The sequence below is a fragment of the Streptomyces sp. HUAS MS02 genome, assembly GCF_055702265.1.
Map to the genome: position 1 here is coordinate 1,301,496 of NZ_CM146747.1, position 458,513 is coordinate 1,760,008.

The 458,513-nt window shown below is 71.0% G+C and carries 383 protein-coding genes, 1 tRNA gene and 12 pseudogenes (1 of these 396 only partly in view); 173 read left to right on the forward strand and 223 right to left on the reverse strand.

Annotation, left to right across the window (positions count from 1 at the left end; all coding sequences use genetic code 11):
- The 4 genes from ACZ9QC_RS05620 to ACZ9QC_RS05635 all read left to right on the forward strand — a co-directional run.
- Positions 1–385: the end of a zinc-binding dehydrogenase gene (locus tag ACZ9QC_RS05620; RefSeq protein WP_472919108.1), read on the forward strand. The gene continues 887 nt to the left of window position 1, outside the view; only the last 385 of its 1,272 coding nucleotides appear in the window; its start codon lies beyond the left edge, outside the window; the stop codon is at positions 383–385.
- 95 nt (positions 386–480) lie between these two features.
- Positions 481–1,434, forward strand: a complete 954-nt coding sequence (locus ACZ9QC_RS05625; RefSeq protein WP_472919109.1) for an SDR family NAD(P)-dependent oxidoreductase — start codon at positions 481–483, stop codon at positions 1,432–1,434.
- Positions 1,431–3,011, forward strand: coding sequence for a thiamine pyrophosphate-dependent enzyme (locus ACZ9QC_RS05630; protein ID WP_472919110.1), 1,581 nt, complete (start codon positions 1,431–1,433; stop codon positions 3,009–3,011). Before ACZ9QC_RS05625 ends, ACZ9QC_RS05630 begins: the two co-directional genes overlap by 4 nt.
- Positions 3,012–3,065: 54 nt before the next feature.
- Positions 3,066–3,581 carry a MarR family winged helix-turn-helix transcriptional regulator gene (locus ACZ9QC_RS05635; RefSeq protein ID WP_472919111.1) on the forward strand — a complete coding sequence of 172 codons (516 nt, stop codon included), beginning with the start codon at positions 3,066–3,068 and terminating at the stop codon, positions 3,579–3,581.
- A gap of 15 nt (positions 3,582–3,596) precedes the next feature.
- Here ACZ9QC_RS05635 and ACZ9QC_RS05640 read toward each other — a convergent pair whose 3' ends face one another.
- The 3 genes from ACZ9QC_RS05640 to ACZ9QC_RS05650 form a co-directional block, all read right to left on the reverse strand.
- Entirely contained in the window at positions 3,597–3,983 is a 387-nt protein-coding gene (locus tag ACZ9QC_RS05640; protein ID WP_472919112.1) for a TetR/AcrR family transcriptional regulator, read from the reverse strand.
- Positions 3,984–4,011: 28 nt separating this feature from the next.
- Positions 4,012–4,539: an NmrA family NAD(P)-binding protein gene (locus ACZ9QC_RS05645; protein WP_472919113.1), complete on the reverse strand. Its 528-nt coding sequence runs from the start codon at positions 4,537–4,539 to the stop codon at positions 4,012–4,014.
- Between the two features lie 334 nt (positions 4,540–4,873).
- The gene (locus tag ACZ9QC_RS05650) at positions 4,874–5,125 is read right to left on the reverse strand and encodes a hypothetical protein (RefSeq protein WP_472919114.1); all 252 of its coding nucleotides are present in this window, start codon (positions 5,123–5,125) and stop codon (positions 4,874–4,876) included.
- A gap of 419 nt (positions 5,126–5,544) precedes the next feature.
- Between ACZ9QC_RS05650 and ACZ9QC_RS05655 the strand changes: the two genes are divergently transcribed.
- The 4 genes from ACZ9QC_RS05655 (at position 5,545) to ACZ9QC_RS05670 (ending at position 10,369) form a co-directional block, all read left to right on the forward strand.
- Positions 5,545–6,501 carry a helix-turn-helix domain-containing protein gene (locus ACZ9QC_RS05655; protein ID WP_472919115.1) on the forward strand — a complete coding sequence of 319 codons (957 nt, stop codon included), beginning with the start codon at positions 5,545–5,547 and terminating at the stop codon, positions 6,499–6,501.
- A gap of 126 nt (positions 6,502–6,627) precedes the next feature.
- Positions 6,628–8,418 (forward strand): FAD-dependent oxidoreductase, encoded by a 1,791-nt coding sequence (locus ACZ9QC_RS05660; protein ID WP_472919116.1) that lies wholly within the window; start codon positions 6,628–6,630, stop codon positions 8,416–8,418.
- A 2-nt stretch (positions 8,419–8,420) separates the two neighbouring features.
- The gene (locus ACZ9QC_RS05665; RefSeq protein ID WP_472919117.1) at positions 8,421–9,476 is read left to right on the forward strand and encodes a maleylacetate reductase; all 1,056 of its coding nucleotides are present in this window, start codon (positions 8,421–8,423) and stop codon (positions 9,474–9,476) included.
- Positions 9,473–10,369 (forward strand): intradiol ring-cleavage dioxygenase, encoded by an 897-nt coding sequence (locus tag ACZ9QC_RS05670; protein WP_472919118.1) that lies wholly within the window; start codon positions 9,473–9,475, stop codon positions 10,367–10,369. Before ACZ9QC_RS05665 ends, ACZ9QC_RS05670 begins: the two co-directional genes overlap by 4 nt.
- Before the next feature lie 351 nt (positions 10,370–10,720).
- Here ACZ9QC_RS05670 and ACZ9QC_RS05675 read toward each other — a convergent pair.
- The 3 genes and pseudogenes from ACZ9QC_RS05675 to ACZ9QC_RS05685 all read right to left on the reverse strand — a co-directional run.
- Positions 10,721–10,981: pseudogene (locus tag ACZ9QC_RS05675) on the reverse strand (transposase); the annotation flags it as partial.
- Positions 10,982–11,154: 173 nt separating this feature from the next.
- Positions 11,155–12,690: an ISL3 family transposase gene (locus ACZ9QC_RS05680; RefSeq protein ID WP_472919119.1), complete on the reverse strand. Its 1,536-nt coding sequence runs from the start codon at positions 12,688–12,690 to the stop codon at positions 11,155–11,157.
- A gap of 240 nt (positions 12,691–12,930) precedes the next feature.
- Positions 12,931–13,377 (reverse strand): annotated as a pseudogene (locus ACZ9QC_RS05685) (efflux RND transporter permease subunit); the annotation flags it as partial.
- An 868-nt stretch (positions 13,378–14,245) separates the two neighbouring features.
- Here ACZ9QC_RS05685 and ACZ9QC_RS05690 point away from each other — a divergent pair.
- A complete protein-coding gene (locus ACZ9QC_RS05690; protein ID WP_472919120.1) occupies positions 14,246–14,860 on the forward strand; it encodes a TetR family transcriptional regulator in 615 nt (204 codons plus the stop codon).
- A 45-nt stretch (positions 14,861–14,905) separates the two neighbouring features.
- Positions 14,906–16,513 carry an MDR family MFS transporter gene (locus ACZ9QC_RS05695; protein WP_472919121.1) on the forward strand — a complete coding sequence of 536 codons (1,608 nt, stop codon included), beginning with the start codon at positions 14,906–14,908 and terminating at the stop codon, positions 16,511–16,513.
- A gap of 575 nt (positions 16,514–17,088) precedes the next feature.
- Here the strand turns inward: ACZ9QC_RS05695 and ACZ9QC_RS05700 are convergent.
- The 10 genes from ACZ9QC_RS05700 to ACZ9QC_RS05745 all read right to left on the reverse strand — a co-directional run bounded on the left by ACZ9QC_RS05700 (position 17,089) and on the right by ACZ9QC_RS05745 (position 29,640).
- Positions 17,089–18,624 carry a sensor histidine kinase gene (locus ACZ9QC_RS05700; protein WP_472919122.1) on the reverse strand — a complete coding sequence of 512 codons (1,536 nt, stop codon included), beginning with the start codon at positions 18,622–18,624 and terminating at the stop codon, positions 17,089–17,091.
- Entirely contained in the window at positions 18,621–19,364 is a 744-nt protein-coding gene (locus ACZ9QC_RS05705) for a response regulator transcription factor (RefSeq protein WP_472919123.1), read from the reverse strand. Before ACZ9QC_RS05705 ends, ACZ9QC_RS05700 begins: the two co-directional genes overlap by 4 nt.
- A 52-nt stretch (positions 19,365–19,416) precedes the next feature.
- A complete protein-coding gene (locus ACZ9QC_RS05710; RefSeq protein WP_472919124.1) occupies positions 19,417–21,648 on the reverse strand; it encodes an ArnT family glycosyltransferase in 2,232 nt (743 codons plus the stop codon).
- Positions 21,649–21,665: 17 nt separating this feature from the next.
- Positions 21,666–22,955, reverse strand: coding sequence for a bifunctional glycosyltransferase family 2/GtrA family protein (locus tag ACZ9QC_RS05715; protein ID WP_472919125.1), 1,290 nt, complete (start codon positions 22,953–22,955; stop codon positions 21,666–21,668).
- A 152-nt stretch (positions 22,956–23,107) separates the two neighbouring features.
- Entirely contained in the window at positions 23,108–23,944 is an 837-nt protein-coding gene (locus ACZ9QC_RS05720) for a fumarylacetoacetate hydrolase family protein (protein ID WP_472919126.1), read from the reverse strand.
- A 30-nt stretch (positions 23,945–23,974) separates the two neighbouring features.
- Entirely contained in the window at positions 23,975–25,546 is a 1,572-nt protein-coding gene (locus tag ACZ9QC_RS05725) for a sensor histidine kinase (RefSeq protein ID WP_472919127.1), read from the reverse strand.
- Complete coding sequence (locus ACZ9QC_RS05730; protein ID WP_467451717.1) at positions 25,543–26,289, reverse strand: response regulator transcription factor; 747 nt, start codon at positions 26,287–26,289, stop codon at positions 25,543–25,545. Before ACZ9QC_RS05730 ends, ACZ9QC_RS05725 begins: the two co-directional genes overlap by 4 nt.
- Positions 26,290–26,375: 86 nt before the next feature.
- On the reverse strand, positions 26,376–28,124 hold the full coding sequence (locus tag ACZ9QC_RS05735) for a CotH kinase family protein (protein ID WP_472919128.1): 1,749 nt from the start codon (positions 28,122–28,124) through the stop codon (positions 26,376–26,378).
- Positions 28,124–28,801 (reverse strand): DUF4956 domain-containing protein, encoded by a 678-nt coding sequence (locus ACZ9QC_RS05740; protein ID WP_472919129.1) that lies wholly within the window; start codon positions 28,799–28,801, stop codon positions 28,124–28,126. The genes ACZ9QC_RS05735 and ACZ9QC_RS05740 overlap by 1 nt, the downstream gene beginning before the upstream one ends.
- Positions 28,798–29,640: a VTC domain-containing protein gene (locus ACZ9QC_RS05745; protein ID WP_472921609.1), complete on the reverse strand. Its 843-nt coding sequence runs from the start codon at positions 29,638–29,640 to the stop codon at positions 28,798–28,800. The genes ACZ9QC_RS05740 and ACZ9QC_RS05745 overlap by 4 nt, the downstream gene beginning before the upstream one ends.
- 339 nt (positions 29,641–29,979) lie before the next feature.
- Here ACZ9QC_RS05745 and ACZ9QC_RS05750 point away from each other — a divergent pair.
- Positions 29,980–31,211, forward strand: a protein-coding gene (locus ACZ9QC_RS05750) for an IS3 family transposase (RefSeq protein WP_472919130.1) whose coding sequence is annotated in 2 segments (ribosomal slippage) — positions 29,980–30,301 and positions 30,301–31,211 — 1,233 coding nt in all. Because the reading frame shifts where the segments join, the coding sequence is not laid out codon by codon here.
- 132 nt (positions 31,212–31,343) lie between these two features.
- Here ACZ9QC_RS05750 and ACZ9QC_RS05755 read toward each other — a convergent pair.
- Positions 31,344–32,579: an MFS transporter gene (locus ACZ9QC_RS05755; RefSeq protein WP_472919131.1), complete on the reverse strand. Its 1,236-nt coding sequence runs from the start codon at positions 32,577–32,579 to the stop codon at positions 31,344–31,346.
- Between the two features lie 231 nt (positions 32,580–32,810).
- Between ACZ9QC_RS05755 and ACZ9QC_RS05760 the strand changes: the two genes are divergently transcribed.
- A complete protein-coding gene (locus ACZ9QC_RS05760; protein ID WP_472919132.1) occupies positions 32,811–33,440 on the forward strand; it encodes a transposase domain-containing protein in 630 nt (209 codons plus the stop codon).
- 187 nt (positions 33,441–33,627) lie between these two features.
- Here ACZ9QC_RS05760 and ACZ9QC_RS05765 read toward each other — a convergent pair whose 3' ends face one another.
- The 4 genes and pseudogenes from ACZ9QC_RS05765 to ACZ9QC_RS05780 form a co-directional block, all read right to left on the reverse strand.
- Positions 33,628–33,882: a transposase gene (locus ACZ9QC_RS05765; RefSeq protein WP_472919133.1), complete on the reverse strand. Its 255-nt coding sequence runs from the start codon at positions 33,880–33,882 to the stop codon at positions 33,628–33,630.
- A gap of 342 nt (positions 33,883–34,224) precedes the next feature.
- Positions 34,225–34,437: a hypothetical protein gene (locus tag ACZ9QC_RS05770; RefSeq protein ID WP_472919134.1), complete on the reverse strand. Its 213-nt coding sequence runs from the start codon at positions 34,435–34,437 to the stop codon at positions 34,225–34,227.
- A gap of 118 nt (positions 34,438–34,555) precedes the next feature.
- Positions 34,556–34,726 (reverse strand): annotated as a pseudogene (locus tag ACZ9QC_RS05775) (hypothetical protein); the annotation flags it as partial.
- A gap of 7 nt (positions 34,727–34,733) precedes the next feature.
- Positions 34,734–36,026 carry a PucR family transcriptional regulator gene (locus ACZ9QC_RS05780; protein WP_472919135.1) on the reverse strand — a complete coding sequence of 431 codons (1,293 nt, stop codon included), beginning with the start codon at positions 36,024–36,026 and terminating at the stop codon, positions 34,734–34,736.
- Between the two features lie 195 nt (positions 36,027–36,221).
- On the opposite strand from ACZ9QC_RS05780, the gene ACZ9QC_RS05785 reads away from it, so the two are divergent.
- Positions 36,222–36,620: a carotenoid oxygenase family protein gene (locus ACZ9QC_RS05785; protein ID WP_472919136.1), complete on the forward strand. Its 399-nt coding sequence runs from the start codon at positions 36,222–36,224 to the stop codon at positions 36,618–36,620.
- 224 nt (positions 36,621–36,844) lie between these two features.
- The gene (locus tag ACZ9QC_RS05790; RefSeq protein WP_472919137.1) at positions 36,845–37,048 is read left to right on the forward strand and encodes a hypothetical protein; all 204 of its coding nucleotides are present in this window, start codon (positions 36,845–36,847) and stop codon (positions 37,046–37,048) included.
- A 228-nt stretch (positions 37,049–37,276) separates the two neighbouring features.
- Here the strand turns inward: ACZ9QC_RS05790 and ACZ9QC_RS05795 are convergent, their stop codons facing one another.
- A complete protein-coding gene (locus ACZ9QC_RS05795; RefSeq protein WP_472919138.1) occupies positions 37,277–37,999 on the reverse strand; it encodes an IclR family transcriptional regulator domain-containing protein in 723 nt (240 codons plus the stop codon).
- A gap of 34 nt (positions 38,000–38,033) precedes the next feature.
- On the opposite strand from ACZ9QC_RS05795, the gene ACZ9QC_RS05800 reads away from it, so the two are divergent.
- Positions 38,034–38,192, forward strand: a complete 159-nt coding sequence (locus ACZ9QC_RS05800; protein ID WP_160160219.1) for a hypothetical protein — start codon at positions 38,034–38,036, stop codon at positions 38,190–38,192.
- 376 nt (positions 38,193–38,568) lie between these two features.
- Here the strand turns inward: ACZ9QC_RS05800 and ACZ9QC_RS05805 are convergent, their stop codons facing one another.
- The 3 genes from ACZ9QC_RS05805 to ACZ9QC_RS05815 all read right to left on the reverse strand — a co-directional run bounded on the left by ACZ9QC_RS05805 (position 38,569) and on the right by ACZ9QC_RS05815 (position 41,630).
- Entirely contained in the window at positions 38,569–38,718 is a 150-nt protein-coding gene (locus tag ACZ9QC_RS05805; RefSeq protein ID WP_472919139.1) for a transposase domain-containing protein, read from the reverse strand.
- Between the two features lie 664 nt (positions 38,719–39,382).
- Positions 39,383–40,156 carry an SDR family oxidoreductase gene (locus ACZ9QC_RS05810; protein ID WP_472919140.1) on the reverse strand — a complete coding sequence of 258 codons (774 nt, stop codon included), beginning with the start codon at positions 40,154–40,156 and terminating at the stop codon, positions 39,383–39,385.
- A gap of 1 nt (position 40,157) precedes the next feature.
- On the reverse strand, positions 40,158–41,630 hold the full coding sequence (locus ACZ9QC_RS05815; protein WP_012999346.1) for a carotenoid oxygenase family protein: 1,473 nt from the start codon (positions 41,628–41,630) through the stop codon (positions 40,158–40,160).
- 287 nt (positions 41,631–41,917) lie between these two features.
- Between ACZ9QC_RS05815 and ACZ9QC_RS05820 the strand changes: the two genes are divergently transcribed.
- The gene (locus ACZ9QC_RS05820; RefSeq protein ID WP_123994183.1) at positions 41,918–42,139 is read left to right on the forward strand and encodes an IS3 family transposase; all 222 of its coding nucleotides are present in this window, start codon (positions 41,918–41,920) and stop codon (positions 42,137–42,139) included.
- 114 nt (positions 42,140–42,253) lie between these two features.
- On the opposite strand, the gene ACZ9QC_RS05825 is transcribed toward ACZ9QC_RS05820, so the two are convergent.
- The 3 genes from ACZ9QC_RS05825 to ACZ9QC_RS05835 form a co-directional block, all read right to left on the reverse strand.
- Positions 42,254–43,024, reverse strand: a complete 771-nt coding sequence (locus ACZ9QC_RS05825; RefSeq protein ID WP_472919141.1) for a sugar ABC transporter substrate-binding protein — start codon at positions 43,022–43,024, stop codon at positions 42,254–42,256.
- Positions 43,025–43,247: 223 nt separating this feature from the next.
- Positions 43,248–44,177 carry an alpha/beta hydrolase gene (locus ACZ9QC_RS05830; RefSeq protein WP_472919142.1) on the reverse strand — a complete coding sequence of 310 codons (930 nt, stop codon included), beginning with the start codon at positions 44,175–44,177 and terminating at the stop codon, positions 43,248–43,250.
- 105 nt (positions 44,178–44,282) lie between these two features.
- On the reverse strand, positions 44,283–44,780 hold the full coding sequence (locus ACZ9QC_RS05835) for a flavin reductase family protein (protein ID WP_472919143.1): 498 nt from the start codon (positions 44,778–44,780) through the stop codon (positions 44,283–44,285).
- A 248-nt stretch (positions 44,781–45,028) separates the two neighbouring features.
- Between ACZ9QC_RS05835 and ACZ9QC_RS05840 the strand changes: the two genes are divergently transcribed.
- The 10 genes and pseudogenes from ACZ9QC_RS05840 to ACZ9QC_RS05885 all read left to right on the forward strand — a co-directional run.
- Positions 45,029–46,594 (forward strand): SDR family oxidoreductase, encoded by a 1,566-nt coding sequence (locus tag ACZ9QC_RS05840; protein WP_472919144.1) that lies wholly within the window; start codon positions 45,029–45,031, stop codon positions 46,592–46,594.
- A gap of 96 nt (positions 46,595–46,690) precedes the next feature.
- Positions 46,691–47,800: an LLM class flavin-dependent oxidoreductase gene (locus ACZ9QC_RS05845; RefSeq protein WP_472919145.1), complete on the forward strand. Its 1,110-nt coding sequence runs from the start codon at positions 46,691–46,693 to the stop codon at positions 47,798–47,800.
- Positions 47,801–48,149: 349 nt separating this feature from the next.
- A complete protein-coding gene (locus tag ACZ9QC_RS05850; protein WP_472919146.1) occupies positions 48,150–49,394 on the forward strand; it encodes an acyl-CoA dehydrogenase family protein in 1,245 nt (414 codons plus the stop codon).
- Entirely contained in the window at positions 49,394–50,206 is an 813-nt protein-coding gene (locus ACZ9QC_RS05855; protein ID WP_472921610.1) for a DUF8021 domain-containing protein, read from the forward strand. Before ACZ9QC_RS05850 ends, ACZ9QC_RS05855 begins: the two co-directional genes overlap by 1 nt.
- A gap of 76 nt (positions 50,207–50,282) precedes the next feature.
- Positions 50,283–50,999, forward strand: a complete 717-nt coding sequence (locus ACZ9QC_RS05860) for an IclR family transcriptional regulator (RefSeq protein ID WP_472919147.1) — start codon at positions 50,283–50,285, stop codon at positions 50,997–50,999.
- Between the two features lie 136 nt (positions 51,000–51,135).
- Positions 51,136–52,164, forward strand: coding sequence for a DUF8021 domain-containing protein (locus ACZ9QC_RS05865; RefSeq protein ID WP_472919148.1), 1,029 nt, complete (start codon positions 51,136–51,138; stop codon positions 52,162–52,164).
- A gap of 354 nt (positions 52,165–52,518) precedes the next feature.
- Positions 52,519–53,982 carry a benzaldehyde dehydrogenase gene (locus ACZ9QC_RS05870; RefSeq protein WP_472919149.1) on the forward strand — a complete coding sequence of 488 codons (1,464 nt, stop codon included), beginning with the start codon at positions 52,519–52,521 and terminating at the stop codon, positions 53,980–53,982.
- Positions 53,983–54,472: 490 nt separating this feature from the next.
- Positions 54,473–55,408, forward strand: a complete 936-nt coding sequence (locus tag ACZ9QC_RS05875; protein WP_472919150.1) for an SDR family oxidoreductase — start codon at positions 54,473–54,475, stop codon at positions 55,406–55,408.
- A gap of 659 nt (positions 55,409–56,067) precedes the next feature.
- Positions 56,068–56,271: pseudogene (locus tag ACZ9QC_RS05880) on the forward strand (hypothetical protein); the annotation flags it as partial.
- Positions 56,272–56,326: 55 nt separating this feature from the next.
- A pseudogene (locus tag ACZ9QC_RS05885) lies at positions 56,327–56,692 on the forward strand (TetR family transcriptional regulator C-terminal domain-containing protein); the annotation flags it as partial.
- An 86-nt stretch (positions 56,693–56,778) separates the two neighbouring features.
- Here the strand turns inward: ACZ9QC_RS05885 and ACZ9QC_RS05890 are convergent.
- Genes ACZ9QC_RS05890 through ACZ9QC_RS05900 form a run of 3 tightly spaced genes read right to left on the reverse strand, consistent with a single transcriptional unit; the run spans position 56,779 to position 61,488 of the window.
- On the reverse strand, positions 56,779–58,293 hold the full coding sequence (locus ACZ9QC_RS05890) for a carotenoid oxygenase family protein (RefSeq protein ID WP_472919151.1): 1,515 nt from the start codon (positions 58,291–58,293) through the stop codon (positions 56,779–56,781).
- 34 nt (positions 58,294–58,327) lie between these two features.
- Entirely contained in the window at positions 58,328–59,791 is a 1,464-nt protein-coding gene (locus ACZ9QC_RS05895; RefSeq protein ID WP_472919152.1) for a benzaldehyde dehydrogenase, read from the reverse strand.
- 53 nt (positions 59,792–59,844) lie between these two features.
- Positions 59,845–61,488 carry an MFS transporter gene (locus ACZ9QC_RS05900; RefSeq protein WP_472919153.1) on the reverse strand — a complete coding sequence of 548 codons (1,644 nt, stop codon included), beginning with the start codon at positions 61,486–61,488 and terminating at the stop codon, positions 59,845–59,847.
- A 220-nt stretch (positions 61,489–61,708) separates the two neighbouring features.
- On the opposite strand from ACZ9QC_RS05900, the gene ACZ9QC_RS05905 reads away from it, so the two are divergent.
- The 13 genes from ACZ9QC_RS05905 (at position 61,709) to ACZ9QC_RS05965 (ending at position 76,147) form a co-directional block, all read left to right on the forward strand.
- Positions 61,709–62,203, forward strand: a complete 495-nt coding sequence (locus ACZ9QC_RS05905; protein ID WP_055539555.1) for a VOC family protein — start codon at positions 61,709–61,711, stop codon at positions 62,201–62,203.
- Positions 62,204–62,207: 4 nt separating this feature from the next.
- Positions 62,208–63,896 (forward strand): bifunctional 3-(3-hydroxy-phenyl)propionate/3-hydroxycinnamic acid hydroxylase, encoded by a 1,689-nt coding sequence (locus ACZ9QC_RS05910; RefSeq protein WP_472919154.1) that lies wholly within the window; start codon positions 62,208–62,210, stop codon positions 63,894–63,896.
- Positions 63,893–64,735 carry a fumarylacetoacetate hydrolase family protein gene (locus tag ACZ9QC_RS05915; protein WP_472919155.1) on the forward strand — a complete coding sequence of 281 codons (843 nt, stop codon included), beginning with the start codon at positions 63,893–63,895 and terminating at the stop codon, positions 64,733–64,735. The genes ACZ9QC_RS05910 and ACZ9QC_RS05915 overlap by 4 nt, the downstream gene beginning before the upstream one ends.
- A gap of 93 nt (positions 64,736–64,828) precedes the next feature.
- Entirely contained in the window at positions 64,829–65,602 is a 774-nt protein-coding gene (locus ACZ9QC_RS05920) for an IclR family transcriptional regulator (protein ID WP_472919156.1), read from the forward strand.
- A gap of 497 nt (positions 65,603–66,099) precedes the next feature.
- The gene (locus ACZ9QC_RS05925) at positions 66,100–67,623 is read left to right on the forward strand and encodes a carotenoid oxygenase family protein (protein ID WP_216827036.1); all 1,524 of its coding nucleotides are present in this window, start codon (positions 66,100–66,102) and stop codon (positions 67,621–67,623) included.
- 6 nt (positions 67,624–67,629) lie between these two features.
- Positions 67,630–68,010 (forward strand): nuclear transport factor 2 family protein, encoded by a 381-nt coding sequence (locus ACZ9QC_RS05930; RefSeq protein ID WP_123994204.1) that lies wholly within the window; start codon positions 67,630–67,632, stop codon positions 68,008–68,010.
- 93 nt (positions 68,011–68,103) lie between these two features.
- On the forward strand, positions 68,104–69,360 hold the full coding sequence (locus tag ACZ9QC_RS05935; protein ID WP_472919157.1) for an MFS transporter: 1,257 nt from the start codon (positions 68,104–68,106) through the stop codon (positions 69,358–69,360).
- A 157-nt stretch (positions 69,361–69,517) separates the two neighbouring features.
- Positions 69,518–70,963 (forward strand): FadR/GntR family transcriptional regulator, encoded by a 1,446-nt coding sequence (locus ACZ9QC_RS05940; RefSeq protein WP_472919158.1) that lies wholly within the window; start codon positions 69,518–69,520, stop codon positions 70,961–70,963.
- Positions 70,964–71,058: 95 nt separating this feature from the next.
- Positions 71,059–71,910 (forward strand): DUF8021 domain-containing protein, encoded by an 852-nt coding sequence (locus ACZ9QC_RS05945; RefSeq protein ID WP_472919159.1) that lies wholly within the window; start codon positions 71,059–71,061, stop codon positions 71,908–71,910.
- 16 nt (positions 71,911–71,926) lie between these two features.
- Positions 71,927–73,249 (forward strand): acyl-CoA dehydrogenase family protein, encoded by a 1,323-nt coding sequence (locus ACZ9QC_RS05950; protein WP_472919160.1) that lies wholly within the window; start codon positions 71,927–71,929, stop codon positions 73,247–73,249.
- 18 nt (positions 73,250–73,267) lie between these two features.
- The gene (locus ACZ9QC_RS05955; RefSeq protein WP_123994207.1) at positions 73,268–74,068 is read left to right on the forward strand and encodes an SDR family oxidoreductase; all 801 of its coding nucleotides are present in this window, start codon (positions 73,268–73,270) and stop codon (positions 74,066–74,068) included.
- Between the two features lie 30 nt (positions 74,069–74,098).
- Positions 74,099–74,617: a flavin reductase family protein gene (locus ACZ9QC_RS05960; RefSeq protein WP_123994208.1), complete on the forward strand. Its 519-nt coding sequence runs from the start codon at positions 74,099–74,101 to the stop codon at positions 74,615–74,617.
- 66 nt (positions 74,618–74,683) lie between these two features.
- Positions 74,684–76,147: a benzaldehyde dehydrogenase gene (locus ACZ9QC_RS05965; RefSeq protein ID WP_472919161.1), complete on the forward strand. Its 1,464-nt coding sequence runs from the start codon at positions 74,684–74,686 to the stop codon at positions 76,145–76,147.
- A 593-nt stretch (positions 76,148–76,740) separates the two neighbouring features.
- On the opposite strand, the gene ACZ9QC_RS05970 is transcribed toward ACZ9QC_RS05965, so the two are convergent.
- The 15 genes from ACZ9QC_RS05970 to ACZ9QC_RS06040 all read right to left on the reverse strand — a co-directional run bounded on the left by ACZ9QC_RS05970 (position 76,741) and on the right by ACZ9QC_RS06040 (position 92,534).
- Positions 76,741–77,958: an MFS transporter gene (locus tag ACZ9QC_RS05970; RefSeq protein WP_123994210.1), complete on the reverse strand. Its 1,218-nt coding sequence runs from the start codon at positions 77,956–77,958 to the stop codon at positions 76,741–76,743.
- 56 nt (positions 77,959–78,014) lie between these two features.
- Positions 78,015–79,229, reverse strand: a complete 1,215-nt coding sequence (locus tag ACZ9QC_RS05975; RefSeq protein ID WP_249829502.1) for a PucR family transcriptional regulator — start codon at positions 79,227–79,229, stop codon at positions 78,015–78,017.
- A 77-nt stretch (positions 79,230–79,306) separates the two neighbouring features.
- On the reverse strand, positions 79,307–80,323 hold the full coding sequence (locus ACZ9QC_RS05980) for an amidohydrolase family protein (protein ID WP_249829501.1): 1,017 nt from the start codon (positions 80,321–80,323) through the stop codon (positions 79,307–79,309).
- Between the two features lie 4 nt (positions 80,324–80,327).
- Positions 80,328–80,849 carry a 3-hydroxyanthranilate 3,4-dioxygenase gene (locus tag ACZ9QC_RS05985; RefSeq protein WP_123994214.1) on the reverse strand — a complete coding sequence of 174 codons (522 nt, stop codon included), beginning with the start codon at positions 80,847–80,849 and terminating at the stop codon, positions 80,328–80,330.
- Positions 80,850–80,875: 26 nt separating this feature from the next.
- Positions 80,876–81,301 (reverse strand): RidA family protein, encoded by a 426-nt coding sequence (locus ACZ9QC_RS05990; RefSeq protein ID WP_123994215.1) that lies wholly within the window; start codon positions 81,299–81,301, stop codon positions 80,876–80,878.
- The gene (locus ACZ9QC_RS05995; protein ID WP_055539665.1) at positions 81,301–82,062 is read right to left on the reverse strand and encodes a 2-keto-4-pentenoate hydratase; all 762 of its coding nucleotides are present in this window, start codon (positions 82,060–82,062) and stop codon (positions 81,301–81,303) included. The genes ACZ9QC_RS05990 and ACZ9QC_RS05995 overlap by 1 nt, the downstream gene beginning before the upstream one ends.
- On the reverse strand, positions 82,059–83,096 hold the full coding sequence (gene dmpG / locus ACZ9QC_RS06000) for a 4-hydroxy-2-oxovalerate aldolase (RefSeq protein WP_123994217.1): 1,038 nt from the start codon (positions 83,094–83,096) through the stop codon (positions 82,059–82,061). The genes ACZ9QC_RS05995 and dmpG overlap by 4 nt, the downstream gene beginning before the upstream one ends.
- Positions 83,081–84,043, reverse strand: a complete 963-nt coding sequence (locus ACZ9QC_RS06005) for an acetaldehyde dehydrogenase (acetylating) (RefSeq protein ID WP_055539667.1) — start codon at positions 84,041–84,043, stop codon at positions 83,081–83,083. Before ACZ9QC_RS06005 ends, dmpG begins: the two co-directional genes overlap by 16 nt.
- Positions 84,040–84,891: a 2-keto-4-pentenoate hydratase gene (locus tag ACZ9QC_RS06010; RefSeq protein WP_472919162.1), complete on the reverse strand. Its 852-nt coding sequence runs from the start codon at positions 84,889–84,891 to the stop codon at positions 84,040–84,042. Before ACZ9QC_RS06010 ends, ACZ9QC_RS06005 begins: the two co-directional genes overlap by 4 nt.
- On the reverse strand, positions 84,888–86,363 hold the full coding sequence (locus tag ACZ9QC_RS06015; RefSeq protein ID WP_472919163.1) for a 2-hydroxymuconic semialdehyde dehydrogenase: 1,476 nt from the start codon (positions 86,361–86,363) through the stop codon (positions 84,888–84,890). The genes ACZ9QC_RS06010 and ACZ9QC_RS06015 overlap by 4 nt, the downstream gene beginning before the upstream one ends.
- Positions 86,353–87,849 carry an amino acid permease gene (locus ACZ9QC_RS06020; RefSeq protein WP_472919164.1) on the reverse strand — a complete coding sequence of 499 codons (1,497 nt, stop codon included), beginning with the start codon at positions 87,847–87,849 and terminating at the stop codon, positions 86,353–86,355. Before ACZ9QC_RS06020 ends, ACZ9QC_RS06015 begins: the two co-directional genes overlap by 11 nt.
- Positions 87,846–89,135 (reverse strand): kynureninase, encoded by a 1,290-nt coding sequence (kynU, locus tag ACZ9QC_RS06025; protein WP_472919165.1) that lies wholly within the window; start codon positions 89,133–89,135, stop codon positions 87,846–87,848. Before kynU ends, ACZ9QC_RS06020 begins: the two co-directional genes overlap by 4 nt.
- A gap of 126 nt (positions 89,136–89,261) precedes the next feature.
- The gene (locus ACZ9QC_RS06030; RefSeq protein ID WP_472919166.1) at positions 89,262–90,152 is read right to left on the reverse strand and encodes an alpha/beta hydrolase; all 891 of its coding nucleotides are present in this window, start codon (positions 90,150–90,152) and stop codon (positions 89,262–89,264) included.
- Complete coding sequence (locus ACZ9QC_RS06035; RefSeq protein ID WP_472919167.1) at positions 90,149–91,318, reverse strand: indoleamine 2,3-dioxygenase; 1,170 nt, start codon at positions 91,316–91,318, stop codon at positions 90,149–90,151. The genes ACZ9QC_RS06030 and ACZ9QC_RS06035 overlap by 4 nt, the downstream gene beginning before the upstream one ends.
- Positions 91,319–91,418: 100 nt before the next feature.
- Complete coding sequence (locus ACZ9QC_RS06040; protein ID WP_123994225.1) at positions 91,419–92,534, reverse strand: DUF5937 family protein; 1,116 nt, start codon at positions 92,532–92,534, stop codon at positions 91,419–91,421.
- Positions 92,535–92,990: 456 nt separating this feature from the next.
- On the opposite strand from ACZ9QC_RS06040, the gene ACZ9QC_RS06045 reads away from it, so the two are divergent.
- From ACZ9QC_RS06045 to ACZ9QC_RS06080, 8 genes are all read left to right on the forward strand, one after another.
- A complete protein-coding gene (locus tag ACZ9QC_RS06045; RefSeq protein ID WP_472919168.1) occupies positions 92,991–93,617 on the forward strand; it encodes a hypothetical protein in 627 nt (208 codons plus the stop codon).
- A gap of 734 nt (positions 93,618–94,351) precedes the next feature.
- On the forward strand, positions 94,352–95,416 hold the full coding sequence (locus tag ACZ9QC_RS06050) for a Rieske 2Fe-2S domain-containing protein (protein WP_472919169.1): 1,065 nt from the start codon (positions 94,352–94,354) through the stop codon (positions 95,414–95,416).
- Positions 95,413–95,595, forward strand: a complete 183-nt coding sequence (locus ACZ9QC_RS06055) for a hypothetical protein (RefSeq protein ID WP_467488110.1) — start codon at positions 95,413–95,415, stop codon at positions 95,593–95,595. Before ACZ9QC_RS06050 ends, ACZ9QC_RS06055 begins: the two co-directional genes overlap by 4 nt.
- Positions 95,592–96,545 carry a PDR/VanB family oxidoreductase gene (locus ACZ9QC_RS06060; protein ID WP_472919170.1) on the forward strand — a complete coding sequence of 318 codons (954 nt, stop codon included), beginning with the start codon at positions 95,592–95,594 and terminating at the stop codon, positions 96,543–96,545. Before ACZ9QC_RS06055 ends, ACZ9QC_RS06060 begins: the two co-directional genes overlap by 4 nt.
- A 436-nt stretch (positions 96,546–96,981) precedes the next feature.
- A complete protein-coding gene (locus ACZ9QC_RS06065; protein WP_472919171.1) occupies positions 96,982–97,950 on the forward strand; it encodes an ABC transporter substrate-binding protein in 969 nt (322 codons plus the stop codon).
- A complete protein-coding gene (locus tag ACZ9QC_RS06070) occupies positions 97,947–98,720 on the forward strand; it encodes an ABC transporter permease (protein ID WP_472919172.1) in 774 nt (257 codons plus the stop codon). The genes ACZ9QC_RS06065 and ACZ9QC_RS06070 overlap by 4 nt, the downstream gene beginning before the upstream one ends.
- Entirely contained in the window at positions 98,717–99,493 is a 777-nt protein-coding gene (locus ACZ9QC_RS06075; protein ID WP_472919173.1) for an ABC transporter permease, read from the forward strand. Before ACZ9QC_RS06070 ends, ACZ9QC_RS06075 begins: the two co-directional genes overlap by 4 nt.
- 26 nt (positions 99,494–99,519) lie before the next feature.
- On the forward strand, positions 99,520–100,314 hold the full coding sequence (locus ACZ9QC_RS06080) for an ABC transporter ATP-binding protein (protein WP_472919174.1): 795 nt from the start codon (positions 99,520–99,522) through the stop codon (positions 100,312–100,314).
- Between the two features lie 52 nt (positions 100,315–100,366).
- Here the strand turns inward: ACZ9QC_RS06080 and ACZ9QC_RS06085 are convergent, their stop codons facing one another.
- Positions 100,367–101,050, reverse strand: coding sequence for an MmyB family transcriptional regulator (locus ACZ9QC_RS06085; protein ID WP_472919175.1), 684 nt, complete (start codon positions 101,048–101,050; stop codon positions 100,367–100,369).
- 274 nt (positions 101,051–101,324) lie between these two features.
- Between ACZ9QC_RS06085 and ACZ9QC_RS06090 the strand changes: the two genes are divergently transcribed.
- Genes ACZ9QC_RS06090 through ACZ9QC_RS06105 form a run of 4 tightly spaced genes read left to right on the forward strand, consistent with a single transcriptional unit; the run spans position 101,325 to position 105,205 of the window.
- On the forward strand, positions 101,325–101,981 hold the full coding sequence (locus tag ACZ9QC_RS06090; RefSeq protein ID WP_045556747.1) for a helix-turn-helix domain-containing protein: 657 nt from the start codon (positions 101,325–101,327) through the stop codon (positions 101,979–101,981).
- Between the two features lie 31 nt (positions 101,982–102,012).
- Entirely contained in the window at positions 102,013–102,543 is a 531-nt protein-coding gene (locus tag ACZ9QC_RS06095) for a toxin-antitoxin system, toxin component (protein ID WP_472919176.1), read from the forward strand.
- A 45-nt stretch (positions 102,544–102,588) separates the two neighbouring features.
- Entirely contained in the window at positions 102,589–103,797 is a 1,209-nt protein-coding gene (locus ACZ9QC_RS06100) for an MAB_1171c family putative transporter (protein ID WP_472919177.1), read from the forward strand.
- Positions 103,781–105,205, forward strand: coding sequence for an FAD-dependent monooxygenase (locus tag ACZ9QC_RS06105; protein ID WP_472919178.1), 1,425 nt, complete (start codon positions 103,781–103,783; stop codon positions 105,203–105,205). The genes ACZ9QC_RS06100 and ACZ9QC_RS06105 overlap by 17 nt, the downstream gene beginning before the upstream one ends.
- Before the next feature lie 129 nt (positions 105,206–105,334).
- On the opposite strand, the gene ACZ9QC_RS06110 is transcribed toward ACZ9QC_RS06105, so the two are convergent.
- Positions 105,335–106,570: an IS701 family transposase gene (locus ACZ9QC_RS06110; RefSeq protein ID WP_472915873.1), complete on the reverse strand. Its 1,236-nt coding sequence runs from the start codon at positions 106,568–106,570 to the stop codon at positions 105,335–105,337.
- 253 nt (positions 106,571–106,823) lie between these two features.
- On the opposite strand from ACZ9QC_RS06110, the gene ACZ9QC_RS06115 reads away from it, so the two are divergent.
- Positions 106,824–107,051, forward strand: a complete 228-nt coding sequence (locus ACZ9QC_RS06115) for a hypothetical protein (protein ID WP_230213763.1) — start codon at positions 106,824–106,826, stop codon at positions 107,049–107,051.
- Between the two features lie 53 nt (positions 107,052–107,104).
- Here the strand turns inward: ACZ9QC_RS06115 and ACZ9QC_RS06120 are convergent, their stop codons facing one another.
- From ACZ9QC_RS06120 to ACZ9QC_RS06130, 3 genes are read right to left on the reverse strand one after another with little or no spacing between them, the layout of a single operon-like run.
- A complete protein-coding gene (locus tag ACZ9QC_RS06120; RefSeq protein WP_472919179.1) occupies positions 107,105–108,088 on the reverse strand; it encodes a polyprenyl synthetase family protein in 984 nt (327 codons plus the stop codon).
- A complete protein-coding gene (locus ACZ9QC_RS06125) occupies positions 108,085–108,792 on the reverse strand; it encodes a 4'-phosphopantetheinyl transferase family protein (protein ID WP_472919180.1) in 708 nt (235 codons plus the stop codon). Before ACZ9QC_RS06125 ends, ACZ9QC_RS06120 begins: the two co-directional genes overlap by 4 nt.
- Positions 108,737–109,675: a metallophosphoesterase family protein gene (locus ACZ9QC_RS06130; RefSeq protein WP_472919181.1), complete on the reverse strand. Its 939-nt coding sequence runs from the start codon at positions 109,673–109,675 to the stop codon at positions 108,737–108,739. Before ACZ9QC_RS06130 ends, ACZ9QC_RS06125 begins: the two co-directional genes overlap by 56 nt.
- A gap of 314 nt (positions 109,676–109,989) precedes the next feature.
- Here ACZ9QC_RS06130 and ACZ9QC_RS06135 point away from each other — a divergent pair, with 314 nt between their 5' ends.
- On the forward strand, positions 109,990–111,171 hold the full coding sequence (locus ACZ9QC_RS06135) for an ATP-grasp domain-containing protein (RefSeq protein ID WP_472919182.1): 1,182 nt from the start codon (positions 109,990–109,992) through the stop codon (positions 111,169–111,171).
- Between the two features lie 163 nt (positions 111,172–111,334).
- Here the strand turns inward: ACZ9QC_RS06135 and ACZ9QC_RS06140 are convergent, their stop codons facing one another.
- From ACZ9QC_RS06140 to ACZ9QC_RS06150, 3 genes are all read right to left on the reverse strand, one after another.
- On the reverse strand, positions 111,335–114,382 hold the full coding sequence (locus ACZ9QC_RS06140; RefSeq protein WP_472919183.1) for an alpha-mannosidase: 3,048 nt from the start codon (positions 114,380–114,382) through the stop codon (positions 111,335–111,337).
- Positions 114,383–114,502: 120 nt separating this feature from the next.
- Complete coding sequence (locus ACZ9QC_RS06145; protein ID WP_472919184.1) at positions 114,503–115,843, reverse strand: 6-phospho-beta-glucosidase; 1,341 nt, start codon at positions 115,841–115,843, stop codon at positions 114,503–114,505.
- Positions 115,844–116,159: 316 nt separating this feature from the next.
- Positions 116,160–116,909: a DeoR/GlpR family DNA-binding transcription regulator gene (locus tag ACZ9QC_RS06150; RefSeq protein WP_472919185.1), complete on the reverse strand. Its 750-nt coding sequence runs from the start codon at positions 116,907–116,909 to the stop codon at positions 116,160–116,162.
- A 150-nt stretch (positions 116,910–117,059) separates the two neighbouring features.
- Here ACZ9QC_RS06150 and ACZ9QC_RS06155 point away from each other — a divergent pair, with 150 nt between their 5' ends.
- The 8 genes and pseudogenes from ACZ9QC_RS06155 to ACZ9QC_RS06190 all read left to right on the forward strand — a co-directional run bounded on the left by ACZ9QC_RS06155 (position 117,060) and on the right by ACZ9QC_RS06190 (position 129,304).
- Positions 117,060–118,100, forward strand: a complete 1,041-nt coding sequence (locus ACZ9QC_RS06155) for a carbohydrate kinase family protein (protein ID WP_472919186.1) — start codon at positions 117,060–117,062, stop codon at positions 118,098–118,100.
- Between the two features lie 33 nt (positions 118,101–118,133).
- The gene (locus ACZ9QC_RS06160) at positions 118,134–119,414 is read left to right on the forward strand and encodes an ABC transporter substrate-binding protein (RefSeq protein ID WP_472919187.1); all 1,281 of its coding nucleotides are present in this window, start codon (positions 118,134–118,136) and stop codon (positions 119,412–119,414) included.
- Positions 119,415–119,538: 124 nt separating this feature from the next.
- A complete protein-coding gene (locus ACZ9QC_RS06165; RefSeq protein ID WP_215457654.1) occupies positions 119,539–120,423 on the forward strand; it encodes a carbohydrate ABC transporter permease in 885 nt (294 codons plus the stop codon).
- The gene (locus ACZ9QC_RS06170) at positions 120,420–121,313 is read left to right on the forward strand and encodes a carbohydrate ABC transporter permease (protein ID WP_472919188.1); all 894 of its coding nucleotides are present in this window, start codon (positions 120,420–120,422) and stop codon (positions 121,311–121,313) included. Before ACZ9QC_RS06165 ends, ACZ9QC_RS06170 begins: the two co-directional genes overlap by 4 nt.
- Positions 121,314–121,423: 110 nt before the next feature.
- Positions 121,424–122,167, forward strand: a pseudogene (locus tag ACZ9QC_RS06175) (alkaline phosphatase family protein); the annotation flags it as partial.
- 596 nt (positions 122,168–122,763) lie between these two features.
- The gene (locus ACZ9QC_RS06180; RefSeq protein ID WP_472919189.1) at positions 122,764–125,736 is read left to right on the forward strand and encodes a glycoside hydrolase family 2 TIM barrel-domain containing protein; all 2,973 of its coding nucleotides are present in this window, start codon (positions 122,764–122,766) and stop codon (positions 125,734–125,736) included.
- Positions 125,737–125,761: 25 nt separating this feature from the next.
- Positions 125,762–127,591: a LamG-like jellyroll fold domain-containing protein gene (locus ACZ9QC_RS06185; protein ID WP_472919190.1), complete on the forward strand. Its 1,830-nt coding sequence runs from the start codon at positions 125,762–125,764 to the stop codon at positions 127,589–127,591.
- Between the two features lie 21 nt (positions 127,592–127,612).
- Complete coding sequence (locus ACZ9QC_RS06190) at positions 127,613–129,304, forward strand: PHP domain-containing protein (protein WP_472919191.1); 1,692 nt, start codon at positions 127,613–127,615, stop codon at positions 129,302–129,304.
- 4 nt (positions 129,305–129,308) lie between these two features.
- Here the strand turns inward: ACZ9QC_RS06190 and ACZ9QC_RS06195 are convergent, their stop codons facing one another.
- Genes ACZ9QC_RS06195 through ACZ9QC_RS06210 form a run of 4 tightly spaced genes read right to left on the reverse strand, consistent with a single transcriptional unit; the run spans position 129,309 to position 133,152 of the window.
- Complete coding sequence (locus tag ACZ9QC_RS06195) at positions 129,309–129,764, reverse strand: MaoC family dehydratase (RefSeq protein WP_472919192.1); 456 nt, start codon at positions 129,762–129,764, stop codon at positions 129,309–129,311.
- 10 nt (positions 129,765–129,774) lie between these two features.
- Complete coding sequence (gene menE, locus ACZ9QC_RS06200) at positions 129,775–131,286, reverse strand: o-succinylbenzoate--CoA ligase (RefSeq protein ID WP_472919193.1); 1,512 nt, start codon at positions 131,284–131,286, stop codon at positions 129,775–129,777.
- A 49-nt stretch (positions 131,287–131,335) separates the two neighbouring features.
- The gene (locus ACZ9QC_RS06205; protein WP_472921611.1) at positions 131,336–132,214 is read right to left on the reverse strand and encodes an amidohydrolase family protein; all 879 of its coding nucleotides are present in this window, start codon (positions 132,212–132,214) and stop codon (positions 131,336–131,338) included.
- Between the two features lie 20 nt (positions 132,215–132,234).
- A complete protein-coding gene (locus ACZ9QC_RS06210) occupies positions 132,235–133,152 on the reverse strand; it encodes an SDR family NAD(P)-dependent oxidoreductase (RefSeq protein WP_472919194.1) in 918 nt (305 codons plus the stop codon).
- 272 nt (positions 133,153–133,424) lie between these two features.
- On the opposite strand from ACZ9QC_RS06210, the gene ACZ9QC_RS06215 reads away from it, so the two are divergent.
- Together ACZ9QC_RS06215 and ACZ9QC_RS06220 are read left to right on the forward strand one after the other, a co-directional pair.
- A complete protein-coding gene (locus ACZ9QC_RS06215) occupies positions 133,425–133,850 on the forward strand; it encodes a MarR family winged helix-turn-helix transcriptional regulator (protein ID WP_472919195.1) in 426 nt (141 codons plus the stop codon).
- Between the two features lie 4 nt (positions 133,851–133,854).
- Positions 133,855–134,724 carry an IclR family transcriptional regulator gene (locus tag ACZ9QC_RS06220; protein WP_472919196.1) on the forward strand — a complete coding sequence of 290 codons (870 nt, stop codon included), beginning with the start codon at positions 133,855–133,857 and terminating at the stop codon, positions 134,722–134,724.
- 135 nt (positions 134,725–134,859) lie between these two features.
- On the opposite strand, the gene ACZ9QC_RS06225 is transcribed toward ACZ9QC_RS06220, so the two are convergent.
- Complete coding sequence (locus ACZ9QC_RS06225) at positions 134,860–135,072, reverse strand: hypothetical protein (RefSeq protein WP_472919197.1); 213 nt, start codon at positions 135,070–135,072, stop codon at positions 134,860–134,862.
- 189 nt (positions 135,073–135,261) lie between these two features.
- Positions 135,262–136,359 carry a serine hydrolase domain-containing protein gene (locus ACZ9QC_RS06230; protein WP_472919198.1) on the reverse strand — a complete coding sequence of 366 codons (1,098 nt, stop codon included), beginning with the start codon at positions 136,357–136,359 and terminating at the stop codon, positions 135,262–135,264.
- Between the two features lie 196 nt (positions 136,360–136,555).
- Between ACZ9QC_RS06230 and ACZ9QC_RS06235 the strand changes: the two genes are divergently transcribed.
- Both ACZ9QC_RS06235 and ACZ9QC_RS06240 read left to right on the forward strand, forming a co-directional pair.
- Complete coding sequence (locus ACZ9QC_RS06235; RefSeq protein WP_472919199.1) at positions 136,556–139,045, forward strand: protein kinase domain-containing protein; 2,490 nt, start codon at positions 136,556–136,558, stop codon at positions 139,043–139,045.
- 274 nt (positions 139,046–139,319) lie between these two features.
- On the forward strand, positions 139,320–140,723 hold the full coding sequence (locus ACZ9QC_RS06240; RefSeq protein WP_472919200.1) for a glycoside hydrolase family 16 protein: 1,404 nt from the start codon (positions 139,320–139,322) through the stop codon (positions 140,721–140,723).
- Between the two features lie 74 nt (positions 140,724–140,797).
- Here ACZ9QC_RS06240 and ACZ9QC_RS06245 read toward each other — a convergent pair whose 3' ends face one another.
- On the reverse strand, positions 140,798–141,685 hold the full coding sequence (locus ACZ9QC_RS06245) for a helix-turn-helix domain-containing protein (protein WP_472919201.1): 888 nt from the start codon (positions 141,683–141,685) through the stop codon (positions 140,798–140,800).
- 134 nt (positions 141,686–141,819) lie between these two features.
- On the opposite strand from ACZ9QC_RS06245, the gene tkt reads away from it, so the two are divergent.
- The 7 genes from tkt (at position 141,820) to ACZ9QC_RS06280 (ending at position 153,623) form a co-directional block, all read left to right on the forward strand.
- Positions 141,820–143,901 (forward strand): transketolase, encoded by a 2,082-nt coding sequence (gene tkt, locus ACZ9QC_RS06250; RefSeq protein ID WP_472919202.1) that lies wholly within the window; start codon positions 141,820–141,822, stop codon positions 143,899–143,901.
- A 72-nt stretch (positions 143,902–143,973) separates the two neighbouring features.
- Positions 143,974–145,503 (forward strand): glucose-6-phosphate dehydrogenase, encoded by a 1,530-nt coding sequence (gene zwf, locus ACZ9QC_RS06255; protein ID WP_472919203.1) that lies wholly within the window; start codon positions 143,974–143,976, stop codon positions 145,501–145,503.
- Entirely contained in the window at positions 145,500–146,438 is a 939-nt protein-coding gene (gene opcA, locus ACZ9QC_RS06260; RefSeq protein ID WP_472919204.1) for a glucose-6-phosphate dehydrogenase assembly protein OpcA, read from the forward strand. Before zwf ends, opcA begins: the two co-directional genes overlap by 4 nt.
- A gap of 50 nt (positions 146,439–146,488) precedes the next feature.
- Positions 146,489–147,373, forward strand: coding sequence for a phosphogluconate dehydrogenase (NAD(+)-dependent, decarboxylating) (gnd, locus tag ACZ9QC_RS06265; protein ID WP_472921612.1), 885 nt, complete (start codon positions 146,489–146,491; stop codon positions 147,371–147,373).
- Positions 147,374–147,614: 241 nt separating this feature from the next.
- Positions 147,615–150,497: a peroxidase family protein gene (locus ACZ9QC_RS06270; RefSeq protein WP_472919205.1), complete on the forward strand. Its 2,883-nt coding sequence runs from the start codon at positions 147,615–147,617 to the stop codon at positions 150,495–150,497.
- Between the two features lie 72 nt (positions 150,498–150,569).
- Entirely contained in the window at positions 150,570–152,042 is a 1,473-nt protein-coding gene (locus ACZ9QC_RS06275; RefSeq protein ID WP_472919206.1) for a hypothetical protein, read from the forward strand.
- A gap of 105 nt (positions 152,043–152,147) precedes the next feature.
- The gene (locus tag ACZ9QC_RS06280) at positions 152,148–153,623 is read left to right on the forward strand and encodes a pentapeptide repeat-containing protein (RefSeq protein WP_472919207.1); all 1,476 of its coding nucleotides are present in this window, start codon (positions 152,148–152,150) and stop codon (positions 153,621–153,623) included.
- 48 nt (positions 153,624–153,671) lie between these two features.
- Here the strand turns inward: ACZ9QC_RS06280 and ACZ9QC_RS06285 are convergent, their stop codons facing one another.
- Positions 153,672–155,462 carry a bifunctional sugar phosphate isomerase/epimerase/4-hydroxyphenylpyruvate dioxygenase family protein gene (locus ACZ9QC_RS06285; RefSeq protein ID WP_472919208.1) on the reverse strand — a complete coding sequence of 597 codons (1,791 nt, stop codon included), beginning with the start codon at positions 155,460–155,462 and terminating at the stop codon, positions 153,672–153,674.
- Between the two features lie 131 nt (positions 155,463–155,593).
- A complete protein-coding gene (locus ACZ9QC_RS06290) occupies positions 155,594–156,469 on the reverse strand; it encodes a shikimate dehydrogenase (RefSeq protein ID WP_472919209.1) in 876 nt (291 codons plus the stop codon).
- A 131-nt stretch (positions 156,470–156,600) separates the two neighbouring features.
- On the opposite strand from ACZ9QC_RS06290, the gene ACZ9QC_RS06295 reads away from it, so the two are divergent.
- From ACZ9QC_RS06295 to ACZ9QC_RS06305, 3 genes are all read left to right on the forward strand, one after another.
- Positions 156,601–157,266 (forward strand): TetR/AcrR family transcriptional regulator, encoded by a 666-nt coding sequence (locus ACZ9QC_RS06295; RefSeq protein ID WP_472919210.1) that lies wholly within the window; start codon positions 156,601–156,603, stop codon positions 157,264–157,266.
- 244 nt (positions 157,267–157,510) lie between these two features.
- Positions 157,511–158,851 (forward strand): MFS transporter, encoded by a 1,341-nt coding sequence (locus ACZ9QC_RS06300; RefSeq protein WP_472919211.1) that lies wholly within the window; start codon positions 157,511–157,513, stop codon positions 158,849–158,851.
- Positions 158,852–159,015: 164 nt separating this feature from the next.
- Complete coding sequence (locus tag ACZ9QC_RS06305; RefSeq protein ID WP_472919212.1) at positions 159,016–159,594, forward strand: hypothetical protein; 579 nt, start codon at positions 159,016–159,018, stop codon at positions 159,592–159,594.
- Positions 159,595–159,617: 23 nt separating this feature from the next.
- Here the strand turns inward: ACZ9QC_RS06305 and ACZ9QC_RS06310 are convergent, their stop codons facing one another.
- Positions 159,618–160,733: an ABC transporter substrate-binding protein gene (locus tag ACZ9QC_RS06310; RefSeq protein WP_472919213.1), complete on the reverse strand. Its 1,116-nt coding sequence runs from the start codon at positions 160,731–160,733 to the stop codon at positions 159,618–159,620.
- Positions 160,734–160,841: 108 nt separating this feature from the next.
- Here ACZ9QC_RS06310 and ACZ9QC_RS06315 point away from each other — a divergent pair, with 108 nt between their 5' ends.
- The 3 genes from ACZ9QC_RS06315 to ACZ9QC_RS06325 all read left to right on the forward strand — a co-directional run bounded on the left by ACZ9QC_RS06315 (position 160,842) and on the right by ACZ9QC_RS06325 (position 164,153).
- Entirely contained in the window at positions 160,842–161,420 is a 579-nt protein-coding gene (locus ACZ9QC_RS06315; RefSeq protein ID WP_472919214.1) for a TetR/AcrR family transcriptional regulator, read from the forward strand.
- A 65-nt stretch (positions 161,421–161,485) separates the two neighbouring features.
- The gene (locus ACZ9QC_RS06320) at positions 161,486–162,901 is read left to right on the forward strand and encodes an MFS transporter (protein ID WP_472921613.1); all 1,416 of its coding nucleotides are present in this window, start codon (positions 161,486–161,488) and stop codon (positions 162,899–162,901) included.
- 25 nt (positions 162,902–162,926) lie between these two features.
- Positions 162,927–164,153 carry a serine hydrolase domain-containing protein gene (locus tag ACZ9QC_RS06325; protein ID WP_472919215.1) on the forward strand — a complete coding sequence of 409 codons (1,227 nt, stop codon included), beginning with the start codon at positions 162,927–162,929 and terminating at the stop codon, positions 164,151–164,153.
- Positions 164,154–164,224: 71 nt separating this feature from the next.
- Here ACZ9QC_RS06325 and ACZ9QC_RS06330 read toward each other — a convergent pair whose 3' ends face one another.
- The 4 genes from ACZ9QC_RS06330 to ribA form a co-directional block, all read right to left on the reverse strand.
- The gene (locus tag ACZ9QC_RS06330) at positions 164,225–165,376 is read right to left on the reverse strand and encodes a saccharopine dehydrogenase family protein (protein ID WP_472919216.1); all 1,152 of its coding nucleotides are present in this window, start codon (positions 165,374–165,376) and stop codon (positions 164,225–164,227) included.
- Positions 165,377–165,383: 7 nt separating this feature from the next.
- Positions 165,384–166,424: a saccharopine dehydrogenase gene (locus tag ACZ9QC_RS06335; protein WP_472919217.1), complete on the reverse strand. Its 1,041-nt coding sequence runs from the start codon at positions 166,422–166,424 to the stop codon at positions 165,384–165,386.
- Positions 166,421–167,566, reverse strand: a complete 1,146-nt coding sequence (locus ACZ9QC_RS06340; RefSeq protein ID WP_472919218.1) for an NAD(P)/FAD-dependent oxidoreductase — start codon at positions 167,564–167,566, stop codon at positions 166,421–166,423. Before ACZ9QC_RS06340 ends, ACZ9QC_RS06335 begins: the two co-directional genes overlap by 4 nt.
- Positions 167,567–167,752: 186 nt before the next feature.
- A complete protein-coding gene (gene ribA / locus ACZ9QC_RS06345; protein ID WP_472919219.1) occupies positions 167,753–168,412 on the reverse strand; it encodes a GTP cyclohydrolase II in 660 nt (219 codons plus the stop codon).
- Between the two features lie 78 nt (positions 168,413–168,490).
- Between ribA and ACZ9QC_RS06350 the strand changes: the two genes are divergently transcribed.
- On the forward strand, positions 168,491–169,270 hold the full coding sequence (locus ACZ9QC_RS06350; RefSeq protein WP_472919220.1) for a creatininase family protein: 780 nt from the start codon (positions 168,491–168,493) through the stop codon (positions 169,268–169,270).
- Positions 169,271–169,389: 119 nt separating this feature from the next.
- Here the strand turns inward: ACZ9QC_RS06350 and ACZ9QC_RS06355 are convergent.
- The 5 genes and pseudogenes from ACZ9QC_RS06355 to ACZ9QC_RS06375 form a co-directional block, all read right to left on the reverse strand.
- Positions 169,390–170,892 (reverse strand): annotated as a pseudogene (locus tag ACZ9QC_RS06355) (lysylphosphatidylglycerol synthase transmembrane domain-containing protein); the annotation flags it as partial.
- Positions 170,889–171,923, reverse strand: coding sequence for a class I SAM-dependent methyltransferase (locus ACZ9QC_RS06360; protein ID WP_472919221.1), 1,035 nt, complete (start codon positions 171,921–171,923; stop codon positions 170,889–170,891). The gene ACZ9QC_RS06360 and the pseudogene ACZ9QC_RS06355, both read right to left, overlap by 4 nt.
- Positions 171,920–173,197 carry a glycosyltransferase family 4 protein gene (locus tag ACZ9QC_RS06365; RefSeq protein WP_472919222.1) on the reverse strand — a complete coding sequence of 426 codons (1,278 nt, stop codon included), beginning with the start codon at positions 173,195–173,197 and terminating at the stop codon, positions 171,920–171,922. Before ACZ9QC_RS06365 ends, ACZ9QC_RS06360 begins: the two co-directional genes overlap by 4 nt.
- Entirely contained in the window at positions 173,194–173,592 is a 399-nt protein-coding gene (locus tag ACZ9QC_RS06370) for a 6-pyruvoyl trahydropterin synthase family protein (protein WP_472919223.1), read from the reverse strand. The genes ACZ9QC_RS06365 and ACZ9QC_RS06370 overlap by 4 nt, the downstream gene beginning before the upstream one ends.
- Before the next feature lie 127 nt (positions 173,593–173,719).
- Positions 173,720–174,742 (reverse strand): zinc-dependent alcohol dehydrogenase, encoded by a 1,023-nt coding sequence (locus tag ACZ9QC_RS06375; protein ID WP_472919224.1) that lies wholly within the window; start codon positions 174,740–174,742, stop codon positions 173,720–173,722.
- A gap of 106 nt (positions 174,743–174,848) precedes the next feature.
- On the opposite strand from ACZ9QC_RS06375, the gene ACZ9QC_RS06380 reads away from it, so the two are divergent.
- Positions 174,849–175,700: a CDP-alcohol phosphatidyltransferase family protein gene (locus ACZ9QC_RS06380; RefSeq protein WP_472919225.1), complete on the forward strand. Its 852-nt coding sequence runs from the start codon at positions 174,849–174,851 to the stop codon at positions 175,698–175,700.
- Positions 175,701–175,751: 51 nt separating this feature from the next.
- Here ACZ9QC_RS06380 and ACZ9QC_RS06385 read toward each other — a convergent pair whose 3' ends face one another.
- Complete coding sequence (locus ACZ9QC_RS06385) at positions 175,752–176,684, reverse strand: NADP-dependent oxidoreductase (RefSeq protein ID WP_472921614.1); 933 nt, start codon at positions 176,682–176,684, stop codon at positions 175,752–175,754.
- Positions 176,685–176,777: 93 nt separating this feature from the next.
- On the opposite strand from ACZ9QC_RS06385, the gene ACZ9QC_RS06390 reads away from it, so the two are divergent.
- Positions 176,778–177,770: a GlxA family transcriptional regulator gene (locus tag ACZ9QC_RS06390; protein ID WP_472919226.1), complete on the forward strand. Its 993-nt coding sequence runs from the start codon at positions 176,778–176,780 to the stop codon at positions 177,768–177,770.
- Here the strand turns inward: ACZ9QC_RS06390 and ACZ9QC_RS06395 are convergent.
- Positions 177,767–178,375: a TetR/AcrR family transcriptional regulator gene (locus ACZ9QC_RS06395; RefSeq protein WP_472919227.1), complete on the reverse strand. Its 609-nt coding sequence runs from the start codon at positions 178,373–178,375 to the stop codon at positions 177,767–177,769. The two genes, ACZ9QC_RS06390 and ACZ9QC_RS06395, sit on opposite strands and share 4 nt — an antisense overlap.
- 91 nt (positions 178,376–178,466) lie before the next feature.
- On the opposite strand from ACZ9QC_RS06395, the gene ACZ9QC_RS06400 reads away from it, so the two are divergent.
- The gene (locus ACZ9QC_RS06400; protein ID WP_472919228.1) at positions 178,467–179,660 is read left to right on the forward strand and encodes an acyl-CoA dehydrogenase family protein; all 1,194 of its coding nucleotides are present in this window, start codon (positions 178,467–178,469) and stop codon (positions 179,658–179,660) included.
- 82 nt (positions 179,661–179,742) lie between these two features.
- Here the strand turns inward: ACZ9QC_RS06400 and ACZ9QC_RS06405 are convergent, their stop codons facing one another.
- Positions 179,743–180,783 (reverse strand): LacI family DNA-binding transcriptional regulator, encoded by a 1,041-nt coding sequence (locus ACZ9QC_RS06405; RefSeq protein WP_184901737.1) that lies wholly within the window; start codon positions 180,781–180,783, stop codon positions 179,743–179,745.
- Between the two features lie 251 nt (positions 180,784–181,034).
- Here ACZ9QC_RS06405 and ACZ9QC_RS06410 point away from each other — a divergent pair, with 251 nt between their 5' ends.
- The 3 genes from ACZ9QC_RS06410 to ACZ9QC_RS06420 all read left to right on the forward strand — a co-directional run bounded on the left by ACZ9QC_RS06410 (position 181,035) and on the right by ACZ9QC_RS06420 (position 185,586).
- Positions 181,035–181,796, forward strand: a complete 762-nt coding sequence (locus ACZ9QC_RS06410; RefSeq protein ID WP_472919229.1) for an SDR family oxidoreductase — start codon at positions 181,035–181,037, stop codon at positions 181,794–181,796.
- A 102-nt stretch (positions 181,797–181,898) separates the two neighbouring features.
- On the forward strand, positions 181,899–182,906 hold the full coding sequence (locus ACZ9QC_RS06415; RefSeq protein ID WP_472919230.1) for a Gfo/Idh/MocA family protein: 1,008 nt from the start codon (positions 181,899–181,901) through the stop codon (positions 182,904–182,906).
- Positions 182,907–183,135: 229 nt separating this feature from the next.
- A complete protein-coding gene (locus tag ACZ9QC_RS06420; protein WP_472919231.1) occupies positions 183,136–185,586 on the forward strand; it encodes a SpoIIE family protein phosphatase in 2,451 nt (816 codons plus the stop codon).
- A gap of 16 nt (positions 185,587–185,602) precedes the next feature.
- On the opposite strand, the gene ACZ9QC_RS06425 is transcribed toward ACZ9QC_RS06420, so the two are convergent.
- Positions 185,603–186,616, reverse strand: a complete 1,014-nt coding sequence (locus ACZ9QC_RS06425; protein WP_472919232.1) for a LacI family DNA-binding transcriptional regulator — start codon at positions 186,614–186,616, stop codon at positions 185,603–185,605.
- Positions 186,617–186,913: 297 nt separating this feature from the next.
- Between ACZ9QC_RS06425 and ACZ9QC_RS06430 the strand changes: the two genes are divergently transcribed.
- Positions 186,914–187,879, forward strand: a complete 966-nt coding sequence (locus tag ACZ9QC_RS06430; RefSeq protein WP_472919233.1) for a glycoside hydrolase family 6 protein — start codon at positions 186,914–186,916, stop codon at positions 187,877–187,879.
- Between the two features lie 115 nt (positions 187,880–187,994).
- Here ACZ9QC_RS06430 and ACZ9QC_RS06435 read toward each other — a convergent pair whose 3' ends face one another.
- From ACZ9QC_RS06435 to ACZ9QC_RS06470, 8 genes and pseudogenes are all read right to left on the reverse strand, one after another.
- Complete coding sequence (locus ACZ9QC_RS06435) at positions 187,995–188,270, reverse strand: hypothetical protein (protein ID WP_316724611.1); 276 nt, start codon at positions 188,268–188,270, stop codon at positions 187,995–187,997.
- Positions 188,267–189,085, reverse strand: coding sequence for a phytanoyl-CoA dioxygenase family protein (locus tag ACZ9QC_RS06440; protein ID WP_472919234.1), 819 nt, complete (start codon positions 189,083–189,085; stop codon positions 188,267–188,269). The genes ACZ9QC_RS06435 and ACZ9QC_RS06440 overlap by 4 nt, the downstream gene beginning before the upstream one ends.
- A gap of 152 nt (positions 189,086–189,237) precedes the next feature.
- A pseudogene (locus ACZ9QC_RS06445) lies at positions 189,238–189,468 on the reverse strand (helix-turn-helix domain-containing protein); the annotation flags it as partial.
- 68 nt (positions 189,469–189,536) lie between these two features.
- On the reverse strand, positions 189,537–190,442 hold the full coding sequence (locus ACZ9QC_RS06450) for a C40 family peptidase (RefSeq protein WP_472919235.1): 906 nt from the start codon (positions 190,440–190,442) through the stop codon (positions 189,537–189,539).
- Between the two features lie 173 nt (positions 190,443–190,615).
- Positions 190,616–194,560 carry an nSTAND1 domain-containing NTPase gene (locus ACZ9QC_RS06455; RefSeq protein WP_472921615.1) on the reverse strand — a complete coding sequence of 1,315 codons (3,945 nt, stop codon included), beginning with the start codon at positions 194,558–194,560 and terminating at the stop codon, positions 190,616–190,618.
- Between the two features lie 162 nt (positions 194,561–194,722).
- The gene (locus ACZ9QC_RS06460) at positions 194,723–195,169 is read right to left on the reverse strand and encodes a hypothetical protein (RefSeq protein WP_472919236.1); all 447 of its coding nucleotides are present in this window, start codon (positions 195,167–195,169) and stop codon (positions 194,723–194,725) included.
- 118 nt (positions 195,170–195,287) lie between these two features.
- Positions 195,288–195,734, reverse strand: a complete 447-nt coding sequence (locus ACZ9QC_RS06465) for a hypothetical protein (RefSeq protein ID WP_472919237.1) — start codon at positions 195,732–195,734, stop codon at positions 195,288–195,290.
- Between the two features lie 72 nt (positions 195,735–195,806).
- Positions 195,807–196,730, reverse strand: a complete 924-nt coding sequence (locus ACZ9QC_RS06470; RefSeq protein WP_472919238.1) for a hypothetical protein — start codon at positions 196,728–196,730, stop codon at positions 195,807–195,809.
- Positions 196,731–197,099: 369 nt separating this feature from the next.
- Between ACZ9QC_RS06470 and ACZ9QC_RS06475 the strand changes: the two genes are divergently transcribed.
- Positions 197,100–198,470: a glycoside hydrolase family 43 protein gene (locus ACZ9QC_RS06475; RefSeq protein ID WP_472919239.1), complete on the forward strand. Its 1,371-nt coding sequence runs from the start codon at positions 197,100–197,102 to the stop codon at positions 198,468–198,470.
- Between the two features lie 172 nt (positions 198,471–198,642).
- On the opposite strand, the gene fusA is transcribed toward ACZ9QC_RS06475, so the two are convergent.
- The 5 genes from fusA to sucC form a co-directional block, all read right to left on the reverse strand.
- Positions 198,643–200,727 carry an elongation factor G gene (fusA, locus tag ACZ9QC_RS06480; protein WP_472919240.1) on the reverse strand — a complete coding sequence of 695 codons (2,085 nt, stop codon included), beginning with the start codon at positions 200,725–200,727 and terminating at the stop codon, positions 198,643–198,645.
- Positions 200,728–201,080: 353 nt separating this feature from the next.
- Positions 201,081–201,168: transfer RNA gene (locus tag ACZ9QC_RS06485), tRNA-Leu, on the reverse strand.
- A gap of 184 nt (positions 201,169–201,352) precedes the next feature.
- A complete protein-coding gene (locus ACZ9QC_RS06490) occupies positions 201,353–202,903 on the reverse strand; it encodes an aldehyde dehydrogenase family protein (protein ID WP_472919241.1) in 1,551 nt (516 codons plus the stop codon).
- A gap of 1 nt (position 202,904) precedes the next feature.
- On the reverse strand, positions 202,905–203,789 hold the full coding sequence (gene sucD, locus ACZ9QC_RS06495; protein WP_472919242.1) for a succinate--CoA ligase subunit alpha: 885 nt from the start codon (positions 203,787–203,789) through the stop codon (positions 202,905–202,907).
- 10 nt (positions 203,790–203,799) lie between these two features.
- Positions 203,800–204,930 carry an ADP-forming succinate--CoA ligase subunit beta gene (sucC, locus tag ACZ9QC_RS06500; protein WP_472919243.1) on the reverse strand — a complete coding sequence of 377 codons (1,131 nt, stop codon included), beginning with the start codon at positions 204,928–204,930 and terminating at the stop codon, positions 203,800–203,802.
- Positions 204,931–205,118: 188 nt separating this feature from the next.
- Here sucC and ACZ9QC_RS06505 point away from each other — a divergent pair, with 188 nt between their 5' ends.
- The 4 genes from ACZ9QC_RS06505 (at position 205,119) to ACZ9QC_RS06520 (ending at position 211,793) form a co-directional block, all read left to right on the forward strand.
- Positions 205,119–206,804: a thiamine pyrophosphate-binding protein gene (locus ACZ9QC_RS06505; RefSeq protein ID WP_472919244.1), complete on the forward strand. Its 1,686-nt coding sequence runs from the start codon at positions 205,119–205,121 to the stop codon at positions 206,802–206,804.
- 12 nt (positions 206,805–206,816) lie between these two features.
- Complete coding sequence (frc, locus tag ACZ9QC_RS06510; protein WP_472919245.1) at positions 206,817–208,046, forward strand: formyl-CoA transferase; 1,230 nt, start codon at positions 206,817–206,819, stop codon at positions 208,044–208,046.
- 3 nt (positions 208,047–208,049) lie between these two features.
- Entirely contained in the window at positions 208,050–210,182 is a 2,133-nt protein-coding gene (locus ACZ9QC_RS06515; RefSeq protein ID WP_472919246.1) for an acetate--CoA ligase family protein, read from the forward strand.
- Positions 210,183–210,404: 222 nt separating this feature from the next.
- Positions 210,405–211,793: an OFA family MFS transporter gene (locus ACZ9QC_RS06520; protein ID WP_472919247.1), complete on the forward strand. Its 1,389-nt coding sequence runs from the start codon at positions 210,405–210,407 to the stop codon at positions 211,791–211,793.
- Between the two features lie 85 nt (positions 211,794–211,878).
- Here ACZ9QC_RS06520 and ACZ9QC_RS06525 read toward each other — a convergent pair whose 3' ends face one another.
- From ACZ9QC_RS06525 to ACZ9QC_RS06615, 19 genes are all read right to left on the reverse strand, one after another.
- Positions 211,879–212,922, reverse strand: coding sequence for a sugar phosphate isomerase/epimerase family protein (locus ACZ9QC_RS06525; RefSeq protein ID WP_472919248.1), 1,044 nt, complete (start codon positions 212,920–212,922; stop codon positions 211,879–211,881).
- Between the two features lie 86 nt (positions 212,923–213,008).
- Positions 213,009–214,421, reverse strand: coding sequence for a nucleotide pyrophosphatase/phosphodiesterase family protein (locus tag ACZ9QC_RS06530; RefSeq protein ID WP_472919249.1), 1,413 nt, complete (start codon positions 214,419–214,421; stop codon positions 213,009–213,011).
- The gene (eboE, locus tag ACZ9QC_RS06535) at positions 214,418–215,587 is read right to left on the reverse strand and encodes a metabolite traffic protein EboE (protein WP_472919250.1); all 1,170 of its coding nucleotides are present in this window, start codon (positions 215,585–215,587) and stop codon (positions 214,418–214,420) included. The genes ACZ9QC_RS06530 and eboE (ACZ9QC_RS06535) overlap by 4 nt, the downstream gene beginning before the upstream one ends.
- Positions 215,588–215,590: 3 nt before the next feature.
- Positions 215,591–216,439: a TatD family hydrolase gene (locus ACZ9QC_RS06540; protein WP_472919251.1), complete on the reverse strand. Its 849-nt coding sequence runs from the start codon at positions 216,437–216,439 to the stop codon at positions 215,591–215,593.
- Complete coding sequence (locus ACZ9QC_RS06545; RefSeq protein WP_472919252.1) at positions 216,439–217,143, reverse strand: EboA domain-containing protein; 705 nt, start codon at positions 217,141–217,143, stop codon at positions 216,439–216,441. The genes ACZ9QC_RS06540 and ACZ9QC_RS06545 overlap by 1 nt, the downstream gene beginning before the upstream one ends.
- Positions 217,140–218,051 carry a sugar phosphate isomerase/epimerase family protein gene (locus ACZ9QC_RS06550; RefSeq protein ID WP_472919253.1) on the reverse strand — a complete coding sequence of 304 codons (912 nt, stop codon included), beginning with the start codon at positions 218,049–218,051 and terminating at the stop codon, positions 217,140–217,142. The genes ACZ9QC_RS06545 and ACZ9QC_RS06550 overlap by 4 nt, the downstream gene beginning before the upstream one ends.
- On the reverse strand, positions 218,048–219,208 hold the full coding sequence (locus ACZ9QC_RS06555) for an inositol-3-phosphate synthase (RefSeq protein WP_472919254.1): 1,161 nt from the start codon (positions 219,206–219,208) through the stop codon (positions 218,048–218,050). Before ACZ9QC_RS06555 ends, ACZ9QC_RS06550 begins: the two co-directional genes overlap by 4 nt.
- A gap of 134 nt (positions 219,209–219,342) precedes the next feature.
- Positions 219,343–220,761: a ThuA domain-containing protein gene (locus ACZ9QC_RS06560; RefSeq protein ID WP_472919255.1), complete on the reverse strand. Its 1,419-nt coding sequence runs from the start codon at positions 220,759–220,761 to the stop codon at positions 219,343–219,345.
- A 9-nt stretch (positions 220,762–220,770) separates the two neighbouring features.
- Complete coding sequence (locus ACZ9QC_RS06565; protein ID WP_472919256.1) at positions 220,771–223,272, reverse strand: PQQ-dependent sugar dehydrogenase; 2,502 nt, start codon at positions 223,270–223,272, stop codon at positions 220,771–220,773.
- A 92-nt stretch (positions 223,273–223,364) separates the two neighbouring features.
- Positions 223,365–224,369: a sugar phosphate isomerase/epimerase family protein gene (locus ACZ9QC_RS06570; RefSeq protein ID WP_472919257.1), complete on the reverse strand. Its 1,005-nt coding sequence runs from the start codon at positions 224,367–224,369 to the stop codon at positions 223,365–223,367.
- Between the two features lie 12 nt (positions 224,370–224,381).
- The gene (locus ACZ9QC_RS06575) at positions 224,382–225,758 is read right to left on the reverse strand and encodes a Gfo/Idh/MocA family protein (protein WP_472919258.1); all 1,377 of its coding nucleotides are present in this window, start codon (positions 225,756–225,758) and stop codon (positions 224,382–224,384) included.
- 134 nt (positions 225,759–225,892) lie between these two features.
- Positions 225,893–226,930 (reverse strand): substrate-binding domain-containing protein, encoded by a 1,038-nt coding sequence (locus tag ACZ9QC_RS06580; protein WP_472919259.1) that lies wholly within the window; start codon positions 226,928–226,930, stop codon positions 225,893–225,895.
- 36 nt (positions 226,931–226,966) lie between these two features.
- Complete coding sequence (locus ACZ9QC_RS06585) at positions 226,967–227,986, reverse strand: ABC transporter permease (protein ID WP_472919260.1); 1,020 nt, start codon at positions 227,984–227,986, stop codon at positions 226,967–226,969.
- Entirely contained in the window at positions 227,983–229,566 is a 1,584-nt protein-coding gene (locus tag ACZ9QC_RS06590; protein WP_472919261.1) for a sugar ABC transporter ATP-binding protein, read from the reverse strand. The genes ACZ9QC_RS06585 and ACZ9QC_RS06590 overlap by 4 nt, the downstream gene beginning before the upstream one ends.
- A 140-nt stretch (positions 229,567–229,706) precedes the next feature.
- Positions 229,707–230,888, reverse strand: a complete 1,182-nt coding sequence (locus ACZ9QC_RS06595; protein WP_472919262.1) for an ROK family transcriptional regulator — start codon at positions 230,886–230,888, stop codon at positions 229,707–229,709.
- 638 nt (positions 230,889–231,526) lie between these two features.
- Entirely contained in the window at positions 231,527–232,201 is a 675-nt protein-coding gene (locus ACZ9QC_RS06600; protein ID WP_472919263.1) for a GntR family transcriptional regulator, read from the reverse strand.
- Between the two features lie 202 nt (positions 232,202–232,403).
- Positions 232,404–233,342 carry a beta-ketoacyl-ACP synthase III gene (locus tag ACZ9QC_RS06605; RefSeq protein ID WP_472919264.1) on the reverse strand — a complete coding sequence of 313 codons (939 nt, stop codon included), beginning with the start codon at positions 233,340–233,342 and terminating at the stop codon, positions 232,404–232,406.
- Positions 233,343–233,507: 165 nt separating this feature from the next.
- Positions 233,508–233,945 carry a hypothetical protein gene (locus tag ACZ9QC_RS06610; protein WP_472919265.1) on the reverse strand — a complete coding sequence of 146 codons (438 nt, stop codon included), beginning with the start codon at positions 233,943–233,945 and terminating at the stop codon, positions 233,508–233,510.
- Positions 233,946–234,051: 106 nt separating this feature from the next.
- Complete coding sequence (locus ACZ9QC_RS06615; protein ID WP_472919266.1) at positions 234,052–234,675, reverse strand: hypothetical protein; 624 nt, start codon at positions 234,673–234,675, stop codon at positions 234,052–234,054.
- Between the two features lie 278 nt (positions 234,676–234,953).
- Here ACZ9QC_RS06615 and ACZ9QC_RS06620 point away from each other — a divergent pair, with 278 nt between their 5' ends.
- Complete coding sequence (locus tag ACZ9QC_RS06620) at positions 234,954–235,502, forward strand: YciI family protein (RefSeq protein ID WP_472919267.1); 549 nt, start codon at positions 234,954–234,956, stop codon at positions 235,500–235,502.
- Positions 235,503–235,537: 35 nt separating this feature from the next.
- Here the strand turns inward: ACZ9QC_RS06620 and ACZ9QC_RS06625 are convergent, their stop codons facing one another.
- Positions 235,538–236,536, reverse strand: coding sequence for a glycosyltransferase family 2 protein (locus ACZ9QC_RS06625; protein ID WP_472919268.1), 999 nt, complete (start codon positions 236,534–236,536; stop codon positions 235,538–235,540).
- A 130-nt stretch (positions 236,537–236,666) separates the two neighbouring features.
- Between ACZ9QC_RS06625 and ACZ9QC_RS06630 the strand changes: the two genes are divergently transcribed.
- Both ACZ9QC_RS06630 and ACZ9QC_RS06635 read left to right on the forward strand, forming a co-directional pair.
- A complete protein-coding gene (locus ACZ9QC_RS06630; protein ID WP_472919269.1) occupies positions 236,667–237,137 on the forward strand; it encodes a GtrA family protein in 471 nt (156 codons plus the stop codon).
- A gap of 70 nt (positions 237,138–237,207) precedes the next feature.
- Positions 237,208–238,647 carry a hypothetical protein gene (locus tag ACZ9QC_RS06635; RefSeq protein WP_472919270.1) on the forward strand — a complete coding sequence of 480 codons (1,440 nt, stop codon included), beginning with the start codon at positions 237,208–237,210 and terminating at the stop codon, positions 238,645–238,647.
- A 70-nt stretch (positions 238,648–238,717) separates the two neighbouring features.
- Here the strand turns inward: ACZ9QC_RS06635 and ACZ9QC_RS06640 are convergent, their stop codons facing one another.
- Both ACZ9QC_RS06640 and ACZ9QC_RS06645 read right to left on the reverse strand, forming a co-directional pair.
- A complete protein-coding gene (locus ACZ9QC_RS06640; protein WP_005482503.1) occupies positions 238,718–238,855 on the reverse strand; it encodes an MFS transporter small subunit in 138 nt (45 codons plus the stop codon).
- Positions 238,821–240,161 carry an OFA family MFS transporter gene (locus tag ACZ9QC_RS06645; protein ID WP_472919271.1) on the reverse strand — a complete coding sequence of 447 codons (1,341 nt, stop codon included), beginning with the start codon at positions 240,159–240,161 and terminating at the stop codon, positions 238,821–238,823. The genes ACZ9QC_RS06640 and ACZ9QC_RS06645 overlap by 35 nt, the downstream gene beginning before the upstream one ends.
- Positions 240,162–240,446: 285 nt before the next feature.
- Between ACZ9QC_RS06645 and ACZ9QC_RS06650 the strand changes: the two genes are divergently transcribed.
- From ACZ9QC_RS06650 to ACZ9QC_RS06680, 7 genes are all read left to right on the forward strand, one after another.
- Positions 240,447–241,418: a 2-dehydropantoate 2-reductase gene (locus tag ACZ9QC_RS06650; protein ID WP_472919272.1), complete on the forward strand. Its 972-nt coding sequence runs from the start codon at positions 240,447–240,449 to the stop codon at positions 241,416–241,418.
- Complete coding sequence (locus ACZ9QC_RS06655) at positions 241,415–243,352, forward strand: molybdopterin oxidoreductase family protein (protein WP_472919273.1); 1,938 nt, start codon at positions 241,415–241,417, stop codon at positions 243,350–243,352. The genes ACZ9QC_RS06650 and ACZ9QC_RS06655 overlap by 4 nt, the downstream gene beginning before the upstream one ends.
- A 6-nt stretch (positions 243,353–243,358) precedes the next feature.
- A complete protein-coding gene (locus tag ACZ9QC_RS06660) occupies positions 243,359–245,182 on the forward strand; it encodes an NADH-ubiquinone oxidoreductase-F iron-sulfur binding region domain-containing protein (protein WP_472919274.1) in 1,824 nt (607 codons plus the stop codon).
- 46 nt (positions 245,183–245,228) lie between these two features.
- Positions 245,229–246,089 (forward strand): 2Fe-2S iron-sulfur cluster-binding protein, encoded by an 861-nt coding sequence (locus ACZ9QC_RS06665; protein ID WP_472919275.1) that lies wholly within the window; start codon positions 245,229–245,231, stop codon positions 246,087–246,089.
- An 8-nt stretch (positions 246,090–246,097) separates the two neighbouring features.
- Positions 246,098–246,961 (forward strand): formate dehydrogenase accessory sulfurtransferase FdhD, encoded by an 864-nt coding sequence (gene fdhD, locus ACZ9QC_RS06670; protein ID WP_472919276.1) that lies wholly within the window; start codon positions 246,098–246,100, stop codon positions 246,959–246,961.
- A 487-nt stretch (positions 246,962–247,448) separates the two neighbouring features.
- Positions 247,449–249,377: an exo-alpha-sialidase gene (locus ACZ9QC_RS06675; RefSeq protein ID WP_472919277.1), complete on the forward strand. Its 1,929-nt coding sequence runs from the start codon at positions 247,449–247,451 to the stop codon at positions 249,375–249,377.
- A 10-nt stretch (positions 249,378–249,387) separates the two neighbouring features.
- Positions 249,388–250,623, forward strand: coding sequence for a hypothetical protein (locus ACZ9QC_RS06680; protein ID WP_472919278.1), 1,236 nt, complete (start codon positions 249,388–249,390; stop codon positions 250,621–250,623).
- On the opposite strand, the gene ACZ9QC_RS06685 is transcribed toward ACZ9QC_RS06680, so the two are convergent.
- A complete protein-coding gene (locus tag ACZ9QC_RS06685; protein WP_472919279.1) occupies positions 250,562–251,659 on the reverse strand; it encodes a bile acid:sodium symporter family protein in 1,098 nt (365 codons plus the stop codon). The genes ACZ9QC_RS06680 and ACZ9QC_RS06685 overlap by 62 nt on opposite strands.
- Before the next feature lie 141 nt (positions 251,660–251,800).
- Between ACZ9QC_RS06685 and ACZ9QC_RS06690 the strand changes: the two genes are divergently transcribed.
- Both ACZ9QC_RS06690 and ACZ9QC_RS06695 read left to right on the forward strand, forming a co-directional pair.
- Entirely contained in the window at positions 251,801–252,676 is an 876-nt protein-coding gene (locus ACZ9QC_RS06690) for a LysR substrate-binding domain-containing protein (RefSeq protein ID WP_472919280.1), read from the forward strand.
- A gap of 350 nt (positions 252,677–253,026) precedes the next feature.
- A complete protein-coding gene (locus tag ACZ9QC_RS06695; RefSeq protein WP_472919281.1) occupies positions 253,027–254,853 on the forward strand; it encodes an AMP-dependent synthetase/ligase in 1,827 nt (608 codons plus the stop codon).
- Positions 254,854–254,872: 19 nt separating this feature from the next.
- Here ACZ9QC_RS06695 and ACZ9QC_RS06700 read toward each other — a convergent pair whose 3' ends face one another.
- Positions 254,873–255,655 carry a Tat pathway signal sequence domain protein gene (locus tag ACZ9QC_RS06700; RefSeq protein ID WP_472919282.1) on the reverse strand — a complete coding sequence of 261 codons (783 nt, stop codon included), beginning with the start codon at positions 255,653–255,655 and terminating at the stop codon, positions 254,873–254,875.
- A gap of 232 nt (positions 255,656–255,887) precedes the next feature.
- Here ACZ9QC_RS06700 and ACZ9QC_RS06705 point away from each other — a divergent pair, with 232 nt between their 5' ends.
- Positions 255,888–256,724, forward strand: a complete 837-nt coding sequence (locus ACZ9QC_RS06705; protein WP_472919283.1) for an aldo/keto reductase — start codon at positions 255,888–255,890, stop codon at positions 256,722–256,724.
- Between the two features lie 117 nt (positions 256,725–256,841).
- On the opposite strand, the gene ACZ9QC_RS06710 is transcribed toward ACZ9QC_RS06705, so the two are convergent.
- The 4 genes from ACZ9QC_RS06710 to ACZ9QC_RS06725 all read right to left on the reverse strand — a co-directional run bounded on the left by ACZ9QC_RS06710 (position 256,842) and on the right by ACZ9QC_RS06725 (position 261,192).
- Positions 256,842–257,543, reverse strand: a complete 702-nt coding sequence (locus ACZ9QC_RS06710) for an SDR family oxidoreductase (protein WP_472919284.1) — start codon at positions 257,541–257,543, stop codon at positions 256,842–256,844.
- Between the two features lie 133 nt (positions 257,544–257,676).
- Entirely contained in the window at positions 257,677–258,597 is a 921-nt protein-coding gene (locus ACZ9QC_RS06715; RefSeq protein WP_472919285.1) for a class I SAM-dependent methyltransferase, read from the reverse strand.
- A gap of 104 nt (positions 258,598–258,701) precedes the next feature.
- Positions 258,702–259,298, reverse strand: coding sequence for a dihydrofolate reductase family protein (locus tag ACZ9QC_RS06720; RefSeq protein WP_472919286.1), 597 nt, complete (start codon positions 259,296–259,298; stop codon positions 258,702–258,704).
- A 181-nt stretch (positions 259,299–259,479) separates the two neighbouring features.
- Entirely contained in the window at positions 259,480–261,192 is a 1,713-nt protein-coding gene (locus ACZ9QC_RS06725) for a glycoside hydrolase family 6 protein (RefSeq protein WP_472919287.1), read from the reverse strand.
- Between the two features lie 378 nt (positions 261,193–261,570).
- Here ACZ9QC_RS06725 and ACZ9QC_RS06730 point away from each other — a divergent pair, with 378 nt between their 5' ends.
- From ACZ9QC_RS06730 to ACZ9QC_RS06740, 3 genes are all read left to right on the forward strand, one after another.
- Positions 261,571–264,486 carry a glycoside hydrolase family 48 protein gene (locus ACZ9QC_RS06730; protein ID WP_472919288.1) on the forward strand — a complete coding sequence of 972 codons (2,916 nt, stop codon included), beginning with the start codon at positions 261,571–261,573 and terminating at the stop codon, positions 264,484–264,486.
- Positions 264,487–264,626: 140 nt separating this feature from the next.
- The gene (locus ACZ9QC_RS06735; protein WP_472919289.1) at positions 264,627–267,287 is read left to right on the forward strand and encodes a cellulose binding domain-containing protein; all 2,661 of its coding nucleotides are present in this window, start codon (positions 264,627–264,629) and stop codon (positions 267,285–267,287) included.
- Positions 267,288–267,470: 183 nt separating this feature from the next.
- Positions 267,471–268,400 carry an endonuclease/exonuclease/phosphatase family protein gene (locus ACZ9QC_RS06740; protein WP_472919290.1) on the forward strand — a complete coding sequence of 310 codons (930 nt, stop codon included), beginning with the start codon at positions 267,471–267,473 and terminating at the stop codon, positions 268,398–268,400.
- A gap of 121 nt (positions 268,401–268,521) precedes the next feature.
- On the opposite strand, the pseudogene ACZ9QC_RS06745 reads toward ACZ9QC_RS06740, so the two are convergent.
- Together ACZ9QC_RS06745 and ACZ9QC_RS06750 are read right to left on the reverse strand one after the other, a co-directional pair.
- Positions 268,522–268,620, reverse strand: a pseudogene (locus ACZ9QC_RS06745) (rhamnogalacturonan lyase family protein); the annotation flags it as partial.
- A 55-nt stretch (positions 268,621–268,675) separates the two neighbouring features.
- Positions 268,676–269,677, reverse strand: coding sequence for a helix-turn-helix transcriptional regulator (locus ACZ9QC_RS06750; RefSeq protein WP_472919291.1), 1,002 nt, complete (start codon positions 269,675–269,677; stop codon positions 268,676–268,678).
- A 39-nt stretch (positions 269,678–269,716) separates the two neighbouring features.
- Between ACZ9QC_RS06750 and ACZ9QC_RS06755 the strand changes: the two genes are divergently transcribed.
- On the forward strand, positions 269,717–270,217 hold the full coding sequence (locus ACZ9QC_RS06755) for a hypothetical protein (RefSeq protein ID WP_472919292.1): 501 nt from the start codon (positions 269,717–269,719) through the stop codon (positions 270,215–270,217).
- Positions 270,214–270,690, forward strand: a complete 477-nt coding sequence (locus ACZ9QC_RS06760; RefSeq protein WP_472919293.1) for a hypothetical protein — start codon at positions 270,214–270,216, stop codon at positions 270,688–270,690. The genes ACZ9QC_RS06755 and ACZ9QC_RS06760 overlap by 4 nt, the downstream gene beginning before the upstream one ends.
- Here the strand turns inward: ACZ9QC_RS06760 and ACZ9QC_RS06765 are convergent.
- Positions 270,659–271,402, reverse strand: coding sequence for a class I SAM-dependent methyltransferase (locus ACZ9QC_RS06765; RefSeq protein WP_472919294.1), 744 nt, complete (start codon positions 271,400–271,402; stop codon positions 270,659–270,661). The genes ACZ9QC_RS06760 and ACZ9QC_RS06765 overlap by 32 nt on opposite strands.
- Positions 271,403–271,407: 5 nt before the next feature.
- Positions 271,408–271,713 carry a 4a-hydroxytetrahydrobiopterin dehydratase gene (locus ACZ9QC_RS06770; RefSeq protein ID WP_472919295.1) on the reverse strand — a complete coding sequence of 102 codons (306 nt, stop codon included), beginning with the start codon at positions 271,711–271,713 and terminating at the stop codon, positions 271,408–271,410.
- 130 nt (positions 271,714–271,843) lie between these two features.
- Here ACZ9QC_RS06770 and ACZ9QC_RS06775 point away from each other — a divergent pair, with 130 nt between their 5' ends.
- Positions 271,844–272,713, forward strand: a complete 870-nt coding sequence (locus tag ACZ9QC_RS06775) for a helix-turn-helix domain-containing protein (protein ID WP_472919296.1) — start codon at positions 271,844–271,846, stop codon at positions 272,711–272,713.
- A gap of 3 nt (positions 272,714–272,716) precedes the next feature.
- On the opposite strand, the gene ACZ9QC_RS06780 is transcribed toward ACZ9QC_RS06775, so the two are convergent.
- A complete protein-coding gene (locus ACZ9QC_RS06780) occupies positions 272,717–273,169 on the reverse strand; it encodes a hypothetical protein (protein ID WP_472919297.1) in 453 nt (150 codons plus the stop codon).
- A gap of 266 nt (positions 273,170–273,435) precedes the next feature.
- Between ACZ9QC_RS06780 and ACZ9QC_RS06785 the strand changes: the two genes are divergently transcribed.
- Positions 273,436–274,299 (forward strand): helix-turn-helix domain-containing protein, encoded by an 864-nt coding sequence (locus ACZ9QC_RS06785; protein WP_472919298.1) that lies wholly within the window; start codon positions 273,436–273,438, stop codon positions 274,297–274,299.
- A 59-nt stretch (positions 274,300–274,358) separates the two neighbouring features.
- Here the strand turns inward: ACZ9QC_RS06785 and dnaK are convergent, their stop codons facing one another.
- The 6 genes from dnaK to ACZ9QC_RS06815 all read right to left on the reverse strand — a co-directional run bounded on the left by dnaK (position 274,359) and on the right by ACZ9QC_RS06815 (position 282,809).
- The gene (gene dnaK / locus ACZ9QC_RS06790) at positions 274,359–276,260 is read right to left on the reverse strand and encodes a molecular chaperone DnaK (protein WP_472919299.1); all 1,902 of its coding nucleotides are present in this window, start codon (positions 276,258–276,260) and stop codon (positions 274,359–274,361) included.
- A 123-nt stretch (positions 276,261–276,383) separates the two neighbouring features.
- Positions 276,384–276,809, reverse strand: a complete 426-nt coding sequence (locus tag ACZ9QC_RS06795) for an OsmC family protein (protein ID WP_012999567.1) — start codon at positions 276,807–276,809, stop codon at positions 276,384–276,386.
- Positions 276,810–276,898: 89 nt separating this feature from the next.
- Complete coding sequence (locus tag ACZ9QC_RS06800) at positions 276,899–278,710, reverse strand: vWA domain-containing protein (protein ID WP_472919300.1); 1,812 nt, start codon at positions 278,708–278,710, stop codon at positions 276,899–276,901.
- A complete protein-coding gene (locus ACZ9QC_RS06805; RefSeq protein WP_472919301.1) occupies positions 278,707–279,768 on the reverse strand; it encodes an ATP-binding protein in 1,062 nt (353 codons plus the stop codon). The genes ACZ9QC_RS06800 and ACZ9QC_RS06805 overlap by 4 nt, the downstream gene beginning before the upstream one ends.
- 139 nt (positions 279,769–279,907) lie before the next feature.
- The gene (locus ACZ9QC_RS06810; protein WP_472921616.1) at positions 279,908–282,034 is read right to left on the reverse strand and encodes a phage holin family protein; all 2,127 of its coding nucleotides are present in this window, start codon (positions 282,032–282,034) and stop codon (positions 279,908–279,910) included.
- A gap of 274 nt (positions 282,035–282,308) precedes the next feature.
- Positions 282,309–282,809, reverse strand: a complete 501-nt coding sequence (locus tag ACZ9QC_RS06815) for a hypothetical protein (RefSeq protein WP_472919302.1) — start codon at positions 282,807–282,809, stop codon at positions 282,309–282,311.
- A gap of 161 nt (positions 282,810–282,970) precedes the next feature.
- Between ACZ9QC_RS06815 and ACZ9QC_RS06820 the strand changes: the two genes are divergently transcribed.
- Together ACZ9QC_RS06820 and ACZ9QC_RS06825 are read left to right on the forward strand one after the other, a co-directional pair.
- Positions 282,971–283,744, forward strand: a complete 774-nt coding sequence (locus ACZ9QC_RS06820) for an MBL fold metallo-hydrolase (protein WP_472919303.1) — start codon at positions 282,971–282,973, stop codon at positions 283,742–283,744.
- 43 nt (positions 283,745–283,787) lie between these two features.
- On the forward strand, positions 283,788–284,399 hold the full coding sequence (locus tag ACZ9QC_RS06825; protein WP_472919304.1) for a DedA family protein: 612 nt from the start codon (positions 283,788–283,790) through the stop codon (positions 284,397–284,399).
- A gap of 85 nt (positions 284,400–284,484) precedes the next feature.
- Here ACZ9QC_RS06825 and ACZ9QC_RS06830 read toward each other — a convergent pair whose 3' ends face one another.
- From ACZ9QC_RS06830 to ACZ9QC_RS06845, 4 genes are all read right to left on the reverse strand, one after another.
- Positions 284,485–285,606 carry an MBL fold metallo-hydrolase gene (locus tag ACZ9QC_RS06830; RefSeq protein WP_472919305.1) on the reverse strand — a complete coding sequence of 374 codons (1,122 nt, stop codon included), beginning with the start codon at positions 285,604–285,606 and terminating at the stop codon, positions 284,485–284,487.
- 112 nt (positions 285,607–285,718) lie between these two features.
- Positions 285,719–286,936: an aminotransferase class I/II-fold pyridoxal phosphate-dependent enzyme gene (locus tag ACZ9QC_RS06835; RefSeq protein ID WP_472919306.1), complete on the reverse strand. Its 1,218-nt coding sequence runs from the start codon at positions 286,934–286,936 to the stop codon at positions 285,719–285,721.
- Positions 286,937–287,216: 280 nt separating this feature from the next.
- Positions 287,217–287,888 (reverse strand): hypothetical protein, encoded by a 672-nt coding sequence (locus ACZ9QC_RS06840; RefSeq protein ID WP_472921617.1) that lies wholly within the window; start codon positions 287,886–287,888, stop codon positions 287,217–287,219.
- Between the two features lie 280 nt (positions 287,889–288,168).
- A complete protein-coding gene (locus ACZ9QC_RS06845) occupies positions 288,169–288,885 on the reverse strand; it encodes an ANTAR domain-containing response regulator (protein ID WP_472919307.1) in 717 nt (238 codons plus the stop codon).
- Between the two features lie 110 nt (positions 288,886–288,995).
- On the opposite strand from ACZ9QC_RS06845, the gene ACZ9QC_RS06850 reads away from it, so the two are divergent.
- Positions 288,996–290,108, forward strand: coding sequence for a PAS domain-containing protein (locus ACZ9QC_RS06850; protein WP_472919308.1), 1,113 nt, complete (start codon positions 288,996–288,998; stop codon positions 290,106–290,108).
- Between the two features lie 89 nt (positions 290,109–290,197).
- Here ACZ9QC_RS06850 and ACZ9QC_RS06855 read toward each other — a convergent pair whose 3' ends face one another.
- Positions 290,198–290,986, reverse strand: a complete 789-nt coding sequence (locus ACZ9QC_RS06855) for an RNA polymerase sigma factor SigF (protein WP_472919309.1) — start codon at positions 290,984–290,986, stop codon at positions 290,198–290,200.
- A gap of 234 nt (positions 290,987–291,220) precedes the next feature.
- Here ACZ9QC_RS06855 and ACZ9QC_RS06860 point away from each other — a divergent pair, with 234 nt between their 5' ends.
- The 6 genes from ACZ9QC_RS06860 (at position 291,221) to ACZ9QC_RS06885 (ending at position 297,548) form a co-directional block, all read left to right on the forward strand.
- Positions 291,221–293,038, forward strand: a complete 1,818-nt coding sequence (locus ACZ9QC_RS06860; protein WP_472919310.1) for a thiamine pyrophosphate-requiring protein — start codon at positions 291,221–291,223, stop codon at positions 293,036–293,038.
- Between the two features lie 227 nt (positions 293,039–293,265).
- Positions 293,266–293,757, forward strand: coding sequence for a DUF2795 domain-containing protein (locus tag ACZ9QC_RS06865; RefSeq protein ID WP_472919311.1), 492 nt, complete (start codon positions 293,266–293,268; stop codon positions 293,755–293,757).
- A gap of 87 nt (positions 293,758–293,844) precedes the next feature.
- Positions 293,845–294,330: a CBS domain-containing protein gene (locus tag ACZ9QC_RS06870; RefSeq protein ID WP_472919312.1), complete on the forward strand. Its 486-nt coding sequence runs from the start codon at positions 293,845–293,847 to the stop codon at positions 294,328–294,330.
- A 77-nt stretch (positions 294,331–294,407) separates the two neighbouring features.
- On the forward strand, positions 294,408–294,827 hold the full coding sequence (locus tag ACZ9QC_RS06875) for a hypothetical protein (protein ID WP_472919313.1): 420 nt from the start codon (positions 294,408–294,410) through the stop codon (positions 294,825–294,827).
- Positions 294,828–294,900: 73 nt separating this feature from the next.
- Positions 294,901–295,443 (forward strand): type 1 glutamine amidotransferase domain-containing protein, encoded by a 543-nt coding sequence (locus ACZ9QC_RS06880; RefSeq protein WP_472919314.1) that lies wholly within the window; start codon positions 294,901–294,903, stop codon positions 295,441–295,443.
- On the forward strand, positions 295,443–297,548 hold the full coding sequence (locus ACZ9QC_RS06885; protein WP_472919315.1) for a catalase: 2,106 nt from the start codon (positions 295,443–295,445) through the stop codon (positions 297,546–297,548). The genes ACZ9QC_RS06880 and ACZ9QC_RS06885 overlap by 1 nt, the downstream gene beginning before the upstream one ends.
- A gap of 204 nt (positions 297,549–297,752) precedes the next feature.
- Here the strand turns inward: ACZ9QC_RS06885 and ACZ9QC_RS06890 are convergent, their stop codons facing one another.
- From ACZ9QC_RS06890 to ACZ9QC_RS06900, 3 genes are all read right to left on the reverse strand, one after another.
- Entirely contained in the window at positions 297,753–298,334 is a 582-nt protein-coding gene (locus ACZ9QC_RS06890) for a TIGR03086 family metal-binding protein (protein WP_472919316.1), read from the reverse strand.
- A gap of 8 nt (positions 298,335–298,342) precedes the next feature.
- Positions 298,343–298,576, reverse strand: a complete 234-nt coding sequence (locus ACZ9QC_RS06895) for a DUF6158 family protein (RefSeq protein ID WP_215450621.1) — start codon at positions 298,574–298,576, stop codon at positions 298,343–298,345.
- Positions 298,577–298,658: 82 nt separating this feature from the next.
- The gene (locus ACZ9QC_RS06900; RefSeq protein ID WP_472919317.1) at positions 298,659–300,278 is read right to left on the reverse strand and encodes an ABC-F family ATP-binding cassette domain-containing protein; all 1,620 of its coding nucleotides are present in this window, start codon (positions 300,276–300,278) and stop codon (positions 298,659–298,661) included.
- Between the two features lie 292 nt (positions 300,279–300,570).
- Here ACZ9QC_RS06900 and ACZ9QC_RS06905 point away from each other — a divergent pair, with 292 nt between their 5' ends.
- The 3 genes from ACZ9QC_RS06905 to ACZ9QC_RS06915 all read left to right on the forward strand — a co-directional run bounded on the left by ACZ9QC_RS06905 (position 300,571) and on the right by ACZ9QC_RS06915 (position 303,225).
- Entirely contained in the window at positions 300,571–302,064 is a 1,494-nt protein-coding gene (locus tag ACZ9QC_RS06905) for a phosphatase PAP2 family protein (RefSeq protein WP_472919318.1), read from the forward strand.
- Positions 302,065–302,189: 125 nt separating this feature from the next.
- A complete protein-coding gene (locus ACZ9QC_RS06910) occupies positions 302,190–303,011 on the forward strand; it encodes a class I SAM-dependent methyltransferase (protein WP_472919319.1) in 822 nt (273 codons plus the stop codon).
- A 43-nt stretch (positions 303,012–303,054) separates the two neighbouring features.
- Positions 303,055–303,225 carry a hydrophobic protein gene (locus tag ACZ9QC_RS06915; RefSeq protein WP_184901459.1) on the forward strand — a complete coding sequence of 57 codons (171 nt, stop codon included), beginning with the start codon at positions 303,055–303,057 and terminating at the stop codon, positions 303,223–303,225.
- A gap of 2 nt (positions 303,226–303,227) precedes the next feature.
- On the opposite strand, the gene ACZ9QC_RS06920 is transcribed toward ACZ9QC_RS06915, so the two are convergent.
- From ACZ9QC_RS06920 to ACZ9QC_RS06980, 13 genes are all read right to left on the reverse strand, one after another.
- Positions 303,228–303,509 (reverse strand): gas vesicle protein K, encoded by a 282-nt coding sequence (locus tag ACZ9QC_RS06920; protein WP_033529790.1) that lies wholly within the window; start codon positions 303,507–303,509, stop codon positions 303,228–303,230.
- Complete coding sequence (locus ACZ9QC_RS06925; RefSeq protein WP_033529791.1) at positions 303,506–303,694, reverse strand: gas vesicle protein; 189 nt, start codon at positions 303,692–303,694, stop codon at positions 303,506–303,508. The genes ACZ9QC_RS06920 and ACZ9QC_RS06925 overlap by 4 nt, the downstream gene beginning before the upstream one ends.
- Positions 303,691–304,464, reverse strand: coding sequence for a GvpL/GvpF family gas vesicle protein (locus tag ACZ9QC_RS06930; protein WP_472919320.1), 774 nt, complete (start codon positions 304,462–304,464; stop codon positions 303,691–303,693). The genes ACZ9QC_RS06925 and ACZ9QC_RS06930 overlap by 4 nt, the downstream gene beginning before the upstream one ends.
- Positions 304,461–304,826 carry a gas vesicle protein gene (locus tag ACZ9QC_RS06935; RefSeq protein ID WP_472919321.1) on the reverse strand — a complete coding sequence of 122 codons (366 nt, stop codon included), beginning with the start codon at positions 304,824–304,826 and terminating at the stop codon, positions 304,461–304,463. The genes ACZ9QC_RS06930 and ACZ9QC_RS06935 overlap by 4 nt, the downstream gene beginning before the upstream one ends.
- The gene (locus ACZ9QC_RS06940; RefSeq protein WP_472919322.1) at positions 304,823–306,076 is read right to left on the reverse strand and encodes an SRPBCC family protein; all 1,254 of its coding nucleotides are present in this window, start codon (positions 306,074–306,076) and stop codon (positions 304,823–304,825) included. Before ACZ9QC_RS06940 ends, ACZ9QC_RS06935 begins: the two co-directional genes overlap by 4 nt.
- Positions 306,069–306,677, reverse strand: coding sequence for a DNA primase (locus ACZ9QC_RS06945; RefSeq protein WP_472919323.1), 609 nt, complete (start codon positions 306,675–306,677; stop codon positions 306,069–306,071). Before ACZ9QC_RS06945 ends, ACZ9QC_RS06940 begins: the two co-directional genes overlap by 8 nt.
- Positions 306,674–306,937 (reverse strand): gas vesicle protein GvpG, encoded by a 264-nt coding sequence (locus ACZ9QC_RS06950; RefSeq protein ID WP_184901451.1) that lies wholly within the window; start codon positions 306,935–306,937, stop codon positions 306,674–306,676. The genes ACZ9QC_RS06945 and ACZ9QC_RS06950 overlap by 4 nt, the downstream gene beginning before the upstream one ends.
- Positions 306,938–306,966: 29 nt before the next feature.
- On the reverse strand, positions 306,967–307,734 hold the full coding sequence (locus ACZ9QC_RS06955) for a GvpL/GvpF family gas vesicle protein (RefSeq protein WP_472919324.1): 768 nt from the start codon (positions 307,732–307,734) through the stop codon (positions 306,967–306,969).
- The gene (locus ACZ9QC_RS06960) at positions 307,731–308,156 is read right to left on the reverse strand and encodes a gas vesicle structural protein GvpA (RefSeq protein ID WP_033529797.1); all 426 of its coding nucleotides are present in this window, start codon (positions 308,154–308,156) and stop codon (positions 307,731–307,733) included. Before ACZ9QC_RS06960 ends, ACZ9QC_RS06955 begins: the two co-directional genes overlap by 4 nt.
- An 87-nt stretch (positions 308,157–308,243) precedes the next feature.
- A complete protein-coding gene (locus tag ACZ9QC_RS06965; protein ID WP_472921618.1) occupies positions 308,244–308,609 on the reverse strand; it encodes a gas vesicle protein GvpO in 366 nt (121 codons plus the stop codon).
- A 52-nt stretch (positions 308,610–308,661) separates the two neighbouring features.
- Positions 308,662–309,597: a non-homologous end-joining DNA ligase gene (ligD, locus tag ACZ9QC_RS06970; protein WP_472919325.1), complete on the reverse strand. Its 936-nt coding sequence runs from the start codon at positions 309,595–309,597 to the stop codon at positions 308,662–308,664.
- A gap of 12 nt (positions 309,598–309,609) precedes the next feature.
- Entirely contained in the window at positions 309,610–311,457 is a 1,848-nt protein-coding gene (locus ACZ9QC_RS06975; RefSeq protein ID WP_472919326.1) for a transketolase, read from the reverse strand.
- On the reverse strand, positions 311,454–312,875 hold the full coding sequence (locus ACZ9QC_RS06980) for an NAD(P)/FAD-dependent oxidoreductase (RefSeq protein ID WP_472919327.1): 1,422 nt from the start codon (positions 312,873–312,875) through the stop codon (positions 311,454–311,456). The genes ACZ9QC_RS06975 and ACZ9QC_RS06980 overlap by 4 nt, the downstream gene beginning before the upstream one ends.
- 166 nt (positions 312,876–313,041) lie before the next feature.
- Here ACZ9QC_RS06980 and ACZ9QC_RS06985 point away from each other — a divergent pair.
- A pseudogene (locus ACZ9QC_RS06985) lies at positions 313,042–314,067 on the forward strand (TIGR03557 family F420-dependent LLM class oxidoreductase).
- Positions 314,068–314,526: 459 nt separating this feature from the next.
- On the opposite strand, the gene ACZ9QC_RS06990 reads toward ACZ9QC_RS06985, so the two are convergent.
- Entirely contained in the window at positions 314,527–315,393 is an 867-nt protein-coding gene (locus tag ACZ9QC_RS06990; protein WP_472919328.1) for a helix-turn-helix domain-containing protein, read from the reverse strand.
- A gap of 178 nt (positions 315,394–315,571) precedes the next feature.
- Between ACZ9QC_RS06990 and ACZ9QC_RS06995 the strand changes: the two genes are divergently transcribed.
- Both ACZ9QC_RS06995 and ACZ9QC_RS07000 read left to right on the forward strand, forming a co-directional pair.
- A complete protein-coding gene (locus ACZ9QC_RS06995; RefSeq protein WP_472919329.1) occupies positions 315,572–315,907 on the forward strand; it encodes an aldehyde dehydrogenase family protein in 336 nt (111 codons plus the stop codon).
- Between the two features lie 120 nt (positions 315,908–316,027).
- A complete protein-coding gene (locus tag ACZ9QC_RS07000) occupies positions 316,028–316,936 on the forward strand; it encodes an SDR family oxidoreductase (protein WP_472919330.1) in 909 nt (302 codons plus the stop codon).
- A 118-nt stretch (positions 316,937–317,054) separates the two neighbouring features.
- Here ACZ9QC_RS07000 and ACZ9QC_RS07005 read toward each other — a convergent pair whose 3' ends face one another.
- Positions 317,055–317,543, reverse strand: coding sequence for a phage holin family protein (locus ACZ9QC_RS07005; RefSeq protein WP_472919331.1), 489 nt, complete (start codon positions 317,541–317,543; stop codon positions 317,055–317,057).
- Between the two features lie 76 nt (positions 317,544–317,619).
- Between ACZ9QC_RS07005 and ACZ9QC_RS07010 the strand changes: the two genes are divergently transcribed.
- On the forward strand, positions 317,620–317,973 hold the full coding sequence (locus tag ACZ9QC_RS07010; RefSeq protein ID WP_467339406.1) for a VOC family protein: 354 nt from the start codon (positions 317,620–317,622) through the stop codon (positions 317,971–317,973).
- Positions 317,974–317,976: 3 nt separating this feature from the next.
- On the opposite strand, the gene ACZ9QC_RS07015 is transcribed toward ACZ9QC_RS07010, so the two are convergent.
- The 11 genes from ACZ9QC_RS07015 to ACZ9QC_RS07065 form a co-directional block, all read right to left on the reverse strand.
- The gene (locus ACZ9QC_RS07015; protein ID WP_472919332.1) at positions 317,977–318,873 is read right to left on the reverse strand and encodes an arginase family protein; all 897 of its coding nucleotides are present in this window, start codon (positions 318,871–318,873) and stop codon (positions 317,977–317,979) included.
- Between the two features lie 46 nt (positions 318,874–318,919).
- A complete protein-coding gene (locus tag ACZ9QC_RS07020; protein WP_472919333.1) occupies positions 318,920–319,540 on the reverse strand; it encodes a GNAT family N-acetyltransferase in 621 nt (206 codons plus the stop codon).
- A gap of 25 nt (positions 319,541–319,565) precedes the next feature.
- On the reverse strand, positions 319,566–319,814 hold the full coding sequence (locus tag ACZ9QC_RS07025; RefSeq protein WP_472919334.1) for a lipopolysaccharide assembly protein LapA domain-containing protein: 249 nt from the start codon (positions 319,812–319,814) through the stop codon (positions 319,566–319,568).
- 92 nt (positions 319,815–319,906) lie between these two features.
- Positions 319,907–320,836: a S66 peptidase family protein gene (locus tag ACZ9QC_RS07030; protein WP_472921619.1), complete on the reverse strand. Its 930-nt coding sequence runs from the start codon at positions 320,834–320,836 to the stop codon at positions 319,907–319,909.
- 23 nt (positions 320,837–320,859) lie between these two features.
- On the reverse strand, positions 320,860–322,842 hold the full coding sequence (locus ACZ9QC_RS07035) for a S9 family peptidase (RefSeq protein ID WP_472919335.1): 1,983 nt from the start codon (positions 322,840–322,842) through the stop codon (positions 320,860–320,862).
- Between the two features lie 27 nt (positions 322,843–322,869).
- Positions 322,870–324,201 carry a M20/M25/M40 family metallo-hydrolase gene (locus ACZ9QC_RS07040; RefSeq protein ID WP_472919336.1) on the reverse strand — a complete coding sequence of 444 codons (1,332 nt, stop codon included), beginning with the start codon at positions 324,199–324,201 and terminating at the stop codon, positions 322,870–322,872.
- The gene (locus ACZ9QC_RS07045; protein WP_472919337.1) at positions 324,194–325,027 is read right to left on the reverse strand and encodes a M55 family metallopeptidase; all 834 of its coding nucleotides are present in this window, start codon (positions 325,025–325,027) and stop codon (positions 324,194–324,196) included. Before ACZ9QC_RS07045 ends, ACZ9QC_RS07040 begins: the two co-directional genes overlap by 8 nt.
- Before the next feature lie 123 nt (positions 325,028–325,150).
- Entirely contained in the window at positions 325,151–325,876 is a 726-nt protein-coding gene (locus ACZ9QC_RS07050) for a class I SAM-dependent methyltransferase (protein WP_472919338.1), read from the reverse strand.
- 110 nt (positions 325,877–325,986) lie between these two features.
- The gene (locus tag ACZ9QC_RS07055) at positions 325,987–328,449 is read right to left on the reverse strand and encodes a SpoIIE family protein phosphatase (RefSeq protein WP_472921620.1); all 2,463 of its coding nucleotides are present in this window, start codon (positions 328,447–328,449) and stop codon (positions 325,987–325,989) included.
- A 175-nt stretch (positions 328,450–328,624) separates the two neighbouring features.
- Positions 328,625–331,012 (reverse strand): MFS transporter, encoded by a 2,388-nt coding sequence (locus ACZ9QC_RS07060; protein ID WP_472919339.1) that lies wholly within the window; start codon positions 331,010–331,012, stop codon positions 328,625–328,627.
- Positions 331,013–331,189: 177 nt separating this feature from the next.
- Positions 331,190–331,633: an SRPBCC family protein gene (locus ACZ9QC_RS07065; protein WP_184901423.1), complete on the reverse strand. Its 444-nt coding sequence runs from the start codon at positions 331,631–331,633 to the stop codon at positions 331,190–331,192.
- Positions 331,634–331,888: 255 nt separating this feature from the next.
- Between ACZ9QC_RS07065 and ACZ9QC_RS07070 the strand changes: the two genes are divergently transcribed.
- From ACZ9QC_RS07070 to ACZ9QC_RS07080, 3 genes are all read left to right on the forward strand, one after another.
- Entirely contained in the window at positions 331,889–332,932 is a 1,044-nt protein-coding gene (locus ACZ9QC_RS07070; protein ID WP_472919340.1) for an Rv2578c family radical SAM protein, read from the forward strand.
- Positions 332,933–333,081: 149 nt separating this feature from the next.
- The gene (locus ACZ9QC_RS07075; RefSeq protein ID WP_472919341.1) at positions 333,082–334,653 is read left to right on the forward strand and encodes an alpha/beta hydrolase; all 1,572 of its coding nucleotides are present in this window, start codon (positions 333,082–333,084) and stop codon (positions 334,651–334,653) included.
- A 67-nt stretch (positions 334,654–334,720) separates the two neighbouring features.
- Positions 334,721–335,251, forward strand: a complete 531-nt coding sequence (locus ACZ9QC_RS07080) for a GNAT family N-acetyltransferase (RefSeq protein WP_472919342.1) — start codon at positions 334,721–334,723, stop codon at positions 335,249–335,251.
- 123 nt (positions 335,252–335,374) lie between these two features.
- On the opposite strand, the gene ACZ9QC_RS07085 is transcribed toward ACZ9QC_RS07080, so the two are convergent.
- Positions 335,375–335,950, reverse strand: a complete 576-nt coding sequence (locus tag ACZ9QC_RS07085; RefSeq protein WP_316724733.1) for an adenylosuccinate lyase — start codon at positions 335,948–335,950, stop codon at positions 335,375–335,377.
- Positions 335,951–336,351: 401 nt separating this feature from the next.
- Here ACZ9QC_RS07085 and ACZ9QC_RS07090 point away from each other — a divergent pair, with 401 nt between their 5' ends.
- The 10 genes from ACZ9QC_RS07090 to ACZ9QC_RS07135 all read left to right on the forward strand — a co-directional run bounded on the left by ACZ9QC_RS07090 (position 336,352) and on the right by ACZ9QC_RS07135 (position 348,859).
- Positions 336,352–338,175 (forward strand): 3-hydroxyacyl-CoA dehydrogenase family protein, encoded by a 1,824-nt coding sequence (locus ACZ9QC_RS07090; RefSeq protein WP_472919343.1) that lies wholly within the window; start codon positions 336,352–336,354, stop codon positions 338,173–338,175.
- Between the two features lie 214 nt (positions 338,176–338,389).
- Complete coding sequence (locus ACZ9QC_RS07095; RefSeq protein WP_230213611.1) at positions 338,390–339,199, forward strand: TetR family transcriptional regulator; 810 nt, start codon at positions 338,390–338,392, stop codon at positions 339,197–339,199.
- 435 nt (positions 339,200–339,634) lie between these two features.
- Positions 339,635–340,972, forward strand: coding sequence for a crotonyl-CoA carboxylase/reductase (gene ccrA, locus ACZ9QC_RS07100; RefSeq protein ID WP_472919344.1), 1,338 nt, complete (start codon positions 339,635–339,637; stop codon positions 340,970–340,972).
- Between the two features lie 8 nt (positions 340,973–340,980).
- Positions 340,981–343,017 (forward strand): protein meaA, encoded by a 2,037-nt coding sequence (locus tag ACZ9QC_RS07105; RefSeq protein ID WP_472919345.1) that lies wholly within the window; start codon positions 340,981–340,983, stop codon positions 343,015–343,017.
- Positions 343,014–343,988, forward strand: a complete 975-nt coding sequence (locus tag ACZ9QC_RS07110; RefSeq protein ID WP_239758478.1) for an HpcH/HpaI aldolase/citrate lyase family protein — start codon at positions 343,014–343,016, stop codon at positions 343,986–343,988. The genes ACZ9QC_RS07105 and ACZ9QC_RS07110 overlap by 4 nt, the downstream gene beginning before the upstream one ends.
- A 15-nt stretch (positions 343,989–344,003) precedes the next feature.
- Positions 344,004–344,516 (forward strand): MaoC family dehydratase, encoded by a 513-nt coding sequence (locus tag ACZ9QC_RS07115; protein ID WP_469074995.1) that lies wholly within the window; start codon positions 344,004–344,006, stop codon positions 344,514–344,516.
- A 2-nt stretch (positions 344,517–344,518) separates the two neighbouring features.
- A complete protein-coding gene (locus ACZ9QC_RS07120) occupies positions 344,519–345,724 on the forward strand; it encodes an acyl-CoA dehydrogenase family protein (protein WP_472919346.1) in 1,206 nt (401 codons plus the stop codon).
- A gap of 191 nt (positions 345,725–345,915) precedes the next feature.
- Positions 345,916–346,572 (forward strand): phosphatidylserine decarboxylase, encoded by a 657-nt coding sequence (locus ACZ9QC_RS07125; RefSeq protein WP_078531507.1) that lies wholly within the window; start codon positions 345,916–345,918, stop codon positions 346,570–346,572.
- Between the two features lie 40 nt (positions 346,573–346,612).
- Entirely contained in the window at positions 346,613–347,434 is an 822-nt protein-coding gene (gene pssA / locus ACZ9QC_RS07130; protein ID WP_045556561.1) for a CDP-diacylglycerol--serine O-phosphatidyltransferase, read from the forward strand.
- Between the two features lie 204 nt (positions 347,435–347,638).
- Complete coding sequence (locus ACZ9QC_RS07135) at positions 347,639–348,859, forward strand: alpha/beta hydrolase (RefSeq protein WP_472919347.1); 1,221 nt, start codon at positions 347,639–347,641, stop codon at positions 348,857–348,859.
- A gap of 3 nt (positions 348,860–348,862) precedes the next feature.
- Here ACZ9QC_RS07135 and ACZ9QC_RS07140 read toward each other — a convergent pair whose 3' ends face one another.
- Complete coding sequence (locus tag ACZ9QC_RS07140) at positions 348,863–350,047, reverse strand: glycerate kinase (RefSeq protein ID WP_472921621.1); 1,185 nt, start codon at positions 350,045–350,047, stop codon at positions 348,863–348,865.
- Between the two features lie 214 nt (positions 350,048–350,261).
- Here ACZ9QC_RS07140 and ACZ9QC_RS07145 point away from each other — a divergent pair, with 214 nt between their 5' ends.
- From ACZ9QC_RS07145 to ACZ9QC_RS07160, 4 genes are all read left to right on the forward strand, one after another.
- Positions 350,262–351,359: an ADP-ribosylglycohydrolase family protein gene (locus ACZ9QC_RS07145; protein WP_472919348.1), complete on the forward strand. Its 1,098-nt coding sequence runs from the start codon at positions 350,262–350,264 to the stop codon at positions 351,357–351,359.
- A 64-nt stretch (positions 351,360–351,423) separates the two neighbouring features.
- Positions 351,424–351,915, forward strand: coding sequence for an NUDIX domain-containing protein (locus ACZ9QC_RS07150; protein ID WP_472919349.1), 492 nt, complete (start codon positions 351,424–351,426; stop codon positions 351,913–351,915).
- Between the two features lie 392 nt (positions 351,916–352,307).
- On the forward strand, positions 352,308–354,755 hold the full coding sequence (locus tag ACZ9QC_RS07155; RefSeq protein WP_472919350.1) for a protein kinase domain-containing protein: 2,448 nt from the start codon (positions 352,308–352,310) through the stop codon (positions 354,753–354,755).
- Between the two features lie 55 nt (positions 354,756–354,810).
- Positions 354,811–355,545, forward strand: a complete 735-nt coding sequence (locus ACZ9QC_RS07160; protein ID WP_472919351.1) for an SIR2 family NAD-dependent protein deacylase — start codon at positions 354,811–354,813, stop codon at positions 355,543–355,545.
- A gap of 21 nt (positions 355,546–355,566) precedes the next feature.
- Here ACZ9QC_RS07160 and ACZ9QC_RS07165 read toward each other — a convergent pair whose 3' ends face one another.
- The 3 genes from ACZ9QC_RS07165 to ACZ9QC_RS07175 all read right to left on the reverse strand — a co-directional run bounded on the left by ACZ9QC_RS07165 (position 355,567) and on the right by ACZ9QC_RS07175 (position 359,749).
- Positions 355,567–356,058, reverse strand: coding sequence for a methylated-DNA--[protein]-cysteine S-methyltransferase (locus ACZ9QC_RS07165; RefSeq protein WP_472919352.1), 492 nt, complete (start codon positions 356,056–356,058; stop codon positions 355,567–355,569).
- Positions 356,059–356,123: 65 nt separating this feature from the next.
- The gene (locus ACZ9QC_RS07170; protein ID WP_472919353.1) at positions 356,124–357,620 is read right to left on the reverse strand and encodes an AlkA N-terminal domain-containing protein; all 1,497 of its coding nucleotides are present in this window, start codon (positions 357,618–357,620) and stop codon (positions 356,124–356,126) included.
- Positions 357,621–357,784: 164 nt separating this feature from the next.
- Positions 357,785–359,749, reverse strand: coding sequence for a heavy metal translocating P-type ATPase (locus ACZ9QC_RS07175; RefSeq protein ID WP_472921622.1), 1,965 nt, complete (start codon positions 359,747–359,749; stop codon positions 357,785–357,787).
- 57 nt (positions 359,750–359,806) lie between these two features.
- On the opposite strand from ACZ9QC_RS07175, the gene ACZ9QC_RS07180 reads away from it, so the two are divergent.
- On the forward strand, positions 359,807–360,175 hold the full coding sequence (locus ACZ9QC_RS07180; protein ID WP_472919354.1) for an ArsR/SmtB family transcription factor: 369 nt from the start codon (positions 359,807–359,809) through the stop codon (positions 360,173–360,175).
- A gap of 106 nt (positions 360,176–360,281) precedes the next feature.
- On the opposite strand, the gene ACZ9QC_RS07185 is transcribed toward ACZ9QC_RS07180, so the two are convergent.
- From ACZ9QC_RS07185 to ACZ9QC_RS07250, 14 genes are all read right to left on the reverse strand, one after another.
- Positions 360,282–361,133 (reverse strand): hypothetical protein, encoded by an 852-nt coding sequence (locus ACZ9QC_RS07185; RefSeq protein ID WP_472919355.1) that lies wholly within the window; start codon positions 361,131–361,133, stop codon positions 360,282–360,284.
- 233 nt (positions 361,134–361,366) lie between these two features.
- A complete protein-coding gene (locus ACZ9QC_RS07190; RefSeq protein ID WP_472919356.1) occupies positions 361,367–361,876 on the reverse strand; it encodes an O-acetyl-ADP-ribose deacetylase in 510 nt (169 codons plus the stop codon).
- An 87-nt stretch (positions 361,877–361,963) separates the two neighbouring features.
- Positions 361,964–363,148 carry a cytochrome P450 gene (locus ACZ9QC_RS07195; RefSeq protein ID WP_472919357.1) on the reverse strand — a complete coding sequence of 395 codons (1,185 nt, stop codon included), beginning with the start codon at positions 363,146–363,148 and terminating at the stop codon, positions 361,964–361,966.
- Entirely contained in the window at positions 363,145–364,545 is a 1,401-nt protein-coding gene (locus tag ACZ9QC_RS07200) for an alkaline phosphatase family protein (protein WP_472919358.1), read from the reverse strand. Before ACZ9QC_RS07200 ends, ACZ9QC_RS07195 begins: the two co-directional genes overlap by 4 nt.
- Positions 364,546–364,648: 103 nt before the next feature.
- The gene (gene eboE, locus ACZ9QC_RS07205) at positions 364,649–365,875 is read right to left on the reverse strand and encodes a metabolite traffic protein EboE (RefSeq protein WP_472919359.1); all 1,227 of its coding nucleotides are present in this window, start codon (positions 365,873–365,875) and stop codon (positions 364,649–364,651) included.
- Between the two features lie 12 nt (positions 365,876–365,887).
- The gene (locus tag ACZ9QC_RS07210) at positions 365,888–366,742 is read right to left on the reverse strand and encodes a TatD family hydrolase (protein WP_472919360.1); all 855 of its coding nucleotides are present in this window, start codon (positions 366,740–366,742) and stop codon (positions 365,888–365,890) included.
- 83 nt (positions 366,743–366,825) lie between these two features.
- Complete coding sequence (locus ACZ9QC_RS07215) at positions 366,826–367,644, reverse strand: EboA domain-containing protein (RefSeq protein ID WP_472919361.1); 819 nt, start codon at positions 367,642–367,644, stop codon at positions 366,826–366,828.
- A gap of 123 nt (positions 367,645–367,767) precedes the next feature.
- Complete coding sequence (locus tag ACZ9QC_RS07220; RefSeq protein ID WP_472919362.1) at positions 367,768–368,616, reverse strand: sugar phosphate isomerase/epimerase family protein; 849 nt, start codon at positions 368,614–368,616, stop codon at positions 367,768–367,770.
- Between the two features lie 32 nt (positions 368,617–368,648).
- Entirely contained in the window at positions 368,649–369,641 is a 993-nt protein-coding gene (locus ACZ9QC_RS07225) for an SCO3242 family prenyltransferase (RefSeq protein WP_472919363.1), read from the reverse strand.
- A gap of 104 nt (positions 369,642–369,745) precedes the next feature.
- A complete protein-coding gene (locus ACZ9QC_RS07230) occupies positions 369,746–371,158 on the reverse strand; it encodes a phytoene desaturase family protein (protein ID WP_472921623.1) in 1,413 nt (470 codons plus the stop codon).
- Positions 371,159–371,431: 273 nt separating this feature from the next.
- Complete coding sequence (locus ACZ9QC_RS07235; protein WP_472919364.1) at positions 371,432–372,277, reverse strand: inositol monophosphatase family protein; 846 nt, start codon at positions 372,275–372,277, stop codon at positions 371,432–371,434.
- 119 nt (positions 372,278–372,396) lie between these two features.
- Positions 372,397–374,259, reverse strand: a complete 1,863-nt coding sequence (locus ACZ9QC_RS07240) for a gamma-glutamyltransferase family protein (protein ID WP_472919365.1) — start codon at positions 374,257–374,259, stop codon at positions 372,397–372,399.
- Positions 374,260–374,323: 64 nt separating this feature from the next.
- Positions 374,324–375,181, reverse strand: coding sequence for a class I SAM-dependent methyltransferase (locus ACZ9QC_RS07245; protein WP_472919366.1), 858 nt, complete (start codon positions 375,179–375,181; stop codon positions 374,324–374,326).
- 40 nt (positions 375,182–375,221) lie between these two features.
- A complete protein-coding gene (locus ACZ9QC_RS07250; RefSeq protein WP_472919367.1) occupies positions 375,222–375,917 on the reverse strand; it encodes a DUF4232 domain-containing protein in 696 nt (231 codons plus the stop codon).
- A gap of 191 nt (positions 375,918–376,108) precedes the next feature.
- Here ACZ9QC_RS07250 and ACZ9QC_RS07255 point away from each other — a divergent pair, with 191 nt between their 5' ends.
- The gene (locus ACZ9QC_RS07255; RefSeq protein WP_472919368.1) at positions 376,109–376,780 is read left to right on the forward strand and encodes a hypothetical protein; all 672 of its coding nucleotides are present in this window, start codon (positions 376,109–376,111) and stop codon (positions 376,778–376,780) included.
- A gap of 43 nt (positions 376,781–376,823) precedes the next feature.
- Here ACZ9QC_RS07255 and ACZ9QC_RS07260 read toward each other — a convergent pair whose 3' ends face one another.
- The 9 genes from ACZ9QC_RS07260 to ACZ9QC_RS07300 form a co-directional block, all read right to left on the reverse strand.
- Positions 376,824–378,392: an NCS1 family nucleobase:cation symporter-1 gene (locus ACZ9QC_RS07260; protein WP_472919369.1), complete on the reverse strand. Its 1,569-nt coding sequence runs from the start codon at positions 378,390–378,392 to the stop codon at positions 376,824–376,826.
- A gap of 227 nt (positions 378,393–378,619) precedes the next feature.
- Positions 378,620–379,639 carry a TIGR03842 family LLM class F420-dependent oxidoreductase gene (locus ACZ9QC_RS07265; protein WP_472919370.1) on the reverse strand — a complete coding sequence of 340 codons (1,020 nt, stop codon included), beginning with the start codon at positions 379,637–379,639 and terminating at the stop codon, positions 378,620–378,622.
- Positions 379,640–379,650: 11 nt separating this feature from the next.
- Positions 379,651–381,054, reverse strand: a complete 1,404-nt coding sequence (gene hydA, locus ACZ9QC_RS07270; RefSeq protein ID WP_472919371.1) for a dihydropyrimidinase — start codon at positions 381,052–381,054, stop codon at positions 379,651–379,653.
- Between the two features lie 143 nt (positions 381,055–381,197).
- On the reverse strand, positions 381,198–382,040 hold the full coding sequence (locus tag ACZ9QC_RS07275; protein WP_230213592.1) for a nitrilase-related carbon-nitrogen hydrolase: 843 nt from the start codon (positions 382,038–382,040) through the stop codon (positions 381,198–381,200).
- 332 nt (positions 382,041–382,372) lie between these two features.
- Positions 382,373–383,950 carry a PucR family transcriptional regulator gene (locus ACZ9QC_RS07280; RefSeq protein ID WP_472919372.1) on the reverse strand — a complete coding sequence of 526 codons (1,578 nt, stop codon included), beginning with the start codon at positions 383,948–383,950 and terminating at the stop codon, positions 382,373–382,375.
- Positions 383,951–383,981: 31 nt separating this feature from the next.
- A complete protein-coding gene (locus ACZ9QC_RS07285) occupies positions 383,982–385,268 on the reverse strand; it encodes an aspartate aminotransferase family protein (protein ID WP_472919373.1) in 1,287 nt (428 codons plus the stop codon).
- A gap of 63 nt (positions 385,269–385,331) precedes the next feature.
- A complete protein-coding gene (locus ACZ9QC_RS07290) occupies positions 385,332–386,174 on the reverse strand; it encodes a nitrilase-related carbon-nitrogen hydrolase (protein WP_472919374.1) in 843 nt (280 codons plus the stop codon).
- Between the two features lie 238 nt (positions 386,175–386,412).
- Positions 386,413–387,879, reverse strand: a complete 1,467-nt coding sequence (locus tag ACZ9QC_RS07295; protein ID WP_472919375.1) for a hypothetical protein — start codon at positions 387,877–387,879, stop codon at positions 386,413–386,415.
- A 180-nt stretch (positions 387,880–388,059) separates the two neighbouring features.
- On the reverse strand, positions 388,060–388,332 hold the full coding sequence (locus ACZ9QC_RS07300) for a helix-turn-helix domain-containing protein (protein WP_472919376.1): 273 nt from the start codon (positions 388,330–388,332) through the stop codon (positions 388,060–388,062).
- Positions 388,333–388,405: 73 nt separating this feature from the next.
- Here ACZ9QC_RS07300 and map point away from each other — a divergent pair, with 73 nt between their 5' ends.
- Both map and ACZ9QC_RS07310 read left to right on the forward strand, forming a co-directional pair.
- Positions 388,406–389,173, forward strand: coding sequence for a type I methionyl aminopeptidase (gene map / locus ACZ9QC_RS07305; RefSeq protein WP_472919377.1), 768 nt, complete (start codon positions 388,406–388,408; stop codon positions 389,171–389,173).
- Positions 389,174–389,466: 293 nt separating this feature from the next.
- On the forward strand, positions 389,467–392,049 hold the full coding sequence (locus tag ACZ9QC_RS07310) for an ATP-dependent Clp protease ATP-binding subunit (RefSeq protein WP_472919378.1): 2,583 nt from the start codon (positions 389,467–389,469) through the stop codon (positions 392,047–392,049).
- Here the strand turns inward: ACZ9QC_RS07310 and ggt are convergent.
- Entirely contained in the window at positions 392,042–393,847 is a 1,806-nt protein-coding gene (gene ggt / locus ACZ9QC_RS07315; RefSeq protein ID WP_472919379.1) for a gamma-glutamyltransferase, read from the reverse strand. The genes ACZ9QC_RS07310 and ggt overlap by 8 nt on opposite strands.
- Before the next feature lie 206 nt (positions 393,848–394,053).
- On the opposite strand from ggt, the gene ACZ9QC_RS07320 reads away from it, so the two are divergent.
- Together ACZ9QC_RS07320 and ACZ9QC_RS07325 are read left to right on the forward strand one after the other, a co-directional pair.
- Positions 394,054–394,815: a hypothetical protein gene (locus tag ACZ9QC_RS07320; protein WP_472919380.1), complete on the forward strand. Its 762-nt coding sequence runs from the start codon at positions 394,054–394,056 to the stop codon at positions 394,813–394,815.
- 107 nt (positions 394,816–394,922) lie between these two features.
- Positions 394,923–396,521, forward strand: coding sequence for a CocE/NonD family hydrolase (locus ACZ9QC_RS07325; protein ID WP_472919381.1), 1,599 nt, complete (start codon positions 394,923–394,925; stop codon positions 396,519–396,521).
- Between the two features lie 155 nt (positions 396,522–396,676).
- Here ACZ9QC_RS07325 and ACZ9QC_RS07330 read toward each other — a convergent pair whose 3' ends face one another.
- Together ACZ9QC_RS07330 and ACZ9QC_RS07335 are read right to left on the reverse strand one after the other, a co-directional pair.
- Positions 396,677–397,420: an amino acid ABC transporter ATP-binding protein gene (locus tag ACZ9QC_RS07330; protein WP_472919382.1), complete on the reverse strand. Its 744-nt coding sequence runs from the start codon at positions 397,418–397,420 to the stop codon at positions 396,677–396,679.
- Positions 397,421–397,604: 184 nt separating this feature from the next.
- Positions 397,605–398,054, reverse strand: coding sequence for a DUF6278 family protein (locus ACZ9QC_RS07335; RefSeq protein ID WP_472919383.1), 450 nt, complete (start codon positions 398,052–398,054; stop codon positions 397,605–397,607).
- Positions 398,055–398,307: 253 nt separating this feature from the next.
- Between ACZ9QC_RS07335 and ACZ9QC_RS07340 the strand changes: the two genes are divergently transcribed.
- The gene (locus ACZ9QC_RS07340; protein ID WP_472919384.1) at positions 398,308–400,077 is read left to right on the forward strand and encodes an SGNH/GDSL hydrolase family protein; all 1,770 of its coding nucleotides are present in this window, start codon (positions 398,308–398,310) and stop codon (positions 400,075–400,077) included.
- Between the two features lie 32 nt (positions 400,078–400,109).
- Here ACZ9QC_RS07340 and ACZ9QC_RS07345 read toward each other — a convergent pair whose 3' ends face one another.
- The 3 genes from ACZ9QC_RS07345 to pcaDC all read right to left on the reverse strand — a co-directional run bounded on the left by ACZ9QC_RS07345 (position 400,110) and on the right by pcaDC (position 402,944).
- Entirely contained in the window at positions 400,110–400,889 is a 780-nt protein-coding gene (locus ACZ9QC_RS07345) for an exodeoxyribonuclease III (protein WP_215450480.1), read from the reverse strand.
- 80 nt (positions 400,890–400,969) lie between these two features.
- Entirely contained in the window at positions 400,970–401,605 is a 636-nt protein-coding gene (locus ACZ9QC_RS07350; protein WP_472921624.1) for an MBL fold metallo-hydrolase, read from the reverse strand.
- A gap of 40 nt (positions 401,606–401,645) precedes the next feature.
- A complete protein-coding gene (gene pcaDC, locus ACZ9QC_RS07355; protein ID WP_472919385.1) occupies positions 401,646–402,944 on the reverse strand; it encodes a bifunctional 3-oxoadipate enol-lactonase/4-carboxymuconolactone decarboxylase PcaDC in 1,299 nt (432 codons plus the stop codon).
- 636 nt (positions 402,945–403,580) lie between these two features.
- Between pcaDC and ACZ9QC_RS07360 the strand changes: the two are divergent.
- From ACZ9QC_RS07360 to ACZ9QC_RS07370, 3 genes and pseudogenes are all read left to right on the forward strand, one after another.
- Positions 403,581–404,322: pseudogene (locus ACZ9QC_RS07360) on the forward strand (sensor histidine kinase); the annotation flags it as partial.
- A gap of 482 nt (positions 404,323–404,804) precedes the next feature.
- Entirely contained in the window at positions 404,805–407,384 is a 2,580-nt protein-coding gene (locus tag ACZ9QC_RS07365) for a heavy metal translocating P-type ATPase (RefSeq protein WP_472919386.1), read from the forward strand.
- A gap of 234 nt (positions 407,385–407,618) precedes the next feature.
- On the forward strand, positions 407,619–408,644 hold the full coding sequence (locus ACZ9QC_RS07370) for a C40 family peptidase (protein ID WP_472919387.1): 1,026 nt from the start codon (positions 407,619–407,621) through the stop codon (positions 408,642–408,644).
- Between the two features lie 216 nt (positions 408,645–408,860).
- On the opposite strand, the gene ACZ9QC_RS07375 is transcribed toward ACZ9QC_RS07370, so the two are convergent.
- Both ACZ9QC_RS07375 and ACZ9QC_RS07380 read right to left on the reverse strand, forming a co-directional pair.
- Positions 408,861–410,474 carry a multicopper oxidase family protein gene (locus ACZ9QC_RS07375; protein ID WP_472919388.1) on the reverse strand — a complete coding sequence of 538 codons (1,614 nt, stop codon included), beginning with the start codon at positions 410,472–410,474 and terminating at the stop codon, positions 408,861–408,863.
- A 95-nt stretch (positions 410,475–410,569) separates the two neighbouring features.
- Positions 410,570–411,082, reverse strand: a complete 513-nt coding sequence (locus tag ACZ9QC_RS07380; protein WP_472919389.1) for a hypothetical protein — start codon at positions 411,080–411,082, stop codon at positions 410,570–410,572.
- Between the two features lie 243 nt (positions 411,083–411,325).
- On the opposite strand from ACZ9QC_RS07380, the gene ACZ9QC_RS07385 reads away from it, so the two are divergent.
- Together ACZ9QC_RS07385 and ACZ9QC_RS07390 are read left to right on the forward strand one after the other, a co-directional pair.
- A complete protein-coding gene (locus tag ACZ9QC_RS07385; protein ID WP_472919390.1) occupies positions 411,326–411,622 on the forward strand; it encodes a heavy-metal-associated domain-containing protein in 297 nt (98 codons plus the stop codon).
- Between the two features lie 301 nt (positions 411,623–411,923).
- Positions 411,924–412,778: a F510_1955 family glycosylhydrolase gene (locus ACZ9QC_RS07390; protein ID WP_472919391.1), complete on the forward strand. Its 855-nt coding sequence runs from the start codon at positions 411,924–411,926 to the stop codon at positions 412,776–412,778.
- A gap of 49 nt (positions 412,779–412,827) precedes the next feature.
- On the opposite strand, the gene ACZ9QC_RS07395 is transcribed toward ACZ9QC_RS07390, so the two are convergent.
- The 5 genes from ACZ9QC_RS07395 to ACZ9QC_RS07415 all read right to left on the reverse strand — a co-directional run bounded on the left by ACZ9QC_RS07395 (position 412,828) and on the right by ACZ9QC_RS07415 (position 421,254).
- The gene (locus ACZ9QC_RS07395) at positions 412,828–414,882 is read right to left on the reverse strand and encodes an SWIM zinc finger family protein (protein ID WP_472921625.1); all 2,055 of its coding nucleotides are present in this window, start codon (positions 414,880–414,882) and stop codon (positions 412,828–412,830) included.
- 665 nt (positions 414,883–415,547) lie between these two features.
- Positions 415,548–418,439: a DEAD/DEAH box helicase gene (locus ACZ9QC_RS07400; protein WP_472921626.1), complete on the reverse strand. Its 2,892-nt coding sequence runs from the start codon at positions 418,437–418,439 to the stop codon at positions 415,548–415,550.
- A gap of 183 nt (positions 418,440–418,622) precedes the next feature.
- Positions 418,623–419,204 (reverse strand): sugar kinase, encoded by a 582-nt coding sequence (locus ACZ9QC_RS07405; RefSeq protein WP_472919392.1) that lies wholly within the window; start codon positions 419,202–419,204, stop codon positions 418,623–418,625.
- Positions 419,201–420,349, reverse strand: coding sequence for an ROK family glucokinase (locus ACZ9QC_RS07410; protein ID WP_472919393.1), 1,149 nt, complete (start codon positions 420,347–420,349; stop codon positions 419,201–419,203). The genes ACZ9QC_RS07405 and ACZ9QC_RS07410 overlap by 4 nt, the downstream gene beginning before the upstream one ends.
- Before the next feature lie 167 nt (positions 420,350–420,516).
- Positions 420,517–421,254, reverse strand: coding sequence for a GntR family transcriptional regulator (locus ACZ9QC_RS07415; protein WP_184903873.1), 738 nt, complete (start codon positions 421,252–421,254; stop codon positions 420,517–420,519).
- Between the two features lie 129 nt (positions 421,255–421,383).
- On the opposite strand from ACZ9QC_RS07415, the gene ACZ9QC_RS07420 reads away from it, so the two are divergent.
- Positions 421,384–422,394, forward strand: coding sequence for a Gfo/Idh/MocA family oxidoreductase (locus ACZ9QC_RS07420; RefSeq protein ID WP_472919394.1), 1,011 nt, complete (start codon positions 421,384–421,386; stop codon positions 422,392–422,394).
- Between the two features lie 264 nt (positions 422,395–422,658).
- On the opposite strand, the gene ACZ9QC_RS07425 is transcribed toward ACZ9QC_RS07420, so the two are convergent.
- Both ACZ9QC_RS07425 and ACZ9QC_RS07430 read right to left on the reverse strand, forming a co-directional pair.
- Positions 422,659–423,849 (reverse strand): cytochrome P450 family protein, encoded by a 1,191-nt coding sequence (locus ACZ9QC_RS07425; RefSeq protein ID WP_472919395.1) that lies wholly within the window; start codon positions 423,847–423,849, stop codon positions 422,659–422,661.
- A gap of 80 nt (positions 423,850–423,929) precedes the next feature.
- On the reverse strand, positions 423,930–424,604 hold the full coding sequence (locus ACZ9QC_RS07430) for a response regulator (RefSeq protein WP_472919396.1): 675 nt from the start codon (positions 424,602–424,604) through the stop codon (positions 423,930–423,932).
- 124 nt (positions 424,605–424,728) lie between these two features.
- Here ACZ9QC_RS07430 and ACZ9QC_RS07435 point away from each other — a divergent pair, with 124 nt between their 5' ends.
- Positions 424,729–425,757 carry an aldo/keto reductase gene (locus ACZ9QC_RS07435; RefSeq protein ID WP_472919397.1) on the forward strand — a complete coding sequence of 343 codons (1,029 nt, stop codon included), beginning with the start codon at positions 424,729–424,731 and terminating at the stop codon, positions 425,755–425,757.
- Between the two features lie 19 nt (positions 425,758–425,776).
- Here ACZ9QC_RS07435 and ACZ9QC_RS07440 read toward each other — a convergent pair whose 3' ends face one another.
- Both ACZ9QC_RS07440 and ACZ9QC_RS07445 read right to left on the reverse strand, forming a co-directional pair.
- Entirely contained in the window at positions 425,777–426,532 is a 756-nt protein-coding gene (locus tag ACZ9QC_RS07440) for a hypothetical protein (protein WP_472919398.1), read from the reverse strand.
- A 377-nt stretch (positions 426,533–426,909) separates the two neighbouring features.
- Positions 426,910–428,163, reverse strand: coding sequence for a sensor histidine kinase (locus ACZ9QC_RS07445; RefSeq protein ID WP_472919399.1), 1,254 nt, complete (start codon positions 428,161–428,163; stop codon positions 426,910–426,912).
- Positions 428,164–428,342: 179 nt separating this feature from the next.
- Here ACZ9QC_RS07445 and ACZ9QC_RS07450 point away from each other — a divergent pair, with 179 nt between their 5' ends.
- Positions 428,343–428,546, forward strand: coding sequence for a hypothetical protein (locus ACZ9QC_RS07450; protein ID WP_472919400.1), 204 nt, complete (start codon positions 428,343–428,345; stop codon positions 428,544–428,546).
- Positions 428,547–428,756: 210 nt separating this feature from the next.
- Here ACZ9QC_RS07450 and ACZ9QC_RS07455 read toward each other — a convergent pair whose 3' ends face one another.
- The 7 genes and pseudogenes from ACZ9QC_RS07455 to ACZ9QC_RS07485 all read right to left on the reverse strand — a co-directional run bounded on the left by ACZ9QC_RS07455 (position 428,757) and on the right by ACZ9QC_RS07485 (position 435,156).
- Positions 428,757–429,389, reverse strand: coding sequence for an MBL fold metallo-hydrolase (locus ACZ9QC_RS07455; RefSeq protein WP_472919401.1), 633 nt, complete (start codon positions 429,387–429,389; stop codon positions 428,757–428,759).
- Complete coding sequence (locus tag ACZ9QC_RS07460) at positions 429,389–430,474, reverse strand: S-(hydroxymethyl)mycothiol dehydrogenase (protein ID WP_472919402.1); 1,086 nt, start codon at positions 430,472–430,474, stop codon at positions 429,389–429,391. Before ACZ9QC_RS07460 ends, ACZ9QC_RS07455 begins: the two co-directional genes overlap by 1 nt.
- A gap of 59 nt (positions 430,475–430,533) precedes the next feature.
- Entirely contained in the window at positions 430,534–431,751 is a 1,218-nt protein-coding gene (locus ACZ9QC_RS07465) for a cytochrome P450 (RefSeq protein WP_472919403.1), read from the reverse strand.
- Between the two features lie 53 nt (positions 431,752–431,804).
- A complete protein-coding gene (locus ACZ9QC_RS07470; protein WP_472919404.1) occupies positions 431,805–432,740 on the reverse strand; it encodes a PDR/VanB family oxidoreductase in 936 nt (311 codons plus the stop codon).
- Positions 432,741–432,936: 196 nt separating this feature from the next.
- Positions 432,937–433,683 (reverse strand): IclR family transcriptional regulator, encoded by a 747-nt coding sequence (locus tag ACZ9QC_RS07475; protein ID WP_472919405.1) that lies wholly within the window; start codon positions 433,681–433,683, stop codon positions 432,937–432,939.
- A 56-nt stretch (positions 433,684–433,739) separates the two neighbouring features.
- Positions 433,740–434,033, reverse strand: a pseudogene (locus ACZ9QC_RS07480) (MFS transporter); the annotation flags it as partial.
- 172 nt (positions 434,034–434,205) lie between these two features.
- Entirely contained in the window at positions 434,206–435,156 is a 951-nt protein-coding gene (locus ACZ9QC_RS07485) for a LysR family transcriptional regulator (protein ID WP_472919406.1), read from the reverse strand.
- 126 nt (positions 435,157–435,282) lie between these two features.
- Here ACZ9QC_RS07485 and ACZ9QC_RS07490 point away from each other — a divergent pair, with 126 nt between their 5' ends.
- The 9 genes from ACZ9QC_RS07490 (at position 435,283) to ACZ9QC_RS07530 (ending at position 443,667) form a co-directional block, all read left to right on the forward strand.
- Positions 435,283–436,284 carry a fumarylacetoacetate hydrolase family protein gene (locus ACZ9QC_RS07490; RefSeq protein WP_472919407.1) on the forward strand — a complete coding sequence of 334 codons (1,002 nt, stop codon included), beginning with the start codon at positions 435,283–435,285 and terminating at the stop codon, positions 436,282–436,284.
- A complete protein-coding gene (locus ACZ9QC_RS07495; protein ID WP_472919408.1) occupies positions 436,281–437,243 on the forward strand; it encodes a cyclase family protein in 963 nt (320 codons plus the stop codon). Before ACZ9QC_RS07490 ends, ACZ9QC_RS07495 begins: the two co-directional genes overlap by 4 nt.
- A gap of 22 nt (positions 437,244–437,265) precedes the next feature.
- Complete coding sequence (locus tag ACZ9QC_RS07500) at positions 437,266–438,396, forward strand: FAD-dependent oxidoreductase (RefSeq protein ID WP_472919409.1); 1,131 nt, start codon at positions 437,266–437,268, stop codon at positions 438,394–438,396.
- The gene (locus ACZ9QC_RS07505; RefSeq protein ID WP_472919410.1) at positions 438,393–439,391 is read left to right on the forward strand and encodes an amidohydrolase family protein; all 999 of its coding nucleotides are present in this window, start codon (positions 438,393–438,395) and stop codon (positions 439,389–439,391) included. The genes ACZ9QC_RS07500 and ACZ9QC_RS07505 overlap by 4 nt, the downstream gene beginning before the upstream one ends.
- A 4-nt stretch (positions 439,392–439,395) precedes the next feature.
- On the forward strand, positions 439,396–440,334 hold the full coding sequence (locus ACZ9QC_RS07510; RefSeq protein ID WP_472919411.1) for a VOC family protein: 939 nt from the start codon (positions 439,396–439,398) through the stop codon (positions 440,332–440,334).
- Positions 440,335–440,439: 105 nt separating this feature from the next.
- Complete coding sequence (locus tag ACZ9QC_RS07515) at positions 440,440–441,411, forward strand: fumarylacetoacetate hydrolase family protein (RefSeq protein WP_472919412.1); 972 nt, start codon at positions 440,440–440,442, stop codon at positions 441,409–441,411.
- The gene (locus tag ACZ9QC_RS07520; RefSeq protein ID WP_472919413.1) at positions 441,408–442,160 is read left to right on the forward strand and encodes an SDR family NAD(P)-dependent oxidoreductase; all 753 of its coding nucleotides are present in this window, start codon (positions 441,408–441,410) and stop codon (positions 442,158–442,160) included. Before ACZ9QC_RS07515 ends, ACZ9QC_RS07520 begins: the two co-directional genes overlap by 4 nt.
- Before the next feature lie 101 nt (positions 442,161–442,261).
- The gene (locus tag ACZ9QC_RS07525; RefSeq protein ID WP_472919414.1) at positions 442,262–443,017 is read left to right on the forward strand and encodes a CoA transferase subunit A; all 756 of its coding nucleotides are present in this window, start codon (positions 442,262–442,264) and stop codon (positions 443,015–443,017) included.
- Positions 443,017–443,667: a CoA transferase subunit B gene (locus tag ACZ9QC_RS07530; RefSeq protein WP_472919415.1), complete on the forward strand. Its 651-nt coding sequence runs from the start codon at positions 443,017–443,019 to the stop codon at positions 443,665–443,667. The genes ACZ9QC_RS07525 and ACZ9QC_RS07530 overlap by 1 nt, the downstream gene beginning before the upstream one ends.
- A gap of 429 nt (positions 443,668–444,096) precedes the next feature.
- Here the strand turns inward: ACZ9QC_RS07530 and ACZ9QC_RS07535 are convergent, their stop codons facing one another.
- Complete coding sequence (locus ACZ9QC_RS07535) at positions 444,097–445,299, reverse strand: FAD-dependent oxidoreductase (protein ID WP_472919416.1); 1,203 nt, start codon at positions 445,297–445,299, stop codon at positions 444,097–444,099.
- A 122-nt stretch (positions 445,300–445,421) separates the two neighbouring features.
- Between ACZ9QC_RS07535 and ACZ9QC_RS07540 the strand changes: the two genes are divergently transcribed.
- A complete protein-coding gene (locus tag ACZ9QC_RS07540) occupies positions 445,422–446,078 on the forward strand; it encodes a TetR/AcrR family transcriptional regulator (protein WP_472919417.1) in 657 nt (218 codons plus the stop codon).
- A 106-nt stretch (positions 446,079–446,184) separates the two neighbouring features.
- Here the strand turns inward: ACZ9QC_RS07540 and ACZ9QC_RS07545 are convergent, their stop codons facing one another.
- Genes ACZ9QC_RS07545 through mhpA form a run of 4 tightly spaced genes read right to left on the reverse strand, consistent with a single transcriptional unit; the run spans position 446,185 to position 450,759 of the window.
- Entirely contained in the window at positions 446,185–447,237 is a 1,053-nt protein-coding gene (locus tag ACZ9QC_RS07545) for a maleylacetate reductase (RefSeq protein ID WP_472919418.1), read from the reverse strand.
- Entirely contained in the window at positions 447,234–448,103 is an 870-nt protein-coding gene (locus ACZ9QC_RS07550; RefSeq protein WP_472919419.1) for a dioxygenase family protein, read from the reverse strand. The genes ACZ9QC_RS07545 and ACZ9QC_RS07550 overlap by 4 nt, the downstream gene beginning before the upstream one ends.
- Positions 448,104–448,111: 8 nt before the next feature.
- The gene (locus ACZ9QC_RS07555; protein WP_472919420.1) at positions 448,112–449,206 is read right to left on the reverse strand and encodes an alpha/beta hydrolase family protein; all 1,095 of its coding nucleotides are present in this window, start codon (positions 449,204–449,206) and stop codon (positions 448,112–448,114) included.
- Positions 449,203–450,759, reverse strand: coding sequence for a bifunctional 3-(3-hydroxy-phenyl)propionate/3-hydroxycinnamic acid hydroxylase MhpA (gene mhpA / locus ACZ9QC_RS07560; protein WP_472919421.1), 1,557 nt, complete (start codon positions 450,757–450,759; stop codon positions 449,203–449,205). The genes ACZ9QC_RS07555 and mhpA overlap by 4 nt, the downstream gene beginning before the upstream one ends.
- A 186-nt stretch (positions 450,760–450,945) precedes the next feature.
- On the opposite strand from mhpA, the gene ACZ9QC_RS07565 reads away from it, so the two are divergent.
- Complete coding sequence (locus tag ACZ9QC_RS07565) at positions 450,946–451,593, forward strand: TetR/AcrR family transcriptional regulator (RefSeq protein WP_472919422.1); 648 nt, start codon at positions 450,946–450,948, stop codon at positions 451,591–451,593.
- 363 nt (positions 451,594–451,956) lie between these two features.
- Here the strand turns inward: ACZ9QC_RS07565 and ACZ9QC_RS07570 are convergent, their stop codons facing one another.
- Both ACZ9QC_RS07570 and ACZ9QC_RS07575 read right to left on the reverse strand, forming a co-directional pair.
- Positions 451,957–452,616 (reverse strand): MBL fold metallo-hydrolase, encoded by a 660-nt coding sequence (locus ACZ9QC_RS07570; RefSeq protein ID WP_472919423.1) that lies wholly within the window; start codon positions 452,614–452,616, stop codon positions 451,957–451,959.
- Between the two features lie 8 nt (positions 452,617–452,624).
- Positions 452,625–454,160, reverse strand: coding sequence for a carotenoid oxygenase family protein (locus ACZ9QC_RS07575; protein WP_472919424.1), 1,536 nt, complete (start codon positions 454,158–454,160; stop codon positions 452,625–452,627).
- A 206-nt stretch (positions 454,161–454,366) separates the two neighbouring features.
- On the opposite strand from ACZ9QC_RS07575, the gene ACZ9QC_RS07580 reads away from it, so the two are divergent.
- Positions 454,367–455,278 (forward strand): LysR family transcriptional regulator, encoded by a 912-nt coding sequence (locus ACZ9QC_RS07580; RefSeq protein WP_472919425.1) that lies wholly within the window; start codon positions 454,367–454,369, stop codon positions 455,276–455,278.
- A gap of 440 nt (positions 455,279–455,718) precedes the next feature.
- Here ACZ9QC_RS07580 and ACZ9QC_RS07585 read toward each other — a convergent pair whose 3' ends face one another.
- Positions 455,719–456,930 (reverse strand): FAD-dependent monooxygenase, encoded by a 1,212-nt coding sequence (locus ACZ9QC_RS07585; RefSeq protein ID WP_472919426.1) that lies wholly within the window; start codon positions 456,928–456,930, stop codon positions 455,719–455,721.
- Between the two features lie 191 nt (positions 456,931–457,121).
- Here ACZ9QC_RS07585 and ACZ9QC_RS07590 point away from each other — a divergent pair, with 191 nt between their 5' ends.
- Positions 457,122–457,901 (forward strand): IclR family transcriptional regulator, encoded by a 780-nt coding sequence (locus tag ACZ9QC_RS07590; RefSeq protein ID WP_472919427.1) that lies wholly within the window; start codon positions 457,122–457,124, stop codon positions 457,899–457,901.
- A gap of 126 nt (positions 457,902–458,027) precedes the next feature.
- Entirely contained in the window at positions 458,028–458,318 is a 291-nt protein-coding gene (locus ACZ9QC_RS07595; RefSeq protein ID WP_472919428.1) for a hypothetical protein, read from the forward strand.
- Positions 458,319–458,513 lie beyond the last annotated feature (195 nt).

The window sequence follows — 458,513 nt, forward strand, 5'->3', positions numbered from 1 at the left end:
TGATGGCGGCGGAGCCCTGTTCGCCGGGGGCGCGGATTTCGTTTTCGACGCGTCCGGCGACGCACGCGGCATCGAGCAGGCATGGGCGATGACCGGCCTCGGCGGGCATCTGGTCCTCGCCGGCATCTCGTCAGACCCCTTCGCCCGCGTCTCGTTCCCGCTCGCGGAGTTCGCAGTCATCGCGGGACGCACGATCCATCCGTGCCAGCAGGGATCGGCGCTGATGGCGCGCGACCTTCCGTGGCTGGTGCAGCTCGCCGAGCGCGGCGTGTTCGACCTTGCGGAACTCGCCGAACGCACGTACCGGCTCGAAGACGCGGCCGCGGCGATCGCCGACGTGTCCGACCGCTCGGTGCTCGGCGCGGCGATCGTACCGAAGCACTGACAAGCAAACTCTGATTGACAAGCACTGATGATCAAGCACGAATACGGTGCCCGCCAACCCGTGGCGATGACGCCCTCGGCAAAGGAAACAAACAAGTGAACTTCGATGGTCAGGTTGTCATCGTCACCGGTGCCGGCGGTAGCCCGGGCCTGGGCCGCTCCTACGCTCTTCTTCTCGCTCGACTTGGCGCCTGCGTAGTCGTGAACGACCTCGGCGTCGGACCGGACGGCAAGGGAACGTTCGCCGCGCACCCGGAGACCGTCGTGCAGGAGATACGCGACCTCGGCGGCACGGCGGTCGTCGACACGCACTCGGTCGCCACCGAGGACGGTGCGCTCGCAGTCGTAGCCACGGCGCTGGACGCGTACGGCCGGGTCGACGCGCTCATCAACAACGCCGGGGTCATGCGCTTCGCCCCGTTCCTCGAACTGCAGCCCGACGAGATCACGCGCATGATCGACGTCCACCTCTACAGCACCATCTGGATGTGCCGTGCCGTGTGGCCGCATCTCCTGCGCAACGGAGGCGGCCGCATCCTCAACACGACGTCCGGCGCGATGCTCGGCGCGGGCTACGGCTCGGTCTACGGCGCCGTCAAATCCGGAATCTGGGGGCTCACGCGTACCCTCGCCTTCGAGGGCGCGCAGGACGGCATCGCCGTCAACACCCTCTCCCCCGGCGCGCTCACGATGTCGGCGCGCCTGGCGGACATCCCGCCGCTCAGTCCGGAGGTCATCGCGCGACGCTCGCCCGACCGCGTCGCGCCCATCGCCGCCTACCTCGTCCATCCCGACTGCCCCGCATCGGGAAAGAACGTCGTCGCCGAGGAGGGACACCTGCACGAGGTGCTCTACCGCCAGACCGACGGCGTCCGCCTCACCGCCCCGTCCGTCGACGAGGTCGCCGACGCATGGGAATCCGTCGTCGACCGGACCGCGGCGCAAGACCTCGCCGATCCACCCGAGTCGGGATTCTGGCTGGGACCGCCTCCGGGCTTCGTCCCGGGCACCGGAGAACTCGCGCTCGGCATCCCCGGGAGCCCCTCATGACCTTTTCGGTGCGCGACACGACTCTCGATGTCCTGCGCGACCTCGGATCGACCACCGTGTTCGGGAATCCCGGGTCCACCGAGATCCCGTTCCTGACCGATCTTCCCGCCGACTTCCGGTACGTGCTCGGCCTGCACGAGGGCGCGATCGCCGGAATCGCCACGGGCTACGCGATGGGAACCGGCAAACCGGCGCTGCTGAACCTGCACACGTCCGCCGGCCTCGGCAATGCCGTCGGTGCCCTGTCCAATGCCCATGCCGCGCGGGTCCCGCTCGTGGTGCTCGTCGGACAACAGGACCGGCGCCACATCGCCGGCGGTCCGTTTCTCAGCGCCAGCGGCCTGGAGAACCTGCTGGGAGACTACGCAGTCTGGTCCACGACACCGGCCCGGCCGCAGGATCTTCCCGCGGCCGTCGCCCGTGCTCATCACGAGGCCGCAGCAGGTGCTGGTCCGGCCGTCGTGGTCGCACCGCTCAGCGACTGGTCCGAACCGGCTGATCCGCTGGCGACCGGAGCCCCGCGCACCGTCGTGCTAGGACGGACTGTGACGCCCGATCAGCTCGAGCCGCTCGTCGCCCTCCTCGAGGAATCCGTCAATCCGGTCGCCGTCATCGGCTCCGGAGCGGCGATCGACGGCGCGTGGGACGAGGTCGTCACTCTCGTCGAGCGGCTCGGCTGTCCCGTTTGGCAGGAACCGTTTGCCAGCCGTCAGGGCTTCCCGCATGACCACCCCGCGTACCGCGGGGATCTCCCGTGGCAGCGCGGCGCCGTGCGTTCGGCACTCGACGGGCACGACGCCATCCTGGCGATCGGCGCAAGCATGCTGCGCGGCTACCTGTACGACGAGGCGGTACCGACTTACGCAGCCGACACCCGTCTCGCGGTCCTGACGTCCGTCCCCGAGGAGGCCCACCGCAGCGGATGCGACGTGGCAGTACTCGGCGATCTCGCGAGCACCTGCAGCACCCTCGCGTCCGTTCTGCGGGCGCGGACGCCCGGGCCCTGGCAGAGCCGACCGGCCGCCGTGGCCGACGGCTCGGCGGAGCTCACACCAGCCGCGGCGTTCGCGACCTTGGCCGAGCACCTGGACAAGGACGCGATCCTCGTGGAGGAGTCGCCGTCCACCCGCCTGGAACTCGTCGAGGCGATTCCCGCCACCACCCCGCTGTCCTTCGTGAGCAACGGATCCGGCTGGCTCGGTTTCGGTCTCGCCGGCGCGATCGGGCTTCGCATGGCCCTACCCGACAGACCCGTCGTGGCCGTGCTCGGCGACGGCTCCACAGCGTACACCGTGCAAGCGCTGTGGACTGCGGCCCACTACGGCATCGGCGCGTTGGCCGTGGTCGTCAGGAACCGGAGATACGCCGTGATGGACCGGCTCGCGGCGAACGCCGGCGGGAACGGGCCGTGGGGAGGATTCCCCGAACTCGACGCCACCGCGCTCGCCGCCGGCTTCGGCTGCGAAGCGTACTCCGTCAGCACACGCAAAGAGCTCGACGCACTGCTCAAGGAGATTCTCCCGGGCCTGCGGACGCGCACGAGTCCGCTGGTGCTGCAACTCGACGTCGCCGGGTGAGGATCCACGCTGTCGTAGTTGAAGCCCCGCGGCGCGCCTGCAATAATTGCGTGCATGCATGCATCAACCGGTAGCGGGCCATCCGGGTCCGGCGAGGCCGCCAGACCCGATCTGTCGACGAGCCTCTTCGCCCTCATCGCGTACTTCGGGCGGGAGGCGACGGTCAACGTGTTCGACACCGTTGACGCACTCGAGCTGACAACCACGCAGATCCGAGTGCTGCACCACCTCGACGAGATCGACACCGAGCTGAGCGTGAAGGAGGCGGCCGAGTTCGCGATGATCTCCCTCGGAGCGATCAGCCGGTCTCTGGACGGTCTGGTGCGCCGCGGATTCATCGAACGCCGCGAGGATCCGACCGACCGGCGGATGAAGCGGATCAAGATCAGCGACGACGGCCGTACCGCCATCAGAGGGTTCGAAGCCGTGAACCGGAGCGTCATCGACCGCTTCCTCGAAACGCTCCCCGCCGCAGACCAGGAGCAGCTTGCCAAGGCACTGGCGCCGCTGCTGGAACGTCCGGAGATCTCGGCGTGCCTTCCGCCGGCCTTCGTGCCACAGACGGATTAGCCGAGGCGACGATCGTCAGCGAAGGGCTACCCACACGGGTGGCCCTTCGCGCGTCGCTTTCGCGACGTCCTCCTCACGCATGGCGGCATGCGCGAGCGCCGCCATCAGCTCGATCTCTCCCGATGCGATGTCCGGAAGCCGACGCACGAGCGCGTACAGATCGCCGGCGAGCGAACCGGTGTCGACATCCGCCGCCAGTTCGGGTTGACGGTTGGTCAGCGCGGCGATCACCAGTCCCGCCTTGCCCTGCCACTGGCGATAGATGGTGGCAGTGCTGCAGCGTGCCCGGGCGGCGAGCGCCGGCATCGACAGGCCCTGGTAGCCCACCTCGCGCAGGAACTCGAGGACGGCTTCGTAGATCTCGCGCTTACGCGGTTCCGAGAGCCGTCCCGGCGGCGACATGCCGTGCTGCCGGTTCCCGCCGTCCGCCTCACGCGGCGACGACCGGCCGTTCCGCCAGGAACCCACGCGCCTGATGCGGCCGCTTCCTTGCGTAGTCGGCGAAGAGGGGCGGCGGGCGGCCCAGGACGCGCCGGACGTCGTCGGTGACCCTGTCGCCGGCTCCGTGGGCGATCGACTCCATCAGGTTCGTGACCGCCTGGGCGGCCTCGTCCGGGAATCCCTGCTGGACGAGGATGTCCAGGTACGTGGCGCGGCCGACCGGGGTGTAGTGGATCTCGCGTCCCGTCGCTTCGGAGATGAGGGAGGCGATGGTGCGGAAGGAGAGTGCCTCTGGCCCGGTGAGTTCGTACACGCGGCCCGTGTGGGCGTCGCTGGTGAGCGCGGCGACGGCGACGTCCGCGATGTCGGCGACGTCGATGAACGCCTCGCGTCCCTCGGCGGAGGGCTGTGCCAGGTTTCCGGCCCTGACCGGCTCCAGGGAGACGTCCTCGGTGAAGTTCTGCGCGAACCAGGCGGCGCGCAGGATCGTCCACTGCGGGACGGATTCGCGTACCACCGTTTCGGTCGGTTCCTGGGTCGGGTGTGCTCTCCCGCCTTCCCCGCGGGCCGACAGCAGCACGATGCGCTGGACGCCCTCCTCGGCGGCTCGCCGGATGGGGCGGAGACCTCGGCGCCGTCCACCGACTCGGTGATCGGGACGATGTAGACGGCCTGGACGCCGTCCAGTACCGGGCCCCAGGTCGCCGGGGCGCCGTAGTCGAAGGGGGTGCCGGTGGAACGGGAGACGGCGCGGACGGGTACGCCGAGTTCGCGCAGGCGGGCCACTACGCGGCGGCCGGTCTTGCCGCGGGCGCCCAGGACAAGGATCGGCGCTTGGTTCATGGTCACGGTCAGTTTTCCTTCGATGTGGTGTCGGTGTGGGAGGGGCTTGCGGAACCCTGGGCCTGCCTGGCGACGTCCGCCCACTCGTCCCAGGTCTTGAGCCGCTCGGCATAGACGTGGGGGATGATCTGCAGCGGGGCGGTGCCGAAGAAGACGCGCAGCGGCGGGTTGTCCGAGTCGACGACGCTGAGCAGCGCCGGGCCGACGGCCTTCCGGTCGCCCTGTCCTCCCTCGAATGCGGCGCGCAGGGCCGCGCGCACGTCGTCATAGGCCGCAAGCGGTGAGGCGGCGGCCGCCGAGGGGCCGTCCCAGTCCGTGGCAGAGGCACCCGGCTCGACGAGGGTGACCTTTGATCCCGAAGCCGGCGACCTCCTGGGCCAGGGCCTCGCTCATCCCCTCCAGGGCCCACTTGGAGGCGATGTACCCACCGAGGGTGGGGAAGGCGGCCAGGCCACCGACGGATCCGCACTCGCCTGCCTCGACGCGGCCGTCGCAGCCTGGGTGGCGTGCGAGGCCACGGTGCCCTCATCACTGCTGCTCGATCGTGCGATGCCCGCACTCACGGTTTAGGCCTGACCGAGACCCTTGAGGGCTCGATCGAGACCCGTCATGACCCGGTTCAACGCCTTCTTCGCCCGACGGGTCGGGAATCCGGGTTGACGGTCTTACTCTCGGAGCCATGCACCCCGCACCCACACCCGCAGCGGCGCCCCGCCCGGCGCAGGCGTTCTCGACGGCTCATGTGCCGTCGGCCGAGCGGCTGCGGGCCTGGGAGGAGCACAACGCCGACGCCCTGATCGCGCTGAAGTGCCGCACACCGGGCGGTGAGGACTTCCGGGCCCGCGAGGACAACCTCGCCCTCGGGCGGGTCCATCTGGCGCGCGTCCGCGCCACGGCCCACATCGTGGAGCGTTCCGCCGACCTCGTCGAACGGCGGCCGACGGGCTCCGTCGCCATCTACGTCTCCCTGCGCGGTGAGGCGCTGTTCCAGCAGGCAGGCCGACGCCAGGTCGTCCGTCCCGGCGACATCGTGGTCTGTGACGCGGACGGGAGCTTCGTCCGCGGTTTCGGCCAGGGTCTGGACGAGTTGGCGGCACGGGTGCATCGCGAGGCGCTGCCGGAGCGGGCCGCACTCGGAGAACCGCTCATCGTCCGCAGCAGCGAAGCGAACCCCTACGGCCGCGCGCTCGCCCGCCTGGTCGGCCGCTCCGTCGGGGGCGAGGCCGCGATCCGGCCCGACGAGCAGGCGATCGTCGACCTGGCGTCCGCGCTCGTGAGCGGGGGTGCCACCCGGAGGCCCGTCGTGCACCGCGCCCTCGCCTGCGCCCGCATCGAGAAGCAACTGCATGATCCACGCCTGTCGGCCCCCGAGGTCGCCGAAGCGGTCGGCATCAGTGTCCGTCAGCTCACCCGTGTCTTCGCGGAGGCAGGCACCACGTTTCCGCGCTACGTGCTGGGACGGCGCCTCGAACTCGCCTACGGCGTGCTGACGGGACCGGACGCCGCCCAGTCGCGCACGGCGTCGGTGGCGGCCATGTGTGGATTCAGCTCGGTCGCTCACTTCTCACAGACCTTCCACGCCCGATTCGGGGTCACGGCGGGCGAGTTGCGCCGTACCGCAGCGAAGCGCGACTGAACGAAGCGCAAGGGAAACAGCGCCGACATACGGATTTCGGCCGTCCTCCAGCCCATCCCGCCGGATGCGGCCGAAACCGGGGGCAAGCTGCCTTCAGCACACCGCGAGAAGAAGGCGAGAGACCCCATGCCTGAGTTCAACAACGGTCAACGCGCGACCGAGCTTCCGGCATCGTCGCACGTCGAGACCGATGTCCTGATCGTCGGCTCCGGCCCGGCCGGTGCCTCGGCGGCGCTGTTCCTGTCGACCCTCGGGATCGACAACATCGTGATCACCAAGTACCGGTGGACCGCGAACACGCCCCGGGCGCACATCACCAACCAGCGGGCGATGGAGATCTTCCGCGACATGGGGATCGAGGACCAGGTACTGGCCGACGCCACCGAGCACGGCCTCGTCGGTGACACCGTCTTCTGCACCTCCATCGCCGGCGAGGAGATCGGCCGTATCCACACCTGGGGCACGCGCCCGGACCGGGAGGCGGACTACCGGCTGGCCTCGCCCTGCCTCACCGTCGACATCCCGCAGACCTATCTCGAACCGATCCTTGTCAAGAACGCCACCGTCCGCGGCACCCAGACCCGCTTCTCCACCGAGTACCTCTCCCACACCCAGGACGACACGGCCGTCACCGTACGGGTCCATGACCGGCTCACCGGCCAGGAGTACGACATCCGGGCGAAGTACCTGATCGGCGCCGACGGCGCCCGCTCCCGGGTCGCCGAGGACATCGGCCTGCCCTACGAGGGCGCGATGGACATCGCCGGTTCGATGAACATCACCTTCAAGGCCGACATCGCCTCCTACGTCGGCCACCGGCCCTCCGTCCTGTACTGGGTGATCCAGCCGGGCGCCAACGTCGGCGGCATCGGCGCCGGCCTGGTGCGCATGGTCCGCCCCTGGAACGAGTGGCTCATCGTATGGGGCTACGACATCAACTCCGAGCCCCCCGTGGTCGACGACACCGAGGCGATCCGCATCGTGCGCCAGCTGCTCGGCATACCCGACCTCGACGTCGAGATCACCGGCACCAGCCTCTGGGGCAACAATGAGATGTACGCCACCCACCTGCACAAGGGCCGCGTCTTCTGCGCCGGCGACGCCGTCCACCGCCACCCGCCGAGCAACGGCCTGGGCTCCAACACCAGCGTCCAGGACTCCTACAACCTGGCCTGGAAACTCGCCGCCGTGCTGCGCGGGCAGGCCGACCCGTCGCTGCTGGAGACGTACTCGGCGGAGCGGGCGCCCGTCGCGAAGCGGATCGTCACCCGCGCCAACAAGTCCAGCCGCGAGTTCATCGACATCTTCCAGGCCCTCGGCGTCCTCGACGCCAAGGACGAGGACGAGATGCGCGCTCTGATCGAGGAGCGCAAGGCCAACACCCCCGAGGGCGCCGCCAAGCGGGCCGCCCTCGTGACCGCGATGGAGACGAAGAACTACGAGTTCAACGCGCACGGCGTCGAACTCGGACAGTTCTACGAGTCCGCCGCCATCGTCTCCGGCGGCACCCGCCCCACCCCGAGCAAGGACGAGGACCTCTACTACGTCATGTCTACCAGCCCCGGCGCGCACCTCCCGCACGCCTGGGTCGGCGACAACGTCACCAAGCTCGCCCTGATGGACCTGGCGCCATACACCCGCTGGACCCTGCTCACGGGCATCGCCGGCGAGGACTGGGCCGCTGCCGCCGACAAGGTCGCGCAGGACCTCGGCATCCCGCTCGAAACCGTGGTGATCGGCCCCGGCCGCGAGGTCACGGACCTCTACTACGACTGGGCCAAGCTGCGCGAGGTCGAGGAGTCCGGCGCACTCCTGGTACGCCCCGACAAGCACATCGCCTGGCGCTCCATGGGCCTCACCGACGACCCCGAAGCGGCACTGCGCGAAGCCCTCAACCAGCTCCTCGGAAAGGCGTGACCGTGCAGTTCATCCACGAGACCCTGCCGCAGCGAGTCGTCTTCGCCCCCGGCGCGGCGCCGACAGCCGTGGCTGCCGAGGTGGCCGAGCTGAAAGCGACGAACGTGATGCTGATCGCCGCGCCGACGGAGGCGGCCCTCGCCGACCGCGTCGCCGCGGACCTACCGGTCGCGGTGCGCCACGACGAAGTCGTCATGCACGTCCCCGTCGAGACCGCCGAACGCGCCCGCAAGGCCGCAGCGGAGGCCGCGGTGGACGCGCTGGTGTGCGTCGGCGGCGGCTCCACGACCGGCCTGGCCAAGGCGGTGGCACTGGCGACCGGCCTGCCCATCGTGGCCGTCCCCACCACCTACGCCGGCTCGGAGGCGACCAACGTCTGGGGCCTGACCGACGGCGAGGTGAAGACGACCGGCGTCGCCCCACGGGTCCTGCCGCGCTCGATCGTCTACGACGCCTCGCTGCTGCTGACCCTGCCGGTGGAGATGTCCGTGGCCAGCGGCCTCAACGCCCTGGCCCACTGCGTCGACTCCATGTGGGCTCCGCGCGCCGACCCGATCGACCGGGCCCTGGCGGGAGAGGGCATCCGGGGCCTGGCCCGCGGCCTGCCCGCCGTGGCCGCCGACCCGACCGGCCTGGACGGCCGCCAACAGACGCTCTACGGCCCCTACTTGGCCGCCGTCGCCTTCGCCTCGGCCGGCTCGGGCATGCACCACAAGATCTGCCATGTGCTGGGCGGCATGTTCAACCTCCCGCACGCCCAGACCCACGCGGTGGTCCTGCCGCACGTCCTCGCCTTCAACGCCCCGGCCGTGCCCGAGACCGAACGGCGCATCGCGGAGGCCTTCGGCAGCCCGACGGCGCTAGCCGGACTCGCCGCACTGCGCGCAACCCTCAACGCCCCGCGCGCGCTGCGCGACTACGGCATGCCCGAGGACGGCATCGCCCGCGCGGTGGCGCCGGTCCTCGCCGCGATTCCCGCGGACAACCCCACCCCCGTGACCGAGGAGAACCTCACCGCGCTGCTGCGCGCGGCCTGGGAAGGAAGTGACCCCGCATGACCCTCCACGATGTGTCGTCGGAGCAGGCGGCCCGCGAGGAAGACCTGATCGCGCGGGTGCAGCGCTCCTTCGACTCCTGCCAGGACCCCCGCCTCAAGGAGCTGATGCAGGCGGTCGTCAAACACCTCCACGCCTTCCTGCGCGAGGTCCGCCTCACCGAGGAGGAGTGGACCAAGGGCATCGAGTTCCTCACCGCCGTCGGCCACCTCACCGAGGACAAACGCCAGGAGTTCATCCTGCTCTCGGACACCCTCGGCGCGTCCATGCAGACCATCGCGATCAACAACGAGGCCTACGGCGACGCCACCGAGGCCACCGTCTTCGGACCCTTCTTCGTCGAGGGCTCCCCGAGGATCGAGCCAGGCGGAGACATGTCCTTCGGAGCCGACGGCGAGCCCTGCTGGGTCGAGGGAACCGTGCGCGACACCCACGGCAACCCGATTCCCGGGGCGAAGATCGAGGTCTGGGAGGCAGACGAGGACGGCTTCTACGACGTCCAGTACGACGACGACCGGGTCGCGGCCCGCGCGCACCTGTTCACGGACGCCGACGGGAGCTACCGCTTCTGGGGCATCACACCGACTCCATACCCGATCCCGCACGACGGGCCGGTCGGCAAGATGCTGGCCGCGACCGGACGCTCGCCGATGCGCGCCTCGCACCTCCACTTCATGGTGGAGGCCCCGCAGTGCCGGACCCTGGTAACCCACATCTTCGTCAGCGGCGACGAACTGCTCGACTCCGACACCGTCTTCGGCGTCAAGGAGTCCCTCGTCAAGGACTTCGAGCAGCGTCCTGCCGGCACACCGACGCCCGACGGGCGCGTCATCGACGGCACCTGGACGCAGGTCCGCTTCGACATCGTCCTCGCACCCACCGACAGCCGGGGGTGACACCATGTCCGCGGCAGGGTTCCGGTCTGCCGCGTATCATGACGGCCGGGTCCATCGCGAACACTGGAGCGCTGTGGGCCCGTTCGGTCGTCAACGGTTCAGCTGTGGAGGCCGCTGCGACCACTCTCCAACCGCCGTCACGGCGTCTACTCGGCAGGACAGGGCCGTCGACCACAGCCCGACACCGGCACCGCGGCGGTCGAAGAAGCGCACCACGCGGCCGGGCACATCCCATGCCTCGATCGCCGAGGAGTCAGCGAGGTCTGCTGCTCATGCACGACGGCATCGCCAGCAACGCTTCGAAGTAGTGAACAGTCGCCGCCTGTCTCTCCCGCTGGTCACCGAGATGTCCGCGGAGAGGTGGAGGGTGAGTTCGGTGACGCTCTGCGGCTCGAAACTGCCGGCGGTATCACGCGGCACCTTCACCTCGACCGGCCCGACGTCGGTCGGCACGGTCTTGGCACGGGTGCCGTTGCGGCTGTTGCCGTTGTTCTTCCCTGCCGGATCGTGCTTCTCATAACCGAGGTGATCGGTGATCTCGCCTTCCAGGGAGAATTCCAGGACCCGTTTGGTCACCTGCAGCCCCTCCGACCGGCCCCGCTCCACAAGCATCGCGACCAGTTGCTCGTCGGACACGGACGCAGGCTGCCCCCACTGGGCCCTCTCGACAGGCGCCACGGCCTCCAACTCCACGGCGATGTCGGTGACTTGACGTCTCTCCCGTGATCGTCGGATCCGCCGTTAGATTGGCCCTGTCGCACATTCGGTGGTGACGGAGCGTGCTGCTATCCGAGGAGGATGCGGTGGCGAAGGAGGGTGAAGCCTGCTCGTCCGTGCATCTGGCGCGCGATCCGCTTGGTCTTGGTGTTGACGCCCTCGGTGGGGCCGTTGCTGTACGGAAGGGTGAGCCCCGCGATCACGGCGTCGAGGTCTCGGTCCAGGCCTCGGGTGAAGGCGTGCAGATGAGGCAGGTCGGCTGCTCGGACTTGGGCGATCCAGCGCGTGAGTGCGTCGGCGTTGTCGGCGTGCGGCGTAAGAAGCGGGGCGAAGTCTCTGATACCGGCTGCGAGTTGGGTCATCTCGGAGCAGGCGGCGGTGAGTTTGGCCAGGAGCTCGTGTTGGTCGGCCTTGAGGTTGTCGGGCCTGGTCAGCAGCATCCGGGCGAGCCTGCGCGGGGAGATGTGACTGCGGTCGGCGTCCGCGCGGCCCTGGTTGATGTACTTGTGCAGGAGGTTCAGGCAGCCCGTGAAGCCGAGGGTCTTGATCTCTTCGAAGAGGTACTTGACGGGGACGGCGGGATCCTCGGCTCGGCGTTTGCGCAGGTGCTCGCGGTAGGGATCGACGAGACTGGCGCGGTATTTGGGGACCCGGAGCATCCGTTCGGGCTGGTCGGCGCGGGCGTAGCGTTTGACGGTGTTCAGGGCGAGTTGCAGGCGGCGGGCGCATTCGAGCAGGCCGACGCCCTGGCCGAGGAGGTCGTGGACCTGGTGCCAGCGTTCGAGGGTGGTCTGTGCACGGGGGCCGTCGTAGATGGGCGCGTCCAGTACAGCGGCCCAGCAGGTGCTGTGCGCCTTCACCTCGCTGAGGGCGGCTTCGCACAGGTTGTGCCACAGATGCCAGCGATCTGCGACCTGGACCGCGTCGGGCAGGGCACGGCGGATGGCCTCGGCATAGGTCGCCGAGCCGTCACGGCACACGACCTCGATACCCGGATGCTCGCGCAGCCACGCCTCGAGGGTGTTTGCGGTGCGGTCGGGCAGTACGTCGATCCGCTCATGGGTCTCGGCGTCGATCACCACGGTGGCGTAGCGGTGCCGTCGGCGCAGGGCGAAGTCGTCGACGCCGATCACGCGGGGTGTCCGCCCGGTGGGCAGCGGGATGCGCAGCAGGGTGCGCAGGGGCGTGTGACGCGACAGGCCCACCGCGAGTACGGCCAGCAGGCGTGCACCCGCTCTGCCCGCTAACTCCTTGACCACGGCCTTGACTTGCCTGGTGAGGCGGGCGGTGCGGCGCTGGTATCGCTCCAGGACTCCGGGCACCTGTTCGCGGAAGGTGTGGCGGCAGCCGCGCGTGGGACACACCAGGCGCCGCACCCGCACACGGACCACCACCCGCCGGCCGTCGACCGGCACGTCGGCCACCGTCCGCAGCTGATAGCCGTGCACCCGCCCGGACGGCGCCCCGCACACCGGGCAGACCGCGGCCTCCGTCGGCGTCCGGGCCCGCACCACGATCCGCTCGCCCTCGTCGGTGACCTCCTCTATGACCAGCGGGGACAGCCCCGAAAACACCGTCTGCACAAGCTCGTTGACATCCTTCACGGGATGTCAACGACCCTCAGGACGCTCCGTCACCACCGAAAGTGAGACAGGGCCGTTAGATTTACACTCCCCGATGTTCCTCCTCGACCCGGCCGGCAACGCCCTGGAGTTCAAGGCTTTCGCCGACGACTCACAGGTCTTCGCTGCTTCCTGACAAGGATCGACGCCGGTGGCCGGCCAACGCGTGTGTGCGGGTGGCCGATAGAGCCCCCGCACACACGACTTCTTCTTCTTGAGCTCCTACGGCTGCGGCTGCAGCGTGGAGTTCTCCTGTGCCGTTGGCGCGGGCTTTCGCGCGGCCCGGCGGGCACGGCGTTGTGTGCGGCGCTCGCGGCGGGTCTCGACCATTGTGTAGAGGGTCGGGATGAGCACCAGGGTGAGCAGGGTGGAGCTGAAGAGGCCACCGATGACCACCACGGCGAGCGGCGTGGAGATGAAGCCGCCCGAGTCGGTGATGCCGAGGGCCATGGGCAGGAGCGCGAAGATGGTCGCCAACGCGGTCATCAAGATCGGGCGGAGCCGGCGTCGTCCACCCTCGCGCACGGCCTCCTGGATGCTCATGCCCTGGGCTCGGTACTGATTGACGAGGTCCATCAGCACGATGGCATTGGTGACCACGATCCCCATGAGCATCAGCATGCCGATCAGCGCCGCCACGCCGAGCGGGGTGTTGGTGATGCGCAGCAGGGAGCGACTCTGTCGGGAATCTTGAAGAAGGGCAGTTAACGATCGTGACGTTGCGTCAGGCTCGTTGGAACGTCCCGCCCTCGTTCCCCAGGAGCCCGATGTGTCCCTCCAACCTCACTCCGGAGCCGAGATCCCGCCGCTGACCGCCCGGGTTGCCCGCGCGGCCAACCCCAAGGGCACCACCGCGATGTGGATCCGACCGCGGGCCTGCCCTTTCCTCAAGGGCCCGGACGTAGGCGCGGCGGTTACGGACCGAGTCGCCGACGACTGTGGCCAGCCCCATCCACGCGACGGCTACCACGCGCTGTGGCCCCAGCAACGGGCCCGGCTGGAAGAACGCGGCCGCCAGGGCCATGGCGGTCACCGTGAGGACGGCAGCGGTCCATGCCTGACGCCGACCGGAGTGCAGCGGGACCGCGTACAGGGCGACCATGAGCGGCGGCAGCGCGGGAAAGAACGGGCCCCACAGGCCTGGTAGGCCACGGACAACCCGGAGACCGTCACAAGCACGCCGAGTGCACTGCGACCTCGGGCCGGCAACGCGATGCTCGCCAGACAGGCGAAAGCAATGTCCAGCAGGCTGGGCCACCGGGGAAAGCGGGTGGGATCGCCGCACGCGGTCACCAAAGATGCCATGGCCACGTACCCGACGAGGCGCGCCTCTCCCGGTCGGCTACGGACCGCCGCGCGACCAAGCTGACCGATCGTTCGCATGCGGACAGCGTAGGCAGCGCCACGACAGCGGCTCGTCACCCAGCTGCGGCATCCGTCTCTACTGCGGTGGCGGTATGCCCGGCAGCCCGGGCGAGCCATGAGCTTCACATCTTGCATAGTCCGCAAAGTTTGCAGAGTATGCAAGAATTGCGGCATGGCATCCCCAGGTGAAGGTCTGCGCGACCGACGGCGCCGCGAGACACGGCGTGAAATCCACACGGCCGCCTTGCGGCTTGTCCGGAAACACGGCTTCGGCAAGGTCACGGTCGACATGATCAGCGCGGAGGCCGGGGTCTCACCCCGCACCTTCTTCAACTACTTCCCGAACAAGGAGGAGGCCCTACTGCTGGGGCCGAAGGAGGTGCCCCCGGCACTGGCCGCGGAGTTTGTCGCGGCCGGCACCGCATCTCCCCGGACCCTGCTCGCGAATGTGACCCAACTGCTCGTGCGGGAGATGACCGACAACCCGCCGGAGCGGGCGCTGATGCACGACGTGTTCGCGCTGGCGGACAGTCATCCCCCCGTACTGGCCGCGATGTTGGCACGTATCGACGGCTATCAGCGGTCCATCGCCGACGTGGTCGCCCAACGGATGGGGCAGCGGCCTGACGACGAGGTGCCGAGCATGATCGCCGCCGTCGCACTGACCGCGGTGCGCAGCGGTCTGGAGCGCTGGTCGCGTGCAGTACCGGGAAGTGCCACGGACGACTCTCCGATTCCCTACGTGGAACGCGCCTTGGATCTCCTGCACACCCTGTCGGCCGACTGAGCCCGTCCTTGTGCGACGTTCCCCGATCGAATTAAGGAACCCTTCATGAGTGGACCGACCCCGGCGGAGAAGGAGGAGCAGGGCTCCTCCGGGATTCCGCAACACTTCGGCCTGATATTTGCGGGCCTGATGACCGCGATGCTGCTCGCCACGCTTGACCAGACCATCGTCAGCACCGCGCTGCCGACCATCGTCGGTGAACTGCACGGCGTGAACCACATGGCCTGGGTGACCACCGCGTACATCCTCGCCGCCACCATCGCCATGCCCGTATACGGCCGCCTCGGCGATCTGATGGGTCGCAAGACACTCTTCCTCGGCGCCATCGCTGTCTTCATCGTCGGCTCCGCAACCGCGGGAATGGCGCAGAACATGACCGTTCTGATCATCGGCCGTGCCGTGCAGGGTCTCGGTGGCGGAGGCCTCATGATCACGTCGCAGGCCATCATCGCCGACCTGGTGCCGCCGCGCCAACGCGCCAAGTACATGGCTCCGATGGGCGCCGTCTTCGGGCTGGCCTCGGTCGTCGGGCCGTTGCTCGGCGGCTGGTTCACCGATGGCATCGGCTGGCGCTGGGCCTTCTGGATCAACCTGCCGCTCGGCGCCCTCGCCCTCACGGTCGCAGCGTTCGCGCTGCGCCTGCCCCGCCGTAGCACCAGGGTCGCGATCGACTACGTCGGTATCGCGCTGATGGCCGCCGCCGTCACCTGCACCGTGCTCGTCGCCGACTGGGGCGGCACCGACTACGCCTGGACCGACCCGCTCGTCCTCGGCATCGCCGTCGGCGCCGTCGTGGCCTGGGCCCTGTTTTTGTTCTCCCAGAGCCGCGTGGCTGAACCGATCATCCCGCTGCGGCTGTTCAGTAACCGGATCTTCAGCATCGCCACCCTGCTCGGCATGGTCGTCATCGGTGTCGGGATGTTCGCAGCCGTCGGCTACATGCCGACCTACCTGCAGATGGTGTACGGCAAGACCGCGACCGAGTCCGGGCTGCTGCTCATCCCCATGGTCGTCGGCATCATGGCCACTGCCCTCCCGTCGGGCCAGCTGATCAGCAGGACTGGACGCTACAAGATCTACCCGATCCTCGGCACCGCGGTCGTCGGCGTCACCGTACTGCTCATGTCCACGCTCGACACCAGCACCTCGATCGTTGTCGTCTGTGGCTACCTGTTCCTGTTGGGCGCGGGTGTTGGCCTGATCGTGCAGAACATCGTCTTGGCTGTGCAGAACGCCTTCCCACCGAGTGACGTCGGCACAGCCACCTCCGCCAACAACTTCTTCCGCGAGATCGGAGCCACCCTGGGCACCGCCGCAGTCGGCGCCCTGTTCACCCACCGCCTGACTGACCAGCTCGCCGATCGACTCTCCACTGCGGACGCCAAGGTGGTGGGGTCCACCGACTCATTGACGCCGACTCTCGTCCACGCTCTGCCGGACAAGGTGCAGAACACCGTGATCCTTGCCTATCAGCAGGCATTGACCCCGGTGTTCCGATACATGGCGCCGTTGTTCGCCCTGGGCCTCGTACTCGCCTTTCTCCTCCCGGAGAAGAAGCTGGGCGGCAGCAATGGGCCCAAAATGGATCAGGCGACTCCGGGCGGCGGTGACTTCGAGCCCGACGCTGGAGCAGCGGCCATGACAGGGAAATGAAGCCGTAGCGTCCGAGCGGAGTGACCGCCCGGCGCACCGTTGAAGAGGCGTCGCCGAGTTCGACCAGGGCCCGTTGGTCGGAGTTTCCCTTAGCGGTCGCCATCCAGTGGGACGAAGGCGCGACCGCCGTGAGATACCTGTGGTCTGGATGAGCCCAAGAAGAAGGGGCCCTGGTCGCGCCCGTCCATTCGCTGGCACTTACTGAGCGTTTGTCCTGTCTCGGCCGAGTTGGTGCTATTTCCAGAGCCCTGCAACGCAGGGGCTAATGTGCTTGCTGCGGCAGTCGACGCGCCCGCGACCCCTGGGGATCGTTTCAACGCGCTCTCCTACTGATCTTCCTGCTGCCGCGCTACCCGCGCGCCGATCAGGCCGCGACCCAAGGACGAGAGCTCTGCACCAGCGCCAGCGGCAGGAGCCCAGCCGACGGCGGACCCGCCCGGAGCCGCCCGCCGCCTGCGCCTGACAACCTTCGGCGCAGCCATGACGCGGCGTGGCCGACGGTCTGTCGGAACGTCGCACGCCCGTACCGGCGCGAGCACCGCGCACCACCTCTGGCACCTGAAGACACCGACTCTTCAACGGCCCTGGCCGAAGTCGGCTGCGGGGAGGACCAGGCGGAACGTGCAGCCCGCGCCCGGGACGGTGTCGAGTTCGAGACGGCCGCCGTGGCCCTGGGCGATGGCCGCGGCGATGGCGAGGCCGAGGCCGCTCCCGCCGTGGCTGCGGGAACGGGCGGGGTCGGCCCGGTAGAAGCGCTCGAAGACGTGCTCGGCGTCGATGGGGGCGAGGCCCGGTCCTTCGTCCGCCACCTCGATCACGCTGACTGGGAGGCGCTCCGGGAGCGGCGGCGAGGCGGAGGTGCGTCCCGGCCGGTCGGTGCCGCCCGTTCCGGGTCCGGTCTCTGTCGTGCCCACCCGTACGTGGACCCGGGTGCCCGGCGGGGTGTGGATGCGGGCGTTGGACAGCAGGTTCTCCAGGATCTGCCCCAGTCGGCGCGGGTCGCCGACGGTCTCGGCCACGTCGAGTTCCTCGATGCCGCCCGGATCTGCCGGAGTGGGCAGCGGGCCCAGGTCGACGGGATGGGACTGACTGTGGACGGCGGCCGCGCTCACCGCGTCCGCCACGAGCGAGAGCAGGTCGACCCGTTCTTTGCGGTAGGAGGGTTCGCGGTCCAGGGTGGCGAGCAGTTGGAGGTCGTCGACGAGCAGGCTCATGCGCTCCGCGTTCTGCGCGATGAACCGGTTGGCCTCCCGCAGCTCACGCTCCGGGCGCCGCTCCGGACGCAGCGCGAGCTGGGCGTAGCCCTGGATGGCGGTGAGCGGAGTGCGCAGTTCGTGCCCGGCGTCCGCGACGAACCGGCGCAGCCGCGCCTCGGAGGCCTCTCGGGCCAGCAGGGCGGTCTGCAGTTTGTCGAGCATGGAGTTCAGCACCCGGCCGAGCCGTCCGATCTCGGTGCGCGCGTCGGTGTCCGGCAGCCGCAGGTCGAGCCGGCCCGCGGTGATGTCCTGGGCAGTTCGCTCCGTCCTGGTCAGTGGCAGCAGTCCCAGCCTGACCACCCACCGGCCCAGGGCGAGCAGGCCGGCGATCGTGACAGCGAGCAGCACGGCGTTCAGCCACAGCAGCTTCGAGGTGGCGCCGTCGACGGTGTCGAGCGGCAGGGCGACCACCGCGCTCATGCCGTCCGGGCCGGGATTGAGCAACACCCGCCAGCGGCCGTCACCGCTGATGGCGGACACGGTTTCGGGGTGCCCGTCCCGCAAGCCGAGGTCCTGCGCCTGATCGGTCAGCCGAGGCCCCGGCTTTGCCTCCGTGCCGAGGGAGTTGTTCAGGCGATGCCCGGAGGAGTCGTAGAAGTAGATGTGGAAATCCGACGGCAGTACGTCCAAACGCTCGGCCGGCGCGGGGAATGCGCCACGGAGGGCGTCGTTGAAGGCCGGGGTCGGGGGATGGAACTCCACCAGCTGCTGGTCCACGCGATCGAGCAGCCAGGAGCGGAGCACCACGTAGCCGATGGCCTGGGAGGTCAGAACCGCCGCCGTGGCGAGGACGGTGACGCCGAGGATCAGTCGTTGTCGCAGCGAGCCGGGCGGCCGGGGCAGGCGCGGGATCACTGCTCCGGCGTCCCCTCGCGGTCGCGGGGCAGCCGCAGGCAGTAGCCGACACCGCGCACGGTCTGGATGAGCGGCGGATCGAAGCAGTCGATCTTCTTGCGCAGGTAGCGGACGTACGTCTCGATGATCCGGACGTCCCCCGCGAAGTCGTAGCTCCAGACGTGGTCGAGGATCTGGACCTTGCTCACCACCTGGCCGGCGTTGGACAGGAGGTAGGCCAAGAGTTTGAACTCGGTCGGGGACAGGGCGATGTACTGTCCCGCGCGGTGCACCTCGTGAGCGCCCTCGTCGAGTTCCAGGTCGGCGTAGCGCAGGACACTCGGTGGTGGCAGTGCCGCGTCCACCGGTGCCGTGCGCCGCAGGATGGCCTCGATACGCAGCAACACCTCCTCGATGCTGAACGGTTTGGAGACGTAGTCGTCCCCGCCGACGCTCAGGCCCTGGATACGGTCGTCGGTGCCGGTGCGGGCGGTCAGGAACAGGATCGGACATTCGTCACCCGCCGCCCGCAGCCTGCGGGTCACCTCGAAGCCGTCCAGGTCGGGCAGCATCACGTCGAGCAGCACCAGGTGCGGTCGCAGGCGCTCGACCTCGACGAGGGCGGACTGTCCGGTGTCGGTGCTGCTCACCTCATATCCGGTCAGGCGGAGCGTCGCCTCCAGCAGGGTGCGGATGCTGGGCTCGTCCTCGACCACGAGAAGCCGATGTCGCGGACGAGTCGTTGCGGACTGCTCGGTCATGACGTGATGCTGGTCCGTTCTCCCGTGTAGTCCCCCGTTGTTCCGGCGTCGCCTACTTGGCGGCGCAGTCGTAGAGCACGTCGGCTCCTGCTCCGAAGCCCATCGCACTACCGCTGCTCGCCTTGGACGACGTGCCGCCGTACGCCGATGCCGGAACCTTGGTGCAGTTGTCGGCGATCCAGTCGGAACGCTGCTTGCTGTAGTTGCGGGACCCGGTCATGCCCGGCCTGCCGCCGCTGTTCGTGTCGGAGCCCAGGACGTAGCGTAGTTCCCCGCTCTTCGTCCACTCCTTCAACTGGTCCACCGACGGCGCGTTGTCGCTGCTGCTGAAACCGCCCATGCCGATGACGGTCTCGTCGGAGCCCAGGATGAAGGAGCTGGCCGCCATGGCACCGCCTTCGACGGCGAGCTTGATGCGGGCGTGAGGTGCGTGCTCTACGGCGTAGTCGAGGATCTTGCGCTGCTCGCTGGTGAGTTCCCCGCCGCCGAAGCCGCCGCGTCCGCTGGGGGCCTTCCCGGAACCGCCGCCGGGGAACGACGGCATGCCGCTGTCTCCCGAAGTCGAGCCTCCGGGCATGCCGTTCGCTCCCCCTGTGGGCATACCGGACGGCATGCCTGACGGCATTCCCGAAGGAACATCGCCGGAGGAGGGCTGACCGGACTGTCCCGAAGGGGCGTCACCACCAGGGAAGCCCGACGGCATCCCCGACGACGGAAGGTCGCCGTCGCTCCCGCTCTGCCGGGGCATCCGGCCGCCCCCGCCGAACGTCATCGGACCGGCCGTCGGGTTGGACCCGCCCATAGCGGATGTCGAGCCCGGTACGCTGACCGCCCACGCTCCCGGGGCCACCAGGACCGACGCGACGGCGGCACCCACGGCGACCGTCAGCAGCCGGCCGCGCCGCCGCGCGAGGAGCAGCAGGACGACCGCGGCGCAGCCGAGCAGCAGGACCGGCCACAGCAGCCAGCCGTTCCAGTCGGAGTCGCGGCGGATCAGTGCCACGGCCCAGACCGCGCTTACCACGACCGCGGCCACGCCCGCCAGGGGCGCCCAGCGCACGCCGGAACGGTGGACACGGACCAGGGTGGCGGTCAGTCCGCCGCACAGGGCGGCGATCGCCGGGGCGAGCTGGGTGGTGTAGTAGGGGTGGAAGATGCCCTTCTGTGTCGAGTACACGGCCGCGCAGACCACCAGCCAGGTCCCCCACAGCAGCCAGCCGGAGGCCGGCAGCAGGGCGTCGGCGGACAGCAGGCCGCGTCGGCGCATCACCACGCCGACCAGGGCGACGGCCAAGGCCAGTGCGCTGACCGGCAGCAGCCAGCTGATCTGGCCGCCCACCTGCGCGTTGAACAAACGGCCCAGGCCGGACTCACCACCGAACCCGCCGCCGAACCCGCCCATGCTCTGGGACATCCCGTCGCTCGAACCGAAGACCCGGCCCAGCCCGTTGTAGCCGACCACGAGATCCCAGGCCGAACCGTCCTTGCTGCCGCCGATGTAGGGGCGGTCGCCCGGCCACAGGGCGACCATGGCGACCCACCACAAGGAGGACGCCGCCAGGATGGCCCCCGCGCCCAGCAGACGCCGCACTCGCGGTATCCAGGGGCCGCTTCCTCCCACGAGCCAGGCGAGAGTGAACGCGGGAATGACCATCCAGGCGGCGAGCATTTTGGTGAGGAATCCGCACCCGATCAGGAAGCCGCTCGCACACAGCCACCAGGTCGCGGTCCTGCCCTCGGCCTGCAACGCGCGGGTGAGCGCGTACGCCGCGGACACCAGCAGCAGGACGAGCAGCGTGTCGGGGTTGTTGTCCCGGTTGATGGCCACGGTGATGGGCGTGAGAGTGAGCACCAGCGCGGCGACCAGCGCCGCCCCCTCCCCCGCCCAGCGCCGCACGGTGCGATGCAGGACGAGGACCGCGGCCACGCCCTCGATCATCTGCGGCAGCACCAGCGCCCAGCCGTGCAGCCCGAAGATCTTGCTGCTGATCACCTGCGGCCACAGCGCGGCCGGCGGTTTGTCGACCGTGACCACCCCGGCCGGGTCGTACGAGCCGAAGAGGAAGTTGGTCCAGCTTTTCCCCATCGACTTCACGGCCGCGGAGTAGTAGCTGTTGGCCCATCCCAGAGAGCCCAGTGACCAGCCGTACAGGACGGCCGCGAGCACGAGGATCGCTCCGAGTGCGGCCGGTGCCGCCCAGGCGGGCAGCGAGCGGACGAACGCAGGCGATTCGTCGGCTGTTGAGGCGGTCGGTACGGGCTTGAGGTGCGTGGGATTGCTCATGTCGGAAGTCGCTCTCGTCAACGGGTACGGCGGGGGGCGCTGGTAAAGACGGCCAGCCGCAGCACGGCGAAGCGCACGCAGGTGACCGCGACGGATGCCGTGGCTAGGACCGCGGTCTCCGCGGCTGTCGAGGCCCCGGGATCGAGCCACTTGAACCACAGCACCGCGCTGGAGGTGACCAGGTACCCCAGGACGAACAGGCCCCCGGCGCCCAGGTGCGCTCGCGCGGGCGGAGCAGTGGAGTACCGGAAGGTGAGGCGTCGGTTCGCCTCCGTGTTGAGGACGGTGAGGACGAACAGCGAAACCAGGTTGGCGACAGCCGGGCTCCACCAACCGCGCAGCAGCCAGTACAGCAGGGCCTGCCCGACGGTGGAGACGACACCGATCGCCAGGAAGCAGCCGACCTCCCAGGACAACGCGCCACGTCGGGTGGCGGGTGCGAGGACCGCGTCGGGGTGCTCGGCGGCCGGCGCGGGGCGAGACGGTACGTCGACCCGGGCGCCGCCGGATGCCTTGAACCGCGCCATCCGCCACAGCCCTCGCAGGTCGTCCGTGGCGGTGCCCACGATGTCCACGCGGGTATCGACGTCCTCGACCCAGTCGACGGGGACCTCGTGGACCCGCAGTCCGTTGTGCTCGGCGAGCAGCAGCAGCTCGGTGTCGAAGAACCACGCGTCGTCGCGGGTCACCTGCAGCAACGGCCGCAGCACCTCGGTGCGGGCCGCCTTGAATCCGCACTGGGCGTCGGTGAACCGGACGCCGTGCGTGAGCCGGATGATACCGTTGTAGCAGCGGGAGATGAACTCGCGGCGCGGTCCGCGCACCGTGCGCGACCCAGGTGCCAGCCGGGAACCGATGGCGAGGTCCGAGTGACCGCTGGCCAGGGGCGCGACCAGCGGCAGCAGCCCGTCGAGGCCGGTGGACAGGTCCACGTCCATGTACGCGACGATGTCCGCGTCGCTGGCGCCCCAGACGGTGCGCAGGGCGAGGCCGCGGCCCTTGCGGTCGAGGTGGACGACGCCGACGCCCGGCAGTTCGTCGGCGAGGCGACGGGCGGTGGCGAGGGTCTCGTCGGTGCTGGCGTTGTCGGCGACCGTGATCCGCCACGGAAAGGGGAAGTCCGCCGCCAGTCGGGCGTGGAGTGTGCGCAGGCAGCCGGGCAGGGCGCGTTCCTCGTTGTAGACCGGCACGACGATGTCGACCGTCGCGGTACCGGCCTGAGCGTGAAGGGACCGCTCGACTTGCTGGAACGGGGCCAAGCGCTCCGGGCGGGCGGTGGTCTCGGTGAGGTGGGGGGTGGGAGTCATGGCTTCCTCAGGCGTGAGGGGACGGCAGACTGCGGCTCTGAGGCCCTGGTCCGGGCCGCGGCCTCACAGTTGCCGCCCTGCCTGTGGAGGCGGGGAAAGAATGCTGGGAACTGACAGAGAGTCAGATCTATGGCCGAAAACGCTCCCACGGTTCACTGCGAACCCGACCGCACCACGGAGTTCCTGAGTTCCCCGACACCCTTGATCTCGGTGACCATGTCCACACCGGGGTACAGAAGGACCTCGGGTTCGCCAACGGTGCCGCATCCGGCCGGTCTGCCCATCGTGATCAGGTCTCCGGGCAGCAGCGTGATCGTGGTGCTGACATGGGCGATGACGGTGGCGGCGTCGAAGATCAGCTGTGAGGTGTTCGCCCTCTGGCGGACCCGCCCGTCGATGACACAGCTCATCGTCAGACCCCGGCCGCCCATCGGCACGTCGTCGGTGGTGACCAGGGCGGGGCCCACCAGGGTGACGTCGGTGGACAGGCCCGGCGCGGGGGCGCTTCCCGAGTCGCTGCGCGCGGCCACGCCGTTGACGACGGTGTACCCCGCGACATGGCGCAGCGCAGTCCGGGCGGTGACCCCACGGGTCCGGCACCCGATCACCAGGCCCAACTCCACGCCCCAGTCCACGTTCCGTCCCTCGGCCGGCAGGCAGATGGCGTCGCGGGCACCGGCGACGCCTTGGCCGCCTTGCCGCACGGAGAACACCGGAACGGTGGGGAAGGAGGTGCCCGTCTCCCGTACCCGTGCGGCATAGTTGGGTCCGAGACGAACGATCTTGCTCGGCCGGGTGATGAGGGGCGCGTAGGAGATGTCGTCCAGCCGGTGGCGTTCACCGCTTTCCTCAGCGGCTCGTTCCCGCCAGTTCTCGCCGGAGGCGATCAGCGCCCCGACGTCCGGGTAGGGCAGCACCACGCAGTGCTTCTTCTGCAGACGTGCGGCGGCTGTACGGCCTTGTCCCAGTCGTACGGTGCTGAGCTTCACCGGTGGCACTCCTTTTGTAGCGATGCGGTCCTATACGCAGGTGTGGGGAGCCGGGGCAGCCGTGGCTGCAGCGGCGGGCTGATACGGCAGGAGCAGACGGAAGGTGCAGCCTTCACCTGGCCTGGCCTCGAGTTCCAGACGGCCGCCGTTGGCCTCCGCGGCGCCGGCGGCGATCGCAAGCCCCAGGCCGGACCCCGCTGCCGCGGCCCGCTCGGCCGAATCGGCGCGGTAGAACCGCTCGAACACCCGCCGCGCGTGCGACTCGGCAAGGCCGGCCCCGTCATCGGCGACCTCGACGACACAGACCTGAGTGCCGGGTGTGAGCGGCGCGTTGGCGCTGGTACGGCCCGGTCCAGTCGTGCCCGGCCCGTGTGGGCGGACTCGGGAGGTGCCGACGCGCACCTGGATGTGTGTCCCGGTCGGAGTGTGGACGCACGCGTTGGTGAGCAGATTCGACAGGATCTGCGCCAGCTGATGCGGGTCGCCGACGGCGTCGACGACGTCCAGCTCGTTCACGCGGGCGTCGTCCTCGGGGTCAGCGAGAGTGCCAAGTCCTATGCTGCGCCCGGGGTGTCGCACGGCGACGGCAGCGATACCGTCGGCCACGAGAGAGAGGAGGTCGACTGGTTGCCACCGCGTCGCGGGTACCTCACCGAGCTTGGCCAGTTGGGACAGGCTCTCGATGAGACGGCTCATCCGGTCGGCGTTCCGCACGATCAGCTGCTGTGCCTCCTGGCGTCGTTCCAGGCTCATCTCCGGCTCCTGCAGCAGGAGTTCGGCGAAGCCCTGCAGAGACGTGAGGGGAGTTCGCAGTTCATGGCCGGCGTCCGCCAGGAAGTGGCGCAGCCGTTGCTCCGACGCCTCGGTGCGACGCAGCGCGGTGCGCAGCCGGTCGAGCATCGTGTTCAGGGCACGGCTGAGGTGGCCGACCTCGGTGACCGCATGCCGGTCCGAAACGCTCAGTTCCAACTCACCTTCGGCGATGCGCCTGGCAGTGCGCTCGACTCCGACCAGCGGCCGCAGTCCCAGCCGCACAACCAGGGTGCCGAAGAGGACTACCCCCGCTGCGACGGCCACCCCGATAGCGAGGCTGAACCACAGCATCCGGGAGGTCGCCTCGTCCACCTCCTTCAGAGGCAGCGCCACCACGACCCGGGTGCCGTCGGTGCCGGACCGGGCGATCACCCGCCAGGTGCTGCCACCGTCGGTCGCGGCGACCGTGGCGGGTCGGCCGTTCTCGAGGCCGAGTTCCGCCTCCGACTTCGGGAGTCGCGGCCCGGCACTCCCCCCGTCGCCGCTCAGCGACACGGCAATCCGGTGGCCGCCTCTGTCGTAGAAGTACACCCGGTAGTCCGAAGGGAGGCCGCCCGTCCTGCCGGGCGCCCCTGCCGCCGTCCGGCCGTCGGCCACGTCCTGATACAGCTGGGGCACCAGCTGGAAACGGGTCAGTCGCCCGTCGACCTGGTCCGTCAGCCAGGAGTGGAGCAGGGCGAGCGATGCCGCCTGACAGAGCAGAACCGCCGAGGTGGCCAGCAGCGTGACGCCGAGCACCAAGCGGGCTCGCAGCGAGCGCGGTTTCAGCCGGCGCAGCCACCGCCTCACAGCGCCGCCGCCCCCGGTCCGGGGCGCGCGGCCCGCAGGCAGTAGCCGACACCGCGGACCGTCTGGATGAGCTGGGGTTCGAACCGGTCTATCTTGCGCCGCAGGTTGCGTACGTAGGTGTCGACGATGCGGGCGTCACCGGCGAAGTCGTAGTGCCAGACCTCGGACAGGATCTCCTTCTTGCCCACTACCCGTTCCGGCTGCGCAAGCAGGCAGACCAGGAGCCGGAATTCGGTGGGCGACAGCTGGATGGGCAGACCGGCCCGGCGCACCTCGTGGGTCTGCTGGTCCAGCACCAGATCCGCGTACCGCAGCGGCGGCGTCCTGGTCCCTCCGCCCGGTGGCATGTCGCTGCGCCGCAGGATGGCACGGATGCGCAGCAGCACCTCCTGCACGTGGAACGGCTTGGTGACGTAGTCGTCGCCGCCGGAGCTGAGGCCGATGATGCGGTCCTCGACGTCCGTACGCGCCGTCAGGAACAGCACCGGCGTATAGACGCCCTCAGCCCGCAGATGACGCGTCACCGCGAAGCCGTCGATGTCCGGAAGGCCGACGTCCAGCACGATCAGGTCGGGTTGACCGCGGCCGGCCTCGAACATGGCGGTCTGGCCCGTGTCGGCGGTGCTCACGGAGTAGCCGGCGGCGTGCAGGGCGGAAGTGAGCAGGGTGCGGATGCTGGGGTCATCTTCGACGACAAGCACATTGTGCTGGGGTGGCGCGAGCGCCGAGGGCGCGACGGGCATGGACCTTCCTTTGCTCGTGAGGCGTTCGCGGTGTGCCGAAGGCCCGGACGGCGCCCCACGGGGGACTGCCGTCCGGGCGCCGGTGATCAGCCGGTCACCTCCTTGTTCTTGGCCAGCGCCGCGGTACGCTCGGTGACCGTCTTTCGCAGCTTCTCGACGGCGGAGTCCAGCTCCTTGCCGTCGGCACCGGCCTTCCCCGCCTGTTCGGCGATGGCGTTCAGCGCCTTCAGGGCGGTCCCGGAGCCGTAGAACTTCTCGTACAGCTCCTTGTACGCCTTCTTGTAGACGGGATCGAAGGTGTCCGAGTCCAGGAAGCGCTCCTTCAACGGGTGGCCCATCATGCCGGCGAACCCACCGCCTTCGCCCTCACCGCCCTGACCGCCTTGGCCGTTCTGACCGCCCGGTAGACCGGAAGGCATTCCGGACGGCATGCCTTCCGGCAGATTCTCGGGCATCCCCGAAGGCATTCCTTCGGGCATTCCTGACGGCATCCCGGAGGGCGTGTTCTGTGCGGCCTGGCCACCTGTGCCCTGGCGGCCCTGCCCAGTGGCATCTCCAGCGCCACCACCGAAGGCACCACCCATGCCCGTGTCGTCGTCCGGGCCCGAGGTCGCGTCACCGCTGAAGGTGAGGTTGTAGTCCCATCCCAGGACCGAGAACTTCTTGGTGTCCAGGTCGTACCACAGCAGGTAGTTCTTGCCGGGTCCGGCCATGTCGTCGAAGTTCAAGAGCAGGTTCTGCGCGGCGAGATACGTCGCCAGGGACTCGACGTCCACGTACTGGTCGAGTTCCTTCTCGAACTCCTCGTCCGACGCCTCGTTTGCCCATTTGATGAGCTTCATGACCGGCTCCAGGTCCTGACTACCCACCTTGTTGAGCTGCTCGAACGACTCCTCATAGTCGGTCGGGTCGTCGCCCTTGTACTCGAAACTGCCGCCCGCCCGCGCCTTGTAGAGCACGCCGTTGCCGTCAGCGATGGACTCCGCGTACTCCGTGTCCGGGCTCTCGACCATCAACCGGGTGGCGACCGGGCGGGTGTTGACCTTTACCGACGTGAAGGCGTATCGCTCGTTCTTCTGACCGGTGGTGTCCGTCAGGCTCAGCGCGAGGGCCTCGTTCACCGGAACCTGGCCGTTGCTTCCGGGGCGCAGCGAGATCTCCCGCTCGCCCTGATAGGCGCGGCCCTCGACGAACTCGTCGATCTTGATGAGCCAGGGCAGTTCCTCGGGCTTCTTCTCGGACAGGTTGTAGTTCGTCATCAGGCCCCCCATGCCGCCGGCCCCGCCGGGACCGCCGCCATTGGCCTGGCCGCGGTCCCGGCCCCCGGTGGCGCCGTCCTGCTGCGCCTCCGGGGCGCCCTGCTCGGCGCCTTCGGGCATGGTCCGGCCGCCACCGGGCCTGCCCTGGCCGCTTCCGCGCAGGGACGACAGTGTGGAGTTGCCCTTGAGACGGATCCCGACGTCCTTGAGGTACACCCCGTCGATGGTGAGGTCGGCCTCGATGTAGTCCTTGGTCCCGTCCTCGCGGAACTCCTTCATCATCTTGGTGAATTCGGTCTGGTCGTACTCCAGTTGAATGGAGTGGGAGACCGAGGTGTCGTACAGGTCGACCGTGCCCTCGACGTTCTGCGTGATGGCGTCCGCCTCCACGCGGGAGGAGGAGGTGACGTACGGCGAGACTCGGGCGTCGCCGAAGAAATAGACCATCACCACCAGTCCCGCGCAGACGGCGCCGATCGGCTTCCAGTGGTGCCGCAGCCGTACGGGGAGCCGGTCCCGCATCCGCCGCGGCCTGCGCACAGCGGCCGTGGGGGCCGCCTCGCTGCCGCCGGCCATCACAGGTCGGTCGAGTCGTAACCGGTCAGCACCGTCACCCGCTGGCCCGATGTCCGCTCCTGCAGTGCGGCCACCAGGTCGGCGGGCTCGGTGCCCTTCTTCATGCGCACCGTGTAGAACACCTCGGTCAGCGCGCCGCCGCGGATCGTCTCGGTGCTCACAAGCTCGAACTCGCTGGTGTACTTGATCAGTACGTCACCGATGGCGGGGCCGTAGTCTTCACCGGCCGGCACCTGGACCTTGACGACCTGCCGCTGCACGTTGAGGGCGAACCAGTTGAACTTGAACATGACGAGCATGACGGCGCAGATCACCACAGCGCCGACCGCAGCCAGCGTGTAGAAGCGGGCGCCGCAGGCCATGCCGATCGCCATGGCCAGGAAGACGAAGCCGACGTCTCGTGTCTCCTTGACCGCGTTCCGGAACCGGACGACGGACAACGCACCGACCAAGGAGAACGCCCGCGCCAGGTTGGACCCGACGACGAGCATGATCAGCGCGACGACCATGCCCACGATGACGAGGGTCTGGACGTAGGACTGGCTGTAGGAGACGTTGCGGTGCGTGTACCGGTACACGTAACCGATCAACGTACTCAGGACGAACGACAGCGCCATGGCCACGACGACATCGGCAACGCTGAACGTGCCGCTGAGTTCCTGCAGATCGAAGTTCACTGTGCTCCTGCTTTCAAGGGCGCCTGACGCGCCGACGGCTGCTCGGACAGCCTGTTCGTGGTGGGGGTGTGAGGCGATGGATGGTCGGCCTCGTGGACGTGGAAGACGGACCGGGGTGCGAGCCCGAACGCCTCGATGGACTGCACGTACTTGGAGACCCGGATCAGGCTGAGGTTGCGGCGGGCCGCCAGGTCCGTGATCCAGTACGGGGTGCGCTCGTTGACCTTGATCTCCATCACCGACAGGTGCGGCGGGATGGTGAAGCGGTTCTCCGGGTTCTCCGTGCCGAAGTGGAAGTCCCGGTCCCGGCCGCGGATGCGCCGGTCGAAGGTCACCCGCAGCCCGGTGTCCGCGGCCCGGCCGACCAGCGCCTCGCGCTGATAGCCGGTGATCGCTGTCGGCTGCAGATTCAGTCGTACGACGAGTTCGAGCACCTCCTGGATGAAGGCGCTTTCCCTGGCGGAGTGCTCCACCATCTCCCGGCCGTCGCACAACTGGCGGGCGACGCCGTACGGGAGGGTGATACGGCGCTTCTGTGTGACCCGGTTGACCCGCTGCTTGATCTCCACGCACACCGGGGACTCGTCGGTCACCCCGTCCAGGTTCCCGTAGTGGCGGATGCGCAGCTTGCGCCGGAACTTCAGGCCCTCGATCTTCTCCCAGTAGAACCGCAGCTGCGGTGTGTCGTAGTACAGGCTCCACACCCCGTACCCGCCGACCGGGCTGTTCAGATCGCGGTCCATCCGCTCGGCCAGCTCGTCCCGGATCTCGGTCGCCTCCTCGACCGGTACGAGGTACTTGAGCTCGAACCGGTTGAACGAGTGCAGCCTGCTGGCCACGTGCAACGGCTGTTCCTCTGCCGGGGGCTGCTCCTCCCCCCGGCTCTCGGATTTCCGCCACGTGGTCACCGGTAGTGCCACCATGCGCCTCCTTCGTCGTACGGCCCGATCGGGCGACGCAGGACACAAAACCGGTGGGATGTGAGAAGCAGCTGAGAATTGCGAGGTAATTCAAGGAGTACTCAAGATGACCAATGGGTGAACTGCGCGCGTTGACGCGGCGTCCTCACGGTCCGGGACAGCTCTAGTCGTTTTTGTGGTGGATGGTCGGGACCTGTCCCCGAGTGGTGGACACCTCTGAGCCCGGCCCCGCCAGGGGCCGGGTAGGAGGGATCTCTTATGGTGGTGAAGGTCTACTCGCCCGAGTTCAAGGCGGACGCTGTCGCGCTGTACCTGTCGGACCCAAGCCACACCTTCGAGGGCATCGGCAAGGATCTGGGGATCAGCCGGGAGACGCTGCGCAACTGGGTGCGGGCCGAGCGGGCCCGCCGCGGCGAGAGCGGTGCCACGAACACGTACACGAAGGACGTCCCGGTGAGCGAGGCCACGAGGCAGGAGCTGGAGGCCGAGATAGCGGCCCTGCGCGCGGAACTGAAGACTGTGCGCAAGGAGAACCAGAAACTGGCCACCGAACGGGACATCCTGCGCAAGGCGACCAAGTTTTTCGCCGCAGAGATGAACTGGTGAACCGCTGCCAGTTCATTGAGGACCACCACCGCGCCTGGGGCGTGAAGCGGTTGTGTCAGGTGCTGGAAGTCGCCCGCTCCAGCTTCTGCAAGTGGCGGGCCGGCCGCGAGGCCCGCGCCGCACGTGAGCAGGCCGATGCCGCTCTCGCCGAGCGGATCCGGGCGGTGCACGGCGAGTGGGACGGCACCTACGGCCGCCCCCGCATCACCGCCGAGCTGCGCGACGACGGCGAGCGCGTGAACCACAAGCGTGTCGGACGGGTGATGCGGAAGTTCGGTATCGCCGGGCTGCGACTGCGCAAGCGCCAGGTCACCACCGTGCCCGAACCGTCCGCCACCCTGGTGCCGGACCTGCTGGGGCGCGACTTCAGCGCGAGCGCGCCGAACACCAAGTACGTCGGCGACATCACCTACCTGCCGGTGGGTGACGGCGAGTTCCTGTATCTGGCGACCGTGATCGACTGCTTCTCGCGCCGTCTGGTGGGCTGGTCGATCGCCGACCACATGCGCACCGAACTGGTCGCCGACGCACTCAGGGCAGCCGCCGCCACCCGCGGCAGCCTTGTCGGCGCCGTCTTCCACAGCGATCACGGAGCCCAGTACACATCCCGTCAATTCGCCGATATCTGCGCCGAGTTGGGAGTGCGGCAGTCCATGGGCGCAGTCGGCACGAGCGCGGACAACGCACTCGCCGAATCGTTCAACGCGGCCCTCGAACGCGAGACCCTCCGTGGCGCCCGCCACTTCGACGGGGTCCGTGCCTGCCGCCTGGCGGTCTTCCGCTGGACCACGCGCTACAACACCCGCCGACGGCACTCGGCGAACGGACAGCAGGCGCCGATCGCCTACGAACAGAAGTCAGCTACCCTGACACTTGCCGCATAACGACACGAACAGGTGTCCACTCTACGGGGGCAAGGCCCGACCTCGTTGAGCGCCATCCCGAACTCCTCACCGGATTGCTGGCCGGGACCGGCCTCGAACTCGCCACACCCGTATCAAGCCCGTGGTCAAAGATCAGTACACGGCTGGGTTTGACGTGGCAGCCGGCGGATCGCTGACCGCAGGCACCTCGGGGGTGGAGACGCCGTAGGTGTAGGGCTTCAAGGTTGTCATCAGCAACAGGGCGATGACTGTGGCGCCCGCGGCGATCGAGATCGGGAGCGTGTAGCTTCCTGTCGCGTCGAATCCGATACCGATCAGCACGGAGCCGAGGCCCGCTGCCACTACGTTCAATCCCGCACTGACGCCGTAGATCTCGGCGGAGGTCCGCAGACCGAAGTAACGGGTGATCAGATACGGCAGGAGCATGGCGACGGTCGCCATCCCGGTACCCGTCAGGATGACGCCGAGGAGCTGAAGGACGAACGTGGTACCGGAGACCAGGAGCAGAGTCAGCCCGAGGATGGGTAGGAGGTAAAACGCGGTCGCGGTTCGGGGAGAGTGAGCACGGTCGGCGACGTACCCGCTCAGGAGCACACCGACCACGACGGACAGGGCCAGGATCGACGCCAGGGTCGTCGCGGTCCCCTCAGAGGTGCCGCGTCCCGTCATCCAGTTCACCAGCACCGTCTGCGCGCCGACCAGGGCTCCGGTCGCCAGAGCGTCGGCCACTGAGATGGTCCAGAAGGTCCGGGATCGGAAGGCCTGCTTGGCGGGGACTCCCGGCTCGGCCGCGTTGGCCGCCTTCTCCACCTCAACCCGTGCCACGTCCGCCGCGTCGACAGGCTTGGTCCGCACGAGGAAGAACGCGGCACTGCCGCCGCATACAAGAGCGGCCAGCGCGAACACTTCGTAGGCGGTGCGCCAGCCGTAGCCATTGATGAGCAAACGAGATATTTGCGCGACGATGGACTGCGCCAACTGCGGCGCGGCAGCGATCACCATGCCGAGGAAAAGCGCGCGGCTTGTGCTGTACCAGGACGCCACGACCCGCATAGCCACCACTGGGCCGGCGAAGGCCGCGCTTATACCTATGGCCACCGCGGACAGCCAATAGACGGCTCCGGTAGATTTCATCGTCGACAGCCCGAAGAGGCCCAGTGCAAAGAACGCGACCCCGACACACAGAGGAGTCTTCGCGCCGAACCGGTCAATGATGCGCCCGGCTACGGGGCTCATGACCGCCATCACAATCTGCGAAATCGCAAAAATGAGCGTAAAGCCCGCTGTGGCCCATCCCAGGGATTCGGATACGGGCTTGAGGAAGACCGAGAAGGACCCCGCGAATATCCCTCCCATACTGAAGGCCATGCAGATGAATATGCCAACCGTCGCGGCCATACGAGCGTTTCGTGACATGCCGCCTCCTGTCTTTGCGTCCCTACGTTCCGGTAGTCCGGTTCCCTTTGGCGTGCCGTCCCGATAACCAGCGGGCCGCACACACCGGCAGCTCCGGTGCCTGACTCATTCCTCCACGGAGCAGTCGCGCCTTGTCGGTTTCGTTCACGCGATGACGGCGTTCACTTCCGAATCATTCTTGGCATGCCGGTCAGGAAATGCCAAGTGCCCATATTTCGGGGTATCCAGAGGATTACAGGCAAGTTACCCGCTTGGGTGCCTGGAGGGTATGCCTCGGATCGCCGGCTAAACCAGACGGCGGATCTGGGTTCTCAGGAGCCGTTCGGGGTGCTGGCCTCGGAGCAGTCCAGGGAGGCTGTTGACGAGGTCGTCGTCGCGCACGGCAGGCAGCCCAGGCGGTGGAATTCCAGACTGCCTGCGCATGTGATGGTGTACTTCGCGCTCCCTCTGGGGTTGTGGTCCGGTGATGACTGCGAGCAGGTGATGGCCCGGCTCACGGACCGGTGGAGGCCCCGCGGCTGGGATGCCGGCCGACAGGCCCCAGCCTCGGGCGGGACCACGGAAGCCCGCCAGCGGCTGGGGTCCGGGGTGCTGGCGGATCTGTGCGAGCGGCTGGCGGAGCCAATCACGGAGATCCTCACCCCGGGGGCTGGGTCGGGACGTGGCGGCTGGTGGCCGTGGACAGCACCGTGGTCGACTTGCACGGCACCCCCGCCGACGACGCCTACTGCGGTCGGCCTGGTGGCACTGCCATGCCGGGGCCGTTCCCTCAGGCCAGGGTCGTGGCAGTGCCTGCGTCGGTTGATCTCGTGATTCCGAGGGCTGTCAACCTCGATTCGTCAGCGGCCTGACTGGTCCCGCTGATCCAGTGTCTTGCCCCGGTTTGTCCGACCAGCCACTGTAGCGGCCATCGCATGACGCTGCGGAGGCGTCGGGTTCCACGGGCCCGAGACGGGGGTTTCCTCTCCTTCCTGGTCTTCGTCGCGGTGGTGACCGGCCGTCAGGTGAGGGCTGGAAGCTGAGTGGCCCGCTGCCGGGCGGTGGTGAACGCTGCTGCCCAGGGCCAGCTCCGGTCGAGGTGCAGGGTGCGGCGTCGGACGTGGGCGATGAGCCGGGCGGGCAGGTGGTAGAGCTTCATACGGATCGTCTCCGGCTCCGCGGCGGCGAGTTCGGGTTCGTCGTGCAGGAGGAGGAGCCGGGTCCATACGTCGAGGTCGGCGGCGATCATGGCGGCCAGCACCCAGGTGGCATTCATCTGCCAGGACTCCTTGCAGCTGACAGCACCCTCGACAGTCCCATCGCTGCAGGTCAGCAGGGCCACACCGGCCGATCGTGTTCGACGAGGAAAAGGGTCTCGTGGCAGCGTTCCCGCTGTTCATTCAGAACGGCGACACGCCCCTCGCCGCTCATAGTCCCGCTCAGCCTCGGCGTCGGCAACGGCTGGGATGCGGGCTCAGGCCCCTGACGTCAGACCGGCAGGTCGCCGGACACCCTGCTCACGACGACGGCTTGGCGGCACCTGTCGAACACATCCCGTTTCATGGACTGCAGGCGTGCGGCTTCCTGGGCGTCGCCGTCCCGGATGGCCAAAACGACATCAAGGGTGGATCGTGCGGAGAGCTCCTCGCGTGTGGTCGTACGCCTTGACACCGTCCACGAGGATGGACAGCAATGCGTTCTGCGCGAGGCGCTGCTGTACCCGCTCGATCGGTACGACGTTCGAGATCGGCTCTGTCGTGCCGAGGTGCTGCGGAGCGCCGATCAGCTCGGCGTCGCCGACGCCGACCTTCCGTGCGGCGATCTCGGCCATCTCGATCCGCAGTCCACGGTCGGCGCCCTTGCATGGCTGGGAGTTCGACGCCAGGTGCACGGACAGCTGACGGCTGAGCGGGGCAGAACTCGGGCGCCGGGTCGTCAGCGACCAGGCTCCGCAGGGAGCGGTAGGCCGTGGACCGCGACGTGCCCGGTCGCCCGGCCACTTCGGCCTCGGAGACCACTGGCCGGTCGTCGGTGAGCATGCCGAGGATGTCCAGGGCCGGTCCGCGGTCGAGTTCCGCCCCCGGTAGCCCGATGATCGAACTACGCCCGCGATGCAGGATGTTCTATCTATTTTTCAGGATTCAGATAGTCGTAGATCTCTAGCGCGAGCCCGATCCGGAGCGGGTCCTTGGCCAGGTCGGTACCGAGGATGGCCTCGGCCTGCCGGACACGGTAGCCGACGGTGTTCGGGGCGACGTGCAGCACTTGGGCGGCGGCCGTGCGGCTGCGCTCGAATGCCAGGTAGAGCCGCAACGTCTCGCGTAGCTCCGCCGAGCGGTCGTCGTCCGTGGCCAGCGCACCGAGCTGGCGGTGGACAAACCAGCGGGCGTGTTCGGGGTTCGCCGTGAGCAGGGCGATCACCTCGAGTTCGTCATGGTCGGCGAGCCACGACGACCGTCGGGTGGAGGCTGCGGCGACGCGGCGGACCTCAAGAGCGCCGAGGTGGCTGCGGCGGAACCCGTCAATGCCAGCGTCGAGCGGGCCGAGGGCGGCTCGGATACCGTGCGGGGCGTCGACGGCGCCGCGCAGCCGCTCGGCGAGCCGCTGCTCCGGCGGCGCGGCCCAGCTCATCCACAGCCACAGCGAGGTCCCGCCGGGGCGCACCACCAGCGGTTGGCCGGCATCCGCGGCGTCGGCGAGGCGGCCCGCGAGCCGGTGGAGGGTGTGGGCGGAGTCGGTCCCCGCATCGTCCTCGGTCCAGAGCACGGCGGCCCGGTGGTGACGGGACAGGTCGAGGCCGAGCACCAGCTCCGGATCGCGCACCGAGATGGGGACACCCGCAATGATCTCTTCGATGACCTGACGCCTCGTTGCGGCAAGGCTGCCCAGCCACGCCTCCCGCTCCGCGGTGTACTCGGCGCTGAACCGCGCCGTGAATGCCTCCACGTAGGCGAAGGACAGCTCGGTCACCCGGCGCACCGTGCCAGCGAGCTCGTGCGGAGGCAGGGTCTGGTCGAGGAACTCGAGCAGTCGCTCGTAGTGGTGCACGTGCGAGATCCACATCGCGTGGAGCACCCGGTCCAGGGCGACGCCGCGGTGCACGCTGTCGCGGTTGCCGTCGAGCGCCAGCTGCGGAGTCGCGACCGCTTCGCCGGGGGTGTCGGCGTGCAGGGCGATGAGGATGGTGAGGATACAGGCCTCCGCGGGCCGTCGGACGGTGTCGATGGAGGTGGAACCGGCCATCTCCGGCACGAGCTCGACGACTCGCAGCTCCGCCTCCCTGGCCACCTGTGCGGCCCACCCGACCGGGCCCGGTCCGAGCACCTCCCGGGCGGCGGTCACCGTTGGCGCCGGGCAGCAGGGCGTCACCGGCGGTCCCGTGGGCCCGGCCCGAAGATCGAGCACCCATCGTGCGGCCACCGGCTCCTCCTCGAGCGGTTCCCGTTGTGGTTGCCACCACAAACACCGGGCGGTTCATTGTCGTCCGGGACCGAGTGCGTGCAGGGGCCCAGCCCCTTGACTCTATCCAACGAGACCGGGCCGAGCCGCGACCGGACGCCCGCCCTGCTTCGCCGCCCCTCGACGGGGTCCCCGACGCAGTGGAAGGAATGCAGGATGCAACAGATCAGATTTCCGCAGAACGAGTTCCAGAGCTTCGAGGCACCCATGCGCGCGGAAATCGACATCCGAGCACTGGAAGTAGTTCAGGGCAAGGTTCCGGAGCATCTCGACGGCGGCTTCTACCGACTGCTCGGCGATCGACAGTGGCCATCCTTCACCGAAAATGACATCGGCCTGCTCAACGAAGATGACATGGCCTCATGCCTGCGCATCTCGAACGGCCGCGTGGACTTCCGGACACGGTATTGCCGCTGGCTGACCGCCGGCGTGCGCGCCGAACTGGCGTTTTATCCGGACGCGCATCACACATTCATCGAGACACCCCACCCCGCGGCGGGCGCAGCGAATGCGCGGATCGATCGATTTCTCGTCCAGAGCCTGGAGTCTCGATGAGCGCCCCGGCCTCTCCGAGGGAAAGACGAAACGTACGTACTGACGAGTTGGCGGCCATCGGTTGCGGAATCTGCATCGGATTGGGCATCATCCCGCTGTTCATAGGAACCTTTCCGGTCTTCCTGAAGCCGGTGTCCGACGAATTCGGCTGGAGTTTGTCGCTCTATCTTCAGATGAGCCCTGCTCGGATGAGGTCGAGCGGCGCATCACGCTAGCTAGTCCTCTTGCAAGGTATCGAACTCGCGCATCAGGCGGCAGACATCATCATCCGGACCGCCGGCAGTTCCGCGGCACGAAAGGACAGCATGCTCGGTCGCTACTGGCGCAACATATGCGTGATGCGGGGCCATGTTGCGCATCAGGTGGACAGCGCCGCCATCAACTTCGGGCGCACGCACTTCGGGCTGCCCCCGGTAGGCATCGCCTGACGAGCGCAGGACTGCTGCCCCGGGGTGGCCGGGAGCTTCGCCGTGGTCGACTTTCACCCATCCTGGGCCATCCTCGACCTGACGCCGGGTCGATGTACCTGCTCGGCTTGTTCAAGGTCGTCGATGGTGAGCTGCGGATCATCGATGAGATACGCGAGATGATGCCGCTGGGATCGACGTCGGGCTGGTAGCCGGCGGCCATGTGACCGGCTTTCGCGGCTCCGGCGATCAGCTCGGCACGCGCCGGGATTTGGTTCCGCCGTCCAGTCGGCGGCACGTGGACGCGGCGAGGGCGTGCTCAATCCCGAGCGCAGTGGTGATCTCCGCGGCAGCGTCGCAGACCGATTCGGCCAGCCGCGGAAGCCGCTCGTCGGCCACTCGGGCAAAGACGGCGGCGACGCTGATGGCGGCGACGACGTCAGCGGCCTTGTTGTGCAGGCGAGCAGCGACGCCGAGGACGTCGCGGTCGAGCTCGCCGCGGCTGACGGCGTATCCCCGCTCTCGGGTGTCCCTCAGCGGCCTCATGATGTCGCGCTTGGCGGCCAGGGTTCGTTCGGTGAACGGCTCGCAGCGCGCGGCGTCGAGCTTCGCGCCCACCTCGGGCTCGGACAGCCAGGCGAGCAACACGTAGGCGGAGGCACCGGCGTTGATCGGCAGGATCTTGCCCCGTGGTAGGAGATCCGGACCAGTTTGACGCCGGCATCCTCTCGCTCGAAGCAGAAGACGGCGGCGCCCGCCAGGGGGGGTGACCAGGGCGGTTTCGCCGACGTCGGCGGCGAGGCGCGCTTCATCACCGGCCGGGCAAGCTCGGACAACGCCATGGCGCGGCGGGCGAGGCGGGCCAGCCCAAGGGTCCGGCGGCCTCAGCCGGTACTCACCCGCTTCGGTCTCCTCGACCAGCTGGAACCGGGTCAGGCTCTGCAGGTACCGGTACGCGGTCGTCCGCTGCACCGTCCTGTTCTCCTCGACGGCGGTCTTCAGCTACATGATGACCACCTACATGCTGAGTTACGGGACGGCCCAGCTGCACTACGAGCTCAGCACGCGGCTGCTGTCGTTCCTGGCGATCACACCGCTGTCCCTGATGGCGCTTTGCGGGTCGGCGGCGCTGGGGGGAACCTGTGGAGCCGCCGACGCACGGTGATCGCCGCGGGGGTGCGTCGAGATCGTCGCTGCCCTGCTGTTCTTTCCGCTGTTCGGGGCGGGTTCGGTCGCGCTGGTCGTGCTGGCTCTCGCTATGGCCAGCACCGCGAACTTCGTCCAGTGCGATCCGGCCTCTACGGTCCTGGACGCGCAGTTCCCGACGGCCGTCCGGTACCCGGGCGTTGCTCTGACCTACAACCTCGCCTACGTCACCGTTGGCCTGGCCCCCACTCGCCGCCACGTCGCTGTACGCCGCGACAGGGACGACGCTGTGGACAGGGGCCGGCATGGCACTGCTCGCCGTGCTGGCTGTCACAGCCATGATCTTCACGCCACCGGAGGCGGTGCTGGACCAACGCAAGAACCGACCATCGCCATCATCGGAGCGCCCGGCGGGCTTGGGACAACCCGCCGGCCGTGGGTGTGGCGATCGGTAGGCCCTCCAGCGCGGCAGTCAGCATGCACCACGCACCGCAGTACTCGACTTCAGGAAACAGACAGGCGGCCAGCAGCAGGTAGACCTCCACAGGAGAAGGCAAAGCGCGCAGCCGGGACTGGGGGGCTTCGTCGCGGCCAGCGCCTCGTCGACCATCTCGAACGGCAGGTGCTGGGTGAACTCACTGAGGTGGCCAGGGGCATCCCGGCCCCCAGCCACGGTGCAGGTGCGGGTGATGACAGACTGGGTACCCAACGGAGTTCTTGCTCACGATTGATCTCGGTCGGCACCGTTCTAGCCGGAACTCCGTTCCCTACTTCAAGGGGTTGACCCACCGCCTCACGCCTTGACCACACGGCCTTGCCACTGGTTCCCACAGACCGAGAAGGCCCATGCGCCGCTGGGCCATAGCCGAATTGAATGCGGCGACCGCCCCGGATACCGCGTCGGCCGCGAACGGATCGCGGCCGAGCAACGGGTCACCTCCGAGCATTGACACATGCCAGCTCCTGTCCAACCAGGCTGCGACAGGAGAGTCGACTGCCGTGCTCAAGATGTAGCATCGGGCGGCTCGCCACAACGGGTGGGATGGACTCCGGTGTTCCGACTTCTGGTTCATGGCGCACCGGCCATCTATGGACGTTCCCTACGTCGGCCGACCGCCACACCGGATTTGCTGACGACTTCGCTTTCTCGGGACGATTCGGCTCTGGTCGTCGGTTCGGTCATTGCACCACGCTCCACCTAATCGTCGCCTACCCGAGGAAGGTTCCACCAGTCGCGTCGATGACTTGTCCGGTGATCCAACTGGATTCACCACTCGCGACGAAGGCCACGATGTCGGCGATCTCCTCGGGCGTGCCGATACGTCCCAGCGCGGATTGCGCTGCTGCCTGCTTCACGAAACCGGGGTCGCCCGCCGACATTCTCAGAAACTCCTCGGTGCCCGTTGGCCCGGGGGCCACCGTGTTAACGGTGATCTGGCGCTGACCGAGATGCAGCGCCAGGGTCTTACTGAAGACCTCGAGCACACCTTTCGCCATGGCGTAGGCGATCACCCCGGGATTGACGACACGCGCGGTGCCGGACGAGATGTTGATGATGCGCCCGCCGTCGCGCAACCGCGCCAGCGCAGCCTGGGTGATGAAGAATGGCGCCTTCACATCCACAGTGAAGGCATCGTCGAACTGCGCTTCGGTAATGGTTTCGATGGTTCCGATAACCATCTGCCCGGCGTTGTTGACCAAGATGTCCAGGTCCTTGCCGGACTGCCGCCCCATCAACTCACCGTCGATAGCCTCGAACATGGGAACGACGGACTGAGCCGGCTTGCCGAGATCGGCCTGTACGATGCAGCCACTCCCGCCTTCCGCTTCTATCATGGCGAGTGTTTCTCGGGCGCCTTCTTCACTTTTCCCGTAGTGGATGACGACGAAGGCGCCATCGGCGGCGAGGCGACAGGCGATGGCGCGGCCGATACCCCGGCTGGCACCGGTGACGAGCGCAACTTTTCCGGCGAGGCGCGGCATGTCAGTTCGCCCCGAGAAGATGCGTCTCGCCCATCAGTTGACGCTTCCCGTACCAAAATCCGTGGCCCGTGCTGCGCACGCGCATCGGCAGGGCGACGGTCGCGATCGGCGGGCCGTCGATATTCTGCGCGTCGAGGATCAGGAACTCGCTGCGCATTTCCTCGTGTCGTCCGACGACAACGAGGACATAGCCTTCGCCTTCGGCAGCCCCGTCGTGCGCCGGAACGAACTGGGGCTCGCTGATCGAGCAGTTGTCGCCAGCATAGCGAATCCGGGTCGGCTTCTTTCCGGTGACATCCATGGTCGCGATCCACTGCCACCCGCCGCCGACCCGATCCTGACCGGGCACATCGAGAAGGTTCAGCGCACAGAAGCTGTAGGGCTGGGTCTCGAAACGGGTATCGATGCGCGGGAGTTCGCAGGGATACTGCAGCAGCTGACGCTCCGTGAAAGTGTCGCCCTCGCTACCCATGTCGATGACCCAGCGCTTCATGTACGGTTTCGTGTCTTCCGGGTCGAACGGCGAACCGTCGGCGTTGGGGAAGAACGGGAAGAAGCTGCGGACACTCAGCGTGTTGTCGGCGTAGATGTAGCGACCGTCGTCATAGGCGCCCACGGTGTGCCCGTGACACTGGTTGGGGCCGACGAACCAGCGAATCTGATCTGCGGTGCCCTTGCGCGGCAGTACACCAAGGTGCACCTGCTCGCCGGTGTCGTACTTGAACGCCGGCTCGCGCTTCTCCAGCCATTCGTATTCGTGACGCAGCGGCGTAATAGGGAACACCACGTAGTTTTCGGTCACCATGATGTCGTGCACCATGCAGGTGTATGGTGCTTCGAACCAGGTCTCGTGGATGATCTTCCCGGTCCGGTCCGCCTCGTAGTATGCGATATCTTTCGTGGCCGGGCCTTTCGCGCAGTAGCCGTAGAACACCAGTTCGCCGGTGCGCGGGTCGATCTTCGGATGGGCGGTGAAGGCTTCGGACGTGAAGTCTCCGCCGAAGGTGTACTCCCCGATCGTCTCCAGGGTGAAGGGATCCATCTCGACCGGCGGGCTGTCCTCCTTGAGGGCGAAGAACTTGCCGGCGTGCGAGAGCATGGTCACGTTGGCTGTTCCGCGGCGGACGCCTTGCACTGACGGGTCGTCGGTGAGCGGGTTGCGGTACGCGCCGAAAAGTGCCCGGCCGGCCTGCTCCTCGGCAACGAATCGCGGAGTTTTGACATACCGTGTCCGGAAGTCCACGCGGCCGTTCGAAATGCGCAGGCATGAGGCCATGCCATCTTCGTTCAGCAAGAAGATGTCGTTTTCGATGAAGGAAGGCCACTGTCGATCGCCGAGCAGTCGGTAGAAGCCGCCGTCGAGATGCTCCGGAACCTCGCCCTGAACTACTTCCAGTCCTCGGATGTCGACCTCCGCGCGCATGGGCGCCTCGAAGCTCTGGAACTCGTTCTGCGGAAATCTGATCTGCTGCATCCTGCATTCCTTCCACTGCGTCGGGAACCCCGTCGAGGGGCGGCGAAGCAGGGCGGGCGTCCGGTCGTCCGGTCGCGGCCCGGCCCGGTCTCGTTGGATAGAGTCAAGCGGCTGGGCCCCTGCACGCACTCGGTCCCGGACGACAATGAACCGCCCGGTGTTTGTGGTGGCAACCACAACGCGAACCGCTCGAGGAGGACCGGGTGACCGCCGCCCGGGCGGTGCTCGGACCGGGCCCGGTCGGGTGGGCCGCACAGGTGGCCACGGAGGCGGAGCTGCGACTCTGAATGCTCATCAAAACTGAATGCATCCGCGGCCGCACCTTCACCGCGAGGGCCGAAGCCAACATCGCGCTCTTCGAATACACCGACGGCTTCTGTGACTCCCGCCGCATCCAGGAACGGCTCGGATTCCTCAGCCCGATCGAGTTCGAGGAGAAACACTGCGCCGAGCAGGCGACGGCCGAACCAACGAATCTGAACACCCATCAACCCCTGCTGACCAGCTGATCAGCACCTCCCGCATGGCGGGGGGGGAGCCTCACTCAAGGGTCTGTCCAGCCAGAGCGCACTCGAGGACTTCCCCTGTGCGCCCCTGCCGGAGGGCACGAAGCGGTGGGAGACTCACTGGGCTGGGCTGTCACGGGGGGCTGCCCCGGGACGAGGGAGGCGCGGCGCGGCGATCGAGATTCTGACGCAGAGCACGAACTCATCTACAGGTACGACAAGCAGTTCGGGGACTGACCGCGGTGGGCTCAGGCGCTCGTCGACACGTGCGAGGACGATTTCGCTCGCTACCGGGCCATGTTCGGGGTCAGCATCAGCCTGACCGTCCCGTCTCACCGTCATCCGGCCCGCAGGCGGCCCCCCGGGGGCTGCCGCCTGCTCCATCTCCTCCTTGCCACCCGAGCCGACCACCGGGAGGCCCCGCACCACCTCGACCTTGCCCCCGAGCCTCTCGTTGATGCACGTGCCGAGTTCTCGGCCGACAGCCTCCCCGTACGCCTTGTAGTCGATGGCGTCGAAGGTGATGCCGGGCTGGGGGCCGTCGAATCCGTAATCCGCGGGCGAAGCGGTGGTCACCACGGGGATGCCCTTGGCCTGCGCGTCGCGCACGACCTGTCTGAACGAAGACGGCGAGATCGCGATGATGAACAGTGCGCCGGCCGAGCCGGAGGAGACCACCGCGCTCAGCTGCCTTGCCTGCTCCTGAGCGTCCGCGTTCGGGTCCTGGTTCACGGCCTTCCAGCCGTCGGGACGGGCCTCCGTTTTGAGTGCGGAAGCCATCGACTTCATCTGGGCGATCGAAAGCGACGGCGGCGAGAAGACGACTGTCTTGGGCGACTCGCTGCTGGGGCCGGTCGATGAACCACAAGCAGCCAGGAGCAGTCCCATTGCGCCCACGCCTGCGACGAGGCCGACGTGTGCGCGCCGCCACCCCCACCCGTTGTCCGGAGGACTGGTCGGCCGGCAGGTCCGTCTCCCCCGCCGCTCTCGACGCATGTGCGATGCTGCGCGGCCTTGTCCTGGAACGGATCGATGCTCTTGGCGATGTCCCTGAGTCGGTGCGGAAGGTGAGAGGGCAGATGAGCAAGAAGGCGAGGCAGGATGCCGGCGGTCAGTGCGACTCGATGCACGACGTCAGGAACTGATCGATACGCGCGTTGGCCTCACTCGCCGAGGGATGCGCGGTCTCGGTGAAAGCGTGGTCCGCTCCTGGGTAGAGCGCGAGTTCGCCACGGCCGCCGGCAGCGAGCCAGCGGCAGTACATGAACATCGAATCGTCGAGCATGGCATCGAGTGTGCCCACGGTGAACAGCGCCGGCGGCATCTCGCCGAGGTCGCCGTACAGCGGTGACAGGTCCGCGTCGCGACGTCGGGAGATGTCGGGAGCATAGGCATCGACGATTCTCGCGATACTCGCGGCCTTGAGCGTTCCTGTGCGTGCGCGCGTCTGGCTCGGTGTCATCGTCGAGTCGTAGACCCCGAAACTGAGTGCTGCCCCGCGGAAACGTTCCGCCAGGCCGCGGTTGCGCAGGCGCTGAAGGGTCGCCACGGCCAGCAACGCGCCCGCGGACTCGCCTGCGATGAGGAGGGTCTCGGCTCCGAATCCCTCCCCTGCGTGCTTCAGCAGCCATTGAGCGGCTTCTTCACAGTCGTCCCATGCGGCCGGGTACGGATTCTCGGGTGCCAGCCGGTATTCGACACTTACGCATGTCGCTCCGACCGCATCCGCCATCCTCTCCAGGAGGGCATCCTGGTGCGCCGCACCGCCGAGTATGAAGCCGCCGCCGTGGATGTGCAGCAGCACGGCCCGGGGACGAGCGCTCGGGACCACGTGCAGAGACAGGCGGTCGGCGATCTGGATGTCGAACGCACGAGGTGAGACCGGTGGCAGCGGCATGAAGCCGCCGCTGCGTGCTCGGTCGATGCCGACGTCCCAGATGTCTGGAGGATCGCCGAATTGCCGCGCCATGGCCGCGTTGTGGGCGGCCACATCCTCGGGAACGGCGCCAGGGCCGAAGGCGTCTGCTCGAAACTGCGGCATGTGTCCTCTTTCCATGGTGTCTTGCTCCCGGCTTCACAGGGTCGACGCGGGCGGGCGTCGTAGCACCTCGTTGCCAGGGGATCGCCGCGCGTCGGGGAGGATGGCTCAAGCGACTTGGCGCGCGGTGGGGGCGACTTGCGCGTAGGTGCCATTGTGGAATATGAGCGGCGAAGCGGAACTGCCGACCGTCATGGCGTCCACTTCGCCGAGTACCAAGTAGTGGTCGCCGGCCTCGGCGACGCTGTGGATCGAACACTCGATGTAGGCCACCGCGCCGTCCACCAGGGGCAGGCCGTGCTCGGAGAAGCGGTGCACGACATCCGCGAACTTGTCGGGTCCTCGCCCGGCGAATGTGCGGCACACATCCTCCTGGTTGTCGGCCAGGAGGTTGACGCAGAACCGACCGGTCTGGGCGATGCGCGGCCAACTCGTGGACTTCTTGTCCGGAAAGAAGCCGACCAGCGGTGGATCCAGGGACACCGAGGTGAAGGTGCCGACGGTCATCCCGACTGCTTTGCCTTCGCTGGTAGTTGTCGTGATCACGCAGACGGCCGTCGGGTAGTGACTCATGGCGGCTCGGAAGTCTGCCGGGTTCATCGTCATCGCTTCGTCCTCTCTGTCGGAGTCGGCTTGCGCGAGCCGAAGCGCGGGCTCGTCGTTTCCCGCCGATGTTCCTTTTGGGATCGCCTGACCGTGATACACCTCACTCCGGCTTGCCAAAACATACATAGATTTTCACGATGAGGCAATGCATGTCGCTTCGTGGTAGCGTCCAAGACATGGGCGATGAGGTACGACGCGGGGTCGGCGCAGGGGAAGGCGCGAGGGACAAGCGACCGAGGAGTGCGGACATGCGCACCCACTCCGTGGTGCCGGGCAATACGGCGCTCATCACCGGAGGTGCCAGCGGCATCGGCCTCGGCATTGCCGAAGCACTCCTCGACCGGAGGATGAATGTGGTCGTGGCCGATGTGCGGGACGACCACCTCGCTCATGCCCAGGACCACCTGCGCCGCCACGGAAGCCGGCTGATGCCGCGTCAGCTGGATGTCACCGACAGGCAGGCCTGGCTCGATGCCGTCGAGGCGACTGGCGACCGTTTCGGCGCCGTCGACGTCCTCTGCCTGAACGCCGGCATCGGTGTTCTGGGGACGATCCTGCGCAGCAGGCCGGCCGACTGGGAGTGGCTGATGGGAGTCAACCTGGAAGGGGTCACCAATGGATTGGAGACCGTGCTGCCCGTCATGCGCGCACGAGGCGCGGGCGGTCATGTCGTGGCGACCTCCTCCGCCGGCGGGCTCATGGTGGCGAGCGACGGCGGTGTCTACTCCTCGGCGAAGTTCGGCGTGATCGCGGTGATGGACTGCCTGCGCACGGAGTTGTCGGCGGAGGGCATCGGGGTGACGACGCTGTGCCCGTCCGCGGTGAATACGAACATTCACGACCATGAAACGATGCGTCCCGCGGCGTATCGCGACAGCGGCCTGCGGGGCGACGACATCGAGCGCGCGAGGGTGCAGCAGGCGGCTCGCGAGCTGCTGTCGAAAGGCGCCGACCCTCGCGACGTCGGCAAGCGAGTGCTCGATGCGATCGACGAAGACGCGCCGATGGTGTTCACCGACGGCGGCATCGCACCGGTCGTCACGATGCGACGCGATGCACTCATGCGGGCCGTCCGGCTCGCCACTCCTGCACGGAAGACCAGCCGACTCGAGAGGGTCGTTCTGGCTGAACCCGTGGGGGCGACGCGTGCGGGGCGCGCTCTAACGGCTCTCGGCTGCCAGGTGGACGTGCTCGACATGAAGATGGTCGACACAGTGATGGAGGAGCCGGAGCAGCTGGGCGACCCTTCGGATGTCGCGCCGCTGGTGCTTGCCATCGCTCCACAGAGCCCCGGGGGCTCACGTTCGGTCGACTGGACGGCGCAAGTGCATCAGGCCCTGCGGCGTTGTTTCACCATCATCCGAGGGCTCGCTCCCGGTCGTGTCGCATCCTCCGGCGGGGCAGGCGTCGCGGTCATTCTGCCGACGACCGCACTTTTTGCCGACAGTGCCAGATGCGCGGACTCGGTGCTTGGCCGCAGCCTGATCGGCCTCACCGAGGGGCTCCGGGCGGAACTCCTCGCGACGGGTTTGGCCGTGACACTCGTCCTCACTCACGAGGACGAGGAAGAAGCGGTTCTTGCGAAACGAATCCATGAGGCACTGCGTGACGGGCCGCTCTACGCCCTCCCCTCGTCGGCGACCGATGAGCGCATAACGAGCGTGTTCGATCCGTGGCTGGAGGCTCTCGCCCGGACCCGGTCGGACCTCGCGCTGCCCCCGCTCGGCCCGATGGGGGAGGTCTACCGCCTGGAGGCGGAAGGCACGAAGGCGCCGGATCAGTCCTCAAGCTCGGCGCCTCAGAACACAGAGTGACAACATCTTCTATTCTCACATGGTGACAAGTTACGATCAAAATGACACGGTCGGTCTGGGAGTGTGCTCGCGCAGGCCGATCAGAAGGAGCGAAGGATGCATGTAGGTATCGCGACCGGTTTTCAGCACCAGAGCGGGAACGAGGTCGATGACAGGCAGTTCCTCAAGGAAGACCTCGACATGGCGGTCGAGGCAGAGGGCCTTGGCTTCGAGTCCATCTGGGTGACGGAGCATCACTTCTCCAACTACTCCATCTCTCCCTCACCGTTGCAGTCGCTCGCGTATCTCGCGGGCAGTACCAAGCAAGTGAAGCTCGGAACGCAGGTCGTGGTGCTGCCGTGGAACGACCCGGTGCGCGTCGCCGAGCAGGCACTGTGGCTCGACAACGTCACGGAGGGGCGGCTGTTGCTCGGCTTCGGCCGTGGTCTCGGGAAGATGGAGTGCGACGGCCTGCGGGTCGACATCAACCAGACCCGTCAACTCTATCGAGAGCACGCCGAGCTGATCATCACCGCGCTCGAAACGGGTGTCATCGAAGGCGGCGAGCGCACGAAGCAGCCTCGCCGCGAGCTGCGTCCGCGGCCGTTCAGAAGTTTCGAGGGACGCATATTCGGATCGGCCGGCTCGCCGGAATCGGTTCGGACCGTTGCCGAGCTGGGTATCGGCGTCCTGATCATCAACCCGGAGCCACGCGCCAATCTCGGCGTCGACGTCGACACCTACCACCAGGTGTGGGGGGAGACGCACGGAGCGCGACGTTCGGCCCCCGCGCCGATGCTGTCCGGCACCATCTTCGTCGACGAGAGCAGCGACCGCGCCAAGGAGATGTCCATCAAGTACCACCGGATGAACTTCCGCGCCGCAGTGAAGAACTACGGCATGGCCGAGGAGAGCTTCGGGACGACCAAGGGCAACGAGTTCTACGCGAAGATGCGGATCTCGCCCGAGAAGATCGAGGAGATGGCCGAGAACACGGCAAAGGTGATGCCGGCGGGGAACCCGACCGAGGTGATCGAAGCGCTCGAGCGGATCAATGCGGACCTGAACCTGCAGGGATTCTTCCCGCACTTCCACTTCGGCGGCATGCCGCGCGAGGAGGCCAAGCGGAACATGCGTCTGTTCGCCGACAAGTGTCTGCCGGAGGTCAAGAGCTGGCCCTGCGAGGGCACTCTCGACGGCCTGTCTCGCGAGCTTCAAACTTCCTGATCGCTCGCGTGATGGGGGGCCGCCTGGAACGCGGTCACACCGTGGCTCGTCGTGTCGCCAGGTAGCGCTCGCGACAGCCGAGCGTCGCCCCGAACAGTCGTTGCCGGGCACGGTCACCTCCGCCAGCTCGTCGCGCGCATGAAGCCCAGCAGACGACCTCGCCGACGTTGCCCTACACAGCGATCGAGTCGCATCTCCCAATTGGCGGTCGAGTCGTCGCGGGGCTTCGGGCGGCCAAGCCTCTCCAGCCATCGGACGGCGCAGCCATGACAGCCATACCCAGAGCCCCTGGGTCCCGCTGATCTTACGAAGGACCAGTTCGAACCCGATCAAGAAAGTAGGGCACATCATGACCGCTCCGATGCGCGCGCAGCAGCGCACGGCACCATTCATTTCGATCGCGCCTCCGGAGCCCGATCTGTCCCCAGGGGCACTGATCCTGCGTGCCGAGGAGATGCTCGGTCATCTTCGCGACCGCCAGGCGGAGACGGAGGCGGCGGGAAACGTCCTGGCGGAGACCAACCGGGCCATGGTGGAGGCGGGCTTCTACCGTGTGATCCAGCCGCGTCTGTTCGGTGGCTACGGCTTCGACCTGCCGACCTTCGTCCGCCTTGTCACGGCGGTGGCGCGGGGCTGTCCGGAAACCGCCTGGGTGCTCTCCATCGTGTCGGGACACGTGCACCAGCTCGCTACTTTCCCCCTCGATGCCCAGCGGGAGGCGTACGGCGCCCTCGGCGATTTCCGAGCGCCGGAGGTGGCCGCCCCGCAGGGGACCGGTGTGGCGGTGCCGGGAGGCTTTCGAGTGAGCGGTGCGTGGGACTACGCATCTGGGTGCGCTCACGCCACACACATCCTGCTGACATTCCAGGTCGACGACCCTCGGCCGGGTGACTCGCCCTTGCGGATGGGGCTGTTCGAACGCGCCGACTACGAGATCGTGCGGAACTGGGACGTGATCGGTATGCAGGGCACCGGGTCCCACCGCGTCGTGCTGAACGAGGTCTTCGTGCCGGCGCACCGGACCAAGCCGTACCCGCAGACAGCGGCGATGCCCCCTGCCGAGGCCTACCGCGACAGTTCGCTCTTCTACGGCCCCGCTCGGCCCTTCGTCATCACCGAGTCCGTCGCCGTGATCGTCGGTGCCGCAGAGGGCGCACTCGATGTCTACGAGGAGACCTTCAGGGCGCGGAAGGCGACCGGCCCGGCCGGGGCCTCGCGTGTCGATCTGGCCGAGTACCAATTCAACTTCGGACGTTGCCGCGCCCTGGTCGATACGGCGCGAGCCGCGCTTCTACAAACCGCGGCCGACTACATGGAGATCGCGGAACGAACGTTCACGACAGGCGAACCATGTTCGGAAGACGACAGCCGGCGCCTGGCGATGGTCATGCTGCAAAGCGTCCATCTCGCGCACGAGGCAGTCGACATCATGTTCCGGACAGTGGGCTCTTCGGCCGCGAGGAAGGATGCGTTGCTGGGTCGGTACTGGCGCAATGTCGGCGTGCTGCGCGGCCATCTCGCGCATCAGTCCGACAGCGCTGCGATCAACTATGGTCGCGTTCATTTCGGTCACTCCCCTGTAGGTATATCGTGATGGACTCAAGTGATCTGGCCGGCCTTCTCGCCGACTATCTGTCCGCGCTGTCCAGTGGCGCACCTGAGACGCTCGGATTCCATACTGACTTCCGCAGCACCGAGAACGGTGCACTCGTGGAGATCGGCCACGGGCTGTGGCGTCGGGCGCCGCAATTCGGAGGGATCATCAGCTTCGCCGATCCGCTCACCGGCCAGGCGGTCTGCATGGGCGTGGTCACATTCGAAGGCGGCCAGCCCCAGCCTTTCGCGCAACGTATTCAGGTGCGTGGACAGCTGATCCTCGAAGCCGAAGCGATCGTCAGTTCCGATTCCCAAGGGCATTTCGCCGACGCTGCCCGCCTTCTGAAGCCCGACATCATTTATTCAGCAGTAGTTCCGGCCGACCGCCGCGTCGATCGAGAGGGACTGCGCGCAGCGGCCAATTCATACTGGGAGGGATTGGAGCAGAGCGACGGGACGATTCCGCGCTTCAACTACCGGTGCGACAAGTTCGACAACGGCGCCAAGACGACGAATACATTGCGTACGCTTCTGTCGCCCGACGCCAAGGTTCACACTTGTGCGTCCGCGCTCAACGACACCCGTGCGGCGCGCCCGCACGCACGTGAGCGCCGATTTCCGGTGCTCGACACAGAGTTGGGCGTGGCGGCGAGCTTTGTGGTGGTCGACTTTCACCCCATCCCGGACCACCCGCGGCCTGACGCTGGAGCCATGTACATGCTGGGAGTCTTCAAGGTGGTGGATGGTGAGATTCGGATCATCGACGAGATCCGGGAGATCCTTCCGTTGAAGGCCTCCTCGGGTTGGTAGCGGCAGGATGGAGAGAGTGGCAGTGGCTGACGAAACGCATCGAAGCGGGACAAGCTCGGACCGGATGCTGTCAGTGATGGACTTGTTCACCCCTGAGCGGCCGGAGTGGACGGTAGAGCAAGCGTGCGTCGCGATGGGCCAGTCCGAGAGCACCGTCTACAGGTATTTTCGGAGCCTGGTGGCGGTTGGACTGATCTTCAGCATCAGGCCGGGTCGCTACCTGCTCGGGCCGGGCATCATCCACTACGAACGGCAACTGCGCCTCTCCGACCCACTGATCCGCGCCGCGGAGCCTGCCGTTGTGAGTATGGCAGCCGAGTACGCTGAACCGGGCCTGATCTTTTTGAGTCGCATCTATCGCGATTCCGTCATGACGACGCACGAGCACAGGATCGGCGCCGAGCCGTTCCCGGAAGGCGCGTTCGCCAGGGGGCGTCTGGCCCCGCTGTTCCGGGGAGCTCCCGGGCTGGCCCTCCTCTCCTTCCTTGAGGTGCGGACCGTTCGGTCGATCTACCAGCGGGTCGACTCAGGTGATGCCGACTGGCTTGTCTTCAAGCGGCGCATGCGGGCGGTTCGCGGGCTCGGCTACGCCGTCGGTGTGGATGATCCCGACCCGGGCGTCCTCCACGTTTCGATTCCGCTGAAGCAGGACGGGCACGGCATCGCCGGCAGCCTGACTGTTGCCCTCGCCAGCGGACCCGATAACGCGGCAGCCATCGAGAAGTCGGCTGCGCTGCTCGTGGTCGCAGCAGAAGAGATCGCGTTGCAGGCGCGCATGGCGGCACCGGAATGATCCGGCTCCGGCCAGGCAGCCGCCGTTCATGCAGAGCGGCGAGGGGCCGCGCGATCTGTGGCAACTGGCGTACGCCTGTTTGTGAGCTGCTCCCTTCGACGGCCTTTGCTGCGTAGGCGAGTTGAGAGGACAAGTCATGAAAAACGTCTACACGATCGACTCGGAGGCAGTACCCCGCTTCGTCGACGACAGCGGGACCGAAGTGGCGTGTGCGCGGACGCCGGGCCACGAGAGCGATGAAGCGCGGAGCCGGTTGAAGTCGCTCGCCGACCGATACTTTGACGCCCTGCTCCGTCACTCGCCCGCAGAACTGCCCCTCGATCCGCAGGTGCGCATGACCGAGAACACCATCGCCATTCCGATGGGTGAAGGGGTCTTGTGGCGGGCGCTGACCAAAGCGCCGGAAGGCTTCCGCGTCGACGTCGTTGACGCGGTCTCCGAGCAGATCGTCGTCGGCGGGTTGCTGGAGGTTCGCGGACGCCCGTATCTCGCCGGCATACGCCTCAGGGTGCTGAAGGGACGGATCATCGAAGTTGAGCATCTCCTCACCGACATGATCCAGCCGGCGGCGTGGGCGAATCTTGAACGACCCCGTGATGCGCTTGTGCAGGATGTGCCGCTCGAGCAGCGCAATGATCGCGTCGAATTGCAGTTGATCGCCGACTCCTATTTCGACGCACTGACGAGCGAGGACAGCCGCCGCGCGCCCTTCACGGCCGACTGTGTGCGACATGAGACGGGTCTGCGGACCACCGGCAACTCGACGCCGCCTCAACTGCTGCTTCCGCAGAACACGCCCGAAGACGAGCGGGAGCGGATGCAGATCCTCATGGACGGCATGAGCGTGCGCAGTGCTGCCGAACAGATCGATTCGGGCCTATTCGCCGATCTGTGGAAGGTGTGGCCGCGGCGGCCGATCGTGATCGACGAGGTCAAGGGACTCGTAGCGGCGTTTCCGCTGTTCATACAGAACGGCGACGTCCGGTCCGCCCCGCTCACGGGTTATCCGGGCGTTGACCGGCTGACGAACCCGTTGCCGTTCAGCACGCAGTGGCTGGAGATATTCAAGATCCACTCGGGTCGGATTCACGAGATCGAAGCGCCGGTGTTCATCCCGCTCAACTTCGGCGCCGGTAACGGCTGGGACTCAGGCTCCGGTCTATGAACCGTCGCCGACGGCACGAGGTGGTGTGGATGTCCCACCGCTTCTGACGGGCGCATCAACTGGCCGGCGCCTTCGCTGGCGGCAGTGGCTGAATCGACCATGACACATCCAGGCATGCATGGCCGACTGGATCCTCAGGATCGCTCCCGAGACGGAAGCGCTCCGCCGTTCGGCGTCGCCGCGGGGGCGACCGGCCGAGCCGGGTGCGACGGCTACCGAGTGAGGGATCGGCGCGGCTGAAGCCGTCCATGGCCAGCTCCCCGAAGCCTATGAGGAACGCGCCCCCTGCATAGGAGTACCTGCGGGCGTGGCACCAGATGCGATCAATCGAACAAGGGAAGTGAGGAAGACATCATGGCACTGCTCGACACCACGGAATGGACCGAGAGGATCTTCTCCGGAGGCTGGATCAAGGGTTCGGGTGATTCGTACGACTCCTGTGAGCCCGCCACGGGGGATACGTTGGGCCGGGTGGGCGCGGCGACGCCGGACGACCTCGCGCGAGCAGTGGAGCGGGCGACGCAGGCTCAGCGGAGTTGGGCGGCGCTGCCGTACATCGAGAGGGCGCAGGTGCTGCGGCGCGCGGCCCGAGCCTTCGAGGAGAACCAGGCGGAGATCGCGGACTGGATTGTGCGGGAGTCGGGAGCACTGCGGCCCTTCGCGGAGTTCCAGGCTTCGAACGGTGGAGCCGAGGAGTGCTACGAGGCAGCCGCCCTGGCTGCGGCGCCGTACGGCGAAGTCCTCCGTTCCATCGACGAGCGATTGTCCTTCTCGCGCCGCTTCCCGGTCGGCGTTGTCGGCGTCATCGCCCCGTTCAACGCTCCCATGGTGCTCGCCATGCGTGCCGTGGCGCCGGCGTTGACCCTGGGAAACGCGGTTGTGCTGAAGCCGGACCCGCGCACGGCGATCTGTGGTGGCGTGGCGATCGCTCGTGTCTTCGAGGAAGCGGGCCTGCCTGACGGACTCCTGCATGTGCTGCCCGGTGGCGCCGATGTGGGCGCAGCGCTGGTGGATCACCCGCAGGTACCGGTCATCGCTTTCACGGGGTCCACCCGCGCCGGCAAGGCCATCGCCACTGCGGCGGCGAAGCGGCTCAAGCGGACGCACCTGGAGCTCGGAGGCAACTCTGCGTTGATCGTTCTCGACGACGTCGACCTGGAAAGGGCCGCGTCCGCCGGCGCGTTCGGCTCCTTCCACCACGCCGGCCAGATCTGTATGGCCTCCAGCCGACACCTGGTTCACGCCGGGGTCGCCGACGAGTACGTCGAGCTCCTTGCACAGCGTGCGCAGGCCGCGATTGTGGGCGACCCGGCCGGCGGCGACGTCGCTGTGGGACCGATGATCGACCAGCGACAGCTTGAGGCGGCGCATGCCGTCGTCACGGACTCTGTCGCGGTGGGCGCGCGGCTCGTGACCGGAGGGACCTACGAGGGGCTGATGTACCGGCCCACCGTCCTGGCAGACGTGCCGCTCACGGCCCGCGCCTACGCGGAGGAGATATTCGGCCCGGTCGCTCCCGTGGTGCGGTTCCACAACTTGGACGAGGCTGCCAAGCTCGCCACCGATACGGAGTACGGGCTGTCCTTGGGCATCCTCACTCGGGACGTCGCCAAGGGCCTGGCGCTCGCGGAGCGCATCCCCACGGGGCTCGTGCACATCAACGACCAGACCGTCAACGACGAGGCGACGGTTCCGTTCGGCGGCCGTGGCGACTCCGGCAACGGATCCCGGCACGGTGGCGCCGCCGCGAACTTGGAGGCGTTCACGGAACAGCAGTGGGTCACGGTCCGCGGTGACATCCCCAGCTATCCGTTCTGACGCAGCCGCCACTGAGTCGGCGCGCCGGCTCGATGAGGTGCAAGGGACATCCTGCGCTCGCGGTGTCCGTCCAGTAGGGACTGCCGCGGGCTCGGCCGGAAGGCCGCTGCTTCCTACTCGTGCGGCCATGGTCTTGTGCCTTGATAGAAAGTGTGTGCCGCGTAGGGGCCCCATACGTGATGTCCCGGCCAGTTGATTTCAACAGGTCGCTGACCTGCGAGATCCCGCCGCGGTGGCTGACTGCGGCGGCTGGTTCCCTGCGCGCAGAGGTAAGGGTTCCGAAACCATGCCACCGTACGTTGACCCCTGAGCCCGACCCGCGTGCTGTGATGCCCCGGCCAGTTGTGCGATCGTGCGCGGGTCCGCAGATGGGTGCAGACCACTGGGGTGGAGCCCGGCGGGAGCACGCCGAGCAGCCCGTCCCCCATCCGGTGTCAATGAGATCAAGAGTTGGCGCTGCGTCCAACGCCATGGCGACAAGAAGGACGACATGAGAAATCTGACGAACAAAGTGGCGTTTGTGACCGGTGGTGCGAGCGGGATTGGTTTGGGGATCGTTCAGGCCCTCCTCGCTCATGGCGTCCGCGTCGCCGTAGCGGATTTGCGCCCCGATCACCTCGATGAGGCTCGCTCTGTCCTCGGCGACGGACCGTCCACCGAATTCTTGGAGGTTGACGTCATCGATCGCACGGCGATGGCCGACGCCGCGGATCGGGTCGTCCAGCGCTTCGGCGCCGTACACATCCTCGTCAACAATGCCGGCGTCGGCACCGCACCCACCGTTGAGGCGATGCGCTACGAGGACTGGGACTGGGTGCTCGGGGTGAACCTGGGCGGTGTGGTCAACGGCATCATGAGCTTTCTGCCGCACATGCTGCGCCAGAAGGAGGGCGGGCATATCGTTTCGACATCCTCGATGGCGGGCCTGCTTCCCTCGGTGGACAATTTTATCTACGCCGCGTCCAAATACGCGGTCCGCGGGTTGGGGGACTCGTTGCGCCTCTCGCTCGCGCCCCACGGCATCGGGGTGTCGACGCTCTATCCGGGGCTGACCCGCTCCCGCATGCTGCTGGCCGAGCAGAACCGCCAGGCGCGGTTCCGCACCAGAAAGACGGAGAACCAGCCCGTCGACGCCGGGGATGCCGGGATGGACCCGCGGGAGATGGGCGAGATGGTCGTAGACGCCATCCTCAGGAACAAGGGCCATATTTTGAGCCACAGCGAGTTTCGCGAAGAGGTGGCTGATAATTGCGAAGAACTGCTGGCCGCCTTTCCTGTCGGGCAGGAGATCGGCAGCGATCGCCTCGAATTCCAGGCCATGATGCGCGAACGCACGAATTCCGCCAGAGCCGCGATCGACCGGATGAACGGCCCCGACAGCTCGGACATGGCGGAACGAGGCGCCTCCGCTGACGCGGTCGACTGACCTCCCAGCCACGCGACAACCCGATCTCCCGCATCGCGTAACGGCCCTGATAGCCACTGGCCGAGGGGTGCGCGGCCCTTCCACGCGACTATCACAGGCTCCACCAGAGCCTACTGCTCGTCGCTCACGTCGGTCTTGTAGGGCTTGCGCTCGCTCACAGGAACCAGCCCAACATGCCCATCGCCGCCGACCCGCCGGGATGCCGCACCACACGCGGCGCACAGCAAACGTCGACCAGCCGCTGACGCTCACCGGTGTCAGCACCGGACCGCTCCCGCCAGTCGTCGCCGGACGCTATCAGCGCCCGACGTCCGGGGAGGGCAGCAGTACGCAGTGCGTCTTCTGAAGGCGCGCGGCGGCCGTGGTATTTCGTCCAGTCGTTCGGTGCTGAGCTTCACCGGTGGAACTGCTTCGGTCTCGACAGGTGCTCGCCCCCATGAGTACGGCAACGAACCCTTTCGGCGGCAGCAGACGAACGGTGCAGCCCCGGCCGGGCCGGGTGTCGAGCTCCAGCCGACCGCCGTTGGCCTCCGCGGCGCCAGCGGCGATCGCCAATCCCAAGCCGGAACTTCCACTGGCTTGTCCGCGGACGCGACGCGGTAGAAGCGCTCGAACACCCGACGCGCGCGTCCGACTCCGGGAGTCCAGCGCCGCCATCGACCACTTCCACCGCGCTGACACAAGTGCCGCGCGCCAGCGAAGGGCCTGAGATGACCGAAATCGCCCGCCTCACCGGCGAGTTCGGTCATCGGCTGACCACAGCGGTAGGCAACGACTCCAAGCTCACCGCCGCCGTCAACGCCGCACTCGCTCTTCCCCACCACAACGGCCGCACCGAAGGTGTCAACACGCGAACCAAACGGCCGTCGCCGTCGCCCTGCTGGCCCGCAAGCTGCACCGCCCGCTGCGCTGGACCGTGCGCCCACGGACGCGAGCTTCGAGGAAACCGTCGTCACGCTCGCCGAAGCACTCTGGCGTACCGTGCTCGAACAGCCGGCCTCGCACCAGCTACTCACCGAGCTGAGCATGTTCGCCCTGCGTACGCCACACCTGAAGGAAGCTCTTCAGAACCACTACGGCGAGGTCCTCGCGGTGACGACGAAGCTGGTCGAGCAGGCCGCCGAACGCACCGGTCACCGGCTCGGCCAGCCCGCCGAGACGATCGCGAGGTTCTTCCTGGCCGGCTTCGACGGACTGACGATGCAGCACCTCTCCCTGCCGGACGAAGAAGCCGAGAGCGCCTGCCTGCGGTCCTTGGTCGCGGCCGTACTGGCCATGGCCTGAGGTCACCCGGCCTTCCGGACGAGGACACCCACGCCATCGCAGTCCGTTGACGCCCGGAACCGAGGACCGGATCCGAAGCGACGCCGCTACCTGTCGTCGCCTTGAGCTGCGATGGCACGGTCCAGAACGTCGTGTTCGGCCCAGCTTCCGTGGAAGCCGAACGGCACCCGGCTGGGAAGCTTGACCCGGGCCAGCGGGGTGCGGCGCAGGTCGGCCGCGTCATGGACGAGAAGTTCGCTCAGGTCGGTGGAGCGATTCCACCACAGCGAGAGCAGGTAGCCGTCGTCCTCGCCACGGGCGTTCTCGCGGGCCACGAAGACCGGTTCGCTCGGGCTGGTCAGGCCGTCGGGTCCGTCAACGACGGTGGTGCGGTCGAGAAGGTAGTCGTGACGGGCGAGGCCGTCGGACATGGTGTCGTCGGCCAGGCTGCGCGTGGTGACGAAGTAGCCGTAGCGGTGCGGCCGACCCGTGTAGGCGTCGTTGATCTTGGGGAACTCGCCGAAGACGCCGCTGATCATCTCCTCCGTGGCCCGTCCGGTCGCCAGGTCGACGCGCCAGCGGTAGGGCAGGGCCGGCGGGAACCACTCGTGGGAGCCCAGGGGCGTGGAGAGACGGTCGACCGGGCTGCCGAGGCGGCTGATCCGGTGCCCGTCGACGATCAGCTCACCGTCCTGCTCGTAGGCATTGTAGAAGTGGGTGTTGGCCCAGTGGCCGCCGAGCTCGTGCCAGGTGATCTCATGGGTGTGGCGGTTCATCAGGACGATCTGGACGCCGTGATCAAGGGAGTTCTCGTCCCAGACGACGCCGGGCCTGCTCTGGGCCACCAGGTCGAGGCGGAACTGGGCGGGCGTGACAAAGAAGATCGCGTACGTGTCGCTCACCGCGAAGTCGTGCATGAGGACCGGCACGCCGATGTCGAAGGAATGCGAGTCCTTGATCTCGGCCGTCTTCACGTCGGCGCGGTACCAGGTGATGGTGGGTCCGACCGCGGCGAAGAACAGCATGTCGCCGGTGTCCGGGTCGGTCTTGTAGTGGCCGGTGCACAGGACGTCGACGCCGCCGTGGAAGTCGTACGTGCCGAGGGTGCGCAGCGTCTCGGGGTCCAGCGCGTGCGGCAGTCCGCCGTCGAAGTAGACAAGCAGGTGGTCGTCGAAGAGGCCGGCGTTGATGTTGGCGACGTTCTTGGCGCGCGGGGCGCCCTTGGGCAGTCGGCCCTGGGTGCCGCCGTTGACGAAGCCGCTGTAGATCGCCTCGCCGGCCTCCACCTCGACCTTCATCGAGTCGGTCTGGACCCAGCGGGTGCGGTAGGCGGCCTTGCCTTCGCGGAGATAGACACCGCATACCATGCCGTCGCCCTCCCACCAGTGGTAGCGGTCGGTGTTGCGGGGCTGGAAGCGGGGATTGGAGGAGACGCGGAACAGCGCGCCCGCGAGGTCGGACGGTATCTCGCCGTCCACCTCCAGGTCGTACGCCTCGTTCTCCTCCGTCCAGGGCGCGAAGGGGCCGTTGAGGAACCTGTTGCCGGTGTGCCAGTCGGCTCCGGCGCCGACGGGGCTCTCTCCGGTACCGCGGGGAACGACGGTCATGGGGTTCGCGGGCATGGGGCTCTCCGTGCGGGTTGGTGTGTCGGGGCGGTCAGAACGGGTAGCGCGGGAGTTCGCCGCGTACGGTGACCCACTGCTGTTCAGTGAAGGCCTCGAGGTTGGCGACGGAGCCACCGTGACGGGCGCCGGTGCCGGAGTCGCCGACGCCGCCGAAGGGGATGTTCGGTTCGTCGTTGACCGTCTGGTCGTTGATGTGGACCAGTCCGGTGGGCACGCGGTCCGCCAGGGCGAGGCCCTTCGCGACGTCCCGGGTGAGGATACCGAGGGACAGTCCGTACTCGGTGCCGGCGGCGAGCCCGGCCGCCTCGTCCAGGTCCCGGAAGGGGACGACGGGCGCGACGGGACCGAAGATCTCCTCGGCGTACGCGGGCGCGGTGAGCGGTACGCCGGTGAGCACGGTGGGCCGGTAGAACAGGCCCTCGTAGGTGCCACCCGCGGCAAGCCGGGCGCCGGCCTCGACCGTGTCCGTGACGATGCGGTGGACGTTGTCGCGCTGAGCGCTGTCGATGAGCGGTCCGACGGCGACGTCCTCGGTGGCCGGGTCGCCCACCCTGAGCGCGTCGGCGTGCTGGGCGAGCAGAGCGGTGTAGTCGTCGGCGACCGAGGCGTGGACGAGGTGACGGCTGCTGGCCATGCAGATCTGGCCGGCGTGGACGAAGGACCCCCAGGCGCCCACCGAGGCAGCCTGCTCCAGGTCGACGTCGTCCATCACGACGAGCGCGGAGTTCCCGCCCAGTTCCAGGTGGACCCGCTTGAGGTGCCGGGCCGCGGCGATACCGATGGCGCGCCCGGCCCGAGTGGAACCCGTGAACGCGATGACAGGAACCTGCGGATGTTCCACGACGGCTGCCCCGACGTCCGCCCCGCCGGGCAGGACATGCAGCAGACCGGCAGGCAGGCCCGCCTCTTCGAAGACACGGGCGAAGACGGCACCGCCGCTGATCGCGGTGCGGGGGTCCGGCTTGAGGACGACCGCGTTGCCGAGGGCGAGCGCCGGGGCCACGGCCCGCATGGCCAGGATGATCGGCACGTTGAACGGGGCGATGACGCCGACGACCCCGACGGGGGTGCGGCGGGAGAAGGACAGCCGCTGCTGCCCGGAACGCAGCAGCTCACCGTAGGGCGCCCCGGCCAGGGCGGCGGCCTCGAAGCACTCCTCCGCACCACCGCTGCTGACCTGCAGGGCGGCGAACGGCCGAATCGCACCGGACTCCCGTACCAGCCAGGTCTCGATCTCCTGCTGGTGCTCCTCGAAGAGACGCGCGGCGCGGCGCAGGACAGCGGCACGGTCGGAATACGGCCGCGCGGCCCACTCCCGCTGGGCCGGTACCGCCCGCTTCACCGCCCTGTCCACGTCGGCGGGCGTGGCGGTGCCGACGCGGCCCAGTGGCTTGCCGGTGGCGGGCTCGACGGCGTCGTACTCCTCGCCCGATCCGCTGATCCACTCACCGGAGAAGATCCGGCCTTCCCAGATGCTGCTGTCCAGAAGAGTCATGGTGTCCCGTTCCATGTCAGGGGCTGTTACGGCTGTGCCCTCGGGGCTGATGGTCAGGCGCTGGGGAGCGGCTTGACGGAGTTCGGGGCGCCGGCCGGTGCGGTGGCCGCCTCCTGGGCGGACGTGCCGACGGCCATGGCATCAGCGGCTCCGCTGTGCCGCAGGGCGAGAGCGGCGATCACCGCGCCTGCCAGGGCGGCGCCGGCGCAGACGTACATGCTGAGGTCGAGGCCCGATTCGAGGGCCTCGCGGGCGAGCGGGGCCACGGTGCCCGACAGGTTGCCGAGGTCGGCGTTGGCGACTGCGAGTGCGCCTCCTTCGGTGTTGACGGCCTCGGCTACGCCCAGAGCCTGTGGCGGAAGGCCGGAGGAGGCGAGCTTGTCGGCCAGGCCGCTGCTCGCCGTGCCGAGTGCGACGGCGCCGACGACCGCGGGGCCGAGGGCCTGCCCGGTCTCTCGGACGAGGCTGGTGACCGCGCTGGCCATGCCGGCGTACCGGATGTCGACCGTGCCGACCGCGACGGCCGTCAGCGACGAGAACATCGTGATGAAGCCGACTCCCATCAGCAGGATCGGTCCGGTCATGGGCGCGAGGCCCGTCGCGTCGCCCGGCAGCAGTGCCATCCAGAACTCTCCGGCGGCGAGCGACAGCAACCCGCCGACCAGCAGGGTGCGGGGGTGCACGTGCTGCAGCAGTTTCGGCAGGAACGGGGTGAGCAGCAGCGGGACCGCCTGAACGAGCGCGAAGGGCAGAGCGGCCTGGAACGGGGAGACGTGGTGGACTGCCTCCAGCTTGATGCTGAGCGCATAGGCGGTGCCGATGAAGCCGAACAGGGCGAGCAGTCCGATGGCGGCGGCCGCGGCGAAGGCGGGGGTGCGGAACAGGTCCAGGCGCAGCATCGGCGCCCGTGATCTGCGCTCCACGGCGAGGAACGCCGTGAAGGAGGCGGCGGCGAGGACGAAGGCGAGCACGATGTGGGGCTCGGAGTAGCCGTCGCTCGCGCCCTCGATGACGGCGTAGAGCAGCGCCAGCAGGGACACGGCGATGGTGAGCTGGCCGGGCCGGTCGAGGCCCCGGTCGGCGGTGGCCTGGCGGGATTCGACGATCCAGCGACCGCTGACGGCGGAGGTGACCAGGCCGAGCACCGCGAGCGGAACGAAGGCCCAGCCCCAGTGGGCGTGCTCGGCGATGAAGCCGCTGATCAGCGGGGCGATCATCGCGCCGAAGGCGAGGCTGAGTGCCCAGTACGACAGGGCCCTGGCGCGGGCGACGGGCTCCCGGGTGCCCGCGACGATCACCGCCAGCGAGGAGGGGAAGATCGCTGCGGCTCCCAGGCCGGCCGTCGCCTGGCCGGCGATCAGCTGGGTCATCGAGCCCGCGGTGGCGACGACCAGGCAGCCGGCCGTGATCAGCAGCCCGCCGAGGACCAGCAGGCGCTTTCGTCCGAACAGGTCGCCGAGGACGCCGAAGTTCAGCTCCAGGATGGCCGTCGGGAGGATGAACGCGGCCGGGATCCAGGCCAGGGCGGCGGCCGACGCCCCGAGGTCCTGCTGTATCTCACCGATGAGCGGCGAGGCCAGGGGAATGCCGATCTGAGCCACGCAGATGGCGAAGCAGGCCGCCACCAGCGTGGCGCGGCCCAGCGGAGCGGGTGTGTTCGGAGAGGGAGCGGGGCTCTCGGCAGCGGGATCGGTCATGAGGGATGCCTCCGGCGGTGCTCCGTGGACGCCGTTGACTGAGCGACGCACCGGACACCATGTCTCGGAAACCCGGACTTGGGTTTCATTTGGCAGGACCGTGCACTGTGGACTTGCCTCCAGTCAAGGGGCATGAAGGCGGAATTTTGCGATTGACGACCGGAGATCCGACCGCTAGCGTCCTATAAATCAGTTACTCAGTCCTGATATTGGAGACAGTATGAGCATCACTGGGCTCGGGCACACCGGCTTCTGGGTCGACGACCTCGAAAAGATGCGCGACTTCTACAGCCGGGTCCTGGGGCTGACGGTGACCGATGAGGACGAGGAGCGGCGCATCGTGTTCTTCTCGTCCCGCCCGGACGAGGAGCACCACGAGTTCGTGCTCCAGGAGGGCCGGACCGCCCCAGCCGGAAGCAAGCTCACGCACCAGGTGTCTTGGCGGGTGGACTCACTGGAGTCGATCATCGACTTCCACCACCGGTTCCGCGCCGAGGGCATCGAGGTCCAGCAGGAGGTCACCCACGGCAACGCGATCGGGATCTACTTCTTCGATCCCGAGGGCAACCGCAACGAGGTCTACCTCCGCCTGGAGCGTGACGTGCGCCAGCCGTTCCGCAAGAGCATCGATCTGGACCTGTCCCCCGAGGAGATCATGGCCGAGGTCGAGCGGCTGCTGACCGAGGGCGGACCGGCCTACCAGCCGGTCCAGTAGTCCCATGCCCACGACATCCGAGACGCCGCCTGTCCTGGTCGTCGGCGCCGGACCGACCGGGCTGACGGCCGCCCATCTGCTCGGCTCGCGAGGTGTACGGGTGCTGCTGGTGGAGCGCAACACCACCACAAGCAACGACGCCAAGGCGATCAGCCTCGACGACGAGTCCCTCCGTACCCTGCAGTCGGCCGGCGGCCTGGACGAGGCGGTCTACCCGATCCTTGTGCCGGGCACCGGCACGAGATACTTCGGCGTGGGCGGGCGGCCGCTCGTGCACGCCCGGGGCACTGGCGACCAGCGCCTGGGACATCCGTTCAAGAACCCCTTCGCCCAGCCCGACCTGGAGCGGGTGCTGTGTACGCAGCTGCGCCGCCTGCCCGGCGTCGACGTCCGTTTCGGCACCCGGCTGACCGCCCTCGCCCAGCACCCCGACCGGGTGCGCGTGTCCCTGCGAACAGGCGGGGAGGACGGGCCGGTCGAGGAGTTGGACGTCTCGTACGTCCTCGGCTGCGACGGCGGCCGCAGCACCGTGCGCGACCTGCTGTCCGTCCCCATGCGGGGACGCAGCTTCCCTGACGTGTGGCTGGTGGCCGACACCCTCGAGGACACGCACGACCAGCGTTACGGCATGCACCACGGCGACCCCGACCGACCCGTCGTCATCGTCCCGGGCCAGGACGGGCGTTGCCGCTACGAGTTCCGCCTCAAGCCGGGCGAGTGCGAGGCCGGTACCTCTCCCCCGTTCGCCCTCGTGCGCGAACTCCTGCGGCCCCACCGGGAGATAACGCCCGACCAGATCGAGCGCGCGGTCGCCTACAGCTTCCACGCGTTGCTGGCCGACCGGCTGCGCGAGGGCCGCTGCTTCCTGCTCGGCGACGCCGCGCACATGATGCCGCCGTTCGCCGGCCAGGGCCTCAACTCCGGGATCCGGGACGCGGCCAACCTGTGCTGGAAGATCGCCGAGGTGGTGGCAGGCCGGGCCGGTGACACCCTGCTCGACACCTACGACACCGAGCGGCGTCCGCACGCCCGCGCCGTGATCGACCTCTCCGTGCGCCTCGGCCGGATCGTCATGACCACCAGCCGCCCGCGTGCCCTGCTCCGCGACGCGCTGGTGCGCACGGCGACGCACATCCCGCCGGCCCGTCGCTACCTCACCGAGATGCGCTACCGCCCCGACACCCGGATACGGGCGGGGGCCGTCCTCCCGACGGACCACGCGGGCGGTGAACTCGTCGGCACGATGCTGCCGCAGCCACGGGTGCTGCACGGACCGCACCACCGCCCCACACGGCTCGACGACATTCTCGGACAGGGCTGGAGCCTGCTCGGGATCGACGTGGGCGACACCGACTGGGCCGCCGTCGTCCGGGCCGGCCTCCCCGAGGCCTGCGCCGTGCACGTCTTCCTGGACGACCGCACGCCGCGTGACCTGGCCGGCCGGACGGGGATCGCCGACGCCGACGGCCGGCTGGAGGCCCTCCTCACCGGGCTGACCGGTTCCTTCGTCCTCGTACGCCCCGACCGGTTCGTAGCCGCGGTGTTCACCCCCGACCGGGCCGAGTACGTCGGCGCGACGCTGCGGCGCTTCGCTCCTGCCCGCCCCACCCCGGGCGCCACCCCGCCCGCCTGCCCGCCCACTTCCGACCCCGCCCCCGAGGTCCCGTACGACACCCCAGGAGTACCCCGATGAGACTGAGCACCGTCCGTATCGCCGACGACCGCGTGACCTCCGCCGCCCGGCAGGAAGGCGACGAACTCGTCCTGCTGCCCTACGCAGACATGGGCGCGCTTCTCGCCTCCGGCGACGACTGGCAGGAACGCGCGGCCTCCGCCGACGGCGAGCGCCTGCCCCTGGCCGAGTCGTCACTCGCCCCGCTCGTCCCTAACCCGAACAAGATCGTGTGTCTGGGTCTCAACTACGCCACCCACATCAAGGAGATGGGCCGCCCCACCCCCACGCATCCCACACTCTTCGCGAAGTACGACGGCTCCCTGATCGGCGCCCACGACGACATCCACACGCCGCCGGTCAGCGACGATCTCGACTGGGAAGCCGAGTTGGCAGTCGTCGTCGGACGCCCCGGCCGCCACGTGTCGCGCGACAAGGCCCTGGAGTACGTCGCCGGCTACACGGTCGCCAACGACGTCACCGTGCGGGACTGGCAGCACCGTACCCGTGAGTTCCTCTCCGGCAAGACCTTCGAGGCCACCACCCCGATCGGGCCCGCTCTGGTCACCGCCGATGAACTCCCGCCCGGTGCCTCGGGGTTGGACATCTCCTGCAGCGTCGACGGGCACACCATGCAGAAGTCCAACACCGCGGACCTGCTCTTCGACGTGGCCGAGACCGTCGCGTACATCAGCACCATCATCACGCTGCTGCCCGGCGACCTGATCCTCACCGGCACCCCTGGCGGCGTGGGCGCCGGTCGCGATCCGAAGGTGTTCCTTCGCCCCGGCCAGGAACTGATCACCACTGTGGAAGGCATCGGGGAACTCCGCAACACCGTCATCAAGGACCAGCTGTGACCCATGACAACAGGACAACGGCGACCATGCGGCACCGCCGGGCCTCCACCGGCCGACGCCCCACCCACTAGAGTCTCTCGTATGTCAGGAAACATGTCTTCCAGCTACCGCGAGCGCAACTCCACGGCCGACCGGGCACTGGACATCCTGACCATGTTCGACGACGTCCATCTCGTCGTCTCCGGAGCCGCCGTGGCCGAGCGGCTCGGCGTCGCGCGCTCCACCGCGTACCGCTACCTCCAGAGCCTGGTGGCCGGGCGTTTCCTCGAAGAAGCTCCGGGCGGCGGCTTCCGGCTCGGCCTACGGGTGTTGGAGATCGCCCGAGTGGCCCGCCGCAGCTACGGTCTCTCCGAGGTCGCGGTGCCGTCGATGGAATCGCTCGCCGAGGAGGTGCACGAAACCGTGCTGCTGACCCGGCGCACCGGCGACCTGGTGGTCTGCGTCGACCGCGCGGAAAGCACCCGCGCGGTGCGGATCTCGTACGAGCGCGGCAGCGCCCTGCCGATCAACGCCGGCGCCTCCGCCCTCGTCCTGCTGGCCTGGAGCCCGGACGACGAAGCCCGAGGGCTGCTGCAGAACGCCGAACTCCGCCGCTTCACCTCGGCCACCCTCACCGACGTCGACGCCCTGATGGAACGACTCGGCCGGATCCGCCGCATCGGCTACTCCGTCACCCGCGGCGAACTGGATCCCGACGTGGTCGGCATCGCCGCCCCGATCCGGGACGAGAACAAGCAGGTGGTCGCGGCGGTCAGCGTGGCCGCCCTCGCCTCCCGGGTCTACCCGGAGGCCGAGACGGAGATCGCTCAGAAGGTTCTGGCCACCGCGCATGAGATCAGCGAGCGGATGGCCGTCGTCGCGGGCTGACCCCTGGTCCTGCTCCGTCCGGGCGGGGTGGCGCGGCAAGCCGTGCCAGGGCTCGACCGGGCGCCAGGCACACAATTTTTCAGTATCACGGCACCGGCCCTTTGCGGTCGAGATGGACGCCCCCGAGACCCGGCGATTCGCCGGCGAGGCGATGGAAGGCAGATGTCGTCCTGCGCTCCGACGCAGGCATGACCACCGCCGCGCACAAAGAGCTCGGCTCAACAGCCGCGGCGAGGAAACAGTCCCAACACCGGAAACGTCGACCAGCCATTGACGCTCACCGGTGTCAGCAAGCAACACGGATCACAAGGCAGATGCACAGCCGAGCGGAGTTCGCGCGACAACGCTCGCCGGGACCGTAGCGCAGATCAGAAACACCCAGGTCAGCGGCGTGCGTGACGCCTGGTACCTGCCAGCCGTCACCGGAAGTGGGATGCGGTGATTCCACCGTCTGGTTTGGGCAGCGACCGCGTCCTACTGTCAGAAAACCGCAGCTCGTGGCGAAATTCTGCGCGACGGCAGTCAAAGGAGACGGCTTCATGGCAAAGACTTTTCCACCCGAAATCACCATGGGAATGGACGAGCCGTGCCGGTTCGATATCGAGGTGTTCGATCTGGAGGTCGTCGAGGGCACAGTACCCGCGGACATCGACGGTCTGTTCGTCCAGGCGGTTCCCGACCAGGTGTATGTTCCCGAGGTCCCGGTGCTGTGGCCGATGACCACCGCTGCGGGCGGGGACGGCGCGGTACGCGCGTTCCGAATCAAGGACGGCTGCGTCGACTTCCGGACCCGCTATGTACGCACCGAGCGTTTTCTGCTCGAGCGCGAGGCCCGCCGATCCCTTTACGGGAATTACCGGGATCCGTACTCCGACGACCCGAGCGTCGCGGGCACGAGCCGTACGACGGCGAACACCGCCATCTACTTCCACGCCGGCCGGATGCTGGCCTCGAAGGAAGACGGACTGCCGTACGAGATCGATCCCGTAACCCTCGAAACCCGGGGCGTATGGAATGCGCACGGTGATATCACGAGTCTGACCTTCACGGCCCACCCCAAATTCGACTCGGACACCGGCGAGATGTTCGGTTTCGGTTACGCCGCAAAAGGCGAGACCACGCGCGACATCGCCTACTACGTGATCGACGCCTCGGGCAAGGTGATCCACGAGGCCTGGTTCGAGGCACCGTACTCGGCCATGATCCACGATTGCGCGCTGACCGAGAATTTCATGCTCTTCCCGGTCATGCCCATCACCAGCGACCTCGACCGTCTGAAGGCCGGCGGCCCGCACTTCGTGTACGACGGCGACCTTCCGCAGGTCTTCGGAGTCATCCCGCGCTTCGGTGATGCTTCCGAGGTGCGCTGGTTCCAGGCCCCGCCGGCCTTTCCCGGCCACACGATCAACGCCTACGAGGAGGACGGTGTCATCGTCTTCGACCTGTACGAGGCGGACGGCAACGGCTTCGCACCGGTCGTGCCCGACAAGAACGGCACGCCGACACCGCCTGGCAGCGTCACCACCCGGCACGTGCGCTGGCACATCGACTACCACACCGGCGAGGAGCGGCTCACCGAGCGGGAGGTGCTGGCAGTCGTCAACGGCGAGGGGCCGCACATCGACCCGCGCCGCGAGTCGAAGCCGTACCGCCACGTCTTCGTGCCGACGCTCGACCGCGACAAGCTCGAGACCGACGTCAACGGCCGTCCCTATCCGGTGATGTTCAACCAGCTCAGTCACTTCGACCTGGTGGCCGGGACCCGTGACGACTGGTATCCCGGGCCGGCCGCGACGTTCCAGGACCCCGTGTACTTCACCAAGTCCCCTGAGTCCGCGGAGGACGACGGCTATCTCATCGCCACGCTCAACTGGCCGACGGAAAAGCGCAGCGAACTCGTCATCCTCGACACGCTCGACCTCGCAAGCGGGCCGGTCGCCCGGCTGCGGCTTCCTGTACGCATGCGCCTCGGCATCCATTCGACGTGGATCGACGGCGCCCTCGTCCCCTCCTGGAGGTGACCCACCATGTCCGGTGACCAGCCCAAGGACATCGTGCTCAAGATGATGTCACTCCTCGTCGATCCCTCAACCTCGGAACAGGCGCGCGAATACCTCACCGAGTCCTATGTCCAGCACAATCCCAACATCGACTCGGGAGCCGACGCGATCATCGAGTGGACGAAAACCGATCAGGCTCGCGTGGCCCGGGAATCCATGCGCCCTGCGCCCGAGCCTCCGGTATTCGTCGCCGAAGGAGACAAGGTCGTGATGATGCTGGCCCGGGACCTGCCCGACCCGGACGACCCGGGAAAGACCTATCGCTCCTACTGGTTCGACATGTGGCGGATCGAGGACGGCAAGCTCGCCGAGCACTGGGACGGTGCTCCCAAGGAACGAGCAGGATAGACGTCGAATTCGGGCGACGGAGCCCGGTCGCGAGAGGGTTTTCGAATGGCATCACATGTTCGTATCCCCGCTACAATCGCCGCTTTCTTCTGTATGGCCTTCGGCATGTCGGCTATTTACGTGGGATCCCTGTCGGTCTTTCTCGGTCCGGTTTCGGCGTCGATGGGTTGGGGTGTTTCCGTCTTCACCTCGGTGTTCACGGTGTCCGCCTACATCGGCGCTTTCAGTACTCCCTTCAGCGGGCGCCTGATCGACCGGGTCGGGGTGCGGATCCCGGTCACCATCGGTATCGCGGCCTTCGCCCTGGGGCTGTTCGGCCTGTCCCGGATACACTCAACCGGCTTCGTGTTCTGGGCATCCGCCGTCTGCATCGGCATCGGTGCCGCACTGGCCGGGCCGGTAGCCCACGTGCGCGTCGTCTCCTCGTGGTGGGACACCAACCGGGCGCTCGCCCTCGGCCTGGTGGTCGCGGTGGCCCCCGCGCTGTCGCAGTCCCTGGTCGCGCCGGTGGCGCGATGGCTGATCGACGCATTCGGCTGGCGCACCGCCTACGAGGTGCTGGCCGCCGCTGTCCTGGTCGTCGGATGCACATCGGCCCTGTTCTTCCTGAAGGTGCGGAGCGCGGATGCCGCCACGGATTCCCCGGCTGCTGCCACGCCGTCCCCGGCGGTCTTCGAGGGCGTGCCCGCGAAGCGGGCATACCGGTCCCGAACCTTCTGGACCCTGACGGCGGCGGAGTGCCTCGCGACGAGTTCGTTGATCGGCACGCAGGCGCACATGGTGCACTGGTTCACCGGCCGCGGCGTCACCGGCGGCACGGCGACTTTCCTGGTGTCCCTCATGGCGGTGTCCGGGATGGTCGGCGTGCTCTTCTCCGGCTCCCTCACCGACCGCATCAGGTCGCACCGCGTCGCCGCCGTGCTCTACACCCTGCCGGCGATCAGCCTGGCGCTGCTTCTCGCCGCCGGGAACACCTTGTGGATGCTGGGCGTCGGAGTCGTCCTGATGGGATGCGCGCTGACCGCCGTGACACTCCTGTTGCCCTACCTGATCACCCGGTACTTCGGGCTTCGGGCATCCGCCGAGATATTCGGCATCAGCCTCGGGTGCAGCATGATCAGCATCGGAACCGGGCCCACGCTGATCGGCATAGGCTTCGACACCTCCGGCAGCTACACGCTCCCGATCTCACTCGCCGTGGCCGCCACCACGGTCTCCGCGCTGCTCATGTTCACCCTGAAGCCGTACATCTACGCGGTGGTCAAGCCCGCTCCTCGCGATGCGGGCAGGACGCACACGGTCACGGGCGGGACGGACACACGCCTCTCCGGACAGGAGGCAACCCCCTAGCGTCGGCGAGCCGCCGGCAACCGAGTGCGATCACGCCCGTTGCTCCGCCGCACCCCGGATCTGAGGGACAGCAATGAACACAACCAAACGCTCTCGCGGGCCCTCCGATGGCCGCGCCGGAGCACGGCGCCCCCGTACGACCGGAGCGACCGGAAACATGCTGTCGGAGCTCTACTCAAGCGTGGTCGGCGACCAGGAGCGACTGACCAAGCTGCCTCTGCTCGTCTCCCGGGACATGGAGGAACGTCTTATCCGCGATGGCTGGCCGGTCGGCAAGGTCTACGGCAGCGAGGCCGACATGGCCGCGTACTACGGCGTCGGCCGGGACGTCATGCGGGAGGCCGTACGCGTGCTGGAGGCACGTGACGAGGTGCGGGTACGGCGCGGCCCGCAGGGCGGCATCGCAGTGACCAGGCCGGGCGGCACACATCTGCTGGTCATGATCGGCGGTTACGCCTACCTCACGGGCCTGGGACTGCCAGACATCGTCGAGGCGTGGAGTGCCGTGCATGTCAGCGCCGTACGTCTCATAGGTGACCGGTCACGGCAGGCCGGCGGCAGGCCGCTGTGGGAGAGCCATGCGGCGGACGACGGCGAGATACCGGACACCGCCGGGCTGCTCGGGCGGTTCGCCGCCGAGGTGATCGACGGAAGCGACAGCGGTCCGCTGAAGTACTTCAACGACGTCCTGGCCCCACTGCTGCCGCGGATGAGTACCGCCCTGGGGGCCGACGAGCTGGCCGACATACGGCAGCGGATCATCCATGACCTCGATCGCGGCCGTACGGAGGACGCCGTGCGTCAGGCGCGTACGCTCTTCTGCGGCGCGGCGCGGGACACCCTCGCGCAGGTCGCACGGACGGGCGACTGGAAGGGCACGCCGGTGCCTGAGCCGCTCGAGCAGATGCGCATACCCGCGTTCGCGGCCGTGCGGCGGATGATGTCGGAGATCACGCCAGAGGAATGGGTGCGAGGCCGGCCACTGGGCAACGAGTGCGAACTGGCCGAACGATTCGGCGTCGATCGCAGCGTCATCCGCCAGGCGATCCGCATGATGGAGGACGCGGAGACGGCGGTCACGTTGCCCGGACGCGGACACGGCCTGATGACCCGGTGCCCGGGCCCAGCCCCCCTGAGCCGTCAGGTCTGCGTCTACCTCGCGTCGCACTCCGAACCGCCTGAGGGCGCCGCCCTGGCACTCGGCAGTCTCATGATCGAAATGGCCGAGATCGCCGCCCGGAAGACAGGTCCCCGCGATGCCGAGCTTTTCGACGCGCTCTTCGATGAACTGCGGCAACTGACGAGTGCCGCACCAATAGCCAGTCTCCAGTTGATCGAAAGGCTACAGAACCGCCTGGCACGCAATGTGCTGCTGACGCTCTTCGTGAATGGCATCAAGGCCTATGTGTCCTGGAGCATGAGCGAGGAGTTGTATGCGCCGTCCTGGGTCATCGAGTTCTTTGCCCAGTCCACACATGATGTCCTGCGGGCCATCGGCCGTCGTGACGCACCGGAAGCAGCCCGGCTTCAGGCCGTGAAACAGGAAATGCTCGCGCAGTACCGCCAAGCCGTGCTCGAAGGACAGGAGCCGGAATTCCGGTGAATCCGCCGTCTGGTTACCGATAGAGCCGAGGCCTAGGGTCAATCTGCGTGGGCCGACAGAAAACATCCACGCGAAGAGCCAGGAGGCGGGCAGGAATGCGAACCCTGACAGGTGGTGCCGGAATGACGCACGGTCGGGAAACCGAGCGGGACCTTTTCAGGCACGGGGAGAGCTTCCTCCAGAGCCTGGTGGGGCACGATCCGGGCCTCGCGAGGCTCGCGCGCTCCTTCCGGGCGACGGAGAACGCCGATGAGGTCGCACCAGGACATGGGCTCTGGGCGACCGCGGAGGATTTCCTCGGCCTACAGACCTTCGCCGATCCGGTCCAGGGGCAGCTCATGACCATGGGGGTCGTCGTCACGGCGGGACAACGCCGGCCGTTCGGCCTGCGTCTGAGGGTCGTCGGGGACGAGGTGACCGAGGCAGAGGCCATCATCAGCACCGATCCGAGCGGGCACTTCGCCGATGTGGACCAGTTGCTGGCACCCGACGTGCTCTACGACGCACCGGTTCCCCCCGACCGAGCCTGCGACCGGAACGGGCTGGTCCTCGCGGCGGACAGCTACTGGACCGCACTGCAGGAAAGCGACGGCAGCCTGGCTCGCTTCGGATACCGATGTGACCGTTACGACAACGGCAAGAAGGTGACGAACACCCTCACCACTCTGCTGTCTCCGGACGCCACCGTGCACACCGTCGCGAGTTGCCTGAACAACACCCGAGGCGCCAGGCCTACGGCCCGTGGGCGCCGCTGCCCGGTTGTCGACGTGGCCCGCGGAATCGCGGCAAGTGTGGTCGTCGTCGACTTCCACCCCGTCCCCGGCAGCCCGCGACCCGACAACGGCTCTTTTTACATGATGGCCCTCTTCAAAGTGGTCGACAACGAAATACGCAGTATCGACGAAATACGAGAAATCCTGCCGCTCGGCACACCATCGGCTTGGTGAGCGAAAGGATATGCATATGAAAGAAGCGCCAGATATGACTGGAGCAGGGTCTATCCACGAGTCGCCGTTCACGACACCGGAGGGGCGCCATATCCGTGACGCCGTGCGGGCAGCGGTACCGCTGATCCGGGAGAACGCCCCGGAAGGTGAGAAAATCGGCTGTCTGCCGTCGCCCACGCTCGATGCGCTGCACGAGGCCGGAGCGTTCCGGGCCTCAGTGCCGCTGGAACTCGGAGGCTATGCCCTCGGGGCGCGCGATCTGGCCGAAATCGTCAGCGCGGCGGCGAGCGGCGACGGATCGGCGGGCTGGACCGCCATGATCGCGAGCGGGTTCACCCGGGTCATGCTCACCTTCCCGCAGGAGACGGTCACCGAGGTCTACGCACGCGCTCCGCAGTGGCCGGGGCCGGTCGTTGCGAGCGCCTCGCTGTTCTCGGAGAGGATTCAGAAGGCCCGCCCGGTTCCGGGCGGCTACGTGATCGAGGCCGGGAACAGGTGGGGCTTCGGCAGCGGCTCCAAGCACGCCGCCTATCTGGTCGTCGGCATCGAGGTGGAAACCGCCCCTGGCACCACGACGCGCATGATGGCGTTGCTGGAGAAGGGCCAGTACGAGATCGTCGACGACTGGCACGTCATGGGACTGTCCGGTTCGTCCAGCAACAGCGTCACGACACCTGCGGAAGTCTTCGTCCCCGAACGGCGCGTCGCGGATCTCGCCGGCCTGCCGGGGCGTCTGGACGGCCTGCACCAACGCTACGCGGGGCTGGGCTTCGCCCTCGACGCCAGAGGCCTGATGCTCATCGTGGCCATGGAGACCATGGCCGTGGTCCTGGGAATGGCCAAGGGCGCCTTCGACTGCTTCGTCGACCAGAGCCGCCGCAAGAAGCCTTTCAACCTCCCTTACGACACGCTGGCCGCCACGCCGTCGGTGCAGGTCGTCGCGGGTAAGACGCGCGCCATGATCAACGCGGCGGAAAGCCTGCTGTTCGGCCGCGCGGACCACATCGACCGCAAGGCGCGCGACGGACAGCCGTTCACGGCGGCCGAGGAGTCCGAGATCACGATGGACTTCGTGCACGCCGGCAATGTCTGTGGTGCCGCCATCGACGCGATACAGATCGCGCTCGGCTCGTCCACGGTCAGTCTGCGCAACCCGATTCAGCGCTTCGCGCGCGATGCGCGGGTGGCGTTGACCCACGGCTCCACCCGGCTCGACCCGGCGGCGGAGATCAGCGGACGGCATCTCATGGGGCAGGCACCGTTCACCGACGGCATGGCGGCCGTGCCCGGCGTGGCCAAGGCCGCAGAGGCCCCGCGGATCGTCGAACCCGTCGCTTGAGCCGGACCAGGAGACATCATGAACCTCGAACTGAACGGCAAGCGGGTCCTCGTCACCGGCAGCAGCTCGGGCATCGGCACCAGCATCGCGCTGGCACTGGCCGACGAGGGCGCCCATGTCGTCGTGCACGGCCGGAACGGAGAGCGCACGTCCAAGATCGCGGCGATGATCCGGGAGAACGGTGGCCACGCCGACGAGGTGCTCGGCGACCTCACGGACCCCGACCAGGTCGACGCCGTCTCCCGGCAGCTACTCGACTCCGGAGGCGTGGACATCCTGGTCAACAACGCGGGCGGACGTCATGGAGGTTGGGAGCGCGACGGTTGGTTCGGGACCTCGCCCGACAACTGGCTCGAGACGTACAAGCTGAACGTGATCTCGACCGCGGCCCTGGTCAACAGCCTGGTCCCCGACATGAGGGAGCGCGGCTGGGGACGCGTCATCCAGATCGCCAGCGCCATCGCCCTGCACCAACCGCCCAACTTCCCCGACTACCAAGCGGCCAAGGCAGCGGAGATCAACATGACACGCAGCCTGTCCCGCGGCCTGGCCGGAACCGGCATCACGGCCAACTCCATCAGTGCCGGCATCATCCACACGCCCGGCTCCGCCGCGGAACTCGCCGCCATCGCTGCCGAATTGCAGCTGGAGGGCGGGTGGCAAGCGCACGAGCGCCACATCGCCGTCGAAGTGTTCCACCAGACCGCCGGCCGCATCGGCAGGCCGGAGGACATCGCCGCCGCCGTCTGCTACCTGGCCAGCCCCCGCGCCGACTTCGTGACCGGCGTCAACCTGGTCATCGATGGCGGCATCAACTGAACCGCTCAGGCGGCGAGGAGAGAAGTGTCGATGCAAGCATCCCCGGAGACGCCCGAAGAGCTGCGCCACGCGTTCGGTCACCTGCCCTCCGGAGTGGTGGCGGTCTGCGCCCTCGTGGGTGGCCGGCCCGTCGGGATGGCGGCGAGCTCGTTCGTGCCGGTCTCTTTGAAACCGCCGTTGGTGTCGTTCTGCGCGGCACGCACTTCCCGCACGTGGCAGGCGCTGCGCCAGGCGCCGAGCCTCGGTGTCAGCGTGCTCGCCGAGGACCACGCGACCCTGTGCCGGGCGCTCGCCTCCTCGGCAGAAGATCGTTTCGCGGGTGTCCGATGGGAGGCCGGGGAATCCGGCGCGGTCTTCCTGCCGGGCACGGTGCTGTGGCTGGAATGCGCGCTGGACTCCGAAATCGAGGCGGGCGACCACGTGATCGCCGTACTACGGCTGCACGGGACCTCATTGTTTCCGCAGGTGAGGCCGCTGGTGTTCCACCAAGGGCACTTCGAGCGACTCGGCCCGTCCCAACCCCCCGCCCGGACACATGCTTCGGCGTGACCGACGGGCGGCGATGTCAATCGCGCAGCGGCTGACCCCCCATCACCCTACGAGGAGCAGAACATCATGACGCTTATGGAAGCAGGCGACTGGTCGGAGAGGATTTTCTCCGGTGAGTGGATCAAGGGTTCGGGCGAAGTCTACGACGCGCTCGAGCCGGCGACCGGTGAGACCCTGGGGCGGGTCGGTGCGGCCACGCCCGACGACCTGGGGCGGGCTGTGGGGCAGGCGGCGCAGGCGCAGCAGCAGTGGGCGGCGCTGCCGTACGTCGAACGGGCACAGGTCCTGCGGCGTGCTGCACACCTGTTCGAAGAGCACCACTCCGAGATCGCCGAGTGGATCGTGCGGGAGTCGGGGGCGCTGAGGGCGTTCGCAGAGTTCCAGACCTCTAACGGGGCAGCGGAGGAGTGCCACGAAGCCGCGGCGCTGTCCGCCGCGCCGTTCGGGGAGGTGCTCCGCTCCGTGGAGGACCGGCTGTCGTTCTCCCGTCGGCGCCCGGTCGGCGTTGTCGGTGTGATCTCCCCGTTCAACGCACCGATGGTGCTGGCGATGCGAGCGGTGGCGCCGGCGCTGGCTCTGGGAAACGCCGTCGTCCTCAAGCCCGACCCCCGGACCGCGATCTGCGGCGGTGTAGTGATCGCGAGGATTTTCGAGGAGGCGGGACTTCCCAGCGGCCTGCTGCACGTACTGCCGGGGGGCGCTGACGTCGGCGCGGCACTGGTGGATCACCCCCAGGTGCCCGTGATCGCCTTCACCGGATCCACGAGGGCCGGAAAAGCGATCGCGGCAGCGGCAACGCGGCATCTGAAGCGCGTCCACCTCGAACTGGGGGGCAACTCGGCGCTGATCGTCCTGGACGACGTGGATGTGGAGAAGGCGGCGTCCGCGGGGGCGTTCGGCTCCTTCCACCATGCGGGGCAGATCTGCATGGCCTCAAGCCGGCATCTGGTGCACGCGTCGATCGCCGAGGAGTACGTCGAGTCGCTGGCCCGGCGGGCGAATGCCGTGACAGTGGGAGACCCGGCGAGGAGCGAGGTGGCAGTTGGCCCCATGATCGACGAGCAGCAGTTGCAGGCCGCGCACGCCGTCGTCAATGACACCGTGGCGGCAGGTGCCCGGCTCGTGGCAGGCGGCACCTACGAGGGCCTTCTGTACCGGCCGACCGTGCTGACCGACGTCCCCTTGACCGCACGCGCCTACCAGGAAGAGATATTCGGCCCGGTCGCACCCGTGGTGCCCTTCCACGATCTGGACGAGGCGGTGAGGCTGGCCACCGGAACCGAGTACGGACTCTCGCTGGGCGTGCTGACCCGGGACATCGCCAAGGGTCTGGTACTGGCCGAACGCATTCCCACAGGGCTCGTACACATCAACGACCAGACGGTCAACGACGAGGCCACCGTGCCCTTCGGCGGTCGCGGCGACTCCGGCAACGGCTCCCGTCACGGCGGCGCCACCGCGAACCTCGAGGCCTTCACCGAGCAGCAGTGGGTAACCGTCCGGGGCGACATCCCCACCTACCCCTTCTGACTCCAAGCTGCCCCGGCGCCGAGCGCAGGCCACAGGTTGCCGGGATCGCGGGGCGCGTCGCCGAGTTCGAGGGGGACCAGGTGGTTCCTCGTAGTCGGCGATGTTGGTTTCGAAGTATCCGTAGTCGATGATGCCCTGGGCCTTGAGCGGGTTGGTGCAGGACGTCGGAGGACGGACCGTGGCGGTCCACCCGGATACGCAGATGGGGCTGTTGCTGTTCGGCTGGGTGACGTCCGGGTTGTAGGCGCCGGGCGTGCAGGGGGCGTCCGGCAGCGGCAGGCGGGCGGTCGGGCAGGTCGATGCCTGGGCAGTGTCGGCCGAAGCGGCGACCAGGCCGGCGGCCGCGATGGCCAGGGCGCCGGTGGTGGCGGTGAGGCGACGCATGGAAGGCTCCCGCAGCCCTCGACGCCCGAGGCCTGAAGCTCATCGTAGCCATGGCAGGCCGTCCCATCGCCGAACTGCCCCGTGTGCCTTGGGAGTTGCGGTAAAGCAATGTCTGGGGCGCACGCATGGCTTCTCAGGTGGCCCGAAGGAGCGTGCTCGTGCCCGGCCATCGGTCCATCGCCGAAGCCGAAAAACTTGTCGCCAAGGGGTCACGGCTGCGACAGGACCGCGACGCGCCCGGCGGGGCGGCTGCGTCCTGACATCACTGTGAGCGCGACCGCGGCAGCGAGCGCGAGTGCTATGAGCACGGCGCTGGAGACCATGAAGGCGCGATCCACTCCGATGTGTCCGATGACGCTGGAGGCCAGGAACGGCGACACCGCCAGCGCGCCGGCGATACCGGCCTCCCACAGGCCCAGAGCCTTGGCGAGGTGGGCCTCGGGAATGCGCTGTTGGACAAAGGCGATCAACGGGATGTCGGTCAGGGCCGACGCGAGTCCGGTGACGGCGAGGAGCACGGCGATGGCCGCAGGCGCGTGGACCAGGCCCAGCGGAAGGCGGAAGGCTCCGAGCAGGGCCCAGGCCAGGACCGCGGTCACGGCGAGTCTGGGCAGCGGCAGGCGTACGAGCACCAGGGCGCCGGCGATCTCGGCGAGGCCGGCGATGCCCAGCATGAGCCCGTACTGACCGCCTTGGCCGACCAGAACCACCAGGCCGACGGCCAGGAACCCACTGGCCACGGCGAGCGCGAGGACGAAGGTCGCGATGACGACCAGCACATCGGGCGCCGCCCGCAGGGCCGCGAGGCCGGCGGCGAGGTCCGCGCCCAGCCGGACGCGCGGCCCGGCCGGGGCGGGACGGCGGACGCGCAGGGCGTACAGGGCCGCCGCGGAGAGCAGGAAGGTGAGCCCGTCCACCACCATGACCAGCGGAAAGGAGCCGAAGGCGAGCAGCGGGGCGAGCAGCAGCGGTCCGACGAAGAAGGCGGCTCGGAAGGCGACCTGGAGCACGCCGTTGGCCTGCTGCAGATGCTCGGCCGACACGAGCTGGGGCACGATCGCGTTCCGTGCCGGTGCGAAGGGCGCGCCGATGAGGGCCAGCAGGGCCGTTCCCAGGACCAGTACGGTCAGGTTCAGCGCACCTGCCAGCAGCATCCCCACCCCGGCGGCCACCATGGCCGCGCGGGCGAGGTCGGTGCCGATCATCAGGCGTCTGCGGTCGTAGCGGTCGGCGTACGAGGCGGCCACGAAGGTGGCCAGGAACGCCGGGGCGTACGCGGCCACGGTGACGAGCGCGACCGCCGACGGGTTGTGGGTGAGGGCCCATGCCTGCCAGGCGACGGCGGCGGTGTACAGGCCGTCGCCGAGTCTGGAGACGCCCTGGCCGACGAAGAGCAGCAGGAGGTTGCGGTCGCTGAGCAGTGCCATGCCGAAAGGGTCCTCGGCGGCCCCCGCACTGCTCAACTTATTCGTCGGAACACTAATCAGTCGGGGATCTCCAGATCGCGCATGCGCAGGTGCAGTTCCGCCAGGAAGCGCGTCTGCGCGTCACGCGGGTCGAAGCCGCTCACCTCTCTGATGCGTTGGAGGCGGTAGCGGAAGGTGTTCGGGTGCAGATGCAGCTGCGCGGCGGCGGCGTTGGTGTCGCCGAAATGGTCCAGGTAGCAGCGGAGTGTGGCCAGGAGCTGGGTGTGCTGGCGCCGGTCGTGGCGTTCCAGTGCGGAGACGGCGCCGCCCAGGGTCTCGCCGTCCTGGCGGAGGGCGCCCCGCAGCCGGGAGAGGGCGTACAGCAGCTGGACGTCCTCGAAGGCGGCGACGCGGGGGGCCGACGGGTACTGCTGTTGCAGCCCGTTGATCCGGTCGACGTGGGATCTGGCGTACGGGATCCGGCCGGGTTCCGCAACGGCGGAGCTGACGGCCAGCACGATGCGCTCCCGCAGCGCCGCACGGTCCCACAGGTCCCGGGCGACGTTCACCGAGCGGGCCCTGGCCTCGGTGTCGTCCGTGGATGCCGGCCAGGGCAGCACCGCGTAGGTGGCGCGGTCGTGCCGGGTGACGAGGGATCGGGGGTGCACGGTCGTCAGGTACAGACGCAGCATGTCCGACGGGGTCTCGCCGAAGGCCGCATCATGCGCCGACCGGCCCGGCGCGGCGGCCAGGACAGTGGCTTTGGTGGTGGACAGCCCCAGCCGCGCGGCGGCCTGTTCGGCGTCCGCCGTCCCGAACAGGAGGGCCTCCAGGTCGTCATTGTCAGTGGTGCCCTGCCCGTCGCGGCTCATACGGACGGCGATCGTCTGCGCGGCGGCGCGGAAGTGCGCCGTCTGCTGTGGGTCGAACGGGGTCTGGGTGGTGGCCCACAGGTATCCCAGGTGCGGACCGTCGTGCTGGACCCGGCAGGCCATCCGGGGCTTGGCCCGGTCGGAGGCCGGGTCCAGGAAGACGGGCTCCGGGGAGGCGATCAGGCGGGCGATGTCACCCCGGGAGCGCAGCACCTCGACGAGCCAGGGCTGGGCCTGCCGCTCCAGGATCCCGGAGACCCTTTCCTCGTCCGCGCTCTGCTGTCCTTTCGACCAGGCGAGCACCCGGAACTCGGTGTCCTCCAGGACGATCGGCACGTTGAGGAGTTCCCCGGCGGCGTCGATGACCGAGAACAGGTCTTCACGCCGGCCGGCCGTGCCGTCGCGGCCCAGCTGGGACATCTCACCACCTCCGCAGGTCCGGCAGTCATGTTAGGCGGCTTGTGCACTGGTCCTGGCCCGGCACCGGGCACCGCCTCTCAACCGGCGAGCCCGAGGAAGCGTTCGGCGTTGCCCCTGCGGATCGACGCCTTCTCCTCGGGAGAGAGGAAGCCGCTCTCGCGCACGACGCGGCCCGCGGGCCGCTCACCCAGCGGGTACGGGTAGTCGCTGCCGACCATGACCTGTCCGGCGCCGTAGGTGTCCACCAGCAGTCGCAGGGCGCGCGGGTCGAAGACGACGGAGTCGACGTGGAACCGGCCGATGTAGTGCGACGGAGGGTGTTCGGAGGTGCCCACCACGTCGGGGCGGCCCCGCCAGGCGTTGTCCATGCGTCCGAGCCAGAGGGCGAAGGATCCTCCGCCGTGCGCGAAGCAGATCTTCAGCCGGTCGTCGACACGGTCGAAGACCCCGCCGAGGATCATCGCCAGGAGCGACAGATGGGTCTCGGCGGGCATGGCGGTCAGCCACTGCGCCATCCAGCGGCGCAGTCGGGGTGAGTCGTCCATGTCCCAGGGGTGGACGAAGACCGGGACCTGAAGCAGGGCGCAGTGCTGGAGGAAGGTCACGACGCCCGCGCTGTCCAGGTCGTGGTCGCCGACGTGGTTGCCGATCTCGACTCCCCGGTGCCCGTTGGCCAGGCAGCGTTCCAGTTCGCGGCAGGCCGCGTCGGGGTCCTGCAGCGGCACCTGGCAGAAGGGGACGAGGCGGTCGGGGGCCGGGGCGACGATGTCCAGGGCCAGGTCGTTGAAGATCCGTGCGATCCGTGCCGCCTCGGCACCGCTGCGGCCGTAGTGGAAGAAGGCCGGCGTGGGCGAGACGACCTGCATGCCGATGCCGTCGGCGTCCATGTCCTTCAGACGGGCCGACGCGTCCCAGCACTCGGCGCCGATTCGCCGGAACTCCCGGGATCCGAGCATGATCATCGCGTCGGCCTCCGACTCGACGCGCAGCCAGGGCGCCTGGGGACCGGCGTCGGCGCGGAGGTCGGGCCAGCCGTGCGGGACGTAGTGGGTGTGGATGTCGATGGTGTCGGTCTCGTGCGAGTGCTCGGGCACGGGGTCATCCCTTCCCGGGGTGCTCGGCCCCACAGGAGCCGCAGATCCGGGCCTGCCGGTCGTCGTAGAAGGCGGCGAAGACGGGGGGCAGGTCGGCCACGATGTCGGTGACCTGGAGCTCCACCTCGTGGACGAGGGCGTGGCAGGCGGGGCAGTACCACTGGAACTTCTCCAGGGTGCCCGGCTCTCGGACGCGTTCGATGACCAGGCCGATGCTGTCGGCTTCCGGGCGCTGCGGGGAGTGCGGCACGTTCCCGGGCAGCAGCCAGGTCTCGCCCTCCCGGATGTGGACGGCGCGCGGGCCGTCCTCGGTCATGACGTCGACGTACATGGCGCCGCGCACCTGGTGGAACCACTCCTCGTACGGGTCGACGTGGTAGTCGGTGCGCTGGTTGGGGCCGCCGACGACCTGGACGATGAAGTCCGCGCCCAGGGCCATGGTGCGGTTGTTCACGGGCGGCTTGAGCAGGTGGGCGTGGTCGTCGATCCACTTCTGGAAGTGGATGACCTCGGGGAGGGCGGTCATGACGTGTCTCCTTGGAAGAGGGCGGGTCAGTGTGCGGAGCGGCGGCTGAGGGCGGCGATGGCCTGGATCTCGATGAGCAGGTGCGGGTGCGGCAGCTGGTGGACGGCGACCGTCGTGCGGGTGGGGCCGTGGGCGTCGAAGTACTCGGCGTAGACCTCGTTGTAGCCACCGAAGTCGTTCATGTTCACGAGGTAGGCGGTGATCTGGGCGATGTCCTCCAGGTCGGCGCCGACCGACCGCAGGATGGCGCGCAGGTTCTCGATGACGGCGCGGGTCTGGGCCCGGATGTCGAGGGTGGTCGTGCCCAGGGCGTCGGCCTCGGCGCCCGCGAAGGTGTTGTCCGGCCTGCGGGAGCTGGTGCCGGAGACGAAGACGAGGTCGCCGACGACCTTCACGTGCGGGAACCGTCCCCGGGGGGTGGCCTGCCCGTCGACTACGCGTGCGGTGTTCATCAGCGGCCCTTCAGGGTGACGGTGCCGAGCCCCGCGATGTCGCAGACGGTGACGCCGGGGGTGAGCGGCAGGGCGGCGGTGGCGGCGCCGGCCAGGACGATCTGTCCGGGGGCGAGGGGGATACGGCGCCTGCGGCAGATGTCGAGCAGGGCGTGCAGGGCGGCCAGGGGTGCTCCGAGGATCGCCGCGGTGGATCCGACGGCCTCCGCCTGCGGGGTGCGCAGCCGCACCGCCTTGTTCGCGACGTCGGTGAGCGGGTGCCAGGAGCCGACAGCGTACCCGGCGGCCGAGGTGTTGTCGGCGATGACGTCAGTGACGGTGAAGCGGAAGTCCTGGTAGCGGGAGTCGATGATCTCGATGGCCGGTGCGACCGCGTCCACGCACGAGGCGATGTCGGTCGCAGGGTCGTCGAGATCGACCTGTCGGCTCAGCCGGAACGCCACTTCCGGTTCGACCCGGGGATGGATGAAGTCCGACAGGTCCACCTCGGCGCCGTCGCCGATGCGCATGGCGTCGGTCAGGCGTCCCACGATGATCTCGGAGACACCCATCTGCGCCATCTTGGCCTTGCTGGTGAAGCCCAGCTTCACGCCGGTGAGCCGCTCTCCCCCGGTCTGCCGCAGACCGACCAGGGCTTCCTGCACGGCGTAGGCGTCGTCGATGCCGAAAGAGTGGGTGTCTGCGAGGCCGGGAACGGGGGTGCGCCGGCGAGCGGCCGTATGCAGACGCAGGGCCGGTTCCAGGCGATCGGGCGTGCTCATGCCGTTCCTCCTGCCTCGGCGGGCACACGGGCCAGGTCGAGGGCGATGTCGGTGAGAAGGTCCTCCTGGCCGCCGACCAGACCGCGGCGGCCGGCCTCCTGGAGCAGCAGGCGGGAGTCGAGCCCGTGCCGTGCGGCCACGCGCGCCGCGTGCAGCAGGAAGCTGGAGTAGACGCCCGCGCGGCCGAGGGTCAGGGTGTCGCGGTCGACCTGGACGGGCCGCTCCCGCAGCGGCCGTACGAGGTCCTCGGCGGCGTCCTGGAGGGCGAACAGATCGCAGCCGTGGCGCCAGCCGAGCAGGTCCGCCACGGCGACGAACGGCTCTGCGGGGCAGTTCCCGGCGCCCGCTCCCTGTCCGGCGAGCGCGACGTCCACGCGCAGCGCCCCGCGCTCGACGGCCGTGACGCTGTTGGCGACGGACAGCGACAGGTTCTCGTGCGCGTGGATGCCGATCTGCGTGTCGTCGGCGAGCACCTGGCGCAGGGCGTCGACCCGTTCGGCCACATCGGTCATGGTCAGTCGGCCGGCGGAGTCGGTGACGTAGACGCAGTGGGCTCCGTAGGACTCCATCAGCCGGGCTTGTTCGGCGAGTCGGGCCGGGGCGGCCATGTGGCTCATCATCAGGAACCCGGCGACGTCCATGCCGCTCTCGCGGGCCCAGGCGATGTGCTGCGCGCTGATGTCGGCCTCGGTGCAGTGGGTGGCCACGCGCACGCTGCCCACGCCGAGAGCACGGGCCCGGCGGAGATCGGCGATGGTGCCGATGCCCGGAAGCAGCAGGGTGGTGAGGGTGGCGTTCTCGATCACCTCGGCCGCGGCCCGGATCCATTCTTCGTCGGTGTGGGCCCCGAAGCCGTAGGTGGCGCTGGAGCCGCCGAGGCCGTCGCCGTGGGCGACCTCGATGGCGTCCACCCCGGCCCGGTCGAGTGCGGCCACGATGTCGCGGACTTGGGCGGTGGTGTAACGGTGCCCGACGGCGTGCATGCCGTCCCGCAGGGTCACGTCCTGGACGTAGAGGTTCACTGGCTCACCCATCCTCGGAGTTCGGCCATGCGCTCGGCTGTCCGCAGGGCGGCGGAGGTCATGATGTCGAGGTTGCCGGCGTATTCCGGCAGGTAGTGGCCGGCGCCGCGGACCTGGAGGAAGCAGGTGACCTGCGTGCCCGTCACATGCCGGCCGAGGTGCGGGATCCACACCTCCCGCAGGGCGTCGAACTGCACGTCCTGCACGAGTTCGTAGCCGGGCACGTACTCCTGGACGTCCCGGACCGCCTGCCGTACCGAGTCCTCGACGGCCCGCAGCGTGCCGGCCGTGGCGTCTTCGACGACGCAGTAGACGGTGTTGCGCATGGACACCGGCGGGTCGGCCGGGTTGAGCACGATGACGGCCTTCGCGGTGCCCGCGCCCGCGACCTCGCGCAGGGCCCGGGCGGTGGTCTCGGTGAACTCGTCGATGTTGGCACGGGTACCGGGCCCGGCGGAGCGGGTCGAGAGGGAGGCCACGATCTCGGCGTAGACCACCGGAGCCACCCGGGAGACGGCCGCGGCGACGGGTACGGTGGCCTGCCCGCCGCAGGTGACCATGTTGACGTCGTCGGCGGCGAGGTGCTTCTCCAGGTTCACCGAAGGGACGGTGAGCGGCCCCGAAGCGGCCGGCGTGAGGTCGACGAGCAGTTTGCCGTGGGCGCGGCAGACTTCGGCGTGCCGGGCGTGGGCGCCGGCCGATGTCGCGTCGAACACGATCCGGACGTCGGCGAACTCGTCCATCTCCAGGAGACCGTCGATTCCCGCAGGGGTGGTGGCCACGTGCAGGCGCCGGGCGCGCGCCAGGCCCTCGGAGGCCGGGTCGATGCCCGCCAAGGCCGCCATGCGCAGGTTCTTCGACTGCCGGATGACCTTGACCATCAGGTCGGTTCCGATGTTCCCCGAGCCCAGGACGGCGACCTTGACGCCGTCGGCCCGGGCGGTGGTTCCGGTGCTCATGCGCTGTCCTCCGTACGGGGCTCGATCAGGGCCTCGACCGTGCCGAGTCCGTCCAGTTCCAGGCGGTAGCGGCCACCGTCGTTGATCTCCGCCATCGGTCCCAGGGCACCGGACATCACCACGTCGCCGGCGCACAGGGGCCGGCCCCGGCGGGCCAGTTCGCGCGCCAGCCAGGTGACGGCGACGACCGGGGAGCCGAGGCAGGCGTGACCGGCACCGAAGGAGACGGGCTCGTCGTCGCGGTACAGCGTCATCCCGACCCGGGCCAGGTCGAGCCCGGCCAGGGTGTGCGGGACGGTGCCGAGGACGACGGCGCCGCTGGAGGCGTTGTCGGCGACGGTGTCGGTGATGGTCAGGTCCCATCCGGCGATGCGGGAGTCCACGATCTCGACGGCCGGCAGGACGAAGGCGGTGGCGCGCAGGACGTCCGCGACGGTGGCGCCGGGCCGGTCGAGATCACGGTCGAGGACGAAGGCGATCTCCCCCTCGGCGCGCGGCTGTATGAAGCGGTCCAGGGCGACGGGCTCGCCGTGGGCGAGGACCATGTCGTCGAAGAGCATCCCGAAGTCGGGTTCGAAGACGCCGAACTGCTCCTGTACGGCGGGCGCGGTCAGGCCGATCTTGGCACCGACCCTTCGTGCTCCCGCGGCCAGCCGCGCGGAGGCGAGACGGCTCTGCACCTCGTACGCGGTGTCGACGCCGGTGTCGCCGAGCAGGTCACGGATGGGGGCACAGGGCGTTCCGGTGGCGGCTGCGCGGGTCAGGCGGGAGACGGCGGCCTCGACGGCGTCGTCTCCTCCCGTCGGCGGGGCGGGTGTGTTCGGCTCGGTGTCGGTGTCGGTCGTCATAGCTGCACGCACACATTCGTGGGCTCGGTGTAGAAGTGGAGGGAGGAGGCGCCGCCTTCCCTGCCGATGCCGGAGAGCCCGGCGCCGCCGAAGGGAGAGCGCAGGTCGCGCAGGAACCAGGTGTTGACCCAGGCCATGCCTACGTCCATACGTTGGGCGACACGGTGACCGCGGCGCAGGTCGTTGGTCCACACGGCGGCGGCGAGACCGTAGTCGGTGTCGTTGGCCAGGGCGATGGCCTCCTCCTCGGTGTCGAACGGGATGAGCGCGGCGACGGGACCGAAGATCTCCTCGCGTACGGGGCGGTCGGCGTTGGTCAGCCCGGTCCACAGGGTGGGTTCGATCCACGCGCCGCCGTCGAGGGCCGGGCCGAGGGCCGGTGTGCCGCCTCCGGTGACGACCTTGGCGCCGGCCTGCTCGGCGAGGTCGAAGTAGCGCAGCACCTTGCGCCGGTGCTCCTGGGAGATCAGCGGGCCGGTGGTGGTGTGCGCGCTGAACGGGTCGTCGAGCCGCAGCCGGCCGGCCCGCTCGGCCAGGCCGTCGACGATGTCCGTGAACACGGCCCGGTGGACGTAGACCCGCTCGGTGCACAGGCACACCTGGCCCGTGTTGGTGAACACCGACCGGGACAGCCCGTCGAGCGCCTCGTCGACATCGACGTCGTCGAAGACGATCGCGGCGTTCTTGCCGCCGAGTTCGAAGGACACCGGGCGCACCCCGGGCGCCGCCGCCCGCATGACCGCGGTCCCGGTGGCGGACGATCCCGTGAACGTGATCCCGTCCACGCCCGGATGGGTCACCAGGAACTCGCCCGCGGAACCGGCGCCGAAGCCGTGCACGACGTTGTAGGCCCCGGCGGGCAGACCGGCGTCGGCCAGCACCTCGGCCAGCAAGGCCGCGGTGGACGGGGTTTCCTCGCTGGGCTTGACGACCACCGCGTTGCCGCAGGCGAGCGCGGGGGCGACCTTCCAGGTGAGCAGCAGCAGCGGCAGGTTCCAGGGCACGATCACGGCCACCACGCCCAGCGGTTTGCGCACCGCGTAGTTGAGGGCCTGGCGCCCGTCCGGCAGGTCGGTGAGGTAGGAGTCCTGGCCGGCCGCGGCCACGATGTCGGCGAACGTGCGGAAGTTGGCGATCGCGCGGGCGACGTCGAGTTCGCGGGCCTGGGTCACGGGCTTGCCCGTGTCGCCGACCTCCGCGGCCACGAACTCCTCGAAGCGCTGCTCGATCAGGTCGGCCGCCCGGCGCAGCAGCGCGGTGCGTTCCCGTACGGGAGTGTGGGCCCAGCCATCCGCCAGGGCGCCGCGTGCCGAGCGGACCGCGCGGTCGACCAGGGTCCGGTCCGCCTCGTGCACCTGGGCGAGGGGCGTGCCGGTGGCCGGGTCGGTCTTCGTGAAACAGCGTTCCTCGTCGGGTTCGGCGAAGGTGCCGCCGACGAAGTTGCGGATGACGGGCAGCGGTTCAGCGGACATGGGGTGCCTCCTGAGGGTTGGGTTCGCCCGCCTCCTTGTTCGGCGCGACGGGTGCGTCCCTGCGCATCACGTGGCGGACCTTGAGGGCGTAGACCAGGAGCAGGGCGAGGGTGAAGCCGGAGCCGACCCAGGCGGCCTGCGCCATCACGGGCACCACCGCGGCGGTCGAGGCCACCGCCAGCACACCCGCGATGCCGGCCCAGGCCGTCCAGGCGCCGCCCGGAACCCGCAGGTCCTGCGGTGCGGCCGGTTGAGCGGAGCGGCGGAACGCGAGGTAGGACGCGAGGATCAGCAGCCACACCAGGAGGACGGAGAAGATGGCGACGGAGACCAGGAGGTTGAAGACGCTGTTGACCTTGAAAGCGGCCAGCAGGGCTGCCGCGACGATGCCGACGGCTGAGACCAGCAGGGCCCGCACCGGGACCCCGCGGCGGCTGAGACGGGCCACGGCGGCGGGGGCGCATCTGTCGTGGCCCAGGGAGTGAAGGAAGCGGCTGGCCGCGTAGAGCTGCGCGTTGGCCGAGGAGATCGCCGCGATCAGCACGATCGCGTTGGTCAGCGAGGCGGCGGCCGGAATGCCGACCTGGGTGAAGACGTGGACGAACGGGCTGCCGTCGACGCCCCCGTCACCGCCTGCGACGTCCCGCCACGGCACGAGGGTGACGATGAGCCCTATGGACAGGATGTAGAACAGTCCCAGACGCCAGATGAGCGCGCGCATCGCGGTGCGGATGGACCGTGCGGGGTCGGCTGCCTCCGCCGCCGAGATGGAGACGGTCTCGAATCCCACGAAGGCGAACATCACGACGGACAGGGCGGTCCAGACGGCCGTCAGCCCGTTGGGGAAGAAGCCGCCACCCGAGGTGAGGTTTCCCAGGCCCGTGGCCGGCGTGTGCGGCAGTCCGACGAACACCAGCAGCAGTCCTGCCGCGATGAACACCACCACTGCGGTCACCTTCACGCTCGACAGCCAGAACTCCGCGAAGCCGAAGGACCCGACGCTGAAGAGGTTGACGCCCAGTACCACGGCGGAGACGGCGGCGATGAGCAGGAGCATCGGGGCCTGCGGCCACCAGTAGCGGATGTAGATCGCCGCGGCCACCACCTCGCCGCCGATGGCGACCGTCGTTCCGGCCCAGAACAGCCACCGGACGACGAAGCCCGCCCAGGGGCCGAGATAGAGGTGGGCGATGGTCCCGAAGGTTCCGCGCACGGGATGGGCGATGGTCATCGCCGCCAGCACCCGGGCGATGATGGCGACGAGTACCGCGCCCGCGATGTAGGAGAGGATCACGGCAGGGCCTGCTATGCCGATGGCCGAACCGGACCCCAGGAAGAGGCCGGTGCCCAGTGCGCAGCCGAGGCCGATCATGGTGGTCTGGCGGTGGGTGAGCGAGCGTACGAGCTCGCCCGGGTGCTGTTGGTCCCCGCCTGCGACGGCCGCCTGCCCAGGCGGGAGGGGGGCCGGGTTGCCGGTCTGGGTCATCTTTCCTCCGGTACGCAGTGGGCCAGCGCGTCGGCGGCCCGCCAGCAGTCGTGGAAGGTGGAGTAGAGGGGCACCGGTGCCAGCCGGATGATGTCCGGCTCGCGGGCGTCGGCGACGACTCCGTGCTCGTGGCGCAGCTTGCGGGCCAGGTCGGCCGCGCTCGTACGGCCGACGCGCAGCGACAGCTGGGCGCCTCGGCGTTGCGTGTCCCTGGGAGTGATCACCGTCAGTGGACGGGTGTGGGTGATCGCGTCGAGAAGTCCCTCCAGGTACCCGGTCAGCTTCTCGCTGCGCGCCCGCAGCGCCGCCATGCCGACGGTGTCGAACAGTTCCAGCGAGGTGCGTACCGGGCCCATGGCGAGAATCGGCGGATTGGAGATCGCCCATGCGTCGGCGGTGGCCGGCGGCTGGGAGACCGGTTCCATCCGGAACCGGGTGGCGGCGTCGGTGCTCCACCACCCTTCCAGGCGCTGCAGGCCGCGGTCGGTGACGTGCCGCTGGTGGATGAACACCCCCGACAGCGCGCCGGGTCCGGAGTTGAGGTACTTGTAGGAGCACCAGGCGGCGAAGTCGACGTCCCAGTTGTGCAGATGGAGCGGGACGTTGCCTGCCGCATGGGCGAGGTCCCAGCCGACCGTCGCGCCCGCGGCGTGGCCGGCTGCGGTGATGGCGGGGATGTCCATCAGCTCGCCGGTGAGGTAGTTGACGCCGCCCAGCAGCATCAGGGCCACGGTGTGTCCGTGCCGGTCGAGGAAGTCGACGACGTCCTCCGTGCGCAGGCAGTCCTCCCCGGGACGCGGACGCAGCCTGGTGACCGCCTGGTCCGGATCGAGGCCCCGGAAGCGCACGTGGCTGCGCACCGCGTAGCTGTCCGAGGGGAAGGCGCTGTCCTCGATCACGATCTGTGTCCGCTCGCCCTGGGGGCGGTAGAACGAGACCATCAGCAGATGCAGGTTCACCGTCAGGGAGTTCATGACGACGGTCTCTTCGGGCAGCGCCCCGACCAGGCGCGCGGCCGGCTCGGTCAGCAGGCGGTGATAGCCGAACCACGGGCGTACGGCGTCGTGGTGGCCTTCGACGCCGAAGCGGCTCCAGTCGGAGAGGTCCTGTGTCAGTTCCGCGAGGGTGGCCTTGGGCTGCAGGCCGAGGGAGTTGCCCGCGAGGTACGCGGTCTCGGTGTATCTGCCGCCGTCGGCGGGCGGTACGTGGAACAGCTCGCGGTGCCCGGGGAGGGCTTCGTCGAGCTGGTGGGCCTCGGCTTCGGAGGCGGTGGGTCGCGCGAGCAAGGCAATACCCTTCTGGGAAATGGAGCCGGATGACCGATGCGGGTCGACGCAGGCGCCGAAGCGGAGCGCGTGGGCCGAAGGTGGTCATGAACGGGCTGGTCGCTCTGGTGGCAGGGAGTGAAGCGGTCAGCGCCGAGCCGCGGCCAGACGCATCAGACGCAGGGTCTCGTCATGAACTCGGGCGGAGGGCACGGCGAGTTCCACGGGAGAGTCGAAGTGGTTGCGCCCGGACTGCTCGAACGCGGTGACCGGGCAGCCCTGCCGGCGCAGATGCTCCGCGAACGCGCGCGACTGCCGCTTGAACTCGTCCGTCTCACGTTCCCCCCAGGCGATCACCACGGGGCAGCGGACCGAAGGCGTCAGCAACAGCGGACTGCAGTCCTGGACCTCGCTGCCGTCGATGGCCACGACGTCATTGACGTAGGTCTGCCGTACCAGGGTCAGGTCATAGATCCCGCCGAAGAGCACCGCGCCCGCGATGGGGTCCGCGGGCAGACCCCACTGCCGCCACGGCGTGGCGAGCAGCATGGCGGCCAGGTGAGCGCCGGCCGAGGATCCGGAGACCACGATCCGCTCGGGGTCGATTCGGTGGTCGGCCGCCCGGCGCCACAGCCAGACGAAGGCCCTGCGCACCTGGTCGACGATGTCCGAGAGCCGGGCTCGCGGGGCGAGGGTGTAGTCCGGAGTGGCGTAGACAGCACCCGCCTTCACCATGGCGGGAGCCGGGAACACGGTGTCCTCCTTGGACAGCTGCTGCCAGTATCCGCCGTGGACGAAGAAGAGAGCGGGTCGGCTCTGCGGGCCCGGTCCCGAAGGACCGTAGACGTCCAGGCGATCGTCGTGTCCCGGTCCGAAGCGCAGGTCGCGACGGGCTACCGCGGCCAGCTCCTGTCGGGCGAGACGGCTGCGGTCCGCGTAGTCGTCCAGGAACGGCCGGATGTCGTCCACCATGCTGCTGGGTGAGTACTGGGCGTCCAGCTGGCTTTGGTCGAAGTCCCCGTACACAGGTGCTGTCATGGCAGCAGCCGATCGGTGGTCTCCTCCCGCGACTTCTTCAGAAAGGCGACGAAGTCGCTGCCGCCGGTTCCCTTGGCGGTCTCCTGGTCGCTCTGGAACCGCTTGATGTAGCGCCCGGTGATGCCGATGTGCTGGGCCCGGAGCCGGACCAGGGCGTCCACCGCCGCGTTGTAGGCGTCGCCGAGCCGGGGGTGGGTGCCGCGGCCTCGCTCGACGCATTCACGGACCGACGGACCGGCCTCGAGATCCTCCAGGAAGCGGCGGTGGGGCGCGGGCATGTGTGCGCGCATGCCGGTCAGGAATCCCGCCGTCATCCCGTGCGGGTGCGGTATGTCGAGTCCGGCGTCGAAGGCCTGGATGAGGGAGCTCTGTGCGGCGCTCCCGCCGGCCAGCACCAGCGGTTCCCGGTCCACGCCCTCGAAGCGCAGCCCCGGCGCGGACCATCCCGTGAGGAACGGCCTGATGCGATGGTAGAAGACGTAGTGATCGCACCAGCGCTCGACGTCGAGGAACGCGTCGGTCACCTTGTCGACGACATCACGGATACCGAGCAGCGCCTCGGTGAGACCGGCCTGGTCCTCGGCCGCCGCCGCGTGCTGGGCCCGCACGAGCAGGGGCAGCCCGGGAGCGCCGGCGAGTTCGACGCCCACCGTCGCCAGATAGAACCACTTCTCGTCGACGCCGCCGAGAAACGTCACCTGGGTGTCGATGTTCGACATGCTCAGCGGTTCACGGGCGTCGATGCGCCGCCAGTTGTGGAGCACGATGGAGGCGTGGGAGATGATCGGCGCCCGGTCCAGGGCTTCGGCGAGCGTGTGGAGCGGTTGCGCCAGCGGTGCCGGAAGCGTGTCCGCGGGTGTGTCGGTGACCCACACGTACGCGTTCGCGAGAGAGCACAACAGCAGCATGGCCCGTTCCTGCTCCCCGCTGGAGTGCAGCCGGTCCGGTGCGAGGACGGGCAGCGATTCGACCGCCGGGCGCATCCGCCCTGTCATGATCAGGGCTGCGATGTTCCGCCCGAGCCGCTCCCACGGTTCGTAGTATGTCGGCAGCGCGTCCACCGGGTCCTCGGCGGGCACGAACCCGTGCACGGCATCGATGGCGTACTCGCCCAGCGCGGCCACTCGGGGCCGGGGAGCGCGTATGCGCGTCGTTTCAGGGATCATTGCGCTTCCTCCTCGTGCGTCTCCACGAGGCTGCCCTTCCCACGAGCTGGGGCATATGGACGCCGGCACGAACTCGGCGGCCTCCGATTGGGCTCGGGCACTATGACGTCGCGGTGTCGTCGCTCCTCAGGAAGCTCTCCAGGCCCGGGGTCAGGCCCGCCACCTGCCCGGGCACGAGCCGGTACAGGACGTAGTAGCCCTCGCGGCGGCGCTCCAGCAGGCCCGCGTCCGCCAGTACGCGCAGGTGCTTGGACAGGGCGGCCTCGCTGACGCCGACGAGCGGGGCCAGTTCCTGGGTGCTGCGTGGGCGTTCGGCGATCAGCCGGAGGGCGCGCAGCCGGGTGTCGTCGGCGAGCGCCCGCAACGTGCCGACGAGCTGGGTGGGTGGAATCCTTGGGCGGGCTTCCCGGGCGATGGAGGAGACCGGGAAGACGAGGCCGAGAGGCCACGGACCGTCGCAGTTGACGCGTACATGCGGCCACACATAGGCGCTGGGGGCGAGTACGAGGGTGTCGTCCGGACCGATGGCGACCTCGTGATCGTGCGGTCGCTCCAGCCAGAAGCGTTCGGTCTGAGGATCGCTGCGCACCTCCGGCCACAGGCCGCGCAGCATCCCGTACAGACCGCGCTGCTCGATCTGGTGCCCGGCCTCGCTGACGCCGGCGGCGAGTTCGGGTTCGAGCCGTGCCCATTCCTCCTCGAACGCCTCCCGCCAGTAGCGCTCCAGCATGCTCAGGAACCGTTCGAGCAGCGCGCGGGGGTCGTCGAGGAGCATCGCGGCGATGGCGTCGTCGCTCTCCCGTGCGAGCCGCTCCCGCAGCAGCCGGCGTACGTCCGGTTCGTCCAGCACGTGCGGGTCCCTGCCCTGGCCGCCGCCCGGCCATGGCGAGAGCAGCGGAATGGCGAACTCCAGCCGGACCAGCTCCGGATCCGCCGTGCGCAGGGCGGCCAGTTCGCCTTCGAAGTCCGCCAGTCCGCCGGTCGGCTGCGGAAAGAGGAACTCGGGGAAGTACGAGCGCACCGCGTAGGAGAACGCCTCGATCTCCCGCTTCAGCGCCGGGGACAGCTTGCGCATCGCCCGCACCCAGCCGTGCTGGACGGGGTGGTGCTTGGGCTCCACCAGCACATGGAGACTCAGTACGGCTTCCATTGTCGGCGAGTAGGCGAACCCCACCCGCTCCGCACCAGTGGCTGGAATCCGGAACACGATCGTCATGACCCATCATCCTCTACCGGGCCACGGCCGCGGGCACGCCGTTCTCGCCGTGCCTGCCCCGACATGCTGAGCGTATGCAGGACGGCGTCCGATGGCCATGCCGGTCTCCCGCAGCACCGCGCTGCGCCATCTGCGGCACTTGCCACTGCCACAGCAGGTGGTCCCGAGGGTGATCGGCGTGGACGGAGCCGCGGCCGCCGCGCGCTGAGCAAGTCGCCTGGCCGGCTCCGACGGCCACTGGGACGGCTGAGCCTGCGTCGACGCCACCGTCATCGGTACCTACGCCAAGGGGCTCGCCCCGGACAGCCCTCCAGCGACCCGGATGCCGCCTGGTACCTGAGGCCGACCGCGAAGCTCTTCGACCTGGTCGTCGTCGACGGGGCCAGTCAGAGCTCCATCGCTTCGGTCCTGCCGCTGGTGTTCCGCGCTCGGCGGGCCTTGATCATCGATGATCCGATGCAGCTGAGTCACATCCCCGGCATCTCACCGGAGCAGGGGCGTCAGGCGCGTGTCAGGGCGGGTCTGAGCGCGGCCTGGCTGGAGGACCGCCGCCTCGCCTACCACGTGCACTCTTCGTACCACGCCGCCGCGCAGAACGGCGACACCGCGCAGGCATACGAGCAACTCGCCTCCGCAGCGGTCCATGCGGACGGGGTGCACATCGGAGCCTGGAACGAGACCCCGGCCCTGCTGCTCAGCACGGAAATCTCCCTGGGCGACCCGCTCACCGTTCACGCCCTGCACGCCGACGGCCCCGACGGCTGGCTGCACATCCCGGACGGCACCCCCGCCACAGACATCGACCTGCCCCTGGAGAACAAAAACCCGACCATAGGCATCGTGAAGCCAGGCAAGGGCAAGGACCCCGACACCTCCGAGCCCGGATACCAGGTCCGCCCCGACGACTACCAATGGTTCCAGCGTGCCCTGGCCCGGGTTGGCGCCGCCGGCCTCACGGCCTTCGCCGGCGACGGCGAATCCACCGCCGCGCTGCTTACCACACGTCAGGGCAGCGACTTCTTCCAAGGCTTCGCCCACGTCAACCTGAACACCGCTTCCCTGTGCGGTGATCGACTTCAATGATCTCCTCCTCGGTCCTCACCCGGCCAAGAGCACAAGCCGGGTGATCAAGACACCTGAACGATCACGCGTCCGTCAGTGGGGAGATCTCATGTCCGCGAGCGGGGAGACGATCAGACCACCTGCAGGGAACTTCGCATTTCCGCCGCCAACAGGGGCGAGCCCACCCGTTCACGGCGGTCCTCACCACATCAGCTTGCCCCGCCCCGCTGCCCCAACCCGCTTCTGCGAGGACACCAACAGCTGTGCCAGGCAGCCGTCCGCCTCTCCCCACGCGGATTGATTCCGTCTGCCACCTTCCTGACCTGCGATAACCCAGCCAGGTGCGCCAAGGCGGGCCGATTCGACCCGGATTCGACCCGGCACGCCCTTGCGGCAGCGTTGACCAGTCTTGAACTGCGAGAATGCAAACTCTGCCGGTGTACCACTCAAGAACGGGCAAGAAAAAGGTGCGTTCACCAACGTAAGTCCCACTTCCGGACAATCTCGGCATCACTACGATCAGACGTGGTCGCCAAATCCATCAGCGGCCGCCGCAGGAGCGAACCACCCAGCGGCGGTGCTCCGCAGCCCTGCCAGTGATGAGCAAGGCACCCGACAAGGCCCTGACCAGCTCGTTTACAGAGACACTTCCGCCTGGCAGAAGCCGCCTTGCGCGGCCACCCCAGCCCTCAGGACGCTGAGTCCAACCACGGCACGCGGGGCGACGACGCCCCGCCGACAGGGACGGGAACCCCATGCCTCACATGACCGCCTTCGCCAGGAACCAGTGGTACGTCGCCGCCTACGCCGAAGAGGTGGGGCGGGAGCTGCTGGGTCGGACGATCCTCGGTGAGCCGCTCGTCTTCTACCGGACGGAGGAGGAGGGCACGCCCGTCGCGCTGCACGACCGGTGCGTGCACCGCCGGTACCCGCTGTCGAAGAGCGGGCTGGACGGGGACCGCATCGTGTGCGGCTACCACGGCTTCACGTACGACACGACGGGCGCGTGTGTGTACGTGCCGGGGCAGAAGCGGGTCCCGCGGACGGCCCGCGTGGCCTCCTACCCGGTCGTCGAGCAGGACTCGCTGATCTGGGTGTGGATAGGCGACCCGGCGCTCGCCGACCCGCAGAGCATCCCGCGCGCGAAGCACCTGGCCGCCCCCGGCTGGACGACCGTGCGCGGTATGGAGCCGATCGACGCCGATTACGGCCTTCTCGTCGACAACCTGCTCGACCTCTCCCACGAGACCTATCTGCACGGCGGCTACATCGGCACCCCCGAGGTCGCGGAGACGCCGATCACCACCGAGGTCGACGAGGGCGCCGGTGTCGTGCGGGTGAGCCGGCACATGGACGACGCCGAGTGCCCGCCCTTCTACGCGAGGTCGACCGGCATCGAGGGACGCATCACCCGCTGGCAGGACATCGAGTACTTCGCCCCCTGCCTGTACCTGCTGCACAGCCGGATCGCGCCGGTGGGCGTGCTCCCCGAGGCGGACGGCAGCGACCCGAACGGCTTCCACACCGAGATCACCTACGCGATCACCCCGTCGACGGACGGCAAGGTGTACGACTTCTGGATGGTCTCCCGGGACTGGGCGACCGACGACGACGAGGTCACCGGGTTCCTGAGGGGCAACAACCACACGGTCGTCATGCAGGACGTCGTCGCGCTGAACCTGCTCCAGGAGACGCTGGGCTCCGAGCGCACCGGCTACCAGGAGCTGAGCATCAACATCGACACCGGTGGTCTGGCCGCCCGCCGTATCCTCGCCCGGCTGGTCGAGCAGGGGGAGAAGCCGGTGGAGAAGGTCCAGTGAGCACACCGCCCACCTTCCGGACCGGAGAGGTCTACCGCATCGCCTGGCTGCCGGGCACGGACATCCTGCACGGCACCTGTCACTGCGGGCGCGAGCACACCGCGCAGGACCCCATCGAGATGTGGGAGTGGATGCTCGCCCACCCGCAAGGACACGAGCCGCAAGGAAACACCTCATGACCTCGTCCTCCACCTCGTCCGTGCACGAGGCCGAACTCATCGTCGACAGCCGGGAGTTCGTCGCCGACGGCGTGCTGTCCCTCACTCTGCGGCATCCGCTGGGCGAGGAACTCCCGGCCTGGGAACCGGGCGCGCACATCGATGTGCTGCTCGGCCCCGGACTGGAACGGCAGTACTCGCTGTGCGGCGACCCGGCGGACCGGCACACCTGGCGGATCGGGGTGCTGCGGGAGCCCGACGGACGCGGTGGATCGGCGTACGTGCACACGGAGTTGGCGCGCGGCGACAAGATCCGGGTGCGCGGCCCGCGGAACAACTTCGCGCTGGAGCCGGTGCCCCGCTACCGGTTCGTGGCCGGCGGCATCGGCATCACCCCCATCCTGCCGATGCTGGCCGCCGCCGAGGCGGCGGGCGCGGAGTGGTCGCTGCTGTACGGCGGACGCAGCCGTGAATCCATGGCGTTCCAGCAGGAGTTGGCCGTGTACGGGGACCGGGTGACGGTCGCTCCGCAGGACGAGAGCGGACTGCTGGACCTCGGGTCCGTGCTGGACGGGCTGCCCGAGGACACCCTCGTCTACTGCTGCGGTCCCGGACCGCTGCTCGACGCGGTCGAGGAGCGGTGCCCGGGCAAGTCGCTCCGCATCGAGCGGTTCCGGCCGAAGGAGCAGGAGACCGGCCCGGACGGCGAGTTCGAGGTCGTGCTGGAGCGGACGGGGAAGACGGTCACGGTTCCCGTCGGGGTCTCCGTGCTCGACACGGTGCGGGCCGCCGGGGTCGAGGTGCTGTACTCCTGCACGGAGGGCACGTGCGGAACCTGTGAGACGGACGTCCTGGAGGGCACCCCGGACCACCGCGACTCGGTGCTCAGCGACGAGGAGCGCGCGGCCGGGGAGACCATGCTCATCTGCGTGTCCCGCTGCCAGGGCTCGCGGCTGGTGCTCGACCTGTAGGGGCGGCGGCGCCGGGGGCCAGGGCTCGCGCCCGGCCCGCGGCCGCCCCCGTCACGCACGTTCGCAGGTCCGGGCGACCTCTCTGCGCGTCCGCGCGGGATGCTCCGCGTCCGAGGGCCCGGATGACCGCGAGTCCCCGCTCGAAGGAACCGGACGAAGTGCGGTTCGCGGGCCGCGCCGAACCAGTCTCGATCGGGCATCGTCGCCTCCAGGAACCCGCTCGGAGACGCCCGGCACGCGCGATCCGTACGCACGGTGGTGCGATCCGTACACACGGGGTGCGCTCTGCGCACGCCTGCAGCACCCTTTCGAAACTGTCAACGACCCTGCACAGTAAGGGCATTGACCCACCCGCACCGACGCTCTACGTTCGCCCTGTGCACTGCCGTGCGGTCCACGCACACATTGCCGAGCAACTGTCCCATTAGGGGGAGCCATGCGTCGTCTGCCCATCGGCCTCGCGGCCGGCGCTCTGTTTCTGGCCGCCACGGGCTGCGGTTCGTCCGACTCCCCGGGGTCTAGCGGGGCCGACACGTCCGGCGGTACCACCACCCTCGAGATCGGCATCATTCCCATCCTGGATGTCGCTCCGGTCTACCTGGGCCAGAAGAAGGGTTTCTACGCCGAGCGCGGCCTCGAACTGGAGCTGACGCCCACTCAGGGCGGTGCCGCGATCGTGCCGGGAGTCGTCTCCGGCCAGTTCCAGTTCGGGTTCAGCAACACGACGTCACTGCTGGTCGCCCAGTCCAAGAACGTGCCCGTCAAGGTCGTGGCCAACGGTGTGGCGTCCACTGCCGAGAAGGGTGCCGACTTCTGCGGCATCACGGTGAAGAAGGACAGCCCCATCAAGTCCCCCGACCAACTGGAGGGCAAGAAGGTCGCGGTCAACACGCTCAACAACATCTGCGACACCTCGATCAGGGAGTCGATCCGCAAGGCGGGCGGCGACCCGTCGCAGGTCGAGTTCGTCGAGATGCCCTTCGACCAGATGCCCGCCGCGCTCGACAAGGGTCAGGTCGACGGGGCCTGCACCCCGGAGCCCGCGCTGGCCACCGTCAAGGCGGCCGGCGGCCGGTCCATCGCGTCGAACTTCTTCGACGTGGACCCGAACCTCACCGTGGCCATGTACTTCACCTCCCAGCAGTACGCCCAGAAGAACCCGGAGCTGGTGAAGAAGTTCCAGGAGGCGACCGTCGAGTCCCTCGAGTACGCCGACAGCCACCCGGACGAGGTCCGCGAGATCCTCACCACGTACACGAAGATCCCGAGCGACCTGCTGGACCAGCTGACCCTGCCCCACTTCCCCGCGGAACCCGACCGCGCCTCCATCGAGCGGTTGGCCGAACTGGGCGTGCAGGACGGTCTGTTCGACAAGACCCCGGACCTGGACAAGCTGCTGCCGTGAGGACGGGCAACACCGCACTGGGCGCGGCCGGCCTCGTGGGGTTCCTCGCGCTGTGGGAGGCGGTCCCCCGGGTCGGCATCATCAAGGAGGACTATTTCCCGCCGGTCAGCCGGGTCGCCGGCGCCCTCGGCACCGAGTTCGCCGACGAGGCGTTCTGGACGGCGCTCGGCGACACCCTCACCGGCTGGGCGGTCGGACTGCTGATCGCCGTCACCGCCGGGATCCTGGTGGGGATCGTCATCGCCGTCGTGCCGTATCTGCGCGAGGCGACCTCCTCCACGATCGAGTTCCTGCGCCCGATCCCCTCGGTCGCGCTGATCCCGCTGGCGGTCCTGCTGTACGGCAGTGAACTGCGTTCGGTGCTGCTGCTGGTGGTCTACGCGTCCTTCTGGCAGGTCCTCATCCAGACCCTGTACGGCGTCCAGGACGTCGACCCGGTCGCCGAGGAGACCGCCCGCTCCTACGGCCTCGGTACGTGGGCGCGGATCCGCCATGTGCTGTGGCCCACCGCCCTGCCGTACGTCATGACCGGCGTCAGGCTGGCCGCGGCGGTGGCGCTCATCCTGGCCGTGACCGCCGAACTGGTCATCGGCGCACCGGGGTTGGGGCAGCGCATCGCCGTCGCGCAGACCTCGCAGGCGGTGCCGGAGATGTACGCCCTGGTGGTGGTCACCGGGCTGCTGGGGCTGCTCATCAACGTGGGGGCGCGGACGGTGGAGCGGCGGGCGCTGGCCTGGCACCAGTCGGTGCGCGGGGAGGTGGCGGTGTGAGCCGTTTCCTGCTGCGGCCGCTGTTCGTCCTCGCCCTCCCCCTCGTCCTGGTCACGGTCTGGTGGTTCGCGTCGGCGGGCAGCACCGATGTGTTCTGGCCGCCACTGCGCACGATCCTCGCCACGTTCCCGGACGTCTGGACGGCCGAGCGGCTGCGCGCCGACGTCCTGCCCAGCCTCCTGCGCCTGACCGCCGGGTACGCCCTGGCGGCGGTCGTCGGTGTGGCGCTCGGCACGGTCATCGGCAGCCACCGGTGGGTGCGGGCGGTCTGCGAACCGGTCCTGGAGTTCCTGCGGGCGGTGCCGCCGCCGGTTCTCGTCCCGGTCATCGTGCTGTTCGCGGGCATCGGCGACACGATGAAGATCGCCGTGATCGCGAGCGGCTGTGTCTGGCCGATCCTGCTCAACACGGTCGAGGGCGTCCGCGCGGTGGACTCCGTGATGTCCGAGACGGCGAGGTCGTACGGCATCACGGGCGCGGCGCGGCTGCGGAACGTCGTGCTGCCCTCGGCGAGCCCGCAGATCTTCGCGGGGCTGCGCCAGGCACTGTCCATCGGCATCATCCTCATGGTCATCAGCGAGATGACCGCGGCCAGCAACGGACTGGGCTACACCATCGTCCAGTTCCAGCGCGGTTTCGCCATCCCCGACATGTGGACCGGCATTCTGGTCCTCGGTCTGCTGGGGTTCCTGCTGTCCGTCGTCTTCCGGCTGGTCGAGCGGCGCGTGCTCGGCTGGTACCACGGTCTGCGCGCATCCTCCCGGCGGTCGTAGTGAAACTCGAGAAGGAGCGGCGGGCGATGCACGCCTTGCTTGACGTGGCGGGCCTGAAGAAGGTCTACGAGGGTTCCGGGCGCCGGGTGGAGGCGGTGCGGGACCTCACCTTCACCGTCGACCCCGGCGAACTGGTCTGTCTGGTGGGCCCGTCGGGCTGCGGCAAGACGACCCTGCTGAAGTGCGTGGCGGGGCTGATGAGGCCGACGGCGGGTGAAGTCCACCTGGCGGGACGGCCGGTGGAGGGCCCGCCGCCGGGCATGGCAGTCGTCTTCCAGGAGTACGGGCGCAGCCTCTTCCCCTGGATGCGGGTCCGCGACAACGTCGAACTCCCGCTCAAGCAGAAGAGGTTGAGCCGGGAGCGACGGCGGGTGCTGGTCGACGACGCGCTCGCCTCGGTCGGTCTGTCCGACGCCGCCGGGGCGTATCCGTGGCAGTTGTCCGGCGGGATGCAGCAGCGGGTCGCCATCGCCCGCGCGCTGGCGTACGAGCCGGACGTCCTGCTGATGGACGAGCCGTTCGCGGCGGTCGACGCCCAGACCCGCGCCGACCTGGAGGATCTCGTACGGGGTCTGTGGCGGGAGCGGGGGATCACGATCCTCTTCGTCACCCACGACATCGACGAGGCCGTCTACCTGGGCGAACGTGTCCTGATCCTGTCCGCCTCCCCCACGGTCGTCCAGGAGCAGCTGAAAATCGATCTGCCCGCTGAGCGCGACCAGTTGCACACCCGCGTGGCCCCGCGCTTCGCGGAACTGCGCACCCATGTGTACGAGCAGATCCAGGTGGCCAAACGGGGGACCGCGCTGGAGAAGGACTGACCTCCGGCGCCGTCGGCGACCTGAACGCCGGCGGCGCCGGAGGGGGCGCGGCTCACCTCTCGGAGGTGGGCACCACGCTCAGGTGGGTCGATGCGGGGCGGCGCGGCCGACGGGCCCTGCGGGCGTGGTCGGTCGGACGGCCCACCTCGTGCAGGACGAGGGTCATCCGGTGGTAGCCGAGGTCCCGAAGGGTGTCGGGGCTCTCGCCGACGACCCGACAGTGGGTCGCGCCCCAGCGCGGGTCGGGGTGGACCAGGGGCCGGACGGCGCCGTCGTGCCGGACGGCGCCGGGGCCGACGGTGCGCAGCCAGTGCGGCAGGCCGTGGCGGTAGGCGGCGTCCATGATGGGGTCCTGGGCGATGTCCCGGCGGATGGACTGCAGGCCCCGGTCCTGGGGGTGGCGCTCCACGGCGGCGGCGAAGTGGGCGAGCATCGGCAGGCACCAACTGGACTCGTGGTCACCGAGAACGGTGGCGGCGTCCGGGTGGAAGAGCACGAAGCGAAGGAAGTTGTCGTCCGGCAGGGCCGTCGGGTGGGGGCCCACGCCGGTGAAGAGCGCGCGGAACGCGGCGTTGCTCAGGACGACGTCCCAGCGGTGGTCGAGGACGACGGACGGGAACAGGACGGAATCCAGCAGTACGGCGTAGTCCTGGAGATAGGCCTGCGCTTCCTGGGCTTCGAGAGTGTCGGGGACGGGCCGCGGTACCGACCGCTGCCCTCCTGCCTGATATGCCATCGGGAGGTCACCCCTCTTGCCTATGCGGCCTTCACGCGGCGCCTTGATCCTGCTGCCCCGGGCGGAGGCGTGTCAACTATCGTGGCATTCGACGCCGGTTGACGGCTGAATCTCGCCACAGTTGTGGCGAGGCCTGGATGTGAGTTCGACCGAACCGCTAGTCTCCCCGCAGTTCACGGTGTACTTGCCGGGACCAGGGTCTCGCGCCAGGCTTGGATCCACGGATTCCGCAGTACCGCGAAATTGGCCGGAGAGAGACGTAGGAGATCTGTCGGTGACGGATGGCTTCGAGGTTCCGGACGCCGCGGCGACGGTTCTGCTGCCGGCCGTCGTGGCCCGTGTCACCGCGCTGGCGGACAAGTTGCGCGTGGGGCACGCGGAGGTGTTCGACACCCGGCGGCTCTCGGTGGCCTCGGGTGTGCCGGAGGCGGTCGTGAAGGCCCTGCTGAGCGGTCGGCGAGCCGGTGAGCCGGACGTCCAGGCCCGCTTTCTGCAACGCCTCGACCTGCTGCGACGCACCCGGCTCAAGCCCAACGGCCGCAAGTACACGCAGCAGGAGATCGCCGACGGCGCGGGTATGTCGCGCCAGCAGGCGGGTGCCCTGATCAACGGGGACCGGCGTCCCACGATGGAGCACTGCGACGCCATCCAGCGCTTCTTCAGGGTCCACGCCGGCTTCCTGACCGCCGAGGATCCCGAGGCGCTGGCGAGTGCCCTGATGCGGACCGAACAGGAGCTCCTCCAGCAACTCGCCGACCGCGAGCGCGCGGCGGCCGAGGCCGCGGACGACCCGTTGCAGCGGCTGCTCCAGAACCACGGTGTGCGTTCCATCGCCTGGCGGGCGGCGCAGCTGCCCACCGACCAGCACCGCGACAAGGTCGCGGAGTGGTTGGACATGCTGCTGGAGAGCGTCAAGCGGCCCGAGTCCTGACCGGGGGAGATCTGTGGGCATCGGAAGGGAAATGCGCCGTCTGTGCGGCGAGTTGGTCGGCGAACTCACCCTGCCGGCACCGGCGGACCCCGCCGACCTCTACAGCGCCCTGTGCGACGCCATGAGCCGCCGCCGCGGCCGCCCCGTCCACTACCGCACCGCCGTCTTCCCGCCCGGTACGGCCAGTGGGCTGTGGCTGGACATGGCCGAGCAGGATCTGGTCGTCATCGAGGAACGCACCGCGCCCGACCACCAGCTGGTGATCCTCGGTCATGAGCTGTGGCACATGCAGGCCGGGCACTGCGGGCAGCACGTGGACGGCTCCACCGTCGCCACGCGCTTATTGAGCCAGGACGCCGACCTGCAGGAGACCGTGCTGAGGGTCGCCGCCCGGACCCGGTTCGACCTGTCCGACGAGCAGGACGCCGAGAGCTTCGGACTGCTGCTGGCCAGCAAGTGCCGTATGTGGCTGGCCGGTTCGGCGCTGCGTGGGCCGGTGCGCCGGGACCACCTGGCCGGACGCATCGGGGCCTCGCTCGGCTACCGCGGGCCGCAGGGCTGAGCGGCGCGGACACCGAGACGCCGAGACGCCGAGAATTCTGAAGACATGGACGGGTCCAGCTACTACGTTCCGGCCGTCGCGATGGCGATCGCCCTCGCCCTCAAGACGCCCGCGCTGCTGCGCAACTGGGGTGATCCCCTGATCAGGTCCGTGTGCGCGCTGATGACCCTGGCCGCCCTGGTCTTCTGCTTCGCCGCGCCGCCGACGATCATCGAGCTGAACCGCGTCACGGGCGTCACGAACGTCTCGGCCGCCGTCGTCTATCTGCTGCTGAGCGCGTTCAGCGGCTCCTGCCTGGTGCTGATCACCAACTGGCGGGGCGGCCCGCCGGAGACGACCCGTCGCCTCTCGCGCCGCTGGATCGCCGGGTACGGCGCGGTGTGCGTGGCGATCGTGGTGCTGTTCGTGCTCGGCGAGGCCCCCGTGGAGCGGGTGCGGGACTTCGACACGTACTACGCGGGCGCCCCGTTCCTGCGCGAGATGATCGTGCTGTACCTGACCGGGTTCATGGTCGCGGGGCTCGCGATGAACGTGATGTGCTGGCGCTGGGCGCTCCAGGTGCGCGGCTGGCTGCGCGCGGGGCTGCTGATCATCGCGTTCGGTTTCCTGCTCAACGTCCCGTTCGCGGCGGTCAAGCTGATCGCCGTGGTGGCCCGCTGGCAGGGCGGCGACCTGGACTATCTGAGCACGTACGTGGCGCCCGTGCTGTCGTCCGTCGGCGCGCAGGTCTGCGCGGTCGGCTTCTGTCTGCCACTGGCCGGGGAACGCATCGGGGACTCCTGGACCATCTGGTCCATGTACCGCCGGCTCGGCCCGCTGTGGCGGGAGTTGCGCCCCGTCTGGGCCCAGGCGAGCCATGAGGTGCGGATCTCCTGGTGGGCGCCGGCCCGGCTCCAGATGACACAGCGCGAGTCCGACATCCACGACGGCATGCTCAGCCTGTACCCGTACTTCGACGCCGAGGTGCGGGCCAAGGCGTACGACGCGGCCGTCGCGTCGGGTTCGGAGCCCGTCCAGGCGCGGGCCGAGGCCGACGCGGCGATGGTGACGGCGGCGGTGCGGGCGATGGCGGACGATCCGGAGGGCCGGGTCATCAGCTCGGCCCCGGCCGACGCCCCGGCCCCGCCGGCCGAGAACCCCCGTGACCTCGTGCGGATGTCCATCGCCCTGCGTCAGTCACCCGTCGTAGCGGCCGCCCGCGAATGGGCCGCCGCGACCAGGTCAGGAAGCGACTTCCATGAGCGAACCTCTTAGCGGCCCGCGCGACGGCGCGGTCACGACTCCCCGGCGTGCCGTCGTCGTCGGCGCGGGCCTGGCCGGTCTGCTGGCCGCCGCCGCGCTGCGCGACCACGCCGAGGTCACCGTCGTCGAACGCGACGCACTGCCCGAGGGTCCGGAGCCCCGTAAGGGCGTTCCCCAGGCCCGGCACGCCCATCTGCTCTGGTCGGGCGGGGCCCGGGCGATGGAGGAGCTGCTGCCGGGCGTCACCGACGCCTGGCTGGCCGCGGGTGCCCGGCGCATCCCGCTGCCGACCGGGCTGGTGTCCCTGTCACCGCAGGGCTGGGTGCGCCGCTGGCCGGAGATGGAGTTCATGATCGCGTGCAGCCGCGATCTGCTGGAGTCGGTCGTCCGCGCCCGGCTCGTCGCCGACCCCCGCGTCACCGTGCTGGAGCGCACCGAGATCCTGGGCCTGGCGGGCGACGCCTCCCGGGTGACGGGCATCCGGCTCTCCGTCGACGGCGAGGAACGGGTGCTCACGGCCGACCTGGTGGTGGACGCCGCCGGGCGCGGTTCGCGGGGCACGGCCTGGCTCGACGCGCTCGGGGTCGCGCCCGCGCCGATGGAGGAGGTCGACTCCGGTCTCGTGTACGCGAGCCGGATCTTCCGGGCACCGGCGGGCACCGAGGAGTACCCGGTGGTCAATGTGCAGCCGGACGGGTCGCAGCCGGTGCCGGGGCGGAGCGCGACGCTCGTGCCCATCGAGGGCGGGCGGTGGCTGGTGACGCTGTCGGGCACCCGAGGCGGTCAACCGACCGCGCGATCCGAGGAGTTCGAGCCGTTCGCCCGGGACGACGTCCGGCATCCCGTCGTGGGCGAGCTGATCTCCCGCGCCGAGCCCCTGACGGACGTCGTGGTCACCCGCAGCACGATCAACCGGCGCCGCTTCTTCGAGAAGGTGTCCGGCTGGCCCGACGGTTTCGTCGCGATCGGCGACTCGGTCGCCACGTACAACCCGATCTACGGCCACGGCATGTCCGTCGCCGCGCAGAGCGCTCTCGTGCTGCGGGAACGGGTCGCCGCACTCGGTCTCACGGCGCCGGGGCTGGCGCGCCGGGTGCAGAAGGCGGTGGCGAAGCCGGTGAGCCTGGCCTGGGAGCTGGCCACCAGCACGGACATCCGTTACCCGGAGGCCATCGGCAAACAGCCGAACGCGGCGCAGAAGCTCTTCGGACGCTACGCGGAGCGGCTGATGCGGACCGCGCTCGGCCGGCCCCTGGTCTTCCGGGCGTACCTCGGCGTGATCACCCTCACCGCGCCGATCGGTGCCCTGGTCCGGCCGGAGGTCGTCCTCGCGGTGCTGCGCGGCCCGGTCAAATCCCCTTTGACGGAACCGCCCCTGACGGAGGATGAGCGAAGAACGGCGCTGGGAGCGGGCTCCTAGTAGTGCTTCGTTAGGTTGTGGGCTGTCTGCGGCGTCTCCGAGGGCTGGGTAGGGGGCGGCCGCAGGTGGTGCAGGTACCGGTCCAGCACCTCAGCAGGTCCTGAAGGACGTCGAGGACCTGGTAGAGGGTTAGGCCGGTGTGCGGACTTTTGGGTCGAGCCGCCGCAGGGTGAGGAAGGCCTGGGCGGCGGTGACGAGGGTGACGTGGTGGTGCCAGCCGCGCCAGGTGCGGCCCTCGAAGTGGTCCAGCCCCAGGCCGTGCTTGAGCTCGCGGTAGTCGTGCTCGATCCGCCAGCGCATCTTGGCCCATCGCACCAGGTCAGCGGCCGGTGTGGTGGCAGGCAGGTTCGATATCCAGTAGTCCGTGGGAGTGTCCTGGCCGTCCGGCCACTCGACAAGGAGTGTCTGGACAGGCAGGACGCCGTCCCACCGGTTGCGGCCGCCGCCCGCCTCCTGGGCTGCGGCCAGGGACTGCTTGCCCGCGGGCCGCACCCTCAGCACCGCGAACCGTGAGGTCATCGCGCCCTTGCTGCCCTGCCTCCAGGTCACCTCGGTGAACCGCTCTGCCCCCGCCTGTGCTGCGAGGACACAAACGGCTCGCGGTGGGGTGCGGTAGCGGGGAAGGGTGGGCGGTCCGAGCCCGCCATAGGCAGGCCGGCCAGGCTCGGCATCCTCCGCATGGGCGACTTCCTTCCCGGTCAGGGCCAGGACATAGGCCAGCCCGCGCTCCTCCAGACCGAGCCGGAAGGGGGTGCTGACGCCGTAGCCGGCGTCGGCGACCACGACCGGCGCCTTCAACTGCCAGGTGGCGAGTGTGTCCAGCAGGCCGAGCGCCAGACGCCACTTCTCCCGGTGCACCACGCCGTCGGGGACGCCTGCCCTGCGGCATCGGTCCGGCTCGTCCGTCCACTCACGCGGCAGATACAACTGCCATTCCAACGGGCACGAGGCGGTGTCGGTGGCGGCATGGACACTGACCGCGACCTGGCAGTTCGCCCGTTTGCCGACCGCTCCGCAGTACTGGCGGGCCACCCCGACCGACGCCGTGCCGCACTTGGGGAACGACACATCGTCGATCACCCACACCTCGGGCCCGACAACTTGGGACAGCCGCTCGGCGATCCGCCGCCTAACCGGCAGCGGATCCCACGGTGACTGGCTCACGAACTGCTGCAGGGCCTGCATGTTCCCGTCCGGCAGACGCTCGGCCATCGGCTGGACCGACTTGCGCCGACCGTCCAGCATCAGACCCCGCAGATAACACTCGCCCCACCGCCGCTGATCACGCCGCGACAACGACCCGAACACATCGGCAACGAACTCCGCCAACTCACCCCGGAGCCGTTCCACCTCCCCCAACCTCACCCGAGGAAGCTGCCCACGAACAGCCGAGATCACCCAACGTAACGAAGCACTACTAGGGTCTGTCGTTCGGATCACGCCGGCTTCGGGTGACGGCGCCTGACGGCCCAGGCGTGATCCGAACGACAGGCCCCAGGGCGACTTCCGCGCGCGGGAGAGCGGGATTGTCAGTGGTGGACGGCAAGCTGGGAGTGTGCCGCCCCTGTGCCGGGGCGGGCACGGAGTTTCGCCGATCCGACCAGGGGAGAGCCGTTCGATGCCGACCGCCGTACTGACCGACCGCGAGCGCGCCGCGGTACAGGCCTATCTTCGGCTGCTGGGGACCGTACGAGCAGCGTTCGACGGGCCGCCGGACTCCCGCCGACCACCCGTGGTTCCGCCCGCCGCGCTCGCCGAGGCGGAGCAGGCGCTGGCGGCGGCGGGGCTCTCGGGCAACGAGGAGGAGTTCTTCGAACTGCTGCGGAGCTGGTGCCCGCAGGTGTGAGGGTGTACGACGCTCCGCCGGGAGTCCTCCGGCGGGCCGGCGTCGGTCCCGGACTAGGGCCGGTCCTCGGTCAGGTACATCCCGGCGGCCTGGTCCACCAGTTGCCGCAGGGCCGCCACATGGCTCTCGTCGCCGCCCAGTTCGTCGAGAACCCGGTGCGCGTCGTCGCGGAACGCGGCGAGGTCCTTCTCGAGCCGCCGGAGCGCGGCGGGGGCGAGCAGCAGTGCGCGCAACCGCGCGCGGGCCGGGGCGGAGCCGCGCGCGGCGCGCCCCAGCTCCGCGACCCGCTCCCGGGAGCCCGGGGGCGCCTCCTCCAGGGCGCAGGCGAGGAGATAGGTGACCGTGCCGTTCAGCAGGTCCTCGTCGCGGCCGGAGAGCAGGTCCTCCTGGTCGTTGAAGAGCTGCCAGAGGATTCCGAAGACCTCACCGAACTCCCGCCACATCTCGATGCGTTGGGTCCTGGTGCCGGAGAGGATCGCGGCCATCGCCGTGATCATCCCGAAGGGTGCGCCGGACTTCCCGCGGTAGGCGGCCGCGACCGCCTCGCGCGAGGCGGTCGCCAGGTCGCCGCGCAGGTCGCGCAGTTGGCCCTCCACGGCGCCGATCCAGCAGTCGACGATCTCCCGGGTGAGGGCGCCCCGCACCGCGTCCGGCACCGGCTGGGCCTGGACGATCCTGATGGGCAGCGCCTGTCCGCTGAGGACGGACGCCAGCAGCGCCTCGTCCGTACCGAGTCCGGCGGGGGTGTGCGCGCCGTGCCCGTCGGCCAGGTCGTCGAGGTAGCAGGCGGAGGTCCACCACAGGACGTGCACGGCCGACAGGGGAACGGCCGGTCCCGGTGCCCCGGTCTCGCAGGCGTGCACGAGCAGGGGGAGCACGGACAGGGGGTATTTCATCCGCTGGTGGCCGAGCAGCCCGGATATGGATCGTCGGACCGCCCCGGACGACGGCCCGAGGCCCTCCAGGGCGGTGGCGATCTCCGCGTCGATCTCCGGCGCGACCTGTCTGTGCAGCTCCACATAGGAGAGGGTGGTCATCCGGCGTCCTCGGCCTTGGAGGGAAAGGGAACCGAGACCGCGGTCGCCACCAGCCCCCGCCGGACGGTCCAGCGACCGTCGAGGACGTCGAGTCGACAACCGGCCACCACCGGTCCCGGTACGAGGAGTTCGGCGCGGAAGCGGCCGGAGCGGCCGTCGGGGCCCACGCTCACCTCGATGTCGGCCTCCGAGAAGTCCAGCCATTTCCGGGTGAGCGGGAACCACGCCTTGTAGACGGACTCCTTGGCGCTGAAGAGCAGCCGGTCCCAGTGGACCGAGGGGTCGTCGGCGGTCAGCCGGCGCAGCCGGGTCTCCTCCGCGGGCAGGGCGATCGCCGTCAGGACGCCCTCGGGCAGGGCGTCGTGGGGTTCGGCGTCGATGCCGAGAGAGGCGAGGTCGGCGGCGCGGACCAGGGCGGCGGCCGCGTACCCCTCGCAGTGGGTCATACTGCCGGTCAGACCGTCCGGCCAGCCGGGGGCGCCGCGCTCGCCGGGCACGATCGCCCGCGGGGCGACCCCGAGCTTCTCCATGGCCCGCCGGGCGCAGGCCCGGACGAGGGTGAACTCGCGGCGCCGCTTCGGTACCGCCCGGGCGACGACCGCCTCCTCCTCGGGGTACAGCTCGACCCCCTCGACGGCGGCGGCCTCCTCATGGGCGTGCGCCTCCACGACCACGACCGCTCCCGGGAGCAGTTCCTCGATCACCGGCTCCGACCTCCAACGGCAGAATGCGGCGGAGCCTGCCCGGGGGTTCCGGGCGCGGTCGCCACTCGCGGGGGTATCCCACGGACACCTCTTCGAAGCGGACCCCGTCCAGCCAGGTGGTCCGCGGAATGTGCAGATGGCCGTAGACCATGACCTCGACGTTGAACCGCCGGTGCCAGTCGGCGGTCAGCTCGGTGCCGCACCACATGGCGAACTCGGGGTACCACAGGACGTCCGTCGGGTGCCGGTCCAGGGGGTAGTGGTTGACCAGCACCTTCGGCAGGTCGGGCGGCAGTTCGGCGAGCCTGCGTTCGGTCTCGGCGACGCGGGCGCGGCACCAGTCGTCCCGGCTCGGGTACGGGTCGGGGTGCAGCACGTGCTCGTCGGCGCAGACCACTCCGGTGCCGTGCGCGTACTCCAGGCCCTCCGCCTTGGTGGCGCAGCCCTCGGGCAGGAACGAGTAGTCGTACAGGAGGAACAGCGGCGCGATCACCACAGGGCCGCCCGGGCCCTCCCACAGGGGGTACGGGTCCTCGGGGGTGACGACGCCCAGTTCCCGGCAGAGGGCGACGAGATGGTCGTACCGTTCGACGCCGCGGTACGGAACGGTCTCGCTGGGGTGGGTCCACAGTTCGTGGTTGCCCGGCACCCAGACGACCTTGGCGAAGCGGCCGGCGAGGGTCGTCAGCGCCCAGCGGATGTCGGCGACGGACTCGGAGACGTCACCGGCGACGAGCAGCCAGTCGTCGTCGCTCTCGGGGCGCATCCGCTCGACCAGGGCGCGGTTCTCGGGATAGCCGATGTGCAGATCACTGACGGCCAGCAGATTTCCGTGACGGCCGACCCTCGACTCCACCCGTGCTCCTCTCCGAACGCCGAACATCAACACGAGAACACAGGTGCGCGCCCCTGGACAAGACCGACCTGCCGAGCCGCGGCCCACCGGGGTGGGCAACACCGCCGACTCGCGCGCGGGCGCCGTCGGCGCGCCCGTGGACCCCGCCGACCTGTCCCAATACACCGCCGCGCGAGGATTAACACGCGCGTGACAGAAACATGGGCCCCAGTGGCCGTATGATCCGTCCTACACCACCGCCACGCCCCTACTTCGCGTACGGCGGTTCGGCGTACCTCCATCCCCCCTGGCCGGGCACGGCCTGCTTCGCCCTGCCCGCGAACCTTGGAAAGGCGGCCTGCATGGTCTCTCGCGTACGCGTCTGGCTCAACCGCACGTACGCGGAGAATGTCTTCTTCATGGATCAGCTGCGGCATAATCCGCACGCTCGTCCGGTGGACATCCATGCCACGCACGGCGACGCCGACTCCCCCGTACTGGCCGCCGCCGACACCGCCGACCTGGAGCCCGAGGGCCTCTCCCCCGCCGCGTACGTGGAGTACGCGCTGGACCAGTGCGCCAAGCGCGGCATCGACGTCTTCGTGCCCCGGCTGCACCAGGCGGCCCTCGCCGCGCACCGCGAGGAGTTCGCCGCCATCGGTACGGCCCTGCTGGCGCCGACCGCCGAGGCCATCGAGGTGTTCGAGGACAAGGTGACCGCGTACGAGGCGGTCCGTGAGCACGGGATTCCGGTGCCGCCGTGGTACCGGGTGACGAACGCCGACGAACTCGTCGCCGCCGTCGAGGAGTTGGAGGCCGACGGACACAAGGCGTGCTTCAAGCCGGCGTCCGGGGCGGGCGGCGTGGGCTTCCGTGTCGTCACACGCACCCCCTTCTCGCTCGATCACCTCAGCGGTTTCCCCAGCCCGTACGTCCAGCTCGACATGGTCGTGGAGGCGGTGCGGGCGGCCGAGGAGCCCGTCGACTGGATGGTGATGCCGCGGCTGGAGCAGCCGGAGGTGTCCGTCGACTGCCTCACCGGCCCCGACGGCCGGGTCCGGATGGCCGTGGGCCGCACCAAGAACGGCCGGCGGCGCGGCTTCACGCTCCACCCGGCGTGGATCGAGCCGGCGCGGCGGATCGCGGAGCGGTTCGGGCTGCACCACCTGACGAACATCCAGTTCCGGATGTACGGCGACGAGCCGGTCCTGATGGACGTGAACACGCGGCCGGCGGGCGGGCTGCATCAGCTCGCGCTGTGCGGGATCAACGCGCCGTGGGCGGCCGTGCGGTTGGCGCTCGGCGAGGAGACGGGGGATGTGCTGCCGACTCGGCTGGGGCAGGACTACACGGTGGTGTCCGGGCCTCGGCCGGTGCGGCCGGTGTCGTTGCCGCATCAGGTGGCCGAGGTGGGGGTTGCCGACGTGGCTGTGGCCGAGGTGGCTGTGGCGGAGGTGGCGGTTGCGGTGGATGCGCGGCCTGTGGCTGTGGCGCCGCCGGTGGCGTGCAAGCCGACGGTTGCCGATCGGCCGCTCGCCGTCTGAGTTCTCTCGCCCCCGCCGCCCCTACCCGTCCCATCCCAGGGGCTGCGCGCCCCTTCGACCCCCGCGTCACAGATTCGGGGCTCCGCCCCGGACCCCGTTCGCGCAGTTCCCCGCGCCCCTAAATAGGGGCGCGGGGAACTGCGTTAGGAACCCCACCGGCGGGTCAGCGCTTGCCCACCGTCAGCCTCAGTGTCTGCACCTCGAACGGGCGCAGCGTCACCGGGACGCCGTCGCCGTCCGTGGCCGCCTCGGACAGGGGGCGTTCCAGCAGGTCGGTGATCTGGGCTCCGGCGAGTGGGAATCCGGTGCGCAGGACGCCCCGGGCCCGGCCGCCGCTCGACTCGTAGATCCGGACCACGACGTCTCCCGAGGCGTCGTCGGCGAGCTTGACCGCCTCGACGGTGACGCCCTCGCCGTCCACGGACACCACCGGTTCGGGTGCGCCCGCCGCGTCCGCGACGCGCAGGGGCAGGTTGAGGGCGTAGCCCTCGGCGACCGCGTCCTCGATGCTCGCACCGGGGAGGAGGGAGTACGTGAAGCGGTGCTTGCCCTGGTCGGCCTCGGGGTCCGGGATGCGCGGGGCGCGGACCAGGCTGAGGCGGACCGTGGTGGTCGTACCGCCGTCCTCGCGGACCGTGCGGGAGACGTCGTGGCCGTAGGTCGAGTCGTTGATGACCGCGACGCCGTAGCCGGGTTCGCCGACGTGCACCCAGCGGTGGCCGGAGACCTCGAAGCGGGCCGCCTCCCAGCTGGTGTTGGTGTGGGTGGGGCGCTGGATGTGGCCGAACTGGATCTCGGCGGAGGAGTGGGCGGCGCGGACGTCGATCGGGAAGCCGGCCTTGAGGAACTTCTCGGCCTCGTGCCAGTCGATGTCCGTCTCGAAGTCGATCCGGGGGCTGCCGGCGCGCAGGGTGATCGTCTGGGTGAGGCGGGAGCCCTTGCCGAAGGTCCGTTCCACGCGGATCGCGCCGAGGAGGGGGTCCTCCTCGACCACGGTGATCGACTCGGGGTCCAGCAGGTCCGTGTAGCGGTTCTTGTAGTGCTTGTCGACGTCCCAGGCATCCCAGTAGTTGGGGAGGTCGGTGTGCAGGCGGAGCAGGTTGCCCTTGTCGCCGAGGACCTCGCGGTCGGCGACCAGGTCGCGGACGGAGGCGAGGGTGCCGTCCTCGGCGATCTCGACCCGGACCAGGCCGTTGTCGAGGACGCGGCCGGAGACGGTGACGGGGTGCGGGGGCTCGGCGGGGGTGAGGGGTGCGCTGCCGTTCGCGGGGACGGTGACGTACGCCGGTGCGCCCGCGGATGTGCGGATCACCTCGGCCCGGTCACGCGGGCTGGTGTTGAAGACGCGCGCGTCACCGGCGCCGAGCGCGGTGACCGCTTCCGTCGTCAGCTCCTCCAGTTCCTTGGCGACCCGCGCGTACTCCGCCTCCGCCTCGCGGTGCACCCAGGCGATGGACGAGCCCGGCAGGATGTCGTGGAACTGGTGGAGGAGGACCGTCTTCCAGAGGCGGTCGAGCTTCTCGTGGGGGTAGCTGTACCGCGGTGCGTGGAGCGCGGCCGTCGTCGCCCACAGTTCCGCCTCGCGCAGCTTGTGCTCGCTGCGGCGGTTGCCCTGCTTGGTGCGGGCCTGGGAGGTGTAGGTGGCGCGGTGCAGCTCCAGGTAGAGCTCGCCGTTCCAGACGGGGGCGTCCTCGTACTCGGCGCGGGCCTTGGCGAAGAACTCGTCGGGGTGTTCGACGACGACCTTCGGGGAACCTTCGAGGTCCGCCAGCCGGCGGGCGCGTTCCATGATCTCGCGGGTGGGGCCGCCACCGCCGTCGCCCCAGCCGAACGGGGCCAGCGAGCGCGTACCGGCGCCCTTCTCCTGGTAGTTGCGGACCGCGCGGTCCATCTCCTCGCCGCTGAAGCGGGCGTTGTAGGTGTCGACCGGCGGGAAGTGGGTGAAGATGCGGGTGCCGTCGATGCCCTCCCACCAGAACGTGTGGTGGGGGAAGCGGTTGGTCTGGTTCCAGGAGATCTTCTGGGTGAGGAACCACTCGTTGCCGGCGAGCTTGGCGAGCTGTGGGTAGGAGGCGTTGTAGCCGAAGGAGTCAGGGAGCCAGACGCCCTTGGTCTCGATGCCGAAGTGCTCGATGAAGAACCGCTTGCCGTGGACCAGCTGGCGGGCGATGGCCTCGCCGCCGGGCAGGTTGCCGTCGGACTCGACCCACATGCCGCCGACCGGTACCCACTGGCCCTTGTCGACGGCCTTCTTGATCCGCTCCCACACCTGCGGGTAGTTGTCGCGCACCCACTCGTACTGCACGGCCTGCGAGCAGGCGAAGATGAAGTCCTCGTACTCGTCGGCCAGCGCGGTGACGTTGGAGAAGGTGCGGGACGTCTTGCGCTTGGTCTCGCGGATGGGCCAGAGCCAGGCCGAGTCGATGTGGGCGTGGCCGACGCCGGAGATGGTGTGGGCGCTGGCGTGGGCGGGCTTGGCGAGGACCGGGGCGAGGATCTCGCGGACGGCCGTGGCGCTGCCGGAGACGTCGTCGAGGTCGACGGCGTCCATGGCCCGGTCCAGGGCGTGCAGGATCTCGTGGCGGCGGGGCTCGTGCTCGCCGAGGTGGACCATCAGCTCGCGCAGCACCTGGAGGTCCAGGTCGAGGTGGAAGACCTCCTCGTCGAGGACGGCGATGTCGGCGCGCCGGAAGGTGTAGAGCGGCTTGTCGCCGGCGGTGAGGATGTCGCCGAGCGGGGTGATCTTCGAGAAGTTGTCGGCCAGGATGTCGGGGTTGGAGGCCGCCTCGACCAGGTAGTCGATGCTCTCGCCGCCGCGTACGGGGTTGCCGATCGGCACGTACTGGTTGAGCGGGTTGACCGCCTTCAGCGGGGTGCCGTCGACGAGGTGGACCAGGGCCTCGGCCTGGTTGCCGGGCCAGTCGCCGACGAAGCCGAGGTCGATGACGGCCTCGACGCGCCGGCCCGCCCACGCGGCGGGGACCTGCCCGCGCATCCGGAACCAGGTGGTGCCCCACGGCGGGCCCCAGGGGGTGTCCATCGCGAACGGGGCGTACGAGGCGGCGGCGGCCTCCTCGAAGGGCACGGGCTCGCCCGGCGCCTGCCAGGCCTCGACCTCGAAGGGGACGGAAGCCGCGTAGAGGGCGGGCTTGATGCGTTGGGTGTGGACGCGCTCTACGCGTTCCTCGATCCGGCGGCGTTCGTCATGCATGAGGTCTCCAGAGAGGGTGGTGCGGGAGCGGGCGGTGCAGGTGCGGGTGGTGCGGGAGCTGGTGCGGGTGGTGCTGATGCGGGAGCAGGCGGGCCGGGAAAGCGCTTTCCGAGCGGGAGCCTACTTCAGGTACCCGAGGCCAGGGTGCACGGCCGTGTAGCCCTCGACCAGACGGCGGGCGACGTTGACCGAGTCCACCAGGGGGTGCAGGGCGAAGGCCTTCACCGCCGTCGCGCGGGAAGCCGCCTCGGCCGCGGCCAGGACCTCGCGCTCGACCGCCTTCACCGCGCAGACCAGACCGGTGGCGTGGTCGGGCAGGGGGGCGACGGAGACGGGGTGGGCGCCGTTGGCGTCGACCAGGCAGGGCACCTCGATGACGGCCTCGGTGTCGAGGGTGGTGAGGGTGCCCTTGTTGCGCACGTTGAGGATGAGGGTGGTGCGCTCGTCGCGGGCGATGGCCCGCATCAGGGCGAGGGCGACCTTCTCGTAGCCGCCGGAGAGGTCGTCGGCGTCGCGTTCGCCGGCGCCGGCCGTCTCCCTGTTCTCCGACATGTACGTGGCCTCGCGCTCGGCGCGGGTGCGGTCCCAGGCCTTGAGGGCGTGGGCGTCGGGGCGGCGCATCTCCTCGTAGAAATGGGCCTGTTGTTCCTTGAGGAAGGCGCCGCGGGTCTTCTCGACGGCCTGGTAGGCGCGGACGGCCTCACGGTTGAAGTAGTAGTAGTGCAGGTACTCGTTGGGGATCGCGCCGAGGGACTGGAGCCAGTCGACGCCGAAGAGCTTGCCCTCCTCGAAGGAGCCGAGCAGGTCGCGGTCGGCGAGGAGGCGGGGCAGCTCGTCGCGGCCGGCGACGTGCAGGCCCCGGACCCAGCCGAGGTGGTTGAGGCCGACGTAGTCGATCCAGGCCTCCTTGGGGTTCGTCACCCCGAGGACGCGGGCGATCCGGCGGCCGAGGCCGACGGGTGAGTCGCAGATGCCGATGACGCGGTCGCCGAGGTGGCGGGACATGGCCTCGGTGACCAGGCCCGCCGGGTTGGTGAAGTTGATGACCCAGGCGTCCGGGGCGAGCCGGGCCACGCGCCGGGCGATGTCCACGGCGACCGGGACGGTGCGCAGGCCGTAGGCGATGCCGCCCGCGCCGACGGTCTCCTGGCCGAGGACTCCTTCGGCCAGGGCCACGCGCTCGTCGTTCGCGCGGCCCTCCAGGCCGCCGACCCGGATCGCGGAGAAGATGAAGTCGGCGCCGCGCAGGGCCTCGTCGAGGTCGGTGGTGGCGCTCACCTCGGGGGCGTCGGGGAGGTCCGCGGCCTGCTCGGCGAGGACGCGGGTGACGGCGGAGAGCCGCTCGGCGTCCAGGTCGTGCAGGACGACACGGGTGACCCGGCCCTCGGCGCGGTCCCCGAGGAGCGCCCCGTACACGAGGGGCACCCGGAATCCTCCGCCGCCCAGAATCGTCAGCTTCACGCAATTACCACCTTTGCCGATCGTGCGTTCGTGCGGGCCGTCCGGCCTGTCCCCTCGACCCCCGTGCGCGGGATCGGTGGGGGTGTCCCGCGCGGCCCCTCGCGCCCCTGAGGAAGCGGAGCCGCGCCACTGCTTCTTCGGCCCGCGGGGGCCGTCTCCCTCAGGGGCGGGGGGAACCGCGCGAGACGCTCCTCCCACCCGTACCCGACCACGCGCCCCCTCCTGCCGGCCCGGTCCGGACTGTTCGTCCGGGCCGTTCCGCCACCGTGTGCGGGCGGCGTCCGACACGTGTCAGCCGCGCCGCGCCGGAGGGCGGTCACGGTGTGACCACCTCGACGCCCGCCTCCTCCAACGACGCGCGGGTGGTCTGCTCCACCGGCCCGTTGGTGACGACGACGTCGAGTTCCCTGGGGCCGCAGACCTTCGCCATGCCCGTCCCGGGGAACTTCGCGGAGTCGGCGAGCAGGACGACCCTGTCGCTCGCCCTGATCATCGCGCGTTTGACGGGGACCTCGACGACGGTCGTGTCCATCACCTGTCCGCCGGGGCGAACTCCACTCGTACCGAGGAAGAGCCAGTCGGCGTGGAGTTGACGGAGGTTGTCCTCGGTGAGGAAACCGACGAGGGAACGGTACTCGCGGCGGACCATGCCGCCGAGCAGCACCAGTTCGATGCCCTCGTCGTCGGCCAGCTCCTCGTAGACCACCAGGTTGCTGGTGATCACGGTGAGGCGGCGGCCGTGCAGTTGCCGGGCCAGGCGGTAGGCGGTGGTCCCGATGTCCAGGAGCACGGACTGGCCGTCGTGGACCATCGACGCGGCCTTCGCCGCTATCGCGTCCTTCTCGGCCACCCGCACCTCGGCGACCTCGGCGAAGGGCTGGTCGCCCTCGTCCACGACCGCGCCGCCGTGCACCCGGGTGAGCAGCCCCTCCTCCTCCAGCCGGACGAGGTCACGCCGGATGGTGGCGGGGCTCACACCGAGCTGTTCGGACAGGTCGGTGACCGCCGCCGGCCCGCCAGATCGCAGGGCCCGCAGGATGAGTTGGTGTCGTCTCTCTGCCAGCACGCGCTGAACAGTACTCGTCATTCCCAATCAAATCCATGCTCACTTCTGCTCGACTCTTGCCAAACCTCTCGGAGGCGCGCACGATCTGTGCACCGAAATTGAAGACTTTTGAAGAGTGATCCTCAAAAGTCTCGACGAGAGGGTGCACGCGTGGACGACGACCGGCCCGATGTGCTGCTGACCGGGCTGCTCTTCTACGACCTCGTGCTCACGGGGCTGGGAAAGCCGCCCACCCCCGGCGAGGAGATCTGGACCGACGGCATGGGCTGCGGTCCCGGCGGCATCGCCAACCTGGCGGTGGCCACCGCCCGTTTCGGCCTGCGGACCTCGCTGGCCACGGTCTTCGGCGACGACTACTACGGCGCGTACTGCCGCGAGGTCCTCGCCGGACAGGAGGGCGTCGACCTCTCCCTCTCGCGCACCGCCGACGGCTGGCACACCCCCGTCACCGTCTCCCTCGCCCACGGCCACGACCGCGCCCTGGTCACCCACGGCCAGGAACCGCCGTACTCGCAGGACGTCCTGATGGGCGATCCGCCCGAGTCGCGCACCGCGCTCGTGCACATCGAGGCCGAGCCGCGCGAGTGGCTCGCCAAGGCCGCCGCGAACGGCACGCTCATCTACGCGGACGTCGGCTGGGACCCCACCCAGCGGTGGTCGCGCGACCTGCTCGACCAACTCGCCCTGTGCCACGCCTTCCTCCCCAACGAGACCGAGGCGATGGCCTACACCCGCACCGACAGCGCGGCCGCCGCGCTCGGCACCCTGAGCGAACTGGTCCCGGTGGCCGTGGTCACCCGCGGCGGGGACGGCGCGGTCGCGGTGGACCAGACGACCGGCGAGTACGTGGAGGTCCCGGCCCTGGACGTCGACGTGCTCGACGCGACGGGCGCCGGCGACGTCTTCGGCGCGAGCTTCGTCGCCGCCTCCCTCGCCGGCTGGCCCCTGGCGGAACGACTGCGGTTCGCCGTCCTGTCCGCCGGACTCTCCGTCGGCCACCACGGCGGAGGCCTCGCCGCGCCCGGCTGGTACGGCGTCGCCCGCTGGTGGCGCTCACTGACCGACCCCGGCCTGAAGAAGGCCTACGGCTTCCTCGCGGACCGCATCCCGGCCGACGTCGGCCCACCGGTGCACTTCGCCCCGGTGACCCCGCCCGCGCGGCCCCAAAGACCCCACGCACCAAAGCCCTGAAGTACCACGAACAGGAACAAACAGGAGTGACCCGTGGACCTTTCTCGTAGAGGCTTCCTCCAGGCTGCCGTGTTCACCGCGGCGGCCTCCGGACTGACCGTCGCCTGTGGCGGCGGCTCGGACTCCGGCGGCACCAAGAACGGCAAGAACCTCACCCTGTGGTACTGGGGCGGCGCCCTCAGCGACAAGGTGGTCGCCGAGGCCAAGACACACTTCAAGAGCCAGATCAAGCTGACCAGTTCCTCCATCGGCGGCGACTTCAAGCAGAAGCTCACCACCACGCTCGCGGCGGGCGGGTCCTCCGTCCCGGACATCACCGGCATCAAGGGCGAGGACATCGCCTCCTTCCTGCCGAACGCCGACCGCTTCCTCGACCTGAACGACCTGGGCTTCAAGAAGATCTCCTCCCAGTACCTGGAGTGGAAGACCAAGCTCGCCCAGACCGAGGACGGCAAGCAGATCGGTTTCCCGATCGACATCGGCCCCACCGCGCTCTTCTACCGCGCCGACCAGTTCGAGAAGGCGGGGCTGCCCAGCGACCCGGCGAAGGTCGCCGCCGAGGCCAAGACCTGGGACGACTACTTCGCGCTCGGCACCGAGCTGAAGAAGGCGCTGCCCGGCACCTTCCTCATCAACAACATGGGCTCGGTCTTCAGCATCGCGGTCGGCCAGGGCACCAAGCGGTTCATCGACCAGGACAACCACTTCATCGGCGACCAGGACCACATCCGCGCCGCGTGGGACCACGCGATACGCGCCTACACGCTCGGCCTCGACGCCAAGATCAACGACCAGAGCTGGAACTCGGCCGTCGGCAAGAGCCTGACCACCGAGGTCGGCGCCGCGTGGCACGCGCTGGACATCCAGTCGGCGGCCCCCGGGACCAAGGGCAAGTGGCGGGTCACGGCGACCCCGGGCGGACCGGCGAACCAGGGCGGCTCCTATCTCACCCTGCCCAAGCAGTGCCGGAACCCCGAAGAGGCTTTCAAGATCATCAGCTGGATCCTCAGCCCGGAGAACAACGCCAAGAGCTTCGCGGACGCCACCATCTTCCCCGCCTCCCCGGAGACGTACGCGATGCCGGCGATGACCGGCCCCGACGCCTTCTTCGGCGGCCAGAAGATCATCGAGGTCTTCGGCCCGGCCGCCGAGGCCATCCCCGTCAGCTACGAGGCGCCCGCCGACTCCGCGGTCATGGCTCCCTTCATGGCCGAGCTGACCAGCATCGAGGCCAAGGGCAAGAAGCCCGACGACGCCTGGAAGGACGCGGTCTCCCAGGCCAAGCAGATCGCCAGGCGACAGGGGGTGAACTGAGGTGTCGTCACCTCCGGTGACCGGTCCCGCCACGGTGCCCGAGCACCGTGGCGGGCCGGGCCCGGCCCGCTTCCGCCCGCGGCGCACCCCGCCCGCGGGCGTCGCTCGGCCCACTCGTCGCGGGGTGCTGTCCTACTGGCGGCAGTACCTGGCGATCTCGCCCTTCTACCTGATCTTCCTCGGCTTCTCCTTCGTCCCCGTCTTCTACTCGCTGTACCTGTCCTTCCAGCGCTACGACGGCCTGGGCACCAAGGAGTTCGTGGGCCTCCAGCAGTTCGAGTTCCTGTGGAGCGACCCGGTCTTCTGGCTGTCCATCCGCAACACCCTGATCATCTGGGTCCTGTCCACCGTGCCCACGCTCTTCGGCGCGCTGGTGCTGGCGACGCTGCTGCATTCGGTGCGCCGCTTCAAGGGCTTCTACCGCATCGCCCTCTACGTGCCGAACGTGACGTCGATCGTCGCCGTGGCGATCTTCTTCGGCGCGGTGTTCAGCAACGACTTCGGCCTGGTCAACGCGATCCTGGGCACGGTCGGCATCTCCCCCGTGCCGTGGCTGAGCAACCCGTGGCTGATCAAGGTGGTCATCGCGCTGCTGATGACATGGATGTGGACCGGCTACAACATGATCATCTATCTGGCCGGCCTCCAGGCCATCCCGCAGTCGGTCTACGAGGCCGCCAGGATGGACGGTGCCGGACCGATCCGCACGTTCTTCCAGATCACCATCCCGATCATGCGGCCGATCATCCTGTTCACCGTCGTCATCTCGACCATCAACGGTCTGCAGAGCTTCAGCGAACCCCAGGTGCTCTTCGCCAGCAACGCCGCCAACCAGAACCTCGGCGGTCCGGGCCAGGCGGGCCTGACCACACTGCTCTACTTCTACCAATCGGCCTTCCTCGACAACGACTACGGCTACGGCGCGGCCATCGTGTGGGCCTTCTTCGTACTGATCATCGTGCTCGTCGTCATCAACTGGCGCATCGTGCAACGAGGGAGGAAGTCATGACGACAGCCGTCACGCCACGGCCGGCGACGGCCGCGGGCAAGGAGCCGGCCCGCGGCGCGAAGCGGCCGCGCCGCCCCAAGGGCCTGTCCCCGCACGTCTTTCTGATCCTCGCCGTCGTGATCTCGGTCTTCCCGTTCGTGTGGACGATCGTGATGGCGACCAACACCACCCGGGACATCTACAAGAGCCCGCCGAAGCTGACCTTCGGCTCGCACCTGCTGGAGAACATCCGGGGTGTGCTCGACACGGTCGACTTCTTCGGCTCGATGCTCAACACGATCGTCATCGCGTCCGTCACCACGGTCCTGGTGCTGTTCGTCGACTCCCTGGCGGCCTTCGCCTTCGCCAAGTTCGAGTTCCCCGGGCGCCGCATCCTCTTCGGCACGCTCCTGGTGTTCATGATGCTGCCGCTCCAGCTCGCCGTCCTGCCGCAGTTCATCCTGATGTCGGAGATCGGCTGGGTCGGCATGCTCAAGGCACTGGTGTGGCCCGCCCTCTCCAACGCCTTCGGCATCTTCTGGCTGCGCCAGTACATCGAGACCGGGGTGCCCGACGAACTGCTGGACGCGGCCCGGATCGACGGCGCCGGGTTCTTCCGGCAGTACTGGAACGTCGCCCTGCCGATGATCAGGCCCGCGATGTCCTTCCTCGCCATCTACGCCTTCGTCGGTGCCTGGAACGACTACGTCTGGCCCCTCATCGTGCTCACCAACCCCGAGCACGTCACGCTCCAGGTGGAGCTGGCCCAGCTCAACGTCGGCCACAACACCGACTACAGCATGGTGATGGCCGGTGTGCTGATGGCGTCCCTCCCGCTGGTGATCGTCTTCGCCGTCTTCGCGCGGGGCTTCATCGCGGGCGCCACCGAGGGCGCGGTCCAGGGCAGTTGAACCGCGGGACAGGGGCAGGCGGGCCGATGTCGGGACGGAGGGGCGCGGTGACGGACACCGGGAGCGCGACGATCGTGCGACCGGGGCGCGGCAAGGTGCTGGTGGTGGGCATGGACGGGGTGCGCTACGACCGGCTCGCCCGCTCCTCGGCCACGGCGCCGGTGCTGCACGGTCTGATGGCCACCGGCGCCCACGGCAGCGGTCTGCTGCCCTACGGCGAGGTGGACGGCCAGGCCGAGGGCGGGCCGTCCACCAGCATGGCCTACACCGACTCCGGTCCCGGCTGGTCGAGCGTGCTGACCGGGGTGTGGCCCGACCGGCACGGGGTCACCGGCAACGACTTCGAGGGCGCCGACTACGTCCGCCACCCCGACTTCCTCAGCCGGGCCGCCGCCGCGCGACCCGGTCTGCGCACGGCGGCCGCGGTGTCCTGGCCGGAGCTGATCGACCGCGGCACGCTGGGGCCCGGCGTCGGCGAACGCGCGCGGTACGACGGGGAGTCGGACGGTTACGAGCAGGCGGACCGGCTCGTCGCCGACACCGCCGTGCGCTGGCTCTCCGAGGGCGACCCGGACGCGCTGTTCGTGTACTTCGGCGCCACCGACGAGGCCGGTCACTCCACGGGGCCGCTCGGCCCGGCGTACGACCGGGCGCTTCTCGCCCAGGACGCCCACCTCGGGCGGCTGCTGGACGCGATCACCGCCCGGCGCTCCGACCCCGCACGCGCCGACGAGCACTGGACGGTCGTGGTCACCACCGACCACGGCCACCTGGACACCGGCGGCCACGGCGGCGACACCCACGCGGAGCGCGAGGTCTTCGTCGTCCTCGCGGAACTGGGAACGGGGGCTGGGCCGGGGGCTGCCGTTGCGCGGGGGACGGCGGCAGGGCCGGGAACAGCAGCAGGGCCGGGGACGGCCGATGCGGGCAGCGCGGGCAGGACGAACGGCCAGCCCGGTACGGCCGGTCCGGCCGGCCAGGATGGTCCGGGTGACCCCGGCGGTCCGGGTGATCCGGACGGCCCGGGTGATCCAGACGGCGCGCCCGACGCGAACAGCACAGACAGCGCGCAGAGCCCGGACGGCACGCACGGCCCGGACAGCACTGGCGGCACGGCCACCACGCACAGCCTGAGCGGCACGCACAGCCCCAGCCCCACGCACAGCACAGCCGACGCGCACAACATCGGCGGCACGCACAGCCCGCACCCCGTGAACGGCACGCGCAGTCCCGGTCGTACGGTCGGTGCGGACGGTGGCCCCCGCGTCCCCCGAACCCCCGGCGGCACCCCGCTGGACTCGCCCGCTCTCGTCGACGTCGCGCCCACCGTGCTGGACCGGCTCGGTGTCCGTGTCGACCCCGGCTGGGGTCTGCCGGGCCGGGTGCTGCCCCGGCCGGCCGCATCCCCCTCCTCCCCCTCCCTTACGCCACCCCCGACTCCGGAACGGTCATGACCGACGCTCTCTTCGCCCTGCGCCCCTGGAACTGCCCCGAGGTGACCTCCTGGAGGCGGCTGCCCATGAACGCCGTGGACCGGCGTGCGGGGGCCGTGTCGCTCGACGGCCTGTGGCGGTTCCAGCTGCTGCCGTCGCCCGAGCGGGAACCGGGGCCCGCCTGGTCCTGGGCCGAACTCCCGGGTTCCTGGACCCTGGACGCGGCGGAGGATCCGCCGCGGTACACCAACGTCCGGATGCCGTGGGCCCAGTTCCCGCCGGACTCCCCGCCCGAGAACCCGACCGGCGTGTACGAGCGGGAGGTCGAGATACCCGCCGAGTGGGCCGGCCGCCGGATCGTGCTGCACGTCGGCGCAGCCGAGAGCGTGCTGCTGGTCCAGGTGGACGGACGGCCCGCCGGTGTCTCCAAGGACTCCCATCTGGCCGCCGAGTTCGACCTCTCCGAGCTGGTCCGCCCCGGTCACCGGGCCACCGTTCGGCTCACGGTGGTGAAGTGGTCGGACGCCTCGCACATCGAGGACCAGGACCAGTGGTGGCTGGGCGGCATCACCCGCCCGGTGCTGCTCTACGCCACCGATCCGCTGCATCTCGCGGACGTGACCGTACGGGCCCGCCGCGACGGGGAGCTCCGGGTGGACTGCCGGGTGCGCTCCACGGCGGGCACGGCGACGGGCGCGCTGCCCGCCGGGTGGTACGTCAGCGGCGAGCTGGTCGGCCCGGAGCTGGACGGCCTGGCGCTGGCCCAGGACCGCGAGTTCGACCGGCTCAACGCGGAGGACGAGCGGGTCTCCGACTTCCTCGGCGAGGCCCGGCTGGGCACGGTCGTCCCCGACGTGCGGACCTGGAACGCCGAGACCCCCGAGCTGTACGGCCTCACCGTCCGGCTGCACCGCGCCGACGGCACGGTGGCCGACACCTCGCACCACCGGGTCGGCTTCCGCGACGTGGAGATCCGGGGCCGGGACCTGCTGGTGAACGGCGAGCGGGTCTACATCCGGGGCGTGAACCGGCACGACTTCCACCCGCTGACCGGGCGGACGGTGTCGCAGGAGGACATGCGCGCGGACCTGCTGACGCTGAAGCGGTTCGGCTTCAACGCGATCCGCACCTCCCACTATCCGGGCGACCCGGCCCTGTACGACCTCACGGACGAGCTGGGCTTCTACGTGGTGGACGAGGCGGACATCGAGTCGCACGACCACGCCCACGAGATCGCCGACGACCCGCGCTATCTGAACGCCTTCGTCGACCGTGTCTCCCGCATGGTCCTGCGGGACAAGAACCATCCGTCGGTGATCGTCTGGTCGCTGGGCAACGAGTCCGACTACGGGGCGAACCACGACGCGGCGGCGGGCTGGCTGCGGCGCCACGATCCGACCCGGCCGGTGCAGTACGAGGGCGCGGCGAAGCTGGACTGGGCGGCCACCGACGACGCCTCCGACATCGCCTGTCCGATGTACGCGTCCATCGAGGACTGCGTGGCGCACGCGCTGTCGGGCGAGCAGACCAGGCCGCTGATCCAGTGCGAGTACTCGCACGCCATGGGCAACAGCAACGGCACCCTCGCCGACACGTGGGCCGCCATCGAGGCGACCCCGGGTCTTCAGGGCGGGTTCATCTGGGAGTTCTGGGACCACGGCATCCTCCAGCGTGTGAACGACGGACGACCGGCCGGGCGTGGGGGCGCCGGGCTGTACGAGAAGGGGGTCGCGGGCCCCGGTCTGCGCTGGGCCTACGGCGGCGACTTCGGCGAGACGATCCACGACGGCGCGTTCATCGCCGACGGGGTCGTGTTTCCCGACCGCACGCCCAAGCCGGTGATGTTCGAGCACCGGGAGATCGCCGCCCCGGTGCGGCTGTCGGTGGAGGGCGAGGGCACCTGGCGAGTGCTGCGGGTGCACAACCGGCAGCACTTCCGCGATCTGTCGTGGCTGGCAGCCGAGTGGGAGTTCGCGGCGGCCGACGGCGGCAGCTGGACGGTCCCGGCCCAGCTGCCCGCCGTACCGCCCGGCGGTTCGGCCGTCATCGACCGGCCCGAGGTGGCGGGCGGCGCCGGCGAGATCTGGCTGACCCTGCGGGTGACGACGGCCGGCGACGAGCCCTGGGCGCCGCGCGGCACCGAGGTGTGCAGCCCGCAGCTCCAGTGGTACGCGGCCGAGGAGGGCGAGCCGGTGGTGGGCGCCGAGGAGGACCTCGGGCACATCCCGCCGCCGGAGACGGACCCGGACGGGCTGCTGCTGCACCCGCTGCTCGCCTCCCCTCCGGCCCTGAGCCTGTGGCGGGCCCCCACCGACAACGACGTCCTCGGCGGCATGGCCGAGCGCTGGCGCGAACTGGGCCTGGACCGCATGGAGCGCGAGCCGGTCGCCGTGGAGCGCAAGGGGGCGTCCGTGCGGGTCCGCTCCCGTTGGTCGACGGGGGCCGGACAGGTCGAGCACGAGCAGGTGTTCACCGCGCTCGTGGACGGCCGGGTGCTCGTCGAGGAGACGGCCGTCCTCCCCGAGGAGCTGACGGACGTGGCCCGGGTCGGCACGGTGTTCGAGACGGTCGAGGGCCTCGACAGCCTGGCCTGGTACGGGCAGGGCCCCTGGGAGAGCTACCCGGACCGGGCCGCCGGGGCGCCCGTCGGCCACCACGCGGCCCCCGTGGACGCGCTGTTCACCCCGTATCTGCGGCCGCAGGAGAGCGGGGGCCGGTACGGTGTACGGCACTTCACGCTCTCCGGGGGCGACCACGTCCTGGCGGTTCGGCTGGACGGCCCCCGGCAGGTGTCGGTCACCCGGCACCGCGCGGCGGACCTGACGGCCGTGGCGCACCACGACGAGTTGGTGCCCCGGCCCGGCTGTGTGGTCCACATCGACGCGGCGCACCGGGGGTTGGGCACCGCGTCGTGCGGTCCCGACACCTCGCCGCCGTACCTCGTTCCCCCGGGTGTCCACCGCTGGTCGTGGACGCTGCGGGCGCTCTGAACCACGAACCTCTTACGGAGTCACTGTGTGCACCTCGCACGAACCGGGGCAGGAGTCTGCCCAGGCCCGCTCGGGCAGACGTAACTTCCTGCGGGCGACGGCCCTGCTGGGCGCCGCGGCGACGGTCTCGCTGCCCGTCGTGGCGCAGGCGGTGCCCGCGCGCTGGAAGCCCGATCGCACGAGCCGTCGCTTCACGCTCGCCGTCATGCCCGACACGCAGTACCTGTTCGACGGGCCGAGCATCGACAAGGCTCCCGTCGAGGCGTCCCTGCGGTACCTCCTGGAGCACGGTGCGCAGGAGAACCTCGTGTTCCTGTCCCACCTCGGGGACCTCACCCAGAACGGCACGGCGCGGGAGACCGAGGCGATCGGCGAGGCCTTCCGGCTCCTCGACCGGCGGGGCGTCGGCTACAGCGTCCTCGCGGGCAACCACGACGTGCGCTCCTCCACCGACGACCAGCGGGGCCCGACCCCGTACCTGGACGAGTTCGGACCCGACCGCTTCGCGGGCCGGCCGACCTTCGGGGGCGCCTCCCCGGACGGCTACAACTCCTTCCACCTCTTCGAGGCGGGCGGGCGGCAGTGGATGGTGCTCGCGCTGGACTGGCGGCTCTCCGCGAAGGGCTTCGCCTGGGCCAAGGACGTCCTGGCCCGCCACCCGAGGACTCCGGTCGTCCTCACCACGCACGAGCTGGTCGACGGCGACGACTCCCTCTCGTCGTACGGGCAGCGGCTGTGGGACCAGCTGATCAAGGACCACGACCAGATCTTCCTCACCCTCAACGGGCACTACTGGCCGGCGGCGCGCGCGACCCGCAGAAACACCGCTGACAACGATGTCCATCTCCACCTCACGAACTACCAGAACCGGTACTTCGGCGGCGCGGCGATGATCCGTCTCTACCGCTTCGACCTCGACCGGAACACCATCGACGTGGAGACGATCTCCCCGTGGATCCTTGGCCGGGCGGCCAAGGGGCTCAACGAGCTGGAGCGGCAGGAGAGCGAACTCTCCGGCGACGCCGACCGGTTCACGGTCGAGATCGACTTCGAGAAGCGGTTCGCCGGTTTCGCGCCGGTGCCCGCGCGGGCCTCGCGTCCGGTGTCGAGGATGCTGATACCCGGCACGGTCGCCTACTGGCGGTTCGACGGGCAGCAGGACGGGGCCGAGGTCGGCGGCACCGTCCCGGACCGCTCCGGGCGCGGCAACGACCTGACCCTCGTGACCGTCGGCGGCGGCACCCTCACCTGGTCCGCCGACCACCACCCGGACCAGCCCGGCCACGGCAGCCTGGAGTTCCACGGGGGCAAGCCCCCGCTGACGGGCGCGTATCTGCGGACGGTCGACGGGGCACCCCTGAACTCGGCCACGTTCAGGGACGGTTACACCATCGAGGCGTTCTACCGGCTACCCGCCGACTGGGACCCCTCGCGCCACGCGTGGGCCGGCATCCTCGGCCGCACCGGCACGGGCGGCGCGGCGGGCAAGGCCGCCGACGACCCGGACGAGCCGCTCGCCACGCTGTCGCTGTCGAACGACCGGGAGCCGCAGTGGGCGGTGCGCCCGCTCAACCAGCAGGGCATCGCCACCAACTGGGGTCAGGAGACCCCACTGGAGACGTGGTGGCACCTCGCCGTCGTCAACGACGGCCGGCACACCACGCTCTACGTCCAGGGCTGCCCGGTGGTGCGCAACCCGAAGGCCGTCGCCGTCGGGCTCACCTCGGTCGGACTGCCCTGGATCCTCGGCGGCTACGAGTACGCCGGGAAGATCGACCAGATCCTGCACGGACGCCTCGGTGACGTCCGCGTCGTCGAACGGGCGCTGCCCGTCAAGTCGTTCATGAACCACTGAGACGCGAAGGAACCACAGATCATGTCCGACCTCTCCGGCACCCCCGAGCAGCAACTGCCCGCCTGGGCCGATCCGTCCGTCTCCCCCGCCGACCTCGACGCGCAGGGCGTGTCACGGCGTGGACTCCTGCGCGGCGCGGGCCTGTTCGGTGCCGCCTTCGCGATGGGTGCCACGGGCTCGCTGACGGCTCCCGCCTCCGCCGCCTCCCGCCCCTACGGGGGTGAGGACCCGCGGCTCGCCTACCTCGTCGGCGACCACCACATCCACACCGTCTACAGCCACGACGCCAAGTACACGTTCTCCCAGCTGGCCTCGGCGGGCGCGAAGTACGGCCTCGACTGGATGGTGTTCACCGAGCACTCCAACTTCGGGCACGCCGACTTCGGTGCCGCGCTGGAGCACGAGGAGATCCTGCGGGCCCGCGCCGAGAACCCCCGCCAGCTGATCTTCCAGGGCCTGGAGTGGTACATCCCGGCCGCCGAGCACTGCACGGTCTTCACCACCCCCGGGCGGCACGAGGTCGACCTGCTCACCCGCTTCGAGAGCGCGTACGACGGCAAGCTGCTGGGCTACACGGACGGGTCCGTGGGCGGCGCGGACACCGCTCGCAACGAGGCGCACGCCGTCAAGGCGATCAAGTGGCTGGCCCAGCAGCGCCGTTCGGGCTACGTCGACGATGTGCTGGTCCTCGCCAACCACCCCATGCGCCTGGGCATCGACTCCCCGCACGAGATGCGCAACTGGCGCGACGCGGCCCCGGAGATCATGATCGGCATGGAGGGCGCGCCCGGCGCCCAGGGCGCGGCGATCCCCGGCTGGCGCGGAACGAACTCGATCCGCGGGGAGTACGAGAACAAGCCCTCCGCCCAGTCCTGGCCCGGCTATCCGGCGGAGGCGTACCTCACGTACGGCGGTTTCGACTGGTCGACGGCGACCGTGGGCGGACTCTGGGACGCGATGCTGGCCGAGGGCAGGCTGTTCTCGATCACCACCAACTCCGACGCCCACCGGATCGTCTTCGACACCTGGAAGAACGGCGACTGGCCGGCGGGGCGGAACTTCGACAACACCGGCAAGCTGCCCGACCCGGTGAACACCGACACCCCGCAGCCCGGCAGCGACTTCTGGCCCGGCCAGTTCAGCCGCACCCACGTCGGTGTCACCCGCTACGGGTACCGCTCGGTGATGGCGGGTCTGCGCGCGGGCCGTGTCTGGGTCGACCACGGCCATCTCCTCGACGGCCTCGACGTCCGGGTCAAGCGCGACCGTGACCACGGCCGGGGCGTCACCCTGGGCGGGCGGCTGCGTGTCCGCAGGGGCGAGAGGCTCACCCTGAACGTGACCGTGACGACCGCGTCCCGCGCCAACCCGCACGGGATGCTGCCGGAGTTGGCCCACGTCGACGTCGTCCGGGGCGCGGTGCGCGGGCCGGTGACCGACCGGGACGCGTGGCGGGCCCCCGACACGAAGGTCGTCCACACCAAGGACGTGAGCGGCCGTAGGGGCACGTACACCCTGCGCGTCCCGGTCACGGCGGGCGACGAGTCGTTCTACCTGCGCCTGCGCGGCAGCGACGGCAAGCGCAACGGTGCGGGCTACCTGGGCGCGGCGGTCGACCCGCACGGCCCGGTCCCCCACGAGCCGGGTGACGGCGACCCGTGGGAGGACACGTGGTTCTACTCGAACCCGGTGTTCGTGGACGTGATCGGGTGACCGGTCAGGCGTAGAAGCGCGACAGGCTCTGCAGGACGGCGGCGGGCTTCCCGCCGCCGTCGATCTCTATCGCGCCGTCCACCGTGATCTGGACGCCGCCCGGGACGTCCTCGACCGAGGTGAGCTTGGCGACCAGCCGGATGCGCGATCCGACCTTCACCGGCGAGGGGAAACGCACCTTGTTCAGGCCGTAGTTGACCTTGGTGGTGACTCCCTGGACGTCCAGGAGCTCGGTGAACAGCGGGATGAAGAGGGAGAGGGTGAGGTAACCGTGGGCGATGGGCGCCCCGAACGGGCCCTCCTTCGCCCTCTCCTCGTCGACGTGGATCCACTGGTGGTCCCCCGTCGCGTCGGCGAACGTGTTGATCCGCTCCTGGGTGACCTCGATCCACTCGCTGGTGCCGAGGTCGCTGCCGGCGAGCTTCTTGAGCTCGTCGATGCCGTTCACGGTGATGCTCATAGGACGTTCCTTACTGGGAGTCGGTGCCGTAGCGCTTGCGCACCCGGGCCTTGAGGAGCTTTCCGGAGGCGGTGCGGGGCAGTTCGTCCGCGACCACCACCGACTTCGGGATCTTGTACTTGGCCAGCCGCCCGGCGAGCGACGCCAGCACCTCGTCGGCGTCGAGCGAGACGCCCTCACGGGGCACGACCACGGCGCGCGGCACCTCGCCCCACTTGTCGTCGGGTACGCCGATCACCGCGCACTCGACGATGTCGGGGTGGGCGAGGAGCTGGTCCTCGATCTCGGCGGGGTAGATGTTCTCGCCCCCGGAGATGATCATGTCCTTGATGCGGTCGACGATGAAGACGTAGCCGTCCTCGTCGACGCGGGCCGCGTCCCCGCTGCGGAACCACCCGTCGGCGAAGACCGCGGCGGTCTCCTCGGGCAGCCCCCAGTAGCCGGGCATGACGTGGGGTCCGCGGACCACCACCTCGCCGGGCTCGTCGACGTCGACCGGGGTCATGTCGGGGCGGACGACCCGTACGTCGCTGAAGAAGTGCGGTACGCCCGCCGACCCGGCCTTGCTCACGGCGTGCTCGGCGTCGAGGAAGAGCGTGCCGGGGGCGGCCTCCGTCATGCCGTAGCCCTGGAGGAAGGTGAGCCCGCGCTCCTGGAACCTGGCGATGAGCGGGGTCGGTACCGGGGAGCCGCCGCAGGAGAGCATCCTCAGCGACGACAGGTCGGCGTCGGCCCAGCGGGGGTGCCGGGCGATCTGGTCGAACATGGTCGGCACGCCGAACATGAAGGTGATCCGGTGCCGTTCGATCAGGTCGAAGGTGGTCTCCGGCACGAAGGACTCGACCAGGACGCAGGTGCCGCCCTTGAGCAGCACGGGCAGGGTGAGCATGTTCAGCCCGGCCGTGTGGAACAACGGGGCGGACACCAGGGCGCGTTCGTCGGTGATGACGTCCTGGTCGACGAGCACGTTGACGGCGTTCCAGATGATGTTGCCGTGGGTGAGCATCGCGCCCTTGGGGCGGCCCGTGGTGCCCGAGGTGTACATGATGATGCAGGTGTCGTCGGCGGCGACGGGCTGGTCGATGGGGTCGGTCTCGGCCCCGGCGAGCAGCGCCTCGTACTCGGTGCCGATCTCCACGAACGTCCGTACGTCGGTCCCGCCGCCCGGCAGTCCGGCGACGAGTGCGGTGAACCCGGCGCCGTACACCAGCGCCCTGGCCCCGGAGTCCGCCAGCTGGTAGGCGATCTCGGGGCCCGCGAGGCGGGTGTTGAGCGGGACGAAGACCGCGCCGAGGGTGCCCGCGGCGAACAGCGTCTCCAGGTACGAGGGGTGGTTGGGCCCCAGGTAGGCGATGCGGTCGCCGCGGCGTACGCCGGCGGCGCGCAGGGCGTGGGCGAGGCGCGTGGTGCGCTCGTGCAGTTCCCCGTAGGTGAGGCTCGTGTCGCCGTGGATCAGCGCGGTGCGCTGCGGGGTCTTGCGGGCCCGGCGGGCGGGCCACGACCCCAGTCCCTCATTGCGCATGTGTGTACCCCTGTCCGTCGTCGCACATGGGGAGGTCCATCTGTGTCCTCTACGGTTTGGTCAGGCCGAGCAGTCGGGCGGCGTTCTCCTTGAGGATCTTCGGCCTGACCTCGTCCTTGATCGACAGCTTCTCGAAGTCGGCGAGCCAGCGGTCGGGGGTGAGGACGGGGTAGTCGGAGCCGAAGAGCACCTTGTCCTTGAGCAGGGTGTTCGCGTACTGCACCAGCTGCGGCGGGAAGTACTTCGGCGACCAGCCGGACAGGTCGATGTGCACGCCCGGCTTGTGCGTGGCGACCGCCAGGGCCTCGTCCTGCCAGGGGAAGGACGGGTGCGCCAGAATGATCTTGAGGTGTGGGAAGTCGGCGGCCACGTCGTCCACGTGCAGCGGGTTGGAGTACTTCAGCCGGATGCCTCCGCCGCCGGGGACGCCGGCGCCGATGCCCGTCTGGCCGGTGTGGAAGAGGGCGATGGTGCCCGTCTCCTCGATGACCTCGTACAGGTCGTACGCCACCGCGCGGTCGTTGGGGAAAAAGCCCTGGATGCTGGGGTGGAACTTGAAGCCCTTCACCCCGTACTCCTCGACCAGCCGGCGGGCCTGCTTCACGCCGGCCTTGCCGCGGAAGGGGTCGATGGAGGCGAAGGGGATCAGGACGTCCGCGTTGGCGGCGGCCGCCTCGGCGACCTCCTCGTTGGGAACGGGCTCGGTGCCGGTCGCGGACTCGGCGTCCACCGTGAAGATCACGGCTGCCATCTTCCGCTCGCGGTAGTAGGCGGCCGTCTCCTCCAGGGTGGGCTTCCGCTTGCCCTCGACCTTGAAGTAGGCGGAGGAGGCGTCGTGCAGGTCGTCGTCCAGCGACGACGTGCCCTTCTTCGAGGACACCTCGGCGTGGGTGTGGACGTCGATGGCGACGAGGTCGTCCACGTTCATGGCGGGGTCGGCGGGGCTCATCACGCCTCCGGGATCTTCGGGGCGGGGATGCCCACGGTCTGCGGCTCGGCGCCCAGCGAGGTCGGCCACACGTCGGCGAGGGCCTCGGGGGTCCAGCCGCCGTCCGCGTACGCCGTCTTGATCTCCTGCGGGTGCGACCAGAGTGCCACCTTGTCGCCGCCGATGCCGATGGCCTGGCCGGTGACCCCGCGTGCCGCCTCGGAGGCGAGGAAGGGGACCAGGGCCGCGCAGTCCTCGGGGGTGCCGAAGCCCTCGCCCTTGCGCAGGAAGTCCGGGAACGGCGTGCCCTCGCGCAGGGCGGCCACGTACGGGGCGAAGACCGGGATGGTCTCGGTCATCGCGGTGGCGGCGACCGGGACGATCGCGTTGACCGTGATGTTCGCGCGGCCCAGCTCCATCGCCCAGGTGCGGGCGAAGGCGGCGATGCCGGCCTTGGCGGCGGCGTAGTTGGTCTGGCCGAAGTTGCCGCGCTGGCCGGCCGGGGAGCCGACGAGGATCAGGGAGCCGCCCTCGCCCTGCTCGCGCATGCGGATCGCGGCGGCGCGGGCGCAGGTGAAGGTGCCCTTGAGGTGGGTGGTGATCACCGCGTCGAAGTCGTCGTCCGACATCTTCCACAGCACCTTGTCGCGGAGGATGCCCGCGTTGGTGACCAGGATGTCGAGCCGTCCGAACTCCTCCACGGCGCGGCCCACCAGCCGGTCTGCGGCCTCGGTCGTGCCGACCGCGACGACCTCGGCGACGGCCTTGCCGCCCGCCTCGGTGATGGACTTCACGGCCGCCTCGGCCACGGCCTCGTCGATGTCGTTGACGACGACGGAGGCGCCGGCGGCGGCGAGGGCCTGCGCGTAGGCCAGGCCGAGGCCACGGCCACTGCCCGTGACGACGGCGACCTTGCCGGTGAGATCGATGCTGGGCACGAGGGGTCCCTTCGAGTGGCGGAGCGGCTTCGAGGTCGAAGTGCGGCACCGCGATGCCGAGGTGTGCTGTCGAAATCGAAGTTAAGAGCAATAGTTGTTGACGTCAATAGTTGTTGTTCCCCGGTCGTTGCGTCATGCTGGAGCGGTACGTACGCGCAGCCCCGACCGGGGCGCAGGCCTGATCCCCGCACGACAGGCCCTGGACCAGGGAGCTCGCCATCACCCGCCAGCAGACGCAGGACGCCGCCTCGATCGACGCGCACGAGCCGTGGATGCGCGGGCTGCACGCGGACACCGGCTATCTGCTGTACCGGCTGGGGCTCAGGTCCGGTCAGCTGTTCAACTCCTCCCTCCAGGAGTCCGGCCTCAGGCTGCGGCACTACGCGCTGCTGCGCTTCCTGGCCACCTCCCCGGGCGCGCTCCAGCGCGAGCTGAGCGCCTCGCTCGGCTACGACCCGAGCGCGATCGTCGGACTGGTGGACGACCTGGAGAAACTGGGCTTCGCCGAGCGGCGCCCCTCCCCCGACGACCGCCGCAGCCGGATCGTCGTGCTCACCGAGGACGGCCGGTCCTTCCTCCGTGACACCGACGAGGCCGGACAGCGCGTCTCCGACGACCTGGTGGAGCCCCTCGACGCCGCCGAGCGCGCGACGCTCCACGCACTGCTGCAGAAGATCGCCGAGGCCGGACTGGGGTGACACCATGCCGATGACCACCGGCGCGCTCCCGCCGCCGGGATCCGCGCCCCGGCAGCCCGCGCCGGGAAGCCTCCCGGCGGGGGCCGCCCGTTCCGCTCCCGAACGGCTGCTCGCCGTGCTGGCCGCCTTCGACCACGACCACCCGGCACTCTCGCTGACCGACATCAGCCGCCGGGCCGGGCTGACCCTCACCACGGCCCACCGGCTGGTGGGCGCGCTCACCGAGTGGGGCGCCCTGGAGCGGGACGCCTGCGGGATCTACCACGTGGGGCTCCGCCTCTGGGAACTCGCGGCGCTCGCCCCGCGCGGGCTCGCGCTGCGCCAGATCGCGCTGCCGTACCTGGAGGACCTGTACGAGGCGACGCACGAGAACGTCCAGCTCGCGGTCCGCGACGGGGACGAGGTCGTCTACATCGAGTGGCTCTCCGGACGCTCCGCCGTCGGCGTCCACATCCGGGTCGGCGCCCGCTGGCCCCTGCACGCCACGGGCGTGGGTCTGGCGCTCCTCGCGTACGGCGACGCGGACTCCCAGGACACCTACTGCGAGGGGCCGTTGGCCTCCTTCACGCCGCACACCATCACGGACGCGTCCCGGTTGCGCCGCGTGCTCGCCGAGGTACGGCGCACCGGCGTGGCGGTGAGCAGCCGTCAGGTCACCGAGGACGCGCTGTCGGTGGCCGCCCCCGTGCGCGGACCGGGCGGAGCCGTCGTCGCCGCCGTCTCGGTCGTCGTGCCCCAGGCCGGCGCCCAGGTCCCGGTGCTGACGCCCGCCGTGCGGGTGGCGGCACGCGGTATCTCCCGCGCCCTGGGCTGGCAGCCGGACGAACCCCGCCGGGGTTCACTGATCCCGGGCCGGGGCTCCGCCCCCGCCTGACCGGCAGGCGCGCCGACCGTCGCCGGGCCGGGTCCGGTCCCGTGGGGGCATGGAATGGCGCCAGGGCCCCTTCCACCGGGTCCTGGCGGCACTGCCGGTGACCTTTCCGCCGACGACGGTGGTCACGCGGCCCCCTCACCCCAGGCCGGCCACCCCCGACCGCCCCCAGGACCCGAACGGCACCCCCGGCCCTGCGGCAGCCGTGCCGAGGCCGTACACCCGCCAGTCGTTCGGCGGGTTCCGGCCGTAGGAGCCGAGTTCGTCGTAGCCGAGTTCGTCGTAGCCGGGGTCGCCGGCGAGGACGACCCCGAAATCGGGGCGCCGCGCCGGGGCGCGGGCCGCGGACACAGCCGGCGCGGACAGCCGGCGCGGACGGCCGGCGCGGACGGCCGACTCGTCCCGGGCGCGGGTTCGGTGCCCCCGGCCCAGTGCCCCTCCTGGACGACGCAGCCGGCTGCCGCCCCGGTCACGCCGACGGCGGCGGTGGCTTGTTGCGGCAGGTCGGCGGTCGTCGATTCGGTTGTGCCGTGCGGGCGTTCAGCCCGACAGGCCCTCGTAGGCGGCCGCGAGGATCGAGAAACCCCGCTCGTCGCCGAGGCCCCCGTCGATCATCTTGTTCATCATGTACGCCACGGTCATCCGGGCGTCCAGGTCGACCATGATGAGCGAGCCGCCCCAGCCGCCCCAGAAGCAGGTGCGGGGGTTGGGCAGTTGGCCGCCGTTCAGGCCGTAGCCCATGCCGTAGCGCATCGGGACGCGCAGGACGCTGTCGACGCCGTCGAACTGCTGCTCGAAGATTCGCTCGCACCCCTGCTCCGACAGCAGCCGCACCCCGCGCGCCGCGCCACCGCAGGACAGCAGCGACTGGACGGCCGCGACCGAGCGGGCGTTGCCGTGACCGTTCGCGGCCGGTATCTCCGCCCGGCGCCAGGCGGTCGAGTTGGGGGCGCCGTCCGGGATGACCGGGTTCGGCGGCGGACCGTCCTGGGGCGGGGAGGAGGTCGGCATGACGACCGGCGCCACCCGGTGGTCGTGCTCGGCGGCGAGGCCGATGTGGAAGTCGGCGCCCAGCGGTCCCGTGACCTCCTCGGCGAGGAAGGTGCCCAGGCTGCGGCCGCTGACCCGGCGGACGATCTCCCCGAGCAGATACCCCTGGGTCAGCGCGTGGTAGCCGGCCTCGGTGCCGGGCTTCCAGGCCGGTTCCTGCGCGGCGAGCCGCGCGGTGACGGTCGGCCAGTCGTACAGGTCCTCCAGCGTCGTGGGCGCCTCGAAGCGGGGCAGACCGGCCGTGTGCGAGAGCACATGGCTCACGCGTACGTCCTCCTTGCCCGCCGCCGCGAACTCCGGCCAGTACTTCGCCACCGGGGCGTGCAGGTCCAGTTCGCCCCGGTCGGCGAGCATCAGCACGCACAGGGCGGTCATCGTCTTGGTGGTGGACCACACATGGGTCAGGGTGTCCCGCTCCCACGGAACGGTCCGCTCGACGTCGGCGTACCCGCCCCAGAGGTCGACCTCCGGCTCACCGTCCACGTACACGGCGACCGAGGCCCCCACGTCCTTGTCGTCCAACGAGGCCGCCAACGCCTCCCGCACCGCGCCGAACCGGTCCGTGCACGTGCCATGAGTCATCGCCATGAGGGGAAGGTAACGGGTCCCGTCGGGGGGAGCCATCGAATTGGCCGGGGCTCCGACGAGGAACGGCGGCGGCCCGGTCCGGGCTCCCCGGCGCCCCTGATCCGGCCTCACCGGCGCCCCTGGTCCGGCGGCTCCGCACGGATCGCCTAGGCTGCTCCGTGCGGGGGCTGCCGTACGGACAAGAGCGTGGTGGGAAATGCCGCTGAGGGACGACGATCCCACCGTCATAGGCGAGTACGTCCTGGAGGACCGGCTCGGCGCGGGTGGCATGGGCATCGTCTACCGGGCGCGGTCCGCGTCGGGGCGACTGGTCGCGATCAAGCTCGTCCACGCCCAGTACCGCGACGACGAGGAGTTCCGCTCCCGGTTCCGTCAGGAGGTCGCGGCGGTGCGCCGGGTGAGCGGAGCGTTCACGGCCGCCGTGGTGGACGCCGACCCGGACGCGGCCCGGCCCTGGATGGCGACACAGTACGTACCGGGCCCGACGCTCGCCGATCTGGTGCGTGACGAGGGTCCGCTGACAGCGCCCCGGATCCGGGGCCTCGCGCTGGGGCTCGTCGAGGCACTGCGGGACATCCACCGGGCCGGCGTCGTGCACCGGGACCTGAAACCGGCGAACGTCCTGATGGCCGAGGACGGTCCGCGCGTCATCGACTTCGGCATCTCGCGCGCCGGTGACAACCTGCCGCTCACCGTGACCGGACGGGTCATCGGCACCCCGCCGTTCATGTCACCGGAGCAGCTGCGCTCGCCGAGGGACGTCACCGCCGCCTCGGACCTGTTCTCGCTCGGGTCGCTGCTGGTGTACGCGGCCAGCGGGCACAGCCCGTTCAAAGCCGAGAGCCCCTATCTCGCGGGCTACCAGGTCATGTTCGAGGCCCCGAAGCTGGACGCGGTGCCCGAACCGCTGCGGACCATCGCCGAACGCTGCCTGGACAAGAACCCGACGGCCCGCCCGGACCTCACCGAACTGCACGCCCTGTTCCTGGAGTTGGGGACCACACCCACCACCGGCACACCGGGCGCCGCGCCGACGCCGGTGCCCGGGACGGCACGGACGGGGGCGGGGACGGGGCCGCTCGACAGCCCTACGGACTCCGGGCGAACGGAGGCCGGCCGATCCGGCAACGACACGACGACCGCCGGTCGGGCGGAGGCCGACCGGCCGGTCATCGGGCAGGCGGTCGCGGAGCGAAGGGTCGCGGGCCGAACCGATGTCGGCGAGGCGGACGCGGGCCGGGCCGTCACGGAACGCCCGGCCCCGGGCCGGGCGGGCACCGGCCTGGCGGACGACACGACCGCCGACGACCTGCTGCCGGGCCACCGGCCGGTGGCCGGCGGGCCGACGGAAGACCGATCGCAGGCCGGCCGGCCTGCGGGCGGACGTCGTCCGAGGCTCCGTGCCAAACGGCGGTTGCTCCTCGTCGGCTCCGCCGCCCTGACCGTCTCCGCGCTGAGCGCCGCGCTGCTGCTCTACCCGGGAAACGGGGACAGTTCGCCGGCGTCCGGCGCCGACAGCGCCGTGGACTACCGTTCCACGTCGCTGCCCGAGGGCTGGCGGCCGTGGCAGACCCGACTGAGGGCCGACAGCGGCCTCCCCGCCGAGTACATCCCGGTCAACTACAACGAGACGGGGTGCCGGACCGACGGAACCGACCTGTACTGCGGCGGCACGGGCTTCGTCGTCGCGAAGGTGGACGCCGCCACCGGGAAGACGGGATGGCGTCACGGCCAGCTCCCGCAGACCGCCCTGCCCGTAGGCGTACGGGACGGTCTGGTCTTCGTCTACACCGAACCCGACAGCACCCGACGGCGCCTGGTCGCCCTCGACACCCGGACCGGGAAGCAGCGGTGGGCCCGGTCCATCAGCGGGAGCGAGCCGGCCGCCCTCTTCGCCGGCGGCCTGCTCACCCTCATGCCCGACCACGCGCAGGTGGTCGCCCACGACACGGCGGGCAGGGAACTGTGGCGGACCTCCGAACCCGCCGGGGTCAACTGCGTCCCCACGGTGCTCGGCGACGCCCCGTACGAAGTGTGCTGGGAGGGCGACGACTTCCTCGACACCCGCCCGTTCACCCTCGTACGGCTCGACCCCGACGACGGCACCCCTCGGGCACGCACGCCGATGCCCGAGAAGTCGCTCGCCCTGGGCGCGGTCGACGGACGGCCGCTGTTCCTGGAGGCGCAGACCACCGAGGAGGTCTACCAGGCGGGCTACGAGCGGCCGTACGACGCGTTCCTGCGGGTGGCCCCCGACACCGGGAAGGTCACCCGGATCCCGCTGGAGCGCCCGCTGCGCGGTACGGCGACGCTCGTGGACGGGGTCGTGTACTTCGTTCGGACCAGCGGGTCGGTCACCGCCGTGTCGGCGTCGAGGGGCACGGTGCTGTGGGAGCTGACCACCGACATGGAGAACCTGTCCGCTCCGGTGGTGTCGGCGGCCCGCGACGAGATCTACTTCGCCAACCGGTTCGGCCGGCTGCTGGCCCTGGAGCGCGGCACGGGCGCCGAGTTGTGGCGTACGGACGCGCTCGACGACCCGGGGGACATCGCCACCGAGACCCCGCCCCGGGTGCTGCTCGTGGACGACGCGATCGTGGCGACGGCCGGGAACATGGCGTTCTCCGTCAACCCGGACAGGCCGACGGAGGCCACCCGACCGCCCGTGTCCACCGTCGGCGACTGACCACCCGCCGCCTGCGAGTCACTCGCGGCCGTCGGCCGGGGGCCGACCAGCCGTCATGCGGCCGCGTGGGGACGTGGATACCCCCGAGTCGGCCGGTCTTCACCTCGTGAACTCGCCACCCCCGCACGGACTTTCTCCGCTTTAACTCTTGACGGCCGCAGCGCCGGAGCGCACATTGACCGCACGCTCTTCTTGAGAGCGCTCTCAGGACGGGACTCCGCGGAGCGCTCCCCCACACCCGCGCATGTCACTCCGTACACCCGAAGAGGCCGCCATGAGTGAAACCCCCCGCATACCCGACCGCGGCGCACCCGTGAAACGCCGCCGCCCCCTGCGACGCGCGTTCCTCGCCGTGGCCACGGCGCTGGCCCTGGCCACCGCCTGGGCGACGACCGCGCAGGGCGCCGCCCCCACCCCGCCCGCCGGCTGGACGCAGGTCTTCGTCGACGACTTCAACGGCACCGCCGGCACCGGCGTCAACACCTCCGACTGGCAGTACGCGACCGGCACTTCCTATCCCGGCGGCCCCGCCAACTGGGGTACCGGCGAGGTCGAGACGATGACGAACAGCACCGCCAACGTCTCCCTCGACGGCAACGGCAATCTCCGCATCACCCCCATCCGGGACGCGGCCGGCCGCTGGACCTCGGGCCGGATCGAGACCAACCGCACCGACTTCCAGCCTCCGGCGGGCGGCAAGCTGCGGGTGGAGTCCCGGCTCCAGATGCCGAACGTCACCGGGACGGCCGCCGAGGGCTACTGGCCGGCGTTCTGGATGCTGGGCGCGCCCTACCGGGGCAACTACCACAACTGGCCGAGCGTCGGCGAGCTGGACATCATGGAGAACGTGCAGGGCCGCAACCAGGTCTGGGCCACGATGCACTGCGGCACCAACCCCGGCGGCCCGTGCAACGAGACGACGGGCATCGGCAACTCCACCGCGTGCCCGAACACGACCTGCCAGTCCGGGTTCCACACCTACACCATGGAGTGGGACCGCTCGGTGACCCCGGAGACGATCCGGTTCCTCGTCGACGGCACCCAGTTCCACTCGGTCAACGCGAACCAGGTCGACGCGACCACCTGGACCAACGCCACCGACCACGGGTTCTTCATCATCCTGAACGTGGCCATGGGCGGCGCCTTCCCCGACGCGTTCGGCGGCGGTCTGGACGGTGACACCCGCTCCGGTGTCCCGATGGTCGTCGACTACGTGCAGGTGCTGTCGGCGGGCGGGGGCACCACCACGCCGCCGCCGACGGGCACCCGGGACGCGTACAGCGCCATCCAGGCCGAGTCGTACAACAGCCAGAGCGGCACGCTCACCGAGACCACGACCGACACCGGTGGCGGGCAGAACATCGGCGCCCTGGCCAACGGCGACTGGGCACTCTTCCAGAACGTGAACTTCGGCTCCACGGCCGCGACCCAGTTCGTCGCCCGGGTGGCCTCCGGCGCCGGCGCGGGGGTGAGCGGTCTGGTCGAGGTGAGGCTCGACAGCCGTTCGAACGCACCGGTCGGCAGTTTCTCGATCGCCGACACCGGCGGCTGGCAGTCCTGGCGGACGGTGCCCGCGAACATCAGCCGGGTCACCGGCACCCATGACGTCTATCTGACCTTCACCAGCGGACAGCCGCAGGACTTCGTGAACGTGAACTGGTTCAACTTCGGCCGCTGACAGTCGGCTTGACCGACACACGACTCGGGTGCGGGGCGGGCTCCACGGCGGTGGAGCCCGCCCCGCACCGCGTGTCAGCGCATCTCCGCCCGGAACGCCACCGGTGTGGTCCCGGCGTGCAGCTGGAAGAACTTGGAGAAGTTCGCCGCGTCGGGGAAGCCGACGGCGACGCCCACCCGTCCGATCGGCAGGTCCGTGTGGGCCAGGAGCCGCTTGGCCTCCAGGACGACCCGCTTGTCGATGAAGCCCTTGGGGGTCTCCCCGGTCGCGGCGCGGACCGCGCGGACGAGGGTGCGGCGGGAGAAGCCGAGGGCGTCGGCGTAGGCGCTGACGCTGTGGTTGGTGGCGAAGTCCCGCTCGACGGCGTCCCGGAAGCGGGTGAAGGTGGTGTCGTCGGCTCTGTGCTCCTCCTCCGTCACGCCGGCGGCGAGATGGGCGAGGCGGAGCAGGAAGGCCGTCAGCGTGTGCCGCAGGACGGCGGTGTGCGGGCCGGGCGGCAGGGTGACGGTGTCGACGTACTCGCGTTCGAGCTGGGCCGACGAGGCCCGGAGGCCCGCGAGTTGGGCGGCGTCCGGGCGGAGCAGCGGCGGCAGGTCGTAGCGGTAGAGCCCGGTCGCCTCGACGGTGGCCCGGGGCAGGAAGCCCGGTTGCATGGTGAGGACGGTCCCGCGGTACTCGGTGGCGGGTGAGAAGCGATGCACCTGCCCCGGCCGGATCCACAGCAGCTCTCCCGCGTCCGCCTCGTACTCGGTGAAGTCGATCATGTGGCGTACCGGGCCGCCGTCGAACAGCATCACCACGTGGAAGTCGATGCGGTGGACCCTGTCCAGGGGTATGTGCGCGTGCCAGGAGTCTCGGCCGTCCATGGGGCCGATCCGCATGCCGACGCCGGAGAGGCCGCGGTCGACGGGGAACGGGAGGGTCTTGATCCGGTCGCCGTCGGGGAAGTCTCTGTCCGTCATGTCCTCGCCGTCGCGTCGTCGGTGTCCCAGTTTCACCGAAGGCTGGCACACCGCCACCTGGCCCCACAAAAGTCAGACTTTTACTTTTGAAGACGTCAGAGCAATTCCGCCGTCTCATCGAGGACTTCTTGAAGATGAACTGGACAGAACTCGACCGGCGCGCCGTCGACACCGCCCGTCTGCTGGCCGCCGACGCCGTGCAGAAGGCAGGCAACGGGCACCCGGGTACGGCGATGAGCCTCGCGCCCGCCGCATACACGCTCTTTCAGAAGGTGATGCGTCATGACCCCGCCGACCCGGAGTGGACCGGCCGGGACCGCTTCGTCCTCTCCCCCGGCCACACCTCGCTGACCCTCTACACCCAGCTGTACCTGGCCGGGTACGAACTGGGGCTGGACGACCTCAAGGCGTTCCGGACGCACGGTTCGAAGACACCGGGTCATCCGGAGTACGGGCACACCGCCGGGGTCGAGACCACCACGGGTCCGCTGGGCCAGGGGGTCGCCAACGCCGTCGGCATGGCGATGGCCGCGCGCTACGAGCGAGGGCTGTTCGACCCGGACGCCCCGGTGGGCGAGTCGCCGTTCGACCACACCATCTGGGCGATCGTCTCCGACGGCGACCTGGAGGAGGGCATCTCCGCGGAGGCGTCCTCGCTGGCGGGCCATCAGCGGCTCGGCAATCTCGTGTTCCTGTACGACGACAACCACATCTCCATCGAGGGCGACACCGCCACCGCGTTCTCCGAGGACGTGCTGAAGCGGTACGAGGCGTACGGCTGGCACGTCCAGCGGATCGAGCCGGCCTTCAACGGCAACGTCGACGTGCACGCCCTGTACGACGCGCTGCTGGCCGCGCGGGAGGAGACCTCGCGTCCCTCGATCATCGCGATGCGCACGATCATCGCCTGGCCCGCCCCGAACGCGCAGAACACCGAGGCCGCGCACGGTTCCGCGCTCGGTGAGGCCGAGATCGCCGCCACCAAGCGGGTCCTCGGCTTCGACGCGGACAAGACGTTCGACGTCGCCGACGACGTGCTCGCGCACACCCGCCGCGCCCTCGACCGGGGCGGCGAGGCGCACGCCGCCTGGGACAAGCGGATCGCCGAGTGGCGCGCCGCCTCCCCCGAACGGGCCCGGCTCTTCGACCGGGTGGTCGCGGGCCGGCTGCCCGAGGGCTGGGAGAAGGCGCTGCCGGTCTTCGAGGAGGGCACGTCCGTGGCGACCCGGGCCGCGTCCGGCAAGGTGCTGCAGGCGCTCGGCGCGGTGATCCCCGAGCTGTGGGGCGGTTCCGCCGACCTCGCCGGGTCGAACAACACCACGATCGACAAGACGTCGTCCTTCCTCCCGGCGGGCAACCCGCTCCCGGAGGCGGACCCGTACGGCCGCACGATCCACTTCGGCATCCGTGAGCACTCCATGGCCGCCGAGATGAACGGCATCGCGCTGCACGGCAACACCCGGATCTACGGCGGCACGTTCCTGGTGTTCTCCGACTACATGCGCAACGCCGTCCGTCTCTCCGCGCTGATGCTGCTGCCGGTGACGTACGTCTGGACGCACGACTCCATCGGTCTGGGCGAGGACGGCCCGACGCACCAGCCGGTCGAGCACCTGGCCTCCCTGCGGGCGATCCCCGGCCTGAACATCGTCCGCCCGGCCGACGCCAACGAGACGGCGATCGCCTGGGCCGAGATCCTGAAGCGGCACACCACGGACCCGGCCCCGCACGGGCTGGCGCTCACCCGGCAGGGCGTGCCGACGTACGCCCCCGACTCCCGGGCGGCGAAGGGTGGTTACGTAAGGGAGGAGTCCTCGACCGGGACCCCGGAGCTGATCCTGATCGCCACGGGTTCGGAGGTGGCACTGGCCGTCGCCGCGCGGGAGCGTCTGGAGGCCGAGGGGGTCGGCACGCGGGTGGTGTCGATGCCGTCGGTGGAGTGGTTCGAGGAACAGCCGCGCGAATATCGCGAGAGCGTGCTGCCGCCGTCCGTGCGGGCGCGCGTGGCGGTCGAGGCGGGGATCGGTCTGACCTGGTACCGCTACGTCGGTGACCACGGCCGCATCGTCTCCCTCGAACACTTCGGCGCCTCCGCCGACGCGAAGACCCTGTTCGCCGAGTACGGCTTCACCGCCGAGAACGTCGTCGCCGCGGCGAGGAGCGTGCTCGGCCGCACGACTCGGCCCGGCGCCGACGCGGCCGGCACGCGCGCCTGAAGGAAGATGATCACTGTCGACACCACGCCGCAGGCCACGGAAGTTCTTGAACAGCAAGGGAGTTGATGGGGAATGACCACCGAGTGGCGCAATCCGCTCCGGGACGCGGAGGACCGCCGGCTCCCGAAGATCGCGGGCCCGTCCGGGCTCGTCATCTTCGGGGTGACCGGCGACCTGTCCCGCAAGAAGCTGATGCCGGCCGTGTACGACCTGGCCAACCGGGGTCTGCTGCCCCCGGGCTTCTCGCTGGTGGGGTTCGCCCGCCGGGACTGGGAGGACGAGGACTTCGCGCAGATCGTGCACGACGCGGTCCGCGAGCACGCCCGCACCGAGTTCCGCGAGGAGGTCTGGCAGCAGCTCGCCGAGGGGATGCGCTTCATCCCGGGCGACTTCGGTGACGACGAGGCGTTCAAGCGGCTCCGCGAGGCCGTCGAGGAGCTGGACGGCTCCCGGGGGACGGGCGGCAACTTCGCCTTCTACCTCTCCGTGCCGCCGAGCATGTTCCCGAAGGTCGTCAAGCAGCTCAAGAAGCACGGCCTGGCCAGTCCGCCCGAGGGTTCCTGGCGGCGCGCGGTCATCGAGAAGCCGTTCGGCCACGACCTGGCCAGCGCCCGCGACCTGAACGCGGTCCTGCACGAGGTGTTCGACCCCGAGCAGGTCTTCCGCATCGACCACTACCTCGGCAAGGAGACCGTCCAGAACATCCTGGCGCTCCGCTTCGCCAACCAGATGTACGAGCCCATCTGGAACCGGAGTTACGTCGACCACGTGCAGATCACCATGGCCGAGGACATCGGCATCGGCGGTCGCGCCGGGTACTACGACGGCATCGGCTCGGCCCGAGACGTCATCCAGAACCACCTGCTGCAACTGCTGGCCCTGACCGCCATGGAGGAACCGGCGGCCTTCGACGCCGAGTCGCTGCTGGCCGAGAAGCTGAAGGCGCTCAAGGCCGTGCGGCTGCCGGAGGACCTGGGCCGGCACACCGTGCGCGGCCAGTACGCGGCCGGCTGGCAGGGCGGCGAGCGGGTGCGCGGCTATCTGGAGGAGGAGGGCATCGACCGGTCCTCCACCACGGACACCTACGCGGCGGTCAAGCTGGGCATCGACAACCGCCGCTGGGCGGGCGTCCCCTTCTACCTGCGCACCGGCAAGCGGCTGGGCCGCCGGGTCACCGAGATCGCGGTGGTCTTCCAGCGCGCCCCGCACTCCCCCTTCGACTCCACCGCCACCGAGGAGCTGGGCCAGAACGCGATCGTCATCCGGGTGCAGCCGGACGAGGGGATGACCGTGCGCTTCGGGTCGAAGGTGCCGGGTACCTCGATGGAGATCCGGGACGTCACGATGGACTTCGCGTACGGCGAGTCGTTCACGGAGTCCAGCCCGGAGGCGTACGAACGGCTGATCCTGGATGTGCTGCTCGGCGACGCCAACCTCTTCCCCCGCCACCAGGAGGTGGAGGAGTCCTGGAAGATCCTCGACCCGATCGAGGAGTACTGGGCCAAGAACGGCAGGCCCGCGCAGTACCCCTCGGGTGGCTGGGGTCCCGCGGAAGCGGACGAGATGCTCGCACAAGACGGACGGAGCTGGCGCAGGCCATGAAGATCGACCTGACTGACACCACGGCAAGCAAGATCAACAAGGCCCTGGTGCAGGGCCGCCGGGCCATCGGCACGCCCGCCGTGGGCATGGTCCTCACGATGGTGATCGTGACGGACGAGGAGAACGCGTACGACTCGATCAAGGCCGCCGAGGAGGCCTCGCACGAGCACCCCTCGCGCACCCTGGTCGTCATCAAGCGGCACGCCCGCACCCCGAAGGACCGCACCAAGTCGCACCTGGACGCCGAGGTGCGGGTCGGCGCCGACGCGGGCACCGGCGAGACGGTCGTGCTGCGGACGTACGGCGAGGTCTCCGACCACGCCGACTCCGTGGTCCTGCCGCTGCTGCTGCCGGACGCGCCGGTGGTGGTGTGGTGGCCGGTGGACGCGCCGGAGATCCCGGCGAAGGACCCGCTGGGCGCGCTCGCGCAGCGCCGGATCACCGACATGTACGCCGTGGAGACCCCGCTCGCCGCGCTCGAACAGCGGGTCGTCTCCTACACCCCCGGCGACACCGACCTCGCCTGGACGCGGCTCACGCCGTGGCGCTCCATGCTCGCGGCCGCCCTCGACCAGGCCAAGGAGACCATCACCTCGGCCGCCGTGGAGAGCGAGGCCGACAACCCCAGCGCCGAGCTGCTGGCCCGCTGGCTGGAGGCCCGGCTCGGGGTGTCCGTCGAGCGCGTGCTGACCGCCGGGCCGGTGGTCACGGGCGTACGGCTCGGCACCGCGAGGGGCGAGGTCGCCATCGACCGGCCCGAGGGGCCGCTCGCCACGCTCACCCTGCCCGGGCAGCCGTCGCGCACCCTCGCCCTGAAGGTCCGCGCCACCTCCGAGCTGATCGCCGAGGAGCTGCGCCGCCTCGACGCCGACGAGATGTACGCCGTCGCCCTGCGGGGCGGCGCGGGCGACGGGCAGACCGCCGCCGATGACTGACACGCCTCCGCTCGACTCCCGTATGGAACAGGTGAACTGACATGGCAACGATGCAGCTGGGTCTCATCGGTCTCGGCAAGATGGGCGGCAACATGCGCGAGCGGATCCGCCGCGCCGGCCACACCGTCGTCGGCTACGACCGCAACCCCGAGGTGTCCGACGTGGGCAGCCTCGCCGAACTGGTCGAGCGCCTCGACGGTCCGCGCACGGTCTGGGTGATGGTCCCGGCCGGCGCTGCCACCCAGTCCGTCATCGACGAGCTGGCGGAGCTGCTGTCGCCGGGCGACACGGTCGTCGACGGCGGCAACTCCCGGTGGACGGACGACGAGAAGCACGCGGCCGAGCTGGGCGCGAAGGGCATCGGCTTCGTCGACGCCGGTGTCTCCGGGGGCGTCTGGGGTCTGCAGAACGGCTACGCCCTGATGGTCGGCGGCGACAAGGAGCACGTCGAGCGGCTCCAGCCGATCTTCGAGGCGCTCAAGCCGGAGGGACCGTACGGCTATGTCCACGCCGGCAAGGTCGGCGCCGGTCACTTCTCCAAGATGGTCCACAACGGCATCGAGTACGCGATGATGCAGGCGTACGCCGAGGGCTGGGAGCTGCTGGAGAAGGTCGACTCGGTGACGAGCGTGCGCGAGGTGTTCCGCTCCTGGCAGGAGGGGACCGTGATCCGCTCGTGGCTGCTGGACCTCGCCGTCAGCGCCCTCGACGAGGACGAGCACCTTCAGAAGCTGCGCGGTTACGCCGAGGACTCCGGTGAGGGCCGGTGGACCGTCGAGGCCGCCATCGACCACGCGGTGCCGCTGCCCGCGATCACCGCGTCGCTGTTCACCCGCTTCGCCTCACGCCAGGACGACTCGCCCCAGATGAAGATGATCGCCGCACTGCGCAACCAGTTCGGCGGCCACGCGGTGGAGTCGACGAAGGGGAAGTGACGAAGGAGAGGCAAGCGGCCGACCGGCCGCTTGCCTCTCCAGCGGCCGACCGGCCGGTTCCCCGCACCCCTCGGGATGCGGGGAACCGGACCTTCCGTAGCATTGTCGGCAGATACGCACATGGCGTGAACTGTCGCTGTGGCCGGAACCCCGCCACCGGTAGCGTGCGGCCCCTGTCCCGTATGCATCGTGGGCGCATGGGCGCGCGTGCGTACGCAGTGCGTCCGTAGGGGGAACGCCGATGGCCGAGACCGGGCAGCACGATCAGCGCTACGAACGGTACGACGGGGGCAGCCCCGAGGCCGAGCGGCTCGTGTTCGAGCGGTTGGCGCGGGAGCTGATGAAGGTCCAGCTCAGGAACCGGCGGGCCGGGGGCGGTGGCATCGCGCGGGCGTTCCACGCGAAGGCCCCGCTGGGCGTGGAGAACGCGCGGCTGCGGTTCCACGACGACCTGCCGGTGGCGTTGCGGACCGGGTTCGCGCAGCCGGGTGCCGACTACCCCGCGGTGGTCCGGCTGTCCAACGCGAGCGGGATCCGGCAGGGGGACGGCTCACCCGATCTGCGGGGCGCGACCGTGCGGGTGCGCGTGGCGGAGGGGGTGAGCCACGATCTGCTGGCCACCAGTTTCCCGGTGTCGCACGCGAGCGACGCGCGGGAGTTCGTGGCGTTCGCCAAGGCCATGGCGGGGGCCGACAGTCGGCTGCGGAAGGCGTTCGCGCTGTTCGTGAAGCTGCCGCTGGCGGTGGGACCGAGGACGGCCGCACGGATGCGGCGCAATGTGACGGCGGCCACCCGACGGCCCGTCAACTCCCTGGCCACCGAGACCTATTGGAGCCGGGGCGCCATTCTGTGGGGCGAGGCAGGGCCGGTGCGGTATCTGCTGCGGCCCGCGCCCGGCACACCGGCGGCGGCCGAGCCCGACCGCCGGGACCCGGACTTCCTGCACCGGGAGCTGGCGCGGCGGCTCGGCCAGGCGGACGTGGCGTTCGATCTGTGTGTGCAGCGGTACGTGGACGAGCGGCGCACACCGGTCGAGGACGCGGCGGTGGAGTGGAAGGACGCGGTGGCGCCGGCGGTGCCGATCGCCAGGCTCACCGTCCCCGCACAGGAGCTGGACGGGGCCGAGGCGCGGGCGGCGGCGCGGCGGATCGAGGACCTGACCTTCAATCCGTGGTACACGACCGATGATTTCCGGCCATTGGGCCATATCAACCGGGCCCGCAAGGCCGGGTACCGGGCGAGCGGCGCACACCGCCTCGGGCAGCGCTTCGTCACCGAGGAACCCTTGCGCAACAAACTCCTCGGCCGTCTCGTGGGCCCCGCGCTCGGGCTGCTGAACCGTGCCGTGCCGTGGCACCGGCTGCCGTTGTCGCTGAGTCTGCTGAACCTGGTGTTCCTGCGGAAGACGCTGCGCCGCCTGAACCTGATCGACACCGAGGTCCGCGAGGCCCCGCCGAAGGCCCAGCCCGTGCCGGAGCCGATCCCGGAGCGGCTGCGCACGGAACGGTCGTACGACGGGACGTACAACGATCTGTCGGAGCCGGCGATGGGCGCTGTCGGGGCCGCGTTCGGGCGGAACCTGAAGCCGGACTACCGGCCGGACACCTTCGACACACCGAACCCGGTGACGGTCAGCAGGCAGCTGCTGTACCGGGAGAGCTTCGTGCCGGCGACCTCGCTCAATGTGCTGGCGGCGGCGTGGATCCAGTTCCAGGTGCACGACTGGGTGAACCACCGGCGGTACCGGACCGGCGACCGCAGTGTGGAGGTGCCGCTGCCGCCCGACTCCGACGGGACCTGGCAGAACGTGCCGGGCGGCCCGCCCGAGCGGGTGATGCGGTTCGCCGAGAACGAGGGCTTGGAGGCCCCCGGCCGCCCGCCGATCCTGTTCGCCAACTCCGCCTCGCACTGGTGGGACGGCTCCGAGGTGTACGGCGAGAACGAGCGGACCGCGCGGTTCCTGCGCGAGCCGGACGGGAGCGCGAAACTCCGCCTGGAGGACGGCCATCTGCCGGGCGGCACCAACGGCGTCCCGCTCACCGGCTTCAACGAGAGCTGGTGGATGGGCCTCAGCGCCCTGCACACGCTCTTCGCGCGGGAGCACAACGCGGTCTGCGACGCGCTGCGGGCGCAGTACCCGTCGATGAGCGAGGAGAAGGTCTACCAGACGGCCCGGCTCGTGGTGTCCGCGCTGATCGCGAAGATCCACACCGTGGAGTGGACGCCCGCGATCCTGGCCACCGAGGCGATCGATCGCGCGCTGCGCACCAACTGGTCGGGCCCGCCGAAGAACTGGCTCAACCAGCTGGGCCTGTGGCTGTTCGAGGCGCACTCGCTGACCGGCATCCCCAAGACTCTGCCGGACCACCACTCGGCGCCGTACTCACTCACGGAGGACTTCACCACCGTCTACCGCATGCATCCGCTGATCCCGGACGACTTCGAGCTGCGGGAGCACCAGTTCGGGCGGCGGCTGGAGACGGTGGGCTTCCTCGACATCCAGGGCGGGGCGGCGGAGGCGCAGATCCGCAAGACGGGACTCGCGAACGCGCTGTACTCGTTCGGCATCGCCCACCCCGGCGCGATCACCCTGCACAACTTCCCCCGCTCGCTCCAGCGCTTCGAGCGGGACGGGGAGATCATCGACTTGTCGGTCGTCGACCTGGTCCGCACGCGCAGGCGGGGGGTGCCGCGCTACAACGACTTCCGGGCCGGGCTGCACCGGGGGCGGATCCGTTCCTTCGAGGAGCTGACCGAGAACCCCGAGACGCTGGCGCGGCTCAAGGACGTCTACCGGGACGTCGACGAGATCGACACCGTGGTCGGGCTGTTCGCGGAGAACCCGCCGGAGGGCTTCGGCTTCAGCGACACCGCCTTCCGGATCTTCGTCCTGATGGCCAGCCGACGGCTGCAGAGCGACCGCTTCCTGACGGTCGACTACCGGCCCGAGGTCTACACCCCGCTCGGCATCGACTGGGTCGAGAAGGGCGGCATGAACGCGGTGGTCCAGCGCCACTGCCCGGAGCTGGCACCCCTCCTGCCGCGCGACGCGAGCGCCTTCGCGCCGTGGCGGACGGTGCCCACGACCGGCACCAACGGTACGACCGACGGCGGTTCACCATGACGCCGTGACAGACGACCCGGGGTCACGTGTCACGTCGTGTCCCGGGTCCGAACGACAACGGGGGGAACACGCATGACCTTCACCGACAACCACTCCGAGCTGCCCGGAAACCCGGAGCTGTCCGCGATACCCGGGGCGGGCGAACAGCTCGCGGTCCAGGAACAGCCCGGCACCGGCGTGGGCACCACCCACCCGGGGCTCGCCGACCTCTTCGACCGTCCGCTGCTGCGGACCGTGTGGCGCCGCCGCACCCACCGCGTGAGCCGGGGTGCCAAGGTGTCCGCCGGGACCATGACCTACACCTCCCGCAACGCGGCCGAGCCCCTGACCGAGCTGGAGGAGGCGGTGCTGATCGCGATCACCGGCACCACCGGCCTCACCATGCCCGACCGGCCCTTCGAGGACCCGGACAACGGCACCCCCATCATGTCCAAGCCCAACCTGACGATGGCGGGCCGGACCGCGGGCAGCCCGGACAACGCGCAGGGCACCCACTTCTTCCTCGTCAACGACTCGGGCACCTACTTCCTGCGCAGGCTGGAGCCGGCACCGGACGAGCCGTTCGACGCCGAGACGCTGATCGCGCGGGCCCGCCGGGCGAAGGTGAAGGTCCTGGACCACCGCCTCGACGTCGCACCGGACCAGCGGGACTTCCCGGCGTACCTGGACTCCAACCGCTTTCTGTCCAACCTGCCCGGCACGACCCTGCTGTTCCCCGTGGTCGACCTCTCCCACCAGTACGTGAACGCGCTGATGTACCTGCTCACCCAGCCGGACGGGGCGCGTCCGACCTTCGTGGACGACCGCAACTTCTACCGTGCGGCCGGGGTGCGCAAGTGGGTGCGGAACGGGTTCCTGAACGGGGACCTGAAGCTGCCGCTCGGCGCCCTCGGTCCCATGCGCACCCAGATCGAGGCGGACCTGCTGCTGCAGAACCTGATGCTCACGGCCGAGGCGATGGGTCTGGGCGCCTGGATCCACGCCACCATCAATCCGCAGATCGCCCTCGGCGACCCGAAGTTCTCCCGCAGGTACGGCAGGATGCTCGGCTTCGACTTCGTCACCCCGCGCTGGCGCCCGGCCGACATCTGGCGCTGGCACATCCCCCTGCCGAAGTACGCGAACGTGCGCGCGCACCCGGTCCGGCTGCCCTCCCCCGACGGCGGCGCGCCGCTGATCGCCGCCGCGTGCCCGCCCGTGTTCGGGACCATGTCGGAGGCGGTGCGGACGATCGTCCGGGACAAGTTCGGCCGCGGCGGCGTCTACACCGACCGGGACGTCTTCGCCCGGATCTACCGGGAGGACTACGGGCAGCGCTATCTCACCGAGGCCAGTGAGTACGAGGAGCGGGTGGTCGAGTGCGCCCGTGACGTCTGCGAGTACATCCTCCGCACGCACGGCCGCTTCCCGGCCCACACGGACGCGATCCACGTCCCGGGCGTGTGGCTCCAGGTCCACCACGTGGAGAACGAGTACTACGAGCGCTTCTTCACCCACGGCCTCACGGACGCGCACCGCGCGCACGCCGGGGCGTGGGGGCACTAGAGGGGAACGCCGAGGGGCTTGGTGCGTGGTTCGGGATCCGGCCGGAACGTGCGGCCGGATCGCGGTAGTTGACAGGTACAAGCGTCGCGGGTGAGATTCCCGTTGATGATGATCAACGATCTGACGGCGGCCGAGCGGCGGGTGTGGGACGCCTTTCCGCTCGGCGCGGCGGTGGACTTCGGGACCGCGGACCGCCCGACCGCCGAGGACGGGGCCACCGCGGACGGCGCCGGATGGGGTCCGGAACGGACCGTCCGGGCGCGGGTGCTGCGGGCGTTGCTGCTGACCGCTCCCCAGGAGGAGGGTGAGGTCGCCGCTCTCAAGATCGAGGGCGCCCGGATCACCGGCCGGCTGGAGCTGAAGTACGCGACGGTGGAGAGCGTCGTCCGGCTGAGCGGCTGTCACTTCGACGAGGTGCCCGACTTCTCGGGCGCGCACTTCAACTACCTCAATCTGTCCAAGTCCACCCTGCCCGGCCTGCGTTCGGCACGGGCCCGCGTCGACGGCGGGCTGCGGCTGACGGAGTGCCGTTTCCGGGGGCCGGTGAAGCTCACCGGGGCGCAGATCTCCGGGACCCTGTTCATGGAACGCGCCGAGTTCACCGCGTCGGACGGGGAGGCCGCGCTGCGGCTCACCCAGGCGGAGATCGGGGAGGAGCTGTGCGCTCCCGGACTGCGCGCGGACGGTGAGGTCCGGCTGGGCGGCGCCCATGTCGCCGGCAAGATCGACCTGCGCCGCGCCCGGTTGCACCGGCCGGGCGGTACCGCCCTCGGCGCGGAGACCCTCGCCACCGAGTCCGACATCGTGCTGCGGCACGCGGACGTACGCGGGCGGGTGGAGCTGCGCGGGACCCGCGTGGGCGGCTGGCTGGAGCTGTCCTACGCCCGGTTGTCCAACCCCGGCGGTACGGCGCTGCGGGTGAGCAGCAGTGTCATCAGCGAACTGTGGCTGCGCGAGGGCCCGCCGGTGGAGGGCGTCCTGAACCTGCGCCGCGCCCAGATAGAAGTGCTGTTCGTGGAGCCGGACAAGCTGCCGGACCTGGTTCTCCTGAACAGCCTCTCCTACACCTCCCTGATCCCGCACGTGCCCGCCGAGCGGCGGCTGCCGATGCTGGAGCGGGACGGGGAGGGGTATTTGCCGTACGCCTACGAGCAGTTGACCGCCGCGTACCGCAGGATCGGTGACGACGACGCCGCCCGGCGGGTCCAACTGGCCAAGCAGCGCCGCAACCGGGCCACGCTCCGCTGGCACGGCCGGCTCTGGGGCTACGCCCAGGACGCCACCGTCGGCTACGGCTTCCGGCCGCTGCGCGCGGCGGTCTGGCTGCTGTCGCTGATGGCGGTGGGCTCGGTGGCGTACGCGGTGCGGACGCCCAGCCCGCTCAAGGCGGACGAGGCCCCGGAGTTCAACCCGGTCTTCTACACCCTCGACCTGCTCCTTCCCATCATCGACTTCGGGCAGGAGCGGGCCTACGCGCCCGAGGGCTGGTCGCAGTGGCTGTCGTACGTCCTCGTCATCACCGGCTGGATCCTGGCGACGACGGTCGTCACGGGCGTGACCCGCACGGTCAGCCGCCAGTAGCCTCCGGCTCGGCTCCCGCGCCGGCACCTGCCGTCCCTCCGGCTCCCCTCATCCGACCGGTCGTCGGACGTGCTGGGCGGCGAGGCGCACGGGCGCGTTCTGCGCACCGTAGCCCTGGTACCCGGTGTCGCGCTGGACGAGCTCGAAGAAGACCCGGCCGACGGTCTCGGTGTAGCAGTGGCGGAACACGCCGCCCGCGTCACGGTCGTAGAGGATGCCGAGTTCCCGGTACGTCTCCAGCTCGCCGTCGGCGAACTCGAACCGTGCGGCCAGGTCGTCGTGGTAGTTCGCGGGGACGGCCAGGAGCCGGCCCCCGGCCGCGCGGAAGGCGCGGGCCGCGGCGACCACGTCGTCGGTGGCGAAGGCGATGTGCTGGGCGCGGGCCGTGTCGTCGGTCGGTGCGGGGCCGACGCTGAGGGCGATCCGCACGCTGCCGTCGTCGTTGGTGACCGGACGGCTGCGGAACAGGCCGTACGGGTCGGCGACGTCGACGCTGTCGCTGGCGTGGAGGCCGAGCACCGTGCGGTGGAAGAGCGCCGCCTCGTCGAACTGGTGCCAGGGCTGGGTGAGCGCGAGGTGGTCGACGCGGTGGACGTGGCCCGCGGCCTCGGGGTGTGCCACGGGCCGGAAGTCCCCGGTCCAGCTGGGGAGATCGGGGCGGTCCGTCGCGCAGAAGAAGAGCTCGGTGCCGTCGGGCGCGGCGACCGCGTCGAGCGGCGCGTCCTCGGCGGCCCGGCGGCGCGGCAGCACCGGCGCGAGCAGGGCCTCGGCGCGGCGGGCGGCGCCGGCCGGGTCCGGTGACTCCAGTCCGATCGCGGCGAGCTGGGTGCCCTCGCGCCGGGCGGCCGGTCCGGTGTTGACCAGCACCCGTGCCTCGCCCTGCCGCCACAGGTCCACCGGCTTGCTGCGATGGCGGGCGGTGCGGGCGAAGCCGAGCGCGCCGAGCAGCGCGGCGACGGGTTCGGCGTCGGGGGTGACGAGTTCGGCGAAGGCGACGCCCGTGGGCACCACCCGCTCCGGCAGCGCAGCGATACCGGCGGCCTCCTGGAGCATCAGCAGCGAACGATGGGCGTCCACGGCGGTGGGGCCCGCCTCGGCCTGCCGGAAGACGTCGTTGAAGACCTCCAGCGACAGCGGCCCGTCGTATCCGGCAGCCCGCACGTGTCCGACCAGTCCGGTGACGTCGAGGCCGCCCTGCCCGGGGAAGCAGCGGTAGTGCCGGCTCCACTGCAGCACGTCCATCGCCATCAGCGGGGCGTCGGCGAGCTGGAGGAAGAAGATCTTCTCGCCCGGGATGTCCTCGATGCCCTTGGGATCGGAGCCGCGGGCCAGGATGTGGAAGCTGTCCAGGCACGTCCCGAGCGCCGGATGGTCGGCCGCCTCCACGATGCGCCACGCGTGGTCGTACGTACTGACGTGCCGCCCCCACGCCAGCGCCTCGTAGGCGACCCGGATGCCGAACTCCTCGGCGAGAGAGGCGAGTCGGCTCAGCTGGTCGGCGGCGAGCGCGTCGTCGTCCTCGGCGAGCGGATGGACGCTGGAGCAGACGAGCACCGTGTCGCAGCCGAGCCGCCCCATCAGCTCGAACTTGTGCCGGGCCCGCCGCAGGTTCGCCTCGAACAGGTCCGGCGGCACGGCCTCGATGTCCCGCATCGGCTGGTAGAGGTCGATGCTCAGCCCGAGATCCGCACAGCGGGCCCTGATCTCCTCGGGCGTGAGCGGACTCGCCAGCAGATCGTTCTCGAAGATCTCCACCCCGTCGAACCCGGCCCGCGCGGCGGCGGCGAGCTTCTCGGTGAGGGACCCACTGAGGGAGACGGTGGCGATGGATGTACGCATACAGAACTCCTTGAAACCCGGGTCGCGCCCCTGAAAGTGGCGCGGGGCGTGACATTGTGCGGCTCCGCCGCGTGGGCGCGATCAACCACGACGAACCCGCAGCCGACACACTTGCCCGACCGTCACGGCGCCTAGTTACGGGCTCCCGCAACCCCGGCCAGCTCCTCGATGTCCGCCAACATCCGCGAGGCGTCCGGCTCACGCCCCGTGAACAACCGAAACGCGTCGGCGGCCTGGAACACCGCCATCCCTCCCCCGTCCAGCGTGGCGCAGCCAAGATCCCGCGCGGCCCGCAGCAATGGGGTCTCCAACGGCCGGTACACCACCTCCGCCACCCACAGCCCGGCGTGCAGCAACTCCGCGGCGAACGGCAGCCCGGGGTGCGCCGCCATCCCCGTGGGCGTCGCGTGGACGACCCCGTCGGCCGCCCCCAGCAGCGCCGGCAGCGCGTCCGGCGTCGCCGCGGCGGCCCGTCCCGTACCGAAGTGCCGGCCGAGGGAGGTCGCGAGGTCCGCCGCGCGGTCCGGCATCGCGTCGACGACGGTGACGTGCTCCGCGCCGAGCGTGAGCGTGGCATGGGCGACGGCCGCGCCCGCGCCCCCGGCGCCGAGCTGCACCACCCTCTCCAGGGGGACGTCGGGCAGCCCGCGCGCGAAGGACGCGGCGAAGCCGGTGACGTCCGTGTTGTGGCCGATGGCGCGGCCGTCCTCGAAGACGACCGTGTTGACGGCGCCGAGCGCGGCGGCCTGCGGGGCGAGCCCGTCGAGGTGCTCGATGACCAGCTGCTTGCAGGGGTGGGTGATGTTCAGCCCGTCGAAGCCCAGGTCGCGGGCGGCGCGCACCAGGTCGCCCACCGCCTCCGGGCCGACGCCGAGGTCGTCGATGTCGATCAGCCGGTACAGATAGCGCAGACCCTGCCGGTCGGCCTCGCGCTCGTGCAGGGCGGGGCTGAGGGACGGCCCGATGCCGGAGCCGACGAGGCCGACGAGATATGAGTCCTTGGCCACAGCGGCCCTCCCGGCGAGATCTAATGTACGAACTAGTACGTTAGTCATAGCAGCCGCACCCTCCCAAGGGAAGACCGCCGCCGCAGCTCCTAGAATCACGGGCACCGGCCGCACTCGCCCGAAGGAACCCGATGACCAGCGTCGAAGAACCGGCACGACCGAACGGGCGGATCCGTGACGCCGCCCGCACCAAGGCCGAGATCCTCGACGTCGCGACCAAGGAGTTCGCCCGTTCCGGGTTCGCCGGGGCCCGGGTCGACGAGATCGCCGCCCGGACCCGCACCACGAAGCGGATGATCTACTACTACTTCGGCGGCAAGGAGCAGCTGTTCACCGCCGTGCTGGAGCGGGCGTACTCCGTGATCCGGCAGACCGAGCAGGAGCTGGACGTCGAGCACCTGGACCCGGTGGCGGCCATCCGCCGGCTCGCCGAGGTGACGTTCGACCACCACGAGGCGCACCCCGACTTCATCCGCCTGGTCAGCATCGAGAACATTCACGAGGCCGAGCACATCGCCTCCTCCGAGATGCTCGCCAAGATCGGCTCGCCCGCGCTGGACGTGATCCGCCGGATCCTGGAGTCGGGCCATGAGTCCGGCCTGTTCACGGCCGACGTCGACGCCATCGACCTGCACGCGATGATCAGCTCCTTCTGCTTCTTCCGGGTCGCCAACCGGCACACCTTCGGTGCCCTCTTCGGCCGCGACCTGGTCGACGCCGGACGGCGCGACCACTACCGGCAGATGCTCGGCGACATGGTGATCGCCTACCTGACGGCGGACCGCGCGGCGGACTGAGGCCGCACGCACCTCCGCGACGAAATCCTTCGGCGACACCTCTTGACACCCGGGAAACGTCGGCGCAACATCCGTAGCCAAGCGCTACTAACTATCCAGTGCGTTAATTAGCCGGGTGCCCGGCACGGCTGTCCCATCACCCCCAGGGATCGGCCCCTCCCCCCGCTGTGATCTGTCCCGCCCTGTCTTGCCTTCCTCCGCTTCACCCCCCTCTCATGGGGGAGATCCCTCGAAGGAGCACGCCGTGTCCGTCCCCGCCGCACCGCCCGGCCAGCCCAAGAAGGCCGCCACGGCCGCCTGGATCGGCAGCGCCCTGGAGTACTACGACTTCTTCATCTACGGCAGCGCCGCCGCCCTGATCTTCCCGACGGTCTTCTTCGACGAGTCCGACCCGGCCACGGCGACCCTGCTCTCGCTGGCCACGTTCGGCGTCGCGTACGCGGCGCGGCCGATCGGCGCGCTGTTCCTCGGGCACTACGGCGACCGCGTCGGCCGCAAGAAGATCATGGTCTTCACGCTGATCCTGATGGGGCTGTCGACGTTCCTGATCGGCTGTCTGCCCACCCGTGACCAGGTCGGCACCCTCGCCCCGGTCCTCCTGGTGATCTGCCGTGTCCTGCAGGGCATATCGGCGGCCGGTGAGCAGGCGAGCGCGAACTCGATGACGCTGGAACACGCGCCGTCGGACCGGCGCGGCTTCTTCACCAGCTTCACCCTGAGCGGCACCCAGGGCGGGCAGCTGCTCGCCACCCTGGTCTTCATCCCGATCGCCGCGCTCCCCGAGGACCAGCTGCTCTCCTGGGGCTGGCGCGTCCCGTTCTGGATGAGCATCGCCGTCGCCGTCGCCGGCTACGTCATCCGCCGCACCCTGGACGAGACCCCGGCCTTCACCCAGCAGACCGAGTCCGAGGGCGTCGCCAAGCTGCCGCTGGCCATCCTGATGCGCGAGCACTGGGCGGACGTGCTCCGGGTGATCGCGGGCGCGATGATCGCCTCGGTCTCCACGATCTTCACCGTGTGGGCGCTGGCGTACGGCACGAGCGAGTCGGTCGGCCTGTCCCGTTCCTCGATGCTGTGGGTGGGCGCGCTCGCCAACCTGGTCGCGCTCGGCGCGATCCCGCTGTGGGCCACGCTGTCCGACCGCATCGGCCGCCGCCCGGTGTTCCTGATCGGCGCGGCGGGGAGCGCGGTGATGATGTTCGTCTACCTGTGGGCGATCTCCACCGGCGCCTACCCGCTGGTCCTGATCCTCGGCATCGTCACCTTCGGTGTCGTCTACAGCGCCGCGAACGGCATCTGGCCCTCCTTCTACGGGGAGATGTTCTCCACCCGGGTCCGGCTGTCCGGCATGGCCATCGGCACCCAGATCGGCTTCGCCATCGCCGGTTTCGCCGTCACCTTCGCCGCGCAGATCGCCGGTCCGGACGGCAACGACTGGTTCGCGGTGGCCCTGTTCACCAGCGCCCTGTGCATCCCGCCGGTCCTCGCCGCGCTCACCGCTCGCGAGACCCACAGGATCCCGACGGAGCTGCTCGGCACCCGCACCCCGAACGAGAAGAACGACCGGGAGCGCGTCGCGGCCTGAGCGACGGCCGCGTCCCGCACACAGTCCCCGGACACCCGAGGTGTCCGGGGACTCCCGCGTGGAGCCGAGGCCATACGTGCGCCCCCCCTGGGCGAAGGCCCGCGCGGCTCGGCGGGATGATGATCACACCGTCGCGACCACGCGGCACCACGACAGGGGGCGATGTGAAGCGTGGCGAGGACCCTTACAGAACCACCCCGCCCCCGTGGCAGGGGTGGCCCTCGACCGAGACGAGCCGACGCCGCTGGCGGATCGGGCTGCTCGTTCCGCTCGTCGGCGCGGCGGGGTGCGGTCTGGTGTTCCTGCTGGGGATGGGCGCGTTCGCCGTACTGCTGATCGTCAGCCGGCTGTCGGTCCCCATTCCTGACGGCGAGCCCCTGACCATGAGCACGGCCGAGATCACGGGGACATGGGTCGACGAGCAGGGCGGGCGGCTGACGTTCGAGGAGGACGGGACGTTCACCTCGAACGAGGTGTGCGGCGACTTCGACGACAACGACGACGATCACTTCGACGACGTCGCCTCCCCGACCCCCGGCACGGGCACCTGGGAGCACACCACCGGCAGCGACATCGACCGGGACGGCTCCGTCTCGACGGTTCGCCTCACGTTCACGCCCGACGGAACGTCGGCCCAGTACGAGGCCCGGGGAACATCGCGGGACCCAGCCCTGTGGACGTATATCGGCGACCCCGACAGCGGAGAGCTGTGCGTCCTCGAACGCGCGAGAACCTCCGACTGAGACACCCCCGGGTGCAGGGCCGCTCAGCCCCTGTGCAGCACCCGCAGGCGTCCCGGTGCCGCCGGATCCCGGTCGACGACCAGGACCGGCGCCTCGGCCCACTGCCACACACCGATGCCTGGTATCCGGGAGAAGCGGATCCGGCCACGGGTGCCCTCGACCGTGACATGCGGCCACGAGGCGGCGACGCGAGCGCGGTCCGTGCCGTGCGCGCGCATGGCCTCGGCGAGGACGGCGATCGTGTCGTAGCCCTCGAAGGCGACGAAGGAGGGCGCCTCGCCCAGCCGATCGGCGAGGCCGACCCCGACGCGTGAGCCGAGGGGATCGAGCCGGTCGGGCAGATAGCTCAGGAACGGGACTCCGGCGCCGTCGGCCCCCAGCGACGTCGCCCAGTCGGCGAGCTCCGGCTGCCCCGCCGGAGCACCGATCAGCACGTCGGCGAGGCGGCGGTCACGCCGTACGGCCCTGACGATCGACACGGCCGGCTGCGGATGGCCGACCAGCAGGACGAGGGCCGTCGCGCCCCGGTCGACGAGCGCGTCGCACACGCCCTGGGGGGTGAGCGCGCCGCTGTCGAGTTCGACGACGGTGCCGCCGTACGCGGCGAGGTGGTCCCGCAGGATGGCGGTCCCGGCGGCCCAGTAGGCGCTCGGCTGGGTGACGACGGCGACACGGCGGTGGCCCTCGGCGAGGAGGTGGTCGGCGTAGATCCGCCAGCCGCGGGACTGCGGCGGGGACAGACGCGCGACCTGATCCGTCCGCTGTTCGGTGAGCCCGTCGAGCACCGCCGACGAGCAGAGGAAGGGCAGGCCAAGGGCGTCGGCCCGGCCGGCCACGGCGCGGGCGACGACGCTGTGGTACTCGCCGGCCAGGGCGACCACGCCCAGGTGGGCGAGTTCTTCCACGGCCGCAGAGGCCCGCTGCGGATCGGCGGCGGTGTCCCTGACCACCAGTTCGAGAGGCCTGCCGGCGACACCGCCGGCGTCGTTGACCTCGCTCACGCCCAACTCCAGTCCGGCGAGCAGATGCCGGCCCGCCTCGACCCAGCCGGGCCGGGTCAGGGGGACGAGTGCGCCGATCCGGATCGTTCCACCGGCCTCGTCCGCGTGACGGTCCGGGCCTGGCTCGCCTGTGATCATGCCGGCCATTGCATCCACCGGCGCCGCCGACGGGCAAGCGAATATCGCGGTGGACACTGTCCACCCAATCCGTAGACAGTGTCTACTCCCTTTTGGTAGACAGTGCCCATGGACGAACGGAGCACGGGGTTGCGGTCCCGACTGGTCGACGTCGGGGTCGAGTTGGTGACGGCGGAGGGCGTGCAGGCCCTGTCGCTGCGGGAGATCGCACGGCGGGCCGGCGTGTCGCACGGGGCGCCGCGCCGCTACTTCCCGACCCACCTGGAGCTGCTGTCGGCCATCGCGCGCCGGGGTTTCGAGGAACTGGCGGGCCGGGGTGTCGAGGCGCTCGGCGACGGCACGGCGGGGCCGCGTGAGCAGATCGCGACGCTGGGGCGCGTCTACCTGGACTTCGCGCTCACCAACCGGGGCATGCACGAGCTGATGTTCCGTCACGATCTGCTGGAGAGCAACACGTTGGGGCTGCGGGACGCGAGTCTCCCGATGTTCACGCTGCTGATGGATCTCGTCGGGCGGGCCCGGCCCGACGCCGACGCGCGGCTGGTCGCGGGCGCGCTGCTGGCGAACCTCTACGGCATCGCCCAGCTCTGGACCTGGGGCAGCCTCCAACTCACCACCGGCGCCGACGACTTCACTCCCCTGCTGCGCACCGCGCTGGACGCGCACCTGGGAGGCGAGGGGCGGTGACGGCCCCCGACACGGCCACCACGACGGCCCCCACGACGGAGTCCGGGACCGACCGGCACGGGCCCGTGTCCGCGTCGTCCCGCCGTCTCACCCTCGCGTGCAGTGTGCTCGGCGCGGTGCTCGTGGCCCTCGACGGCACGGTGCTGATGATCGCCCAGCCGGCACTGCGGCGCGACCTGGACGCCTCCCTCACCGAGGTGCAGTGGACCAGCACCGGGTATCTGATCGCGGTGGCCGGGCTGCTGGTGTTCGCGGGACGGCTGGGCGACCGGTTCGGGCATCGACGGGTGTTCGCCTGGGGTGTGCTCGGGTTCGGCGCGGCCTCCGCCGGCATCGGGTGCGCGTCCGAGGTGGGCTGGGTGATCGCGCTGCGGGTGGTCCAGGGGGTCTTCGGCGCGCTGCTGCAGCCCGCCACGCTCGGCATGCTGCGGGCGGCGTTCCCGCCCGACCGGCTGGCCATGCCCATCGCGCTGCGGACCAGTGCCATCGGAGTCGCGGTGGCGGCCGGTCCACTGGTCGGCGGGGTGCTCGTCGACCAGGTGGGCTGGCGGGCGGTGTTCTTCCTGAACGTCGCACCGGCGCTGCTCATGGGTCTGCCGACCCTGGCGGTGCGCGCCCCCGAGGCACGGCGGTCGCGGCCGGCAGCCGCGTCCCGCCTCGACCTGCCGGGTGCCGCACTGCTCGCCGTGGCCCTCGCGGCCCTCGTGCACACCCTGGTCGGGGTCCCGGAGCACGGCTGGACGGCCGCCGATGTGCTCGTCCTGTCGATCGCCGTCGCGGCGACGGCCGTCCTCGTCCGCCATGAACGGCGGACCCCGGACCCGTTGCTGCCGTCCGCCGTGCTGGGCTCGCCCCCCGTGCGCGCGGCGCTCGGGGTGCTGGTGACCGCCTCCGCGGGGATGCTGGGCGCGCTGTTCGTGTGCAGCTTCGTGCTCCAGGACGTGCTCGGCCTGGGCCCGCTGCGCACCAGCCTCGTCGCACTTCCCGGCGGCGTGACGATGGTGCTCGGGGCGCCGCTGTCGGCCGTCCTGCTGCGGCGGTGGGGCGCGCGTCCCACGGCCCTCACGGGGACCCTGCTGCTCACCGCCGGAGTGCTGACGCTGTCCCGCCTCGGCCCCGGGTCGTCGACGGCGCTGATCGGGGGCGGGTTCCTGCTGCTGGGTGCCGGTTTCGGCGCGGTGATGGTCACCGCGACCGCCGTCGTCGTACGGCACGCGCCGCAGGAGGCGGCCGGGGTCGCGGGTGGGCTCCAGCAGACCGCGATGAACGTCGGTCCGGCGCTCGGTGTGGCGGCCGCGACCACGCTCATGCCGCTCGGGACGGGCCCGGCGCTGCTGCTCCTGGCCGGTGCGGCCGCGCTGGGTGCGCCTCTCGCTCTGCGAATGCCCCGACCCGCCCGCCCCGCGAGGGATGGAACGCGATCAGTACGGAACGATGAAGACAAGAAGCGTGAAGGCGACGAGCACGATCGCGAGCCGTGACCCGGGCCACCGGAGGAGAAGCACCATGGAACGACTGCGCCGAGAGGTCGAACCGCGCGAGGCCGGCCTCGACCAGAAGACCCTGGCCCGCCTGGACGAGTACCTCGCCCTCCAGGTCGACGAGGGGCGCCTGCCCGGATACCTCCTCTCCCTCGCCCGCGGCGGTCGCGTCGCCCACCTCACGACCTACGGCCTGCGCGACCGCGCGGCGGGGCTGCCCGTCGAGACGGACACGCTGTGGCGGGTGTACTCCATGACCAAGCCGGTCACGTCCGTCGCCGCGCTGATACTGGTCGAGGAGGGACGGCTGTCGCTCGACGACCCGGTCTCCCGGCACCTCCCGGAGTTCGCCGAGCCCCGCGTCTACGAGTCCGGTGAGGGCGCCGACGTCCGGACCCGCCCGGCGGAGCGGCCCCTCCTCGTGCGCCATCTGATGACCCACACCTCGGGCCTGACCTTCGGTTTCTACTACGACCACCCGGTGGACGCGCTCTACCGCGACGCGGGCCTGGAGAACTCCGTACGGCCGGGTGCCACCCTGGCGCAGACGATCGCGGAGTACGCGCGCCTGCCCCTGCAGTTCGAGCCGGGCGCGCGGTGGAACTACTCGGTCTCCACCAATGTCCTCGGCCGGATCGTGGAGGTGGTGTCGGGGCAGGACCTCGACGCGTTCTTCGCCGAGCGGATCCTCGGCCCGCTCGGCATGACGGACGCGGGCTTCCAGGTGACCCCCGAACAGGCGGAGCGGTTGGCCGAGTTGTACGGCGAGCAGGAGGACGGCTCGATCGCGCCGGTGCCCGGCCTCCCGGTGCGCGGGCGGCCGCGCTTCCTCTCCGGCAGCGGCGGGATGGTCGCCACCGCCCGGGACTACCACCGGTTCGCCGAGTTCCTGCGGCGACGCGGTGAACTCGACGGCGTACGGCTGCTGTCCGCCGAGTCCGTCGACATGATGGCCACGAATCAGCTGCCGGGCGGTGCCGACATCCATACGTACGGCAGCGCGTTCCACCGGCAGCCGGGGAACGTGGGCGTCGGTTTCGGGCTCGGGGTCTCCGTCGTCATCGACCCCACGGTGACGGAGTGCCCGTCCTCCCTGGGGACGTTCGGGTGGACCGGGGCCGCGACGACGATCTTCTGGGTGGATCCCCGGCGGGACCTGACGGTGCAGTTCATGACGCAGGTGCGGAGGCGGTCGTCGTTCTCGGTGTATCCGGACTTGAAGCGGTTCGTGCATGAGGCCGTGGTGGGCTGAGATCGTGGTCCGTCCGCGGCCCGGTGGGGGCTTGTCGCGCCCACGCGGCGGAGCCGCACATCAGAAGGGCCCTAGTCCTCACGCACTGTGAACTCCACGCCGGCCTGCGCCAGTTCGGCGAGCCACGCCCGCGAGCGCTCCCCGGTCTCCGCCGCCCGGCTCAACCCCGCCGGCAGTGAGCCGTCCAGGATGTGTCCCACTCCCAGGGCGAGGGGGCGGGACACCAGGCGGGCCATCGCGCTCTCCTCCTCGGTGCCTGTCGCGTCGAGGAGGTAGCGGCCGGACCAGCGCTCGCCCGAGTCGGCGCGTACGTCGAGGGAGACCGTGAGGACGACCCGGTCGCGGTCGGCGTCGGTCGTCGGGTGGCGCGCCGCCAGTTCCTTCGCCAGTTCGGCGATGCGCAGGTCGTCGCCGCGTTCGAGTTCCGCGAAGACCGGGGCCCAGGCGGCGAGCCAGCCGTCGAGACGGAGGGTGCCGCGGACGAAGGTGCTCGGTCTCCAGGCCGGAGGCAGGCCGTACTGGGTGACGAAGGGGACGCTGTCGCGGTTGGGGTAGGCCTCGAAGGTCTCGCCGTCGACGACGTGCGGCCGGGTGGCCGTCCAGGGGCGGTCGGCCGTCGTCTCGGCACCGTCCTCGATGTAACGGGCCGGTGAGCGCAGGGCGTTCAGGACGCCCGCCGGGGCCCAGCTGAAGCGGTACCGGAAGTCGTTGGGGACGGCCGGGACGCCGCCGCAGTACGAGGTGAGGCTGTACGTGGCGGCGGTCTCCGGGCCGATCGCCCGGGTGGCGCGGTCGATCAGGCTGTGCGCGAAGAGGTGGTCCACGCCCGGGTCCAGGCCGGTCTCGGTGAGGACGGTGACGCCCGCCGCCTCGGCCGCCGGTATCTGTTCCAGGACCCCGTCCGAGACATAGCTGGAGCAGGCGAAGTGGGCCCGCGCCCCCACGCAGGCGGCGAGCAGCGGGGCGTGGTCCGGCGCCGGGAGCATGGAGACCACCACGTCTCCCGGGGCGAGGTCCGCCGCGAGCGCGGGCAGTGTGTACGCACGGGGCTCGGCCCGGCCCGTCAGTCCCCGTGCGGCCAGTGCCCGCGCGGCGCGTTCCTCGGTGCGGTGCCACAGCCGTACCCGGGCGGCGGCGCCGCACAGCGCCGCCAGGCCGCTGCCCGTGGACAGGCCGGCACCGACCCAGTGGATGGTGCCGCTCGCGGGGACCACCTCGGTCATCGGGCAACTACCCTTCTGTGAGGCCCAGTTCGTCACTCGCCTTGCGGAATCGGTCCAGGCAGCGCCCCCAGGCCCCACCCGTCTCGAAGTCCAGCAGCTGCGGCAGCAGCGCGGCCGAGAAGTCGGTGCTCGCCTCGCGGGGCAGCAGGGAGGGCAGGTTGTCGATGGCGATGAGATCGAGCGGGGGGTGTTCGCGCAACCGCCGTACCGGGCGGTCCCATTCGGTGGTCGTGTCGTAGACCGGCAGGACGTTCACGGGTGAGCCGACGTCGACCGTGACGTCCGAGAGGGTACGGAGCCGGCGGTCCGGCTCGTCGAGGTCCTTGTCCGTCAGGAACGGCGGCACCGGGCTGGTCGTCAGGACGGTGTTGACCATCAAGTCGTGGGCCAGCAGGGCCGGCCGGTCCAGGTCGCGGGTCTCCGCCAGGTCCCAGCAGGTCGGCTCGACGCCCGCCTCTTCGAGGGCGACCCGCGCCCCTCGGCCGCTGCGCCCCAGGGCGCCGATCACCAGCGCGGTCAAGGTTCCCCGCGATGCGCGGAGTTCGGCCTCCATCGCCTCCTTGGTGGTGGGGACGAGCGGAGCCCGGAGCGCGCCCCGGTGGTGGAGCACGGCCAGGGCCGCGCCCAGATAGCCCGCCCAGAAGCCGAAGGCGGCGAGCCGGCGGCCCTGCTCGTCCACCAGGTACTCCAGGTCGAGCAGCGCCCCGCCCCCGGCCGCGAACCTGCGCAGCAGCGCCTCGGCGCCGGGCTGCCCCTTGTAGGCGTGGCCGAAGAAGATATGGCGGTGTGTCAGTTCGCCTGGTTCGTCCGGCAGTTCTTTGAGGCCCACGATCACCGCGCGCGCCGACGCCGACACCCAGGAGCCCGGGTCGGCGACCTGGCAGCCGGCCGCCTCGTACTCCTCCCTGGGGAAGATCCGCTGAGGGGAGTCCTCGACGGTGATCCGTACGCCGTTCTCGACGAGCCGCCGGGCGTCGGACGGCACGATCGGGGTGCGGCGTTCGGTGGTGCGGGTCTCGTGGCGGAGCCACAAGTGGAGATCGGTCATACGAGGTTGGCCTCCGGGCGCAACGCGTCGGCCGTGAACCGGTCGACGTTCAAGGGGCTGATGTCGACGAAGGGTACGCGGCCCAGATACAGGTCGCGGACCACCTCGCCGACCGCCGGGCCCTGGAGGAATCCGTGGCCGGAGAACCCGGTCGCGTACAGGAAACGGGAGCAGGAACCGGCCTCGCCGATCAGGGCGTTGTGGTCCGGTGTGATCTCGTACAGGCCCGCCCAGCCGCCCGTGCGGCGCAGGTCCAGCAGGGAGGGGGCGCGGCACCGCATGGCCTCGTAGAGGCGGGGGATCCAGCGGTCGTGGGTGTCGGTGGCGAAGCCGGGCCGTTCGTCTGGGTCGGACATGCCGACGAGCAGACCGGGGCCCTCGGTGTGGAAGTAGAGGCTGCTGGTGAAGTCGATCGTCATGGGGAGGTTCGGCGGGAGGTCCGGGACCGGTTCGGTGACGGCGATCTGGCGGCGCAGGGGTTCCACCGGGAGGTCGACGCCGACCATGGCGCCGACGGACCGGGACCAGGCGCCGGCCGCGCACACGACCGTGTCGGTGACGATGCGGCCCTTGCTGGTGACCACCGCGGTGATGGTGTCCCGCCAGGTCTCGATGCCGAGGGCCTCGCAGTTGCGCAGCACGGTCGCCCCGTGGCGGCGGGCCCCGGCGGCGTAGCCGTGGACCACGGACTCGGGGGTGCAGTGCCCGTCGTCGGGCGAGAACGCGGCGGCCAGCAGACCCTCGGTGGAGATCAGCGGGGAGAGCCGCCGGGCCTCCTCGGGGTCCACCATGCGGCTGGGCACACCCAGGTCGTTCTGGAGCTGGACGCCCGCCTCGAACTGGGCGACCTCGTCGGGGGTCGTCAGGAGGAAGAGGTAGCCGACCCGGTGCAGGCCGATGTCGTGGCCCAGTTCCTGCCGGAAGCGGCCGAACGCCTCCAGGCTCCGGGCGCCGAGCTGGATGTTGAGTTCGTCGGAGAACTGCGCGCGGACCCCGCCGGCGGCCCTCGCCGTCGATCCGGAGGCGAGTTCGTCGCGTTCGACGAGGACGACGTCGTCCACTCCGGCGGCCGCCAGATGGTAGGCGATGCTCGTCCCGATGACCCCTCCGCCGATGACGACGACCCGTGCGCTGCGGATCACGAACGCTCCCTTCGTCCGACCGTGGTCGAGATGCCCGACGGAGTCAGGTCTTCCACCCGGGGCGAACGTTCATGCGGGACGCCGGTGTACTTGCCCGAAGGGACAGCGCGCGCGGACCTGCGGTCGGGCGCGGCGGCCGGTGCCGGAGAGTCACCCCCGGGGCGGCCGCCGCGCGGACCCCGGCGCTCAGGACGAGTGGACCACCGCGTCCAGGTGAGGCAGGTAGTGGTCGAGCCGCTCGCGCTTGGTGCGCAGGTAGGTGATGTTGTCCTCGCACGGGGTGATGAGCAGCGGCACCTGCTCGGAGACATTGATGCCGTGGCGCAGCAGCGCCTCCCGCTTGCGGGGGTTGTTCGACATCAGCCGGACCGACCGTACGCCGAGGTCGTGCAGCATCTCGGCCGCCACCCGGTAGTCACGGGCGTCCACCGGCAGGCCGAGCGCGAGGTTGGCCTCGACGGTGTCCAGGCCCTCCGCCTGGAGCTTCATCGCCTGGAGCTTGGCGAGCAGGCCGATACCGCGGCCCTCGTGGCCGCGCAGATAGACGAGGATGCCGCGGCCCTCGGCGACTATCGCCCGCAGCGCGCTGTCGAGCTGTTCGCCGCATTCGCAGTGCTGGGAGCCGAACGCGTCACCGGTCAGGCACTCCGAGTGCAGCCGGATGAGAATTTCCTCACCGCCGCTGATGTCGCCGTACACCAGTGCCACTTGTTCTTCGCCGCGGTCCTGGTCGAGATAACCTACGGCCTCGAAGTCGCCGTAGGTGGTGGGCAGGGGGGCGTTCACCACGCGTACGGCGCCGGAGGACTTGGCATTCGTGCCGAGTACACCAACATTTTCTGTCATGATCTGGTTCCTATCTGGTGAGTCCTGACGTCATGCGAAAATGACGGAGCATCAGCAGAGACGAAAGGCCGTGAAAAGATGAGCAGTTCGAGTCTTGTACCGACGGACACCACCGCGGACGTCCGGGAGCGGGGGGCGGCGGCGGGCCGGCAGGTCGCGGTGCTCCCGGTCGGCAGCTACGAGCAGCACGGTCCGTATCTGCCCCTGGCCACCGACACGCTGGTCGCCTGCGCGATAGCCCGGGAGATAGCCGACGCGTACCCTGTGCACCTGCTGCCGCCCGTGACCATCGCCTGCTCGCACGAGCACGCTGCCTGGCCCGGCACCGTCAGCATCTCCGCGACGACGCTGCACGCGATGGTGACCGACATCGCCGCGTCCCTGCGCCGGTCGGGCGTCGAGGCGCTGGTGGTGGTGAACGGACACGGTGGGAATTATGTTCTGGGCAATGTCGTCCAGGAATCCACCGCGGCGGGACATCGAATGGCACTTTTCCCGGCGATGGAGGACTGGGACGCCGCACGCGAACGGGCGGGCGTACAGACCTCGTTGCTCAGTGATATGCATGCGGGAGAAATTGAGACCTCCATACTTCTGCATTGCCATCCCGAATTGGTCCGACCCGGTCACGAGACCACCGATTTCCTTGCCGACGACCGCCGTCATCTCCTCTCCCTCGGTATGTCGGCCTACACCGATTCCGGTGTGATCGGCCGTCCGTCCCTGGCGTCCGCCACGAAGGGGAAGGAGTTGCTGGCGGGGTTCGTGGAATCCTTCGGAGCGTACTTCTCGTTGGTCGCCTCGGACGCCTGGGGCGAGAATCCGGTTCCCTCTCCGGTCTCCCCCGCGGGTGACTGACGGCGAGCCCGCAGGGAGCCGTACCAGCGCCCGACGAGCACGAGGGCTCCCGGCAGGGCGGCCGCGAAGCTGAGCACACCGTAGACGACGGCCACGGTCAGGCCCTGCGAGGCGCCGAGGCCCGCGGCGCCGAAGGACCAGGCGGTGACGCCCTCCCTGGGGCCCCAGCCGCCGACGTTGAGCGGCAGGCTCATGGCGATCAGGGCCAGCAGCGCGAGGGGCAGCAGTTGCAGCGGGCCGGCGGTGGAGCCGGCGACGTCCGCGGCGAGCAGGAACGTCGCCACGTATCCGGCCAGGACCGCCACGGACGAGATCAGCACGGCGGGGCCGCTGTCGCGGTGGAGCAGCACGCCGCGCGCCTCGGTGAGCGCGGCCCGTACCCGGCGGCCTCGACCTCCGCCGGACACGCTCGGCCTGCGGCCCATCCGGACCGCCGCCCAGATCGCGAGCGCGCCCAGCGCGGCGAGCGCCGTCACACCGGCCGCGCGGCGGGTCTCCTCCAGCACGGGCGACGGCAGCACCAGCAGGACCGTTACGCCCACGGCCGCCAGCACCAACTGGCCCGCGGTCCGCTCGATCACCACCGCGCGCACGCCCCGGCCCATGTCGCCTGAGCTCTGCCCGTGCCGCACCGCGCGGTGCACGTCGCCGAGAACACCGCCGGGCAGCGCCGCGTTGAGGAACAGCGCCCGGTAGTAGTCCGCGACGGCGGGCCCGAGCGGCAGCCTGAGCCCGAGCGCCCTCGTCACGGCGCACCAGCGCCACGCGCTGAACACCGTGGTGAGCACCCCGATCCCGACCGCCGCCGCGAGCGTCCCGCCGTCGATCCGCCGCAGCCCGTCCACGAACACACCGGTGCCCATCCGCCAGAACACGACCACGAGGATCGCCGTTCCGGCGAGGGTGCCGAAGTGGGTGCGCAGGGCGCGGAGGAACTTGGCGGTGGGGGTGGCCTCGACGGGACCGTCCGCCGAGCCGACGTCGCCCGGGGCCACCACGGACACACGGGCTGCCGGGGAGTGCGCGGGGGTTGCCTGGACGGACGTCGGCACCGCCTCGACGCGAGCCGCCGCTGCCCCGCCCCGACTCCGGCCACCGGCCAACTCGTCCGACACGTCCACCGCGTCGGTCACGTCCACCGCCGCCGCGTTCGCCTCGGCGACCTGATGCCTCTCGGCGGACGCAGGTTCGGCGGTCGGCCGCACCAGGGCCTCCGCCGTCGAGGCGGCGGTCGGCTCCGAGGAGCCGACACGGTCGGCGGCGTTCGGCGCGGCGACCGGGTCCGCGTCGGCGGCCGTCGGAAGCGCTGCTCGGTCGTCCGGCGCGGCCGGGGAGGCCGCCGCGCGGTCCGCCCGGCCTATTCGGTGCGCCAGGTCCGTGTCGGTGCCGGTCGTGGAGGCCGCGGTCTCGCGAGAGCCCGGCTCCGGCATGCGCGCCCCCGGTACCGAAGCGGCGGGCGGCAGTTCGCGCGAAGCCTCGTCCGGCGTCGGCGTGCGCAGCCTCGCCCGCGTGCCCGGTGTGCTCGCCTTCACGCGAGCCCGGACTCCACGCGGGCTCAGGCGTATGCGGTCCCCCGTCGCCGGTGGGTGGGTCTCGACCGTCTCCTCCACCGGTGCCGTCATGAGGCTCCGCCCCTCGGCCGGGGCAGCGCCAGGAGGTCGCTGTGGTGGACGAGGACGCGGAGTTCGCCGGCCGCGTTGGCCGCGAGGCGGTCGCGGAGGTACGCCTCGGCCCGCTCGGTGAGTTCGGGGCGCTGCTCGCAGGCGGCGCCGACCCAGCCGCGCAGCCACTCCTCGACGAGGGCGGTGTGCCGGGTGTCGAGCTGCCAGGGGCTCGGGTGGACCCGGACCGTGGCGCCGCGCTGGGCGAACGCCTCGCAGGCCACGGTGATCGCGTCCGGTCCGAGCAGATCGCTCGCGCGCTGGTGGGCGTTGAACGCCTCGGCGATCTCGGTGTCCATGGGGTGGGCTGGGGCGAAATCCACCCGGCCCACGACCGAGAGCGTCAGCAGCGCGGGGACACCGGCGCCCGCGCAGGCCGCCGCGAGCGTCTCGATCTCCTCGCTTGTGAGCACGTCGAGCAGCGCGGACGCCGTGACCAGCGAGGCACCGTCGAGGTCGGCTGCCGTGAGCCGTCCGATGTCACCGCGCCGCGTGGTGACCGTGACCGGGCTGCCGTCGGCGGCGGCACGCGGTGCCCGCGCGACGGCCAGCCGCAGCAGGTCGGGGTCCTGGTCGTGCAGCACCCACCGCTGGGCGCCGTCCAGCCGGGGCGCGAGCCAGCGCCCCATCGAGCCGGTGCCGCAGCCGAGGTCGTGCACGGTCAGCCCGGTGGCCCGGCCGGGCAGGTTCGCGAGGCGGATCCGCAGCGGGTCCAGCAGTTCCGCCGCGCGGGCGTCGGCGTCGGCGCTCTCGCGCAACTCCAGCCACTGCGGCGCGTACTGGTGGCCCTCGGGCGCCGGTGTGTCTCCCCCGCGTCCCGCCATGCTCAGCACCCCGCCGGCGGACCCGCCGGCGGCCGCGGTCCCACCGGCCGCGGCGGACGATCCCGCGGCGGCCGAAGCGCCCGGCGAAGGGGTCGCCCCGGTGGGCAGCGGGCCGCCCGTCGACAGGGGCCCGCCCGCGGACACGGTCATATCGGCTGAAGTGGTCATGCGGCCCTCCGAGGTTCGTGCCGCAGCCTGCCCAGCACATGGGCGAGGCTGCGGGCGGTGGTCGCCCACCCGTCCAGCGCGGCCCGGCGCCCGCGCGCCGCGGCCTTCAGCCGACGCCGTACGTCGGCCTCCCCGAACCAGCCGCGCAGTTCCGCCGCGATGGCCGCGGGGTTCTCCGGCGGGACCAGGATGCCGGGCACCCCGCCGTCGGGGGCGCGGCCGACGGCCTCGGGGAGACCGCCGACGTCCGTGGCCAGTACGGGGATCCCCCGCGCGAGCGCCTCGGTGACCGCCATGCCGTACGTCTCGGCGTAGGAGGTGAGGACCATCAGGTCGGCGGCGGAGTAGCTGGCGTCGAGTTCCGCGCCCGCCTGCGGTCCGGCGAGGTGGAAGCGGTCCTTCAGGCCGAACTTCGCGATGAGCGAGCGGATGTGGTCCACGTACTCGGGGTCCTGGTCGAGACCGCCCACCAACACGCAGCTCCAGCGCAGTTCGGTGACGGTCGCGAGGGCCTCGACCAGCCGGTGCTGCCCCTTGCGCGGGGTGACCGCGGCCACGCACAGCAGCCGGGAGACGCCGTCGGTGCCGGAGGCGAGGGGCGCGATGTCGGCGCCGGGGGCGGCGACATGGACCCGCTCGGGGGCGAGCCCGTGATGTGACACGAGTCTGCGGACGGCCCATTCGCTGGTCGCGATCACGGCGGACACACCCCGCAGAGTGGTGCGTTCCCTGGCGTCGAGTTCGGCGGCGAGTTCGGGCTCCAGGCCGGTCTCGTCGCCGAGCGGCAGGTGCACCAGCACGGCCAGGCAGAGGCGTTCGGCCTCGGGCAGGATGATCTCGGGGACACCGCAGGCGACCAGTCCGTCGAGGAGGACGACCGTGCCGTCGGGGAGTTCGCTCAGCGTCCGGGCGAGTTCGGCGCGAGCCGTGTCCCCCGGGCGCGGCCAGCTGCCGTCGATCGCGTGCTTGTGCACCTGCCAGCCGAAGCCGGGCAGATCGAGGCAGATCCGGCGGTCGTAGGCGTTGCCGCCGCTGGGCCGGGTGGGGTCGTCGACGCCGCCCGGCATCACGAAGTGCACGGTACGCAGCGACATGGGGATGATCGCGGCGTTCTTCAGTGCCGCGTTCTGCACGGGCACATAGCCGAGCCTCACTTGCTCTCCCCCGTTCGCCTGGACCCCGCCCTTCACGTGGGCGCCCCCGTTCGCCTGGGCCACGGCACCGGCAGTCTGGGCGGTGGTGCCGGCCGCCCGGTCGATGGTCACATCGGTCACAGGGCACGCTCGTAACTCGCCCAGGCGATGTGGGACTCGTGCAGGGTGACCGTGAGGGCCGCGATGCCCTTGGCGTTCTCCCCGAGAGCGCCCTTGTGGATCCGCTCGGCGAGGCGGTCGGCGATCACCTTGGCCAGGAACTCCGTGGAGGTGTTGGTGTTGGCGAAGGCGGGCTCGTTGTCGAGGTTGCGGTAGTTCAACTCGCTCACCACGGCACCGAGCTCCTGGGTGGCCAGCCCGATGTCTACGACGATGTTGTCGTCGTCCAGTTCGGCGCGCCGGAAGGTGGCGTCCACGAGGAACGTGGCGCCGTGCAGGCGCTGCGCGGGTCCGAAGACCTCCCCGCGGAAACTGTGGGCGATCATGATGTGATCGCGAACGGTGATGCTGAACAACGGACGACCCTCCAGTGCGGTACGTCTGCCCCCGGGCCGGGGCATGCCGTGTAGTACGGCTGCTCCCTACCCGTTGTTCAGCCGAGTTTTCCGGTTTCTTCGGAGGTCAGCGTTCCGTTCGGGCAGTTCAGGGGCGGGTGGGGCGAACCGTAACACCAAGCTCGACGGCTGACTCGGCGTCGTAGCGCACCCGGTGGCACATCCCCGGGAGTTCTCCGCTCGCCAGCTTCGGCATGACCTCGGGGAGTTCCTCGAAGGCGCACTCCCCGGTGACGAGGGCGTCGAAGCGGGCGTCGGCGAGGAGTTCGAGGGAGAGCGCCAGCCGGTCCGCGTACGTCCGTCCGACGCGGGCGGCCGGGGAGACGGTTCCCACCTGGCTGCTGCGGATGGTGAGCCGGCGCGAGTGGAAGGCCTCGCCGAGCGGCAGGGCGATCCGTCGGTCGCCGTACCAACTCAGCTCGACGACCGTGCCCTCGGCGGCGAGGAGTTCGAGGGAGCGTACGAGGCCCTGTTCGCTGGCGCTGGCGTGCACGACGAGGTCGCACTCGCCCAGTGCCTCGTCGGGCAGGGCGAAGTCGACGCCGAGGGCGTGGGCGATGGCGGCGCGCGCCGGGTCCGCGTCGACGAGCTGGACGCGCACGCCCGGGTAGCGCGCGAGGAGCGCGGCGACCGAGCAGCCGACCATGCCACCACCGACGACGGCGATCCGGTCGCCGATCCGGGGCGCGGCGTCCCACAGGGCGTTGACGGCGGTCTCCACGGTCCCGGCCAGGACGGCACGTGCCGCCGGGACGGACTCCGGCACGACGGTGACGGCGCTCACGGGAACGACGTAGCGGCTCTGGTGCGGATACAGGCAGAAGACGGTCCGGCCGACCAGTGCGTCGGGCCCCTCTTCCACCCGCCCGACGCTGAGGTAGCCGTACTTCACGGGCGCGGGAAAGTCGCCCTCCTGGAAGGGCGCGCGCATGGTCGCGCGCTGGTTCTCGGGCACTCGGCCGTGGAACACGAGCGTCTCCGTGCCCCGGCTGACCCCTGAGTACAGCGCGCGGACCAGGACCTCGCCGTCGGCGGGTGCGGCGAGGGTCTCCTCACGGATCTCGCCGTGGCCGGGTGAGCGTAGCCAGAAGGCATTGGCTGTCGGTTTCATGTGCGTCTCCGTGAACGGTCGAGCGGTTCGCCACGTACGCAGCGGTGGGAGTCGCGGACACGGTACGCGGCGATGATCCACTTGTCACACGTTCGGAAGGTATGCGGTGGCCCTGATCAACACATACGACGGCCGGCTGTTGCTCTCGGAGACGACGGTGGGCGCGGGCGCCCAGGTGCTGCTCCTCGCCTTCCTGGGCACGGCGATCGGACTGGGCCCGGCGGGCTGGCTGACCGGGCTGGCCTTCGGGCTCGCCACCTGGGCGGTTCTCAACCGCGCCCTGCTGCGTACCCGGACCCGTACCTTCGGCCCCGCCAACCGTGTCACGCTCGGGCGGGCGATACTCGTCGGCGCCGTCACCGCGCTGGTCGCCGACTCCTTCCAGAGCTCGCCGCCCGTCTCGCTCTTCGTCGGTCTGACGGCCGTCGCGCTGATCCTCGACGGCGTCGACGGCAAGGTGGCCCGCCGGACGGGGACTTCGACCGCGCTGGGCGCCCGCTTCGACATGGAGGTCGACGCGTTCCTGATCCTGGTGCTGAGCGTGTACGTCTCCATGTCGATGGGCCCGTGGGTGCTGCTGATCGGTCTGATGCGGTACGTGTTCGTGGCCGCCGCCAAGGTCGCCCCGTGGCTGAACAACTCCCTGCCGCACAGCATGGCCCGCAAGACCGTCGCCGCCGTCCAGGGTGTGTTCCTGCTGGTCGCCGCTTCCGGTCTGCTGCCGTACGCGGCGGGCTTCGGCCTGGTCGCGCTGGCGCTGGGCTCGCTGCTCTGGTCGTTCGGGCGGGACGTCGTCTGGCTGTTCCGCAACCGTGAGGGCCTCCGCGAGCACTCGGCCACGGCGACGGTGAACGAGGCGATGGCCACGGCGACCGTGAACGGGACGGTGACCGTGGCCATGGAGACCGCCGTCGTGACGGCCGTCGAGCGCCGCACGGCCGAGCTCGTCACGAGCTGAGCGGGACCGTGACGCGGCGGTTCCGAGCTGAGCGGAGTACGACTCCGGGACTCAGCGGACCGTGAGGACGATCTTCCCGGTCGTCCGGTCGGTCTCCCCCAGCGCGTGCGCCTTGGCCGCCTCGGCGAGGGGGAAGGTCGCCTCGACATGGGCCCGCAGCCTGCCCTCCTCGACGAGTCCGGCGATGGCCCGCATGCCCCCGTGGTCGGCCTCGACCAGCAGTTTCTCCAGCCGTACGCCCAGTGCGGCGGCCTTCTCCGCGTCCTCCTCCCCGCCGACCGGCAGGATGGAGACGAGGGTTCCGCCCCGACGCAGCACGTCCAGGGAACGGGTGCGGACGTCCCCCGCGAGGGTGTCCAGCACGACGTCCACGTCCCGGACCACCTCGGCGAAGTCCGTGGTCCGGTAGTCGATCAGCTCGTCGGCCCCGAGGTCGCGCAGCAGTTCGTGCTTGCCCGCGCTGGCCGTACCGATGACGTGCGCGCCGCGCGCCTTGGCGATCTGCACGGCGAGATGGCCCACTCCCCCGGCGGCGGCGTGGATCAGGACGCGCTGCCCGGACCGTACGTCGGCGGTGTCGACGAGCGCCTGGTACGCGGTGAGCGCGGCCAGCGGCAGGGCGGCCGCCTGAACGTGGTCGACGGTCGACGGCTTGCGGGCGAAGGCCCGGGTCGGACCCTTGGCGTACTCGGCGTACGCGCCCGCCCCATCCGGGTAGGGCAGCATCCCGAACACCTCGTCGCCCGGCTCGAAGAGGGTGACGCCCAGGCCGACCTCCTCGACGACGCCCGAGACGTCCCAGCCGAGCACGGGCAGCGGGTCGGGGTGCCACAGTCCGAAGGAGCGGTTCTTCCAGTCGGTCGGGTTGACGCCGGCCGCGTGCACCCGGACGAGGATCTCGCTCATCCTCGGCACCGGGCGGGGCAGTCGGGCCTCCCTCAGCACCTCCGGCCCGCCGAAGGAGTCCTGGGTCATGGCTCGCATGATTCGTGTCATGCGGTCCAGCCTGCTGGGGCCCGACGAACACGACAATGGCAGGATGGCCATCATTCGATGGGATCGTGCCACACTGGTCGTATGACATCCCCGCACCGGGTGGTGGTCCTCGCGCTCGACGGGGTCTACCCCTTCGAACTCGGCGTCCCGAGCCGCATCTTCGACGCGACCGAAGGTCTCTACGAGGTGCTGACCTGCACCCCGGACGGCCGCCCGGTGCGTTCGGCGGCCGACTTCGCCATCGCCGTGGACCACGGGCCCGAGGCGCTGGACACCGCCGACACCGTGATCGTCCCCTCGTTCGGCCTCTCCCCCACGGCGGCGCTGCTGGTCTCGGCGGAGCTGCCGGAGCCCGTGGCGGCGGCGCTGGCACGGATCCGGCCCGGCACCCGGGTGGTGTCCATCTGCACGGGCGCGTTCGTCCTCGCCGCGGCGGGACTCCTCGACGGCAGGCCCGCGACGACGCACTGGGCGCTGGCCGAGGCGTTCCGCAGCCGCTTCCCGCGGGTCGACCTGGACCCCGACGTCCTGTTCGTCGACGACGGCGACATCCTGACCTCGGCCGGCGCCGCCTCCGGCATCGACCTCTGTCTGCACCTCGTGCGCAGGGACCACGGCAGCGAGGTCGCCAACCGGGTCGCCCGCCGCTGCGTGGTGCCGCCGTGGCGGGAGGGCGGTCAGGCCCAGTACATCGAGCAGCCGGTCCCCCAGAACCCCGCCAACGGCACCGCCGCCACCCGGCAGTGGGCCCTCGAACACCTCGACGCCCCGCTCGCCCTGGCCGACCTCGCCGAGCACGCCCGGATGAGCCTGCGCACCTTCGCACGCCGCTTCAACGACGAGGTCGGCATGAGCCCCGGCCGCTGGCTCGTGCAACAGCGGGTGGCCCGCGCCCGGCACCTCCTGGAGTCCACCGACCTCCCGGTCGACGAGATCGCGGGCCACGTCGGCTTCGCCACCGGCACGTCGCTGCGCCAGCATCTGCACGCGGCGATCGGGGTGTCACCGCTGACGTATCGGCGCACGTTCCGGGCACGGACGGACGTACCCACCGGGGCTGATGCGCCCACCTAGGGGGTCCGGGTGAGGCCCCGCAGGAGCAGGTCGGCGAGGTGGGCGTAGGCGCCGGCGTCGTCCAGGCCCGTCGCCGCGACCACCTGGCGCTGCTGGATGCGGACCATCACCGAGGTGATGACCTCGGCGGCGAAGGGCACGTGGACCTCGCGGAACACACCGGCCGCCACACCCTCGTCGATCAGCTGCTGGACCCGGGCGGCCGCGGCGCGTGTATTGCGCTCGTACACCTCGGCCGCGGGTTCGAACGCGGCCACGTCGTCGAAGAAGGTCGGCGAGACGGGCGCGAGTTCGGCGGCGACCGCGCCCAGGTAGGCGGCCAGACGTCCGGCGGGGTCGGGCTCGGCCTCCAGCGCGGCCTCCACCCGCGCGGTGGCACCCCGGAAGAAGTGCACCACGACGGCGCGGACCAACTGCTCCTTGCTGCCGGCCAGCCCGTACAGCGTGCGCTTGGAGCAGCGCAGCCGGGCGGCGAGGTCGTCCAGCGTGAACTGAGCGAAACCCTCGGCGATCAACAGGGCCACCAGATCCTCGAACAGCTCCGACCGGCGGGCCGCGCCGCGCCGGGTCAGCTTCGGGGTGCCCACGGCGGAGGTCTCAGTCATTCGATCAGTATCCCAGGCCGACCATGCGCTACTCTAAGCGGTACTGAAGTACCGCCTTGAGTACCGCTTCGAGAATCGGATGGAGTTCGACATGGCCGTCGACCGCATGCTGCCCACCGAGGAAGCGGAAGATCTGATCGCGCTCGTCCGCGACCTCGCCGACCGCGAGCTCGCCACCCGGGTCGAGCGGCACGAAAGCACCGAGGAGTACCCCGAGGGCCTCTTCGCCATCCTGAGCAAGGCCGGACTGCTCGGCCTGCCGTATCCGGAGGAGTACGGCGGCGGCTCCCAGCCGTACGAGGTCTACCTCCAGGTGCTGGAGGAACTGGCGGCCCGGTGGGCAGCCGTCGCCGTGGCCACCAGCGTGCACACCCTGGCCTGCCACCCGCTGAACGCCTTCGGCACCGAGGCCCAGAAGCAGCGCTGGCTGCCGGACATGCTGGGCGGCGAACTGGTCGGCGGCTACAGCCTCTCCGAACCGCAGGCCGGCTCCGACGCCGCGGCCCTCGCCTGCAAGGCGGAACGCACCGACGCCGGCTACCGCGTCACCGGCACCAAGGCCTGGATCACCCACGGCGGGAAGGCCGACTTCTACGCGCTGTTCGCCCGCGTCGCTCCCGGAGCCGACGCCGGGCCCGGAGCCGGTGGCACGCCAGGAGCCCGCGTCGCGTCCGGAAGCGGCGGCATCTCCTGCTTCCTCGCTCCCGGTTCCGCCGAGGGCCTGTCCTTCGGCGTGCCGGAGCGGAAGATGGGCCTGCAGGGCATCCCGACCACCTCCGCCTACTGGGACGGAGCACTGCTGGAGGCCGACCGGCTGATCGGCGCCGAGGGGCAGGGCCTGCAGATCGCGTTCAGCGCCCTCGACTCCGGCCGCCTGGGGATCGCCGCCTGCGCCACCGGTCTCGCGCAGGCCGCCCTGGACGCCGCCGTCGACTACGCGGGCGAGCGCACCACGTTCGGCCGGAAGATCATCGACCACCAGGGCCTGGCGTTCCTGCTCGCCGACATGGCCGCCGCCGTCGACTCCGCGCGCGCCACCTACCTCGACGCGGCCCGCCGCCGCGACGCCGGTCTCCCCTTCGGACGACAGGCGAGCGTCGCCAAGCTCATCGCCACCGACGCCGCCATGAAGGTCACCACCGACGCGGTCCAGGTGCTCGGCGGCTACGGCTACACCCGCGACTTCCCGGTGGAGCGCTACATGCGGGAGGCGAAGATCATGCAGATATTCGAGGGCACCAACCAGATCCAACGCCTGGTCATCAGCCGCAGCCTGAGCCGCTGAGACCGCAGGAGCCACCGGGGCCGCTGAAGCCGAGGAGCCGCAGGAGCGGCCGGGGCGTCGGCTCGTCGCGCGGCCGGCCGCGCTAACCGGTGACCGCGCCGGCCCCGGGCGGCATGTTGTACGGCGTCACCACCTGGATCGCCGACGGAAGGAACGGCCCCTCGTCGGGCAGGGCCTGGTGGGCGCGCATGATCACCTGGCAGGCGCGGCGGACGTCCTGGCGAAGGTCGTGGTGGAGCACGGCGGAGAGCCGGTGCTCGCGCAGCAACCGGGTGTTGTCGTGGTCGAGGTCGTGGGCGACGAAGACGTGCGGCTCACGCCCGAGCGCGGCGAACGCGTCGAGCGTCGCGGTGTTGCCGCCGCCGATGGAGTAGACGGCGGCGATCCCCGGCTCCCGCTCCAGCGCGTCGAGGACGAGGTCCCGCTGGGTCGCGTCGAGGCCGTCGCTGTCGGTGACCTCCACCAGGGCCCGTCGCGGCGCGACCGCCCGCATCACCCCGCGGAACCCCATCTCGCGCTCCTCCTCGTTGCGGTAGAAGCTGCGGCTGAGCGTCACCAGCACGGCGCCCGGCCGGTCGCCGAGCCACTGCCGCAGCAGATACGCGGCGGTCGCCCCGGCGGCCCGGTTGTCTATGCCGACGTACGCGCCGCGCGGGCTGCTCGGCAGGTCGGTCACGAAGGTGACCACCGGGATCCCGGCCGCGACCAGACGTTCGACGGCGGCGGTGACCTCCGGGACGTCCGGCGCCTTGAGGATCACGCCCTGCGAGCCGCGCCGCCCGATCCGGTCGAGCACCCGCACCATCTCCGAGGCCGACCCCGTCTCCCGGAAGTGGAAACGGGAGCGCACGACCGCCGGGTGCAGGGACGGCAGCTCGGCCTCCAGCGCCTCACGGACCGCCGTGGAGAACCGGTCCGGGGTCTGCATCACGATGTCGACCATGAACGTACGGCCGCCGATGCGCACCTGCGTCCGCTGCCGGTCCAGGTCCCGCACGGCCTGGTGGACCTCACGGGCGGTGCTCTCGCGCACCCCGCCCCGGCCGTTGAGGACCCGGTCGACCGTGGCCTGGCTCAGCCCGGCCTGCCGGGCGATCTCACGGATCGTGTAGGGGTGCGCCATGGGGGTGTGTGTCCTGGATCTCGATGGGTCGGCCGTGAATCGGAGCGGGGCCGGCGGTGGATCGGAGCGGGGCCGGCGGTGGATCGGATGATGGGTTTTTGATGGTCCGCTGCGGGTTGTACGAGGGGCCCCGCGCCCCCAAGACTGACAGAGGCGAGGGCGCTGTGAAAGGCGTACGAGACCGAGGCGACCGGGACCGCCGCAGGTCCCGGCACGGACCGCCTGAGCCGATCGAAAGGAAGCACCCCCAGATGGCACTACTGGAGGACAAGGTCGTCCTCGTCAACGGCGGCAGCCAGGGCGTCGGCGCGGGCGTCGTCCGCGCGGCCCTGCGCGAGGGCGCGACCGTCGCGTTCACGGGCCGCCGCGCCGAGGTCGGCGAGCGGCTCGCGGCGGACACCGGCGCCTGCTTCGTCCGGGCCGACCTGACGGACCCCGCGCAGGTGCGCGGCGCCGTGGACCAGGTCGTCGCCGCGCACGGCCGGGTCGACAGCCTCGTCAACGCGGCCGGCCTGACCTCACGCGGCTCCCTCCTCGACACCTCGCCCGAGCTGTTCGACGCGCACATCGCGATCAACCTGCGCGCCCCGTTCTTCGCCATGCAGGCCGTGGTCCAGCACCTGGTGGCCCGCTCGGAGCCCGGCACGATCGTCAACATCGGCTCGAACTGCGCGCACGGCGGCCCGCCGTTCCTGGCCCCGTACTCCGCCGCGAAAGCCGGTCTGGCCGGCCTCACCCGCAACGCCGCCCACGCCCACCGCTGGAACCGGATCCGGATCAACGACCTCAACATCGGCTGGACGGAGACCGAGGGCGAGGACGCGATCCAGCGCGAGTTCCACGACGCGGGCGACGACTGGCGCGAGCGGGCCGCCGAGCGCCTGCCGATGGGCAGGCTGGGCCAGGTCGACGAGATCGCCGACTTCGTCGTCTTCCTCCTGTCCGACCGCAGCGGCGTGGTCACCGGCTCGGTGATCGACTGGGACCAGAACGTCCCGGGCGCCTCGGACTGACCCGCTCCACACCTGCTTCCCACCCGCTCCCCACTCGCTTCCCACCTGCTTCCCACCTGCTTCCCACCTGTTTCATCTGCACTTTCGAAAGGGACACTCGTCATGCGCATTGGCATCCTGGGGCTGGGCCGCATCGGCGCCTTCCACGCCGGGACTCTCGCCGGACTGGACGTCGTGGAGGAGCTGGTGGTCTCCGACCCGGTGGCCGCCGCGGCGCTGGCGGCCGGCGAGAAGTTCGGCGCCACCGTGGTCGATTCGCCCGAGGCGGTGTTCGCCTCGGGGATCGACGGTGTCGTGATCACCGCCGCCACCGACGCGCACCCGGGGCTGATCCTGGCCGCCGTCGAGGCGGGCGTCCCGGTGTTCTGCGAGAAGCCGGTGGCGAAGACGGTCGAGGAGAGCCTGACCGTGCTGCGCGCCGTGCGCGAGAGCGGCATCGAGGCGCAGATCGGCTTCAACCGCCGCTTCGACGCGGGCTGTGTGACCGCCCGCGAGGCCGTCCTCAGCGGTGAGCTGGGCACGCTGCACACCGTACGGTCGACCACCCTCGACCCCGCCCCGCCGCCGGCGGCCTATGTCGCGGTGTCGGGCGGCATCTTCCGCGACTGCGCGGTGCACGACTTCGACGTGGTGCGCTGGGTGACCGGCCGTGAGGTCGTCGAGGTGTACGCGACGGGTGGCAACAAGGGAGCGGAGTACATCAAGGAGGCGGGTGACGTCGACACGGCGTCCGCGCTCCTGACCTTCGACGACGGCACCATCGGCGTCATCTCCAACACCCGTCACAACGCCCGGGGCTACGACGTCCGTCTGGAGGTCCACGGCATGAAGGACAGCATCGCCGCCGGCCTCGACACCCAGCTCCCGCTGCGCTCCGCCGAGCCCGGGGTGACCTTCCCCTCCGGCGTCCCGCACACCTTCTTCATGGACCGCTTCACCGGCGCCTACCGCGCCGAGCTCACCGCGTTCACCGAGGTCGTCGCCGGCACCCGCACCTCGCCCTGCACGGTCGCGGACGCCCTGGAGGCCAGCTGGATCGCCGAAGCGGCGACCCTGTCCGTGGCCGAGCGCCGCCCGGTACGGCTGGAGGAGGTCCGCAAGGAGGCCTGAGCAGCACCGGGGCGCCCGGCACGCCCCCACCCGGCCCCAGGCATCCCCGGCGTCCGCACCGCCTCCGCCCCGGCATCCCACCGCCCCCGCCTCCCGGCGACCCCGACCGCACCGGTCGGAGCGCCGGAGTGCGGGGGCGGATCTACGCTGGAAAACGGCCGCTGGAAAGCAGCCGCTGGAATCCAGCCCTGACGGGACGGCTGTCCGGACGGAGGCATGTTGCGTGGAAATGGCCGACCAGCAGGATGCCCCCACCGCCGCCGTGGTGGTCGACGCGGACGGCGTGGTGAGCGGCTGGAGCGAGGGAGCCACACTGCTGCTGGGCTGGACGGCGGCGGACACCGTCGGGCGCCCGGTGGCCGAGCTGCTGGCCGATCCCGTACCGCCCGGCTTCCCGAAGGACCATGGCGTCCCCGACCCCACGGGGTTCGTCCCCCTCCGCCACCGGGACGGTTCCACGCTGGACGCCGTGATGGCGGTCCACCCCCTGCACGGCACCGACAGCCGGGCGCTGGGCCACGTCCTGACCGTGCAACGCTGGGGGCGCCGCCCGGTGATCGCCGACCGGGCCTTTGAGCAGTGTCCCTTCGCGCTGGGTGTCTACGACCCTGAGCTGCGGTTCCTGTGGATCAACGCCTCCTCCGGCCGGGTGATCGCGCACACCGAGGAGCAGGTGCTCGGCAAGAAGTACCGCGAGCTGTTTCCGGAGTTCGACCGCTCCCTGTTCCCCGAACGGGACGACAAGCCCTACACCGACGCGCTCGCCGAAGTGGCGAGGACGGGCGAGGCCACGCGTCTCATCACCGTCTTCCGCCCGCGCGGCAGTGACTACGCCAATGCCTGGGCCACCAGCATCTGGCCCGTCCGGGACGCCGAGGGCACGGTCCGCGCGGTCGCCAACTGGGGATTCGACATGAGCGCCGAGTACTGGGCCCGGCAGCGCCTGCTCCTCCTCAACGAGGCCAGCAGCGGAATCGGCCGGACACTCGACGTGATCGGCACGGCCGAGGAGCTGGCCAGGACGCCCGTACCGGGATTCGTCGATCTTGTCACCGTGGACCTCTTCGACGAGGTGCTGCGCGGGGAGGAGCCGCCCTCACCATCCGCGTTCAGCCCCCGCGAGGCCCTCACGCTCAGCCGCGCCGCACAGCACAGCGCGAGGGACGACGGCTCCTCCCTCCCCGAGCCACCCAAGCCGGTCAGCCACGCCGCCGGTTCCGTGGCCGCCCGCTGCATGGCCACCGGCAGGTCCACGGTCGAGCTGACCGCGCCGTCCGGGCAAGGCGGCGAATGGGCGTTCGGCCCGGGGCTCGCCGCCGACCCGGCCCACTGGCCGCCGGGCAACCCGGTGGTCGACGAGTCGCTCGCCGAGGACGGACTGACCGGCCGGATCACCGTGCCGCTACGGGCGCGCGGCGCGCTGCTCGGTGTCGTCGTGTTCTCCCGCAGGGACCGGCCCGAGGCGTTCACCGCCGACGATCTGATCCTCGCCGAAGAGCTGAGCGCCAAGGCGGCCGTGGCCATCGACAACGCCCGCCGGTACTCACGCGAGCGCACGACCGCGCTGACCCTGCAGCGCAGCCTGCTGCCTCAGCGGCTGCCGAGCCAGGAGGCGGTCGAGGTGGCCTCCCGCTATCTGCCCGCCGGGACCGGCTCGGAGGTGGGCGGTGACTGGTTCGACGTCATTCCGCTGTCCGGCGCCCGTGTGGCCCTGGTCGTCGGCGATGTCGTGGGGCACGGCCTGCACGCGTCGGCCAGCATGGGCCGGCTGCGCACGGCGGTACGCACCCTCGCCGACGTGGACCTGCCGCCGGACGAGCTGCTCACCCATCTGGACGATCTGGTCCTGCACCTCGCCAGCGACCACCAGCCCGGCGGGCACTTCCAGCCGACCGGCGAGTCAGGGGCCACCTGTCTGTACGCCGTCTACGACCCGGTCTCGCGCCGTTTCACGGTGGCGAGCGCCGGCCATCCGCTGCCGCTGGTCGTCTTCCCGGACGGCACCAGCATGCCCGTACCGGCACAGCCGGGGCCGCCGCTCGGCATCGGCGGGCTGCCCTTCGAGGCGACCGAGGTAGAGCTCCCCGAGGGCAGTCTGCTCGCCCTGTACACCGACGGCCTGGTGGAGAGCCGCGAACGCGACGTGGACCAGCGGATCGCCGAGCTGCTGCGGGTCCTGCGGCCTTCCGCGACGTCACTGGAGACCCTCTGCGACACGGTGATGGACGCCATGCTCCTGCCCGATCGCCGTACCGACGACGCGGCCCTGCTGCTCGCTCGCACGCACGCGCTGGACCCCCACCATGTCGCCGACTGGGACGTCGAGGCCGACTTCGCGCAGGTGCAGCAGGCCCGGCAGGCGGCCGTCGACCAGGTGGAGGCGTGGGGTCTGGCCGAGGCGGCGTTCATCACCGAACTGGTCGTCAGCGAGCTGGTGACCAACGCCATCAGATACGGCGAGCCGCCGATCAGGCTGCGGCTGATCCGTGACACGGCTCTGATCTGCGAGGTCTCCGACTCCAGTAACACGGCCCCGCATCTGCGCCGGGCCCGGGCCTTCGACGAGGGCGGCCGGGGCCTGTTGCTCGTCGCCCAGCTCACGCAGGGGTGGGGCACCCGGCACACCACCGACGGAAAGACGATCTGGTGCGCGCAGGCCCTCACCCCTCCGGAGCCTTGACGAGTCCGAGCCGCTCTCAGGCGCTGGAGCGGACGACCAGGCGCGTGGGCAGGATCAGCGGGGTGGGGTCCTGCCCGTTGACGAGCGCGACGAGCATGCGCGCCGTCTCCCGTCCGAGAGCCGTTATCGGCTGGTGGACGGTGGTGAGCGGCGGATCGGCGATCCGGGCCACGGCCAGGTCGTCGAACCCGACCACGGCGACGTCGTCGGGAACCGGCCGCCCCGCCCCCCGCAGGGTGCGCAGCGCCCCCGCCCCCATGTTGTCGTTGGCGGCGAACACCGCGTCCACATCCGGGTGTTCCGCCAGCAGCGCGGCCATGACGGCGGCCCCGCCGGGCTCCGTGAAGTCGCCCTCGTACGGCGGGAACGGTTCGCGCCCGGCGGCCAGCATCGCGTCCCGGTAGCCGCGGTACCGCGCGCGGCCCACCTCGGTGTCCAGCGGCCCGCAGATCGCGGCCACCCGGTTGCGGCCCTGGGAGAGCAGGTACTCGGTGGCCTCGCGCGCTCCGCCGGTGTTGTCGACGTCCACGTACCAGCGGGGGTCCGAACCGACGGGGCGGCCACCGAACACCACCGGCATCTCCGCCGCCTCCGCCGTCCGCGCCAGCGGATCGTTCTCGCGCAGCGCCATCAGCATGACGCCGTCGGCGCCCTTGCCGCGCAGCAGCTCCTCCACCCGTCTGCGGCCCCGGTCGGTCGCGGCCAGACACAGCATCAGATGCAGGTCGGCCTCCTCCAGCGCGGCCGACGCCCCCACGATCACCTGGGCGAAGAAGGGGTCCGCGAAGATCGACGGATCCTCGCCCGAGACGACCAGCGCGGCCGCTCCCGTCTGGCGGGTGGCCAGCGCGCGGGCCGTCGGATTGGGCACGTAACCGAGCTGCCGGACGGCCCGCTCGACGGCCTCGCGTTTCCCCCGGCTGACGTGCGGCGCGTTGTTGAGCACCCGGGAGGCCACGGAGCGGGAGACCCCCGCGAGCGCGGCCACGGCATCGAGTGTGGGATGGCGACGCGGCGGATCCCCTGCCATGACCATATGGACCCCTCCCCCTGGCCGAAAACTGGGAGCGCTTCCGGTCATAGGGACCGTAGAGCCTCGAACTCGCCCTGTACAGAGGGAGTTTCACCCCTCGACTCTTGACAGTTCTACCAGCCAGCCACACGATACCGACCACACCCCAAAGGTTCTCCGTGCATCTGGGAGCGCTTCCGGTGGGAGCGCTCCCAACTCCTCCAGGCACGTCGAACCACCGCACTTCCTCAGTGCGTCGCACGCTCTGGACGAGAGCGTGCGACGCATCCCTGCCAGGAATTCCGAGGTGATGTCATGCGCCGCAGGCTCCGCGCCCTGATGGCAGCGCTCTGCTCGCTACCGCTCGCGTTCGCCGCCGCTCCGTCCGCCCATGCCGCCGACCCGACCAGCATGACCAGCGGGTTCTATGTGGACCCCGACAACAGCGCGAAGCGGTGGACCGCCGCCAACCCCGGTGACGGCCGGGCGTCCGCGATCAACGCCTCCATCGCCAACACCCCGATGGCCCGCTGGTTCGGCTCGTGGAGCGGCTCGATCGGCACGGCCACGAGCTCGTTCACGGGCGCCGCGGACAGCCGGGACAAGCTGCCCATCCTCGTCGCGTACAACGTCTACAACCGCGACTACTGCGGCGGGCACTCCGCGGGCGGCGCCTCCTCGCCGTCCGCCTACGCGAGCTGGATCTCCCAGTTCGCCGGCGGTATCGGCAACCGTCCGGCCCTGGTGATCCTGGAGCCGGACTCCCTCGGCGACTACGGCTGCATGAACCAGGCGCAGATAGCCGAGCGCCAGAGCATGCTCAGCGGCGCCGTCTCCCAGTTCAACCGCCAGGCCCCCAACACCTGGGTGTACATGGACGCCGGCAACCCCGCCTGGACGGACGCCGCGACCATGGCCAAGCGGCTGCACGAAGCGGGCCTGCGGCAGGCCCACGGCTTCTCGCTGAACATCTCCAACTACCTCACCACGGGCGAGAACACCGCCTACGGCAACGCGGTGAACAGCCAGCTCAGTTCCCGCTACGGCTACACCAAGCCGTTCGTCGTGGACACCAGCCGCAACGGCAACGGCTCCAACGGCCAGTGGTGCAACCCCTCGGGCCGCCGCATCGGCCCCGCCACCCAGATGGGCGGCGGCGCCGAGATGCTGCTGTGGATCAAGGTGCCGGGCGAGTCGGACGGCAACTGCGGTGTGGGATCCGGCTCCTCGGCCGGTCAGTTCCTGCCCGAGGTCGCCTACAAGATGATCTACGGCTACTGACCACCGCCGACCCACTGCGCCAGGACTCCGTGGCCCGGTCCACTCGCCCCGCGACCGGGCCACGGGCTCGACGTCAGCCGGAAGGCCCCGCCGTCAGCCGGGTGAGGTCTCGACGTCAGCCGGAGGAGGTCTCCTCCAGCTTCTCGAAGAAGAACTCGTGCTTCAGAAAGGAGACGTCGTACTCGTGACCGGACCGGGGCGGCAGGAGCTGCGACGCCTGGAAGAGGCGCCAGCCGTCGAGCAGCGCGTCGAGCCCCGTCGGGTAGGGCGGCTCGTCGCTGTCTCCCGCCGTCGGACGGGTCCGGCCGGTCCCGTCGTACCGGGACCAGCCCACGACCGGGGAGTCGAGCGCCGAGGTCGACAGATACAGGACCAGGACCTGTTGCCTCATGCGTGGCTCCTCAGGGCGGGCCGGTTGCTGACGCGCGTGACCCAGTACTCGACGTCGAACGACTCGTCACCGGTCAGGGCCCGCCACAGCAGGACCCGGTTGTAGATCTCCAGTCGGCCGGTGGCCTGCTCGTACCACGGGAAGTGGGTGTCCAGCTCCGCGGTGACGGCCGGGTCGTGCAGGTCGCTGGTGTCCCACAGGCGCACCTGCGGCACGGTCGGGTTGAGGCGCAGTTTGTACATGAAGCGGCGGCGGGCGGTGTCGTTGCGGCGGCCACCGTGCCAGATGCCGTGGTGCACGAGGACGACCGTGCCGGCCGGGCAGGTCAGCCGGGTCTGCCCCCGCAGGTTCTGGACGCGGCCGATGTCCGTCTCGTTGATCCGGCGCAGATGGCTGCCGGGCACGCTGAGGGTGCCGCCCATCTCGGCGGTCACCTCGTGCGGGTAGTACATGAGCTGGATGTCGAACGCGTCCGGCCGTACGTCGATGATCGCGTCCGCGTGGAGGTCCTGTGCGTGGCCCTCGTGGGGCTCGCGGACGTGCACGGCATGGTGGTCGACGGTCGGGTCGGGTCCGACCAGACTCTCCACCGCACCAGCGACGACGGGCAGTTCGAGCAGCGCGTGGACGAAGGTGTCGGGCGGGTACGCCGCGCTCAGCGGGGTGCCGTACGGCACTCCCGGCAGGCCCTCGGCCAGCGCGGCGACGGCCCGTTCGTTGATGTCCGGCGGCACCACCCCGTCCAGGCGCAGGAATCCCTGCGCGACGAAGCGGGCCACCTGAACCGAGGTCAGGAGGTGCTTGCTGGTAGGCATACGACGAACCTACGGACCGCACCCCGCCCTGTAGTGGGCTGAAATCTTCCTGTGGTGGTCCATTTTCGCGACCGACAACCGGCGCGGCAGGTGGGCGCCCCCGAACGGGAGGCGCCCACCGCCGTGGACTACGCGGACTAGGCGGACTAGGCGGACCCGGTGTTCCCCAGCAGTTCGTCGGCCCGCCGCACGTAGTTCGCGTCCGGCATCCGGCGCACCTGCTCCACCGATTCCACCGTGTGCCGGGAGGAGCGGACGAGATCCGCGAACTCCGCCCGGCTGTAGCCCGCGTGCTCGCGCAGCGCCTGTGTCACGGCGCCCCACGTCCGCGGACTGTCCGAGGGGTCGGGTTCGCGGTCCACCGCCGTCCCCTCGTCGGCCACTGCCTCGTCGTAGGCCGGGTGACGCTCGTACCGGTGGCCGCCCCCCGACGGCCACCGGCATGAGGCTGTCAGGAGATGGGAGGCACGTCGTTGCAGTCGGGTACGCCCGCCAGCCAGGCCGGGCCCTTGATGTAGATGTTGGTGACCCAGGCCTTGTAGTCGGGCAGGTAGGACCAGACGTCGTTCTCGTAGCCCTCCGCCCTGACCATCTCCGCGTGCTTCTGGCAGTACACGCGGATGGTGGTCGAGTACGGGAAGGCGTAGACGCGGCGGGCGGCGAGGCTGGGCTCGGCCTTGGTCCAGACGCCGGTGCCCCAGGTCTGGTGGATGTTGCCGGTGGGCGCACCGGTGTTGACGCGGACGGCGCCGAAGTAGGTGCTGCCCAGGCGGACGTCACTCACCATCAGCTTGGTGCCGGACTGCCTGGCCTCGACCATCTTGCCGGCGCCGAGGTAGATGGCGATGTGCTGCATGTCCGTCGAGTCCTTGCCATAGGCGAGGAGATCGCCGGGCAGCAGCGGGGCGAGGCCCTGCGCGGCGGTGAAGCGGGCGGCGGCGCGGTGCGTGTAGAACTGCTGGCTGGCGACGCCGTTGAGGATGTCCGTGCCACCGGTGGCCTGGGCGTACGCGTACCGGACGAGGCCGGAGCAGTCGAACCCGCGCCGCTCGGGGTCGTGTTCGCTGGCGGGGTCGGTTGGGTCAACCTGCCCGTAGGTGGCCCCGGGTGTGGCCCCGTGCCCGCCGCCCCAGGTGTACCAGGTACCGGCCGCGACCTCGGCGCACGCAGCGGCGATCGCCCGCTCGGCGGCGGCGGACGCGCCGGGCGCGAGGGGGCGGCAGTCGTCGGCGGTGGGAGCGGCGGGCGCCGCCTGCGCGGTGGCGGTCGTGGCCACCGGCGCCCAGAGGAGGACGGCCAGGAGTGTGATCAGTGTGCGTGTGATCAGTGTGCGGTTGAGTCCGGTCCGGCTCACCATGCCGGGACCCCCGATTCCTGTTTGACGTGGATCATGTGGTCGTTGCGGTCGTGCGGTGCGGTCCTGCGGCAGCTTGCCCTTCCGCGGCCCCGTCGTGGAGGCGTGAGGTGTCGCCCCCTTCGATCGGGCAACCGGGAAACACCTGGGAAACCCTCTGTGAGCAGGGCAGTTGGTCACTCGGTGGCGCGCCCGCACGGCGGTCCGGAGGACACCGGTGTTCCCGGCAGCAGGCTGCCGCGTTCCGCCGGACCGAGCCCGGCGCCGACACGGCAGATCTTCTCCAGGCGTGCCCCGGGGTCGAGGTCCCACAGCCGTACCGTCCCGTCGGTGCTGCTGCTGGCCACCGTCCGCCCGTCGGGCGCGAAGTGCACGCCCCACACGGCGTTGGTGTGGCCGGACAGCGTCGCCCAGGGCTGCCGCGCGTCCATGTCCCACAGCCGCACCGTTCGGTCGTTGCCACTGCTGGCGAGCATGTGGCCGTCCGGACTGAAGGCGAGGCCACGGGTGGAGCCGGTGTGTCCCATGAGGGCGGTCTCGAAACGACGCGTGCGCACGTCCCACAGGCGTACGGCGCCGTCGTTTCCACTGCTGGCGAGCGTGCGGCCGTCCGGGCTGAAGGCGACGCTTCTCACCGCGCCGGTGTGGCCGGGGAGTTCGGCCAGGGCCCGGTGCGAGGCGACGTCCCAGAACCGTACGGTCAGGTCGTCGCCGGCGCTCGCCAGGGTGCGGCCGTCCGGGCTGAAGGCGACGGCGTTGGCGTAGTCCTCGTGCCCTTCGAGGACGGCGATGTCGCGTCGTGCGGCGAGGTCCCAGAGGCGGACCGTACGGTCGGCGCCGGCCGAGGCGAGGGTCCTGCCGTTCGGCGCGAAGACGACCGAGAAGACCTCCCCGGTGTGACCGGTGAGTTCGGCCAGGAACTTCCGCCCGGCCACGTCCCACAGGCGGATCGTGCCGTCGGAACTCGCCGAGGCGAGGGTCCTGCCGTCGGGGGAGAACGCCACCGAGAAGACCGTCTCGGCGTGGCCGGTGAGCCTCTTGAGGAGGCGGTTGGTCCGTACGTCCCAGAGCCGCACCGTATGGTCGGTGTCGGCGGTGGCCAGCAGCTTCCCGTCGGGACTGTAGACCGCCTGCCAGACCTCCGTGAACGGACGTGCCGTCAGCACCGGCCCGCCCAGGTCCCACAGGACGACGGACTGGTCGAAGCCGGCCGTGGCCAGCCGGGTGCCGTCGGAGGTCACGGCGACCCCCATGACGTAGTCGGTGTGTCCGGAGAGCACGGCCGTCTGCCGGCCGCCGCGTACGTCCCACAGCCGGGTCGTGCCGTCGCCGACCGCGCCGATCACCGCCGTGCCGTCGGGCGTGTAGGCGACGGCGTTGATGTCGTCGCTGCTCCCGGTGAACACCGCGGTCTGCTCACGGTCGCGTACGTCCCACAGCCGTACGGTCCGGTCGACGCCGCCGGAAACCACGTGCCGCCCGTCCGGGGAGAACGCCGCGCCCAGCACTTCGTCGGTGTGGCCTTCGAGCACGTCGAGCCGTCGCGCGCGGTCGGTGTCGGTGTCGGTGTCCCACAGGCGTACGGTCCGGTCGGCGCCGGCGGAGACGAGTTTCGTGCCGTCGGGCGCGTACGCCAGCGCGTTGAGGGTGCCCTTGTGACCGGTGAGCGTGTCCGTGCGCCGGGGCGCGCGCCCGGTGTTCCAGAGTTCGACGGTCCCGTCTGCGGTCGCGACGGCGAGCACGCCGCCGCGCGGGTCGAAGGCCACCGCCCGGCTGGCCTTCGTACTGGTCGCGAGGACGGCCGCCCGACGGCGTTCGGAGACGTCCCAGAGGGTCACAGGGCCGTCCGTCGACGTCGCCGCGAGGGTGCGGCCGTCGGGGCCGAAGGCGACCGAGCGGACCCGGCCGGGGACGGTGAAGGTGGCCAGCGTCCGGTGGTCGCCGGTCGCGCGGCGCACGATGACGGTGCCGTCGGAGCTGGCCGTCGCCAGGGTCCGGTCATCCGGTGCGAAGGCCACGGCGTTGACCGGGCCTCGGTAGCCGCCGAGCCGGGCGGAGAAGGGCTGGGCCTGGGTGCTGAGGAGGGCGCCGCGTGCCTCCACGGTGGTGTCGGCCCGGTAGGCCTCCTCCGCCAGCAGCATCGACGCCTCCGGCCGACCCCCGGCGAGGGACGCGGACCGCACGGCGAGGGCCTGGGAGCGGGCGGCGCGCTCCTGGTCGAGGGCGCCCTCCCGCTGCTGGTAGGCGAGGCCGCCCGCGGTCACGGCGAGCCCGAGCAGGACGACGAGGGTGGCGAGCATGGACTGCCGCAGCCGGATCTGGCGTCCGGCCTGTCTGCGACGGCCGTCCTCCTCCGCCTGACTCGCCCTCAGGAACGCCTCCTCGCCGGGGCCCAGGCGGCTCCAGCCGTCGGACTCGTCGGCCCACGCCCGGACGGTCTCCAGCCGTGTGCCTCGGTAGAGGGCGGACGGGTCGCGGTTCTCGCGCTCCCATTCGGCGGCCGCGTGGGCGAGTTGCTGGTGCAGGAGGAGGCCGGCGCGGTCGGCGTGGATCCAGTCGCGCAGCCGGGGCCAGGCGTGCAGCAGTGCCTCATGGGTGATCTGGACCGTGTCACTGTCCAGGGTGATGAGCCGGGCGCGAACGAACGCGTCGAGCGCGGCGGCCGTGCCGTCCGCATCGCCGAGCTGTGCCATCAGGGCGGCCCGGCTCGTCCTGCGACGGGTTGCTCCGGCGCCGTCCGCGACGACCACCAGCCGGGACAGGATGCGGCGGATCGTCCGTTGCTCGGCCGGGTACAGCCCAGCGAACACGCTCTCGGCGGTGCGAGCGATGGCCCCTTGCATCCCACCGGCCCGCTCGTACCCGTCGACGGTCAGCGCGGAGTCCGTGCGGCGCTGCCAGGTGGCGAGCAGTGCGTGGGAGATGAGGGGGAGCGCGCCGGAGGGCGTCTCGTCGGCGCCGATCCCGTTGGGGTGCGCGGCACCGGCCCGGCCGGCGTGCGCGGTGTCCCGCATCGGTGTCTCCGGTTCGTCGCGCAGTCCGGCGTCGCGCAGGAGGAGCGGGACGAGGCCGGGTTCGAGGGTGACACCGGCGAGTTCGGCGGGGCGGGTGATCGCCTCCCGCAGCTCCGCCACGGACATGGGCGCCAGGACGAAGAGTCCGTCGGTGAGGACCGGGGTCAGTTCGGGCAGGCCCAGACAGCTGCCGGTGAAGTCGGCGCGGACGCCGAGCACCACGACGGCCGGGGCGAGCGTGTCGTCCCCCGGCCCGGTGGTCGCCAGGGCGCGCAGCACCCGGACGAAGGCACGGCGCTCCTCGTCGTCGGAGCAGAGCGTGAACAGTTCCTCGAACTGGTCCACGATCAGGACGGGGCGAGGGGGCGGGGGTCTGCGCTCCCCCGGGGCCGGGGGCGGTTCGTCCGCCATCGCGCCTACGGCGGCGAGCAGGGCGGCGGGGTCCTCCCGCACCGTCTCCGCGGTGATGCCGAGGTCGCCGCCGACCGCTTTGGCGGTACGTTCCACCAGCTCGTCGCAGGGGCGGGAGGTGGGGGTGAGCAGGACCACCGGCCAGCGGTCGGCGCCCGGCATGGGAAAGTCGCCGCGTTTCAGGGCGGGCACGAGGCCGGCGTTGAGCAGGGACGACTTGCCCGCGCCCGACGGGGCGACCAGCATCAGCGGTCCGCTGCCGACCCGTTCGAAGGCCCGTTCCACCAGGGCTGCCGTCGCGCGTTCCCGTCCGAAGAACCACTCCGCGTCCTGCGGGGTGAACGCCGACAGACCGCGGTAGGGGCACGTGCCGCCCGACTGCTGGGGCGCGGCCTCCCCCTCGGGTTCGCCGTGGCCGGGCGCCGCCTGCCGCACCACCAGCCGCAGTAACTCGCCCTCGGCGCCCAACACTTGGTCGCAGAGGCGGGCCACGTCGACGGTGGCGCGTTTCGTACCGGTCTCGATCTTGCTGAGGTAGCCCTTGCTGTAGTGGGTCTGCCGGGCGAGGTCGGTGAGGGAGAGGCCGCGTTCCTGCCGCAGTCGTCTCAATTGTGCGGGGAAGGACGACGTGGTCGGCGCGTCGCGGTCTCGTTCGTCGCGATGGTCTGTCGCAGGTCCGTGCTGCGGGTCCCCCAAGGCGTCCCCCAAGGCAGGTGCGTCCCATGAGACGCGGATGCCAAAGGTTACTGTCGGGGCGGTAGGGGCAGCCAAGCCATTCACCCGGAGTGGCGAAAACACGAACCTCCGGAACCGAGGGCCGATGCGGTTCCGGACGTTCGCGGCTCGGGTCGGTGGGCGTCAGGTCAGGATGACCGCACAGGAGCTGCTGGTGGCCCACCCGTGTGAACTGATGTTGTTGTCCACCGGCGCGCCGTTGCTGAACCGGCTGTGCGCCAGGTTGTCGGCATACATCTCGCCCGGCAGGAGACAGGCGTGGCCGCCGCCCCGGCGGGCGTGCTCGAAGAACTGGGCGACGCCGAGGGTGCCGGTGTAGCCGCGGTTCATGACGGACGAGGCCCTGTCATCGGCCTCGGGCCCCCAGTCACCGCTGTCCGGAACGGGCAGCAAGGTGCCCGAGCAGTCGGGGTCGTCCCAGGCGTAGATCTTTCCGTTGCGCGGGCCCCACTTGCTGTCGCAGACGGGACCGGCGGTGACACTGTCGGCCGCGTGCGCGGCCGTGGCGGGCACGGCGAGGCCGAGCGCGGCGAGTCCCAGGGCCGCCGCCGTGACGGTGAGCTTGCGCATCGTGTTCCCCCTAGTGACTGAATCGTCAGGCCCTTGCTCGTGATGTGTGACGCGCCGTTGCACCGGGGCGGGCGGCCCGGGGTGGTCAGGCCCGGGCCGCCCGTACCGGCCGGACGGGTCAGGTCAGGGTGGCGCCGCAGCCGCCGTTCACCCACTGGTGGGACCTGATGTTGTTGTCCACGATCTCGCCCGTGGTGAACGTGTTGTCGGTCAGGTTGTCGGCGTAGAGCTCGCCCGGGTAGAGGCAGGTGTGTCCCCCGCTGTAGTTCTCCAGGAAAAAGAACTTGACGATGGACAGGTTGCCGGTGTAGCCACGGTTCATGACGGACGACGCCCTGTCGTTGGCGCCACCCCAGTTGGTGCTGTTCCCCGCGGCGACGACAAGGGGGTTGCCCCCGCAGTCCTGGGCGTCCCAGGCGTACATGTTGCCGTTGCGGGCGCCCCACTTGCTGTCACAGACGGGACCGGCGACGGCGCTGTCGGCCGCCTGTGAGGTGGCGGCGGGTACGACGACACCCAGGGCGGTGAGCCCGAGGAGGGCTGCCGTGACGGTGAACTTGCGCATGGTGGTTCCCCTCGTTTTCCGTTGTGTGCGTGGGTGGTGCAGAGCGGTGGACCCGCCCAGAGCGTGAGGTGCTCAGTCACGCTCCGGAACGATGCGCACCGCCCGGTCGTAGGCCCGCTGACCGAGGCGTCGGTACGTGTCGACGTCCTTGCCGTATCGGTCGCGCAGGCGGTCCTCGTAGTACGTCTCCCGGGCCGAGGCCACGGTCCGCAGGGACGTCTCGCGGGCGCAGGTGGCGTCCGCGACGGCGGTCTTTCGCTCGGCGGCGAACGCCTCGTCGGCGCGGGCCTCGCCCAGTCGGCTGGTGTTGACCCGGATGGCGTCGCGTGCCGCCTGCGGGTCTTTGTAGGGCTGTCCGGCCTTCTTCATGCACCGGGACCAGGACGTGATGGCGGCAGTGAGCTGACGGTCCTTCATCAGCTCTTCGCCGTAGAGGCCGTTGAGGCTCGTGGCGACCTTGCCGGTGCGGAACCATTCGGCAGGGTCGCCGTAGAGCTCGCGCTCGGCCTCCTCCGTGCAGCCGCCGATGCGCTTGCGGATCTCGCCGCTGCCCCCCGGTAGGGGCGCGGTGAGGATACGGGCGTCGTCGCCTCCGTCGAGCGCGAGGTCGAAGGCTGCGCGCCGGGAGGTGGAGAGGCTCTCGCGGTAGGTACCGATGGGGTTGCTCTCGCGGACCTTCTGGCTCTTGGCGTCGATCCGGCCGCCGTACCCGTACGTACGGGCCCACTCGACGTCGTCCTGGACGTAGCGCACCGGGCGGCTCTCGCGCAGGGTCAGGGTGCGGTCCTCCCAGTACTCGAAGCCCTGGCGGTTCATGCACTGCTTCGTCAGGCGCTGCTGGGCGTCGTTGACGCGCAACTCCTGCTGCCAGGTCAGCGGCTGCGGGCGGGCCTGACGGGCGGCCGTGGTGGCCGAACCGGGCTTGCCCGCGTCGGTGTTCTCGGTGCATCCGATCGCGCCGGCCGCCACGACCGCCACGACTGTCCACAGAGACATGAGCGTGCGCCTCATGGGTCCCCCCTGGCCTCGCCGGTCCTGCTCGCCGCCTGCTGACGAAGCCAGAGTTGCCCCGCCGGAACACCGGGGTCGACCGGTTTCCCGTTGCCCTCCGGTGCGGTGGCCGGGAAACCGGTGGCGGCCAGGGGAAACAGAGGGCGGCAGGCAACGCCGGAGTCATGACCGGCTCATGCGGGACTCATGGTCGACTCAAAGCGGAAGCCCTTCTCACAGAAAGCCTGGCCCAATCCATTGACGCGCCCATGCCCCCCTCCTATCTTCTGACCGAAGTTCCGCACGATGTACGACATACCGAACAAAACAACATCCTCACGCCTCAGGGCAGTTCACGCAGAAATGGGACGAGCGTTGAACAGAACCCTCAGGGCGGTCCTCGCCCTCCTCACCTCGGTGGCCGCCCTCCTGGGGCTCACCACCGCCTTCGCCGGCGCGGCCGGAGCCGCCCACCCGCCGGCGGGGCAGGCGACGCGCTACACGATGACCGCGTTCACGAACAGCAGCGAGTCGAACATGTACGTCTACGACTCGCCGGACGCGACCGGCTTCACCCTCCGCAAGGGGCCCGCGTACACCCCGCCCTCCGGCCTGATCCGTGACCCCAGCATCTTCAAGCACACGGACGGCTACTACTACCTGACCTACACCACCCGCACCTGGTCGGCGCTCTCCACCACCATCGGCTTCGCCCGCTCCACCGACCGTCTCAACTGGACCTTCCTCTACGACTACACGGTCCCGATCAGCGGTCTGCAGCGCACCTGGGCGCCGGAGTGGTTCGTCGACACCGACGGCAGCGTCAACATCATCCTGTCCGCGTCGATCGCCGCCGAGGGCGAGTACATCTTCAAGCCGTACAAGCTGACGGCGACGAACTCCGCCCTCACCGCATGGTCGGCGCCCACCCGGCTCTCCGGCATCGGCCCGAACTACATCGACACCTTCATCGTCAAGATCGGCTCCACCTACCACGCGTTCACCAAGAACGAGACGACGAAGTACATCGAGTACGGCACCGCCTCCAACCTCACCGGCCCGTACACCATCACGAGGACGGGCAACTGGGCGGGCTTCGGCTCCGGCATGGAGGGCCCGGCCCTGGTCCAGCTCGACAACGGCGGCTGGCGGATCTACTACGACGCCTACGGCGCCGGGCAGTACTGGTACAGCGACAGCTACGACAACTTCGCCACCTGGTCGACCCCGACGCAGCTCCCGGGCCTCACCGGCTTCGTACGCCATCTGACGGTCCTCAAGGAGACGGTGGCCGGCGGCGTCACCCTCCCCACCAACACCACCCGCTCCCTCCAGTCCGTCAACTACCCGGGCCGCTACGCCGTGGTGCGCTCCGACAGCCTCGGTTACGTCGACCCGGTGACGTCCTCCAGCACGACCGCCGTCAAGCAGAGCGCGACCTTCACGATCGTGCCCGGCCTCGCGGACGCCAACTGCTACTCCTTCCGCGACTCCTCGGGCCGCTACCTGCGGCACTGGGACTTCCGGCTCCGCTTCGACACGAACAACGGGACGACCGTGTTCGCCAAGGACGCCACGTACTGCGCCCGCCCGGGCACGACCTCCGGCTCCGTCCGCCTGGAGTCGTACAACTACCCGGGCCGCTACATCCGCCACTACAACTACGAACTGCGCGTGGAGACCTACCAGGCCACAGACACCTTCCGAGCCGACAGCAGCTTCACAGCGGTGAGCCCCTGGGCGTAACACCACCGAACAAGCCGAACAAAGCCCCCCGCGCCCCCACTCTTCTAGGGGCGCGGGGAACTGCGCGAGAACCCCCACCGGACCCGCAGATGGGGGTCAGAGGGGCGCAGCCCCTCGAGGATGGGACGGGTAGGGGCGGCGAGGGCGAGAAAAACTCGCCCCCGCCCTCCCCCTAACCCACCGCAACAGCCCCCGGCGCCGCCGCATACCCCGCAGGCCGCCCCGTGAACGTCCCCCGCCCCTGCGTCCGGCTGCGCAACCGCGTCGCGTACCCGAACAGCTCCGCCAGCGGCACGACCGCGGTGACCACCACAGACCCACCCCGGGTCACAGAATCCGTCACCCGCCCCCGCCGAGCCGCGAGATCCCCGAGCACCCCACCCACGGCATCCGCGGGCACGGTCACCGTGACATCGGCGACAGGCTCCAGCAGCCCCATCACCGCCGCCCGCATGGCCGCCCGGAGCCCGAGCCGCCCGGCCGTACGGAACGCCATCTCCGAGGAGTCCTTGGAGTGGGTCGCCCCGTCGGTGAGGGTGACGCTCAGCCCAGTCACCGGGTGCCCACCGAGCGGCCCCTCGGCGAGCGCGTCACGACACCCGGCCTCGACCGCGCGCACGTACTCCTGCGGCACCCGCCCGCCCACGACGGTCGAGCGGAAGACGAAGCCCGTGGCGGCACCGTCACCGTCGGCCTCCGCGGGCGGCAGAGGCGCCACGTCCAGCACGACATGCGCGAACTGCCCGGCCCCGCCGTCCTGTTTGACGTGCCGGAAGACCAGCCCCGACACCCCACGCACGACCGTCTCGCGATAGGTCACGCGCGGACGACCGACGGCCACCTCCAGCCCATGGCTCTGCCGCACCTTCTCCACGGCCACCTCCAGATGCAGTTCGCCCATGCCGGACAACAGCGTCTGCCCGGTCTCGGGGTCGGTCCGCACCACGAGCGAGGGGTCCTCCTCGGCGAGCCGTGCGAGAGCCGTGGCGAGCCGGTCGGTGTCGGTGCTCCGGCGCGCCTCGACGGCCACCGACACCACCGGGTCGGCGACGGACGGCGGTTCGAGGAGCAGCGGCGCCGCCGGATCGCACAGCGTCGTCCCCGCGCGGGCGGCCTTCAGCCCGACCACCGCGACGATGTCGCCGGCCACGGCCCGCTCCAGTTCGGCGTGCCGGTCGGCCTGGACCCGCAGGATCCGGCCGATCCGCTCGGTGCGCCGCGTCCCCGCGTCCAGCACGGTGTCCCCCTTCCGGATCGTGCCCGAGTAGAGCCTCACGTACGTCAGCCGTCCCGTGGCCGTGGCGCTCACCTTGAACGCCAGGGCCGCGACCGGCGCCTCGGCCTCGGCCGCCCGCTCCTGCTCCGTGCCGTCGTGCGTGCCGCGTACGGCCGGCACGTCCAGCGGCGACGGCAGATACGCCACCACCGCGTCGAGCAGGGGTTCGATGCCACGGTTGCGGTAGGCGGAGCCGCACAGCACGACGACTCCCTCGCCCGTGCGGGTGAGGTCGCGCAGCGCCGCGGCGAGCGTCCGCGCGGAGAGCGTGCCCCGTTCGCAGAACTCCTCCAGCGCCGTCGGATGCAGTTCGGCCACCGCTTCCTCCAGCCGCCGCCGTCGCCGCCCGGCCTCGTCCTTGAGGTCGTCGGGGACCGGCCCCTCCTCGGCCGTCTCGGATCCGTCCGCCCACACCAGCGCCCGCATGCGCAGCAGATCGACCACACCGACGAACCCGTCCTCCGCACCGATCGGCGACTGCACCACCAGCGGGACCGGGTGGAGCCGCTGCCGGATCGACTCGACGGCCGTGTCCAGGTCGGCGCCCGCGCGGTCCAGCTTGTTGACGAAGGCGATGCGCGGTACGCCGTGCCGGTCGGCCTGCCGCCACACCGACTCGCTCTGCGGCTCGACGCCCGCGACCGCGTCGAACACCGCGATCGCGCCGTCGAGCACGCGGAGCGAACGCTCCACCTCGTCGGCGAAGTCGACGTGGCCGGGGGTGTCGATCAGGTTGATCCGATGCCCGTCCCAGGCGCAGCTCACGGCAGCCGCGAAGATGGTGATGCCCCGGTCGCGTTCCTGCGGATCGAAGTCGGTGACGGTCGTCCCGTCGTGGACCTCGCCCCGCTTGTGCGTGGTCCCGGTGGCGTAGAGGAACCGCTCGGTGACGGTGGTCTTGCCGGCGTCGACATGGGCGAGGATGCCCAGATTCCGCACGGCGGTCAGGGGGTTGGCGATGGTGTTGACGGTGCTGCGCATGGCCCGTGGCCTTTCAGCTGAGCTGTTTCAGGGCAGCGCGATTCCCGTGCGTGGGCGCCGTGCGAAGACGTCAGGCGTGCGTCACGGGTTCCGGTACCGGCCGCGCAGCGGGCACCGGACGGACGAGGACACGAGGATCACCTCGTACAGGGAACGGGGAACGACGACAGCGGTGCGCTTGCACATGGCCGGGCTCCCCTCTCTCGTCGTTCGGTGGGGCGAGTCTAGAGAGAAGATCGGGGCCGGGGCATCGCATTTTTCGCCCCCGGGGCACCCGACGACACCCCGGGACGACGAAAAACCCCACCGACCGGAAACCGGTCGATGGGGTCGATGTCGATCTGCGCTGTATCTGGTGTCCGAGGGGGGACTTGAACCCCCACGCCCGATAAAGGGCACTAGCACCTCAAGCTAGCGCGTCTGCCATTCCGCCACCCGGACTAGGTGTCTGCCGCCTGGCCGGGGGTGTTCCCCGCGGCGACATGGACAACAATACCAAGGTTTCGGAGTGCCTTTCACCTGCATATCGGGGCTTCGGGCGGGGCCGTGCGGGCCTCGACGGGCGGGTCCGCACGGCCTCACCAAGGGTGATCGGACGGTCACGAACAGGCCACCGAGGGCCGGGTCAGGCGACCGACGGCATGAGGCGGTACTCGGGAAAGTTCCCCGGCAGCCGCTCCCCCGCCGGGCCGCGCGTGACGGCCTTGACGAGCAGGTCGCCGCCGACGAAGGCGCCCCGCCAGGACGCGCCGAAGCCACCGAAGAGCTCGTCGCGGTCGCCTCGGGAGCGCGGCTCGCCGTGGCCGACCTTGAAGGCGCGGATCTGGGGTGCCAGCCGCTCGTACGTCGCCCGGTCGTCGGTGGACAGGGTGGCGACGAGCGCGCCGTTCGAGGCGTTCATGGCGGCGAGCAGTTCGGCCTCGGTGTCGACCAGGACGATCGTGTCGACCGGGCCGAAGGGTTCCGCGTGGTGCAGCGGGGAGGACGGGGGCGGGTCGAGGAGGGTTACGGGCTGGACGTACGCGCCGGTGTCCTGGCCGGGCAGGAAGCGCGCGTCGGCGAGCCGGCCCCGGTGCAGCGGGACGGCGCCCCGGTCGACGGCCTCGGCGACCTGGTCGGTCAGTTCCTTGGCCTTGGCCGCGTTGATGACGGGTCCGAAGTCCAGGGTCGGGTACGGGTCGTCGGGGTGCTCCACGGCCAGCGGGTGGCCGACGCGGAGGGTGCGGACCGCCGGAAGGTAGGCGGCGAGGAACTCGTCGAACAGCTCCCGTTGGACGACGAAGCGCGGGTACGCCGTGCAGCGCTGTTTGCCGTAGTCGAAGAGTTTGGGGACGACGGCGGTCAGGGTGTCCCAGTCGGTGTGGTTCCAGATGCCCCAGGTGTTCAGGCCCTCCTGTTCCAGGACGTGGCGTTTGCCGAGGTCGGCGACGGCGGTGGCCACGGCGGCGCCGGTGTCGCGGCCGCCGACGAAGGAGACGCAGCCGATCTCGGGGGCGCGGACGAGCGCGTCGGACAGTTCGCGTCCGCTGCCGCTGACGAGGGTGACGGGGACGCCCTCGCGGGCTGCGAGGGCACTGGCCAGGGTGAGACAGGCGACGCCGCCGTCGGTCGGGGTCTTGGCGATGACGGCGTTGCCTGCCAGTGCCTGGACCAGCATCGCGTGGACGAGCACGCTCATCGGGTAGTTCCAGCTGGCGATGTTGGAGACCGGGCCGTCGAGGGGGACGCGCCCCTCGACCATGGGTTCGATGCCGTCGACGTACCAGCGGACGCCGTCGATGGCCCGGTCGACGTCGGCCTGGGCCGGCCGCCAGGGCTTGCCGATCTCCCAGACGAGGAGCAGGGCGAGCAGTTCGCGGTGCTGGGTGAGGGCGTCGAGGGTGGCGGCGACCCGGTCGCGGCGTTCGGCGAGGGGGACGTGGCGCCAGGCCCGGTGCTGGTCGAGACAGGCCCGGACGGCGTGGTGCGCGGTGGCGCCGTCCAGTCGGGGCGGGCCCGCGACGGGGGTGCCGTCGACGGGGCTGGTGGCGGGCAGTGCCCGGCCGTCGGCCTGCCAGGAGCCGTTCCAGAGGTTGAGGACCCGGTCGTCCCGGAATGCCTCGGGGGCGACGGCGAGGCAGCGCCGCCAGGCGTCGGTCCAGGCGGTGCCGGATTTGAGGGTGAGGGTGGGGGCCATGTCACGCACTGCCTTCCAGGGCGGCGAGCACCAGCCGGGCGGTCTCGGTGGGGGTGTTCCCGACCCGTACCCCGGCCGCCTCCAGCGCCGCCTTCTTCGCCCGCGCCGTACCGGAGGAGCCGGACACGATCGCGCCGGCGTGGCCCATCGTCCTGCCCTCGGGGGCCGTGAAGCCGGCGACATAGCCGACGACGGGCTTGGTGACGTGGTCGCGGACGTACGTGGCGGCCCGTTCCTCGGCGTCGCCGCCGATCTCGCCGATGAGGACGATCAGTTCGGTGTCGGGGTCGTCCTGGAAGGCGGCGAGGCAGTCGATGTGGGTGGTGCCGACGACGGGGTCGCCGCCGATGCCGACGCAGGTGGAGAAGCCGATGTCGCGGAGTTCGTACATGAGTTGGTAGGTGAGGGTGCCGGACTTGGAGACCAGGCCGATGCGTCCCGGCTTGGTGATGTCGGCGGGGATGATGCCCGCGTTGGACTGGCCGGGGGTGATCAGTCCGGGGCAGTTGGGGCCGACGATCCGGGTGCCCTTGGCCTGCGCGTAGGCCGTGAAGGCGACGGAGTCGTGGACGGGGATGCCCTCGGTGATGACGACGGCGAGGCCGATGCCGGCGTCGGCCGCCTCGACGACGGCCGCCCTGGCGAAGGCGGGCGGGACGAAGACGACGGTGACGTCGGCTCCGGTGACCTCGATGCCCTCGGCGACGGAGCCGAACACGGGGACGACACGGTCGTCGAAGTCGACGGTGCGACCCGCCTTGCGGGGGTTGACGCCGCCGACGACGTTCGTGCCGGCCGCGAGCATGCGGCGGGTGTGCTTCATGCCCTCGCCTCCGGTCATGCCCTGGACGAGGACCTTGCTCTCCTTGGTGAGGTAGATGGCCATGTCCGGCTCCTCAGTTCGCGTGGGCGAGGTCGGCGGCGCGACGCGCGGCGCCGTCCATGGTGGTGGCCTGATGGACGAGGGGGTGGTCGCGGTCGTCGAGGATCGCCCGGCCACGTGCGGCGTTGTTGCCGTCGAGGCGGACGACCAGGGGTTTGGTCAACCGGACGCTGTCCAGGGCCTGCACGATCCCGTCGGCGACCGCGTCGCAGGCGGTGATCCCGCCGAAGACATTGACGAGGACGGACTTCACGTCGGGGTCGGAGAGGACGACGGAGAGGCCGTCGGCCATGATCCGGGCGGAGGCGCCGCCTCCGATGTCGAGGAAGTCGGCGGGGCGGGCGCCGCAGCCCGCGACCACGTCGAGGGTCGACATGACGAGTCCGGCGCCGTTGCCGATGACGCCGACCTCGCCGTCCAGTTTCACGTAGGTGAGGCCCTTGGCGGCGGCCGCCGCCTCCAGCGGGTCGTCGTGCGCGAAGCCCTCGTCGCCGAGGCGGGTCCGGCGGAAGCTCGCGTTGTCGTCGAGGGTGACCTTGCCGTCGAGGGCGAGGATGCGGCCCTGCTCGGTGCGGACGAGCGGGTTGACCTCGACGAGGAGGGCGTCCTCACGGGTCAGCACCTGCCAGAGCCTCATCAGGACGTCGACGGTCTGCGGGGGCAGGCCCGCCGCCTCGGCGATCTCGGACGCCTTCGCGGAGGTGACGCCCTCGGCGGGGTCGATCGGGATCCGGGCCACCGCCTCGGGCCTGGTCGCCGCCACCTCCTCGATCTCCATGCCGCCCTCGGCCGAGGCGATCGCGAGGAAGCGGCCGGCGGCGCGGTCGAGGACGTACGAGACGTAGAACTCGCTCTCGATCGCGACGGGTTCGGCGACCATCACCGTGCGGACGGTGTGGCCCTTGATGTCCATGCCGAGGATCTGCCGTGCCGTCAGTTCGGCGGCTGCGGGGTCGGCGGCGAGCTTCACCCCGCCCGCCTTGCCGCGTCCGCCGGTCTTCACCTGGGCCTTGACGACGACGCGTCCGCCGAGCCGGCGGGCGATCTCGCGGGCGTCCTTGGGCGAGTCGGTGACCTCCGCCCTCGGCACCGCTATGCCGTGTTCCTCGAAGAGTTCCCTTGCCTGGTACTCGAACAGGTCCATTCCGGCTCCTGACTCAAAAGTGCCGCACGCCCCCTGGACACCACCCACCGGATGCGGGATAACAAGCTTCATACAGTATTCGTCGACTGTATGCAATCAACCGCGAGAGCACTCCAACCGCACCGAAGCCCCCCTCGAAAAGCCTTCGAAAAGCCCTCGAAAACCCTACGAAGGGACAGGACTTCGCCATGCCAGACGGCAACAGCCAGGACCTCATTTCCGGTGGTCACCTCGTCGCGAAGGCACTCAAAGCGGAGGGTGTGGAGGTCATCTACACCCTGTGCGGCGGCCACATCATCGACATCTACGACGGCTGCGTCGACGAGGGCATCGAGGTCGTCGACGTCCGTCACGAACAGGTCGCCGCACACGCCGCCGACGGCTACGCCCGCATCACGGGCAAGCCCGGCTGCGCGGTCGTCACCGCCGGCCCCGGCACGACCGACGCCGTCACCGGCGTCGCCAACGCCTTCCGCGCGGAGTCCCCGATGCTGCTGATCGGCGGTCAGGGCGCGCACACCCAGCACAAGATGGGGTCCCTCCAGGACCTGCCGCACGTCGACATGATGACGCCCATCACCAAGTTCGCGGCGACCGTGCCGGACACGGCCCGCGCCGCCGACATGGTGTCCATGGCGTTCCGCGAGTGCTACCACGGCGCCCCCGGCCCCTCCTTCCTGGAGATCCCGCGTGACGTCCTCGACGCCAAGGTGCCGGTGGAGAAGGCACGCGTGCCGAAGGCCGGCGCCTACCGGGCCTCGACCCGCTCGGCCGGCGACCCCGACGCCGTCGAGAAGCTCGCCGACCTGCTGGTGCACGCCGAGAAGCCCGCGATCCTGCTGGGCAGCCAGGTGTGGACGACCCGCGGCACCGAGTCCGCCATCGAGCTGGTGCGCACGCTGAACATCCCGGCCTACATGAACGGCGCGGGACGCGGCACCCTCCCGCCCGGCGACCCGCACCACTTCCAGCTCTCCCGCCGGTACGCCTTCTCCAACGCCGACGTCATCGTCGTCGTCGGTACACCCTTCGACTTCCGCATGGGCTACGGCAAGCGGCTGTCGCCGGACGCGACCGTCGTCCAGATCGACCTCGACTACCGGACCGTCGGCAAGAACCGCGACATCGACCTCGGGATCGTCGGCGACGCCGGGCTCGTGCTCAAGTCGGTGACCGAGGCGGCCTCCGGGCGCATCAACGGGGGCGCGTCGAAGCGCAAGGAGTGGCTCGACGAGCTGCGCGCCGCCGAGCAGACCGCCATCGAGAAGCGGCTGCCCAGCCTGAGGTCCGACGCCTCGCCCATCCACCCCTACCGGCTGGTCAGCGAGATCAACGACTTCCTCACCGAGGACTCCCTCTACATCGGCGACGGCGGCGACATCGTCACCTTCTCCGGTCAGGTCGTGCAGCCCAAGTCACCCGGGCACTGGATGGACCCGGGCCCCCTCGGCACCCTCGGCGTCGGCGTCCCCTTCGTGCTCGCCGCCAAGAAGGCGCGGCCCGACAAGGAGGTGGTGGCCCTCTTCGGTGACGGCGCCTTCTCCCTCACCGGCTGGGACTTCGAGACTCTCGTCCGCTACGACCTGCCCTTCGTCGGCATCGTCGGCAACAACTCCTCGATGAACCAGATCCGTTACGGCCAGGCCCAGAAGTACGGCCTGGAGCGCGAGCGCGTCGGCAACACGCTCGGCGACGTCCACTACGACAAGTTCGCCCAGATGCTGGGCGGTTACGGCGAGGAGGTCCGCGACCCCGCCGACATCGGCCCCGCGCTCCGGCGCGCCCGTGAGTCCGGCAAGCCGTCGCTCATCAACGTCTGGGTCGACCCGGACGCCTACGCCCCCGGAACCATGAACCAGACGATGTACAAGTGAGGTGACCTCGGCATGACCAAGGCTCTCGAAGGCATCCGCGTCCTCGACATGACGCACGTCCAGTCCGGCCCGTCCGCCACCCAACTGCTCGCCTGGCTCGGCGCGGACGTGGTGAAGCTGGAGGCGCCGACCGGGGACATCACGCGCAAGCAGCTGCGCGACCTCCCGGACGTCGACTCCCTCTACTTCACGATGCTCAACTGCAACAAGCGGAGCATCACCCTCAACACCAAGACCGAGCGCGGCAAGGAGATCCTCACCGAGCTGATCCGGCGCTCCGACGTCATGGTCGAGAACTTCGGCCCCGGCGCGGTCGACCGCATGGGCTTCACCTGGGACCGCGTCCAGGAGATCAATCCGCGTATCGTCTATGCCTCCATCAAGGGATTCGGGGACGGTCCGTACACCAACTTCAAGGCGTACGAGGTCGTCGCGCAGGCCATGGGCGGGTCCATGGCGACCACGGGCTTCGAGGACGGACCGCCGCTGGCGACGGGGGCCCAGATCGGCGACTCGGGCACGGGCATCCACACCGTGGCGGGCATCCTCGCGGCGCTGTACCAGCGCGAGAGCACCGGGCGCGGCCAGCGGGTCAACGTGGCCATGCAGCACGCCGTCCTCAACCTCTGTCGGGTGAAGCTGAGGGACCAGCAGCGGCTGGCACATGGCCCGCTCCGTGAATATCCCAACGACGACTTCGGCGACGAGGTTCCCAGGTCCGGGAACGCGTCCGGCGGCGGTCAGCCCGGCTGGGCCGTCAAGTGCGCGCCGGGCGGGCCGAACGACTACGTGTACGTCATCGTGCAGCCCGTCGGCTGGCAGCCGCTCAGCGAACTCATCGGCCGGCCGGAGCTCGCGGACGACCCCGAGTGGGCGACGCCGGAGGCCCGTCTGCCCAAGCTCAACAAGATGTTCCAGCTCATCGAGGAGTGGTCGTCCACCCTGCCCAAATGGGAGGTGCTGGAGCGGCTCAACGCGCACAACATCCCGTGCGGGCCGATCCTCTCCACCAAGGAGATCATCGAGGACGAGTCGCTGGTCTCCAACGAGATGGTGGTCACCGTGCCGCACCCCGAGCGCGGTGAGTTCGTGACCGTCGGCAGCCCGCTGAAGCTGTCCGACTCCCCCGTGGACGTGATCAGTTCACCCCTGCTCGGCGAACACAACGAAGAGGTCTACGTCGGCGAGCTGGGGCTCGGCGTCGAGGAGCTCCGCCTGCTCAAGTCGAACGGAGTGATCTGATTGATGGCCGAAGACCGGGGCGCGCGGGTGCGTGAGCTCCTCGACGCCGTACGGGCCGAGGGCCGGAGCGCGCTGACCGCCCCCGAGGGCAAGGTGATCGCCGACGCGTACGGGATCGCCGTACCCGGCGAGGAGTTGGCGCGGGACGTCGACGAGGCGGTGTCGTACGCGGCACGCTTCGGCGGACCGGTGGTGATGAAGATCGTGTCGCCGGACATCCTCCACAAGACCGACGCGGGCGGGGTGATCGTCGGGGTGGAGGGCGCGGCCGACGTACGGGCCGCGTTCCACACGATCGTCGACAACGCGCGCGCGTACGCGCCGGACGCCCGGATCGAGGGCGTCCAGGTGCAGGAACTGCTGCCGAAGGGGCAGGAGGTGATCGTCGGCGCGGTGACGGACCCGACGTTCGGGAAGGTCGTCGCGTTCGGGCTCGGCGGTGTCCTGGTCGAGGTCCTCAAGGACGTGACGTTCCGGCTCGCCCCGGTCGACGCGGACGAGGCGCTGTCGATGCTGGACTCGATCCGCGCGGCGGAGGTGCTGCGCGGGGTGCGCGGGGCGGCGGCGGTGGACCGGTGGGCGATCGCCGAGCAGATCCGCCGGGTCTCCGAACTCGTCGCGGACTTCCCGGAGATCGCCGAGGTGGACCTCAACCCGGTGATCGCCACCCCGGAGGGCGCGGTCGCGGCGGACATCCGGGTGATCCTCGCGGAGTCGGTGCCGAAGCCGAGGCGCCGTTACTCGCGCGAGGAGATCCTCACGTCGATGCGCCGCCTGATGCAGCCCGCGTCGGTGGCCGTGATCGGCGCCTCCAACCAACAGGGCAAGATCGGCAACTCGGTGATGCGCAACCTCGTCGACGGAGGTTTCGCCGGCGACATCCATCCGGTGAACCCCAAAGCCGATGACATCCTGGGCCGCAAGGCGTACAAGAGTGTCACGGACGTTCCCGGTGAGGTGGATGTGGCGGTCTTCGCGATCCCCGCCACGTTCGTGGCCCCGGCGCTGGAGGAGGTGGGACGCAAGGGCATCCCCAACGCCGTCCTCATCCCGTCGGGCTTCGCGGAGACCGGCGAGCACGAGCTCCAGGAGGAGATCCTGGCGATCGCCGAGCGGCACGGCATCCGGCTGCTCGGGCCGAACATCTACGGCTACTACTCGACCTGGCAGGACCTCTGCGCCACGTTCTGCACGCCCTACGACGTCAAGGGCGGGGTGGCGCTGACCTCGCAGTCCGGCGGCATCGGGATGGCCATCCTGGGCTTCGCGCGCACCACGAAGACGGGTGTGTCGGCGATCGTCGGCCTCGGCAACAAGTCGGACCTGGACGAGGACGACCTGCTGACCTGGTTCGGCGAGGACCCGCACACCGAGTGCATCGCCATGCACCTGGAGGACCTGAAGGACGGGCGGGCCTTCGTGGAGGCCGCGCGGGCGACCGTCCCGAAGAAGCCGGTCGTGGTGCTGAAGGCGGGCCGTACGGCGGCGGGCGCGAAGGCGGCGGGCTCGCACACGGGCGCGCTGGCGGGCGACGACGCCGTGTACGAGGACATCCTCAGGCAGGCCGGTGTCATCCGGGCGCCCGGCCTGAACGACATGCTGGAGTACGCGCGCGCGTTGCCGGTACTGCCGACGCCCCGGGGCGACAACGTCGTGATCATCACGGGGGCCGGCGGCAGCGGTGTGCTGCTGTCCGACGCGGTGACCGACAACGGGCTCACCCTGATGGAGATCCCGCCGGACCTGGACGCGTCGTTCAGGACGTTCATCCCGCCGTTCGGGGCGGCCGGCAACCCGGTCGACATCACCGGGGGCGAGCCGCCGTCGACGTACGAGGCGACGATCCGGCTGGGCCTTGCGGACCCGCGCGTCCACGCGCTCGTCCTCGGCTACTGGCACACCATCGTCACTCCCCCGATGGTCTTCGCGGAGCTCACCGCGCGCGTGGTGGCCGAGTTCCGCGAGCGCGGCATCGAGAAGCCGGTCGTCGCGTCGCTCGCGGGCGACGTCGAGGTGGAGGAGGCCTGCCAGTACCTCTTCGAGCGGGGGGTCGTGGCGTACCCGTACACGACCGAGAAGCCGGTGGCCGTACTCGGCGCGAAGTACCGCTGGGCGCGGGCCGCGGGGTTGCTCTGATGGGCGCGTCGGCTGTGAGTCGGCCGGGGGTCCGGGGGTTGGCCCCCGGGCGTGACACTGCCCGCTGGGCGCGGGCCGCAGCGCTGTTGGGAGGCGGTCGATGACCTGAGCGACGGCTCGAACCACGGGGCCTGCGGCGACCGCTCACCGCGGGCCCCGGCGCAGAGAAGCACGGACAGGGGGCGCTGGCCAGACTTCTTCCACGCGGAGGGTTCGATCGACATGGCGACAACTGACATCTCCACACCCGTCCCCTACCGGGAGGTGACGGACGCAGGCGGCCGGATGTACCGGATCGGCGAGTCCGACCTGGACATCATGGGGCGCAAACGCAAGTGGATGGTCATCCTGCCGTGGGTGGGCATGATGGGCATCAGCTCGGCGGAGTACGCGTTCGCGTCCGCCGAGGAGACCCTGCACACGGCGCACAGCTGGAGCAACCAGCACATCTTCTGGATGCTGGGCGTCTGGGTGTTCTTCCAGGCCGCGGTGGCCTTCCCGGCCGGCAAGCTCCGGGAGAGCGGCAGACTCCCCGCCCGCTGGGCGATGATGCTGGGCGCCGTCGGCACCCTGCTCGGGTACGTGTCCCTCGCGTTCGCGCCGCACGTCGTCGTCGCGTACATCGGCTTCGGCATGTTCAGCGGCATGGGCGCCGGCATGGTGTACGCGACCTGCGTGAACATGGTCGGCAAGTGGTACCCCGAGCGCAAGGGCGGCAAGACCGGCTTCGTCAACGGCGGCTTCGCCTACGGTTCGGTGCCCTTCGTGTTCATCTTCACCGGGTACATGGACCTGACGAACTTCCGCTGGGTGCTCGTCTGCGTCGGTGTGTTCCTCGCGGCCGTCGTCGCCGTGGCGGGCTACTTCTTCCAGGACCCGCCGAAGAACTGGTGGCCTGCCGAGGTCGACCCGCTGCGCAAGCCGGACGACCCGCGCGCGCGGCGCGCGCTGGAGAAGAACCCGCCGGCCGTGAAGCAGTACACGCCGAGCGAGGCCTGGCGGACGGGACGGGTCGCGCTGATGTGGTTCTGTCTGCTGTGCACCTCGGGTGTGAACATCTTCGGCATCGCCTTCCAGGTGCCGTTCGGTGACGAGGCGGGCTTCGCGGGCGGGATCGTGGCCACCGCGATGTCCCTGAAGGCGATCGTCAACGGCACGGGACGCGGGGTCATCGGCTGGCTCTCCGACCGTTACGGCCGCAAGCAGTGCCTGATCTTCGTCTGCATCGTGCTGGGCCTGGCCCAGTACGGCATCCTGTGGTCCGGCACCATCGGCAACCTGCCGCTGTTCCTGGTGTTCTCCAGCATCTCCGGTTTCGGCGGAGGCGCCATCTTCCCGATGTTCGCGGCGATGACCGCGGACTACTTCGGCGAGAACAACAACGCCTCCAACTACGGTCTGGTCTACAGCTCCAAGCTGGTGTCCGGTCTGCTCGGTTCCGGCATGGGCGCCGTGGTCGTGGGCGCCTGGGACTACGCGGGTGCCTTCGTGCTCGCCGGTTCCATCTCCCTGTTCGCCGGGTTCGTGGCGGTCTTCCTGCACCCGCCGGGGCGGCCCCGCAACCGGCGCATCGCTCCCAACCCCCGTCCGCTCGGTGACGAAGCGGCCTGACGTCTTCCGCGTACGGCAGGCGGCCCGCCCCGTGGTGCGGAACCTCGGGGCGGCCGCCTGCTGCCGTTCTCGTCCGGTGTCGGGGTCAGCACTTCTCCCGCAGCGAGTGCAGGTGCTCGCTGGAGCGGCGGGCGAAGGAGAAGGACTCGGAGGGGTTGTCGTGCTCGGCCTGCCAGTGGTGGGCGAGACGGTGGCCCTTCAGCCGGGTGACGGCCGAGATGAACTTCTGGTAGTCGATGTCGCCGTCGCCGACGTCCGTCATGCGGTAGCCGAAGGGGTTCGACGGGTCGCTCTCGCCGTCCTTGACGTGGAAGAGCGGGTAGCGGTTCGGGCGCCGCAGGACGTAGTCGAGGGGCTCGAAGGGCGCGGAGGTGCCGTCGGGCCGCTTCGAGAACCGGAACTGGGCCACGTACGCCCAGAAGATGTCCATCTCCAGGAAGACCAGGTCGGGGTCGGTCTCGCGGAGCAGCACGTCGTAGAGGCGCACCTTGGGGTTGTCGGTGGCGAAGGAGAACTCCTCGCTGTGGTTGTGCTGGTAGAACTTCATGCCCCGTGCCCGGGCCGCCGCGCCATAGGTGTTGAACTCGTGGGCGGCCCGCTTCATCGCGTCGACGGTCATGCCGTAGCGGAAGGGACCGGCGGCGGTGCCGATGTGCTTGAGGCCCAGGGCCTGGGCGTCGTCGAGGACCTTGGTCAGGTTCTGGGCGAAGGTGTACGCGGTCGGGTCGCTGGAGTAGTAGCCGACGTGGCTGCCGATCGGGGTCAGGCCGTGGTTGCGGGCCAGGCGCTTGAGCTGGGCGAGGGTGATGGGGCCTGCCGAGCCCTGGGTGTAGCCGGCGAACTCGACCTCGTCGTAGCCGTACTTCTCCAACTCGGCGAAGACGGGCGCGAACCCGAGGGTGGAGACCTTGTCGCGCAGACTGTAGAGCTGGATGCCGAGGCGGCCGGGCGGGAGGACGGGGCGGCCCCGGCCCTTGCCCGCGGCCGCGGAGTCGGTGCCCGCGGCGGCCTGCGCCGGGGCGGCCGCGCCCAGCAGGGCGGCGACCGTGGCGCCGGCGGCCACGCCGAGCATGCCCCGTCTGCTGAGGCGGTGGGTGAGCTCGGGATCGGGCTGGTACATGCGGCTCATGCTGGAACTCCTCTGGGTGGGCGGGCGTTGTCAGTGGTGAGTGCTTCACTTGTGACCAGTCAGGACCCTTGGGTCCTGGGCACCGGTCAGGACAGACCGGCAAGTCGGAGCAGGAGTGCTTTCACATCGGTGGCCGCCACACGGTCACCGACGGCTCGGGGGGTGGAGCAGATGATGAGCGGACCGTCGTCGTCGCTCACGGGAAGGCGGCCGTGGCTGCCGCGAATAGGCGAGGGGTCCAGCGGCACGACCGCCATGCGGTAGCGCAGACCGAGTTTCTTGCGGGCCAGTGCCGTGGCCGCCTTGAGCTTCACCAGCGGATCGAGCGGGTCCATGAACAGCTCGACCGGGTCGTAGCCGGGTTTGCGATGGATCTCGACGAGGCGTGCGAAGTCGGGCGCACGGTCGTCGTCGAGCCAGTAGTAGTACGTGAACCAGGCGTCCGGCTCCGCGACGGCGACGAACTCGCCGGAGCGCGGATGGTCGAGGTGATGGGCCTTCTTGCCCTGGTCGTCGAGGAGTTGATCGATCCCGGGGAGACCCGCGAGGGCTTCCCGGGTGGCATCCAGATCCTCGGCGCGGCGTACGTACACATGGGCGATCTGGTGGTCGGCGACCGCGAAGGCGCGTGAGGCCATCGGGTCGAGGTACTCCATGCCGTCCTGGGTGTGCACGTCGAGGAGGCCGGCGCGGCGCAGGGCGCGGTTGATGTCGACGGGACGGTTCACGCGGGTGATGCCGTACTCGGAGAGCGCGACGACGGTACGGCCTTCGGCGCGGGCGTCGTCGAGCAGGGGTGCCAGGGCCCGGTCCAGGTCGGCGGCCGCCTTCAGGGAGCGCGGGTCGTCGGGGCCGAAGCGCTGCAGGTCGTAGTCGAGGTGGGGGAGGTAGCAGAGCGCGAGGTCGGGGCGGCGGGTGCGGACGACGTGGCGGGTGGCGTCGATGATCCAGCGGCTGGATACCAGGTCGGCGCCCGGTCCCCAGAAGTGGAACAGGGGGAACGTGCCGAGTTTCGCGGTGAGTTCGTCGTGCAGGGCCGGGGGGCGGGTGTAGCAGTCGGGTTCCTTGCGGCCGTCGGAGTAGTAGATCGGACGGGGGGTGACGGTGATGTCGGTGTCGGCGCCCATGGCGTACCACCAGCAGATGTTGGCGACGGTGTAGCCGGGGTGGGCGCGGCGGGCTGCGTCCCAGAGTTTGTCGCCGGCGACGAGGCCGTTGTGCTGGCGCCAGAGCAGGACGTCGCCGAGTTCGCGGAAGTACCAGCCGTTGCCGACGATGCCGTGTTCGGCGGGGAGCGTGCCGGTCAGGAAGGTGGACTGGGCGGCGCAGGTGACGGCGGGCAGGACGGTGCCGAGCGGGGCGAGGGAGCCGGATTGTCCGAGGGTCTTGAGGTGGGGCATGTGGTCGAGGAGACGGGGGGTGAGGCCGACGACGTCCAGGACGAGGAGAGGGGTGGGCCCGGCGTCGGCTCGCGGAGGTGTGGCGGCCTCGGGGCTCATGGCAGCTCCTTGAGGCCGAGGTCCGCCAACAGGTCGCGGGCGAGGGCGAGTTCGGCGGCGATGCCGTCGGCCAGCTGGGCGCGCGTGCTGGGGCGCAGTTCGGGGGGCAGGGCCTGCCAGGTGTAGGTCTCGACCTCCAGATGGCGGGTGAGCGGGTGGGCGCCGCCGACCAGGTGGGCGAGGGCGGCCTTGAGGACCGGGAGGGTGGAGGTGAGGGGCGCGGCGGGGGCCGCGTGCAGCGGGACGTGGAAGTGGGCGCGCCAGGGGGAGGCGTCGGGCAGCGTGTCGCCCGTGAGGGCTTCGCCCAGGTCGTCGGTGCCGCGCAGGCCGACGGCGGTGGAGGTACGGGTCTGGTGCAGGAAGCGGGGCTCGTCGAAGGCGGCGAGGGCTTCGCGGACCTCGGGGAGGTGCGGGTGTTCGGCGTGCAGGGCGGCCGAGAGCTGGGATTTGACGATGGGGACACGGGCGCGGGTGAGGGCGTCCAGGGCGGTGTGCGGGTCTTCGAAGGAGGTGGCGAGGTGGCAGGTGTCGACACAGATGCCGATGCGTTCGTGGCCGATGTCGGTCAGGGGTGCGATGGCGTCGGCGGTGGTCTCGACGGTGCAGCCCGGTTCGGGTTCCAGGCCGATGCGGATGGAGCGGCCGGTCAGCTCGGCCACGACGTCGAGGCGTTCGGCGAGGGTGCGCAGGGCGGTGCGGGACCGGGCGGCGCGGCTGTCGTCGTAGGCGGTGCGCCAGGCCAGCGGCAGGGTGGAGACGGTGCCGTCGGTGACGTCGTCCGGGAGGAGCTGGGCGAGCACCCGGGCGAGGGAGGTGGTGTGGTCGAGCCGCTCGGGGTCGGCCCAGTCCGGCTGGTAGACGCGGTACTTGACCTCCTCGGCGCCGAAGCCCTGATAGGGGAAGCCGTTGAGGGTGACCACCTCCAGGCCGCGCCGGTCGAGTTCGGTGCGCAGGCCGCGCAGCGCGGCCGGGTCGGTCACCAGGGCCGCGGCGGCGTCCCTGGCCAGCCACAGGCCGATGCCGAGGCGGTCGCGGCCGAGGCGGCGGCGGACGGGCTCGCAGTGGTCGCGGAGCTGGGCGAGGACACCGTCGAGGGTCTCGGCCGGGTGCACGTTGGTGCAGTAGGCGAGGTGGACCGTGGAGCCGTCGGGGTGGCGGAAGCGCATGGGTCACTCACCGCCGCGCAGGATGCTGTTGCCCTCGTGCGTGGCGTCCGTCGTTGCGACGTCCAGGTCGAGCCGGCCGCTGAGTCCGTAGAACGCCACCGGGTTGCGCCACAGCACCAGGTCGACGTCGTCCTCGTCGAACCCGGCCGCGAGCAGGGCGTCGGCCACCTTGCGGGTCTTGAGGGGGTCGCTTCTGCCCCAGTCGGCGGCGGAGTTGACCAGCACCTTCTCCGGGCCGGACTTCTTGAGGACGGCGACCATGCGCTCCTCGTCCATCTTGGTGTCGGGATAGACGGAGAACCCGAGCCAGGCGCCGCTGTCCCTGGCCTCCTCGACGGTGGTCTCGTTGAGGTGGTCGAGCAGCACCCGTTCGACGGGCAGGGCGGAGGCCCGTACGACGTCGAGGGTGCGGCGCAGGCCGGCGAGCTTGTCCCGGTGCGGGGTGTGGACGAGGGCGGGCAGGCCGTGGTCGGCGGCCAGTTGGAGTTGGTGTTCGAGCGCGTGGTCCTCGGCCGGGGTCATGGAGTCGTAGCCGATCTCGCCGACCGCCACGACCCCGTCCTTCAGCAGGTAGCGGGGCAGCTGGTCCAGGACCGGGGTGCAGCGCGGGTCGTTCGCCTCCTTGGGGTTGAGGGCGAGCGCGCAGTGGTGGGCGATGCCGTACTGGGCGGCGCGGAAGGGTTCCCAGCCGAGCAGGGAGTCGAAGTAGTCGACGAAGGACTCGGGCGATGTGCGGGGCTGGCCCAGCCAGAAGGCCGGCTCCACGACCGCGCGGACGCCCGCCTCGCGCATCGCCTCGTAGTCGTCGGTGGTGCGTGACGTCATGTGGATGTGGGGGTCGAAGATGCGCATCAGGACTCCTTGCCGTCGAGGCCGGGCTCGGCGGCCGGTGGGGGCGCGGTCAGGGCCAGGACGCGGTACAGGTCCTCGGGTACGGGACGGCCCGCGGCGGTGCGTTCCTCGGCGAAGGCGTGGAGCATGCGGGCGAGTTCGGTGTCGCCCGCGACACGGCGGGTCAGGTCGGTGACCTCGGCGAGGGGAACCCCGGTGAACAGGCACTTGAGGACGGCGTGCCGCCAGTGGTGCGGGGCCAGATGGCGGGCGGCGTACGGGCCGAGCGCGGCGGCGACCAGGCGGGTGTCGTTGGTGCGCAGGGCGTCCTCCACGAGGTGCAGCGCGTCGGGGCCCGGCACGAGGTGCCCCAGCGCGTGCAGGACCGCGCGGCGTTCGTCGGCGGTGCCCTGGCGGTAGACCCGGGTGAGGGCGTCGGTGTCGGCGCGGGCCGCGTGCAGGACCAGGACGCGGACGGCGTCGGCGTGCTCGGTGCCGCAGCGCCGGCCCGCCTCGGCGAGGCGCAGCTCCCAGGGGGAGATGGGCCCGTGGGTGCCCGGGTGATCGGCGGCCTCGTCCAGCGCCCGGCCGAGCCAGGCGTGGGCGGCGCCCGTGAGATGGGCGTCCAGGTGGCGGCGCAGGTCGGCGGGGGTGGTGTGGGCCGGGTGATGTGCCGGGTGGGCGGGGCCGGTCGTCGGCGCGGGAGGGGTGCGATGAGGGATCACGAGCTGCTCCCGGGAGGGGTGGTGCGGCCGGTCGCTCGGTGCGGAAGCGATCGGTGCGGAAGCGATCGGTGCAGGAAGGAGAGGGACCGCTCGGCATGGTGGGGGCCGGCGTGGGAGTGGCGGGGCAGTTCGACGACGGTCAGGGCGCCGTAGCCGACGGCGGCCAGGGCCTCCAGCACGGGCGGGAAGTCGATCTCGCCCTCGCCGAACGGCAGATGCTCGTGGACACCGCGCCGCATGTCCTCGATCTGTACGTGCCGCAGCCAGGGCGCGGCGGCACGGACGCAGTCGGCCGGAGGGAGGGTTTCGAGGCACTGGCAGTGGCCGATGTCGAGGGTGAGGCCGAGTACGGCGGGGCTGTCGAGGGCCTGGCGGAGGCGGTGGAAGTCGGCGAGCGTGGCGAGGAGGTGACCTGGTTCGGGTTCGATCGCGAGGGGGACGCCGGCGGCGGTGGCGGCGTCGAGGACGGGGGTGAGTGCGTCGGGGAGGCGTTTCCAGGCGGTGTCCTCGTCCGTGCCGGGCGGGGTGACCCCGCTGAAGCAGTGCACGGCGTGGGCGCCGAGGTCGGCGGCGACCCGCACGGCACGGACGAGCAGGTCGGCGCGGCGGGCGCGGTCGTCCGGGTCGGGGTCCACCAGGGTGGGACCGTGCTTGCGGCGCGGGTCGAGGACGTAGCGGGCCCCGGTCTCCACGGTGACGGACAGCCCGAGTTCGCCCAGCCGCCGCGCGAGCCGCCGGGTGCGGGCGGCGAGGTCGGGGGCGAGCGGGTCGAGGTGCATGTGGTCGAGGGTGAGACCGACCCCGTCGTACCCGAGGTCGGCGAGGAGGGCGAGCGCGTCGTCGAGCCGCAGATCGGCGAGGCCGTTGGTGCCGTAGCCGAAGGAGAGGGGGGTGGATGGGTGGTTCATCGGGTCTCCTCGCGTGGCCCCGGCCCGCCCCTGTCATGCCGCCGCAATCGCTCCGCGAAGCTCGCGAGCGCCCCGTACTGCTCCCCCAGTGCCGCGGGGCTCTCGCCCACCGGGTCCTTGAAATAGAAGCCCAGCTCGGCCAGTGGGCCGGAGAGGCCCGCTTCGTGGGCGCGGGCCAGGAGGCGGGCGAGGTCGAGCACCAGCGGGGCGGCGAGGGCGGAGTCGCAGCCCTGCCAGGTGGTCTGGAGGACCATCCGGGTGCCGAGGAAGCCGTCGAAGGCGATGTGGTCCCAGGCGGTCTTCCAGTCTCCGAGGGCGGGGACGTCGTCGATGTGCGTCTCGCCCTCGGGGGTCGCCCCGAGGCTGTCGGTCAGGGCGCGCTCCTTGCCGGCGTTCTTGGCAGCGGCGGCGGCCGGGTCGGCGAGGGCGGCGCCGTCGCCCCCGCCGAGCAGGTTGGTGCCGGACCACGCCCGGACGGTCAGCGCCCGCTGCGCGAACATCGGGCCCAGGACCGAGCGGAGCAGGGTCTGCCCGGTCTTGCCGTCGCGGCCCGCGTAGGGAAGGCCGGAGGAGGCGGCGAGGGGGGCCAGGGACGGGTGGTGGAGGCCGGTCGACGGGGTGAAGTTGACGTAGGGGCAGCCGGCGCGCAGGGCGGCCGCCGCGTAGAGGGAGCTGGGCGGCAGGGCCTCGCCGGTGGGCGCGGGCTCCGTCGACGCCACGTTCACCACCACGGCCCGGGTCAGCCCCCGGCGTCGTACGAAGTCCTGGATGTCGTCGGCGTGGGAGGAGATCAGCTCGTCGGGCGTCCGGGTGTCGCCCGGGAGGGGGCCGCCGGGCCTGATCTCCCTGTCGGCGGCGGCCAGTTCGGCGGCGACGGCCACCGGGAGGTCGTGGGGCAGGACGCCGCCGGACGCCAGGGTCTCGGCCCGTTTGGGCAGGGGGCAGTCGACCGTGTCGTGGCCGCCGAAGACCAGCGAGGAGAGGGGCGGGAGGCCCGCGTCGGCGAAGAGCGGAGACTCGGTGACCATGCCCGTCGGGGTGTGCAGGCCCGCCGTGACGGCCGCGCAGCCCGCGACGACGGTGGTGGCGACGGAACCCCGTGCTCCGATCAGCCAGACGCCGACGCTCGATGGGGGAACGGACACGGACGCGGACATGGGCAGCCTCCTCGTCGAGCCAGTGGGTCGAGCCGGTGAGTACAACCCGGTCGGTACAACCGGTGAGTACAACCGGTGGGGGTGAAAGGGGCGAGACGGCGGGCGGGGGTCCGGCGTCCCCCGCCCGCCGTCGCTCAGTCGCCCGGCTGCGGGTCCGCCCTGTCGGCGGCCCGCGCGGGCAGTTCCTTGACGCGGATGTCGCGGAAGGACACCTGGTCGGCGGATCCGTGGTTCTGGATGCCCACGTGACCGTCGCGCAGGCTCCGTACCGGATCCGTGTTGGTGAAGTCGTTGATCTTCACGCCGTTGAGCCAGACGCGGAGGCGCTCGCCCTCCACACGGATCTCGTACGTGTTCCACTCCCCCGGCGGGTTCAGGGCGCGGTCGCGCTTGCTGATGTCGGCGGAGCGGAAGCCGTAGACGGACCCGGTCGTCCTCTCGGGTACGTCCGTGGCGTCGATCTGGACCTCGTAGCCGTTGTTCACGGCCGACCAGGGGTCGTCCGAGGGCGGGAAGCCCACGAACACACCGGAGTTGTCGTCCCCGGACGCTCCGGACATCCGCCAATCCAGCTTCAGCGAGTACGACCCGAAGCTGCGGTCGGCGTACCAGAGCATGCCCATCCCGCCGGACGACGTGATCGTGCCGTCGTCGTCCAGGGTGAAGGAGCCCGGGCCCGCCTGCCGCCATGCCGCGAGCGAGTCGGCGGTGCCGTCGAACAGCGGCCGGTAGCCGTTCTCCGGACGGCAGTCGGCCTGGGCCTCGCCGATCGCCCACCGGATGCCGCCCAGCAGGTGCTGCCGGAAGGCGGGTTCGGCGAAGGACTCCTTGGTGTGGCCGCCACCGGTGTAGAAGGCGCGGCCGCCCTGGTAGTCCTGGCACCAGGCGATCGGATGGTCGCCGTTCATGGTGCCGCCCGTGTACGACGACTCGTCGAGCGAGGCGAGGACATGGGCCCGCTCACGGGGGTTGGAGCGGTAGTTGTACCACTCGTCCGTGCGGTTCCAGGTCGCGCCCAGTCCGGCGGTGGCCGGGTGGGCGTGGTCCTCGACGTCGACCGTCGCGGGCTGGATCGCCGGGTGCGACTGGAAGTACGCGCCCGCGAGCCCGCCGTAGAAGGCCCAGTCGTACTCGGTGTCGGCGGCCGCGTGGATGCCGACGTAGGCGCCTCCGCGTCTGATGTACCGCTCGAACGCGCCCTGTTGGGCCGTGTCGAGGACGTCACCCGTCGTCGAGAGGAACACCACGGCGTCGTAGCGGCCCAGGTTCCGCGAGGTGAACGCGCCGGCGTCCTCGGTGGCGTCGACCGTGAAGCCGTGGGCGGCGCCCAGTTCCCGTACGGCCGTGACGCCCTCGGGGATCGAGTCGTGGCGGAACCCCGCGGTCTTGGAGAAGACCAGCACCCGACGCTCGTCTCCGTGACCCGCGCCGCCAGGGCCTCCGGAGGCGCCCGCGTCATCCGACACGGCGGGCCCCGACACACAGCCGATCAGCAGGGCGGCACCACCCAGCGCCGCCCACAGGCGTCCTCGTTCGCGTCCGTATCCCGGCATGACGCCCCCTCACCGCTTCGTGAAGGTGAAGTCGTCCACGTCGAACAGGCCGCCCGAGCCGCTCCCCTTGAACACCAGGTACAGCGTGGTGGTGCCGCGCGGGGCGCGGGACAGGTTGGCGGTGACGTCCTGGAAGGTGTCCCAGCCGCCGGTCACCGGCACGGTCGCGCTGCCGAGGAGACGCCCGGTCGCAGAGCCCGCCCGGACCTCCAGCTTGCCGCCGGCACCCCCGGAGGAGACACGCGCGGTGATCTTCGTCGCGTTGGACAGGACATAGGGCTCGAAGGAGATCCAGTCGCCGTTGGAGATGTCCCCGACCGTCTTGCCGCCGTGGGCGGTGGGCTTCGTCTGGACCGCGATGCCGGAGGAGTCGCCGTAGTGCTCGGCCTGGCGGTGGGTGGGCTGGACGACGTTCTGGTCGTGGGTGGTCAGCGGCTCCTGGCCGCCGCCTCCGCCGTCGGTGTACTCGGCGTCGAACACCCCGAAGATGTTGGCGTTCTCGTCGTGGCCGCCGTCGGCGCTGGTCTGGATGGTGCCGGTGCAGCCGTTGGCGGAGGTCACCGGGTGGCCGTGGCTGTCGTGGCCGAGGATGAAGGTGACCTTGACCTTGGCGCAGTCGATCGGGCGGCCGTCCTCCGGGTCGCTGACCTTCACCTTGAACGGTACGGCGTCACCGAAGGCGAACAGCTGCCCGTCCTGCGGGAGTTCCAGCGTCACCTTGGGCGCGGTGTTGCCGACCACGATCCGTACGCTGGCGCCGCCGGTGCGGCCCGAGGGGTCCTTCGCGGTCACGGTCGCCGTGTAGGTGCCGTTCTTCTTGTAGGTGTGCGTGGGGTTGGCGGCCGTGGAGGTTCCGCCGTCGCCGAAGTCCCAGCTGTAGGTGAGGGCGTCGCCGTCCTGGTCGCTGGTGCCGGCGGAGGAGAAGCGGACCTTCAGCCGGGCCTGACCGGAGGTGCGGTCGGCGGCGGCCTGGGCGACCGGGGAGTGGCCGTCGGTGGCGTTCTCGATGCGGTACAGGGCGGAGTGCTCGTCGCCGCCGAACCAGGAGATGCCGTAGTCGAGGACGTACAGCGCGCCGTCCGGGCCGAAGGCCATGTCCATGACCTGGGTGCCGGTCCACGGCACGTTGTTGATCGATTGCACGGTGCCGTCGGCGTCGCTGGTGATCCTCTTGATCCAGCGGCGGCCGAACTCACCGGCGAAGAAGTCGCCGTCGTACGCCTCGGGGAACTTCACCGGGGAGTCGAGCGAGGCGTCGTAGTGGTAGACCGGGCCGCCCATCGGGGACTCGGAGCCGTCGCCGAACTCCGGGAGGGAGTTGCCGTTGTAGGGGATCCAGGCGGGCTCGGCGGGCGGCAGGTCGGTGAGGCCGGTGTTGTTCGGCGAGGTGTTCTTCGGGGCCGCACAGTCGAAGGCCGCGCCCGAGGTGCCGGTGGCGAAGTCGTAGTCGACATAGGCGTCGTTCTTGCCCGTGCAGTACGGCCAGCCGAAGTTGCCGGGCTTGGTGACCCGGGCGAACTCGACCTGCCCGGCGGGGCCGCGCGTGGCACTGGCGGCGCCGGCGTCGGGGCCGTACTCGCCGACGTAGAGGATGCCGGTCTTCTTGTCGACGCTGAACCGGAACGGGTTGCGGAAGCCCATCGCGTAGATCTCGGGGCGGGTCTTGTCCGTGCCGGGCGCGAAGAGGTTGCCGTCGGGAACGGAGTAGGAGCCGTCGGCGTTCACCTTGATGCGCAGGATCTTGCCGCGCAGGTCGTTGGTGTTGCCGGAGGTGCGCTGGGCGTCGAAGGCCGGGTTGCGGTTGGACCGCTCGTCGATGGGGGTGAAGCCGTCCGACTGGAACGGGTTGCTGTCGTCGCCCGTCGACAGGTACAGGTTGCCGGCCGCGTCGAAGTCGATGTCACCGCCGACGTGGCAGCAGATGCCCCGGGAGGCGGGGACGTCGAGGACCTTCTTCTCGCTGGCCTTGTCGAGGGTGCCGTCGGTCTTCAGGACGAAGCGGGAGAGCCGGTTGACGCCGTCGAAGGGCGCGAAGTCCGCGGCCGTGCCGGTCTCGGGGGCGTCGCCGGCCGGGGTGTTCAGCGGGGGCGCGTAGTACAGGTAGATGAAGCGGTTGTCGGCGAAGCCCGGGTCGACGCCTATGCCCTGGAGGCCCTCCTCGTCATGGCTGTACACGTCGAGCTTGCCGGCGAGCCTGGTGTTGCCCGCCGCGTCGGTCAGCCGCAGTTCGCCGTCGCGCGAGGTGTGCAGGACCGAGCGGTCGGGGAGGACGGCGAGCGACATGGGCTCGCCGACCTCCGGCTCGCCCTTGGCGAGGGTGACCTGCTGGAAGTCCTCGGCGGCCGCCGCCTTCGGCTCGGTGTCGGCCGCGCCCGCCGGGGGCGCGGTGAGGGAGAGCGAGGCGCCGGCGAGCAGCAGACCGGTCAGCAGGGCGATCGGTCCACGCAGTCCGCGGCGTCTGAAGGTGCTGGTGGCGCTGGTGGGGTGTCTGTTGTCGTCGTACGGGTGCACGAAATGCCTCCAGTAAGGGGCTGGTCGTACGGGGGTGTGCGGGTGTGTGCGGTACGCCGGGGTGCGCCGTCACCCCGGAAGACAGGGGAGCGTTACTCGTTGCCGCCGAACGCCGCGTCGAACGAGGCCGTCGGCGGTTCGAAGTCGAACGCCTTGAGATGCGCGAGGGCCTCGGGGGCGCCCTGGAGCCGGTCCATGCCGGCGTCCTCCCACTCCACGGAGATCGGGCCCCGGTAGTCGATCGAGCGGAGCATCCGGAAGACGTCCTCCCAGGGGACGTCGCCGTGGCCGGCCGAGACGAAGTCCCAGCCTCGGCGCGGGTCGCCCCAGGGAAGGTGCGAGCCGAGGCGGCCGTTGCGTCCGTCGAGCCGCTTGCGGGCCTCCTTGCAGTCCACGTGGTAGATCCGGTCGCGGAAGTCCCACAGGAATCCGACCGGGTCGAGGTCCTGCCACACGAAGTGCGAGGGGTCGAAGTTCAGTCCGAACGCCGGCCGGTGGTCGACGGCCTCCAGCGCGCGCCGGGTCGTCCAGTAGTCGTAGGCGATCTCGCTCGGGTGGACCTCGTGCGCGAACCGCACGCCCTGGGCGTCGAAGACGTCGAGGATCGGGTTCCAGCGCGTCGCGAAGTCGTCGTAGCCGCGCTCGATCATCGACTCGGGGGCGGGCGGGAACATGGCGACCAGATGCCAGATGGCCGAGCCGGTGAAGCCGATGACGGTGTCCACGCCGAAGGCGGCGGCGGCCCGCGCGGTGTCGGCCATCTCGGCGGCGGCCCGCTGCCGTACGCCCTCGGGCTCGCCGTCGCCCCAGATGCGGGCGGGCAGGATGGCCCGGTGCCGTTCGTCGATGATGGCGTCGCACACCGCCTGCCCCACCAGGTGGTTGGAGACGGCCCAGCACTTCAGGCCGTACTTCTGCAGGAGTTGGTGTCGTGAGTCGACGTACGACGGATCGGCTAGGGCCTTGTCGACCTCGAAGTGATCGCCCCAGCAGGCGAGTTCGAGACCGTCGTAGCCGAAGTCGCGGGCCAGGCGGCAGACCTCTTCGAGAGGGAGGTCCGCCCACTGGCCGGTGAAGAGCGTGAAGTCGCGCGGCATGTCCGGGCCTCCTCAGACCGCTGTGGGGGTGTGGGACGGTGAGTGGGACGGGAAGTGGGTCGGGGTGTAGACGGAGTTCTTCTCGGCGCTCTCCTCGACCGCCGCGAGCACCCGCTGCACCTGCAGCCCGTCGGCGAACGACGGCTCGGGCCGTCGGCCGGCCGCCACGGCGTGGACCAGGTCGCGGGCCTGGTGGACGAAGGTGTGCTCGTAGCCGAGGCCGTGCCCCGGCGGCCACCAGGCGTCGAGGTAGGGGTGGTCGGGCTCGGTGACGAGGATGCGGCGGAAGCCGGCGTGGGCGGCGGGCTCGGTGTGGTCGTGGTAGGAGAGCTCGTTGAGCCGTTCGAGGTCGAAGGCCAACGAACCGTGCTCACCGTTGAGTTCGATGCGCAGGGCGTTCTTGCGGCCGGTGGCGAAGCGGGTGGCCTCGAAGGAGGCGACGGGTCCGGAGGCGAAGCGACCGGTGAACAGGGCCGCGTCGTCGACGGTGACCGCACCCCGGCCCGCGGTGCCGCCGGAGGACGCGAGACCGCTGGTCGCCCCGGCCGGCAGGGGCCGTTCGCGTACGAAGGTCTCCGTCAGCGCGGACACCCCGACCACCGGCTCGCCCGCCAGGTACTGCGCGAGGTCGACGATGTGGGCGCCCAGGTCGCCGAGCGCCCCGGAACCGGCGGACTCCTTGCGCAACCGCCAGGTCAGCGGGAACTCCGGGTCCACGAGCCAATCCTGAAGGTACGTCACCCGTACGTGCCGCAGGGCGCCCAGTCGGCCCTCGGCGACCATGCGTCGGGCCAGCGCGGTGGCGGGCAACCGACGGTAGTTGAAGCCCACCATCGCCAACCTGCCCTGCGCGTACGCTTCTTCGGCCGCCGCCGCCATCCGCTCCGCCTCCGCGACGGTGTTGGCGAGCGGCTTCTCGCAGAGCACGTGCTTGCCGGCGGCCAGCGCGGCGAGAGCGATCTCGGCGTGGCTGTCGCCGGGCGTGCAGATGTCCACGAGGTCGATGTCGTCGCGGGCGATCAGCCTCCGCCAGTCGGTCTCCGTCCCCGCCCACCCGTGCCGGTCCGCCATGGCCCGCACCGCGTCGGCGTCCCGCCCGCAGACGGCGGCGAGCACGGGGGTGAGCGGCAGGTCGAAGACCCGCCCCGCCGTGCGCCACCCTTGCGAGTGCGCGGCCCCCATGAAGGCGTACCCGACCATCCCGACCCGCAACTGCGGCCTGTCCGCCCCGCCGGCGACCCCGGCGGGCCACTCCCCGGCACGAGACCCGGCACGAGACCCGGCACCGGCCGGGTGACCGGCCCCGGGACCCGCGTCGAGCCCCGCGTCGGGCCCCGGCGCTCCTGACTCCTCCGCCTCGGCCTGGTCGGGCTGCTGCGGCTGTCCCATGCGTGTGTCCTCCTCGTGGTGGCGCGGTGGGGGGTGGGGCCCGGGTCGGCGCTCCGGGGCCGGGTCCCGCGTCGACCCGGCCCCCGGTCGCGGTCGGGCCCGTGGTCCCGGTCGGGTCCGTCGGGCGGGACCCGTCACTTGAAGCCGGTGGCCATGTACTGGTCGACGTTGTCCTTGTCGACGACGGCCGAGTACAGCGTCAGCGAGGACGGGATCTCGAACTCGGCGAGGCCGCCGACCCCCTTGCCCTGGCCGAGGGCGCGGGCGAGGTCGATCGCGGAGGCGGCCATGGTCGGCGGGTAGAGGACGGTCGCCTTGAGGACCCCGTCGTCCTTCTTGATCGCCTGGAACGCGGAGAGCGCGCCCGCTCCGCCGACCATCAGGAAGTCGTCGCGCCCGGCCTGCTCGATGGCGCGCAGGGCGCCGACGCCCTGGTCGTCGTCGTGGTTCCACAGGGCGTCGAAGTTCGACTGGGCCTGGAGGAGTTGGGCCATCTTGGCCTGCCCGGACTCCACGGTGAACTCGGCGGCCTGCCGGGCGACCTTCTTGATGTTCGGGTAGTTCTTCAGAGCGTCGTCGAAGCCCTGGGTGCGCTGCTTGGTCAGCTCCAGGTTGTCGAGCCCGGCGAGCTCGATGACCCGGGCGTCGCTCTTGTCCTTGAGCTTCTCGCCGATGTAGTGGCCGGCGTTGAGGCCCATGCCGTAGTTGTCGCCGCCGATCCAGCAGCGGTACGCCTGCGGGGAGTTGAAGATCCGGTCGAGGTTGACGACGGGGATGCCGGCCCTCATCGCCTTGAGGCCGACCTGGGTGAGCGCCTTGCCGTCGGCGGGCAGCACCACCAGGACGTCGACCTTCTTGTTGATGAGGGTCTCGATCTGCCCGATCTGCTGGGCGGTGTCGTTCGAGCCCTCGGTGATCTCCAGGGTGACGTCCTCGTACCGCTCGGCGCGGCTCTTGGCGTTCTGGTTGATCGCGTTGAGCCAGCCGTGGTCGGCCTGCGGTCCGGCGAAGCCTATGGTGACCGCCTTGCCGGGCTTGTCGTCGGCGGCCGGCTGGTCGTTCGCCGCCGGGTCTTCCTTGGTCTCGTTGCTGGTGCAACCTACGAGGAGGGCGCCGGCCGAGACGGCGGCGGTCCCGAAGAGCAGTCCTCTGCGGCTGGGGAACTCTGGCATGGCGGTGGACCTTTCACGTGTCGGCTCTTCGGTGGGTCAGGTCGTGCTGGCCGTGCGTCGTTGGACCAGGACCGCGGCGACGATGATCGCGCCCTTGGCGATCTGCTGGACGTCGCTCTGCAGGTTGTTGAGCGCGAAGATGTTGGTGATCGTGGTGAAGATCAGGACGCCCAGGACCGAGCCGGTGATGGTGCCCCGGCCGCCGCTGAGCAGGGTGCCGCCGATGATCGCGGCGGCGATGGCGTCGAGTTCGTAGAGGTTGCCGTTGGTGTTCTGGCCCGAGCCGGAGAGCACGATCAGCAGGAAGGCGGCGATGCCGCAGCACAGTCCGGAGAGCAGGTACAGATAGAGCCGCTGGCGGCGGACGTCGATGCCCGCGAGCCGGGCCGCCTCCGCGTTGCCGCCGACGGCGACCGTGCGCCGGCCGAAGGTCGTGCGGTTCAGCACGAGCCAGCCGATGATCGTCACGAGTGCGAAGACCAGGACGAGCGGCGGGATGCCGAGGACGTAGGCGTCGCGCTCCCCGAGGTCGAGGATGGCGTCCACGGTGACGACCTGCGTGCTGCCGTCGGTGATCTGGAGGGCGAGGCCACGGGCCGAGGCGAGCATGGCGAGGGTGGCGATGAAGGGGACCATCCCGCCGTAGGCGATGAGCAGTCCGTTCACCAGGCCGCAGCCGACGCCGACGATCACCGCCGTGAAGAGGATGCCGGCGAAGCCGTACTCCTGCGTGGCCACGGTCGTCGCCCACACCGACGCCAGGGCGACGATCGCCCCCACGGACAGGTCGATGCCGCCGGAGGTGATGACGAAGGTCATGCCGACGGTGACCACACCGATGACCGAGGCCTGGGTGAGGACGAGTTGGAGGTTGCGGGTGTCGAGGAACTCGTCGGGCCGGGTGGCGCCGCCGATGACGATCAGCGCCGCCAGGACTCCGAGGAGCGAGAGGGTGCGCACATCGGCGCGGAACACGAGGGCGCGCCAGGCCGGCGGTTCACTGACGGGAGTCACCTTGTCGGCGCTGCCCCGGGGCGGGGACACGGGCTGGGTCATGACGCCGGGCTCCCTTCGCCGGTCGCGGGACTCCCCGCACCGGTCACCGGACTTGCCACACTGGCCACCGGGTTTCCTTCCATCACGAGGTCGAGGACACGGTGTTCGTCGAGTTCACGGGCGGGCGCGGTGTGCACGACCCGTCCCTCGCGCAGGACGAGCACCCGGTCGGCGAGGCCGAGGACTTCGGGCACCTCGCTGGAGACCAGCAGTACGGCGAGCCCTTCGTCGGCGAGTCGGCGCACCACCGCGTACAGCTCGGCGCGGGCTCCGACGTCGACGCCGCGGGTCGGCTCGTCGAGCAGCAGCACACGGCAGCCGCGCAGCAGCCAGCGGGCGAGAACCGCCTTCTGCTGGTTGCCTCCGGACAGGGTGCGGACGGGGACGGCCGGGTTGTCGGGGCGCAGGGACAGCTCGCGGGTCGCCGCGCGCGCTCCTTTCAGCTCCGCCGCCCGGTCGATCCAGCCGACGCGCGCGAAGCGGGACATCGACGACACGGAAACGTTCCTGGTGACGGTCTCCAGCATCAGCAGCGCCTGCGCCTTGCGCTCCTCGGGAGCGAGCCCGAGCCCGGCCCGTACGGCGGCCCGTACGCTGCCTAGCCTCAACTGCCGCCCATTGACGCTGACTTGACCGGCCGTCGGCCTGCGGGCGCCGTAGATCGTCTCCAGGATCTCCGAGCGTCCGGAGCCGACGAGTCCGGCGAGCCCCACGATCTCGCCGGGCCGCACGTCCAGGTCGAACGGCTCGAACTCCCCGGCGCGCGCCAGTCCCCGCACCTGGAGGACGGGCTCGACGGCGGCCGGGGGCGTGGGCGGGCGGTCGGGGAAGACGTACTCGACGTTGCGCCCGGTCATCAGGGCCACGACCTCGCGCGTCGGCGTGGACTTCGCGGGCAGCCCGCCCGCCACGGCCCGCCCGTCCTTCAGTACGGTCACCCGGTCGCCGATCCGGCGGATCTCCTCCAAGCGGTGCGAGATGTAGACGACGGCCACGCCGTCGGCGGTCAGGTCGCCGACGATCCTGAACAGGTTGTCGACCTCGTCCGGGTCGAGGGCGGCCGAGGGTTCGTCCATCACGATCAGCCGTACGTCGTGGGAGAGCGCCCGCGCCATCGACACGATCTGCTGCTGCGCGGCCGACAACTCACCCACCAGCCGCGCCGGATCGACCTCCGGATGACCGAGTCGCTTGAGCAGCGCGGCCGTCGACGCCCGCGCCGCCTTCCCTCGTACGACGAAGCCGGCCGCGGTGGGCTCGTGTCCGAGGTGGACGTTCTCGGCCACCGACAGCCCCTCGACCAGGTCGAGTTCCTGGTAGATGGTGGCGATGCCGAGGCGCATGGCGGCGATCGGAGACTTCAGGGTGACGGGTTCGCCCCGCCAGGTGATGGTGCCGTCGTCGGGCTGGTGAGCGCCGGCCAGGACCTTGATCAGGGTGGACTTCCCGGCGCCGTTCTGGCCGAGCAGGCAGTGGACCTCTCCGGCCTGGACGTCGAGGTCGACGCCGTCCAGGGCCCGGACTCCGGGGAACGACTTGGTGATGCCGGACATGGTGAGCAGCGGTGGTTCTGTTGCCATGAGTTCCCCTTGGCGGGCGTGCGGGCCGGTTACAGGGCGAAGCCGTCTGCTGGGCAGGCGTTTCGGGCAGGGCGAGGCAGCGCGTCGTGCTGGTGGACCCGGGCGGACGAGGGCCTAGGCGAGTGCGAACGGGAGAGGGCTCACGCGGGTGAGAACAGGTGGTCGCTGATGAGGCGGGCCGCGCCGATGACTCCGGCGGTTGGCCCCAACTCCCCCAGCACGATGGGCAGATTGCCGGTCGCGAGGGGCAGTGACTGACGGTAGACCTGGGTGCGGATGGCGGCGAGCAGGGTGTGGCCGAGGCCGGTCACCCCGCCGCCGATCACCACCAGGCCGGGGTTGAAGAAGCTGACGAGTCCGGCGATGACCTGGCCGGTGCGGTTGCCGCCCTCGCGTATCAGGTCGAGCGCGGTGGCGTCGCCGGTGGCGGCCGCGGCGGCGACGTCGACGGCGGTGAGGGTCCCGTTGGTCTCCAGACGCGAGGCGAGTTCCGCCGAGAGTCCCTGCTGGGCGGCTTCCCTGGCGTCGCGGGCGAGCGCGGCGCCGCTGAAATGGGCTTCCAGACAGCCCCGGTTGCCGCAGGCGCAGGGGCGGCCGTCCGGTACGGCGAGGATGTGCCCGATGTCGCCGGCGCTGCCCGTCGCACCGCGGTGGACCTCACCGCCGACGACGATGCCGCAGCCGATGCCGGTGCCGATCTTGACGCAGAGGAAGTCGCCCACGGAACGGGCCACGCCCGCGTGCTGCTCCCCCATCGCCATCAGGTTCACGTCGTTGTCGACCATGACGGGGCAGCCGAGTTCCTGGCTGAGCGCCTCGCGGACCGGGAACCCGTCCCAGCCCGGCATGATCGGCGGGGCGACCGGGACGCCCTCCGGGAAGCGGACCGGTCCGGGGACGCCGATGCCGGCGCCGTCGAACCCTTCCGCGAGCCCGGAGGCCTTCAGCTTGGCCGCCATGGACAGCACCTGCTCGAAGACGGCGACCGGGCCCTCCCGGACGTCCATCGGCTGGTTGATGTGACCGAGGATCTCCAACTCGGCGTTGGTGACGGCCACGTCGATCGAGGTGGCGCCGATGTCCACGCCCAGGAAACGCAGTTGGGGAGCGAGCCGGATGTTGTGCGACCGGCGGCCACCGCGCGAGGCGGCGAGCCCGTCGGCCACGACCAGTCCGGTCTCCAGGAGCCGGTCCACCTCCACGGCCAGTTTCGACCGCGAGAGGTCCACCCGATCGCCCAGCTGGGCACGCGAGTTGGGCCCTCCGTCCCGCAACAGCCGCAGCAGCCTTGCCTGATGCGCGTTCGCGGGTCGAGCTGTCATACGTCTCACAAGCCCCTCCCCGCCTCAGCCGGCCGCAACGTCCGTCGGGTTCCGGCCACTTCACCGCGACCGACCTTTCGCAGGGGAACGTAGCAGCGGCTGCCGGGGCTGGGAAGAAGTTGCGCACGAATTGCCGTCAACTTTCTCCACTCACAGGACAAAGGACGTCCCGATGGCGACCCGGGGCGGGCGCGCCCCGGAGGGTGCGGCCGACGAAAAGCAGGGCCGGGGGCGGCTCATCTGGCGAGCAACGGCGACCGGCTGCCACCAACTCGCCCTCGCCCGCCCACCAGCGACGACGCGCCGCGAGCGACCGCCGGCGCCGAGGTCCACGAGGGCCAATGCCCCACGACGGCCGAGGTTCAGGACGGCCGGAGCCCACGACGACGACCGGCGCCCACGACGGCCGGGGCCCACGACGGCCGGGTTTCACGACGGCCGGGGCCCACGACGGCCGGGTTTCACGACGGCCGGGACCCGAGACCACCAACCTTCACAACGACCGAGGCCGACGGCGGGCCACGACGGCCGAGCCCCGAGACGGCCGAGGCCCACGACGGCCCGGGCTCCCGGCTTCGGCGGCGCGCGAAAAGGGCGGCCGCCTCAGCGCCGGCGGCCGCCCCGCTCGTGAATCTCCGTCACTTCTCCCGCTCGTGGTACGTCTTGCGGGTGTGTTCCGTGTGGGCCCGCATGACCTCCGTGGCCCGCTGTTCGTCACGGCCCGAGATCGCCGCGATGAGTTCGCGGTGCTCGATCCAGGACTGGTGGCCGCGTTGACGGGCGACGGGGGTGTAGTACCAGCGGACGCGGCGGTCGACCTGGGCGGCGAGTTCGGCGAGGACCGTGTTGCCGGCCAGCTCCATGACCTTCGCGTGGAAGCGCGCGTTGAGGGCGACGGCCGCGTCGACGTCGTCGGCCTCGACGGCCCGCTCGCCCTCCTCGCAGAGCTCCTCCAGGGCCGTGATGCCCGCCGTACCGGCGTTCGCCGCGGCGAGACGGGCGGCCTCGGCCTCCAGCAGGGTGCGGACGGTGAGGAGTTGGTCGGCCTCCGCCTCCGTCGGCTCGTGCACGAACGCGCCCTGGGCCGGCCGCAGGTCGACCCACCCCTCGGTGTTGAGCCGTTGCAGGGCCTCGCGGACGGGCTGCCGGGAGACCCCGAGGTGCCCGGCGAGTTCGCTCTCCACGAGGTGCTGGCCGGGGCGCAGCGCACGGGTGGTGATGAGTTCGAGCAGGGCCTCGTAGACGCGGTCGCGCAGTGGACCGGGGCGTTCGAGCTTGGGCACGGCCCCTTGCGGAAGTCCTGTCGACAACATGGGGTCCCCCTCCAGAGCACCACCGGATGTAACGCACACGGAAAGTCAACGGCCCGTACTGGAAAGAACTCGGAAGAACGGGAAAATCCGAGTCAACAGCCAGTATGGATTGGCTTTCGTCTACAGTCTACGGGCCACAATGGCCAGCCCATGGGAGGGTCGGACTCGTCACATCGCCGGCATCGCGCCACGAACGCCCTGCTCAGGGGCAGCGGACCACCTGTCCGGCGTAGGACAGGTTGCCGCCGAAGCCGAACAGCAGCACCGGGTCGCCGGAGGAGATCTCGCCGCGTTCGACGAGCTTGGAGAAGGCGAGGGGGATGCTGGCGGCCGAGGTGTTGCCGGAGTGGACGACGTCCTTGGCGACGACGGCGTTCACCGCGCCGATCTTCTCGGCGAGGGGCTCGATGATGCGCAGGTTGGCCTGGTGCAGCACGACCGCGGCGAGGTCGGCGGGGGTGAGCCCGGCCTTCTCGCAGGCGGCGCGGGCGATGGGCGGCAGCTTGGTGGTGGCCCAGCGGTAGACGCTCTGCCCCTCCTGCGCGAACCGGGCGGGGGTGCCCTCGATCCGTACGGCGTTGCCCATCTCGGGCACCGATCCCCACAGCACCGGCCCGATGCCGGGCTCCTCGGCGGCCTCGACGACGGCCGCGCCCGCCCCGTCCCCGACGAGGACACAGGTGGTGCGGTCGGTCCAGTCGGTGACCTCGGACATCTTGTCGGCGCCGATGACCAGGGCCCGGGTGGCGGCGCCCGCGCGGACGGCGTGGTCGGCGGTGGCGAGTGCGTGGGTGAAGCCGGCACAGACGACGTTGACGTCCATGGCGGCCGGGTTCGGGATGGAGAGCCGGTTCGCGACCCGCGCCGCCATGTTCGGGGACCGGTCGACGGCGGTGGAGGTGGCGACCACGACCAGGTCGATCGCCTCGGGACCGAGTCCGGCGGCGGCGAGCGCCTTGGCGGCGGCGTGCCCGGCCAGCTCGTCCACCGGCTCGTCGGGGCCCGCGATGTGCCGGGTGCGGATGCCCACTCGGCTCGTGATCCACTCGTCACTGGTGTCGACCAGGCCCGCCAGGTCCTCGTTGGTGAGGACCTTGGCGGGCTGGTAGTGGCCGACGGCGGCGATTCGCGAGCCGTTCATGGGTGGTTCCCCTCGTTGCCTGTGGTCAGCGGGATCCACCAGTCTGATCAGTGACTCACGGGTACGAGGGCGGGTGAGGCGACAGTAAAGCGCGGCCCGAGTTGTGGGCTTCTGTCAGAGCCGCGACGAGTTCCGGCATGAACAGCGTGCCGGATCGATGTGCCCTCAGCAGAGATCGAGACGGTCGAAGTCGCACGTCTGGTGATCCGGGACCTCGTGTCTCGTGTTGTCCGCCGGGATGTGGACGTCGTGCCTGGGCCCCCAGAAATGGACTCGGGCTCCGCCGGTCTGGTGGTTGACGACAGCGAGCGCGTCGATGAAGTTCGCGAGCGACCGCGTATCGCACTTGTACAGATGGAAGATGCTGTGTTTGCCGTCGCCTTGGCCAATCGACACGCAGGCGATTCCATTTGACCCGGCGCACGCAGACAGCAACTCGTTCCGACCGTTGCTCGGCACATTTCGCAATACCGACTCACCCGAGAACAGCGGGTAGATCTCCGGTGTCCAGGCCGCCGCTCCGGTCGCACCGTTCGATGCTGCCTGTGCCGGTGCCTGCGCCGCCAGCGGAAGGGCCACCGCGGCGATCATCGTCGCGACCATCGCAGCCGCCCCTTGCTGATCCTTCTCAACCTCACGTGATCTCCTCCGTGGTCGCCACCGATGCAGCCGTGCACCGGGAGGACGGCCCCTGGCGGTGGACGTACGGTCAGTACAGCTTGTTGACGGCCGTGGTCGTGGTCTTCTTGAAGGCGGCCACGGGCGCGCCGGTGAAGTCGCCCAGCTGCTGCCACTGCACGACGGTGACGGTCTTGCCGTCCCGGCCCACCGACAGCAGGGAGACATCGGTGGACCCGCCCGCCGTCTCGATGTTCACGCCGCGGACGTGGGCGCCCTCCTCGACCGGCAGCGTGCCGAAGTCCCGGCCCTCGGCGTCGACGTCGGGCGAGTTCGCCTCCAGGCGGTCGGCGCAGGTGCGGATCAGGTCGTCGTAGTGCTTCGCCAGGGCCTTGGCCTGGGAGGCCGAGCCCGTCACGACGGTCAACTGCACGGCGCTGGTGTCCACGTCCGTGCGGAACTCCCGGTGCCGGTAGTCCCAGTCGAGCACGCCCTCCGTGCTCACGCAGACACCGAGCGCCTCCGGGAACCCTTCGGTGACCGGCCCGGCGGTCCAGGACGACGTCGGGTGCGGGGGCAGCTGGGACGCCGACAGGAGCTTGGGCGCGGCGGCCTTCGTAGCGGCGCCCGCTGCCGGCGCGGTGAGGACCGCGCCCGCCGAAAGGGCGGCGACGGCGAGAGCGGTGAGAACGCTTGTACGCATACGCATGGACATGGGTGTTCCCCCTGGGATGAGTGGTGCGTGGTCATGAACGCCCCGAAGAGACCGGTGGTCGGCCGGGCCCCGCTCGGTGCGACACCAAGAGCATCAGTGGTCACAACAGCCGGGCGCAACAGCCCACGGCCCGTCGAGCGCCCGGGAACCATCCCACCCCATTTGACCTGCGCTTACATGGGTGCCTGGGATACGGTCGCGGCCATGTCGGGCCGTACGACGCGAACCCGTCGCGAAAATCCGTTGAGCTGCCGCCGGATGTCGGAAAGGGTCGGGCCATGGAGTACTTCTGCTACCACCGCGACCGGCCCGGTTCCCTCCCGTTGCGCGAGGAACTGCTGGAGAAGCACTGGTCCTACATGGACGGGTACGCGAAGGAACTGATCGCGCGCGGCCCGACGTTCGCCGAAGACGGCGAGACTCCCACCGGCAGCGTGCACATCGTCGACCTGCCCGATCCCGCGGCCGCCCGCGCGTTCGCCTTCGACGAGCCCAACTACCAGGCCGGCGCCTACCGGGACGTGCTGGTACGCCGGTGGCGGAACCTGCTGGGGCGCACCATGTGGGAGTTCCCGGGCGGCCCGAGCGGCGGCAACCGGTACCTGGTGCTCGGCCTGGGCTCGGGGCGTGCCGCCGACGTCGACGTCCCGTCCGACCGGGACGGTCTGATCGCGTACGGGCCGCTGCTGTCCGACGACGGCACCGCGTGGCTGGGGACGGCGGTGCTGCTCAGGGCCTCGGACCCGGACTCGGCACGCGCTGTCCTGACCGCGGACCGGTACGCCGCCGTCGAGGTCCACGACTGGGAGTTCGGCGGCCGCCGCTGAGGCGGCGTCGGCGTCGGCGTCGGCGTCGGGACGGGTCAGCGACTGCCCGAGATGTTCCTGGCGGGCACGGGGCCGGTGCCCGGCCGGTGCCCCGTGTAGCGCGGTCGGCGGCCCGGTGCCGCGTAGGCCAGGTGCACGAGACGGGAGTGTTCCTGACGCATGTGCATCAAGGACTCCAGGATGTAGCCGACGAGCAGGACGAGCACGGCGATCGTCATGATCGCGGCGGCGAGGATCGCCGTGGGGATGCGCGGCACGGTGCCCGTGCGGATGAACTCGGCGATGACGGGGATGCCGAGGACGACCGAGACGAAGGCCAGGATTCCCGCGACCACGGTGTGGACGAGCGAGGGCCGCTCACGCCGGGCGAGATCGAGGATGACCCGCAGGATGCGCCAGCCGTCCCGGAAGGTGCGCAGTTTGCTCTCGCTCCCGGCGGGTCTGACCCGGTAGTCCACCTCCACCTCGGCGGTGGGCAGCCGGAGGTGGAGCGCGTGGATGGTCATCTCGGTCTCGGTCTCGAACTGGCGGGCCAGCGCCGGGAAGGACTTGACGAAGCGGCGCGAGAAGACGCGGTAGCCGCTCAGCATGTCGGTCACGTCGTTGCCGAACAGGGACCGCACCGCGCCGGTGAGCAGCCTGTTGCCGGTCGCGTGCCCCACCCGGTAGGCCGCGCTGACGGTCTCCCGGCGGGCGCCGACCACCTGGTCGTACGGCCCCTCGAAGAGCAGGTTGACCAGGTCGCGCGCCCGGGACGCGTCGTAGGTGTCGTCACCGTCGATGAGCAGCAGGGCGTCGGCGTCGACATCGGCGAAGGCCCGCCGGATGACGTTGCCCTTTCCCTTGCGCGGTTCCTGACGGACGATCGCGCCCGCCGCCCGGGCGACCTCCACCGTGCGGTCGGTCGAGGCGTTGTCGTACACGTAGATGTCCGCCTCGGGGAGCGCCATCCTCAGGTCGCGCACCACCTTGCCGACGGCGGCCTCCTCGTTGTGACACGGCACGACACACGCGATCGTCGGTTGCACGGCCACTCCTTACCTGACCCGCCGTCGGACGACGACAGAACTACGGATGACGACGGAATTTCGGATGACGATAGGAAATAATGCGTTATGGGCGCGTCCGGACGGCCAGGACGCGCCGGGTCGTTACTCTCGCCGTGTGCTGGTCCTCGTATCCATGGCGCTGCGTGTGCGTGACGCCGTCCGGGGCGTCTGGCGCGAGGCTGCCAAGTTCGGGGTCGTCGGGGCGCTGGCCTTCGTGGTCGACAACGGCGGCTACAACCTGCTGGTGTTCGGCCTTCCCGGCGGCGCGGAGGGCGGGGTGATGCGAGCCACCCCCGTGCCGGCCTCCGTCGTCGCGACGTCCGCCGCGGCGCTCTTCAGCTGGGCGGGGAACCGTTACTGGACCTACCGCCACCGGCATCGCGAGAACATGACGCAGGAACTGGCCCTGTTCCTGTTCGTGAACGCGGTCGGTGTCGCCATCACCGCGGGCACGGTCTACGCCTCACGGCATCTGCTCGGACTGGAATCGATGGCCAGCGACAACGCCGCCCGCGTCTTCGGCTGGGTCCTCGCCACCCTGTTCCGCTTCGTCACCTACCGGCGCTACGTCTTCGTAGCGCCGTGACCGCCGACGCGATCCGATCCCGCCGCGCCCCGCCCCGTACCGCACCGCTGGCGCTGTTAGCATCCGCCACATGGGACAAAAGGTGCGCATTCAGGGCGAAAAGCTCTGGAGCTGGTGGCTGACCGGGATCGCCGTGGCGTGTTGCCTGGCCACGTCCGTCGTCTTCACCCCCGGGTTCATGAGTCCCGACAGCATCGACCAGCTCCGGCAGGCCATGGGCAGGACGCCGCTGACCGACTGGCATCCGCCCGTGCTGAGCCTGGTGTGGCGCGCGCTGATCGCCGTCACCGGAACACCCGCGTCCATGGCCGTCCTCCAGTCCGTCGCCCTCTGGGGCGCGCTGTGGGTGCTCGCCCGGTGCGTCTGGGAGATGACCGCGAGCTGGGCCGGTTCGCTCGCCGTCCTCGGTCTCGGGCTGACTCCCCCCGTGCTGACCTTCGTCGGCGTCGTCTGGAAGGACGTGCACGCGGCCTACGCGCTGCTGGCGGCCTGCGCGGTGGCGTGCGTCGGACTGCGGATGCGGGACGGCGGACTGTCCCCCAGGATGCGCTGGGGTCTGCTCTGGCTGGGCGTGTTCTTCCTCGCCTACGCCGTGCTCGTGCGCAAGAACGCCTTCCTCGCCGCGATCCCGATGTTCGTCCTGCTCGTCCTCGCGCTGTGGCGCACCCCCGGGCGCCGTACATGGGCCGCGTGCACGGCGGCGCTGGTGGCCGCGGTCGTCCTGCCCGCCGCGGCGATCTCCCTGATCGCGCGGCCCGTGCAGACGGACCAGGGCGCGCAGATCGTGCTCGACGACCTCGTCCACGTCCTGACCGTGGAGGAACTGCGGTCGGCCGACGTCCGGCCGGAGCTGCGGGACCGCCTGGTGGCCGCCGCCGAGGAGTGCGACCGCGTCGACGCCCTGTCGGACGCCTACTGGGCCTGCTACGAACGCTCGCCGGACGGAATGGCCGGCGACGCGGACGAGCTCACCTCCCTGTGGCTGCGCGAGATGCGCGGACACCTCTCCGGCTATCTCCAGTACCGGCTGCGGGTCTTCACCGCTCTGCTCTTCGAGACGGGCTACGTGTACCAGCCGGGGGTCTTCGGCAACGACCTCGGCATCGAGGTGGCCCGCCCCCGGCTGGAGGCCGCCCTCGCCTCGTACGTCAACGGCGTGGCCACCGATCTGCGGCCGCTCTTCCGGGGATGGTTCTGGCTCGCCGTCGCGCTCGTGCTCGCCGTCCGTCCGGGCAGGGGGAGGTTCTCCCTGCCGATCCGGGCGCTGGGCATCAGCTCGCTGGCGTACGTGCTCGGCTATCTGCCCATCGTCCCGGCGACGAACTACCGCTACGTCTACTGGCCGGCGCTCGCCTGCGCGCTCGGTGTGCTGCTGCTCTGGCTGGACCGCAGCGCCCCCGACCGGCCCACGGCCGGCTCCGGCGTCCGGCACGACAGCGCCTCCGTCACCCTCCCCACCGCCGTGACGGCACATCGGCCGACGGCCACCGAGGACCGGTCCGCGACGTGAGTGTGCCGATGCCGGGTTCAGCCGCATCGGCATGTTGGGCATCGGCATCGGCACAGCACGGTCGTGGCACTCACCCGGTGAAGAGTTGCGTCGCCTTCCGTACGAGTTCGTAGAGCCCGTAGGCGAGCGGAACGCCCACCCAGATCCACGCGAAGACGATCAGCGGGCGCCGGTCAGGCGGGTTCGGACTGCTGTCGCTGGACGACATCGGCGGCCTCCCTCGGGGCGGGGATGTGGAAGCGGGGGTGGACGGGCCGGACCAGCTCGTTGGCGACGAAACCGACGACGAGCAGCCCGATCATGATGAAGAAGGACATGCCGTAGAGGTCGGAGCCGGACTTGCCCGCCTCCTCCTGCCGGTCGGCGATCCAGTTGACGATCAGCGGTCCGAGGACACCGGCCGTGGACCAGGCGGTGAGCAGCCGGCCGTGGATGGCGCCGACCTGGTAGGTGCCGAAGAGGTCCTTCAGATAGGCGGGGATCGTGGCGAAGCCGCCGCCGTAGAAGGACAGGATGACCAGGGCACAGACGATGAACAGCGGCTTGGAGGCGTCGCCGAACTGCGCGATCAGCAGGTACATCAGCGCGCCGACGCCCAGGTAGACGCGGTAGATGTTCTTGCGCCCGATGAGGTCGGACGTCGAGGACCAGACGATACGGCCGGTCATGTTGGCCGCGGAGAGCAGCGCGACGAAACCCGCGGCCGCGGTGACGGTGACCGGGGTGGAGGAGTCCGCGAAGAAGTCCGTGATCATCGGGGCGGCCTTCTCCAGGATGCCGATGCCCGCGGACACGTTCATGCACAGGATGACCCACAGGCACCAGAACTGCGGGGTGCGGATGGCGTTGCGGGCCGAGACCTGCGGACCCGCGAGCACGCTCGGTCCGCTGTCGGTGCTCGCACGGTCCTCCGTGCGCGGCACCCGGACCAGCAGCACGCCGAGCAGCATGAACACGGCGTACGACAGTCCGTGCACCAGGAAGGCGAGGGCGATGCCGGAGGAGTCGGAGCCGAAGGACTCCAGCATCTGGGCGGACCAGGGCGAGGCGATCAGCGCGCCGCCGCCGAAGCCCATGATCGCGATGCCGGTGGCCATGCCGGGCCGGTCCGGGAACCATTTGATCAGGGTCGAGACGGGCGAGATGTAGCCGATGCCGAGACCGATGCCGCCGACGAAGCCGTAGCCGAAGACGATCAGCCAGTACTGCTCGGTGGCCGCGCCGAGGGAGGCGAGCAGGAAGCCGGAGGAGAAGCAGATCAGCGCGACGGTCATCGCCCAGCGCGGCCCGTTGCGCTCGACGAGGGTGCCGCCGAACGCGGCGGACAGGCCCAGCATGACGATGCCCAGCTGGAAGGGCAGGGCGCTCTGGGTGCCGCTGAGGCCGAGCGCGGATTCGAGCGGCGGCTTGAAGACGCTCCAGGCGTAGGCCTGTCCGATGGAGAGATGTACGGAGAGCGCGGCCGGGGGGACGAGCCAGCGGCTCCAGCCCGGAGGCGCGATGGGGGGACTCATGATCCCGGACGGTAGGGAGTGGCGCGGGAGTTGAGAAGGCGGCACGTCGACCGTATGCGATGAACGGTATCCATCGCGCGCCGAACGGTCGTTCCCCGGCCGGACCCGCCTTCGCGTACCGGCCACCTTCAGGTCCGGGTAATGCCGTGCCCGGTCGTTGCGCGAAGTCTTGTCGGCCCAACTTCCATACTGTAGACAATATTTCGTCGACACAGTTCGGGTCGACACAGTTCGAACAGTGCGCCATCTCCGCGGTATCCCTCGACCGAACGGAGCTCCCTCACCATGAAAGTCGCAGTTCTCGGCGCCGGTGCGATCGGCGCCTATGTCGGCGCCGCGCTCCACCGCGCCGGCGCGGACACCCATCTCGTGGCCCGTGGACCGCATCTGGCGGCCATGAGGCGGGACGGGGTGCGTGTGCTCAGCTCGCGCGGGGACTTCACCGCCCGCGCCCACGCCACCGACGACCCGGCCGAGATCGGCCCGGTCGACTTCGTTTTCCTGGGCCTCAAGGCCACCTCGTACGCGGCGTGCGGGCCGCTGATCGAGCCTCTGCTGCACAGCACCACGGCGGTCGTCGCCGCCCAGAACGGCATCCCCTGGTGGTACTTCCACCGGCACGGCGGCCCGCACGACGGCCACCGCGTCGAGAGCGTGGACCCGGGCGGCGCGGTCAGTGCGGTGCTCGCGCCCGAACGGGCCGTCGGCTGCGTCGTCTACGCGGCCACAGAGCTCGAAGGGCCGGGCGTCGTACGGCACTTGGAAGGCACCCGGTTCTCCGTCGGGGAGCCCGACCGTACGGTCTCCGCGCGCTGTCGGGCGTTCAGTGAGGCCATGGTGGCCGGCGGTCTGAAGTGTCCGGTGGAGCCCGACGTCCGGGGCGACATCTGGATCAAGCTGCTCGGCAACATCTCGTTCAACCCGATCAGCGCCCTGGCCCGCGCGACCATGCGGCAGATGTGTCTGCACGGCGGCACCCGCAAGGTCATCGAGACGATGATGGCCGAGACGCTGGCCGTCGCCGAGGCCCTGGGCTGCGAGGTCGGGGTCTCCATCGAACGGCGGATGGCCGGCGCGGAACGCGTCGGCGACCACCGCACCTCCACGCTCCAGGACCTGGAGCGCGGCAAACCGCTGGAACTCGACGTGCTGCTGGCCGCCGTCGTCGAACTGGCGGACATCACCGGCGTCGAGGTGCCCACACTCCGCACCGTCCACGCCATCTCGGACCTGCTCGCGCTGAGGAGCGCCGCGTGAAGAACCGGCAGAAACAGCAGAAAAGGCAACCGAAGAGCTACACCCGGCTCACCCGTCCCCTCGTCCGCGACTCGCGCGACGAGCCCTTCCGGCAGACGAGTTGGGAGGAGGCACTGGACCGGGCCGCCCGTGGCATCGAGCGCAACCGCGGCGCGTTCGGCATGTTCTCCTGCGCCCGCGCCACCAACGAGATGAACTACGTGGCACAGAAGTTCGCCCGCGTGGTCATGGGCACCAACAACGTCGACTCCTGCAACCGCACCTGTCACGCACCCAGCGTGGCCGGTCTCTCGGCAGCCTTCGGCTCCGGCGGCGGCACCTCCTCCTACGAGGAGATCGAGCACACCGACGTCATCGTGATGTGGGGGTCCAACGCCCGCTTCGCCCACCCGATCTTCTTCCAGCACGTGCTGAAGGGGATACGGAACGGCGCCCGGATGTACGCGGTCGACCCCCGCCGGACGTCCACCGCCGAATGGGCGGAGAGCTGGCTGGGGCTGAACGTCGGCACCGACATCCCGATGGCGCACGCGATCGGCCGCGAGATCATCCACGCGGGCCTCGCCAACGAGGCGTTCGTCGAGCGGGCGACCACCGGCTTCGAGGAGTACCGGGCGCTCGTCGAGCCCTGGACGCTCTCGCTCGCGGAGAAGGTGACGGGCGTACCGGCCGCCGCCATCCGGGAGTTGGCGCACGCCTACGCCCGCGCCGAGCGCGCCCAGCTGTGCTGGACGCTCGGCATCACCGAACACCACAACGGCACGGACAACGTCCGCGCGCTGATCAACCTCTCGCTGCTGACCGGTCACGTGGGCCGCTACGCCTCCGGGTTGCAGCCCCTGCGCGGCCAGAACAACGTGCAGGGCGGCGGCGACATGGGGGCCATCCCCAACCGGCTGCCCGGCTTCCAGGACATCCTCGACCCCGAGTCCCGGCTGAAGTTCGAGTCGGCGTGGGACACCGTCATCCCGCCGCACCACGGGCTGAACCTGACGGAGATGTTCGAGGCCATGGAGGAGGGCTCGCTGAAGGCCGTGTACTGCATCGGGGAGAACCCGGCGCAGTCCGAGGCCGACAGCGAGCAGGCCGTACGGCGCATGCGGGAGCTGGACTTCCTCGTCGTCCAGGACATCTTCCTCACGAAGACCGCCGAGCTGGCGGACGTGGTGCTGCCCGCGACCGCCGGGTGGGCGGAGACGGACGGCACGACCACCAACAGCGAACGGCGGGTCCAGCGGGTGCGCCGGGCGGTCACCCCGCCCGGACAGGCCCGCGAGGACATCGACATCATCTGCGACCTCGCCTCCCGGCTCGGGCACGACTGGAAGTACGCCGACGCGGAGGCCGTCTGGAACGAGCTGCGGTCGGTGTCACCCGACCACTACGGCATGACGTACGAGCGGCTGGCGGAGCACCAGGGCATCCAGTGGCCCTGCCCGGACACCGACCGGCTCGAACCGACCTATCTGCACGGTCGGTTGTGGGATCCGGACCCGGCGAGGCGGGGCAGGCTCGCGCCCTTCGGGATCGTCCGGCACGATCCGCCCGTCGACCTGACGGACGAGCAGTTCCCCCTCCGCCTGACCACCGGCCGGCGTCTCGACTCCTACAACACCGGTGTGCAGAGCGGCGGTTACGCCTCACCGCTGCGGCGCGGGGAGTACATCGAGCTGTGCCCGGAGGACGCCGAGCGGTACGGGGTCGTGGTCGGCGAGGAGGTCCAGGTCTCCTCGCGGCGCGGATCGGTGGTGGCGCCGGTGTGGATCGATCTCGGGCTGCGGCCGGGCCTCGCCTTCATGACCATGCACTTTCCCGACGAAGTGGACACCAACCAGCTGACGATCGAGGCCAACTGCCCGATCGCGGGGACGGCGGAGTTCAAGGCGTCGGCGATCCGGATCGAGAAGCTGCCTGTCGCGACCATCGTGAGGTGACGTCAAGTGGACCTGCACTTCGGTGACAGCAAACCGACGGACGAGGAGAAGGCGGCGGTCGACGCGCTGCTCGGACCGCCGGAGTCCTCCTGGGAGGGCGCGGACCGTTCCGATGCCGATCTGCGCTGGGCACGGGGCGGCCGGGAGGCCCGGGAACGCCGTGACCTGCTGTTGCCGGGGCTGCACGCGATCAACGACCGGATCGGCTGGATCAGCGAGGGCGCGCTGGACTACCTCTGCCGACGGCTGACCGTGCCGCCGGCGGAGGCGTACGGCGTGGCCACCTTCTACGCCCTGTTCTCGGTCGAGCCGCGCCCCGCGACCGTGCTGCACGTGTGCACGGACCTGGCGTGCGTGGCGGCCGGGGCCGCCGACCTGTGCGCCGGGGTCGAGGCCCGTCTCGGCCTCGGCAGCGGCGTGGGCGTGCAGCGCGGCCCGTGCCTGGGACTGTGCGAGCGAGCCCCCGCCGCGCTCGCGATCACGGCCGGGGACCCGGTGCGTACGGCGGTGTCGGCGCCCGCGACCGTCGAGCGGGCCGCCCTCGCGGCAACCGCGCCCGACTCGGCCGAGGAGGAACCGCCGGCGGCCATGGCGGTGCCCCAGGCCGGGGACCCGTCGCTGACGCTGCTGGGCCGCGTCGGTGTCGTCGATCCGTCCTCGCTCGACGACTACCGGGCGCACGGCGGCTACACGGCCCTGCGGCGGGCCTTCGAACTCGGGCCCGCCGGAGTCATCCGCGAGGTCACCGACTCGGGCCTGGTCGGTCGGGGCGGCGCCGCCTTCCCCACCGGCCGCAAGTGGCAGGCCACGGCGGCCCAGCCCGACCGTCCGCACCACCTCGTCTGCAACGCGGACGAATCCGAGCCGGGCACCTTCAAGGACCGCGTGCTCATGGAGGGCGACCCGTTCTCCCTGGTCGAGGCGATGACGATCGCGGGGTACGCCACCGGCGCGCACCGGGGCCACCTGTATCTGCGCGGCGAGTACCCACGGGCGCTGCGCCTGCTGGAGAACGCCCTCGCCCAGTGCCGGGCCCGGGGCCTGCTCGGCGACGACGTCCTCGGGCAGGGTTACGCCTTCGACATCGAGATCCGCCGGGGTGCCGGGGCCTACATCTGCGGCGAGGAGACGGCGCTGTTCAACTCCATCGAGGGGTACCGGGGCGAGCCGCGCTCCAAGCCGCCGTTCCCGGTGGAGAAGGGCCTGTTCGGCAAGCCGACGGTGGAGAACAACGTCGAGACGCTCGTCAACGTCCTGCCGATCCTCACCATGGGCGCCCCGGCGTACGCGGCGATCGGCACCGCCCGCTCCACCGGGCCGAAGCTGTTCTGTGTCTCGGGCAGCGTCGACCGGCCCGGCGTCTACGAGCTGCCCTTCGGGGCCACCCTCGGTGACCTGCTGACGCTCGCCGGGGTGCGGGACCGCCTGCGTGCCGTCCTCCTCGGCGGCGCGGCCGGCGGTTTCGTCCGCCCCGACGAGCTGGACATCCCGCTCACCTTCGAGGGGACGCGGGAGGCGGGCACCACGCTCGGCTCGGGGGTGGTGATGGCCTTCGACGACAGGGTCCCGCTGCCCCGGCTGCTGCTGCGGATCGCGGAGTTCTTCCGGGACGAGTCCTGCGGGCAGTGCGTGCCGTGCCGGGTCGGGACCGTACGGCAGGAGGAGGCGCTGCACCGGATCGCCGAGCGGACCGGGGCGGCCGCGGCCGACGACATCGCCCTGCTCAGGGAGGTCGGCCGCGCCATGCGGGACGCCTCCATCTGCGGTCTCGGGCAGACCGCGTGGAACGCCGTGGAATCCGCGATCGACCGTCTGGGGGCGTACGAATGACCGCGCATCGCCGAAACGTCTGCACCCGTCCCGCCGGAGCCGCCGTATGACCGTGATCCCGCTGGGAGTGCCGCGTCGCCTCCTGGAGTTCACCCTCGACGGGGAGCCGGTGCGCGCTCCCGAGGGCTCGACGATCCTGGACGCCTGCCGGGCCGCCGGCAAGGACGTGCCGACCCTCTGCGAGGGCGACACCCTCACCCCGAAGAACGCCTGCCGGATCTGTGTCGTCGAGGTCGAGGGCGCCAGGACCCTCGTCCCGGCGTGCTCCCGCAAGGCCGAGCCCGGCATGGAGGTGCGGACGGACACCGAGCGCGCCCGGCACAGCCGCAAGATCGTGCTGGAGCTGCTCGCGTCGTCGGTCGATCTCTCGACGACCCCGAAGGTCGCGGGATGGCTCAAGGAGTACGAGGCGAAACCGGACCGCTTCGGCCCGGACGCGGCCCGGCTGAACGAGGAGCCGAAGGTCGACAACGAGCTGTACGTCCGGGACTACGACAAATGCATCCTGTGTTACAAGTGCGTGGACGCCTGTGGGGACCAGTGGCAGAACACGTTCGCGATCTCCGTCGCGGGCCGGGGTTTCGACGCCCGGATCGCCGTGGAGCACGACGCCCCGCTCACCGACTCGGCCTGCGTGTACTGCGGCAACTGCATCGAGGTCTGCCCGACGGGCGCGCTGTCCTTCAAGTCGGAGTTCGACATGCGGGCGGCGGGCACCTGGGACGAGTCGGCGCAGACGCGGACCACCACGGTGTGCGCGTACTGCGGTGTGGGCTGCAACCTCACACTCCATGTGCAGGACAATGAGATCGTGAAGGTCACCTCGCCGCACGACAACCCGGTGACCCACGGCAACCTCTGCATCAAGGGCCGTTTCGGCTACCAGCACGTACAGAACCGGGACTGAGACACGACATGGGACGAGTCACGGAACGACGCAAGGTGATCCGCATCCGGGACGGCGCGGTCTCCACCCGGCCGGACACGCTCGTCGCCGAGGAACCGATGGAGATCCGGCTGAACGGCAAGCCGCTCGCGATCACCATGCGCACCCCGGGCGACGACTTCGCGCTGGCGGCGGGGTTCCTGGTCAGCGAGGGGGTGCTCGCCGAGCGGTCGGACCTGCAGAACATCGTCTACTGCGCGGGGGCCACGGCGGACGGCTCGAACACCTACAACGTGGTGGACGTGAAGACCGCGCCCGGGGTGGTCGTCCCGGACATCACCCTCGAACGGAACGTGTACACGACCTCGTCCTGCGGGCTGTGCGGGAAGGCGTCGCTGGACGCCGTACGGACGACCGCCCGGTGGGCCGTCGACGACACGCACGGCGGTGACGCTCCCCCGGTCCGGCTCGACCCCGAACTCCTCGCGGGCCTCCCCGACCGGCTCCGCGCGGCCCAGCGGGTCTTCGACCGGACCGGGGGGCTGCACGCGGCGGCCCTGTTCAGCGAGGACGGCGAACTGCTCGACGTACGGGAGGACGTCGGGCGGCACAACGCCGTGGACAAGCTGGTGGGGCGGGCGCTGCAGAGCGGGGAGCTGCCGTTGTCCCGGGCGGTGCTGCTGGTGTCGGGGCGGGCCTCGTTCGAGCTGGCGCAGAAGGCGGTGATGGCGGGGATCCCGGTGCTGGCCGCGGTGTCGGCGCCGTCGTCCCTCGCGGTGGACCTGGCGGCGGAGACCGGGCTGACGCTGGTGGGCTTCCTGCGGGGCGCCTCCATGAACGTGTACGCGGGCGAGCACCGGATCGCTCTGCGGGCCGCGGCCGCGAAGGAGTGAGCGGCCGCCCGCGACACGGCGGCGGGGCCCCCGACGGCGGGGAGCGCCCCCTGCGCCCTGGGGGCCCCGCCGTTTGCTCCGCGGGGCAACGCCATGGGCCCACGGTTTCGTGGTCGGGTGCGGGTGGGTGGGGGCTTCTCGCGCAGTTCCCCGCGCCCCTGAAAAGCAGGGGCTGCGCCCCGTGCTTTTCATCCCGCAGCTCCCGCTTTTCAGGCCCCAGAGCGTGGTCCTTCAGATCCGCAGAGCCGTGGTCTTTCAGGCCCGCAGGGGCCTGATCTTTTAGGGGCGCGGGGAACTGCGCGAGAAGCCCCACCCCACCCGCACCCGCCGACGCAACAGGCACCCCCACCCCCTGACGCGAAACACGCCCACCCACCCGCACGGTTCTTGTGGGCCCCCGCACCCCCAAGTACCGTCATGGCCCGCACATCGGACGTGGGACGTCCGATGTCCCATTCACCCAGACGGATGAAGGGCTGGCCGCACCGTGCCGTCGTTTCTTCGCGCACGACTCAGATCCCCCCGCACATCCCCTCTCGCCTCGACCCTCACCGCGGTACTCACCACCACCGCCCTCCTCGCCCTCCCCCACCCCGCCGGGGCCGCGCCCCAACCCGCTCCCACCACGGCCGAGTTCGAGCAGCAGGTCCTCTTCAAGGCCTCCCAGGACCCCGGCTACGCCTGCTTCCGCATCCCGGCGGTCGTCCGGACGACCGCCGGAACCCTGCTCGCCTTCGCCGAGGGCCGCGTCCTGAACTGCGGGGACGCGGCCGACATAGACCTCGTGATGAAGCGGTCCACGGACGGCGGCCGCACCTGGGGCCCCCTGCGGGTGGTCAACGAGGGCGGCGGCGACACCCACGGCAACCCCGCCCCCGTGGTCGACCGCCGGACCGGCCGCATCGTGCTGGCGGAGACGTACAACACCGGCCGCCTCGACAGCGCGAGCTGTGACGTCCCCTGCGACCGCGCCCCGCACCTGCAGTACAGCGACGACGACGGGCTGACCTGGTCCGAGCCGCGCAGCCTGAGCGACCAGATCCGCCCGGCCGACTGGAACTCCTGGTACGCCACCGGCCCCGTACACGGCATCCAGCTCAGCCGGGGCCCGCGCGCCGGGCGCCTCGTGCTCGGCGTCAACGCCGAGACCTGGGCGGACGGCCGGGTCACCGCCAACCACGCGGCGCTCGTGACCAGCGACGACGGCGGGGAGAACTGGAGGATCGGCGCCACGGACACCTGGCCGATCGCGGACGACGGAACGTTCCGCCAGAAGCCGTCGGAGCTGACTCTCGCCGAGCGCGCGGACGGCTCCGTGCTGGTCAGCGGGCGCGAGCAGGACGGCACCGACCTGGGCCACCGCGGCCAGACGGTCAGCCGGGACGGCGGCACCACCTTCACCGGGCCCTTCCGGGCGCTCCCGGACCTGTACACGCCCCAGGTGCAGGGCTCCATGCTGCGCCTCGGGAACCGGATGCTGCTGGCGGCCCCGGCCGACCCCGACCGCCGCCGCACCATGGCGATCCGCTCCTCGTACGACGGCGGGCGCACCTGGGAGAGCGTGGACCGGGGCACGGTCGTCACCACGGACTGGTCCGGCTACTCGGATCTGGTCCGGATCGGCGCCGGCGAGGCCGGCGGTGAGGCCGACGAGGTCGTCGGGCTGCTGTACGAGGGCGGCGCGGTCGACGCCCGGGACGAGATCCGCTTCGCCCGGTTCACGCAGGACTGGCTGAAGCCCCGCAGGGGCCCGGACCCGACGACGCCCGACACGGCGCCCGGCGGCAGACCGGCGGCCGTCCTCGGGGGCGCCCGGCCCACGGACGGCGTGGTCGGCGGCGCGCTCGGGTTCGACGGCGCCGACGACGCCGTACGGCTGCCGTACCGGTCCCGACTGCCGCTCGGCACCAAGGAGTTCACCGCCTCGCTCTGGTTCCGGTACTCGGCGACCACCGGGGAGCAGCCGATGCTGTGGATGGGCGGGGTCGGCACCACACAGCCGCAGGTGTGGCTGCGCGGGGAGCCGGCGTCCGGGCGGCTGACGGGGCTGATCACCGTGCGGGACGGGGCCTCGGCGCCCCGGACCGCCTCCGTACGCTCCACGGGCGCGTACAACGACGGGGCGTGGCACCGGCTGGTGCTGCGGCGCGGCGGCGGACAGCTGACCCTCTTCGTCGACGGCACCGCGTTCACCGCCGCCGACGTCCCCGGATCGGTCAGCCGGAACTCGCCGTTCGGCGTGCACATCGGGCAACGAGTGGACAGCCGGGCCCACTTCACCGGCGCCCTCGACGAAGTACGGGTGTACGACCGTGCGTTGAGCGACACTGAGGTGGCCGGGCTCGCGTCGGCCGACTCCGCGACGCGCGGCGAGATCCTGCGACTGCCCATGGACCGGGTGGACGCGGGCAACTAACGTCCCTTCCGTGCCCGACGACGCCGGAGCGCGACAGCGGACGGGGGCCGGACCGGTCCTGATCCTGGCCCTGGTCCTGGCCCTCGCCGCCGTGCTGCTCACCGCCCTCCCGGACGACGACCGGGAGGGCGGCGTCTCCTGCACGGCCCGTACGGTCCGGGACTGGGACCCGGACGCCTCGCTGACCGGCGAGTTCGCCCGGTACGGCGACGACGCGACCCGCACCGACGACTGGACCGGCGGCGACGGCACCCACTCCGTGCGGCTCCCGGACGGGCGGGTGTTGTGGCTGTTCTCGGACACCTATCTGGGCCAGGTGCACCCTCCGCCCAACCCGGCCGGCGAGTCCGTCACCTGGCGGGACGTCGCCACGCCCCTGGTGCGCAACTCGGCCGTGGTGATGTCCCCTTCGGGCCGTCTGGAGACCACGCTCCCGGCGCCCGTCTTCCCGGACCCGGCCCCGCAGCGATGGCGCTGGCCGGTGGCCGCCCGGGTCGAGCCCCGCTCCCCCGGCTCGGACGAGAAGGTCGTACGGGTGCTGCTGTGGACGCGTACGGCGGGGCCGTCGCCGTGGATCTACGGGGTGCCCACCGCGACCGAGGTCGCCACCCTGTCGCTGCCCGGTCTGCGCCTGGAGGGGATCACGACGGTCCTGGACCAGGGGGCGGTCGCCGATCCGGCCCGGCGGGTGCTGTTCGGGACGACGGCCGTGGACGCGGGCGAGTGGACGTACGTCTTCGGCGGCACCGACGCCCAGGCCGCCTCCCGACCGACCTCCCACGCGTATGTGGCCCGGGTGCCGCGCGGCCGGCTCGGGGAGCCGGGGGCGTGGGAGTACTGGGACGGAAGCCGGTGGGCGGTGCGGGGGCGGCCGAAGGCGGTGCTCGGCAACGGCGAGGACAAGGGGGTGGGCAGTGCCTTCACCGTCGTCCGGGACGGGCGCACCTATGTGCTGTTCACCATGGCCGCCGGGACGGCGGGGCTGACGACCGTCACCGCGTACTGGGCCTGCTCCCCCACCGGCCCCTGGCACGGGCCCACCGAGGGGTTCAGTCCCCCGCTGCCGAACAGCGGCGTCGCGGCGTACAACCCGCAGGCGCACCGGGCGGTCGGCGACGGGCGGCTGGTGCTCAGCTACGACGTCAACTGGCTGGACGCCGACGCGGCGGCGGCGCAGTTGAACATCACCCGGAACGTTTCCCTGTACCGACCGCGGTTCGTGTCGCTTCGTCTGGCTGCTCCGTGACGGCCGGCTCCTCCACCGGGTCGTGGGCGCGGCGCTTGGCGATGACCGCGCAGACCATGAGCTGCATCTGGTGGAAGAGCATCAGCGGCAGGACGGCGAGGGACGCCTCGGGGCCGAACAGGACGCTCGCCATGGGCAGTCCGGAGGCGAGGGACTTCTTGGAGCCGGCGAACTGGATGGCGATCCGGTCCGCCCGGTCGAAGCGGAGCGCCTTGGCGCCGTACCAGGTGAGCAGCAGCATCACGGCGAGCAGGACCGCCTCGACGACGAGGAGTCCGGCGAGCCGCAGCGGGCTGACCTGGCTCCAGATCCCGCGCACCATGCCCTCGCTGAAGGCGACGTAGACGACGAGGAGGATGGAGCCGCGGTCGACGAGGCCGAGGATCCGCTTGTGCCGGGTGACGAAGCCGCCCGCCCGTCGCCCGCCACCACCCTGCCTGACGCGCTGCGCGCGGCTCCTCTTGATTCCGCAGCGGCGGGCCAGCTGTCCGGCGACGAACGGCACCAGCAGTTGGAGCACGATCTTCAGCAGCGAGTCGGCGGAGAAGCCGCCGACGCTGCCGCCCAGCAGGCTCGCGGCGAGCAGCGGGGTGACCACGATGCCCACGAGGGAGGAGAAGGAGCCCGCGCAGATCGCGGCGGGGACGTTGCCCCGGGCCATCGAGGTGAAGGCGATCGAGGACTGGATCGTCGACGGGACGAGGGTGAGGAAGAGCAGACCGGTGTAGAGGGAGTGGCTGAGGAACACCGGTTCGAGGCCGCGGGCCGCCAGGCCCAGCAGCGGGAAGATCACGAACGTACAGGCCAGGACGGTGAGGTGGAGCCGCCAGTGCTTGAGGCCGTCGAGGGCCTCGCGGGTGGAGAGCCGGGCGCCGTAGAGGAAGAAGAGGAAGGCGATCGCGGCCGTGGACGCCCCCGAGGCGACCTCGGCGGCCGTACCCCGCGCAGGGAGGAGCGCTGCGACGCCCACCGTCCCGAGCAACAGCAGGATGTACGGGTCGATCGGCATCCAACTCGGCCACTTCAGGCGCTTCACGGTGCTCCACGTACTTTCGATGAGGGTGTGTCAGGGGCAGGAAGGCCCCTCTCCATCGTCCTCTCCCGACCCTTGATCGGGAATCCTTCATACCGCTCTGACTGCCATCGCGTTCCACGATAGGCGGGTAGGGTGGCGCTCGTGTACGACCCCTCCCAGCTGCGCACCTTCCTCGCCGTAGCCCAGACCCTGAGCTTCACCCAGGCCGCCCGGCGGCTGGGGCTGCGGCAGTCCACGGTCAGCCAGCACGTGCGGCGGCTGGAGGACGCGACCGGGCGGCAGCTGTTCGCCCGGGACACGCACTCCGTGGAGCTGACGGAGGACGGCGAAGCGATGCTCGGCTTCGCCCGGCGGCTCCTTGAGGTGCACGAGCAGGCGACGGCGTTCTTCACCGGCACCCGGCTGCGCGGACGCCTGCGGTTCGGTGCCTCGGAGGACTTCGTGCTGACCCGGCTCCCGGAGATCCTGGAGGCCTTCCGGCACGACCATCCCGAGGTGGACCTGGAGCTGACCGTCGAGCTGTCGGGCACGCTGCACGAGCGGCTCGCGGCGGGCAAGCTCGATCTGGTGCTGGCCAAGCGCCGCCCGGAGGATCCCCGTGGCGAACCCGTCTGGACGGACCGACTGGTGTGGATCGGCGCGGAGCGGCTCCGTCTCGACGCCGACCGGCCGGTCCCGCTGATCGTCTATCCGCCGCCGGGCATCACCCGCGCCCTGGCCCTGGAGGCACTGGAGCGCGAGGGCCGCGCCTGGCGGGTCGCCTGCACCAGCGGCAGCCTCAACGGCCTCATCGCCGCCGCCCGGGCGGGTCTGGGCGTGATGGCTCATTCCCGCCGTCTGGTGCCGCCCGGTCTGGTCCGCGTCCCTGAGCGCGCCGGGCTGCCGGAGCTCGGCGAGGTCGACTTCGTCCTCGTCCACGGCCGCCGCCCGGGAGCGGCGACGAGCGCGGCGGACGCCCTCGCGGCGGCCATCCTCGCCGGCGGCGACCGACTCCACGGCCGCGCACGAGGGGTGTGACGGCGCGGACCCCGCGCGCCCGCACCCCGCGCCCCGCAAGCGGCACCGGCACCCGGCACCCGGCACCCGGCTCGGTCGGCCCGGCGGACCTGAACGATGCTCGCGTTTGCCCAGGCCGGACCGTGCTCGCGAGGACGCGCACCGTAACCGGAGCGTGCGGGTTCGGTGGAGATTACGGTCCCGAAACTTACTGATGCGTCAGGAATTGCGCCGGAGACCTCCCCATCTGCGTGCGTTTTCCGGCGTCACCCCCTGCCGTCCCCTCGAATGCGCCCCCTCCACAACCCTCCCGTCCGTTCTCCCGGTGAGGTAGCTTTCACGCGCTGTGCGGAGCGCCACGAGGAGCGGGTTTGCGCGAGTTCACCAACCCCCCGTTGGCGTCGGCGCCGCCGGTGGGCGGTCTGGCCGACGTCGTCTTCGAGCACGCCCAGGAGGACCCGACGTACATCGCGCTCGGCCGCAAGGACGAGCGCGGCGAGTGGCGCGACGTCACCTCCGCCGAGTTCCGCGACGAGGTCCTCGCACTGGCGAAGGGCCTGCTGGCCCAGGGCATCCGGTTCGGCGACCGGGTCGCCATCATGTGCCGTACGCGCTACGAGTGGACCCTCTTCGACTACGCGCTGTGGACCGTCGGCGCCCAGGTCGTCCCCGTCTACCCGACCTCCTCCGCCGAGCAGGTCTTCTGGATGCTGTACGACTCCCAGTGCACGGCCGCCATGGTCGAGCACGAGGACCACGCGATGACCATCGCCACGGTCATCGACCGGCTCCCTCAGCTGCGCAGGCTCTGGCAGCTGGACGTGGGCGCGGTGCAGGAGCTGTACGAGTCGGGGGCGCACCTCGACGACGAGGTGGTGAACCGGCACCGGCGCGCGGTGACGCCCGAGTCGATCGCGACGATCATCTACACCTCCGGCACGACGGGCCGCCCCAAGGGCTGTGTCATCTCGCACGCCAACTTCATGGTCGAGGCGGACACGGTCATCGAGCGCTGGGCGCCGCTGTTCAGGTCCCGCAGGGGTGACGAGGCGGCGACGCTGCTGTTCCTGCCGCTCGCGCACGTCTTCGGACGGATGGTGCAGGTCGCGGGCATCCGGGGGAAGGTCAAGTTCGGCCATCAGCCGCAGCTCAACGCGGCGGTCCTGCTGCCCGACCTGGCCGCCTTCAAGCCGACATTCTTCCTCGCGGTGCCGTACATCTTCGAGAAGGTCTTCAACGCGAGCCGGCGCAAGGCCGAACGCGAGGGCAAGGACGGGCCGTTCGAGAAGGCGGTCGAGGTCGCCGTGAAGTACGCGGACGCGATGGAGGCGCGGGCCTGGGGCACCGGGCCCGGACCGTCGGCCGGACTGCGGATGCAGCACCAGTTCTTCGACAAGGTCGTCTACGGCAAGATCCGCGAGGCCATGGGCGGCCGGATCAAGTACGCGATGTCGGGCGGTTCGGCGATGGACCGCCGGCTCGGCCTGTTCTTCGCGGGCGCGGGCGTCCACATCTTCGAGGGGTACGGTCTGACGGAGTGCACGGCGGCCGCCACCGCCAACCCGCCGGAGCGCACCCGGTACGGCACCGTCGGCCAGGCCATCCCGGGCATGACCGTGCACATCGCGGACGACGGCGAGATCTGGCTGCGCGGCCCCAACGTCTTCCAGGGCTACCTCAACAACCAGAAGGCCACCGACGAGACGCTGCACGACGGCTGGCTCGCCACCGGTGACCTGGGCTCCCTCGACGAGGACGGCTATCTCACCATCACCGGGCGGAAGAAGGAGATCCTGGTGACCTCGGGCGGCAAGAGCGTCTCGCCCGCGATCCTGGAGGAGCGGGTGCGCGACCATCCGCTGGTCGCCCAGTGCATCGTCGTCGGCAACGACCGCCCGTACATCGCCGCCCTGGTCACCCTGGACGGGGAGGCCGTCGAGCACTGGCTCCAGATGCACAACAAGGCGAAGCTGTCGGCGGCCGAGCTGGTGCGCGATCCGGAGCTGGAGACCGAGGTGCGGCGGGCGGTGGTCGCCGCCAACACCCTGGTCTCGCAGGCCGAGTCGATCCGTACGTTCCGGATCCTCGCCCACCAGTTCACCGAGGAGCACGGCCTGCTCACGCCTTCGCTGAAGCTGAAGCGGAAGGCGATCGAGAAGGCGTACGCGAGCGAGGTCGAGGCACTGTACCGGGCGTGATCCCGCTCGCCCCCACCGCTCAGACCAGCTGATAGCCCCGCATGTTCCGCAGCAGCAGATGGCAGTTCTGCAGGGAGCCCGAGGTGTCGCCCAGGGAACGGTAGATGCCCCACTTGGGGCGCAGCCGGTCCGCGAGGAAGGTGTCGACGCCGGTGCGGGAGACGTCGATGAGCGTGGTCGAGCCCTTCTTGAGGATCCAGCGCACCGAACCGGCCGAGCCGTTGCCGACCTTGACCTGGAAGTCGACGTCGACCCAGGAGTTGTGCAGGGGCGCCAGGTCGGTGCGGCCGACCAGGATGTCGTCGATCGGCAGCTTCAGCTCGATGGTCTGCGCGCCGTTCACCCGTCGCAGGGACTGCACGACGAGCGGCGAGGTGCCGGCACCGGGCTGTTTCATCTGCATGATGTGCGTGAAGCTGGTGGTCGCCTTCAGCGAGGTCGGGATGTACATCTGGTAGGTGACCCGCCAGGTCTGCCCCTCGGTCCAGCGCAGGAAGCCGCTGCCGGTCCGCAGTCCGGTGACCTCGTGGCGCTGGCGGTCGGTGGAGGTGTCCCGGTCGACGGTGTGCATGTCGAAGCGCCAGGTGTCGCCGGTGGCGCGGATGTGCGGCGCGGCGGCGGTGTGGGAGTCGGCGCGGTCGTCCTCCAGGGTCTCGAAGGCCCGCAGTCCGTCGGCGCTCGCCGAGGGGGACCACCTCAACTGCCAGGAGGCGGCGTGCGCGGCGGGGGCCGGCAGTCCGACGGCGGCCACCGCGGCGCCGCCGAGGGCTGCGCCGAGAACGTTCCTTCGTGTGGGGGTCATGAGCCATCCATTCACGTACGTGAGCGATATTCACCGACGTGTGTCGCGGCAAGGACAGACTCCTCGCGTGACCGTGTCCGGTCAATGGTCCAGACCGATAGGATCGGACCACCGGATCCATTTCCGGCCAATCTGCGATTCGGGGCGCGAGCGAGCCGCTCAGGAATGCATCGCGCGCCGTGATCGTTGACGATGGGAAGTACCACCCGACGACTTAAAGGATCGAGAGCTCGTGAGCAGCAAGGTCCCCCCGATCATCCTGAACAACGGCGTCGAGATGCCCCAGCTGGGCTTCGGCGTGTGGCAGGTGCCGGACGACGAGGCCGAGCAGGCGGTCACCACCGCGCTGGAGGCCGGCTACCGGAGCATCGACACCGCCGCGATCTACGGCAACGAGGAGGGCACGGGCAAGGCCCTCGCCAAGGCCGGCGTCGCCCGCAAGGACCTCTTCGTCACCACCAAGCTCTGGAACAGCGACCAGGGCTACGACTCCACCCTGCGCGCCTTCGACACGTCCCTGGACAAGCTCGGCCTGGAGTACGTGGATCTGTACCTGATCCACTGGCCGATGCCGGCCCGGGGCGCCTTCGTGGACACGTTCAAGGCGTTCGAGAAGCTCTACGCCGACGGGCGCGCGAAGGCCATCGGTGTCTCCAACTTCCTTCCGGAGCACCTGGAGACTCTGATCGAGGCCACGAACGTCATCCCGGCCGTCAACCAGATCGAGCTGCACCCGCACCTGCAGCAGCTCGCCGCCCGCGAGTACCACGCGGAGCAGGGCATCGCCACCGAGGCCTGGTCACCGCTCGGCCAGGGCAAGGGGCTCCTGGAGGTCCCGGCGATCATCGCGATCGCACAGAAGCACGGCCGCACCCCCGCGCAGGTGGTCCTGCGCTGGCACCTCCAGCTGGGCAACGTGGTCATCCCCAAGTCCGTGACCCCGTCCCGCATCAAGGAGAACATCGAGGTCTTCGACTTCTCCCTGGACACCGAGGACATCGCCGCGATCAGCGCGCTGAACGAGGACCGGCGCATCGGCCCGGACCCGGCGACGTTCAACCAGGCCTGAGACAAGGCCCGAGGCAGCACCGGAGACAGCACCTGAGACCGCCCGTCGGAAGCCGCTCGACGGGCGGTCTCGCGTGTCGGGCACCCGCGGCGCCCAGGGCAACCGGGGCACCCGCGCTCAGACCGGCTGCCCGATCGGCCGTACGACCACGGTGTTGATGTCCACCCCGGCCGGCTGGCGGATCGCCCAGACCACGGAGTCGGCGATCTGGTCGGCGGTGAGGAGATGGCCGGGCGGCAGGCTGCCGTAGCTGTCCCAGAACGGGGTCTCCACCCGGCCGGGCGCGATCAGGGTCACGCCGACGCCCCACTCTGTGACCTGCCGCCGGGTGTTCTCGGCGAGCCCGGTGACCGCCCACTTGGTCGCCCCGTAGATGTTGCCGGGGCCGTGGATGAAGCCCGCGACGCTGCCGACCAGCATGATCCGCCCCCGGGTCTCCTTGAGGGCGTCGATGGAGGCCCGGATGAGCAGGGCCGGGCCGAGCACATTGGTCAGCACCATCTCCGACCACCCGGACGGATCACCCTCGGCGACCGTGTCGTGGGTGCCGAACCCGGCGTTGGCGAGGACGGTGTCGATCCGCCCGAACTCCTTGAGCGTGGCGTCCACCGCCGCCTGTACGTCCGTGTACTCCGCCGCGTGCCCCGGCACGGTCAACAGCCCCTCCGGATCGCCGAGTTCGGCGGCGAAGTCCCGCAACCGGTCGGGCCTGCGCCCGGTGACGGCCACCCGGTGGCCGAGGTCGAGCAACTGCCGGGCGACAGCGGCTCCGATACCGCTGGATCCGCCGGTGATGAGCGCCACTGGAGCGTCGGTCATGAGATCCCCCTCTTGGTTCCGCATGGTTCCGGCCGACCGGGTGGGCTCCGGCCGACCTGCGGAGTCCATCACTTGGAGCACTCTCGAAGTCAAGCGGCGCCGGACCAGGGGGACTTCGCCGCGACGCGCTCCGTCACCGCCGAGCCACATGCACCGTCTGGGCCGCGAGGACGAAGAGGTCCGTGCGGTGGTGCAGGCTCGCCTTGTCGTCGGGGTCGAGGAGGCGCTCGACCGTCGAGAGGTCGGCGGCGTCGAGGAACTCGGCGAGCATGCCCCGGGCGCGCTGGAACTGGCCCACGGCGTAGGCGCGGGCCGCTTCCGGGACCGGGGCCGGCAGGTCCAGCAGGAAGGTGCGGGACGTGACGTCGCGCAGGCCCACGGCGGTGAGCAGCCCCGGCCAGTCCTCGGTCTCCGCGACGCTCCCGGGCACCGCCCCCCGCATCTCGGTGAACCACCGGTCCTCCGCCGCGTCGATCCGGGACTGCAGCCCGGGGCGTCCGATGCCGATGTCACGCGGCAGGAACCGGCTGGGCAGCCCGCCCTCGACGAGGGCCAACGTGCCGCCGGGCGCCAGGCGTTCGGCGAAGGCGGCGAGGGCGGCGCGCTGGTCGCCGAGGTGGTGCAGGCTGCGGCTGGCCCACATCAGGTCGGCAGGGTAGTCCAACTCTCCTAGTCCGTCCGGGAGTTCGGCCTCCAGGGTGGCGAACCGGTCCGCGAGGCCCAGCTGTTCGGCACGGGCACGCGCACGCTCCAGCAGCGGCCCCGAGCCGTCCAGTGCGACGACCCGGGCGCCGGGGAACTCCTCGGCCAGCAGACAGCTCACCACCCCCGGGCCGCTGCCGACGTCGACGACCAGCCCCGGCTCGGGCCGGCGCATGGCGACCCAGGCGGCGGCACGCCGGTTGAGCGGGTCGAACAGTTCCGCCTGCTCCACGAGGTGCTCGGCCAGTTCGGCCCAGTCCAGATCGGTGTGGTGACCGTGAGCGTGGCCGTGGTCCTGCCCGCACCGGTGTCCGGGGCGGTGCGGATCCTGGCCGTGGTCGTGCTGTCCCATGACGGTGAGCCTCTCTTCCGGGTGGCGTCAGCCTGCTCCGACGCACCGGACGACCGCCACCTTTCTTGCCGTATCGGCAAACCGCCCGTGCCGATTCCGTCCGGTCAGCCCTGCTCCGCGGCCCGGTACACACAGACGTTCGCGCCGGTGCCGCTGGTGGTCGTGGAGACCAGTTCCAGGGTGTGCTTGGCGCCGTCACCCGGGAAGATCGTCTTTCCGCCGCCGAGGAGCACCGGCATGACGATCAGCACGAGCTCGTCGACGAGCCCCTCCCGCAGGAGGGTGCGGGCGAGCGTCGGGCTGCCGATGACCAGCAGGTCGCCCCCCTCGGCCTCGCGGAGCTTGCGGATCTCGGCGACCGCCTCCGCGCCCGGGACGAGCGTGGTGTTGTTCCAGGTCAGCTCGGATTCGGTGAGCGTCGTGGAGACGACGTACTTGCTGATGGAGTTCATCCGGTCGGCGAACGGGTCACCCTCACGGTCGGGCCACGCCTCGGCCATGGCCTTCCAGGTGCGGCGGCCGTACAGCAGCGCGTCGGCCTTCTCCAGCGCGGCGTCCCAGGCGCCGCCCACGACCTCCGGGTCGAAGAACGGGTGGGTCCAGCCGCCGTGGGCGAACCCGCCGTCGGTGTCCTCGTCGGCACCGCCGGGCGCCTGCACGACACCGTCCAGGCTCATGAACTCGCAGATCACGATGCGCATGGGGTTCTCTTCTCTCTCACTGTCACGGGCTTACGGCTCTACAGACCGCCGCGCCGCCCGGAACTCATCGCATCCACCCACCTCCCTCATCGTGACGTGGCTCACATGGGCATGCCACCGGTCCGCCAGGGGGTGGGGGAAGAGGGACTGACCCCTGGCGGACCGGTTCATGCGAGCGGACTCAGAGCGCGGGGTACGCGTTCTGCATCAGCTGCTGGAACTGGGCGGAGAACCAGTGCCCGGAGAGCGGCGCGTTCGGCAGGGCGCCGGACATGTTGTTGTTGTTCCGCGGGTTGCCCGTGTACGTCGGGTCGCACATGCGGTCGAAGCCCTTGCCCTCGTCGTTCGGGATGGCGGAGCTGGCCCCGTCGGACTCCCCCGGCGGCTTCATCCACACATAGGCGTCGATCCCGGCCGCCGGAGAGGCCTTCGGACGCTCACCGAGACCGGCTCCGGACTGGTTGCACCAGTTGCCCGTGTTGAGGCGGCGGTCGTAGCGCCCGCCGTCGATGTAGGTGTCGACGCTGGTCGTCGCGCCCGGTCCGGTGGGCCGTGCGGTACCGCCCCAACCGTTGCGGGAGGTGTCGATGAGCATGCCGATGTTCGAGTTGAAGCCCGCCGAGACCGCCTGGGTGCGGAAAGCCTGGGCGAAGGACAGCTCGTCGACGTAGCGGTTCCAGTCCAGCCACTTCGACTCACGGACCGACTTGCCGGCCACGGTGTCGTTGATGGTGAAGTTGTTCTCCTTCAGCGCGCTGTAGTTCGCCGTGTTGGTGATGAAGCCGTGGACGTCGTTCACCGTGGCGCCCTCGGCGGTCGCCGCCTCCTTCATGATGGCGGCGGAGGGGGCGAAGTTGTCGTCCCAGCCGAGCCAGCCGTGGTGGCCGGCGTCGACGTAGTTGTAGACGTTGGGGACGTCGCCCAGCTTGTTCAGCGCGTACCCGACACCCTTGACGTAGTTGCCGTTGGCCTTCATCACGTCGCACTGCGGCACGGCCGTCGGGCGGCTGCCGGTGTTGGTGACGAGGTTGGGCAGCGAGTCGATCTCGACCGTGGTGACGATCCGCAGGCCGGCGTACTTGGGGTCGGCGAGGATCGCCTTGATCGGGTCGATGTACTGCGTCTTGTACTTGTCGATCTCCGTGGGGCCCAGCTCGCCGTTGGAGGCGAGGGCCGAGCAGTCACGGCCGGGCAGGTTGTAGATCACCAACTGGACGACGAGCTCGCCCGAGCCCTTCTGCCGCAGCGCCTCGTCGAGGTGGGCCCGCAGGCCCATCTTGCCGCCCGTGCCCGCGATGGCGGCGGAGCGGTCCAGCCAGACGCCCGTCGGCTGGTTGGAGATCCGGCTGCCGCCCGGTTCGGCGGCGGCGTTGGCGGACCACTCGGGGTTCACGTACACCTTGGCCCCGCTGTACGGGTTGTCCACCCTGCTGCCCGGCGTGCCGGGGCCCGGATCGGTGCCGCCCCCTCCGCCGTCGTCGACGTTGCAGGTCACGCCGTCGAGCGTGAAGGTCGTCGGCAGCGCGTTGGTGCCGCTGTAGGAAGCCTGGAAGCCGAAGCTGACCGAACCGCCGGTGGCCAGCGTGCCGTTGTACGTCTCGTTGGCCGCGGTCACCGACGTACCGCTCTGGGTGATCCGGGAGTTCCACCCGCTGGTGACCTGCTGGTTGCCCGCGTACGACCACTTCACGGCCCACGAGGACTTCGCGGCGCTGTTGTTGGTGATCGTGACGGCGGCGGTGAAGCCGGTGGACCACTGGTTCTGCACCTTGTAGTCGACCGTGCAGGGGATCGCCTGGGCGCCGACGTCGTCGGGCACCGCGGCGACGGCGGTCCCGGCGGCGCCGGCGACCAGCGCCAACGCCGCGAGAAGTGCTGTTCCGGTACGGCTCATGAGTGCGGGTTCCTCTTCCGTAGTGGGGTGTACGAGGAGGAGTCGTCGCGCTGTCGCCGAGGCGAGTAAAAGACCTGAACGCTGGGGGTGTGCGCGGAGCGTCCCTCGCGGCTCGGGCGCGCCTGGGGCGAGCGCGTCGACTGATGGAACCGCTCCCACTGGTGCTGGTGAAGGTAGCGCCAAGTGACGGTAAAAGACAGGGGTGTTGCGTTATTGCGCTCAATGAATTGAGTCTGCCTGATCGAATCTTTTCGACTCTTCAAACACCTTGACCCCTTGGGGCCTCCTCCTCAATATGGGAGCGCTCCCACTGGTTCAAGGCTTGTTGTTGCTGCTCCGCCCCCACCTTCGTTAGAGCCGCACGGAAGGAACCAGAGCATGCACCCCAGACCTAGGCGCCGTGCCACGCGGCGTCTGTGGACCGCCGTGGTCGCGGCCCTCGCCCTCCCCCTGACGATGCTCGCCACCGGGTCGACCACCGCCAACGCGGCGGCAGTCGCCTGCAACGTCGACTACAAGACCAACGACTGGGGCTCGGGCTTCACCGCCGAGCTCACGATCAGCAACCGGGGCACCGAGGCCATCAGCGGCTGGACCCTGACGTACGACTACGCGGGCAACCAGACGCTCACGGGCGGCTGGAGCGGCACCTGGTCGCAGTCCGGGAAGACCGTGACCGCGCGGAACGCCTCCTGGAACGGCACGATCGCCGTCGGGGCCGCGGTGACCACGGGCGCCCAGTTCACGTACAGCGGCACGAACACGGCGCCGACCAGCTTCGCGATCAACGGCACCGCGTGCGTGGGCGCGCACCAGCCGCCGATCACGGTGCTGACCAGCCCGGCGCCGGGCGCGGTGTACTCGCAGGGCACGGCGGTCCCGATGGCGGCCACCGCCGCCGCCGCGGACAACGCGACGATCACCAAGGTCGAGTTCTACGACGACACCACGCTGCTGGGCACGGACACCACCTCGCCGTACACGTACTCCGCCACCGGGCTGAGCGTGGGCAGTCACTCGCTGGTGGCCAAGGCGTACGACAGCCTGGGCGCGTCGGCGAACTCCACACCGGTCGGCATCACGGTCGCCTCGGGTCCCGCCGTGGTGGTCTCGCCGACCCAACTGGGCGTCCGCCAGGGCCAGTCGGGCACGTACGACGTGAAACTCTCGACCCAGCCGTCCGGCAACGTGACGGTGACGACCGCGCGGGCGTCCGGCAACACCGGTCTGTCGGTGACGGGCGGCGGGTCGCTGACCTTCACGCCGTCGAACTGGAGCACGGCCCAGAAGGTGACGATCTCCGCGAACGCCTCCGGCACCGGCTCGGCCGTCTTCGACTCGACGGCGACCGGCCACGCCAAGGCCTCGGTGACCGTGACCCAGCTGGCCGCGTCGAGCGAGTACGACGAGCGGTTCCTGGAGCTCTACGGCAAGATCACCAACCCGGCGAACGGCTACTTCTCCCCCGAGGGCATCCCGTACCACTCGGTGGAGACGCTGATCGTCGAGGCGCCGGACCACGGCCATGAGACCACCTCGGAGGCGTACAGCTACCTCCTGTGGCTCCAGGCCATGTACGGCAAGGTGACGGGCGACTGGTCCAAGTTCAACGGGGCCTGGGAGATCATGGAGAAGTACATGATCCCGACCAAGCCCGACCAGCCCACCAACTCCTTCTACAACGCCTCCAAGCCGGCGACGTACGCCCCGGAGCACGACACCCCGAACGAGTATCCGGCGCAGCTCAACACCAATGTCTCGGTCGGTCCGGACCCCATCGCCGCCGAGCTGAAGAGCGCCTACGGCACGGACGACATCTACGGCATGCACTGGCTGCAGGACGTGGACAACGTCTACGGCTACGGCAACTCGCCCGGCAAGTGCGAGGCGGGGCCGACCGACACCGGCCCGTCGTACATCAACACCTTCCAGCGCGGGCCGCAGGAGTCGGTGTGGGAGACCATCCCGCAGCCCACCTGCGACCAGTTCAAGTACGGCGGCCCGAACGGGTACCTGGACCTGTTCACCCGTGACGCGTCGTACGCCAAGCAGTGGAAGTTCACCAATGCCCCGGACGCCGACGCGCGAGCCGTGCAGGCCGCTTACTGGGCGGACGTCTGGGCCAAGCAGCAGGGCAAGGGCGCTGACGTCGCCGCGACCATCGGCAAGGCCGCGAAGATGGGCGACTACCTGCGCTACGCGATGTACGACAAGTACTTCAAGAAGATCGGAAACTGTGTGGGGCCGACCACCTGCCCCGCGGGCACCGGCAAGGACTCCGCCCACTACCTGCTCAACTGGTACTACGCGTGGGGCGGCGCCACCGACACGGGCGCCGGCTGGGCCTGGCGCATCGGCTCCAGCCACACGCACGGCGGCTACCAGAACCCGCTGGCCGCCCACGCCCTCGCCAACTACGCCCCGCTGAAGCCCAAGTCGGCGACCGGGCAGGCGGACTGGGCCAAGTCCCGCGACCGGCAGATCGAGTTCTACCGCTGGCTGCAGTCCGACGAGGGCGGCATCGCGGGCGGCGCCACCAACAGCTGGGCGGGGCGGTACGCCACTCCCCCGGCCGGGACGCCGACGTTCTACGGCATGTTCTACGACGAGAAGCCGGTGTACCACGACCCGCCGTCCAACCAGTGGTTCGGCTTCCAGGCGTGGTCCATGGAGCGGGTCGCCGAGTACTACCAGCAGACGGGCAACGCGGCCGCGAAGACCGTGCTGGACAAGTGGGTCGACTGGGCGCTGTCCAAGACGACGATCAATCCGGACGGGACGTACCGGATTCCGTCGACGCTCCAGTGGTCGGGCGCGCCCGACACATGGAACGCGTCGAGTCCCGGCGCCAACGCGGGACTTCACGTCACCGTCGCCGACTACACCGACGACGTGGGTGTGGCCGCCGCGTACGCCAAGACCCTGACGTACTACGCGGACCGCTCCGGTGACGCCGACGCCGCCCGGGTCGCCAAGGCGCTGCTCGACGGCATGTGGGAGCACCACCAGGACGGGTTGGGGGTCGCGGTTCCCGAGACCCGGGCGGACTACAACCGGTTCGACGACCGGGTGTACGTGCCGAGCGGGTGGACCGGGCGGATGCCGAACGGCGACACCATCAACTCGACGTCGACGTTCGAATCCATCAGGTCCTTCTACGAGGACGATCCGGCCTGGTCGAAGATCGAGGCGTATCTGGCCGGCGGGGCCGCGCCCTCGTTCACGTACCACCGGTTCTGGGCCCAGGCGGACATCGCCCTGGCCATGGGTTCGTACGCGGAGTTGCTGGAGTAGCACCGCGAAGGACGTCTGACAGCCGCGGACCGTTCGTGGCTGGTCGCGCCCACGCGGCGGAGCCGCACAGTAGACACAGCCCCGCGCCCCTTCGGGGGCGCGGGGATCCTTCCCCCCACAGTCAGGAGAGGACCCCCGCTGTGCGAAGAACCCGCATCCTCACCGCCGTCCTGGGCCTCGCAGCCGGCCTTCTCGCCGGATCCCCACCCGCGTTGGGCGCCGACAGGGCCGAGAAGTCGGTGGCCGTCGCCGCCGACACCTACACCTGGAAGAACGCCCGGATCGACGGCGGCGGCTTCGTCCCGGGCATCGTCTTCAACCGCAAGGAACGCGACCTCGCGTACGCCCGCACCGACATCGGCGGCGCCTACCGCTGGGTGGAGTCGTCCAAGACCTGGACCCCGTTGCTCGATGCCGTCGGCTGGGACGACTGGGGTCACACCGGTGTCGTGAGCCTCGCCTCCGACCCGGTCGATCCGAACAAGGTGTACGTGGCGGCCGGGACGTACACCAACAGCTGGGATCCGGGAAACGGGGCGATCCTGCGGTCGTCGGACCGGGGGGCCAGCTGGCAGAAGGCGCATCTGCCGTTCAAGCTGGGCGGGAACATGCCGGGCCGGGGCATGGGCGAGCGGCTGGCGGTGGACCCGAACCGCAACAGCGTGCTGTACCTGGGCGCGCCCAGCGGGAAGGGGCTGTGGCGTTCGACGGACTCGGGGGTCACCTGGTCGCAGGTGACGAACTTCCCGAACGTCGGCAACTACGTGGCCGATCCGTCCGACACCAGCGGCTACTCCAGCGACAACCAGGGCATCGTCTGGGTCACCTTCGACGAGTCGACGGGCACCGCAGGGAACGCCACGCGGACCCTGTACGTCGGGGTCGCCGACAAGGACAACGCGGTCTACCGGTCCACGGACGCGGGGGCGACCTGGTCACGGCTGGCCGGGCAGCCGACCGGCCAGCTGGCCCACAAGGGCGTCCTCGACACCGCGAACGGCCATCTGTACCTGTCGTACAGCGACAAGGGCGGGCCGTACGACGGCGGCAAGGGGCAGCTGTGGCGGTACGCGACGGCGACCGGCACCTGGACGAACGTCAGCCCGGTCGCGGAGGCCGACACCCACTACGGCTTCAGCGGGTTGACCGTCGACCGGCAGGACCCGGGCACGGTCATGGCGACGGCGTACAGCTCCTGGTGGCCGGACACCCAGATCTTCCGTTCCACGGACAGCGGAGCCACCTGGACCAGGGCCTGGGACTACACGTCGTACCCGAACCGTGCCAACCGCTACACCATGGACGTCTCCTCCTCCCCCTGGCTGACCTGGGGCGCGAATCCGTCGCCGCCCGAGCAGACACCCAAGCTCGGCTGGATGACCGAGGCGCTGGAGATCGACCCGTTCGACTCGAACCGGATGATGTACGGGACCGGCGCGACGATCTACGGCACGGAGAACCTGGGGAACTGGGACAGCGGCAGCCAGTTCACCATCAAGCCGATGGTGCGGGGGCTGGAGGAGACGGCCGTCAACGACCTCGCCTCTCCCCCGTCCGGAGCGCCGCTGCTGAGCGCGCTCGGAGACATCGGCGGCTTCCGGCACACGGATCTGACGAAGGTCCCGTCGATGATGTTCACCCAGCCGAACTTCACGACGACGACCAGTCTGGACTTCGCCGAGTCGAACCCGAACACGGTCGTGCGCGTGGGGAACCTGGACTCCGGTCCGCACATCGCGTTCTCCACGGACAACGGCGCCAACTGGTTCGCCGGGACGGACCCTTCGGGGGTCAGCGGCGGCGGTACGGTCGCGGCGGCCTCGGACGGCGGCCGGTTCGTGTGGAGTCCCGAGGGCACAGGGGTGCGGTACACGACCGGGTTCGGCACCGCGTGGTCGGCGTCGAGCGGTATCCCGGCCGGCGCGATCGTGGAGTCCGACCGGGTGGACCCGAGGACCTTCTACGGCTTCAAGTCCGGCAAGTTCTACGTCAGCACGGACGGCGGGGCTACCTTCACCGCGTCGAACGCGACCGGGCTGCCCAGCGGCGACAGTGTCCGTTTCAAGGCGCTGCCCGGGGTGAAGGGCGACGTCTGGCTGGCCGGTGGCGCCACCGACGGGGCCTACGGGCTGTGGCACTCGACGGACGGCGGCGCGAGCTGGACCAAGCTCTCCGGCGTCGAGCAGGCCGACACGATCGGCTTCGGCAAGGCGGCGACGGGAGCCTCGTACCAGACCCTCTACACCAGCGCCAGGATCGGCGGTGTGCGCGGCATCTTCCGCTCGACGGACCAGGGCGCGACCTGGACCCGGATCAACGACGACGCCCACCGGTGGGGCTGGACGGGCGCGGCGATCACGGGTGACCCGAGGGTGTACGGGCGGGTCTACATCGCGACGAACGGACGCGGGGTCATCTACGGCGACTCCTCCGACACCGGCGGCGGGGGCGGCGGTACGGATCCGGACCCCGAGCCGACGGGGCCCTGCGCGGTGACGTACAAGATCACCAATGAGTGGCCGGGCGGCTTCCAGGCGGACGTGCGGCTGTCCAACACGGGCACGAGCGCGTGGACCGGCTGGTCGCTCGGCTGGACCTTCCCGAGCGGCCAGCGCGTCTCCCAGATCTGGAACGCCGCCCACACCCAGACGGGGTCGGCGGTCACCGCCCGGAACATCGGCTGGAACGGCACGGTGGCGGCCGGTGCGTCGGTGAGCTTCGGCTTCACCGGAAGCTGGTCGGGGACGAACGGCAAGCCGACCGCGTTCAAGCTCGGTGACCAGTCCTGCACGGTGACCTGACACCCGCGCAGGACGAGGAGAGGGCGCGCGCCCGGGTCGGCGCGCGTCCTCTCCGTACCCTGTGCACGTGGAAGGTCGAACCGCGTACACCCTCCCCTGTCGACATGTTCATGCCGAGCACAGAAGGGCATCCCAGAGTGTGTACGCACGGCTCGCCCGGAGACCTTCACAGAAGGAGCCCCTGTGCCGAACCACAGCCGCGTCACGCGCCGACTGAGCATGAAGACCGCCCTCGCCGCGGCGGCTCTGCTGCCCTTGTCCCGTACCACCGGACTGTCCGGCGCACCCGCCGTCGCGGCGGTGGAGGAGAAGAAGGAGAAGGCCATCGCCGGCCCGCCCCTCGCGACCATGTCCTTCAATCTGCGCTACGCGAGCACCGTGCGGCCCAACAGCTGGGCCGTGCGCAGACCGGTGATGCGGGCCCTGCTGCGGCAGGAGGCACCCCATGTCATCGGCACCCAGGAGGGCCTCCACCAGCAACTGCGCGACATCGAGGCCGACCTGGGGACGGACTACCGCTGGATCGGCACCGGCCGCGCGGGCGGCAACCGCGACGAGTTCATGGCCGTCTTCTACGACACCCGCCGGCTCGCGCCCGTCGAGTACCGGCACTTCTGGCTCTCCGACACACCGGAGGTGCCCGGGTCGAACACCTGGGGCGGCGGCTCCATCCGGATGGTCACCTGGGTCCGGTTCCGTGACCTGAAGGACGGCGACAGACAGTTCTACGTCCTCAACACCCACCTCGACAACCTCAGCCAGTACGCCCGCGACCGCGCCGCGGCCCTGATCGCCCAGCGCATCGCCGGGCTCGACCGGTCGCTGCCCCTCGTCGTCACCGGCGACTTCAACGTGGCGGCCCACCGGAACACGGTCTACGACACGATGCTGGGCGCCGGCCTCGTCGACACCTGGGACGCGGCACCCGAGCGCAACGACCTCTACGCGACGTTCCACGGCTACCGCCCGCTGACGCCGGGCGGCGACCGCATCGACTGGATCCTGACCACCCCGGGCATCACGGTGCTCCGGGCGGCCATCAACACGTTCGCGTCGAACGGCCAGTTCCCCAGCGACCATCTGCCGGTGCAGGCGTCCGTCACGCTGGGCTGACGAGCGCGCGGGAGTCCGTGGGCGGGCGCGCCGATGAAGAAGCCGGTGTGCGGGGCTGGTTGCAGGCCGCGTTCTGCCCGGCCGGCCCCGTGCGGCCCGTCGGGTCCGTGCAGCGGGGTCTGGAGTTGCGGTGGTCGGCGGAGAAGCTGCCGACCACCGTCCCCGCCCCGTCGACCGTGCCGTCCGCCGTCTTGGCGGCGGGCTCGGCGTCCGTGGTGCCTGTGCGGGTGCCGCACGTGACGAACCTCCAGAAGGGGCGGACGGGTTCCGCTCCTTCAGTCGCCACCGGTCCCGGCCACGTTGCCGTACCTTTCGGCCAGTTCGGCCACGGTCCGGGCGATCCTGTGGCGCAGTTCGACCGGTTCCAGCACCTCGATGTCCGTGCCCAGCCGCAGGAACTCACCGTGCGCGTGCCCGACCGACTCGACGGGCACCCTCGCCGTGGTCCAGCAGTCTTCGGCGGTGCCGCCTTCGACGGGCACGGCCCTGGGCAGCGTCACGCCCGGCGCCAGCCGGACCAGCGCCTCGCCCCGGTGCAGCCGGGCATGGAAGTCGCGCTGGTACGCCGCCCAGTACGCGGCGAGGTCGAAGCCGTCCGGGCGGGTGAACTCCTCGTCGACGGCGTCGGGTTCACCAAGTCCATCGGGGTCATGGGGTTCTTCGGGTTCGAGGATGTCGAGGATCTGGTCCACGCGGAACGTACGTGGTCCCGGGCCCGCGACGACGTACCAGCGGCCCGCCTTGAGGACCAGACCGTACGGTTCGAGGCGGCGCCGTACGTCGGTCGGCTCGGCCCAGCGGCGGTAGAGGACGTGCAGCACCCGGCCGCTCCAGACCGCGTCGGCGACGACGGGCAGGAAGGGGGTGTCGTCGGCCTCCGCGTACCAGCCGGGGGCGTCCAGGTGGAAGCGGTCGGCGACCCGGTCGGCGTGGGCCCGCAGCTCGGCGGGGAGGGCCGCGCGGACCTTCAGCCGGGCGGCGGCCAGCACGGCGCCGAGGCCCAGGTCGGCGGCGGGCCCGGGGGCGCCCGCGAGGAACAGGGCCTCGGCCTCGTTCCTGGTGAGCCCGGTGAGGCGGGTGCGGTAGCCGTCCAGGAGGCGGTAGCCCCCGGCGTGGCCCGCGTCGCCGTAGAGCGGGACCCCGGCCGCTCCCAGCGCCTCCACGTCCCGGTAGACCGTGCGGACGGAGACCTCCAGCTCCTCGGCGAGCTCGGCGGCGGTCATCCGCCCCCGGGTCTGGAGCAGCAGCAGGATGGAGACGAGTCGGCTGGACTTCACTGACACAGGATGTCAGTGAAGCGGTCCTAACGTGCCGCCATGCCCTTCACCGAGAAACTGCTGACCGTGCCACCGCCCGTCGAGGCGGCCGGCCGGCGGATCAAGCGCTACCACGTCACCGCCGACCCGGCCGGCATCGCGCCCGAGGTCGCGGAGGCGGCGTACGCGCTCCTTCCCGCCCTGCTGCCGGAGCCGGACGGGACCACACCGCCCGCGACCTTCGTCGTGCTGCACCGGGGCGGCGACACCGGCGCCTACCTGAACGTCTACAGCTGGGTGTGGGACAACGTCCTGCACTTCGCCGGGGCGGCGGCGGGCCAGCCGGTGCTCGGCTGCCCGGACACCGACCCCACACACTTCGTCGCCACCGACCGCCCGTGGATCGGCTGCGTCTGGGAACTCCCGCCGATCCAGCACGAGCGCGACGCCTGGGTACGGCACGTCCTTGCCCCCGAACTCCCGGACCTGGAGGCCTACTTGGCGGACTCCCTGCCCGCCGGGACGACCGGAACCCCTTCGCTCACCGGAGGTCGGCGATGAGCGGCCCGCACGACTTCGACTTCTTCCACGGCGCGTGGGAGGCCCACCACCGACGCCGCACCGACTTCCTCGCACCGGACAGCGACTGGGAGGAGTTCACCTCCACCAGCCGCTGCCGGCCCCTCTTCGACGGCGCCGCGAACATCGACGAGATCGACATGCCGCACCTCGGCTCGAAGGGGCTGACCCTGCGGCTGTTCGACCCACGGGCGCGGACCTGGTCGCTGAGCTGGTCCTCCAGCCGTACCGGCACGCTGTTCCCGCCGGTCACGGGCCGGTTCGAGGGCGGCCGGGGGGTGTTCCACGGCGACGACACCTTTGACGGTCGGGCCGTGCGGGTGCGCTTCGTGTGGTCGGGGATGTCCGAGACCTCCGCCCGCTGGGAGCAGGCGTTCTCACGGGACGGCGGCGCGACCTGGCTGACCAACTGGATCATGGAGTTCAGGCGGCCTTCCGGAACGCCCGCAGGGTGAACTCCGGGTCCGGGCGCGGCAGATCCTGGTCGGGCAGGGCGGCGAGGCGCAGCGCGAAGTCGTCGGCCAGCGGATCACCCGGCGGCAGCGTGACGAACCAGCCCCGGCGCAGGTCGGCGACCGTGCGGCGGGGGCTGCGGCCCTGGCCGCGCCCGGGGAAACGGGCCTGCCCGGCGGCACGCAGACCGTGTGCGAGGGCGTACTTCTCGACCGCGCCCGCGGGGTCCATCACCGGGGCCCGGGGCCGTGGGGCGAGCACCACGTCGATGTCGCTGCCCACGTTGTGGGAGGCGGCCTTGTCGACGGTGGTGACGTAGACGCCGCCGGGGCGCAGCACCCGGGCGCACTCCCCGACCACGGCCCGCACGTCCTCGGGACCGCCCAGCAGATGGAGCAGCCACACACTGGTGACGGCGTCGAACTCCCCGTCGCGGAAAGGGAGTCGGCGGGCGTCACCGATCACGACGGAGCCGGGCAGCCGGGCGGCGGCCCGGCTCGCCATCGCGTACGTGAGGTCGACCCCCGTGACCCGTGTCCGGGGCCGGGCCGCCGCGAGGCGGCGGGTCACGATCCCGGTGCCGCAGGCGATGTCGAGCAGTCGGCGGGCGCCCTCGGGGACGAGGCCGAGCACGGCGTGGGCGGCGGCCTCGGCGCGGGGCTCGCCACCCCGCAGGACGTCGTAGGCGCCGGCCTCCTTGTCGTAGTCCAGCACCTGCCTCAGCTCGCCCCGTGACCGGGGGCGAGCGCCTCCACCCTGCGGGCCAGCTCGAAGTCCTTCTCGGTGACGGCGCCGCCGACGCTGTGGGTGTGGATGGTCAGTGACACAGTGTTGTAGCCGAGGGTGAGGTCGGAGTGGTGGTCGAGCTCCTCCTGGGTCTGGGCGATGTGCACGACCATCGCGGTCGCCGCGAAGTGCGAGCCCAGCCGGTAGGAACGGGCGATCCGGTCCCCGTCCAGGGACCAGCCGGGCAGCTCCGTCAGCCGGTCCTCGATCTCCTTCTGCGACAAGGGTTCGACGGGCATGACCCACTCCTTCCGAGAGGTCCCCTCCGTGACTGTCCGGTCCCTCCCAGCGTGCCACAGACGGAGGGCCGGGTCCCTGGTCAGGAGCCCGGGCGCGCCACGGCTCAACCGGCTCGGTTAGGTTCTCCGCATGACCAGTGTCCCGACCGGCGTCCCGACCGGTGCCCCGGGTCGTCCCACCGCGCCCGCCGTCCAGGGCGTGGGCCCGCTGCTGCGGGCCTGGCGGGATCGACGGCGGGTCAGCCAGCTGGAGTTGGCGCTGCGCGCGGGTTCCTCGGCGCGGCACATCAGCTTCGTCGAGACGGGCCGCTCCCGCCCGAGCGAGGAGATGGTGCTCCGGCTCGCCGAGCACCTGGAGGTACCCGTACGGGAGCGGAACGCGCTGCTGCTCGCGGCGGGTTACGCCCCGCACTACCCGGAGACGCCGCTGGACGACCCGTCGATGGACGCGCTGCGGGAGGGCATGGAGCGGCTGATCCAGGGCTACGAGCCGTATCCGGCGCTGGTGATGAACGCGACGTACGACGTCCTGGCCGCGAACCGGGGCATCGTCATGCTTCTCGACGGGATCCCCGAGTCACTGCTGGTGCCGCCGCTGAACGCGATGCGGTTGACGCTGCACCCCGAGGGCATGGCGCCGCGCATCCGGAATCTGCGCGCCTGGCGCGGGCACCTGCTGGAGCAGATGGAGCGGCAGGTCGCGCTGCACCGCTCGGAGCCGCTGCGGGCGCTGTACGAGGAGGTGGCGGCGTATCCGCTGCCGCCGGGCACGCCCGAGGACGACCCCGGCGGGGACGTGGGGGCGGGGCCCGGCGCGGGGGCGAGCGTGTACTTCGCGCTGCCGATGCGGATCGAGCACGAGGGGCGGGTGCTGTCGTTCATCTCCTCGGTCTCCACCTTCAACACCCCCCTGGACGTGACCGTGGCCGAGCTCGCCATCGAGACGTTCCTCCCGGCGGACCCGGCGACGGCGAAGTACCTGCACGCGCTGATGTCCTGACGGTCAGCCGGCGTCCGTGCGATGGCCTGCCGCGCGGAGGGCGAGGTACTGCAGAGCCGCGAACCCGGCCACGGTGACCGCCTGGAGCGGTGTCCACACCGCGCCCGCCGCACTCGGCGTCAGCCACAGCACCAGGGAGACGAGGCTGAGGACCGTCCAGGCGAGGTTGGCCTCGATCACGGCCCGTACGGGCAGCGTCGGCGGACGCTCACGCGTGGCGAGCAGGGCGACACCCACCGCGTACACGGTGAGGAAGGCGCCGAGCCCGAGGAGCAGCCCGGGGTCGATCCCGAGGAAGCGGCCGAGGGGGCCGGAGGCCAGGAGGTAGGCGAGCCCGTTCGCCCCGGTCACCGCCGCGTCGGCGGCCAGGAAGCGGCGCAGCATGGTGCGAGGGTCGCTGGTCCGGGCCAGTACGGCGAGCCGGGCCGTCGCCGTCGCACCGAAAGTCATGGACATGGCAGATCACGCTCCGTAGAGGTGGTGGGCGGGAAACGGGAGGACCGGAGGCCGAGCGCCGGATGGGGCGGCCGGAGGACCCCGGTGACCTCACCTTGCCGCGCCGTACCGACGACGGTCGATTACCTCCGAGGTCATGGCACCCTTATCCTGCCGGGGCTGTCGTGCCCCGAGCCGGCCGGAGCCTCGCGTTCCGGCCGCCCCTGTGCGGTGCCATCGGGGCATGACAGACTGTTGGGGTATCTCGGCGCGTGGGGAGGCGTGGCGTGAGTGAGCGGCGGGCCGCGCCCACCGTGGGCCAGGTGGTGCTCGGAAAACGGCTCCAGGAACTGCGGGAGGCCGCCGGGCTCAAGCGCGACGAGGCGGCACGCGTCCTCCGGGTCGCCCCGGCGACGGTACGGCGCATGGAGACCGCCGACGTCGCCCTCAAGATCCCCTACGTCCAGGTGCTGCTGACGACGTACGGTGTCGCCGAGCACGAGGTCGCCGCGTTCGTGACACTGGCCGAGGAGGCGAACAAGCCGGGGTGGTGGCAGCGGTTCCACGATGTGCTGCCCGACTGGTTCAGCGTGTACGTCAGCCTGGAGGGCGCGGCGCAGCTGATCCGGCAGTACGAGCCGCACTTCGTGCCGGGGATGCTGCAGACCGAGGAGTACGCGCGGGCCGTGATGGAGGCCGGGACGGTCGGGCAGGCCGGCACCGAGAGCATCGAACGGCATGTGTCGCTACGGATGGCGAGACAGAAGCTCCTCACCCAGGAGAAGCCGCCGCACCTGTGGGTGATCATGGACGAGACGGCTCTCAGGCGGCCGGTGAGCATCCGCTCCCAGGTGATGCGCGACCAGGTCGACCGGCTTCTCGACGCCACCGAGGAGGACCATGTGATCCTCCAGGTCTGCGAGTTCGCCAGCGGCCCCCACCCGGGCACCTACGCCCCCTTCTCCCTCTTCCGCTTCGCCGAACCGGAACTCCCCGACATGGTCTACAGCGAGTACCTCACCGGCGCCCTCTACCTCGACTCCCGCACCGAGGTGGCCCTCCATCTCGAAGTCCTCGACCACATGGCGGCACACGCGGCCTCCGCCGAGGCGACGCGGGACATCCTGAAGCGGTACCGCGACACGTACTGAGCCCCCCGGGACCCCTGAGCCCTCGCCGCTCACGGCCGGTCCGGCACCCCCGGGACGGCCTACGCCGCCCCTCCCGCCCCTCCCCTCGGCCCCTTCTCCTCGTCCACGATCTCCGCGTCGACCACGGTCGTGTCCTCGTCCTCGGCCGCGTTCCCGTTCCCGTTCCCGTTGCCTGCCGGGCCGGAGGGCGGGGTCTCGGCCCGGTCGGCGGCCGCCGCCGCGTACATGGCCTGGCCCATGCGCTGGCTGACGGTGGAGAGGCGGTCGGTGGCGGCGCGGAGGGACGCGGTGTCCTCGGGGTGTTCCAGGAGGCGCTTCACCTCCGCCACCGCGGCCTCCACCTCGGCCCTGCTGTCGGCGGGGACGCGCTCCTCGTTCTCGCGGAGGAACTTCTCGGTCTGGTAGGCGAGTTGCTCGGCGTGGTTGCGGGTCTCGGCGGCCTCGCGGCGCCGGCGGTCGTCGTCGGCGTACTGCTCGGCCTCCCGCATCATGCGGTCGATGTCGTCCTTGGGGAGCGCGGAGCCGCCGGTCACCGTCATCTTCTGTTCGCGGCCGGTGGCGAGATCCTTCGCCGAGACGTGCATGATGCCGTTCGCGTCGATGTCGAAGGCCACCTCGATCTGCGGGACACCACGCGGCGCGGGCGGCAGCCCGGTGAGGTCGAAGACGCCCAGCTTCTTGTTGTACGCGGCGATCTCCCGCTCGCCCTGGTACACCTGGATGCCGACCGAGGGCTGGTTGTCGGCCGCCGTCGTGAAGATCTCCGAACGGCGCGTGGGAATCGTCGTGTTGCGTTCGATCAGCTTGGTCATGATGCCGCCCTTGGTCTCGATGCCCAGGGACAGCGGGGTGACGTCGAGGAGCAGGACGTCCTTCACGTCGCCCCGGATGACGCCCGCCTGGAGCGCGGCGCCGACCGCCACCACCTCGTCGGGGTTCACCCCCTTGTGCGGGTCCTTGCCGGTGAGTTCCCGGACCAGGTCGCTCACGGCGGGCATCCGCGTCGAACCGCCCACGAGGATGACGTGGTCGATCGCCGCGAGCTTCACCCCGGCGTCCTTGACGGCCTGGTGGAACGGCGTCCTGCACCGGTCGAGCAGGTCGGCGGTCAGCTCCTGGAACTGGGCGCGCGTCAGTGTCTCCTCCAGGTGGAGGGGCCCTTCGGCGGAGGCGGTGACGTACGGGAGGTTGATCGAGGTCTCGGAGGAGCTGGACAGCTCGATCTTGGCCCGCTCCGCGCCCTCCCGCAGCCGCTGCAACGCCATCTTGTCGCGGCCGAGATCGACGCCGTGCTGCCCCCGGAAGCGTTGGACGAGGTGCTCGACGACCCGCTGGTCCCAGTCGTCGCCCCCGAGCCGGGTGTCGCCGTTGGTGGCCTTCACCTCGATGACCCCGTCACCGATCTCCAGAAGGGAGACGTCGAAGGTGCCGCCGCCGAGGTCGAAGACGAGGACGGTCTGCTCCTCGCCCCGGTCCAGGCCGTAGGCGAGGGCCGCCGCCGTGGGCTCGTTGATGATCCGCAGGACCTTCAGGCCCGCGATCTCCCCCGCCTCCTTGGTCGCCTGCCGCTGCGCGTCGTCGAAGTACGCGGGCACGGTGATGACGGCGTCGGTGACGTCCTCCCCGAGGTACGACTCCGCGTCCCGCTTCAGCTTCTGCAGGACGCGCGCGGACAGTTCCTGGGCCCGGTAGCGGGTGCCGTCCACGGAGCCCTCCGTGGGGAACCGCCAACTCGCGTCGCCCATGTGGCGTTTGACGGAGCGCGCCGTGCGCTCCACGTTCGTCACGGCCTGCCGCTTGGCGATCTCGCCGACGAGCACCTCGGCGTTCTTGGCGAAGGCCACCACCGACGGGGTGGTCCGCTGCCCCTCCGCGTTGACGACGACGGTCGGCTCACCGCCCTCCAGCAGGGCCACCACCGAGTTCGTCGTCCCGAGATCGATCCCGACCGCACGCCCCATCGCCGTCCCCTTCCAGCGGAGTCCGCAAGGATCCGCGAGGTCCGCCAAGTGTTCCCACCACCAGCACAAAACTTGAGTGGGCTCTTGTCAATGGGGCGGAGACGGGGCGCACGAAGCAGACGGTCAGGCCAGCTCGGCCGTCAGCGTGATCGTCGTGCCGGTCAGGGCCTGGCTGACCGGGCAGTTCTTCTTTGCGCCCTCGGCCGCCTCCTGGAAGCCGGCCGCGTCGAGGCCGGGGACCTCGCCGCGGACGGTGAGGTGGATGCCGGTGATGCCCTCGCCGGGCTGGAACGTCACGTCGGCCTTGGTCTCCAGGCGGGTGGGCGGGGTGCCCGCGCCCGTGAGGCCGTGGGAGAGCGCCATGGAGAAGCAGCTGGAGTGGGCGGCCGCGATCAGCTCCTCGGGGCTGGTCTTGCCGTTCGCCTGCTCCGCGCGCGACGGCCACGACACCGGCTGCGAACCGATGCCGGAGGAGTCGAAGGTGACGGTGCCGGTGCCCTTGAGCAGCTCGCCTTCCCAGACGGTGTGTGCGGTGCGCGTGGTGGCCACGATGAGTCCTTTCCTGTCAGTCACGATGCCGGAGTCCCGTCGCCGGGGTTCCGTACCCCCATCCGATCACACTCCGGCGGGTACGAGGCTCATCTCACCCTGAACACCGGCCCCCGAGCGGTGAACGGCAGGCGAGCGCCCTGTGGAATCAGATAGGCGTGCTCCCGCCGCACCCGCAGCACGTCGCACCAGCCGTCCGTGATGACCAGGACCGGCGCGCCCGGCGGGAAGTCGTCGGCGCGGTGCAGCAGGTCGACGCCCGGCTGCAACTCCGTACCGCCGCGCCCGCGTACCCGTACCCGCCCGGCGATCTCGGTGACCGGCAGGTATCCCGCGTCGTGCGGCGCGGCGTCGCAGAACACGACCCGGGCGGCCGGTACGTCCCGGGCCGCCGCGTACGAGGCGATCGCGCCCAGCGCCTTGCCGAGCAGCGTCCGGTCCATGGAGCCGGAGGTGTCGAGGACGACGCCGAAGGTGCAGCGGGCGATCTCCTCGGGCGGGAAGTACCGTCCGGCGCGCGGGATGTCGGGGGTGGCGGACTGCCGGCGCGAGGGGCGCGCGTAGGTCCGTACGGCCTGGGGGCTGGGTACGAACTCGTCGAACCAGCGGGCGAGTTGCGCGTCCCAGGGCAGGGGCGGATGGCTGAGGGCGCGGATCTCCTCGACCAGACCGGCGGGCAGCAGGCCGCGTTCCTGCCGCTCGTGCAGGTCGAAGCCCCGGGCGAGGCCCCGGCGGTAGAACTCGTCGAGGTCCACGTAGTCGCGCGGCGAGCCGAGCGGACCGCCGAGGATGTCGCCCACGCCCTTGCCGCGCGGGGTGGCGAGCCTGCGCATCCGGCGCAGGTCACCGACGATCCGGTCGTAGACCTCCTCGGCCGACAGCCCGGTCAGTTCGGGGTCGTACAGCAGCCCGTCGGGCATGGTGCCGACCTGCATCTCGCGCAGCCAGTCGTTGATGACGTAGTCGGCGGCGATGTTGAACAGGAACGGGTCGCGGGTGCCGCAGCGGTCGCCGTGGCGCAGAGCGGCGTGCAGCATCTCGTGGGCGAGGATGAACCGCCACTCCTCGTCGTCGAACTGGCGGAGCGGGTTGACGTAGATCTCGCCCGCCTCCGCGTCGACGGCCGCGACGGAGATGCCGTGGGCGTGGGCGAGTTCGACGTCGGCGACGATCCGGATGCCGGCGGCGATGCCGCCGAGCAGCGGGTAGGAGGAGATGAACCAGCTCAGCGCCTTCTCCCAGGGCCGCATGCGGGTCGGCTCGTCGTCCAGGGACTCGCGGCGGCCACCGGCCATGTCCATCGCGGCGGACATCGTGCGGGTGAGGGCGTGCGCGAAGGCGAGCTGCCAGTCCGTGGGCGTGCCACGCCACGTGGGCCAGGACAGCAGCAGTTGGTCGGGCTCGCCGCCGGCCGTGCCGCAGTGCTCGTACGCCGCCGGGAGTCCGTCACGGCGCCAGCGGGCGGCGAGGCGCTCCTCGTCGCCGTCCGGGTAGCGGTCGGGCAGGTTCTCGGGGGTCAGGCCGACGGGGAAGGTGAGCAGGAACCGGTTGACGGCGACGCAGCGGGCGGCGAGGTCGAACCGGTCGGGCTGGGTGCGCTCGCCGCGCGCCGCCGGGACGTGCCCGAAGCCCAGATGGATGGCGGCGTGGGCGATGGCCCAGGCCCAGGCGTCGGGGGCGGCGAGCCGGTCGGGGTGGGCGTGCAGCACGCCCTCGGAGTCGACCCGGACGAGGCCCTCGCGGGGCGCGAGGTCGCACTTCTCCTTGCGGCAGACGCTGAACCCGACCGCCCGCAGCGCGGAGTTGCGCCGCACCGCCTCCAGCCCCGCCTCGAACGCCTCGGCGGCGAGGTCCCGCTGTGTCTTCCGTTTCCCCCGGCCCTTGCCGCCGGCCGTGCTCACCGGCGCGCCTCCACCAGCCGGGGCATGTCGCGAGCCGCCTCGACCAGGAACCAGGCGGGCAGCACGGGGTTGCCGTCGGTGTCGTCGGCGATGACGGTCTGGGCGACCTCCACGGAGATCTCCGCGAGCCGCACCAGCAGGGACTTGGCGCGGTACGCGGTCTGCCGCCCGTTCGCGGACATGTGCTGCTTGCTGACCGGCAGTTCCTTGATCAGCCGGCCGCGGAAGGAGTCGGCGAGGTAGTACAGCAGGTCGCGGTCCTCCAGGCGGTGGGGCCAGCCGGCCTCGCCCTTGAGGATGGCCTCGATGCCGAACCGGCTGCGCACGATCTTGACGTAGCCGCAGAAGGCCACCGCGTGCGCGGGCGTCAGCGTGCCGTGCGCGAGGACCTTCAGGGTCTCCTCGTCGAGGTCGGTCCCGAAGGAGTGCAGCGCGTCGGAGAGCATGTGCCAGGAGCGGGGCGTGGAGAACGGCTCCTCGCTCTTCGGCGGCTTCGACCACAGCTGGTCCGGGCGGTCGGTGAGGTGGTCCAGGATCCAGGGGTGGATGCCGCTGCCCTCGGCCCAGACCAGCCAGTCCTTGGCCGACGCCTGGAGATGGACGTGGGTGAGCCGGTTGACCAGGGCGGAGGCGATGGGGCGGGCCAGGGCGTTGTCGGTGGCACGGTTGCCGGCGCCGACGACGATCGAGCCCTTCGGCAGCTCGTAGTTGCCGATACGGCGGTCCAGGATCAGCGAGTAGAAGGCCTTCTGCACATCCGGGGTGGCCGCGTTCAGCTCGTCCAGGAACAGGCAGTACGGCTCGTCGCGGGCGATCGCCTCCGGCGGGCAGAACACGGAGCGGCCGTCGCGGATCTGCGGGACGCCCATCAGGTCCTCCGGCGCGAGCTGCGTACCGAGGAGGCTCACGCACTCCAGGCCCAGCGACTCGGCGAAGTCCCGCACGAGGGAGGACTTGCCGATGCCGGGGGCGCCCCAGAGGAAGACGGGGCGCACGGTGGCGAGGCCGAGCAGCAGCTCGGGGAGGCGGGAGGGCGTGACGGTGACGGCTGCCTGCAAGGCGTGGGCTCCAGGGATTCGGTCCGGCGGACGTCGTGGACGCCCGCGGACAGTGTGGGTGACCGCTTCGCGGGAGCGCAGCCGAATTTTTCGTGGCCGAGGGTGCCCAGGTGTATGCCGGGTCCTGTCAGGGGGGTGCCTAAGCGTCTGCCGGGCCCTGCTGGGTGGCGGGTGCGGGTCGGTTCGTGGCTGGTCGCGCAGTTCCCCGCGCCTCTTCGGGGCGCTCCAGTTGAGCCAGGGGTACTTGGGGGCCGTCCGCTTCTCTCAGCCAGCGTCTGAGGACGCGGTGGATGTGTTCCGCGCCCACCAGGGGCTCGTCCTCCGCCACCGGCTCGGAGAGGGCCAGGGGGGACATCAGGAAGGGGCGGGACTGGCAGCCGCCCAGCCCTCCGTGGGAGCCGATCTGTTCCTCGAAAGCGAGGACCTCGCCGTCGGCGGGGTCGTAGGAGGAGTTGACCATGATGTCGGCGGTGTGCGGGAAGCCGTGCGTGCGGCGTACGGCGTCGGCGGCGCCGGGGCCGAAGTCGGCGAGGGGGCCCGGGTGTTCGTCGCTCAGCTCGTCGATCGGGATCTCCGCGCCGTGCGCGCCGAGGACCACACCGCCGTGCTCCTCGCTGCGGACGAGGACGAAGCCGACGCCGGGGTGGTTGGCGAGGGTGGAGAGCAGCGCGGGGTGCCGGGCGTCGATCTCCTCGCGGCTCATCCGGTGGGAGACGTCCGGGAACGAGACGAGGCCGAGGTTGCCGGACGCCAGCGTGATGGGCTCGGAGCGGCGGGTGGGGCGGTGCTCCTCGACGCCCTCCTCGACGGGGATGCGCAGCGCGGCCCGTACCGCCGCGCGTGCCTCGGCGCCGCTGTGGGTGCGCTGGGCGTGGCGCGGGACGGCCAGGCCGCAGCCGGCGCGGACCAGGTCGCCCAGGGTGAGGCCGTAGCGGCCGAGGAAGGTCTCCCCGGGGCTCTGGCCGTGGTCGGAGAGGAGGACGATCCGGTAGGCGCGCGGGGCGTGTTCGACGACCTGGGCGATCAACGCGAGGGAGCGGTCCAGGCGTTCGAGGATCTTCGCGGCGTCCCGGCTGTGGGGTCCGGAGTGGTGCGCGACCTCGTCGTACGCCACCAGGTCCGCGTAGATCGCCGCGCGGCCGGCGAACATGTCCCCGATCACCGCGGCGACGACGACATCGCGCTCGACGACGGTGGCGAAGGCCCGGATGAACGGGTAGAGCCCGCCACGCTTGACGCGCGGGCGCTGCTCGGCCATCCGGGCCCGGGTGGACTGGCCGATCTCCCGCAGGACGTCGGCGACGAAGGACATGGCCGTGCGGACGGCGTTGGCGGGGTCGGAGAAGTAGGCGAAGTAGCCGGCGCGGGACCGGTTGCGCCTGCCCCGGCGGGCCGCCATCGACAGCACCAGCGCGAGCTGCTCGGCGCCGCCGCTGAAGAGGTTGCCGCGGCTGGCGCCGTCGACGGTCAGCAGACCGCCGTCGCCGGTGCGGTCGACGGCCCGGCGCTGGAGCTCGGCGGCGCTGGAGGGCCGGTTGCAGACCATCACCTCCCGGGTGTCCTTCTCGTACCAGCGGAAGGCCGGCACGTCGTGGTTGGTGCCGTGCAGGATGCCGAGCTGGCTGGCGCCGGTCTGGCTGGACCAGTCGGTGCGCCACGGGGTGAGCCGGTGCGTGGGCCGGGGGCGGGCGACGCCGGCGGAGGCGGGCGGCGCGAGGCCCAGCCACGCGGCCACGGTGGGCATCAGCCCCTTCTCCGCCGCCGCCTCCAGCACGTCGTGGCCGACGCCGTCGAGCTGGAGGAAGAGGGTGCCGGGTCCGGCGGGCCCCGGGCGGCGGTCGGCGTGCCCGCGGCGGCGGTCGGCCAGGCGGTACAGACGGCGCCGGTAGGCGTCGTCGTCCCGTACGGCGAGGGCGCCGCCGGTGGCGGAGGCGACGGCGGACATCACCGCGGCGACGACCACGGCGGTCTCGGGCGCGGCCGCGCCGCCCTGGCCGGAGGGGTTGAGCCGCAGGGCGAGCAGGAGCAGGGAGCCGTTGAGGAAGAAGACGAGCAGGCCGAGGACGAGCGCCGGGACCAGCAGCAGGGCCCGCACCAGCAGCGGCCACACGAGCGAGGACAGCAGACCGAACGCGCCGGCGCCGAACGCCGCGGTCACGGCGATCCGGGTGACGCTCTCATCGCTCTCGGACTGGAGCCGGAAGTCGGGCAGCGCGCCCGCGAGCACGAGCATGGTCAGGGTGGACACCGCCCATACGGCGAGCATCCGCCAGACGCCGCTCAGCACCCTCCGCCAACGACCACCGCCCACGTTCCGGCCACCTTTGCGTCACGATCCTGGGATCAGCCTGTCATAGGGGGTGGGGGCGCCGGGGTGGCATCGAGGGGGCGGTACGGGGGCACGGCCTGGCATGGGGGCGGGCAGGGGGCGGGGCTTGCCGTGCGTCACGGGCCGCGGGTCATCGGTGGCTGATCGCGCAGTTCTCGCGCCCCTGGAGGGGCGCTGGTGCACCGGCGCTCGAAGAGGCGCCGTAGTCCCCTCAACGGCCGTCGTAGCCCGCCGTCGGCATCGACAGGCGGCGGTGGACGTGGGCCTTCATCTGGGCGTCGTAGGCGGGTTCGGCGTGGCCGACGGTCTCGACGCGGATGCCGCGTCGGGCGCACTCGGCGGTGAAGTCGTCGACGGAGGCGAGGGCGCGCTCCAGGACGCGGTGGCTGGGGGCGACGAAGAGATCGACCAGGCCGGCGTCGACGTCGGACCACAGGGCGCAGTGGTCGGGGCGCAGACCGCGTACGAGCAGCTCGCGCGTCACCACATAGCCGCGCTCGGCCGCCCAGCGGGCGCACATGGCGTGCTGGCTGCGGGAGTCGACCAGGAAGGGGTCCGCCTCCAGCTCCTCCAGCGGTGTCAGGCTCGCTATGGCCGCGACCCGCACCACCGCAGCGCGTCCCGGCGCGCCCTGCCCCACCGCGCCGCGGCCACGAGCCGCGTCCGGGCACGCCACACCGGAGACGCCGCTCCGATCACCCTTGTCTCCCATGCTGTTCCCCCTCCCCCGGGCCCGGGACCCGTCCCGCGGAGCGAACCGCGGACGCCGGAACCGGCATGCCCGTCCACGGCATGATCCGCGGGACGGGCTCAGGCCGCAGACCCTACTCCAGCCCGTAGGCTCGGGGGAGTGGCGCGAAGGAGGCGAACGGAGTGCCGGTGGAGATCACCTGGTGGGGTCACGCGACCTGCACAGTGGAGGACTCGGGTACGAGAGTGCTGACCGACCCCCTGTTCGCGCGCCGGCTCGCGCATCTGCGCAGGCGCCGGGGCGCGCCCCCGCCGCCGGAGGCCGCGGTCGCGGACGTCGCGCTGGTGTCGCATCTGCACGCCGATCATCTGCATGTCCCCTCCCTGGCCCGGCTCGCCCCGGGGACCCGGGTGGTGGTGCCGAAGGGCGCGCAGCGTCAGGTGCCGGGGCTGCGCAGGCTGGCCCATCTCCGGCTCTCCGAGGCGGCTCCCGGGGACCAGGTCAGGGTCGGTGACCTGGTCGTACGCGCTGTCTCCGCCCGGCACGACGGGCGGCGGCTGCCGGTGGGACCGCATCGCTCGCCCGCGCTCGGCTTCGTCGTCGAGGGCGAGGCGCGGACGTACTTCGCCGGGGACACCGGGCTGTTCGAGACCATGGCGAAGGAGGTCGGGCCGGTCGACGTGGCCCTGCTGCCGGTCGGCGGCTGGGGACCGTACCTCGGCGAGGGACACCTGGACGCGGGGCGCGCGGCGGAGGCGCTTGCGCTGCTCGCGCCCCGGAGCGCGGTTCCGGTGCACTACGGCACGTACTGGCCGATCGGCATGGACGCCGTGCGCCCCCATGAATTCCACGCTCCCGGTGAGGAGTTCGTACGCCTCGCCGCCGCACACGCTCCCGACGTGGCCGTGCACCGGCTGGGCCACGGGGAGAGCGTGCGACCGGGGGTGGCCCGATGAGACGCCCGTCGGCGGAGGTCGCAGAGGTCGTGGGGGAGGCTCGGTGATCGCCCTGGCCGCGAGCGCTCCCGTGCCGTACGCGTCCACCCAGCAGGCGATCGGCTATCCCACGCTGTTCCTGCTGGTGCTGATCGGGGCGCTGGTGCCGGTGGTGCCGACCGGGGCGCTGGTCAGTTCGGCGGCCGTGGTGGCGTTCCATCAGACGGCGCCGCTCTCGCTGCTGCTGGTGTTCGTGGTGGCGTCGGTCGCCGCCTTCCTCGGGGACATGGCGCTGTACTGGCTGGGGCGGCGCGGCATGGGTTCCAAGAACGGTTCGCGCTGGCTGGAGGCGATCCGCCGCCGGGCGCCGGAGGACCGGCTGACCCAGGCGCAGGAGAAGCTCGACGACCACGGGGTGGCCGTGCTGGTGCTGTCCCGGCTGATGCCGGCCGGGCGTCTCCCGGTGATGCTGGCCTGTCTGCTGGCGAAGATGCCGTTGCGGCGGTTCGCCCGGGGGAATCTGCCGGCGTGCCTCGCGTGGGCCGTGACGTACCAGTTGATCGGCATCCTGGGCGGATCCTTGTTCGAGGAGCCGTGGGAAGGGGTGCTGGCTGCGGTTGTGCTGACGCTGCTGATCAGTCTGGTGCCGAGTGTGTGGCGCCGGGTCGCCGGGTGAGGGACCGGGGCTGACGGACGGCGCGTCGCGGGGCCCGGGCCGGGGGTGCGTCCGGCGCCCCGGGCCGGGGCGCGTCGCGCATGGGTCAGTCCAGCACTCGGGAGCCGCCGATCGGCAGGTCCCACAGGTTCTCGCGCGGCAGTCCGGCCGCCCGCCATGCCGTCCTCACCCTCCTCAGGGGTTCCAGGACCGGTTCGGCCGACAGCACGAAGGTGGCCCAGTGCATGGGCGCCATGTGGCGGGCGCCGAGGTCCTGGAAGGCACGGACGGCTTCCTCCGGGTCGCAGTGCACGTCGCTCAGCCACCAGCGGGGGTCGTAGGCGCCGATCGGCAGGAGGGCGACGTCGATCCCCGGGTGGCGGCGGCCGATGAGGGAGAACCAGTGGCCGTAGCCGGTGTCGCCGGCGAAGTAGAGGCGCCTGCCGCCCGGGGCCGTGAGGACCCAACCGCCCCACAGGGACCGGCAGGTGTCGGTGAGGGTGCGCTTGGACCAGTGGTGGGCCGGTACGAAGTCGAAGCGGACGCCGTGGAGTTCGGCCGCCTCCCACCAGTCCAGCTCGGTGACCCGGTCGAACCGGCGCCGCCGGAACCAGCGGCCGAGTCCGGCGGGCACGAACACCGGGGTGTCGCGCGGGAGTCTGGCCAGGGTGGGCGCGTCCAGGTGGTCGTAGTGGTTGTGGCTGATGACGACCGCGTCCACCCGGGGCAGCGTGTCCCAGTCGACGCCCACGGGGGTGACGCGTGCGGGGGTGCCCAGGATGCGGCGGGACCAGACGGGGTCGGTGAGGACGGTCAGGCCGCCGATCCGCACCACCCAACTCGCGTGCCCCGCCCAGGAGACGGCCAGGGTACGGGCGTCCACCCTCGGCAACGGGCTCGGCTCGTACGGCAGTAGCGGGACGTCGGCGAGCCCGTCGGCCCCGGGCCGCACCGAGCCCTCACGGGCGAACCGGGCGAAGGCCTTGAGTCCGGGAAGGGGCGTGGTGAGCCGGTCGGCGAACGACCGAGGCCAGCGGCGCGGCTCCCCGAGGGGGCGGGGCGGAGCGAGCGGCGGGAGGAGGGGGGTCCTGGACGCCGGGTCGGTGGTGCCCCGGGTGGCCGGCGAGGAGGCGGTCGTCGCCGCGGTCCTCGCCGCGCTTGTCGGCCCGGCGGTGGTCGTCGTGGAGGTGGTCGTCGTGGAGGTGGTCGACTCGGACTGCTGCGTCATCGAGGAGGCTCCCGTCACTGAGCGTCGTCGTCACGAAGGATCGTCATCGCTGAAGTCCGCCGAAGGCCGGGGTCGCCGAGGCCGCCGGTGCCGTCGGTCCCGCCGAAGAGCCTCACCGCAGGTCCTCGAACGTCGCTCCAAGGCGGGTCAACGCCCTTTCCACCTGGGGGAGTTCCAGGGGATCGGGTGCGGTGAGGGCGCGGGCGCGGTCCTCCTCGGTGGTGCCGAGGAACGCGTCGGTGGAGAGCCGGACGCGCAGCGCCCCGAGGTCGTCCCCGAACCGGTGGCCACCGGGTGCGGGCATCCCGAGCCGATCGGTGAGGAAGTCCTCCACCTCCTGGGCGTCACCGACGCCGTACCCGGCGAGGGCCGAGCGCAGCGGGGCGAGGTCGGCGTAGAGATGCCGTCCGGCGCGCGGCGGCAGGGCGAGCGCCCCGGCGGCCACCACGGCGCGGTACGCGGCGTCGGCGAGGCGCGCGTGCAGACGTACGGCGGCGGCGAGCCGCTCGGTGACGGCGGCGGGCTCGCCGAGGGCGTGGGCCGCGGCCGCGGCCACCGGGGTGGCGACCCGGGCGCCCAGCGCGGTGAGCACGTCCAGGACCCGGTCGCGCAGCCCCGTCCCGTCCCCGTTCGCCGGGAAGCGGGCGACGGCGGCCGGCCAGCCGGCCGGCAGGAAGGCACCCGCGAGGTCGGCGACGACGGTGACCCGGTCCGGCAGCATCTCGGCGGGGCTGAGCAGCACGGTGTCGTGCGGGTCGTGCACGGTGTCGCGCCAGGTCTCGTCGCTGACCAGGTACAGCCCCTCCCCCAGGGCCGCCTCCATGGCCTCGTGCACCAGTTCGGGCGGGGCCACGGTCGCGGTCGGGTCGTCGGCGACGCACAGCACGAGCAGCCGGGGGTCGCCACCCTCGGCCCGGATCCTGCGGACGGTCTCCAGGAGCGCGTACGGGTCCGGCACGCCCCCGCACTCGGCGGGCGTGGCCACGTGGAAGACGCTTCGCCCCAGCGCCCGTGCCTGCGGCTCCCACCAGGCGGCGCACGGCCGTGGCAGCAGCACGTCGCCGCCGATCGCGGCGGTCAGGGCGAGGAGCAGGGCGGGGGCGCCGGGGGCGGCCAGGGCCCTGTCCCGGGTGGTGGCCAGTCCGCGCCGGTCCCAGTAGCCGCAGGCGGCGTCCAGGAGGGCGGGGTCACCACCGAGCGGGGCGGGGTGGGGGCTCTCCGCCGCGGCGGAGAGCGCGGCGGCCAGTTCGGGCAGGACGGGCAGTCCCTGGGCGGGGAGCGGCGGGCCGTAGCGGACCGGACCGTGCCCTTCCGGATCCGTCCGCCGCATGTGTGCCTCCGCCCGCTCCTGGTGCGTCGCCCGGCGCTCACCCCTCGGGATCGCTGCGGGATGTCGATGGTGCTCGTGCTGCCTCGTGGCGCCTCGTGGTACCGCGTGGTGCTGCTTGGCGCTCCGTCGTGCGTCGGGGTGCGTCGGCGGCCCGTGTCGAACCCGGCGGGCCTCGCACGCACCCTCGGCCTGTCAGTACCCGGGCCCGCGCGCGCCATGGGCCCCGGGGCGGGTTGCGCCGGTCACATCCGTCAGGGGCCGGTGGCCGGGCGCGGAGCCCTCAGGGCGTCCACCGGTCCCGGCGGCGCAGCCGGTGCACGGCCGCGCCGAGCGCGCCCGCGACGAGCAGGCCGCCCGCGACCATGGCCGGGACGGAGTCGGTGAAGGCCCCGCCGTCACCCGCGTGGACGCCGCGCTGGACCGGTGCCGGTTGGTACGTGGAGTGGTGGGAGGGCCGGTGCGTGGGCTGATGGGTCGGTTGGTGCGTGGGCTGGTGGGTCGGCTTGAGGGTGGACCAGGACTGGTCCCCGCCGACGGAGACGTCGAAGGCCGCGCTCCACTGCTTGCCCTCGCCTCCGGGGGCCGCCGGGCACACGCCGTCGACGCCCCACTCGGTGGCCGAGTTCGCCGCGTCGACGCCGGTCTCGAAGTCCGCGGCGGGCGCGATCTTCGCCGTGCCCTGGTAGGAGGGGCCGGCGGCGGCGTCACCGTCGCCGGGGAGGCGTTGCAGCGTGACGGTGCCCTGTTCGAACGCCTGTGAGCTGGCCTCGATGGTCTCGGGGGCGGTGCCGCCGGTCGGGTCGCAGGCGACGGAGAAGGTGAGGGTGCCGCCCGGCTCGACGGACTGGGGGTTCGCCTCGGCCGCGGGGTCCGCGTACGCGGGCGGGGCGGCGGCGCCCAGGACGGCACCGATCAGGGCGGCGGCGGACAGGACACGGGCTCTGCGGCGCATGGGCGGGCGCGTGGGCGGGGGCATCGGGGGGCTCCTTCGGCCGGCTCCGGCGGGGTGGGGGCACGACCGCCGTGCCCCGCGTCCATCAGAGCGCCGAGCCCCACGGGGCGCGCGTCGCCGGGCCCCATTCGCGGGACGCGGAGGGCCGACCGGGTGACGGTGCGCTCCGCTGGGTTCGCCGGTGAGCGCCGTTGTGGGAGCGGGTTCGTCGCCGGGTGCGGGCACGTCGTGGTTCTCGCGCAGTTCCCCGCGCCCCTTTCGGGGCGCGCTGCGGCTCGGCTCAGTCCGAAAGGGAGACCAGTTCTCGCTCCAGGCCCCTGCCCCTCTTGCGGACCACCGCCGACGCGACGTCCGAGAGTTTGCGGTTGGTGCCCTGGGAGATGCGGCGGAGGACGGTGAACGCGGCGTCGGCGTCGCAGCCGAGGACGTGCATGACCATGCCGCAGGCCTGGTCGACCACGGGGCGGGAGCGCAGTGCGGCGCCGAGCTGGTCGAGTTCGCTGAGGGCGGCCCGGTAGGAGAGGTCGCGGACGATGCAGGTCGCGGCGAGGTCACCGAGTGCACGTGCGGGGCCGTGCGGGACGTCCTTCAGGGTGTGGGGGCGGAAGCTGTAGAGGCTGAGGGTCACGGTGAGCCCGGAGCGCCGGAAGGGGAGCGTGACGCTGGACCGCACGCCCGCGTCGAGAGCCACCGCCCGGTACTCCGGCCAGCGTTCCTCGCGCAGCAGATCGGCGGAGTCGACGGGCTCACCGCGCTCCAGCGCGGCCGGGAGCGGTCCGTCGCCCGAGCGCAGTTGGACGGCGACGAGTCCCGCCAGGTCGGGGTGGGTGACCGCGGCGGGCCGTTCGGTGCCGCTGTCGGACAGCATGCCGCTGGCGCCGCAGCAGTCGTCGGTGCAGCGAGCGGCGTGTTCGACGAGTTCGGAGAGCCTTCTGCCCGGATGTGCGGATTCCGCTGTTTCCCGTCCCACGCGGCCGAGTTGTTCGCGTTCCGGCATGATGCACGCCTCCTCCTTCGATCGCCTTCCCACGCACCAGCACGGAAAACGAGTCTTCGGCTTTCGGTCCGGCCGTGCCCTCTCGGTCGTCCAGGCGCTACGTTCGTCGCATGACCCAGACGGACGAATTCGGTGAGGAACTCGCGGATTTCGTGCGCCGTGTCGCGGAGCTCAAGGCGGCCCGTTCGGTGCCGACGGGAGATCTGCCGACGGTCCTGGACGCGGCGTTCTTCGAACTCGACCATGTCGCGGACCAGTTGTGGCCTTGGTACGAGCGGCTGACCGCCTCGGGTCCGGTCGGCGGCACCTCGTCCGCCGCGCAGGAGCACCAGTTGCTGAGGACCGTGTTCCAAAGCCTGCCGCTGCCGGTGCTGTTGGTGGACCGCGAGACGGTGGTGCGGCGCCTCAACCAGGCCGCGACCGCCTTCACCGGCGTACGGTCCGGTTATGCGACGGGCCGTCCGCTCAGCGGCTTCCTCGCCCATTCCGACCGGGGCGCGTTCCGTTCGCAGGCGGCGGCCGTGGCCCGCGGCGAGGGCGACCGCAGCCTCAACGTCCACCTGCAGCAGCGCCCGTCGTTGCCGGTCCGCGCCACGCTCACCAAGCTGCGCCCGGGCAGCGGCGAGCCGCGCAACACCGTCCTGGTCCTCCTCCAGCCGGCCGGGCACCGGATGCCGACCGTCGAGCCCCTGCGTCCGCTGCCCAACCTCACCGAGACCACCCGCCACGCGGCCCTGATGGACCTCCTCGACGCGATGACCACGGCCCTGCTCACGGCGCCGACCGGTACGGCCCTCGACCGGGCGGCCCGTGTCCTGCACGGCCGTTTCGCCGACTGGGTGGTCGCCGACACGACGACTCCCGGCCTCGCGCGCTCCACGGTCCTGGCCCCCTCGCAGGAAGAGGCGAAGCTCCTGGTGTCCCAGGACCCCGCCACCTGCCCCCTCGTCGTCACGGCCGCCCGGGGCGGTTCGCCCGCCCTCCAGATCCGCCCGGCCGACCCGGCCGCCTTCGGCCACGACGGCTCGGGGGCCCCGGTCCTGGTGAAGGCCGATGTGACCTCCTTGCTGAGCGTGCCGCTGGCTCCCCCGGAAGGCCCGGTGAAGGGCGTCCTGACCCTCTTCCGCTCAGGCGCCCGCCTGGCCTTCTCGATGGCCGAGGCCCAGGCGATGGACACGATGTCCCGCCACATAGCCCTGGCCATGGAAACCCGGGCCCCGTAAGGGGCACGGGGAACTGCGCGACCAGCCACGACGAACCCGCGGCCGACAACGCACCCCACCCCCATGGCGCCCACACCCAACGGGCGGAGCTACACCGCGTCCTTCATCACCTGGTCCCGCAACCGGTCACAGCACCGGCTGATCAACCGCGACACGTGCATCTGCGAGATTCCCAGCTGCTCGGCGATCCGGCTCTGCGTCATGTCTCCGAAGAACCGCATGTACAGGATCGCCCGCTCCCGCTCCGGCAGCGCGGCCAACCTGGGCTTCACGGCCTCGCGGTCCACCACCGTGTCCAGCGCGGGGTCGGGTGCCCCCAGCGCGTCGCTCAGCGAGTAGCCGTCCTCGCTCCCCGGCAGCTCCGCGTCCAGCGACAGCGCCGTGAAGCTCTCCAGGGCCTCCAGCCCTACCAGGACGTCCTCCTCGCTCATGTTCGCGTGGGCCGCGATCTCCGCGACGGTGGGGCGTCGCCCGGAGATGGTCTGGGACAGGTCCTGACTGGCGAACCGCACTCGGTTGCGCAGATCCTGGACCCGGCGCGGCACGTGCAGGGTCCACATGTGGTCCCGGAAGTGCCGCTTGATCTCACCGGTGACGGTGGGGACGGCATAGCTCTCGAAGGCGTTCCCCAGCTCGGGGTCGTAGCGGTCGACGGCCTTGACCAGGCCGAGCGAGGCGACCTGGCGCAGGTCGTCGTAGCTCTCGCCGCGGTTGCGGAACCGGCCCGCGAGCCGTTCGGCCATGGGGAGCCACGCCTCGATGATCTGCTCACGCAGGGTGTCCCGCTGTTGACCGGGCGGAAGCGCGGCCAGCTCCCGGAAGGCTTCCGCCGTGTCGGGGGCGTCGTCGTGTGGATGATGCTTCGCCTGGGTACGCATGGTGCGTCGCAACTCCCTGGATGGTGCTTCTGGGATGGACGGTCACCGTGGGGGCGCGGGGGTGCACAGGAGACAGCACACCCGTGTGGGAAACCTCGCCACTTCCACGGACGTGCCTCCTGTCCGAAGCACTTCTATGCGCCTGCCCCGGATCATGCACGGCAAACACATTCGGGGTTTTTCATTCCGCCCGCGGGTGACTCGCTCGGGAGACCACACCCCGGGAGGTCCAGTATGAGCACCACCGTCGCCGATCACATCTTGCGGAGGCTGCGCGAATGGGATATCGAACAGGTATTCGGCTACCCAGGGGACGGCATCAACGGGCTGCTCGCGGCCTGGGGCCGGGCCGAGGACCGGCCGCGGTTCATCCAGTCCCGCCACGAGGAGATGTCCGCCTTCCAGGCGGTCGGGTACGCCAAGTTCTCCGGCCGGATCGGGGTGTGCGCGGCGACGTCGGGCCCGGGGGCGATCCACCTGCTCAACGGGCTGTACGACGCCAAACTGGACCATGTCCCGGTGCTGGCGATCGTCGGCCAGACGCACCGCAGCGCGATGGGCGGCTCCTACCAGCAGGAGGTCGACCTGCACACCCTGTTCAAGGACGTGGCCTCGGACTTCGTCGAGACGGTGACCGTGCCCGAGCAACTGCCCAACGTCCTCGACCGGGCGATCCGCACCGCGTACGCCCGGCGGGCGCCGACGGCCGTCATCGTCCCCGGTGACGTGCAGGAACTGGAGTACTCGGCGCCGACCCACGAGTTCAAGATGGTCCCCTCCAGTCTGGGCGGCGGCTCCTGGACGGCGGTGCCGTCGGCGGAGTCGGTGGAGCGGGCTGCCGAGATCCTGAACGCCGGCGACAAGGTCGCGATCCTCATCGGGCAGGGCGCCGCCGGTGCCCGTGCCGAGGTGGCCCGGATCGCCGAGCTGCTCGGCGCGGGCGTCGCCAAGGCACTCCTCGGCAAGGACGCGCTGAGCGACGAACTGCCGTACGTCACCGGCTCGATCGGGCTGCTGGGCACGCGCCCCTCGTACGAGCTGATGCGCGACTGCGACACGCTGCTGACCATCGGCTCGTCCTTCCCGTACTCCCAGTTCCTGCCGGACTTCGGCAAGGCGCGGGCCGTGCAGATCGACATCGACCCGCACATGGTCGGTATGCGCTACCCGTACGAGGTGAATCTCGTCGGAGACGCCAAGGCGACGCTGGAGCGGCTGATCCCGCTGATCGATCCGGAGCGGGGGCGCGAGTGGTACGACGAGGTGTGCGCGGGGGTGGCGCGCTGGCGCGAGGTGACGGCGCGCCGGGCGGAGCTGTCGGCCGACCCGATCAACCCCGAACTGGTGGCCCACGCCCTCGATCCGCTGCTGCCGGACGACGCGATCATCTCCTCGGACTCCGGTTCGGCGGCGAACTGGTACGCCCGGCACATCACCATGCGCGGACGCATGCGCGGTTCGCTGTCCGGCACGCTGGCGACGATGGGCTGCGGGGTGCCGTACGCGATCGGCGCGAAGTTCGCCCACCCGGACCGTCCGGCGATCGCCCTGGTCGGGGACGGGGCGATGCAGATGAACGGCATGGCGGAGCTGATCACCGCGGCCAAGTACCAGGACCGCTGGGAGGATCCGCGGCTGGTGGTGGCCGTCTGGAACAACCACGACCTCAACCAGGTGACGTGGGAGCTGCGGGCGATGGGCGGTGAGCCGTCCTTCCTGCCCTCGCAGGAGCTGCCGGACGTCCAGTACGCGGCTTTCGCGCGCTCGCTGGGGCTGACCGGGATCCGGGTGGAGAAGCCGGAGGACGTCGAGGCGGGCTGGCGCGCGGCCCTCGCGGCGGACGGTCCGGCGGTGGTGGAGTTCCTCACCGACCCGGCGGTGCCGCCGATCCCGCCGCACGCGACCTGGGAGCAGATGGAGTCCACGGCCGCCTCGATCCTCAAGGGCGACGCCGACCGGGCGTCCATGGTCAAGCAGGGCTTCAAGGCGAAGATGCAGGAATTCCTGCCGGGCGCCGGGTCGAAGAAGCACGACGGCGACGGCGCGTCCTGAGGCGCGTCGCCGGTTCGGAGCGCCTCCGGTTCCACGCGGCGCCGGTTCCGACCGGCGCCGGTCCGCGCGGCGCCGGTCCGCGCGGCGCCGGTCCGCGCGGCGCCGGTCCGCGCTCCGGAGGTCCGCGCTCCGGAGGTCCGCGCTCCGGAGGTCCGTGGCCCGGCTCCCCCGTGTCGGTGCCGGGTGTTCGGGTACGCGGGGGCCACCAACCGATCTGGAGGGGAGTCATGCAGCGAGGCAGCGACCGGATGAGCGCCCACCGCGACGACGAGATGAAGCACGAACTGCAGGGATTGCTCCGTTCGGGGCATCCCACCCGGACGGAGGAGTGGAACGACCCCGAGCCCTACGCGGAGGACGACCCGGAGGTGGCACACGGGCCGGTGACGCCGAGCCGGGCGCCCGCGCGGGTGGAGGCGCTGCGGCTGGACCTGGCCCGGGTCCTGGGCCGTACGTCGTTCCCCGCGGGCCCCACCGAGCTGATCCGGGTCCTGCGGGACCGGCACGCCCCGGACGGGCTGGTCGCGCCCCTGGAGCGGCTGCCGCGGAAGGCGCACTACGACTCGGTCCACCGGCTCGCCGAGGCGGTGGTCCAGGTCCAGGACGAGAGCGGCGGGACCGGGGAGTCCGGAGGAGCCGGAGCGGCCGGAGAAACCAGGGGTGGTGCCGCGCGGCCCCCGGCGGAGGCCACGGAATCCACACACGACGGGGACACATAGGGCCCCTGCTCGGGGGTACTGCGGGCAAGGTCACGCCGATGCGGGCGTGCCCCCGGTCGGGACGGAGCGACGAAAGGCCCGGAGACCATGGCCGAGTTCGTGAGGGAAGTCATGACGCCAGGTGTGGCGGCGGTCCGCCCGGACGCCTCCCTCGTGGAGGCGGCGCAGCTGATGCGCGCCCAGGACATCGGGGATGTGCTCGTCGCGTCCGACGGTCACGTGATCGGGGTTCTGACGGACCGCGACATCACCCTGCGGGCCGTCGCCGACGGGGCCGACCCGCTGACGGTGAGCGCCCAGGCCGTCTGTACCCCGAACCCGGTCGTGGTCGGCCCGGACGACGCGGTGTCCGCCGCCGTCGCGCTGATGCGCGACCACGCGATACGCCGGCTGCCCGTCATGGAGGACGGACACCCGGTGGGCATGGTCAGCCTCGGCGACCTGGCCGTCTCCCAGGACCCCGACTCGGCGCTCGCCCACATCAGCAGGGCGGCCCCGGAACCCTGGCCGGGGCCGCACCGGACCGCGGGGCCCGAACCGATCTCCGGGACCGGCCCGGGAACGGCCGACTGAACCCCCGGCCCCGACTCCGGCCCCGCGGCACCCCCGAACCACCCACCCCGCACAGGACAGCCACCGGCACGGAGACCATGGACGACGACAGCGCGACCACCGACCAACGGCCCGACCACTCCCGTGCCCCCGTCCTGGAGGCCCTGGAGCGCTACCGGCGCTCCGACCGTCGGCCTTTCCCACCACCCGGCCACATGGGTGGCCCGGGGGTGGACGCGCGGGTCGCCCTGACGCTCGGCCCCGATGTGAACACCTCGGACGTGCTCGCCCTCAACGGCCTGGGCGACCGGCGGATGTCGGGCAGCGTCCTGGAACGGGCCGAGGAGCTGATGGCGGACGCCGTCGACGCGGACCGGGCCTGCTTCTCGACCTGCGGCAGCTCCCTGTCGGTCAAGGCGTCGATGCCGGCGGTCGCCGGGCCGGACGAGAAGCACGGCATGTACGTACCCGATCCGTGGGACCCGGACCTGCGCACCCCGCGGGTAGTGGCCCGGTGAACGACGGCGGACCAGCCACGGAACAAGGCACGGAACAACACGGGGAAAAGCAAGGAGAGGAGACCGAGCAGCCATGCGTATCGCATTTCTGACAGCCCCCGAGGGTGTCGAGCAGATCGAGCTGACCGAGCCCTGGCAGGCGGCGGAGAACGCCGGTCACGAACCCGTCCTGGTGTCGACGAAGCCCGGTCGCGTCCAGGCCTTCGAGCATCTCGACAAGGCGGACACGTTCGCCGTGGACGCCGTGGTGGGCGAGGCCCCGCCCGAGTCGTTCGACGCGCTGGTCCTGCCCGGCGGGGTGGCCAACCCCGACTTCCTGCGCATGGACGAGAAGGCCGTGTCCTTCACCCGGTCGTTCTTCGAACGGGGCCGTCCGGTCGCGGCGATCTGTCACGCGCCGTGGACGCTGGTGGAGGCGGACGTGGTGCGCGGCCGGGTCCTGACGTCGTGGCCGAGTCTGCGCACGGACATCCGCAACGCGGGCGGCACCTGGGTGGACGAGCAGGTGCGGATCTGCGACCACGGCCCCAACAAGCTCGTCACCAGCCGCAAGCCGGACGACCTCAAGGCGTTCTGTGAGGCGTTCCTCGACGTGTTCTCCCAGGAGGCCGTCTGATGACCTCTCCCCAGGACCGCAAGCAGGAGCAGCGCGAGGCGGCCCACCCGGTCGACCCGGCGTCGGGCCCCCTGACCACCGACCAGGGCGTGGCCGTCGACCACACCGACGACTCGCTGACCGTCGGCGAGCGCGGGCCGACCCTGATGGAGGACTTCCACTTCCGGGAGAAGCTCACCCACTTCGACCACGAGCGGATCCCCGAGCGGGTGGTCCACGCCCGGGGCGCGGGGGCGTACGGGTACTTCGAACCGTACGAGTCCTGCGCGGAGTTCACCCGGGCGGCGTTCCTCCAGGACCCGTCGGTCCGCACCCCCGTCTTCGTGCGGTTCTCGACCGTGCAGGGGCCGCGCGGGTCGGCGGACACCGTGCGGGACGTACGCGGCTTCGCGACCAAGTTCTATACGTCCGAGGGCAATTACGACCTGGTGGGGAACAACTTCCCGGTCTTCTTCATCCAGGACGGGATCAAGTTCCCCGACTTCGTGCACGCGGTGAAGCCGGAGCCGCACAACGACATCCCGACGGGCGCCTCCGCGCACGACACGCTCTGGGACTTCGTGTCCCTCCAGCCGGAGACGCTGCACGCGATCATGTGGCTGATGTCCGACCGGGCGATCCCGCGCAGCTACCGCATGATGCAGGGCTTCGGCGTGCACACCTTCCGCTTCGTGACCGCCGACGGGCGGGGCACGTTCGTGAAGTTCCACTGGAAGCCGAAGCTCGGCACGCACTCGCTGGTGTGGGACGAGGCGCAGGAGTGCCAGGGCCGGGACCCGGACTTCAACCGCCGGGACCTGTGGGACGCCATCGAGGCCGGCGAGTTCCCGGAGTGGGAGCTGGGCGTCCAACTCGTGCCGGAGGAGGACGAGTTCGCCTTCGACTTCGATCTGCTCGACGCCACGAAGCTCATCCCCGAGGAGCAGGTGCCGGTACGGCCGATCGGCCGGATGGTGCTGGACCGCAACCCCGAGAACTTCTTCGCGGAGACGGAGCAGGTCGCCTTCCACACGGCGAACGTCGTCCCGGGCATCGACTTCACCAACGACCCGCTCCTGCAGGCCCGCAACTTCTCCTACCTGGACACCCAGCTGATCCGCCTGGGCGGCCCCAACTTCAGCCAGCTGCCGGTGAACCGGCCCGTGGCGCCGGTGCGCACCAACCACCGCGACGGCTACCACCAGTCGGCGATCCATCGCGGCACGAACTACTTCCCGAACTCTCTCGGCGGAGGCTGCCCGGCCCACGCGGGCGCCGACCCGCACGCCTACGCGCACCTCGCCGAGCGCGTCGACGGCGCCAAGATCCGTCGCCGCAGCGAGAGTTTCAAGGACCACCACAGCCAGCCCGCGCTGTTCTGGAACAGCATGGCGCCCTGGGAGCGGCAGCACATCGTGGCCGCCTTCCGCTTCGAACTGGGCAAGGTCGGTGCCCTCTCCGTCCGTGCCCGTACGGTGGAGCAACTGGTCAAGGTGGACCCGGAGTTGGCGGCCGAGGTGGCGAAGGGCATCGGGGTGCCCGTCCCGTCGGACGCCGAGCCGGGAGCGTACAAGCTCAGCTCCCCGGCTCTCAGTCTGGAGGCGCAGCGCGGCTCCGGTTCCATCCGCACCCGGCAGATCGCCGTTCTGGTCTCCGACGGTGTGGACGCCGACCAGGTGACCGGTGTGCGGGAGGCCCTGGCGGCCGAGGGCGCGATCGTGGAGGCCCTCGCGGCCCAGGACGGCACCGTACGCGGCGCGGACGGCGCGGAGTACACCGTGGACCGGGCCCTGCCGACGGTGGCGTCCGTCCTGTACGACGCGGTGTTCCTGCCCGGCGGTCCGGTCGGCACCCCGTCCCAGGCCGCCGACCCCGACGCGATGCGCTTCGTCCGCGACGCCTACCGGCACGGCAAGCCGATCGGCGCCCTGGGGTCCGGCGTCGGGGTCGTCGCCGCCCTCCGGCCGGAGGGTGTCCGGCTCTCCTCCGAGTTCCACCATGTGGTGGCGGACCGGGGCGTGGTGACGGACACGGCCCAGGGCACCGCGAGCGAGGACTTCACCAGGGAGTTCGTGGCGGCGATCGCGGCCCACCGCCACTGGGACCGCCCGCCGACCGCCTGCTGACGAACGACGATCACACAGCCTTGGGCGCCTCTCGGTAAGGGGCGCCCAAGGCCTTCCCCGTTTGGGGGCGCGGGGACCTGCGCGATTCACCACGAAGCACCCGCACCCCGCGACGCACCCCACGGCCCCGACGGCCCCGACGGCCCCGACGGCCCCGACGGCCCCGAGCTCCGAACGGCCCCCTATGGCCTACGGCGACGCCCCCTACGGCCGCCGCCCGAGCAGACACAACAACCTGGTCTGCGCGTCCGCCCCCACCGGCGGAGCCACCGGCGCCCCGAACAGCCCGCTCTTCTCCAGGTCACCGGCGTACGGAGCGATCTCGTCGACCGCGAACCGCACCAGTTCCCCCGGCAGCCGCTCGTCCGCCCCGATCGCCCGGGACAGGTCCCACGCGTGCACGACGAGATCGGCGACCATCTGCGCGCAGTACGCGGTCGCCGGAGTGTCGCCGTAGGAGAGGTGGACCGTGCGTTCCAGCGCGCCGGGCGCCGTGAACGCCTCCCGTGCGGAGTGGGCGGCGGTGTCCCAGGAGGCCGCCGGGTCGGGCCCCAGCAGGTCACCCTCGAAGGTGTCGCCGACCTCCTCGATCATGCAGCCGTCCCGTACCAGCGAGGGCACCCACAGCTGCTCGGAGACGAGGTGGTTGACGAGGTCGCGGACCGACCACTCGGCGCAGGGCGTGTCCGCGCCCCACTGGTCGTCCCGGACGGCGTGGACCCGCGCGCCGAAGAGGTCCTGCGCCTCGGCGTGCCGGTCGAGCAGCGCACGCGTCCCCGCGCTCACCCCGGGTCTCATGGCGTCGCCGGCCCCCGATCCCGCGCTCCGTCGCGCGTACGGCCCGAGACGACCGGCCGGCGCGGGTGGCGGCGCAGATACTCGCCCTCCAGCTGGGCCATCCGTTCGTTGTGGGTGCGCAGCGCCTCGGTCGACCCGTGCAGCAGCGTGTCGTGCCGCGTGCGGTGGATCGACTCCAGTTCCTTCATCAACTGCTGGTCGTCCAGTTGGTCCGGGTGCACTCCGGTCATGGTGGTACCCCGATCTCGGTGGTCCTCCCTCCACTGTACGAAGATCCGGGTCCCCGGGGCGCCCGGCGCGGACCGGGCGGCCCTACCGGGCTCGCTCCACGCGTCGCTCGTCCCAGACCGGCCCCGGGGTCTCGCGGACCCGGCCGTCGGAACCGAAGACCAGATAGCGATCGAACGAACGAGCGAACCAGCGGTCGTGGGTGACGGCGAGGACCGTGCCCTCGAAGGCCTCCAGGCCCTCTTGCAGGGCCTCCGCGGACTCCAGGTCGAGGTTGTCCGTGGGCTCGTCGAGGAGCAGTGCGGTGACGCCCTGCAACTCCAGCAGCAGGATCTGGAAGCGGGCCTGTTGGCCGCCGGAGAGCCGGTCGAACGGCTGCTCGGCCTGCTTGGTCAGCTCGTAGCGGCGCAGCCGGGACATGGCGGCGCCCCGATCCTGGGCGTGCTCCTTCCACAGGATGTCGAGCAGCGGGCGCCCCTCCAGCTCCGGGTGGGCGTGCGTCTGCGCGAAGTGCCCCGGCAGAACCCTGGCGCCGAGCTTCCACTCGCCCGTATGGGCGACGTCGTCACCGGCGAGCAGCCGCAGGAAGTGCGACTTTCCCGAGCCGTTGGAGCCGAGGACGGCGACCCGTTCGCCGTAGAAGACCTCCAGGTCGAAGGGTTTCATCAGGCCGGTCAGCTCAAGTGCCTTGCAGGTGACCGCCCTGACGCCCGTACGGCCGCCCTTGATCCGCATGGTGATGTCCTGCTCGCGCGGCGGCTCGGGCGGCGGGCCGGCCTCCTCGAACTTGCGCAGCCGGGTCTGGGCGGCCTGGTAGCGGGAGGCCAGCGCGACACTGTTCTCGGCCGCCTGGCGCAGGTTCAGCACGAGCTTCTTCAGCTGCTCGTGCTTCTCGTCCCAGCGCCTGCGCAGTTCCTCGAAGCGCTCGAAGCGCTGTCGCCTGGCCTCGTGGTAGGTGTCGAAGCCGCCGCCGTGCACCCAGGCGTCCGCGCCCGCCGGTCCCGGCTCCACGCTGACGATCTTCTCGGCGGCGCGGGAGAGCAGCTCCCGGTCGTGCGAGACGAACAGGACGGTCTTGCGGGTCTCCTTCAGCCGCTCCTCCAGCCAGCGCTTGCCGGGGACGTCGAGGTAGTTGTCGGGTTCGTCGAGGAGGAGGACCTGGTCGGTGCCGCGCAGCAGCGCCTCCAGCACGAGCCGCTTCTGCTCACCGCCGGAGAGCGTCCGCACCTGCCGCCACTGCGCCTTCTCGTACGGCACGCCGAGCGCGGCCACGGTGCAGATGTCCCACAGCGTCTCGGCCTCGTAGCCGCGTGCCTCGGCCCAGTCGGAGAGGGCCTGCGCGTACGCCAGCTGGGCCGCCTCGTCGTCCACGGTCATCATCGCGTGCTCGGCGGCGTCGACCGCCTTCGCGGCTTCCCTGATCCTCGGCTGCGCCACCGACACCAGCAGGTCCCGCACGGTCGTCTCGTCCCGCACGGAGCCCACGAACTGCCGCATCACCCCGAGGCCCCCGCTGACGGTCACCGATCCGCCGTGCGGCTTCAGCTCACCGGAGATCAACCGCAGCAGCGTCGTCTTCCCGGCCCCGTTGGGCCCGACGAGCGCGACGACCGCCCCCTCCCCCACCCGGAAGGACACGTCCCCGAGCAGCGCCCTCCCGTCCGGCAGGTAGTACTCCAGATGAGCGGCTTCGAGATGTCCCATGGGCGCATTGTCCGAGCCGCCCCACCACACGGGCAAATCCATTTCGTTGTCGGGCGTGGGGGCCTTGTCGGGTGCCGGTCCGGTGGGGGCTGGTCGCGCAGTTCCCCGCGCCCCTGAAAAGCAGGGGCTGCGCCCCTTGCTTTTCCCGAAAGGGCCGTAGGCCCTCAAGGGGCGCGGGGAACTGCGCGAGAAGCCCCCACCGGACCCGCACCCGGCAACGCAACCCCACCCACCCTCACCCAACCCCACCCCGCCCGACACGGTTCCGTCGCCATGGGGTACCCGTGGACCCATGACCCCAGACGTCGACCTCACCGTCCGCCCCCCGGGCCACCACATCCTCCGCGACCGTTTCCTCGCCGCGGACAGCCGCCTCTTCGACGCGGTGGCGACCCGCGACTGGCCGGGTGCCCATCCCCTCCTGCCGAAGCTGAGCCGCGCCGCGAACCACGGGGTGCTGTGGTTCGCCACGGCGGCGGCGATCGCGGCGACCCGGAGTCCGCGGGCCCGCAGGGCGGCCGTCCGGGGCGTCGCCTCGCTCGCCCTCGCCTCGGCGACCATCAACACCCTCGGCAAGCGCTCGATCCGCCGGCCCCGCCCAGCCCTGCACAACGTGCCGCTGACCCGTCAGCTGAAGCGGCAGCCGATCACCACGTCGTTCCCGTCGGGCCACTCCGCCTCCGCCGCCGCCTTCGCCGCCGGTGTCGCCCTGGAGTCGCGCGGCTGGGGCGCCGCGGTCGCCCCGCTGGCCACCGCGGTGGCGCTGTCCCGCGTGTACACCGGCGTGCACTTCCCGAGCGATGTCCTGGTGGGCGCCGCCCTGGGCGTGGGCGCCGCCTACGCCGTGCGGGGCATGGTGCCGACCCGCGACCAGCTGCCGCCGCCCGGCCGCCCGTACGTGGACGCGCCCGCGCTGCCGGACGGCGACGGCCTGGTCGTGGTCGCCAACCGCGCCTCCGGCACGTCGGACCGGGTGCGCGCCCTGCGTGACGTGCTGCCCGGGGCCGAGACCGTGGAGTGCGAACCGGAGGACGTGCGCGCCGAGCTGGAGAAGGCCGCCACCCGGGCTCGGGTGCTCGGCGTGTGCGGCGGCGACGGCACGGTGAACTCCGCCGCCGAGGTGGCGCTGCGCCACGGCCTCCCCCTCGCCGTCCTGCCCGGCGGCACCCTCAACCACTTCGCGTACGACCTCGGCGTGGAGGACGTACGCGACCTGGGCCGCGCGGTGCGCCAGGGCGAGGCCGTCCGGGTGGACCTCGGGCACTTCACCACCGGCGACACGGAGGGCCACTTCGTCAACACCTTCAGCCTCGGCGTCTACCCGGAGCTGGTGCGGGAGCGCGAGCGCTGGGAGAAGGCGCTCGGCGGCTGGCCGGCGGGGGTCATCGCGGCCCTGCGGGTCCTGCGCTCCGACCGGCATCCGCTCCAGGCCACCTTCGAGGGCCGCCCCCGTCCGATCTGGCTGCTCTTCGCGGGCAACGGCACCTACCGCCGGCTGGGCCTCGCCCCGGCCCGGCGCTTCGACCTGGCCGACGGGCTGCTGGACGTACGTGTCGTGCACGGCGGCCGCCGCCCGGCCCTGCGCCTGCTGGCCGCGGCCGCCGCGGGCCCGCTGACCCGGAGCCCGGCCCACGCGGCGGTCCGCGTACGGCGGCTCCGGGTGGAAGGCATCGCGCCGGGCACCCTCCTCGCGTACGACGGCGAAGTCACCGAGGTGAAGGGCGATCTGACGCTCCGGAAGATCCCGGAGGCCCTGACGGTGTACCGGCCCGTACCGATGCGCTGACCCCCTCCGCCGCCCACGCGCCGAGTGTCCACACTTCAAGACGGCGGTCTCACTATTCGGGGGACCCGCGTACGGTTCGAGGACGAACCCGCGGTTGTCGCGGCCCTCGTGGAAGGGGAACGGCCATGCCGAAGGCACAGGAGACCGCCGTCTACACGCACGGGCACCACGAGTCGGTGCTGCGCTCGCACACCTGGCGCACGGCCGCCAACTCGGCGGCGTACCTCCTCGGTTCGCTGAAGCCGCACATGAAGGTCCTGGACATCGGCTGCGGTCCGGGCACCATCACCGCGGACCTGGCCGCCCTGGTCCCCGACGGCCACGTCACCGGTGTCGACCACGCGCCCGGCATCCTGGACCAGGCCCGGGCCACGGCCGCCGAACGCGGCCTGGAGAACGTCGACTTCGCCGTCGCGGACGTCCACGCCCTGGACTTCCCGGACGACAGTTTCTGCGTGGTCCACGCGCACCAGGTGCTCCAGCACGTCGGCGATCCGGTGCAGGCACTGCGCGAGATGCGCCGGGTGACCAGACCGGGCGGGATCGTCGCCGTCCGCGACTCGGACTACGCCGCGATGACCTGGTACCCGGAGTCGGCCGGCATGGACGACTGGCTGGACCTGTACCGCCGGGTGGCGCGCGCCAACGGCGGCGAGCCCGACGCGGGGCGCAGGCTGAAGTCCTGGGCGCTGCGCGCCGGGCTCACCGACATCACGGCCACCTCCGCCACCTGGACCTACGCCACGGCTCAGGAGCGGGCGTGGTGGAGCGGACTGTGGGCCGACCGGACGGTCGCCTCCGCCTACGCCGACCGGGCCACCGAGGGCGGCCATGCCACGGCCGGGCAATTGCGGGCGATCGCGGATTCCTGGCGGAAATGGGGAGAGCAGGAGGACGGCTGGTTCGCCGTACTCCACGGAGAAATTCTCTGCCGTAAGGCGGCCTGAAAGCGAGAATTCTGGAAACCCGGCCCATCAGGAGGTTCGCATAATGGTTCCCATCCTGTTGGTACTGCTTCTGATTCTGGTGCTCTTCGGCGCCGGTTTCGCGGTGAAGGTTCTCTGGTACATCGCCCTGGCCGTCCTGGTGCTGTGGCTCCTCGGCTTCCTGGTGCGCGGCACGTCCGCGTCCGGAGGAAGGAGCCGCTGGTACAGGTGGTGACGTCACTCCCGCGGTAGCAACGGTCCGAGCGGCCCGAGGTCCAGGTTCAGGTCCTCGGGCCGCAGGCCGTAGCGCTCGCGCAGCTCGGTCATGCGGTCGTCCAGCAGCATCAGCGTGAGCCCGATGCGCTCCTCCTGGTCCTCCGAGAGCTCGCCGGTGTCGAAGCGCCGCAGCGCCTGCCGCTCCATGAGCTGACGGAGCAGCTCGACGACGGTCAGGACCAGCTTGACCAGGTCCCTCTCGACCGTGTCGGGCTCCAGTTCGAGACGGTTGCGGCCGGTCACTCGATTCCTCCCCAAGGCGACGGGACCTGTGCGTTCACGGAGCTGATCAGCGCGTTCAGATCGATGCGGACGAGGTCGACGTCCGCGATGCGCAGGGTGAGGTCCCCGGTGATGACGACCCCGCCGGCCAGCAGCCGGTCGAGGAGGTCGACGAGGGCGACCTCACGACGTTCGATCACGGTCACGTGCTCTCCTCCCCCGTCCCGGTCTCCCCGCTGAAGGAATAGGCCGCCCACGGCCCGGTCAGTTCCACCCGCAATCCCGGTTCCTCGCCTTTCGTGCGGTCCACCAGTTCCACGAACTCCTCGGAGTGCGCGCGCGGCACCAGATAGGCCGCGTTCAGCACATTGCGTCCGGGAACCCCGGAGAGCGCGGAATTCTGCGGAGCGTGCAGCCGGGTGTCCTCGGCGAATTCCGCGAGAGTTTCGTGCAGCCGGCGGGCGAACCGGTCGGCGTTCTCCCACATCTCCTCGTGGGCCCGGTGGCTCCGCCGCCGCTGCCGCAGATAGTCCCGCCCGCTGGAGACCTTCGCGGGCGCGTGGGCCTTCTCCCGCTCCTCGGACTCCGCGTAGACCTTGACGCCCCACTCCACCCGGCCCGAGAGCCGGTCCAGAGTGCGCCGGAAGCCCTCCTCGCGGGCCTCCAGCATGACCCGTACGCCGCTGTCGTCGCGGAAGACGGTGCCGAGCCGGAGCGGCAGGGGCGTGGTGACCACGGTGAGGGCGTCGATCACGCTCTGGTGGGCCCGGGCGGTCTCCGTCAGCCAGTCCAGGTCCTCCAGATGGGCGCGGAGCGGCTGCTCCGCGAAGTCGCGCTCCGGCACCTCGCTGACCACGGCGATCAGATCGTGGTGGCGCAGCTGCCGGGGCGGCGCGCCCGCGACCCCTTTGAGCTGGGACTGGAGCGCCGCGTCGAAGGGGCGGCAGACGGCGTACACGTACCGCAGTCCGGTCATGAGGGCTCCTCTCTGGCGCGGCCGCGTCCGATGGCCGGCTCCGGCTCCCGCCGGTACCCGCCGTCGTCCAGCTCCGCGAGCCGGGCGCGCAACTCGGCGTTCTCACGGGAGAGTTCGTCGCGGCGGGCGTTGGACGACAGCGCCGGGTCGGTCTCCCACCAGTCGATCCCCATCTCCTTGGCCTTGTCGACGGAGGCGACGATCAGGCGCAGCTTGATGGTGAGCAGTTCGATGTCGAGCAGGTTGATGCGGATGTCACCCGCGATCACCAGGCCCTTGTCGAGGACACGCTCCAGGATGTCGGCCAGGTTGGCACTCCCGTTCTGCCCGTACGGCTCGGGGACTCGGCTCGGGAACGTCATCGTCGACTCCCGCCCACGGCGGCCCGCTCCTCGTCCTCATCCTCGTACGGTTCCTCCTCGATGTCCTCCTCGGCGTCTTCCTCGGCCTCGGGAACGTCCTCGTACGCCTCCTCCGGTACCTCGTCCGGGTCCTCCAGGTCGCCGTCCTCGTCCTCGTCGACGTACCCTTCGGCCTCGTCTTCGGCCTCGGTGTCGTCGTCGGCCTCGGTGTCGCCCGGCTCGTCGGAGTCGCGCGGCTCCTCGTCCGGCTCGGGCTCCTCCTCGTACTCGCCCTCGTACTCGTCCTCGGCCTCGTCGTCCTCCGGAGCCTCGCCGTCGGACGGCTCGTCCCGGTCCTCGTCCTCCCGCTCCTCCTCGGCGAGGGCGTCCTCGTGGCTGACGACGACCTCGCCGTCGCGGATCTCGCCGCGCCAGCCGTCCTCGGCCTCTCCCCGGAGGGTGATGAAGCGGGCGAAGTTCTTGAGGTCGAGCCGGGCCCGGCGGCCCTGGGCACGCCAGATGTTGCCGGTCTTCTCGAAGAGGCCCTTCGGGTAGTACTCGATGACCAGCAGGACCCGGGTGAGGCTGTCGGCGAGGGCGTGGAAGGTGACCGCGCCCTTCGTGGTGCCCTTGGCGCCCTCCGACGTCCAGGTGATCCGCTCGTCGGGCACCTGTTCGGTGGTGTGCGCCTTCCAGCTCCGGTTGGACCAGAACACCTTCATCTGCCAGTCGGAGTGGGTGTCGTCGGCCTGGCCGGCGCTCTTCACCCCCTTGGCGAAGGTGCTGAAGCTCTGGAACTGGGTCCACTGGTCGTACGCGGTCCGCACCGGCACCCCGACGTCGATGGACTCGATGATCACGGTCGGCTTGTTGCCCGAGCCGCCCTTGCGTTTGCCCTTGCCGCCGAGGTTCTTGAGCGCGCCGAGCACGTTGTCCTTGGCCCGGCCGGCGCCCACCTCCAGGGCGGTGCGCAGCGGCCCCTTGCCCTCGGCGAGCTTGCGGCCACCGTCGAGGGCCAGCTTGGCGAAGCCGGGGCTGTTGCCCTCGGCGATGTCGTTGAGCTTGCCGGTCGTCTCGCCGAGTTTGCGGCCGGCGCCGACGAGCAGCCGCTCGGCCTGCGCGGCCAGGTACTCCTTGGCCTCGGCCTTGAGGTGGTCGACGGCCTCGCTGTGGGCGACGTCGGAGAGCGGGTTGCTCTTCGTCGCGTCCTTCGCCCGGTCCGCGGCCCCGCCGGTCGCGCGGCCGGTCGCCGATCCGAGGGTCTCAGTCATCGCCGCCGCCTCCCCTCGTCGTCCGTGACCGCGTGGCCTTGCGCGCGGTCTTCTTCGCCGGGGCGGTCTTCTTCGCCGGAGCCGCCTTCTTCGCGGGGGCGGTCTTCTTGGCCGCCGCCTTCTTGCCCGGGGCGGGCTTCTTGGCCGGTGCCTTCTTCGCCGCCTGCCCGCGCGAGGAGCGCCTCGACCGCTCGTCGGACTCGCGGTCGGATCCCGAGTCGTCGGGCTCCCGTTCCGCAGGCTCCCGCTCCTCGCCCTCGTCGCGCCCCGGCACATCCGGCGTCACCCCGGAGAGCCGGTCGCGCACCTGGGAGGTACGCCCGTGCAGCCGGCCGGCGAGCCCCTCGATCTGCCGCTCCACCAGCGCACCGGTGGCCGCCTTGCCCGCACCGCGCAGGTCCTCGCGGAGCTGGTCCCCCAACTCCTTGAACTGCGGGTTGTTCTGCAACTGCTGGGACACCAGCTCCGCGAGCGCCCGTGGGTTGAGGTGCATCCGCTTGCCGGCCACCATCGTGCCGACCGCGAACGCGAGTTTCATCTTCTTGGTACGTCCGAGGACGTATCCGGCCCCTACGGCGAGGCCCAGTCCGATTCGATTCATTGTGTCGTCCCGTTGCCGGTTCCTGTGCCCCTCTGCGCGCTGATCTCCAGCCGGTCGAGGAGCTCGTCCTCCAGGCGGTCGAACTCCTCCTCATCGATCTCGCCCGCTTCGAGCCGCTGCTCGAGGCGGGCGAGTTCGGCGCGGACGGCCGCCGGGTCGTAGTACTGGCGCTCGGCCTCGGTGAGCACCTGTCTCACCGTCCAGAGGCTGCCGCGCACCGGTGCGAACGGCAGCAGCAGTACCTCGGTGATCAGTCCCATGCACTCGCCTCCTCGGCCGTCGCGCGCTGTCAGTGCGTCGTCTCCGCGGGTTCCGCGGATTCCGCGGGCTGCGCCGGCCCCGGTTCGACGAAGCTGTACGGCGGCAGCGGCCCGTTCACCCGCACCTCGATGTGCGGATGGCTCTTGCGGACCTCCTCCACGGCGTCGAGGAAGACCGCCGCCGAGTCCCGGCCCACGAGGAACGACAGATTGGCCAGCCAGCCGGTCGACTCGGGGCCCGCGCTGACGGCCTCGGCGGCCGGCTCCAGCGCCTGCCGCAACTCCGCCGCGTCGTCGGCCTCCCTGGCCTGCACGGCGGCGACGACCATCTCGCCGAGCCGCAGCCGGTCCTCGTAAGTACCGCCGCCCGCCTGCCGGTTGGCCTCGGTCATGGCGCGCAGCTCGGGGTTCTCCCCCATCACGCGGTGCAGCACGGCCTCTTCGTCGTGGCTGGCCTTCACGTTGTACTCGACCTTGCCGTCGAGGGCGCCGAGCCGTTCCCGGTAGTGCTCCGCGCGTTCGGCGAGCACCCCGGTGACGGACGCGTCGTCCGGGGCGACACTGCCGAACCGCATGGGCAGCAGGGGGCCGCCCGCGCCCGCCTCGCTCAGGACGTTCTGGTGGGCGAGCAGATCCTTGCGCTTGGGGCGCAGCCCCTCGGGGGCCTCGCTGACGATCGCCGCCAGCTCGCCCTCCTTCAGGATGCGCACCGGGCGCGCGGGATCTCCCACTCCGCCCATGCCCTCCGGGAGGCCGGGGTGCGAGCTCGCGGTGATGCCGTAGACGTACGTGCTCACTCCTGTTCCTCCCTCTTGCGCGAGCTCGTGGTCTTGCGGGCCCGCGGCCGCGACTCGGACTGCCCCTCCTCGCGGGCCTGCTTGAACGCGTCGGAGATCGTCTCGGCGGCGCCGGACAGCGCCCCCTTGGACTTGCCGCGAGCGCCGGACTCGGTGATCTCACCGACGAGGTCCGGCAGGCCGGGGTTCTTGCGCGGCCCGGCCTCCAGGTCGAGCCGGTTGCACGCCTCGGCGAAGCGCAGATAGGTGTCGACGCTGGCCACCACGACCCGGACGTCGATCTTCAGAATCTCGATGCCGACCAGGGAGACCCTCACGAAGGCGTCGATCACGAGCCCCCTGTCGAGAATGAGTTCCAGGACGTCGTACAGGCCGCTGCTGCCGCCTCCGCCGCCGGACTGCTGTGCCGGGACTACGGTCATGCCGGCCGATCCTCCTTGTCTGTGGGTGCTCGAGGCCTGTGGATGCTTGAGGCCTGTGGGTGCTGGGTGCTTGAGCGGGACGGCGGTCTAGCGGCCGCCGGGGCGATGCGGGTCCGCCCGCCCGCGTTCGTAACGGCGGACACGCCGATAGCCGGTGAGCTCGCCCTGCGGGTCGAGTTCCACCCGGTAGCTCGCGAGCAGGCTCATCGTGTCGGGGACCCTGGCGATCTCCAGGACCTCGACCTCCAGCGTCCAGCCGTCCTCGGACTGTTCGAACGACGACACGGACTCGGGCGCCATGCCGGTCAGCTCCGCGAGCTGGGTCCGCGCATGACGCAGCACCTGCATGGGGCTGGGGCGCTCGTCCGCCGATTCCCGCACCTCTTCGGTTTCGTCCGATTCACGCTCTGTGCGCGAATTATGTGTTTTTGATGTGTTTGATGTGTTCGACATGGCCACCTCGAACACCGAGTGGCCACACGTCCGTTGGCCAAACCTTTTCGGGTCAGCCGCGCAACCTGGCCAGCCGCCGCCGTGCCGGAGCGAGCGCGCGTCCCCGCCTCATCGCTCCGGCCCAGGGATCGGTACGGGCCTGGTCGACGGCGTCCGCCAGGGTCCATCGGCGGGCGTCGACGGCCGGGTCGTCGAGCTGTTCCCAGGTCAGGGGGGTGGCCACGGGCGCGCCGGGGCGGGCGCGCACGGTGTAGGGGGCGACGGCGGTCTGGGCGTAGGCGTTGCGCTGGATGTCGAGGTAGAGCCGGTCGCCCCGGTCCTTCTTGCGGGGTTCGACGGTGAGCCGCTCGGGATGGGCGCGGACGAGCTCCCCGGCGAACTCCCGGGCGAAGTCACGCACCACGTCGAAGTCGTCGTGGCCGTTCAGCGGTACGACGACGTGGACGCCCCGGGAGCCGGTGGTCATCGGTACGGAGGGCAGGTTCAGCGCGTCGAGCAGGTCCCGTACGTCCCGGGCGGCCTCCCGGACCTGGGCGAAGTCGTCCACCGACGGGTCGAGGTCGACGACGAGCCGGTCGGGGCGGTCGACGTCCCCGGTCCGGGAGAGCCAGCGGTGCAGGGTGAGGCAGGCCTGGTCGGCCAGGTAGACGAGGGTGGCCGCGTCGTCGCAGACCGGGTGGACGACCGTGCCGCCCTCCTTGGGCACCTCGACGCGCTCGATCCAGTCCGGATAGTGCCCCGGGGTGTTCTTCTGCATGAACATGGGCCCGTCGAGCCCGTCGGGGTGCCGTTCCAGCATCAGCGGGCGCCCCCGCAGATGGGGCAGCATGAAGGGGGCCACGGCACGGTGGTAGGCGACGAGATCACGCTTGGTGTACTCCTTGCCGCCGGCGCCGGCGGCGGCGGCGGCGGCGGGGAACAGCACCTTGTCCGGCCGGTGGATCTCGACGGTACGGCGGCCGACCCGCATCGTGTGGCTGTCCCCCATCGCCTGCTCCTCTCAGGGCGTGATCGCGTGCTCCACCAGCAGCCGTCCGGCCACCGCGATGGCCTCCGCGTCGATGCCCGCCTCGCGCAGCTGCTCCTCGGGTGCGGCCGAGCCCGGCATCGTACGGACGGCCAGGCGCACCAGGCGGGGCACCGGGCGGCCGTCGAGGAAGGCGTCGAGGACCGCGTCGCCGAGGCCGCCCTCCTCGTGGTGGTCCTCGACGGTGAGGACGCAGCCCGTGCGTTCGGCGGCCTCGCGCAGGGTGCGGCGGTCGACGGGCTTGACGGAGTAGAGGTCGATCACCCGGACCTGGATGCCCTCGCGGTCCAGCGCGTCGGCGGCCTTGAGGGCCTCGTGGACGGTGACCCCGGCCGCGACGACCGTCAGCCGGTCGGTGTCCGAGGCGCGCAGCACCTTGCTGCCGCCGACCGGGAACTCCTCGGTCGGGCTGTAGAGGACGGGCGAGGCGCCCCTGGAGGTGCGGAGGTAGCGCACGCCGTCGAGGCCGGCCATGGTGCCGACGAGTTTGGCGGTCTGGTTGGCGTCGCACGGGTACAGCACGGTGGAGCCGTGCACCGAGCGCATCATCGCCAGGTCCTCCAGACCCATCTGCGAGGGCCCGTCCTGGCCGATGGCGACGCCGGCGTGGGAGCCGACGAGGTTGATGCCTGACCCGCTGACCGACGCCATGCGGATGAAGTCGTGGGCGCGGGTGAGGAACGCCGCGAACGTGGCGGCGTACGGCACCCAGCCGCGTGCCGCGAGGCCCACCGAGGCGGCCACGAGCTGCTGTTCGGCGATGTAGCACTCGAAGTAGCGGTCGGGGTGTTCCTTGGCGAAGACCTCGGAGCGGGTGGAGTCGCCGACCTCACCGTCCAGGGCGACGACGTCCCCGCGGGCGGAGCCGAGCGCGGCGAGGGCCTGCCCGTAGGCGTCCCGGGTGGCGACCTCGTCACCGATCTCGTAGCGCGGCAGTTCGAGGTGCCCGGTGCGTACGGCGTGCAGCATCCGGGCGGCGGGCGGCGGGGTGACCTCGACGCGGAGGTCGCGCACCCCGCCGAGTTCCGCGATCGCCTCGTCGGCGTCCTTGAGCGGCTTGCCGTGCAGGCCCTCCCGGTCCTGGACGGCCTCGACGCCCTTGCCCTTGAGGGTGCGGGCCAGGATCACGGTGGGCTGGCCCTTGGTGGAGACGGCCTCGCCGTAGGCGCGGTCGACGGCGTCCACGTCGTGTCCGTCGATCTCGACGGTGTGCCAGCCGAAGGCCGCGAAGCGACGGGCGTAGGCGTCCAGGTCGTGCCCGTGCCGGGTGGGCCCGCGCTGTCCGAGCCGGTTGACGTCGACGATCGCCGTCAGATTGTCGAGATGCTCGTACGCGGCGTGCTCGGCGGCCTCCCACACCGAGCCCTCGGCGAGCTCGCTGTCGCCGCACAGCACCCACACCCGGTAGCCGGTGCGGTCCAGCCGCTTCCCGGCCAGCGCGATGCCGACGCCGACGGGCAGTCCCTGGCCGAGCGACCCGGTGGCCGTCTCCACCCACGGCAGCCGCCGTGGCGTGGGGTGTCCCTCCAGCCGGCTGCCCAGCTTGCGGAAGGTCATCAGCTCGGTCTCGCTGATCGCGCCCGCCGCCTTGTACGCGGAGTACAGCAGGGGCGAGGCGTGTCCCTTGGACAGCACGAAGCGGTCGTTGGCGGGGTGCTGGGGGCGTTCGAAGTCGTACCGCAGATGCTTCGCGAGCAGCACCGCCATCAGCTCGGCGGCCGACATGGACGACGTCGGGTGCCCGGAGCCCGCGGCATCCGAAGCGCGCACGCTGTCCACCCGCAACTGCTGTGCCAGCTCGGTCAGTTGACGGCTGTTCATGACTCTCCTTTCGAACCCTCGGCGGGCTTCGACGGGGTTTCGGACGCTCGGCCGCGCTCCTGACCCGGTGACGTGGCCGGGGACGCGTCGGCACCCGTCCTCGCCTTCCGGGGCGCGCCGGGCACCTTGGCCAGCTCCGGTGACGCCGTGTCCAGGGGGACCGACCAGGACCGTACGAGGCCCAACTGGACTCCCTGACGGGGCAGTACGGCGTCGAGGAGCCAGTCGGCGGCGACCCGGACGCGGTTGCCGGGCATGGCGGCGAGGTGGTAGCCGCGGGCGACGGCTCCGGCGAGGGGCCCGGACAGCGGTACGCCGAGCGGGTTGGCGGCGGCCTTGACCCCGCCGAGGTCCACGACGAAGCCGAGGTCGCTGTGGCGGTAGGGCTCGGGCTCGCCCCGGCCGAGGGAGGCGGCGACGTTGTACGCGGCCACCTTGCCCTGCCGCCAGGCGTGTTGGGCGGTCATCGGGGTGTACTGGCCGGGCTTGGTCAGGTCGGGTACGGCGGCCGCGTCGCCGCAGGCGAACACGTCCGGCCGGCCCGGCACCTGCAGCGTGGGCTCGACGAGCAGCCGGCCGCGTTCCATCGGCAGCCCCAGCGACTCGGCGAGCGGATCGGGCCGTACGCCCACGCACCACACGAGTGTGCGGGTGTCGACGAACTCCCCGTCGGTCAGCAGCACTCCGTTCGGTGTGGCCTCCTTCACGGAGGTCCCCATCCGCACGTCGACGCCCCGCTGCCGCAGCACCTTGTCGGCGGTCCGCGACAGCTTCTCGTCCATCTCGGGCAGCACCCGTTCCGCGATGTCGAGCAGCATCCAGCGCGGTCGCATGCCCTCCCGCAGCGGCTGCTTGCGCACCAGCGCGTCGGTGAACATCTGGCCGTGGGCGGCGACCTCGGTCCCGGTGTAACCGGCGCCGACCACCACGAAGGTGCAGCGCGCGTCGCAGCTCTTGGGGTCCTCGCTCCCGGCGGCCAGCTCCACCTGCCGGGTCACGTGGTCCCTGAGGTACAGCGCCTCGGGCAGCCCCCGGAAGCCGTGGGCGTGCTCGGCGACGCCGGGGATGGGCAGCAGCTTGTTGACGCTGCCGGCCGCGAGCACCAGCCGGTCGTAGGTGAGGGTGCCGACGCCGCCCTCGGGATCCGAGTAGCGCACGGTGCGCGCGTCGAGGTCGATGTCGTCGGCCTCGCCCAGCACCAGCCGCACATGGGGCAGGGTGCCGGTGAGGGAGACGGTGACCCGGCGTGGTTCCAGGATGCCGGCGGCCACCTGGGGCAGCAGCGGGAGGTACAGAAAGTAGTCGGTCGGGTTCAGCAGGGTGATGTCGGCCTTGTTCCGGGCCAGCCGCGCGAGGGTGCGGGCAGTCCGGTAGCCGGCGAAACCGGCACCGACGATCACGATGCGGGGTCGACTCACGGTTCGCCTCCGGCGGGTCGCGTGCGTACGAACCTTCCGCGTCCCCCTGGTCAACGGCCCCAAACCGGCGCTCCGCACGATCGGGCGCGGGTTTCCGCCGTGACCCACGGGTACTCGGACCCGGAACCGGTCCGCCCCGGGCGCACCTGTCGCGGAGGTACCCCCCATGCCCGAGTACGGATACTTCCTGGCGACCGAGGAGTTCACTCCCGCCGAGCTGATCGAGCAGACGGTGGGGGTCCCCCCGGCTCGAGCGAAGTCGAGAGTTGGGGGAGGCGGAACAGGCCGGATTCGACTGTCTGTGGATCTCGGACCACTTCCACCCGTGGAACGACGCCCAGGGCCAGAGCCCCTTCGTGTGGTCGGTGATCGGCGCGCTCTCCGAGGCCGTGTCGCTGCCGATCGAGACGGCGGTGACCTGCCCGACCGTCCGGATCCACCCGGCCGTCGTCGCCCAGGCCGCGGCGACGAGTTCGGTGCTGACCGGCGGTCGTTTCCGGCTCGGCATCGGCTCGGGCGAGGCGCTCAACGAACATGTCCTCGGCACCCTCCCCCACTGCCTGAAGGGCGTGGGAGGGACCCCCAGCCCCCGGCGGACGTCCGTCTGGAGATGCTGGAGGATTCGGTCCAGGTGATGCGTCGCCTGTTCACCGGCGAGGAGGTCACCCATCGCGGCACCCACTACACGGTGGAGAACGCCCGCCTCTACACGCTCCCCGAGGCGCCCGTCCCCATCGACATCTCCGGTTTCGGCCCCAAGGCCACCGCCCTCGCCGCCCGCGTCGCCGACGGCTTCATCACCATGAGCCCCGACGAGGAGCTGGTGACCCAGTACCGCAAGGGCGGCGGGGGCGCGAACCCCGTCAGCGGCGGCACGAAGGTGTGCTGGGGCCCCGACCGGGACGCCGCCGTCCGGCTCGTGCGCCATCTGTGGTCGAACCAGCTGCTGCCCGGCGAGATGGGGCAGATCCTGCCCACGCCCAGCCACTTCGAGCAGCTGGAACCGCTGGTCACCGAGCAGATGGTCGGCGAGAACACGGTGTGCGGCGGCGACGTCGACGAGCACGTCGCCGAGCTGACCGCCTTCGCGGACGCGGGCTTCGACCGCGTCTACGTCAGCCAGATCGGCCCCGACCAGCGCGGCTTCTTCGACTTCTACCGCACGAAGGTGCTGCCGCGGCTCCGGCGCTGATCCGCACCGCCGACTGCACCGGCGGCGGCACCACCCGCCCCGAGCCCCGCCGCACCGGGCCCTGCCGGCAGGCCCACCACGCGGCCGCCGTCCGAGCCCGCACCGGCGTGGCCAGCGCAACCGTCGGCAAGATCACCAACCTGAAGCAGGCGGCCCGCCTGCTCTCCACCGGTACCTGCGACCTCGTCCTGAGGGACCGCCACGGCTTCACGGCCGGCCCGTGACGGAGCCGGCGGTGACGACGGCTGCGGCCATGAGCCACCCGCGGTATCAGCCGGTGAACTCGGTGACGGCAGGGCGGATCACGCGTGAGGTTCTCCTTGCGCCGGGCTGCGAACGAGATCCGTGATCCTCGCCGGCGACGACCGACCGACCCGGGTGCGAGGGCGGGGCGGTACACACGCACCTCCGGCCCATCTGGATCGTGGTCCCCGTCGCGCTGTCCCGCGCCGAAACCGCTCAGGAATCCCCGGCGCGGGTGACCAGGGAACGTGTGGCGGTGACCCTGAGAAAGTCGAGTTGTTCCGCGGAGGGCGTTCCGGCGGCCGCGGTATAGGCGACGATCCTGAGGTCCGATCCGGGCACGGTGAGGATGTCGCAGTCGAGGGTGATGTCTCCGACGACGGGATGGGTGACGGTCTTGCGGTCATGGCCGAGTGTGCCCGCGGCGCCCTGCGACCAGAGTTGCGCGAAGCGAGGGCTGTGGGTGGTGCATTCCTGGATGAGTCGGCGCAGGCGGGGGTCGTCCGGGAACGTGCCCTGTGTGGTCCGCAGGTCGGCGACGAGGGAGGCTTCCAGGGCTTCCCGGCCACGTTCGGACCGAGGCTGACGGCCCGAATCGAGCTCGGGCAGGAACGTCTCGCGTACCAGGTTGCGCTGGTCCGCGGGGGGCTGCGAAGGCTCTCCGAACAGTGCGGCCCACAGCCCGGTGCACGTGATCAGGGTCCAGTCCGCGGCGAAGACGCCCAGCGCCTGGTCGGTGAGGGCGGCGAGCAGGCGTTGCACGCTGGGCGGGATGTGGGTGGAGATGCGCCCGGATCCCGGCAGCGGAAGGTGTGCGAGGCGGTAGAGGTGATCCCGTTCGGACACCTCCAGGTGCAATGCGCGGGCCAGTGCCACGGCGACCTGTTCGGAGGGGCGGCTGGCGCGTCCCTGTTCCAGGCGGACGAGGTAGTCCACGGAGACTCCGGCAAGTGCGGCGAGCTCTTCGCGGCGCAGGCCCGCGGCACGGCGCCTGCCTGCGGCCGGCAGACCCACGTCGGCAGGCGCGAGCCGGTCGCGCCAACGACGCAGAGCTGTGCCCAGTTGGTTCTGTTCCTCGGTCACCGTTCCAGTATCGGCGCCCGGCCCGAAACGAGAGTGGTACTGCCCTTCCTACCGTTGTCCGTTGCACTGGTTGCGGCCCTCACGCCGGTCGACAGTGGTCGAAGCAGGCAATGCCGCTCGTGATCTTTTGGGCACGAGCGAGCGGTTGCACGCAGTCCGCCACGAGAGGCTGAGGTCAATGCCTGAGAACACGCTCGCCCGGAACCTGATCGGCGGATGCCCGGTCCAGACCTTCGAGATCTTCGAGGACGAGGCCGACGCGATCCAGCGGGCGAACGCCACCGACTTCGGCCTGGCCGCCGCGCTGTACACGCACGACGAATTCCGGGCCCGCCGGGTCGGACGCGAGCTTCGGTTCGGTGGGATGTGGATCAACACCTGGGGCTCGATGTCCGAGCACTTCGAGCAGGGCGGTTTCAAGCAGAGCGGCATCGGTGTGCTGTGTGGTCCCGCGGCCATCGGCGAGTTCCAGAACATCAAGACCTACGCCACCGCCGTGCCGCGACAGCGCTGAGGACCGCGGCCTGCGAGGCCGCCCACACCCCGTCTCGACGCACCGGTCGGAACCGCGGAGTTCCGCTGACGGCCTGACCGGCACAAGTCACCGTTCGTACCACTTTTTCAGGAGCGCATCATGTCCAAGAAATCATCGCAAAATCAGGAACTCGTCGTCGTGACCGGGGCGTCGAGCGGGATGGGCGCGGCCACCGCGAGGGAAATGGCCCGGCGCGGTTTCCACGTCCTCGCCGGCGTGCGCCGCGACAGCGACGGCGAGGCCCTCCTCGCAGCCGGCGTCGAGCCGGTGATCCTCGACATCACCAACCAGGAGCACATCGCGGCGCTGGTGGCACGTATCGACGGCGACCCACACCATCGCGCCGTACGGGCACTGATCAACAACGCCGGACTGCCCTGTGCGGGACCGGTCGAGGTGGTGCCGCTCGACGAATGGCGGCGCGTGTTCGAGGTGAATGTCTTCGGGGCCGTCGCACTCACCCAGGCTCTGCTTCCCGCCCTGGTGCGCAGCAAGGGCCGCGTCGTCAACATCAGCTCGATGAACGGCAAGGTGTCCATGGCCGGCTACGGCGTGTACGCCAGCAGCAAGCACGCGGTGGAGGCGCTGAGCGACGCCCTGCGCAACGAACTGGCCCCGTACGGCGTGCAGGTGGTGATCGTGGAGCCGGGCGGCGTCAAGACCGAAATGGCCCGCGTCGGACTTTCGGGCCTGAGCGACCTCGCCTCCCGGGTGCCCCCGGAGCGGAACGATCGCTACGGCGCCTTGATGCAGGCGATTCCCTCCCACGTCGCCGCGTTCACCGAGGCCGGCGCGACCTCCGACACCGCCGCTCAGAAGATCGCCAAGGCCGCGACCGACCGCAAGCCCCGCACTCGCTACACCATCGGCGCGACGACCACTTTCCTCATCCGTGCCTCCAGCCTCCTTCCCGACCGCGTGTTCGACCGGATGACAATGTCCGATCTGCGCAAGCACTACCCGGGCAAGGCCACGTCCGGCCGGACCACCGCGGGACGTCACGCGTAGCTGGTCGGAGCGGGCCTGCGCAGGGGCCCGCCCTTCTCCAAGATCCAGTGTCTCGTGTGTCCAAGATCAGGGGTCAGGGCCCTTCCTGCTCCTTCCCTGCTCTTTCCTCCGCTCACCGCTACCGGTGACGCGGGTCCTCGGGGTCGATGCCGGCCGGGGGCGGCGCACCGGTCGCGCCGCCGGGTGCGACGGGCGGCACCGGCGGGTATCCGGCCGGCCCCGTACCGCCCGGGGGCATCCCCGGCGCCGTACCGCCGACCACCCGGTCACGGCCCGCGGCGATCTCGCCCTCGTGCTCGGCCGTCGGCCGGGGCGCCGAGGGACGCGCCGCGCTCCTCAGCACATACGCCGCCGCACCGAGCACCACGGCCGTGATCAGCGCGGCGGCCCAGTCCGGCAGGCCCAGCGACAGGGCCAGCCCGAGGGCCAGCGCGAGGGCGGCACCCGCGTACAGGGCGAGCGCCCCGGACGCGGCGTACAGCGCGGCCTTGCGGCGCTGCTTGCGGGTCTGCTGCCGCAGCTCGTCGCGGATGGTCTCGCGGGCCACCAGCGCCAGCTCGTCGACCAGGTGCTTGTCCAGATGTTCGAGATGATTCAAGCGGTCCATTGCGCCCGGGTACCCGGGCCCGTGTCCGCGTAACGCGGCATGCGCCGGGGGCGGATCCCCAACTAGGCTTCGCACCATGGAGATTCTCGGCACCACGCTCCGCATCTGCGTCGACGACCTGGAAGCAGCGGTCCCGTTCTACGAGAGACTCTCGGGCGGACCGGCGATGCGCTTCGAACGCGGTGGCGTCCAGGTCGCCGCCGTCGGCTGCTTCCTGCTGATGAGCGGCCCGGAGTCGGAACTGGAGGTCCTGCGCAAGGTCGCCGCGACCATCGCCGTCGAGGACGTCGACGAGGCGAACCGGGTCCTCACCGCCTCCGGCGCCCAGGTGCTGGCCGGCCCCGTCCCGACCCCCGTCGGCCGCAATCTGATCGCGGTCCACCCCGACGGCTCGGTCTACGAGTACGCGGACCGTCGGACGGCCGGGTGAGCGTCAGGCGGCGAACGCGGCCACCACGAGGTCCGTGAGCAGCGCGCCCGCCGTGCCGTCGGGGTCCAGATCCGGGTCGTAGATGGTGACGTTGAGGCCCACGCAGTGCGGTGAGCGGACCAACGGGCGCAGCAGCGCGGTCAGTTCGTCGGGGAGGAGCCCGTCGGGGTCGGGGCTGTCGACGGCCGGCATGACGGACGGGTCGAGGACGTCGGCGTCCAGGTGGACCCAGAAGCCGTCCAGTTCGGGCGACTCGAAGCTCAGCGCGGTGACCCGGGCGAGATCGTCCGCGCCCCAGGTTCGCAGCTCGCCGACGGTCACGACGGGGATCTTCAGGGCAGCCAGCTCGGTGCGGTCGTCCTCGAACGCGTCCCGGATGCCGAAGAGCCGTACGTCCTCGTCGCGCAGATAGGGACCGAGCCCTTCCAGATCGGTCAGGTCCGGCTGGCCGCGCCCCGTGGCGAGCGCCAGTTCCTCGCCGCCGGCCGCCCCGACCCGGTCGGAGTTCCCCGGGTGCCGGAAGTCGGCGGAGGCGTCGACGGCGACCAGCCCGTACCGCCCGATCCGCCGCAGCGCGAGCGCGGCGCCGAGCTGGATCGAACAGTCCCCGCCGAGGACGACGGGCAGCTCACCGGCCCGGACGTGCCGCTCGATCCGGTCGGCCAACCTGCACGTGTACGAGGCGATCGCCCCGGCGTTGAAGACGCCGTCGCCCTCCTGCCAGTCGCCCCGGTCGTAGCGCGGCGGCACGACCACCCCGCCCTCCAGCGCGCCGAGCCGCCGCACGATGCCCTGTTCCCGCAGCGCTCCGGCGAGTTTGTAGCAGCCGGGCACGGTTCCCGGGGCGGGCGGCCGCAGGCCGAGGTTGGAGGGGGCGTCCACGACGACGATGTTCCGCATGGCTCCCATCCTGCGCGACGGAGCCACCCACCGGGACGGGAACGGATCATTCCGGGAGACGGCCTCCGGAACGATCGGAAGGACCACCCGCGGATGGGTCCGCGAGCCTGCCCCCGCCCGGGACCGGACGCTTCATCTCGGCGGTGAGCGCCCATCTCTGGTGGTCCCGCCATGCGCCGTCGATGAACAGGAAGTCGGGCGAGAACCCCTCCAGCCGGAATCCGCACCGCCGGGCGAGCGCGATGGAGGCGGCGTTCCGGGGCTGCACGTTGATCTCCAGCCGGTGCAGCCCCATGAAGGTGAACGCGTACTCCACGACCAGGGCGAGCCCCTCCCCCATCAGGCCCCGCCCGGCGGCGTGGGCGAAGGCCCCGTAGCCGAGGGCGCCGCTCTGGAAGCCGCCCTCCACGATGTTGTTGATGTTGATGAAGCCGGCGATGTCCCCGCCGTCCCTCTCGCACACCAGGAACCCGGCCTTGGTCGGATCCTCGATCAGCCGTCCCGCGTACGCGCGGTACGCGGCCTGGGTGGCCGGTGGGAACAGCCACGGCCGGTGCAGCTCCCCGCTCTCCCGCACCCGCTGGACGAACTCGGGACCGTCCTCGGGTGTGAAGCGCCGGATCGCGACGCGGGGGCCTTCGATGAGATGACGAATGTTCTCGGACACCCCGCCACGGTACGTCGGGGCGGGGTCACCTGCGGCGTCTCATGAAGTACGCCCCGCACACCGCTCCGACCAGGCCCGTCCCGAGGAGCGCCAGCCACAGCGGCATGGTGACCTCGGAGACCAGCAGCTGGATCTCGGTGCTCTGGGTGTTCTGGAAGACGAAGACGAGCGCGAGGACGGCGAGCACGCCCACGACGACCCTGCCGGGGGTCAGCGTCTCGCTCCACCGCTTGCGCCCGTGCGTCCCGGCTCGTTCCGATGTCTTCGGGCTCATACCTCCAGAATGACGCGAGCACCCGCGACCCGCCTGGTGGGAGGCGCGGGGCAGTCGAGCCTCGGGCAGTCGGCCGGAGGCGGCGCGGGGCGTCAGATCAGGGCCGGCTCGTCCAGCGTCAGCGTCCCCGCCTCCGCGTCCAGCTCCGCCGTCACCCCGAAGGGGATCGTCAGCGCCCCCTCCCCGTGTCCGAAACCGAACTCCTCCACCACCGGCACCCCGGCCCCGCCGACCCGGTCGACGAGCAGTGCCCGCACCTTCTCGTACGGCTCGCACTCCGCCCAGGAGCCGAGGACGATGCCGGCGACCCCGTCGAGCCAGCCCGCGCGCAGGAGCTGGGTGAGATAGCGGTCGAGTCGGTAGGTCTCCTCGCCGACGTCCTCCAGGCAGAGCAGGGCGCCCCGGGCCGACGGCCGGGCGTGGGGACTGCCCAGCTCGGCGGCGAGCAGACAGAGGCAACCGCCGAGGAGCACGCCCCGCGCGCGGCCCGGTACGAGGGCGGCGCTGCCTTCGGCGGCCCGGATCGTGCGGACCGTCTCGGGGGAGAACAGGGTGGCGCGCAGATGTTCCTGGGCCCGGGTGTTCTTCAGGAAGTCGACCCCCGCGGCCATGGGGCCGTGCAGGGTGACCAGGCCGGCCCGGGTGGCGAAAGCCTCGTGCAGGGCGGTGATGTCACTGAACCCGACGAGTGTCTTGGGGCCCGCGGCCCGGATCGCGTCCCAGTCGAGCAGGTCGACCATCCGCTGGACGCCGTAGCCGCCGCGGGCGCACAGCACGGCGGAGACGGAGGGGTCGCACCAGGCGCTCTGGAAGTCGGCGGCCCGGTCGGCGTCCGTGCCCGCGAGGTAGGGGAACTCGGGGTGCCGGTCCAGGGTGTGGGGTGCGACGACGGGGTCGAGGTCCCAGCCGCGCAGCAGGTCCAGCCCGGCGCTGAGCCGTTCCTCGACGACCGGTCCGCTGGGCGCGACGACGGCCACCCGGGCGCCGGGGACGAGCCGAGCGGGTCTGGTCAGCGGTGTCACTGGTATCACGGGTGTCACTGGTGTCACTTGGCGAGCTCCAGAGTAGGGATACCCGGAGGATTCAACCCGAAGACCCGCGCGTACAGCGACAGCTCCGCCTCCAGGGCCCGCACCATCGTCTCCGCACGCCGGAAGCCGTGCCCCTCCCCCTCGAAGGCGAGGTAGGCGTGCGGCACCCGACGCCCGTCCAGCCGGGCGAGGAACCGCTCGCACTGCGCGGGCGGGCAGATCACGTCGTCGAGGCCCTGCAGCAGCAGGAACGGCGCCTTGATCCGGTCGGCGTGCTCGGTGGGCGACCGCTCCGCGTACCGCATCGGCTCCTCGGCCAGGGGGCCCACAAGAGTCTCCAGGTACTGGGATTCGAAGTCGTGCGTCTCCCCCGATCCCCAGTTCGCGAGGTCGAGGATGGGGTACAGGATGGTTCCGCAGGCGTATACATCGGTCGCCGTCAGGGACACCGCGGCGGTCCAGCCGCCCGCGCTGCCGCCTCTGATCGCCAGCCTGGTCCGGTCGGCGGTGCCCTCGTCGGCGAGGGCGAGCGCGACGGCCGCGCAGTCCTCGACGTCGACGACCCCCCACTGCTCACGCAGCCGGTTGCGGTACTCCCGTCCGTATCCGGTGGACCCGCCGTAGTTGACCTCGGCGACGCCGATGCCGCGTGAGGTGAAGTAGGCGATCGCGAGGTCCAGGACCAGCGGCGCGCGGCTGGTGGGCCCGCCGTGGGCCCAGACGACGTAGGGCGGCAGCTCGGTGCTGAAGGCGACGGCACCGGGGTTGTGGGGCGGGTAGACGTGGGCGTGGATCTCGCGTCCGGCGGGGCCGAGGAAGCTGCGGATCTGGGGTTCGGGGTAGTAGGAGGGGTCGACCGGGTCGTCGTGCGCGGCTCCGACCACCCGGGCGTCGCCGGTGGCGGCGTCCAGTTCGACCACCTCGTAGGCGCTGCGGGGGCTGGCGCCGATGCCGAGGACCCGGCCGCCGCGCACGGCGAGCGAGGGGGCGAACTCGGTCCATGGCCCGGCCGCGTCCACGACCTGGCCGGTCTCCAGGTCGAGGACGCCGAGCGCGGTGGCGCCCCGCCCGTGGATCACGGCGACCAGCCCGCCCTCCAGCAACGCGAACCAGCGCCAGCCGACCTTCCACAGCGGGCCGCCGAACTCCTCCTCCCGGGCGCACAGGGCCGTACGGTCGCCGCCGTCGGGGTCGAGGCGGTAGAGGTTCCAGTAGCCGGTGGTGTCGCTGGAGTACACGAGGGTGCCGTCGGCGGCCCAGTCGACCTGGGCGACGGACTCCTCCGGGCCGCCCGCGACGGTCCGGGGCGTGCCGAGCAGGCCGTCCTCGGTCACCTCGGCGACCAGCAGCGACGTGCCGTCCCAGGGCATCCGGGGGTGGTCCCAGGCGAGCCAGGCGGCACGGCGGCCGTCGGGCGAGAGCCGGGGGCAGGTGACGAACCGCCGGCTGTCGTCGGTGAGTTCCCGTACGGCCCCCCGGTCCTCGGCCGCCGAGCCGTCCAGCGGTACGGCGGCGACGACCCGCCGTACGTCGGTGGGCCCCTCGCCGGTGAACTCCTCCAGGACGCACCACACCTCGTCCCGCTCCGGGTGCGGTCTCGGGTCCACCCAGCGCAGGCCGCCGCCGACCGGCGACACCGGGGTGAGGGGGCGGGGCTCGCCGCCCGGTTCGAACCCGTAGAGGCGCTGGTCGGCGAAGTTCACGAAGACCACGAGGTGGCCGTCGTCCCGCGGGACCGCGGTCCAGGGCTGTCCGCCGTACTCCATGACGCGGCTGCGCACGTTCCACGGGGACGGCAGGACCGACTCCTCCGTGCCGTCGGCCGTGCGCCGCACCAGGGTGCGGCGGCCGCCCTCGGTGGGCCGTGGCTCGGTCCACCATGCCTCGTCACCGACGAAGCCCACGAACTCGGGATGCCCGTCGTGCGCGGCGGCGAGCGCCGCGTCGATCGGCGAAGGCCACGCACCGTACGCCAGGGTCTGCACCTTGTCCCCCATGTCCCTTCGTCCCCCGAGTCTCATCGGTCAGGCCGTCCGCAGGAAGCGGTCGAGCACACGGACGCCGAAGTGGAGCGCCTCCACGGGGACGCGCTCGTCGACGCCGTGGAAGAGCGCCGCGTAGTCGAAGCCCTCGGGGAGCTTCAGCGGCGAGAAGCCGTAGCCGGTGATACCGAGCCGCGAGAACTGCTTGGCGTCCGTGCCGCCCGGCATGCAGTACGGCACCACGTGCCCCTCGGGCGCGAACTCCTCGACGGCGGCCCGCATCCGCGCGTACGTCGGGGAGTCCACCGGCGCCTGGAGCGCCACCTCCCGGTGTTCGTACTCCCACTCCACGTCCGGCCCGGTGAGCAGGTCGAGGGTCTCCCGGAACTCGTCCTCGCCGCCGGGCAGATACCGTCCGTCCACGCGCGCGGCGGCCTCCCCCGGGATCACGTTGATCTTGTAACCGGCGTCCAGCATGGTCGGGTTGGCGCTGTTGCGGACGGTCGCCTCGACCAGGGCGGCGGCCGGGCCGAGCTTGTCGAGCAGGCGGTCGACGCCGCCCGGGCCGTCGAGGTCGGCCTCGACGCCGTACAGCGCGGCGAGTTCGGTGAGGGCGGCGCGGACGGTCGGGGTGAGCCGCAGGGGCCACTCGTGCGCGCCGATCCGGGCGACGGCCGCCGCCAGCCGGGTCACGGCGTTGGCCCGGTTCACCTTGGAGCCGTGGCCGGCCCGGCCGCGCGCGGTGAGCTTGAGCCAGCCGGTGCCGCGCTCCCCCGCCGCGATCGGATAGATCTGCCGGCCGCCGCCGTCGTGGAAGGTGAAGGCCCCCGACTCGCTGATGCCCTCGGTGCAGCCCTCGAAGAGAGCGGCGTGCCGGTCGGCGAGGAACCCGGAGCCGTCCTCGGCGCTCGCCTCCTCGTCGGCGGTGAACGCGATCACGAGGTCCCGGCGGGGGCGCACGCCGGTGCGCGCCCACTGGCGTACGACGGCGAGGATCATCGCGTCCATGTTCTTCATGTCGACCGCGCCCCGCCCCCAGACCACACCGTCGCGGATCTCCCCGGAGAACGGGTGCACGGTCCAGTCGGCGGCCTGGGCGGGCACGACGTCCAGATGACCGTGGACGAGCAGGGCGTCCGCCGACGGGTCGGTGCCCTCGATCCGCGCCACCACGTTGGTCCGGCCCTCGGTGCGCTCCAGCAGCGTGGGCTCCAGGCCCGCTTCGGCCAGCAGCGCGGCGGCGTACTCGGCGGCCGGTCGCTCCCGGCAGTCCCCGCCGCCGCGGTTGGTGGTGTCGATGCGGATGAGGTCGGAGGTGAACCGGACCACCTCGTCCAGCGCCCGCTGGTCCACGGGTGCCGTCTGCTCAGCCATATGTCTCCTCCACCGCGGCCGAGACGATCGTGGTGACCGCCTTGAAGGTGCGGATTCCCTCGTACATGGTCGGGCTGGTGTACGCGACCTTGCGTTCACCGGTACGGATCACCCCGGGCACCACGGTCGCGGCCATCGCCAGATGCTCGGCGTCGAACTCCAGCGCCACGGTGAACGGGCCGCCCCTGACCGGTTCGTGCCGTACGGCGAGCGCCGCGGCCTCCTTCGCCGCCGCGCGGATGTCGGCGGCGGTTCTCGCTGGGGTGCGGCACACGGCCGCGTACCGCGACACATGGTCCTTGACCGCCACTTTGAGCGCCTCGGGCGCATAGCCCAGGGCGTCCTCGCACGCCACGTCGTCGCCGGTCACCAGCACCACCGGTACCCCGTACTCGGCCACCACATGCGAGTTGAGCAGCCCTTCGCTGGCCCGCTCGTCGTTCACCCACACCCCGGTGATGGAGTTCGCCAGGTAGGTGTGGGCGAGGACGCCCTCCATCCCGGCGCCCGCGTGGTAGCCGACGAACGCGATGCCGTCCACGTCCCCGTGCTGGACGCCCTCCACCATGGACAGCGCCTTGTGCCGGCCGGTGAGCATCTGCGCGCGCTCGTCCAGCTCCTCCAGCAGCAGGTTGCGCATCGTCCAGTGCGCCTCGTTGATCAGCACCTCGTCGGCCCCGCCGTCGAGGAAGCCGAGCACGGCGGCGTTCACGTCGGAGGTGAACATCGAACGGCACCGCTCCCACTGCGGTGTCCCCGGCAGCACGTCGGCCGGCCAGGTGACACCGGTGGCGCCCTCCATGTCGGCGCTGATGAGGATCTTCATGGCTCGAACCGTACGCGCTCATGACGATCCGTGGCAGACCTGTGGATAACTCTCACCGGCCCGGCCCACCGAGGCGTGGACCGGGGCCTGTCGTCACCTCGCCGTCGGCCCCCGACCCCGGCCTCAGGCCGTGCGGCCCGCCACGTACCACCTCGACGGCAGTTCGATCCGGGTGCCGTCCGCGGTGTGTTCCGTGGTGACCAGCGGGAGTTCACCGCTGGTCACCACGGTGAGACCGGCGGCGCGCAGGTACTCCGGGACCGCGGCGTCGGTGACCTCGCCGGGGGCGATGCCGTGGCGGAAGATCGGGACGAGCTTGGCGGGAGGGCCGGCCGGGTCGGTCGCGAGGCCCATGAGGACGGGCTTCGCGGCCTCGGCGAGTTCGACGAGGCAGACCCGGCCGCGTTCGCCCAGCAGCGTGGCGACGGTGTCCACGAGGCGTTGGCGGTCGTCGGGCTCGCACTGGTGGAGGACGCCGCGCACATAGACGTTGGCATCGCCGAGGTCGGCGTGGAGGGCTTCGGCCTCCGTCGTGTCGGCCGCGTCGAACACTCGGTAGGCGGCCCGGCCGTCGGGGTCGGCCGCGCGGGCCCGGTCGAGGGCGGCGCCGGAGAGGTCGACGCCGATCACGCGGGGGAAGCGGTCGGCCAGGAAGCGGGTCTGGGTGCCGTTGCCGCAGCCGAGGTCGACGAGGGGGAGGTCCGCCGCGGTCAGGTAGGGCTCGAAGAGCGCCAGATGGACGGCCGCGGTCCGTTCGGGTCCCGCGTCCCAGAAGACGGCGCCCGGTTCGTCGGGGGCCTCCCGCCAGAACCCCTCCCAGGCGTCCCGGTACCGGCTCGTCACACTCATGCCATACCCCCGACCAGCGACCCGGCCGCCGCTGTGACGGCCCAGATCGGTCTACCCTGCCCGGCTGCCGGAGACAAGCGCCGTGCGCGTACCTTCACCCCGCGTTCGGATCACGCGCGCCGCCTCGGCAGGGTCAGTTCGAACCACACGGTCTTGCCCGCGCCCGTCCGGCTGGTCCCCCACTCGCGGGCCAGGGTGGTGAGGACACGCAGTCCACGGCCGGACTCGTCCGTCGGTGCCGCGCTGAGCAGGGTCGGCAGCGTCGGGTCGTCGTCGTAGACCTCGCACAGCAGGGTGTCGCCACGGACCAGACGCAGTTCGATCCGGCGCCCACGCGCGTGCCGTACGGCATTGGTGACGAGTTCCCCGGCCAGGAGCGCCGCGGTGTCCGTGAGGGTGTCGAGGCCCCAGACGCAGAGTTGTTCGCGGACGGCGGCGCGGGCGCGGGCCGCCTCGGCCGGGTCGGGGGCGAGTCGCCACTCGGCGACGTCCTCGGGCTCGATGCCGCTCAGCCGCGCCATCAGCAGGGCCACGTCGTCCTTGCGGCCGCCCCGCGTGTTGAGGGCGCGGATGATGGTGTCGCAGGCGTCGTCCATGGAGGCGGCCGGGTGGGCGGCGGACTCGCAGAGCGTGGCGAGTCCGACCCCGATGTCCTCGCCCCGCATCTCGACCAGCCCGTCGGTGCACATCACGAGCCGGTCGCCCGGCTCCACGCGCACGCGTACCGCCTCGAACGCCACCCCGCCGACGCCGATGGGCGCGCCCGTGGGCAGGTCGAGGAGTTCGCTGCGGCCGTCCGCCGCGCGGACCAGCACGGGCGGGATGTGGCCCGCGTTGGCGAGGTGCAGTTCGCCGGCGATGGGGTCGTAGACGGCGTAGAGGCAGGTCGCGAGATAGTGCTCGCCGAGGCGCTGGGCGAGGTCGTCGAGGTTGCGCAGGAGCTGTGCGGGCGGCAGGTCGAGGGCGGCCATGGTCTGCACGGCCGTGCGCAACTGTCCCATCATCGCGGCAGAGTTGAGGCCGTGCCCCATCACGTCGCCGACGACCAGGGCGGTGCGGGCACCCGGCAGTTTCACCGAGTCGAACCAGTCGCCGCCGACCCGCCCGAGCAGGGTGCCCGGCAGATAGCGGGTGGCGATGTCGCAGCCCGCCATGTGGGCCTCGATCTGCGGGAGCATGCTGTCCTGGAGCGTCTCGGCGACGTTCTCCTGGTAGGTGTACATGCGGGCGTTGTCGAGGACGAGCCCGGCCCGCGCGGCGAGTTCGGCGCCGGTGACGCGGTCCATGTCGTCGAAGACCTCGCGCTCCGGGTGGCGCAGCAGGATCATGAAGCCGAGGACGACGTTGCGGGCCTTCAGGGGCACGACCAGCATGGAGCGGCCCGTGATCAGCGGCCGGATGTCGCGCTTCTCGAACTGCGCGGCGATAGCGTGCCCCATCTGCTCGCTGATGCGCGGCACGAGGACGGGCTCGCCGGTGGTCATGCACTGGAAGAACGGGGTGTGCGCCGGGAACGGCATGGCCTCGCCGACGGGGACGACGTCGTCCCAGCGTCCCGGCTCGTCCGTGTGCTCCACGGCCACCCGGTGCCACATGGTCGTCGTGTCGGGCACCCCGTCCGGGAACCCCTCGCCGGCGACGACCTGTTCGCGCAGATAGGTGCCGGCGACGTCGGTGAAGCGGGGCACGACCGCCCTGCTGACCTCGACGATGGTCCGGGAGAGGTCGAGGGAGGTGCCGATGCGCCCGCTGACCTCGTTGAGGAACTCCAGACGCTCACGCACGGCCGCGTGTTCGAGGTCCTCGCCCTCGTCCGGCGCGTCGTCCGGCACCGGCAGCCCCTGCGCGACGGCGCGCGCGGCCCGTTCCCGGCGGGCCCGACGCTCCGCGCGCCGGGGCACGCCCCAGTCGGGGGTGACGGGCACCCGGTCGTTCTGGCTGAACTCCAGCACCGGATAGCCCAGTTCGAGGACCTGGGCGACGATGCGGGCGCCCTCGCCGACGCTCATGCTGGGCAGGATCTCGGGGAGCCTGCGGGCGAGTTCCTCGGCGCCGGGGAAATCGGTGTGCAGGGCGAAGCCGGGGGCGATGCGTTCCACGGCGACGTCCGCGTCGTCGTCCCGCCGCAGGGTCTCCGCGTCGGCCGCCAGCACCAGCAGCCGTTCCCGGCCGGGGCCGACCAGCGGGTACGCCCACCACAGGACGTCGATCCGGCCGCGGCCGGGCACGGAGAGCCGGGCGCGGCCGGCCGCCGGGTAGGAGAGCTGTCCGTCGAGCGAGGTCTCCAGGTCGTGGCCGAGGGCGTCGTACATGCCAGGGGCCGCGTGGGGCGGCATGTCGTCCTCGTCGGGGAGGGCACCGGAGACGGGCAGCAGGTCGAGGGCGGGGTGGCCCACCGCTTCGTCCTTGGTCGTGCCGAAGAGCCGGCGTGCGCCGGAGCTCCAGTGCGACACGAGCCCGGCGCGGTCGACCACGACCACGGCCAGGGGAATCCGGCCGGCCGAGGCCTGCTCCGGCATGTCGTCACCGGCTCCGAGGCCGGTAGTCGCGCCCGTGTAGGTGCCACGGTCCATGGCCAAGGCCCTCTCTCCCCATGGCTCGCAAGATCTGCGCCGCCCTCACTACCGTACGGCTGCGTAGCGTTGCGATGTGTGGCAATACTCGAATTGCCGTCTGGGAGCCTCCGGCGCACGCGCAGGCCACACAGGCGGCGCACGATCATTCGCGCGCCCCCGAGTCTCCGGCTCCTCAGTCCGTGTGGCCGAGGTGGAGGTCCTGTTCCGTCCTGGAGCCGGAGGCGACCTGGAGCACCGTAGCGACGGGTGGATAGCCGGTGGCGACGACCGTGTACTCGCCGCAGGACAGGTCGACGAACCGGAAGGTCCCGTCGATGCCGGTGGTGGCCGAGTCGACGACGTTCCCGGCGGCGTCGAGGAGGGTCACACGCGCGTCCTCCACCGGCCGGCCGCTCCCGGCGCGGACCGTGCCCCGCAGGACGGCGCCCCCGGCGAGCTCGATGTCCTGGCGTGTCTCGCGGGCGGCCCGGACGGTGACGGGCAGCGCGGCCGGCCGGTAGGAGTGGGCGCCTGCGGCGAGGGTGTACTCGCCCGCGGCCAGCTCCGTGACGAGGTACTCGCCCCGCTCCCCGCTGCGGGTGGTCACGACGACCTCGCCGTGCACGTCGGTGAGCGTGACGGTCGCGTCGCTCACCGTCCGGCCGTCCGCCGTGCGTACGGTCCCGGCCAGGCGGCCCGCGCCGCCGAGCACGATGTCGACCTCGACGGGCCCTTCCCCGACGGTGACGCTCACGGCCTGCGGCTGGTGGCCCCCGGCGGCCGCGATCAGCACGTACGCGCCCGGCCCGGGGGTGGACAGCGCGTACCGCCCGTCGTCGCCGCTGCCGCCGCGCCCGGTCTGCCGGCCCCCGGCGTCGATGAGGGTGAGCGCGGCCCGGGTCACGACGGTGCCGTCGGAGTGCCGGACCGTGCCGTGGACGGGGACGCCGGGGACGTACGGCGAACGGGCCTGCGGGATCTGGACGGGTGGCGTGTCCGTGGGCTCGGGGGTGGGGTCGGGGGCGGGGGGCATCTCGTCGACGGGCACCGGTGTCCTCTCCTTGAGGAAGCAGGCGACGAGGAGCCCGAGGACGAGCACCGGCGTGAGGTACAGGAAGATCCCCGGCATGGCGTCCGCGTACGCCTGGACGTAGGCGTCGCGCAGGGGGTGCGGCAGGGTGTGGACGAGGTCCGGGGTGAGGGAGTCGGGGTCGGGGAGCACCGCGCCGGAGCGCTGTGGGAGGCGGTCGGTCAGCCGGGCGGTGAGCAGCGCGCCGAAGGCGGCCACGCCCACGCCGCCGCCGATCTGCCGGAGGTAGTTGCCGGCCGCGGTGGCGGGCCCGATGTCGGCGGGGCGCACGGAGTTCTGCACGGCGAGGATCAGGACCGGCATCACCATGCCGATGCCCGCACCGAGGACGGCGGTCCAGATGCCGAACTGGAGCCGGGACGCGTCCGTCCCCGGACGGGACAGCAGCCACACGCCGAGCGCGGTCAGGGCGCTGCCGAACACGGGGTACGTCCGGTAGTGCCCGGTGCGGTCGATGAGTCGGCCGGAGACCACGGACGCGCCGACGATGCCGGCGGTCATCGGCAGCATGAGCAGCCCGGCCTCGGTGGCGGAGATCCCGCCGACCATCCGCAGCTGGGTCGGCAGGTAACCGGCGGCGCAGAAGAGGGCGATGCCGATGGCGATCCCGACCAGGCCGGTGACGACGAAGACCGGGTCCTTGAACAGCCGCAGGGGGACGAGGGGTTGGGGCGCGAACCGCTCGGCGACCAGGAAGAGGACGGTCGCGGCGACCGCGCCGGCGGCGAGGCCGAGGACGGGCCGCGAGGTCCAGGCGTAGGTGGTGCCGCCCCAACTCGCCAGCAGGACGGCGCAGGTCGAGGCGGTGGCCAGCAGAACCGTCCCCACGACGTCGAGGCGCCCCTTGGCCGTGGACCGCGGCAGTCTCAGCGCGAAGGTGATGACGGCCAGCGCGAGGAGCCCGACGGGCACGTTGAGGTGGAAGCACCACCGCCAGCCGACGTGATCCGTGAGCACGCCGCCCAGGAGCGGGCCCCCGACCGAGGCGAGGCCGAAGACGGCGCCCACCAGGCCCAGCCAACGTCCCCGATTCCGGGTCGGCAGGATGTCGGCCATGATCGCCTGCACGCCGATCATGAGGCCGCCCGCGCCGACGCCCTGGAGCGCGCGGAACGCGATGAGCTGGTCCATGCTCCGGGAGAACCCGGCGAGCGCGGAGCCGGCCACGAAGACCGTGAGCGCGCACTGCAGGACGCCCTTGCGGCCGTGGAGTTCGCCGAGCCTGCCGTAGACGGGGAGGGTGACGGTGGCGGTGAGCAGATAGGCCGTGATCGGCCAGGACAGTCGGTCCGCACCGTGCAGCTCCCCGACGATCTCGGGGAGGGCGGTGGCGACGACCATCTGCTCCAGCGCGGCGAGGAGCAGGACGAGCAGCAGGGCGGAGAAGACCAGCCGGAGGCGGTGCGGGCCGAGTCGGGCAGGCCCGTCCGCCGGTGGCGATGGAGCGGGTGTGGTGGTCGGCTCGTCCTTCACCAGTGTGGTCGCGCCCATGCGTACCGCTCCCCTCGTCGCACTTACCGCACAATTCCCGCGTTAAGCGGCAACTGTCGGCAAGTGCGGCGAGTTACGGCATTCCGGGGAGCGTCATGGAGATCCACTCGAACCGGTGAGGACGGCAACGCGCCCCGGGCGATCGCCCGTTGGGCCGGGCGTACCGCTCGCTCCGTGCTACTTCTCCACCTCCGCGGCGAGGTTGGCGAGCAGGGCGTCGTAGATCCGGGCGAGGCCCTTGGGGGCGAAGGTCCTCTCGAAGAAACCGCCGATGCCGCCGGCGCCCTGCCAGGTGGTGGTGACGACGACGCGGGAGCTGCCCTCGCCGGCCGGGGTCACCCGCCAGACGGTGACCATGGAGGAGTTGCGGTCCTTCTCGACGAGCTCGCCGTCGGAGGGCTCGGTGACCTCCAGGAGGCAGTCACGGACGCGCTTGCTGGTCGCCTGGAGCTTCCAGTGGACGAGGGTGCCCTCGCCGTCGCCGCCCTCGCGCACCTCGTACTCGCTGAAGTGCTGCGGCATCAGCTTCTCGCGCGCGCCGTTGTACTCGGCGAGGGTGTCGAACACCGTCTCCGCGTCCGCCGCGACGACCCGTTCGGTCGTGGCCTCGACCTGCGCCATTGCACTTCCTCCAGCACTTGGTAACTCGGGGATGTGCGGAAAGCCAACCACCCCCCGGCCGGAGGGCCCAAATCGGGGTGCCCCGAGGGCCCGCGGCGGACCGCCCCCGAGGACCCGGAGCGGACGGCGCCAAGGGCCCGGAACGGACGGCCCGAGGGCCCCTGACGAGACCTCCACACGATGTTCGAAAACCAGTTCGCACGATCAAGGGAACATGTGTTCTATTCTGGGGCCAGAGCAACCGAGGAGGCGTCCATGCGCTGGGACCATCTGGCCGAGAACCCCGCCACGGCCCGGGACGCCGCGCTGTTCGGCGCGGACATGGTGACGAGCCGCACCTTCGACACTCCCGAGTTCCGCGGCATGACCTTCCACGAGGTCCGGGCCAGGACGATCGTGAACCGGGTGCCGGGCGCCTCCCGGATGCCGTTCGAATGGACGGTGAACCCCTACCGGGGCTGCACGCACGCGTGCGTCTACTGCTTCGCCCGCAAGACCCACAGCTATCTGGACCTCGACACGGGCCTCGACTTCGATTCCCAGATCGTGGTGAAGATCAACGCCCCCGACCTGCTGCGCCGGCAGCTCGCCTCACCGCGCTGGCACGGCGAGCACATCGCCATGGGCACCAACGTGGACTGCTACCAGCGCGCCGAGGGCCGCTACCGCCTGATGCCGGGCATCATCGCCGCCCTGCGCGATCACGCGAACCCCTTCTCGATCCTGACCAAGGGCACGCTGATCCTGCGCGACCTGGACCTGATCCGGCAGGCCGCCGAGGTGACCGAGGTCGGCATCTCGGTCTCCGTCGGCTTCACCGACCCCGAGCTGTGGCGCACGGTCGAGCCGGGCACGCCCGCCCCCGAGCGCCGGCTCGACGTGGTGCGGGCCTTCACCGACCTCGGCATCGGCTGCGGGGTGCTGATGGCCCCCGTGCTCCCCTTCCTCAGCGACCACCCCGACCGGCTGCGCGCCACCGTGCGGGCGATCGCCGCCTCCGGCGCCACCTCGGTGACCCCCCTGGTGCTGCATCTGCGGCCCGGCGCCCGCGAGTGGTACATGGCCTGGCTGGAACGCCACCACCCCCATCTCGTACGGCGGTACGAGCTGCTGTACGCGGAGGGCGCCTACGCCCCCAAGTGGTACCAGCGGCAGATCACCCGTCAGGTGCACGAGCTGGCCCAGGAGTACGGCATGGGACCCCGGCGCGCGGAGCTGCCGCGACGCACGCCCGCGCGCGAGCCGGTGGCGCCGGAGCCGGTCCGGGACCCGGAACCGACGCAGCTGACGCTGCTCTGACCCTCCCTCAGGGCATCCGGGCGCTTCTCGGGCCCCCGATCGGGTCAACTCTCGCCGGCACGAGTTCCTTCGGAGGCCTGCTCCGGGACGATGCGTCGAAGGCCGTGGTGTGCACGGCCCGCGATCCTCCGTCCTGGGAGGCCTGACTGATGAAGAAACGCGCAGCCGCTCTGTGCGGCGCCGCCGCCGTGCTGGCCGGAATGGTCACGGCGGTCCCGGCCGGCGCGAGTGGCGCCCTCGCCGCCGCGCCGACGGCGAAGCTCACCTGGAAGAAGTGCGCCACAGGCGACTACCCGACGCTCCAGTGCACCACCCTGAAAGTGCCGTTGAACCACGACGAGCCGGACGGCAGGAAGATCACGCTCGCCCTGTCCCGCGTCCCGCACACCGCGAAGAAGTACCAGGGGCCCCTGGTGGTCAATCCGGGCGGCCCCGGCGGCAGCGGCCGCACCCTGGCCGGATTCGTCGCGTCCTCGCTGCCGAAGAAGGTGGCGGCGCAGTACGACGTCATCGGCTTCGACCCCCGCGGCGTCGGCGCCAGCAAGCCCGCGCTCGACTGCCGGCCCGGACATTTCGGGCCGGTGCGCCCCGACTCCCTGCCGGCCGACGCGCGGACCGAGCGGGCCAACCTCAAGCGCGCCAAGGCCTTCGCCGACGCCTGCGCCGAGAAGTACGCGGACGTGCTGCCGTTCATCGACACGGTCAGCTCTGCCAAGGACACCGACGCGATCCGCGCGGCCCTCGGCGCCAAGAAGATCAACTACTTCGGGTACTCGTACGGCACCTACCTGGGCGCCGTCTACGCCAAGCTCTTCCCGCACCGGGTGCGGCGCGCGGTGCTGGACTCCGTCGTCGACCCCTCGGGCGTCTGGTACGACGACAACCTCCGCCAGGACCAGGCGTTCAACGACCGCCACCGGGCGCTGATGGCCTGGATCGCCAAGAACGACAAGACGTACCGGCTCGGCACCGACCCGGAGAAGATCGAGACCAAGTGGTACGCCATGCGCGCGGCGCTGGCCCGCAGACCCGCGGACGGCAAGGTGGGCCCCTCCGAGCTGGAGGACACCTTCATGCCCGGCGGCTACTACGACGGCTACTGGCCCCACCTCGCCGAGGCGTTCGCCGCCTACGCGAAGAAGAAGAACGACGACCCGCTGGTCGAGGCCTACGAGAACTTCGGCGCCGTGGACGCGGCCGGTGACAACGGCTACAGCGTCTACACCTCGGTGCAGTGCCGTGACGCGCGCTGGCCGCGCGACTGGGCGGAGTGGCGCGACGACAACTGGGCGGCGTACGAGAAGGCGCCCTTCATGACCTGGAACAACGCCTGGTACAACGCGCCCTGCGCGTTCTGGCCGACCGAGGCCCTGGACCCGGTGGACGTCTCCAACACCGCGCTGCCGCCCGTCCTGATCCTCCAGGCGACGGACGACGCCGCGACCCCGTACGAGGGCGGGGTCACCACGCACCAGTTGCTGCGGAACTCCAGCCTGGTGGTCGAGCAGGGCGGCGGGAACCACGGCATCTCGCTGAGCGGCAACACCTGCCTGGACAAGCACCTGGCGGCGTACCTGACCGACGGCAGGGTGCCGCGCGGCACGGGCGAGGTCGACGCCGTCTGCGCGAAGCTCCCCGACCCCAAGCCCCTGAGCAAGAGGGCCGCGTCCGCCTCGTCCCGGGGCTCGACGCTGCACGGCCTGCTGGGCTTCCGCGGCTGAGTCCCGGCCGTGGGAGGCCCACCGAAATCCACGGGACTCCCACGGCTGCCCCGCCTAGGGTGCCGTCATGAACGGCATCCCCCATGACCTCCGCGTCCGTGAAATGACGCCGGACGACTGCCGTCCCGTGGCGGAGATACGGGTGGCGGGCTGGCGGACCGCGTACGCCGGGCTCGTGCCACAGTCGTACCTCGACGCGATGCGGGTGGGCGAGGACGCGGAACGGCGGCGCGAGCTGCTCCTGAAGCCCGGCAACCCCGTGGTGAACCTGGTCGCCGAGAGCGCCGGCGAAATCGTTGGCTGGGCAGCGTACGGCCCCTACCGCGACGGCGAAGTCCGTACCGAGGACGCCGAGTTGTACGCGCTCTATGTCCGCCCCGGGCACTGGGGCGGCGGGGTCGGCGCGGCGCTCCTGCGCACGTCCGCCGAACGCTGCGAGGCCGCCGGCCTCGACCGGATGCTCCTGTGGGTGCTGAAGGACAACGTCCGGGCCCGCCGCTTCTACGAGCACCACGGCTTCACGCCGGACGGCACGGAGGAACCCTTCGAGGTGGAGGGGGTGGAAGTTCCCGAGGTGCGGTACGTGCGCGCCCCGTGAAGGGGCGCGGGGAACTGCGCGATCAGCCCCCTCCCCACCACCACCGACCCGCAGCCGAACCACGGCCCGTCACCGACCCGCAGCCGAACCACAGCCCTGAAAGCAGGCCCTCAAAGCGGAGCGCTACCGCTGGCGGGGAATCCGCGTCAGCGCCCGCACCGCCGCCTCCGCGAGCCTCGGATGGGCGAGGGCGTCCTTCAGCACGGGCTCGGCCCTGCTGTCCCCCAACGCCCCCAGCCCCTCCACACAGGCCAAGGCCACTCGGCGGTAGGGGTCGTGCGGACCGAGGCGGCGCCGGAGCGTGGTGATCAGCGCCGGCACCGCCTCAGGAGCCCGGAGTTCGACGAGCAACCGCACGGGGTGCAGGGCATAGGCGACCCGGAGTTCGTTCGTGGCGAGGGCGGCGGCCGCCCGCGCGGTGCGCGGGTCGCCGAGCCGGGCCAGCGCGTACGCGGCGGAGGCGCACCGCGGCGGATCGCGGTGGTTGAGGAGCAGGACCAGCGCCTCGAAGGCCCGGCGGTCCCCCGCCACCCCCAGCCTGAACGCCGCCAACTCCCGCGCCCACAGCGGCTGCCCCGGTTCGGTGAGCACCGCCGCCAACTCGTCCGTGGACTCGGTCGTGACGAGCCGCTCCCATTCCGCCGAGCCTCCCGACTCGCCCCGCACACGCTCCGTGAGTGATCGCAACTCCTCGTCCATGCGACCGAGCGTACGGGCGTGAACGCGCTTCGCGAACACCCTTCGGGACCTACGTCACAAACACGAGGGCTGGCGCGCTCGTTACCCACCGGTTAAGCTCAGACGAGCGAGTTACCCACTCGTGTTCGCTCTCGACGGTTTGGTGACGCAGCCGTCGCGAGCACAGTCGGTTCGGTACCCGGAGTTTCGCTGTCCGGCGTACCAGTACGGCTCGGCCTCGGGACAGGGCCGGTCGGTTCAGCCGTTCCCCCGGGCGTGTGCACGCCCCGCGGCGACGGCACCGGGCGTGTGCGTTCATCAGCCCGGCACCACCAACACCCGCGCCCCACGCGCCGCTCACGCGCTCTTCGCGTATCCGCGGCGCTTCCCTCAGTCGTCACCCTCATTCCTGGAGTCCCGCGATGGCCACTCCCCTTTCCGACTCGTCGCTGTCCCCTTCGTCCGCGCAGTCCCCGTTCCAGACGATCGCCGTGGTCGGTCTCGGCACCATGGGCACCGGTATCGCCGAGGTGCTGACCCGGGCCGGCCGCGAGGTCGTCGGCATCGACATCAGCGAGGCCGCCGGCGCGCGTGCCGTCGCGGTCCTGGAGGCCGCGACCGAGCGCGCCGTGACCCGTGGGCGGATCACCGAGCGGGAGCGCGGTGACGCCCTCGCCCGCTTCCGTACCTTCACCGACCTCCAGGCCGCGGCCGACGCCGACCTGGTGATCGAGGTCGTCCCGGAGTCGTACGAGATCAAGCAGCAGGTCTTCCGTGAACTCGACGCGATCGTGCGGCCGGAGGCCGTGCTCGCCACCGGTACCAACGCGCTGTCGGTGACCCGGCTGGCGGCGGAGTCGGCTCGTCCGGAGCGGGTCCTCGGTCTGCACTTCTTCAACCCGGCGCCCGCGATGAAGCTGGTCGAGGTCGTCTCCTCGGTGCTGACCGCGCCGCAGGCCGTCGCGGCCGTCACGGATCTCGCCCTCGATCTGGGCAAGGAGCCCGTCGCGGTGGGCGACCGGCCCGGTTTCGTCGCCGACGGGCTGCTGTTCGGCTACCTCAACCAGGCCGCCGCGATGTACGAGGCCAAGTACGCCTCCCGCGAGGACATCGACGCGGCCATGCGGCTCGGCTGCGGGCTGCCGATGGGCCCCCTGGCGCTGCTGGACCTCATCGGCATCGACACCGCGCGCACGGTCCTGGAGGCCATGTACGCGGCCTCGCACGACCGGCTGCACGCACCGGCGCCCATCCTCCGCCAGCTCAGCGACGCGGGTCTGACCGGCCGCAAGTCGGGGCGAGGCTTCTACTCCTACGACGCGCCCGGCTCCGCCACGGTCGTGCCGGACGCGCTGACGCCGCGGGACGGGGCCGTCACGGTCGCCGGACGCACCGTCCGCTCCGTGGGTGTCGCGGGCTCCGGCACCATGGCGTCCGGGATCGCCGAGGTGTTCGCGAAGGCCGGGTACGAGGTCGTGCTCGCCGCCCGCAGCGAGGAGAAGGCGCAGGCCGCGAAGGCGCGGATCGGCAAGTCGCTGGCCCGCTCCGTCGACAAGGGGCGCATGACGGTCGAGGCCGCCGCCGAGACCCTGGACCGGATCACCCCGGCCGGCTCCTACGACGCGTTCGCCGACGTCGATCTGGCGCTGGAGGCGGTGGCCGAGGACCTGGAGGTCAAGCGGCAGCTGTTCGCGACCTTCGACAAGGTGTGCAAGCCGGGCGCGATCCTCGCCACCACCACGTCCTCGCTGCCGGTCGTCGCCTGTGCCCGCGCCACCTCGCGTCCCGAGGACGTGATCGGGATGCACTTCTTCAACCCGGCGCCGGCGATGAAGCTGGTCGAGGTGGTCCGTACGGTGCTGACGGCCGACGATGTGCACGCCACGGTCCGCGAGCTGTGCGCGAAGGTCCGCAAGCACCCGGTGGACTGCGGCGACCGGGCCGGATTCATCGTGAACGCGCTGCTGTTCCCGTACCTGAACAACGCGATCAAGATGGTGCAGGAGCACTACGCGACGCTGGACGACATCGACGCGGCCATGAAGCTGGGCGGCGGCTACCCGATGGGCCCGTTCGAGCTGTTGGACGTGGTCGGACTGGATGTCTCGCTGGCCATCGAGAAGGTGCTGCACCGCGAGTTCCGCGACCCGGGACTGGCCCCGGCGCCGCTCCTCGAGCACCTGGTGGCCGCGGGCTGCCTCGGCCGCAAGACGGGCCGCGGCTTCCGCGAATATGCCAAGCGCTGAGCGGTCGGGCGCCCCGGCGGGTACGGGGACGGACCGGGACGGGCCCGCGTCGGCGGGCCCGGACTGGGGCGGGCTGCTCGACCCGGGCAGCCGTCCGCCCCCGGCCCGTTCCGCCGCTCCGGGGCCCGCCCACCTGCACTCTCCCCCGCCCGAGCGGGGCGGGCGGATGGCCGGACACGCGCACTCTCCTGCACGGATGCAGTACGTTCGGGGCATGTCCCAGCCCGCCAAGTCCTCACGTACACCAGCTGCGCCCGACGCTCCGGAGAGCGCCGCGGGGAGTCGTGCCGCCGCCCAACGCCTCAAGATGCGCAGGGAACTGGCGGCCGCGGCCATGGAGCTGTTCTCGACCAAGGGGTACGAGGCGACCACCGTCGACGAGATCGCGGCGGCGGCCGGGGTCGCCCGCCGCACCTTCTTCCGCCACTTCCGCTCCAAGGAAGAAGCGATCTTCCCGGACCACGACGACACCCTGATCCGCGCCGAGGCGGTGCTCAACGCGGCGCCCCCGCACGAGCATCCGCTCGACACGGTGTGCCGCGGGATCAAGGAGGTCATGAAGATGTACGCGGCCCGGCCGGAGATCTCGGTCGCCCGCTACAAGCTGACCCGTGAGGTCCCCACTCTCCGGGAGGCGGAGATCGCCTCCGTGGCCCGCTACGAGCGCCTCTTCACCCGCTATCTGCTGGGTCACTTCGACGAGCACGCCCACCACGACGCCGGCAACGACGACCCGCTGCTCGCCGAGGTGGCCGCGTCCGCCGTGGTCACCGCGCACAACCACGTGCTGCGGCGGTGGCTCAGATCCGGCGGACAGGGCGACGTCGAGACCCAGCTCGACCACGCCTTCGCCATCGTCCGCAAGACCTTCGGCACGGGCATCGGCGCCGGCCGCACCCTGGCGCCCGAGCCGGCCGCCGCGACGACGTCCACGCACGGCGAGGTCCTGGTGACCGTCGCCCGCACCGACGCCCCGCTCGACGAGGTCATGCGGACCATCGAAGAGGCGCTCCGCGACCGCTGACCCACCCCCGAACCGCGCTTGAAACCACGATCTACTCAACGGTAACTGTGAGAACGGCCACCCCTCGGGGTGGCCGTTTTGGCACGTCAGGGGCCCTTTTCCACCCTCGCCTGATCGATCATCGCTCAGGTGTTACGTAAAGATTTCACCTGAGCGAACTTTCTGGCACTGGGTGCCTTGCGGGGTGACACGGCGTGCCATACGTTGAAGGAGTCCGGGCGGCCGGAGTGCGGATGAACCCCGTACGCCGACTGTCCCCGCAGACCTCGGTCCGCGCGCCCGGACGCCTGCGTCACAGGCAACCCTCCGCGCCACACACAGCGCCGCCGAAGCACCACCTCCGCCGAACCGACGGCATCACCACCCAGCAGCAGCACCCGACGTAACCCTCAACAGCGTCTTCCCACGAGGACGCTCGTCGCCGGAGGCACCACCGTGAAGGACATCCTGGACGCGATCCAGTCGCCGGACTCCACGTCCGCCGACTTCGCCGCTCTGCCGCTCCCCGAGTCGTACCGCGCGATCACCGTGCACAAGGACGAGACGGAGATGTTCGCGGGCATGACGACCCGCGAGAAGGACCCGCGCAAGTCGATCCACCTGGACGAGGTCCCGCTGCCGGAGCTCGGCCCGGGCGAGGCCCTGGTGGCCGTCATGGCCTCCTCGGTCAACTACAACTCCGTGTGGACCTCGATCTTCGAGCCGCTGTCCACCTTCGGATTCCTGGAGCGCTACGGCCGCACCAGCGAGCTGGCCAAGCGCCACGACCTGCCGTACCACATCATCGGCTCCGACCTCGCGGGCGTCGTCCTGCGCACCGGCCCCGGCGTCAACGCCTGGAAGCCCGGTGACGAGGTCGTCGCGCACTGCCTCTCCGTCGAGCTGGAGTCCTCCGACGGCCACAACGACACGATGCTCGACCCCGAGCAGCGGATCTGGGGCTTCGAGACCAACTTCGGCGGCCTCGCCGAGGTCGCGCTCGTCAAGTCCAACCAGCTGATGCCGAAGCCGGACCACCTCAGCTGGGAGGAGGCCGCCGCACCGGGTCTGGTGAACTCCACCGCGTACCGGCAGCTGGTCTCCCGCAACGGCGCCGGCATGAAGCAGGGCGACAACGTGCTGATCTGGGGCGCCAGCGGCGGACTCGGCTCCTACGCCACGCAGTTCGCGCTGGCCGGCGGCGCCAACCCGATCTGTGTCGTCTCCAGCGAGCAGAAGGCCGATATCTGCCGGGCCATGGGCGCCGACGCGGTCATCGACCGCAACGCCGAGGGCTACAAGTTCTGGAAGGACGAGCAGACCCAGGACCCCAAGGAGTGGAAGCGCTTCGGCAAGCGCATCCGCGAGCTCACCGGCGGCGAGGACATCGACATCGTCTTCGAGCACCCGGGCCGCGAGACCTTCGGCGCGAGCGTCTTCGTCACCCGCAAGGGCGGCACCATCACCACCTGCGCCTCCACCTCGGGCTACATGCACGAGTACGACAACCGCTACCTGTGGATGTCACTGAAGCGGATCATCGGCTCCCACTTCGCGAACTACCGCGAGGCCTGGGAGGCCAACCGCCTGATCGCCAAGGGCAAGATCCACCCGACGCTGTCGAAGGTCTACTCCCTGGAGGAGACCGGGCAGGCCGCGTACGACGTGCACCGCAACCTCCACCAGGGCAAGGTCGGCGTCCTCGCGCTCGCCCCCGAGGAGGGCCTCGGTGTGCGCGACCACGCCAAGCGCGCCCAGCACATCGACGCCATCAACCGCTTCCGGAACATCTGAGGTCCAAGATGAGTGAGCGTCAGAAGGACCGGCCGTGGCTGATGCGCACGTACGCCGGTCACTCCACGGCCGAGGCGTCCAACGAGCTGTACCGGCGCAACCTCGCCAAGGGGCAGACGGGTCTGTCGGTCGCCTTCGACCTGCCGACCCAGACCGGCTACGACTCCGACCACATCCTCGCCCGCGGCGAGGTCGGCCGGGTCGGCGTCCCGGTGGCCCATCTCGGTGACATGCGCAGGCTGTTCCAGGACATCCCCCTGGAGCAGATGAACACCTCGATGACGATCAACGCCACCGCCATGTGGCTGCTGGCGCTCTACCAGGTCGTCGCCGAGGAGCAGGGCGCGGACATCACGCGGCTCCAGGGGACGACCCAGAACGACATCGTCAAGGAGTACCTGTCGCGGGGCACCCATGTGTTCCCGCCGGGACCCTCGCTCCGGCTGACGACGGACATGATCGCGTACACGGTCTCCCACATCCCGAAGTGGAACCCGATCAACATCTGCAGCTACCACCTGCAGGAGGCGGGCGCCACGCCGGTGCAGGAGATCGCGTACGCGATGTCCACGGCGATCGCGGTGCTGGACGCCGTGCGGGACTCCGGGCAGGTCCCGGCCGAGAAGTTCGGTGACGTCGTCGCCCGGATCTCCTTCTTCGTGAACGCGGGCGTCCGCTTCGTCGAGGAGATGTGCAAGATGCGGGCCTTCGGCCGCATCTGGGACCGGATCACCCGCGAGCGGTACGGCATCGAGAACCCCAAGCAGCGGCGCTTCCGCTACGGCGTCCAGGTCAACTCCCTCGGGCTGACCGAGGCGCAGCCGGAGAACAACGTCCAGCGGATCGTGCTGGAGATGCTGGCCGTGACGCTCTCCAAGGACGCGCGGGCCAGGGCGGTGCAGCTGCCGGCCTGGAACGAGGCGCTGGGCCTGCCCCGGCCCTGGGACCAGCAGTGGTCGCTGCGGATCCAGCAGGTGCTGGCGCACGAGAGCGACCTGCTGGAGTACGAGGACATCTTCGAGGGCTCCCACGTCATCGAGGCGAAGGTGGCCGAGCTGGTCGAGGCGTCCTTCGCCGAGATCGAGCGGATCCAGGAGATGGGCGGCGCGATGGCCGCCGTCGAGTCCGGCTACCTCAAGTCGCAGCTGGTCTCCTCGCACGCCGAGCGCCGGGCCCGGATCGAGTCCGGCGAGGAGAAGATCGTCGGCGTCAACATCTACGAGTCGACCGAGCCGAACCCGCTGACCGCCGACCTGGACGCGGCGATCCAGACGGTCGACCCTGCGGTCGAGGCCCGGGTCATCGCGTCGCTCCGGAACTGGCGCGACACCCGTTACCAGCCGCCCTTCAACCACCCGCGTCCGTGCAAGGCGCTGGAGCGGCTGAAGGAGGCCGCGAAGGGCACCGACAACCTCATGGAGGCCACCCTGGAGTGCGCCCGCGCCGGGGTCACGACCGGCGAGTGGGCCGGGGCCCTGCGCGAGGTGTTCGGCGAGTTCCGGGCGCCGACCGGTGTCTCGTCGGCTCCGGTGGCCGTCTCCGCCGAGGAGGGCTCGGCCATGGCGGAGGTCCGCCGCAAGGTGGACCTGACGGCGCGGGACCTGGGTGTCGGCAAGCTCCGCTTCCTGGTCGGCAAGCCCGGCCTGGACGGGCACTCCAACGGGGCCGAGCAGATCGCCGTGCGGGCCCGTGACGCGGGCTTCGAGGTGGTCTACCAGGGCATCCGGCTCACCCCGGAGCAGATCGTGGACGCGTCCCTCGCCGAGGACGTGCACGCGGTCGGGCTCTCCATCCTCTCCGGCTCGCACGCCCAGCTGGTCCCGGACGTGCTGGAGCGGCTGCGCGAGGCGGGTGCCGGCGACATCCCGGTGATCGCCGGCGGGATCATCCCGAACGCCGACGCGGACCGGCTCAGGGCCGCCGGAGTGGCCGCCGTGTTCACCCCGAAGGACTTCGACATCACCGGGATCATCGGCCGTATCGTCGACGAGATCCGTAAGGCCAACAAGCTCAGCCCCCTCATCAGCACGGAGGTCCCCGCATGACCAGCCCTGTTCCTCAGGTGAACCGCCTTCGCCCGCGGCGCTCCTGCCTCGCGGTGCCGGGAAGCAACCCCCGCTTCCTGGAGAAGGCCCAGGGCCTCCCGGCGGACCAGGTCTTCCTCGACCTGGAGGACGCCTGCGCCCCGCTCGCCAAGCCCGAGGCGCGGCACACCATCGTCAAGTTCCTCAACGAGGGCGACTGGACCGGCAAGACGCGAGTCGTGCGGGTCAACGACTGGACGACGGAGTGGACGTACCGCGATGTCGTCACCGTCGTCGAGGGCGCCGGCCAGAACCTCGACTGCATCATGCTGCCGAAGGTGCAGACCGCCCAGCAGGTCGTCGCCCTCGATCTGCTCCTCACCCAGATCGAGAAGACGATGGGCTTCGAGGTCGGCAAGATCGGCATCGAGGCGCAGATCGAGAACGCGCAGGGCCTGAACAACGTCAACGAGATCGCGACGGCCTCCCAGCGCGTCGAGACGATCATCTTCGGCCCGGCCGACTTCATGGCGTCGATCAACATGAAGTCGCTGGTCGTCGGCGAGCAGCCGCCCGGCTACCCGGCGGACGCCTACCACTACATCCTGATGAAGATCCTGATGGCCGCCCGCGCCAACAACCTCCAGGCCATCGACGGCCCCTACCTGCAGATCCGCAACATCGACGGCTACCGCGAGGTCGCCCAGCGAGCCGCGGCCCTCGGTTTCGACGGCAAGTGGGTGCTGCACCCCGGTCAGGTCGAGGCGTCCAACGAGATCTTCTCGCCCTCGCAGGAGGACTACGACCACGCCGAGCTGATCCTGGACGCGTACGACTACTACACCTCCGAGGCGGGCGGCAAGAAGGGCTCGGCGATGCTCGGCGACGAGATGATCGACGAGGCCAGCCGCAAGATGGCGCTGGTCATCTCCGGCAAGGGACGCGCCGCCGGCATGCAGCGCACCTCCAAGTTCGAGACCCCCGACAACTAAGGAGCGCTGAGCGCGATGCAGTTCGGACGCACCTACGAGGAGTTCGAGGTCGGGGCGGTCTACAAGCACTGGCCCGGGAAGACGGTCACGGAGTACGACGACCACCTCTTCTGTCTCCTCACCATGAACCACCACCCGCTCCACATGGACGTCAACTACGCCGAGAAGACGACGGACTTCGGCAAGAACGTGGTGGTCGGGAACTACATCTACTCGCTGCTGCTGGGCATGTCCGTGCCGGACGTCTCCGGCAAGGCGATCGCCAACCTGGAGATCGAGTCGCTGCGGCACGTGGCGCCGACCTTCCACGGCGACACGGTCTACGGCCAGACGACCGTGCTCGACAAGTGGCCGTCGAAGTCGAAGAACGACCGCGGCATCGTGTACGTGGAGACCAAGGGCTACAAGCAGGACGGCACGCTGGTCTGTGTGTTCCGTCGCAAGGTCATGGTGCCCACCGAGACCTACATCAAGGAGCGCGGCGGCGAGCAGCCGGGCCGCCCCGAGCTCAGGGAGCAGGAGAAGTAGCCATGGCACGACTCGCCCAGACCCACGGTCTCACGGACGTCCAGCAGGAGATCCTCTCCACCGTCCGCGACTTCGTGGACAAGGAGATCATCCCGGTCGCGACCGAGCTGGAGCACCGGGACGAGTACCCGCAGCAGATCGTCGACGGGCTCAAGGAACTGGGCCTGTTCGGGCTGATGATCCCCGAGGAGTACGGCGGCCTGGGCGAGTCCCTCCTCACGTACGCGCTGTGCGTGGAGGAGATCGCCCGGGGCTGGATGTCCGTGTCCGGGATCATCAACACGCACTTCATCGTGGCGTACATGATCAAGCAGCACGGCACGCAGGAGCAGAAGGACCACTTCCTGCCGAGGATGGCGGCCGGTGACGTCCGGGGCGCCTTCTCGATGTCGGAGCCGGGACTCGGTTCGGATGTGTCGGCGATCACATCGAAGGCGGTCAAGGACGGCGACGAGTACGTCCTGAACGGTCAGAAGATGTGGCTGACGAACGGCGGAACGTCAACACTCGTCGCCGTACTCGTCCGAAGTGACGAAGGACACCCCGAGGGCACGGCGCCCCACAAGTCGATGACGACCTTCCTGGTCGAGAAGGAGCCCGGCTTCGGAGAGGTCCGCCCGGGTCTCACCATTCCCGGGAAGATCGACAAGATGGGCTACAAGGGCGTCGACACGACCGAGCTCATCATGGACGGACTGCGCATTCCGGCCAATCGTGTACTCGGCGGCAGCACCGGCCGGGGGTTTTACCAAATGATGGACGGCGTCGAGGTCGGCCGGGTGAATGTGGCCGCACGTGGCTGCGGTGTCGCTCAGCGTGCATTCGAACTCGGTGTCCAGTACGCCCAGCAGCGCCACACTTTCGGCAAGCAGATCGCCCAGCACCAGGCGATCCAGTTCAAGCTGGCCGAGATGGCTACCAAGGTCGAGGCCGCGCATGCCATGATGGTCAACGCAGCACGCAAAAAGGACTCGGGCGAACGAAACGACCTCGAAGCAGGGATGGCGAAGTACCTCGCCTCCGAATACTGCAAAGAAGTCGTCGAGGACGCTTTCCGGATCCACGGCGGTTACGGCTTCTCCAAGGAGTACGAGATCGAGCGCCTCTACCGCGAGGCGCCGATGCTGCTGATCGGCGAAGGTACCGCCGAAATCCAGAAAATGATCATCGGTCGTCGGCTGCTCGAAGAGTATCGATTCCAGGGCTAGTACGCGGTTGGTCCGGGGTCGGATGTCTGGTTCGGGGTGTTTTCTTCGAGAAGAAGATCACACCCCGTCAGCACTCTTCGGTCGTCGACTCGGCTTCCTGGCTTGCCCAGTTGCGGTCCGCGACCGGTACGATCCCGTGAAAGCCGCCGTCCCCAGTCACCGCGCGGCATCATCCGCTACGAAGGTCATCCATGCCCCACAGCCAAACCTCTGCACCACGCGACAGCCTGGCAGGCGTACGTCTTGCGCGCGGAGCATCGCCGTGGCTTCTCCCGACCGTCGCCACCGCAGCACTCAGCCTCGCCCGTTCGCGCCGCTCCGGCGCCGCCCGGGCCGTGGCCGTACCCGCCACCGCGCTGGCGGCGGGCATGCTGTGGTTCTTCCGCGACCCCGAGCGTGAGATCGCCCAGGGCCGGGTCATCTCGCCCGCAGACGGAGTGGTGCAGAGCATCATGCCGTGGAAGGACGGCCGCACCCGCGTCGCGATCTTCATGAGCCCGCTCAACGTCCACGTCAACCGCGCGCCGCTCTCCGGCACGGTGACGTCCGTGGAGCACATCCCGGGTGGGTTCGTACCGGCGTTCAACAAGGAGAGCGAGAACAACGAGCGCGTCGTCTGGCACTTCGACACCGAACTCGGTGACATCGAGATGATCCAGATCGCCGGCGCCGTGGCTCGCCGTATCGTTCCGTACATCCCCGAGGGCACCAAGGTCGAGCAGGGTGACCGGATCGGGCTGATCCGCTTCGGCTCCCGCGTCGACATCTACCTGCCGGAGGGTGTGGAGATCGACGTCGAGGTGGGCCAGAAGACCGTGGCTGGGGTGACTCGCATTGACCGTGATTGATCCGGAGACCCAACCCGGCCAGACGGCCGCGACGGGCTGGGTGCCCGAAGTCGACGAGGTGGAGGACGACGCGGAGGAGATGCCACTGTCGCTCCGCCTGTCGATAGCGGACACGCTCACCCTCGGCAACGCCACGTGCGGCTTCATGGCGGTGTACTTCACCACCACGGGCATCCTGATCCCGCACCTCACCGGCAGCCAGGAGTCGGGCATGGCCCGGCACAGCGCGGCCACCGCGGTGATCCTGATGCTGTGCGCGGCGATCTTCGACCTGTTCGACGGGCTGGTGGCGCGCAAGCTCCGCTCCTCGCCGATGGGCGCGGAGCTGGACAACCTCTCCGACCTCATCAGCTTCGGCCTCGCGCCGGCGTACTTCGTCCTCGTCTACGGCATGGTCGCGGACGACGCGCACCAGCGGGTGGCGGCGGTGGGGGCGATCGTCGTGCTGCTGGCCGTGGTGCTGAGGCTCGCGAGATTCTCCTGCGTGACGGTGAAGGACGGCACCTTCCAGGGCATGCCGTCGCCGTTCGGCGCGCTGACGGTCATCTCGATCGTGCTGCTTGAGCTGCCCTTCGTGGCGACGCTCCTGGCCATCGTCGGTGTCGCGTGGCTGATGGTGAGCCGCGTCGAGTACCCGAAGCCGCGGGGTCCCCTCGCGGGCGCCGTGCTCACCTGGATCGTCCTCGCGATGGGCCTTCTGGCGGCCTGGGCCTTCGACGCCCCCGGCGGTCAGCTGCTGCTCCAGACCGGCTGTGCGCTGCAGCTCGTCATGGGCGCGGTCATCCCGCTGTTCGCCACGGCCCGCCGGGTGAACAACTTCCGCGACAACCGGCGCGAGGCGCGGGCGGCCCAGCTGCCCTGACGCTCCGCTCCAGCACTGACGGGTGTGGCCCGAGCCTTCATGGCTCGGGCCACACCCGTTTCGCGTTCAAGGGCGTCGGGGTTTGCCCTTGAGGGGTCAACTACCTCGTGTGGGGCTCCAGTTGCTGGGGGTGAGGAAGAGGTGGACGGTGGAAAGGGGTGGGTTTCACATCAGTTGACACCTTTCGAGCGTCAGGAGAAGAGCATGGCCTCGTCCACACCCATAGAACACAAGGTGAAGCACACTTCGCAGATACCGGCGAACGCGGGCACCGAGGTGGAGCTGCCCGTCCGGGAGTACAACGGCACCCACGGGCACGACCGCGAGCCGGTGCTGATGCTGCACGGCAGAAGCGTGCCGGCCCTCCCAGGCTTCGACCTCGCGCCGGTGCCCGGCGATGAGAACCCGAGCCGGTACAGCTGGGCCCAGAAGCTGGCCAAGGCCGGTTTCGACGTCTTCATCATGGACCTCCAAGGCTCCGGACGGTCACCTCGCCCGACCATGGACGTGCCGTGCAACACCAACCCCGCCCAGCAGGCGCAGGTGCTCGTCCCCAACCCCCTGTCGGAGCCGTGCACTCCCCCGCCTCCGTACCCCTCGCAGCTGGGCAACTCGGAGAGCGAATGGGCAGAGGTGAAGTCGGTCGTCGAGTACATCAGGGATCTTCCCGACGCGGACAAGCCGATCCACTTCGTGGGCTGGTCCGCGGCCTCGTTCGTGATGGGTCCCTACGCGCTCCGGTACCCCGACGACGTCAGGAGCCTGTTCCTGCTCGCCCCTATGTTCCCGCCGAAGGGACGGTGGTCCGAGAAGGCCGACCAGCCCTTCGGGCGTCCGGCCGAGGCCCTGACGCTGCCCGTGTCCAAGCCGGAGAACCAGTTCGGCTTCCCGATGCACGTGACCAGCAAGAGAGGCTTCAAAGCCGCGCTGACCGGCCCCGCCGCCCTGTGGGAGCCCGGCATCGACGAGCTGGCGTGGGAAGCCTGCATGCAGAACGACCACGAAGGCAGCAAGTGGGGCCGCAGGGTGAACGGCGGCGAGCCGGAGGGCGTCCTGCGATACCGGAACACCTACTGGTGGGGCTGGAACAACCACACCGTGCCGCTCATGAGAGAGAACGAGTACCTGCTGGGTGGTCGCGTTCCCGTGCTCATCCTCTACGGAGAGAACGACCGGACGGCCAACAGCCCGACGCCGATGCCCGACAACCTCAACTTCTCCGTGCCGGCCCTCTACGATGCCATCGCGGGGTCGAAGAAGCTGATGTTCTGCTTCGAGGCTTCGGGCCACTCTCTCGTCTGGGAGACCACCGCCGAGGCCATCCACCACTTCTCGAAACACTGGTTGAAGAAGGGCGAGGTGGAGGGCCACGGCAGCGGCAGCTTCTTCAGGGAACTCGACGGCAACCTGATCCGCCTGCCCTAGGGATCAGGCGAAAAAGTCCCGCGCGATCCCCTCAGCCACCCGTTCCAGAATCGGCCCCGGATCCGCCAGGCACCGTTCAACGTCCGGCTCGACCTCCGTCAGGGGGTACGCCCGGCGGATGCCGGCCCGGCCCAGGGCCTCCGGTGGCAGGGCCAGGCGGCCGCAGACCGCCACGACCTCCTTGTCGGCGGCGCGCGCGGCCGCCGCGACCCCCGCCGGGGCCTTGCCGTGCAGGGTCTGCTCGTCCAGGGAGCCCTCGCCGGTGATGACGAGCGTGGCCTTCGACAGCGCCGCCGCGAAGCCCAGGACGTCGAGCATCACCTCGATGCCGGGCCGGAAGCGGGCACCGAGGACGAGGGCGCCGTAGCCGATGCCGCCCGCGGCGCCCGCGCCCGGGGCGAGGGCGTGCTCGGCGGCGCGCGGCCCGACCGTCTTCTCCAGGACGGCCGCGAAGTGCGTCAGGGCCGCGTCCAGCGTCGCCACGTCCTCGGGGCTCGCGCCCTTCTGCGGGCCGTACACGGCCGGGGCGCCCTTCGGGCCCGTCAGCGGGTTGTCGACGTCGCTCGCCAGGACGAGGTCGACCGACGTGAGCCGCTCGTCGAGGCCCGACAGGTCCGCCGTCGCCAGGTCGCGCAGGCCTCCGCCGCCGGGCCCGACGGGCTCCCCCGCCGCGTCCAGGAAGCGCGCGCCGAGCGCGGCCAGCATGCCGGCGCCGCCGTCCGTCGTGGCGCTGCCGCCGACGCCGAACACGATCGTGCGGGCGCCCGCGTCGAGCGCGGCGCGCAACAGCTCCCCCGAGCCGTACGTGGTGGCCGTGAGCGGTGCGAAGACCCCGGCGGGGAGCCGTTGCAGGCCGCTCGCCTCGGCCATCTCCACGACGGCCGTGTCGCCGCGCAGCGCGTAGGCGGCGGTGACGGGCTCACCGAGCGGCCCCGAGACCCGTACCTCGCGGCGTTCGAAACCGGCCGCGACCGCCGCGGCCACCGTGCCGTCGCCGCCGTCGGCGACCGGCAGCGCGTCGACCTCCAGGTCGGGCAGGACCCGGCGCAGGCCCGCCGTGACCCGCTCGGCGACCTGGACGGCCGTCAGCGTGCCCTTGAACTTGTCCGCGGCGATCAGCACCCGCGGGGCGGCAGTGCCCCTGTCGTCGGCCGTGCCCGTGTCGCCGGACGTGTCGATCCCGTCCATCGCGGCGTTCGCCACCTTGCGTTCCCCTCGCTCGTCGGGCCTTGCGCACGTCAAGGCAGTCGCGCCGCTGTGACCCTAACCGCCCCGGCCCCGGTACGTCATGCCCCGTCCCGCCCACCGAACACCGTCCGCCGGGCACCGCCGGGCGGACACCGCGCGAGCCCCGCCGGGCCGGCGTGCGCGGAATCGGGCGGAATCGGGTAGACCTTCGGACATGACGCCCACGACCACCACCCCCCTCGCGCCCCCGGTCGGTGCCGAGCTCGCCGACCGTGTGCTCGGGGGCTGGCTGGGCCGGATCGCGGGGAACATGCTCGGGAAGCCGGTGGAGCAGGGGGAGGTGTGGACACGGGCGCGGATCGACCGCTATCTGCGGCTGGCCGGTGCCCTGCCGCTCACCGACTACCTCCCGGAACCGCCCACCGAGAGCGACGGGCTCGCGCTGCGGCCGGAGTGGCGCGAGTGCGTGCGCGGGCGGATCCACGGCAGCTGCCGCGACGACGACGTGGACTACGCGATCCTCGGGCTGCACCTGCTGGAGACGCACGGCTTCGGCTTCAGCACCGAGCAGCTCGGTGACCTGTGGCTGCTGCGGCTGCCGTATCTCCAGACGTTCACGGCGGAGCGGGTGGCGTACCGGAACCTCGCGGCCGGGCTGAAGCCGCCGCTGACGGCCACCTACGACAACCCGTACCAGGAGTGGATCGGCGCCCTGATCCGCGCCGACGTCTTCGGCTGGACCTCCCCCGGCCTGCCCCGGCGCGCGGCCTCGCTGGCCCGGCGCGACGCGGTGCTGTCGCACACCGGCAACGGCGTGTACGGGTCGATGTGGGCGGCGGCGCTGATCGCGGCGGCGTTCACGGCGCCGGGGGCGCGGGCCGCGCTGGACGAGGCGCTGGCGGTGGTCCCGGCGAGCAGCCGGCTGGCGCGGACCGTGCGGCGGGTCGTGTCGCTGTACGAGGCCGGACTGGCCTGGGAGGAGACGCTCACGACGGTGGGCGAGGAGACGTCCGGGCTCGGCTGGATCCACGTGGTGCCGAACGCCGCCGTGCTCACGGCCGGGCTGCTCTACGGCGAGGGTGACTTCACCCGCACCCTCGCGCTGACCGTCCGAGGCGGCCTGGACACCGACTCCAACGGGGCCACCGCCGGTTCGGTGGCGGGTGTGCTGTGTGGGGCGGCGGCGATCCCGGAGCGCTGGAAGGACCCGTTGGAGGACACCGTGCGCAGCGCCGTGTTCGGCTTCGACGGGGTGCGCATCAGCGAACTCGCCCAGCGCACAGTGCGGTTGGCCGAGACATTCGGCCCCTGAGCGCCGGTCCTTCCGCTCCCCGAGCGCCGATTTCCCGCCGTCGCGGGCCGTCTACCCTGGGCGGATGACCACTCAGGACTTCGCCGCGTACATCGCGAGCCTGCCCCGTGTCCTCGCCGGTGCCGCCGCGATCTTCCGTGACGCCGAGGGGCGCGTGCTGCTCGTCGAGCCCAACTACCGTGAGGGATGGGCGCTTCCGGGCGGGACGATCGAGTCGGACGACGGCGAGAGCCCGAGGCAGGGGGCGCGGCGCGAGACCCTGGAGGAGATCGGGCTGGACGTGGAGCCGGGGCGGCTGCTCGCCGTGGACTGGGTGCGCGGGGCGGGACGGCCGCCGCTGGTGGCGTACGTGTACGACGGCGGGGTGCTCGACGAGGACGATCTGAAGCGGATCCGGTTGCAGGAGGAGGAGTTGCTGTCGTGGCGGCTCGTCCCGCGCGCCGAACTCCCCGGGTACCTCCTGGGACCGCTCGGCCGACGGGTGCTGGCCGCCCTCGACGCGCTGGCGGAGGGCACCGGGGCGGTCGAGCTGGAGAACGGCCAGCGAGTGGCCTGAACCGTCGAGGATCAGCCACCGCGGGGTCGCTCGGTCACCGCCCGTCGTTGACAGGAGTCAGCTGACATCGCGTCAACTCGCCTTGTACAGAACGTTAAGTGGGTGAGCCTGCCATTTAATAGAAGTTTAAAGTGATGGCTGAAAACGCTGCCCGTTCGTCACTCCAGCATCTAGGCTGACGTCAGCCCCGTCCGAGCGATCGCGCCTCGTCGCCCCGCTCGGTGGCCGGGGCAGCACTCGGGACACCGTGACCGGCGGCCCGGGCGCGGGCCGTGGCGCCGGAGATCCGGAGCCCCAGGGGGAACGGTCACCGGGAGCCGCCCGGGACAGTCGGTCTCCCCCCACCCGCGGGCCGTTTCTCGCCCGTCCTCACCGAACAGGCAGCTGAGGTCATGGAACCACTGGGCTCAGACGATCCCGAGGAGCTAGGTCCCTACCGTCTCGTGGCACGGCTCGGCGCAGGAGGGATGGGGCGGGTCTATCTGGCGCGCTCCCCGCAGGGGCGGACCGTCGCGGTCAAGGCCATCCGGCCCGAGCTGATGGGGGACAAGAACTTCCGTATCCGCTTCCGCCGCGAGGTGGAGGCCGCGGGGGCGGTCGGCGGCAGATACACCGCGCCCGTGGTGGACGCCGACCCCGAGGCCCCCATCCCCTGGCTGGCCACCGACTACATCGCCGGGCCCACCCTGGCCGAGGCGGTCGCCGCGCACGGGCCCCTGCCGGTGGAGTCGGTGCTCGTGCTGGGCGCCGGCATCGCCGAGGCCCTGATCTCGGTGCAGGCGGCCGGGCTGGTGCACCGCGACCTGAAGCCCTCCAACGTGCTGCTCGCCGCCGACGGTCCGCGCGTGATCGACTTCGGCATCGTCCGGGCGAGCGACGGCTACGACCTCACCCGCTCCGGCGCGCTCTTCGGCTCCTTCGAGTACATGTGTCCCGAGCAGGCCACGGGCGAGCCGCTGGGCCCCGAGGGGGACGTCTTCTCGCTGGGCTCGGTGCTCACGTTCGCCGCGTCCGGGCACGCCCCGTTCAGCGGCAGCGCGGCGGCCACGCTCCTGTACCAGGTGGTGCACAGCGCACCGGATCTGACCGGTGTGCCCGAACCCCTCGACAAGATCATCAACCTCTGTCTCACCAAGGACCCCCGGCTGCGGATCACCCCGGACAAGCTGGCCGCCGCCTGCGCGCCCAGCGGTGTGGAGCAACTTGCGGCCGACGGCTGGCTGCCCCCGTCGGTGGCCTCCTCGGTCGCCCTGCGCGCGGCGGCGGTGCAGACCCTGGAGACCGGGCCGAACGGGTCGGTCTCCTTCCGCTCCACCGAGACCGAACGGGAGCAGGACGCGTACGACTTCCTGCAGGAACGTCACTCCTGCGCGCCGCGACCCGACGGGGCCGCGTACGACACGCGGCAGGAACCGGCCACGTACGACTTCGAGCGGGAAGAGGCGCCGGGCGTCGCGGACACCGCGTCGACGCGCGCGTCCGGCGGCTCCGGGGGCCGGGCGGCCGGGGTGCCGTCGGCCGACGGGGACGGCGGGCACAGCGGGGCCGTCGACGGCGCGGGCCGGTCCGGCCGCGAGCCGTCGGCCCCGGCCGCCTTCGTCGACGGCGCGGAGCCCGGTGCCGCTCCCGAGGAGCCCGAGCCGTACCGCGCCGCCGGGCACCGCCGTGCCGTACCGCGCTCCGGTCCGTCCCGGCGCACCGTCCTCACCCTGTCGGCGGGTTCCGCCGCGGCCGCGGTCGGCGCCGGCCTGGTGGTCAGCCGCAACAAGCCGACGGTGTCGTCCACGGAGCCCGCGGGTCCGGCCCCGAAGCCGCTGTGGACCTACCGGAGCGCCCCGCTGCTCCAGGCGCCCGCCGCCTTCAAGGACGGCACGGCCCTGGTGAAGACCCGGCCGGGTGACCTGGTCTGCCTGGACCTCAAGGACGGCACCCGGCCCAAGTGGGTCTACGAGGGCATCAGTCAGTCGCCCACCCCGGCTCTGCTGGCCTTCGACGCCGCGATCGCGCTCGGTGAGGGTGCGACCGTGATCGGGGTCGACCCGGTCGACGGAACGGAACGCTTCACCATCGACTTCGGGCCGGACTTCCGCTTCACCACCCTGCTCGGCGCCACCGACGACCAAGCCGTCTCCATCATCGGCGTGCGGCTCCGGCGCGCGTCCGACGAGCAGGGCGTGGCGACGTCCACGGAGGCGGTGTTCGGCGTGGATTTCGCGGCCCGCCGCGCCGAGGTCATCCCCATCAGCCCGGAGGACGTCGGCATCAAGCTGGCGCCGGTCGTCCTCCCCGGCTACTTCGTCTACGCCGACGGACTGCGCAACGTCACGGTCCGGGACACCGACAGCTCCGGCGTCCTGTGGCGGTACCCGGTCGGCTACGACCTGCGGCCCGGGCTCGCCGTGATCAACCGTACGGTGTTCGCCATCGGCCAGGAGCTCAAGGCCCTGGACCTCGGCAGCGGCAGACTCCGCTGGCGGGTCAAGCCCGAGCGCGGCATGTTCGCGTCCCTCGGCGGCTACGGCAACACCGTCTACGTCACCGGCACGGACCCGGCAGGTGTGTACGCGTTCAACGCCGGTACCGGCGCCCGCCGTTGGTTCTGCCCCACCCCCCGCCTCAACATCGACCAGCCGATCACGGCGGGCCCCGAGGCGGTCTACGTCCCCGCCTACAAGAACAAGAACGGCTTCTACGCGATCGGCGCCGCCAAGGGCCGGCTCCTGTGGAACTTCACGGACGGCGTGGAGACCGGCGTCAACGACTGGCAGCTCGCCTGCGACCACAGCGGTGTCCTGGTCGCCCAGCACTACGACCGCACCTACGGCCTGCCCGCCCCCTGACCCGCCACGCCGATATCCGCTCGCCCCGGCCGCGGGGCCGACCTACGCTCGCCCCATGAACAAGCCCCTCGTCGCCCTGCTCAGTGGCGCAGGCATCTCCACCGACTCCGGCATCCCCGACTACCGGGGCCCCAACGGCCTGTGGCGGCGCGATCCGGAGGCCGAGAAGCTGGTGACGTACGAGTACTACATGGGTGATCCGGAGATCCGCCGGCGTTCGTGGCAGATGCGGCGGCGGAACCGGACACTCCAGGCCGAGCCGAACGTGGCGCACCGGGCGGTGGCGGAGCTGGAGCGGTCCGGGCTGCCGGTTCGGGTGATCACGCAGAACGTGGACGGGCTGCACCAGCTGGCCGGGATGCCCGCCCACAAGGTCCTGGAACTGCACGGCTCCGCGCGGTCCGTGGTGTGCGTCGGGTGCCACGCCCGGATGCCGATGGAGGACGCGCTCGCCCGGGTCGAGGCCGGTGAGGACGACCCGCCGTGCCTGAAGTGCGGGGGCGTGCTGAAGTCCGCCACCGTCATGTTCGGCGAGCGTCTCGACCCGGTGGTCCTCGGCGAGGCCGTCGCGATCAGCAAGGCCTGCCAGATCTTCATCGCCGTCGGCAGCAGTCTCCAGGTGCAGCCCGCCGCCGGGCTCGCGGGCGTCGCCGCCGACCACGGGGCCCGTCTGATCATCGTCAACGCCGAGCCGACCCCGTACGACGAGTGGGCGGACGAGATCGTACGGGAGCCGATCGGGACGGCGCTGCCGGAGGTGCTGCAGGAGATCCGCGCGGCGAGCGACTGACAGGCCCGGGGGCCCGGCCCCTCAGAAGAGTGCCGCGCCCCGTTCGAAGTCCAGCAGGCGCTGTTTGCGCTCCGTGCCGCCGCCGTATCCGGTGAGGCTGCCGTCGGAGCCGACCACACGGTGGCAGGGGACGATGATGCCCACGGGGTTCTTGCCGTTGGCCAGACCGACCGCGCGGGACGCCTTGGGATTGCCCAGGGCGCCCGCGAGTTCGCCGTACGAGCGGGTCTCGCCGTAGGGGATCCGGGCGAGCTGCTCCCAGACCTGGCGTTGGAACGGGGTTCCCCTCAGTTGGAGTTCGAGGGTGAACACCTTCAACTCGCCCGCGAAATAGGCCTCCAGCTGTTCCCGGGGTTCGGCGAAGGCCGTGTCGTCCCGTCCGCCGAAGCTCTCCTGCGGCGGGCGATGGCGCTGTTCGGTCATGTAGAGGCCGCACAGGACACCGTCGTCGGCGACGAGGGTCAGGGGGCCGTAGGGACTGTCGACGACGGTGTGCCGCTTCTGCTGCTTCATGGGTGGTCCTCGGAAGGTGGGTGGGGGCCGGTTGCGCCTGACATTCGTGGTCGGCCGGAACTGTCCTATACGGGCAGGAAGTTGATGGGGTGGCTGTCCGTCGCCCAGAGGTACTGGACCGCGTACGCCCGCCACGGCCGCCACGCCTCGGCCCGGGCGGTGAGGGCTGCCGGGGTGGCGGGCAGGCCCAGCTCCCGTGCCGCGCGCCGGATGCCGAGGTCCCCGGCGAGGAAGGCGTCCGGGTCGCCGAGGGCGCGCATGGCGATGACCTCGACGGTCCAGGGACCGAACCCGGGCAGCGCGAGGAGCCGGGCACGGGTCTCGGCCCAGTCGCTGTCGACGCCCAGGTGCAGTGTTCCGTCGGCGAGTTGCCCGACCAGGGTGGTGAAGGTGGTCCGTCGGGTGCGCGGCATCGCGAGGCTCTCGGGATCGACGGCCGCCAGCGACTCGGGGGACGGGAAGAGATGGGTGAGGCCCCCTTCCGGGTCGTCGACCGGTTCACCGTGCGCCACCACCAGCCGGGCCGCGTGGGTCCGGGCGGCGGCCGTGGAGACCTGTTGGCCGAGCACCGCCCGTACGGCGAACTCGGCCTCGTCGACGGTCCGTGGCACCCGGCGCCCCGGCGCCTTGTCCACGAGCGGCGCGAGCACGGGATCGGTGCGCAGCTGCTCGTCGACGGCTACCGGGTCGGCGTCAAGATCGAGCATGCGGCGACAGCGGCTGATGGCGACGGGCAGGTCCCGCAGATCGCCGAGGGAGAGCCGGCAGGCGATGTGGTCGGACTCCGGTGTGAGGGCGACGACACCGTGACCGTACGGCAGCCGGAGCGTGCGCCGGTACGCGCCGTCGCGCCACTCCTCCACCCCGGGTACGGCGGTCTCGGCGAGGTGTCCGAAGAGGTTGTCGGGGTTGAGCGGGGCCCGGAACGGCAGCCGGAGGCTCAACGCCCCCGAGGTGCCCGGGGAGTCGGAGCGCTGCCGGGCCGACCGCGTCGCCCGCTCGCGCAGCGCGCCGGGCGCCAGAGCGAAGACTTCCCGGACGGTGTCGTTGAACGTCCGGATCGACCCGAACCCGGCGGCGAACGCGATCTCCGCCATCGGCAGCGCGGTCGTCTCGATCAGCAGCCGCGCGGTCTGCGCCCGCTGCGCCCGGGCGAGTGCCAGCGGGCCCGCGCCCAGCTCGGCCAGCAGTTGCCGCTCGACCTGCCGGGCGCTGTAGCCGAGCCGCCGTGCCAGTCCCGGCACGCCCTCCCGGTCCACGACGCCGTCCCCGACCAGCCGCATCGCCCGCGCCACGAGGTCCGCCCGCTGGTCCCACTCCGGTGACCCCGGACTCGTGTCCGGCCGGCACCGCTTGCAGGCCCGGAACCCGGCCTGCTGGCAGGCCGCCGCACTCGGGTAGAACGTCATGTTCTCCGCCTTGGGCGGTACCACCGGGCAGCTGGGCCGGCAGTAGATCCGTGTGGTCACCACCGCCGTGAAGAACCATCCGTCGAACCGCGCGTCCTTCGACCGCACGGCCCGCACACACCGTTCCGTGTCCGCGTACATCCCGTTCCGCATGACTCAAGCATCGGGGAGGGGTCGGGGGCAGGGCTGGCGGAAATCCGACATCAGCGTGGGGTGACCTGCGACCTCGCGCCTTCCCCCATTCCCCCTTCCTCTTTCCCCCTCCCCCGTTCCGCCTTCCGCCTTCCGCCTTCCGGCAGCTCCACCCGTCGACTTCCTCAGACGCCCGCGGCCCTCCGCCACGCGGCTTCCCTCAGCAACCGCAGGCCGTTCAACCCCACCAGCACCGTGGACCCCTCGTGTCCCGCCACCCCGAGGGGCAGCGGCAGATGACCCACCAGGTCCCACACCACCAGCACCGCGATACAGACCCCCGCGATCACCAGGTTCTGCACCACCAGCCGCCGGGCCGCCCGCGACAGCCGCACCACCGCCGGGATCGCGCGCAGCTCGTCGCGCACCACCACCGCGTCGGCGGTCTCCAGCGCGAGATCGGAGCCGGCCCGGCCCATGGCGACACCGGCGTGCGCGGCGGCGAGCGCGGGCGCGTCGTTGACACCGTCCCCGACGAACAGGACCCGCGCGCCCCCGTCCTGCAGCTCCCGCACGGCCTCCACCTTGCCCTGCGGCAGCAGCTCGGCCCGCACGTCGTCGATCCCGGTGTCCGACGCCACCTGGGCGGCGGCGCGCGCGTTGTCCCCGGTGAGCAGGACCGGCGACCCAGCGGTCAGGGCGGTCAGCGCCCTCACCGCGGCGGGCGCGTCGTGGCGCAGCCGGTCGGCCAGGGTGAGCGTTCCGACGGCGACCCCGTCCCGCTCGACGAGAACGGTCGTCCCTGGGGCGGCCGCCGCGTCCACGGCGGCCTCGTCGCCGTCGCCGCCGTGCTCCCCCGCCCGCCCCACGGTCACCACGTGTCCCTCGACGGTCGCCCGGACGCCTCGGCCCGGCGTGGCCACGAAGTCCTCGGCGGCCGCCACCCGCAGCCCCCGCGCCCCGGCGGCGGCCACCACCGCGCGGGCCAGGGGGTGTTCGCTCGGGTACTCGGCGGCCGCGGCCAGCGCCAGCAGTCCGTCCTCGTCGAGCCCGGAGCCGGGCAGCGGTCGTACGGCGACGACCTCGGGCGTGCCCTCCGTGAGCGTGCCGGTCTTGTCGAGAGCGACGGCGTCGATCTCGCCCAACCGCTCCATCGCGACGGCGGACTTCACGAGGACACCGTGGCGGCCGGCGTTGGCGATGGCGGAGAGCAGCGGCGGCATGGTCGCGAGGACCACCGCGCAGGGCGAGGCGACGATCATGAAGGTCATGGCGCGGAGCAGCGCGGCCGTGAGGTCCTCGCCGAAGGCCAGGGGGACACCGAAGACGGCGAGGGTGGCGACGACGACACCGACGGCGTACCGCTGTTCGACCTTCTCGATGAAGAGCTGGGTCGGCGCCTTGGTGCGGGAGGCCTCCTCGACGAGGCTCACGATGCGGGCGATCACGGAGTCTGCCGGGTCGCGCGCGACGCGGACGCGCAGCGCTCCCGTGCCGTTGAGGGTGCCCGCGAAGACCTCGTCGCCCGGGGCCTTGGGGACCGGCAGCGGTTCGCCGGTGATGGTGGCCTGGTCGGCCTCGCTCTCCCCCGCGAGGACCAGCCCGTCGGCACCGATGCGCTCGCCGGGGCGGACCAGCACCACGTCACCGACGGCGAGCCGGTCCGTCGGCACGGTCTCCTCGGCGGTGCCGTCCGGCGACAGGCGGGTGGCCGTGGTGGGTGCCAGGTCGAGCAACCCCCGTACGGAGTCCGCGGTGCGGGCGGTGGCCAGGGCCTCCAGGGCGCCGGAGGTGGCGAAGATGACGATCAGCAGGGCGCCGTCGAGGACCTGACCGATCGCGGCCGCGCCCAGCGCCGCCACGATCATCAGCAGGTCGACGTCGAGGCTCTTCTCGCGCAGTGCCCGCAGCCCTTCGAGGGCGGGCTCCCAACCGCCTGCCGCGTAGGCGATCACGTAGAGCGGGCCGTACAGCCAGGCGGAGGCCCCGACCAGGTCCAGCGGGAACGCGAGCAGGAAGGCGAGGGTGGACGTCAGCGCCCAGCGGGCCTCGGGGAGAGCGAGGACGCGGGTGCGGCGGCGGGGGGTCGTCGGCACGGACGGGCGGCGGACCGGGGTGGGGGTGAGGGTGGCAGACACGCGGGCCACCATACAGGAACACATGAAGACTCATTCATGCCTTCATGTGCGATGAGTAAGATACTCGCCATGGGTCATGGAGCCATCACCTCAGCGCAGGACGCCGCCCCTCGTGTGCGTCTGGACGCGGCCAACGTCGCCAAGGTGGCCACCACCCTCCAGGCCCTCTCCACCCCGTCCCGCCTGCTGATCCTGGCCAGGCTGCGCGAAGGGCCGCTCCCGGCCACCGAGTTGGCCGCCGAGGTCGGGATGGAACAGTCCGCCTGCTCCCACCAGCTGCGTCTGCTGCGCAATCTCGGCCTGGTCGTGGGCGAGCGCCGGGGCCGTTCGGTGGTGTACGCCCTGCACGACCACCATGTCGCCGAGCTGCTGGACCAGGCCGTCTACCACGTCGAGCACCTGCGGCTGGGGCTCAGCGACACGCCGGACGGGGACTGAGTCCACCGGACGGCGACCGACACCTCGCACCACCGGGCAGACGACACGGCACCCGCCCCGGCGGCTGGCCGAGGCGGGTGCCCGAGGCGAGTGTCCGGGCCGTCCGTCACGTCGAGGGAATCGCCGGGAGCGTCGTGGCGGGCAGGCCACCGAGCAGACCGCCGAGCAAGCCGGTGACCAGGCCGAGCACCGGCTGCAGGAGACCGGTGACGACACCGAGGACCGGGGCGAGCAGACCGGTCACCGCACCCAGGACCGCGCCCAGGTCGAGCGAGGTCAGCGCCTTCAGCAGCGCGTCGACCGCGGCCTGGAGGGCGGCCAGCAGATCCGCGACCGGGTCGGCCGCGGCGGCGGCGCGGTCGGAGCCGGCCGGGGCCGCCGCCTCGATCTTCTGCAACCGCTGCTGCACGGTGGCGTGGGCGGTCCTGAGGGCCGCGACGTGCCGGGCCGCCTCGGCGGTGTTCAGCTGGTCGGCGTCCAGCTCGGCGATGGTGGTCATCTCGTCCAGCAGCGGGGCGAGCACGTCGTTCTGGTCCATGCGGTCGAGCAGGTCCAGCTGGCCCAGCAGCTCGTCCACGTCGGTGCCGAGGGCGTCGGTCTCCGTGGCCGTGCCCGCCGCCTCCGCGGCCGCGTCCGTGTCGGCGTCGAGGTCCGCCAGCAGCGCGTCCAGGTCGCTCTCCAGCTCGTCGAGGAGCGCCTCCATGTCGGCGATCTCCTTGTCGACGATGGCGTCCGCCTCCGCCTCCTCCTTCGCCAGGAGGGCGTCGATCTCCTTCTCCAACGAGTCGAAGAAGGCGTCCAGATCGGGTTCGGGCACCGCGGCGGCCCGGGAAGCGGCACGGTCGGAGGCGGTTCGGCCCGCGTCGACGGCCGCGGTGGCGGTGCCGACCGGCCCGAAGACCAGTGCCCCGCAGACCAGAGGTGACAGGAGAAGAGCACGGGAGACGAGGGCGCGCATGCACGTTCCTTTCGAAGGAGCTGTCCTTGCGCTCACGGTGGGAGGCGCCGCGAGGCGCCGCAACCGAGCACAGCACCGCGGACGGACCCGCCGACCGACCACGTCGACGACCCTGACCAGCCTGTTTCCCTCGAACAACCACTCCCTGCGACTCCGTTCGAGTCGCTCGCGCCGTTCGTCCGTCAGAGTGCGGGAGAGCGACACGTCGGGCCCCGTCCCGCTCCGCGCCGGTGTCAGCCCGTCTGCTCGGCGAACGCCTGGTATGCCTCGTCGTCGAAGAGGACGAACCTGACCTCCTCGACCGAGGTCTCGGTGGTGCGGACCGTCTCCACGGCGATACGGGCGGCGTCCGCCATGGGCCAGCCGTAGACGCCGGCGGAGACGGCCGGGAAGGCGACGGTCCGGGCTCCCAACTCGTCGGCGACGCGGAGGGACTCGCGGTAGCAGGAGGCGAGCAGGGCGGAGCGGTCGAGGCTCTGGCTGTGGACGGGGCCGACGGTGTGGATGACCCAGCGCGCGTCCAGGTCGCCCGCCGTGGTGGCGACGGCCTGGCCGGTGGGGAGGCCTCCGCCGTACTGGGAGGCGCGGAGCTTGCGGCAGTCCGCCAGGATGGCGGGGCCGCCGCGCCGGTGGATGGCGCCGTCCACTCCTCCCCCGCCGAGGAGGGAGGAGTTCGCGGCGTTGACGATGGCGTCGACGGACTGCCGGGTGATGTCGCCCCGGACGAGGGTGATGGTCGTCATGCCCGCCTCTATACCAGCCGACGGGACACGCGGGCCCTCCATTTCCGGCGCCCTTCGCAGCGGGCGGCACGCCTCGTTCGTGACGGCCTACCAGCCGACCGGCAGCGACCGCACCCCGTGGACCGTGGTCATCGTCAGCGCGAAGTCCTCCGGCGGTGCGGTCAGCCGCAGGCCCGGCAGCCGGTCGAAGAGCGCGGGCAGGCCGACCTGGAGTTCCGCGCGGGCCAGGGACTGGCCGATGCACTGGTGCAGTCCGTGGCCGAAAGCCAGATGGCCGGACGCACCGCGGCTCACGTCCAGGGTGTCGGGGTCGGCGAAGACGGACGGGTCTCGGTTGGCGGCCTGGAGCGCCACGACCACACCCTCGCCCGCGCGGACGCGGACACCGGCCACCTCCACGTCCTCGGTGGCCACCCGGCGCAGTCCCGAGTGCAAGACGGTCAGATGACGCAGGAGTTCCTCCACGGCACCGGGCCACAGGCCGGGGTCCGCGCGCAGGGCGGCCAGTTGCGCGGGGTGACGCAGCAGGGCCACGACCGCCAGCGGGAACATGTTCGCGGTCGTCTCGTGGCCCGCCACCAGCAGCAGCGAGGCGATGCCGACGGCCTCGGGCGCGCTGATCTCGCCGGTCGCCACCCGGTCCCGCGCCAGACGCGAGAGGAGATCGTCGGCGGGCTCCCCGGCCCGTCGGGCCAGCAGCTCACCCAGGTAGGTGTGGAGGGCCTTGCGGGCGGCCATCATCTCGGCCGGCCCCGACGACAGACTGCTGAACGCGTTGGCCTGCCGCTGGAAGAAGTCGTGGTCCTCGTACGGCACGCCGAGCAGCTCGCAGATGGCGAGCGAGGGCAGCGGCAGGGCGTACGCCTCGACCAGGTCGGCGGCCGTGGCGCCGTCCGCCGTCATCGCGTCGAGCAGCTCGCCGCAGATCCGGGCGATCGCCGGCCTCAGCTGCTCGATGCGGCGGAAGGTGAAGTCGGGGATCAGGACGCGGCGCAGACGGGTGTGGTCGGGCGGTTCCATCATGAAGAACTGGCCCGGCGCGCGGGGCGGCGACTGCGGGCGGAAGCCGGGGAAGCCGTCGCGGGTCGCGTCGGCGCTGAAGCGGGGGTCGGCGAGGACCGCTCGGGCGTCCTCGTGCCGGGTGATCAGCCAGGGGCTGTTGTCGCCCCAGATCGTCACCCGTCGGATCGGCTCCTCGGTACGCCACTTGGCGTACTCGGGCGAGGGGTCGAGCAGCGGGCGGAGGGTGGGCAGAGACGGGTGGGTGGTCATGCGCGGGGCTCCTCTTCCGGCAGGCCCGCGAGGTCCAGCAGCAGGGACTTGATCTCGGTGGCGGCGTACGCCTCCCGGGCCGGCTCGCTCGTGGAGCACAGCAGGACGGGGCCGTCGTCGGGGTGGGCGGGGAGCCGGCCGTGGCTGCCGCTGACGCCGGCGGGGTTCAGCGGCACCGTGCTGATGCGGTAGCGGAAGCCCAGCTTCTTGCGGGCGATCTGGCCGACGGCGCGCAGCTTCACCGCGGGGACGGTCTCGTCGTAGAGCAGCTCGGCGGGGTCGTAGCCGGGCTTGCGGTGGATCTCGACCTGGCGGGCGAAGTCGGGGGCACGCTCGTCGTCGAGCCAGTAGTAGTACGTGAACCAGGCGTCCGGGTCGGCGACCGCGACGAGTTCGCCGGAGCGTTCGTGGTCCAGACCGTGCGCGGCCTTGCCCTCGGCGTCCAACACCTGCTCCACGCCGTCGAGTTCGGCCAGCAGCTTGGCGACCTCCGCAGTGTCGGCCGGGTCCCGTACGTACACGTGGGCCACCTGGTGGTCGGCGACCGCGAAGGCCCGTGAGGTCCAGGGGTCGAGGTACTCCATGCCGTCCTGGGTGTGCACCTGGAGCAGTCCGGCCCGGCGCAGGGCGCGGTTGATGTCCACGGGGCGGGAGACGGGCGTGATGCCGTACTCGCTGAGCGCGACCACCGTGGCGCCCTCGCGCAGGAAGTGGTCGAGCAACGGGCGGAGCGCGTCGTCGAGTTCGCGTGCCGCGCGGATCGTGGCCGGTGAGTCCGGACCGGATCGCTGGGGCTCGTAGTCGAGTTGGGGGAGGTAGACGAGGGTGAGGTCCGGGTCGTGCTCGTCGAAGACCTGGCGGGCGGCGCCCAGGATCCACTGGGTGGAGGGCATGCCGGCGTTGGGGCCCCAGTAGGTGAACAGGGGGAACGGGCCGAGGCGGTCGGTGAGTTCGTCGTGCAGGGTCGGCGGCCAGGTGTAGCAGTCGGGTTCCTTGCGGCCGTCGGAGTAGTAGACCGGGCGCGGGGTGACGGTGAGGTCGACGTCCGCGCCCATCGCGTACCACCAGCAGATGTTGGCGACCTTGTAGTCGGGGTCGGTCCTGCGGGCGGTCTCCCAGATCTTCTCCCCGCCGACCAGCGCGTTGTGCTGGCGCCACAGCAGCACCTCGCCGAGGTCGCGGAAGTACCAGCCGTTGCCGACCGCGCCGTGCCCGGAGGGCGGTTCGCCGGTGAGGAACGTGGACTGGACCGTACAGGTCACGGCGGGCAGGACGGGGTCGAGCCGGGCCCGGAAGCCGCGCTCGCCGAGGGCGGCCACGGCGGGCATGTGCGCGAGCAGCTTGGGGGTGAGACCGACGATGTCGAGAACGACGAGCCGGTTGGGTCGGGTACTCATCGCGGGTTCTCCTTGGTGCTGGTCCGGAGGTTCATCGCGGGTTCTCCTCGATAGTGGGCCGGGAGCCGGCCGGGGGCTTCCCGGTGGGGCCGCGTCATCAGGATCATGGCCGGTCGTCCTTGAGGCCGAGGCTCGTCAACCGGTCGCGGGCCCAGGCGAGTTCGGCGGCGATACCGCCGGGCAGGTCGGTGGGCGGGTCGGGAAGGACGGACCAGGTGTAGGTCTCGACCTCGATGTGGTCGCAGTCGGCCGAGGGCCCGCCGAGGAGTCCGGCCAGTACCTGGCCCAACTGGTCTGCGGTGGTGCGCAGCGGCGGTTCGGGGGCGGCGTGCAGCGGGGCGTGGAAGTGGACGCGCCAGGGGCCGGTGTCCGTGGGCAGGCCCCCGTCGAGCGCGTCCGGCAGATCGTCGACGCCGCGCACCTCCGGCTCCGCCCGCCCATCCGCCGTCCGCGGCGTCCCTCCCGCCCGGCTCAGCCCCTCGGCCTTCCCGTCCCCCCGCGCCGCCGTGCGGGTCTGGTGCAGGAAGCGGGGTTCCGCGAGGCGGTGCAGGGCCGTGCGGGCGGCGGGGTCGGACGGGTCGGGGGCCTCGACCGCGCAGGACGCCTGGAGCTTGACGACCGGCAGCCCGGCCTCGGCCAGGCGGCGCAGGGCGGCGCCGGGGTCCTCGAACTGCACGGCGAGGTGGCAGGCGTCGAGGCAGACCCCGAGCCGTTCGGGGTCGAGGCCGCGCAGTTCCCGTACGGCCTGGGCGGTGGTCTCCACCACGCAGCCGGGCTCCGGCTCGAAACCGACGCGGATACGGCGGCCGGTGTCCGACTCGATCGTGGCGAGTCCGGCGGCGAGCCGGTCCAGGGCGCGACGGGCGGTGTCGGCGCGGTCCGGCGGCCAGGGCGTGCGCCAGGCCAGCGGCAGGGTGGAGACGCTGCCGCGTTCCGCGTCGTCGGGCAGGAGCGCGGCGAGGACGCGGGCGCAGTCGAGGGTGTGGCTCAGGCGGGCCTCGTCCGCCCAGTCGGGGAGGTAGACGTCCTTCTTGACCACGTCGCGGTGGAACCCGGCGTAGGGGAAGGCGTTGAGGGTGACGGTCTCCAGGCCCCGGGCGTCGAGCTCGCCCTTGAGGCGCCGCACCTCGCCCGGTGCGGAGGTGAGCCGGGCGACCACGTCACGGGCGAGCCAGAGTCCGATGCCCAGCCGGTCCACGCCCAGGCGCTCCCGCACCGGTTCGGCGTGGTCGGCGAGCTGGGTGAGAACGCCGTCGAGGTCTTCGGCCTGGTGGACGTTGCTGCAGTAGCCGAGGTGGACGGTGGTGTCGTCCGCGTGCCGGAAGCGCATGGGTTTCCCCCCTCACTCCCCGCCGCGCCGGACGGAGTTGCCCTGGAAGCTCGACTCCTCGTCCGGTTTGGGCTCGTCGAGGTCCAGCCGTCCGCTCTGGCCGTAGAAGGCGACCGGGTTGCGCCACAGCACCCGGTCCACGGCCTCGTCGTCGAAGCCGGCGGCGAGCATGGCGTCGGCGGTCTTCCGGGTCTTGAGCGGGTCCGAACGACCCCAGTCAGCGGCCGAGTTGACGAGAACGCGGTCCGTCCCGTGGGTGCGGAGGATGGTCACCATGCGGTCCTCGCTCATCTTGGTCCTCGGGTAGATCGAGAACCCCGCCCAGCAGCCGCTGTCGAGGACCATGCCGACCGTCAGCTCGTTGAGGTGGTCGAGGACGACGAGTTCGGGGGCGATGCCCGACTCCCGTACGACGTCCAGGGTCCGGCGGGTGCCGGTGGCCTTGTCGCGGTGCGGGGTGTGCACGAGGGCCGGCAGTTCGTGCTCGATCGCGAGCTGGAGCTGGGTCGCGAGCGCCTCGTCCTCCTCCGGCGTCATGGAGTCGTAGCCGATCTCGCCGACCGCGACCACCCGGTCCTTGGCGAGGTAGCGCGGCAGTTCGTCCAGCACGGGCCGACAGCGGGGGTCGTTGGCCTCCTTGGGGTTGAGGGCGATCGTGCAGAAGTGCTGGATGCCGAACTGGGCGGCCCGGTAGGGCTCCCAGCCGAGCAGTCCGTCGAAGTAGTCGTAGAAGCTCTCGGGGGACGTGCGGGGCTGGCCCAGCCAGAATGCCGGCTCGACGACGGCGCGCACCCCGGCCGCGTGCATCGCCTCGTAGTCGTCGGTGGTGCGGGAGGTCATGTGGATGTGGGGGTCGAAGATGCGCACGGGCAGGCCTTTTCCTCGGGGGGGTCCGGTGAGGCGCTCCGGCTGTGGCCAGGGCGATGACGCTGTGTGGATGTACGACTCGGTCAGGGGAGGGCGGGGTGATGGGAGGGCGGGACGGTGGCCGGGCCGCGGTCCCGGTGGAGCTCCTTGAGGGCCCGCTCGGCGGCCTGTCGGCGCTCGGGGGCCGCGGTCCGCGTCTCGGTGGTGAGTCGCTCGCCGAGCCGGTCGGCGGCGGGGAAGGGGCGGACGACGGGCCAGATGTCCGCCGGCACGTCACGGCCCGCGGCGACCCGCTCGTGCGCGAAGTCGGCCAGCATCCGGGCGAGTTCGGCGTCGGCGCGGGCGGGGAGCCCGTCGATCCCGGTCAGGGGGATCTCGTGGAACACACACTTCAACACCGCCTGCCGGTACTCGGCATCCGGCAGCCGGGCGGCCCCGTACGGGCCGAGGGCGGCCTCGATGATGCCGCTGTCGTTGCCCCGCAGGGCCTCACGGACGAGCGGCAGCGCGAGGTCGCCGAGGGGTTCCCGTTTCGCGTCACCGCCGTCCGGGGCGGCGAGCAGCGGCAGGGCCCGCAGGATCGCCCGCTGTTCGGCCGGGTCGCCGTGGCGGTACAGACCCGAGAGTTCGTCGGCGAGCGGCTGTCCGCCCAGGGGCAGCGCGGTGAGCAGGACGGCGCGGGCGGCCTCGTCGACGGTCCGGCGCGCGTCCAGCCGGGCACGTCCGCAGTGCCTTCGGGCGGCGGGGAACAGCGCGCGCACGGCGGCGGGGCGCTCGGTGACACGGGCCACGGCCTCGTCGAGCCAGGCGCGGGCGGCCGGGTCCAGCGAGTGGCGGGCGAGGAGGGTTCGGGGGTCGGTGGATTCGGCCGCCCCGGAGGGCGACATACCGGTGGAAACCATGACGGAACAACCTCCGGTGGGATGGAGGACGTGAGGGGTGGGGGACGTCAGGAGTGAAGGACGCGGGAGGTGAAGGACGTCAGGGGTGGCGAGGTCGGGTCGGGCGGCTTCCGGCGGGTCGGGTCAGGCCGTCGCCGCGCGCAGGAAGTCGAGCGAGCGGCGGGCCACTTCGGGGGCGTCGAGGGAACCGCCCTGGATCTCCACGGAGACCAGTCCGCGGTGGTCGAGGCCCTGGAGGGCGGCGAGCACGGGTGGGAAGTCGATCTCTCCGGTGCCGAGTTCGAGATGCTGGTGGACGCCCCGCCGCATGTCCTCGATCTGCACGTTCAGCAGACGCGGGGCGGCGAGGCGGACGCACTCCAGCACGGTCCGCTTCTCCACGCAGTGCGCGTGCCCGATGTCGAGCGTGATCCCGAACAGCTCGTGTCCGCCGACCAGTTCGGCGAGTTCGAGGCACCGTTCCACGGTGTCGACGAACATGTAGGGCTCGGGTTCGAAGGCCAGCGAGACGCCGTACTCCTCCGCCGTCTCCAGGACGGTCTCGACGCCCGCCGCGAGCCGCTTCCACGCGTCCCGCTCCGGCAGCCCCTCGTCCGGCGCGGGGCCGCTGCACAGGTGGACGGTGGGCGAGCCGAGGTCGGCCGCGACGCGCACGGCCCGTCGCAGCAGGTCGATCCTGCGCTCGGCACCGTCCGCCATGAGTGTCGGGTGGTGCTTGCCCCAGGGGTCGAGGAGGTAGGGCGCGCCGGTCTCCACGGTGACGTCCAGCCCGTGCCGGGCCAGGTCCCGGGCGACGGCGGCCACCCGCCGGGGCAGATCGTCCGCGTACGGGTCGAGGTGGCCGTGGTCGAGGGTGAGGGCGACGCCGTCGTAGCCGAGGTCGGCGAGGACCGCGAGGACGTCGCTCAGCCGGTGGTTGGTGAAGCCGTTGGTGCCGTAGCCGAACCTGAGGGGGGTGGGGGGCGGGGTCATTCCGGCTTTTCTCCTACGGAAATCCGCGCTGTTCAGGTGGGGGATATGCGCCGGGCGAGCCGCCGCGCGAGGGGGTGGGCGACGCCGAGGGCCGCCGCCGCTGCCGTGGCTCCGCTGCGGGCGGTCAACGCCGCCTGCAGGGGCATCAGGCCGAGGATGCCGGCCCCGACGGCCCGCCGGACGTTCTCGCCCGACGGTTCCCGTACGGCACGTGCCTGAGCCGTTCCGTAGCTGCCGAGGTAGGCGAGGGCGCCTGCGGTCACCACACCGGCGCGGGCGGCGGCGGTGGTGCCGGCGCGCCCCCGGAGTCGCCCGGCACGCCAGGCGAGAGCCGTGCGGGCGGCCGGGAGTGCCGTGGCGAGGGCGGTGGTGGTGGAGGCCGCGAGGGTCGCGGCCGGCAGCCGGGCGGGGGCGCCCGAGATCTCGTGGCGGCTGAGGGCGGTCAGGGTGTAGGTGTGGGCGCCGACCAGCGCGGCGGGAACGGCGCCGCGCAGCAGGGCGGTCCCCGTCCGGGTCGTGCGGTCCGGTCCGCGCCCGGCGGCGAGCGCACCCGCGAGGACGTCGAGGGCACGCGCGGAGGCCATGGCGGCCGGGCCGGCCGGGGTGGACTTGAGCTTCAGGTCGTAGGCCCAGACGGCGGCGGCCAGCGGAAGCGCCCCCAGCAGGCTCCGTCGGCCCCCCGAGGCGGCGGCGAGCGCGAGGCCCCCGGCGGTCAGGGTGCCGGCGACGGCGAGGGCGGTGCGGCGCGGGACACGGCCGGACGGGACAGGGCGCTCGGGGCGCTCGACTGCGTCGACCGTGGCGTCGGCGTAGTCGTTGAGGGCCATGCCGGCCCAGTAGAGGCAGACGGACGAACCCATCACGCCCACCGTCCGCACGCCCAGCGGATGCCCCGCGGCGGCGGCGCCCGCGAGGACATCACCGGGGACGCTCAACGCGGCCGGAGCCCGGACGAGTTGTGCGAGGTCGGCGAGGCTCACGGCAGGCCGCGAGCGGGAGCCCGGTAACGCTCTCCGATCTTTCATGGCGGCAACTTACCCATGCCCCTTGAACATTCACATGGAGAAAGCGTGAAGACCTTTGTCGGCTCGTGATGTTGGCCGTGGCTTTACCCGCCGCGCCGGTGGACTCAGGGTTCCTGCCGCAGTCTCCGCCACACCGCCTTGGCCGCGTTGTGGCCCGACATGCCGTGCACCCCGGGTCCCGGCGGGGTCGCGGAGGAGCAGATGAACACGGCCGGGTGCGGGGTGTCGTACGGGCGGAGCGAGAGCCTCGGGCGCAGCAGCAGTTGGAGGCCGGAGGCGGCACCGCAGGCGATGTCGCCGCCCACGTAGTTCGCGTTGTGCGCGGCGAGTTCGGGTGGGCCGGCGGTGGCACGGGCGAGCACGCGGTCGCGGAAGCCCGGCGCGAAACGCTCCAGTTGACGCTCGACGGCGACGGTCAGGTCGCCCGTCCAGCCGTTGGGGACGTGACCGTAGGCCCAGAAGACGTGCTTGCCCTCGGGGGCCCGGCCGGGGTCCACCAGGCTGGGCTGGACGGTGATCAGGAAGGGCCGGTCGGGCGCGCGGCCCTGCCGGGAGGCCGCGTCGAGCGCCGCGCCGATCTCGGCCCTGCTCGCCCCGACCTGCACGGTACCGGCGAGGCGCGCCTCCTCGGCGGTCCACGGCACGGGGCCGTCCAGCGCGTAGTCGAGCTTGAAGACGCTCGCGCCGTAGCGGTACGCGTCGTAGTGGCCGCCGAAGCCCGCGATCCGGGCCAGCGCGGTGGGTGAGGTGTCGAAGACGTAGGCGCGGGCGGGCGGCAGGTCGTCGAGGCGTTTGACCTCGTAGTCGGTGTGGACGGTGCCGCCGAGGTCCTTCAGGTAGGCGGCGAGCGCGTCGGAGATCGCCTGCGAGCCTCCCCGGGCGACCGGCCAGCCGGCGGCGTGCGCGGCCAGGGCGAAGACCAGGCCGACGGCGCCGGTGGCGAGGCCGCCGAGCGGGGCGATGACATGGGCGACGAGTCCGGCGAAGAGCGCCTGTGCCTTCTCGTCCTTGAAGCGGCGCATCAGCCAGGTGGAGGGCGGCAGGCCGACGAGGCCGAAGCGGGCGAGACCGACCGGGTCGCGGGGCAGCGCGGACAGCGGCAGGGACATGAAGTCCCGGGCAAGCGTGTCCCACTTGGGCAGGAAGGGCCCGACCAGTCTGCGGTACGCGCCCGCGTCACGCGGCCCGAACGAGGCGGCCGTCTCCCCCACCGAGCGGGACAGCACGGCCGCCGAGCCGTCGAGGAAGGGGTGCGCCATCGGGAGGTCGGCGTGCAGCCACTCCAGGCCGTAGCGGTGGAGCGGCATCGCCTTGAACGCGGGCGAGTTGACGCCGAGCGGGTGGGCGGCCGAGCAGGGGTCGTGGTGGAAGCCGGGCAGGGTCAGCTCCGCGGTGCGGGCGCCGCCTCCCACGGTGTCCTTCGCCTCGAACAGGGCCACGGAGAAACCGCGGCGGGCCAACTCCACGGCGGCCGTCAGGCCGTTCGGCCCCGCCCCCACCACCACCGCGTCGAGCATCGACGGCACGTCCGGACCCCTTCGTCGTCGGCCGATGACCACCAGGCCGTGCCGACGGGTTCCCGCCGACGGCAAAACCTGCGCTCAGGATATGCCGCGGCACCGACAGCACCGGTCAGGGGTGACCCGCGCCCGGCCGACTCGCCCCCCGGGCCGCGTGGCGACCTCCGCACCCCGGGGCGCGTGGCGACCTCCGCACGCCGGACCGCCACACGGCCCGGCGCACCCCGGGTCCGGGCCGGCTCGGTCCCCCGCGCCGGCTCGGTCCCTCCTTCAGGCCCCGGCCGCCAGCAGACCCGCCACGCGGCGGGCCGTGGCCGCGTCCCGGGCCGCGGTGAACGGCAGGGTGTTGCCGCCCGTGATGCGGAAGGGCTCGCCGGCCAGGGTGAGGTGGGCGCCGCCCGCCTCCTCGACCAGCAGGAGGCCGGCCGCGTGGTCCCACGCCGCTTCCCAGCTGAAGGCGACCGCGTCCAAGTGGCCCCGGGCGATGGCGAGGTACTCCAGCCCGGCCGAGCCGCAGGCACGCGGGGACACCCCGTCGGTCCAGAGGCCGAGCAGGGCCCGCTTCTGGTCCTCGGTGGTGTAGTCCGGGTGGGAGGTGGCTATGCCGAGGTCGCGCCCGGGGTCGGGTGCCCCGGCACGCAGCGGCTCACCGTCGAGTGTGGCCCCCTTGCCGCGGATCGCCACGGCGAGCTGGTCGAGCGCGGGCGCGTACGTCCAGGAGCCGAGCAGGACCCCGCCCCGGGCGAGGGCGATCAGGGTGCAGAACCCGGGCTCGCCGCGCACGAACTGCCGGGTGCCGTCCACCGGGTCGACGATCCAGACCGGTGCCTGTCCCTGGAGCGCCTCGTACGACGCGGGGTTGGCGTGCACCGCCTCCTCGCCCACCACGACCGACCCGGGCAGCAGCGCGGGGAGCGCTTCCGTGAGGTATTCCTCGGCCTTGCGGTCGGCGTCGGTCACCAGGTCGTGCGGTCCGCTCTTCTGGTCGACCTCGTGCGCGGCGAGCTGCCGGAAGCGCGGCATGATCTCCGTGGCGGCGGCCTTGCGGATCGCTTCCTCGACGTCCGAGGCGTGTCGGGCGAGAAACTCGTCGATGGTTTCGTTGTCTTCGATCATGCCTCCATGACAGCACGCGACACTGACAATCCCCACCCGTTCGGTGTATTCGGCATGGAATCGCCCTGAATTCCCGGTACCGACCGGAGTCCCCCGGAAGCGGGAGGACTCGCCCCGGCTCAGCGCCCGACCGCATACCCCTGCATGCCGCGCGGGTTCGCCGCCGCCGACAGCACCCCGGTCTCCGGGTCGCGTGCGACCGCGCACAGCCGGCCCTCGGACCAGGGCTCGCCGACGACGACGGCATGGCCGCGCCGGCGCAGTTCCCCGACGACCTCCGGAGGCGTCCGGGACTCGACGGTGACGCTGCCGGGGCGCATGCCGCGCGGGTAGAACGAGCCGGGGAAGCTGTCGTTGTGCCAGTTCGGGGCGTCGATCGCGCCCTGGAGGTCGAGGCCGCCGCGCACGTGCGGACGGAGGGCGACGGCGAGGAAGAAGTGCAGCTGCCACTGGTCCTGCTGGTCGCCGCCGGGCGTGCCGAAGGCCATGACGGGCACGCCGTCGCGCAGCGCGAGCGACGGGGTGAGCGTGGTGCGCGGGCGACGGCCCGGTGTGAGGGAATTGGGCAGGCCCTCGTCCAGCCAGGTCATCTGCAGCCGGGTGCCGAGCGGGAAGCCCAGTTCGGGCACCACCGGGTTGGACTGCAGCCAGCCGCCGCTGGGCGTGGCCGCGACCATGTTGCCCCAGCGGTCGACGACGTCGAGGTGGCAGGTGTCGCCCCGGGTGGCGCCGTCCGCCGCGACCTCCGGTTCCCCCGGCACCGGCGACCGGGGACTCTTGGCCACGGTTGGCTCGCCGACGCCCCCGAGCCCGCCGGCGACCGTGGGCTCGCCCACGCCCAGCGCGTTGAAGCCCGGCTCCTCGGTGGTCACGACGCGCGCGTGCGCGCTCAGTCGCGGGGTGCGGCCGCCCGGGGCGCCCGGCAGCAGGTCGTACGACGCCGTGTCGCCGACGAGCGCCCGCCGCGCGGCGTTGTACTCGTCGGACAGCAGCTCGGCGAGCGGCACCGCCGCCGCGTCCCCGTACCAGGCCTCCCGGTCCGCCATGGCGAGCTTGCAGCCCTCGACGAGGAGGTGCACGTACTCGGCGGACCCGTACGGGGGCAGGTCGCGCGGCAGCAGGGCGAGTTGCTGGAGGAGGACCGGGCCCTGGCTCCAGGGGCCCGCCTTGCACAGGGTCCAGCCGTTCCAGTCGTACGTCGCGGGCGCCTCGTAGGTCGCGGACCAGGCGGCCAGGTCGGCCAGGGTGAGCGTGCCGGTGTGCCGTTCGCCGCTGGTGTCGAGGGTGGGCCGGCCGGCCTGGCGGACGAGGGCCTCGGCGACGAAGCCGGAGCGCCAGACCGCGCGTGCCGCCTCGATCCGGGCCTCCCGGCCCCCGGCCCCCTCGACCTCGGCGAGCAGCCGCCGCCAGGTCGCGGCCAGGGCGGGGTTGCGGAAGAGTTCGCCGGGCCGGGGCGCCCGCCCGTCCGGCAGGTACACCTCCGCCGACGACAGCCACTCCTTCTCGAAGAGGTCCCGTACGGACTCGACGGTCGCCGCCACGTTCTCCACGGGCGCGTGTCCGTCCTCGGCGTACCCGATGGCGTACTTCAGGACGTCGGCGAGGTCCTTGGTGCCGTGGTCGCGCAGAAGGAGCATCCACGCGTCGAAGGCGCCCGGCACGGCGGCGGCCAGCGGGCCGGTGCCGGGGACGAGTTCGAGGCCGAGCCCCCGGTAGTGCGCGGCGGACGCCCCGGCGGGTGCCACGCCCTGTCCGCACAGCACCCGGACCTCGCCGTCGGCCGGGGCGAGGAGGATGGGCACCTCGCCCGCCGGACCGTTGAGGTGGGGTTCGACGACATGCAGGACGAAGCCCGCCGCCACGGCCGCGTCGAACGCGTTGCCGCCGTCCTCCAGCACGGCCATCGCCGACTGCGAGGCGAGCCAGTGCGTGGAGGACACCATGCCGAAGGTCCCCTGGAGCGTCGGTCGAGTGGTGAACACGGGCGGACTCCTCACTGCGCGACGGGCGTTCGGTGATCGTACGCAGCGCGCGGCACACCGCGTCTCAGCCGAGGCCGCCCTCCAGGTCTTCTCCCGGCCTCCGCCCCACGGTCAGCACATGTCCGCTCGCCCCCAGCAGCGACGGCTCCGCCTCGATGCGCCGGGTCGCCGCCAGTACGGCCTCCCGGCGCTCCGGGTCGTCCAGCCACTCCTCCACCCCGCCCATCAGCCAGGCGACGCCCTCGACGCCGTACTGCCCGTCGGGCGCGAGGCCGGCCTCGGCGAACTCGCCCGGCACGTCCCCGGGATCGGCGAAGTAGGCGGTGGTGAAGTCGGGGTCGGCCGGCGAGTACCGGTGCCTGCCGTGGTCCGACACGGCGTCGGTGCGCTCGCGGCGCTCCGGGATGAAGTAGTTCCCCTGCCTGAGGCTGTCGTTGAGGCCTGCGAAGCGGTTGATCGTGGCCGCGACCACCACACCGCCGGGCCGCACCGCGCGCCGGGCCTCGGCCAACGCCCGCACCCGGTCAGGGCGTTCGGGCAGGTGGTAGAGCGGACCGAGGAGCAGCACGACGTCGTGGGCGGCGTCCGCGGCGGGCAGCGCGCGGGCGTCCCCGAGCCGGGCGGTGACCCCGGGCAGCCGCGCGGACCGTTCCACGTGCATCGGAACGGGGTCGACGACCTCGACCCGGTGTCCGTCCCCGGCGAGCCACTCGGCGTGGATCCCCGTACCTCCGCCGACGTCGAGCACGCGCGCGGGAGCGACGGGCAGCAGTCGGCGGAGGAGGTCCTGGGTGCGCCAGAACTCCAGCCGACCGGCGCCCTGCCGGAGGCGGGTGAGCTCCCCTCCGCGCTCGTAGTACGCGAGGATCTCCTCGGGCAGGGACGGGAGTTGCCGCTCGGTGTCGTACGGGGACCGGCTCATGCGGCCAGGGTGCTGATCGGCACGGCGGACTCGCAACCGGTTAAGAACCGGGGGCGAATTTCGTCCAGGCCGTCGTGCCGAGGCGGCCCGTGTTGCCGAGGTCGAGGCCGCCGTCGGGGGTGAGGACCTCGGCGGGGCGGCCGGGGAGCGGGGCGATGCGCAGCGTGGGGGCGTTCACGGCCGGTACGTCCGCCTCGGTGACCGTGTTGCGCCAGACCAGTGTGGTCCCGGCGGACTCACCCGGTTTCAGGGTGACTTGGTGCGCACCGAGGTCGGGCACCCCCGTGGTGACGTCCTGGGGCCCCTGGAGAACACGTACGTCGTCGTAGGGCTCGCCGTCCGCGTCGAGCAGCTGGATCGACGGGTACCCCTTGACCGTGTACGTCTTCTCACCGCAGTTGGTGAGGGTGACGCCCATCGCCCGCAGCCCCATCGCCGCGTCCACGAGGCCGGGCAGCATGCGCACCCCGGAGCTCGGGCAGGCGGCCGTCGTGTCGGGCGAGGTGCCCTCCGTCGGATCCGCTCCCAACTCGGCCTCGGGCGCCTCGGGCGGCATCGAGAGACCCGGTCCTCCGGGGGTGTCCGTCCCCGCCGACGAGGCCGCCGCCGGGGGCCCTGCGCGGTCCGGGTCGCGCTCGCGGTCGAGTTCCTCGGAGAGTCCGCAGCCACCGACGGCCAGGGTCAGCGCCACCACCACGAACGCGCGGGAGGCCGTACGGCCGCGTATCGGGATCATGGTCCGATCCTGACACGGACGGGGGTGCGGAGGCCGCGAATCCGCGCGGGACACCGTGACTCCGCACGCGCCGGACGCTGTCACCGGCTATGCACGGAGCGAGTTCGCACTTTCGTCCCACAGGCAGTCGTGTGACACTGGCGTACCCCACCGCCCGGCGGTACCACCGCCTCGACCCCGAGAAGTGCGCTGTGCGTGATCTCCCTCTGCCGCTCGCCCTCACCGCGCGACTGATGCCGGTCGCCGTACTCGCCGTCGCGGGCTGGGCGTTGTCGTCCGGTCCGCTGTCCGCGAGCCCGGCCGGGGAGGACACCGCGCGGGACACGGCGTCGGGGCCCGTCTCGACCGACGCGTCCGCGCCGTCGACGGCGACGGTGACCAAGACGTACGAGAAGGCGCCCTCGCCCTGCTCCGGCGTCACGAAGAAAACGGTCACCTCACTTGTTCCCGGGGCGAAGACGGCCGGCAAGGAGATCGCGTCGACCAACGAGTCCGTACGCCGCACCTGCTCGTGGAACGCGCTCAAGGGCTTCGACTACCGCTGGCTGGACATCTCGTACGAGATCCAGCAATCGGACGACAAGGCCGAAAGCGCCTACAGGACGCGCACCACGGAGAAGAGCGGCGGCGGCGCCGTGCCCGGTCTCGGCGACGAGGCGTACTCCGTGGTGAACCTCACCACGGAGGACAAGCAGCAGACCCGTGAGGGTGTGGTGTACGTCCGGATGTCCAACGCCCTGGTGGTCGTCACCTACAACGGCAGCGACTTCGAGTCGCGCAAGGCGCCCGGCACGGACGAGATCAACAAGGGTGCCATCAAGGCGGCGAAGGAGGCGGCGGCCGTGCTGGAGGACTCCCAGTAGGGCGTCTCCCCCGGCGTCGGCCGCCGCCGCGAACACGGGCCCGTCAGACGGACACCCGCTCCTCGTCGGTCCGGACCTTCTCCCGCTCACCGGCCATCAGCACCACGTACAGCAGCATCGACGCGCCCAGGCCCACCGCCCAGCCGTAGTCGGCGAGCGGCTTGAGGAACGGGATCAGGCCGTCGTGCGGGAACGGCCCCGAGGAGACGCCGTCCTCGGAGACGGTCGAGTACGAGCCGCCGACCGCGAGCACACCGCCGACCACGAAGGCCGCTATCGCCCGCCAGTTCCAGCCGTTGGAGTACCAGTAGCGTCCGCCCGGCGTGTACAGGTCCGCAAGGTGCAGGACGGTACGGCGGACGATCCAGTAGTCGGCGATGAGGATGCCGGCGACGGTGCCGAGCAGACCGCCGACCACGCCGAGCCAGGTGAAGATGTAGAACTCGGGCGTGGAGATCAGCTTCCACGGGAAGATCAGGACGCCGACGACACCCGTGATGAGCGCGCCCGTACGGAAGTTGATGAGCTTCGGGGCGAGGTTCGCCAGGTCGTACGCCGGTGAGACCACGTTGGCCGCGATGTTCACGGAGACGGTGGCGACGAGCACGGTGATCAGCGCGAAGAGGAGCCCGAAGACGTTGTCGGCCTTGGCGGCCAGCGTGACCGGGTCCCAGATGGCCTCGCCGTAGACGACCTCGGAGCCGGAGGTGACCAGGACGGCGAGGATCGCGAAGAGCGTCATCGTGGTGGGCAGGCCGAGGGACTGGCCCCAGGTCTGCGCCTTCTGACTGGCGCCGAAACGGGTGAAGTCAGGGATGTTCAGGGACAAAGTGGCCCAGAAGCCGATCATTCCCATCAACGAGGGGAAGAAGACCGGCCAGAAGTCGGGGCCCCAGCCGAGCTTGGAGGGCTGGTCGAGCAGCGCGCCGAAGCCGTCGGCCTTGACCGCGATCCAGACCAGCAGCACGAACGCGCCGACGATCACGAACGGCGCGGCCCAGTTCTCGAAGTGCCGCAGGAAGTCCATGCCGCGGTAGATGATCGCTATCTGCAGCGCCCAGAAGAGGATGAAGCAGAGCCACAGGGGCCACGGGTTGCCCGCGATCTTCCCCGCGCTCTCCCACTCACCGCCGGTGAGCTTGGAGCCGAGCACGAATATCCCGGAGCCGCCGATCCAGGTCTGGATGCCGAACCAGCCGCAGGCCACGGCGGCCCGGATCATCGCCGGGATGTTGGCGCCGCGCAGACCGAAGGAGGCGCGGGCCAGCACCGGGAAGGGGATGCCGTACTTGGGCCCGGCGTGCCCGGTGGCCAGCATCGGCAGCAGCACGATGACGTTGGCCAGGGCAATGGTGAAGACGGCCTGCTTCCAGTCCATGCCGAGGGCGACCAGGCCGGAGGCCAGGGTCCAGCTGGGGATGCAGTGGGCCATGGAGATCCACAGCGCCGCGAAGTTGTACGTCGTCCACTTGCGCTCGGAGACGGGTACGGGGCGCAGGTCCTCGTTGGCGAAGGGGCTCTCGGCGGGGAAGGCCCCGGGCGCCAGTTCGATCCGGCCGGAGGGATCGGCGGACTGGGCTGTCGGCGACCCCGGGGGTGCTATGTCGGTCATGGGCAGGCCAATCAGGGGAGGCGGGACGGGAAGAAAGGCCGTGCGGAGGCCTTGGGCCCTGCCCTCCCGGAACGGCGGAAGGGCAGGAGACAAGGTGTGGGGGGTCTGGGGGGTGGTGGAGGAGTGGATCGGAGCGGTTGATTCCGGTTGTTGGGGTGGCCGGATTCTTGCAGTCGGCGGGGCCTTCCCGGAGGCCGGGTCGGCCTTTGACCGTAGGGGAGCCGGGTCTAGCCGTTGACCGCCGGGATGACCGTCGAGCCGTAGGTGTCGATCACCCTCTCCTGCGCGTCGTGCATGTCGTAGACGGCGAACTGGTCCACGCCGAGCGCCCTCAGCGCGTTCAGCTTCTCGATGTGCATGGCGGGGGTGCCGATGACGCAGAAGCGGTCCACGATCTCGTCGGGCACGAACTGGGTGTCCGGATTGTCGGCGCGGCCGTGGTGGGAGTAGTCGTACCCCTCGCGCGCCTTGATGTAGTCCGTCAGCTCCTCCGGTACGGCCGCGGAGTGTTCGCCGTACTTGGACACCAGGTCGGCGACGTGGTTGCCGACCATCCCGCCGAACCAGCGGCACTGATCGCGGGCGTGGGCCAGCGCCTCGGGCGAGTCGTCCTCGGTGACGTACGCGGGCGCGGCCACGCAGATCTTCACCTCGGACGGGTCGCGCCCGGCGGCGACGGCCGCGTCCTTGACCGCCTTGACCATGTACTCGGTGAGGTAGAGGTCGGAGAGCTGGAGGATGAAGCCGTCGGCCTCCTCACCGGTCATCTTCAGGGCCTTGGGGCCGTACGCGGCCATCCAGACCGGGAGTTCGGCGCCCTCCTTGATCCAGGGGAAGCTGATGACCGTACCGCCGAGGTCTGCCTCTCCCCCGCTGCCAAGCGACCGGATGACCTTCATCGCCTCGCTGATCCGGGCCAGGGTGTTGGGCTTGCGGCCCGCGACCCGCATCGCCGAGTCGCCGCGGCCGATGCCGCAGACCGTGCGGTTGCCGAACATGTCGTTGAGCGTGGCGAAGGTCGAGGCGGTGACCTCCCAGGTGCGGGTGCCCGGGTTGGTGACCATCGGGCCGACCGTCAGTTTCGTGGTGCTGGACAGGATCTGGCTGTAGATGACGAACGGCTCCTGCCACAGCACGGCGGAGTCGAAGGTCCAGCCGTACGTGAAGCCGTTGTCCTCGGCGCGCTTCATCAGCTCGATGACGCGCGAGGCCGGCGGGTCGGTCTGCAGGACGAGTCCGAAGTCCATCTGCTCCACTCCTAGTTGAGGTACTGACAGGTGGAGCGGGGGGTGTAGGCGCCGTGCCCGGCATGCCCGGTGTACTCCCGCTCGGTGATGACGAGTTCGCCGCGCGAGAGGACCGTCTCGACCCGGCCGGTGGTGCGCTTGCCCTCGTACGCCGAGTAGTCGACGTTCATGTGGTGGGTCTCGACGGACATGACCTGCTCGGCGTGCGGGTCGTAGATGACGATGTCGGCGTCCGCGCCCGGCGCGATCGTGCCCTTCTTCGGGTACATGCCGAACATCCGGGCCGGGGTCGCGCAGGCGATCTCGATCCAGCGGCGGCGCGAGATGTGCCCCTCGACGACCGCCTGGTGCAGCAGGTCCATCCGGTTCTCGACGCCCGGGAGCCCGTTGGGGATCTTGGAGAAGTCGCCACGGCCGAGTTCCTTCTGCCCGACGAAGCAGAAGGGGCAGTGGTCCGTGGAGACCACCTGGAGGTCGTTGGTGCGCAGGCCCTGCCAGAGCTTGGCCTGGTGCTCGCGCGGCCGCAGGGGCGTGCTGCACACGTACTTGGAGCCCTCGAAGTCCGGCTCCGCGAGGTTGTCCGTGGACAGGAACAGATACTGCGGGCAGGTCTCGCCGAAGACGTTGAGCCCCTCGTCCCGTGCGCGGGCCAGCTCGGCGACTGCCTCCATCGCCGAGACGTGCACGACGTACAGGGGGGCGCCCGCGACCTGGGCGAGCTTGATGGCGCGGTGGGTGGCCTCGGCCTCCAACAGGGCCTTGCGGACCTCCCCGTGGTAGCGGGGGTCGGTCTCGCCGCGGGCCAGGGCCTGTTCGACCAGCACGTCGATCGCGATGCCGTTCTCCGCGTGCATCATGATCAGGCCGCCGTTCTCGGCGGAGCGCTGCATGGCGCGCAGGATCTGGCCGTCGTCGCTGTAGAAGACGCCCGGGTAGGCCATGAACTGCTTGAAGGAGGTGACGCCCTCCTGCACCAGCAGGTCCATCTCCTTGAGCGTGTCCTGGTTCACGTCCGACACGATCATGTGGAAGCCGTAGTCGATCGCGCAGTTGCCCTCCGCCTTGGCGTGCCAGGCGTCGAGGCCCTCGCGCAGGGTGTGGCCGACGCTCTGCACGGCGAAGTCGACGATCGTCGTCGTACCGCCCCAGGCGGCGGCCCGGGTGCCGGTCTCGAAGGTGTCGGAGGCGAAGGTGCCGCCGAAGGGGAGTTCCATGTGGGTGTGGGCGTCGACGCCGCCGGGGATGACGTACTTCCCCGTGGCGTCGAGGGTGCGGTCGGCGGTCCAGGCCTCCGCGGCGGATGTGCCGCCGGCGGCGAGGGCGGCGACTCGACCGTCCTCGATCAGGACATCGGCGTGGATCTCGTCCGAGGCTGTGATGACGAGACCGCCGCGGATGACTGTACGGCCGCTCATTCGGTCACGCTCCGTTCGGTTGTCGGGAAAGTGCCGGTCGTCTGGGGCTGGTCGCGCGCACACGGCGGAAGCCGCATATCAGGCGATGCCCCGCGCCCGTGGAGGGCCCCGGCGGGGCCATCAGGGGCGCGGGTCATGCACGGTTACGGCGCCGTCAGCGGGCCGTACGCGTCCGGGCGGCGGTCGCGGAAGAACTGCCAGCGGTCGCGGACCTCGCGGAGCTTGGCCAGGTCCAGGTCGCGGACGACGAGTTCGGTCTCCTTGTCGCTGGCCACCTCGCCGACGAACTGGGCCTCGGGGTCCACGAAGTAGGAGGTGCCGTAGAAGTCGTTGTCGCCGAGTTCCTCGACACCCACCCGGTTGATGGCGCCGATGAAGTACTCGTTGGCGACGGCCGACGCCGGCTGCTCCAGCTGCCAGAGGTAGCGGGACAGGCCGCGCGAGGTGGCCGACGGGTTGAAGACGATCTCGGCGCCGCCGAGGCCCAGCGCACGCCAGCCCTCCGGGAAGTGCCGGTCGTAGCAGATGTAGACGCCGATCTTCCCCACGGCGGTGTCGAAGACCGGCCAGCCGGCGTTGCCCGGGCGGAAGTAGAACTTCTCCCAGAATCCGGGGACTTGCGGGATGTGGTGCTTGCGGTACTTGCCGAGGTACTTGCCGTCCGCGTCGATCACGGCGGCGGTGTTGTAGAGGACCCCCGGCTGCTCCTCCTCGTACATCGGCAGCACGAGGACCAGGCCGAGTTCCTTGGCGAGCGCCTGGAAGCGCTTGACGATCGGGCCGTCGGGGATGGCCTCCGCGTACTCGTAGAACGCCTTGTCCTGAACCTGGCAGAAGTAGGGCCCGTAGAACAGCTCCTGGAAGCACATGACCTGCGCGCCCTGGGCCGCCGCGTCGCGGGCCGCCTGCTCGTGGACCTGGATCATCGACTCCTTGTCGCCGGTCCAGGCCGTCTGGAAGATGGCTGCGCGGATGACTCTGCTCATCGGGACCTCCGGTCACTCGGTGTGCTGGGGCGGGCGTCGGAAGTGCCGTCGTCCGCCCGAAGGGCGGGCCCTGCGGCGTCCGGTGCGTGCTCTCGGCGTGCCGGGCGCAAGACCTCGTACTGGATGTACTTGGGCTTGTGCCCGGTGCGGCGAGAGTGCGTGCCGGGCGTCGCGGGGCAGACGGAACTTCCGACGCCCGCCCCAGGAGAGTAGGAAGTCCGGGAAGCCGGTTTGAGTTGCACGGTGTCACGTCTGCGGGCCTTCTCCGTTCCACCGTGTCACCTCTTCGTGGGCGCATGTTTCACCGCTGTTTTCGCAGGTCCCGGCATGTTTCAGCCCTGTTGCGCGTCGTGCGCGAGGAGGGCGATGTGGACGGAGGCGGCCTGTTCGAAGTCGTCGAGGTCCACACCGAGGCGGGCCTCTATGGCTTCCAGCCGGCGGTACAGCGCGGGCCGGCTGACGTGGTGCAGCTGGGCGGTGTGCGACTTGTTCCGGCCGGTCGCCAGATAGGTCCGCAGCACGGGCAGCAGATCCTGTTCGGCGTGTCCGTCGCCGCACAGCAGCCCGTCCAACTCCCGCTCGGCGAAGGCCTGGACGTGCGGGTCGTCGCGCAGCAGCCGGATCAGGCCGCGCAGGTGGACGTCGCGCAGACGTACGACGAGGGGGAGGTCCAGCCCGGTCGTGGCGGACTGGGCGACGGCGTCCGCCACGTGACGTGCCTCCCGCAGCCCGCCCGGCACGTCCTCCCACGTGGTGCGCGCCTCGGCGGCGGCCACGACGGTCCGGCCCACCCCCGACTCGGACCGCAGCCGCGTCGCGAAGTGCGCGGTGAGCGCGGCCGCGTCCTGGTCCCGGGCCAGGCTGAGGAGCACGGCGGTGGCCCCCTCCGCGAGTTCGGCGACCAGCCCGGGGAGCCCCAACATCCGCAACACGCGGTCGAGTTGGGCCGGGTCACCGTCGGGTACGACGAGCGGCACGAAGGTACGGCGATTGACGGGCAGTCCTGCCGCCCGCGCCCTGGGCAGCAGTTGCCGGGCCGGTACGACCCCGGAGACGAGGTCCGTCAGCAGGCTCTGCGCGGACTGTTCCTCCCAGGAGTGCGCCGCGCCGCCGAGCATCCGGTGCAGAACGAGCGCCTCGGCGGCCCGGTCGGCGAGCAGCCGGCCGGTGGCGATGTCGCCCCGGTAGCCGCACAGCACGATCTGGCCCCAGCGTTCCCCGCGCCCTCCCAGCTCGGCCCGGACCCAGCCGTCGCCCTGGGTGCCGCCCGCCTGGCGGGAGATGCGTTCCCAGTCGCGCAGCACGTCGTCGACGGCCGACCGCTCCCCCGCCGTGGCGAGGACCCGGTGGGCGAGGTTGGTGACGACGAGCGGACAGCCCGCGTGCTGGGCGATCTCGTCGAGCAGCCGTTGCAGCGGGGCACCCGCGGTGATGAGCCCGGTCAGGGTGGTGCGGACGGCCTCGGACAGGCTCACGGCCGCGAACTTCCGCCGGACGAGCCGGGACTGGACCTCCTCGGTCAGGTCGGCGAAGGGGAACGGCCGGTGCAGCACGACCATGGGCAGACCGCACCGCTCCGCCACCCGCCGCATCACGTCGGGCGGCGTCGGGAAGGCCCGCCCGAGGCCGAGGACCACCGCGGCGGCCTCGGACCGGTACAGCGAGCGGATGTACTCGGCCTGCGCGTCCTCGTCGCCGGCGAGCAGGACCCCGGTGGTGAGGACCATCTCGCCGCCGCTGAGCATCACGCCGACGTCGGGCGCCTCGGCCACGTGGACCCAGCGCACGGGCCGGTCGAGCTGACCGGCCCCGGCCACCACCTCGGGCTCTCCGGCGAGGACCCGGTCCAGGGCGAGGACCTGGCGTACCGACAGGGCGGGTTCCGGAGCGGTGGCCGAGATGGTGGTCATGGCGGAGTTCCTCAGATCTGTTCCTCTGGTGCTACTGGATGCTCCTCAGAGCCCGTTCGAGGGCGTCGGCGCCCTCCTCGGCCTCGGCGACGGTGAGCGACAGCGGGGGCGCGATGCGCAGCGCGCTGGTGTTGTGCCCGCCGCCCTTGCCGATCAGCAGGCCCTCCCGGCGGGCGGCCTCCAGGACGGCGGACGCGGCCTCGGGGTTGGCCTCGTCGGTGCCGGGCTTCACCAGCTCGATGCCGATCATGAGGCCCCGGCCGCGTACCTCCTTGACCGCCGGGATCTGCGCGGTGATCGCCCGCAGCCGCTCGATGAGCAGCCCGCCGACGCGGCGTGCGTTGCCCTGGAGGTCGTGCTCGACCAGGTAGTTCAGGTTGGCGAGGCCGGCGGCCATGGTGATCTGGGTGCCGCCGAAGGTCGAGATCGAGTTGCTGTCCAGGCAGTTCATGACCTCGGACCGGGCGACGACACCGCCGATGGACATGCCGTTGCCGATGCCCTTGGCGAAGGTCAGGATGTCCGGCGGCCCGTTCTGGCCGTGCGCCTGCCAGCCCCAGAAGTTGTCGCCGGTGCGGCCCCAGCCGGTCTGCACCTCGTCGGCGATCCACAGCACGCCGTGCCGCTGCAGCACCTCGCGGAAGGCCGCGTACAGGCCGTCCGGCGGTGAGGTGAAGCCGCCGACACCCTGGATCGGTTCGGCGATCAACGCGGCCGGCGGGCGGCCGTGGCCGAGCAGGTCCTCCAGGTCGGCGACGCAGGCGGTGATGAAGTCGGCGTCGCTCAGGTCGGCGTACGGTCCGCGGGTGCGGACGCCGCCGTGCACGTACAGCGTCTGCAGCGGGGACAGCGAGGTCGGGGACCAGCCCTTGTTGCCGGTGATGGCGACCGCGCTGAAGGAGCGGCCGTGGTAGCTGTTGCGCATCGCCAGGATCTGGTTGCTGCCGCGGTAGGTCGTGGCCAGCATCAGGGCGGTGTCGTTGGCCTCGGTGCCGGAGGTGGTGAAGAAGACGCGGGCGTCCGGGATGCCGGACATCTGCGCGATCCGCTCGGCGAGTTCGACCATCGGCCGGTTGAGGTAGAGCGTCGAGGAGTGGATGATCCGCCCGGCCTGCTCGCTCACCGCCTTGGTGACCTCGGGCAGGGCGTGCGCCGTCATCGTGGTGAGGATGCCGCCGAAGAAGTCGAGGTACTTGGTGCCGGCGGCGTCCCAGACGTGGCGCCCCTCGCCGTGGGTGATCTCCAGCGGGTCCGCGTAGTAGAGCGCGAGCCAGTCGGGCAGTACGGCCTTGTGGCGTCCGAGCAGTTCGTCGGTCACGGCTGCACCACTCCTTTCACTGCTGTACGGGTTCTGCGGGTGTCACGGCTGTACGTGCCCACGTCAGGGCTGTACGAGTCCTTCGTACGCGTCGGGCCGGCGGTCCCGGTAGAACGCCCACTGCTGTCGTACGTCCTCGATGAGGTCGAAGTCGAGGTCCCGGACGACGAGTTCCTCGCTCTGGTCGCTCGCGACCTCGCCCACGAACTTGCCGCGCGGGTCCACGAAGTAGGAGGTGCCGTAGAAGTCGTTGTCCCCGTACTCCTCCCGCCCGACGCGGTTGATCGCGGCGACGAAGTACTCGTTGGCGACGGCCGCGGCCGGCTGTTCCAGCTGCCAGAGATGGGCGGAGAGGCCGCGGTGGGTGGCCGACGGGTTGTAGACGAGCTGGGCGCCGTTCAGACCGAGCTGGCGCCAGCCCTCCGGGAAGTGGCGGTCGTAGCAGATGTAGACGCCCACCTTGCCGACGGCCGTCTCGAAGACCGGCCAGCCGAGGTTCCCGGGCTTGAAGTAGTACTTCTCCCAGAACCCCTTGACCTGGGGGATGTGATGCTTGCGGTACTTGCCGAGGTAGGTGCCGTCGGCGTCGACGACCGCCGCGGTGTTGTAGTAGAACCCGGACTGCTCGACCTCGAAGACGGGGACGACGATCACCATGCCGGTCTCGCGGGCCAGCTCCCGCATCCGGGTCACGGTGGGGCCGTCGGGCACGGGTTCCGCCCAGGCGTAGTGCTCCGGTTCCTGGACCTGGCAGAAGTAGGGCGCGTTGAAGACTTCCTGGAAGCCGATCACCTTCGCGCCCTGCCGGGCCGCCTCGCGGGCGTGCTCGATGTGCTTGTCGACCATGGACGCGGTGTCTCCGGTCCAGGTCGCCTGGACCAGGGCGGCGCGTACGACGTTGGCCATGTCAGCTGCTCCTTCGACAGGGACGTCAGAGAGCCTCTACGCCCGTAGAAGCAGGCCGTAGAGGCTTGAAACTAAGCCCCGTCGACGGGCTGGGCAAGACCATCGTCGTCAACCGGCCGAGTCGATCACGTTTCGCACTCCAGTGGGTGATTACACCTGCGTTTCACGCCTGGAACGGGCCGCACCGGCGACGGCCGGGCCGGGCTGCGGGCTGGTGGGGCGGGGGTGTCGGGCGGGGTCAGGTGAGGCCCTGGACTCGGAGGGCGTGGGTGACGTCTCGGTGGCGTTCCTTCGAGACGCCGCGCGCCGCCGCCAGGACGAGGGGTGCGAGTCGCCCGGGATGGGCCTCCACGCTCCGCGCCGCCTCCTCCGGCGTACGCACGCGCACATAGACGTCGAGCAGCGCACGCGCCTCCCGATCACGCCCCTGCGCGACGAAGCCGAGCACCGCCTCGCCGATCTCCTCGGCGGGCCGCGTGACGCCCTGCCGCAGCATCTGCTCCCCGTCCGCGGCGCGACCGACCGCGTTCAGGGCGTCCGCGACCTCGACCAGCCGGTCGGCGGGCAACGACCCGGCCTCCCACAGCAGGGTCGCCCAGTCGGCGTCCAGCCCCGCGCGGTGCAACTCGGCCGCGAGCAGCGGGAAACGGGCGGCGGGCCAGTGCGCGACCTCCACGAGGAGGGCGTGCGCCTCCCCGCTGCGGCCCTCCCGTCGCAACCGCACCAGCCGGTAGACGGTTTCGGCGACCTCCTGCCGCGCCTCGTCGTCCAGCGCCTGACGCGCCTGTGGCTGCTCCGGTGCCACCGCCTCGGCCGGCTCCGCGACCCCGGCGTACCGGGCACCCCGGGGAGCCCGCCCCTTGCCGCCCCCGCTCGGCGCGGCCTTGGGCTCGGCCGCTGCCGGAGCTTCCTCGACCTCCACCGCCCCGGCGAAACGGGCACCCCCTCGGGGACGGCGCTTGGCACGCTGCTTGGTCGGCGCGGGTGCGGGTTCGGGGGACTCCGGGGCGGTGGGTTCCGCGGCGTGGTCCCGGGGGCCGGGGTCGGATTCGGGGGTTGGGGTGGGTGTGGGTGTGGCAGCGGGGGTCGACACGGGGCGACGGTCGTCCGCCCGGTATCCCGTCTCCGGTACGCGGCGGACGTCCCCGACGGCATGCTCCTCGACGCGCGCCGCGCCCCGCACGGGGTGGTGCGGGGCGCGGCGGTCGACGTCCTCGATGCGGGTGCGCAGTTCCGCGCAGCGGGCACTGGCGCGTTCGTGGTCGTTGTGGGCCCAGGCCAGGTCCAGGCGGAGGGAGTCGGCCTCCTCCTGGCTGGTGGCCGCCTGGAGCCTGCGGGTCAGGTCGGCGGTACGGTCGGCGGCGTAACGCTGTTCGCGGAGCATGACATTGAGCCGGTCGCCGAGGGCGTCACGGCCACCGGGCCGGGAGTCGTACGCGGCGAGCGAGGCACGGTGCAACGCGCGGGCCCGCTGGGTCTCCTGGGCAGCCGCGGCGGGCCCGTAGGCGATGTCGAGGTCGTGCATCAGCGCTTCCACGACGTCCCAGGGCGGTACTTCCAGACCGTCCAGGCAGGCGCGCATGCCCTCGGGATCCCGCTGCCAGAAGACTGCGCACCAACCGGTGCCCTGGTCGAGCTTGGACATCAGCTTGTTCAGGTATCCCGCGAACTCCCGCACCTGACCCGGGAGTTGATCCACAGCCATCGCATACTCCCCGGCCGACTGGAGTGCTCCGGTCCGCAAGAAAACACCAGTTGTGTTACAGACGGGCTACGTAAAGTTTTCGGAGCGGACGCAGTGTGCTGTGCGCGCCACCCCGGTGGCCGTGCGTGAGGGAGTCCAGCCAGAACCGGCGAACAACTTCGGCCAGGGCGGCGGTCCACCTCAGGCCACCGCCGCCGTCGGCGCCTCGACGGCCGGCCCGCACCGCGTCACGAGGTCGTCCATGGACAGACCCAGCGCGCGGGCGAGGGCGGCGATCGTGAAGAAGGCCGGAGTGGGGGCACGGCCGGTCTCGATCTTCCGGAGGGTCTCTGCGGAGATGCCCGCGCCGGCGGCGATCTCCGCCATGCTGCGGCTGCCACGGGCCTCACGCAGCAACCGGCCGAGTCGTTCGCCGCGTTCGCGCTCTTCGGGGGTGAGAGGGGTGCGCACCATGACCCCATTCTAATACCGATCCCCTCCGGCGGACCGGTATTAGAATTGGACGCCGATCGGTATAGTAATTGGCATGGTGGAACTGAAGACGGATGCGTCGATCGAAGAGATGTACGAGACGGGGCAGGTCGTGGGGCAAGCGCTCACGGCCGTGCGGGACGCCGCCGACGTGGGGGTCTCCCTGCTCGAACTGGACGAGCTGGCCCACGAGGTGCTGCGGAAGGCGGGCGCCACCTCCCCCTTCCTGGGCTACCACCCCTCCTTCGCGCCCACACCCTTCCCCGCGGTGCTCTGCACCTCCGTGAACGACGCGATCGTGCACGGCATCCCCACGGCGTACCGGCTGCGCGACGGTGACCTCGTGTCCCTCGACTTCGGCGCGCAACTGGGCGGCTGGGCCGGGGACTCGGCGCTCAGCTTCGTCGTGGGCACGCCGCGCACGGCCGACCTGCGGCTCGTCGCGACGGCCGAGCGCGCCCTCGCGGCGGGTATCGAGGCGGCCGTCGTGGGCAACCGCATCGGCGACATCGCGCACGCGATCGGCACCGTCTGCCGGGCCGCCGGATACGGCATCCCCGACGGGTTCGGCGGGCACGGCATCGGACGCAGGATGCACGAGGACCCGGGGGTGCCGAACGAGGGGCGCCCCGGGCGCGGGATGAAGCTGCGGCACGGGATGGTCCTGGCGATCGAGCCGATGGTGATCGGCGGGGGCACGGACGGGTACCACGCGGCCCCGGACGGCTGGACGTTGCGCACGAACGACGGTTCCCGGGCGGCGCACGCGGAGCACACGGTGGCGATCACGGAGGCGGGGCCGCGGGTGCTGACCGCGCGGTGACCGTTGTTCCGGAGCGCCGTTGCCCGGCCGGCGATCGGGCGACCACCCGCGCGTGGGGCTTCTCGCGCAGTTCCCCGCGCCCCTGAAAAGCCGGGGCCGCCCCCGTGCTTTTCAAGCCCGCGCGTCCCCTGGTATCCAGGCCCGCACGTCCGCCGTCTTCCAGGCCCGCAGGGCCTGGTCTCGAGGGTCGCGGGGAACTGCGCGACCAGCCCCCACTCACCCGCGGCCACCACTGAACCGAAACCCCCCTCGCCCCCGGTGTATCCCCCCGACACACGGGAACCCGGCGGCGAATGAACAGCGGATTCCCGGGGCCGGAGCGCTACGGTCCGGACCCCTTCACTGAGTTCTTCGCCCGTTTCTTCGGCGGCCCGCGCCCGCAGCGGATCGAGATCGGCCGGCTGATGAGCGGCCAGGCCCGCCGGCTGGTGGCCGACGCGGCGGCCTACGCGGCGCGCCACGGCAGCACCGACCTGGACACCCAGCATCTGCTGCGCGCAGCGCTGACCGCCGAACCGACCCGAAGTCTGGTGGCCCGCGCGGGCGCCGACCCCGACGCGCTGGCCGACGCGATCGACGAGCGGTCGGGCCCCGAGCGGCACAAACCCGGCCAGGGGCCCGCACCCGCCTCGCTCGCGCTGACCCCGGCGGTCAAGCGGGCGCTGCTGGACGCGCACGAGCTGGCCCGGGTCACCGGCTCCGGCCACATCGGCCCCGAACACGTCCTCAGCGCCCTCGCCGCCAACCCGGACTCGGCCGCCGGTCACATCCTCGGCGCCGCGCACCTGTCGGCCGGCGCGCTGCCGCCGGACCCGGCGGACCCGTCGGCACCGACGCCGCCCGTGGGCCTCCCCCTGTCCGGGTTCCCGCGCTCCGACCTGCCGCGCCGCTCCGGCAGCGCCACGCCGACCCTCGACAAGTACGGCCGTGACCTGACCGACCTCGCTCTCCAGGGCCGTATCGACCCGGTCATCGGACGGGAGGCGGAGATCGAGCAGACCGTCGAGGTGCTCTCCCGGCGCGGCAAGAACAACCCGGTGCTGATCGGTGAGGCGGGCGTCGGCAAGACCGCGATCGTGGAGGGGCTGGCCCAGCGCATCGCCGACGGGGACGTGCCCGATGTGCTGGCCGGGCGCCGTGTGGTCGCCCTGGATCTGTCCGGTGTGGTCGCCGGGACCCGTTACCGGGGCGACTTCGAGGAGCGGCTCACCGGCATCGTCGACGAGATCCGCGCGCACTCCGCCGAACTGGTCGTCTTCATCGACGAGTTGCACACCGTCGTGGGCGCCGGCTCCGGCGAGGGCAGCGCGATGGACGCGGGCAACATCCTCAAACCGGCCCTGGCGCGCGGCGAGCTGAACATCGTCGGGGCGACGACGCTGGAGGAGTACCGGCGGATCGAGCGCGACGCGGCGCTGGCCCGCCGGTTCCAGCCGGTGCTGGTCCCGGAGCCGGACAGCGGTGACGCCCTGGAGATCCTGCGGGGGCTGCGCGACCGGTACGAGGCCCACCACCAGGTCCGCTACACCGACGAGGCGCTGGCGGCCGCCGTTGAGTTGTCCCACCGGTATCTCACCGACCGGCGGCTGCCCGACAAGGCCATCGACCTGATGGACCAGGCCGGGGCCCGGGTCCGGCTGCGGGCGCGGACGAAGGGCACGGACGTACGGGCCCTGGAGCGGGAGATCGAGCAGCTGACCCGGGACAAGGACCAGGCGGTCACCGGTGAGCGGTACGAACAGGCGACACGGTTGCGGGACCGGATCGGGGAGCTGCGGCAGCGGATCGACGCGGGGCGCGACGAGGCGCGGGCCGACGACGGGCAGAGCCTGGAGATCGGTGCCGAGGACATCGCCGAGGTCGTCTCCCGGCAGACCGGCATCCCCGTCAGCAGCCTCACCCAGGAGGAACGGGAACGGCTGCTGGGGCTCGCGGAGCGGCTGCGCCGACGGGTCGTCGGACAGGACGAGGCGGTGGCCGTGGTGGCGGACGCCGTGCTGCGTTCACGCGCCGGGCTCGCCAGTCCCGAACGGCCGATCGGCAGTTTCCTGTTCCTGGGCCCGACCGGCGTCGGCAAGACGGAGCTGGCCCGCGCGCTCGCGGAGGCCCTCTTCGGCAGCGAGGACCGGATGGTCCGGCTCGACATGAGCGAGTACCAGGAACGGCACACGGTCAGCCGCCTGGTGGGCGCCCCGCCCGGTTATGTCGGTCACGAGGAGGCCGGTCAGCTGACCGAGACCGTACGACGCCACCCGTACTCGCTGCTGTTGCTGGACGAGGTGGAGAAGGCCCACCCGGACGTCTTCAACCTGCTGCTCCAGGTCCTCGACGACGGCCGGCTCACCGACTCCCAGGGCCGCACGGTCGACTTCACCAACGCGGTGGTCGTCATGACGAGCAATCTGGGCTCGGACGCCATCGGCCGGAGCGGGGCGGGGCTCGGTTTCTCGGCGGGCGGCGCCGAGGCGGACGAGGAGGACCGGCGGGAGCGGATCCTGCGGCCGCTCCGGGAGCACTTCCGGCCCGAATTCCTCAACCGCATCGACGAGATCGTCGTCTTCCGCCGGCTCGGCGACGACCAACTGCGGCGGATCACCGATCTGTTGCTGGAGGGGACGCGGCTGCGGCTGCGCGCGCGGGGCGTCACGATCGACTTCGGCGAGCAGGCCGTCGACCATCTCGCCCGCCACGGCCACCAGCCCGAGTACGGCGCCCGGCCGCTGCGCCGCACGATCCAGCGGGAGGTCGACAACCCGCTGTCCCGGCTGCTGCTCGACGGGCGGCTGCCGTCCGGCAGCCGGGTGGTGGCGGAGGTGGAGGACGGGCGGCTGGCGTTCCGTACGACGCCGCCGCCCGTCTCCGAGGGCGCTACCTGACGGGGTGCACGACCATCGCCGCGCCGCCCCCGCGCCGTACGGTCTCCGCGGCGGCCAGCCACTTGCCGTTCGGCAGACGTTGGACGGCGGTGGCCGCGCCGATCTCCGGGTTCTGCCGGAAGCCGTGTCCGATCGCTTCGAGCTCGGTCTTCAACGGGCTGTTCCACAGGCCCGGTTCGAGTTCGGTGGTGGTCTGGTTGCGCTGGCTGGCGCGCGGCGCGGCGATCGCGTCGACCAGCGGCAGACCCCGGTCGAGGAAGCCGGTCAGGGTCTGCAGCACGGTCGTGATGATGGTCGCGCCGCCGGGCGAGCCGAGTGCCACGACGGGCTTGCCGTGCCGGTCGAGCACGATCGTCGGTGACATCGACGAACGCGGCCGCTTGCCCGGTCCCGGCAGGTTGGGGTCGTGCACGGCCGGGTTCGCCGGGGTGAAGGAGAAGTCCGTCAGCTCGTTGTTGAGCAGGAAGCCCCGGCCGGGCACGGTGATGCCGCTGCCGCCGGTCTGCTCGATGGTCAGCGTGTAGGAGACGACGTTGCCCCACTTGTCGGCGACCGTGAGATGGGTCGTGCTGTCGCCCTCGTACGTCGTCGGCGCGGCCGTGCCGCCGGTCGCGCAGGGCGCCGGGTTGCGCGGGTCGCCCGGGGCGACGGGGCTGGTGAGCACCGCGTCGTCCTTGATCAGGCACTCGCGGGAGTCGGCGAACCGCTGCGAGAGCAGTTCCCTCGTCGGTACGTCCTCGAAGGCGGGGTCGCCGACCCAGCGGCCCCGGTCGGCGAACGCGATCCGGCTCGCCTCGATGTAACGGTGCAGGTACTGGACGTCGCTCACCTTGGAGAGGTCGGTCCGCTCCAGGATGTTGAGCGCCTCGGCGACCGTCGTGCCGCCGGAGGAGGAGGGCGCCATGCCGTACACGCCGAGGCCGCGGTACGACGTCTTCGTGGGCGCTTGGCGCTTGGCGCGGTACTGGGCGAGGTCGGCCCTCGTCAGGTCGCCGGGGCGGGCGTTGTAGCCCGAAGCCGGGTCCACCGGAGGCTTGTTGACCGTGTCGACGATGTCCTGCGCGAGGTCGCCCCGGTAGAGCGCGCCGACGCCCTTGCGGCCCAACTCGGCGTAGGTGCGGGCCAGATCGGGGTTCTTGAGGGTCGAGCCGACCACCGGGAGGCTGCCGCCGGGGAGGTAGAGGTCGACCGTGGCCGGGAAGTTGCGGAACCGGGCCTCGTTGGAGGCGGTCTGGGCGCGGAAGGTCTCGTCGACCACGAACCCGTCGCGCGCCAGTTTCTCGGCGGGCTCGAGCAGCTTGTCGAGGGGCTTGCTGCCCCAGCTCTTCAGCGCGGTCCCCCAGGTGGCGGGGGTACCGGGGGTGCCGACGCTCAGCCCGCTGGTGACGGCCTGCGCGAACGGGATCGGCTGCCCGTTCTCCAGGAAGAGGTCCTCACCGGCGCTGAGCGGCGCGGTCTCGCGGCCGTCGACGGTGTGCACCGTACGGGACTTGGCGTCGTAGTAGACGAAGTAGCCGCCTCCGCCGATGCCCGCCGAGTAGGGCTCGGTGACGCCGAGGGCGGCGGCCGTGGCGATCGCGGCGTCCACCGCGTTGCCGCCCTTGCGGAGCACCTCGATGCCGGCGGCGGAGGCGTCCGGGTCGACGCTGGAGACGGCGCCGCCGTAACCGACGGCGACCGGGGTCTTCGAGGGGGTGTTCGTCGCCGCTGAGGTCGGCGGGGCCGCCCCCACCGACATCACGGCGGACGTCGCCGCCAGTACAGCCAGTTTCCGCGCGACAGGGCGACGCAGACGCATCCGTACCTCCAGTCAAGGACCGTCCGCGCAGACTAACGCGGGTGCCATGGCCCCGTCAGCGGCCTGTCGGCCATCCGGCGGCCTGGCCGCACACCTGCAACACGCACCGGACCGGACCCCGGTACGGGTCGGTGGACCGGGAGCGGAACGAGAAATCGGACACGGATTCGGGCACCGTTCGGCGGCGCCCGCTACCATGCGCGGCCATGAATGACGACGTGCGCAATATCGTCCTCGGCCTGATCGCGGCCGGGCTCAGTGCCTCCCTGGGCTGGTTCTTCCGGACGTACCTGTGGAAGCGGAAGCTCCGCCGCAAGCAGGCGTTCTTCGGGTTGCCGGCGAACTCGGAGTCCCTGCTGGTGGTCAACCGGGATCCGTCCAGTGCGGACCTGGCGGTCCACCGCTTCGACGTGTTCGCGCTGCTGGAGCTCTCCGCGCTGATCAAGGACTGCGGCTCGCACGCCCAGATCATCACCCAGGACGCGGCCCAGCAGGGGTTCGGCGAGCGCACCGAGTTCTGCGTGGGAGGCCCCGTATCCAACCGCCGGATGGCAGCGCACATAGGGGCGATGCTGCCCGGCGTCACCTTCAACAGCGATCCGGAGCCCGGCCCGCACCGGGCGGCCTTCCAGATCGGCACCGAGCAGTACCGCCTGGACCCCGGCATCACCGAGCATGTGCTCCTGGCCCGGCTCACCACCGGCCAGCCGGACCAGGCACGGCCGGTCTTCCTCTTCTGCGGCCAGCGCGCCATCACCAACCAGGCCGCCACGCGCTATCTCGCCCGCAACCACGAGCGTCTGCACCGCAAGTACGGCACGGGCACCTTCGTGCTCCTCCTGAAGGTCGTCAACTCCCAGGCGTACGGCGCCGATGTGGTCGAGCTCGTCGCGGACGTCACCCGGGCGGCCCAGACCCCGGCGCCCGCGCCGTCCGCCCCCGCCCAGATCTCCCACCGCGCCTCATAGTTCACCGCCGAACGTTACCGTCACGTAACTTACCGAGGAGTTACTTCCGGTAAGGGTGTCCGGTTACCGTCGGGTCACTTTGCACTGACACGAGTGAGGAGCGACCCGTGAGACACCCGCACGGCACCACATCGCGTACGACCAGGGCGCTGCGGACGAGCGCCGTGGGCGCCGTCTCGGCCACCCTGGTCGCCGGCACGGCTCTCGGTCTCGCCCCCGCCGCCCAGGCGGCGTCCGGCGCCACCGCGGCCCCCACCACCCGCTTCGTCGACATCCAGGGTGAGGGCGGGACCGTCCTCAAGGCCAATGTCGTGGCCCCGGCGGACGCCTCCCGCACGTACCCGCTCCTGGTGCTGCCCACGAGCTGGGGCCTGCCCCAGGTCGAATACCTGGCCCAGGCCCGCAAGCTGGCCGACGCGGGGTACGTCGTGGTCAGTTACAACGTGCGCGGCTTCTGGGAATCCGGCGGATACATAGAGGTCGCCGGGCCGCCCGACACGGCCGACGCCTCCAAGGTGATCGACTGGGCGCTCGCCAACACCCCGGCCGACGCGGCGCACATCGGCATGGCGGGGCTGTCGTACGGGGCGGGCATCAGTCTCCTCGCCGCCGCGCACGACGAGCGCGTCAAGGCGGTCGTCGCGCTGAGCGGCTGGGCGGACCTGATCGACTCGATCTACGGCGGGCGCACCCAGCACGTCCAGGCGTCCGCCCTGCTCGACGGCGCCGGACGGATCACCGGCCGACAGAGCCCCGAACTCCAGCAGATCTTCAAGGACCTCTACGCCTCCAACCTCGCCAAGGAAGGAGACATGATCGCCTGGGGGAAGAAACGTTCCCCCGAGACCTATGTGGACCGGCTCAACACCCACGGCACGGCCGTCATGCTCGCCAACGCCTGGGGCGACTCGATCTTCCCACCCAACCAGTACGCCGACTTCTACGAGAAGCTCACCGGCCCGAAGCGACTGGAGTTGCGGCCGGGCGACCACGCCACCACCGAGATGACCGGTCTGTTCGGGCTCCCCAACGACGTGTGGACGGACACCCGGCGCTGGTTCGACCGCTATCTCAAGGGCACCGCCAACGGCATCGACCGCGAGCGGCCCGTCCGGCTCAAGTCCCGTACGGGCGGCGCCTTCGAGGGCTACCCGGACTGGAAGTCGGTCACCGCCACCCGCAAGAAGATCGCCCTGGCGAGCGGCACCACGATCCGCGCGAACGTCGACTCGGGCGCCAACGGCGGGGTCGTCTTCCTCTCCAGCATCCTGGACCAGGTGGCCCAACTCCCGCCCATGGCGTCGATACCGCTGCTGCCGCGCCGCTGGGCGGCCGTGTGGCAGTCGGAGAAGTACCCGACCGCGCAGGCCGTGCGCGGCACCGCGAAGCTGCACACCACGGTGACGGCCACCGAGGAGAGCGGCACCCTCGTCGCATACCTGTACGACGTGGGGCCGCTCGGCCTCGGCAAGCTGGTCAGCCACGCGCCGTACACCTTCCACGGCGAGACGCCCGGCAAGCCGTTCGGCGTGGACCTGGAGTTGCTCTCCACGGCCTACGACGTTCCGGCGGGCCACCGTCTCGCCCTGGTCGTCGACACGGTCGACCCGCTCTACATCGAGCACAACCCGACCGGCGCGCAGCTGACCTTCTCCTCGCCGCCGAACGACCCGTCGTACGTGTCGATCCCGCTGCGCGAGCAGTGATCTCCGGCTGCCGCCGGGCGGGCCTGGCCCCTGGCTGCTGCGCGCCCGGCAACAGCGTCCCTGTTCGGCCGGGGGTGGCGTCCACGGCCTCGCTCACCCCAAGTGGATGAACCGCTCATCGTAGTCGAGGCCCGCGCCCGGTCCAGCGCCGGTGGTCAGTGCTTGAGGATCTTGGAGAGAAAGTCCTTGGCGCGGTCGCTCTCCGGGTTCGTGAAGAACGCGTCCGGAGAGCGGTCCTCGACGATGCGGCCGTCCGCCATGAAGACCACCCGGTTGGCGGCCGAGCGGGCGAAACCCATCTCATGGGTGACGACGACCATGGTCATGCCCTCTCGCGCCAACTGCTGCATCACTTCGAGGACTTCGTTGATCATCTCCGGGTCGAGGGCCGAGGTGGGCTCGTCGAACAGGATGACCTTGGGGTCCATGGCGAGGGCGCGGGCGATGGCGACCCGCTGCTGCTGTCCGCCGGAGAGCTGGGCCGGGTACTTCGGCGCCTGGTCGGCCAGACCGACCCGGTCCAGGAGTTCGCGCGAGCGCCGGTCCGCCTCCTCCTTCTTCCGTTTGCGGACCTTGATCTGACCGAGCGACACATTCTGCAGGACCGTCTTGTGCGCGAAGAGGTTGAAGGACTGGAAGACCATGCCCACGTCCGCGCGGAGCGCCGCGAGGGCCTTGCCCTCGCTCGGCAGCGGCTGCCCGTCGATCCGGATCATGCCGGAGCGGATGGGCTCCAGCCGGTTGATCGCCCTGCACAGCGTCGATTTCCCCGATCCCGACGGGCCGATGACGACGACCACCTCCCCCTTGCCGACGGTGAGGTCGATGTCCTGGAGGACATGCAGCTCCCCGAAGTACTTGTTCACGTCGTGCATCTCGATCAGCGGATCGACCGCCATGCCCTGCCCGCCCTACTCGCCCTCGACCTGTGGTGTCGCAGGTGCCGCAAACTATCCGGACGAAGGAGACCTCAAGACGCGACACGCACTCGCGGGGATTAGCCGTATTGTCGGCCACCGTCCGCGTGTCGGTCACTGTCCGCTCGCCGCCCACCGTACGCGGCGGGGAGTGCGCGCGGGCCGCTCACTGCTCGGCGACCTCGGCGTAGAGCTGGGAGAGTTCCGGTGCACCGCTGGCGGCCCACGCCTGGCCCGCCTCGACCACGTCGATCTCACGGCCGGAGTCCAGCCGCACCACGGGCTGGCCGTTCGGCCAGATCTCCCAGCGGGCGCCCGGGACGGTCCGGACGACGACCGTGCCCAGGTAGAGACCCGCGTCGTTCCCGAGCCAGGCCGCGGTCTCCTCGTCGTCGCGCCAGCGCGGGACGAGTTGGTCGATCGCCTCCAACGAGCCTACGGAGTCGTCGAGTTCGACGCCGGCCAGCGCCGCCTGCGCGCGCAGCAGTTCGCATTCGGAGAGAAGTTCGGCGAGGCCCTCGTGACCGTCGTCGTCACCGTCGCCGCCGGTGAACACCGCGACCCCGAACGCGGGGTCACGCCTCTTGCGCCAGTTGCCCAGGAAAGAGATGTTCATGCGCTCAGCGTGTCATTCACCTCACCCTTCGCACCACAGGCGCGCGGAAACCGCTTGTTCGCCGGGAGTTCGGCCGTGGTTCCCGCCTGCCTCATTGACGGGTCCCTGACGCCTCTTTAGCTTCATGGCACATCCGTCGTCATGACACATCAATCGTCTCGTCGTTGTACCGGTGTCGCACCCGTGGGCGCGGCGATGTCGCGTCCGTCGGCATCGCCGCCGTCGCGGGTCCAGCGAGCAGAAGGGATCACGCGTGCGCCGACGCGTCTGGAGAACGGCCGTCGTCCTGGCACTCGTGGCGGCGGTCGCACCCGTCGCCACCGCCCGAGCCGCCGCCGGCCCGGCGGCCGAACCGGCGCCGCTGGAACACCTCTTCGACAACAGGGCGGTCAGCGACGACGCACGGCCCGCCGAGGCCGATTTCGACGGCTCCGGCCGTTCCCTCTCCGCCACCGACCTGACGGCCGCCGGATGGACGCCGGGGCGCACGCTGACCGTTCAGGGCGCGCGCCTGACCTGGCCGCGCCGCGCGGCGGGCGAGGCCGACAACGTGCGCGCCGCGGGCCAGGCCGTGCGCGTACGGGGCCGGGGCGACGCCCTCGCCTTCCTGGTGGCCGCCACGGGTGGTGGGGCCGCGACGGGCACCGGCACGGTCCGCTACCGGGACGGGGCCCGCTCCCCGTACCGGCTGACCGCCCCCGACTGGCGCACCGGGCCGCTCGCCACCAAGGCCGTCGCCCTCCCCCATGTGAACTCCCCCGGCGGTCAACTCACCGAGAAGGCACGGCTGTACGTCGTCACCGTGCCGCTCGTCCGGGGCCGCGAGGTCTCCTCGGTGACCCTCCCGCGCGTCCCCGACCTGCATGTGTTCGCCCTCGCGGTCCGCCCCGACGCGGCCGCCTGGACGGGCAGTTGGGCCGCTTCCACGTCCGGCTACCCGGCCGTCGGCCCCTGGACGGACCGGACCCTGCGGCTGGTCGTCCACACCTCGGCGGGCGGGCACCGGGTACGGATCCGGCTCGACAACACCTTCGCCTCGGCGCCGGTACGGGTGGGCGGCGCGACGGTGGCGGTGCGGGCGACGGGCGCGACCGCCCGGAGCAGGCCGGTGGCCCTGTCCTTCCGGGGTGCGGCCGGCACCGAGATCCCGGCCGGCGCGCAGGCGTTCAGCGATCCGCTGGGCTTCGAGGTGCCGCCGGACACCGACCTGCTGGTGAGCTTCCACCTGCCCGGCACGGTGACGGCAGCCCCCGTGCACCGGCTCGCCCGGCAGACGTCGTACGTCAGCGAGCCCGGGGACCACGCGGGGGACGCGTCGGCCACGGCGTACACCTCCACGATCTCGTCCTGGCCACTGCTGACCGGCGTGGACGTGGGCGGCGGACCGGGCTCCGTCGTGCTCCTCGGGGACTCGATCACGGACGGGGAGGCGACGACGGTCGACGCGAACCGGCGGTGGCCGGACGTCCTGGCCCGGCGGCTGCTGAGCCAGGACGAGGTCCCGCGCTACGGCGTCCTGAACCAGGGGATCTCGGCGAACCGGGTGGTCACCGACCGCTACCCCGGGGACGGTGTCTCCACCGACACGGGCGGCGTCAGTGCCCTGCACCGCCTCGACCGCGATGTCCTCGCCCAGACCTCCGCCCGTACCGTCGTCGTCTTCCAGGGCGTCAACGACGTCCGCTGGGGTGCCACGGCGGGCGAGGTCGTCGCCGGGCTGCGGGAGATCGCGGCCCGGGGACGCGAGCGGGGTCTGCGCGTGCTCGTGGCGACCGTGGCGCCCTGCGAGGGCGAGGCACGCTGCACGGCCGCCGCCGACGCCCAGCGGGTCGCGGTGAACGAGTGGATCCGGGGCGGCGAGGCGGGCGAGGCGTTCGACGGGGTCCTCGACTTCGACGAGGTGCTGCGCGACCCTGCTCGTCCGGCCCGGCTGCTCCCCGCGTACGACACGGGGGACCACCTGCATCCGAACGAGGCGGGCCTCGCGGCGCTCGCCGAGTCGGTGGACCTCGGCCTGCTGTGACGGCCGCGCGGCGCCGGAGGTGTCCGCGCGGGTCAGACCTCCAGGTCCACCACGACCGGCGCGTGGTCCGAGGCGCCCTTGCCCTTGCGCTCCTCCCGGTCCACGTACGCGTCGGTGACCGCCTTGGCGAACGGCTCGTTGCCGTAGACCAGGTCGATGCGCATGCCGCGGTTCTTCGGGAAGCAGAGCTGGCGGTAGTCCCAGTACGTGAAGGGGTGCTCGTACTTGAGGGGCCGGGGGACGACGTCGGTCAGGCCCGCCTCGCGCAGGGAGGCCAGGGCGGCGCGCTCGGCGGGGGTGACATGGGTGAGGCCCTCGAACGCGGCGACGTCGTACACGTCGTCGTCCGTCGGCGCCACGTTGTAGTCGCCCATGACGGCGAAGGGGCGGCTGCCGGCCGCGTCACCGGCGACGGCGGCCTTCAGGGCCTCGAACCACTGGAGCTTGTACGCGTAGTGCGGGTGGTCGACCTCGCGGCCGTTCGGCACGTACACCGACCAGACGCGGACCGGGCCGCAGGTCGCCGAGATCGCGCGGGGCTCCACGGAGCCGTCGTAGCCGGGATCACCGGGCAGGCCCTTGACGACGTCCTCGATGCCGACGCGGGAGATCACCGCCACGCCGTTCCACCGCCCCGTCGCGTGCACGGCGGCCTCGTAGCCCGCCTCGCGCAGGGCGTCGAGCGGGAAGCCGTCCTCGGCGATCTTGGCCTCCTGGAGGCAGAGCACGTCCGTGCCGCTGCTCTCCAGCCAGGCGAGGAGCCTCGGGAGGCGGGCGGTGATCGAGTTCACGTTCCAGGTCGCGATGCGCATGCCCCACAACCTACCGGGCGGGTCCGACAACGCCCGTCCCGCCCGGTCAGGGCCCTGTGGGGCCCCTGGTCCGTGGGCCGCTACACGTCCGCCGAGGCCCCGGGCGCGAGCCGGAGGTGTTCCGCGCCGCCCAGGGCGCCGATCTGGCGGTCGTAGATGGGGCGGGCGAGGTCGGTGAGCAGGGCGTCGTGGATGTCGTACGCCCGCTGCGGCCCGACCTCGCGGACGTAGTCGATGACCTCGGAGATCTTGCTCCAGGGGGCCATCACGGGGAGCATCAGCGTCTCGACGGGCCGGCCGGGGACGGTGAGGGCGTCGCCGGGGTGGAAGACGCGGCCGCCGTCGACGAGGTAGCCGACGTTGGTGATGCGCGGGATGTCCGGGTGGATCACCGCGTGCAGCTCGCCGTGGACCTGCACGTCGAAGCCGGCGGCGGTGAACGTGTCGCCGTGGCCGACGGTGTGCACCCGGCCCGGGAAGGCGGCGGAGATCTTCTCGGCGACCGAGCGCAGAGTCCAGATCTCGGCGGCCGGGTTGGCCTCCAGGGCCGCCCGCAGCCGTCCCTCGTCGAAGTGGTCCGGGTGCTCGTGGGTGACCAGCACGGCGTCCGCGCCGAGGGCGGCGTCCTCCTCGCTGAACCCGCCCGGGTCGATGACGAGCGTGCGTCCGTCCTTCTCCAGCCGGACGCAGGCGTGCGACTTCTTCGTGAGCTTGATGGTCATGGCTCCATCCTCCCCCGGGCGGGCGGGCGACGGCTCACTCCTCGGGCGTGGTCTCCTCGCGGATCACCTGCTGGGCCACGCGGAACGCGCTGTTCGCGGCCGGTACCCCGCAGTAGACGGCCGCCTGGAGGAGGACTTCCTTGATCTCGTTCGGGGTGAGGCCGTTGCGCAGGGCGGCGCGGATGTGGAAGGCGAGCTCGTCCAGATGCCCGCCGGCGACGAGCGCGGTCAGGGTGACACAGCTGCGGGAACGGCGGTCGAGGCCGGGCCGGTCCCAGATCTCGCCCCAGGCATAGCGGGTGATGAACTCCTGGAAGTCGCCGGAGAAGTCGTCCGCCGACGCCAGCGCCCGGTCCACGTGCGCGTCGCCCAGCACCTCGCGGCGGACCTTCAGCCCGGCGTCGTACGGGTCCGGTCTGCCCATCGCCTCCGGCTGCAGGGCGGGCGGCGCGATCTCGGCGACCGGTCCGGTCTGCGGCAGGACGGCCGCGATGGCGGGCTTGACCGGAGCGGCCGGAATGGCGACCTGGCCGGTGGTCGAGTCGTAGGCGGGCTGCCAGGCGGTGGAGAAGTGGCGGACGAGCAGATCGGTGACGGCGGCGGGCTGCTCGACCGGGACGAGGTGGGAGGCGCCGGGGACGACCGCGAGCCGGGCGTCCGGGATGCCCGCGACCAGCGTACGGGCCTCGGCCGGGCCGGTGACCTGGTCGTCGGAGCCGACGAGGACGAGGGTGGGGACGCCGATCCGGCCGAGTTCGGCACGCACGTCGAACGAGGCGAGCGCCTCGCAGGCGGCGATGTAGCAGCCGGGGTCGGTGGTGCGAACCATCTGCACGGCCCACTCGGTGATGGCGGGCTGCGCCGCCGCGAACCCCGCGGTGAACCAGCGGTCGGGGGACGTCCGGGCGATGGGGTCGAGGCCGTTGGTCCGCACGATCACCCCGCGCTGGCGGAACTCGTCGGCCGTGCCGAAGCGCGGCGAGGAGGCGATCAGCGCGAGCGAGGCGAGGCGTTCGGGGTGGCGCAGCGCGAGTTCGGTGCCGATGGCGCCGCCGAACGCGCAGCCCGCGTAGCCGAACCGCTGCACACCGACCGCGTCCAGCGTGGCCAGCAGACGGGCGGCAAGCTCGGATACCGAGCCGCCGGGGTACGCCGGTGCGCCGCCGTGGCCCGGCAGGTCGAAGCGGAAGATCCGCCACTGCTTGGTCAGTTCCGGGATCTGACGGTCCCACATGTGCCAAGTGGTGCCCAGGGAGGGGCCCAGGATCAGGACCGGGGCGTCTTCCGGCCCGTCAAAGCGGTATTGCAGGGTGTTCGGTGGTGTCTCGCTCACCCGTCAGACCCTCTCACGTATCACGAAATCTCACACAGCTCGGGGAACCCGAACGCTCGTGCCCCTCTCGGCGCGGCACGTCCGACACTGCCGGAACCCTTCGGGATCCGGATACCAGTTCTCCGGCGTGTACGCGTGGCCGTTTGGACAGTGCGTCCTGGCTCGGGCGCTCTCCCAGTCCCTGCGCCGCAAAGCTTCCTTCTTCGGCCCGGCTTCCAGGTGATCCGGGCTGCAGCAAAGCGTAAAGTGCCGTCCCCAAGTATCGGCATGACGCCCCTGGAAGCCCTCCGGAATCTCACCGACCAGTAGCCGAACACCACACGGTGGACAAGCTGTGCCTTTCCCTCGCAGGAGACTTGGCCACAGCCTGACTGCCCCTTCCCGTTGCAGCTACCGGTCCACAGCCAGCAGCCGGTCTCCGCGTCCATCTCGATCTTGCTTGCCATACGCCTGGGCAAGTCGCCCGGCTGGTGGACCGCCTGGCTCACGCTTGCCCCTCCGTTGCACTCCCGTGCAAGCCATCCCACATCGTGGCGGCTTCGCGAAGATCCTCTTCGACATCCCCCGCCCGCAGTTGGGCGCCGCGGCAGTACGTCTGGGTGTTCGTCGGGCGCGGGTGAGTGTGGGGGCTGGTCACGCAGGTGCATGGTCAGCGATGTCGCCCACGAACTGCGCACCCCACTCACCAACATCCCCAACGGGCTGGAGGCCACCGAGGACGGCATCGCCACGCCGAACCCGGCTCTGGTCTCCTCCCTGTTGGAGGAGGCACTGCTGCTGCAGCACATCATCGACGACCCTCCAGGACCTGGCGGCGGCCGACGCCGGCAAGCTGAGCATCCGTCCCGAAGCCGTACGGCTCGGCGACATTCTGCATCACGTGGCCGCCGCGCACCGGGTCGCGTCGGACGCCGCGGGAATCCGGCTGACGGTCGGCGGCGAGGACGGCGTCCAGCTCATCGCCGACCCCGCGCGACTGCGCCAGGCCGTCGGCAACCTGGTGTCCAACGCGGTACGCCACACAGGGCAGGGCGGCAACGTCACCATCTCGTCGTACATGGACGGTGAGGAGGTCGTCATCGAGGTGGCCGACACCGGCACCGGCATCGACGCCGATGACCTGCCCATGATCTTCGAGCGGTTCTGGCGTGCCGAGAAGTCACGCAGCCGCCACGCGGGAGGCAGCGGCCTGGGGCTTTCCATCGTCCTCCAGCTCGTACGCGCCCATGGCGGCACGGTCGACGTCACCAGCACCCCCGGAGCCGGATCCGTCTTCACCCTGCGGCTGCCTCGATCGGGCGCGGGCGCGGCGGGCAGACGGGCTGACCGTGCCCGGAATCCTTCACGCGTCCCGCGCCAGCACCACCGTCGCCGATGAGCAGAACCAGCCGCCCGTCGCGGAGGCGAGGGCGAACTCGGGCAGCCGCCCGTCGGGCCTTCGGGCCTGGCGCGCGTCGCATTCCCCCCGCGGTCGACGGACCGTCTCCACCAGGAGGAACAGCCCCCGCCCGCGACAACCGGGACGAGGACCCGATGCGCAAGCACGGCCACCGCTGACCCGCCTGCCTGGAAGGCGCACCGCACCGGGGAAACCGAACGGCGACCGGTGGGCCTGCGGACTGTGGCCGCTGGTGGTGCTCGACACCCTGCTGTTCATCGTCTTCGCGTGGGTCCGGCCTCGCGCTCGCCGCCGGCCGGCTGTTCCGCCGCGGTGTTGCTGCCGGCCCTCATCGCGCGCACCGTCGAAGTAGGGGTGCCCCGGCCCGAAGGACCGCTGTTGAACGCCCCCCGGGCGGTGCACCGCGCTTCCCCCCGCCCGTGGGAGGGCGCCACTGCCCGCCCTGCGAAGGAGAAGTGACCGTGCACGACCATCACGCGGAACGTCGAAGCCATGAGGGTCGCACCAGCCCCTCCGAGCCCCGGTACACCCGGGCTCCCAAGGAACGCGGTACCGCGGTGCTGGACGTACGGGGCCTGAACTGGGCCTCCCAGCAGAGCACCGTCACCGCCGTCCTGGGCCGGAGGCCGGGCGTGCTCGATGTCGAGGCCAACCCGGTGGCGCAGACGGCGACGGTGGTCTTCGACCAGCGGCGCACGTCCCTGGCGGAGCTGCGGGACTGGGTGGAGGAGTGCGGTCTGCACTGCGCGGGCCAATCCGTCCCGGCTCACGTCTGCGACCCGATGGCCGAGCCGGATCCGCCCGCCCCGACCGCACCGGCAGCGAACGCACCGCCACCGGGTGCGGACGTGGGCCACGCGGCCGTGCGGCCCGAGACGACAACCGCGCCCCCGGTACACGAACCGGGCGCGCCCGCGGCACAGGCGGCCCGCGAGCACGAGGAGGAGATGCCCTCGCCCCACGAGGTGATGGGCCACGGCGGGCACGGCGCCATGTCGATGGCGGCCATGGTGGCCGACATGCGCAACCGCTTCCTCGTCGCGGCGCTCTTCTCGATCCCCATCGTGATCTGGTCACCGATCGGCGAGGACGTCTTCAACCTGGACGTGCCCGTCCCGTTCGGGCTCCGGGAGGACGTGTGGGCGCTGCTGCTGAGCCTGCCGGTGATCTTCTACTCGTGCACGATCTTCTTCGGCGGCGCGCTACGCGCTCTGCGGGCCCGCACCCTGGACATGATGGTGCTGGTCGCGGTCGCCGTGGGCTCCGGCTGGCTCTACTCCCTGATCGTCACACTCACCGGCGGCGGCGACGTGTTCTACGAGGCGGCCACCGTGCTGGCCTCCTTCGTCCTCCTCGGCCACTGGTTCGAGATGCGCGCCCGCGGCGGCGCCAACGACGCCATCCGCACCCTTCTCGACCTGGCCCCGCCCAAGGCACTCGTGCTGCGCGACGGCGAACAGGTCGAGGTGCCCACCGCCGAGGTGGCCGTCGGCGATCTGCTGCTGGTCCGCCCCGGCGCCAAGATCGCCGTCGACGGCACGGTCGAGGAAGGCGTCAGTGAGGTCGACGAGTCGATGGTCACCGGCGAGAGCCTGCCCGTGCACAAGGAACCGGGCTCGCAGGTCGTGGGTGCCACCATCAACGCCAACGGGACACTGCGTGTGCGCGCGACGAAGGTGGGCGCGGACACCGCCCTGGCCCAGATCGTCAAGCTGGTCCAGCAGGCCCAGAACTCCAAGGCCCCGGGACAGCGGCTCGCGGACCGGGCGGCGTTCTGGCTGGTCTTCGTCGCGCTGATCGGCGGAGCCGCGACGCTGGCCGTCTGGTTGCTGGCCGCCGACCGCTCCCTCGGCACCGCCATGCTGTTCGCCATCACCGTCGTGGTCATCACCTGCCCGGACGCGCTCGGACTGGCGACTCCCACCGCGATCATGGTCGGCACCGGCCTGGGTGCCAAGCGCGGCGTGCTGTTCAAGAACGCCATGGGGCTGGAGACCTCCGCACGCATCCGGACCGTCGTCATGGACAAGACCGGCACCCTGACCCGGGGCGAACCGGAAGTCACCGAAGTGGTCACCGCTCGCGACGTCGATGAAGGCGAACTCCTGCGCCTGGTCGCGGCAGTTGAGCGGGAGTCCGAACACCCTCTCGCCGAAGCCGTCGTACGCCGTGCGGAGACGACACAGCCCGTCACGGAACGCGCGGACGGCTTCGAGAACGTCCCCGGACACGGCGCCGTCGCCAACGTGTCCGGCCACCGGATCGTGGTCGGCAACCGCCGGCTGGCCGAACGCGAGAACATCGATCTGTCGGAACTCGCCGCGAAGCGGGATGAGTTGGCCGCCACCGGCCGTACGGTCGTGATCGCCGCCATCGACGGGCGCGCGGCCGGCCTGATCGGCATCGCCGACGCACCGAGGGAGACATCCGCCACCGCCGTGGCCGAACTGCACGCCCTCGGCGTCGAAGTGGTCATGCTTACCGGCGACAACCGAGCCACCGCCGAGCGGATCGCCCAGCGGCTGGGCATCGACACCGTGATCGCCGAAGTCCTGCCGGGCGACAAGGCCGCCGAGGTCGCCGAACTGCAGGCCACCGGCCGAAAGGTCGCCATGGTCGGCGATGGCGTCAACGACGCCCCGGCGCTCGCCCAGGCAGACCTCGGCATCGCCATCGGGGCGGGAACCGACGTCGCCATCGAGACCGCAGACCTGGTCCTGATGCGCTCCGACCCGCTGGACGTGCCCACCGCCCTGCGCATCGGCCGCGGCACCCTGCGCAAGATGCGCCAGAACCTGGGCTGGGCCATCGGCTACAACGCCCTCGCCCTGCCCATCGCCGCCGGCGTCTTCGAACCCGCCTTCGGCCTGGTCCTCCGGCCCGAGATCGCGGCCCTGTCCATGTCCGGCTCCAGCGTCATCGTGGCCGTCAACGCCCTCGCCCTCAAAGGGCTGCGCCTACCGGAAGCGGACCCTCACATTCCCACCCCGTCGGCACCGACCGCCGTCAGCACCGACGAGCCCGTCCGCCGAGCCCCCTGATCCGCAGTCCGCCGACGCGGCTTCTGCGCCGACGCGGCCTCTGCGATGGGACCGCGCAGTGGAACGAGAGGGAGCGACGGGCGGCCGTTCCAGGCAAGCACCCGGTTTTCCGGGAGTGGATTGCCATGCGAAGTACGAAGCTACTAAGTTGATCGCGTATTTTGATCGACCCCACGCGCCCGAGCGGAGACGGCTCGCTCACCCTCCGCCGGTGACCAGAGGAGTTGCCGCAGGATGGGATCCCACCGCCGACCGAAGCCGCCGAGCCGCTCCCGGCTCGCCGTTCTGGCCGCGACGGCGGGGACCGTGTCCCTGCTGCCGACACAGAGCCAGGCCGCGCCCAAGCCCTCCGTGGACGATGTGCGCCGGCAGATCGAGGAGCTCTACCACGAGGCGGAGGCTCCCACGGAGGAGTACAACGCGACCCTGGAGAAGAGAAAGAAGCTCCAGAAGGAGGCCAAGCGCTCCCAGGAGCAGGCTGCCGGGCAGCAGCACGAGATCAACGAGCTCCGCGACCGGCTGGGCCCGATGGCCGCCGCACAGTACCGGGAGGGGAGCCTGGACCCGAGTGTGCAGCTGTTCCTCTCCTCGGACCCCGACGCCTACCTCGACAAGGCGGGCACGCTCGACCGCATGACGGCACGCCAGGTCGCCATGCTGAGCACCCTGGAGTCCAAGCAGCGCGGGCTCTCCCAGACCCGGGCCGAGGCCATGAAGAAGCTGGACGAGGCGGAGAAGGCACGCAAGCGGGCCGGCGGCAAGAAGCGGGAGGTCCTCGGCAAGCTCCGCACCGCGCAGAAGCTGTTGAACAGCCTCACCGCCGAGCAGCGGGCACAGCTGGAGGAGAAGGAGGCCGAGGCCGACCGGGCCGCCGGCACCAGCGACAGCACGGCCACGTACAACGGCCCTGCCAGCGGGCGTGCCCGTACCGCCATCGAGTTCGCCTACGCCCAGCTCGGCAAGCCGTACGAGTGGGGGTCGACCGGACCGAACTCGTACGACTGCTCCGGACTGACGGGCGCGGCGTGGCGTGCGGCCGGAGTCACGCTTCCGCGGACCGTGCAGGAGCAGTACTCGGCGGGCCGGAAGGTCTCCCGGTCGGACCTCCGGCCCGGAGACATCATCTACTGGTACAACAGCAGCCAGCACAACGGCATCTACATAGGCGACGGCAAGGCCATCCACGCGCCGCGCACCGGCAAGAACATCGAGATCACACCGCTCGAGTACATGCCCTTCTACGCGGCCACCCGCCCCTGAACCGGGGCCGGAACGCCGTTCGGCACACGGTCCCCGCGCCGCGCCGCGCCGGATCTGCCGCGTCCGGAACGACTCGCCTTCGCAGGGCGGTGCCTGTTTCGGCGGGCGGGCGGCCGCCCCGGTGACGGTTCGTCAGTCATGGCGACGGGTCATGCCCGCTCCCCCGCCCCGGGCCGGCCGTCTCGTGTGCCGGCCGGCACACGAGACGGCCGACGATCAAGCCTGGTAGGCCACCAGCGCCATCATCCCGGCCTCGCCGTGATAGGCGTTGTGGCAGTGGAGCATCCACTGACCGGGGTTGTCCGCGTCGAACTCCACCGACAGCTTCTTCTTCGGCAGCACGATCGCGGTGTCCTTGCGCGGGCCGCCGCTTGCGAGCTGGTAGGTGTGGCCGTGCAGGTGCATCGGATGCCACATCTGCGTCGTGTTGACGAACTCCAGTCGGACCCGCTGTCCCTCCTCGACGAGGAGGGGGTTGGCGGAGGGGTCGTCCATGTCGAACGCCTTGCCGTTGATGGCCCAGTTGTACCTGGCCATGCCGCCGGTCAGCTCGATGCGGTGCACCCGGTCAGCCTTCTTCGACGCGAGCCGGACTTCGTCCGCCGCCCGCAGCTGTGCGGCGGTCAGGATCCTGCCGTTCAGTTCGTTCGGCCGGACGGACGCCCGCGGCACGCTGCCGGATCCGGTACGCACCAGGGCCATGCCGCCGGCGTCCTTGCCCTCCGCCAGGGCGACCAGCGGGAAGACGCCGTCCCCGAGGGTGACCAGGACGTCGTAGCGCTCGCCCATGCCGATCAGCAGGGCGTCGACCTGCTGATGCACGACCGGGAAACCGTCGGTGTGGGTGATCGTCAGCTTGTGGCCACCGAGCGCCACCCGGTACGCGGTGTCGCCGCCCGCGTTGATGATCCGCAGCCGTACACGCTTGCCGGGCTCGCCCCGGTAGACGTCCGGGTCCGCGGGGACACGTCCGTTGACCAGGTGGTACGGGTACCTCACATCACCGGCGTCACCGCCGAGCAGCTCGCTCGCGGCGCCCATCAGCATGAACCTCATGGACATCCCGCCGGACGAGGACGAGGCGGAAGGGGACGGGGAACCGTCCCCCATGTCCATCCCCTCCATGTCCCCCATGTCATGACCACCGTGGCTGCTTCCGGAGTCGGAGCCGTGCCCCGTGCCCATGGCGCCCATGCCCTGCCGCAGCTCGGCGAGGACCTCGTCGGGTGTGCCGGTGACACCGTCGACCCAGTCGTCCAGAACCACGATCCACTCGTCGTCGTACGACAGCGGTTCCTTCGGGTCCTCGACGATCAGCGGCGCGTACAGGCCCCGGTCGAGCTGGACACCGACATGGGGATGGAAGAAGTAGGTGCCGGGGGCGTCGGTGAGGAAACGGTAGGTGAAGTTGGAGCCGGCCCGCACCGCGTTCTGGGTGACCGGGGGCACGCCGTCCATGTCGCTGCGCAGGGCGAGGCCGTGCCAATGGATGGACGTGGTGGTCCTGTTCGGCAGCTGGTTGGAGAGTTCGGCGGCCAGCGTGTCGCCGACCGACAGCCGGATCTCCTTGCCGGGGGCCCGGCCACTGAAGGCCCAGCTCTTGGCCATGACACCACCGCCGAGGTCGATCATGGCGGGGGCGGCGGTCAGGGTCACGTCGCGCACCTTGCCTGTGCTGGGGCGCTTCTTCTCGGCTGCGGCGACCGCCGGGCCGGAGGGGCTCAGCAGGGAGGGCGAACTGCCGGAGCTGCCGGAGCAGGCGGCGAGCGCGCCGGCGCCCGCGACGCCGAGGCCGGCCAGCAGGACGGAGCGGCGGTTGATGCTGTTCATCTGGGTTGTCCTCGATCTCTCTGTACGCATACGGGAACACGCGCGGAGACGGCTCCTCGACATGCGAAGGCGGCGAGGAAGCCGTTGGGCACGGCCTAGATGCGCAGCTGAGAGAGAACGGACAGATCAGGGGGCGCCCGGCCGACCGCTCCGGCCGGCATGGCACCGGGGACGGCGGCCCCGTGAGCGTCGAGATCTCCTGGCACCGCCGAGTCCGACGGCGGCACGAGGGTGAGCTCGTCGACGCTCGCGGGCGCGCAGTGCTGCATGGCCATGCCGGTGCATGCCGCGCTCTCGGCGCCGACCGCGGCGGGAGCGACGAGTGCGGCGAGCGGGGCGAGTGCTGCGGCCGCCGGTTCGGCCTGCGCGACCGCATGCGTGTGCCCGGACATCGCCGTGGCCCGTGGTGCGGAGTCACCCGCCATCACCATGCCCCCGGGCATCACGTGCACGGCGGGCGACGGTGAGGAGGCCATGGGCGCGGCCGTCACCTCGTGGTGAACCAGCACGGCCAGCGCGGCGACCAGCGCGATGACGGCAGCACGCGTCCAGCGGACGACACGCCGGGGGGCGTGAATCCGCGAGGCGAGGGCTGCTTGTGCCGCCATCACTTCACCGGGCACTTCCTGTCGAGTGGACTGCCTGCCAGGCCAATATACCCCGTAGGGGTAAGAGGAGATGGGGTCACCCGTGGACAGTCTACGATTGCCATTAGTAGATGCGCCCGGCGCATCACGAGCATCACCGGGGAGTCATCAATACCCCCTGGGGGTATAGTTGGCGTCGTTGGGACGGCGGAAGCTGCCCTCCCAACGCCAGACACACGCATCCAGACCCTGAGGGAGCACTCGATGACCACCCAGACGAACGCCGGATCCTGCTGTTCCTCCGACGGCTCCTGCGGCTCGGCCGCCTCGACCGAGGCTCAGCGCGCCGGGGTCACCGCCGTCTACAAGGTGTCCGGCATGACCTGCGGCCACTGCGAAGGCGCTGTCAGCCAGGAGATATCCGCTCTTGAGGGCGTCACCGCCGTCCAGGCCGTCGCCAAGACCGGCGAGGTGACCGTCACCTCCGCCGCCCCTCTCGACGACGAGAGCGTCCGCGCCGCCGTCGACGAGGCCGGCTACGCGCTCGTCGGCCGGGTCTGACGGCCGGGTCTGACGGCCAGCTCGGCACTCGGGCCGGACCACGGACGCGCACCGCCCTCCCGTGCCGCACCGTGCCACATCGCGCCGCCGATACGGACACCGGGGCCCGGCCTCCCCCAGGCCGGGCCCCCGCAGCAGGTCGCACCGGCCGTCCGGGCTCCGCGGCGCGCTCGCCGAGGGACGGGACGGCCCGGGCCCGGCCCCGCACATCCTCCGTCGACGCGCATCCCCGTCGACACGCACACACGCTCTTCACACCCTTCCGCGCCGAGGCGCGCCCGATGACTCCGACCGAGGAACGATGCACAAGCGCCCCGCCGCCGCGACAGCGGCCGCTCTGACCCTCGTCCTGACCGTGGCCGCCTGTTCCGGCGACAAGGACGGCCCGGACTCATCCGCCGCCTCCGCGACGGTGAGCCACATCCACGGCCTCGGCCTGGCCGCCTCCGACCAGCGCCTCTACGTCGCCACCCACGAGGGCGTCTACACCCCCGACGCCGGCGGCGATCCCCAGCTCGTCGGCGACAGCAAGGACGACTTCATGGGCTTCACGGTGGTCGAGGACAACACCTTCTACGCCAGCGGTCACCCCACCTCCGGCGGCAACAAGGGACTGATCAAGAGCACCGACACCGGCCGGACCTGGACGTCGCTGTCCCTGTCCGGCGAGTCGGACTTCCACGCGTTGGACCACGCGCACGGCACGGTCTACGGCTACGACGCCACCAACGCCCTGCTGCGCACCACCAAGGACGGCGTCACCTGGAAGGACGGGGCAAGCATCGAGGCCCTCGACATCGCGGTCAGCCCGGACGACCCCGGCCTCGTCCTCGCCACCACCGCCGAGGGCACCGCCCGCAGCACCGACGGCGGCCGGACCTTCGCCAAGGGCAAGGAACCGGTGCTCGCGTTCCTCTCCTGGAAGACCGCGGACTCCCTCTACGGCATCGACCCGGCCGGCGTCCTGAACCGCAGCACCGACGGCGGCACCACCTGGAAAAGGGTCTCCACCGTGCCGGGCGGCCGGCCCCAGGCACTCACCGCGGTCGGCGCCGAACACGTCCTGGCCGCCACCCAGGACGGCGTCCACGAGTCGAAGGACGGCGGCAGGACCTTCCGCAAGCGCCTCGCCGTCGAATCGAGTGGCGGACACTGACGGAACGTACGGAAGGCACGCTCCGCAGAACCGGGGTGGTGGGATGTGGTCAGTCGTCGTCGGCCGGTCCCAGGACGGTCAGGGCGCCCACCGGGTCGAGGTCCGGAGTGCCTCTAGGCCACCAGTCGTCGTGGCCCGGTTCGGACTCGTACGCGTACCACAGGCCGTCCTGGCCGAGGCGGAGTTGCATGTGGCCGTGGGGGTGGGTGAGGTGGTTGCGCCAGGGACGGAACGCCGGGAGGTCGGCGGCGAGCAGCAGGGGGCGGGCACGGTCGAAGCGGCCGGCCGGCGGGTCCCAGGGCTCCTCCAGTACGGCCAGCCCTTCGAGACCGCCCTGGCGCCAGGCGGCGACCGCGCGGGCCAGGTCGGCCGGGGTACGACCGGTGGCGGCGGCCAGCGAGGAGTAGAGGGCGCGGGTGGTGGCGGTGAGACCGGAGCCGGGGCGGGCGGCGGCGAGTCGCACCGCGTCCTGCCAGAGCGTCAGTTCGGCCACCGGGTCCCGGCCCGTGGTGAGCAACGCGTGCGCGCGGGCCGCCGCGTCGGTGGCCAGTTGGTCCAGCGCGAACGGATCGGGGCCGCCGGGCGCGCCCGGGTAGACCGGCGGCTGTTCCGGGTGCGGCGGCGGGGGCGCCGGGGCGGGCAACGGCGGGAGGGCGCGCGGGGCCAGGGCGTCACGGGCCCGTACGCCCGGGAGCGGCGCGGGCTCCTGCTCCTGCGCGGCGCGCGCCGCGCGGGCCGCGTTGCGCCGTGACAGCGCGTCGATCAACTCCCGCTCGCCCCGGCCGCGCAGCAGCAACAGCACGAAGGGGTCCTCGTCCAACAGCCGCGCCGTCTGGTAGCAGAGCGCCGCCGCGTGCTTGCAGGGGTGCCCGAAGTCGGGGCAGCTGCACCGGGGTTCGAGCTCGCCCGCGCCCGGCAGCAGGCGCACGCCCCGGCGGCCGGGTCCGCCTCCGGGTCCGCCTCCGGGTCCGGCTCCCGGTCGGGCCTCGGGCCCGGCCAGGGTGTGGGGCAGTTCCTTGTCCAGCAACGCGGCGATGTGGCCCGGCTGTTCCGCCGCCGCGTCCAGAAAGCGGTCCCATTCGGCGTCGTCCAGCGTCCGCAGCCGGAGCTGCACCCGGTACGGCCGGGGCCTGCTGCCGTGCACATACGCCAGCACCAGCCCCGGTGTGACGGTGATCGCGTCGACGTTCCCCTTGTCGGCGTACGCCCGGCCGCGAGCCAGCCGTGCCGTGTCCAGCGCGCCCTCTTCCAGCGCCGTCACCCACGCGTTGCCCCACCAGCTCTCCGCGAACGTCTCCCCGGCGGAGGGGCGGGGCGGGAACGGGCGGAAGGTGCGCCGCAGTTCACCGTCCCGTGAGGGCGCGGCCATGGTGCGGGGGACGCGGGGGGTGGTGGGGGCGTCCGGGATGTGAGCCGCGGGGAAGGCGGGGCCCGGGGGCGGGGTGCCGGGCAGGTCGGGTGCGGACCCCGGCCCGGGAGCGGCCGGGGCGCGCGACGCGCGGTCGCCGGGTGCGCGCTCGTGCGGCGGCACCGGCTCGTCGGCCGCACGGTCCCACCCGGTGTCGATCTCAGTGCCGGTGTCGATGTCAGTGCCGGTGCCGGTGTCAGTGCCGGTGTCAGTGCCGGTGCCGGTGTACGGCTCCACGGCTGAGGTCTCGCCGGGGTCTGGCTCCTCGGCGGGCAACTCGAAGGCACCGGCGAGCAGTTCGCGCAGGTCGTGCGTACGGTCACGCAGGGTTCGGCCTGCGGGGGTGGCTCCCGGGCGGTGCTCCTCGTGGCCCCCTCCGGGTGCCCGGCCGCGCGGGGTGTCCCAGGGAGCCCCGCGTCCCGCTGCCTCGCCGCCCCCGCCGCCGATCCCGCCACTGCCGGGGCTCGGGGACGCCCCCCGGTCCGCCCGCGACCGGGCCGACGACAACCCGTCCCGCCGCGCGGCCCGGCCACCCTGGCCCGCGGCCCCTGTTCGAACGCCCTCCGCCTCGACCCGGGCCCGCTCAGCATCACGCGCCGCCCGCAAAGCCTCCCGGGCGACGTCACCGGGCCGCCGCCCGGTCCTGCCCGCGGCACCGGGCCCGGCGTCGGCCGCATCGCCTTCACCGGCACGCACGGCCGCACCGTCATCGGAGTGAGCGTCGGAGGCACTTGCCGCGCCGGGGACGGCGCTCGGCCTCTCCGCCGATCCGGACTGTGAGCCCGTGGCACGTGCCGTGCCGGGGGCCGCGCCGGACGGACCGTCCTCGCCCTCACCGGCGGTGGGCGCGTCCGACGGGGTCGCCTGCGCCGAGGCGTCCTCAGCCGTCCGCGCGTCGGAGGAACCCCGTCCGGCCCACTCGGCAGGCTTGGCGCCCGTCGGAGCGGCCACGCCCCACTCCCCTGCCGCCCCCTCCACATCCGCCGATCGCGCCCGGGCCTCCGCGGCCCTGCGCAGGGCCTCCCGTGCCACGTCTCCCGGCCGGGCACCGGGCCTCGCCGCCGTCCGGACGTCCGCCGCGCTCTTCGGCCCGGCCACCCCGGTGCCGGACACGGCCGCCGAGCCCGGGCCGTCACCGGGCTCAGCCGCCTGCCCGTCCCGTAGCCGTGCCGCCCGCAGTGCCCGACGAGCCGCGTCGGCAGGCCGGGACCCGGCGCCGGAAGCAGGCCCGCCCGAACCCGCCGGCTCTCCCACCTCCGCCGGATCTCCCGCCTCCGCCTCGGTCCCCCGACCTTCTTCCCCGCTCCACGCGCTCGCCCCGGCCCGGCCGGGCACCCCGCCCGGCGTCCCCGTACCCCCGCTCACGACGACCTCCGCAGCGACACCAGGTCGGTCAGTTCTCGGTCGGTCAGTTCCGTGAGGGCAGCCTCGCCGGAGCCGAGAACGGCGTCGGAGAGGGCGCGCTTGGTCTCCAGCATCTCGGCGATGCGGTCCTCGATCGTGCCCTCGGTGATCAGGCGGTGGACCTGGACCGGCTGGGTCTGGCCGATGCGGTAGGCGCGGTCGGTCGCCTGTTCCTCGACGGCCGGGTTCCACCAGCGGTCGAAGTGGACGACATGGCCCGCGCGGGTGAGGTTGAGGCCGGTGCCCGCCGCCTTCAGCGACAGGACGAGGACCGGTGTCGCTCCGCTCTGGAAGCGGTCCACCATGTGTTCGCGCTCCTTGACCGGCGTACCGCCGTGGAGCAGTTCGACGGGGACCGCGCGGGCGGCGAGGTGGGCGGTGATCAGCCGGGCCATGCCGACGTACTGGGTGAAGACCAGCGCCGAGCCGTCCTCGGCGAGCACCGTGTCCAACAGCTCGTCCAGCAGGGCGAGTTTGCCGGAGCGGGCGGCCAGGCGGTCTCCGGCGGCGGCTCCCGCCTCCTCCTTCAGATACAGCGCGGGGTGGTCGCAGATCTGTTTGAGGGCACCGAGCAGCTTCAGGACGAGACCCCGGCGGGCGATGCCCTCCGCGGTCTCGATGGCCAGCAGCGACTCGCGGACGACGGCCTCGTACAGGGCGGCCTGTTCGCGGGTGAGGGGTACGGGGTGGTCCGTCTCGGTCTTGGGCGGGAGTTCCGGCACGATGCCCGGGTCCGACTTCTTGCGGCGCAGGAGGAAGGGGCGGACCAGACGGGCGAGGCGGGTGACCGCCTCCTGGTCCTCGCCGTTCTCCACGGCGCGGGCGTGCCGGGCCCGGAAGGACTTCAGCGGGCCGAGGAGCCCCGGGGTCGTCCAGTCCAGGAGGGCCCAGAGTTCGGAGAGGTTGTTCTCGACCGGGGTGCCGGTGAGGGCCACGCGGGCGGGTGTCGGGATCGTGCGCAGGGCCTTCGCCGTCGCCGAGTAGGGGTTCTTGACGTGCTGGGCCTCGTCGGCGACGACCATGCCCCAGTGCTGGTCGGCCAGGTGCGGGGCGGCCGAGCGCATGGTGCCGTAGGTGGTGAGGACGAAACCGCCGTCGAGGTCGTCCAGGGAGCGGTCGGTGCCGTGGTACCGGCGCACGGGGACACCGGGGGCGAAGCGGGTGATCTCCCGCTGCCAGTTGCCCAGCAGGGAGGCGGGGCAGACGACCAGCGTGGGCTCGGGCCGGGCCCGGCGCAGATGCAGCGCGATGACCGTGATCGTCTTGCCGAGGCCCATGTCGTCGGCGAGGCAGCCGCCGAGGCCGAGGGAGGTCATGAGGTCCAGCCAGGCCAGGCCCCGGAGTTGGTAGTCGCGGAGGGTGGCCGCGAGGCCCGGTGGCGGTTCGACCGGGCCGAGGCCGGCCGTCAGGCGGTCGCGGAGGGACGCCAGTGCTCCGACCGGTACCGCCTCCACCGTCTCGCCGTCGACCTCCGCCTGGCCCGTGAGGGCCACGGACAGGGCGTCCACCGGGTCCAGGAGGCCCAGTTCACGCTTGCGGGCCTTGCGCACCATTGCCGGGTCGACGAGGACCCACTGGTCGCGCAGGCGGACGATCGGGCGGTGGGCCTCGGCGAGGGTGTCCATCTCGGTCTCGGTGAGCGGGTCGCCGCCGATCGCCAACTGCCAGCGGAACCGGAGCAGTTCCTCGCTCTCGAAGAAGCCGGTGCCGTCCGTGGCGGAGCCGGGCGCGGGGCGCACCTCCGCGCGGGCGCTGAGGTCGTGGGCCAGGTCCCGGGGCCAGTGCACCGCGACACCGGCGGCGCCGAGCCGGGTCGCGGCGACGCCCAGCAGGTCTGACAGTTCGTCCTCGGAGAGGGCGAGGACATCGGGGACGTCCTGTTCACAGAGGCGGTCCAGGGGCGGCCAGACCCGGGCCGCGCGGCGTACGGCGAGGGCGGCGTCCACGCGCGCGCGGGGCCCGAACGCCGCGTCCGCGTCGCCCGCCCAGAGCGCCGCCGCGTCGACGACGAGGGTGGGGTCGGCGAGGCTGTGCACCTGGACGACGGCGGCGCCCGCGCGCGGGGCCCGCTCGACGTCCTCGAAGAGGTCGTACGCCGACAGGTCCAGGCGCAGGGAGATCCGTACGCCCGCGTCCATGCCCGCGGCGACCTCGGCCGCCCAGTCGCGCGCGTGCGGCAGGCGCTGTCCGGCGTGCGCGGCGAAGGGTTTCCCGGAGACGTACGGCGCCGCCGGGCCGCGTGGGAGGGTGTCGGCGACCGCGTCCAGGAAGGACCGCATCAGTGCCTCCGGCTCGGGCAGCCGGAGCGGTCCCTTGCCGGGCAGCGGGACGGCGTGGCCCTCGTACGGCAGGGCCGCGGCGACGGCTCTGAGGTGGGCGATGTCGTCCGGGTCGAGCGGTCCCGCCCGCCAGGCGTCGTATCCGTCGGCGGTCAGCCCGGGCAGCAGCCGCCCCCGCGCGACCAGCCGCAACGCGTGCAGCGCGGCCGCGCCCCAGCAGGCCGTGGCGGGGTGGGCGGCGGGGTCGCGGCGGGCCCGGGTGAGCAGGGGGAGGGCCTCGCCGACCGGCAGGCACAGTGCGGGGACGGTGCCCCGGCGGGCGCCGGAGCCGTGGGGGCGTACGACGGTGAGGTCCTCGGCGGCGCCCGGAGGCGGCTCCGCGCCCGCCGGGTCCCAGAAGGCGAACCTGCTGTGCCGGGGCAGCGGGGCAGGAAGGAAGACGGCGGCCAGCCGGACGGGGACGGACGTCCGCTCGGCCACGGCGGGGACGGAGGTCCGCGCGGGTACGGCAGGGACGGACGTCCGCGCGGGTACGGCCTTGTCGGCCTCGGGAACAGCCATGTCCCGCATACCTCCGGTCACCTCCCGCCCCTCGTCGGATGAGCCTGCTCCGGTCCGGCTCCCATCAGCCGCTCTCGACTCGGCCGTGCGACTCGATCAGCTGTCTCCGACTCTACGGGCGGGGTCTGACAATCGGCCGCGCCGTGCGGGCGAAGGCCCGGCCCCGGCTGTGTCCGGCCGTGTCCGGGCAGGTCAGGGCACGGTTCGGGACACCACGTACACCATCGGATGGTCCGGGTTGGACCGGTTCACGACGATGTCGTGGGTGGGCGCCGGGTTCTTCTGGTCGTTGACGAGGCCGTACCAGGGGCCGGTGCCGGTGAAGTCCCAGCCGACGATCCCCCGGTCGCGGGCGGTGATCGCGGCCTTGTCCTCGACCAGGTCGCCGGTGCCGGCCCCGATCTGGTTGAGGAAGCTCTCCAGGCCCTCGTTGCTCGTGTAGAACTGCACGTAGAGGCGGCTGGTCTTCCAGTTGTTCGTCTCGTAGTACGCGACGTGCTTGGAGTACGGCGGGATCGGCACCTGGTAGAGGCGTTGCTGGACCCGGGAGGGCCAGTGGGCGGTGAGGCCGGTCGCCGAGTACTTCTTCTCCTTGTCCTTGCCGCTGTCGCGGCTCTGGTTGGCGGAGATCACCAGATAGCCGGCGGGTACGCCGATGAGCAGCACGATGATCGCCAGGGTGATCGCCCGACGGCGGATCATGTGGCGGCGGTCCTCGGCGGGCCGCTCCGGTTCCTCGGGGGAGGAGCCCTGGTGGGGCACCGCGGCGGTCATGCGGAGTCCTGGGTGGTCGTACGGCGGGCCTCCACGTACCGCGCGTAACGCTCGTAGCGCTCCACCCGGCGCCGGTTGGCGCGGCGGAAGCGGCGGGCGACGAGTCTGGCGAGGTCGGCGGCGCCCACCATGCCGGCCTCGGGGCCCAGCTGGGCGCGGGCGATCCGGGCCTCGGGGCGGTAGCCGCGGCCGGTGAGGTGACGGCGGAAGGCGTCCCGGGCCGGGCCGATCAGCAGATCGTCGGCGGCCGAGACACCGCCGCCGATGACGAAGCAGGACGGGTCGAGGGCGGCGGCCAGGTTGGCGATGCCGACGCCGAGCCACTGGCCGATGTCCTGGAGCAGCTCGATGCACATCGCGTCGCCCTCGCGCGCCAGCTCGGTGATCATCGGCCCGGTGATGTCGCCGATGTTCCCCTTGACGTGCTCGATGATCCCGTACGCCACAGGGGAGTCGGCCGCCGCGAGTTCGCGGGCCTCTCTGACCAGGGCGTTCCCCGAGCTGTACTGCTCCCAGCAGCCCCGGTTGCCGCACGGGCAGCGGTGGCCGCCGGGCACGACCTGCATATGGCCGAACTCACCCGCGACGCCGAACTTGCCGCGCTTGACCTGGCCGTCCTCCAGGATCGCGCCTCCGATGCCGGTGCCGAGCGTGATCATGACCAGGTGGTCCTCGTCGCGGCCGGCGCCGAAGCGCCACTCGGCCCAGGCGGCGGCGTTGGCGTCGTTGTCGACCAGGACGGGCACCGCGAGCCGGCCGGCGAGGCGGTCGCGCAGCGGCTCGTTGCGCCAGGACAGGTGGGGGGCGAACAGCACGCGGTTGCGGTCCGCGTCCACCCAGCCGGCGGCGCCGATGCCGACGGCGTGCACATCGTGCCGGTCGGAGAGGTCCAGGACCAGTTCCGTGATGGTGTCCTCGACGACCTGGGGGCTCTTCGACTTGTCCGGGGTCTCCGTGCGGAGCTTCTCCAGGATGTTGCCGTCGGCGTCCACGACGCCCGCCATCACCTTCGTGCCGCCGATGTCGATGCCGACGGTGGGGACGCGCGGGGCCGTCAGATGGGAGCGGCGCTCGCGCGTTCCCACGGTCCGCAGGACGGTGGCCCGCGCGGAGCCGCGGTGGGTGAAGTCGCGGTAAGTGCTCATCGGGCCGATTCTGCCTTAGCGCTCCGCTCGGTGTGGCGTGGGGGCGGGGGGTGCCAGGGGTTGTTTTTCGGGTGCGGGGCCGGTGGGGGCTGGTCGCGCAGTTCCCCGCGCCCCTGAAAAGACGGGGCTGCGCCCCTGCCTTTTCAGGGGCGCGGCACGGAGATCTCCTACGCCCTCACCAGGAGCTGGAAGTCGAACGAGTAGCGGGAGGCGCGGTAGATGTGGGTGCCGTACTCGACCGCTCTGCCCGTGTCGTCGAACGTGGTGCGCTGCATGGTCAGCAGCGGGGCGCCCTCGGGTTCGGCCAGGCGGTCGGCCTCCTCCGGGGTGGCCGTTCTCGCGCCGATGGTCTGGCGGGCGCTGTGCAAGGTGATGCCGGCGGTCCGCATGAGGCGGTAGAGACCGGTGGCCTCGAGCTGGGGCGAGTCGAGGTCGAGCAGGTCGGGCGGAAGGTAGTTGCACAGGTAGGCCATGGGCTCGCCATGGGCCAGACGGAGTCGCTCGATGCGGTGGACTTCGCCACCCTCGGCGACGGCCAGGGCGGCGGCCACCTCGGCGGAGGCGGTGACGGTGGTGTTGACCAGGACGCGGGTGGCCGGGCGCTGGCCGGCGGCCTCCAGGTCGTCGTAGAGGCTGCTGAGTTCCAGGGGGCGTTTGACCTGGCTGTGCACGACCTGGGTGCCCACACCGCGGCGGCGTACGAGCAGTCCCTTGTCGACCAGGGACTGGATGGCCTGGCGGACGGTGGGGCGGGACAGGCCCAGCCGGGCGGCCAGCTCGATCTCGTTGCCCAGCAGACTGCCCGGGGTCAGCTCGCCGTGCTCGATCGCGGCCTCCAGCTGCTGGGACAGCTGGAAGTAGAGCGGGACCGGGCTGCTGCGGTCGACGCTGAGCTGGAGCGACACGGTCGGATCCACTTCTGGTTTCGGCACGGGCCGAGCGTAGCCCCGGCACTGGGTGACGGGAAGCCGCGTGGTTCGGTTGTCCGGACAAAGCATTGACACGGCGGCAGGTACGACCCCACTTTGTTTCCCATGCGCATCGGACTCATCGGGGCGGGTCGCATCGGGACGTTTCACGCGACCACCCTCAGCCGCCACCGTGATGTCGGCTCACTGATCATCACCGACGTCGACACGGCTCGGGCCCATGACCTCGCGGATCGCCTCGGCGAGACGGTGGCGCCGGGCGTGGACGAGATCTTCACCTGGGGCGTGGACGCCGTGGTGATAACGGCCGCGACGTCGGCCCACGGCGAACTGATCGGTCGGGCAGCACGCTCGGGACTGCCGGTCTTCTGTGAGAAACCCATCGCCGTCGACCTGCCGGGCACCTTAAGCGCGCTGACCGAGGTCGACGCGGCCGGGACGGTACTGCAGATGGGCTTCCAGCGGCGCTTCGACTCGGGCTATGTCACGGCGCGGGAGGCGGTGCGCGCGGGCCGGCTCGGGCGGCTGCACACCGTACGGGCGCTGACGGCCGATCAGACGCCGCCGCCCCCGGAGTATCTGGCGGTCTCCGGCGGGATCTACCGGGACTGTCTGATCCACGACTTCGACATCGTGCGGTGGGTGACGGGGCGCGAGGTCGGCACGGTGTACGCGACCGGGTCGGACGTCGGGCACCCGATGTTCCGGGAGGCGCACGATCTCGACACGGCGGCGGCCGTGCTCACCCTAGAGGACGGCACACTCGTCACGGCCACGGCGGCGCGGGTGAACGGGGCCGGGTACGACGTACGGCTGGAGCTGGCCGGGGAACTGGACACGGTGGTGGTCGGGCTGGACGACCGTACGCCGGTCGCGTCCGCGGAGCCGAGCGGGCCGCCGCCCGCGGACAAGCCGTGGACCGGCTTCCTGGAGCGGTTCGCGGCCGCGTACGAGGCCGAGATCGGCGCGTTCGTGGAGGTGGTGCGCGGGGAGCGGGCGAACCCGTGCGACGGCCGTGAGGCACTGCAGGCCCTGCGGGTGGCGGAGGCGTGCGAGCTGTCCCGGCGGGAGCATCGGCCGGTCAACCTGGGCGAGATCCCTGGGGGCCGGGAGTGACTTCACGTCTCGTCGCGGCCGCCGGCCCGGTGGGGCTTCTCGCGCAGTTCCCCGCGCCCCTTAAGGGCCTACGGCCCTTTCGGGCCGAAAAAGCAGGGGCGCAGCCCCGCTCTTTCAGGGGCGCGGGGAACTGCGCGACCAGCCCCCACCGAACGGACGCCTGGGGGTCAAAGGGGCGCAGCCCCTTGGTGGGGGCACCTCCCGCTCGAGCGAAGCCGAGAGTGGGGAGGGACGGGTAGGGGCGGCGGGGGCGAGGGAACCGCCTCACCAGCGCACCGGCAGGCTCCGCACCCCCCGTATCAACATCCCCGGCAGCCACTCCCCCGGCGCCCCGTCCAGCGCGAGCCCGGGACACCGCCCCAGCAGCGCACGCAGAGCCACCCGAGCCTCCAGCCGGGCGAGCGGCGCACCGAGGCAGAAGTGGATGCCGTGGCCGAAGGCGAGATGACCGCGAGTCTCCCGGTGGATGTCGAAGCGGTCGGGGCCGGGGTAACGGGCGCCGTCCCGATCGGCCGCGGCCAGCCCGATCAGCACCGAGTCCCCCGCCGGAATGACCGTGCCCCCTATCTCCAGCGGCTCGGCGGCGAAGCGGAACGTCGCGTTCTCCACCGGCCCCTCATGGCGCAGTGTCTCCTCCACGACCGCGTCCACGAGGCTCATGTCGCCCCGCACCTCGGCGAGTTGCCCGGGGTGCGTGAGAAGGGCGTGGACGGCACCGGTGATGAGGTTGACGGTGGTCTCGTGGCCGGCGATCAGCAGGATGAAGGCCATACCCCGCAGCTCCGCGGGTGACAGACGGTCGCCGTCCTCGTCGGTCGTCCGGATCAGCGCGCTCAGCAGATCGTCGGCCGGCGGCGCGCACCGCTTGTCCTCGACCAACTCCTCCAGGTAGGCGGCGAGTTGGACGAAGGCCGCGTACTCGCTCTCCCCGCTGGTGGGTGCCACCGCCTCCGTCGACAGCTTGCGGAAGGCCGCCCGGTCGATCTCGGGCACCCCGAGCAGTTCGCAGATGACGGTGAGGGGCAGCGGGTACGCGAAGGACTCGACCAGGTCGGCGCGGCCGCGCGGCAGCATCTCGTCCAGCAGCGAATCGGTGATCTCCTGGACCCTCGGCCGCAGCCGCTCGACCCGGCGACCGGTGAACTCCCGGGCGATCAGCCCGCGCAGCCGGGTGTGCTGGGGCGGGTCCGCGACCAGCAGGTACTTGCCGATCAGCTCCTCGTCGAGGAAGGTCACCCCGATCGTCGAGCCGTCCTTCGACAGCCGGGGGTCGGCGAGTGCCGCCCGCGCCTCCTCGTACCCGACGACGAGCCAGGCCTCGTGGTGCGCGTCCTGCTTGGGCAGCCGGACCCGGTGGACGGGACCGCGCGCCCGCAGTTCGGCGTAGACGGGATGCGGGTTCTCGGTGAACCCCGGTCCGTACTCCCCGAGATCGATCACATGCTCATGCCCCATGGTTCCCCCTTCACCCGTCCAACGCCCGCCGTCGCTCAGGAGTGCCCGCCTCGGTCAGGAGTACCCGCCGTCGGTCACCGTCAGGGACGCCCGTCCTCCTCCAGCAGCCCCGCGTCGTAGGTCAACAGGGCGATCTGCACCCGGTTGTTGAGGCCGAGCTTGGCGAGGACGCGGGAGACATGGGTCTTGACCGTGGCGACGCTCATGAAGAGTTCGGCGGCGATCTCGGCGTTGGAGGCGCCGCGGCCGACGGCCACGGCGACCTCGCGTTCCCGGTCGTTGAGGGCGGCGACCCGGGAACGGGCGGTGGTGCGGCGCGTGTCGGGGCCGCTGCCCGCGGCGTGCGCCATGAGCTGGCGGGTGACGGCGGGCGAGAGCACGGGGTCGCCGGCCGCGACCCGCCGTACCGCCTCGACGATCTCGGCCGGCGCGGTGTCCTTGAGGACGAAGCCGGCCGCGCCGGCCCGCAGGGCGCGCAGGACCTGGTCGTCGGCGTGGAAGGTGGTGAGGACGACGACCTCGGGCGCGTCCGGGCGGGCGCGGAGCCGCTCGGTGGCCGAGAGACCGTCGACGGTCGGCATCCTGATGTCCATGAGGACGACGTCGGGGCGCGTACGGTCGACGAGGGCCTCCACCTGGTCGCCGTCGGCGCCCTCGCCCACGATCTCGATGTCGTCGGCGCCACCCAGCATGAGCGAGAGGCCTCTGCGCACGAGGGGGTCGTCGTCGACGAGGAGCAGTCGGATCGCGGTCATCGGCCCACCGTTCGGATGTCTGTCATGGAGCACTACCGTAGGGCGCTTCGTCCGGACCGCCACGTCGCCTCGGCCCGACCCGTTAGTGTCGGCCGGTACGGCATTCAACTGACGGAGGTTTTGGGTGCGTTACCGACTCCTGGGCCGGACGGGGCTGCGGGTCTCCGAGCTGTTCCTGGGCGCCATGACGTTCGGGGAGCAGGGCGGGGTGGGAGCGCCCCCGCAGGAGTGCGCGCGGATCCTCGACGTGTACGCGGAGGCCGGCGGCAATGTGATCGACACGGCGGTCAACTACCGGGGCGGCGAGAGCGAGCGGATCGTCGGTGAGCTGCTCAAGGGGCGCCGCGACCGGTTCGTGCTGTCCACCAAGTACACCGTGTCCCGGGACGGCGCCGACCCCAACGCCGCGGGCAACCACCGCAAGAACCTCGCGCTGTCCCTGGAGACGAGTCTGCGGCGCCTCGGGACGGACTACATCGACCTCTACTGGGTGCACATCTGGGACCGCAACACCCCCGTCGAGGAGACGATGCGCGCCCTCGACGACGCCGTACGGTCCGGGAAGGTGCTGTACGTCGGCATCTCGGACGCCCCGGCATGGGTGGTGGCGCGCGCCAACACCCTGGCCGAATGGCGGGGTTGGTCGCCGCTGTCGGCGCTGCAGGTGCCGTACAGCCTGCTCAACCGGGACATCGAGCGGGAGCTGCTGCCGATGGCGGAGGCGTTCGGCATGTCGGTCGCGGCGTGGAGCCCGTTGCAGAACGGCGTGCTGTCCGGCAAGTACACCCGCCCGGGCGGGGTGGCGCCGGGTACCACGACCCGGCTGTCCGCCGAGGCGATCGGCGTGCGCGAGCGGGCGGTGGCGGAGGCCGTGCAGTCCGCCGCGGACGAACTCGGCGCCACCCCGGCCCAGGTGGCCATCGCCTGGACCATGGCCCACTCCCCCGCCGTGCACCCCGTCCTGGGCGCCCGCCGCGTCGAACAGCTGATGGACAACCTGGGCGCCGCCCGGCTGGTCCTCCCGGAGGAGGTCCTGGCCCGGCTGGAGGAGACCACCGACTTCCACCTGGGCTTCCCCGGCGACTTCATCGACGAGGCGTCGGCGTGGGTGTACGGGTCGGTGGGGCAGCGCGTGGTGCCGCGTACGGCGTGAGCCGGGCCGGGGCCGCCCGTCAGGCGCGCAGGCGTACGCCGTGGCGGGTGCGCAGCCGGCGTATCTCCCACCAGGCGACCGCCGTCACCGAGGCCGGACCGCCGACGAAGGCGGCGAGCTGGACCAGCGGCGGGCCCGGCGGCAGTCCGCCGACGGCCAGGTTGATGGCGGAGAACTCCCAGACCAGGGCGCCGGTGAGCAGCGCGGGGAGCGCGGGGTGCACATCGACGGTGTTGAAGGCGCTGCGGACGGCGGGCCCGGTGGCGAAGACGATGAAGAGCAGCACCCAGAGCAGCGGGACGAGGAGGGCGAGGGGCGCCCACAGGTTCATGTCGGGGGCCAGGTGGGTGCGGGTGTAGTAGATCGCCCCGCCGAGGAACGGGACCGCCGTGAAGGCGCCGACGTACCACAGGGCGCATTTCCCGGCGGTGCGCAGGGGTGCGCGCATGGCCCGGCGCGCGTCGGCCGACGACCAGCGGAACAGGGCCGCGACGACCACGGGCGCGCTCAGCAGGAGCAGCCAGGGGCTGATGGTCAGCCGCATCATGAACTGCTGCTGGGCCTGGTCGACGTCCTCGGGCTTGCCGTACACCGCCAGGATCACCAGTGACATGACGGTGGCCGTCCAGGCGCGTCTGCGCTGCAACCGCGTCACGTCCTCGTCCAGGGGGCGGTGGCGGGAGCGGGAGGGGAAGATCCGCCGGGCGGGGCGGCGCGCCGAGCGGGCCAGCGGGTAGCCCACCAGCAGGCCGACGACCATCGGCCACGCGCACATCGCGGCCAGCGCCCACAGGCAGCCGTGCAGCCGGAGCCCGCTGAGGAACTCCCTGAGCGGCGGCCATTCGTCCTCGCGCAGCCGCCGTACGAGGGTGGGCGGCGGGCCGTAGGGGGGATGCGGTGGGACGTGAGGGGGATATGGCGGGAGGTGAGGGGGATGCGGTGGGTACGGTCCGCCGTCCGGTGGCGGCCAGGATGGCTGATACGGATTCCGTCCCCCGAAACTCACTCCGCTGTCCCCTCCCGTCCCGACCCCGGGACGCTCCGGTGCTGTGTGCCGTACGTGCCGCGGCGGTCGTACGGGTCAACTGGCCATCATGGGGGACGAGATGGTGTGGCGCACCCCGATAGTTCCGGTCGGGGTCGTTCCCGGGATCAGTCCCAGGGAAGCATGGCCCGCACCGCGAAGCCGCCGTCCTCCTCGGGGCCGTGGTCCAGGCGGCCCCCGGCCAGCGTGGCGCGTTCGGTGAGGCCGATGAGGCCCTGGCCGGAGCCGGGCACCGGCGGGACCTCTCCCGGGGGTGCGGGGTTGCGTACGGAGAGGGTGAGTCCGTCGCCCGGGGCACCTGTGACGGTGACGGTGACCTCGGCGCCGGGGGCGTGCTTGCGGGCGTTGGTCAGGCACTCCTGGGCGATGCGGTAGGCGGTGCGGCCGACGGAGGTGGGGACGGCGGCGGGGTCGGTGACGTGCTGGTCGAGGACGACCTTCATCCCGGCCTCACGGCACTCGGATACGAGGGTGTCGAGCGCGGCCAGGGTCGGCTGGGGGCGGCCCGCGTCCTCGGGCTCGCCCGCGCGGAGCACGCCGATGATCTCCCGCAGGTCCTGCAACGCCTCGTGGGCGCTCTCCCGGATGACGCCCGCCGCGCGGACGATCTCGGCACGTGGCGCGTCGGGCCGGAACTCCAGCGCGCCCGCGTGGACGCTCAGCAGTGTGAGGCGGTGCGCCAGGACGTCGTGCATCTCGCGCGCGATGGCCTCCCGGGCGAGCCGTTGGGCCTGTTCGGCCCGGAGTGCCGCCTCGGTCTCGGCGCGTCGGGCGCGGTCCCGGAAGCTCAGCATGAGCTGCCGCTTGGAGCGCACGAACATGCCCCAGCCGACGAGCGCGACGGTGAGGACGACGACCAGGAGGACCGCCCAGGCGTAGGGGACGTCGGGGTCGGGGCGCAGCCAGAAGAAGAGCGGGGTCAGCAGCAGGGACACGCCGCCGATCCAGGCCACGTACCGGAAGGGCCGGTGCACGGTGAGGGTGAAGAAGGCGACCAGACCGGCGCCGCCCGCGGTGTTCGACACGAAGCAGACGGGGACCATCGCCACGGCGAGGCCGACCGTCCAGCGTCTGCGCAGCCAGACGGCGGCGCAGGCGAGCGCGCCCAGCACCTGGTCGAACGCGGCGAAGGCCGGCGGCAGATCGGCCTCGTTCCTGACGGTGTCCGCGCCCAGGAGGCCGAGGAACACGGCCAGCAGGAAGCAGGTGAAGTCGACGGCCCAGTCGCGCGCGGTGCGTCTGGGCGGCCGTCCGGGTCGGCCGTCCGCGGTGTCGGGGCCGGAGTCGAGGAGGGCCGACGGCAGCAGCCAGCTCCGTCCCGGGAAGTTCGGGGCCTCGGGTACCGCCTTGTCACCGCTCACGGTCGACAAATCTATGGGGAGCCGGGTCCCGCGACCTCCCCTCCGGCGGTGATCGCGACCGAAGTCGTGGCGCCGTCGACTTTCGGCTGCCCGTCGCGCCGAGGATCGGTACTCCCGTCGCACGGACCTCGCCCCGCGGCCGATGAACGTGGGGGGACCGCGGGGCGAGGATCCCGGACATGAAGCAGCTGTTGGAGTTTCTCGGGTTCATCGCCCTGCTGCAGGGCACCGGCGGTCTGGTGTACGAACTCACCGGCAAGCTGAAGTGGGGGGTGACGCAGCGGTGGAGCACCCTGGACGGCTATGAGCTCTATGTGAGCGTCGCGCTGATCGTCCTGGCGATCGCCCTGTTCGCGGCGGCGGAGAGCCGGCGGTCCCGTTGACCGGTACCCGCGCGACCGTTCGTCCGGTGGGGGAAGGGCGCCGCGGGTGGAGGAGCCGGGGGTCTTCACCGTGTACTCGTGTTGGCGGGCCTGGGTGGCGTCCTTGTCCTTGCGAGACGACTCCACCGCGGCACACCACAACCACCGGACAGGACCACAACGACAGACCCCTCACCCGCTTGGCAGGGCATCCTCGCTGAGCGCCGTCACTCAGTGACCTCGTGCGATCCAGTCGGCGAGGTGGGGCGCTTCAGCGCCGATGGTGGTGCTCTGTCCGTGCCCGGTACGCGCTTGCGTGGCCGGTGGCAGCACAAGGAGGCGGTCCCGGATCGAGCGGATGATGGTCGGGAAGTGCGAGTACGACCGACCGGTCGCTCCTGGACCCCCCGCAAACAGCGTGTCGCCCGTGAAGACGGTGTTGAGCGAGGGCAGGTACAGGCAGATGGCCCCGGGTGTGTGCCCAGGGGTGTGCAGCACCCGCAGTTCCGTGCCCGCGACGGGGATGCGCTGGTTGTCGGAGAGGTAACCGCCGGGGTCGTGGTCGGGGTGGGTGTGCTTCCACAGCAGCCGGTCGTCCAGGTGGACGAGGACGGGCGCGCCGGTGGCCTCGGCGAGGGCGGGAGCCGCGTTGATGTGATCGTCGTGGGCATGGGTACACACGATGGCGGTCAGACGGCGGTCTCCGACGGCACGGGCGATCGCCTCCGCGTCGTGGGCGGCGTCGATGACGACCGCCTCGTGGTCGTCGCCGACGATCCAGACGTTGTTGTCGACGTTCCAGGTGCCGCCGTCCAGGCTGAAGGTGCCCGAGGTGATGACGTGCTCGATGCGGACGCCGGTCATCACAGCATCACCACCGAGCGCAGGACATCGCCGTCGTGCATCCGCTCGAAGGCCTTCTCGACCTCGTCCAGGGCGACGGTCTCGGTGACGAAGGCGTCCAGGTCCAGTCGGCCCTGCTGGTAGAGGTCGATGAGCATCGGGAAGTCGCGGGAGGGCAGGCAGTCGCCGTACCAGGAGGACTTCAGGGCTCCGCCGCGGCCGAAGACGTCCAGCAGCGGCAGGTCGAGCGTCATGTCCGGGGTGGGCACCCCGACCAGGACCACCGTGCCGGCGAGGTCGCGGGCGTAGAAGGCCTGCCGGTAGGTTTCCGGGCGGCCGACGGCCTCGATGACGGTGTCGGCGCCGAACCCGCCGGTCAGCTCGCGGATCGCCTCGACCGGGTCGGTCTCCTTGGAGTTGACGGTGTGGGTGGCGCCCAGCCTCTTGGCGGTGGCCAGCTTGCGGTCGTCGATGTCGACGGCGATGACCTTGGCCGCACCGGCCAGGTTGGACCCGACGATCGCGGCATCCCCGACGCCACCGCAGCCGATGACGGCCACCGTGTCCCCTCGGCCGACGTTGCCGGTGTTGATCGCCGCGCCGATGCCGGCCATCACCCCGCAGCCGAGCAGGCCGGCCGCGGCCGGTGAGGCGGCCGGGTCGACCTTCGTGCACTGCCCGGCGGCGACCAGCGTCTTCTCGGCGAAGGCTCCGATACCGAGGGCGGGCGAGAGCTCGGTGCCGTCCAGGAGAGTCATCTTCTGAGCGGCGTTGTGGGTGTCGAAGCAGTACTGGGGACGTCCGCGCCGGCAGGCGCGGCAGCGGCCGCACACGGCACGCCAGTTGAGGATGACGAAGTCGCCGGGTTCGACGTCCGTCACTCCGGGACCGACTTCTTCGACGACGCCGGCCGCCTCGTGCCCGAGGAGGAAGGGGAAGTCGTCGTTGATGCCCCCGTCGCGGTAGTGCAGGTCGGTGTGGCAGACACCGCACGCCTGGATTCTCACCACTGCCTCTCCCGGACCCGGGTCGGGCACGACGATCGTCTCGACGGCTACCGGCGCGCCTTTGGCGCGGGCGACGACACCGCGTACGTGGTGGGGCATGGAGGTGGTCCTCTCGCTGTGCGATGTGGGTGGGTGGGACGGGGTGCGGTTGCCGGAGGTCACCTTGCGGGCCGCACGGTGACGGGGAGCGCTGCCCAGGAGCGCAGGGTGTTGTTGAGATGGCGGCGGGGTTCGCCGGTGAGCTCGATGCGTTCCACGCGGCGGGCGAGGGCGGTCAGCAGGGCCTCGGCCTCAAGGCGGGCGACGTGCTGGCCGACGCACTGGTGGATGCCCATGCCGAAGCCGACATGGCCGGAGGGGTCCCGGGTGAGGTCGAAGCGGTCGGCGTCCGGCCAGCGGGCCGGGTCGCGGTTGGCGGCGCCGAGGAACATGAGGATCTTCGTGCCCTCGGGGATGAGGGCACCGGCGATGGTGACGTCGGTGGTGGCGGTACGGAAGAAGGTCTGCACGGGTGATTGCCAGCGCACCGCTTCGTCGAACGCCACACGGGCCGACTCGGGTCGTTCGCGCAGTCGTTGCCACTGGTCGGGGTGGGTGGCGAAGGCGTAGAGGGTGGCGGCGAGGCCGTGGACGGTGGTGTCGACGCCGGCGGTGAGCAGGGAGCGCACCACCAGGGGTGCCTGGGTGTGTGTGAGGTCGCCGCGGTCGGCGGCGGCCCAGATACGGGAGCCGAAACCGTCCTCGCTCAGCGCCTCGCGGGCGCACTGGGCGTTCACCCAGGCCGACAACTCGGCCGTCCTGTCGGCGTCGGCCTTCACGAGGTCGTTGGCCGGTCCGAAGGCGTTGAAGGCCATGTTGCCGTAAGGCAGAAGGTTGTCCCGTCCCTCGGGCCCCAGTCCGACGGCGTCGGGGAACACACGGAGCGGAAACGCCCTGGCCAGGTCCGTGAAGGCGTCGAACTGCCCGCCCCGGTCGGCCAGTACGGTGTCGACCAGTTCCTCGGCGACCGTCTGCCACGTCGCGCGCAGTTTCCGCAGGGCGGGTGGTGCGAGGATCTCGCGCAGGACACGGCGTGGGGCGTCGTGGTGCGGCGGGTCGGCTTCCAGCAGCAGGCTCGGTGGCCGCCAGGGTTTCTCGTGACGGAAGTTGGCCAGTCCGACGCCGGCGGCGGACTGGAATGTCTGCCAGTCGACCAGGGCGGCGTGCACCTCGCGGTAGCGGGCCAGCGCGTACACGTCGTAGCGGGTCAGGTGGACGACGGGACCGGCTTGCCGCAACTGCCGGTGCAGCGGCTCGGGTTGTGCCAGATGTTCGGCGGCGAAGGGGTCCGCGTCACTCGTGGGGAGCGAGACGGCGGCGGCCGGTGCGTGGGTCATGGCGGCTCCAGCGGAAGAGGGCACGGGCATCGGGGCATGTCTGCGGGTGCGGCTCAGAGGTCGAGGACGAGGCGGTCACCGCGGGAGCGGGACACGCACGGGAGCATGCAGTCGTTCGCGGCCCGTTCGTGGTCGGCGAGGATCGAGTCCCGGTGATCGGGCGTCCCTTCCAGCACCGGCGTGAGGCAGGTGCCGCAGGTGCCCTGCTCGCAGGAGGACAGGACGTCGGCTCCCACCTGTCGTACGGCGTGCAGGACGGAGCTGTCCGGCATGACGGTCACGGTGCGGCCCGTGCGGCGCAGCTCCACCTCGAAGGCCCTCTGGTGGACGGGCTCCGGCAGGGCGCCGGCGTTGAAGCGCTCGGTGCGCAGGCTGTACGACGGCCAGGCGGCGCAGGCCTGCTCGACGGCCGCCAGCAGTGGCCCCGGTCCGCAGCAGTAGACCTTGGTGTCGGGATCCGGGGTGTTCAGCCAACGGGCCAGGTCCAGCAGGCCGCACTCGTCCTGGGGGCTGATGTGCACTCGGTCGCCGTGGGCGGCCGACAGTTCCTCGCGGAACGCCATCGAGGCACGGCTGCGGCCTCCGTACAGCAACTGCCAGTCGGCGCCTATCAGTTCGGCCTGGTGGATCATGGGCAGCAGCGGGGTGATGCCGATGCCGCCCGCGATGAACAGGTACCGGTCGGCCGGAACCAGCGGGAAGTGGTTGCGCGGCCCGCCGACGCCGACCAGGTCACCCGGCGCGAGCCGGTCGTGCACGTACGCCGAGCCGCCACGCCCGGCCGGCTCGCGCAGGACCGCGATGCGGTAGGTGTACGGGTCCCACCGGTCACCGCACAGGGAGTACTGCCGGGTCGTCCCTTCCGGCAGGACCAGGTCGATGTGCGAGCCAGGGGTCCAGTCCGGCAGCCGCGCGCCGTCCGGGTGGGCGAGAGTGAGACAGACGACGCCGTCGGCGATCGTGTCTTTGGCGCGGATCTCCAATGTCACCCTGGGGAGGGTGGGTTGGGGAACCCGGAGCAGGCTGTCTGCGACCACTTTGTCGCCTCCCGTCTGTGGAATGCAGGCAGGATGCTCGGGGCCGGGGCTGTCTCGCGACGGCATTCTCATTCAGTGAGAGACGAATTTCGTACGGATGTCACGCGGCTGTCGCGCCACCGTCACATGACCGCCCGCGGCCCCGTCGTCAGGTGCTGCCCAGGGCGCGCGAGATGCCGCGGGCGGCGGTCCGTACGACGGGGACGACCGCTTGGGCGCTGGCGTCGTTGGGCACGATGACGGCCAGAGCCGCCAGCACCGTGCCGTCGGCGCCGCGCACGGGGGCGGCGATCCCGAGGGCCTCTTCGTGGACGTAGCCGGGGCAGTAGGCGTATCCCTGCTGCCGGACGTCGGCCAGGATCGCGCGTAGCCGTGCCGGGGTGGCCGGAGTGTGGCGGGTGTAGGTGGTGAGGGGGCCGGCGAGGATGCGTTCCCTCAGCGAGACGGGGCCGTGGGCCAGCAGCACCAGGCCGCTGGAGGAGGCGTGCAGGGGCAGCCGGCCGGCGACCCGGGTGTAGTTGATCACCGCGCTGGGTGCCGAGAGGCGCTCCAGGAACAGCACGTCGTCGCCGTCGCGCACGGCCAGCTGCACGTGGTGGCCGACGACGTCGTGCACGCCTTCCATGAACGGCATCGCGGTGTCCCTCAGCGAGAGCGTCGGCGAAGCGCGTGTCACCAGCTCCCACAGTCGCACACCGATCCGCACCTCACGGCCGTCGTCCCGGCTGAGGAAGCCGTGCGCCACCAGCTCGGCCACGAGCCGGGAGGCCGTCGCCACGTGCAGTCCGCTGCGGCGGGCGATCTCCGAGACGGTCAGCGCCGGCTCGTCCTGGCTGAAGGCCTCCAGGATGCGAGCCGCCCGGGAGAGGACCGACTCGTGGTGAGGTGTCTTCATGATCCGTGCTCCGGTGTTCGGGGCATGCGCCGCCCGGAGACCAGCATGGCATTCGCTCTCCGGCACGCAAGGCGGTCGATGATGACGCCCGCGAAGGGGGCCAGCAGGGCGAGCGCGAGCGCGGGGACGGTCAGGACCATCGGGACGAGGGCCTTGGCGCCGGGCACTGTGGCGAAGTGCGCCTGCATCTTCGGCAGCACCGGAGCGAGCAGCACCGCGCCGAGGATCGGCAGACAGCTGCCTGCCATCAGAAGCACGACGCGCAGACGGCCCCCGGCTTCGGGCGCGGGCTCGGTGTTCTGGGCGGCGGTGCCGTCGGCGGGCACGGGTGGGGAGGGGAATCCGGGCATGCGAGGCCTCCACGAGGCGGGGGCGGGGGCGCGCAACCGCGCCCCTGCGGTGACCGTGGCCGTGCCAGGCTGCGGGGCGCAGGTGCACCCAAGGGGAATGCGCCCGAGAGCGGGCGTCAGGAACTGGCACGACTATGGGCCAGACTCCCCCGGGGGGCTACCCTCTGCGCGATCAAACTCCTGGATCGTGTTCATCCGGCCTGTGGATGGCGGGGGTCGGCCCGGTGAGGGAGGCAGCGACGCGCGCGGCCGTCTCGCGCAGCCAGATGTGGGCGGCATCGCGGGTGTGGACCGGGTGCCACCACAGGGCCTGTCGGAGGGGGACGGCCTCGTAGGGCGGCTCCATGATCCGTACCGGGGCGACGCCGCGCAGGCGCTCGGCGAGGCGCCCTTGGACGAGGGCGATGCGACGGGTGCCGGCGACCAGGAAGGGCAGGTTCTGGAAGCTGTCGACGGAGACCTCGACGTGGGGTTCGATGCCGAGCATGCCGAGCTGGCGTACGGCCGGGGCGTCATAGGTGCGCTGGTATGTCACCCACGGCAGCCGGGCCAAGTCCTCGGTCGTGATGCGGTCACCGACATCGGGGTGGTGGTCCGCGACGAGGAAGACCCATCGGTCGTCGTAGAGATCGGTGGCGGGGAAGCCGCTGATCACACCGTGCGGCATCAACAGGCCGTCGGTCGCGCTGAGCAGTGTGGCGGTGTCGTCGAGCACGGTCGGCGGGGTCTGGGTGAAGCGCAACCTGATACCCGGCGCCTCTTCATGGACGACGCGGGCGAGTTCGCTGCCGAAGACGGCGACGGCGTAATCGGTCGCAAGCAGTCTGAACTCGCGGCTCTCGGCGGCCGGGTCGAAGTCGGCCTGACTGCTGAAGAGGCGTTCCAGCAGGTCACAGACGGTGGACGTGCGGTCGAGGAGGACCTGCCCGAGGGCGGTGAGCTCGTAGTGCCCGCCGACCCGGACGAGGAGGTCGTCGTCGAAGTGGCGGCGCAGCCGGGCGAGCGCGGCGCTCATGGCGGGCTGACTGAGGCCCATGCGGCGCCCTGACCGGGTGACATTGCGCTCTTCCAGCAGGACACGCAGCGCGACGACGAGGTTGAGATCGAGGCGGGCCAGGTTCACGGAACTCCCCTTAGCGACACTTTGATCAGCGATTATAAATGTCGCAGATAGCGATTATCCAGAGAATCGATTTCCCTGATCAGGGCGGACGGCCCCAGATTATGTCCCACCCGCAATCAGGAGGACATGTCCGTGAAACCCGAACCCGCATCCGCTCTGTTCGCGGGCCCTTTCGCCCTCGCCACCCTCTCGGCCCCGGGCCGGCCGCGCTTCCCCGCCCTGGTCACGGCCGACAGTCAGGTGGTCGACCTCCGAGCGGCCCTGCGGGACGACGCTCTGACGATGCGCGGTCTGCTCGACCAGTGGGCGGTCGCACTCCCCCTGTTGCACAAGCTCGCCGCCGACCCCGGGACCGAACGACGGCCCCTGGCGGACTTCCGGGTGCATGCTCCCATCGAACCGCGGCAGGTGCTGCAGTCGGGAGCCAACTACCGGCAGCACGTGATCGACCTGCACGTGGCCCACCGGGACCCCGCCGACGACCGCTCCGAGGAGGATCGGCGCGCCGAGGCCGCCGAGATCATGGACCGGCGGGCGGCCGAGGACCTGCCGTACATGTTCATCGGCCTGCCGAGCGCGATCACCGGCCCGTACGACGATGTCGTACTGCCCTCGTGGGCCGAAAAGCCGGACTGGGAGCTGGAGTTGGCGGTTGTCATCGGCAAGCCCGCTTACCAGGTGTCCGTGGCGGAGGCCCTGGAGCACGTCGCCGGGTACACGATCGCCAACGACCTCACCGACCGTGCCACCGTCTTCCGCCGGGACATGCCGCAGATCGGCACCGACTGGCTGCGCAGCAAGAACGCACCCGGCTTCACCCCGCTCGGCCCCTGGATCGTGCCCGCCGGGTCGATCGCCGACCCGGACGACGTGCGCGTCACGCTCAGGCTCAACGGCGAGACCATGCAGGACGAGTCCACCAAGGACATGATCTTCGACGTCGCCCGGATGGTGGCGTACGCCTCCCAGACCGCTCGCCTGCTGCCCGGTGACCTGATCCTGACCGGCAGCCCGGCCGGCAATGGCATGCACTGGGGTCGGCTGCTGCGCGACGGCGACGTGATGGAGGGTTCGGTCACCGGGCTCGGTGTGCAGCGCACCAGATGTGTCGCGGAGGCCGCGTCGTGACCCTGGACCGCCGTGATCCGGAAGGCTCCATCGCGCGCACGGCCAAGGCGTGCTCCAACTGGGGGCGTTGGGGCGAGGGCGACGTGCTCGGCACCCTCAACTTCCTCGACGAGGGCAAGCGTCGGGAGGGTGCGGCCCTGGTCCGCCGGGGCGTCAGCTTCTCCCTCTCCCAGCGGTTCGACATGAACGGTCCGCAGAAGGGCTGGCGCCGGCGGACCAACCCGGTGCACACCATGCTGGACACCGGCACCGACGCGGCCCTGGGTATTCAGGGCTTCCCGCACGGCATCGGCGGGGCCGACGACGTGATCGCGATGCCGTTGCAGTGCTCCACCCAGTGGGACGGGCTCGGCCACATCTTCGACCACGGCAAGGCCTGGAACGGTCGGGCGGCCGAGAAGGTGGTCACCTCCGAGGGCGACCTCGTCACCGGTATCGAGCACATGGCGCCGCACGTCGCGGGACGCGGCGTTCTGCTCGACGTGGGTCGGGCCGTGGGCACCGGGGGCGAGTTGCCGGACGGTTTCGCGATCACTGAGGAGCATCTGACCGCGACCGCGGCGGCGCACGGGGTGACCGTGGGGCGCGGCGACATCGTGCTGGTGCGTACCGGGCAGCTTGCCCGTGCCCGGCGCGAGGGGTGGGGTGACTACGCGGGCGGCGCGGCCCCCGGGCTGTCGTTCACCACCGCGGGCTGGCTGCACGGCAGCGAGATCGCCGCGATCGCCACCGACACCTGGGGTTTCGAGGTGCGGCCGAACGAGTTCGAGCACGCCTTCCAGCCGCTGCACCAGGTGGCCATCCCGCACATCGGTCTGTTGATCGGTGAGATGTGGGACCTGGAGTCGCTCGCCGAGGACTGCGCGGTCGACGGCGTGTACGAGTTCTGGCTCACCGCCGCACCGCTGCCCATCACCGGAGCCGTCGGCTCTCCCATCAATCCGATCGCCGTCAAGTAACAGCGGAACGAAGGAGTTCCCCATGAGCAACACCCGAAGAGTCCTCGTCGTGGGCGGCGGCGCCGCCGGCAACGCCGTGACCATCCTGCTGCGCCGCGCCGGCGTCCAGGTGGACCTGGTCGAGGCGAAGCCCGACTGGAACGCCGCCGTCGGCTCCGGCATCACCCTGCAGGGCAACGCGCTGCGCGTGCTGCGCGAACTCGGCGTGTGGGAACAGGTCGAGGCCTCCGGATTCGCCTTCGAGTCGTTCGGTGTGACCGCCCAGGACGGCACGCTGCTCATCGCCCACGACGACATCCGCACCGGCGGTGACGACCTGCCCGCCACGGTCGGCATGCAGCGCCCGCGGCTCCAGCAGATCCTCATCGACGCCGTCCGCGCCTCCGGCGCCGACGTGCACCTGGGCACCACCGCCGAGATCCTGGAGCAGGACGCCGAGGGCGTCTCGGTGCGGTTCAGCGACGGCACCGAGGGCCGCTACGGCCTGGTGATCGCCGCCGACGGCCTCAACTCCTCGACCCGCGCGGCGATCGGGATCACCGAGAAGCCCGAGCCCACCGGCATGGCGATCTGGCGCGCCCCCGCCCCGCGCCCCGAGGGGCTGGTCCGCACCAACCTGGCGTTCGGCGGCCCGGCGTACATCGCGGGGTACTGCCCGACGAGCGAGACCACCATCTACGCGTACGTCGTCGAGGCCAACCGCGACCGCGCCTCGATCCCGCCGGAGACCTACGCGGACGAGATGCGCCGGCTCGCGCAGGCGTACGGCGGCCACTGGACCGAGATCGTCGAGCACATCACCGACCCGGCACAGGTCAACTACACCTGGTTCGACCGCCTGTTGGTGGAGGGCTCCTGGCATCGCGGCCGGGTCGTCCTCATCGGCGACGCGGCGCACTGCTGCCCGCCCACTCTGGCCCAGGGGGCAGCCCTGTCCCTGGAGGACGCCTCCGTGCTGGCCGAGCTGCTGACCGGCGGGCGGGACTGGGACGACGCACTGCTCCAGGAGTTCTACGAGCGCCGCATCAGACGGGTCCGGCCGATCGTCGAGGCGTCGGTCCAGGTCGGGCAGTGGCAGCTGGACGGCGTGCGCGACGCCGACGTACCCGGTCTGATCACCCGCACCCTCACCCCGCTCAGGGAACTGCCGTGACCGCACCGACCGTCGACGTCCACGCCCACCTCCTGGTCCCCGAGGTGGAGGCGGCCGTAGCCGATCACCCCGACCTCGCGGCGGCCCGGGCGCTGGACGCCCGCCGCAACGGTCCGGCCGCCCTCGCCGTGAACGGGCCGATGGTGCGCGAGCGCATTCCGCGCCTCACCGACGTCGCCGTACGCCTCGCCGCGATGGACGCGCAGGGCGTGGACGTGCAGCTGGTCAGCCCGTCGCCCTCGCACTACCACTACTGGGCGGACGAGGCGACGGCCGAGAAGGTGTACCGGCTCGCCAATGAGGCGACGGCCGCGCACTGCGCGCAGGCGCCGGACCGGCTGCACGGCCTCGGGCTGGTCCCGCTGCAGCATCCGGAGCAGGCCGTGCTCGCCCTCGAACACGCCCTGGACCAGGGCCTGTCGGGAGTGGAGATCTCCTCGCACGCGCCGGGCCGCGAGCTGTCGGACCCGGCGTACGAGCCCTTCTGGGCGCGGGCCGAGGAGACGGGCGCGATCCTCTTCCTGCACCCCTTCGGCTGCACGCTCGACGAACGCCTCGACCAGTGGTACCTGTCCAACACCGTCGGCCAGCCCACGGAGAACGCGGTGGCGCTGTCCCACCTCATCTTCTCCGGCGTACTGGACCGCCACCCGGACCTGAAACTGATCGCCGCACACGGCGGCGGCTACCTGCCCACCCACATCGGCCGCTCCGACCACGCCTGGTCGGCCCGCTCCGACGCGGGCGCGGGCTGCGCCCACCTGCCCAGCAGCTACCTCAAGCGCCTGTACTTCGACTCCCTGGTCCACGACCCGCACATCCTGCGGGAGTTGATCCGGGTCGTCGGCGCCGACCGGGTGCTGCTCGGCTCCGACTTCCCCTTCGACATGGGGACCGAGGACCCGGTCGGCGCCCTGCGCGCGGCCCGTCTGTCCGACCCCGACTTCCACGCCGTACGAGGCGGCAACGCCGCCGCGCTCCTCCGGAAGGACTGAAACCATGACCGCACGCCTGCTCACCCACCTGCGGCACGTCGACCTCGCCGTGCCCGACTACGACAAGCAACTCGACTTCTACGCCGACGTCTGGGGCCTGACCAAGGTCGCCGAGGACTCCGGCATCTCCTTCCTGGCCGCCGAGGGCAGCCCCGAACAGTACGTCGTACGCCTGCGCAAGGCCGACGAGAAGCGCCTCGATCTGGTCTCCTACGGCGCGGGCAGCCCGGCCGACGTGGACGCCCTCGCCGAGCAACTCCTCGCGGGCGGCGTGCAGTTGATCTCCCAGCCGGGCAAGGTCGACACGCCCGGCGGCGGCTACGGCTTCCGCTTCTTCGACGTCGACGGCCGCACCATCGAGGTCTCGGCCGACGTCGAGGTGCGGCAGCACCGCAGGATCGAGGAGAAGGAGGCGATCCCGGTCAAGCTCTCCCACGTCGTCCTCAACTCCCCCGACCTGAACCGCACCCGGGAGTGGTACGAGCGCCATCTCGGCTTCCGCCTCTCCGACACCCTCATGCACCCGCAGATCGGTGAGGCGATGCACTTCATGCGCATCAGCAACCAGCACCACTCCATGGCCATCGCCAAGGGCCCGCACACCGCGCTGCACCACATCTCCTTCGAGATGCGCGGGATCGACGAGTACATGCGTGGTTCCGGCCGGGTGATCCGGGCCGGCTTCAAGAAGATCTGGGGCCCGGGCCGGCACCTCGCCGGCGACAACACCTTCACCTACTTCCTCGACCCGCACGGCAACACAGTCGAGTACACCACCGAGCTGGAATGCCTCGACGAGGACACCTGGCACCCCCACGTCTACGACTTCTCCCAGCCCGAGGTCACCGACCAGTGGGGCACCGCCAACCCGATGAACGAACTGGTCGCCAAGGAGTCCTTCAACGACCCCGACCGCGGCTGCTTCGTGGCCCCGCCGGTCTGACCCCCTCGAACCCCGGGGACGCGGTGGCCCTGTCACCGCCCTGACGCCCTTGCCGCGTCCCCGGCTTCCACCGCTGTCGAAGACCGCCGGAACCTGGAGCCGTGCATGCGATTCGCCACCTATGAACACCGACACCAGCGCCGGGTCGCCGTCGTCGAGGAGGACGGCACCCTGCACCCGGTCCCCGGGGCGCGCTCGCTCACGGAGCTGATCAGCCGCGGCGACGGACTCGACGCGCTCCTGCGCGCCGGAGCCGCCACGCTGGACGTCCCGCCAGGCCCCCACGTGTCCGAGGTGCGGCTGCTGCCACCGCTCCAGCCGCCCACCGTGCGGGACTTCGTCACCTTCGAGGAACACGTCGAGGGTGTACGGCGGGCTGTGGACGGCGTCACCGGGGTGCCCGAAGCCTGGTACGACGCCCCGACCTTCTACTTCACCAACCCGTACGCCGTCATCGGCGCCCACGACGACATCCCCGTACCCCCGGGATCGAGCGTTCTGGACTTCGAACTGGAGGTCGCCGCCGTCATCGGGCGCGAAGGCCGCGACCTCACCCCCGAGCAGGCCCGCGACCACATCGTCGGCTACACGATCTTCAATGACTGGTCCGCCCGCGACCTGCAGTCCGCCGAGATGAAGGTGGGCCTCGGCCCCTGCAAGGGGAAGGACACCGCCACCACGCTCGGACCGTACCTGGTCACCGCCGACGAGCTGGAGCCCTTCCGCGACCCGGACGGCTTCCTGCGTCTGGCCCTGACCGCCGAGGTCAACGGCGAGGTCGTCGGCAAGGACCTGCTGTCGAACATGAGCTGGACCTTCGAGGAGATGGTCGCCTACGCCTCCCGTGGCACCCGCGTCGTTCCCGGTGACGTCCTCGGCTCCGGCACCTGCGGCAATGGCGGCTGCCTGGCAGAGCTGTGGGGCCTGCGTGGCGAGCAGACGCCGCCCCCGCTGAATCCGGGCGACGTCGTCACCCTCACGGTGGAGGGCATCGGCACCGTCTCCAACACCGTCGTGCCCGGTCCCGAACCCGTCGCCCTGCCGGTCGGCAGGCGCCGCTCGCGGGAGCGGCCGTGAGTGAACTCCACAGCAAGCGGCTGCTCGGCAAGGTCGTCGTCGTCACCGGAGCGGCCCGCGGCCAGGGGGCGGCCGAGGCCGATGCCCTCACGAGGGAAGGCGCGCGTGTCATCGCCACCGATGTGACAGGAGCCCCCGGCTGCCGCCGGCTCGACGTCACCAGCGACAAGGAGTGGGCCGAACTCGCCGCCGAACTGAAGGAGGCGTACGGCCAGGTTCACGGCCTGGTCAACAACGCGGGCATCACCTGGCGCGCCCGCATCGGCGACGTGCGCACCGAAGACTTCGACCGCGTCCACGCCGTCAACGTCACCGGTCCCCTGCTCGGTATCCAGCACCTCACCCCGCTGATGCCACGCGGCTCCTCCATCGTCAACGTCGGTTCCTCCGCCGCTCTCACCGGCCACTATCCGGTCGCCTACACGGCCAGCAAGTGGGCCTTGCGGGGCCTGTCGAAGACCGCGGCGCTCGAACTCGGGCCCCGGGGCATCCGGGTCAACACCATCCACCCCGGATACATCGAGACCGAGATGACCGCCTCCGCCGCGCCCGCCTTCCGCGAGGCGAACATCCGCGAGACGCCCCTGGGGCGGACCGGCACGGTCGGCGAGGTCACTCCCCTGGTCGTCTTCCTGCTGTCCGACGACTCGTCCTTCATCACCGGTGCCGAGATCGCCGTCGACGGTGGGCTCACCGCGCACGGCGGCGTCAAGTCCGTCTCGGACGCGCTGCGAGCGGAGGGCCCGTGAAACGGCCGGACCGCAAAGCGGCTCCGGCTCCCGACTCGTCGTCGGCGACGGCTGGTCGACCGCTCGGCCGGCCCTCCCCACCGAAAGGAACAGGCAACACCGTGGACAAGGTCATCGCCAGCGCCGCCGAGGCGATCGGCGACATTCCTGACGGCGCTTCGCTCGCCGTCGGGGGATTCGGCCTCTCCGGCATACCCGGCGCCCTCATCGAGGCCCTCCATGCGCAGGGCACGTCGGGCCTGCGGGTCGTCTCCAACAACTGCGGTGTCGATGGGCGGGGGCTGGGCGTGCTGCTCGCTTCCGGTCGCATCAGCCGGGTCACCAGCTCGTACGTGGGTGAGAACAAGGAGTTCGCCCGCCAGTACCTGAGCGGGGAGCTGGAGGTGGAGCTGACGCCCCAGGGCACCCTCGCCGAACGCCTGCGAGCCGGCGGGGCCGGGATTCCCGCCTTCTACACCCCGGCAGGCGTGGGAACCCAGGTCGCACGCGGCGGACTGCCCTGGCGGTACGCCCCCGACGGCTCCGTCGCCGTCGCCTCCCCGCCCAAGGAGATCCGCGAGTTCGGCGGCCGCGCGTACGTTCTGGAGCACGGCATCACCACCGACTTCGCCCTCGTACGGGCTTGGCGTGGCGACCGCCACGGGAACCTGGTCTTCCGCCGCGCCGCCGCCAACTTCAACCCGCTCGCCGCGATGGCCGGCCGCGTCACCGTCGCCGAGGTCGAGGAACTGGTCGAACCCGGCGAACTCGCCCCCGACATGGTCCACCTGCCCGGTGTCTTCGTACAGCGGATCGTGGAGTTGACGCCGGCGCAAACAGCCGACAAGCACATCGAGAAGAGGACGGTACGTTCCTGATGCCCTGGACCCGCGACCAGATGGCCGCCCGCGCCGCCGCCGAACTCACCGACGGCTCCTACGTCAACCTCGGCATCGGACTGCCCACCCTCATCCCCGGCCACCTCCCGCCCGGCGTGCACGTCGTCCTGCACTCCGAGAACGGCATCCTCGGCACCGGCCCCTACCCGACTGACGACGAGGTCGACCCCGACCTGATCAACGCAGGCAAGGAAACCGTCACCGTGCTGCCGGGCGCCTCCTTCTTCGACTCGGCCCTGTCCTTCGGCATGATCCGCGGCGGCCACATCGACACCGCCGTACTCGGCGCCATGCAGGTCTCGGAACGCGGCGACCTCGCCAACTGGATGATCCCCGGAAAGATGGTCAAGGGCATGGGCGGCGCCATGGACCTCGTCCACGGCGCCCGCCGCGTCATCGTCCTGATGGAGCACACCGCCAAGGACGGCACCCCGAAGATCCTCAAGGAGTGCACCCTCCCCCTCACCGGCGAGGCCTGCGTCCACCGCGTCATCACCGACCTCGGCGTCCTCGACATCACCGACGCCGGTCTCGCCCTCGTCGAAACCGCGCCCGGCGTCACCGTGGACCACGTCGCAGCGCGCACCGGTGCCCCCTTGCGCCTCGACAGCCTGTCGGCTGCTTGTTGACGACGAACGAGCCGCCGAATCCGGTGAACTCCCGCCCCACCAGACCCGCGCGGGACTGGCCTGCCCGCGCGGCGTCATCGCCGAACTCGGCCGGCCACCACGGATCTGGACCCACCCGGACGGCTACAAGTTCTGCCCGAAGGTGTAGTGCACCGTCGCCTGGGCCACGCCGCCGAGTTCAGCCGACGTGAGCCATGGGCACATGACATCGACCTTGTCCTACCACCAAGTCGATCGGCCAAGCGGCCTTCCGTATCGCCCGGTCGCCGACCAGAGTGCTCGCCGCCGCGCTGGGCGGCTCCTCCCCCACCAGCCGAGGAGTATGGCGCTCATGCCGCCGTGGCCGTAACCAGGAGGGCCTTGGTGGGTGAGGGGCCACGTCAGCACTCGCCAATGTTCTCCGTCAGCCACAACTGGGCGCCCTCGGCGTCAGTCTTGGATGAGGGCCAGCTGCTTCCGGATCTCGCGGGGGTTGGTGTCGCCTGCGACCTTCTGCAGCAGCGGGGTGTGGTCGAAGACGAAGTCCCGGACGGGCCGCAGTGGTGCCGGTGTGTGGTGGAAGACCTTGCCGAGCATCCATGCCTGCTGGACCTGCCGGGCGGTGTGGGGCTTGCGCGGGTCCTCGTAGCTTTGCAGCGCACGCTGCAGGGCGGTGAGGTCGGTGAGGTCGACGTCGCGCAGGGCCCGGCCGAGGAAGTAGCCGTCCTCGATGGACATGCCCGCACCGTAGGCGGCGTAGGGCGAGGTCGGGTGTGCGGCGTCGCCCACGAGGGTGGCCCGTCCCTGGGACCACTGCTTCAGGCGGGGCCGGTCGCGCAGCACCCAGCGTTGGACGTTGTCCGGCTCTGTCCGGGCGATCGGCCCGGGAAGGGGCGCGGGGAACTCCGCGCCCAGTACGGTGGCTGCGGCCTTGAGGTCGGACGGTGCCGGGGCGTCGGGGTCGGCGGCGGTGAGTACCCACCACTGGAAGCCGTCGCGGCCCTTGTGCCGGATCGATGTCCAGCTTCCCTGCACCGTCCTGCTGTGCGTCACCACGCACATGTTCGGCTCGGTGCCGGGGACGTCGGCGAAGGTGAATCCGCCGAAGATGTGCAGCCGGTGCTCGCGCTTGGGTGCGTCGCCCCACAGGGTGCGCCGTACCAGCGAGTCGATGCCGTCGGCGCCGACCAGGAGGTCGTGCTCGGCCGCGGTGCCGTCGGCGAAGTGCAGAGTGACCGCGTGGTCGTCCTGCTCGATGTGCGTCACGTGCTGGTTGAACCGGAGGGTGTCCGGCGGGATGGCGGCGAGCATCCGCTCGTACAGTTCGGGCCGCAGCAGTCCGATGAACCCGCCGCCGTAGGCGCGCTTGGTCTCCGGGTCCTGTCTGACGTGTACGCGGACGTGACCGCGGAGGTTGCGGAACTCGGTGTCCGTGGGGGAGCCGAGGTCTTCGGTGTCCACCCCGAGCGCACGGAGCGCCTTCAGGGGCGGCGGCCACAGGTTGAGGATGTTGCCGGCCGGCCGCGCCTCGCGGTAGCGCTCATAGAGGGTGACCTCGTGACCGGCCTGGGCTATGGACAGGGCCGCGGCCATACCGGCCGGACCGGCGCCGAGGACGGCGACACGGCCGCCGGAGTTGTTCGGCACGGGCATGGAGCACCTCGCGTCATCGGGAGGAAAACAGTAACGGGCGCTACTGTTAGCCGCAGACTGTAGTGTGGACTACGGTTCAGTCAAGACCTGTGCACGCACCGGGGGAACGAGAGGCTGAGATCATGGGCGAGGCCCGAGCAGCACGGGCGGCCGACCTGGAGATCCGGCCGCCCAAGCAGCGGCGCAGCCGCGAGGCGTGGAACCGGGTGCTCGATGCCGGAGTGTCGATCCTGGAGGACGGCGGGCACGAGGCGTTCACCATCGCCGCCGTGTGCGAGCGGGCCGGGGTCGCGCCGCCGGCGATCTATGCCCGCACCACCAGCAAGGACGCCCTCTTCCTCGCCGTCTACGAGCACGGCATGCAGCGCCTGCGCGCGGAGCAGCAGGTCTTCGCCGACGACAGCCGATGGGCAGACCTGTCCGCGGCCGAACTCGTCCGCGGTGCGGTGGACGAAACGGTCGGCATGTTCCTGCGTCACGAACGGTTCCTGCGGGCCGTCGTCCTGACGTCGGCGTCACATCCCGAGATCCGCCGCCGGGGTTCCCGCTACAGCCAGGAGCTCGGGAACGGATTCGCCAAGGTGATCCTTCGCGCGGCGGACGCCATCACGCTCCCCGACGTCGATACCGCGGTCCGCTCCTGCTTCAGCACCGTCTTCGCCGCCTCAGTCATCCGGGTTGCCTACGGTCCGGGATTCGCCAGGCCGGTACCTGTCAAGGACGACGCGTTCACCGCCGATCTGGCGGAGACAGCGGTGCGCTACCTGCTGTCCGCCTGACGGCGTTCGGCCCGAACCTCTCATCTGCGGCACCGCTGTCGCACGCTCCGTCGCGGGTCGGTCTGCGTCGTACCGGGGCGCCGCGGTACGGCGGCCAACGGCTTGATCAGGCGAGGGTTCCTTTCAGGGCCCGGGTGAGGAGCGAGCGGAGGGCTTTTTCGGTGACCGGTCGTGGGTTGGCGTAGGGCTGGGCCTGTGCCTGGGCGATGATCTCGTCGACGTCGCGCTCCCCCAGGCCGAGTTCGGTCAGTGAGCGTGGAGCGCCGAGGTCGGCGGATGCGTGCGCGAGCTGCTTCGGTACGTCGGCCGTGGCCAGCGCGCGGCGCAGGGCCTGATCGGCGGCCGGTGCGGCGGGGAGGTTGAAGGCGGCGACGTAGGGGAGCAGGACCGTGTGGGCGGCGGCGTGGGGCAGGTCGAAGGTGCCGCCGAGGATGTGGCAGAGCTTGTGGTGCAGGGACATGGTGGTGGCTCCCAGGCATGCCCCGCACAGCCACGCCCCGCGCAGCGCGTCGGTGCGGGCCGCCGCGTCGCCGGGGTCGGCGGCGATGAGCGGCAGGGACGCGGCCAGTGAGCGCACCCCTTCCTCGGCCATGAGGGACACGATCGGCGAGGCGTCGGGCGCGTACAGGGCCTCCACGGCGTGAGCGATGGCGTTGAAGCCGCTGGTCACCGACACGTCCACGGGGAGGCCGACGGTGAGTTCGGGGTCGTAGACCACGCTGCGCGGCAGGACGGCCCGGTCGCGGCCAGTGCGCTTGCGGCCGTTCTCGGTGAGTCCCCAGACGGTGGTCATCTCCGAGCCGGCGTAGGTGGTGGGCACGCTGATCACGGGCAGGCCGGAGGTCAGGGCGATCGCCTTGCCCAGGCCGACGGTGGAACCGCCGCCGATGGCCAGGCAACCGTCCGCGCCGGCCTCGCGGGCGGCCGCGCGAGCCGCTTCGGCGACGGGGACCGGCACGTGCGTCCTGGCTTCGGTGAAGAGACCCACGCATGCGTCGCCCAGCAGGGTGGCCGCGTGCTCGGCGAGAGCGCGCTGACCGGGAGTGGACAGCACCAGCAGTCGGCGCAGGCCCAAACGGTCTGCTTCTTGGGGCAGTTGGCGCAGACTGCCGGGGCCGAAGACCAGCCGCATGGGCAGCGCCTCGTAGGTGAAGGTCATCGTGTCGCCTTCGCCTCCGGCGCCAGCACGATGTCGAACCCGGCGTGGATGAAGGGCGTGGTCACGCCGAAGCGTTCGGCGTCCTGCTCGTCGTGGGACTCGGTGAAGTCGGTGATCAGGCCCCGCTTGACGGCGAAGACGGCGTCCGAGTCGACGTAGGGGCTGCCCGCGACGAATGCGTGCGTGGTGACCGGCCGGTGACGCTCGGCGCCGGCGATGAAGTGGATGTGGGCCGGCCGGTAGGGGTGCCTGCCGGTGGCTTCGAGGAGGCGGCCTACGGGGCCGTCGGTCGGGATCGGGTAGTGGGAGGGGACGACGGTGCGGAACCAGTAGCGGCCGTCCTCGTCCGTACGGAAGAGGCCGCGCCCGTTTCCCGGAGGCTGCACGTCGGGCTGCTGCACGTCGTAGAAGCCGTCCTGCGAGCACTGCCACACGTCGAGTTCCGCGCCCCGAAGCGGCGTTCCGTCGGCGGCGAGCACCCGGCCGGAGACCACGCAGGGACGGCCGGTGCCGAGGAGGTCGATGGAGTCGCCGAGTTCGCGGCGGGGGGATTCGGTCATGTGGAAGGGGCCGAGGACGGTGCTCTCGGTTCCCTCCTCGGCACCGTTGATCGTCTCGACGAGCATGGAGACGCCCAGGATGTCGGAGAGCAGGACGAACTCCTGGCGGGTGTCGTCGCACGTGTGGCCGACCGCGGTGAGGAAACCGATCACGGCCTCCCACTCCTGGATCGTGGGTTCGATGTCCCGGACGAAGTCGTGGAGGTGGCGGGTCAGGCTCTCCATGACCTGCCGCAGCCGCTGGTCCTTGGTCTCCCGGAAGCTCTCCACCACCGCGTCGGTGGCTGTCTCGACGGTGAAGTCCACTGGTGGTCCTAACCTTTCGGGGTGCCCTGATGGGTGAGATGGTCGGTGAACCAGTCGCCGGTGAGCGCGTCGCGTTCCGCAGCGTGGTTGTAGAGGGTGTGCTCGCCGTCGGGCCAGACGCGGACGGTGGCGGCGGCGGGGTCGGCGGCACGCAGGAAGGGCTCCTGGTCCTCGTAGCGGGCCAGGGGGTCCTGGCCGCCGTGCAGCAGGAGCAGCGGGCAGGTGATGCGGTGCTTGTCCGGGTCGAAGCGCAGGGCGTCCATGACCTCGGTCACCCGACAGAGGTCGTCGGTGCCGACCACGGCGGCCATCTGTTCGCGGGCGGTGCGGAATTCCGGGACCGTGGGAGCGGCCGGGGCGCCGTTGACGACCACCGCGCCGACGCGCGGGTCGGCGGCGGCCAGGTGGGCGGCGAACAGGCCGCCGAAGCTGATGCCCTGCACTCCGATCGCGCCGCCGAGGCGGGGATCGGCCTCGACCAGGTCGATGAAGCGGGCGAAGCCGTCGGTGACGCGTTCGTCGACGTAGAGTCCGTGGCGCAGCCGCGACTCGCCCTGCCCGGGGCCCTCCGCGAGCAGGCAGGCCAGGCCGCGTGCGGTGTACGCGTCGGCGACGGGCAGGTACGCGGCGCCCCAGCCGCTGAGCCCGCCCCAGACGATGACGGTGGCCCGGGGCGTGGCGGCCTCCGGCAGACACAGCCAGCCACCGAGGACGCTGTCGCGGTGAGTGATCTCCACGCGCTCCACGCCGGGTGCGAGAGCGGCGGTCGCGGCGATGTGCCGGGCGTACAGATCCCGTTTCTCCGCGGTGTCGGTCTGGTGGGCCATCTGTGCGAACATCCAGGCCGCGGAGGCGTACCGGTACGCCTGCCGGGCGGTCGCGCGGTGTCCCGCCCCCTCCGACACGCGGGCCCGTTCCAGCTGCGTCTGTGCGAGGGCCGCGGCGGCGTCCTGCCACGGCGTCCCGGCCGCGGTGTCGGCGAGCAGGCGGCGGGCGTCGGCCGGGTCCATGCCGCAGTCGGTGAGCCGGGTGAAGGGCATGGCCCGGTGCTGGGCCGCCACCAGCGGCGGCAGGTCAGCTGTTCCGGGGGTCGCGGGCGTCATACGACCGCCTTGGCCGTGCCGGACAGCGCGTCGTCCAGGTCGTCCACGAGCCCGCCGAGGTCCGTACTGTCGGCCGCCGTGCCGAACAGCACGAAGTCGGGGCGTGCCAGGTAGGCGACCGCGCCGAGCCGCTGGAGGTACTCCCGGTGCCGTCCGTCGAGGTCGTCGACGGTGTCGAGGGCGACCACGGCGCAGCCCAGGCGCTCCAGCACGGCGAGGCGCTCCGGGCCGAGGGCGGTGGTCGGGTCCTCGGTGGCCACCAGGGTGAAGCCATAGCCGGTGAGGTCGTCGAGGCGGCCGGTGCGGCCGTCGGCCAGACGGATGCGGCCCTGCGGGGTGAGGGTGCCGACCGGTGTGCCGGCTTCCTCGCGCAGCACTCCGCCGCTCAGCGGCGGGAACGGGGGCGGCGGGGGCACCTTGCCCGCGAAGAACGCGGCGTCCCTGGCCGCCGCGGCCTCGACGTCGTGGGTGTTGGCGACCTCGCCGAGGCCGATCGCCATGCGGGTGAGGGCGGTGACGTGCGGGCGGCGCTCGCTCTCGTAGGTGTCCAGCAGAGCCTCGGGCGCCGGCCCGCCGAGGACGAGGTGGAGTTTCCAGGCGAGGTTGGTGGCGTCGCGGATGCCGCTGCACGCGCCCTGTCCGAGGTAGGGGGGCATGGTGTGGGCGGCGTCGCCGGCCAGGAAGACCCTGCCGGTGCGCCAGCGGGTGGCGATGCGGGCCTCGAAGCCGTAGACGAGCTGACGGGTGATCCGTACATCGTCCGGCCCCAGGTCGTGATACTGCCGCAGCAGCCGCCAGGCCGTCTCCGGCGCGGTCATCTCCTCACGCGTCTCGCCCGGCAGCAGGGCGAACTCGAAGCGCTGGCGGGTCGTGCCGATGTTGATCGTCATGTGCCCGCGCGCAGGATCGCAGTACTGGGTGCCGTGGGCGAACTCCGGTGGCTGCGGGCGCAGCCACTCGGTGTCGATGTTGACCCAGCTCTCGTTGAAGCCGAAGTCCTCACGCTCCACTCCGAGCATCTCCCGCACCCCGCTGCGGCTGCCGTCGGCGGCTATCACATAGCGGGCCCGGACCTCGTCGCCCGGACCGTCCGCACGGACCGTCTCGGTGTTCCAGCCGCACAGGCGCAGGGTGACGCCGTCGTCGTCCTGGTCGAGGCCGGTGACCGCCCAGCCCTGGCGGACGTCGACCGTGCCGTAACCGCGCAACCGCTTGTCGATCGCCTGTTCCACGTCCGGCTGGTACATGGACATGTGGTCCGGATATCCCATCGGGGCGTCAGGGTTCGCCGGGATGCGCACCAGCGTCTCGCCCTTTCCGTTGACCCACAGGTACTCGCACAGGGACGAGTCACGCAGTGCGTCGTCGGCATCGCCCGCCGCCTGGATGGTGCGTGCGGTCTCGTCGTCGATGTGGGTGAGCCGGGGCAGCCCGTACAGGGCCGGCCAGCGTTCGCAGACCACCACCCGGTGGCCGAGCCGCCCGAGCAGAGAGGCCGCAGCGAGTCCGGTCGGACCATAGCCGACGACGGCGATGTCATAGTGCGGAGCCATCCGACACCTCCAGAGACAGCCCCGCGCCGTTGCGAGGGGTCGTGGTGGGAAGGGAGAGGTGGAGTGCGGCTCGACCATGAGATGTGGGCCGCACCTTCGTGTGAATTCAGATTCACATTTGAGCGTGAAGCGAGATTCACACAACGGCAACACGGGCGTCAAGGGCCCGGTCGATAAACTGCGCAGATGACCGAGTCCCCCACCCGCCGGCCTGCCGCCCTCCGGGAAGGCAGTCGCCGTTCACAGCAGGACCTCATGCGGGCCGGGTACGCGCTGCTCGAAGAGGGCGGAGTGGAGGCGCTGACCGTGGCCGCGGTCGCCGAGCGGGCCGGTATGGCGGTCGGCAGCATCTACCGCCGGTTCGGGGACAAGGAAGGACTTCTGCTGGCCATCCAGCACGCCTTCACCGAGAACCTCCAGGCCGAGATCACCCAGCGCATGTCCCCGGAGCGGTTGCGCCTCCTGCGCGATCCGGCCGTGGCGATCGCCGAGGCGGTCGGAGCGATCACCGACGTCTTCCAGGCCTATCAGTCTCTGCTGCGCGTCTTTCTGCTGCTCGGCACCCGTCATGAAGCGGTACGGGCCGAGGGCTCGCGCGTCAGCGTCGAGGGCAACCGCAACTTCGCCGAGGCGCTGCGTCACATCCCCGTCGCGCACCCGGATCCCGAGGCCGCGCTGGACTTCGCTTTCCGCCTGGTCTTTGCCACGATCGCGCACCGCATCACGCAGGGCGAGTTTCTGGAGTCCGACCGCCCGCTGCCCTGGGGCGAATTGCGCAGCCACCTCCAGACCGCGGTCATCTCCTACCTCCTCGGCACCCCGGACGGCCGCTGACCCCACCGGCTCGCCGTTGCGCACAGGTGCGCACACAGGTGTTGACGCGGCACGAGTGGTTGTGAGCTCATGCTCATCACATGTGTGAGTGCAGACTCACACATAGGTACGCTTCTCTTCGCTTCCCACGCCCTCGTGCCGACAGGTCAGTCCTCTTCCACCTCCGGCGTCGACTTGTTCGCCGACGACGTGCGCTGCACGACCGCATCAGCCGGTCCGCGGCGCCCGGCCCGGACCGCACTCGACCGGTTCGGCGTCACGAGTGCGGTCCCGTAGCCAGCTCACGAGCTCGCTGCGGCCCTCCATCCCTGGCTACTGCGTCGCGGGCCTTGGGAGTTCTCCGGCCCGCGGGTCAAGGAGCCATCAGGTGAGTTCGATCCCGGTTCCGACCTCCACCGGCTCGTAGCCGGTGGCAAAGTCCCCTACACCCGCCTTGAGCAGGCCGCTCACCAGGGAGTTCCCGACCTCGCTGAGACCGGCGTCGTGGATCGACAGAGCGCGCCGGGGTTTGATCTCGCGGACGTAGTCGACGACTTCGCCGGTCTTGGACCACGGCCCGTGGACCGGCACCAGGAGCGTGTCCACCGGGCGGGTGGGCACGGTGAACGCGTCGCCCGGGTGGAAGACAGTGCCGCCCGTTTCCGTGTTCCCCACCAGGAAGCCGACGTTGGTGACCTGAGGGAAGTCCGGGTGGGTCGGGGCGTGCAGTTCCCCGTGCACCTCGACGCCGATGCCCCCGATGTCGAAGGCGTCGCCGTCACCGACCACGCTGACCCGGCCGGCGCCGAGCCCGTCGAGCCGGTCCGCCACCGAACGGTCGGCCCAGATCCGCAGGGCGGGATCGGCCTCGGCCGCCGCGCGCAGCACGGGCTCGGCGAAATGGTCCTCGTGCTCGTGCGTCACGAGCACCGCGTCGGCACCCTCCAGTGCCCGGGGGTCGGAGAAGACACCGGGATCGATGACGATGACCACGCCGTCCCGCTCCAGCCGGATACAGGCGTGTCCACACCTGGTGAGTCGCATCTGTCCGCTCACTTTCGCAGTTCGTTGTCGGGAACCCACGTGCCGTGGAAGCCGTAGCGCAGCCGGAAGGGGATCTTCACGGTGGCGATGGGGCCGGCGGCGATGTCGAGGGCGTCGAGGATGACCAGGTCGTGCCGGTTCTGGTCGCGGCGGCCGACAAGCGACAGCAGGTAGCCCTCGCCTTCGGCGGCGTCTGCCGACTTCGGCACGAACACCGGCTCCTCGGGCGCGGCGTGCTCGCCGGGCGCCCAGTGCGTCGTCTCACCGGTGTCGTCGTCGCGGTGGATGAGGGAGTTGAACGGCGGGCCCATCGGGCCGACCTCGCACTTCGGCTCGTCGGGATGCATACCGCCGATCCACCCGTGCCGGTTCTTCTCCATCAGCACACGAGGGTCCACGCGGGGCATGTCACCGGGCGAGGCGATGAGCTTTTCGCTGCGGTAGGTGTTCTTGGCGTCGTCCCAGTGAGCGGCGCCCTGGGTGAGGTCGAACGTCCAGCGGTGCAGGAACGGCGGCTGCTCGGGCAGCAGGCCGACGGTCGTCTTCGGGAACTGGGAGAACCAGCCGGACTTGGTGACGAAGTGGTCGGCGACCAGAGTGTCGCCGTCGGTCCACGCGTTGAGGGAGTGCGTCTCCATGAGCTGCTCGCTGCGGAACCACTTGATGCCGCTCACGCCCTGCTCGCGAGGGATGATCGCGACGTAGGTCTCCCGGTTCGGGTCCCAGACGAAGTACTGCTCCTCCCTCTTCAGCTGCTCAGGATCGGCGACCATGGGCGAGATCGTGAAGACCAAGTGGTCCCGGGTGACCAGCCAGTCGTGCACCATCGACGAGTACGGCACCTCGAAGGTCTGGGAGCGGGTGACCTTGCCGGAGGCCGAGATCTCGTAGATGTGGATCTGCTTGTCCGGCAGCCCGCTGGCGTTGTACGCGAAGGCGATCAGTTCGCCCGTGCGCGGATCGTGCTTGGGGTGTGCGGTGAAGGTACGTCCGGTGATCTGGCCGGAGAAGTCGTGGACGCCCTTCGTCTCCAGGGTCAGCGGGTCCAGCTCGTACGGGAGCGCCGCTTCCTTGAGCGCGAGCAGCTTGCCGGCGTGCCAGATGACCGACGTGTTGGCGTTGCCGTCGTCGACGCCGGCCACGGACGGGTCGTCGGTGTAGGGGTTGCGGTACGCCCCGAACAGGGCCCGGCGAGCCTGGCGTTCGAGCTCGAAGCGCCGGGTGCGGACGTACTTGGTCTTCAGGTCGGCGTGGCCGTTCTCGAACCGAACCATGTGGATCATGCCGTCGCCGTTGATGTACACGTCATTGGCGAACCGCGGCGGGTACTGGGTGTCCGCGGCGGCACGGTAGAAGGCGCCGGACAGCTCGGGAGGGATGCGGCCCTCGACCTCCAGGTCGTGGACCTCCGCCTCGATCCGCGACGGGGCGAAGAACCCCCGGAATTTCGGCGTGTCCGGGAACTGCATGATCTCCGGAGGCGGTTGGGTGCCCACGGGCTGTTGTCCGGGCGTTCCGCTGGGCTGCGTCGTTGCAGTGGCCATGGCTCTCTTCCCTGTGACAAGGTCTGATCAAGCGAAGAATGTGATGGATGATCCTGAGCATCAGCGCCCCACTGCGAGCTCAGGCATCGCGGAATCGGGTGGAAGCACTGGTGGATATGAGCGCAGCAGCTCATCTTGGCCATGATGTCTCGGTCGCGCCTTCAACGTCCAACACTCAATCACGCACGAAACGATCGGAGATTGCGATGGATCTGCGGCAGATGGAGTACGCGGTGGCCATCGCCGACGAGCTCAACTTCACCCGGGCCGCAGCGCGCTGCCGCATCGGGCAGTCCGGGCTCAGCCACCAGATCACCCAGCTCGAACGGGAGGTCGGGACCAAACTGTTCGAACGAACGAGCCGCAGCGTCCGGCTGACCCAGGCCGGACAGACCTTCGTGGCCTGCGCACGGCGGGTGCTCACGGCAGTGCAGGAGATGCACGCGGACATCGCCTCGCTGGACGGACTCGTGCGAGGACGGCTGCGCGTCGGCTCGGTGACGCTCACGGCCGGCGACATCGACCAGCTCGGCCTGTTGCGGGAGTACCAGGAGGCCCACCCCGCGGTCGAGGTCATCCTCTCCGACGCCGACGGGGTGGAGGCCGCCGCCCAGCTCCTGACCGGCGAACTCGAGGTCGCCGTGATCGCCCTGCACGAGCACCAGTTGCCCCAGGGCATCGCGTACCACCTGCTCCGCCTGGTGCCTCTCGTGGCCGTGGTGGGCCGTCGGCACCGGCTGCGTGGGACCGGCGTCACGGATCTGGGCAAGCTGGCCGACGAGCGCTTCCTCGAATGCGGCCCGGACACGGGACTGCGCGCACAGGTGGACGCCGCGTTCGACCGCGCGCGGGCCCGCCGCAGGGGTGTCTGCGCGTTGCGCAACGCGGGAGATCTCACCTCGCTGGCGATCGAGGGCATCGGAGTGACCGTGGTACCCCGCCCGGTGGCCGACGCCATCGTCCCCGCCGACCACGCCGACTGCGTCCTGCGCCTCGACGATCCCCAGGCACTCCAGCCACTGGCCCTCGCGCACCGCGACCCCGCCCCGGCCTCCCCCGCGGCCCAGGCCTTCCTGCGGCTCGCACTCGCCCTCCTGCCCGGAGGAGGCAGCACCTGACCCGAAGGACGCGCCGAGAACAGCACGTCCGAATCCAGGCGGCGTCGGCGGCGGCCCTGCGCCGATGATCGGAGCCGGGGCGGGCCCCTCTCATGGCCACGACGGACGGGGCGGGCGGGCATCCAGGACGTAGCGGCATCCGAGACATAGATGATCCACGTCTTTGATCTCGATCGGACAGGGCCTGGGCAGCACCTGCCCGCCGGCCCATAGTCGTCTCAGCCCGGCGCCGGAGCCGCTCCCCCTCACCGCTGTCGGGTCGGCGCAGGCGCCGGATCTCCGCGCCACCTGCGCGACCGCCCGGCAGCCGCCGGCTCGCCCCCGATCCCGTCGTCCTCACCATCGGTGCCGTGATCAACTGCCTCGGCAGCGGCATCGTGCTGCCGAGGCTGCTCATCCTCGCCATGTCCTAGCTCGGGGAGGTCTTCGGCTTCCCCACGTCAGCCCTGAGTGCCGCTCGCTGCGGCAAGCTCGGCGTCCGGGTCGTAGCCGTAGATCCATCCGTTGGCGACGAGGGGGTCCTCCTGGGCGTAGAGCGCGTCGCGTTCACGCTGCTCGGGTCCGTCGTCGAGATGGTTGATGTGCGACCGGCCGTGGCTGACCGTCTGGAGACGGGTGGTGCGAGGGATGCGCAGCACTTCGTAGCGCCGCAGCGCGGCGGTCGGGTTGCCCATGCCGTCCGCGAGGCACCGGGCCAGGACGGCGGCGTCCTCGATCGCCTGGGCGGCGCCCTGCCCGAAGAACGGGAACATGGGGTGGGCGGCGTCGCCCAGCAGCGTGGCCCCGCCGACCGTCCACCGAAGCAGGGGCGCCCGGTCCAGCAGGGCCCATCGGCCGGGTGTTCCGGAGGCACGGATGAGGTCGACGAGACGGGGGTCCCAGCCGTCGAACTCGGTGAGGAACTCCCCGACGGTGGCCGTGGCCGTCCAGGACTCCACGGTGTAGTCCCGGGCCGGCGCGAAGGCGACGAGGTTGACGAGCCGCCCACCGGAGATGGGGTAGTGCACCAGGTGACGGCCTGGGCCGATCCACAGAGTCTGGGCGGCGCGGCGGGCGAAGTCCGGTGCCTGGTCGGCGGGGACGAGCGCGCGGTAGGCGCAGATGCCGGAGTAGGTCGCGGGTGAGGTTCCGAAGAGGGAGCCCCGTACGACGGAGTGGACACCGTCGGCACCGATCACGATGTCGGCCTCGGCACTGGTGCCGTCGGCGAAGTCGATCTCAAGGGCGTCGCCGCGGGGTTCGACGCCGACGCACTTGCGTCCGAGTTCGATGCTCGTGGCCGGTACCCGGGACTGGATCGCTGCCAGCAGGTCGGCGCGGTGGACGGTGTAGGTCTGCTCGCCGTAGAGCCGCTCGCAGGAGGCGGCGAGGTCTTCGGCGGACAGGACCGTCCCGTCCTGCCAGCGCCGGAACTCCCAGCCCACGACGAGCTGTACAGCACCCTTGCGCAACTCGTCGAGGACGCCGAGCTTGCGCAACTGGCGTGCGGCGTTGGGCGCTACGACCAGACCGGCGCCGACTTCTGCCAGCCGGGGTGCCTGTTCGTAGACCGTGCTGGACAGACCTTCCCGGTGCAGGAACGCCGCCGCGGCGAGGCCGCCGATGCCGCCTCCCAGGATCGCGATCCTCGGTCGGGTCTCGTGCGTGGTCATGAGAAGCCCCTCTGCTCTCATCGCCCGTCTCATGGCTTCGCGGTCGGCGGGACGGTGTGGGTGGTGGCATTCCGGCGCCGTGCGGCATCCGGCGCGCTCATGGTGCCCAGAACCGTGAGGTCGGGGGCATCATGAGTCATTGAACGAACATGTCGGTCCTGCCCGTCGACGAGAGGGGAGGTGACGGCTCCATGCCCCGAACGAGCGAACCCGGGCGAAGCGTGAGCTCCCGCCTGCTCGACCTGCTGTTCTCCTTCGAGGCCGGGCAGAGCGAGCTGAGTCTGGCCGAGCTCGGACGAAAGACAGGTCTGCCGCACCCCACCGCTCGTCGGCTGGTGCGGGAGCTCACCGCCGCCGGCGCGCTGGAACAGCGCGAGAACGGACGGTTCGTCATCGGCCTGCGGCTGTGGCAGCTGGGCACTCTGGCACCACTGACCGAGTCGCTGCGCACGATGGCGCAGCCGTACATGGAAGACCTCTACAGCGCCCTGCATCAGCATGTGCAGCTCGCCGTCCTCGAAGGCAGGGAAGCCGTCGTCATCGAGCGGCTGTCGGCGCCGCGGGCGCTCGATCTCGTCTCCGGGGTCGGCGGTCGGCTGCCGCTGCACTGCTCGGGGGTGGGCAAGATCCTTCTCGGCCACGGTGGCACCGAGCTGATGAACGAGGTGCTGGGAGGCCCGTTGCAGCGGTTCACGTCGCGTACGGTCACCGATCCGGAGGCGATTCGCCGTGAGCTCGCCGAGTGCCGGCGCACGGGCAGTTCGCTGGTGCGTGGTGAGCTGACCGAGGGTGCGGATTCGATCGCGACGCGGGTCATGGACCACGAGGGCCGGGTGGTCGCCGCGCTCTCCGTCGTCGTCCGCAGCAACTCCGTGCAGACGCAAGCCGTCCTCCCTTCAGTGATCACCAGCGGACTGGCGATCTCGCGGAGGCTCGGCTGGCAGCCCGGGATCAAAGTCCGCCAGGGCTGAGCCTCCACCGGATGTTCATTGAACGAACAGGCGCGTTGTCCCGCCGTAGGTGACTTCGGATACTTCCCGCGGAACCCGTGGAGCAGCCGTGCACTCGGGCCCCCGAGCCGCGGAGGAGCACCCCTGATGTCCACCACCGGAGCAGCGCCCGCCGAGCCGTCAAAAGCCGCGACCTCCGACCTGTTCATCGCCGGCAAGTCCGTGCCGGCACAGGACGGCCGGTACGTCGAGACGCACGAGGCTCTCACCGGGCAGCCGATCGCTCGCGTGGCCGCGGCAACCGTCGCTGACGTGAACACCGCCGTCGACGCCGCCGCGGCCGCGCTGCCGGCCTGCCGGGGCGCGCGACCATGTGGTCGCCCTGATCGAGGACGCCGTCGCGCACGGCGCCCAGGTGCTCGCGGGCGGGATCTCTGACTCGCCCGCCGTATCCGCTCCGGCATCTGCCACATCAACGGCGCCACCGTCCACGACGAGCCGCAGATGGACTGGAGGGTGACCCAGCGCAGTTCGGTGAACTCCTCCAGCGCCGCACGTGAGCCGAACCGTCCCCAGCCACTCGCGCCGACACCGCCGAACGGCGAGCGCCACTACCCGATCTGAGCGCCGCTC

Excerpts from the sequence above, each read along its gene's own strand:
- ACZ9QC_RS06310 (WP_472919213.1), bottom strand. The coding sequence starts at position 160,733 with ATGATCACAGGCGAGCCAGGCCCGGACCGTCACGCGGACGAGGCCGGT.
- ACZ9QC_RS07585 (WP_472919426.1), bottom strand. The coding sequence starts at position 456,930 with ATGACCACGCACGAGACCCGACCGAGGATCGCGATCCTGGGAGGCGGC.
- gnd (WP_472921612.1), top strand. The coding sequence starts at position 146,489 with ATGCAGCTGGGTCTCATCGGTCTCGGCAAGATGGGCGGCAACATGCGC.
- ACZ9QC_RS05985 (WP_123994214.1), bottom strand. The coding sequence starts at position 80,849 with ATGACCGCCCTCCCCGAGGTCATCCACTTCCAGAAGTGGATCGACGAC.
- ACZ9QC_RS06870 (WP_472919312.1), top strand. The coding sequence starts at position 293,845 with ATGGCCGAGTTCGTGAGGGAAGTCATGACGCCAGGTGTGGCGGCGGTC.
- ACZ9QC_RS07265 (WP_472919370.1), bottom strand. The coding sequence starts at position 379,639 with ATGGACTTCGGACTCGTCCTGCAGACCGACCCGCCGGCCTCGCGCGTC.
- ACZ9QC_RS06325 (WP_472919215.1), top strand. The coding sequence starts at position 162,927 with ATGGAACGACTGCGCCGAGAGGTCGAACCGCGCGAGGCCGGCCTCGAC.
- ACZ9QC_RS07135 (WP_472919347.1), top strand. The coding sequence starts at position 347,639 with ATGGCCTCGTCCACACCCATAGAACACAAGGTGAAGCACACTTCGCAG.
- ACZ9QC_RS05710 (WP_472919124.1), bottom strand. The coding sequence starts at position 21,648 with ATGAGCAATCCCACGCACCTCAAGCCCGTACCGACCGCCTCAACAGCC.
- ACZ9QC_RS06935 (WP_472919321.1), bottom strand. The coding sequence starts at position 304,826 with ATGACGTTCCCGAGCCGAGTCCCCGAGCCGTACGGGCAGAACGGGAGT.
- ACZ9QC_RS07235 (WP_472919364.1), bottom strand. The coding sequence starts at position 372,277 with ATGATCGAAGACAACGAAACCATCGACGAGTTTCTCGCCCGACACGCC.
- ACZ9QC_RS06645 (WP_472919271.1), bottom strand. The coding sequence starts at position 240,161 with ATGAGTCCCCCCATCGCGCCTCCGGGCTGGAGCCGCTGGCTCGTCCCC.
- ACZ9QC_RS06585 (WP_472919260.1), bottom strand. The coding sequence starts at position 227,986 with ATGACCCAGCCCGTGTCCCCGCCCCGGGGCAGCGCCGACAAGGTGACT.
- ACZ9QC_RS05660 (WP_472919116.1), top strand. The coding sequence starts at position 6,628 with ATGCCTGAGTTCAACAACGGTCAACGCGCGACCGAGCTTCCGGCATCG.
- ACZ9QC_RS05860 (WP_472919147.1), top strand. The coding sequence starts at position 50,283 with ATGGACTTGTTCACCCCTGAGCGGCCGGAGTGGACGGTAGAGCAAGCG.
- ACZ9QC_RS06195 (WP_472919192.1), bottom strand. The coding sequence starts at position 129,764 with ATGAGCATCACCGTGAACGGCATCGACGAGCTCAAGAAGCTCGCCGGC.
- ACZ9QC_RS05690 (WP_472919120.1), top strand. The coding sequence starts at position 14,246 with ATGGCATCCCCAGGTGAAGGTCTGCGCGACCGACGGCGCCGCGAGACA.
- ACZ9QC_RS06410 (WP_472919229.1), top strand. The coding sequence starts at position 181,035 with ATGGCACTACTGGAGGACAAGGTCGTCCTCGTCAACGGCGGCAGCCAG.
- ACZ9QC_RS05945 (WP_472919159.1), top strand. The coding sequence starts at position 71,059 with ATGCGAACCCTGACAGGTGGTGCCGGAATGACGCACGGTCGGGAAACC.
- ACZ9QC_RS06180 (WP_472919189.1), top strand. The coding sequence starts at position 122,764 with ATGACCGACGCTCTCTTCGCCCTGCGCCCCTGGAACTGCCCCGAGGTG.
- ACZ9QC_RS06700 (WP_472919282.1), bottom strand. The coding sequence starts at position 255,655 with ATGACCCCCACACGAAGGAACGTTCTCGGCGCAGCCCTCGGCGGCGCC.
- ACZ9QC_RS06030 (WP_472919166.1), bottom strand. The coding sequence starts at position 90,152 with ATGACAGCACCTGTGTACGGGGACTTCGACCAAAGCCAGCTGGACGCC.
- ACZ9QC_RS06915 (WP_184901459.1), top strand. The coding sequence starts at position 303,055 with ATGGTTCCCATCCTGTTGGTACTGCTTCTGATTCTGGTGCTCTTCGGC.
- ACZ9QC_RS07335 (WP_472919383.1), bottom strand. The coding sequence starts at position 398,054 with ATGAACATCTCTTTCCTGGGCAACTGGCGCAAGAGGCGTGACCCCGCG.
- ACZ9QC_RS07250 (WP_472919367.1), bottom strand. The coding sequence starts at position 375,917 with ATGATCCCGATACGCGGCCGTACGGCCTCCCGCGCGTTCGTGGTGGTG.
- ACZ9QC_RS06550 (WP_472919253.1), bottom strand. The coding sequence starts at position 218,051 with ATGAACCACCCATCCACCCCCCTCTCCTTCGGCTACGGCACCAACGGC.
- ACZ9QC_RS06760 (WP_472919293.1), top strand. The coding sequence starts at position 270,214 with ATGAGCGGCCCGCACGACTTCGACTTCTTCCACGGCGCGTGGGAGGCC.
- ACZ9QC_RS05835 (WP_472919143.1), bottom strand. The coding sequence starts at position 44,780 with ATGACGATGAACCCGGCAGACTTCCGAGCCGCCATGAGTCACTACCCG.
- ACZ9QC_RS05760 (WP_472919132.1), top strand. The coding sequence starts at position 32,811 with ATGCCGGTCAGGAAATGCCAAGTGCCCATATTTCGGGGTATCCAGAGG.
- opcA (WP_472919204.1), top strand. The coding sequence starts at position 145,500 with ATGAAGATCGACCTGACTGACACCACGGCAAGCAAGATCAACAAGGCC.
- ACZ9QC_RS06845 (WP_472919307.1), bottom strand. The coding sequence starts at position 288,885 with ATGCCGGAACGCGAACAACTCGGCCGCGTGGGACGGGAAACAGCGGAA.
- ACZ9QC_RS06360 (WP_472919221.1), bottom strand. The coding sequence starts at position 171,923 with ATGACCACTTCAGCCGATATGACCGTGTCCGCGGGCGGGCCCCTGTCG.
- ACZ9QC_RS05715 (WP_472919125.1), bottom strand. The coding sequence starts at position 22,955 with ATGACTCCCACCCCCCACCTCACCGAGACCACCGCCCGCCCGGAGCGC.
- ACZ9QC_RS06620 (WP_472919267.1), top strand. The coding sequence starts at position 234,954 with ATGGAGTACTTCTGCTACCACCGCGACCGGCCCGGTTCCCTCCCGTTG.
- ACZ9QC_RS05920 (WP_472919156.1), top strand. The coding sequence starts at position 64,829 with ATGTCTTCCAGCTACCGCGAGCGCAACTCCACGGCCGACCGGGCACTG.
- ACZ9QC_RS06615 (WP_472919266.1), bottom strand. The coding sequence starts at position 234,675 with ATGTCCATGCGTATGCGTACAAGCGTTCTCACCGCTCTCGCCGTCGCC.
- ACZ9QC_RS05940 (WP_472919158.1), top strand. The coding sequence starts at position 69,518 with ATGCTGTCGGAGCTCTACTCAAGCGTGGTCGGCGACCAGGAGCGACTG.
- ACZ9QC_RS06010 (WP_472919162.1), bottom strand. The coding sequence starts at position 84,891 with ATGACGACCGACACCGACACCGAGCCGAACACACCCGCCCCGCCGACG.
- ACZ9QC_RS06080 (WP_472919174.1), top strand. The coding sequence starts at position 99,520 with ATGCACGCCTTGCTTGACGTGGCGGGCCTGAAGAAGGTCTACGAGGGT.
- ACZ9QC_RS05810 (WP_472919140.1), bottom strand. The coding sequence starts at position 40,156 with ATGCCGCGCCTCGCCGGAAAAGTTGCGCTCGTCACCGGTGCCAGCCGG.
- menE (WP_472919193.1), bottom strand. The coding sequence starts at position 131,286 with ATGCGCAATGAGGGACTGGGGTCGTGGCCCGCCCGCCGGGCCCGCAAG.
- ACZ9QC_RS07215 (WP_472919361.1), bottom strand. The coding sequence starts at position 367,644 with ATGGTTTCCACCGGTATGTCGCCCTCCGGGGCGGCCGAATCCACCGAC.
- ACZ9QC_RS06230 (WP_472919198.1), bottom strand. The coding sequence starts at position 136,359 with ATGGCGATGACTCATGGCACGTGCACGGACCGGTTCGGCGCGGTGCGG.
- ACZ9QC_RS06640 (WP_005482503.1), bottom strand. The coding sequence starts at position 238,855 with ATGTCGTCCAGCGACAGCAGTCCGAACCCGCCTGACCGGCGCCCGCTG.
- ACZ9QC_RS06425 (WP_472919232.1), bottom strand. The coding sequence starts at position 186,616 with ATGGCAGGGGATCCGCCGCGTCGCCATCCCACACTCGATGCCGTGGCC.
- ACZ9QC_RS07310 (WP_472919378.1), top strand. The coding sequence starts at position 389,467 with ATGAACAGCGGATTCCCGGGGCCGGAGCGCTACGGTCCGGACCCCTTC.
- ACZ9QC_RS05895 (WP_472919152.1), bottom strand. The coding sequence starts at position 59,791 with ATGACTCTTCTGGACAGCAGCATCTGGGAAGGCCGGATCTTCTCCGGT.
- ACZ9QC_RS07465 (WP_472919403.1), bottom strand. The coding sequence starts at position 431,751 with ATGACCCACGCACCGGCCGCCGCCGTCTCGCTCCCCACGAGTGACGCG.
- ACZ9QC_RS06115 (WP_230213763.1), top strand. The coding sequence starts at position 106,824 with ATGCCGACCGCCGTACTGACCGACCGCGAGCGCGCCGCGGTACAGGCC.
- ACZ9QC_RS06065 (WP_472919171.1), top strand. The coding sequence starts at position 96,982 with ATGCGTCGTCTGCCCATCGGCCTCGCGGCCGGCGCTCTGTTTCTGGCC.
- ACZ9QC_RS05960 (WP_123994208.1), top strand. The coding sequence starts at position 74,099 with ATGCAAGCATCCCCGGAGACGCCCGAAGAGCTGCGCCACGCGTTCGGT.
- ACZ9QC_RS06415 (WP_472919230.1), top strand. The coding sequence starts at position 181,899 with ATGCGCATTGGCATCCTGGGGCTGGGCCGCATCGGCGCCTTCCACGCC.
- ACZ9QC_RS05850 (WP_472919146.1), top strand. The coding sequence starts at position 48,150 with ATGACCGCTCCGATGCGCGCGCAGCAGCGCACGGCACCATTCATTTCG.
- ACZ9QC_RS06270 (WP_472919205.1), top strand. The coding sequence starts at position 147,615 with ATGGCCGAGACCGGGCAGCACGATCAGCGCTACGAACGGTACGACGGG.
- ACZ9QC_RS06135 (WP_472919182.1), top strand. The coding sequence starts at position 109,990 with ATGGTCTCTCGCGTACGCGTCTGGCTCAACCGCACGTACGCGGAGAAT.
- sucC (WP_472919243.1), bottom strand. The coding sequence starts at position 204,930 with ATGGACCTGTTCGAGTACCAGGCAAGGGAACTCTTCGAGGAACACGGC.
- ACZ9QC_RS06840 (WP_472921617.1), bottom strand. The coding sequence starts at position 287,888 with ATGCGCCGCAGAGCCCGTGTCCTGTCCGCCGCCGCCCTGATCGGTGCC.
- ACZ9QC_RS06375 (WP_472919224.1), bottom strand. The coding sequence starts at position 174,742 with ATGAAACCGACAGCCAATGCCTTCTGGCTACGCTCACCCGGCCACGGC.
- ACZ9QC_RS06600 (WP_472919263.1), bottom strand. The coding sequence starts at position 232,201 with ATGTTGTCGACAGGACTTCCGCAAGGGGCCGTGCCCAAGCTCGAACGC.
- ACZ9QC_RS06875 (WP_472919313.1), top strand. The coding sequence starts at position 294,408 with ATGGACGACGACAGCGCGACCACCGACCAACGGCCCGACCACTCCCGT.
- ACZ9QC_RS07570 (WP_472919423.1), bottom strand. The coding sequence starts at position 452,616 with ATGCGACTCACCAGGTGTGGACACGCCTGTATCCGGCTGGAGCGGGAC.
- ACZ9QC_RS06245 (WP_472919201.1), bottom strand. The coding sequence starts at position 141,685 with ATGACGGACAGAGACTTCCCCGACGGCGACCGGATCAAGACCCTCCCG.
- ACZ9QC_RS07475 (WP_472919405.1), bottom strand. The coding sequence starts at position 433,683 with ATGAAGACACCTCACCACGAGTCGGTCCTCTCCCGGGCGGCTCGCATC.
- ACZ9QC_RS05655 (WP_472919115.1), top strand. The coding sequence starts at position 5,545 with ATGCACCCCGCACCCACACCCGCAGCGGCGCCCCGCCCGGCGCAGGCG.
- ACZ9QC_RS06350 (WP_472919220.1), top strand. The coding sequence starts at position 168,491 with ATGAGCAGTTCGAGTCTTGTACCGACGGACACCACCGCGGACGTCCGG.
- ACZ9QC_RS06770 (WP_472919295.1), bottom strand. The coding sequence starts at position 271,713 with ATGCCCGTCGAACCCTTGTCGCAGAAGGAGATCGAGGACCGGCTGACG.
- ACZ9QC_RS06950 (WP_184901451.1), bottom strand. The coding sequence starts at position 306,937 with ATGGGACTGATCACCGAGGTACTGCTGCTGCCGTTCGCACCGGTGCGC.
- ACZ9QC_RS05825 (WP_472919141.1), bottom strand. The coding sequence starts at position 43,024 with ATGGGACTGCTCCTGGCTGCTTGTGGTTCATCGACCGGCCCCAGCAGC.
- ACZ9QC_RS07160 (WP_472919351.1), top strand. The coding sequence starts at position 354,811 with ATGAACAAGCCCCTCGTCGCCCTGCTCAGTGGCGCAGGCATCTCCACC.
- ACZ9QC_RS06020 (WP_472919164.1), bottom strand. The coding sequence starts at position 87,849 with ATGACCCAGACCGGCAACCCGGCCCCCCTCCCGCCTGGGCAGGCGGCC.
- ACZ9QC_RS07510 (WP_472919411.1), top strand. The coding sequence starts at position 439,396 with ATGACCGCACGCCTGCTCACCCACCTGCGGCACGTCGACCTCGCCGTG.
- ACZ9QC_RS07385 (WP_472919390.1), top strand. The coding sequence starts at position 411,326 with ATGACCACCCAGACGAACGCCGGATCCTGCTGTTCCTCCGACGGCTCC.
- ACZ9QC_RS07400 (WP_472921626.1), bottom strand. The coding sequence starts at position 418,439 with ATGCGGGACATGGCTGTTCCCGAGGCCGACAAGGCCGTACCCGCGCGG.
- ACZ9QC_RS07095 (WP_230213611.1), top strand. The coding sequence starts at position 338,390 with ATGTCCCAGCCCGCCAAGTCCTCACGTACACCAGCTGCGCCCGACGCT.
- ACZ9QC_RS07555 (WP_472919420.1), bottom strand. The coding sequence starts at position 449,206 with ATGACGCCCGCGACCCCCGGAACAGCTGACCTGCCGCCGCTGGTGGCG.
- ACZ9QC_RS07115 (WP_469074995.1), top strand. The coding sequence starts at position 344,004 with ATGCAGTTCGGACGCACCTACGAGGAGTTCGAGGTCGGGGCGGTCTAC.
- ACZ9QC_RS07065 (WP_184901423.1), bottom strand. The coding sequence starts at position 331,633 with ATGGCGCAGGTCGAGGCCACGACCGAACGGGTCGTCGCGGCGGACGCG.
- ACZ9QC_RS06810 (WP_472921616.1), bottom strand. The coding sequence starts at position 282,034 with ATGCTCGCCGTATGGGCGGTGTCCACCCTGACCATGCTCGTGCTCGCG.
- ACZ9QC_RS07575 (WP_472919424.1), bottom strand. The coding sequence starts at position 454,160 with ATGGCCACTGCAACGACGCAGCCCAGCGGAACGCCCGGACAACAGCCC.
- ACZ9QC_RS07165 (WP_472919352.1), bottom strand. The coding sequence starts at position 356,058 with ATGAAGCAGCAGAAGCGGCACACCGTCGTCGACAGTCCCTACGGCCCC.
- ACZ9QC_RS07125 (WP_078531507.1), top strand. The coding sequence starts at position 345,916 with ATGCCCCACAGCCAAACCTCTGCACCACGCGACAGCCTGGCAGGCGTA.
- ACZ9QC_RS07075 (WP_472919341.1), top strand. The coding sequence starts at position 333,082 with ATGAAGAAACGCGCAGCCGCTCTGTGCGGCGCCGCCGCCGTGCTGGCC.
- ACZ9QC_RS07035 (WP_472919335.1), bottom strand. The coding sequence starts at position 322,842 with ATGGGGGACAAGGTGCAGACCCTGGCGTACGGTGCGTGGCCTTCGCCG.
- ACZ9QC_RS06780 (WP_472919297.1), bottom strand. The coding sequence starts at position 273,169 with ATGTCCATGACTTTCGGTGCGACGGCGACGGCCCGGCTCGCCGTACTG.
- ACZ9QC_RS07565 (WP_472919422.1), top strand. The coding sequence starts at position 450,946 with ATGACCGAGTCCCCCACCCGCCGGCCTGCCGCCCTCCGGGAAGGCAGT.
- ACZ9QC_RS06060 (WP_472919170.1), top strand. The coding sequence starts at position 95,592 with ATGACCTCGTCCTCCACCTCGTCCGTGCACGAGGCCGAACTCATCGTC.
- ACZ9QC_RS06140 (WP_472919183.1), bottom strand. The coding sequence starts at position 114,382 with ATGCATGACGAACGCCGCCGGATCGAGGAACGCGTAGAGCGCGTCCAC.
- ACZ9QC_RS07025 (WP_472919334.1), bottom strand. The coding sequence starts at position 319,814 with ATGAGCCCGAAGACATCGGAACGAGCCGGGACGCACGGGCGCAAGCGG.
- ACZ9QC_RS06220 (WP_472919196.1), top strand. The coding sequence starts at position 133,855 with ATGCCGATGACCACCGGCGCGCTCCCGCCGCCGGGATCCGCGCCCCGG.
- ACZ9QC_RS07490 (WP_472919407.1), top strand. The coding sequence starts at position 435,283 with ATGTCCGTGAAACCCGAACCCGCATCCGCTCTGTTCGCGGGCCCTTTC.
- fusA (WP_472919240.1), bottom strand. The coding sequence starts at position 200,727 with ATGCGCAGCACCGTCAACACCATCGCCAACCCCCTGACCGCCGTGCGG.
- ACZ9QC_RS07140 (WP_472921621.1), bottom strand. The coding sequence starts at position 350,047 with ATGGACGGGATCGACACGTCCGGCGACACGGGCACGGCCGACGACAGG.
- ACZ9QC_RS07390 (WP_472919391.1), top strand. The coding sequence starts at position 411,924 with ATGCACAAGCGCCCCGCCGCCGCGACAGCGGCCGCTCTGACCCTCGTC.
- ribA (WP_472919219.1), bottom strand. The coding sequence starts at position 168,412 with ATGACAGAAAATGTTGGTGTACTCGGCACGAATGCCAAGTCCTCCGGC.
- ACZ9QC_RS06540 (WP_472919251.1), bottom strand. The coding sequence starts at position 216,439 with ATGCGCATCTTCGACCCCCACATCCACATGACGTCACGCACCACCGAC.
- ACZ9QC_RS07220 (WP_472919362.1), bottom strand. The coding sequence starts at position 368,616 with ATGACCCCGCCCCCCACCCCCCTCAGGTTCGGCTACGGCACCAACGGC.
- ACZ9QC_RS07145 (WP_472919348.1), top strand. The coding sequence starts at position 350,262 with ATGACGCCCACGACCACCACCCCCCTCGCGCCCCCGGTCGGTGCCGAG.
- ACZ9QC_RS06095 (WP_472919176.1), top strand. The coding sequence starts at position 102,013 with ATGCGCCGTCTGTGCGGCGAGTTGGTCGGCGAACTCACCCTGCCGGCA.
- ACZ9QC_RS06040 (WP_123994225.1), bottom strand. The coding sequence starts at position 92,534 with ATGACGATCGTGTTCCGGATTCCAGCCACTGGTGCGGAGCGGGTGGGG.
- ACZ9QC_RS06865 (WP_472919311.1), top strand. The coding sequence starts at position 293,266 with ATGCAGCGAGGCAGCGACCGGATGAGCGCCCACCGCGACGACGAGATG.
- ACZ9QC_RS06945 (WP_472919323.1), bottom strand. The coding sequence starts at position 306,677 with ATGAATCGAATCGGACTGGGCCTCGCCGTAGGGGCCGGATACGTCCTC.
- ACZ9QC_RS07590 (WP_472919427.1), top strand. The coding sequence starts at position 457,122 with ATGCCCCGAACGAGCGAACCCGGGCGAAGCGTGAGCTCCCGCCTGCTC.
- ACZ9QC_RS07370 (WP_472919387.1), top strand. The coding sequence starts at position 407,619 with ATGGGATCCCACCGCCGACCGAAGCCGCCGAGCCGCTCCCGGCTCGCC.
- ACZ9QC_RS06420 (WP_472919231.1), top strand. The coding sequence starts at position 183,136 with ATGGCCGACCAGCAGGATGCCCCCACCGCCGCCGTGGTGGTCGACGCG.
- ACZ9QC_RS06830 (WP_472919305.1), bottom strand. The coding sequence starts at position 285,606 with ATGACGCAGCAGTCCGAGTCGACCACCTCCACGACGACCACCTCCACG.
- ACZ9QC_RS07580 (WP_472919425.1), top strand. The coding sequence starts at position 454,367 with ATGGATCTGCGGCAGATGGAGTACGCGGTGGCCATCGCCGACGAGCTC.
- tkt (WP_472919202.1), top strand. The coding sequence starts at position 141,820 with ATGAACTGGACAGAACTCGACCGGCGCGCCGTCGACACCGCCCGTCTG.
- ACZ9QC_RS05820 (WP_123994183.1), top strand. The coding sequence starts at position 41,918 with ATGCTCATCAAAACTGAATGCATCCGCGGCCGCACCTTCACCGCGAGG.
- ACZ9QC_RS07015 (WP_472919332.1), bottom strand. The coding sequence starts at position 318,873 with ATGCGGAACATCGTCGTCGTGGACGCCCCCTCCAACCTCGGCCTGCGG.
- fdhD (WP_472919276.1), top strand. The coding sequence starts at position 246,098 with ATGGGACGAGTCACGGAACGACGCAAGGTGATCCGCATCCGGGACGGC.
- ACZ9QC_RS05965 (WP_472919161.1), top strand. The coding sequence starts at position 74,684 with ATGACGCTTATGGAAGCAGGCGACTGGTCGGAGAGGATTTTCTCCGGT.
- ACZ9QC_RS05975 (WP_249829502.1), bottom strand. The coding sequence starts at position 79,229 with ATGTCCCAGCTGGGCCGCGACGGCACGGCCGGCCGGCGTGAAGACCTG.
- dmpG (WP_123994217.1), bottom strand. The coding sequence starts at position 83,096 with ATGGGTGAGCCAGTGAACCTCTACGTCCAGGACGTGACCCTGCGGGAC.
- ACZ9QC_RS07375 (WP_472919388.1), bottom strand. The coding sequence starts at position 410,474 with ATGAACAGCATCAACCGCCGCTCCGTCCTGCTGGCCGGCCTCGGCGTC.
- ACZ9QC_RS06215 (WP_472919195.1), top strand. The coding sequence starts at position 133,425 with ATGCGCGGGCTGCACGCGGACACCGGCTATCTGCTGTACCGGCTGGGG.
- ACZ9QC_RS06860 (WP_472919310.1), top strand. The coding sequence starts at position 291,221 with ATGAGCACCACCGTCGCCGATCACATCTTGCGGAGGCTGCGCGAATGG.
- ACZ9QC_RS06570 (WP_472919257.1), bottom strand. The coding sequence starts at position 224,369 with ATGCCGCGCGACTTCACGCTCTTCACCGGCCAGTGGGCGGACCTCCCT.
- ACZ9QC_RS07005 (WP_472919331.1), bottom strand. The coding sequence starts at position 317,543 with ATGGACCGCTTGAATCATCTCGAACATCTGGACAAGCACCTGGTCGAC.
- ACZ9QC_RS06575 (WP_472919258.1), bottom strand. The coding sequence starts at position 225,758 with ATGGGACAGCCGCAGCAGCCCGACCAGGCCGAGGCGGAGGAGTCAGGA.
- ACZ9QC_RS07450 (WP_472919400.1), top strand. The coding sequence starts at position 428,343 with ATGAAGCAGCTGTTGGAGTTTCTCGGGTTCATCGCCCTGCTGCAGGGC.
- ACZ9QC_RS05910 (WP_472919154.1), top strand. The coding sequence starts at position 62,208 with ATGCCCACGACATCCGAGACGCCGCCTGTCCTGGTCGTCGGCGCCGGA.
- ACZ9QC_RS06665 (WP_472919275.1), top strand. The coding sequence starts at position 245,229 with ATGACCGTGATCCCGCTGGGAGTGCCGCGTCGCCTCCTGGAGTTCACC.
- ACZ9QC_RS05990 (WP_123994215.1), bottom strand. The coding sequence starts at position 81,301 with ATGAACACCGCACGCGTAGTCGACGGGCAGGCCACCCCCCGGGGACGG.
- ACZ9QC_RS06940 (WP_472919322.1), bottom strand. The coding sequence starts at position 306,076 with ATGACTGAGACCCTCGGATCGGCGACCGGCCGCGCGACCGGCGGGGCC.
- ACZ9QC_RS07515 (WP_472919412.1), top strand. The coding sequence starts at position 440,440 with ATGCGATTCGCCACCTATGAACACCGACACCAGCGCCGGGTCGCCGTC.
- ACZ9QC_RS06205 (WP_472921611.1), bottom strand. The coding sequence starts at position 132,214 with ATGAACGTGGACGACCTCGTCGCCATCGACGTCCACACCCACGCCGAG.
- ACZ9QC_RS06555 (WP_472919254.1), bottom strand. The coding sequence starts at position 219,208 with ATGTCCGCGTCCGTGTCCGTTCCCCCATCGAGCGTCGGCGTCTGGCTG.
- ACZ9QC_RS06470 (WP_472919238.1), bottom strand. The coding sequence starts at position 196,730 with ATGTCTCTGTGGACAGTCGTGGCGGTCGTGGCGGCCGGCGCGATCGGA.
- ACZ9QC_RS06610 (WP_472919265.1), bottom strand. The coding sequence starts at position 233,945 with ATGGTCGCGACGATGATCGCCGCGGTGGCCCTTCCGCTGGCGGCGCAG.
- ACZ9QC_RS06895 (WP_215450621.1), bottom strand. The coding sequence starts at position 298,576 with ATGACCGGAGTGCACCCGGACCAACTGGACGACCAGCAGTTGATGAAG.
- hydA (WP_472919371.1), bottom strand. The coding sequence starts at position 381,054 with ATGAGCGGCCGTACAGTCATCCGCGGCGGTCTCGTCATCACAGCCTCG.
- ACZ9QC_RS06385 (WP_472921614.1), bottom strand. The coding sequence starts at position 176,684 with ATGCGAGCCATGACCCAGGACTCCTTCGGCGGGCCGGAGGTGCTGAGG.
- ACZ9QC_RS06465 (WP_472919237.1), bottom strand. The coding sequence starts at position 195,734 with ATGCGCAAGTTCACCGTCACGGCAGCCCTCCTCGGGCTCACCGCCCTG.
- ACZ9QC_RS07110 (WP_239758478.1), top strand. The coding sequence starts at position 343,014 with ATGACCAGCCCTGTTCCTCAGGTGAACCGCCTTCGCCCGCGGCGCTCC.
- ACZ9QC_RS06715 (WP_472919285.1), bottom strand. The coding sequence starts at position 258,597 with ATGGGACAGCACGACCACGGCCAGGATCCGCACCGCCCCGGACACCGG.
- ACZ9QC_RS06930 (WP_472919320.1), bottom strand. The coding sequence starts at position 304,464 with ATGACCGGACTGCGGTACGTGTACGCCGTCTGCCGCCCCTTCGACGCG.
- zwf (WP_472919203.1), top strand. The coding sequence starts at position 143,974 with ATGACCACCGAGTGGCGCAATCCGCTCCGGGACGCGGAGGACCGCCGG.
- ACZ9QC_RS07420 (WP_472919394.1), top strand. The coding sequence starts at position 421,384 with ATGCGCATCGGACTCATCGGGGCGGGTCGCATCGGGACGTTTCACGCG.
- ACZ9QC_RS07080 (WP_472919342.1), top strand. The coding sequence starts at position 334,721 with ATGAACGGCATCCCCCATGACCTCCGCGTCCGTGAAATGACGCCGGAC.
- ACZ9QC_RS07060 (WP_472919339.1), bottom strand. The coding sequence starts at position 331,012 with ATGGGCGCGACCACACTGGTGAAGGACGAGCCGACCACCACACCCGCT.
- ACZ9QC_RS06720 (WP_472919286.1), bottom strand. The coding sequence starts at position 259,298 with ATGCGCATCGTGATCTGCGAGTTCATGAGCCTGGACGGTGTCGTGCAG.
- ACZ9QC_RS07595 (WP_472919428.1), top strand. The coding sequence starts at position 458,028 with ATGTCCACCACCGGAGCAGCGCCCGCCGAGCCGTCAAAAGCCGCGACC.
- ACZ9QC_RS07190 (WP_472919356.1), bottom strand. The coding sequence starts at position 361,876 with ATGACGACCATCACCCTCGTCCGGGGCGACATCACCCGGCAGTCCGTC.
- ACZ9QC_RS05875 (WP_472919150.1), top strand. The coding sequence starts at position 54,473 with ATGAGAAATCTGACGAACAAAGTGGCGTTTGTGACCGGTGGTGCGAGC.
- ACZ9QC_RS07045 (WP_472919337.1), bottom strand. The coding sequence starts at position 325,027 with ATGAAGATCCTCATCAGCGCCGACATGGAGGGCGCCACCGGTGTCACC.
- ACZ9QC_RS07155 (WP_472919350.1), top strand. The coding sequence starts at position 352,308 with ATGGAACCACTGGGCTCAGACGATCCCGAGGAGCTAGGTCCCTACCGT.
- ACZ9QC_RS06190 (WP_472919191.1), top strand. The coding sequence starts at position 127,613 with ATGTCCGACCTCTCCGGCACCCCCGAGCAGCAACTGCCCGCCTGGGCC.
- eboE (WP_472919359.1), bottom strand. The coding sequence starts at position 365,875 with ATGCGCTTCCGGCACGCGGACGACACCACCGTCCACCTCGGCTACTGC.
- ACZ9QC_RS06725 (WP_472919287.1), bottom strand. The coding sequence starts at position 261,192 with ATGAGCCGTACCGGAACAGCACTTCTCGCGGCGTTGGCGCTGGTCGCC.
- ACZ9QC_RS06815 (WP_472919302.1), bottom strand. The coding sequence starts at position 282,809 with ATGGGAGACAAGGGTGATCGGAGCGGCGTCTCCGGTGTGGCGTGCCCG.
- ACZ9QC_RS06580 (WP_472919259.1), bottom strand. The coding sequence starts at position 226,930 with ATGCCAGAGTTCCCCAGCCGCAGAGGACTGCTCTTCGGGACCGCCGCC.
- ACZ9QC_RS06515 (WP_472919246.1), top strand. The coding sequence starts at position 208,050 with ATGGCCGAAGACCGGGGCGCGCGGGTGCGTGAGCTCCTCGACGCCGTA.
- ACZ9QC_RS06295 (WP_472919210.1), top strand. The coding sequence starts at position 156,601 with ATGACCAGCGTCGAAGAACCGGCACGACCGAACGGGCGGATCCGTGAC.
- ACZ9QC_RS05950 (WP_472919160.1), top strand. The coding sequence starts at position 71,927 with ATGAAAGAAGCGCCAGATATGACTGGAGCAGGGTCTATCCACGAGTCG.
- ACZ9QC_RS06395 (WP_472919227.1), bottom strand. The coding sequence starts at position 178,375 with ATGACTGAGACCTCCGCCGTGGGCACCCCGAAGCTGACCCGGCGCGGC.
- ACZ9QC_RS07200 (WP_472919358.1), bottom strand. The coding sequence starts at position 364,545 with ATGAGTACCCGACCCAACCGGCTCGTCGTTCTCGACATCGTCGGTCTC.
- ACZ9QC_RS07440 (WP_472919398.1), bottom strand. The coding sequence starts at position 426,532 with ATGTGCGCGTGGCCGATGGTCGTCGGCCTGCTGGTGGGCTACCCGCTG.
- ACZ9QC_RS06755 (WP_472919292.1), top strand. The coding sequence starts at position 269,717 with ATGCCCTTCACCGAGAAACTGCTGACCGTGCCACCGCCCGTCGAGGCG.
- ACZ9QC_RS07000 (WP_472919330.1), top strand. The coding sequence starts at position 316,028 with ATGTCCAAGAAATCATCGCAAAATCAGGAACTCGTCGTCGTGACCGGG.
- ACZ9QC_RS05935 (WP_472919157.1), top strand. The coding sequence starts at position 68,104 with ATGGCCTTCGGCATGTCGGCTATTTACGTGGGATCCCTGTCGGTCTTT.
- ACZ9QC_RS05890 (WP_472919151.1), bottom strand. The coding sequence starts at position 58,293 with ATGCCCGCGAACCCCATGACCGTCGTTCCCCGCGGTACCGGAGAGAGC.
- ACZ9QC_RS06490 (WP_472919241.1), bottom strand. The coding sequence starts at position 202,903 with ATGGCCCCCACCCTCACCCTCAAATCCGGCACCGCCTGGACCGACGCC.
- ACZ9QC_RS06900 (WP_472919317.1), bottom strand. The coding sequence starts at position 300,278 with ATGGGACATCTCGAAGCCGCTCATCTGGAGTACTACCTGCCGGACGGG.
- ACZ9QC_RS06995 (WP_472919329.1), top strand. The coding sequence starts at position 315,572 with ATGCCTGAGAACACGCTCGCCCGGAACCTGATCGGCGGATGCCCGGTC.
- ACZ9QC_RS07150 (WP_472919349.1), top strand. The coding sequence starts at position 351,424 with ATGACCACTCAGGACTTCGCCGCGTACATCGCGAGCCTGCCCCGTGTC.
- ACZ9QC_RS05730 (WP_467451717.1), bottom strand. The coding sequence starts at position 26,289 with ATGCCCGTCGCGCCCTCGGCGCTCGCGCCACCCCAGCACAATGTGCTT.
- ACZ9QC_RS06525 (WP_472919248.1), bottom strand. The coding sequence starts at position 212,922 with ATGAGCCGCATGTACCAGCCCGATCCCGAGCTCACCCACCGCCTCAGC.
- ACZ9QC_RS05705 (WP_472919123.1), bottom strand. The coding sequence starts at position 19,364 with ATGACCGAGCAGTCCGCAACGACTCGTCCGCGACATCGGCTTCTCGTG.
- ACZ9QC_RS05755 (WP_472919131.1), bottom strand. The coding sequence starts at position 32,579 with ATGGCCTTCAGTATGGGAGGGATATTCGCGGGGTCCTTCTCGGTCTTC.
- ACZ9QC_RS07185 (WP_472919355.1), bottom strand. The coding sequence starts at position 361,133 with ATGCGCGCCCTCGTCTCCCGTGCTCTTCTCCTGTCACCTCTGGTCTGC.
- ACZ9QC_RS06105 (WP_472919178.1), top strand. The coding sequence starts at position 103,781 with ATGAGCGAACCTCTTAGCGGCCCGCGCGACGGCGCGGTCACGACTCCC.
- ACZ9QC_RS06835 (WP_472919306.1), bottom strand. The coding sequence starts at position 286,936 with ATGCGGCGGACGGATCCGGAAGGGCACGGTCCGGTCCGCTACGGCCCG.
- ACZ9QC_RS06240 (WP_472919200.1), top strand. The coding sequence starts at position 139,320 with ATGAGTGAAACCCCCCGCATACCCGACCGCGGCGCACCCGTGAAACGC.
- ACZ9QC_RS06595 (WP_472919262.1), bottom strand. The coding sequence starts at position 230,888 with ATGACAGCTCGACCCGCGAACGCGCATCAGGCAAGGCTGCTGCGGCTG.
- ACZ9QC_RS05770 (WP_472919134.1), bottom strand. The coding sequence starts at position 34,437 with ATGGCCGAGATCGCCGCACGGAAGGTCGGCGTCGGCGACGCCGAGCTG.
- ACZ9QC_RS05900 (WP_472919153.1), bottom strand. The coding sequence starts at position 61,488 with ATGACCGATCCCGCTGCCGAGAGCCCCGCTCCCTCTCCGAACACACCC.
- ACZ9QC_RS06710 (WP_472919284.1), bottom strand. The coding sequence starts at position 257,543 with ATGACCGACGCTCCAGTGGCGCTCATCACCGGCGGATCCAGCGGTATC.
- ACZ9QC_RS07010 (WP_467339406.1), top strand. The coding sequence starts at position 317,620 with ATGGAGATTCTCGGCACCACGCTCCGCATCTGCGTCGACGACCTGGAA.
- ACZ9QC_RS05800 (WP_160160219.1), top strand. The coding sequence starts at position 38,034 with ATGATGACCACCTACATGCTGAGTTACGGGACGGCCCAGCTGCACTAC.
- ACZ9QC_RS06120 (WP_472919179.1), bottom strand. The coding sequence starts at position 108,088 with ATGACCACCCTCTCCTATGTGGAGCTGCACAGACAGGTCGCGCCGGAG.
- ACZ9QC_RS05915 (WP_472919155.1), top strand. The coding sequence starts at position 63,893 with ATGAGACTGAGCACCGTCCGTATCGCCGACGACCGCGTGACCTCCGCC.
- ACZ9QC_RS06850 (WP_472919308.1), top strand. The coding sequence starts at position 288,996 with ATGACCCAGACGGACGAATTCGGTGAGGAACTCGCGGATTTCGTGCGC.
- ACZ9QC_RS07530 (WP_472919415.1), top strand. The coding sequence starts at position 443,017 with ATGCCCTGGACCCGCGACCAGATGGCCGCCCGCGCCGCCGCCGAACTC.
- ACZ9QC_RS06170 (WP_472919188.1), top strand. The coding sequence starts at position 120,420 with ATGACGACAGCCGTCACGCCACGGCCGGCGACGGCCGCGGGCAAGGAG.
- ACZ9QC_RS06460 (WP_472919236.1), bottom strand. The coding sequence starts at position 195,169 with ATGCGCAAGCTCACCGTCACGGCGGCGGCCCTGGGACTCGCCGCGCTC.
- ACZ9QC_RS06280 (WP_472919207.1), top strand. The coding sequence starts at position 152,148 with ATGATGATCAACGATCTGACGGCGGCCGAGCGGCGGGTGTGGGACGCC.
- ACZ9QC_RS07260 (WP_472919369.1), bottom strand. The coding sequence starts at position 378,392 with ATGACCGACATAGCACCCCCGGGGTCGCCGACAGCCCAGTCCGCCGAT.
- ACZ9QC_RS06885 (WP_472919315.1), top strand. The coding sequence starts at position 295,443 with ATGACCTCTCCCCAGGACCGCAAGCAGGAGCAGCGCGAGGCGGCCCAC.
- ACZ9QC_RS06450 (WP_472919235.1), bottom strand. The coding sequence starts at position 190,442 with ATGGTGAGCCGGACCGGACTCAACCGCACACTGATCACACGCACACTG.
- ACZ9QC_RS05840 (WP_472919144.1), top strand. The coding sequence starts at position 45,029 with ATGCGCACCCACTCCGTGGTGCCGGGCAATACGGCGCTCATCACCGGA.
- ACZ9QC_RS06285 (WP_472919208.1), bottom strand. The coding sequence starts at position 155,462 with ATGCGTACATCCATCGCCACCGTCTCCCTCAGTGGGTCCCTCACCGAG.
- ACZ9QC_RS06315 (WP_472919214.1), top strand. The coding sequence starts at position 160,842 with ATGGACGAACGGAGCACGGGGTTGCGGTCCCGACTGGTCGACGTCGGG.
- ACZ9QC_RS06390 (WP_472919226.1), top strand. The coding sequence starts at position 176,778 with ATGACATCCCCGCACCGGGTGGTGGTCCTCGCGCTCGACGGGGTCTAC.
- ACZ9QC_RS06855 (WP_472919309.1), bottom strand. The coding sequence starts at position 290,986 with ATGCGTACCCAGGCGAAGCATCATCCACACGACGACGCCCCCGACACG.
- ACZ9QC_RS07040 (WP_472919336.1), bottom strand. The coding sequence starts at position 324,201 with ATGGCTGAGCAGACGGCACCCGTGGACCAGCGGGCGCTGGACGAGGTG.
- ACZ9QC_RS05970 (WP_123994210.1), bottom strand. The coding sequence starts at position 77,958 with ATGGCACTGCTCAGCGACCGCAACCTCCTGCTGCTCTTCGTCGGCCAG.
- ACZ9QC_RS05765 (WP_472919133.1), bottom strand. The coding sequence starts at position 33,882 with ATGAATGCCACCTGGGTGCTGGCCGCCATGATCGCCGCCGACCTCGAC.
- ACZ9QC_RS07275 (WP_230213592.1), bottom strand. The coding sequence starts at position 382,040 with ATGAGCAGAGTCATCCGCGCAGCCATCTTCCAGACGGCCTGGACCGGC.
- ACZ9QC_RS07455 (WP_472919401.1), bottom strand. The coding sequence starts at position 429,389 with ATGACCGGCGTCCGCATCGAGCACGTCATCACCTCGGGCACCTTCAGC.
- ACZ9QC_RS07090 (WP_472919343.1), top strand. The coding sequence starts at position 336,352 with ATGGCCACTCCCCTTTCCGACTCGTCGCTGTCCCCTTCGTCCGCGCAG.
- ACZ9QC_RS06635 (WP_472919270.1), top strand. The coding sequence starts at position 237,208 with ATGGGACAAAAGGTGCGCATTCAGGGCGAAAAGCTCTGGAGCTGGTGG.
- ACZ9QC_RS05635 (WP_472919111.1), top strand. The coding sequence starts at position 3,066 with ATGCATGCATCAACCGGTAGCGGGCCATCCGGGTCCGGCGAGGCCGCC.
- ACZ9QC_RS05695 (WP_472919121.1), top strand. The coding sequence starts at position 14,906 with ATGAGTGGACCGACCCCGGCGGAGAAGGAGGAGCAGGGCTCCTCCGGG.
- ACZ9QC_RS07085 (WP_316724733.1), bottom strand. The coding sequence starts at position 335,950 with ATGGACGAGGAGTTGCGATCACTCACGGAGCGTGTGCGGGGCGAGTCG.
- ACZ9QC_RS06015 (WP_472919163.1), bottom strand. The coding sequence starts at position 86,363 with ATGTCCGCTGAACCGCTGCCCGTCATCCGCAACTTCGTCGGCGGCACC.
- ACZ9QC_RS06435 (WP_316724611.1), bottom strand. The coding sequence starts at position 188,270 with ATGAGGCAACAGGTCCTGGTCCTGTATCTGTCGACCTCGGCGCTCGAC.
- map (WP_472919377.1), top strand. The coding sequence starts at position 388,406 with ATGGTGGAACTGAAGACGGATGCGTCGATCGAAGAGATGTACGAGACG.
- ACZ9QC_RS07120 (WP_472919346.1), top strand. The coding sequence starts at position 344,519 with ATGGCACGACTCGCCCAGACCCACGGTCTCACGGACGTCCAGCAGGAG.
- ACZ9QC_RS06590 (WP_472919261.1), bottom strand. The coding sequence starts at position 229,566 with ATGGCAACAGAACCACCGCTGCTCACCATGTCCGGCATCACCAAGTCG.
- ACZ9QC_RS07170 (WP_472919353.1), bottom strand. The coding sequence starts at position 357,620 with ATGCGGAACGGGATGTACGCGGACACGGAACGGTGTGTGCGGGCCGTG.
- ACZ9QC_RS07295 (WP_472919375.1), bottom strand. The coding sequence starts at position 387,879 with ATGGCTGTGGATCAACTCCCGGGTCAGGTGCGGGAGTTCGCGGGATAC.
- ACZ9QC_RS06730 (WP_472919288.1), top strand. The coding sequence starts at position 261,571 with ATGCACCCCAGACCTAGGCGCCGTGCCACGCGGCGTCTGTGGACCGCC.
- ACZ9QC_RS06910 (WP_472919319.1), top strand. The coding sequence starts at position 302,190 with ATGCCGAAGGCACAGGAGACCGCCGTCTACACGCACGGGCACCACGAG.
- ACZ9QC_RS06430 (WP_472919233.1), top strand. The coding sequence starts at position 186,914 with ATGCGCCGCAGGCTCCGCGCCCTGATGGCAGCGCTCTGCTCGCTACCG.
- ACZ9QC_RS07070 (WP_472919340.1), top strand. The coding sequence starts at position 331,889 with ATGCGCTGGGACCATCTGGCCGAGAACCCCGCCACGGCCCGGGACGCC.
- ACZ9QC_RS07280 (WP_472919372.1), bottom strand. The coding sequence starts at position 383,950 with ATGACCACCATCTCGGCCACCGCTCCGGAACCCGCCCTGTCGGTACGC.
- ACZ9QC_RS06965 (WP_472921618.1), bottom strand. The coding sequence starts at position 308,609 with ATGTCGAACACATCAAACACATCAAAAACACATAATTCGCGCACAGAG.
- ACZ9QC_RS07180 (WP_472919354.1), top strand. The coding sequence starts at position 359,807 with ATGGGTCATGGAGCCATCACCTCAGCGCAGGACGCCGCCCCTCGTGTG.
- ACZ9QC_RS06775 (WP_472919296.1), top strand. The coding sequence starts at position 271,844 with ATGACCAGTGTCCCGACCGGCGTCCCGACCGGTGCCCCGGGTCGTCCC.
- ACZ9QC_RS07300 (WP_472919376.1), bottom strand. The coding sequence starts at position 388,332 with ATGGTGCGCACCCCTCTCACCCCCGAAGAGCGCGAACGCGGCGAACGA.
- ggt (WP_472919379.1), bottom strand. The coding sequence starts at position 393,847 with ATGCGTCTGCGTCGCCCTGTCGCGCGGAAACTGGCTGTACTGGCGGCG.
- ACZ9QC_RS06005 (WP_055539667.1), bottom strand. The coding sequence starts at position 84,043 with ATGAGCACCGGAACCACCGCCCGGGCCGACGGCGTCAAGGTCGCCGTC.
- ACZ9QC_RS07225 (WP_472919363.1), bottom strand. The coding sequence starts at position 369,641 with ATGAAAGATCGGAGAGCGTTACCGGGCTCCCGCTCGCGGCCTGCCGTG.
- ACZ9QC_RS06330 (WP_472919216.1), bottom strand. The coding sequence starts at position 165,376 with ATGACCGAGGTGGTCCCCGCGAGCGGCACCATCCACTGGGTCGGTGCC.
- ACZ9QC_RS05845 (WP_472919145.1), top strand. The coding sequence starts at position 46,691 with ATGCATGTAGGTATCGCGACCGGTTTTCAGCACCAGAGCGGGAACGAG.
- ACZ9QC_RS06085 (WP_472919175.1), bottom strand. The coding sequence starts at position 101,050 with ATGGCATATCAGGCAGGAGGGCAGCGGTCGGTACCGCGGCCCGTCCCC.
- ACZ9QC_RS05830 (WP_472919142.1), bottom strand. The coding sequence starts at position 44,177 with ATGCCGCAGTTTCGAGCAGACGCCTTCGGCCCTGGCGCCGTTCCCGAG.
- ACZ9QC_RS07050 (WP_472919338.1), bottom strand. The coding sequence starts at position 325,876 with ATGAGTGTGACGAGCCGGTACCGGGACGCCTGGGAGGGGTTCTGGCGG.
- eboE (WP_472919250.1), bottom strand. The coding sequence starts at position 215,587 with ATGCGCTTCCGCCACCCCGACGGCTCCACGGTCCACCTCGCCTACTGC.
- ACZ9QC_RS06975 (WP_472919326.1), bottom strand. The coding sequence starts at position 311,457 with ATGAACAGCCGTCAACTGACCGAGCTGGCACAGCAGTTGCGGGTGGAC.
- ACZ9QC_RS06400 (WP_472919228.1), top strand. The coding sequence starts at position 178,467 with ATGGCCGTCGACCGCATGCTGCCCACCGAGGAAGCGGAAGATCTGATC.
- frc (WP_472919245.1), top strand. The coding sequence starts at position 206,817 with ATGACCAAGGCTCTCGAAGGCATCCGCGTCCTCGACATGACGCACGTC.
- dnaK (WP_472919299.1), bottom strand. The coding sequence starts at position 276,260 with ATGGGGCGTGCGGTCGGGATCGATCTCGGGACGACGAACTCGGTGGTG.
- ACZ9QC_RS05735 (WP_472919128.1), bottom strand. The coding sequence starts at position 28,124 with ATGGCCGGCGGCAGCGAGGCGGCCCCCACGGCCGCTGTGCGCAGGCCG.
- ACZ9QC_RS07195 (WP_472919357.1), bottom strand. The coding sequence starts at position 363,148 with ATGACCACCCACCCGTCTCTGCCCACCCTCCGCCCGCTGCTCGACCCC.
- ACZ9QC_RS06905 (WP_472919318.1), top strand. The coding sequence starts at position 300,571 with ATGACCCCAGACGTCGACCTCACCGTCCGCCCCCCGGGCCACCACATC.
- ACZ9QC_RS07405 (WP_472919392.1), bottom strand. The coding sequence starts at position 419,204 with ATGACCGCCGCGGTGCCCCACCAGGGCTCCTCCCCCGAGGAACCGGAG.
- sucD (WP_472919242.1), bottom strand. The coding sequence starts at position 203,789 with ATGGCCATCTACCTCACCAAGGAGAGCAAGGTCCTCGTCCAGGGCATG.
- ACZ9QC_RS06405 (WP_184901737.1), bottom strand. The coding sequence starts at position 180,783 with ATGGCGCACCCCTACACGATCCGTGAGATCGCCCGGCAGGCCGGGCTG.
- ACZ9QC_RS05870 (WP_472919149.1), top strand. The coding sequence starts at position 52,519 with ATGGCACTGCTCGACACCACGGAATGGACCGAGAGGATCTTCTCCGGA.
- ACZ9QC_RS06440 (WP_472919234.1), bottom strand. The coding sequence starts at position 189,085 with ATGCCTACCAGCAAGCACCTCCTGACCTCGGTTCAGGTGGCCCGCTTC.
- ACZ9QC_RS07430 (WP_472919396.1), bottom strand. The coding sequence starts at position 424,604 with ATGACCGCGATCCGACTGCTCCTCGTCGACGACGACCCCCTCGTGCGC.
- ACZ9QC_RS05865 (WP_472919148.1), top strand. The coding sequence starts at position 51,136 with ATGAAAAACGTCTACACGATCGACTCGGAGGCAGTACCCCGCTTCGTC.
- ACZ9QC_RS05995 (WP_055539665.1), bottom strand. The coding sequence starts at position 82,062 with ATGAGCACGCCCGATCGCCTGGAACCGGCCCTGCGTCTGCATACGGCC.
- ACZ9QC_RS06045 (WP_472919168.1), top strand. The coding sequence starts at position 92,991 with ATGCAGCTGAGTCACATCCCCGGCATCTCACCGGAGCAGGGGCGTCAG.
- ligD (WP_472919325.1), bottom strand. The coding sequence starts at position 309,597 with ATGGGGGACAGCCACACGATGCGGGTCGGCCGCCGTACCGTCGAGATC.
- ACZ9QC_RS07545 (WP_472919418.1), bottom strand. The coding sequence starts at position 447,237 with ATGACCTTCACCTACGAGGCGCTGCCCATGCGGCTGGTCTTCGGCCCC.
- ACZ9QC_RS05855 (WP_472921610.1), top strand. The coding sequence starts at position 49,394 with ATGGACTCAAGTGATCTGGCCGGCCTTCTCGCCGACTATCTGTCCGCG.
- ACZ9QC_RS06960 (WP_033529797.1), bottom strand. The coding sequence starts at position 308,156 with ATGACCGTAGTCCCGGCACAGCAGTCCGGCGGCGGAGGCGGCAGCAGC.
- ACZ9QC_RS05815 (WP_012999346.1), bottom strand. The coding sequence starts at position 41,630 with ATGCAGCAGATCAGATTTCCGCAGAACGAGTTCCAGAGCTTCGAGGCG.
- ACZ9QC_RS07540 (WP_472919417.1), top strand. The coding sequence starts at position 445,422 with ATGGGCGAGGCCCGAGCAGCACGGGCGGCCGACCTGGAGATCCGGCCG.
- ACZ9QC_RS07290 (WP_472919374.1), bottom strand. The coding sequence starts at position 386,174 with ATGGCCAACGTCGTACGCGCCGCCCTGGTCCAGGCGACCTGGACCGGA.
- ACZ9QC_RS05640 (WP_472919112.1), bottom strand. The coding sequence starts at position 3,983 with ATGTCGCCGCCGGGACGGCTCTCGGAACCGCGTAAGCGCGAGATCTAC.
- ACZ9QC_RS06335 (WP_472919217.1), bottom strand. The coding sequence starts at position 166,424 with ATGACCGATCTCCACTTGTGGCTCCGCCACGAGACCCGCACCACCGAA.
- ACZ9QC_RS05905 (WP_055539555.1), top strand. The coding sequence starts at position 61,709 with ATGAGCATCACTGGGCTCGGGCACACCGGCTTCTGGGTCGACGACCTC.
- ACZ9QC_RS06050 (WP_472919169.1), top strand. The coding sequence starts at position 94,352 with ATGCCTCACATGACCGCCTTCGCCAGGAACCAGTGGTACGTCGCCGCC.
- ACZ9QC_RS06275 (WP_472919206.1), top strand. The coding sequence starts at position 150,570 with ATGACCTTCACCGACAACCACTCCGAGCTGCCCGGAAACCCGGAGCTG.
- ACZ9QC_RS06520 (WP_472919247.1), top strand. The coding sequence starts at position 210,405 with ATGGCGACAACTGACATCTCCACACCCGTCCCCTACCGGGAGGTGACG.
- ACZ9QC_RS07345 (WP_215450480.1), bottom strand. The coding sequence starts at position 400,889 with ATGCGCATCGCGACCTGGAACGTGAACTCGATCACCGCCCGCCTCCCG.
- ACZ9QC_RS07500 (WP_472919409.1), top strand. The coding sequence starts at position 437,266 with ATGAGCAACACCCGAAGAGTCCTCGTCGTGGGCGGCGGCGCCGCCGGC.
- ACZ9QC_RS05930 (WP_123994204.1), top strand. The coding sequence starts at position 67,630 with ATGTCCGGTGACCAGCCCAAGGACATCGTGCTCAAGATGATGTCACTC.
- ACZ9QC_RS07175 (WP_472921622.1), bottom strand. The coding sequence starts at position 359,749 with ATGGTGGCCCGCGTGTCTGCCACCCTCACCCCCACCCCGGTCCGCCGC.
- ACZ9QC_RS07380 (WP_472919389.1), bottom strand. The coding sequence starts at position 411,082 with ATGGCGGCACAAGCAGCCCTCGCCTCGCGGATTCACGCCCCCCGGCGT.
- ACZ9QC_RS07105 (WP_472919345.1), top strand. The coding sequence starts at position 340,981 with ATGAGTGAGCGTCAGAAGGACCGGCCGTGGCTGATGCGCACGTACGCC.
- mhpA (WP_472919421.1), bottom strand. The coding sequence starts at position 450,759 with ATGGCTCCGCACTATGACATCGCCGTCGTCGGCTATGGTCCGACCGGA.
- ACZ9QC_RS05630 (WP_472919110.1), top strand. The coding sequence starts at position 1,431 with ATGACCTTTTCGGTGCGCGACACGACTCTCGATGTCCTGCGCGACCTC.
- ACZ9QC_RS06100 (WP_472919177.1), top strand. The coding sequence starts at position 102,589 with ATGGACGGGTCCAGCTACTACGTTCCGGCCGTCGCGATGGCGATCGCC.
- ACZ9QC_RS06130 (WP_472919181.1), bottom strand. The coding sequence starts at position 109,675 with ATGTTCGGCGTTCGGAGAGGAGCACGGGTGGAGTCGAGGGTCGGCCGT.
- ACZ9QC_RS07245 (WP_472919366.1), bottom strand. The coding sequence starts at position 375,181 with ATGAGCCGGTCCCCGTACGACACCGAGCGGCAACTCCCGTCCCTGCCC.
- ACZ9QC_RS06560 (WP_472919255.1), bottom strand. The coding sequence starts at position 220,761 with ATGCCGGGATACGGACGCGAACGAGGACGCCTGTGGGCGGCGCTGGGT.
- ACZ9QC_RS06880 (WP_472919314.1), top strand. The coding sequence starts at position 294,901 with ATGCGTATCGCATTTCTGACAGCCCCCGAGGGTGTCGAGCAGATCGAG.
- ACZ9QC_RS07055 (WP_472921620.1), bottom strand. The coding sequence starts at position 328,449 with ATGGACCGTGGCACCTACACGGGCGCGACTACCGGCCTCGGAGCCGGT.
- ACZ9QC_RS07535 (WP_472919416.1), bottom strand. The coding sequence starts at position 445,299 with ATGCCCGTGCCGAACAACTCCGGCGGCCGTGTCGCCGTCCTCGGCGCC.
- ACZ9QC_RS05670 (WP_472919118.1), top strand. The coding sequence starts at position 9,473 with ATGACCCTCCACGATGTGTCGTCGGAGCAGGCGGCCCGCGAGGAAGAC.
- ACZ9QC_RS06035 (WP_472919167.1), bottom strand. The coding sequence starts at position 91,318 with ATGATCCCTGAAACGACGCGCATACGCGCTCCCCGGCCCCGAGTGGCC.
- ACZ9QC_RS05955 (WP_123994207.1), top strand. The coding sequence starts at position 73,268 with ATGAACCTCGAACTGAACGGCAAGCGGGTCCTCGTCACCGGCAGCAGC.
- ACZ9QC_RS07230 (WP_472921623.1), bottom strand. The coding sequence starts at position 371,158 with ATGCTCGACGCGGTGGTGGTGGGGGCGGGGCCGAACGGCCTGACGGCC.
- ACZ9QC_RS06605 (WP_472919264.1), bottom strand. The coding sequence starts at position 233,342 with ATGAACGGCTCGCGAATCGCCGCCGTCGGCCACTACCAGCCCGCCAAG.
- ACZ9QC_RS06505 (WP_472919244.1), top strand. The coding sequence starts at position 205,119 with ATGCCAGACGGCAACAGCCAGGACCTCATTTCCGGTGGTCACCTCGTC.
- ACZ9QC_RS06235 (WP_472919199.1), top strand. The coding sequence starts at position 136,556 with ATGCCGCTGAGGGACGACGATCCCACCGTCATAGGCGAGTACGTCCTG.
- ACZ9QC_RS06650 (WP_472919272.1), top strand. The coding sequence starts at position 240,447 with ATGAAAGTCGCAGTTCTCGGCGCCGGTGCGATCGGCGCCTATGTCGGC.
- ACZ9QC_RS07425 (WP_472919395.1), bottom strand. The coding sequence starts at position 423,849 with ATGGGGCATGAGCATGTGATCGATCTCGGGGAGTACGGACCGGGGTTC.
- ACZ9QC_RS07330 (WP_472919382.1), bottom strand. The coding sequence starts at position 397,420 with ATGGCGGTCGATCCGCTGATCGAGATGCACGACGTGAACAAGTACTTC.
- ACZ9QC_RS06530 (WP_472919249.1), bottom strand. The coding sequence starts at position 214,421 with ATGAGCCCCGAGGCCGCCACACCTCCGCGAGCCGACGCCGGGCCCACC.
- ACZ9QC_RS07460 (WP_472919402.1), bottom strand. The coding sequence starts at position 430,474 with ATGCCCCACCACGTACGCGGTGTCGTCGCCCGCGCCAAAGGCGCGCCG.
- ACZ9QC_RS07410 (WP_472919393.1), bottom strand. The coding sequence starts at position 420,349 with ATGAGCACTTACCGCGACTTCACCCACCGCGGCTCCGCGCGGGCCACC.
- ACZ9QC_RS07320 (WP_472919380.1), top strand. The coding sequence starts at position 394,054 with ATGAATGACGACGTGCGCAATATCGTCCTCGGCCTGATCGCGGCCGGG.
- ACZ9QC_RS05785 (WP_472919136.1), top strand. The coding sequence starts at position 36,222 with ATGCAACAGATCAGATTTCCGCAGAACGAGTTCCAGAGCTTCGAGGCA.